Consider the following 454630-nt stretch of genomic DNA (forward strand, 5'->3'; position numbering starts at 1 on the left):
CGGCTTCAAATACAACCTGGCGGATATCAACGCCGCGCTGGCGCTGGTGCAGTTGGGCAAACTGAAAGAGGCCAACGCACGACGTCATGACATTGCTGAACGCTATCTGCGCGAGCTTGCCGATACGCCGTTCCAGCCGCTGCGTATTCCTTCATGGCCGCACGTCCACGCCTGGCACCTGTTCATCATTCGCGTGGATGAAGCCCGCTGCGGGATTTCTCGCGACAACCTGATGGCAGCCCTGAAGGAAAAAGGCATTGGCACCGGCCTGCATTTCCGCGCGGCGCACACGCAAAAATACTACCGCGAGCGTTTTCCTGATGTATCGCTCCCGAATTCTGAATGGAATAGCGCGCGTATTTGTTCTCTCCCCCTTTTCCCGGACATGACTCATGACGACACAACCCGCGTCATTACCGCGCTCCATCAGCTTGCAGGAAATTGATATGTTCAGCGCACCGCCTGTACAAAAAGTTTCTGTGGTTATCCCCGTTTACAACGAACAGGAGAGCCTGCCCGAACTGATCAGCCGCACGACGGCCGCCTGCGACACGCTCGGCAAAGCCTATGAAATACTGCTGGTGGATGATGGCAGTAGCGATAATTCCGCGCTGATGCTGACCGAAGCCGCGCAGGCCGAGGGCAGCCATATTGTTGCCGTGCTGCTTAACCGTAACTACGGTCAGCACTCCGCCATTATGGCCGGGTTCAGCCATGTGACGGGCGATCTGATTATTACGCTTGATGCCGATCTGCAAAACCCGCCGGAAGAGATCCCGCGTCTGGTTGCAAAGGCCGATGAAGGGTACGACGTGGTCGGCACGGTGCGGCAAAACCGTCAGGACAGCCTGTTCCGTAAGCTGGCTTCCCGCACAATCAACCGTCTGATCCAGCGGACCACCGGCAAAGCGATGGGCGATTATGGCTGCATGCTGCGCGCCTACCGCCGCCATATTGTCGACGCCATGCTGCACTGCCATGAACGCAGCACGTTTATTCCCATTCTCGCGAACACCTTTGCCCGTAAGGCGACGGAAATCCCGGTACTGCACGCCGAGCGCGAGCACGGGGAGTCGAAGTACAGCTTTATGCGTCTCATCAACCTGATGTACGACCTTATCACCTGCCTGACCACCACGCCGCTGCGCCTGTTGAGCGTTTTCGGCAGCATCATTGCCGTGTTCGGATTCGCGCTCTCCGTGCTGCTGGTGTTACTCCGCCTGATCTACGGTCCCCAGTGGGCGGCGGAAGGGGTCTTCATGCTCTTTGCCGTGCTGTTTATGTTCATCGGCGCCCAGTTTGTCGGGATGGGCCTGCTCGGGGAATACATTGGCCGTATTTATAACGATGTTCGCGCACGTCCGCGCTACTTTATTCAACGTGTTGTCCGCCAGGAACACAAAGCATCTCAAGAGGAAATTCACCCATGAAAGCTGTTGTCTTTGCCTATCACGATATGGGGTGTGCGGGCACGCTGGCCCTGCTGGAAGCGGGCTATGAAATCGCTGCAATCTTCACGCATCCGGACACAGCCGGAGAGAATAACTTCTTTGGCTCGGTGGCGCGTATCGCCGCAGAGCGAGGTATTCCGGTTTACGCCCCGGACGATGTCAACCATCCGCTGTGGGTGGATCGCATCCGGGCGCTCGCGCCTGATGCCATCTTCTCGTTCTATTATCGCAACCTGATTTGCGATGAGATTTTAAGTCTGGCCGCAAAAGGGGCATTTAATCTTCACGGCTCTTTGCTGCCCGCCTACCGTGGCCGCGCACCGCTGAACTGGGTGCTGGTGAACGGCGAAACGGAAACCGGCGTCACTTTACACCGTATGGTGCACCGCGCAGATGCCGGTGCCATCATCGCGCAGCAGCGCGTGGCTATCGACGCGGATGAAACTGCGCTGCAGCTTCATCAGAAGCTCTGCACCGTAGCGCAAAGCCTGTTACGTGATGTGTTGCCAGCGATCCTTAACGGCACCTTCAGCGAGACCGCGCAGGATGAGAGCAAGGCGAGTTGTTTTGGCCGTCGCCGGCCAGAAGATGGCCGTCTGGACTGGAACAAGCCGGCTCGTCAGTTGCACAACCTGGTGCGTGCCGTTACCGACCCCTGGCCGGGGGCGTACAGCTTTGCAGGCGTAAGTAAATTTATCGTCTGGAAATCCCGCGTACGCGACGACATTCCTGCCGCCAAACCGGGCACCGTTGTCTCGGCTTCCCCGCTGATTGTCAGCTGCGGCGAGCAGGCGCTGGAGATCGTGACCGGGCAAACCGATAACGGCGTTTACGTTCAGGGCGCGCAGCTGGCTCAGTCTCTGGGGCTGGTCACTGGCGCACTGATCACCAGCGCACCGGTTGTGGCCATCAAACGCCGCACCCGCGTGCTGATCCTCGGCGTCAACGGCTTTATCGGCAACCACCTGACCGAGCGTTTGCTGAAAGACGATAACTACGAAATTTATGGTCTGGATATCGGTGCTGATGCCATCAGTCGTTTCCTCGACAACCCGCGTTTCCACTTTGTGGAAGGGGATATCAGCATTCACTCCGAGTGGATTGAATATCACATTAAAAAATGTGACGTGGTGCTGCCGCTGGTGGCGATTGCCACGCCGATTGAGTACACCCGTAACCCGCTGCGCGTGTTCGAGCTGGACTTCGAAGAGAACCTGAAGATCATCCGCGACTGTGTGAAATACGACAAGCGCATCATCTTCCCGTCCACTTCTGAAGTGTACGGCATGTGTACTGACAAAAACTTCGACGAAGATACCTCTAACCTGGTCGTCGGGCCGATCAACAAACAGCGCTGGATTTATTCCGTCTCCAAGCAGCTGCTCGACCGCGTGATCTGGGCCTACGGCGAGAAAGCGGGTCTGCGCTTTACACTGTTCCGTCCGTTTAACTGGATGGGGCCACGTCTGGATAACCTTAACGCGGCGCGTATCGGCAGCTCACGTGCCATCACCCAGCTGATCCTGAATCTGGTGGAAGGCTCGCCCATCAAGCTTATCGAAGGCGGTAAACAAAAACGCTGCTTTACGGATATCAGCGACGGTATCGAGGCGCTGTTCCGCATCATCGAAAACAAAGAGGGTCGCTGCAACGGAGAGATCATCAACATCGGTAACCCGGATAACGAAGCGAGCATTCGCGAGCTGGCTGAGATGCTACTGGCAAGCTTTGAACGTCATCCGCTGCGCGATCGCTTCCCGCCGTTTGCCGGTTTCCGTGAAGTGGAAAGCAGCAGCTACTACGGTAAAGGTTATCAGGACGTTGAGCACCGTAAACCGAGCATTCGTAATGCGAAACGCTGCCTGAACTGGACACCGACGGTGAAGATGGATCAGACCATTGATGAAACGCTCGATTTCTTCCTGCGCACCGTGGAGCTGTCGGAACAGGTCTCATGAGAAAAGTCGGTTTACGCATTGATGTCGACACCTTCAGGGGGACGCGTGATGGCGTACCCAAACTGCTGGAACTGCTGAGCAAGCACAACGTGCGCTCATCCATTTTCTTCAGCGTGGGGCCTGACAATATGGGACGTCATTTATGGCGTCTGGTTAAACCGGCATTTCTGTTCAAAATGCTGCGCTCACGCGCAGCCTCTCTCTACGGCTGGGATATTTTGCTGGCCGGAACCGCATGGCCCGGCAGGCGCATTGGCGCGGGTAATGAAGCCGTTATCCGCGACGCGGCACAGCACCATGAGGTTGGACTGCATGCCTGGGATCACCATGCCTGGCAGGCCTGGGCTGGCGTCTGGGATATTCCACGCCTGTCGCGTGAAGTTGAGCGCGGCATGCTGGAGCTGGAGGCCATTACCGGTCAGACGATTCGCTGCTCCGCCGTGGCGGGATGGCGTGCCGACCAACGCGTGGTGAAAGCCAAAGAACCCTTCGCGTTTCGCTACAACAGCGATTGCCGCGGCACCGGGCCTTTTTTGCCGCTCATCGGGGAGAATCGCCTGGGGACGGTGCAAATCCCGGTCACGCTTCCCACCTGGGATGAAGTGGTTGGGCGCGAGGTCAGTGCCGGAGGGTTCAATCGCTATATTCTGGACTGCATTCATCGCGATACCGGTACGCCCGTCTATACCATCCACGCGGAAGTGGAAGGGATTGCGTATCAGCATGATTTCGATGCACTGTTGACGATGGCCGCTCAGGAGGGCATTCAGTTTTGTCCATTGAGCGAATTGCTGCCAGAGGATCTTAGCGTCCTGCCCGTGGGCAAAATTGTGCGTAATGAACTGGCTGGCCGGGAAGGCTGGCTTGGCTATCAACAAACCGTGAGTCCGGTATCATGAAAGCAGCCCGTTATGGCTTAGCGCTTCTCGCACTGTTTATCGTTTACTACCTCATTCCGATCGATATCCGCCTGCTGTGGCAGCCTGATGAAACGCGCTATGCGGAAATCAGCCGCGAAATGCTGGCGTCTGGAGACTGGATTGTCCCGCATTTTCTGGGGCTGCGTTACTTTGAAAAGCCGATTGCGGGCTACTGGATCAACAGTATCGGGCAACTGCTGTTTGGGCATACTAACTTTGCCGTGCGCGCCGGCGCCATATTCTCAACCGGGTTGACGGCTCTGCTGGTGATCTGGATGGCGTGGCGCCTGTGGCGGGATAAGCGCGTTGCCATTTTCTCCGGCCTTATCTTCCTGACCCTGTTCCTGGTGTATGGCATTGGTACGTACGCCGTGCTGGATCCCATCATTACCCTGTGGCTGGTGGCCGCTATGTGCAGCTTCTGGCTGGCCTCACAGGCTGAAACCGTGGCCGGAAAAGCGGGTGGCTACGTGCTGCTCGGGCTTGCCTGCGGCATGGGGGTGATGACCAAAGGGTTCCTGGCGCTGGCGGTGCCGGTGATAGGCGTGCTGCCGTGGGTGATTGCGCAGAAGCGCTGGAAAGAGGTGCTGATCTTTGGCTGGCTGGCCATCGTGAGCTGTGTGCTGATCGTCCTGCCCTGGGCGCTGGCCATTGCGCATCGAGAGCCTGATTTCTGGCGCTACTTCTTCTGGGTTGAGCATATTCAGCGCTTTGCCCAGAGCGATGCTCAGCACAAGGCGCCGTTCTGGTACTACCTGCCGTTCCTGCTGGCCGGCAGTCTGCCGTGGCTGGCGCTGTTGCCCGGCGCGTTTCGGCTGGGCTGGCGCGAAAGAGACAACACGGGCGGTGGCTTTTATCTGCTTGGATGGGTCGTGATGCCGCTGCTGTTCTTCAGCATTGCCAAAGGCAAACTGCCAACCTACATCCTGCCGTGTTTTGCTCCGCTGGCTATCCTGATGGCGCGCTATGCCTGCATCGCGGCGGACAAAGGGGCCAGAGCGTTACGCATTAACGGCGGGATTAACCTGGCGTTTGGTGTGATTGGCGTGGCGGCGGCGCTGGTGGTCTCGCCGTGGGGGGTTGCTAAGCATCCGGTCTGGACATCCGTTGAGCTGTATAAAGTCTTCTGCGCGGTGCTGGCGTTTCTCATCTGGGCGGCTGTCGGCTGGTTTACCGTGCGGCAAAGCGCGCAGCGCTGGTGGCTGGCGGCGTTGTGTCCTGCTGGCGTGGCGCTGCTGATTGGGTTTGCCATTCCTAACCTGGTGGTGGATTCCAAACAGCCGCAGTCGCTGGTGGATACCATCCGTGACCCGCTTCAGAGCAGCCGGTTTGTGCTGGCGAACAATGTTGGCGTGGCCTCCGGGCTGGCGTGGGAGCTTAAGCGTAATGACATCATTCTGTTTGGTCAGAGCGGTGAGCTGAGCTACGGGCTAGCGTACCCGGATGTGAAAGACCGATTTGTCGAGAAAGATAATTTTGCGCAGTGGCTGGCAACGCATCGCCAGCAGGGGGGCGTGTCACTGGTGATCCTGCTGTCAAAACACGACGATATTAAGCGGGCTCATCTGCCAGAACCGGACAGCCTGTATATTCAGGGCCGTCTGGCCTGGCTGCAGTATTTACCGCAATGACGACCTGGCTCTGGTTGATACTGGCAAGCCTGCTGACCTGCGCAGGGCAGCTGTGTCAGAAGCAGGCCACCCGTCCGGCGAAAGCCGGGCGGCGTGGCGCGCATATTATGCTGTGGCTGGGCCTGGCATTGCTGGCACTGGGCAGCGGCATGCTGGTCTGGCTGGTGGTCCTGCAGCGCCTGCCTGTCGGCGTTGCCTACCCTATGCTGAGCCTCAATTTTGTCTGGGTGACCCTGGCGGCGAAAGCATTCTGGCATGAAAAAGTCGCGTTGCATCACTGGCTGGGCGTCGGGTTCATCATCATCGGCATTGTTATCCTCGGAGGAAGCCTGTGAGAGGAACGTTCTGGGCGTTATGCAGCGTAATGCTGGTCAGCGCGGCGCAGCTGCTGCTGCGCTATGCCATGCAGGCCCTGCCACCAGTCAGCGAGCTTGATGCGTTTGTCTCCGCGCTCTGGCACTTCTCATCCGGTACTGGCGCGCTGCTGCTGGGACTCATGGGGTATGTGGCCTCGATGGGCTGCTGGTATCTGGCGTTGCATCGCATGGCGCTCAGCAAAGCGTATGCCTTGCTGAGCCTCAGTTACATTCTGGTGTGGGCCGCGGCCATTTTGTTGCCCGGCTGGAACGAACACTTTTCCTGGCACGGGCTGGCGGGGGTCGGGATGATTATTCTCGGCGTGCTGGTGATTTTTATGCCACGGACATCCCGTGGTGAGCAATCGTCCCGGCGGTAAGGGTATAAGGCGTTGAGGTGCAGACAGCAAGACTGAGCGAGCCGAACTGGAGCTGGCTTACCGAATGCGTCTGCGACGTGCTGTCGATGCTGACAATCTGCCAGGCGCTGCCGCCTCGCTGCTTCACGATGGCCTCTTTACGCGTCCAGATCCCCCAGAAAGCAGAAAGCTTTGTCTCCGGGTCTTCGCGCTCCAGCTCCGCATGTTCCGCCACGCTGAAGACGGCGTTAGCCAGCGCCTGCCAGTTTTCACGTGGGCGGATAACTTCGATATCACACCCCACTTCGCCTTCGTCGCTCAGCAGCAGCGCGATATTATCGCCGCTGTGACTCAGGTTAAACCAGAAGGGCTGCGCATCCACGAAGGTCGGCTTCCCTTGCTCACCATAGACGATCTCGGGTAACGGAGAAGGAGAAAGCGTTTTGGCGAGCAGGGTTCTCCCCGCCAGCCAGGATGCATTTCGTGCACCCGCAGGTGCCATATGTGCAAGCGTCGACGCCAGCGGGTCTGCGCTCAGGGTGGAGATCTTTCCCAGTATAAACTGGTACATAGTTACGCCCAGCGTTTGATGATTATCGACGTGTTGATGCCGCCAAATGCGAAGTTATTGCTTTGCAGATACTCGCAGTCAATCTGACGGGCTTCACCCATAATATAATCTAAAGCACCACATTGCTCATCCGGTTGTCTTAAATTGAGCGTCGGGGCAAACCAGCCCTCACGCATCATCTGTAGACTCATCCAGGCTTCCAGCGCCCCACAGGCGCCTAACGTGTGGCCAAAATAGCTCTTCAGCGACGAAATTGGCACGTTGTCGCCAAAGATGGCGGCGGTGGCCTGGCTTTCGGCGATATCACCGCGATCGGTGGCGGTACCGTGCGCGGAGATGTACCCCATGTCCCGCGCGCTTAACCCTGCTAACGCCAGCGACTGCTCCATACAAATTTGCATGGTGTCACGTTGTGGCTGGGTGATATGGGCTGCATCACAGTTGGTGGCGAAGCCAACGATCTCGCCATAGATAGTTGCACCGCGTGCTCTGGCATGCTCAAGCTCTTCCAGAATCAGGGTGCCTGCGCCTTCCCCAATGACCAGACCATCACGCTGCGTATCAAATGGCGAAGGGGTGGTTTTCGGCGCATCGTTGCGCTGGCTGGTCGCGAATAAGGTGTCAAACACCGCCGCCTCTGACGGACAAAGCTCTTCTGCTCCGCCTGCGACCATCACGGTCTGATAACCGTGACGAATGGCTTCCCAGGCGTAGCCAATGGCCTGACTGCCTGACGTACAGGCACTCGACGTCGGGATAACGCGACCCCGAAGGCCAAAGAACAGGCCGGTATTCACCGCGGTCGTGTGCGGCATCATCTGCACATAGGTCGTACCGGTGATGTTGTGGGTGTGTTTTTCGGTGAGCATGGTGGCGAATTCGCTGACCGGCCCGGTACTGCCTGTGGAGGAGCCATAGGCGATACCGGTTTGGCCATTCGTGAGCACCGCCTCGCCAATCAGCCCCGCCTGCTCCAGCGCCAGCTCGGTGGCGCGGGTCGACATCAACGACACGCGGCCCATGGCGCGAATACGCTTACGGGTATAGTGTTCCGGCAGGGTGAAATCATCAATCGGCGCGCCCAGCAGAGTGTGCAGGCCATCGTAAACCTGCCACTCCGGCATTTTGCGTACCGCGTTGTCATACGCCAGCAGCCTGCGGGAAACGGATTGCCAGTCCTCACCGAAGGCGGTAACGCCGCCCATACCGGTAATCACCACGCGACGCGTCATAGCATTCCTCCGTTAATGGAAATGACCTGGCGGGTAACGTAGCCTGCAATATCTGACATCAGATAGCTGGCAAGTCCTGCAACCTCTTCGGCCTGGCCCATCCGTTTCATGGGAATGATGGACATTGCCTCTTTCAGCGCAGCCTCTTCCATTTCAATCATGCCGGTATCAATCAGCCCCGGCGCAATGCAGTTCACGGTGATGTTGCGTTTTGCCAGCTCAATCGCCAGTGCTTTGGTCGCGCCAATAATGCCCGCTTTTGCCGCGCTGTAGTTCACCTGACCGCGGTTGCCCATCATGCCGGACACGGAGGATAAGGTGATAATGCGCCCCCCTTTTCGGGTGGCGATCATCGGCATAATGCAGGGTTGAATAACGTTATAAAAACTGTCGAGATTGGTATGGATGACGCTGTCCCAGTCGTCTTCGCTGAGGGCCGGAAACGCACCGTCGCGGGTGATACCGGCATTACTGACCACGCCATACCATGCGCCGTGGGCCTCGATATTCTGCTCCAGCACGTCACGGCACTGTTCGCGGTTACCTGCATCGAAAGAGAGCAGGCGACCCTGACCGCCCGCCTGTGTGATGGTATCCAGCGTCGCCTGCGCGCCTGCGGCGTCACGGTGGTAATGTACGCCTACGGTAAACCCGTCAGCGGCAAGCTGGCAGGCGATGGCACGACCAATGCCTTTGCTGGCCCCGGTGACCAGTACGGAACGACTCATGCGTGAGATCCCTGATTAAAAAGCGATGTTAATTCTTCTGCGCTCGGCTGGAAGGTATTGACCCGGCCCGTGGCCAGCGTCTCCTCACCTGAGGAGATCGTACATTCAAAACTGCCGAAGCGTTCATCCTGCATCAGCAGTCTGACGGTGATGTCCAGCGTCGCGTCTTTTGCGAAATGTCCACTGGCGCAGACCAACTCGCGCGCACCCAGCACCATGCCCAGCGCAATATGATCTTGCCCTTTCTGCTGGCGATGCCAGCCTGACCAGACGCCAACGGTCTGCGCCATCAGTTCGAGCGCGTACCAGCCTGGCAAATCGCCCTCGGCATTCAAAAAGGGCGCCAGTACGCTTTGGCCGTTGACCGCGACACGGCATACGGCGGAATCGTCTGTGACGCGTTCAACGGATCCCAGCAGCATCATTGGCGCATCGTGCGGCAGATAGTCGACGGGTGATAAGTAGCTCATGACACTCTCCCCAGCAGGATGCTGGCGTTGTTGCCACCAAACGCGAACGAGTTAGATAAAATGACCGGTTTTTTCAGCGCGGTGCTCTGGTGCAGCACGCCGCACGGCGACAGCGTCTCGTCCGGCGCGTAGCGGGCGAAATCCTGTGGGGGTAACGGCAGGTCACGCGTCAGAATAAGCCAGCTCAACGCCGCTTCGGTGATACCGGCAGCGCCCAGCGTATGGCCGGTAAGGTGTTTGGTAGAACTGCAGGGCACGTTTTCTCCAAAGAGGTCGTGTACCACGTGTGATTCAATCTGATCGTTGAGCGGTGTGGCGGTGCCGTGCAGGTTGATATAGCCAATATCCTCCGGCTGCAGACCCGCGTCATTGAGCGCCTGGGTAATGGCGCGAATGGCGCCTTCACCCTGCGGATGCGGCGCCGAAATATGGTAAGCATCGCTGGACTCGCCTGTTCCCAGCAGCGCGACCCCGGCGGGTTCACGGCTCAACACCATCAGCGCAGCGGCTTCACCAATGGTGATACCCCGACGGTCGCGGCCAAACGGCTCGCAGAGCGTTGGAGAAAGCGATTCCAGACTGTGAAAGCCATTGACGGGCATCCGGCTCAGGGTATCTGCGCCGCCCACAATGGCAATATCCACCAGCCCGGCGTCAATCAGACGCCGGCCGCTGATAATTGCCCGCGCGCTGGAGGAGCAGGCGGTCGAGAGGGTATATGCCGGGCCCTCGAGCTGTAACCAGTTAGCAAGAAAGCGGGACGGATCGCCCAGCTCCTGTTGCGGATACTGCCACCGGGTGCTGGCTTCGCCGTTGAGCGTTAATCGTACGTGCTCATCCCCTTCATCGAGGCCGGAGGTGCTGGTACCCAAAACCACGGCCACGCGGTCGCGGCCGACCCGGGTAATCGCGTCGTCAACGGTGGATTGAATCTGTGCCAGCGCGGCCAGCAGCAGCTGGTTATTGCGGGTGCGGTGCGCGGACAGGGTATCCGGTATGGACGGCAATTCACCTTCCACGCCACCCAGCACGGCGTCGGGCGCATCCTGCAACCAGCCGGACCGACAATGCATGCCAGGGGCTACGCCCGCCGTCAGGTTAGCGGCAATCTCATCCAGCGAGTTACCCAGCGCGTTGACCATGCCAACAGCAGAAATGTAAATCATCTCAGTCACCCAGATATTGAATGGTGATGTGGTAGTTAAAGACGTGTTGCTCGATGCTGATTGGCACGCGCTTGCCTTTGCGTTGCAGGTAGACAATGTCAGTCACCAGCTTGCCGCTGGCATTGCGTAGCTCGCGCCGATCGCCCTTGTCTTTAAGCGTCCAGCCCTTTGGCAGTTGTGGCTGCCAGGCGCTGAGTGGCCAATGGCTGAGCATCACATCGGCCAGTACCTGGCTGGCGGGAGGCAGCTGCGGCACAACGATCGACTGTTCGGTGTGGATCCCGGTATCGTCGTAAGTCGCCAGGAACAGACGGATACCGACGGAAGAGAGCCCGGCAAGCGTCACTTTGTGATCATCCGCGTTGAGCATGACCAGCAGGGACTGCGTTTGTCCGTTGAAGGTTCCGGTCAGCAGCTGCTGCGAACTGACCGCCGGGGTAATACCGGGCGGCGGCAGCGTCACTCGGGTTCCCGGCTGAAGCCAGGCCTGCGGACGTGTCCCTTCAGTATCGGTCGAATGGCTACAGCCTGCCAGCAGCAGCGTCGCGACCAGCGCGGCTGCGCGGTAAAAAGCATTCATTTTCGTTTTCTCTCTTTCTTAACAGGCATCGCCAGCGGCGCCAGCAGGAAGGCGGTAAAAATGCCGCTCACCAGCACAATACCGAAGCTGCTGATGGCCTGCGTGGTGCTGAACACGAGCATGCCTAACGTCAGCAGCGTGGTCATCATCGCCAGCGTGATGGCCAGCATCGACGTCAGCGGCGTACCGCGCGGGTTGCCGAAAAACAGCGTGTAGTTAATGCCAATGCCGAGTACCAGGACCAGCGCCAGCAGTGAAAACAGATTTACCGGATGCCCCGTGACGGCCAGCGCGGCCAGCCCGCAGCTGAGCGACAGCACGGACGGGACCAGACTGATAAGCCCTTTTCGCCAGCCGAGGCGTACCATCGCCCCGCAGGCAATCACCGCCAGCGCGACAAATAAGAGTCCCGTTAACAACGTGCGGTAGAGCGCAAACAGGCTGTCAAAACTGGCCTTGCGATCGACCCAGACGACGCCCGCATGACGGGCGGCTACTTCGCTGAGTGCGGCGCTGTTCCGGGCGTTGTCCACCGGCACTAACACACCGCTTTCGCCGTCAGGCAGGGTCAGCCACAGCAGACGCCAGCCTTCGCTGGCCGGGCTGGCGAGCCACGCCTCCACGCTCACGGGCATGGCATTCAGATTCGGTGTGACGGTGCTCAGCCCCGCGTTTCGCAGCGCGTTCGTTATGGCCGGCGCGGCCTGCTGCAACAGCAGCAGATCGCTTTTCTGGCGCGCCAGCGAATTTAAGGGCAGGGTCCGCCAGCGGGTAATATCCCCCGCTTTTTGGGCCTGGGCTAACGCCGGGGTAAAGGCTTCCAGCCGTTCCAGCGTTTGCTGCGGCGATGCGCCATACACCACAAACCATTTCTGATCGACACCTTGCCCGGTCAGGGCGGTAATGGTTTTCTCCTGCGCCAGAATGTCTTTGGGCAGCGCCTGTAGCTGGGCGATATCGTCGTTGACCTTCAGGGTGGCAAGCCCGGCAGCCGAGACCAGCGCCAGTACCACAGGCAGGCCCACAGAGAGTTTTTTAGTGCGTCGCCAGGCGGCCAGCCAGCGCAACATCAGGACCATAAACGGAACCGGGCGCACCGGCAAACCACGGCACAGCCAGGGATGCCAGAAAATCACCGTCAGGCAGGAGGCGCTCAGCCCCACCGCGGCAAACACCGCCATCTGGCGGATCCCGGGGAAGGGGGCCAGCATCATAATCAGGTAGGCGGCAACGGTCGTCAGCAGCGCCAGCAGCAGCGCATTACGCACTTTGGCCAGGCTTTGCCACGGGGAATGTTCTGCGCCGTGCACCATGCGTTCGGTCAGGTAATAGAGCGTGTAATCCGCTGAAATTCCGATGATGCTCATGCTCATCACCAGCGTCATCAAATGCAGTTCACCAAACAGCAGCAGCGTCACCACCGTGCCCGCCAGCGCACCTGTGGCAATGGAAATCAGACACAGCAGCAGGGGTTTCAGGGAACGAAACACTGCCAGGATGAGCAGGATAACCCCAAGGATCGTGACGATGCCCAGCGTGGAGATGTCCCGTTTTGCCTGCTGGCTGGCGTAATCACTGTAAAACACGGTACCGCGTGAGAGCAGCTGCGCCTGCGGAAAGCGTGTTTTCAGCGTCTCCTGCAGGGCGGTAAGGGTGGTTACCAGCTGATGGGTTTGCTGCATATCAAACGATGATCCCGCCAGCTCACCGTGCAGCATATACCAGTAATTTCCACTGGCATCCTGGGTAACCAGCCAGCCGTCCATCAGCCGTAGCTTCTGGCTGTTTTGCGCCAGCGCCAGCTGCGAGCCGCGCATCAGCATCAGGGGATCGTTTTGCAACTCTTTGCCACTCACGCCGGAAAAGGCCGAGTAAAGCTGGGATAAAATCCACTGCGCCTGTGCCTCACCGCCGTTTTGCAGGCGGGCCCGGGTGGCCGAATCAATCAGGCCGTTGCGATGCTGCCAGAAGAACTCGCCCCAGGCCTTTTGCCCGGCGGCGTCCATCGGGCCTTTAACCTCCCTGAGCGAATGGCTGTTTTTCAACAGATCCAGCCACTGCTGCGCCACCCGCGGATCGGGTTCTTTACCGGGACTGACCAGCCAGACAAGCTGGCGGTCAAGACGCTGTATAAACGCGTCGTTGAGTGCCGGCGGGATTGCCCCGAGCGTCTGCTTCGGCAGCATAGCCAGTACGCTGCTGTTCAGGCGCGCGCCGGGCAGCAGCGACAGCAACACGCCCAACAGAATCAGGCATACCGTCGCCCACAGCAGCGCCGGGCGCAGGGATTTACGGTGCGGCAAAGCGTTGGCGTTCGTCATCGGTCAGGCTGGCGGGCGTCAGTGTGTGGCGGGAAAGGACGATATCGGTACGATCGCCCTGCTTATCGTTGAGGCGAATCGTCTCAAGGTAGGTCGCGCCGCCCAGATCGAGGGTAGCGAAAATTTTGTCCAGCGGTGTCGTTGTGGGGGTCAGCACCAGCGACCAGCGGCCTTCGCCGAGATCGCGAAAATCGATGCGGAAGTTCTCTTCCAGCACCTTGCGGTCAGCCTGGAACAGCGCCCGCAGCAGGTGGTTGAACTGGAACATCTGCGGATTATTGTCGGCGGTGATGGTCTGCGGAGGCTGGCCGTTGATCGTCTGGATCATCCGTTTATCATCCAGCAACAACGTCATGTGGAAAGGCGCTTTTTGATCCCACAGCAGGCCGCTGTCGCGTGCGATCAACATTTCGCCCTGCGAGCGCAGCGGCTGCGGCAGATCCTTAATCGTCCGGACCTGTTCGAAATGCGCGCGCACGACAGGTTGCCCGGTAAACCGCTGCTGCAGCTCATCCAGCGTTACGGCGCTCACCAGCGGGCTGATCATCAGTGCTAGCACAGGCAACCATTTCATGGCGTAACTCCCATTCGTTCAAACAATATAGCCGGGCTGACAAAGCACATTTCACGGCTGGCTTCTTCGACGGCCACCTGGATGGTATAGCCGGTGGTGGTGCGTTTACCGGTTTGCGCGTCGAAAATTTGATAGGCGATGCGCAGACGGTTTTCATACTCTTCGATGTGCGCGCGCACACGGATGCGCTGCTCAAAGGTCACCGCATCGCGGTATTTCACCCGGGTATCGACTACCGGCCAGACATAGCCTGACGCCTTCATCTGGCGATAGCCGTAGTTAAACTGGTTGAGCAGCGCCTCGCGGGCAATCTCAAAGTAGCGAAAATAGTTGCCGTGCCAGACCACGCCCATCATATCGACATCGTGGAACGGAACGGTGATTTCTACTTCGGTCGTAAAGCGGGGATCGGTCAGCACCCTTTACTCCTTCTCTTTGGCATCCGGCAGGTGCCAGAAATCGAAAAAATTAAACCAGTCGAGCGGTGACATTAAGGCGTAATGCTCAAGCCGCTGTGCATAGCGATCGACGGCCTGTTGCAGCGCTTGCTGGCGCTCCCCGCGTGGCAGAAGCAGCGGGTCGGCAAACGGCTCGCAGTGTATCGTGAGCGCACCCTGCTGACGCAGGGCGTAAATCAGCACCACCGGGCAGCGCAGAATGGAGGCGAGAATAAACGGCCCTTGCGGGAACGGGGCGGGCTGTCCCATAAACGAACTCCAGATCACCCGCCAGTCGCCGCCGCGCTGTGGCGTGACCGCTATGCGATCGCCCACAATGGCGACCCATTCACCGCGCTCAAGCTTCTCTTTGATGGCGATGGCGGTATCCGGCCCAATGTCCGTCACGGGCATCAGGTTAACCCCCGCCTGGGGGGCCATCTCGGTCATGATCTGTTTAAAGCGCTGCGCGTTATCGCTAAAGACCAGCGCGTTGATGACTCTGCTGCCTTCCAGCTGAGCCAGTGCCCGGCAGGCTTCCACATCGCCAAGATGCGATGCGAGCAGCAGTTTGCCTTGCGATGCGTCAGCATCCAGCACGTCATACGCACCGGGAGCAAAGACCACGTCACGATGAAACTTCAGTTCGCCGCGCCAGCTGGCGACTTTATCCAGCATGGCGTTACCGAAGCGCATAAAATGGAAAAAGCTGTTAAGGCGTGGCGGAACAGGCATGTTCCGCTGCGTCAGCACCTGCTTCACTCGTGCTGTCCACTGCTGTGAAGCCTGTCGCGCCGGTCCGGCCGTAAGCCAGTACACTCCGATAACCGGCCACAGCAGCACGGTAAAGGCCCGGCGGCCAAACAGCTGCCAGACGCGCAGCATCAGGCGCATTCCCCACAGGCCTTTCACCTCGTCCTGCTGCGCCCAGTGCTGGCGGCGGCGACGAAACAGCAGGGCGGGAATGCGGGGCAGCATGCCGAAGAACAGCCGGGTGTGCATCAGCGAGATCCGCACGTTGTCTTTGAGCGCGTCGAAATGGGATAACCCGTCCGGCGGATAGGTAACGCGGGTCGGCAGAAAATAGCTGGTATTGCCCTGCCAGTAGAGACGGACCATCACTTCGGTGTCAAAGTCCATACGTTTGCCAAGCGGCACACGTGCGGCCAGCTGCAGCGTGGGCGAGACCGGGTAGACCCGAAAACCGCACATGCTGTCTTTAAGTTGCAGGGACAGGGTTTCAATCCATACCCACACGTGCGTTATCCAGCGACCGTAGAGGCGGGAGCGCGGAATGGAATCATCGTAAATGGGCTGGCCAGAAATCAGCGCCTCCGGGTGACGCTCAGCCAGAGCCAGCATTTTGGGGATATCCTCAATAGCATGCTGGCCGTCGGCATCCACCTGTACGGCGTGGGTATAGCCCGCGCGGGCAGACTCTTCCAGCCCCTTAATGACCGCGGCACCTTTACCTGCGTTTTGCGCCAGACGTACCAGCGTAACCTGGGGCTGCCCGGCGGCCAGACGCTCCAGAATGCGGCGCGTCTGCTCGTCACTTCCGTCATCGACCACCAGGCAGGGCAAGCCGAACGGCGCCAGCCGCGACAGTACTTTTGCCATCATCGCGCCATGGTTGTAGCACGGGATCAGCACGCAGGGGCGGAAGGTTACTGACACAGGCGAATCTTCCCGCTGCTGGCAGTATGGCGATCGTCACCGGCATGGCGCTGGTAGCTGAAGGTCAGTATCTGACGTTCGGCATGCCAGTTAAGGACCAGCGTGACCGTGGTATCCGGCAGCAGAGGGGCCTGGAATTTCACATTTTGGATGCTGTGAAAACGGTAACCCGGCGCCAGCAGCGTGGTGGCGTAGTGCATGACCCAGTCAATCTGTGCCACACCTGGCAGCAACGGCTGTACGGCAAAATGCCCCTGGAACCAGAACAGGGAGGGGTCAAGATGCAAAACGATTTCCAGGTGCTGCGGCTGTGCCTGGTGGCGTTCGATTTCATGAATTTTCATGAAACAACTCCTGTAACTGCGCATAGACACGCTTATTCATACTGTTTACCGGCATCTCATCGATAATGCGCCAGTAGCGGGGGACGGCGACCGGTTCAAGCCAGGGCCGCAGGGCGCGGCGCCAGGCCAGTTCCTGCGTTTTTTTGCCCTGCTGATGCCAGCGCTGACGGGTCTTCTCATCCAGAACCAGCAGGACACCTATACCCTGACGACCTCCGCGAGTAACCGGTAACGCTGCGGCTTCACATATGCCCTCAAGCTCCAGCAGGCGACGTTCAATCTCGTTCAGTGAGATACGCTTTTCTTCGATTTTGACCACCCGACCACGACGTCCGGCAATGCTAAAAAAACCGTTACTGTCGAAGTGCAGGATATCGTCCAGCTCTAACCCTGCGGCTTCGTGAATGAGCGGGGAGGTCACGCGGCAGATTTCCCCTTCACTGTGGAACACCACACCGGGGAAGGCGAACCAGGGTACGCTGTCCGCCTGACGGTGCCGCCAGGCGAGGATCCCGGTTTCGGTGCTGCCATAGATTTCATCCGGCCAGACGTTAAGCCAGCCATGGGTCTCCGTGACATCGCACCAGGGCAGCATTCCCCCAGCGGAGATCAGCATCACGACGGGAGGGGCAGTCAGCTCGGTATCCAGCCGTTTCAGGAACGCCGGACTGCTGATAAAAAGGTACTGCCTGTCGTGAGGGAGTGCCGCCAGCTGCTCAGCGTAATAAAGCATGGCGGCGTGCAGCGGAAGCCCCATCGCCATTGGCAACATGATGCGGAACGTCAGGCCATAGAGATGTTGTGGTACGACCGAGGCCACAATGCTGCAGCCCGCCAGGCGTTCGCCAAAACGGTTCGCCAGCAGGCATGCTTCACGGTCCAGGCTGGCGATGTGTTTAATGACCCGGCGCGGGGTGCCCGTGGAGCCCGAGGTAAAGAGTTCAACAAAGCGCGCGTCGTCAATGACGGGCAACGGTGCCCATTGGCACGCGCGCTGAGGGGAGGAGGTCACCACAATGACCTTTCCCTGAATATCCAGCGTCTGATCGCTCAGGACACCGCTAAACAGCGACTGCTGTTCGTCGAGCAGAGAGACCCGGCTATGGCCTGGAATGACCGGGGTTTTACCGGAATGCAGTGAGGCCAGCAGCGCAACAATAAACAGGTAGCTGTTTTCAAAGCACAGCGCCCAGCGTTCACCCTCCTGCTGTCGCAATGCTTCTACCAGCAAGGTGACATCGTGGCGCAACTCACCCAGCGTCCAGGTGCGATCGTCAAACCAGGCGATCGGCGTGTCGTCAGGGCGTGGAGCATTTAACCACTGGCCCAGCGGGAGGGGTTTATTCATCGAGCTTCTCTTTTTTCATCACCCGTTGACGCACCAGCCACTCTGTCGCCATCAGCGTGCCCATCAGAAAATAAGCCACCATACCGTTCCACACTGTCCAGACATGCATATCGCCGTGTAGCACGGTAAACAGGGCTATCGCACCGTTACCGAGGAAAAATCCGCACCACACCAGCGTCACCTTACGGGTATATCGCACACCCGCCGGAGGCAAATTCGGTTCACGCAGACGTGCCAGCCGTTCAACCAGCGGCATGGTTGTCCACAGTGAGCCGCCAAACACGGCCAGCATCACGAGATTAACCACCACTGGATAGAGCAGCAGCCACTGGTGCGCTTTCAGCAGATAGCTTGCCGCGCAGAGCGCCAGGCCTGCCAGCGCAATGCACTGCACCACATACCGCATCGGGCCTGCGTTTCGCCGCGCCTGATGCAGACGCAGCACCAGCACCAGGGCCATCAACGGCAACAGCCAGTGCAGACCGTTGTGCGTCAGCCCCAATCCAATCAGGAATGGCCACGCCAGCAACACGACTCCCGTCAGGAGTGGGATCGCCGGAAACGCTCGTCCTCCAGGCACGGTGGTTTACTCGTCGCGCAAAAGCTGAGCGACAGCGTCAACCACATCCTGCACGGTACGGACAGATTTGAAGGTTTCCGGTTTGATTTTCGTCCCCGTTTTCTTCTGCAGGTGAACAATCATGTCCACTGCATCGATACTGTCCAGATCCAGATCTTCGTACAGGCGAGCCTCAGGCGTGATTTCCTGTGGGTCGAGTTCAAACAGCGTAGCCAGGAGTTCGCAGACTTCCTGATAAATGGTTTCTTGTTCAGTCATAACGGATCACATCTCAGGCGCGTTGAGCGTTGATAAAAGAAGCCAGCGTGGCGACGGAAAAGAAGTGCTGACGCATCTCTTCGCTTTCGGCAGACAGCACCACGCCATACTGGTTTTTCACGGCCAGGCCAAGTTCCAGGGCGTCGATAGAGTCGAGACCCAGTCCATCACCAAACAGCGCAGCATCGGTATCGATATCCTCGGCGGTGAGCTCGTCCAGATTCAGCGTGGTGATGATGAGATTTTTAATTTCAAGATGAAGCGCTTGCATCATTAATTCCTGACAAAGATTGAAGGCCTGATGTTAATCGATGCTGCAGATGCCGGTTTAACTGCCTTGCCGCCAGTGCCGGTTCTTGTGTCTTTGCATCGTAAAAAGCGTCGATATTCACGCGATCGCGAACATCTACGGTGAAAACAGGTTTTACGGGCGGTACGTCGTACCAGTGACTTTTTTTATCCAGCAGAGGTTCGCTGCAGTGGATCACCACGATGCGCAGGTCGCTGTGGCAGCGCACGGCAATATTTGCCGCGCCGCGCTGGAGGGAGATTGCCTCTCCCGACCGGGTTCGTGTGCCCTCCGGAAAGATTAACAGCGTGTCGCCCTGGGCCAGACGCTGCTGGCTTGCACTGAGGAGCGTTTCCGCTTCGCTGTTAATCAGGTAATCCGCTGCGCGAATGACGCCGCTGACAAAGGGGTTGCGAAGCAACGCACTTTTCACCAGACAGTCGGTTTCGGGCATGACGGACGCCAGGATCACGTAATCAATCAGCGTCGGGTGATTGGCCACCACCAGACAACCGCGATCCCCGCGAAGGGCGTCAAGATTGTGAATGCGATAGTCCAGTACCCCGGTGCCACGGGCGACATGTAAGAAAAAGCGGAAGCTGGCCGCGATACTGCGACGCGCCAGGCGACGGCGTCTGGCGCGGTCGCGCTGAACCAGCAACAGCAGATTGAACCACACCAGCGACAGCAGCAACCCGCCCGTGCCAAACAGCACGAAGCAGAAGCCGGTCATCATCAGACGCCATAACCAGTTGATACGGGCAGTCAGGCGGCTCATTCGCGTGTCCATTGCCACAGCAGACGTTCGCCTGAAACCACAAACTGCCGTTCATCGCGGAGGTACCGTTGCAGGAACATCAGGCTCTGCGGCAGGGGAGGTTCTTCACCCGTGCTGCCGCTGCGGGTTTCGCACTGCAGTGTGCTCCCGGCTTCAATCACCAGGGCCAGTGCGTAGGGCCAGGTAGGCATCTGCGGCGGTAAACCCGGATGATAAAAATCGGGCAGGGCGCCGTCAAAATCGACCAGCAAGACGCGGGAATAGCCCGCCTGAAGCAGGCTCAACACTTCACATAATGCCTGCTGGAAGGTGTCCAGCCCGGCAGAAACAGAAGACGAGACGATGGGGTGTCGCGCAGTGATCGTCAGGTTGCCCACCGCCGAATTGTGCACGGACATGGCAAAGTCTGTCGGCGAGACGGCCTGACCGGTCGCCAGGGAGTGCAGGATGCGGAAATTACGCTCCAGTTCGCCATGACGGCTGGAATAGACAACGGCATCAATCGTGTGGCGGCGAAGCAGGGTGAGTCCAAGGTCTACCGCCAGCTTACTGCCCGAGTTGAGGCGGCGCGCGGTCATCATCGGCAGTTCGGTAAGCTTAGGCAGCGGCGCAGCCGGGTCGAGGGTAAGGTGCTGGCGTGACCACGCCTGCCACTCTGCGGCATCGCTCAGGCCTGGCGCTCTTGCCTGCCAGTCAATTATGTTCAGTGAAAATTTCATCTACGCGCGTCCGCGGAAAACCATCATTAAAAGACAGGCAAGCCTGCCGGGCAGTTCAACTGCTCTATTGTTCAATTTTTTGACAAATCAATAGGGTATGACCTACCCCAAGGTTGTCCAGCCGCTGTTCTACGTGGAAACCGGCCCGCTCCAGGTAGTGATAAAATTTCTCTACACTGTAAAACCGGCTGTTGCCGTTCGCCATACAGGTGAAATAAAGCGAGGTAGCATTCAGGCTGAATGAGGCGGCTTCAAATTTTTGGGCATCCCAGAACAGTTCCATGATGCACAGTCGCGCGCCGGGCTTCATAGCCTGTGCAACGCGAGTCAACATGGCGACAATCTGGTCCGGAGAGAAACAATCCAGGAACTGGCTCATCCACCAGATATCGGCTTCACCCGGCAATGTCGCATGACTAAGCATATCGACAGCATGGAAGCCAATGCGATGAGATAAACCTGCTTTTTCGATGTTTTCCTGCGCCAGCGTTATCTGCTGTGGCAGGTCAAGGATCGTCACGGCAACATTGTCGTCATAGCGGCAGCAGCGTAACGCCCATTTACCCGTATTTCCGCCCACATCGTACAATTTTGTCGGCGAGCTTGCGAATATATATGGCAGCGCCGCGTCGAAAGCGGCATCAGAATAGTAATGATCAAAAGCGAACCAGCTCTCTTTTGCCTGCGCGGGTAATTGTGATAATGCCGGATAGATGGTTGGCCAGTTGCCAAACACGGATAATCCCGCCGGTTTTTCTTCCTGCAGGGCATCGGCCAGATGGAATAACCCCTGGTAACAAACATCCTGCGTGAAATCCATATTCACGCGGGTCATGGTGTCATGCAATAAGAAATGGCCCACCTTTGCCAGGAAATAGCGCCCTTCTTTACAGGTAACGATCCGCCCGCTTAATCCCATATCCAGCAATACGCTTACGCTATAACTGCTCAGGGTACTGTTTTCGGTTATTTCCTCGAGACTTGCCCCTGTTTTCCCTTTTTTATCCAGCCAGGAAAGCACGCCCGAATTACGCAGACAACGCGCGGTCTGAAACAGCATCGGCGCAAAAGCGATGCGTTGCGCTTCGGTAATGGCGTCCAGCGCGTTGAGGGTGTCCTTTTCGTACATGCGTGCGTAACCTTATGAGGCCGAGAAAAACGTTATCGGGCCATGTCGGCCCGACATGAGGAAAATATTACAGCGCGGCGCCTGCAGAGAGGTTCATCTGAATATCGTGGTCGAGGTTATGAACCCAGCGGTTATAGTTCTTGTGGATTTTACCGTCGGCGGCTTTCAGGTTCATACTGCTTTCGTAATTAATTGAATAGCTTGTCGCAGAATAAGGAATACGGATTTCGACCGAGTGGTCGCGTGCCTGCAGACGGCCTTTAATTACGCCCGGGCCTGCTTCGCTCATGATCCAGTCGCGCTTCTGGCCTGCTTTCAGAATGGCGGTTTTCACCTGCTCAGCGGTGTGGCCTGTACTGACAGTAGCGTGAACCTGATCGATTGGGGCGGTACGCGCGCAACCGACCAGTGCGCCGACGACAGCAACAGCAGCAAACCATTTAATGATCTTTTTCATCAACAACTCCGTATCAATAATAACAATTTAAATCAGTAATTTTAAAAAATTATATTTTGGCGGGGTATTATCGCTAATGAGGATAATTTTTGTCGATATAAAAGTGGGTATTTATTTTACGCGAGGGGAGGTGTAATGCATTGAAACGAAAGGGTGAGAATTATATGTCATGTAATTTGCGTTAAATAAATATTTGCATGACAATTCATTTATTAGGGCGGGATAAATAACGCGAAATCCTCCTTACCGAAAATGAAAATTACCGCGCGGTGAGCGTCGCGGTAATTTTCGGTATGTTGCACAGTTACGCGTTGTGGGACCCGTTATCCCGGCAGACGGCTTTTCGGTCGCCCGGGACCCAACAGGATCGCCAGTTTGCTGCCACCTTTGGTGGTTTCCATCCAGATCTTACACACGCTGGTCAGCGGGACTGACAGTAACATCCCGACCGGTCCCAGCAGCCATCCCCAGATCAGCAACGACAAGAACACCACCAGCGTCGACATTCCGAGACGGTGGCCCATCATGCGCGGCTCAAGGATATTGCCCAGTACCATATGCACGACCAGGAACAGCGCCCCCACCAGCATGCACTCGTAAAAGCCATTGAACAGAAACGCCTGAATCATCGGCGGCACAGCGGAAAGCACCGCGCCGATGTTGGGTACGTAGTTCAGCAGAAAAGCCAGTACGCCCCACATCAGCGCGAACTGCACGCCCATCAGCATCAGTCCCAGCCAGACAATCACCCCGGTCCAGACGCTTAACAGCGTTTTCAGGGCCAGATATTTGGACACGCCCTTCAGGGCGCGGTGTAAACCCGCAATATGAATTTGCGGGTTATTCAGCGCAAAGCGCAGCTTATAAGGAACATGGCGGACTTCGAACAACATAAACACCACCGTCATCACCAGCAGCAGGATGCTGGCCATCGCGCCGGAAAGGCCGGTCATCAGGGTGGTGGCGTAGGTCATGACCTTCTCTGAATCCATGCGGCGTAACATCCGCTCGGGTGAGATATGCAGGTTAAGAAAAGGCATCATCTCCTGAAGCGAAACGATCTTACGCGTCAGCTCTTTGTTGTACTGCGGGAGCATGGTGGAGAATTCACTGAGCGACGCCGCGAGCACGCCGAAAAGCGCCGTCAGGGCAATCATCATCACGATGACCACGATAGTAATGGCCACCGGACGGCTGATGCCCCGGCGCAAAAACCAGGTCACCAGCGGATTAAGCACAATGGCAAAAAAGAGCGCCAGCAGGAGCTGGACAATGATGTCAGCGGCAGCATGGATACCTGCGAGGATAACCACCAGGCAGGCGAGTTTTAATAAGATGTGAAGTCCTGCTTTGTCGGACTGGTTCGGTATCATGCGGGTTCCTTAATGTGATAGCCCGTTAAGTGTAGTGCCCGGCGGCCGCTTCGTCTGGAGCCGATAATCTGAAAGTCAGTGCTGATTTTCTTATCCTGCCGTGGTAATAGTGAAACACTGTTGTAAAAATTCAGGTTAAACCCCATGCCAGAGCATGCCGCCGAACCGGCGCTGAGCGGATTGCGCCTCAATCTGCGCATTGTTTCCGTTGTGATTTTTAACTTCGCCAGTTATCTGACGATTGGCCTGCCGCTGGCGGTGTTGCCGGGCTATGTCCATGACGTCATGGGTTTTAGCGCATTCTGGGCGGGGCTGGTCATCAGCCTGCAGTATTTCGCCACGCTCCTGAGCCGCCCGCATGCCGGGCGCTATGCGGATCTGTTTGGGCCAAAGCGCATCGTCGTTGTGGGGCTCTGCGGCTGTTTTCTGAGTGGTCTGGGCTACCTGCTGGCCGCCACCACCAGCCACTGGCCGCTGGTCAGCCTGGCGCTGCTCTGTCTGGGGCGAGTGATTCTGGGTATCGGACAAAGTCTGGCGGGTACCGGTTCGACGCTGTGGGGCGTGGGTGTGGTGGGTGCGTCCCATATTGGCCGGGTGATCTCCTGGAACGGTATCGTCACCTACGGCGCGATGGCACTGGGCGCACCGCTGGGGGTGATCTGTTATGCCTATGGCGGGCTATCCGGGCTGGCTATCACCATTATGGTCGTCGCGCTGCTCGCGATTCTGTTTGCCCTGCCGCGCCCGAAGGTGAAGGCCAGCAAAGGCAAGCCGCTGCCGTTCAGGGCGGTGCTGGGGCGCGTCTGGCCTTATGGTATGGCGCTGGCGCTGGCAACCACCGGCTTCGGCGTGATCGCCACGTTCATTACTCTCTTCTATGACGCCAAAGGCTGGGACGGCGCAGCCTTTGCCCTGACGCTGTTTAGCTGTGCGTTTGTCGGCGCGCGTTTGCTCTTCCCGAACGGTATCAACCGTCTGGGGGGACTGAATGTGGCGTTGATCTGCTTTGCGGTAGAGATTGTCGGGCTGGTGTTGACCGGGATTGCCACCGCACCGTGGATGGCGAAAATGGGCGTTTTCCTCGCCGGCGCTGGCTTTTCGCTGGTCTTCCCGGCACTCGGCGTGGTCGCGGTAAAAGCCGTGCCGCAGCAGAACCAGGGGGCGGCGCTGGCGACCTACACGGTGTTTATGGACATGTCGCTGGGCATTACCGGGCCGCTGGCGGGGCTGGTGATGGCGTGGGCAGGGGTACCGGTAATCTATCTTGCCGCGGCGGGTCTGGTGGTTATCGCATTGATGCTGACATGGCGGCTAAAAAAATGGCCCCCGGTGCAGGCACCGGAGGCCACGTCATCATCGTGAAGAATTACTGGATCACGATGGTGTTAATGATGTTTTCAGCAGCCGTCTGCGCTTTCTGCTGATTTTCCGCCGGCAGAGTGATCTGCAGGGTCAGCAGTTTGTTATCGACCTTGCCAAGCACCACGGAAGAGTAAGCGGTCTGGCCTTTTGCTGAGATGATGCTGTCCAGCTGTTGCAGCGTGTGGCCTTTCAGTTCGATAGATTTATTGGTCACGACCTGCAGCTGCGGATCGCGGCTGCGCTGCTGATCTTCCAGACGTTTGGTCATGACGGCCAGGTCTTCGCTGGTGTCGTCGCCCACAATCACAATGACGGCTTTCTGCCCGGTTGCATCGGAGTAAACGTGCATATTGTTCGCCTGGGTACCCAGCTTGCCGCTCTGGTCAGTCATATCTGCCGGCAGAGAGAAACTGAGTTTACCGTCCAGCAGACTCACCGGCTGACCGGTGGCGTTGCTCTCTGCAGACGCGCCCTGAGCAGGCGTTTTCGTGTCGCTGTTATCACAGGCTGCAAGGCCCACAACCAGCAGGCCAATCCCGACATATTTAACCAGATTGCGCATTAACTTCTTCCTTTCGATAAACGGCCATAACGGCTGATTGGTTCATCTTATCACAACTGATAAAGCGAACCCTTAACCAGCCTGCAATGCTGTGATTTCAGATTTATCTGCGAGTCTTTTCAGCAGCATATTCAGCAGGACGCCGTACATCGGCAGGAAGAACACAATGCTGATAAGCACCTTGAAGCAGTAGTCCACAAGGGCGATTTCCATCCAGTGCTGGGCCATAAATGCATCCGGGCTACGCCAGAATGCGATAAAGAAGAAGGCCAGCGTGTCGCTGACGTTGCCGAACAACGTGGACGCCGTGGGTGCCATCCACCAGCGATGATTTTGACGCAGGCGGTTAAACACGTGAACGTCGAGGATCTGCCCCAGCGCGTAGGCCATAAAGCTGGCGGAGGCGATACGGGCGACAAACAGGTTGAAGTGCGTTAATGCCTCGAACCCCTGCCAGCTTCCCATATAAAACAGGGAAGAGATCACGTACGAAATGAACAGCGCCGGCAGCATGACCGCAAAAATAATGCGGCGAGCCAGCGGTGCGCCGAAAATACGCACGGTCAAATCAGTGGCGAGAAAAATAAACGGGAAACTGAACGCGCCCCACGTGGTATGAAAACCAAAGATGGAGATCGGGAGTTGCACCAGATAGTTGCTGGAGGTAATCACCAGCAAATGAAAAAGCGAAAGCCAGAACAACGCTTTAACGCGCTGCGAATCAGAAAACTGCATCATGTTGTAACCTTTTTATACGTTGGGGTGAGGGAACCCAATAAAAACCGCAGCATGATACTGCTTTGGCCGGACATTGCAATGGTTAGTTTTTACGCAATCGTTAACCTGGTTGCATTGCCGACGATGGGGCGTAAACTACAGCCGTTTTTACCTGACCGAGAAGAACATGACCGATCTGTTTTCCAGCCCAGACCACACCCTTGATGCTCAGGGCCTTCGCTGCCCGGAGCCGGTAATGATGGTACGTAAAACCGTGCGCAACATGCAGACCGGTGAGACGCTGCTGATCATCGCCGACGACCCCGCCACCACCCGTGACATTCCCGGTTTTTGTACCTTTATGGAACATGAGCTGGTGGCACAGCAGACCGAAACGCTGCCGTACCGGTATGTGATCCGTAAGGGGTAAGTGCGGCCTGATGGCCTCACCCCGACCCTCTCCCACAAGGAGAGGGAGAAAACCTTTCTAAACCATCGTTTCAAAATTTCACGCTTTTGTGAGGCGCTTCACCTCCGCTTTTCCGGCCGTAGTCTAGTTTTTAAGCGTACAAAAATAAAACACTGTTTTAACGCTTATCTCACTACCCTGGAGTTGACCCGATGAAAACGACCCTCAAGCCGTTACTGGCCGCCCTGTGCCTCTCCGCTTTTGCCTGCTCCGTCGCTGCGCAAACCATCAAAGCCGCCGATGTGCACCCTGAAGGCTACCCGAACGTGGTGGCGGTTCAGCAAATGGGTGAAAAACTCAAACAACAAACCGACGGCAAGCTGGAGATCAAGGTCTTCCCCGGCGGCGTGCTGGGGGATGAAAAACAGATGATTGAGCAGGCGCAGATGGGGGCGATCGATATGATCCGCGTCTCGATGGCGCCGGTGGCGGCCATCCTGCCCGATATCGAAGTCTTCACGCTGCCCTACGTTTTCCGCGATGAAGACCACATGCACAAAGTGATCGACGGGGATATCGGCAAGCAAATTGGCGATAAGCTAACTGCCAACCCGAAATCACGACTGGTGTTCCTCGGCTGGATGGACTCCGGCACCCGCAACCTGATCACCAAAGATCCGATTGTTAAACCCGACGATCTGAAAGGGAAGAAAATCCGCGTACAGGGCAGTCCGGTGGCGCTGGCGACGCTCAAAGATATGGGTGCTAACGCGGTGGCAATGGGGGTGAGCGAAGTTTACAGCGGGATGCAAACCGGCGTGATTGACGGCGCGGAGAATAATCCACCGACCTATGTCGCGCATAACTATATGCCGGTCGCCAAAAACTACACCCTCAGCGGCCACTTTATCACCCCGGAAATGCTGCTCTACTCAAAAGTGAAGTGGGACAAACTCAGCGCCGACGAGCAGAAAAAGATCCTGACCCTGGCCCGTGAAGCCCAGTTTGAACAACGTAAGTTGTGGGAAGCCTATAACGCCCAGGCGCTGGAAAAAATGAAGGCTGGCGGGGTGCAGTTCCACGAGATCGACAAAACGGTATTTATCAAAGCCACAGAGCCGGTGCGCGCCCAGTATGGCGAAAAGCATCAGGATCTAATGAAAGCCATCGCTGACGTCAAGTAACCGGAGTACGTATGTCCGAACTCTATCTGAAGTGGATGGACCGTCTCTACCTGCTGGCGATGGCCGTGGCGGGCATCTCGCTGCTGGTGATGACGATTGTAATCCCCATCGGCATCTTTTCGCGCTATGTGCTTAACCGCGGTGAATCCTGGCCGGAGCCGGTTGCCATCATCTGCATGGTGACCTTCACCTTTATCGGCGCGGCGGTCAGCTACCGTGCCGGTTCGCACATTGCGGTGAATATGCTCACCGACCGGCTGCCCGGGCCGTTAAAAACCGTCTGCGCACGGGCCGTTGATCTGCTGATGCTGCTGATCGCTGGCCTGATGTTCTGGTACAGCTACTGGCTGTGCGTCGAACTCTGGGAGCAACCGGTCGCCGAATTTCCGGTCCTGACCTCCGGCGAGAGCTATCTGCCGCTGCCGGTGGGCTCTGCCGTTCTGATCCTGTTTGTGATTGAGCGCCTGCTGTTTGGCTCGCAGGAAAACCGTCCCGTCGTGCTGATCGGCAACCACAGTTAAGGGGTGAACAATGGATGCATTCGTTTTGTTATTCACCCTCGCCATTTTGCTGGCGCTGGGGATGCCGGTGGCTTTTGCCGTCGGGCTAAGCGCCGTCGCGGGCGCATTGTGGATAGATTTACCCCTCGAGGCGCTGATGATTCAGATAACCAGCGGGGTGAATAAATTCACGCTGCTGGCGATCCCCTTCTTTATTCTCGCGGGTGCGATTATGGCGGAAGGGGGGATTGCCCGACGGCTGGTCAATTTCGCCTACGTGTTTGTTGGCTTTATTCGCGGTGGGCTGTCGCTGGTGAATATTGTGGCCTCCACGTTCTTCGGCGCGATTTCCGGCTCGTCGGTGGCGGATACGGCCTCCATTGGCAGCGTAATGATCCCGGAGATGGAGAAGAAGGGCTATCCGCGCGATTATGCGGCGGCGGTGACCGCCAGCGGGTCGGTACAGGCGATTTTGATCCCGCCCAGCCACAACTCGGTAATTTATTCCCTCGCGGCAGGCGGGACGGTCTCTATCGCGACGCTGTTTATCGCGGGGGTGCTGCCAGGGCTGCTGCTCGGCGTAAGCCTGATGGCAATGTGTCTGGGCTTTGCCCGCAAACGTGGCTACCCGAAAGGGGAAAAAATTCCCTTTAAGCAGGCGCTGAAAATCACGCTGGACGCGCTGTGGGGGCTGATGACCGTGGTGATTATTCTCGGCGGGATACTGTCCGGGATATTTACCGCAACGGAATCCGCTGCTGTGGCCTGTCTGTGGGCGTTCTTTGTCACCATGTTTATCTACCGGGACTATAAATGGAACGAGCTGCCGAAGCTGATGTGCAGGACGGTGAAAACCGTCACCATCGTGATGATACTGATTGGCTTTGCGGCGGCGTTTGGCGCGGTGATGACCTACATGCAGCTCCCGAGCCGTATCACCGAGTTCTTCACCTCACTCTCCGATAACAAGTACGTGATCCTGATGTATCTCAACATCATGCTGCTGCTGATCGGCACGTTAATGGACATGGCACCGATCATCCTGATCCTGACGCCAGTGCTGTTGCCGGTAACCAATTCGCTGGGCATCGATCCGGTGCATTTTGGGATGATCATGATGGTGAACCTGGGGATCGGGCTGATTACGCCGCCGGTCGGTTCGGTGCTGTTTGTGGCGAGCGCGGTAAGTAAACAGAAAATCGAGCATGTGGTTCGCGCCATGCTGCCGTTTTACGGCATGCTGCTGGTAGTGCTGGCGATGGTGACGTACATCCCGGCCATCTCGCTGTGGCTGCCGCGCGTGTTAGGGATGCAGTAACGCCGTTTTCCGCCCTCTCCCGGTGGGAGAGGGCATCTCGTGTTATTGTCGACGTAATAAGCGGAGCGCGTTCGCCGTCACCAGTACCGTCGCGCCGGTATCCGCCAGCACAGCCAGCCACAGGCCGGTTATACCGAGCAGCGTGGTGACCAGGAAAATCCCCTTCAGGCCCAGCGCAATCCCGATGTTCTGACGGATATTGGCCCGCGTGGCGCGCGCCAGAGCAATCATCTGCGCCAGCCCGGTCAGGCGGTTGTGGGTGAGCGCCGCGTCGGCGGTTTCCAGCGCCACGTCGGTGCCGCTGCCCATTGCAATGCCAATGGTGGCGGCTTTCATCGCCGGGGCATCATTGATGCCGTCACCCACCATTGCCAGTGGTGCATGATTGTTCAGTTCCGTTACGGCGCTCACTTTATCCGCAGGCAATAACCCGGCTTTAAACGCCAGCCCCAGCTCACCGGCAATCGCTGCCGCGGATCGCGGGTTATCCCCGGTGAGGATCACCCCCTGCACGCCCAGTTGATGCAGCGCGGCGACGGCGTCTTTTGCATCGTCACGCAGGGTGTCACGCAGTGCCAGCATCCCTATCGCCACGCCGTTTTGCACCACCATCACCACGGTTTGCCCGGCCTGTTCCAGCGCCTGGACTGGCTGGCTCAGCCCGGCCGCCGGAAACGTATTCGCGGCAACGATCAGGACGTTATTCCCTTCAACGTCGGCTTCAATCCCGGACCCGACCAGCGCCCGCTGTGCGGTGGCGGCAGGGATGTCCAGCCCACGCGACTGCGCCTCGCGAACTATCGCCTGTGCCAGCGGGTGGGTGGAGCCTTGTTCGACGGCAGCGGCCAGGGCGAGCAGCGTATTTTCACTGACCTCCTGAGGATAAATGCCCGTGACCTGCGGTTTACCCACCGTCAGCGTACCGGTTTTATCGAAGGCGATATGTTGCACCTGGCTCAGCTGCTCCAGCGCCGCACCGCCTTTAATCAGCGCTCCACGACGCGCCGCGGCCGCCAGGCCGGAGGTAATGGCCGCCGGCGTGGAGATCACCAGCGCACACGGGCAACCAATCAGCAGCAACGTCAAACCTTTATAAACCCAGCCCTCCCAGGCTGCGCCCAGGAACAGCGGTGGAATAATTGTCACCAGCAGGGCGATCAGCATGATGGCGGGGGTGTAGATCCGGCTGAAGCGATCGATAAAGCGCTCAACGGGTGCGCGACGCTCCTCGGCCTCTTCTATCAGCTTCAGGATGCGGTCGATGGCGCTCTCACCCGGTCCGGAGAGGACCGTGAGTTGTACCAGACGATCGACGCTGGTGGCGCCTGCAGGCACTTTCTCGCCCGCTGAGCGTTCAACCGGAATCGACTCGCCAGTAAGGGCACTTTCATCGAAACTCGCCGTGGCGGTAAGCAGTTCACCGTCCGCAGGCAGACGCCCGCCGGCGGCGACCTCAATCACATCACCCGGGCGCAGCGTGTTAATTGCCACCGTCTGGCGTTCGCTGCCCGTCACCCGCGTTGCGGTTTCCGGTTTCAGCGCCATCAGCGCGCTGACCCCTTTCCGTGCCCGACTCGCCGCCCAGCCCTCAAGGCGCTCGCCAATTAAGAACAGCAACAGCACCATGGCCGCTTCCGCCGTCGCGCCGATAAACAACGCGCCGATCGCCGCCACGCTCATCAGCGTTTCGATGGCGAACCAGCTTCCGCTTTTCATCAGCCGCACGGCCTGACGGGCAATCGGGAACAGTCCGACAAGCGTCGTGGCGATGAACGCCAGGTTACCGAACGGGTGGTTAAATTGCTCCAGACCCCAGCTCAGGGCCATCATGATGACAAGGGTGATAATGGGCAGGTTTTCTCGCAGGGCTGACGTCTTTTCGACAGGTGCGGTTTCGCTGCGCAGGCTGTAACCGGCCTTACTGACGGCGGCTTCAACCAGCGTGCTGATGTCATTATCGGCGCTGACCAGCAGCTTCTCGGTGGCGAAGAGCACCTGGACGTGGCTGACGCCGGGGACCTGTTTTACCGCGTTTTCGACTTTACGGGCGCAGGCCGCGCAGTCCATACCGTTGACCACCCAGCTGTAACGGTTTGCGCTTTCCGGGAGCGGCAGCGTGTTTTGCGTTTCGCATGCGCCGTCGCAGCAGCAGTCGTCCTTCGCGGGAACAGGGCTGAGCTTAAGTGCCGAGAATTGTGGAACTTTTTTAGGTGTTTCTGGAGTCGACATGGCAGTCTCCGGTAATGATAATTTTCTCATTAACCGCAGCATACACTCTGGAGTCGACTCCAGAGTCAAGGCTTATTTAGATATACAGTGAACGCACAATCAGGAAGTGCCCGGCAAAGTAGCAGGCGGCGGCAATCGCGTTATCCGCACGGAAGCGGCGACGATAGTGGCTGCCCAGCCAGACGATATTCCCGAGTAACAGCAGCGTGGCACCAAAGAACGCGGACATTGCCGGTGCCGTCGGACGGAAGAACCACAGTTCACCCGCCAGCCATACCATCACCAGCGTCATGGCGATAAACGTGCAGACAGGCAAGCGCATCTCTTCCAGACGCGTCCAGATCACCGCGATCAGCAGCGCGCCAATGACCAGCAGCACCAGCGGCAGCGGCCAGAAGAAGGAGAGCGTCATCTGGCTGGCGAAGTAAATGGTATAAAGCAGATGCGACAGGAAAAATGCCCCAACGGCATACAGCAGGCGCTGTCGCGGCAACAGGGTTAAGGCATCACCAATCAGGGACGCACACAGACCGGCAAGAACCAGATAGCTGACGGCGTTAAACATGGGCGCTTGCCAGGCAAGCAGCAGGAGTAACAACAGCGTGACGGGTTTAAACAACCATCGCTGCCAGGCAGGGCCGCGATAGGATGCATCGACGTAAAGCCATGCGGAAAAACAGACAGCGATAAATGACCAAAGCATATTAACTCCCTGTAACTGTTGAGTCTGAATAATCAGTTTCTTATTCAGTGTAGTGATGGGGGCAGGCGTTTGGCAATGCCGGGGAAGGCAAGGTATCCTGAATTCCGTATAATCTGATGGGATTTTTGAATGAGCAAGATGCCGCTTTTTTTCGTTATCGTGGTGGCGATTATCGTCATTGCCGCCTCCTTTCGTTTCGTGCAGCAGCGCCGTGAGAAGGCGGACAACGATGCCGCGCCGCTGATGCAAAAACGCGTGGTGGTAAGCAATAAACGCGAGAAAGCCCTCAATGACCGACGCTCGCGCCAGCAGCAGGTTACGCCGGCGGGAGCCACCATGCGCTATGAAGCGAGCTTTAAGCCGGAAACCGGCGGGCTGGAGATGACCTACCGTCTGGAGGCGCAGCAGTACCATCAACTGACGGTGGGAGAAAAAGGGATGCTGAGTTACAAAGGGTCGCGGTTTGAAGGGTTTACGCCAGATCGGTAATGTTCCCTCTCCCGCAGGGAGAGGGGTAGGCTGAGGCTTGAGGCGCCTTACTTCTTCGCCTGGGCCTTAAATTTCTTCATCCACACCAGCAGTTCAAATACGCCAAAAATAAACACGCGCAGCTGCTGCCAGCCGGTCATCTGCGGACCGTCTTTTGGCAGGCCGTTTTTCAGCATCACCATCTGCAGGGCGTGCATGAAGGTGGTAAAGATAAAAGCCACGTTCACAAAGATGTTCATCGGGCGCGGGAACGGGTGCACCAAATTGAGGAGCAGAAATGCCCAGACGCCCAGCATCAACAAACGTCCCACATTAATCAGTACTGGCATTGGATTCTCCTTGTGCCTGACGGTGATACAGACGATAAGCGACCTGACCTGCCACTTTTTCTCGGTGCAGATCCCAGTGAACCGGGACCGGCGGTAAACCATTTTCGACTTCGCTTTCGACGTAGATTAACGCGTCATCCGCCAGCCAGCCGTTGTTTTCCAGCAGGGATAACGTCTCTTCCAGCAGCCCCTTGCGGAACGGCGGGTCGACAAACACCACGTTGTGCGGCGTGCCCTTTTGCGCGAGGAAGCTCAGTGTGTTGGTATTCACTACTTTGGCGTTGGTCGCTTTCAGCGTTGCCAGATTTTGCTGCAACGTCTGCGCAACGCCGCGCTCCATCTCCAGCAGCGTGGCGCTGGCGGCATAGCGCGACAGCGCCTCCAGACCCAGCGCGCCGCTGCCCGCGAAGCAGTCAAGGCAGTGGGCATCCACCATTGAGGGGGCCAGCCAGTTAAACAGCGTTTCGCGTACGCGGTCCGTGGTTGGGCGTAGTCCGGGGCTATCCGGCACCGGTAATTTCCGGCCTCGCCACTGGCCGCCGATAATACGAATTTGACCGGCTGGGGCGCGGTTGGGTTTCTTCATCTCTGGAAAGCTCTGTTAACAATTGGCCTGCGATTGCGGGCGGTGATGTCAATTAAGTAAAGTGTTAGACTATTTCATCATTTTTTTAGCTTCCATGTATATAGCGCCGCGAGGAGTGTAGTCGCAGATGGCAAAACAAAAAAAACGTGGCTTCTTTTCCTGGCTGGGCTTCGGTGAAAAAGAGCAAGAAACAGAGCAGAAAACCGAAGAACAACAAGCCGTTGAAGAGCAGTCTCAGCCTGAAACGCCGGTAGAAACTGCCGCCGTTGTCGACGCGGAAGAGCACGCGCACAGCAAAGAAGAGACCGAAGCCTTTGCTGAAGAGGTGGTGGAAGTTACCGAACAGGTTCAGGAAAGCGAGAAGCCAGAACCCGTTGTGGTAGAAGACGTTATCGATACGCCGCAGGCGATTATCGAGCATGAAACGTTGCCGCTGCCGGAAGAGGTGAAAGCCGAAGAGGTTTCAGCGCAGGAGTGGCAAGCCGAGGCAGAAACCGTCGAAATTGTTGAGGCGGTGGAAGAAGAAGCACAAGACGAGCCAGCGCTTACCGACGAAGAGCTGGAAGCCCAGGCGCTGGCGGCAGACGCGGCGGAAGAAGCGGTTATCGTCGTGCCGGTGGAAGCGCAACCAGAGCAGGGTGAAGAGGTTGCTCAGGAGCAGGAAAAACCCACCAAAGAAGGTTTCTTCGCCCGCCTGAAGCGTAGCCTGCTTAAAACCAAAGAAAACTTAGGTTCCGGATTTATCAGTCTGTTCCGCGGCAAGAAGATCGACGACGATCTCTTTGAAGAGCTGGAAGAGCAACTGCTGATCGCCGACGTTGGGGTGGAAACAACCCGTAAGATCATCGCCAGTCTGACCGAAGGGGCGAGCCGCAAGGAGTTGCGTGACGCCGAAGCGCTGTACGGTCTGCTGAAAGACGAGATGGGCGAAATCCTCGCAAAAGTTGACGAACCGCTTAATATTGAAGGCAAAACGCCATTTGTTATTCTGATGGTTGGTGTGAACGGTGTGGGGAAAACCACCACTATCGGCAAGCTGGCGCGACAGTTTGAGCAGCAGGGCAAATCGGTAATGCTGGCGGCAGGTGATACCTTCCGTGCGGCGGCGGTTGAGCAGCTGCAGGTCTGGGGCCAGCGTAACAACATCCCGGTGATTGCGCAGCATACCGGTGCGGATTCCGCCTCCGTTATCTTTGACGCCATCCAGGCGGCGAAGTCGCGTAACGTGGATGTGCTGATTGCCGATACCGCAGGGCGTTTACAGAACAAAGCGCACCTGATGGAAGAGTTGAAGAAAATCGTCCGCGTCATGAAGAAGCTGGACGAAGAGGCACCGCATGAAATTATGCTGACCATTGATGCCAGCACCGGGCAGAACGCCATCAGCCAGGCGAAGCTGTTCCATGAAGCGGTAGGGCTGACCGGGATCACGCTGACCAAACTGGACGGCACCGCGAAAGGCGGGGTGATCTTCTCCGTGGCCGATCAGTTCAATATTCCTATCCGTTACATCGGTGTGGGCGAGCGTATTGAGGATTTACGTCCGTTTAAAGCGGACGACTTTATTGAGGCACTATTTGCCCGAGAGGACTAACAATGATTCGCTTTGAACACGTCAGCAAGGCCTATCTCGGTGGGAGACAAGCGCTGCAGGGGGTGACATTCCACCTGCAGCCAGGCGAGATGGCATTCCTGACCGGCCATTCCGGCGCGGGGAAAAGCACCCTGCTCAAGCTTATCTGTGGGATCGAGCGGCCGAGCGCCGGGAAAATCTGGTTCAGCGGCCATGATATTAGCCGTCTGAAAAACCGTGAGGTGCCGTTCCTGCGTCGTCAGATTGGCATGATTTTCCAGGACCACCACCTGCTGATGGATCGCACCGTTTTCGATAACGTGGCCATTCCGCTGATTATTGCCGGTGCCAGCTATGATGATATCCGTCGTCGCGTCTCTGCGGCGCTGGATAAAGTCGGGCTGCTGGACAAAGCGAAGAACTTCCCGATCCAGCTGTCTGGCGGTGAACAGCAGCGTGTGGGGATTGCCCGTGCGGTGGTGAATAAACCTGCGGTACTGCTGGCGGATGAACCGACCGGTAACCTGGACGACGCCCTGTCAGAAGGGATTTTGCGTCTGTTTGAGGAATTTAACCGCGTTGGGGTGACGGTATTGATGGCGACGCACGACATCGGGCTGATTTCCCGTCGTTCGTACCGCATGCTGACCCTGAGCGACGGTCATTTGCACGGAGGCCTCGGTGAATAAGCGTGATGCAATAAACCAGATTCGGCAGTTCGGAAACCGGTTTGACCGCTTCCGTAAGCCGCAGGGCGGCGGTGACGGCAATCGTAATGCGCCAAAGCGTGCGAAAGCGGCGCCTAAGCCGAACTCCCGCAAAACCAACGTGTTCAACGAGCAGGTGCGTTATGCCTTCCACGGTGCGTTGCAGGACCTGAAAAGCAAACCGCTGGCGACGTTCCTGACGGTGATGGTGATTGCCATCTCCCTGACGCTGCCAAGCGTCTGCTACATGGTCTATAAAAACGTTAACCAGGCGGCGTCGCAGTACTATCCTTCTCCGCAGATCACGGTCTATCTGGATAAGGCGCTCGACGATAACGCGGCGGCGCAGGTTGTGGGGCAAATCCAGGCCGAACAGGGCGTAGAGAAAGTGAATTATCTCTCTCGTGAAGAAGCCCTGGGTGAGTTCCGTAACTGGTCAGGCTTTGGCGGTGCGCTGGACATGCTTGAAGAGAACCCCCTCCCGGCCGTGGCGGTGGTGATCCCGAAACTCGATTTCCAGGGGACCGATTCGCTCAACACCCTGCGTGACCGCATCACCCGTATCAACGGGATTGATGAAGTGCGCATGGATGACAGCTGGTTTGCGCGTCTTGCTGCGCTGACCGGGCTGGTAGGGCGCGTGGCGGCGATGATTGGTGTGCTGATGGTGGCGGCGGTCTTCCTCGTCATCGGTAACAGCGTGCGCCTGAGCATTTTCGCGCGTCGCGACACCATCAACGTGCAGAAACTGATTGGTGCGACGGATGGCTTCATCCTGCGTCCGTTCCTGTACGGCGGCGCATTGCTCGGTTTTTCCGGCGCATTTCTTTCACTGATATTGTCAGAAATTTTGGTGATGCGGCTGTCCTCTGCCGTAACCGAGGTAGCGCAGGTTTTCGGAACGAAGTTTGATATCAGCGGCTTAGGGTTCGATGAGTGCCTGTTACTGCTGCTGGTGTGCTCGATGATCGGCTGGGTGGCAGCATGGCTGGCAACCGTGCAACATTTACGTCACTTTACTCCCGACTAATAAAAGCGTGATATAATCTTTCCCTGCACCGAGATGTTCGCTCTGCAGGGAAAGCGTCCCTGTTGTCTCTTCCCCTGTTATCATCTCCATGTCACAATTTGTGCGTAATTTATTCACCGTTGCACCTGGAACTTGTGGATAAAATCACTGTCTGATAAAAGAGTGAATGCTAATCTCGTGGCTCAAACGCTTTGGCATGGTTGTTGCCTGATGGGGACAGCCTGGACCAGAAGAAACATTGAGAGGAATGAATGACCAAAGAAATGCAAACTTTAGCTTTAGCCCCTGTTGGTAACCTGGAATCTTATATCCGGGCTGCGAACACCTGGCCGATGTTAACGGCCGAGGAAGAAAAGGAGCTTGCTGAAAAGCTGCATTACCAGGGCGATCTGGAAGCAGCGAAAAAGCTGATCCTGTCTCACCTGCGCTTTGTTGTTCACATTGCTCGTAATTATGCGGGCTATGGCCTGCCGCAGGCGGACTTGATTCAGGAAGGTAACATCGGTCTGATGAAGGCTGTACGTCGCTTCAACCCGGAAGTGGGTGTGCGACTGGTCTCCTTCGCCGTGCACTGGATCAAAGCAGAAATTCATGAATACGTGCTGCGCAACTGGCGTATCGTGAAAGTCGCCACGACAAAAGCGCAACGTAAACTGTTCTTCAACCTGCGTAAAACCAAGCAGCGTCTGGGCTGGTTCAATCAGGATGAAGTTGAAATGGTGGCGCGCGAGCTGGGCGTATCCAGCAAAGACGTGCGTGAGATGGAATCCCGTATGGCCGCGCAGGACATGACCTTCGATATGTCCTCCGACGACGACGGCTCTGACAGCCAGCCAATGGCACCGGTTCTGTATCTGCAGGATAAAACCTCTAACTTTGCTGACGGCATTGAAGAGGATAACTGGGAAGATCAGGCCGCGAACAAGCTGACTTCAGCAATGGAAGGCCTCGACGAACGTAGCCAGGATATTATCCGCGCCCGCTGGCTGGACGAAGACAACAAGTCCACGCTGCAGGAGCTGGCCGATCGCTACGGCGTCTCCGCTGAACGTGTGCGTCAGCTTGAAAAGAACGCCATGAAAAAACTTCGCGCCGCTATCGAAGCGTAATTTCCGCGATGTCCCCGATAACCCTCGAATGCAAATTCGGGGGTTTTGTTTTTTTATCTCCCGCTCTGGCGAATTCCCTCCCCCTGGCAAACACTTACAGATGCGCTAAGCAGGTGACTTTCTCAGGGGGACAGGGTGAAAAACAGTGAACTGAATGACCGGCGTTTGCAGGCGACGCCGCGCGGTATCGGCGTGATGTGTAACTTCTACGCCGATAAAGCCGAAAATGCCACGGTGTGGGACGTCGAGGGTAACGAGTATATCGACTTCGCCGCCGGGATTGCGGTGCTGAATACCGGCCATCGGCATCCAAAAGTCATTGCCGCCATCGAAAAACAACTCCACGCATTTACCCATACGGCATATCAGATTGTCCCGTACGAAGGCTATGTGGCGCTTGCCGAGCGTATCAACCAACGTGTACCCGTTGATGGGCCTGCCAAAACGGCCTTCTTCTCTACGGGAGCAGAGGCGGTCGAAAACGCGGTAAAAATTGCCCGCGCGTATACCCGTCGCCCTGGCCTGATCGCCTTTGGCGGTGCCTTCCACGGCCGTACCTTTATGACGATGGCGTTGACGGGGAAAGTGGCGCCGTACAAACTCGGTTTCGGTCCGTTTCCCGGATCGGTTTATCACGCACACTATCCAAATGATCTGTACGGCGTCAGCACGGCAGAAGCGTTAAAAAGCCTCGAACGCATCTTCAAAGCCGACATTGCGCCGGACCAGGTGGCGGCCATTATCCTGGAACCGGTTCAGGGGGAGGGGGGATTCAACATTGCCCCCGCCGATTTTATGCAGGCCCTGCGCGAACTGTGCGATACGCACGGAATTTTGCTGATTGCCGATGAAGTGCAAAGTGGCTTTGCGCGAACCGGCAAGCTGTTCTCGATGGAACACCATTGCGTGAAGCCGGATCTGATCACCATGGCGAAAAGCCTGGCCGGCGGGATGCCGCTCTCGGCGGTCTCTGGCCGGGCGGAGGTGATGGATGCCCCCGCACCTGGCGGGCTGGGCGGGACTTACGCCGGCAACCCGCTGGCGATTGCCGCAGCCCATGCCGTGCTGGATGTGATTGATGAAGAGGATCTCTGCACGCGCGCGGCGCATCTTGGCCATCATCTGGTGGAAGTGCTGAACAAAGCGAAGGGCGACTGTCCGTTTATTGCCGATATCCGTGCCCAGGGTTCAATGGTGGCGGTGGAGTTTAACGACCCGCAAACCGGGCTGCCGTCGCCGGAATTCACGCGTCAGGTCCAGGAGCTTGCGTTACAGGAAGGTCTATTGCTGCTGAGCTGCGGCGTGTACGGCAACGTTATCCGTTTCCTCTATCCGCTTACCATCCCCGAAGTTCAGTTCCGTAAAGCGCTGGATATTATCTCCGCGTCGCTGACACGTTAAAGCCCTGGCCCGGCGGTGATCCCTGCCGGGCTTATCATATATTCATTTCAAATTAGCTATTCCAAAATCATAAAAATGGGGTATGTTTTAGCAGAGTATGCTGAAAAAGCGCGACTGTCATACCTATAACTGAAATAAAGCGCTACACAACAACATCACGACAATCGTAATAACCATAATAATGGGGAATCTCAGGATGAATATGAAGGGTAAAGCGTTACTGGCAGGATGTATTGCGTTGGCATTCAGCACGATGGCACAGGCCGATATTAAAGTGGCTGTCGTGGGCGCGATGTCCGGTCCGGTAGCACAGTACGGCGACCAGGAATTTACCGGCGCAGAACAGGCGGTTGCAGACATTAATGCTAAGGGCGGCATCAAGGGCGAAAAACTGCAGATCGTAAAATATGATGATGCCTGTGACCCGAAACAAGCGGTTGCCGTGGCGAACAAAGTGGTGAACGACGGAATCAAATACGTTATCGGTCACCTGTGCTCCTCTTCCACGCAGCCCGCGTCTGATATCTACGAAGACGAAGGCATTCTGATGATCACCCCGGCTGCAACGGCGCCGGAGCTGACCGCACGTGGCTATAAGCTGACCCTGCGTACCACCGGTCTGGATTCAGACCAGGGCCCAACCGCGGCAAAATACATTCTGGACAACGTGAAGCCGAAGCGTATCGCGATTGTTCACGACAAACAGCAGTACGGTGAAGGTCTGGCGCGTGCCGTGCAGGATGGTCTGAAGAAAGGCAATGCCAATGTGGTCTTCTTCGACGGTATCACCGCCGGTGAGAAAGACTTCTCCACTCTGGTGGCGCGTCTGAAGAAAGAGAATATTGATTTCGTTTACTACGGTGGCTATCACCCTGAAATGGGCCAGATCCTGCGTCAGGCACGTGCGGCCGGTCTGAAAACCCAGTTTATGGGTCCGGAAGGGGTTGCGAACGTTTCCCTGTCTAACATCGCCGGTGAGTCTGCTGAAGGCCTGCTGGTGACCAAACCGAAGAACTACGACCAGGTGCCTGCGAACAAACCGATCGTAGATGCCATCAAGGCGAAGAAACAGGATCCAAGCGGCGCGTTCGTCTGGACCACCTACGCTGCGCTGCAGTCTCTGCAGGCGGGTCTGAACCAGTCAGCCGATCCGGCTGAGATTGCCACCTGGCTGAAAGCCAACTCTGTCGATACCGTGATGGGTCCGCTTTCCTGGGATGCGAAGGGCGATCTGAAAGGCTTCGAGTTCGGCGTGTTTGACTGGCATGCTAACGGAACGGCGACCGACGCCAAATAAAAGCAAACGGCAACCTTTCGGTTGCCGTTTTAGTATTTGCACCCTCTCCTGTGGGAGAGGGGCGGGGTGAGGGCATCAGGCGGCATTCAGCAAACCTGACGTTTCTCCCACCCGTTTTCCTGCGCCGTAAACCCTAACGCCTGCATAAACGCCGCCATCACGCCGCGGTCTTCCACGCCCACGTCGGCCATCCACCAGGAGGTGACGTTCGGGTTTTCACGGATTATCTCTTCAATTAAATACTGCCCCACACCGCGACGACGGGTCACGTCACGTACGCGCAGTGAGTCCAGCGCCCCTTCGGTGCCGCTCAGCGTCACGCGAACCGCGGCGAGCAGACGCTCGTTAAAGCGCGCGGCGTAGATGCGGTGTGTCTCATCGACACGGAGCGACGAAGGGGAATATTCCGGCCAGATCTTGCCCAGGTCGATATGATCCTGGTCGCTAAAGGTCACCAGACGCACGATAGTCAGTTTCATTAGCTGCTTGTCCAAATCAAATTGAGTAGGGGCAGTGTACTCAATTTATTCCCTCAGCGGCTTCCTCTTTTTATCCCGGCTCACCAGGTGATTAGTTTTTTGGCAGCGCGAAGGGCAGTTTGAAAACACATGGATCGAAAAATAAGCAGAATTTTAACCTGAATGGCAGTGAATTATTCGGCGCTTTGTACCGTTATTTTATGCTGCAAACTGCAATTTTATTTGTTTATCTCTGCCTTGTTTCAGAATATTATCTTTGCTTAATCGCCTGAAAAATAGAGATTTTAGTCTGGTTTTTATGAAAAAACTGCGCTAAACCATTAAAGGCGCTGGTAAAAATAGCGTTGTGCATTAAAAGTACAGAATGCTTTTTAACCATAATAAAACAAAATATATACACGACATCACGAATGGGGATTCAGAGATGAAAAGGAACGCGAAGACGTTAATCGCGGGGATGGTTGCATTGGCGATTTCGCATGCAGCCATGGCGGAAGATATTAAGGTTGCTGTAGTGGGTGCGATGTCCGGTCCTGTTGCCCAGTGGGGGGACATGGAGTTCAACGGTGCTCGCCAGGCAATCAAAGACATCAACGCCAAAGGCGGCATCAAAGGCGACAAGCTGGTTGGCGTGGAATATGACGACGCCTGCGATCCCAAACAGGCCGTCGCGGTTGCTAACAAAATCGTGAACGATGGTATTCAGTACGTGATTGGCCACCTGTGCTCGTCGTCCACCCAGCCTGCGTCTGATATCTACGAAGACGAAGGCATTCTGATGATAACCCCGGGCGCAACCAACCCTGAACTGACTCAGCGCGGTTATCAGCACATCATGCGTACTGCCGGTCTGGACTCGTCTCAGGGACCAACCGCCGCCCGATACATCCTCGACACCGTCAAGCCGACGCGCATCGCCATTATTCATGACAAACAGCAGTACGGCGAAGGCCTGGCGCGTTCCGTTCAGGACGGGCTGAAAAAAGGCGGCGCGAATATCGTCTTCTTTGATGGCATCACCGCTGGCGAGAAAGATTTCTCCGCGCTGATCGCCCGCCTGCAAAAAGAGAATATCGATTTTGTTTACTACGGCGGCTACTACCCGGAAATGGGTCAGATGCTGCGTCAGGCGCGTTCGGTCGGGCTGAAAACCCAGTTTATGGGGCCAGAAGGCGTCGGTAACGCCTCCCTGTCGAACATCGCCGGGGACGCAGGCGAAGGCATGCTGGTGACGATGCCAAAACGCTATGACCAGGATCCTGCGAACAAGGCTATCGTAGACGCGCTCAAGGCGCAGAAGAAAGATCCAAGTGGTCCGTACGTCTGGATCACCTACGCGGCGGTGCAGTCTCTGGCAACCGCGCTGGATCGCACCGGCAGCAAAGAACCGCTGGATCTGGTGAAAGATTTAAAAGCACACGGGGCGAACACCGTGATTGGGCCGCTGAACTGGGATGAGAAAGGCGATCTGAAGGGATTTGAGTTTGGTGTCTTTAAGTGGCACGCCGACGGTTCGTCCTCGGTCGCCAAATAATTATCCCACCGCCCGGACCGCCGGGCGGGTATAAAAAGGTTTGCATATGTCCGAGCAGTTTCTCTATTTCCTGCAGCAGATGTTTAACGGCGTCACGCTGGGAAGCACCTACGCGCTGATCGCCATCGGCTACACGATGGTTTACGGCATTATCGGCATGATTAACTTCGCCCACGGCGAGGTCTACATGATCGGTAGCTATGTCTCCTTTATGATTATCGCCGCCCTGATGATGATGGGTATCGACAGCAGCTGGCTGCTGGTCGCCGCCGGGTTTGTCGGCGCGATTGTGATTGCCAGCGCCTATGGCTGGAGCATTGAACGCGTGGCGTACCGGCCGGTGCGTAGCTCCAAACGGCTGATTGCGCTGATCTCCGCCATCGGGATGTCGATCTTCCTGCAAAACTACGTCAGCCTGACGGAAGGCTCGCGCGACGTGGCGCTGCCAAGCCTGTTCAACGGTCAGTGGGTGGTCGGTGCCAGCGAGAACTTCTCTGCCTCTATCACCACCATGCAGCTGGTGATCTGGGTGGTGACCTTCGTTGCGATGCTCGCCCTGACGGTCTTTATCCGCTACTCGCGTATGGGACGCGCCTGCCGTGCCTGCGCAGAAGATCTGAAGATGGCGAGCCTGCTTGGCATCAATACCGACCGCGTTATCGCCCTGACCTTTGTGATTGGGGCAGCGATGGCGGCGGTCGCGGGTGTCCTGCTGGGGCAGTTCTACGGCGTTATCAACCCGTACATCGGTTTTATGGCCGGGATGAAAGCTTTCACCGCGGCGGTCCTTGGCGGTATCGGCAGTATTCCTGGCGCGATGATTGGTGGCCTGATCCTGGGCGTGGCCGAAGCGCTCTCCTCCGCGTATCTGAGTACGGAATATAAAGATGTGGTGTCGTTTGCCCTGCTGATTCTGGTTCTGCTGGTAATGCCTACCGGTATTCTGGGTCGTCCGGAGGTAGAGAAAGTATGAAACCGATGCATTTCGCAATGGCGCTCCTCTCAGCCGCCATGTTCTTCGTGCTGGCAGGCGTCTTTATGGGCGTCCAGTTAGAGCTGGACGGCACAAAACTGGTGGTGGATACCGCCGCCGACATTCGCTGGCAGTGGATATTCATTGGCACCGCGGTCGTGTTTCTGTTCCAGATGCTGCGTCCTGTGTTCCAGAAGACGCTGAAAAGTGTCTCCGGTCCGAAATTCGTCCTGCCGGCTCTCGACGGCTCAACCGTTAAGCAGAAGCTGTTCTTCGTGGCGCTGCTGGTGGCTGCGGTGGCGTGGCCGTTTGTGGTTTCTCGCGGTACGGTCGATATCGCGACCCTGACCATGATCTACGTGATCCTCGGTCTGGGCCTGAACGTGGTGGTGGGGCTGTCTGGCCTGCTGGTGCTGGGCTACGGTGGTTTCTACGCCATCGGGGCCTATACCTTCGCGCTGCTGAACCACTATTACGGTCTCGGCTTCTGGACCTGTCTGCCGCTGGCGGGCCTGGTCTCCGCCGCGGCGGGCTTCCTGCTGGGCTTCCCGGTCTTACGCCTGCGCGGTGACTATCTGGCGATTGTGACCTTAGGCTTCGGCGAAATCGTGCGTATCCTGCTGCTCAACAACACCGAAGTGACCGGCGGCCCGAACGGGATCAGCCAGATCCCGAAACCGACCTTCTTTGGTCTGGAGTTCAGCCGTACGGCTCGCGAAGGGGGCTGGGATACCTTCAGCAACTTCTTTGGCGTGAAGTACGATCCGTCCGACCGGGTGATTTGGCTCTACCTGGTGGCGCTGCTGCTGGTGGTGCTTACCCTGTTCGTGATTAACCGTCTGCTGCGTATGCCGCTGGGCCGTGCGTGGGAAGCGCTGCGTGAAGATGAAATCGCCTGCCGTTCACTGGGCCTCAACCCGACCCGCATCAAGTTGACCGCGTTTACCATCAGCGCCGCGTTTGCCGGTTTTGCCGGTACGCTGTTTGCCGCGCGTCAGGGCTTTGTCAGCCCCGAATCGTTCACCTTTGCTGAATCTGCCTTTGTACTGGCGATTGTGGTGCTCGGCGGTATGGGCTCGCAGTTTGCCGTTATTCTGGCGGCCATTCTGCTGGTGGTCTCCCGTGAGCTGATGCGCGACTTTAACGAATACAGCATGCTGATGCTGGGTGGTTTGATGGTGCTGATGATGATCTGGCGTCCGCAGGGCTTGCTGCCGATGACCCGTCCACAGCTGAAGCTGAAAAACGGGCAAGCGAAAGGAGAGCAGGCATGAGCCAGCCATTATTATCCGTTAACGGCCTGATGATGCGTTTTGGCGGCCTGCTGGCCGTCAACAACGTGAATCTGGATCTGCACAAGAAAGAGATTGTCTCCCTGATTGGCCCTAACGGCGCGGGGAAAACCACGGTCTTTAACTGCCTGACCGGTTTCTACAAGCCGACGGGTGGCACCATCAAGCTGCGCGACCAGCATCTGGAAGGGCTTCCGGGCCAGCAGATTGCCCGCATGGGGGTGGTGCGTACCTTCCAGCACGTGCGTCTGTTCCGCGAGATGACGGTGATAGAGAACCTGCTGGTGGCGCAACACCTGCAGCTCAAAACCGGCCTTTTCTCTGGCCTGCTGAAAACCCCGGCCTTCCGCCGTGCTCAGGATGAAGCGCTCGACCGCGCCGCCACCTGGCTCGACCGTATCGGCCTGCTGCAGCATGCGAACCGTCAGGCCAGCAACCTGGCCTACGGTGACCAGCGTCGTCTGGAGATCGTGCGCTGCATGGTGACGCAGCCAGAAATCCTGATGCTCGATGAACCGGCGGCAGGGCTTAACCCGAAAGAGACCAAAGAGCTGGACGAGTTGATTGCCGAATTGCGCGATCATCATGACACCACCATCCTGCTGATTGAGCATGATATGAAGCTGGTGATGGGCATTTCTGACCGTATCTACGTGGTAAACCAGGGCATGCCGCTGGCAAACGGGACGCCGGAAGAGATCCGCAACAACCCGGACGTGATCCGTGCATACCTGGGTGAGGCATAAGATGGAAAAAGCGATGTTAACGTTCGACAAGGTTAATGCTCACTACGGCAAGATACAGGCGCTGCACGATGTCAGCCTGCATATCAATCAGGGCGAAATCGTCACCCTGATTGGCGCGAACGGTGCGGGTAAAACCACGCTGCTCGGCACCCTGTGCGGCGACCCGCGCGCCACCAGCGGGCGGATTGTCTTTGATGGCAAAGATATTACCGACTGGCAAACCGCCAGAATCATGCGTGAAGCGGTAGCGATTGTCCCGGAAGGGCGTCGCGTCTTCTCACGCATGACGGTGGAAGAGAACCTTGCGATGGGCGGCTTCTTTGCTGACCGCGACCAGTACCAGTCCCGCATCAAATGGGTCTATGAGCTGTTTCCGCGTTTGTGGGAGCGCCGTATTCAGCGGGCCGGCACGATGTCCGGTGGTGAACAGCAGATGCTGGCGATTGGCCGCGCGCTGATGAGCCAGCCGCGTTTGCTGCTGCTGGATGAACCGTCGCTCGGTCTTGCGCCGATCATCATTCAGCAGATCTTCGACACCATCGAACAGCTGCGTAAAGAGGGGATGACCATCTTCCTCGTCGAACAGAACGCCAACCAGGCGCTGAAGCTCGCCGACCGCGGCTACGTGCTGGAAAACGGCCACGTGGTGCTCTCCGATACCGGCGACGCGCTGCTGGCAAACGAAGCGGTGCGAAGCGCCTATCTCGGCGGCTAGATAAAAGCAAAAGCAAAAAGGCAACGTCAGTTGCCTTTTTTCATGCAGGGTACCAGACCGCACCGAACTTACCCCAACCGCCTTCACACAACCATCATCCGCCTGACGTTTTGTTGTCATCTCACTGTAAAGAAACAGTTATTTTTCTGTCATTCGAGCATGTCATGTTACCTCGCGAGCATAAAAACGCGTGATATCGCGCATCCGGCACAATAAGAGAGATGACAATGACATCGTTACGACACACAGCTTTGGGTCTGGCAATGGGGCTGACTTTTGCGGCGAACGCAATGGCTGTCACCACCATTCCGTTCTGGCATTCCATGGAAGGGGAGTTGGGTAAAGAAGTTGACTCCCTGGCGCAGCGTTTCAACGACACCCATCCGGATTACAAAATTGTGCCGGTGTACAAAGGTAACTACGAGCAGAGCCTGAGCGCGGGCATTGCCGCTTTCCGTACCGGTAATGCACCTGCGCTGCTTCAGGTTTACGAAGTCGGTACTGCGACCATGATGGCCTCTAAAGCCATTAAACCGGTCTACGAAGTGTTTAAAGACGCAGGTATCAACTTCGACGAATCGCAGTTCGTGCCGACCGTGGCGGGTTACTACACCGATTCCAAAACCGGTCATCTGTTGTCTCAGCCGTTTAACAGCTCCACGCCGGTGCTGTACTACAACAAAGACGCCTTCAGGAAAGCCGGTTTAGATCCGGAACAACCGCCAAAAACCTGGCAGGATCTGGCGGCGTACACCGCTAAGCTGAAAGCGGCGGGGATGAAGTGCGGCTACGCCAGCGGCTGGCAGGGCTGGATCCAGATTGAAAACTTCAGCGCCTGGCACGGCCTGCCGGTGGCCACCAAAAACAACGGCTTCGACGGCACCGACGCGGTACTGGCGTTCAACAAGCCAGAGCAGGTGAAGCACATCGCTCTGCTTGCCGATCTCAACAAGAAGGGCGATTTCAGCTACTTCGGGCGTAAAGACGAATCCACCGAGAAGTTCTACAACGGTGACTGTGCGATTACGACCGCCTCTTCCGGCTCTCTGGCGGATATCCGTCATTACGCAAAATTCAACTACGGCGTAGGCATGATGCCTTACGACGCTGACGTGAAAGGTGCACCGCAGAACGCCATCATCGGTGGGGCGAGCCTGTGGGTCATGCAGGGCAAAGACAAGGGCACCTACAAGGGCGTGGCCGAGTTCCTCGACTTCCTGGCGAAGCCAGAGAATGCCGCCGAATGGCATCAGAAAACCGGCTACCTGCCTATCACCACGGCCGCGTATGACCTGACCCGCGAGCAGGGCTTCTACAGCAAAAACCCGGGCGCGGATATCGCGACGCGTCAGATGCTCAACAAGCCGCCATTGCCGTTCACCAAAGGCCTGCGTCTGGGGAACATGCCGCAGATCCGTACCATCGTAGATGAAGAGCTGGAAAGCGTGTGGACCGGGAAGAAAACCCCACAGCAGGCGCTGGATTCTGCGGTAGAGCGCGGTAATCAGCTGCTGCGCCGCTTTGAGCAATCAACAAAGTCTTAATCATTTTACCCTCATCCTGTCCCTCTCCCTGTGGGAAGGGCTGGGATGAGGGCTACCTACGCTGAGCTAAACTATGTCCTCATCCCGTCCGGTGTTCCGTTCGCGCTGGCTGCCGTATTTGCTGGTCGCGCCGCAGCTGGTCATCACCGTTATCTTCTTTATCTGGCCTGCGGGCGAGGCGCTCTGGTACTCGGTACAAAGCGTCGATCCGTTTGGGCTTTCCAGCCAGTTTGTCGGGCTGGACAACTTTACCGCGCTGTTCCATGACAGCTATTACCTCGACGCCTTCTGGACGACCATGAAGTTCAGCGCGCTGGTCACTGTCAGCGGCCTTGTCGCATCGCTCTTTTTCGCGGCGCTGGTGGATTACGTGGTGCGCGGCAGCCGTCTGTATCAGACGCTGATGCTGCTACCTTACGCCGTGGCGCCTGCCGTCGCCGCCGTGCTGTGGATCTTCCTGTTTAACCCAGGGCGCGGGCTGATTACCCATTTCCTGGCGGAGTTCGGCTACGACTGGAACCACGCCCAGAACAGCGGTCAGGCGATGTTCCTGGTGGTCTTCGCGTCGGTGTGGAAACAGATCAGCTACAACTTCCTGTTCTTCTTTGCTGCGCTGCAGTCTATTCCGCGCTCGCTGGTTGAAGCCGCGGCGATTGATGGTGCAGGGCCGGTCCGTCGTTTCTTTAGGCTGTCACTGCCGCTGATTGCCCCGGTGAGTTTCTTTCTGCTGGTGGTCAACCTGGTTTACGCCTTCTTCGACACCTTCCCGGTGATCGACGCCGCCACGGCCGGTGGCCCGGTGCAGGCCACGACGACGCTTATCTATAAGATCTATCGCGAAGGCTTTGCCGGTCTGGATCTCTCGGCATCCGCCGCCCAGTCGGTCGTGCTGATGTTCCTCGTCATCCTTCTCACGGTAGTGCAGTTCCGTTATGTCGAAAGTAAGGTGCGCTACCAATGATCGAGAACCGTCGCGGGCTGACGATGTTCAGCCACACCATGCTGATTTTGGGCATCATCGTTATTCTGTTCCCGCTGTACGTGGCCTTCGTTGCCGCCACGCTGGACACCAAAGCGGTGTTTGATACGCCGATGACGTTGATCCCAGGCGGGCATCTTTTCGAAAACATGAAAACCATCTGGACCCAGGGCGTGGGCGCTAACAGCGCGCCATTCTGGCTGATGATGCTGAACAGCTTCATCATGGCGTTCGGTATTACGGTGGGCAAAATCACGGTGTCGATGCTCTCGGCCTTCGCCATCGTCTGGTTCCGCTTTCCCCTGCGTAACCTGTTCTTCTGGATGATCTTCATCACCCTGATGCTGCCGGTCGAAGTGCGTATCTTCCCGACGGTGGAAGTGATCGCCAACCTGAAGATGCTGGACAGCTACGCAGGTTTAACCCTGCCGCTGATGGCCTCGGCCACCGCCACCTTCCTGTTCCGCCAGTTCTTTATGACCCTGCCGGACGAGCTGATTGAGGCCGCGCGTATTGACGGTGCCTCGCCGATGCGCTTCTTCCGTGACATCGTGCTGCCGCTGTCGAAAACCAACCTTGCGGCGCTGTTTGTCATCACCTTTATCTACGGCTGGAACCAGTATCTGTGGCCGCTGCTGATTATTCAGGACGTCAATCTTGGCACCGCCGTGGCGGGCATCAAAGGCATGATCGCCACCGGTGAAGGCACCACGCTCTGGAATCAGGTGATGGCGGCGATGCTGCTCACCCTTATCCCCCCGGTCGTTATCGTTTTAGCCATGCAACGTGCGTTCGTGCGTGGTTTAGTGGACAGTGAGAAATAAGATGGCAGGTTTAAAATTACAGGCAGTGACCAAAAGCTGGGACAACAAAACCCAGGTCATTCAGCCGTTAACGCTCGACGTGGCGGACGGGGAATTTATCGTGATGGTTGGCCCGTCAGGCTGCGGCAAATCAACGCTGCTGCGCATGGTTGCCGGGCTTGAACGTGTGACCAGCGGCGATATCTGGATCGATCGCCAGCGCGTGACCGAGATGGAGCCGAAGGACCGGGGCATCGCGATGGTGTTTCAGAACTACGCCCTTTACCCGCACATGAGCGTGGAAGAGAACATGGCCTGGGGGCTGAAAATCCGCGGGATGGGCAAAAGCCATATCGATGAGCGCGTGAAAGAGGCGGCGCGTATTCTGGAGCTGGATGGCCTGCTCAAGCGTCGTCCGCGTGAACTGTCCGGCGGACAGCGCCAACGCGTGGCGATGGGGCGCGCCATTGTGCGTGACCCTGCGGTGTTCCTGTTCGACGAGCCGCTCTCAAACCTTGATGCCAAGCTGCGCGTGCAGATGCGCCTTGAGCTGCAGCAGCTGCACCGTCGTCTGAAAACCACCTCCCTGTATGTGACGCACGATCAGGTGGAAGCGATGACCCTCGCCCAGCGCGTGATGGTGATGAACAAAGGCGTCGCCGAACAGATTGGCACCCCGGTGGAGGTATACGAGAAACCGGCCTCCCGCTTTGTGGCGAGCTTTATTGGCAGTCCGGCGATGAACCTGCTGGAAGGGCGGATCAGCAGTGCCGGTACGCACTTTGAGCTGGAAAGTGGGATGGCGCTGCCCGTAAACGGGTACTATCGTGGCTATGCCGGGCGTAAGATGACGCTCGGTATCCGCCCGGAACATATTGGGTTAACCTCACAGGCGGAAGGCGGCGTGCCGCTGGTCATGGACACGCTGGAGATGCTGGGGGCTGACAACCTGGCGCACGGACGTTGGGGTGAACAAAAAATGGTGGTGCGTCTGGCCCATCAGGAGCGCCCTAAAGCAGGCAGCACGCTGTGGCTGCATCTGCCGGAAAATCACCTGCACGTATTCGACGGTGAAACAGGACAACGTATATGAGTAACTGGCCTTATCCCCACATCGTCGCCCACCGGGGCGGCGGTAAACTGGCGCCGGAAAACACACTGGCGGCTATCGATATGGGCGCGCATTACGGTCACACGATGATCGAGTTCGACGCCAAGCTATCGAAAGACGGCGAGATTTTCCTTCTGCATGATGACAACCTCGAACGCACCAGCAATGGCTGGGGCGTGGCGGGAGACCTGCCGTGGCGCGATCTGCTGAACGTCGACGCCGGAAGCTGGTACAGCAGCGCGTTCAAAGGCGAGCCGCTGCCGCTGCTGGCAGAAGTGGCCGACCGCTGTCGCCTGCACGGCATGATGGCCAATATCGAAATCAAACCAACCACCGGCACCGGGCCGCTCACAGGTAAAGTCATTGCGCTGGCCGCGCGTGAGCTGTGGGAGGGCATGACGCCACCCCTGCTGTCGTCGTTTGACATTGATGCCCTGGAGGCGGCGCAGGCGTCCGTTCCGGCGTTGCCGCGCGGACTGCTGCTCGACACGTGGCGTGATGACTGGCGTGAGCTGACCAGCCGTTTAGGGTGTGTGTCGATTCACCTGAACCACGCGCTGCTGGATGAGGCGCGGGTAAAAATGTTGAAAGAGGCGGGGCTGCATATCCTGGTCTATACCGTCAACAAACCCCAGCGCGCGGCGGAGCTGCTGCGCTGGGGGGTGGACAGTATCTGTACCGATGCGATTGACGTGATCGGCCCGAACTTTAATTCTGCGAAGAATTAAGCATCCCGCCATTCGACGGTGACTGGGACGGCAGCATATGCTGCTGTCCGCTGCCCGACGAGGTCATCCCGCCCAGCATCCCGCCGTTCGGGTTAGGCAGCGGCTGCTCACGCACCTGACCCTGCTGTATGCGCTGGGTGTTGGTGTTCATCTGGTTTTGCAGGCTTTGCTGCTGCATCTGGGTCTGCGTTTTCAACTGCTGGTTTAGCATCCCTTTCTGCTGTTGCTGTTGGCTCATCATTTCCGTTTGCATACGCTGCTGGCTTGGAATGACGTAGCCCTGCTGGTTCGGGTTGTTCATCGTATTGAGTGGCTGTGCGAGCGCGGCAAACGGAAGCAGCGCCGTAAGAATCAGTAAGCGTTTCATTGTCATCTCCTTCTTTTGAGGCTTCTTTTAAGTTTACCCTGATTTCACCATGACGATGATTTTTTAGGAGTTGTGAACCAGGCTTAAGCGGGGAATATGGCCCTCTTCACCTGGAGAACAATAATGATGAAACCAACGTTTTTGCGCTGGATAGCGATCGCCGCGCTGATGGCAGGCGGCACATTTAGCGTGGCGGCCAACCCGCCAGCGGCTCCGCCAGTTTCGTACGGCGTGGAGGAAGATGTTTTTCATCCCGTGCGGGCAACGCAGGGTATGGTGGCGTCGGTGGATGCGCTGGCAACGAAAGTGGGCGTCGATATTCTCCGGCAGGGCGGTAATGCGGTGGATGCGGCAGTCGCGGTGGGCTATGCGCTGGCGGTGACGCATCCGCAGGCGGGGAACCTGGGCGGCGGCGGCTTTATGATGCTGCGGACCAAAGACGGCAAAACCACCGCCATCGACTTCCGTGAGATGGCCCCCGGACAGGCTTCCCGCGATATGTTCCTTGACGATCAAGGCAACCCGGACAGCAAAAAATCCCTGACCTCGCATCTCGCCTCCGGTACGCCGGGCACCGTCGCAGGCTTCTCCCTGGCGCTGGAAAAATATGGCACCCTGCCGCTCAACAACGTGGTACAGCCTGCGATTAAGCTCGCCCGCGAAGGTTTTGTGGTGAATGACGCCCTGGCTGACGATCTTAAAACCTATGGCAGCGAAGTGATTCCGAATCACGAAAACAGCAAGGCTATCTTCTGGAAAGACGGTGAACCGCTGAAGAAGGGCGATAAGCTGGTGCAGAAGAACCTGGCGAAAAGTCTGGAGCTGATTGCGGAGCACGGCCCGGATGCGTTCTATAAAGGGGCGATTGCCGATCAGATTGCCGAAGAGATGCAAAAGAACGGTGGGCTTATCACCAAAGCGGATCTCGCGGAGTACAAGGCCGTCGAGCGTGAGCCGATTCACGGAAGCTATCGCGGCTATGACGTTTTCTCGATGCCACCGCCGTCTTCCGGCGGCATTCACATCGTGCAGATCCTCAACATTCTTGAAAACTTCGATATGCACAAGTTCGGCTTCGGCAGTGCGGATGCCATGCAGGTGATGGCAGAGGCGGAAAAACGCGCCTACGCCGACCGTTCAGAATACCTGGGCGACCCGGACTTCGTGAAGGTGCCGTGGCAGGCGCTGACCAATAAAGCCTATGCCAAATCGATTGCTGATGAGATTGACATCAACAAGGCCAAACCGTCGAGCGAGATCCGCCCGGGCAAGCTGGCACCGTATGAGAGCAACCAGACCACCCACTTCTCGGTGGTGGATAAAGACGGTAACGCGGTGGCGGTGACCTATACCCTCAACACCACCTTTGGTACAGGCATCGTGGCAGGCAATAGCGGGATTCTGCTCAATAACGAGATGGATGACTTCTCGGCCAAACCGGGCGTGCCGAACGTCTACGGGCTGGTGGGTGGGGATGCGAATGCGGTCGGACCGAAGAAGCGTCCGCTGTCGTCCATGTCGCCTACCATCGTGGTCAAAGACGGTAAAACCTGGCTGGTGACAGGCAGCCCTGGCGGCAGCCGTATTATCACCACGGTGCTGCAGATGGTGGTGAACAGCATCGACTTTGGAATGAATGTCGCCGAAGCGACGAACGCACCACGTTTCCATCATCAGTGGCTGCCGGATGAGTTGCGCGTTGAGAAGGGCTTTAGCCCGGACACCTTAAAACTGCTGGAGCAGCGCGGGCAGAAGGTGGCGCTGAAAGAGGCAATGGGCAGCACCCAGAGCATTATGGTCGGCCCGGACGGCACGCTGTTTGGGGCCTCGGATCCGCGTTCGGTGGATGATTTGACGGCGGGGTTCTGATTTTATTGCCCGGTAAGCGTCGCGTTACCGGGCAATTTATCACTTCAGCCGCGCCATGTAATACGCGTCCACATAGTCGCCGTTACGCAGGGCGAAGTTCCTGCCGGTCCCTTCGATTTCAAACCCAAACTTCTTATACAGCGCCAGTGCCGCAGGGTTATCCGCAAAAACCGTGAGCTCAATGCGTTCAATGCGCAACCAGTTGTCGCAGAGATTGACCATTTCGCGCATGAGCGCACGACCCACACCGCGTCCCTGTACATCAGCGGCCACGCTAATGCCGAACGTTGCAACGTGGCTGCGGCGGGGATTTTCCATCACATCGAGTGCCATATGGCCAACCACTCGCTGGTCCAGACAGGCGACGAGATGCCGTCTTCCCGGTTTCGTCGCGACCCGGTCATGCCACATATCCATTGAGGGATGGGGAAGTTGTAGCGTGTCGTGATACACCCCAGGATGCGACATAATGTCACGTAGCGCTTCTGCATCGCGGGCTTCGATATGGCGTATCACAATCTCACTCATTCCTTCATCCTCAGTCAGTTAAACGTCCATTCCAACATCAGTGAGATTAAAATTTGAGTCAACTGCTAATTTTTGCAAAAAAGATTGGACAAGTGCGAATGAGAATGATTATTATTGCTCTGCGTTCAGGAAGACCCCTACGGGAACCTGAAAGCACGACATTGCTCACATTGCTTCCAGTATTACTTTAGCCAGCTTTACGCTGGCTTTTTTTTGTCTTTTTTCGCCCGCTCCCCATGGAAGAGGGCTGGGGTGAGGGCAAAACTTGCGCTATGGTTGCACTCAGTAACCTTAAAAAGGACTGAGCCATGACATTACATTGCGCATTTATTGGATTTGGCAAAAGCACCACGCGTTACCACCTTCCGTATGTTCTCAACCGCAAAGACAGCTGGCACGTTGCCCATATCTACCGGCGTCGCGCGAAGCCGGAAGAGCAGTCTCCCCAGTACTCCCATATTCATTTCACCTGCGATCTTGATGAGGTCCTCAACGATCCGCAGGTCAAACTGGTGATTGTCTGTACCCATGCTGACAGCCATTTCGAGTACGCAAAACGCGCGCTGGAGGCGGGCAAAAACGTGCTGGTGGAAAAGCCGTTTACCCCGACAATGGCAGAGGCGAAAACGTTGTTTGACCTGGCGAAGCGCAAAGGGCTGACCGTCACGCCGTACCAAAACCGCCGCTTTGACAGCTGCTTCCTGACGGCAAAAAAAGTGATTGAGAGCGGTAAACTGGGTGACATCGTCGAGATTGAAAGCCACTTTGATTACTACCGTCCGGTGGCCGAAACGCATCCCGGCCTGCCGCAGGATGGCTCATTCTATGGTCTGGGCGTGCATACGCTCGATCAAATCATCTCTCTGTTTGGCCGACCGGACCACATGGCGTACGATATCCGCAGCCTGCGCAACAAAGCCAATCCGGATGACACCTTCGAAGCCCAGCTGTTTTACGGCGACCTGAAAGCCATCGTCAAAACCAGCCATCTGGTGAAAATTGACTACCCGAAATTTATCGTTCACGGCACCCGAGGCTCGTTTATCAAGTACGGTATCGACCAGCAGGAGACCAGCCTGAAGGCGAACATTATGCCCGGCGACCCGGGGTTTGCGGCGGATGACTCCGTGGGCGTGCTGGAGTACGTCAACGCAGAGGGCATCACCGTTAGAGAGGACGTGAAACCCGAAGCGGGTGACTACGGACGCGTTTACGATGCGCTGTATGAGACCCTGACTAACGGTGCGCCCAATTACGTCAAGGAATCTGAAGTTATGACCAATCTCGAACTCCTTGAACGGGCCTTCGAACAGGCCTCTCCTGCCACGATAACCCTCGCCAGATAAGAAAACATGACTCCTCTTTGCTTGTTCTAAATTTTTGAACAGAGGAGTCAATTTTCACCCTCTATGATCCCAGGCCGTTTGCGTCCACACTTACTCCATCGAAACGAACTGAGGGTGAAACAATGATCTACTTACGCAAAGCAAACGAACGTGGTCACGCGAATCATGGCTGGCTGGACTCATGGCATTCATTCTCGTTTGCTGACTACTACGACCCGAACTTTATGGGCTTCTCCGCACTGCGCGTCATTAACGATGACGTGATTGATGCAGGCCAGGGCTTCGGTACCCACCCGCACAAAGACATGGAAATCCTGACGTATGTGCTGGAAGGGGCGGTTGAGCACCAGGACAGCATGGGCAACAAAGAGCAGGTTCCGGCGGGCGAGTTCCAGATTATGAGTGCGGGTACCGGGGTGCGTCACTCTGAATACAACCCAAGCAAAACGGAAAAACTGCACCTGTATCAAATCTGGATCATTCCGGAAGAAACCGGCATCACCCCGCGCTACGAACAGCGCCGCTTTGATGCTAAACAGGGCAAACAGCTGGTGCTCTCTCCGGATGCGCGTGACGGTTCGCTGAAAGTGCACCAGGATATGGAACTGTACCGCTGGGCGCTGGCAAAAGACGAACAGTCTGTCCATCAGATTGCCGCTAACCGCCGCGTCTGGATCCAGGTGGTGAAAGGCGAGGTGTCTATTAACGGCACGAAAGCTACCACGGCGGATGGTCTGGCAATCTGGGATGAGCAGGCACTGTCCGTGCATGCCGACAGTGAAAGCGAAATTCTGCTGTTTGATCTGCCACCGGTGTAATAAATCATAAATAAATGCCCATCCTTCCCTTTGACAGGGGAAGGATGGGCTTTGTCCGTGATAAACTGAGCAAATCTATCACTTACGATTTCTCAGGACGATGAAAAAGAAACGCCCCGTACTTCAGGATGTAGCCGATCGCGTCGGTGTGACCAAAATGACGGTCAGCCGGTTTTTACGTAACCCGGAGCAGGTTTCCGTGGCGTTGCGTGGCAAGATTGCCGCTGCCCTCGATGAACTGGGGTATATCCCTAACCGCGCCCCCGATATTCTTTCGAATGCGACCAGCCGCGCGGTTGGCGTCCTCCTGCCTTCCTTAACCAACCAGGTTTTTGCCGAGGTGTTGCGCGGCATTGAAAGCGTGACCGATGCCTTTGGCTATCAGACCATGCTCGCTCACTATGGGTACAAGCCGGAACTGGAAGAAGAACGTCTTGAGTCCATGCTCTCCTGGAACATCGACGGTCTGATTTTAACCGAACGTACTCACACCCCCCGTACGCTAAAAATGATTGAAGTGGCAGGCATTCCGGTGGTGGAGCTGATGGACAGCCAGTCGCCGTGTCTCGATATTGCGGTGGGCTTTGATAACTTCGAAGCGGCACGCCAGATGACGGCGGCCATCATCGCCCGCGGCCATCGGCATATTGCCTACCTGGGTGCACGTCTGGATGAACGTACTATCATCAAACAGAAGGGATACGAGCAGGCAATGCTCGACGCCGGTTTAACACCGTACAGCGTGATGGTTGAGCAGTCTTCATCCTATACGTCGGGTATTGAGCTGATGCGTCAGGCACGACGCGAGTATCCGCAACTGGACGGTATTTTCTGTACCAACGATGACCTTGCGGTCGGTGCAGCGTTCGAATGCCAGCGTCTGGGGCTGAAGATCCCCGAAGATATGGCGATTGCCGGTTTCCACGGCCACGACATCGGCCAGGTGATGGAACCCCGTCTGGCGAGCGTCCTGACACCGCGTGAACGTATGGGCCGTATTGGCGCAGAACGCCTGCTGGCGCGCATACGTGGCGAGACGGTGACGCCGAAAATGTTAGATTTAGGTTTCACCTTGTCACCGGGTGGATCTATTTAAGCTGACAAATTTGAAGTGGGTCACACTTATTCACTTCGCGCACGTTTGGATATTGCTTCTCTTTTGCCCCGGCAGGACAATGTTACCGATAACTGTTACCCGTAACAATTGACTGAGGGACACCCTTTGAGCACGACTAATCATGATCACCACGTTTACGTCCTGATGGGCGTTTCCGGTAGCGGTAAATCTGCCGTGGCCAGCGAAGTGGCGCATCAACTTCATGCGGCGTTTCTTGATGGCGACTTCCTCCATCCGCGCAGCAATATCATGAAAATGGCCTCCGGCGAGCCGCTGAACGATGACGACCGCAAACCGTGGTTGCAGGCGCTGAATGACGCCGCGTTCGCGATGCAGCGTACCAACAAGGTCTCCCTGATCGTCTGCTCCGCGCTGAAAAAAACCTACCGCGACCTGCTGCGTGACGGCAACCCGAACCTCTCTTTCATCTACCTGAAAGGCGATTTCGAGGTGATTGAGAGCCGTCTGAAGGCGCGTAAAGGCCACTTCTTCAAAACCCAGATGCTGGTGACGCAGTTCGAAGCGTTGCAGGAGCCGGGTGACGATGAGAAAGACGTCTTAGTGGTTGATATCGATCAGTCACTGGAGGGTGTTGTTGCCAGCACCATCGAGGTCATTAATAAAAGGCAGTAAGTTTTGAGTACATTAACGCTAGTTTTAACAGCAGTTGGTTCCGTATTGCTGCTGCTGTTTTTAGTGATGAAAGCGCGTATGCATGCTTTCGTTGCCTTAATGGTGGTGTCTATTGGTGCAGGTCTCTTTTCCGGTATGCCGCTCGATAAGATCGCAGCGACGATGGAAAAAGGGATGGGAGGCACGCTGGGTTTCCTGGCCATTGTGGTCGCGCTGGGCGCGATGTTTGGCAAGATCCTGCATGAGACGGGCGCAGTCGACCAGATTGCCGTCAAAATGCTCAAATCCTTCGGACACAGCCGTGCGCACTACGCTATTGGCCTCGCCGGTCTGATTTGTGCGCTGCCGCTGTTCTTCGAAGTGGCCGTGGTGCTGCTGATTAGCGTGGCGTTCTCGATGGCGCGCCATACCGGAACTAACCTCGTGAAGCTGGTGATTCCGCTGTTTGCGGGCGTGGCGGCTGCGGCGGCGTTCCTGCTGCCTGGGCCTGCGCCGATGCTGCTGGCTTCTCAGATGCACGCCGATTTTGGCTGGATGATCCTGATTGGCCTGTGTGCAGCGATCCCGGGAATGATTATTGCCGGCCCGCTGTGGGGCAACTTCATCAGTCGTTACGTTGAGCTTCACATTCCGGATGACGTCACCGAGCCGCACCTTGGCGAAGGCAAAATGCCGTCCTTCGGTTTCAGCCTGGCGCTGATCCTGCTGCCGCTGGTGCTGGTGGGGCTGAAAACCATCGCCGCGCGTTTCGTGCCGGTGGGGTCTACCGCGTACGAATGGTTTGAGTTTATCGGCCACCCGTTCACCGCGATCCTGGTGGCGTGTCTGGTGGCGATGTACGGCCTGGCGATGCGCCAGGGCATGCCGAAAGACAAAGTGATGGAAATCTGCGGCCACGCGCTGCAGCCTGCGGGTATCATTCTGCTGGTGATCGGTGCCGGCGGCGTGTTCAAACAGGTGCTGGTGGATTCCGGCGTGGGTCCGGCGCTGGGCGAAGCCCTGACCGGCATGGGGCTGCCCATTGCGGTGACCTGTTTCGTACTGGCTGCGGCGGTGCGTATCATCCAGGGCTCTGCGACGGTGGCATGTTTAACCGCCGTGGGTCTGGTGATGCCGGTGATTGAACAGCTTAACTACTCCGGTGCCCAGATGGCCGCGCTCTCAATCTGTATTGCGGGCGGTTCGATTGTGGTGTCACACGTCAACGACGCCGGCTTCTGGCTGTTCGGTAAATTTACCGGTGCGACCGAAGCGCAAACCCTGAAAACCTGGACGCTGATGGAAACCATCCTCGGCACGACGGGTGCCATTGTCGGGATGATTGCGTTTACGCTGCTGAGTTAAACCCGGCTAAAAGCAAAAGGACAACGTGAGTTGTCCTTTTTTGTTTTTACCTAGCCCTTCATCCACGCGCGGATCCCGTCCAGGAACATCTGCGTTGCCATCATCACCAGAATCAACCCCATCAGGCGCTCCAGCGCGTTTACGCCTTTCTCACCCAGCAGGCGCAGGAACAACGACGACTGCAGCAGAATGATAAACGTCCCGCCCCAGGCAATCAGCAAGGCAATCACCAGATGGCTCATCTGATTGGGGTACTGATGCGACAGCAGCATCAGCGTTGCCAGAATCGTCGGTCCGGCGACAAGGGGAATCGCCAGCGGCACAATAAACGGCTCTTCCCCCGCGGGCAGGCCGCTGCTGCTGCCTTCGGCGCTCGGGAAAATCATCTTAATCGCTATCAGGAACAGGATAATCCCACCGGAAATCGAAACCGTTTCGGCACGCAGATTCAGGAAGGCGAGGATTTTCTCACCGGCAAACAGGAAGATGAACATCACCAGCAGCGCGATAAGCAGCTCGCGGATCATGATCGCCCGACGGCGTTTGGGTTCGGTGTGCTTCAGCACCGACATGAAGATAGGCAGGTTGCCCAGAGGATCCATTATCAGGATCAATAAAACCGCCGCGGATATGATTTCACTCATTAAAATTATCCCTGAAACTCTCTATGGTTATTATGATGATTAGCGCTATTTCTGATTGGCGGGCCATCATCGATTAATTTCGCTTGCGACTTTGGCAGCATTTTGTAATGTGAAGCATATCCCAGTTGAATACTGGTTTGCACAATCAGCACACACCCTCTGCAGGAAAAAAATGCTATGAAAAACGTTGGTTTTATCGGCTGGCGCGGTATGGTCGGCTCTGTTCTCATGCAACGCATGGTTGAAGAGCGCGATTTTGACGCCATCCGCCCGGTCTTCTTCTCCACTTCCCAGCTCGGCCAGGCTGCACCTTCTTTTGGCGGCAGCACCGGTACGTTGCAGGATGCTTTCGATCTGGAAGCGCTGAAGGCACTCGACATTATTGTCACTTGCCAGGGCGGCGATTATACCAACGAAATTTATCCAAAGCTGCGTGAAAGCGGCTGGCAGGGCTACTGGATTGATGCGGCGTCTTCACTGCGCATGAAAGACGATGCCATCATCATTCTCGACCCGGTCAACCAGGACGTCATCACCGACGGCCTGAACAACGGCGTAAAAACCTTTGTCGGCGGTAACTGCACCGTCAGCCTGATGCTGATGTCCCTCGGCGGCCTGTTCGCACAGGACCTGGTGGAGTGGGTCTCCGTGGCGACTTACCAGGCCGCGTCCGGCGGCGGTGCGCGTCATATGCGCGAGCTGCTGACGCAGATGGGCCAGTTGCACCACAGCGTTGCGACCGAGCTGGCAAATCCGGCCTCCGCTATTCTCGATATCGAGCGTAAAGTCACCGAGCTGACCCGCAGCGGCGAGCTGCCGGTGGATAACTTTGGTGTACCGCTGGCCGGTGGTTTGATCCCGTGGATCGACAAACAGCTGGATAACGGCCAGACCCGCGAAGAGTGGAAAGGTCAGGCTGAGACCAACAAAATACTCAATACCGCGAACACCATTCCAGTTGACGGTCTGTGCGTACGTATCGGCGCGCTGCGCTGCCACAGCCAGGCCTTCACGATTAAACTGAAAAAAGATGTGTCGATTCCGACCGTGGAAGAGCTGCTGGCTGCACACAACCCGTGGGCGAAAGTGGTTCCAAACGATCGCGACATCACCATGCGTGAATTGACCCCGGCTGCCGTCACCGGCACGCTGACCACCCCGGTGGGTCGTCTGCGTAAGCTGAACATGGGGCCGGAGTTCCTTTCTGCATTCACCGTCGGCGACCAGCTTCTGTGGGGCGCAGCCGAGCCGCTGCGTCGCATGCTGCGCCAGCTGGCGTAATAATTTGTTAAACCCCGGGGGTGATTTTCACCCCCTTTTCCGCGTACTACATGGAGTAAAACGCATATGTCTTATTTTTTATCAGGAGTCATTTAGAGCGTTGGCTATGCTTTAAGGAAGAGTTATTTCTTACCTGAGGTTAGGACGGGGCTGAGAGGATGCCCGTTCAGGTCACATTAAAGTCGTCCCAGGCGCTAAAAAAGGACGACATAAAAAACAGGATGAATACCATGTCCGATCGTGTGGATAGAGACGTGATTAATGCGCTTATTGCGGGTCATTTTGCCGACCCCTTTTCCGTACTGGGGATGCACCGTACCGAGGCCGGGCTGGAAGTCCGGGCACTGTTACCGGATGCCACAGAAGTGTGGGTTATCGAACCCAAAACCGGCCGCAAGGTCGGCAATCTGGAATGCCTCGATTCTCGTGGCTTCTTTTCGGGCGTAATGCCCCGTCGTAAAAACCCTTTTCGTTATCAGCTTGCCGTTATCTGGCATGGTCAGCAAAATCTCATCGATGATCCCTACAGCTTTGGGCCTCTTTTACAGGAGATGGACGCGTGGCTGCTGTCTGAAGGTACCCACCTGCGACCTTATGAAACGCTGGGTGCCCATGCCGATACGATGGATGGCATCACCGGCACGCGGTTTGCCGTGTGGGCGCCTAACGCCCAGCGAGTTTCCGTTGTCGGCCAGTTCAACTACTGGGATGGCCGTCGTCACCCGATGCGTCTGCGCCGTGAAAGCGGTATCTGGGAGCTGTTTATCCCCGGCGCGCACAACGGCCAGCTGTATAAATTCGAGATGATCGATGCGCACGGCAAGCTGCGTATTAAGTCCGACCCGTACGCCTTCGAAGCGCAGATGCGTCCGGAAACCGCGTCAATGATTTGCGGCCTGCCGGAAAAAGTTGTCCAGAGTGAAGAACGCAAGCAGGCCAACCGCTTTGATGCGCCAATCTCCGTCTACGAAGTGCATCTCGGTTCCTGGCGTCGCCATACCGATAACAACTTCTGGCTCAGCTACCGGGAGCTTGCCGACCAGCTGGTTCCGTACGCGAAATGGATGGGCTTTACCCACCTTGAGCTGCTGCCAATTAATGAACACCCGTTCGACGGAAGCTGGGGTTATCAGCCGACCGGGATGTACGCCCCGACGCGTCGCTTCGGCACGCGCGATGACTTCCGCTATTTTATCAATGCCGCGCACGCCGCCGGGTTAAACGTGATCCTCGACTGGGTGCCGGGCCATTTCCCGTCCGATGATTTTAGTCTTTCAGAGTTTGACGGCACTAAGCTGTACGAACACAGCGACCCGCGCGAAGGCTATCATCAGGACTGGAACACGCTGATCTACAACTACGGTCGTCGTGAAGTGGCAAACTACCTCGTGGGCAATGCGCTGTACTGGATTGAGCGCTTTGGCATTGATGCCCTGCGCGTTGATGCCGTGGCGTCGATGATCTACCGCGACTACAGTCGCAAAGAAGGCGAGTGGATCCCGAACGAGTATGGCGGCCGTGAAAACCTGGAAGCGATTGAGTTTCTGCGCAACACCAACCGTATTATCGGCGAGCAGGTAGAAGGTGCGGTGACGATGGCGGAAGAGTCCACCGACTTCCCTGGCGTCTCCCGTCCACCGTCAACCGGCGGACTGGGGTTCTGGTACAAATGGAACCTGGGGTGGATGCACGACACGCTCGACTACATGAAGCTGGATCCCGTCTACCGTCAGTATCACCATGACAAACTCACCTTCGGGCTGCTCTACAACTACACCGAGAACTTCATGCTGCCGCTGTCGCATGACGAAGTGGTGCATGGCAAAAAATCCATTCTCGACCGCATGCCGGGCGATGCATGGCAGAAGTTCGCCAACCTGCGCGCCTACTACGGCTGGATGTTCGCCTTCCCGGGTAAAAAACTGCTGTTTATGGGCAATGAGTTCGCCCAGGGGCGCGAGTGGAACCACGACACCAGCCTCGACTGGCATCTGCTGGAAGGGGGCGACAACTGGCACCACGGCGTACAGCGTCTGGTGCGGGACCTGAACCTGACCTACCGTCACCACAAAGCCCTGCATGAGCTTGATTTTGACCCGTACGGTTTCGAGTGGCTGGTGGTGGATGACCATGAGCGCTCGGTGTTTGTCTTTGTGCGACGGGATAAAGCCGGCAACGAAATTATCGTCGCCAGCAACTTTACCCCTGTACCGCGCCATCATTATCGTTTCGGGATTAACCAGGCCGGCAAGTGGCGTGAAATCCTGAACACCGATTCCACGCACTACCACGGCAGCAATGCCGGTAACGGCGGTCTGGTGCAAAGCGATGCCATTGAGAGCCACGGACGACCGAATTCCCTGAGCCTTACGCTACCGCCGCTCAGCACCATCTGGCTGATCCGGGAGGGGGAATGACCCAGCTTACGGCAGGTAAACCCGAACCGCTCGGGGCACATTTTGATGGAAAGGGGGTGAATTTCACGCTCTTTTCTGCCCATGCGGAGCGGGTTGAACTGTGCGTATTTGACGGCGAGGGTAATGAACATCGTTACGACCTGCCGTCTCGCACAGGAGATACCTGGCACGGCTACCTGGCCGGGGGACGGCCAGGAATGCACTACGGCTATCGCGTACACGGCCCGTGGGCACCTGCGCAGGGGCACTGGTTTAACCCGGCGAAGCTGCTGATCGATCCGTGTGCGCACCGCGTGGATGGCGAGTTTAAAGACGATCCTATTTTCCATGTCGGCTACGGTGAACCCGACCACCGCGACAGCGCCCCCGTGGCGCCTAAAAGCGTGGTGGTGAACGATCTCTACGACTGGGAAGACGATGCCCCGCCGCGCACGCCGTGGGGCAACACCGTTATCTACGAGGCGCATGTTAAAGGGCTGACGTATCTGCATCCGTCAATCCCGAAAGAGATGCGCGGCACCTACCAGGCGCTCGGTCATCCGACCATGATTGCCTACCTCAAGCACCTCGGGATCACGGCCCTGGAACTGTTGCCCGTCGCGCATTTTGCCAGTGAACCTCGTCTGCAGCGGCTGGGGCTCAGTAACTACTGGGGCTACAACCCGCTGGCGATGTTTGCGCTCGAACCCCGCTATGCCGCTCATCCGGACAAGGCGCGGGACGAGTTTCGTGATGCGGTAAAGGCGCTTCATGCGGCAGGCATTGAGGTCATTCTGGACGTGGTGCTGAACCACAGTGCGGAAAGCGATCTCGATGGACCGACGCTCTCCATGCGCGGAATTGATAACCGTAGCTATTATTGGATCAGGGACGATGGCGATTACTTCAACTGGACCGGTTGCGGTAACACGCTCAATCTCAGCCACCCGGCGGTCATGCATTTCGCGTATGAATGCCTGAAGTACTGGGTGGACACGTTCCACGTCGACGGTTTTCGTTTTGATCTGGCACCCGTTATGGGGCGTACGCCGGCCTTCAGCCAGCAGGCGCCGCTGTTTGAAGCGATCAAAAACTGTCCGGTGCTGTCACAGGTGAAGCTCATTGCCGAGCCGTGGGACATCGGTGAAGGGGGTTATCAGGTCGGGAATTTCCCGCCCCTGTTTGCCGAGTGGAACGATCATTATCGCGATGCCGAGCGCCGCTTCTGGCTGGAACGGAATCTGTCGCTGGGGGAGTTCGCCGGACGCTTTGCCGGGTCCAGCGATCTTTTTAAGCGCGATGGCAAACGACCGTCTGCGACGATCAACCTGCTGACGGCGCACGACGGTTTTACGCTCCGGGACTGCGTTTGTTTCAATCAGAAACACAATGAAGCGAACGGCGAGGAGAATCGCGATGGCACTAACAATAACCATAGCTTCAATCATGGTATAGAAGGGTTAGGCGGAAGCCTTGATGTTATCGAGCGGCGACGCGCAAGCGTGCATGCGCTGCTGACAACGCTGTTATTGTCGCAGGGCACGCCGATGCTGCTGGCAGGCGATGAACATGGTCACAGTCAGCATGGTAACAACAATGCGTATTGCCAGGACAACACGTTGACCTGGCTCGACTGGGGTGAAGCGAACAGCGGGTTGATTCACTTTACCGCTGCGCTGATCCATCTTCGCCAGCAAATTCCCGCGCTCACCGCCGATCGCTGGTGGGAAGAGGGCGACGGTAATGTCCGCTGGCTGAATCAAGACGCGCAACCCTTAAGCGCGCAAGAGTGGCAACACGGCGTACCACGCCTGCAAATCCTGCTTTCGGAGAGGTGGCTGGTCACGCTGAACGCGACGGATGACGTCGCTGAGATTGTTTTACCTGACGGGGAATGGCGCGCTGTTCCCCCATTTGCCGGAGCGGATAATCCGGTAGTAATGGCTGTCTGGCACGGGCCTGCGCACGGAGTGTGCGTATTCCAAAGATGATAAAAAAGGAGTTAGTCATGGTTAGATTAGAGAAGAACGATCCCTTAATGTTGGCACGCCAGCTACCATTAAAAACTGTTGCCCTGATACTCGCAGGCGGGCGTGGTACTCGTCTGAAAGATTTGACCATCAAACGCGCCAAACCTGCCGTCCACTTTGGTGGTAAGTTCCGTATTATCGACTTTGCGCTCTCCAACTGCCTGAACTCAGGCATTCGCCGCATTGGCGTCATTACGCAGTATCAGTCGCATACTCTGGTGCAGCACATCCAGCGCGGCTGGTCATTCTTCAGTGAAGAGATGAATGAGTTTGTCGATCTTCTGCCTGCCCAGCAGCGCGTTCACGGTGAGAACTGGTATCGCGGGACGGCGGATGCGGTGACGCAAAACCTCGACATTATTCGCCGTTATAACGCGGAATACATTGTGATCCTCGCGGGCGATCATATCTACAAGCAAGACTACTCCCACATGCTCATCGACCACGTCGAAAAAGGGGCGCGTTGCACCGTGGCATGCCTGCCTGTGCCTGTTGCTGAGGCGACGGCATTTGGGGTGATGCATGTCGACGCCGACGACAAGATTATCGATTTTGTCGAAAAACCGGCGAACCCACCGACAATGCCTGGGGACGATACCAAATCGCTCGCCAGCATGGGGATCTATGTCTTTGATGCCGATTATCTTTACGCGCTGCTGGAAGAAGACGACAAAGACGAAAACTCCAGCCACGACTTCGGCAAAGATATCATTCCGAAAATTACCAAAGCTGGCATGGCGTATGCACATCCCTTCCCGTTGTCCTGCGTGCAGTCTGATCCGAATGCTGAACCTTACTGGCGCGACGTCGGAACGCTTGAGGCCTACTGGAAGGCAAACCTCGATCTCGCGTCGGTGACGCCTGAACTGGATATGTACGACCAGAACTGGCCAATCCGTACCCACATGGAATCGCTGCCGCCGGCGAAATTCGTTCAGGACCGCTCCGGCAGTCACGGCATGACGCTGAACTCGCTGGTGTCCGGCGGATGCATTATCTCGGGGTCGGTGGTGGTGCAGTCGGTGCTGTTCCCCCGCGTGCGCGTGAACTCATTCTGTAATATCGATTCGGCGGTGCTGCTGCCGGATGTCTGGGTCGGACGCTCATGCCGTCTGCGCCGTTGCGTTATCGACCGTGCCTGCGTCATACCTGAAGGCATGGTGATTGGTGAAAATGCGGAAGAAGACGCGCGTCGTTTCTACCGTTCGGAAGAGGGGATCGTGTTAGTAACACGGGAAATGTTGCGGAAGCTGCAGGTCAAACAGGAGCGATAATGCAGGTTTTACATGTATGTTCTGAGATGTTCCCGTTGTTAAAAACGGGCGGTCTGGCGGATGTTCTTGGCGCATTGCCTGCGGCGCAAATCGCCGGGGGTGTAGATACCCGAGTTCTGTTGCCCGCTTTTCCGGATATCCGGCGTGGTATTCCAGATGCAAAGATTGTCACTCGTCGTGAAACCTTCGCCGGACGCATCACCCTGCTGTTTGGACATTACAATGGCGTAGGCATTTACCTGATTGATGCGCCGCATTTATACGATCGACCGGGTAGCCCGTATCACGATACGAACCTGTTCGCCTATACCGACAACGTGCTGCGTTTCGCACTGCTCGGCTGGGTCGGTGCTGAAATGGCAACCGGGCTGGATCCGTTCTGGCGCCCGAATGTGGTACACGCTCATGACTGGCACGCCGGGCTTGCACCGGCGTATCTGGCGGCGCGCGGCCACCCGGCGAAATCGGTCTTTACCGTTCACAACCTGGCGTATCAGGGCATGTACTATGCCCATCACATGAATGACATCGATCTGCCATGGTCGTTCTATAACATGCACGGGCTGGAGTTTAACGGGCAGATTTCGTTCCTGAAAGCCGGCATCTACTACGCCGATCACATTACGGCCGTGAGCCCGACCTACGCCCGGGAAATTACCCAGCCGGAGTTTGGTAACGGTCTGGAAGGGTTGCTGCGACAGCGCCATCGTGAGGGCCGCCTGTCGGGGATCCTCAACGGCGTTGATGAGCAGATCTGGAATCCGGAGACCGATCTTCTGCTGGCGGCACGCTATGGCCGTGATTCCGTGGAAGACAAAGCGGAAAACAAACGCCAGCTGCAGATTGCGATGGGGCTGAAGGTGAACGATAAAGTGCCGCTGTTCGCCGTCGTCAGCCGTCTGACCAGCCAGAAAGGGCTGGATTTAGTGCTGGAGGCGCTGCCGGGCTTACTGGAGCAGGGGGGACAACTGGCGCTGCTCGGTGCCGGCGACCCGGTGCTGCAGGAAGGTTTCCTTGCGGCAGCGGCGGAACACCCCGGGCAGGTAGGGGTGCAGATTGGCTATCACGAAGCGTTTTCGCACCGGATTATGGGCGGTGCTGACGTCATTCTGGTGCCGAGCCGTTTCGAACCGTGTGGCCTGACGCAGCTCTATGGCCTGAAATACGGCACGCTGCCGCTGGTACGTCGTACTGGCGGGCTGGCGGATACCGTATCGGACAGTTCTCTGGAAAACCTTGCGGACGGTATCGCCAGCGGGTTTGTCTTTGAGGACAGTAATGCCTGGTCGCTGCTGCGGGCGATTCGGCGTGCTTTCGTCTTGTGGTCCCGTCCATCTCTGTGGCGTTACGTTCAGCGTCAGGCGATGTCTCTGGACTTTGGCTGGCACGTTGCGGCGCAGTCGTACCGCGACCTTTATCAACGCTTGATGTAACGAGGCGAAGTTACTGATATGAATGCTCCTTTTAGCTATTCTTCACCCACGCTCAGCGTTGAGGCGTTAAAGCACTCTATCGCCTATAAGCTGATGTTCACCATCGGGAAAGACCCGGTCATCGCCAACAAACACGAGTGGCTGAACGCCACGCTGTTTGCCGTGCGTGACCGCTTAGTGGAACGCTGGCTGCGCTCTAACCGCGCCCAGCTCTCGCAGGAAACGCGGCAGGTTTATTACCTGTCGATGGAATTTTTGATTGGCCGCACGCTGTCCAATGCGCTGTTGTCGCTCGGTATCTATGACGACGTCAAAACCGCACTGGAAGAGATGGGGTTAGATTTAGAAGAGCTGATTGACGAAGAGAATGACCCGGGCCTCGGTAACGGCGGCCTGGGGCGTCTGGCCGCCTGTTTCCTGGACTCGCTGGCGACGCTGGCCCTGCCGGGCCGCGGCTACGGGATTCGCTACGACTACGGCATGTTCAAGCAGAACATTGTGGAAGGCCGACAGAAAGAGTCTCCGGACTACTGGCTTGAGTACGGCAACCCGTGGGAATTCAAACGACACAACACGCGCTACAAAGTGCGCTTTGGTGGCCGTATTCAGCAGGAGGGAAAAAAATCCCGCTGGGTTGAGACGGAAGAGATCCTGGCCGTGGCCTATGACCAGATTATCCCCGGCTACGACACCGATGCCACCAATACCCTGCGCCTGTGGAGCGCCCAGGCCAGTAGCGAAATCAACCTCGGTAAATTCAACCAGGGCGACTATTTTGCGGCGGTGGAAGATAAAAACCACTCTGAAAACGTCTCCCGCGTACTTTATCCGGATGACTCGACCTATTCCGGACGCGAACTGCGTCTGCGTCAGGAGTATTTCCTTGTGTCCGCGACGATTCAGGACATCCTGAGCCGTCACTATCAGCTGCACAAAACCTACAGTAACCTGGCGGAAAAAACCGCGATTCACCTCAACGATACCCACCCGGTGCTTTCGATCCCCGAGCTTATGCGTTTGCTGATCGACGAGCACAAGTTCAGCTGGGATGATGCGTTTGAAGTGACCTGCCAGGTCTTCTCGTACACCAACCACACCCTGATGAGCGAAGCGCTGGAAACCTGGCCGGTCGACATGCTCGGTAAAATTTTGCCGCGCCATCTGCAGATTATCTTTGAGATTAACGACTACTTCCTGAAGACGCTGCAGGAGCAGTATCCGAACGATACTGGCCTGCTGAGCCGGGCCTCAATCATTGATGAATCCAACGGTCGCCGCGTGCGTATGGCCTGGCTGGCGGTGGTGATCAGCCACAAGGTGAACGGGGTTTCCGGACTGCACTCGAACCTGATGGTGCAGTCGCTGTTTGCTGATTTCGCGAAGATCTTCCCGACGCGTTTTTGCAACGTGACGAACGGTGTTACCCCGCGTCGCTGGCTGGCGCTGGCTAACCAGCCGCTCTCCGACGTCCTGGACGAACATATTGGCCGCACCTGGCGTACCGATTTGAGTCAGCTGGGCGAGCTTGAACAGCACCTGGATTTCCCGGCGGTGAACAAAGCCGTGCGTGAAGCCAAGCTTCTGAACAAGAAGCGGCTGTCGGTGTATCTTGCGCTGCACCTGAACGTAGTGGCCAACCCGAAAGCGTTGTTTGATGTGCAAATCAAGCGTATCCATGAGTACAAGCGACAGCTCATGAACGTGCTGCACGTCATCACGCACTACAATCGCATCAAAGCCGACCCAACGGCCGACTGGGTGCCACGGGTGAAAATCTTTGCCGGTAAGGCGGCGTCGGCATACTACATGGCGAAGCACATTATTCATCTCATCAATGATGTGGCGAAGGTGGTCAACAACGATCCGGATATCGGTGACAAGCTGAAGGTGGTCTTTGTCCCGAACTACAGTGTGAGTCTGGCACAGTTGATCATTCCGGCGGCGGACCTGTCTGAGCAGATTTCCACGGCCGGTACGGAAGCCTCCGGCACCAGTAATATGAAGTTTGCCCTGAATGGCGCACTGACCATCGGTACGCTGGATGGCGCGAACGTTGAGATGCTGGAACATGTGGGGGCAGAGAATATCTTTATCTTCGGTAACACGACGGAGGAGGTGGAGGCGCTTCGCAGGAAGGGCTACTCGCCGCGCGAGTACTACGAAGAAGATGAAGAGCTGCGCCAGGTGTTGACGCAAATCGCCACCGGCGTGTTTAACCCTGAAGAGCCGAGCCGCTATCGCGATTTGGTCGATTCACTGATTAACTTTGGTGACCACTATCAGGTGCTGGCGGATTACCGCAGCTATGTCGACTGTCAGGACAACGTGGACGAGTTGTACCGTCAGCAGGAGAAGTGGACCAGCGCCGCGATGCATAACATCGCCAATATGGGGTATTTCTCATCAGACCGTACTATCAAAGAATATGCTGAAACTATCTGGCATATCGATCCCGTGCGGTTATAAAAAAACAGAGCCGGGTGGCGGCTTCGCCTGACCCGGCTTATGCGATCTGCAGGCCCGGGAAGCGTAACGCCACCGGGCTTTTTTACATCACGATGCTAATGACAGCTCACGCTTTCCCGCGTTCTGCGCCAGCCACTGCGCCACGCGCGACTGCTGCTCGGCATCCAGCCACATCCCTTCTTTGGTACGACGCCAGATGGCATCATCCAGGCGGCGCACCCACTCGTTCTCCACCAGATAGCGCAGTTCGGCTTCGTAGAGTTCGTGACCGAAATGTTCCCCCAGGTCGGCAAGCGTTTTGGCTTCACCCAGGATCCATTCCGTATTACTGCCGTAGGTACGGGCGTAGTGACGCGCCATCCCTTCGGTGATGAACGGGTAGCGACGGCGCAGTTTCGCAGCATAATCATCGCGGTTATCCCCGATATCGCCGCCAGGCAATACGGCACCTTTAGTCCAGGCCGGGCCAATGCCTTTGTAGTACGGCACCAGTTTTTCCAGCGCGTGTTCGGCCAGCTTACGATAGGTAGTGAGCTTGCCGCCAAAGACCGACAGCAGCGGTGCCTGGCCGTCCACGTCATGTATATCCAGCGTATAGTCGCGGGTGATGGCCTGCGGTGAGTCCGATTCGTCATCACACAGCGGACGCACGCCGGAGTAAGTCCAGACCACGTCATCGCGTGCCAGCTGTTTTTTGAAGTGCGCGTTATACACTTTCAGCAGGTAGCTGACTTCACTTTCGTCGATCTCGACATTTTTCGGATCGCCTTTGTACTCCACGTCGGTGGTGCCGATGATGGAGAACTCGTCCATCCACGGGATCACAAACACGATACGTTTATCTTCGTTTTGCAGGATATAGGCCTGCTTCTGGGTATGCACGCGTGGCACGACAATGTGGCTGCCTTTGATCAGGCGGATGCCGTACGGCGAAGGCAGGTGCATTCCCTCATCAAAGAACTGTTTCACCCACGGACCGGTGGCGTTCACCAGGCCGCGCGCTTTCCAGCTGAACTTCTCGCCGGTATCCACGTCTTCCGCTTCAACAACCCACAGGCCGTTTTCACGACGGGCAGCCGTGGCGCGGGTGCGGGTTTTCACCTCGCCGCCCTTTTTCACCACCATCTGCGCATTGGCAAGAACCAGACGCGCATCGTCTACCCAGCAGTCGGAATATTCGAATCCGCGCACGATTTCAGGTTTAAGGACCGATTCTGAGCCAAAACGCAAACCGGTCGATCCTGGCAGGCTGGTACGTTTGCCCAGATGATCGTACATAAACAGACCGATTCGAATCATCCACGCCGGACGCAGATGCGGGCGGTGGGGCAGGCGAAAGCGCATCGGAATCGCCAGATGCGGGGCCATTTTCAGCAGCACTTCACGTTCGGCCAGGGCTTCGCTGACCAGGCGGAATTCGTAGTGTTCCAGGTAGCGCAGGCCACCGTGGATCAGTTTGGAGCTGGCGGACGAGGTCGCGCAGGCGAGATCGTTAGCTTCCAGCATCAGCACGGATAAACCGCGTCCTGCAGCATCGGCCGCAATCCCGGCACCGTTGATGCCACCGCCTATCACAATCAGATCTTTGGTTTCCATAACACCCTCACGCACTTTCGTTAAAGCTCAGAAATGTTCGATATCGCTCATAATAGCAAAGGAACGCGCTTTTGGTAACATCAAAAAAACAATTTAGAGTGATATGGATAACATAATGGCGTTTACCCGCCGCCAGGACGTACACTACGGGGTAAAATAGTGCCGCTTGATGCCCTCGCCCATCCTTCTCACTTCAGGAGAGAGTGGGGGTGAGAGGAAGCGCACCACACCTGAATATAAGATGAGAGCACCATGGATCAGTTTGAATGTATTAACGTAGAAGAAGCCCATCAGAAAATGCACCAGGGAACGGCTGTGCTGGTGGACATCCGCGATCCGCAGAGCTTTGCGATGGGCCACACGCCAGGCGCGTTCCACCTGACCAACGACTCCCTGGGCGCGTTTATGCGCGATAACGACTTCGACACGCCGGTGATGGTCATGTGCTACCACGGCAACAGCAGTAAAGGTGCAGCGCAGTACCTGCTTCAGCAGGGCTACGATGCGGTTTACAGCGTTGATGGCGGCTTCGATGCCTGGCATCGTCATTTCCCGGCAGAAGTTGAATACGCGTTTGAGCGCTGATACCGCTATACTGTCCCCTTTTGTGTGGAAATAAGCGACGGCTGCCCATGTTGATGATCACCTCTTTTACCAACCCGCGCGTCGCCCAGGCGTTTGTCGACTATATGGCGACGCAGGGCGTTATTCTGACCATCCAGCAACATCATCAGACCGATGTGTGGCTGGCCGACGAGAGCCAGGCCGCGAGGGTAAATGAGGAGCTGGCGCGATTCCTTGAGAACCCTGGCGACCCGCGCTATCTGGCCGCAAGCTGGCAATCAGGCCAGACGGGCAGCGGGCTGCACTATCGTCGTTTTCCCTTCTTTGCCACCGTGCGCGAACGCGCGGGTCCGTTTACGCTGCTGCTGATGGCGGCCTGCATTATCGTGTTCATTATGATGAACGTGGTCGGCGACCAGAGCGTCATGATCGCCCTGGCATGGCCCTATGACCCTTCACTGGACGTTGACGTCTGGCGCTATTTTACCCACGCGCTGATGCACTTCTCGGTGATGCATATTCTCTTTAACCTGCTGTGGTGGTGGTACCTTGGCGGTGTCGTCGAGAAGCGTCTTGGCAGCGGGAAGCTGATTGTGATCACCGTCATCAGTGCCCTGTTGAGTGGCTATGTGCAGCACAAATTCAGCGGCCCGTGGTTTGGCGGATTATCAGGTGTTGTGTATGCCCTGATGGGCTACGTCTGGCTCAGAGGTGAGCGCGATCCTGAAAGTGGCATCTATCTGCAACGCGGGTTAATAACCTTTGCGTTAATATGGCTAATTGCCGGATGGTTTGATCTGTTTGGTATGTCTATCGCCAATGGTGCACACGTCACCGGGCTGGCCGTTGGGCTGGCGATGGCGTTTGCCGACACGCTCCATGCGCGAAAACGAACATAATTCTCAGGGATAATTGATGAAACAAACACAACGTCATGACGCCATTATCGAACTGGTTAAAAAACAGGGATATGTCAGCACCGAAGAGCTGGTCGAGCAGTTTGCCGTCAGCCCGCAGACCATTCGTCGTGACCTGAACGACCTTGCCGATCAAAACCGTATTCTGCGCCACCACGGCGGGGCGGCGCTGCCGTCCAGCTCGGTCAATACCTCATGGCATGACCGTAAAGCCACGCAAACGGCGGAGAAAGAGCGCATTGCGCGGAAAGTCGCCAGCCAGATCCCTAACGGGGCGACGCTGTTTATTGATATCGGCACCACGCCGGAAGCGGTCGCCCATGCGCTGCTGGATCATGAAAACCTGCGCGTCGTGACCAATAACCTGAATGTCGCGAATACCCTGATGCAGAAAGACGATTTCCGCATCATCCTTGCGGGCGGCGAGTTGCGCAGCCGCGACGGCGGCATCATCGGTGAAGCGACGCTCGACTTTATCTCTCAGTTCCGTCTCGATTTCGGCATTCTCGGGATCAGCGGTATCGACAGCGATGGCTCCCTGCTGGAGTTTGATTATCATGAAGTCCGCACCAAGCGCGCGATTATTGAGAATTCACGCCATGTTATGCTCGTGGTGGACCACTCCAAGTTTGGCCGTAACGCGATGGTGAATATGGGCAGCATCAGCATGGTTGATGCGGTTTATACCGACGTGATGCCGCCGGCAGGCGTGATGCAGGTGATTAAGGATAATAATCTGCAGCTGGAACTGTGCTGACGTAAAAGCAAAACGGCAACCGAAGGTTGCCGTTTTTAGTTTCTGCAAAACAGGCCCGGGTGAGGGCACCCACGCGCACCAGAATTACACGCCGTACCCCATCATCTTCAGCAGCTGCTGTGCATGCTGCACCGCATCCTGACGATGGGCGACGCCCAGCTTCTGATAGAGATTGCGGATATGGGTTTTGATGGTCGTCGCTGCCACCGCCAGTTCACCGGCGATCTGCTCGTTGCTGTAGCCTGAGTAGATCAGCCCCAGCACCTGCCATTCGCGCTGAGTGAGCGGGCTGGTGCGGATCAGTTCCGGTACTTCCGGATGGTTCAGCAGACGTTCCACGAAGTTCTCATCAAAGTGCGCAAACTTATGGCGATGGTGCTGGTTAATTTCGCGCAGAATACGCTGGGCACGATGCTGATCCAGCTCTGGCAGCGTATTGAGTTGAATCAACTGTCGCAGCTGCTGGGCCATCACTTCACCTTCAATGACAAAGTGGCTGATAAACCCGGTGCGGTTCGCCAGCTGCAGCGCTTCCAGCAGGACGCGCTGGGCATCGTTTTTGCGGCCCGCCTGCCAGTAAAGCTGGTTCAGCAGAAGGAGGTTGCGGTTGAGATCGCTCATCAGCCGCAGGCTGCGGGCGTTTTCATTAAGCTCTTCCAGCACGATTTCGGCAGGTTCTAATTCACCGAGCAGGATCTGGACGCGGGCAATATTGCGCCACTGGCTCTGCAGGAAGTGGTTGTTGGCAAATTCCGGTTTAGGGGTCTGACGTAACCAGTTGGCGGCGGATTTTTTGTCGCCGGTCATCTGCCAGTAAATCACCCGCACCTTATCGGCGTTGGACACCCAGTCGCTGTGGTACTGACCGTTACCGAGCAGGTTTTCCAGACGGTTAAGGTGGTTGCGGGCGTTATCGAGATCGCCACGCGCCAGCGAGCACTGAACCAGCAGCGCCAGACACTGCAATTGCTGCTGTGGCTGGAAGCTGGAGAGAACGTCCACACCCTGACGGGCGCAGCTTTCCGCTTCATCCAGACGCGACCATGCCCAAAGGAGCTGTGCACGAATGCGCAGCAGGAACTCGTGCATCGGCAGCTGTTCCAGATGCTGCTCACGAATCAGCTGGAAGGCCTTTTCCTGATTTTCCCAGGCGGCCTGCAGGAACCCCTGCGCAAATAAAATTTCACTTTGCTGGATCAGGCTCCACAGCGCGTAATGCCAGACATCGTGGCGGCGGGCCATCTGTTCAGTTTGTTGCATGAGCGAAAGGGAGCGCGTCAGCTCGCCTTTGCAGTGCAGAACTTCACCGTGTACCGAGGTGGCCACAATACGGCTGTAGAAATTGGCCAGCGGCAGTTCATCCAGCGCAACCATCGCCAGGCGCTCAGCCTCTTCCGGGTCACCGTCGTTAATCGCCACCTGCGCCCGCAGGGCGTTGAATTCGCCGTGCAGGGTGGCATCCATATCGCTTTCCATCTCCTGCTCGGCACGTGCCAGCAGGGTATTTACTTCACTGTAGCGATGCTGGCTCTGCATCAGCCAGGCCTGCAGCAGCACCAGGCGCGGATTTTCCAGCAGGCTCTCCCACGGCAGGGCTTTCAGTGACTCTTCAAGCAACGTCAGCTCGCTGTGGTTAAACAAGCCCCATGCGTGGTTAAGGAGGATATCGCGCAGCATGCCGGCATCACCGGCGGCAAGCGCGTGGTGAATCGCCTCGCTCGGGAAACCTTGTGCCATCCAGCTTTCGGCGGCGGCGCGATGGATTTCCGGCAGTTCCGTTGCAAGCTCCCACTGACAGCGCTGGCGCAGGAAGCTGCCAAACAGTGGGTGATAGCTGAACCACTCGCCGGGATCGTCCATTCGGGTCAGGAACAGGCCCTGGCGTTCAATCTCTTCCAGCTGCAGTTGACCGTTTTCACAGCCGGTCACGCGCACGATCAGCGCGTCGTTCATGGAACGCAGCAGAGAACTTTTGAGTAGGAAATTTCGGGTCGACGGATCAACGCTGTTCAGCACTTCGTCGACGAGATAATCAGAAAGATGGCTCGCGTTAATCCCCGCCAGGCGACGCGCAGACTGGTGCGTCGGGCTGTTATTTTGCCGGGCAGAGAGAGCAATCAGCTGCAGCGCCGTCGCCCAGCCGGCGACATCATCACACAGGCGGCTGCTTTCGGAGGCCTCAATTGGCGAGTTCAGTCGACAGTCAAAAAACTGTTTGGCTTCCTGATGGGTAAAGGCCAGCTGCTGGCTGCCGACTTCCAGCAGCTGATCGCGCACGCGCAGGTTGGCGATGCCCAGTTGCGGCAGGTTACGCGACAGCACGACCAGGGTCAGGTTTTCCGGCTGATGACGCAGGAAGAAACGCATCGATTCATGGATAACCGGGTTAGTGATGAGATGATAATCATCAATCACCACGTACAGCGGGCGATGCCATTCGGCCAGTTCGATAAACAGCTGCGAGAAAAGGGAAGACAGGCTGGCGTACTGGCGCTTTTGCACCATGACCTCACTGGCGACGCAGTGTCCGTTGGTTGCCTGCTGAATGGCGGCAATCAGATAGCTGGCAAAACGCTCTTGCTGGTTATCGCCCTCATCAAGGGAGTACCAGCCAAGGTCGCTCTTACCTGCGGCCCATTGCGAAATGAGCGTTGTTTTTCCATAACCTGCAGGGCTCGTAACCAGCGCCAGTCGGAAATTATGCGCGCCGGAAAGTTTAGCCAGCAGACGCTCGCGGACCACTGTATGGTCAAGACGAACCGGGCGACTTAATTTAGACGGAATCAACATAGTTTTCACTTCACTGTGGGGAACGAGAGAATTTATTTTTTTTGCGCTTCGTAATTAATAGCTATAAGGTCGGCCAGAAAGAGAACTATTGCAAGTTATGTCTGGGTTTTGTGGCTCTGAATTTGCACTCTGTCACAAAACATTCAGGCGAGTACCGGAACTTTTCCAGAATGGCTTTAACACCGCGTCAGCGCTGGCTTGTCCCAGTGTCACACGGTTACGCTGAAACTGGTTTCAGAAAGGTATAGTGACGTCAAATTTAATAAAGTTCGGGTAAAGTTGAGTGAGATTAATAATCCCCTTAGGTAAGGCCCCATTGCAGAAATATTATTCTGCGTAAGTAATCATTTCGGCGCGGATTAATTTCATCCGAAACTGTATTTCATTTTTTTGACATTCTCCCCGGTTATCTTTTTTTCTTCCTGGCACACTCGCACTATGCTCTCAGAGTGGCCTTGATCACACTTTTATGCTCATCCCCGCTACTCCTCCCTGCCTAATCCCCTGCGGGATGAGGAAGAGGCGAAATGAGCCTGGCACACTAGCGCCAACATGTGTTTTCTCTCTACAGGATGCCAATTCCCTATGTCACAGCCTACCTTTAACAAAGCTCAATTCCAGGCTGCCCTGACGCGTCAGTGGCAGCGTTTTGGTCTTCACGCTGCAAACGAGATGACGCCTCACCAGTGGTGGCAGGCAGTGAGCGGTGCGCTCGCGGAGCAGCTGAATGCTCAACCGTTGGCAAAACCGGCGAAAGACCAGCGCCACGTTAACTACATCTCAATGGAGTTCCTGATTGGCCGTCTGACAGGTAACAACCTGCTGAACCTCGGCTGGTATCAGGAGGTGGGTGATGTGCTGAAAGAGCATGATATTAACCTGACCGACCTGCTGGAAGAAGAGATTGACCCGGCGCTGGGTAACGGTGGTCTGGGACGTCTGGCGGCCTGTTTCCTTGACTCGATGGCCACCGTCGGTCAGTCGGCCATTGGCTACGGTCTGAACTACCAGTACGGCCTGTTCCGTCAGTCGTTTGCTGATGGTCATCAGATGGAAGCGCCGGATGACTGGCACCGCAATACTTACCCCTGGTTCCGCCACAATGCACAGCTTGATGTGCAGGTGGGCATTGGTGGTAAAGTCACGAAGCAGGGGCTGTGGGAGCCTGCGTTTACCCTGACCGGCGAAGCCTGGGATCTGCCGGTGCTGGGCTACCGTAACGGCGTGGCGCAACCGCTGCGTCTGTGGCAGGCAAAGCATGCTCATCCCTTCAACCTGACCAAATTCAACGACGGCGATTTCCTGCGTGCCGAGCAGCAGGGGATTGACGCCGAGAAACTGACCAAAGTCCTTTACCCGAACGACAACCATCTGGCGGGCAAGAAACTGCGTCTGATGCAGCAGTACTTCCAGTGTGCCTGTTCCATTGCGGATATTCTGCGTCGTCATCACCTGGCGGGCCGCAAGCTGGCGCAGCTGCCAGACTTCGAAGTGATCCAGCTTAACGATACGCACCCGACGATTGCGATTCCTGAACTGTTGCGCGTGCTGATTGACGAGCACCAGCTGAGCTGGGATGACGCATGGGCGATCACCAGCCGTACGTTTGCCTATACCAACCACACCCTGATGCCTGAAGCGCTGGAGTGCTGGGATGAGAAGCTGGTGAAAGCCCTGCTGCCGCGTCATATGCAGATCATCAACAAGATTAACGACGCGTTTAAAAAGCAAGTGGATAAAACCTGGCCGGGCGACAAAGCGGTGTGGGCGAAGCTGGCTGTGGTACATGACAAACAGGTGCGCATGGCGAACATGTGCGTGGTGAGCGGTTTTGCGGTGAACGGTGTGGCGGCGCTGCACTCGGATCTGGTGGTGAAAGACCTGTTCCCGGAATACCACCAGCTGTGGCCGACCAAATTCCATAACGTGACCAATGGCATCACGCCGCGTCGCTGGATTAAGCAGTGCAACCCGCTGCTGGCCGGCCTGCTGGACAAAACCCTGAAGAAAGAGTGGGCCAACGATCTGGACCAGCTTATCAATCTGGAAAAGTATGCCGACGACGCGGCATTCCGCGAGCAGTACCGCGCCATTAAGCTCGAAAACAAAGTGCGTCTGGCGCATTTTGTCAAAGCGCGTACCGGCATTGAGATCAACCCGAACGCCATTTTCGATATTCAGATCAAACGTCTGCATGAGTACAAACGCCAGCATCTGAACCTGCTGCACATTCTGGCGCTGTATAAAGAGATCCGCGAGAACCCGCAGGCTGACCGCGTACCGCGCGTGTTCCTGTTTGGGGCGAAAGCCGCACCGGGCTACTACCTGGCGAAAAACATTATCCTCGCCATTAATAAAGTGGCCGCGGCCATCAATAACGATCCGAAAGTGGGTGACAAGCTGAAGGTGGTGTTCCTGCCGGACTACTGCGTCTCTGCAGCTGAGATGCTGATCCCGGCGGCGGATATCTCCGAGCAGATCTCCACGGCAGGGAAAGAAGCTTCCGGTACCGGCAACATGAAGCTGGCGCTGAACGGTGCGCTGACCGTCGGTACGCTCGACGGCGCGAACGTCGAGATCGCCGAAAAGGTGGGGGAAGAGAACATCTTTATCTTCGGCCATACCGTCGAAGAAGTGAAAGCCCTCAAGGCCAAAGGTTACGACCCGGTGAAATGGCGTAAGAAAGACAAAGTTCTTGATGCGGTTCTGAAAGAGCTGGAAAGCGGTAAGTACAGCGATGGCGATAAACATGCCTTTGACCAGATGCTGCACAGCATGGACAAACACGGCGGTGACCCGTATCTGGTCATGGCGGACTTTACGGCCTATGTGGACGCGCAAAAACAGGTCGATGTGCTGTATCGCGACCAGGAAGCGTGGACCCGGGCGTGCATTCTGAACACCGCCCGCTGCGGGATGTTCAGTTCTGACCGCTCAATCCGTGATTATCAGGCTCGTATCTGGCAGGCAAAACGCTAAGGAAGCGCGATGGAGAGTAAACGTCTGGACAGTGCCGCGCAGGCGGCGGGGATCAGCCTCAGTTACATTAATGCTCACGGCAAACCACAGTCTATTGGCGCCGACACCAAAAGACGTTTGCTGGATGCCATGCACAAGACCGACGCGAAAGCGTCGGTTGCTCCGGTGCCGAACGTGAAGGTGTTTACCGCCGGTAAAAAGATGCCGCTTACGGTAAACGGGCGCGGCGAATTTAGCTGGCTGCTCACGACCGAAGAGGGGCAACAGCACAAAGGCCACGCCACCGGTGGCAAAGCGCTTAACCTTCCGGCAAAACTGCCGGAGGGCTATCACACGTTAACCCTCACGCAGGACGGCCAGCGTTTTCATTGTCGGGTGATTGTTGCGCCAAAACGCTGCTATGAGCCGCAGGCGTTGCTCGAGGGTAAAAAGCTGTGGGGGGCCTGCGTGCAGCTCTACACGCTGCGCTCTGACAGCAACTGGGGTATCGGCGATTTTGGCGACCTGAAAAAGATGCTGGCGGATGTGGGCGAGCGCGGCGGTGCGTTTATCGGCCTCAACCCCATTCATGCGCTCTATCCGGCGAACCCGGAAAGTGCCAGTCCGTACAGCCCGTCATCCCGTCGCTGGCTGAACGTGATTTACATTGACGTGAATGCCTTAGACGATTTCAAAAGCAGCAAAGAGGCGCAGGCGTGGTGGAACCTCACGACCACTCAGCAGGCGCTGAAGCAGGCGCGCGAGACGGACTGGGTAGACTATGCCACCGTCACCGCACTGAAAATGGCCGCGTTACGTCTGGCGTGGAAAGGTTTTTCGCAGCGTGATGACGAGCAGATGTCGGCTTTCCGCCAGTTTGTAGCTCAGGAAGGCGAGAGCCTTTACTGGCAGGCGGCGTTCGATGCATTGCACGCTTATCAGGTAAAAGAGGACGAAATGCGCTGGGGCTGGCCGGTATGGCCGGAAGCGTATCAATCTGTCGATACGCCCGAAGTGCAGGCGTTCTGCAAAAAGTATGCTGACGAGGTGGACTTCTTCCTCTGGCTGCAGTGGCTGGCTTACAGCCAGTTTGCCGCCTGCTGGCAGGTGAGCCAGGGTTATAAAATGCCGATCGGCCTGTACCGCGATCTGGCCGTTGGCGTGGCGGAAGGCGGGGCGGAAACCTGGTGTGACCGCGAGCTTTATTGCCTGAAGGCCTCCGTGGGCGCACCGCCGGATATTCTTGGCCCGCTCGGCCAGAACTGGGGTTTGCCGCCGATGGATCCACACGTCATGGCTGCGCGGGCTTACGAGCCGTTTATCGACCTGCTGCGCGCCAACATGCAAAACTGCGGCGCGCTGCGAATTGACCACGTGATGTCCGTCCTGCGTCTGTGGTGGATCCCTTATGGTGAAACGGCTGACCACGGCGCGTATGTACAGTATCCGGTTGACGATCTGCTCTCGATCCTGGCGCTGGAGAGTAAACGTCATCAGTGCATGGTGATCGGCGAAGATCTCGGTACCGTGCCGGTTGAGATTGTCAGTAAGCTCCGCGACAGCGGTGTTTACTCCTATAAAGTGCTCTATTTTGAAAACGACCATGAGAAAACCTTCCGCGCGCCGAAAGCGTACCCTGAACAGTCAATGGCAGTCGCGACGACGCATGACCTTCCTACGCTTCGTGGCTATTGGGAAAGCGGCGATCTGACACTCGGTAAAACGCTGGGTCTGTATCCGGATGAAGAGGTCTTACGTGGGCTGTATCAGGATCGCGAGCTGGCGAAGCAAGGGTTGCTTGATGCGTTACACAAGCATGGCTGCCTGCCGAAACGCGCCGGGCATAAGGCATCACTGATGTCGATGACGCCTACGCTCAACCGCGGATTGCAGCGCTATATTGCCGACAGCAACAGTGCCCTGCTGGGTCTGCAGCCGGAAGACTGGATTGATATGGCGGAGCCGGTGAACATTCCGGGTACCAGCTATCAGTACAAGAACTGGCGTCGCAAATTGTCCATCACGCTTGAGAAGATGTTTGCCGATGACGGGGTGAACAGGCTGATTAAGGATTTGGATAAGCGCAGAAAAGCGGTGGGTAAAACGCGGTAGTCTCACAGAGAGAAGAAAGCCGGGTAAGCGCAAGCTACCCGGCTTTTTGATATCAGATAACCATGTTCAACAGCAGAACCCCGACCAGACCACACACCGAAATAATGGTTTCCAGTGCAGACCAGGACTTGATGGTTTCACCGATAGTCAGGTTGAAATATTCCTTGAACAGCCAGAAGCCCGGATCGTTCACGTGAGAGAAAATCACGCTACCGGAACCTACCGCGATAACCATCAGCTCAGGGCTCACGCCCGTCGTCGCAATCAGCGGTGCAACGATACCACCGGCGGTGATTGCTGCAACGGTTGCAGAGCCGAGCGCGATACGCAGCACCGCAGCGATAGACCACGCCATCAGCAGCGGTGACACATTGGTTTCATGCATCATGGCCGCGATGTATTTATCCACGCCGCTGTCGACCAGCACCTGCTTGAACGCACCGCCACCACCGATAATCAGCAGCATCATGGCAATGATTTTGATGGAAGAGGTCAGCGTGTCGTTAATCTGATCCATTGAACGACCACGGTTCAGGCCGAAGGTGAACATCGCAATCAGTACCGCAATCAGCGTCGCCATCACCGGGTCGCCCAGGAACTCGGCAACGGACAGGAACGGGTGGCCTTTTGGCAGGATCATTTCCGCCACGGCACGCATCGCCATCAGGATGACCGGCACCAGAGAGGTCCAGACGCTGACGCCAAAACCAGGCATCTCTTCTTCCGTGAAGGTTTTCGCGCTGTACAGACCTTCCGGGATAGGCTTATCAATCCCTTTCAGGAAGCGGGCATAAACCGGGCCGGCCAGGATCACCGTCGGGATTGCCAGAATCGTACCGAACAGCAGGGTTTTACCCATATCGGCATGGAAGATGGTGGCGATCGCGGTTGGACCCGGGTGTGGTGGCAGGAAACCGTGCGTAACGGACAGCGCGGCGGCCATCGGTACACCGACATACAGCAGTGGAATGTTCGCTGCCGCTGCGATGGTGAACACCAGTGGCAGCATCAGCACGAAGCCCACTTCATAGAACAGTGCGAAACCGACGGTAAACCCGGTTAACACAACCGCCCACTGGATATTCTTCTTACCAAATTTGGCAATCAGCGTGGTGGCAATACGCTGGGCGCCCCCACAGTCTGCCAGCATTTTGCCGAGCATAGCGCCAAAGCCCATGATCAGTGCCAGGCTACCGAGCGTGCCGCCGACACCGGCTTTAATGGAGCTGATGACTTTCACCAGCGGCATCCCTTGCATCAGACCGACTGCAAGTGCCACCAGAACCAGAGCGATAAACCCGTTCATTTTGAAACGGATCATCAAGAGCAGTAATAACACAACACCGATAGCAACGATGACTAATGGCATGATTTACCTGGCCTTTGAATTGTTATGGGTAACGTCATTGTTTCAACGACAAATTCCGATTGTCCCAACTGGGAACAGAGTGTTAACGGCACTAATACTGTTGCCTTGGAAACTATTAAGTTTAGTCGGCTGTTATGAAGGTGCTTAGTGCCCACGTGAATGATACGGGTAACATGTCGTGGTTGAGAATCACCCTGGGGGGCTAAATTTGAATTATGAGACGCAGGTCAACATATGGGGAGGCAAGGCAGGGAGGGGAAAGCAGGCCCGGTAAGCATAGCGCCACCGGGCAAAAGCAGGCGGACACTTAGTAGTAAGAGTGCTCGCCGCGCTGGTGTTCGGTCAGATCGCGCACACCTTTCAGTTCCGGGAATTCGTTCAGCAGCTGCTTCTCGATCCCTTCTTTCAGCGTGACATCAACCATTGAACAACCGTTACAACCGCCGCCGAACTGCAGGATCGCCAGGCCGTCTTCAGTGATTTCCATCAGGGAAACACGACCGCCGTGCCCCGCCAGCTGCGGGTTGATCTGAGACTGCAGCAGGTACTCGACGCGCTCCATCAGGGGGGCATCGTCAGACACTTTACGCATTTTGGCGTTTGGCGCTTTCAGGGTCAGCTGAGAACCCAGCTGATCGGTGACGAAGTCGATCTCCGCATCTTCAAGATACGGTGCGCTCAGCTCATCAACGTAAGCCGTGAGCTGTTCAAATTTAAGGGCAGTGTCAGTCGCTTCCACTGCGTCCGGAGGACAATAAGAGACACCACATTCTGCATTCGGAGTGCCTGGATTGATCACAAACACGCGGATCTGCGTCCCTTCTTCCTGATTTGCCAGCAGTTTGGCAAAGTGCGCTTGTGCAGAATCGGAAATACGGATCATAGCTTTGGCCTAATAGTTGACTAAATTACCTGGGTATAATCATACGCCCATTGAAGAAGGGCTACAAGGTACGGCACAGACACCATACCTGAACCGACGCGGCGCCGCTTTGCAAAAGCAGTCGGGAAAGTTCAGCAACGGTACTGCCTGTGGTGACAACATCATCCACAATCGCGATATGGAGGCCTTTGACCGGGAATTCAAGACGAAAGGCATTTTTGAGGTTCCTTTTGCGAAGCCGGGCCGTGAGCTGATGCTGGATGGCCGTGTTATGGACGCGTTTGAGCGCACGGGCGTCGTACCGGCAACCGAGCCATCGGGCGAGCGGGCGGCAGAGCAGGTCACTTTGGTTATAGCCGCGTCGCCAGTGTCGGCGACGGTATAAAGGCACGTTAACCACCATGTCGATGTTCGGCAGGCCGCGGGTGCGTCGCGCCTGTAAAACGGCCAGCAGTAACAGGCGGGCGAGGGGACGCGCCAGCACACTCTGGCCGGCAAACTTCAGCGCATGAATAAGGCCGCTTAACGGCGCAACATAATCATCCACAGCCACCAGGGCACACCACGGCGGCGCTTTTTTCAGGCAGCGGCCGCAGGGAACGTCTCGCCCGGTGGCATTTAGCCCACACTGCGGACACGTCATCGCCTGCCTTTTCAGCGAGCGGGTGCAAACGGAGCAGACGCCCCATGCGCTGAGGGCAAGCGGCATCCGGCATAGCCAGCACAAGCCAGGCACTGTTAACATGTGCAACCTCCATGTGAAAAAAGAGAACAGTAACTGATGAAGACGCTGTGGTGGCAGACCGTAGGGACGGGAAATTGCCATCTTGTGCTGCTGCACGGATGGGGCCTGAATGCCGAAGTATGGAATTGCATAACCGGGGAACTCGCCTCGCAATTTACCCTGCATCTGGTGGATTTACCGGGCTTTGGCCGCAGCCGCGGCTTTGGGGCAATGTCGGTCGAGGAGATGGCGCAGCAGGTGCTGGACGCTGCGCCGCAACACGCCATCTGGCTGGGCTGGAGCCTGGGCGGGCTGGTGGCGAGCCAGATTGCGTTGACCCATCCCGAGCGCGTGCGTGCGCTGGTCACGGTAGCCTCGTCACCGTGCTTCAGTGCAAAGGACGACTGGCCGGGCATAAAACCGGATGTGCTGGCCGGGTTCCAGAAACAGCTGAGCGAAGACTTCCAGCGGACCGTTGAGCGTTTCCTGGCCCTGCAGACAATGGGAACCGACACCGCGCGTCAGGATGCCAGAGCGCTGAAGCAGACCGTGCTTTCCCTGCCGATGCCGGACGTTGAGGTGCTTAACGGGGGGCTTGAGATCCTCAAAACCGTCGATTTGCGTGAGCCGCTGGCCGCGCTGGCGATGCCGCACCTGCGTATCTACGGCTACCTCGACGGGCTGGTGCCGCGCAAAGTGGTTCCAGTACTGGATTCACTCTGGCCACAAAGTGAGTCTCTGGTGATAAATAAAGCCGCGCATGCGCCGTTTATCTCTCATCCGGCGGAGTTTTGTTCAGCGCTCGTTGCGTTAAGTCAACGTTTAGACTGATTATTTTCTATCCAGCCTGGAAAAAGTTTCACACCGCAACCATACTCCAGATGTCGTTGCGGTTGTTCTGCCTACGATAATCAAAACAACAATCCTATGGAGAGTCAGGCTATGAAACTTGTTACAGGTATCGTCACTTCTCTGGTTATTGGGTCACTTTCATTTGGCGCCTTTGCGGCACAAGAGCTGGAAAAAGATAAAGTTGCCGGGATGAATCTGACCAAAGTTGGTGAGATTTCTACGTCTGACACGACCGCGCCGATGGACGCCAAAAGAGAGCTGTCTAAGAAAGCGGATGAGCTGGGTGGGAAGTACTACGTCGTCACCAGTGCAGAAAAACAGACCAAAAACGTGCGCGCAACGGCGGACGTCTATAAGTAATACGATAATGCCGGGCAGCGATGCCCGGCTTTATGCGCGCAGTGCCCACCACTCTCTGAGACAGGCTTTTCCTTCCGGGCAGCTTTTACAACTGCCGGACAGGCAGCCCTCCGCCTCTTCCTGAATACGCACCGCTTTTCCCATGGCTTCCAGTCTTTCCAGCATGGCATCGATCATCGGCTGCGGGGTATGCAGGGTGAGGCTCAGCTGTTTCGCCTCCATTCGCCCTTGTAACGCCAGCAGGTCACGTACCTGAATCAACGATGCCATGGCTTACCCCTTAGTGACAGTCGCCCGCCGGGCTGTTGCAGCAGGTGGCAGCCGTTTTGCGGTTTGCCAGCAGGTTGATATCAACCCGGCTGCGTGCCCGGCGTAGCAGGCCGAGAACGAGCACGTTAAACAGCACAACCGCCAGGATGCACACCAGGCTATACCGCGGGTGCTGGCTAAAGTTAACGGTCTGATAAAAGAGCGTCGCCAGCGAGTAAGCGATGTTGAGCCCCCACAGAATGGAGAAGCCCATCCAGCCACGGCTGGACTCGCGGGCAATCGCACCCATGACGGAGATGCACGGAATATAGAGCAGAACAAAGATGAGGTAGCTGTAGGCCGCAGAGGCGCTACCAAATTTCTCGCTCATCACGCCCATGGCACCCGTCGCCATTTCGCCGTCACCTTTACTGGCCTCGATAGGGTTCGCCAGCACGCTCAGGCTGAAGGTGTCTTTCAGACTCTGCCATGTCTCTTCGACGGCGCCCAGCAGTTCGTTACCGAGATGAAACTCTGCCGGATTGAACGCTTGCTCCTGGATGTTCTCCGCGGTGTAGAGCGTATTCAGGGTCCCGACGACCACCTCTTTCGCCATCGCACCGGTGAACAGACCGACGGTCGCCTGCCAGTTATCGTCATGGACGCCAATCGGTTTGAAGACCGGGGTTATGACGCGGCTGACGGAGGCGAGGGCGGAGTCGTTGATGTTATCCGCAGCCTGTCCGCTCAGGGTGAAGCTGTTCAGCGCGCTCAGGAAAATACTCACGATAACAATCACTTTACCGGCACGCAGGACGAAGCCTTTCAGGCGCTGCCAGGTCTGGATCACCAGGCTTTTAAGATGGGGGACGTGGTAGACCGGCAGTTCCATGACGAACGGCGACGCTTCGCCGCGCATGATGGTGTGTTTCAGCATCAGCCCCGTGAGAATGGCCATGACGATACCCAGCACGTACAGCGAGAAGACCGCCAGCGCCCCCTGCTGCCCAAAGAAGGCCGCGGCAAAGACCGCGAAGATAGCCAGTCGCGCACCGCAGGACATAAACGGTGCCATCATAATGGTCATCAGACGTTCACGCGGCGCATCCAGCGTACGGGCACCCATAACCGAGGGCACGTTACAGCCGAAGCCCACGATCAGCGGCACGAAGGATTTGCCTGGCAGACCGAGCGCCTGCATCAGGCGATCCATGACGAAGGCGGCGCGCGCCATGTAACCGGAATCCTCAAGGAAGGAGAGGAACAGATACATCATGCCGATTTGCGGCACCAGAGGCAGTACGGTGTTGATACCACCGCCAATCCCCTGGGCAAGGAAGATGGTCAGCCATTCCGGGAAATGCAGGGTGTAACCCACCCACTGAATGCCATGAACAAAGATAGCAACGGAACCGGCATCGAAAATCGGCTGGAGTGCGCCACCAATGTTAATGGCGAGCAAGAACATCAGGTACATCACCAGCAAGAAGACCGGCAAACCGAGGAAGCGGTTAAGCACAACCTTATCCACGGCCGCGGTGAAGCGGCTCGGTTCCGCCGTCAGGGCGTTACTGACCACGTCGCAAATCGCGGCGATGGCCTGATAGCGAGCATCAGCGATATGCAGGGCCGGGTCATCCAGCTCGTCGCTCAGACGGGCGAGGACCACGTCCAGTTTATCTGCCGCATGACCAGCATAGGCGCGGCTGTAGATATCCCCTTCCAGCATTTGCAGGCCGAGCCACAGGCGCTGTTTCGCGGGCATGCTTTTGTCCATCTCTTGCGCCAGCAGATCTGCTTCGCGCAGGAGCGGCTGGGCGTAGTGCACCAGCTCAACGTTACGATTTCCCGCGTGGCGATCGATAGCCAGTTTCAGGGCATCAATACCGCGGGCGCGCGTCGACACCAGCGGAACGACCGGGCACCCCAGCCGTGCGGAGAGGGCATCGACGTCGATACGCAGTTTCTGTTTCTCTGCAATGTCGAGCATGTTGAGCGCCACGATGCAGGGAATGCCCAGCTCCAGCAGCTGCAGCGTCAGGTAGAGGTTACGCTCAAGGTTTGAGGCATCAACCACGTTGATGAGCAGATCCGCGTCGCCGCTAAGAATATAGTGGCAGGCAATCTGCTCATCGAGCGAAGTTTGCGAGGAGATCGTGGTTAAGGAGTACGTGCCGGGCAGGTCAACCAGCGTGACCTGGTGATCTGTTGTTGAGAACAGGCCTTCTTTACGTTCAACCGTTACGCCAGCCCAGTTACCGACGCGCTGGCGCGCACCCGTGAGCTGGTTAAATAGCGTTGTCTTGCCGGAATTAGGATTGCCAATTAAGCCAATAGTTAATTTTTTCATTTTTCTGGACTCACTGAAACCGCTGGCTTGTTATCGGGATAAGGCTTCGACTTCTATTAATGCGAGATCTTTTTTACGCAATACCAGATTTACGCGTCGGGTTTCGATATGCACCGGATCACCTAACGGGGCGACGCGCACGACCTGAAATGACGAGCCGGGCAGCATGCCCAGTGACAGCAGCTTTTGTCGATAGGCCGGGCTAATTTCGTGGGTAAAACCGGTAATTTTCCATGCACTGTCTGGAGTGAATTGCATAATGCCTGATTCCACGAGAGGTTAAAATATCTACTATGGGATGATAATGAGAATAGTTTTTATCAGCAATAATAAAACTGTGACGGAATGTTGTTTGCGGTATTAATTTACGGCCTGTTTGACCTTGCTCAATATTTACGGATTCTGCGGCAGGGAGAGGAAAGGCTTATTTGTTAATAGTGTGATCACTGGTGGTTGAAATATAGATATACAACCGGTTTCATATTTTACAATTAATTTCGGCGGGATAACGGCCCGGTGAGTGACGCATCACCGGGCCTTTTTTATGCGGTTAGCGTTTCTTACCCATTGCTGCCGCCAGCGCATCCATCATGGCGCTGTTGCCCGCAGGCTGGGCGTCACGTCCGCGTGGCTTCGCCGCTTTTGCGGCCGGGCGCTGCTGCTCGCGTCCGCCGCCGTTACTGCCGCGGCGCGCGTTGGTTTCACCTGGCTGCTCGTCCAGACGCATCGTCAGGGCAATACGCTTACGCTGCAGATCCACTTCCATCACTTTCACCTTCACGATGTCGCCCGCTTTGACCACGGTATGCGGATCTTCAACGAATTTATCGGCAAGGGAAGAGATGTGGACCAGACCGTCCTGGTGCACGCCGATATCGACAAACGCGCCAAAGTTGGTGACGTTAGTGACCGCCCCTTCGAGTACCATGCCCGGAAGCAGGTCATTCATGGTTTCAACGCCGTCGGCGAAGGTCGCGGTTTTAAACTCAGGACGCGGATCGCGGCCCGGTTTTTCCAGCTCTTTGATGATGTCCGTGACCGTCGGCACCCCGAACTGTTCGTCGGTAAAATCGACCGCCTTCAGGTTGCGCAGCGCGCTGCTGTCGCCCATCAGGTCTTTCAGCGCCTGCTGGGTTGCGGCCAGAATGCGTTCCACTACCGGGTACGCTTCCGGGTGAACGGTTGAGGCATCCAGCGGGTTATCGCCGTGGTTGATGCGCAGGAAGCCCGCGCACTGCTCAAACGCTTTTGGCCCCAGACGGCTCACCTTCAGCAACTGCTGGCGGTTCTGGAACTGGCCGTTTTCATCACGCCAGGCAACGATGTTTTGCGCCATCATGCGGGTTAAGCCCGCCACGCGGGTCAGCAGGGGAACAGAGGCCGTGTTCAGGTCAACGCCGACGGCGTTTACGCAGTCTTCCACGACCGCATCCAGCTTACGGGCCAGTTGAGTCTGGCTCACGTCATGCTGATACTGGCCGACGCCGATGGATTTCGGGTCGATCTTAACCAGCTCCGCCAGCGGATCCTGCAGACGACGGGCGATAGAAACCGCACCGCGCAGGGAAACGTCCAGGTCCGGGAACTCCAGGGCGGCCAGTTCAGACGCCGAATAGACGGAAGCGCCCGCCTCGCTGACAATCACTTTCTGTGCGGTGACTTTCGGGAACTGTTTCTGCACATCGAGGTAGAAACGCTCGGTTTCACGGGAGGCCGTACCGTTGCCGATGGCCACCAGCTCCACGTTGTATTTCTCGCACAGCGCCGCAACCACGACGGCAGCCTTCGCCGCCTGGCCGGTATGCGGATAAATGGTGTCGGTAGCCACCAGCTTGCCGGTACCGTCAACCACGGCCACTTTTACGCCGGTACGCAGACCCGGATCGAGCCCCATGGTGGCGCGCAGGCCGGCAGGTGCGGCCATCAGCAGGTCGTGCAGGTTACGGGCGAAGACGTTGATTGCTTCGTCTTCGGCGCGTTCACGCACGGTGCCCATCAGTTCGGTTTCGAGGTGCATCAGCACCTTGATGCGCCACGTCCAGCTCACCACGCCTTTGCGCCAGCTGTCTGCCGGCGCGTTGTTCAGGCGCAGGCCGAGGTGGTCGATAATGATCTGCTCGCAGTGGCTCTCTTTTGGTGGCTCGTCAAACTGTGGGTCGGCATTCAGGGAGAGCTGGAGCACGCCTTCGTTGCGGCCGCGGAACATCGCCAGCGCGCGGTGTGAAGGGGTAGTAGAGATGGGTTCGTGATGATCGAAATAATCGCGGAACTTGGCACCTTCTTCCTCTTTCCCGCTGACCACGGTAGAGACGATGTGGGCGTTTTTCCACAGATAGTCACGCACTTTCGCGAGCAGGCCGGCATCTTCGGAGAAGCGCTCCATCAGAATGTAGCGCGCGCCGTCGAGTGCGGCTTTGGTGTCTGCAACCCCTTTATCGGCATCGATAAACTTCGCGGCTTCGGTTTCCGGGTCGTGGGACGGTTCGTTCCACAGCAGTTCGGCCAGCGGCTCCAGGCCTGCCTCAATGGCAATCTGTCCACGGGTGCGGCGCTTCGGTTTGTACGGCAGATAAAGGTCTTCGAGTTCGGTTTTGCTCAGGGTGCCGTTGATTGCGGTTTCCAGCTCGCTGGTCAGTTTTCCCTGTTCGCCGATGGATTTGAGGATCGCCTGACGACGGTCTTCCAGTTCGCGCAGGTAACCGAGACGGGTCTCCAGGTTACGCAGCTGCGTGTCATCCAGACCGCCGGTGACTTCCTTACGATAACGTGCAATAAACGGCACGGTGTTCCCTTCATCAAGCAGGCGAACGGCAGCTTCTACCTGTTCGGCTCTGGCCTGAAGTTCACCCGCAATAATGCGGCAGAGCGAATCTTTCATCATGGCTTTATCATCTGTTGAGTCGAAAAAATCAGGGGATAGTTATACGGGCTGACACGGCAAAATGCCAGCCGCGGAGGGCGCTCTCGGACTATTTAACGTACGTAATTTCGTTGACGTACCAGCTGGCTTCGCCGCCAGGGGTCTGCACGACGGCCAAATCGCCCACTTCCTTTTTCAGCAGCGCACGGGCCATTGGTGAGTCGATAGAGATGTAATCCTTACGACCAAAAATTTCGTCATAGCCGACGATACGAAAACGCAGGGTGTCGCCATCGTCGTTCTCAATCTCGACCCATGCGCCGAAAAACACTTTGCCTTCCTGCTGTGGGGAGTAATCCACTATTTTGAGGTTCTCAAGGCATTTGGTCAGATAGCGGACCCGGCGGTCGATTTCACGTAACCGTTTTTTGTTGTACTGGTAGTCAGCATTTTCACTGCGATCGCCCAGGCTTGCGGCCCAGGTCACTTTCTTGGTCACTTCAGGACGCTCTTCGCGCCACAGGTAATCCATCTCTTTTTTGAGTTTCTCATACCCTTCGCGGGTGATCAGGGGCGTTTTCATGGGGTGACCTTCAGACTCGACATCATTGCATTCTTTGCGCACATTACGTATCACGTAGTCTAACAGACAACGTTAATAATGATTTATGTGATGAAATGTGCAGATAAGCTGCTGTTAAATATGCTTTGTAACAATTTCGACTAGAATTTATACCAGAATTAGCTGGTCGAACACGTGCACTTTTTTAGAATACGCTGTTATTAGACTATCCGAACCTTTGGGAGTACACACAATGCAAGAGAACTACAAAATTCTGGTCGTGGATGACGACATGCGCCTGCGTGCGCTGCTTGAGCGTTATCTGACCGAGCAGGGCTTCCAGGTTCGTAGCGTGGCCAACGCTGAGCAGATGGACCGTCTGCTGACCCGCGAATCATTCCATCTTATGGTACTCGACCTGATGCTGCCTGGTGAAGACGGGCTTTCCATCTGCCGCCGTCTGCGTAGCCAGAGCAACCCTATGCCGATCATCATGGTGACGGCGAAAGGGGAAGAGGTTGACCGCATCGTTGGTCTGGAAATCGGCGCTGACGACTACATTCCAAAACCGTTCAACCCGCGTGAACTGCTGGCCCGTATTCGCGCCGTGCTGCGCCGTCAGGCGAACGAACTGCCTGGCGCACCGTCGCAGGAAGAAGCGGTGATTGCGTTTGGTAAGTTCAAGCTGAATCTCGGTACCCGTGAGATGTTCCGTGAAGATGAACCTATGCCGCTCACCAGCGGTGAGTTCGCGGTGCTGAAAGCGCTGGTCAGCCACCCGCGTGAGCCGCTTTCACGTGACAAGCTGATGAACCTGGCGCGTGGCCGTGAATACTCCGCAATGGAACGTTCCATTGACGTGCAGATCTCCCGTCTGCGCCGCATGGTGGAAGAAGATCCGGCGCATCCTCGTTATATTCAGACCGTATGGGGTCTGGGCTACGTGTTTGTCCCGGACGGCGCTAAAGCATGAGGCGAATGCGCTTCTCTCCGCGAAGCTCATTTGCCCGTACGCTGTTACTGATTGTCACCCTGCTGTTCGTCAGCCTGGTGACAACCTATCTGGTGGTGCTGAACTTTGCGATCCTGCCGAGCCTCCAGCAGTTCAATAAGGTTCTGGCATACGAAGTGCGTATGCTGATGACCGATAAACTGCAACTGGAGGACGGCACGCAGTTAGTTGTTCCCCCGGCGTTTCGCCGTGAAATCTACCGTGAGCTGGGTATTTCGCTTTACTCCAACGAAGCGGCAGAAGACGCTGGCCTGCGCTGGGCGCAGCATTATGAGTTCCTCAGTCAGCAGATGGCGCAGCAGTTAGGTGGCCCGACGGAAGTGCGCGTTGAGGTCAACAAAAGCTCGCCGGTCGTCTGGCTGAAAACCTGGCTGTCACCCAATATCTGGGTGCGCGTCCCGCTGACCGAAATTCACCAGGGTGACTTCTCACCGCTGTTCCGCTACACCCTTGCCATTATGCTGCTGGCGATAGGCGGCGCGTGGCTGTTTATTCGTATACAGAACCGACCGTTGGTCGACCTGGAGCACGCTGCGCTGCAGGTCGGTAAAGGGATTATTCCTCCGCCACTGCGTGAGTACGGCGCCTCGGAAGTGCGTTCCGTGACGCGGGCCTTTAACCATATGGCGGCCGGCGTGAAGCAGCTGGCAGACGACCGTACGTTGCTGATGGCGGGCGTGAGTCATGACCTGCGCACGCCGCTCACGCGTATCCGCCTGGCGACGGAGATGATGGGCGAAGAGGATGGTTATCTTGCGGAGTCCATTAACAAGGACATCGAAGAGTGTAACGCCATCATCGAGCAGTTCATTGACTACCTGCGCACCGGGCAGGAGATGCCGATGGAGATGGCCGATCTGAATGCGGTACTCGGTGAAGTGGTCGCGGCGGAAAGCGGCTACGAGCGAGAAATCGACACCGACCTGCAGGCCGGTGAAATTCAGGTGCGGATGCACCCGCTTTCCATTAAACGTGCGGTGGCCAATATGGTGGTTAACGCGGCCCGTTATGGCAATGGCTGGATTAAAGTCAGCAGCGGGTCTGAGCTCAACCGCGCCTGGTTCCAGGTCGAAGATGACGGTCCGGGCATTAAGCCAGAGCAGCGTAAGCATCTGTTCCAGCCGTTTGTGCGGGGCGATAGCGCGCGCAGTACCAGCGGAACCGGCTTAGGCCTGGCGATTGTGCAGCGTATTGTCGATAACCATAACGGCTTGCTGGAGATTGGGACCAGTGAGCGGGGCGGTTTAAGCATTCGCGCATGGTTACCGGTGCCGGTGACGCGCGGGCAGGTGAGAGAGAGTTAAAAAAGGGTGGCAAAAGCCACCCTTTTTTTTGCAGGTCGGGTCAGGTATTACAGCTTCGGTCCCGCACTCACCAGCGCTTCACCTGCCGGGGTATCGGTATACTTCTCGAAGTTCTCAATAAACAGTTTCGCCAGCGATTCTGCTTTCTCACGCCACTGCTCCGGTGAACCGTAGGTATTGCGTGGGTCGAGAATACGGGTCTCTACGCCCGGCAGCGCCGTCGGGATTGCCAGATCAAACATCGGCAGCGTGAAGGTTTCGGCGTTATCGAGTGAACCATCCAGAATGGCGTCGATAATGGCGCGGGTATCTTTGATGGAGATACGTTTGCCGGTGCCGTTCCAGCCGGTATTCACCAGGTACGCCTGCGCACCGGACGCCTGCATGCGTTTGACCAGCACTTCCGCGTACTGCGTCGGGTGCAGCGACAGGAACGCTGCGCCGAAGCAGGCGGAGAAGGTTGGCGTTGGCTCCGTCACGCCGCGCTCGGTACCGGCCAGTTTGGCGGTAAAACCAGACAGGAAGTGGTACTGCGTCTGGCTGGCGGTCAGGCGGGACACCGGAGGCAACACGCCGAACGCATCTGCCGTCAGGAAAATCACCTTCGTCGCGTGGCCCGCTTTTGACACCGGCTTCACGATGTTGTCGATGTGGTAGATAGGGTAAGACACGCGGGTGTTTTCGGTTTTCGAAGCATCGTCGAAGTCGATCGTTCCATCGGCACGCACGGTGACGTTTTCCAGCAGCGCATCGCGGCGGATGGCATGGAAGATATCTGGCTCCGCTTCTTCAGACAGGCGAATGGTCTTCGCGTAGCAGCCCCCTTCGAAGTTAAACACGCCGTCATCATCCCAGCCGTGCTCGTCATCGCCAATCAGACGACGTTTCGGATCGGTAGAAAGGGTGGTTTTACCGGTGCCGGACAGGCCGAAGAACACCGCCACATCCCCTTTTTCACCGACGTTTGCCGAACAGTGCATGGAGGCGATACCGCGCAGCGGCAGCAGGTAGTTCATCACCGAGAACATCCCTTTCTTCATTTCGCCGCCGTACCAGGTACCGCCGATCAGCTGAATACGCTCGGTCAGGTTAAAGGCGATGAAGTTTTCGGAGTTAAGACCCTGCTCTTTCCACTGTGGGTTCGTGCATTTCGCCCCGTTCATCACGATGAAGTCAGGGGTGAAATCCTGCAGCTCTTTGTCGTCAGGACGAATAAACATGTTTTTCACGAAATGCGCCTGCCAGGCCACTTCAGTGATAAACCGCACGGAAAGACGGGTGTCGGCGTTAGCGCCGCAGAAAGCATCAACGATAAACAGACGCTTGCCGGAAAGTTGATGGGTAACGAGCCCTTTCAGATGCTGCCAGGTTTCAGGAGAGAGCGGTTTGTTATCGTTCTTCCCTTTGCCTTTATCAGCCCACCACAGCGTGTCGCGGGTGGTCTCGTCTCGGACGATGTATTTATCTTTCGGCGAACGACCGGTAAAGATACCGGTATCGACGGCGATAGCACCAAGGTTAGTCAACACACCTCGCTCGTATCCTTCCAGTGCTGGATTGAGCTCTTCCTGATACAGCGTATCGTAATCGGGGTTGTAGACGATTTCCTGGACGTCGTGAATACCATAAGCCTTGAGATCTTGCGGGGTTAAACCAGTAACACGCATATCACTGCTCCTTAGCCAATATGTACTGTCTGAAATTGTAGGGTTTTTGTGAGGTTGTTAACCGCGACGGGGCTCATAGATTTACGCATCTGGACAAAACCCTTACTAACGGAAAACGCTGCGACTCCAGTCACAGGGCAGGCGGATTATCGCAGGAATCGCTTTTTGGTTGGGGAAAATGTTCCGAAAAGGTTAATGGCTGGTGATTTTATCGGAAGGAATGTGAATGTAATCGCATACACGTAAGAAAATTACGTAAGAGTTACAGTGTTAAAAACGATTCAGCCAGAGAGGGCTTTTTTGCACCTTGCCCTCTCGCAAAAGGGAGAGGGTAAGGTGAGGGCAGGCTTTGCTTAGTGGACCTGAGGATCCGCCGGGGAGGCGTTGTTGCGGATCTCAGCAATATCCATCGAATTGAACACGTAGTGCGTACCGCAGTAGTCACAGTGCATATCGATTTCGCCGTCTTCCGCCATGATGCTGTCGATCTCTTCATCCGGCAGGGTCTTCAGCGCGCCAGCGCAGCGTTCACGTGAACAGGTGCACTTAAATTCCACCGACTGTGGGTCGTAAACCGTCACTTCTTCTTCGTGATAAAGACGCCACAGGACATCGGTCGCCGACAGGGTGAACAGCTCTTCTGCTTTGACGGTTTCCGTCAGGGTCGCGAGGTGCTCGAAGTCGTTGGTCTGCGCGTCCTGCGCAGGCAGAACCTGCAGCAGCATACCGCCAGCAGCAGGCTGACCGTCTACTTCACCTGTGCGGATGAACAGACGCGTCGGCAGCTGTTCTGAACGCATGAAGTAATCTTCCAGGCAGGCCGCCAGCGTATCGCCTTCGAGGCCAACCACGCCCTGATAGCGCTCACCTTCCTCCGGGGAGATGGTGATGACCAGATAGCCATTACCCACCAGCGTTTTCAGGTCCGCGTTTTCAGGAACATCGCCCTGTACGCGCGCCACGCCGCGCATCTGCTGCTGGTTATTACCGTTGATGACCGCCAGGGTCATAGGGCCATCACCCTGCAACTGCACGGTGATATCCCCGGCAAATTTCAGGGTGGCAGTCAGCAGGCTGGTGGCAACCAGCAGTTCGCCCAACAGGGTTTTCACCGGCAGCGGGTAGTTGTGGTTTTCCAGAATCTGTTTCCAGGTTTCGGATACGGTGACCAGCTCGCCGCGCACGGCGAATTGTTCAAACAGGTAGCGGTGTAATTGGTCGTGTTGGGCCATAATAGTCTCTCGTGCAGGTGAGGGTTACTCGGTCTCACCGTGTTTAAATTTCATCAGATCGCGGCGCTCTTTTTTATCCGGACGCCGGTCCGGGTGGGGCATTGTCAGCGCATTCATTTTGCGCGCCAGCGCGGTCTTCTCGCGTTTTTCAATGCTCTCAGCCGTCTCTTCATACAGCAGTACGGCTTCGGTTGCGGGCCGTCGTTGTTCAGTAATGGCTTTAATCACCACGGTACGTTCATCGTTGCCCTGACGCAGCGTTAAGGTGGCATTCAGTTCGACCAGCTTGCTCGGTTTGCTGCGCTGGCCGTTGTAATGTACTTTACCGCCGTCGATCATGTCGCGGGCAAGGGCGCGCGTTTTATAAAAACGGGCCGCCCACAGCCATTTATCCAGTCTTACCCCTTCAGAGGGTTTTTCTTTCATGGCCTCTCCTTCACGGTCAGTGAGGGGATCATCTGGCGATAGTCGTTCAGCCCCGGATGGCGCAGATAGCTTTTTTCAGCCAGGCCAGAGTCAGGATTGGTAACGCCCAGACAATAGCGAATGCCAAACCTGGCCGCGGAATCCAGAATAGGCTCGCTGTCATCAATAAACAGCGTGCGTTCCGGCTGCAAACCGGTCTCTTCCGCCACCGCATGCCACAACCGCTGATCCTCTTTCGGATAACCAAATGTGTGGGTGGAAAGTAATAAATCAAGGTGCGAAGCAAGACCCGTATGCTTCAGCTTCACGGCCAGATTGTGAGGATGGGCGTTGGTCAGCAAGATACGGCGCTTGCCGCTCGCTTTCAGCGCATCCAGAAAAGGCACGGTATCCTCACGCAGTACGGCGCGCGGGCCCTGGGCGGTGGTCATGGCACAAATATCCAAACCGAGGCGCTCGCTCCAGTAGTCAAGACAGTACCAGTTTAGCGTATGCTGCACCGCGCTATATTGCGAACGAATGAATTCCTGCGCTTCTGCCGGGGAGATCCCCTGCTGTTCACCATAGGTTTCCGGAACCAGCTTTTGCCAGAAATAGTTATCAAAGGCGAGATCGAGCAGCGTGCCGTCCATATCCAGCAGAACGGTATCAACCTCCTGCCAGGCGATATCAAGATGCATAAGGGGGAACTCCAGCCTGAAGAAACGTGCGCGACAGGGTAGCACATCTTGTCGCGCATCGACGTTATCAGATCAGGCTCTCAGAGGAGGGGATCAGCTTAGGGTTAAGGCAATTTTCGTAATACTGCTGGATGTCGGCAAGCCTGGTGCGTGAGCGCTGATAGCGACGCAGCGCCATAAAACCGTTCCAGCAAATGCATACCAGCATCGCAATCATCAGCAGCGAGGTGCCGATGTAGCGCCACAGGCCTGCGCTGTCCGGCATGCGGTGCAGGCCGATGTGGCGCGTGCCGTTGGCATCGGTAAAGATACTCGTCACAATCCCTTCAGCGCTAAACGGCGTCTGCATCAGCATCTGCGCCAGGCGCTGGAACTGGCCCCACTGTTCCTGAGCCGGGTAGTCATAAAGTGCGACCTGCGGGTATGGCTGATCGACCAGGTCGCTCCCTTCATCACTGACGATCACAAAGCCACCCGGTGCCGGGCTGTTCAACGCCTGCGCCGCGCGGGTGGTTTCGCGCATCACGAAGGGTGCGGTTGACGTGGCGACCAGATTATCCAGCGACTCGGCGCTGACCGGACGCAGCAGCACGTTAACGCCATCCAGCCGGCCCGCTTCCGCGCGTTTCACCAGCGAATCCCAGTCTTTACTGTTACCCAGGTTCACAAGGGCGTTTTTGAGACGTACGCATTCGTCCTGAGCGGAACACAAATCCTGCGTTTTCAAAACGATGTCACCAAAGTCGTCCAGAAGCACCATCCCCGATTTCTGAATGGCCGAGCGCAGGGCAGAGCTCACGCGTGAGTCGTCATCGGGTTTCGGGTGCAGCTGGCGGTTGACCGTCTGGGTAAGCGACGTGGCTTTATTGACAACCTCAGATTCAGGCAGCGGCAGCGGCGGCGCATCATTCCAGATAATTTGCGAGCAATCGAACGGCATGAACGGCGAGCTCTGACGCGTATTCCATGCGCCAGGCGTATGAATGTTACACATCCCGGTGCCCTTCAGGCGCAGCGTATCACCGACCCGCACGCCAGCCTCGTCCAGTTGGTTGACGCTGGTTGCCTCAATGGTTTGCGCCCCTTTTATCCATGACAGGGTAAATTTAATGGGCATATCCAGCGGGACAAACAGCAGAAGCATGATAAAGACCAGCGCTGCCCCCCCGGCAATGACCGCACTGCGTAACCAGTGCTGAAGCGGGAAGTTTTTTACTTCATCATGCAGGGATAAAAAGCGCCCCTGGCGCACCACATGGCGGTCAAGGTAGATATCGATATCGGTTTTCTGCCCTAAATCCTGGGCAATCCACGGCTGCCAGTGGCGCGGGTAGATAAGATCGATAATACCAAGCGAGATATTATTGAGGTGCTCCTGGTCACTCTCACCGAACAGACCCCAGCGCTTAGGAGTACCGCGCAGGCAGTGGATCTCACGTAGCGAGGTTTTTGCCGGCGGGGCAAAGAGCCCCCACAGCCCGGCTGCCAGCAACAGCACCGCACCGCCAGCCAGCCAGGGGACAAACACATCCGGCGTCAGCAGGCAGATGAAAAAGAGCAGGAACGCGGCCACGATCAGAATCGCTTCGCGAATCCCGTCAGGGCGGCTCAGGGCGTACTCTTCATGCGTCTCCTGGCGAATGTTCAGCAGCTCGATCTGCTCTGTCTCTTCGCCACGAATGGAGGCCTGCGTTGAGCTTGCGCGTTCCAGCGCAAAACGCGGGGCTTCCTGAAGATATTCATTCAACGTATGGCCGTTGAGCGAGATAACCAGCGGCAACGAATCGGTATGGATCAGCTCTACGCTGTTTTCGTCATTAATGTACTGCTCCCAGGACGGGGGCAGATGCACTTCAACCGAATCCAGGTAATAGCGCCATTTATTGGGATCGTCTGTGGTGATGCCATAGCGGGTGATGGAGCGCGTCACACTGAGCACTGTGTCACTTTGCGCATTTAACTTGATCGCCACCGGCGCAGCAGTTGCCCCCGTCGGCCCAGGTGTTAACTGAGAACGGTTCAGTGTTTCGAGATAGTTTTCTACTGCATCGCGCTCTTCTTGCGTCAGTTTACGCGTCGTCGCACCGGCAAAGGCGTTTAAAAAGGGCAGCCGGTAACGACGCCTTACGCGACGCCTGTATACCCACCCTGCAACCAATGCGCCGGCCAGCATAGCAGCGAGAACAATCAAAATGGTGCTCATGCTTTCCCCATCTTACTTATCTTCTTACAGGTGTAGTCAGTAGCACCTTTAACATTGAATGAGAGTCTGTGGTTGGCTATCGGCAAGTATGGAGTCGAACTTGAGCATTCTGAAGCGCATCCCAGTGACCGATGATGATAGCAAAGCCTGTTATGGCGCGATATCAGCAAATTCCTGGAAACATTTCAACCTCTTGACATTTGTTTTGAATTGAGGATTGATTCCTGTTACGTTGCATAAATGTAAATACAGAACAATTGACATTGCCGAAACCGTGCGGCGTATCGCACAATAAAGCCAGTTCCCACTGCTAAGACCCCATCACGATGAGCAAACCACTACAAAAACCCACCATTCTGAATGTTGAAACAGTCGCAAAATCGCGCCTGTTTAATGTCGAAAGTGTGGATCTGGAGTTCAGCAACGGTGTGCGTCGCGTTTACGAACGTATGCGCCCTTCTTCGCGCGAAGCGGTGATGATTGTTCCTGTCGTCGACGACCATCTGATCTTAATCCGCGAGTATGCCGTGGGAACCGAATCTTACGAACTTGGGTTCTCAAAAGGGCTCATCGACCCGGGTGAAACGGTCTTTGAGGCGGCCAATCGCGAGCTGAAAGAAGAGGTCGGTTTTGGCGCGAACGAACTGACGTTCCTGAAAAAACTGAGCATGGCACCCTCCTATTTTTCCAGCAAAATGAACATTGTGGTTGCTGAGGATCTCTATCCAGAATCGCTGGAAGGGGACGAGCCGGAGCCACTGCCACAGGTTCGCTGGCCGCTGGCCCATATGATGGACCTGCTTGAAGACCCTGACTTTAACGAGGCCCGCAACGTGAGCGCGCTGTTCCTGGTACGCGAATGGCTGAAGGGGCAGGGGCGGTTATAGCGGCCTGATGTCCGCAACGTGTGAGAGAACAAAAAAAAACGGCAACCTGAGGTTGCCGTTTTTACGTTGTCCGTTAGAACAACTCGTGCGTTTCGCCGTTATCAATGATTTCTGTACCCACCTCATGCACCGCCTGTGTGGTCGGCTGCGTGCCCTCGATGAAATACTCTGCACGGCTATTGCCGCCATTGGCGAGCTGCCCGGTGCTGCGGTCGATATTGACGGTAACCACGCCCGGTGGTGGCGTCAGCGGTTGCTCCGGAACGCCTTCCAGCACGGATTTCATATAGGCATCCCAGGCCGGTTGCGCACTCTTCGCGCCGCCTTCGTAGCCAGAAATCTGATCTTTAATCGCGCCTGAAGCCGTGGTGCGGCCTAAATCACGGCGATGATCGTCAAAACCGATCCAGACTGACGTCACCACGCCCGGGCCGTAACCGGAGAACCACGCATCTTTCGAGCTGTTTGTTGTTCCCGTTTTACCGCCGATATCATGGCGCTGTAAATCACGTCCTGCCCGCCAGCCGGTCCCTTGCCAGCCAGGTTCGCCGAAGATGTTGGTGTTCAGCGCGCTCTTTATCAGGAACGACAGCGGCGTGTTGATGACATGCGGTGCATACTCCTGCGCCCCGCTCTGCGCCACCAGCGACTGATTAGCCTGTTCCAGCTGCGGCTGCGGCAACACAGGGTTCGTCTGCTCCTGAGACACGGCAACGTCTTCCATGTCCTTGTTTTCAATCACTTCAGATTTTGGCGTATTGCCGTAAATGACCGGAATATCGCAGTCAGGGCAGGCAATTTTCGGCTTCGCTTCAAACAGCACGTCACCCTGGTCGTTCTCGATTTTACTGATGAAGTACGGGTCAATCAGGAAGCCGCCGTTAGCCATCACCGAGTACCCCCGCGCCACCTGAAGCGGCGTAAAGGACGCAGAGCCTAACGCCAGCGATTCGGTGCGCACGATGTTCTGAGCCGGGAAACCGAAGCGTTGCAGATATTCCGCGGCATAGTCGACACCCATCGCACGCATTGCGCGCACCATCACCACGTTTTTCGACTGCCCAAGACCCTGACGAAGACGAATAGGGCCTGAATATTCCGCCGGTGAGTTCTTCGGCTGCCAGTCAGAACCGGCACCAGCATCCCAGCGGGAGATAGGCACGTCGTTCAGGATACTGGCGAGAGTCAGTCCCTTATCCATGGCTGCGGTGTAGAGGAACGGCTTGATGTTAGAGCCAACCTGACGCAACGCCTGGGTGGCGCGGTTAAATTTGCTCTGGTTGAAATCGAACCCACCGACCAGGGCCAGCACGGCACCGTTCTGCGGATTGATGGACACCAGGGCCGAGTTAACGTCTGGCACCTGCGCCAGCCACCAGCTGTCGCCCACCTTGCGTACCCAGATTTGCTGTCCGGTCTGGACGACATCAGTCACTTTACGCGGCGTCGGGCCTTGCAGGGTGTCTGAGCGGTACGGACGAGCCCAACGGATCCCGTCCATACGCAGGGAGACAGACGTTCCATCCGCCAGCGTTGCCACTGCTTCCTGTGGATCGGCCTGAGTCACCACGGCAGGAAGGAGCGGGCCATAGGTGGGCAGCGCTTTCAGCGTACTGGTGATTTTTTTGCTGTCCCAGGCGCTTTCGCCGACTTTCCACAGCACATTTGACGGGCCGCGATAACCGTGGCGCATGTCGTAATCCATCACGTTGTTACGCACCGCTTCCTGAGCCGCCTGCTGAACGTTGCGGGTCACGGTGGTGTAAACGCGGTAGCCATCTTCGTAGGCTTTATCGCCGTAGCGGCTCACCATCTCCTGACGCACCATTTCGGTGAGATAAGGGGCAGAGAAGGCAATCTCCGGCGCATGGTAATTGGCATCGATGACATCGTTGCGCGCCTGTTCGTACTCGCTCTGGCTGATATAGCCTTCGCTCAGCATACGTGACAGGACGACGTTACGACGCGCCGTAGCGCGTTCAAGCGAGTAGAGCGGGTTGAAGGTCGATGGTGCTTTAGGCAGACCGGCAATGGTCGCCATTTCGCTTAACGTCAGCTGCTCGACAGGTTTACCAAAGTACACCTGCGCGGCCGCACCAACACCGTAGGCGCGGTAGCCGAGGTAGATTTTATTGAGGTACAGCTCAAGGATCTCGTCTTTGCTCAACAACTGCTCAATACGGATCGCAAGGAACACCTCTTTGATCTTACGGGTCAGGGTCTTTTCTGGGCTAAGGAAGAAGTTACGCGCCAGCTGCTGTGTAATGGTACTTGCCCCCTGAGAGGCATGACCGGAGAACAGCGCAATACTTGCAGCACGGAAAATCCCCACCGGATCGACACCGTGGTGCTCGTAAAAACGGCTGTCCTCGGTAGCGATAAAGGCTTTGACCATCACGGGCGGAATTTGATTTAAGGTCAGCGGGATACGACGCTTTTCGCCGTACTGCGCCATTAACTCGCCATCGGCGCTGTAGACCTGCATCGGGATCTGGAGTCGCACATCGCGAAGCGTAGCGACATCAGGCAGCTGCGGCTCAATATATTTGTACAAACCATAAATCGAGCCTGCTCCCAGCAGAATGCAACAGACTGCAAGGATTAATAAATACTTTACGAACTTCACCGGAGATTTCCCATTTGGTTTCACTTGGGCAGTTTCTAAACAATCGCGCGGTAGTATAAAGGCAAGCCTGATTCATTGATATAGCCGTCACCTGACGGGCGATAAGGAGATCGTGAAGCATGGCTTTCAAAACATGGCAAACAGGCGTTCATATTCAACAGGATAGGGTGCAGATAGTGGCGCTGGCCCGGGAGCGGTCGGGCTGGCGTTTGTGCCGCTGGTGGGCTATCACTCTGGCCGAAGGGATTATCCGGGATGGCAAAATTTGCCAGCCTGAACAACTGGTTGACGCTCTGCGCGACTGGCGGAAAACGTTGCCCCACTCCCACCGGGTGTTTCTCTCATTTCCGGCGGCACGCACGCTGCAACGATCGCTTCCCCGTCCGGGCGTGGCGCTGCGCGACAGCGAACAGCTCTCCTGGCTGGGGGCGACGCTCGCGCGTGAACTGGAGATGGCTGCTGACACGCTCTGTTTTGATTATGCGCAGGATACGTTCAGCAATACATTCCATGTCACCGCTGCACAAAACAACGAGATTAACCCCCTGCTGACGCTGGCAAAGATGTTGCGTTTACGGCTCGTGACGATCACCCCGGATGCCAGTGCGCTGGCGAATCTTCTCCCTGCGGTAGCGCCGGCGCAGTGTGTCGCCTGGCGGGATGGGCATCAGTGGCTGTGGGCGATGCGCCATCAGTGGGGACGGCGTTTTACCACGGAAGCGGAAAACGTGGCCGATCTCGCGGCACTGCTGGCCCTCACGCCGCAGGACATTGCCCTCTTTGATAGCCAGCGAGACCCCTGGGACGCGCTGGTTCGTTGCCATGCTCCTCTGCCGGCGTGCGGCGCTGATTATACCGTCGCGCTGGCGCTGGCCATGAGTGAGGTGCCGGAATGAGCATGACGAACTTTCTGCCGTGGCGGCGGCAGCGACGTGTGCGCTGCCTGCGATTCTGGGGCGTACTGTTTGTCGCTACGTGGCTGCTGATACTGATGGGGGTTTTCAGCCTGCGGATGAATCCTCTCGTGATGACGCGTGCGTTGCATATTCAACTGGCGGGCATGCAGTCCGTGCAGCAGGCGCTGGTGTCTCGTACAAGGTCAGGCACAGAGACGCCAACGCCTGTGCCAGCGCCTCAACGACGCGCCTGGCAGCCGGTGCTGGAGTCCTTTGCCGGGATGATGCCATCCCAGGTCTGGCTGACCGAACTGCGCTATCAGCCCCCTTCACTGATGTTAACCGGATATGCCGCAACACTCCCCGCGCTCTCTGCTCTGCGGGATGGGCTCGGAAAGATGGCGGGGTTTACCCCCGGGCCTACGGGGGAATTACATCAGGATGACCTGGGGCGCTGGATGTTCACCTTTCATCTGCGAAGCGAGGGCTAATGCGTGGAAACCTTGTTCGAACGCTGGTGCGAAAGCAGCCCCCGATGGCGGGTGCTGTGCTGGTGTCTGAGCGTTCTCTTTCTGGGGAGTACGACATGGGGCATGGTGCTTCGACCGGTTGCAAAGCAGGTGGCTGAACTTCAGCGGCAGGTCAGCGAGGCCGCACAGGCTAATGTCTCGCTATGGCCCGCCGCCAGTCAGGTGCCGCGGCGTCACGCACCCCGTGAAGCCACGGTAATGACGCCTTTTTCGCCACTCGAGTTTCAGGGGGCGGGCACAAGACTGGTTCACTGGAAGCCGTTGCAAAACGGAGGGGAACTGACGCTGGATGCTGAATGGCAGGCCATCCCGACTGTTTTCAGCCGGCTGGCGCAGCGGGATGTTCAGGTTGCCGCCTTTGCTCTCTCTGCACAGGGTTCGGCATTACGCCTGCGGGTGGAGCTGGAGGAGCAGCATGCGAAATAGCGCGCGTTGCCTGCTGGTGTGTTGCGCCCTGTTAGTGACCGGGATGCGGGATCCTTTTCGCCCGCCGGATGACCCTTGTGCGGTAGGGCAACTGGCGCAGTGGCATTACCACGGGATGGTGGGCGGCACTCAGGACACTGGCATTTTACAGGACGGGCAAAAGCGCTGGCATCGCCTGACACCGCAACAGCATCTCCCGGTGGGCTGGCGGGTAACGGCCCTCAATGAAAGGGAACTGGTCGTCGATGTGGGGGATGCATGTGAACCCAGACAATGGACGTGGCAACGAGAAGGAACGAAAAGGAATGAACATAAGGATAACGCTGTGGCTGCTGGCGTTCAGTCATCCGCTGTGGGCCGCCGCGCCAAAGCCGGTCACGCTGGTGGTGGATGAGGTACCGGTGGTGCAGGTGCTACAGGCGCTGGTCGCACAGGAGAACCGTAATCTGGTGGTATCGCCAGATGTCAGCGGCACGCTGTCGCTCAATCTGACAGGCGTCCCCTGGCGACAGGCGCTACAGACGGTCGTCACCAGCGCCGGGCTTGTTCTGCATGAAGAACGGGGGATTTTTTATGTTCACACCGCAGCCTGGCAGCGTGAACAGCTGGAACGCAAAGAGCAGGAGCGGACACGCCGACAGCTTGATGCGCCGCTGGTCTCGCACAGCATACCTTTTTCTTACGCTGACGCCGGGGAGCTGCAAAAAGCGGCGGAAAAACTGCTCAGCCCAAAGGGGAGTTTGTCTGTCGACAAGCGCACGAACCGTCTGCTGATACGGGATAACCAGGCGGTGCTTGATACGCTGCAGCACTGGGCGACACAGATGGATATCCCTGTCGAGCAGGTGGAACTGGCGGCGCATATCGTGACCATCAATGAAAAAAGCCTGCGTGAGCTGGGGGTGAAATGGAATCTCGCCGACGCAACGGAGGCGGGCAAGGTCGGGCAACTCACAACGCTTGGCAGCGATCTGTCCGTGGCAAACGCCACCACCCATGTGGGTTTTAACATTGGGCGGATTAACGGCAGGCTGCTGGATTTGGAATTGTCGGCGCTGGAGCAAAAGCAGCAGGTCGATATCATCGCCAGCCCACGACTGCTGGCCTCGCATATGCAACCGGCCAGTATTAAGCAGGGCAGTGAGATCCCATATCAGGTCTCCAGCGGTGACAGCGGGGCGACCTCCGTGGAATTCAAAGAGGCGGTGTTAGGCATGGAGGTGACGCCGGTGGTGCTGCCCGGCGGTCGCGTACGCCTGAAGCTGCACATCAGTGAAAATATGCCAGGACAGGTGCTGCAGCAGGCCGATGGTGAAACGCTCGCCATCGATAAACAAGAAATTGAAACCCAGGTGGAAGTAAAAAGTGGAGAAACGCTGGCGCTGGGCGGAATTTTTTCGCAAAAGAATAAAACCGGAAGCGATCGCGTGCCTGGGCTGGGCAATATCCCGTGGCTTGGACAGCTTTTTCGCCATGACGGAAAGGACAATGAACGACGGGAGTTAGTAGTGTTTATTACACCACGACTGGTCGGTATTCGCTGAAGAGTCACGATCCTCCCAATGATTTTGCATTCAGATTGTTGCAGATGTTTGACGTGGGGCATGAATTAGCATACAAGGAGTACCGATTTGAGTTGGACTTACGTCTTATTGCCTTATGCGTCTGGTGCGGTGATTTAATCAGTTGCCAAACAAGCCGGAGTATTGAGATAATTTTTAGTCTGACTCTCGCTCTATTGCATATGAGGTTTCAGTTCATGTCCTGCTACGCCGGGTGTCTGCGAAGCGGGGATTACCATTAACGAATAGTCTTAGTAGTACCGATAAAATGGCAGAGAAACGCAATATCTTTCTGGTTGGGCCTATGGGTGCCGGCAAAAGCACTATTGGGCGTCAGTTAGCTCAACAACTCAATATGGAATTTTACGATTCTGATCAAGAGATTGAGAAACGAACCGGAGCTGATGTGGGCTGGGTTTTCGACGTAGAAGGCGAAGAAGGTTTCCGTGACCGAGAAGAAAAAGTGATCAACGAACTCACGGAAAAGCAGGGCATTGTTCTGGCAACAGGCGGTGGCTCTGTCAAATCTCGCGAAACCCGCAACCGTCTCTCCGCCCGTGGCGTAGTGGTCTATCTCGAGACGACCATCGAAAAACAGCTGGCACGTACGCAGCGCGATAAAAAGCGCCCGTTGCTGCAGGTTGAAACGCCACCACGCGAAGTTCTGGAAGCGTTGGCCGATGAACGCAATCCGCTGTACGAAGAGATTGCTGATGTGACCATTCGTACTGACGATCAGAGCGCTAAAGTGGTTGCAAACCAGATTATTCATATGCTGGAAAGCAACTGATTCTGGCTTTATATACAATCGCCTGCGGGTAAAAGCATTAAAGGTGGATGTCGCGTCATGGAGAGGATTACAGTTACTCTCGGGGAACGTAGTTACCCAATCACCATCGCGGCTGGTTTGTTTAACGACCCAGCTTCCTTTTTACCACTGAAAGCGGGTGATCAGGCGATGCTGGTCACCAATGAGACGCTGGCTCCGCTTTATCTCGACCGCGTTCGCCACCTGCTTGAACAGGCGGGCGTTAAAGTCGACAGTGTGATTCTGCCCGATGGCGAGCAGTATAAAAGCCTGGCGGTACTGGATACCGTCTTTACCGCATTGCTGCAAAAACCGCATGGTCGCGATACAACACTGCTTGCCCTGGGCGGCGGTGTTGTGGGCGATCTGACGGGCTTTGCGGCTGCAAGTTATCAACGTGGTGTGCGTTTTATTCAAATCCCTACCACGTTACTGTCTCAGGTCGACTCTTCTGTCGGCGGCAAAACGGCCGTTAACCATCCGCTCGGTAAAAATATGATTGGCGCGTTCTACCAGCCGGCATCGGTGGTGGTGGATCTCGACTGTCTGAAAACCCTACCGAAACGCGAGCTGGCTTCTGGCCTGGCTGAAGTGATCAAATACGGCATTATTCTGGATGGCGAGTTCTTTGACTGGCTGGAAGAGAATATGGATGCGTTGCTGCGCCTGGATGAGGCGAAACTGGCTTACTGCATTCGTCGTTGTTGTGAGCTGAAAGCGGAAGTTGTCGCTGCAGACGAGCGTGAAACGGGCTTACGTGCTTTACTGAATCTTGGGCATACGTTTGGTCACGCGATTGAAGCCGAAATGGGTTACGGTAACTGGCTTCACGGTGAAGCAGTCGCTGCCGGAATGGTAATGGCTGCCCGCACTTCTGAACGTCTGGGGCAGTTTAAACCGGAAGAGACGGCACGCATCATCACGCTGCTTGAGCGTGCGGGCTTGCCGGTAACCGGGCCGAAAGAGATGTCGGCACAAGCGTATTTACCCCACATGATGCGCGATAAAAAAGTATTGGCAGGTGAGATGCGTCTTGTACTCCCGCTTGCAATAGGGAAGAGTGAAGTACGCGGCGGAGTGCCGCATGATGTGGTTCTTGGCGCTATTGCTGACTGTCAGCAGGCGTAACAACTAGAAAGGTCAGGCCACTGTTACAGGTGGTCGTTTAGCTTCAGGCGAAATGCAAAGTCGTTGGCATAAGCCTTTGAGTGGGGTGTTAAATGGATGAATTCAAACCAGAAGACGAGCTGAAACCCGATCCCAGCGATCGTCGTACTGGTCGTTCTCGTCAATCTTCAGAACGTGATAACGAGCCGCAGATCAACTTTGACGATGTTGATCTGGATGCAGACGATCGTCGCCCTTCGCGTAGCCGCAACGCGCGTGATGAGCGAGAAGAAGAAGAGGGTTATGAGTCCGAAGAAGATTCAATGGACGAAGAGCCTGTAGAGCGTCGCCCACGTAAACGTAAAAAAGCCGCTGCGCAGAAACCCGCCTCCCGCCAGTACATCATGATGGGACTCGGCGTTCTGGTGCTCGTGCTGCTGATTGTCGGTATTGGTTCTGCGCTAAAAGCGCCTTCGACCCCTTCCGGTGAGCAAGCGGCATCCACTGAGAAGAGCATCAGCCTCTCTGGTAACGATGCGACCGATCAGGCGAATGGTGCACAGCCAGCGCCGGGTACCACCTCCGCCGAGCAGACTGCCGGAAATACAACACAGCCGCAGGATGTTTCTCTGCCGCCTGTTTCTTCTACCCCCGCACAGGGTCAGGCACCTGCCACGCCGGAAGGCCAGCAGCGTGTAGAAGTTCAGGGCGACCTGAACAATGCCCTGACGCAGCCGCAAAATCAGGCGCAGGTGGACAATGCCGTGGTTAACTCTACGCTGCCAACTGAACCTGCGACCGTTGCACCGATCCGCGGTGGCAACGCTCAGCCGCAAACGGCTGCAACCGAAACCAAACCGCGCCAGACGCAACCTGCGACCCGTCCTGAACGTAAGCAGGCTGTGATTGAACCTAAGCGTGAAACCAAACCTCAGGCAGTCGTCAAAGCGCCGGAAGTGAAAGCGCCGGCTCAGACAAAACGTACTGAAACGGCCACGGTGAGCGAACCGGCAAAAGCACCGGTTACGCAGACTGCACCGAAAGCAACGGCGACCACCACGGCACCGGCTGCCACTTCGGCACCAACTGCAACTGCACCTACTGCAACTGCACCTGCAGCCACGGCAACAACCAGCGCCGCAGCAGGCAAGACTGCAGGTAACGTCGGTTCGCTGAAGTCAGCCCCGTCCAGCAATTACACGCTGCAGCTGAGCAGTTCGTCTAACTATGACAACCTCAACGGTTGGGCGAAGAAAACAAATCTGAAAAACTATGTGGTTTATCAGACGACCCGTAATGGTCAGCCGTGGTACGTGCTGGTAAGTGGCGTTTATGCTTCAAAAGATGAAGCGAAACGTGCTGTCGCAACGCTGCCAGCCGACGTTCAGGCGAAAAACCCATGGGCTAAGCCAATTCATCAGGTTCAGGCTGATCTGAAGTAATGTTTAAAGCGCAGGATGCTGTCGGAGCTTTCTCCACAGCCGGAGAAGGTGTAATCAGTTAGTCAGCATGAAAAAAAATCGCGCTTTTCTGAAATGGGCAGGGGGGAAATACCCCCTGCTCGATGATATTAAAAAGCACCTGCCGAAAGGCGAGTGTCTTATCGAGCCCTTTGTGGGCGCTGGATCGGTATTCCTGAATACCGATTTTTCTCGTTATATCCTGGCGGATATCAACAGCGACCTCATCAGCCTCTACAACATCGTCAAGCTGCGGACCGACGAGTACGTGGAAGAGGCTCGGAAGCTGTTTACACCCGAGCACAATAATCCGGACGTTTACTACCAGTTCCGCACTGAGTTTAATCAGAGTCAGGATCCGTTCCGCCGGGCGCTGTTGTTCCTCTATCTCAATCGACACGGCTACAACGGCCTGTGCCGGTATAATCTTCGTGGTGAGTTTAACGTGCCGTTTGGCCGTTATAAGCGTCCGTATTTCCCACAGGATGAGTTGTATCACTTTGCTAAAAAAGCGCAGAATGCCGAATTCCACTGCCTCTCCTATGAAGAGTGCATGGAGCTGGCAGGCGTAAACTCGGTGGTCTATTGCGACCCGCCTTACGCACCGCTGTCCGCGACGGCAAATTTCACCGCTTATCACACCAACAGCTTCAGTCCGGCCGAGCAGGCCCGTCTGGCGGAGATGGCGGAAAAGCTGGTCAGCAAAAGAATTCCGGTGTTAATTTCGAATCACGATACCCCTGATACGCGCGAATGGTACAAAGCCGCGAAGCATTTTCAGGTCAAAGTGCGGCGTAGCATAAGCAGCAACGGCGGCACACGTAAAAAGGTGGACGAACTCCTGGCTCTTTATCGCCCCTGAGCCGTTTTGCCCGCCGGTAAACACATTTCAAGGAGATGCGGATGAAACAGTTTTTGATTGCTCCCTCAATTCTGTCGGCCGATTTTGCCCGCCTGGGTGAAGACACTGCAAAAGCACTCGCGGCGGGCGCGGATGTCGTCCATTTCGACGTTATGGATAACCACTACGTTCCTAATCTGACCATTGGCCCGATGGTGCTTAAAGCGCTGCGTAACTATGGTATTACCGCGCCGATTGACGTTCATCTGATGGTGAAGCCTGTTGACCGTATCGTGCCTGATTTTGCCGCTGCGGGAGCCAGTATCATCACCTTCCACCCTGAAGCGTCTGAACATGTGGATCGCACGCTGCAGCTCATCAAAGAGAATGGCTGTAAAGCGGGTCTGGTTTTCAACCCGGCTACGCCGCTGAGCTATCTCGACCATGTGATGGATAAGCTGGATGTCATTTTGCTGATGTCCGTTAACCCGGGCTTTGGCGGTCAGTCGTTTATCCCTCATACGCTGGATAAACTGCGTGAAGTGCGCCGTCGTATTGATGAGTCAGGTTACGACATTCGTCTGGAAGTCGACGGTGGCGTAAAAGTGAATAACATTGGTGAAATTGCGGCAGCGGGCGCGGATATGTTCGTTGCAGGTTCAGCGATTTTCGACCAACCGGATTACAAAAAAGTCATTGATGAAATGCGCCGTGAACTGGCGAAGGTAAGTCATGGATAAATTGCAGGCAACCCGGGGTATCGCATTTGACCTCGACGGTACGCTGGTCGACAGCGCGCCGGGCTTAACCAGCGCCGTAGACCAGGCGCTGTATGCTCTTGAACTGCCCGTTGCGGGCGAAGAGCGTGTCATCACGTGGATTGGCAATGGCGCCGATGTCCTGATGGAGCGCGCGTTGACATGGGCCCGCCAGGAGCGTGTGTCCCAGCGTTCCGCACAGGGTAAACCGAGCGTGGATCATGCGGATATCCCGCAGGAAGAACAGCTGCGTATCCTGCGTAAATTGTTCAATCGTTTCTATGAAGAGACGGTCGAAGAGGGCAGTTTCCTGTTCCCGGATGTCGCAGAAACGCTGAGTGCGCTTCATGCCAACGGCATTCCGCTGGGGTTGGTGACAAACAAACCGACACCTTTTGTCGCCCCTCTGCTGGAAGCGCTGGATATCGCGAAGTATTTTTCCGTCATTGTTGGCGGTGATGATGTGCAGAACAAAAAGCCGCATCCGGAACCGTTACTGCTGGTGGCAGGAAAATTATCCTTAACGCCTGCGGAGCTGCTCTTTGTCGGTGATTCCCGCAATGATATTCTGGCTGCCAGAGCGGCGGGTTGTCCTTCAGTGGGATTAACCTATGGCTACAACTACGGTGAGGCCATCACGCTGAGTGAGCCGGACGTCGTGTTCGACCACTTCAAAGATTTGTTGCCCGCACTCGGGCTTTCGCACAGTGATAATCAGGAATTGAATAATGACTAAGCCCATCGTTTTTAGTGGCGCACAGCCGTCAGGTGAATTGACCATTGGTAACTACATGGGTGCGTTACGCCAGTGGGTCAGCATGCAGGATGATTACCATTGCATTTACTGCATTGTGGATCTGCATGCTATCACTGCACGTCAGGATCCTGAGAAGCTGCGTAAAGCCACCCTGGACACCCTGGCGCTGTATCTGGCCTGCGGAATTGATCCTGAGAAGAGCACCATTTTCGTTCAGTCTCACGTTCCAGAGCATGCGCAGCTGGGCTGGGCGCTGAACTGCTACACCTACTTCGGCGAACTGAGCCGCATGACGCAGTTCAAGGATAAATCCGCGCGCTACTCAGAAAACATCAACGCCGGTCTGTTTGATTACCCGGTACTGATGGCAGCAGACATTCTGCTGTACCAGACCAACCAGGTGCCGGTTGGCGAAGATCAGAAACAGCATCTGGAACTGAGCCGCGATATCGCCCAGCGCTTTAACGCGCTGTACGGCGACGTGTTCAAAGTGCCTGAGCCGTTCATTCCGAAATCCGGCGCACGCGTGATGTCGCTGCTGGAGCCAACCAAGAAGATGTCCAAGTCTGACGATAACCGCAACAACGTTATCGGCCTGCTGGAAGACCCGAAATCGGTGGTTAAAAAGCTCAAGCGTGCGGTGACCGACTCCGATGAGCCACCTGTTGTGCGTTACGACGTGCAGAACAAAGCGGGCGTCTCCAACCTGCTGGATATCCTCTCCGGTGTGACGGGCCAGAGCATTCCTGAGCTGGAACAACACTTCGAAGGCAAGATGTATGGTCACCTGAAAGGGGAAGTGGCGGATGCTGTTTCCGGCATGCTGACCGAGCTGCAGGAGCGTTATCACCGCTACCGTAACGACGAAGCTTTCCTGCAGAAAGTGATGAAAGAGGGCGCGGAAAAAGCCAGTGCCCGCGCGTCTGAAACCCTTAAAGCGGTGTACCAGGCGATTGGGTTTGTGGGTAAACCGTAACCCTGTTTTGTCGGGTAAGCATGAGCGCTCCCCGACAAAAAACGCGCTGAGCCAGACAAAAAACCGGGACATTCCCGGTTTTTTTTACGCCTGAAAACGCTTACTGCTGTGCGGCCGGGCCGCAGCCACCGATGATCTTCGAAATGGAAATTGCCGGGTGCAGCAGGTAATCATAGCTGCAATTATTTTTGGTATTTTGAACGTGACCGGTGCAGGCGGTCAGAGTCGATAACATGCCTACCAGAACGGCGGCTTTTGCCAGTTTAAACATACGCATTCCTTGTCTGAAAAAACGAAAATTGGATCTAACGTGAGGGAATAAATGGAAAAATTCCATTTCGCGGGCGGTATGTTATCGGAAGCGGTAAGAGGGGAGTAGTCCGCATAAGGACTACTCCGGGAAGGGGGAATATGCGTTAGTGATTCGAGAACCAGTTCAGTTTATCGCGCAGCTCCACCACGCGTCCGACAATAATCAGCGCCGGGCTTTCAACCTGCTGTGCCAGCTCACCTAACTGCGTCAGCACGCCGTTCACCACGCGCTGCTTAATGGACGTACCGTTTTCCACCAGCGCGACGGACATATCCTCTTCCATGCCGTGCTCCAGCAGTTTGGCCTGAATGGTCGCGGCCTGGTTTTAACCCCATATAGAACACCAGCGTCTGTTTTTCGGCGGCCAGGTTATGCCAGTCCAGCTCACTGCCGGTTTTCAGGTGTCCCGTCACCAGGCGTACGCTCTGGGCATAGTCACGGTGGGTCAGCGGAATGCCCGAGTAAGCTGAGCAACCGGAGGCTGCCGTGATGCCCGGCACCACGGAAAACGGAATACCCGCGTTGCACAACGTTTCCAGCTCTTCACCGCCGCGACCAAAGATAAACGGGTCGCCACCCTTGAGGCGCACCACGCGTTTTCCTTTTTGCGCTTCGCGCAGCAGGATCTGGTTAATCTCCTCCTGCGGCACACAGTGGTACCCGGCACGTTTACCGACAAATACGCGGTCAGCATCGCGGCGGACCAGGTTCATTATCTCATCGGAGACCAGACGGTCATAAACCACAATATCCGCCTGCTGGATCTGCTGCAGCCCTTTCAGCGTCAGCAAACCGGCATCGCCCGGGCCGGCACCCACCAGCACCACTTCACCACGATGATCCAGCGGCTCGCAGAGCAACTGCGCCGTCGTCTCTTCCACCGCTTTATGATCCTGATTCGCCAGCGACTGGGCCAGCCTGTCATTCACAAAGAATTTTTCCCAGAAGCGGCGGCGTTCACCCACGGTCGCGAAGGTTTGCTTAACCCGGGAACGCAGCTGCCCGGCATAGTGGGCAATCTGGCCAAGATGCTGCGGCAGGATGGCTTCCAGTTTTTCCCGCAGCAGGCGGGCCAGAACGGGAGAGCGGCCGCCGGACGATACCGCAATCATCAGCGGCGAACGGTCAATGATCGACGGCATGATAAAGCTGGCCTCCTTCGGGGCATCCACCACGTTACAGAAGATGCGGCGCGCTTCACAGGCGTCGCTGACGCGCTGATTCACTTCATCGTCATCCGTGGCGGCAATGGTCAGCCAGCAGGTATCAAGCAGGGATTCATTAAACCCCCCCTGCACCAGCGTGAGCATCCCTTCTTTTTCCCAGGCCTCAAACTGCGGGGCAAAAGCCAGGGCGTTAACGGTGAGTCGGGCTCCTGCTTCTAACAGCAAGCGCGCTTTGCGTTCAGCCACATCGCCGCCGCCTACAAGCAGACAGTCGCGATGGCGTAATTGACAGAAAATCGGCAGGTGGTCCACGACATTACCTCACAGCATTCAAGGAGGGGGTAAGAAATTGAGGTCAGGATAACAGCAGGAATCGTACAGAACATACGGTTTTTCCTGCCGTTACCCATAAGGGGTCATAAGCTTTTCATATTGAAAAGGCGAGAGATTAGCCTTTCAGCTGCACCTTACCGTCCTTCACGCGGACATCGTAGGGCTTCACGGAATAATGCTCATCTTCCATGCAATACCCGTCGCGTAAACGAAAACGCTGTTTCTTCAACGGGCTGGCAACCCAGAGTTCACCCTGATGCTCTGCGATTAATCCCCGGGACAGGACGCTGGCCTCAAAGAACGGGTCGATATTGCTGATGGCAAAAACCTGTTCATCATGGCGAGGGCGGAATATCGCGACCTGCTCGTTACCCAGCAGGGCACAGACCCCGGTGGCAGGCAGAATGTCGTTAATGTTGCAGATGTTTACCCACTGGCTCATGCGTTTTCCTCCACCAGAGTCACCGGAATACGTTCATAAGGTGTCGCCGGACGATGCTGCTCGCGTTCTGCCACAACCTGCACATTCGGGTCGCGCTGGGTGCTGTTGATAAAGTGTCTGAAGCGAGTCTGCGTCGCCGGGGTGTTGACGGTTTCAGTCCACTCGCAGATCACCGCCTCGCGCAGGCGCGCCATTTCCGCTTCCAGATGGTCGTTCAGGCCCAGTTTGTCGTCAATGATGACCGATTTCAGGTACTCGATGCCGCCTTCCAGGTTATCGAGCCAGGACGCGGTACGGGTCAGCTTATCGGCGGTACGGATGTAGAACATCATAAAGCGGTCGAGATACTGAATCAGCGTATCGCGGTCGAGGTCTGCCGCCAGCAGGTCTGCATGGCGTGGTTTCATGCCGCCGTTACCACAGACGTACAGGTTCCAGCCTTTCTCGGTGGCGATGATACCCACATCTTTACCCTGCGCTTCCGCACATTCGCGGGTACAGCCGGAGACGCCAAACTTCATTTTGTGCGGTGTACGGATGCCTTTGTAGCGGTTCTCCAGCTCCACACCGAAGCCGACGCTGTCGCCTACGCCGTAGCGGCACCAGGTGCTGCCCACACAGGTTTTTGCCATACGCAGCGCTTTCGCGTAGGCGTGGCCGGTTTCGAATCCCGCGTCAATCAGCTGACGCCAGATTTCAGGCAGGTCATCTTTCTGCGCACCAAACAGGCCGATACGCTGAGAGCCGGTGATTTTGGTATACAGGTTAAATTCACGCGCGATACGGCCAACGGCGACCAGCCCTTCCGGGGTGATTTCGCCACCGGCGGAGCGTGGGATGACGGAGTAAGTCCCGTCTTTCTGAATGTTCGCCAGGAAGTTATCGTTGGTATCCTGCAGCGGCGTGTGCTCTGGTTTGAGAACGTACTCGTTCCAGCAGGAGGCCAGCAGGGAACCCACGGTAGGTTTACACACTTCACAGCCATAGCCCTGGCCGTGTTTCGCCAGCAGTTCGTCGAAGGATTTGATGCCTTCCACGCGGATCAGGTGGTACAGCTCCTGGCGAGAGTAAGCGAAATGCTCGCACAGGTTATTGTTGACTTCGATACCCTGTTTCGCCAGTTCTGTGTTCAGAACCTGTGTGACCAACGGGATACACCCACCGCAGCCGGTACCGGCTTTGGTTTCTGCCTTTAGGGCCGCGACGGTATGGCAGCCTTTATTGATGGCCGAAATCAGCATGCCTTTGGTCACATCGAAACAGGAGCAAATCTGCGCGCTGTCGGGCAGTTTATCCACGCCGATGGACGGCTTACCGCTGGACGCATGCGCCGGAAGGATCAGCGCGTCCGGGTTTTCCGGCAGTTCGATGGCGTTCAAGACCAGCTGGAGCAGGTTACCGTAGTCGCTGGTATCGCCCACCAGCACCGCGCCGAGCAGGGTTTTGTTGTCCTGACTGACGATAAGACGTTTGTACACCTCTTTGCTTTCATCGAGGTAAACATAGCTGCGTGCGCCCGGCGTGCGGCCATGCGCATCGCCAATACCGCCTACGTCTACGCCCAGCAGTTTCAGCTTGGCGCTCAGGTCAGCCCCTTCGAAGGCGTTCTGGTTGCCGAGAATATGGTCAACGGCAACCTGCGCCATTTTGTAGCCAGGCGCGACCAGACCGTACACGCGGTTGTTCCAGCTGGCGCATTCGCCGATGGCGTAGATATCCGGGTCGGAGGTCTGGCAGGTATCGTTAATCATGATCCCGCCGCGCTGAGCGACGGCCAGACCGCACTGGGTGGCCAGCTTGTCGCGTGGGCGAATACCGGTAGAGAAGACGATAAAGTCCACTTCCAGTTCGCTGCCATCGGCAAAGCGCATGGTTTTCCGCGCTTCGGTGCCTTCCTGCACAATCTCTTTGGTATTTTTGCTGGTGTGAACCTTCACGCCCATGCTTTCGATTTTACGGCGCAACTGGTCACCACCCATGTGGTCAAGCTGCTCTGCCATCAGCATCGGGGCAAATTCGATGACGTGGGTTTCAACACCGAGGTTTTTCAGCGCACCGGCGGCTTCCAGACCCAGCAGCCCCCCCCCGACCACGGCGCCACGTTTACTGCGGCGTGCACATGATTCGATCGCATTGAGATCTTCGATGGTACGATAAACGAAGCAATCCTGCGTTTCCGAGCCTTTGATCGGCGGGATCCACGGGTACGAGCCAGTCGCCATGATCAGCTTGTCGTAAAAAACCGTTCGTCCGGCGCTGGAGTGAATCACTTTTTCCTGACGGTTGATGGTGATAGCGCGTTCGCCCACCAGCACTTTCACGCCATGCTTCTCGTAGAAACCATCGCGCACCAGAGAGAGCTCTTCAGCGGTATGATGGGAGAAGTAGGAAGACAAGTGCACACGGTCGTACGCCTTGCGGGGTTCTTCACAGAACACGGTAATATCGAACTGGTTAGCATCGGCTTTATCGAGAAGATCCTCAATAAAGCGGTGGCCGACCATGCCGTTACCGATGATAGCGAGTCTGACTTTGCTCATTTTTGCCTCGATTTCTTTTCTATTACTGCCTACCTTAACGATTCAGCAGGGGCACTTATTGATGCAAATCAAATACGCCTTCGCCTACTCCTTAGGTGGTATATGACTGATTTGTCAGGATTTTTATAAGTTGTGGAAATCGCTGGCTTTTCGAGGTCGCCGATTTTGTGTACAAATTAAGGGGCGCGTTGTCAAAAATGCGTACTCCCAAATTTCAGCCGCGTTTTTCAGGGGAAAGGCATGTCTACAACACCGCTTGGGCTTATCCAGAATGTTCGCTTACCGGGTCGCGAAGGGCTGTGGCAAATCGCCATTGAGCAAGGCCGTTTTGGTGGCATTACGCCGATGGGCGATACCGAAGACGAAAACGTAAGAATCTTAAACGCGCGTGGCGGCCTTGCCATCCCCCCGTTTATTGAACCGCATATCCACCTTGATACCACCCAGACGGCAGGTGAGCCGAGCTGGAACCAGTCCGGTACGCTGTTTGAAGGCATTGAGCGCTGGGCGGAGCGTAAGGCACTGCTTAGCCATGAGGATGTAAAAGCGCGCGCCTGGAAGACGCTGAAAGGGCAAATTGCCAACGGTATTCAGTTTGTGCGCACCCACGTGGACGTCTCTGACCCGACGCTCACCGCCCTGAAGGCCATGCTGGAGGTGAAGCAGGAAGTTGCGCCGTGGATCACGCTGCAAATCGTGGCGTTCCCGCAGGAAGGCATCCTTTCTTACCCGGACGGCGCGGCGCTGCTTGAGGAGGCGTTGAAGCTGGGCGCCGATGTGGTCGGGGCAATCCCGCATTTTGAATTCACCCGCGAGTATGGCGTGCAATCGCTGCACATTGCCTTTGAACTGGCGAAGAAATATGACCGTCCGCTGGATATCCACTGCGATGAAATTGACGATGAGCAGTCCCGATTTCTGGAAACGGTGGCCACCCTGGCTTATGAATCAGGGATGGGTCCGCGGGTCACGGCCAGCCATACCACGGCGATGCACTCCTATAACGGGGCATACACCTCGCGGCTTTTCCGCCTGCTGAAGATGTCAGGCATCAACTTTGTCGCCAATCCACTGGTGAATATCCATTTACAGGGACGCTTTGACGATTATCCCAAACGACGCGGGATTACCCGAGTGAAGGAGCTGCTGGAGGCGGGGATCAACGTCTGTTTCGGGCATGATGATGTCTTCGACCCGTGGTACCCGCTTGGCACCGGCAATATGCTGCAGGTACTGCATATGGGGCTGCATGTGTGTCAGATGATGGGGTATTCGCAAATCGACAACGGTTTGAACCTGATAACCCACAACAGCGCCCGAACCTTCGGCCTGACGGATTACGGTATCGAAACGGGAAATCTGGCTAACCTGATCGTGCTGCCTGCGGAGAGCGGGTTTGAGGCGGTGCGCTGCCAGGTGCCGGCGCGCTGGTCGATTCGGGAGGGGCGAGTGATTGCCACGACGCAGCTTGCGCAGACGTGGATCAAAATGGACGACGTTGCGGAAGAGCACATCTTCACGAAAAACAGCCCCTTCGCTGAGCGCAAAGGGGCGTAGGGGATCAGTGGGACGCCGCTGCCGTATTATGCTGGCGGTGGCGGGTCACAAAGCCCAGAACCAGGCACATCACAAACACCACCGCGTACAAACCGTTAGCGGTATGCAGCGCGGCCAGTGGGCCGCTGTGGGCGACGATCGGGCCGGTGACCACGAAGGTCAACATGGTGCCGATGGTGCCGCAGGTCAGCACGAAGTTCACCAGTTTCGGTGACGCCACTTTGGTCTGCAGAGAGCCCAGCGTAATGATAGAGGTGTAAATCGCGCTGGAGAAGAAGCCCAGGGTCAGGATGAACCACGGCATATGCTCCGGTGAACCGTTAATGAACAGGTACATCAGCACGGTTGCCATGCCCGCCAGCACGGTCAGAATGCGCTGCAGGTCGAAGAAGCGCAGGATGAAGCTAAACGCCCACATGCCGAACATGTAAGACATCCAGAAATCGCTCACCAGTTTACCCGCGTCGTTCAGGCTCATGCCCAGGCCTTTGGCGTATTCCGGTACCCAGGAGATAAAGCCCAGCTGACCGAGGATGTAGCACAGTGCGGCAACGGAGAGGAACAGTACGCCGATACCCCATTTCTCTTTCGCGACCGGCTCGTCCGTGGATTGCGCTTTTTTGCCCAGAACCGGGAATTCACAGCCGAAGGTCAGAATAAAGATTGCCACGTAGACCAGACCGATACAGGCATAAACCCAGTACCACTCAATGCTGCGTGCCAGCAGAACGGCCGCTACCATCGGGAAAATCATCCCCGCCATGCTGAAGAAGGAGTCGGTAAACAGCAGACGTGCGCCACGCTGACGACCTTCATACATATGGGTAATCAGGAACGTACCGATGGACATCGTGATACCGCTCACCAGACCCAGCACAAACATGGCGGCAGAGAACAGGGCGATGCTGTGGCTCACCATTAAACCCGCTACCGCGGCGACCATCAGCACGAAACCAAAACGCAGCTGCGTTTTCAGTGGAACAATTTCCATCAGCCAGGCATTCAGGAAAATGGAGATCAGGATCCCGGCGTTGAGGAAGGTAAAGGTGTTACTCATGCTGGAAACGGGCAGCTGGAAGTAGTCTGCGATATTACCCATCACCATCCCGGTGACGATCACCAACGCGCCGGTCAGGGCGTAGGAGAAGAAGCTGATCCATGTGAGCTTGATACGATTGCTGTTAGTCATGTCTGGCCTGTTCAGGAAAAGAAAAGCGCCCGAGGGGCGCTGAGAGCGGGCAGATTTTAGACATTAAAGTGATCCATTCATATCTTTTAAGAGAAATTCGATCGCTATTGCAGGTTTTTATGTGATTCAGATCACATTAATAGGCGTCATAACCAATCGTTTGCGTGGTTACAACTGTTTCAATTTCGTAAAATTAGGTAAAAGGCTGGTCTCCGTTCATACTGCTCTTTAGAATCAAGCCATTCGCTTTTTATACTGCGCTTTGTTAAGGAATTCTCATGCTCAAATCAACGCTGGCGGCTGTCGCAGCTGTGTTTGCTCTTTCTGCCGTTTCCCCTGCTGCGCTGGCAGCCAAAGGAGACCCTCACGTTCTGCTGACCACCTCCGCCGGGAATATTGAGCTGGAACTGAATAGCCAGAAAGCTCCGGTTTCTGTGAAAAACTTCCTCGACTACGTGAATAACGGTTTCTATAACGGCACCACATTCCACCGTGTGATCCCGGGCTTTATGGTGCAGGGCGGTGGTTTTAACGAGCAAATGCAGCAAAAGCAGCCTAACGCACCGATTAAAAACGAAGCGGATAACGGCCTGCGCAACACCCGCGGTACCATCTCTATGGCGCGTACGGCAGATAAAGACAGCGCCACCAGCCAGTTCTTTATCAACGTGGCGGATAACGCCTTCCTCGACCACGGCCAGCGCGACTTCGGTTACGCGGTCTTCGGTAAAGTGGTGAAAGGGATGGATGTGGCTGACAAGATTTCTCAGGTGCAGTCCCATGACGTTGGCCCATACCAGAATGTGCCGACAAAACCGGTTGTGATCCTCTCTGCAAAAGTTCTGCCGTAACCTTCTTTGACACGGGCGCTTCTCGCCCGTGTTTCGCTCCCCTCCCTGCGAAAGCGCGTTTTGCTGCTTATACTTGTGGCACACGGACATCTTCAGGGAGGCGTTAAGTGAAAAAACTCACCGATAAGCAAAAATCCCGTCTCTGGGAGCAGCAGCGAAACAGTAATTTCCAGGCCAGCCGCCGCCTTGAGGGGGTTGATAGCCCGCTCGTTACGCTAAACGCCCAGGATGCGCAAAGCCGTCTTGAAGAACTCAGGAGGCACTATGAGCGATAAAATCGGTGACGATCGTGACCCGTATCTCTACCCGGGTCTGAATGTGATGCGTAACCGTCTGAATATCCGTCAGGCTGACCGTCTTGCAAAGGCATCCTATGAGATCACCGCGCTGCGGGTGGCGACGCTCGGCTTAGGCCCGTCGGCGCCGGGGTTGCCGCATCTCTGTGCAATCCACCGCCACCTTTATCAGGATATTTTTGACTGGGCGGGCGATATCCGCGAAATCGATATTTATCAGGGCGACACCCGCTTCTGCCACTTCGCCTACATCGAGAAAGAGGGCAATGTCCTGATGCAGGATCTCGAGGAAGAGGGGTATCTCAACGGTCTGCAGAAAGAGGAGTTTGTGGCCCGCCTGAGTCACTACTACTGTGAGATCAACGTGCTCCATCCCTTCCGGATTGGCAACGGTATCGCTCAGCGGATCTTCTTCGAACAGCTCGCCATCCATGCAGGCTATCAGCTGAGCTGGAAAGATATCGACCCGGGCAAATGGGCAGCGGCCAACCAGAGTGGCGCAATGGGCGATTTAACGGCCCTGAACGCCATCTTTGCCAAAGTAGTGAGCGAAGCGCGGGAAACTGAGTAGAATAGGGCGGCACGTTTTTCTGGAGCCGCCATGATTCTGCTGATTGATAACTACGATTCCTTCACCTGGAACCTTTACCAGTATTTTTGTGAACTGGGTGCAGAGGTGGTGGTCCGCCGCAACGACGACATCAGCCTGGCCGAAATCGACGCGCTTGCCCCGCAGAAAATCGTTATCTCGCCGGGGCCCTGCACGCCGTCGGAATCGGGCATTTCGCTGGATGTCATTCATCACTACGCCGGTAAGTTGCCCATTCTTGGCGTCTGCCTGGGCCATCAGGCTATTGGGCAGGTGTTTGGTGCCACCATTGTGCGCGCCGCCAAAGTGATGCATGGCAAAACCGCGCCGGTGACCCATACCGGCACGGGCGTGTTTACGGGACTTAATAATCCGCTTACCGTGACGCGCTACCATTCGCTGGTCATTGACCCGTCAACGCTGCCGGAATGCTTTGAGATTACCGCCTGGAGCGATACCCGGGAGATCATGGGGATCCGACATCGTGAATGGGACCTCGAAGGGGTGCAATTCCACCCGGAGAGTATCCTCAGCGAGCAGGGACACCAGCTGCTGGCAAATTTCCTCAATCGTTGAATAGTGGTTGCCTTGCTGTGATTTTTTATGCATATTTTGTGATTATATTTTCACAATCACTGTGACATAGAATGGATGGTCATGACATGGCAACTGAACAATCTGCAATTACCCGCGCGACATTCGATGAAGTCATTCTGCCGATTTATGCACCGGCTGAGTTTATCCCGGTAAAAGGGAAAGGCAGCCGAGTCTGGGATCAGCAGGGGAAAGAGTATGTTGATTTCGCCGGTGGGATTGCGGTGACGGCGCTGGGTCATTGCCATCCTGCGCTGGTGGAGGCGCTGAAAACCCAGGGGGAAACCCTGTGGCATACCAGCAACGTCTTTACCAACGAACCGGCGCTGCGTCTGGGCCGCAAGTTAATCAGCGCGACTTTCGCCGAACGCGTGCTGTTTATGAACTCCGGTACCGAAGCGAACGAAACCGCCTTCAAACTGGCGCGCTACTATGCCTCCACGCGCCACAGCCCGTACAAAACCAAAATCATTGCTTTCCACAACGCCTTCCACGGTCGCTCGCTGTTTACCGTTTCCGTCGGCGGACAGCCAAAGTATTCCGACGGTTTTGGACCAAAACCGGCCGATATTATCCATGTGCCGTTTAACGATCTCCATGCGGTAAAAGCGGTAATGGATGATCACACCTGTGCGGTGGTGGTGGAGCCGATCCAGGGAGAAGGCGGCGTAACGGCTGCCACGCCTGAGTTCCTGAAAGGGCTGCGCGACCTGTGCGATGAGCATCAGGCGCTGCTGGTATTTGATGAAGTGCAGTGCGGGATGGGCCGTACCGGCTCCCTGTTTGCCTACATGCATTACGGCGTGACGCCGGATATTCTGACCAGCGCCAAAGCGCTCGGCGGCGGCTTCCCGGTCAGTGCGGTATTAACGACGCAGGAGATTGCCTCCGCGTTCCACGTGGGTTCCCACGGCTCCACATACGGCGGCAACCCGCTGGCGAGTGCCGTCGCGGGTGCCGCGTTCGACATTATCAACACCCCTGAGGTTCTGAGCGGCGTCAACGCGAAGCGTGAGCTTTTCGTGAAGCATTTGCAGCAGATTGATGACCAGTATGACGTCTTCAGCGAGATCCGCGGGATGGGGTTACTGATCGGCGCGGAGCTGAAGCCACAGTACAAAGGCCGCGCGCGCGATTTCCTGCACGCCGCCGCCCATGAAGGGGTGATGGTGCTCAATGCCGGACCGGACGTGATGCGCTTTGCGCCGTCGCTGGTGGTCGAAAATCAGAACATTGAAGACGGGTTAAACCGTTTTGCCGCGGCGGTCGCGAAGATCGTAAACGCTTAAGACTCCGTTCGCGTTAAGCGACGGGTTAACCATATCCCGTGGTGAGGGCGCTGACGCCATGCTACCGACGAAATGGTGTGCATGGTGTTCAGATGCCCGAGAACGCGCTGCAGATGCTGCTCCAGGGTGCTCATTGGCCCGTGGGTGAGCGTCTCTGGCGCCTCCAGAATGTTCGAATCCCCTGACTCGCCAGGCGCGTCATACTCGAGTCGCTGCTGACACCGCTGCAGGGCAATCTCACACGACTGCAGGTAGCGCTGCGCCAGATCGGGCGTCAGCATCGTATGTTCCCGCGCCAGCGTGGTCATGGCGTTGATATGCTCAACGATAAACTGGCTGTGCGTCACCCAGAGCTTCATGTCCGCCAGATAGTGCGAGTTAAAGCCGGGCTCCTGCATGGCCTGATTCAGCGAGTTAAACAGGGCGTTATGCGCCTGGTTGACCTTCATCCGCTGATACGCCAGCGGAGAGGGCTGCGGGTCGTCGTCACTCAGGATCAGGCGAATGGCCTGCTGGTCGGCCTCCAGCGCATCATGGGCGTTCTGTCTGAGCAGCCCGCTTTGCCACTGAGGCCACAGCCAGACCATGCCGCCAAAGGCAATCAGGCAGCCGATCAGGGTATCGACCAGCCTGGCGATAATAAACTGCTCGCCGTTGAGCGTGAGCAACTGCAGGGTATACACCGCCGTTACCGTAAAGCCCACCATCGCCCAGCCGTAGTTTTTGCGGATGATCAGGTAGCTCACCATCGTGATCACCAGCATCCCTGCCAGCGTATAGCCTTCCGGCACGTGAAAGTGCAGCGTAACGCCCGCAATGATCAGCCCCGCCATCGTTCCGCCTGCCCGGTGCAGAATGCGCACCCGCGTCGCGCCATAGCCGTTCTGGGTGACAAACAGGATGGTCATTAAAATCCAGTACGGTTTGGGCAGATGCAGCGCCATGCCCATCAGGCTGGCAATGCTCAGCATCACGCTAATTCGCGCGGCGTTGCGCAGGGCAGATGATTTAAGGGAGAGGTAGCTTCTGAGCGCCGGCAGCAGCGGCAGGCGTTTTTGTTTGTCGGCCATCAGGTCGCGCGGATAAAGCGGACGCTGGGTTCGTAACACGCGGGCGATACGGCTGAAGTGCCAGGCGGCAAACTGACCCACTGGGTTGTCTTCATGCTGACGGGCAATCTTCTCCAGCGCGCCGAGCTGTTTGTCCATGTTAAAGCGCGTGGGGTAGCGGTGATACAGAATATCGTCAGCCAGCACCCGAAGGCGCGCGGAGACGGTTTGCGCGTTCCAGCGGATCACCGCTTCGGCATGGCTGCGCTCGACCAGTTTTTGCACCTCCTGCGGCTGGTGCAGGCTCACGGAGATATGCTCCTGTAAGTCCAGCCCCACCTGGAAGACGCGCAGCAGCCGCTTATATTCGTGGTTCTTATTGGCGGCGAGCATATGCAGCTGCTGATAACACTGGCTTATCAGGTCCACCACCTTTTGCTGACGCGTCAGCAGCGGCGGCAGTGATTTTTCTGGATCGGTATGCTGGGTGAGCAAGGTGTATTTGGCTTCACAGTAATCCGCCAGCTGCACGTAGAGCAGGCTCAGGGATTCCCGCAGCGGCTGTTCCCGCCACAGCCAGAACCAAAACCAGTTAAACAGCCCGTACCACAGCGTACCGAGGGCGTAGATCAGCAGCGGCTCCCACACCGGCATGTTGCCCGCAAGGCTCAGCGTGAAGATGGCGGCAATCAGCGACGCGGGAAGCAAACGCGCGTGCAGTGAGCTGATTTCAGCGGTTACGCCCAGGGTCATCGCCAGGACGGTGAGGATCAGCGGCAGCGGGATATCGCGGGCCAGCAAAAGCTGCACGGCGAGGCTACAACCCGCAAACAGCGAGCCGCCCACGATCAGCCGTTTGAAAAAGCGCTTATGCGGTGTATCCAGACCGGCAATGTTGCAGCAGGCGGGAACGAGAGAGAAGAGCAGACCTTGCTGAAGATGGCCCAGAATCAGGCCCACGGCCACAGGAAGGCACAACACCAGCGTTTGTCGCAGTGCGTAGTTAACTTCCGGGTGATAAATCAGCCTGCGCCACATGGGGAATAGAGACAAAAACGGCTTGACACCTTGCGATGGCACGCCGTTTTAGCGGAATTAACGCGTTCCGTAAACCACGATGGTTTTACCGTGTGCGGAGATCAGGTTCTGATCTTCCAGCATTTTCAGAATACGGCCCACTGTTTCACGGGAGCAACCGACAATCTGACCGATTTCCTGACGGGTAATTTTAATTTGCATGCCATCAGGGTGAGTCATCGCATCGGGTTGTTTCGCCAGATTCAGCAGGGTCTGAGCGATACGGCCGGTCACGTCCAGGAAGGCGAGGTTACCCACTTTCTCAGATGTCACCTGCAGACGGCGCGCCATCTGCGAAGAAAGACGCATCAGGATGTCAGGGTTAACCTGAATCAACTGACGGAATTTCTTGTAGGAAATTTCAGCCACTTCACATGCTGTCTTTGCACGAACCCAGGCGCTACGTTCCTGGCCTTCTTCAAACAGGCCCAGTTCACCGATGAAATCGCCCTGGTTCAGATAAGAAAGGATCATCTCTTTCCCTTCTTCATCTTTGATCAGCACTGCCACCGAGCCTTTGACGATGTAATACAACGTTTCCGCTTTTTCACCCTGGTGAATCAGCGTGCTCTTCGATGGGTACTTATGAATGTGGCAATGAGACAAGAACCATTCGAGAGTCGGGTCTGTTTGCGGTTTGCCAAGCACCATGCGCTGTTATCCTCTGTTATAAGCTGTCACCAGAGTCATAAGATGCATCCGGACTCTGGGGTTGCAATCGAATTCTTACCCATACCCTGGGAAGTCGGCTATCGTAACGTTTCGCAGCCAGTAAAGTTTGATGTCCTCTGCATACATGTGTAACGTCAATGTATTACTGTAGCATCCTGAGTGTTTTAGCATAGCTTTCGCCGCGTGTCTCCTGGTGTCTCGCTTCAGCATGACGCAGGTCGCCTTCCATTGCGAGAAATGTAACGCACGCGTAATCTGTCACCAAAAATGCAACGTTGGAGTGAGTGAATATGCAAGCGCGTGTGAAATGGGTTGAAGGTTTAACGTTCCTGGGCGAGTCCGCTTCAGGACACCAGATTTTGATGGATGGTAACTCCGGCGATAAAGCACCAAGCCCAATGGAAATGGTGCTGATGGCCGCAGGTGGATGCAGCGCAATTGATGTGGTGTCGATCCTGCAAAAAGGCCGGCACGATGTGACCGACTGCGAAGTAAAACTCACCTCAGAACGCCGCGAAGAGGCACCACGCCTGTTCACCCACATTAACCTGCATTTCATCGTCAGCGGGAAAGAACTGAAAGACGCGGCGGTCTCACGCGCGGTCGATCTTTCAGCGGAGAAATACTGCTCGGTCGCCTTAATGCTCGAGAAAGCGGTAAAAATTACGCATTCGTATGAAGTGATCGACGCCTGATATTGGGGGGCATCGTTCACCCCGATGCCCTCACCGAAGCCCTCTCCCACGCGGAGAGGGAAATCATCAGGCGATTTTCTTCCCTTCTATCAACCGCTGCACCAGCGGCATCATAATTAATTCCATTGCCAGCCCCATTTTTCCGCCCGGAACCACTAACGTATTCATGTGCGAAATAAACGAGCCCTGCAGCATCGCCAGCAGCCAGGGGTAATCAATGCCGTCGAGATTGCGGAAATGGATAACCACAAAGCTCTCATCCAGCGACGGGATACTTTTGGCCGCGAACGGGTTAGAGGTGTCCACTGTCGGTACGCGCTGGAAGTTGATATGCGTGCGGGAGAACTGCGGCGTCAGGTAAGTAATGTAGTCTTCCATGGAGCGCACGACGGAATCCATCACCGCCTCGCGTGAATGGCCGCGCTCGCTGATGTCACGCGTCAGCTTCTGGATCCATTCAAGGTTCACGATGGGCACCACGCCAACCAGCAGATCCACGTGACGCGCCACGTCATGCTGCGGCGTCACCACGCCACCGTGCAACCCTTCGTAAAACAGGACGTCGGTTGGTTCCGGCAGCGGTTGCCAGGGGGTAAAGGTACCGGGCACCTGGTTCCAGGGAACGGCTTCATCGTAGGTGTGCAGATATTTGCGTGACTGCCCCTTGCCGCTCTGGCCGTACTCCTGAAAGGTTTGCTCCAGCAGGCCGAAGTCATTGGCCTCCGGGCCGAAGTAGCTGATGTGTTTACCCAGATCGCGCGCCTTGCGGATAGCCATATCCATCTCCGGGCGCGTGTAGCGGTGAAAGCTATCGCCTTCGACCTCCGCCGCACGGAGATTCAGTTGGGCGAAAATCTTACGAAAAGCGAGGCTGGTCGTGGTGGTTCCCGCACCACTCGAACCCGTAACGGCAATAACCGGATGTCTGGCAGACATAGCAACTCCCTGACTGGAAAGGTTTAAAGATCAGCCATGAAACGCGTTGCGGGGCATGATATTGACCGTCTCATGCAGTTCAGACCATACCAGCACCACGTCGCCGCTTTTGAGCTGGCGCTTCACATCGTTGACCTTTTGCTCAAGCGAACGTTCATGTTCACCATAATCGGTACCTTCGCGCAAGACAAAGCTTTCAATCAGATTATCGAGCGTTTCGGGGGAGAGATCCTGCCACGGAATAATCATTTTGCACCGTCCAGATAAGGGGTAAGCCAGTCAGGAATACGCGACTCCAGCCACATTTTCGGGCGGCGCAACGTTCCACCGATGAACCCCACGTGACCACCATGCTCTGTCAGCTGGTAGTGAACGTTGGCAGGCAAAAATTCCTGCGCGGGGATAGAGTGATGATCCATAAACGGATCATCTTTGGCATGAATGATAAGCGTCGGTTGCGTGATCTTGCTGAGCAGCGGCATGGCGCTGCACTGACGATAGTAGTCAATCGCATCGGCAAAACCGTGAATTTTGGCGGTGATCAGATCGTCGAATTCGCGGATGCGACGGACCTTTTTCAACTGACGCAGGCTCACCGGCAGCGTATCCGGATAGGCCTTCAGCTTGCGCGCCGCGTTGGCTTTCAGCAGGTTGAGCAGGTAACGCTGATAGACCCGGGAAAAGCCTTTCTCCATATGGTAGCTGCACTGCTCCAGCATAAAGGGCGCGGAGACAATGACGGCCGCATCCAGCGGCACGGTGTCGCCCTCTTTTGCCAGCAGGCAGGCCAGCATATTGCCGCCCAGCGAGTAGCCCACGGCCGCTGTCGGGACGGTACCAAAGTTTTCCCGTAACCAGTGTAAAAACCAGGTGCCGTCTTCGGTTTCACCCGAGTGATAGATGCGCTTCTGGCGATTCGGTTCGCCGCTACAGCCGCGAAAGTGCATCACCACGCCGAGCCAGCCCCGCGCTTTGGCTGCCTGGATGAGCCCGTGTGCATAGGGGCTGTGCAGACTGCCTTCCAGACCGTGAAAAACCACCAGACGCGGCTTGTGGCGCGCCTGTTCTGGCTCTTCACTCCATGCCAGGTCCAGAAAGTCACCGTCCGGTAAGTCCAGCCGTTGCCAGTGCGGCGTAAACTGAACCTTACGGCGGATAAGTCGCGGCAGCATGGTCTGCAGATGGCAATTGGCCACGCCGCGCATGGGCACGAACTCGGTGCTGTCTTCGGCGATGATGTCGAAGTCTGATGGAATGATTTGGCTCATAACGGCGATGCTAATTCTTGTCAGTTATTTTCTGTTCTTTCCGAATTGTACCCCGTTTAGCCTGGTTTTCCGAAACATGAACTGATCTCGATCACAAATATTTACCTTGATTATTACTCTCAGGCTAATGATTCCGCCCTGCGCTTAATTGATGGCTTCCTCGCCACAGCGCACACTTTACTCAACGTTAAGCAAATCAGAATGATGTGCTGAATCAGGAGGTTAATAATGTTATCTGGGCAAACACCCACCCGGCAATGGAACACACGACGCACCGAGAAAGCGCGTCGTCTGGCCTCCGTACCGGTGCAGGGCAAGGTACTGCCAACCGGCGATCTTGTCGCCATGCTGGAAAAACTGATCGCGCCTGGCGACAAAGTCGTTCTGGAAGGTAATAACCAGAAGCAGGCCGATTTCCTTTCACGCTCGCTGGCTGAAGTGAACCCGCAAATCGTGCATGACCTGCACATGATTATGCCAAGCGTGGGCCGTAGCGAGCATCTGGATATCTTTGAGAAAGGTATCGCCCGCAAGCTGGACTTCTCCTTCTCCGGTACCCAGAGCCTGCGCATCTCGCAGCTGCTGGAAGATGGTCAGCTCGAAATTGGCGCTATCCATACCTACATAGAACTCTATTCACGTCTATACGTGGATCTCTCGCCAAACGTGGCGCTGATTGCCGGCTTTAAAGCGGACCGAAAAGGTAATCTTTATACCGGCGCAAGCACCGAAGATACCCCCGCGCTGGTGGAAGCGGCTGCATTCCATGACGGCATTGTCATCGCACAGGTGAATGAGCTGGTGGACGACGAATGCGACCTGCCGCGCGTTGATATTCCCGGCTCCTGGATTGACTTCGTGGTGGTGGCCGACAAACCGTTCTTTATCGAACCGCTGTTTACCCGCGACCCGCGTCTCATCAAACAGGAACATATCCTGATGGCGATGATGGCCATTAAGGGCATTTATGCGGAACATCAGGTGCAATCCCTGAACCACGGGATTGGTTTCAATACCGCGGCGATTGAACTGCTGCTGCCGACCTACGGTGAACAGCTCGGCCTGAAAGGCAAAATCTGTAAACACTGGACCCTTAACCCGCACCCAACCCTGATCCCGGCGATTGAAAGCGGCTGGGTGGAAAGCGTGCACTGCTTCGGCGGTGAGCTGGGGATGGAAGAGTACATTCGTGCACGTCCGGATATCTTCTTTACCGGTGCCGACGGCTCTATGCGTTCCAACCGCGCCTTCTGTCAGCTGGCAGGCCAGTACGCCGTTGATATGTTCATCGGCTCAACCCTGCAGGTTGACGGGTATGCCAACTCCTCAACCGTGACCCGTGGTCGTCTCTCTGGTTTCGGCGGTGCGCCAAACATGGGCCATGACCCGCATGGTCGTCGTCATGCCACCCCGGCCTGGCTGAACATGATCACCGAACCTGATCCGATGCAGCGCGGTAAAAAACTCGTCGTCCAGATGGTGGAAACCTTCCAGGCAGGCGTGAAACCGACCTTTGTGGAAAAACTCGATGCTGTTGACGTTGCGAAAGCGTCCGGGATGCCTCTGGCTCCGGTCATGATCTACGGCGACGACGTGACACATGTGCTGACGGAAGAGGGGATTGCTTACCTCTATCGCGCAGAAAGTCTTGAAGAGCGCCGGGCGATGGTTGCGGCCGTCGCGGGGATCACCGATATCGGTCTGGGCGTCGATGCCAAACGTGTGGCGCAGTTGCGCCAGAGCGGCAAAGTGGTTTACCCGGAAGATATGGGGATTCGCCGCACCGATGCCACCCGTTCTCTGCTGGCAGCAGGCAGCGTGTCAGACCTGGTTGAATGGTCTGGCGGTCTTTACAACCCACCTGCGAAATTCCGGAGCTGGTAATGAAACTTCTGCCCCAGATTCAGGTTGAAGGCGGTGCCGAATGGCTGGCGCGAACCGCCACGCAGTGTCTGATTGACGAAGCACAGTTAAGCCCGAAACCTGGTCTGGTGGACAGTCGGGGGAACGGCGCGCACCACGATCTGTCGCTCGCGTTGATGGAGCGTTCCGCGCGCAGCCTGACCCCCACGTTTCAGGCGCTGGCGCAACACAGCTGGCAGCGTCCGGCGGATATTGCGCTCAGGCAAACCATAGGGCGGCTCGGCCGTGAAGGTGAGCAGCAGATGATGGCGGCTACCGACGGTGTAAATACCCACCGCGGCGCGATTTGGGCGCTGGGGCTGCTGGTCAGTGCCGTGGCGATGCTCGGTGGCGATGCCAGCGCGCAGGCGGTAGCGAATACCGCGGCACAGCTGGCGAAACTGCCCGATGACGCGGCACCGAAAGTGTTCAGCAAAGGGCTACGCGCCACGCGCCGCTACCGGGTTCCGGGCGCACGTGAAGAGGCTCAGCAGGCATTTCCACACGTGATGCAGCGTGCTCTGCCGCAGCTTCGTCTGAGCCGTCTTAACGGCAGCAGCGAAACGTACGCAAGGCTCGATGCGCTGATGGCCATCATGACGTCGCTTACCGACACCTGCGTGCTGTCGCGCGCCGGGATGGCGGGGCTGGAGGCCATGCAGAACGGTGCGCGTGCGGTGCTGAGCGCCGGAGGATGCGCGACATCCGCAGGCCAGATGGCGCTGGCGAGATTAGACCGTCACATGCTGGCACTCAATGCCTCACCGGGCGGAGCAGCCGACCTGCTTGCCGCCACGCTGTTTCTCGATCGCATCGAAACGCCTTATTCAAAGCATTAAGAGGATGTTATGGAAAAAATCACATTAACCATGCCAGCGAGCCGCGCGTTAAGCGGCAAAGCGCTCGCAGGGGTTGTTGGTTCCGGGGATATGGAGGTGCTGTTTGCCGCCGAACCGGGCCAGACGTTAACCATTGATATCACCACGTCCGTCGACAACAGCCGCGGTCGCTGGGAGGCGTTGTTCAACCGCCTGCACACTGTCAGCAGCCTGCCTGCAGGAAAACTGACGATCCACGACTTTGGCGCGACGCCGGGGGTGGCACGCATTCGTATCGAACAGGTTTTTGAAGGGGTGAGCCATGCGTGATGATCGGAGTTTTATTGAATTAAAAGCTCGCCAGCGTGCGCAGGCATTGCTGGACGACGGGAGCTATCGCGAACTGCTGGATCCTTTTGAAGGCATTATCTCCCCGTGGCTGGGGCCGCAGGGCATCGTTCCTCAGGCCGATGACGGCATGGTGGTCGCCAAAGGCACCCTCAACGGTCAGCCTGCGGTAGTGGTGGCGATCGAAGGTGCGTTCCAGGGCGGCAGCATGGGCGAAGTGTCCGGCGCCAAAATGGCGGCCGCGCTGGAGCTGGCGGCAGAAGATAACCGCAACGGGATCCCGACGCAGGCGGTACTGTGTCTCGAAACCGGCGGCGTGCGTCTGCAGGAAGCCAACCTGGGCCTGGCGGCCATTGCCGATATTCATGCAGCAATTGTTGACCTGCGCCGTTACACCCCGGTGGTCGGGATTGTGGCCGGGACCGTGGGCTGCTTCGGTGGGATGTCTATCGCTGCTGCACTGTGCAGCTACCTGATTGTCACCCGCGAAGCGCGTCTCGGTCTGAATGGTCCTCAGGTTATCGAGCAGGAAGCGGGGATTGAAGAGTATGACTCCCGCGACCGTCCGTTTATCTGGAGCATGACCGGTGGCGAAGTCCGCTATGAAAGCGGCCTGGTAGATGCACTGGTTGGCGATGGCGTGAATGCGGTGAAAGCGGCGATGAACGACGCGATTGCCAAAGGCGTGCCTGCAAAACATCGCACCGATAACTATGACGATTACCTGAACCGTCTGACGAATTTCGACACCCGCAAACAGGCCGATGCCGAACAGATTAAAGCGCTCTTTGCCCGGGAGGTGAAATGATGACTAACTCAGTAAGCCGTGGCGAACTCTGGCTGCAAACGCTCGCGCCGAACGCCAGACGCCTGGAAGGGTTATGCCCGTCCGTACAGGCGGCCGATGGTGAACTTAACGGTGAAACGGTACGTTTTGTTGCCGTGGTACCGGATGCCAACAACCACTTCCCGCGCGCGGCGAAAGGGGAAGTCGGTCTGCTGGAAGGCTGGACGCTGGCAAAAGTGGTGAGCGAAACCGTTGCCGCCGATGCCAACAGCGCCGTGAAGCGCCCGATCGTGGCGGTGATTGACGTGCCAAGCCAGGCCTATGGCCGTCGTGAAGAGGCATTTGGTATTCACCAGGCGTTGGCCGGCGCGGCGGCGGCCTATGCTAACGCGCGTCTGGCCGGCCATCCGGTGATTGGGCTTATCGTTGGTAAAGCGATGTCCGGCGCGTTTCTGGCGCACGGGTACCAGGCAAACCGCCTGATTGCCTTTAACGATAAAGGCGTGCTGATCCATGCCATGGGTAAAGAGTCTGCGGCGCGTATTACGCTACGTACCGTGGACGCGCTGGAAAAACTGGCGGCAACGATCCCGCCAATGGCCTATGACATCAGCAACTACGCCACACTGGGGCTGCTTTCCAACCTGCTGGACATCAGCAACCCGGATGCCCCTTCTGAAAACGATCTGACGCAGGTGAAAACCACGCTGCAACAGGCCATCCATGACGCTCGTCAGGACAACACCCTGAAAAACCGTCTCGGTGCTGACAATCGCCGCAGCTCTGCCCTCGTACGCGAACGCATGCGGGCAAGCTGGTAAGTAAAAAGAGACCTGCCAGATGCACTCCCCGCGGACGTAACCGTTACGTCCGCGCGGGAACCTGCATCCTGAAAATAATAATCATCGCGCCAGTGCTTAAACTTTTTTACTACAGGTGAATTATGACTTACGTAATTGTTCATGCTCTTGCACCGATTTTCGTCATCATGCTGCTGGGATTCTGGGCCGGTAAGGCAAAGATGGTCGATAACAAAAATGTCTCCCTGCTTAATATCTTCGTCATGGATTTTGCTTTGCCTGCCGCGCTGTTCAGCGCTACGGTGCAAACCCCGTGGACCGGCATCGTAGCCCAGTCACCGCTGATTCTGGTGCTGACCCTGGCGATGTGGATAACCTACGCGGCCATTTACTTCCTCGCGACCAGCGTCTTTAAAAAATCCCCGCAGGATGCCGCCGTGCTTACGCTGACGGTTGCGCTGCCAAACTATGCCGCGCTTGGCTTGCCGATTCTGGGCAGCGTGCTGGGTGAGAGCTCTTCAACCTCACTGTCCGTGGCGGTCTCTATTGCCTGTGGTTCGGTACTGATGACGCCGTTCTGCCTGCTGATTCTGGAACGTGAAAAAGCGCGTGCCGAAGGCAATAACTCCGGTTCAACGCTCTCGATGCTGCCGGTGCTGATGTGGCGTTCGATTAAAAAACCGATTGTGATGGGTCCCCTGCTGGGTGTGATTTTGTCTGCTATCGGCATCAAAATGCCTGAACTTGTTCTGGCCGCCATTAAGCCACTGGGCCTTTCTGCAACGGCTGCCGCGCTGTTCCTGACCGGGGTGATCCTTTCTGCGCGTAAGCTGCAGATCAACACCATGGTGATTACCTCAACCGTAGCCAAGCTGCTGATCCAGCCTGCGATTGCCTGGGGTATCGTTCTGATCTTCGGTCTGCACGGCTCCGTGGCGATCACCGCTATCCTTATGATTGCGCTCTCTGCCGGTTTCTTCGGCGTGGTGTTCGGTAACCGCTTTGGCGTGCAGTCTCCGGATGCGGAAGCGGTGCTGCTGTTAAGCTCGGTACTGTGTATCCTGTCGCTGCCACTGTTTATCTCGCTGACTTCAGGAATGTAATTATGACCACAACATTACGCCCTCACGACCTCATCTGGCTTAACGCGCGTGACGCGCTGGAAGGCATCACTGACGACTGGGTGGATGCGGTATGGCATACCGGTTTACCGGTGGTCGTGCGGCGTGATGTTGATAATGCTGGCCGTATTCCCGTTGGCGTACGCGGTTTACGCCGCGACCAGCGGGCGGCCGGTTGGGTGAAGCCAGGCAACGTCGTGCGGGTGGTCTCACCCGAGGCGTTGAGCGTGACCGCCGATCTTCTGCGTTCACCGTTTGTGACTCAGCCACCGGTTCAGGTGGCGTTGCAACTTTCTCAGCAGTCATGGCCGTGGACGTGGGGAATTACGGGCAGCACGGGCTACGCCCTGGCGACCGGTATCCCGGTCATTCATGCCGACAGCGATCTCGATCTGCTGGTGCGAGCCCCTCAGCCTCTGTCGGCTGACGCTTTTCGTGTCTGGGCGTCACAGCTCAGCCGCGCGTTATGTCGGGCAGACACCCAGGTCGACACCCCTGAAGGCGGCTTTGCGCTGACGGAGTGGCTGCGCGACGGCAAAACGTTGCTGAAGACCCGCCGTGGGCCGCGCCTGGTGGCGGACCCGTGGCACAGGGAGGAGTGATGAAAATACTGTTTACCTTTCCAGGGCAGGGCACCCAGCATGTCGGTATGCTGCAAAACCTGCCTGGCACGACGCTGGAGCAGGCCCGCGAGGTATTGGGTGGCGAAGTCGATACGCTGGATACCGCGGCAGCGTTAACCCACACGCGAGCCGTTCAGCTTTCGTTGTTAATTGCCGGTGTTGCCTGGGCGCGTGAGCTTGAACAACGCGGCGTGGCACCGGATATCGTCAGCGGTCTGTCTATTGGCGCGTATCCGGCCGCGGTCATTGCCGGTGCGCTGGAATTTGCCGACGCGCTGAAGCTGGTCGCGCTGCGTGGCGATCTCATGGAGCAAGCCTATCCGCACGGTTATGGCCTGACCGCGATAATGGGTCTGACCCTGCCTCAGGTTGAAGCGTTGCTGGAAGGCACCGGAACGTATATCGCCAATCTGAACGCGGAAACGCAGATTGTGATCGCCGGCACCGATGAGGGGATGGCGCAGGTGGCGAAACGCGCGCTGGCAAAAGGGGCTAATAAGGCGCATCGGCTGACCGTCAGCGTGCCTTCCCATTGCGAGCTGTTGGCGGAGCCGGCGCACAAGCTGGTGGAGGCATTCACATCCGTCACGCTCACACGCCCGCGCTGTGCTTACCTGAGCGGCAGCACAGGACGCGTGCTCTGGACGCCTGAGAAAATCGCGGACGATCTGGCGATGAATATGGCGCGCACGGTGCGCTGGCAGGAAGCGGTGATTTCTGCCAACGAGCGTGAAGCTCGGCTGGCGATTGAAATGCCACCTGGCGGAGTACTGACCTGCCTGACGCGTCAGGCGGCCTGGGAAGGGGAATCAGTTTCGCTGGAGCGCAGTGGTGTTGACGTGGCGGTACACCTGGCTAAGCGGCTACAGCGGTAGGGTCTGCGCAGGGTCGATGGCGATACTGCGGGCATACATTCGCCCTTCGGCTGCCAGTGCCCGCAGGCTGGGGTCTTGCTCGCGGTTGCGGGCAAACACAATGGCAATCAACTGCTGCATCTGATACGGCTGGGCCAGCTTCAGTAGCTGTACTGAGTTCTCATACACTTTCTTCATTCTGCCTGGCATGAGCGTAAAGCCCACGCCCGCCTGCACCAGACTCAGCATCGAGAAAATGTCATTTACGCGGGTGACGATTTCCGGTTCGAAACCGGCAATATGAAACGCCTCCTGAAACCCGGCGTAGGTGGCAAACCCTTCCGACAGCGCGACAAACTTCTGGTCTTTGTAATCACGTAAGTCGGCAGGCCCGCTGGTGTTCAGCGTGGCAGAGGCCGGTGCGGCAAGAAAAATGTCGTCATGGAACAGGGGGAGCACTTCCAGACTGTTGCGGTCGATATCGCTTTCGGAAATAGAGATGAGGATGGCGTCGAGCAAACCGTCGTCCAGCATACGCAACAGGGTCTCGTTAGAGCCCATCGTCAGGTCCATCTCCAGGTCCGGACGGCGCAGTTTCATCCCCATAATCAGGCGTGGCACGGTTTCCAGCGTCAGCGAGTAGAGCGTGCCGACGCGCAGTCGTCCCTGGCCAACGCCGGCCGTTTTGCGCGCTTCTTCCAGCCCGCGCGCCATTACCTGCATCACTTCCTGACAATATTCCAGCAGCGTCCAGGCCGAAGGCAGCGCAATGAGATTGCGACCTTTATGCGTAAAGAGCGGGCAGCGCACATTTTCTTCGAGAGTATGCAGCGCGCGGTGCACGCTAACGCCGCTCAGGCCAAGCGCTTCGGCGGTACGGGCGATATTGCCCTTCTCCATAAAGGTCATGAAGATGCTGAGTTTACGAAATGTAATGTCGCTCGTGATATCGAAACTCATAACCCTCCCGGGGATTTAGTCGGCCTGCAGCATGGCTTCCAGCTGTTCCTGGGCGTCCAGCCACGCCATCTCGCATGCTTCGAGGCTGGATTTCGTCTTCGCCTGTGTCTGCAGGCAGTCGGTCAGTTCCGCCTTACGGCTCTGGTCATACAGACCGCTGTCGCCCAGCTTCTCTTCAACGGTAGCCAGCAGAGCGTTAAGTTTCTCCATCTCCTTTTCGAGACGGGCAATCTCTTTACGCAGCGGCTGGGTTTGAGTACGCAGTTCCGCTTCACGGCGCTTCTGGTCTTTACGCGCCTGGGCGCTGTTGGCGTTATCTTTCGACGAGTCGTCCGGCTGGTTTTCCTGCTTCTGCACGTCCGTTAGCCACTGCTGATAGTCTTCCAGATCGCCATCGAACGGCTCGACTTTGCCATCGTGCACTAAATAGAGATCGTCCGTTGTGGAGCGGATCAGGTGACGATCGTGCGAGACGACAACCAGCGCGCCTTCAAACTCAATTAACGCTTCGGTCAGCGCCTGACGCATGTCGAGATCGAGGTGGTTTGTAGGTTCATCGAGCAGCAGCAGGTTCGGGCGTTGCCAGACGATGAGCGCCAGCACCAGACGCGCTTTTTCGCCGCCGGAGAAACGTTCGGTGTTTTCGGTGACTTTATCGCCCTGGAAGCCAAAGCCGCCAAGGTAATCGCGCAGCTTCTGCTCCATCTCCTGCGGCGCCAGTCGCGCGAGGTGTTGGATGGGCGATTCATCCGCGCGTAAGAATTCCAGCTGATGCTGGGCGAAGTAGCCAAGCTTAATGCCTTTTGCCAGGCCGATCTCGCCGCTGACCGGGTTAAGCTCGCCCGCCAGCAGTTTTATCAGCGTCGATTTACCGGCGCCGTTACGCCCCAGCAGACCAATACGTGAACCCGGCACCAGGTTGAGCTTGATGGAGTCGAGAATAATGCGATCGCCGTAGCCAGCGCTCACCTTTTCCATCTTCAGCAGTGGGTTCGGCAGGCTCTCGGGCTCGCGAAAACTGAAGTGGAACGGGTTATCGACGTGCGCCGGGGCGATCATCTCCATGCGTTCCAGCATCTTGATGCGGCTCTGGGCCTGCTTGGCTTTAGACGCTTTTGCCTTGAAGCGGTCAACAAAGCTTTGCAGATGCGCCACGCGCTGCTGCTGGCTTTCGTACATCGCCTGCTGTTGAGCAAGGCGCGTCGCGCGCTGGCGCTCGAATGAGCTGTAGTTGCCGGTGTATTCAAACAGGCTTTGCTGTTCGATATGAATGATTTTATCCACCACCGGGTCGAGGAAGTCGCGGTCGTGGGAGATCAGAATCAGAGTGCCCTGATAGCTCTTGAGCCACTTCTCCAGCCAAATAACCGCATCGAGATCGAGGTGGTTAGTGGGTTCATCAAGCAGCAGCAGGTCGGAACGGCAAATCAGTGCCTGCGCCAGGTTAAGGCGCATACGCCAGCCGCCGGAGAAGTCGCTGACGGGGCGTTCAAGCTGTTCGTTGCTGAAACCCAGACCGTGCAGCAGGCTGGAGGCGCGGGAGCGAATGGTCCATGCGTCGATGGCGTCCAGCTTACCGTGGACGGTGGCGATAGCATGACCGTCATTTCGCTCGTTGGCGGCGTTCAGTTCAGCTTCCAGCTTACGGTATTCACGATCGCCGTCGATAACATAGTCGAGAGCGGGTTCGCTCAGGGCAGGCGTCTCCTGATTTACCCAGGCAAGCTGCCAGTTACCCGGATAGGTAAAGTTACCGCCGTCAGCGCTAATCTCGTTTTTCAGCAGCGCAAGCAGGGTCGATTTTCCGCAGCCGTTTTTGCCGACCAGACCCACTTTTTGACCGGGATTGATGGTGGCGGAGGCGTTATCCAGCAGGACGCGCACGCCGCGGCGAATTTGTAACGAGGAGAAAACAATCATAGAAGCGCCGTATGTTCCGACTATGTTAATTTGTCATTATGATAATGTAAGGTGTGGGCCATTTTCCGCACCGGGCCGCCATGGTAGCCCAAAACAACGACGATACACAAAAACAGAAACAGAACCGGGAGGGGAGTGATGTCTCAGACAGCGAAAGTGCTGCTGCTGTATGCCCATCCGGAATCTCAGGACTCGGTGGCAAACCGGGTTCTGCTTAAGCCGGCTACTCAGCTCAGCAATGTGACGGTGCACGATCTCTACGCGCACTATCCTGATTTCTTTATTGATATTCCTTACGAGCAGGAACTGCTGCGTCAGCATGACGTGATTGTGTTCCAGCATCCGCTTTATACCTACAGCTGTCCGGCACTGCTGAAAGAGTGGCTGGACCGTGTGCTGAGCCGGGGGTTCTCCAGCGGGGTGGGGGGCAACCAGCTGGCGGGAAAGTACTGGCGCAGTGTCATTACGACCGGTGAGCCAGAGAGCGCTTACCGCCACGACGGTCTTAACCGTTATCCCATGAGTGATATCCTGCGGCCGTTTGAGCTGACGGCTGCGATGTGCCGCATGCACTGGATGAGCCCGATTATTGTCTACTGGGCGCGTCGCCAGAAGCCTGAAGCGCTGGCGAGCCACGCCAGAGCGTATGGCGATTGGCTTGCATCACCGATATCGGCGGGAGGTCGCTAATGGAAGGATCGAATTTACTCCTGGCCGGCGTGCTGTTTTTATTTGCCGCAGTGGTGGCGGTTCCGCTGGCCGCCCGGCTGGGCATTGGCGCGGTGCTGGGCTACCTGCTGGCCGGGATCGCCATTGGCCCCTGGGGGCTGGGATTCATCAGCGATGTGGATGAAATTCTCCACTTCTCTGAACTGGGCGTAGTGTTCCTGATGTTCATCATTGGCCTCGAACTGAACCCGTCAAAACTGTGGCAGCTCCGGCGATCAATATTTGGCGTGGGGGCGGCGCAGGTCTTGTTCAGTGCCGCGATTCTGGCCGGGCTGTTAATGCTGACCAACTTCTCGTGGCAGGCGGCGGTGATCGGCGGAATAGGTCTTGCGATGTCGTCGACAGCGATGGCGCTGCAGTTAATGCGTGACAAAGGGATGAACCGCAACGAGGCAGGACAGCTGGGCTTTTCGGTACTGCTGTTTCAGGACCTGGCCGTGATCCCGGCGCTGGCACTGGTGCCGTTACTGGCAGGCTCCGGTGACGATCATTTTGACTGGGTCAAAATCTCCATGAAGGTGCTGGCCTTCGCCGGCATGCTGATTGGCGGGCGTTTCCTGCTGCGACCGGTGTTTCGTTTTATTGCCGCCTCTGGCGTGCGCGAGGTGTTTACTGCCGCGACGCTGCTGCTGGTGCTGGGCTCGGCATTGTTTATGGACGCGCTGGGGCTGTCGATGGCGCTCGGTACGTTTATCGCCGGGGTGCTCCTTGCTGAAAGCGAATATCGTCACGAACTGGAAACGGCTATCGATCCGTTTAAAGGGCTGCTGTTAGGGTTGTTCTTTATTTCGGTGGGAATGGCGCTCAACCTGGGCGTGCTCTATACCCATCTGCTGTGGGTGGTGATGAGCGTCGTTGTGCTGGTGGCGGTAAAAACGCTGGTGCTGTACGTCATGGCACGGATATACGGGCTGCGCAGTTCCGAGCGCATGCAGTTTGCCAGCGTCTTAAGTCAGGGCGGAGAGTTCGCGTTCGTGCTGTTCTCCACCGCTTCCTCCCAGAAGCTGTTTAAAGACGATCAGATGGCGCTGTTGCTGGTGACGGTCACGCTGTCGATGATGACCACCCCGCTGCTCATCAGGCTGGTGGATAAGCTGCTCTCACGGCGTTTAAATCCGACAGAGGATGAAGATGAGATGCCGTGGGTGGAGGATGATAAGCCGCAGGTGATTGTGGTGGGCTTTGGCCGCTTTGGGCAGGTGATTGGACGTCTGCTGATGGCGAACAAAATGCGCATCACGGTGCTGGAGCGCGATATCAGCGCGGTGAACCTGATGCGTAAATACGGCTACAAGGTTTACTACGGCGACGCGACCCAGCTCGAACTGTTGCGTTCAGCGGGAGCAGAAGCGGCAGAATCCATCGTGATTACCTGCAACGATCCGGAAGATACGATGAAGCTGGTGGAACTGTGCCAGCAGCATTTCCCGCATCTGCATATTCTGGCGCGTGCGCGTGGACGTGTTGAAGCGCACGAACTGCTGCAGGCAGGTGTGAAGCACTTCTCCCGTGAGACATTTTCCAGTGCGCTGGAGTTGGGACGTAAAGCGCTGATTTCGCTGGGCATGCATCCTCATCAGGCTCAGCGGGCCCAGATGCATTTTCGCCGGCTGGACATGCGAATGCTGCGCGAATTAATGCCGGTACACTCTGATACGGCGCAGATCTCCCGCGTGCGGGAAGCGCGTCGGGAGCTGGAAGAGATTTTCCAGCGAGAGATGCAACAGGAACGACGCCAGCTCGATGGCTGGGATGAATTTGAATAAAGGGTAACGAAAGATGGCTGTACGTAAACGCTTTATTGCGGGCGCAAAATGCCCGAGCTGCCAGGCGCAAGATACGCTGGCGATGTGGCGGGAAAATAATATTGATGTCGTAGAGTGTGTTAAGTGCGGTCATCAGATGCGCGAGGCGGATAAAGAAGCCCGCGATCATGTTCGCAAAGAAGAGCAAGTTATCGGGATTTTTCATCCGGACTAGCGATATGCCCTGAGTTTTTTTAAGCTAAAGGGTACACGGGTGCAGATTTCCGCTACAATCTGCGCCAGCAATTTTCCCTTGCTCAGGAGATATCATGAAAGTAGCAAAAGACCTGGTGGTCAGCCTGGCCTATCAGGTACGTACAGAAGACGGTGTGTTGGTTGATGAGTCTCCGGTGAGTGCGCCGCTTGACTACCTGCATGGTCACGGTTCCCTGATTTCCGGCCTGGAAAACGCGCTGGAAGGTCACGACGTTGGCGACAAATTCGACGTTGCTGTTGGCGCGAACGACGCTTACGGTCAGTACGACGACAACCTGGTGCAGCGCGTTCCTAAAGACGTGTTCATGGGCGTTGACGAACTGCAGGTTGGCATGCGCTTCCTGGCGGAAACTGACCAGGGTCCGGTTCCTGTTGAAATCACTGAAGTGGAAGACGACCACGTTGTGGTTGACGGCAACCACATGCTGGCTGGCCAGAACCTGAAATTCAACGTAGAAGTTGTTGCGATCCGTGAAGCGACCGAAGAAGAGCTGGCTCATGGCCACGTTCACGGTGCGCACGGTCACGACCATGACCACGATCACGGCCACGACGGCTGCTGTGGTGGTCACGGCCACGATCACGACCATGGTCACGACCACGGTAAAGGTGGTTGCGGTAACGGCGGCTGCGGTTGCCACTAATTCCGTTATGCGGAAAATAAAAAAGCGGGATAATAATCCCGCTTTTTTTACGCCTCAATAATGAGGTGGTGGCGTCTCTTCTGACTGAGAGGCAATATGTGACGGCTGTGTGGCCTTCAGTTTGTCCGTCAGCAGGCGCATGAGATCCCGCAGTTTCGCCATTTCCAGTTCATGTGCGGTCACGGTCTGGTTTAGCTCTTCGATGGTGATGTCCTGAAAAGCCAGGCGGCTTTCCAGCTCAGCCATTCTCGCTTCTAACATTGTGTCCTTCATCATTCACCTCGTTGTATCTCATTAACCACAATCGGCCAGCGGCGGCGAAGTTTAACTGAGTTTATCCTTAAGTTCAGTATCTATCCCCTTGGCAAGAAACTTATTTAAACAAAAATAGTCTGAAAAGTGGCGAGAATCGGGAGAGTCTGTCTGTAGATTTCTTCCGCAACGTTTTATAGTACGTAACTCATTTACGTTTAACGCTGGGGTGAGAGTCCCCAGGCCCTGGAGATATGGATGAAATCACTGTTTAAAGTAACGCTGCTGGCGACGACGATGGCTGTTGCGCTGAACGCGCCGCTGTCCTTCGCTGCTGATACTGCTGCGAAGCCTGCTGCAACTGCAGACAGCAAAGCGGCGTTCAAAAATGACGACCAGAAATCCGCCTACGCACTTGGCGCATCTCTGGGTCGTTACATGGAAAACTCTCTGAAAGAACAAGAGAAACTGGGCATTAAACTGGACAAAGCTCAGCTGATCGCGGGCGTTCAGGACGCATTTGCAGATAAGAGCAAACTGTCTGACCAGGAAATTGAACAGACTCTGCAGGCGTTCGAAGCACGTGTGAAAGGTGCCGCTCAGACTAAGATGGAAGCGGATGCAAAAGACAACGAAGCGAAAGGCAAAGCCTACCGCGATACCTTTGCTAAAGAGAAGGGCGTGAAAACCTCCTCTACGGGTCTGGTGTACAAAGTTGAGAAAGAAGGTACCGGTGATGCGCCTAAAGACAGCGATACTGTCGTGGTTAACTACAAAGGTACGCTGATCGACGGTAAAGAGTTCGATAACTCTTACACCCGTGGTGAGCCTCTCTCCTTCCGTCTGGATGGTGTGATCCCAGGCTGGACTGAAGGTCTGAAAAACATCAAGAAAGGTGGCAAGATCAAACTGGTTATTCCACCGGATCTGGCATATGGCAAAACCGGCGTTCCAGGTATCCCTGCTAACTCTACCCTGGTCTTTGACGTAGAGCTGCTGGATATCAAGCCAGCGCCGAAAGCTGATGCGAAACCAGAAGCGCAGGCAGAACAGAAAGCTGCGACAGACGCGAAGAAGTAATGGAATGAAAACCGCCGCCTTTAAGGCGGCGGTTTTTTTTATTGTGGGGCAGATATAATTAACACTGGAAAGCGTTATGCACGCTGTATTAATTTAGTTGTCCGTGTAGATAATGAGCCTGCCCTGAAAACCTAACGACAGGCTCCTGAAAAGGAGTGTTTTTTTCATGTCCAGGTCGCTTTTAACCAACGAAACCAGTGAACTTGATTTACTGGATCAACGTCCTTTCGACCAGACCGACTTCGATATTCTGAAATCCTACGAGGCGGTAGTGGACGGGTTAGCGATGCTCATTGGGTCCCACTGCGAAATCGTATTGCACTCCCTGCAAGATCTTAAGTGTTCCGCCATCCGCATTGCTAATGGTGAGCATACTGGCCGTAAAATTGGTTCGCCAATCACCGACCTTGCATTGCGTATGCTGCATGACATGACCGGCGCGGACAGCAGCGTCTCCAAATGTTATTTCACCCGCGCCAAAAGCGGCGTACTGATGAAATCAGAAACCATCGCGATTCGAAATCGCGAGCATCGCGTGATCGGTCTGTTGTGCATCAACATGAACCTTGATGTGCCGTTCTCGCAAATCATGAGCACTTTCATACCGCCTGAAACGCCGGACGTTGGGTCCTCAGTTAACTTTGCCTCCTCTGTTGAAGATCTGGTGACGCAGACGCTTGAGTTCACTATCGAAGAGGTGAATGCCGATCGCAACGTATCGAACAACGCCAAGAATCGTCAGATCGTGCTGAATCTCTATGAGAAAGGGATTTTTGACATCAAAGACGCCATTAACCAGGTGGCCGATCGCCTGAACATTTCCAAGCATACGGTCTACCTCTACATCCGCCAGTTCAAAAGCGGTGATTTCCAGGGGCAAGACAAGTAATGCGTTTTTCGCTGATGGTGACAGGCCCGGCGTATGGTACTCAGCAGGCCAGCAGCGCGCTGCAGTTTGCGCATGCGTTACTGGCTGCCGGACATGAGCTGGTGAGCGTCTTCTTTTATCGGGAAGGGGTGTATAACGCCAACCAGTTTACCTCACCGGCCAGCGATGAATTTGATCTGGTGCGCGCCTGGCAGACGCTGAACGAGACAAGGGGGGTTGCGCTGCATATCTGCGTGGCGGCAGCCCTGCGTCGCGGCGTGACCGATGCCACCGAAGCTGAACGTCTTGGCTTGCCAGGGGCCAACCTGCAGCCGGGGTTTACGTTGAGCGGTCTGGGCGCACTGGCACAGGCTGCGTTAACCTGCGACAGAGTGGTGCAATTCTGATGAAACGCGTGGCGTTTGTTTTTTCATCTGCTCCGCACGGTAGTGCGTCCGGCAGAGAAGGGCTGGATGCGTTGCTCGCAACATCAGCGCTGACCGAAGACATCGGTGTCTTCTTTTTAGGGGATGGCGTGTTTCAGCTTCTGGCGGGCCAGCAGCCGAAGGCTATTCTGGCGCGGGATTACATCGCGACCTTTAAAGTGCTGCCGCTTTACGACATTGAAACCTTTTTTGTCTGCGCTGATTCTCTGGCTGCGCGCGGTCTGAGCGATAAGACGTCTTTCGTGCTGGATGTCACACTCCTCCCGGCCGACGCGCTGCGCGACCAACTTTCCCATTACGACACTGTTCTGAATTTCTGAGGCTGACATGCTCCATACCCTGAGCCGTTCACCGTGGCATTGTGATATCGACGCATTACTGAGCATGCTGCGCGAAGGTGATGACCTGCTGCTGATTCAGGATGGCGTACTGGCTGCGCTTGAAGGGAGTCGTTTCGTTGAAATTCTCAGCAATGCCCCCATATCCGTCTCTGCGCTGAAAGACGATCTTGAGGCGCGAGGTCTTTCTGGTCAAATTTCAGCCAAAATTGACGTGGTTGGCTATACTGATTTCGTCAATCTTACTGTGACACACGCCAGTCAAATGAACTGGTGATCCGAGATCGCTGTATATTTCTTGACACCTTTTCGACGTAGCCCTAAAATTTCGCGTCCTCATATTGTATGAGGTCGTTTTATTACGTGTTTACGAAGCAAAAGCTAAAACCAGGAGCTATTTAATGGCAACAGTTAACCAGCTGGTACGCAAACCACGTGCGCGCAAAGTTGCAAAAAGCAACGTGCCTGCACTGGAAGCCTGCCCGCAGAAACGTGGCGTATGTACTCGTGTATATACCACCACTCCTAAAAAACCAAACTCCGCACTGCGTAAAGTATGCCGTGTGCGTTTGACTAACGGTTTCGAAGTGACTTCCTACATCGGTGGTGAAGGTCACAACCTGCAGGAGCACTCCGTGATCCTGATCCGTGGCGGTCGTGTTAAAGACCTTCCGGGTGTTCGTTACCACACCGTTCGTGGTGCGCTGGACTGCTCAGGTGTTAAAGACCGTAAGCAGGCTCGCTCCAAGTACGGCGTGAAGCGTCCTAAGGCTTAATGGTTCTCCGTTAAGTAAGGCCAAACTGATTTATCTTAATGTCAAACTAAACTCGTAGAGTTTTGGACAATCCTGAATTAACAACGGAGTATTCCCATGCCACGTCGTCGCGTCATTGGTCAGCGTAAAATTCTTCCAGATCCGAAATTCGGATCAGAACTGCTGGCAAAATTTGTAAATATCCTGATGGTAGATGGTAAAAAATCTACTGCAGAAGCAATCGTATACAGCGCGCTGGAGACCCTGGCTCAGCGCTCTGGTAAAAATGAACTGGAAGCTTTCGAAGTCGCTCTCGACAACGTGCGCCCGACTGTAGAAGTTAAGTCTCGCCGCGTTGGTGGTTCTACTTATCAGGTTCCAGTTGAAGTTCGTCCGGTTCGTCGTAATGCTCTGGCAATGCGTTGGATCGTTGAAGCTGCTCGTAAACGCGGTGATAAATCCATGGCTCTGCGTCTGGCGAACGAACTTTCTGATGCTGCAGAAAACAAAGGTACTGCAGTTAAGAAACGTGAAGACGTTCACCGTATGGCAGAAGCCAACAAGGCGTTCGCACACTACCGTTGGTAATCCCTTCGGAGTATTAGTCACCAGGCGGGCGCTTCAGCGAAGCTGCCCGTCCTGGGTTACTTAACTGAACGCCTAAAGAAACAAACGAGGAATCAAATGGCTCGTACAACACCCATCGCACGTTACCGTAACATTGGTATCAGTGCGCACATCGACGCCGGTAAGACCACTACTACCGAACGTATTCTGTTCTACACCGGTGTAAACCATAAAATCGGTGAAGTTCATGACGGCGCAGCCACCATGGACTGGATGGAACAGGAGCAGGAGCGTGGTATTACTATCACCTCCGCAGCGACTACTGCATTCTGGTCAGGTATGGCTAAGCAGTACGAACCGCATCGCGTTAACATCATCGACACCCCAGGGCACGTTGACTTCACCATCGAAGTAGAACGTTCCATGCGTGTTCTTGACGGCGCGGTAATGGTTTATTGCGCAGTTGGTGGTGTTCAGCCACAGTCTGAGACCGTATGGCGTCAGGCGAACAAATATAAAGTTCCACGCATCGCGTTCGTTAACAAAATGGACCGTATGGGTGCTAACTTCCTGAAAGTTGTTGGTCAGATCAAATCCCGTCTGGGCGCGAACCCTGTTCCGCTGCAGCTGGCAATTGGTGCTGAAGAAGGCTTCACCGGCGTTATCGACCTGGTGAAAATGAAAGCCATCAACTGGAACGATGCAGACCAGGGCGTTACCTTCGAATACGAAGATATCCCAGCTGAGATGCAGGACCTGGCTGACGAATGGCACCAGAACCTGATCGAATCCGCTGCTGAAGCTTCTGAAGAGCTGATGGAGAAATACCTGGGTGGTGAAGAACTGACTGAAGAAGAGATCAAAAAAGCTCTGCGTCAGCGTGTTCTGAACAACGAAATCATCCTGGTAACCTGTGGTTCTGCATTCAAGAACAAAGGTGTTCAGGCGATGCTGGATGCGGTAATTGATTACCTGCCATCCCCGGTTGACGTTCCTGCGATCAACGGCATCCTGGACGACGGTAAAGATACTCCGGCTGAACGTCACGCAAGCGACGAAGAGCCGTTCTCTGCACTGGCGTTCAAAATTGCTACCGACCCATTCGTGGGTAACCTGACCTTCTTCCGCGTTTACTCTGGTGTGGTTAACTCCGGTGACACCATCCTGAACTCCGTGAAAACGGCGCGTGAACGTTTTGGCCGTATCGTTCAGATGCACGCTAACAAACGTGAAGAGATCAAAGAAGTTCGTGCGGGCGACATCGCTGCAGCAATCGGTCTGAAAGACGTGACTACTGGTGACACCCTGTGTGACCCGGATCACCCGATCATTCTGGAGCGTATGGAATTCCCTGAGCCGGTAATCTCCATCGCGGTTGAACCAAAAACCAAAGCTGACCAGGAAAAAATGGGTCTGGCTCTGGGCCGTCTGGCGAAAGAAGACCCATCATTCCGCGTATGGACTGATGAAGAATCTAACCAGACCATCATCGCTGGTATGGGTGAACTGCACCTGGACATCATCGTTGACCGTATGAAGCGTGAATTCAACGTTGAAGCGAACGTGGGTAAACCTCAGGTTGCTTACCGCGAAGCGATTCGTGCGAAAGTTACCGATGTTGAAGGTAAACACGCTAAGCAGTCTGGTGGGCGCGGTCAGTACGGTCACGTTGTGATCGACATGTACCCACTGGAGCCGGGCTCTAACCCTAAAGGTTACGAGTTCATCAACGACATCAAAGGTGGTGTAATTCCTGGCGAATACATCCCAGCCGTTGATAAAGGTATCCAGGAACAGCTGAAAGCGGGCCCTCTGGCTGGCTATCCGGTTGTTGACATGGGTGTCCGTCTGCACTTCGGTTCTTACCACGACGTTGACTCCTCTGAACTGGCGTTTAAACTGGCTGCGTCTATTGCCTTTAAAGAAGGCTTTAAGAAAGCAAAACCAGTTCTGCTTGAGCCAATCATGAAGGTTGAAGTAGAGACTCCTGAAGAGAACACCGGTGACGTTATCGGTGACTTGAGCCGTCGTCGCGGTATGCTGCGCGGTCAGGAATCCGAAGTAACTGGCGTTAAGATCCATGCTGAAGTTCCGCTGTCTGAAATGTTCGGATATGCAACTCAGCTGCGTTCTCTGACCAAAGGTCGTGCATCATACACCATGGAATTCCTGAAGTATGATGATGCGCCTAACAACGTTGCTCAGGCCGTTATCGAAGCCCGTGGTAAGTAATCCACAGGATTAAAACCTAAGTCCCGTGCTCTCTCCGAAGGGGAGAGCACTATAGTAAGGAATATAGCCGTGTCTAAAGAAAAATTTGAACGTACAAAACCGCACGTCAACGTTGGTACTATCGGCCACGTTGACCATGGTAAAACTACCCTGACCGCTGCAATCACTACCGTACTGGCTAAAACCTACGGCGGTGCTGCTCGTGCATTCGACCAGATCGATAACGCACCAGAAGAAAAAGCGCGTGGTATCACCATCAACACTTCTCACGTTGAATATGACACCCCGACTCGCCACTACGCACACGTAGACTGCCCAGGCCACGCCGACTATGTTAAAAACATGATCACCGGTGCTGCGCAGATGGACGGCGCGATCCTGGTTGTTGCTGCGACTGACGGCCCTATGCCTCAGACTCGTGAGCACATCCTGCTGGGTCGTCAGGTAGGCGTTCCTTACATCATCGTGTTCCTGAACAAATGTGACATGGTTGATGACGAAGAGCTGCTGGAACTGGTAGAGATGGAAGTTCGTGAACTGCTGTCTCAGTACGATTTCCCAGGCGACGACACCCCAATCGTTCGTGGTTCCGCGCTGAAAGCGCTGGAAGGCGAAGCAGAGTGGGAAGAGAAAATCATCGAACTGGCTGGCTTCCTGGATTCTTACATCCCAGAACCAGAGCGTGCGATTGACAAGCCGTTCCTGCTGCCAATCGAAGACGTATTCTCCATCTCCGGTCGTGGTACCGTTGTTACCGGTCGTGTTGAGCGCGGTATCATCAAAGTTGGCGAAGAAGTTGAAATCGTTGGTATCAAAGAGACTGCTAAGTCTACCTGTACTGGCGTTGAAATGTTCCGCAAACTGCTGGACGAAGGCCGTGCTGGTGAGAACGTAGGTGTTCTGCTGCGTGGTATCAAACGTGAAGAAATCGAACGTGGTCAGGTACTGGCTAAGCCAGGCTCAATCAAGCCACACACCAAGTTCGAATCTGAAGTGTACATCCTGTCCAAAGACGAAGGCGGCCGTCATACTCCGTTCTTCAAAGGCTACCGTCCACAGTTCTACTTCCGTACAACTGACGTGACCGGTACCATCGAACTGCCAGAAGGCGTTGAGATGGTAATGCCAGGCGACAACATCAAGATGGTTGTGACGCTGATCCACCCAATCGCGATGGACGACGGTCTGCGTTTCGCAATCCGTGAAGGCGGCCGTACCGTTGGCGCGGGCGTTGTTGCTAAAGTTCTGGGCTAATTACTTATCCCTGAATTAAAAAAGGACGCTTCGGCGTCCTTTTTTGTTTTCTGCCGTTATATGTCTGTCACAAATTTTCGCATTTTTCGTCCTCTCCCGCCCCGTATACGGGTGTTTGTGCTATTGTAATCATAACCATTCTCACTTACACTTTGCGCATATTTTGAACGGGAGTCTTTATGTACGTTTGTTTATGTAATGGTGTAAGCGACAAAAAAATACGTCAGGCCGTTCGCCAGTTTCAGCCACAGTCCTTCCAGCAGCTTCGCAAATTTGTTCCAGTGGGAAATCAATGCGGTAAATGTGTACGTGCTGCACGTGAGATCATGCAGGACGAATTGATGCAGATCCCGGAATACAAAGAGATTGCGTAAGCGCCCATCTTTTTTTTGACATCCCTGTAGCCCGATCTACGCTTCAATGAGTGGAAGCGGAGGGACTATATAATGAAAGGTGATGTTAAAATCATAAGTTATCTCAATAAATTATTGGGAAATGAGCTTGTCGCGATCAATCAGTATTTTCTCCATGCGAGAATGTTCAAAAACTGGGGCCTGATGCGCCTCAACGATGTTGAATACCACGAATCCATCGATGAGATGAAACATGCCGATAAATACATCGAGCGTATTTTATTCCTTGAAGGCATTCCTAACCTGCAGGATCTCGGCAAACTCGGCATCGGTGAAGATGTTGAAGAGATGCTTCGGTCCGACCTCAGGCTCGAGCTTGAAGGCGCAAAAGATCTCCGCGAAGCCATTGCCTATGCGGACAGTGTTCATGACTACGTCAGCCGCGATATGATGATCCAGATTCTGGCCGATGAAGAAGGGCACATTGACTGGCTTGAAACTGAGCTGGATCTCATCAGTAAAATTGGTTTGCAGAATTATCTTCAATCCCAGATTAAAGTGGCTGACTAAACAGCGTCTGCCAGCCAACGCTTAAACCCGCTGCCGCCAGAAATGGCCCAAAAGGCAGTGGGTTTTTTAATGCCTGTTTATCAGGAGCCGGTAAAGCGAGGATGAGCTGGTAAAGAAGCGCCACCAATGCGGCGGTTAACACCAGTGCGGGCAATATGTGCCAACCGTGCCACGCCCCCAGTGCCGAAAGATATTTCACGTCGCCATAGCCCATCCCTTCACGTCCAGTCAGAAGCCGGTAGCCCCAGTAGATAATCGCAAAGCTCACATACCCTGCCATCGCGCCAGTCACTGCGTTCGAAAGAAAGTCAGGATGAAGGCAAAGCTGGAAGAGCAGGCCGGTCCATAAGAGGGGACAGAGGTATTTATCCGGGAGAAGGCCGGCACGAATATCTTCACGTACCAGTAAACCGGAGAGTGTGAAGTAAACGAGCAGAAAGGGGAGGGGAGTCAGCATACGCAAAGCCTCAAAGATGTTTGGCGCATACTCTTCTCATGATGCAAGGCCAGCAACGTCCGAACACAGGAATTGCGTGAGGGGTTCATAAAAAGAGATGAAAGCAGACAGGTTGCTGCAAATAATGGAATGCCCTACGCTTCGCATGTCTTTGGCGCTTAATTTCTAAACGGCACTTGCGTCTTGCTCAGATTTACGTATAATGCGCGGGCTTGTCGTAGTTGACGGCGGGTTCAATCTGAACCGGAGTAGCTAATTTTGTTACTCAACAATGCTCCCAATCGGGGAGCTACGTAAGAACGGTTACACTCTCCCATCAATCGTAATGGGTTTGAGGAGTAATCATTTTCGTTTATAAAATAATTGGAGCTCTGGTCTCATGCAGAACCAAAGAATCCGTATCCGCCTTAAAGCGTTTGATCATCGTCTGATCGATCAATCAACCGCGGAAATCGTCGAGACTGCTAAGCGCACTGGTGCGCAAGTCCGTGGTCCGATCCCGCTGCCGACCCGCAAAGAGCGCTTTACCGTTCTGATCTCTCCGCACGTTAACAAAGATGCGCGTGATCAGTACGAAATCCGCACTCACAAGCGTCTGGTTGACATCGTTGAGCCAACTGAGAAAACCGTTGATGCTCTGATGCGTCTGGATCTGGCTGCCGGTGTAGACGTGCAGATCAGCCTGGGTTAATCAGGTCATCGAGCGATTGAGAGGTTGAAACAATGATTGGTTTAGTCGGTAAAAAAGTGGGAATGACCCGCATCTTCACTGAAGATGGCGTTTCTATCCCAGTAACCGTAATCGAAGTTGAAGCAAACCGCGTTACTCAGGTTAAAGATCTGGCTAACGATGGCTACCGCGCTGTTCAGGTTACCACCGGTGCTAAAAAAGCTAACCGTGTAACCAAACCAGAAGCGGGTCACTTCGCTAAAGCTGGCGTTGAAGCTGGCCGTGGTCTGTGGGAATTCCGTCTTGCTGAAGGCGAAGAGTTCACCGTAGGTCAAGACATTAGCGTTGAGCTGTTTGCTGACGTTAAAAAAGTTGACGTAACCGGTACCTCTAAAGGTAAAGGTTTTGCTGGTACCGTTAAGCGCTGGAACTTCCGTACCCAGGACGCTACTCACGGTAACTCCTTGTCTCACCGCGTTCCGGGTTCTATCGGTCAGAACCAGACTCCGGGCAAAGTGTTCAAAGGCAAGAAAATGGCAGGTCAGCTGGGTAACGAACGTGTAACCGTTCAGAGCCTGGACGTAGTACGTGTTGACGCTGAGCGCAACCTGCTGCTGGTTAAGGGTGCTGTTCCGGGTGCTACCGGTAGCGACCTGATCGTTAAACCAGCTGTGAAGGCGTAAGGGGATAGCAATGGAATTAGTATTGAAAGACGCGCAGAGCGCGCTGACTGTTTCCGAAACTACCTTCGGTCGTGATTTCAACGAAGCGCTGGTTCACCAGGTTGTTGTTGCTTATGCAGCTGGTGCTCGTCAGGGTACTCGTGCTCAGAAGACTCGTGCTGAAGTAACTGGTTCTGGCAAAAAGCCATGGCGCCAGAAAGGTACCGGCCGTGCGCGTTCAGGTTCTATCAAGAGCCCGATCTGGCGTTCAGGTGGCGTGACCTTCGCTGCGCGTCCACAGGACCACAGTCAAAAAGTTAACAAAAAGATGTACCGCGGCGCGCTGAAAAGCATTCTGTCCGAACTGGTACGTCAGGATCGTCTGATCGTTGTCGAGAAGTTCTCTGTAGAAGCGCCTAAAACTAAGCTGCTGGCACAGAAACTGAAAGACATGGCTCTGGAAGATGTGCTGATCATCACCGGTGAGCTGGACGAGAACCTGTTCCTGGCCGCACGTAACCTGCACAAGGTTGACGTACGCGATGCGACTGGTATCGACCCGGTTAGCCTGATCGCCTTCGACAAAGTCGTAATGACTGCTGATGCTGTTAAGCAAGTTGAGGAGATGCTGGCATGATTCGTGAAGAACGTCTGCTGAAGGTGCTTCGCGCACCGCACGTTTCTGAAAAAGCGTCTACTGCGATGGAAAAAACAAACACCATCGTTCTCAAAGTTGCTAAAGACGCGACCAAAGCAGAGATCAAAGCTGCTGTGCAGAAACTGTTTGAAGTCGAAGTCGAAGTCGTTAACACCCTGGTTGTTAAAGGGAAAGTTAAACGTCACGGACAGCGTATCGGTCGTCGTAGCGACTGGAAAAAAGCTTACGTCACCCTTAAAGAAGGCCAGAACCTGGACTTCGTTGGCGGCGCTGAGTAAGTCGGAGGAGTAATACAATGGCAGTTGTTAAATGTAAACCGACATCTCCGGGTCGTCGCCACGTAGTTAAAGTGGTTAACCCTGAGCTGCACAAGGGCAAACCTTTTGCTCCGTTGCTGGAAAAAAACAGCAAATCCGGTGGTCGTAACAACAATGGCCGTATCACCACTCGTCACATCGGTGGTGGCCACAAGCAGGCTTATCGTATTGTTGACTTCAAACGCAACAAAGACGGTATCCCAGCAGTTGTTGAACGTCTTGAGTACGATCCGAACCGTTCCGCGAACATCGCGCTGGTTCTGTACAAAGACGGTGAACGCCGTTACATCCTGGCCCCTAAAGGCCTGAAAGCTGGCGACCAGATTCAGTCTGGCGTTGATGCTGCAATCAAAGCAGGCAACACCCTGCCGATGCGCAATATCCCGGTTGGTTCTACCGTTCATAACGTAGAAATGAAACCAGGTAAAGGCGGTCAGCTGGCGCGTTCCGCGGGTACTTACGTTCAGATCGTTGCTCGTGACGGTGCTTATGTCACCCTGCGTCTGCGTTCTGGTGAAATGCGTAAAGTCGAAGCAGATTGCCGCGCTACTCTGGGCGAAGTTGGCAATGCTGAGCATATGCTGCGCGTTCTGGGTAAAGCTGGTGCTGCACGCTGGCGTGGTGTTCGTCCTACCGTTCGCGGTACTGCGATGAACCCAGTAGACCACCCACATGGTGGTGGTGAAGGTCGTAACTTTGGTAAGCACCCGGTAACTCCGTGGGGCGTTCAGACCAAAGGTAAGAAGACCCGCAGCAACAAGCGTACTGATAAATTTATCGTACGTCGCCGTAGCAAATAATTTTAGAGGATAAGCCATGCCACGTTCTCTCAAGAAAGGTCCTTTTATTGACCTGCACTTGCTGAAGAAGGTAGAGAAAGCGGTGGAAAGCGGAGACAAGAAGCCCCTGCGCACTTGGTCCCGTCGTTCAACGATCTTTCCTAACATGATCGGTTTGACCATCGCTGTCCATAATGGTCGTCAGCACGTTCCAGTCTTTGTTACCGACGAAATGGTTGGTCACAAACTGGGTGAATTCGCACCGACTCGTACTTATCGCGGCCACGCTGCTGATAAAAAAGCGAAGAAGAAATAAGGTAGGAGGAAGAGATGGAAACTTTAGCTCAACATCGCCATGCTCGTTCTTCTGCTCAGAAGGTTCGCCTTGTTGCTGACCTGATTCGCGGTAAGAAAGTGTCGCAGGCCCTGGACATCCTGACCTATACCAACAAGAAAGCTGCGGTATTGGTCAAGAAAGTACTGGAATCTGCCATTGCTAACGCTGAACACAACGATGGCGCTGACATCGACGATCTGAAAGTCGCGAAAATTTTCGTAGATGAAGGCCCAAGCATGAAGCGCATTATGCCGCGTGCGAAAGGTCGTGCAGATCGCATCCTGAAGCGCACCAGCCACATTACTGTGGTTGTGTCCGATCGCTGAGACTCTGGAGACTAGCAATGGGTCAGAAAGTACATCCTAATGGTATTCGCCTGGGTATTGTAAAACCATGGAACTCTACCTGGTTTGCGAACACCAAAGAATTCGCTGACAACCTGGACAGCGATTTTAAAGTACGTCAGTACCTGACTAAGGAACTGGCTAAAGCGTCTGTATCTCGTATCGTTATCGAGCGTCCAGCTAAGAGCATTCGTGTAACCATTCACACTGCTCGTCCTGGCATCGTTATCGGTAAGAAAGGCGAAGACGTAGAAAAACTGCGCAAGGTCGTAGCGGATATCGCTGGCGTTCCTGCACAGATCAATATCGCTGAAGTTCGTAAGCCTGAACTGGACGCTAAATTGGTTGCTGACAGCATCACTTCACAGCTGGAACGTCGTGTTATGTTCCGTCGTGCTATGAAGCGTGCTGTACAGAACGCAATGCGTCTGGGCGCTAAGGGTATCAAAGTTGAAGTTAGCGGCCGTCTGGGCGGCGCGGAAATCGCACGTACCGAATGGTACCGCGAAGGTCGCGTACCGCTGCACACTCTGCGTGCTGACATCGACTACAACACCTCTGAAGCGCACACCACTTACGGTGTAATCGGCGTTAAGGTATGGATCTTCAAAGGTGAGATCCTGGGTGGTATGGCTGCTGTTGAACAACCGGAAAAACCGGCTGCTCAACCTAAAAAGCAGCAGCGTAAAGGCCGTAAATAAGGAGCGTCGCTGATGTTACAACCAAAGCGTACAAAATTCCGTAAAGTGCACAAAGGCCGCAACCGTGGTCTGGCGCAGGGTACGGATGTTAGCTTCGGCACTTTCGGTCTGAAAGCTGTTGGCCGTGGTCGTCTGACTGCACGTCAGATCGAAGCAGCACGTCGTGCAATGACCCGTGCAGTTAAGCGTCAAGGTAAGATCTGGATCCGTGTATTCCCGGACAAACCGATCACCGAGAAGCCGCTGGAAGTTCGTATGGGTAAAGGTAAAGGTAACGTGGAGTACTGGGTTGCCTTGATCCAACCGGGCAAAGTCCTTTATGAAATGGACGGCGTTCCGGAAGAGCTGGCCCGTGAAGCCTTCGGCCTGGCAGCAGCGAAACTGCCTATCAAAACCACCTTTGTAACTAAGACGGTGATGTAATGAAAGCAAAAGAGCTGCGTGAAAAAAGCGTTGAAGAGCTGAACGCTGAGCTGCTGAACCTGCTGCGTGAGCAGTTCAACCTGCGTATGCAGGCTGCAAGTGGCCAGCTGCAACAGACTCACCTGCTGAAGCAAGTGCGTCGCAATGTTGCGCGCGTTAAGACTTTACTGACTCAGAAGGCGGGTGCGTAATGACCGATAAAATCCGTACTCTGCAAGGTCGTGTTGTTAGCGACAAAATGGAGAAATCCATCGTTGTAGCTATCGAACGTATTGTGAAACACCCGATCTACGGTAAATTCATCAAACGTACGACCAAACTGCACGTACATGACGAGAACAACGAATGTGGTATCGGCGACAAGGTTGAAATCCGTGAATGCCGTCCACTGTCCAAGACTAAGTCCTGGACGCTGGTTCGCGTTGTAGAGAAAGCGGTTCTGTAATAGAGTACGCATTCTCAATACGAATAAACGGCTCAGCGATGAGCCGTTTATTTTTTCTACCCATATTGTAGAAGCGGTGTTATAATGCCGCGCCCTCGATATGGGGCTTTTTAACGGCTCTGATTTTAGAGTCTCAGGTAGTAGTTGACATTAGCGGAGCACTAAAATGATCCAAGAACAGACTATGCTGAACGTCGCCGACAACTCCGGTGCACGTCGCGTAATGTGTATCAAGGTTCTGGGTGGCTCGCACCGTCGCTACGCAGGCGTAGGCGACATCATCAAGATCACCATCAAAGAAGCAATTCCACGTGGTAAGGTCAAAAAAGGTGATGTGCTGAAAGCGGTAGTGGTGCGCACCAAGAAGGGTGTTCGTCGCCCTGACGGTTCTGTCATTCGCTTCGATGGTAATGCATGCGTTATTTTGAACAATAACAGTGAGCAGCCAATCGGCACGCGTATCTTTGGGCCGGTAACTCGTGAACTTCGTACTGAAAAGTTCATGAAAATTATCTCTCTGGCACCAGAAGTACTCTAAGGAGCGAATCATGGCAGCGAAAATCCGTCGTGATGACGAAGTTATCGTGTTAACCGGTAAAGATAAAGGTAAACGCGGTAAAGTAAAAAATGTCCTGTCTTCCGGCAAGGTCATTGTTGAAGGTATCAACCTGGTTAAGAAACATCAGAAGCCGGTTCCGGCCCTGAACCAACCAGGCGGCATCGTTGAAAAAGAAGCTGCTATTCAGGTTTCTAACGTTGCAATCTTCAATGCGGCAACCGGCAAGGCTGACCGTGTAGGCTTTAGATTCGAAGACGGGAAAAAAGTCCGTTTCTTCAAGTCTAACAGCGAAACTATCAAGTAATTTGGAGTAGTACGATGGCGAAACTGCATGATTACTACAAAGACGAAGTAGTTAACAAACTCATGACTGAGTTTAACTACAATTCTGTCATGCAAGTCCCTCGGGTCGAGAAGATCACCCTGAACATGGGTGTTGGTGAAGCGATCGCTGACAAGAAACTGCTGGATAACGCAGCAGCTGACCTGACAGCAATCTCCGGTCAAAAACCGCTGATCACCAAAGCACGCAAATCTGTTGCAGGCTTCAAAATCCGTCAGGGCTATCCGATCGGCTGTAAAGTAACTCTGCGTGGCGAACGCATGTGGGAGTTCTTTGAGCGCCTGATCACTATTGCTGTACCACGTATCCGTGACTTCCGTGGCTTGTCCGCTAAGTCTTTCGACGGTCGTGGTAACTACAGCATGGGTGTCCGTGAGCAGATCATCTTCCCAGAGATCGACTACGATAAAGTCGACCGCGTGCGTGGTTTGGATATTACCATTACCACTACTGCGAAATCTGATGAAGAAGGCCGTGCTCTGCTGGCTGCCTTTGACTTCCCGTTCCGCAAGTAAGGTAGGGTTACTGAATGGCTAAGCAATCAATGAAAGCACGCGAAGTAAAACGCGTAGCTTTAGCTGATAAATTCTTCGCTAAACGCGCTGAACTGAAAGCGATCATTTCTGATGTGAACGCTTCCGACGAAGATCGTTGGAATGCGGTTCTCAAGCTGCAGTCTCTGCCGCGTGATTCCAGCCCGTCTCGTCAGCGTAACCGCTGTCGTCAAACAGGTCGTCCACATGGTTATGTGGGCAAGTTTGGGTTGAGCCGTATCAAACTGCGTGAAGCCGCCATGCGCGGTGAAGTACCAGGCTTGAAAAAGGCTAGCTGGTAATTACCAATTGAATCACGGGAGTAAAGACAGATGAGCATGCAAGATCCGATCGCGGATATGCTGACCCGTATCCGTAACGGTCAGGCCGCGAACAAAGTTGCGGTCACCATGCCTTCCGCCAAGCTGAAAGTGGCAATTGCCAACGTGCTGAAGGAAGAAGGTTTTATCGAAGATTTTAAAGTTGAAGGCGACACCAAGCCGGAACTGGAACTTACTCTCAAGTATTTCCAGGGTAAAGCTGTTGTAGAAAGCATTCAGCGTGTCAGCCGCCCAGGTCTGCGCATCTATAAGAAAAAAGATGAGCTGCCTAAAGTTATGGCTGGTCTTGGTATCGCAGTTGTTTCTACCTCTAAAGGTGTTATGACTGATCGTGCAGCGCGCCAGGCTGGTCTTGGTGGCGAAATTATCTGCTACGTAGCCTAATCGGAGGAAAGAATGTCTCGTGTTGCTAAAGCACCGGTCGTTATTCCTGCCGGCGTTGATGTAAAAATCGACGGTCAGGTTATTACGATCAAAGGTAAAAACGGCGAGCTGACTCGTACCCTCAACAAAGCTGTTGAAGTTAAACATGCAGATAATGCTCTGACCTTCGGTCCACGTGATGGTTTCGTGGATGGATGGGCTCAGGCTGGTACCGCGCGTGCCCTGCTGAACTCAATGGTTGTTGGTGTTACCGAAGGCTTCACTAAAAAGCTTCAACTGGTTGGTGTAGGTTATCGTGCAGCTATCAAAGGGAATGCAGTAGGCCTGTCTCTGGGCTTCTCACACCCTGTTGAGCATCCGCTGCCGGCCGGTATCACTGCAGAATGTCCGACTCAGACTGAAATCGTGCTGAAAGGCGCTGATAAACAGCTGATCGGTCAGGTTGCAGCAGATCTGCGCGCCTACCGTCGTCCTGAGCCTTATAAAGGCAAGGGTGTTCGTTACGCCGACGAAGTCGTGCGTACCAAAGAGGCTAAGAAGAAGTAAGGTAACACTATGGATAAGAAATCTGCTCGTATCCGTCGTGCGACCCGCGCACGCCGCAAGCTCAAAGAGCTGGGTGCAACTCGCCTGGTGGTACATCGTACCCCGCGTCATATTTACGCACAGGTCATTGCACCAAACGGTTCTGAAGTTCTGGTAGCTGCTTCTACTGTAGAAAAAGCTATTGCAGAGCAATTGAAGTACACCGGTAACAAAGACGCCGCTGCAGCTGTAGGTAAAGCTGTTGCAGAACGCGCTCTGGAAAAAGGCATCAGCAATGTTTCCTTTGACCGTTCCGGGTTCCAATATCATGGTCGTGTCCAGGCACTGGCAGATGCTGCCCGTGAAGCTGGCCTTCAGTTCTAAGGTAGAGGTGTAAGATGGCTCACATCGAAAAACAGGCTGGCGAACTGCAGGAAAAGCTGATCGCGGTTAACCGCGTATCTAAAACCGTTAAAGGTGGTCGTATTTTCTCCTTCACAGCTCTGACTGTAGTTGGCGATGGTAACGGTCGCGTTGGTTTTGGTTACGGTAAAGCGCGTGAAGTTCCAGCAGCGATCCAGAAAGCGATGGAAAAAGCCCGTCGCAATATGATTAACGTCGCGCTGAACAACGGTACCCTGCAGCACCCAGTTAAAGGTGTTCACACGGGTTCTCGTGTATTCATGCAGCCAGCTTCAGAAGGTACCGGTATCATCGCCGGTGGTGCAATGCGCGCCGTTCTGGAAGTTGCTGGGGTTCATAACGTTCTGGCTAAAGCATACGGTTCCACCAACCCGATTAACGTGGTTCGTGCAACTATTGATGGCCTGGAAAATATGAATTCTCCAGAAATGGTCGCTGCCAAGCGTGGTAAATCCGTTGAAGAAATTCTGGGGTAATTGACCATGGCAAAGACTATTAAAATCACTCAAACCCGCAGTGCAATCGGTCGTCTGCCGAAACACAAGGCAACGCTGCTTGGCCTGGGTCTGCGTCGTATTGGTCATACCGTTGAGCGCGAGGATACTCCCGCTGTTCGTGGTATGGTCAACGCGGTTTACTTCATGGTTAAAGTTGAGGAGTAAGAGATGCGTTTAAATACTCTGTCTCCGGCCGAAGGCTCTAAAAAGGCGGGTAAACGCCTGGGTCGTGGTATCGGTTCTGGCCTCGGCAAAACCGGTGGTCGTGGTCACAAAGGTCAGAACTCTCGTTCTGGCGGTGGCGTACGTCGCGGTTTCGAGGGTGGCCAGATGCCACTGTACCGTCGTCTGCCGAAGTTCGGCTTCACTTCTCGCAAAGCAGCGATTACAGCGGAAATCCGTCTGTCTGACCTGGCGAAAGTTGAAGGCGGCGTTGTAGACCTGAACACGCTGAAAGCGGCAAACATTATCGGTATCCAGATCGAGTTCGCGAAAGTGATCCTGGCTGGTGAAGTTTCTACTCCGGTAACTGTTCGTGGCCTGCGTGTTACTAAAGGTGCTCGTGCTGCTATCGAAGCCGCTGGCGGTAAAATTGAGGAATAAGTAGCAGATGGCTAAGCAACCGGGATTAGATTTTCAAAGTGCCAAAGGTGGATTTGGCGAGCTGAAACGCAGACTGCTGTTTGTTATCGGCGCGCTGATTGTGTTCCGTGTTGGCTCTTTTATTCCGATCCCTGGTATCGATGCCGCTGTACTTGCCAAACTGCTTGAGCAACAGCGAGGCACCATCATTGAAATGTTTAACATGTTCTCTGGTGGTGCTCTCAGCCGTGCTTCTATCTTCGCTCTGGGTATCATGCCGTATATTTCGGCATCGATTATTATCCAGCTGCTGACGGTCGTTCATCCGGCCCTGGCAGAACTGAAGAAAGAAGGGGAGTCTGGACGTCGTAAGATAAGCCAGTACACCCGTTACGGCACTCTGGTGCTGGCAATATTCCAGTCGATCGGTATTGCTACCGGTCTACCGAATATGCCTGGTATGCAGGGCCTGGTATTAAACCCAGGCTTTGCATTCTATTTCACCGCTGTTGTAAGTCTGGTCACAGGAACAATGTTCCTGATGTGGCTCGGCGAACAGATTACTGAGCGTGGTATCGGTAACGGTATCTCAATCATTATCTTCGCTGGTATCGTTGCGGGTCTCCCGCCAGCCATTGCCCACACTATCGAGCAAGCGCGTCAAGGCGACCTGCACTTCCTCCTGTTGCTGTTGGTTGCAGTATTAGTATTTGCAGTGACGTTCTTTGTTGTCTTCGTTGAACGTGGTCAACGCCGCATTGTGGTGAACTACGCTAAGCGTCAACAAGGTCGTCGTGTCTATGCTGCACAGAGCACACATTTACCGCTGAAAGTGAACATGGCGGGGGTTATCCCGGCTATCTTCGCTTCCAGTATTATTCTGTTCCCGGCAACCATCGCGTCATGGTTCGGGGGCGGTACTGGTTGGAACTGGCTGACAACAATTTCGCTGTATTTGCAGCCTGGGCAACCACTTTATGTGTTACTCTATGCGTCTGCGATCATCTTCTTCTGTTTCTTCTACACGGCGTTGGTTTTCAACCCGCGTGAAACAGCAGATAACCTGAAGAAGTCCGGTGCATTTGTACCAGGAATTCGTCCGGGAGAGCAAACGGCGAAGTATATCGATAAAGTAATGACTCGCCTGACTTTGGTTGGTGCGCTTTATATTACTTTTATCTGCCTGATCCCGGAGTTCATGCGTGATGCAATGAAGGTACCGTTCTACTTCGGTGGGACCTCACTGCTTATCGTTGTTGTCGTGATTATGGACTTTATGGCTCAAGTGCAAACTCTGATGATGTCCAGTCAGTATGAGTCTGCATTGAAGAAGGCGAACCTGAAAGGCTACGGCCGCTAAATGGTCGCCTGAGAAGTTACGGAGAGTAAAAATGAAAGTTCGTGCTTCCGTCAAGAAATTATGCCGTAACTGCAAAATCGTTAAGCGTGATGGTGTCATCCGTGTGATTTGCAGTGCCGAGCCGAAGCATAAACAGCGCCAAGGCTGATTATTTCGCATATTTTTCTTGCAAAGTTGGGTTGAGCTGGCTAGATTAGCCAGCCAATCTTTTGTATGTCTGTACGTTTCCATTTGAGTATCCTGAAAACGGGCTTTTCAGCATGGTGCGTACATATTAAATAGTAGGAGTGCATAGTGGCCCGTATAGCAGGCATTAACATTCCTGATCAGAAACATGCTGTGATCGCATTAACTTCGATCTATGGCGTCGGCAAGACCCGTTCCAAAGCCATTCTGGCTGCAGCGGGTATCGCTGAAGATGTTAAGATCAGTGAGCTGTCTGAAGAACAAATCGACACGCTGCGTGACGAAGTTGCCAAATTTGTCGTTGAAGGTGATCTGCGCCGTGAAATCAGCATGAGCATCAAGCGCCTGATGGATCTTGGTTGCTATCGCGGTTTGCGTCATCGTCGTGGTCTGCCAGTGCGCGGTCAGCGTACTAAGACCAACGCACGTACCCGTAAGGGTCCGCGCAAACCGATCAAGAAATAATCGGGGTGATTGAATAATGGCAAAGGCACCAGTTCGTGCACGTAAACGTGTAAGAAAACAAGTCTCTGACGGCGTGGCTCATATCCATGCTTCTTTCAACAACACCATCGTTACTATTACTGATCGTCAGGGTAACGCTTTGGGTTGGGCAACAGCCGGTGGTTCCGGTTTCCGTGGTTCTCGCAAATCCACTCCGTTTGCAGCTCAGGTTGCAGCAGAGCGTTGCGCAGAAGCCGTAAAAGAATACGGCATCAAGAATCTGGAAGTTATGGTTAAAGGTCCGGGTCCGGGTCGTGAATCTACTGTTCGCGCTCTGAACGCCGCTGGTTTCCGCATCACGAATATTACTGATGTGACTCCGATCCCTCATAACGGTTGTCGTCCGCCGAAAAAACGTCGCGTATAACGCTCGTTTTTTAGGTTAGTTGGAGATAGAAAATGGCAAGATATTTGGGTCCTAAGCTCAAGCTGAGCCGTCGTGAGGGCACCGACTTATTCCTTAAGTCTGGCGTTCGCGCGATCGATACCAAGTGTAAAATTGAACAAGCTCCTGGCCAGCACGGTGCGCGTAAACCGCGTCTGTCTGACTATGGTGTGCAGTTGCGTGAAAAGCAAAAAGTTCGCCGTATGTACGGTGTGCTGGAGCGTCAGTTCCGTAACTACTATAAAGAAGCAGCACGTCTGAAAGGCAACACAGGTGAAAACCTGCTGGCTCTGCTGGAAGGTCGTCTGGACAACGTTGTTTACCGTATGGGCTTCGGCGCGACTCGTGCTGAATCACGCCAGTTGGTTAGCCATAAAGCAATCATGGTAAACGGTCGTGTTGTTAACATCGCTTCTTATCAGGTTAAAGCGAATGACGTTGTTAGCATTCGTGAGAAAGCGAAAAAGCAATCTCGCGTGAAAGCCGCTCTGGAGCTGGCTGAGCAGCGTGAAAAGCCAACCTGGCTGGAAGTTGATGCTGGCAAGATGGAAGGTACGTTCAAGCGTCAGCCAGAACGTTCTGATCTGTCTGCGGACATTAACGAACACCTGATCGTCGAGCTTTACTCCAAGTAAAGCTTAGTACCAAAGAGAGGACACAATGCAGGGTTCTGTGACAGAGTTTCTAAAACCGCGCCTGGTAGATATCGAGCAAGTGAGTTCGACGCACGCCAAGGTGACCCTTGAGCCTTTAGAGCGTGGCTTTGGCCATACTCTGGGTAACGCACTGCGCCGTATTCTGCTCTCATCGATGCCGGGTTGCGCGGTGACCGAGGTTGAGATTGATGGTGTACTTCATGAGTACAGCACCAAAGAAGGCGTTCAGGAAGATATCCTTGAAATCCTGCTCAACCTGAAAGGGCTGGCGGTGAGAGTTCAGGGTAAAGATGAAGTTATTCTTACTCTGAATAAATCTGGCATTGGCCCTGTGACTGCAGCCGACATCACCCACGACGGTGATGTTGAAATCGTCAAGCCGCAGCACGTGATCTGCCACCTGACCGATGAGAACGCAGCGATTAGCATGCGTATCAAAGTTCAGCGCGGTCGTGGTTATGTGCCGGCTTCTGCCCGAATTCATTCGGAAGAAGATGAGCGCCCAATCGGCCGTCTGCTGGTCGACGCATGCTACAGCCCTGTAGAGCGTATTGCCTACAATGTTGAAGCAGCGCGTGTAGAACAGCGTACCGACCTGGACAAGCTGGTCATCGAAATGGAAACCAACGGCACAATCGATCCTGAAGAGGCGATTCGTCGTGCGGCAACCATCCTGGCAGAACAACTGGAAGCTTTCGTTGACTTACGTGATGTTCGTCAGCCGGAAGTGAAAGAAGAGAAACCAGAATTCGATCCGATCCTGCTGCGCCCTGTTGACGATCTCGAATTGACTGTCCGCTCTGCTAACTGCCTCAAGGCAGAAGCTATCCACTATATCGGTGATCTGGTACAGCGTACCGAGGTTGAGTTGCTGAAAACGCCGAACCTGGGTAAAAAATCTCTTACCGAGATTAAAGACGTGCTGGCTTCACGTGGTCTGTCTCTGGGCATGCGCCTGGAAAACTGGCCACCAGCAAGCATTGCTGACGAGTAACCGGATCACAGGTTAAGGTTTTACTGAGAAGGATAAGGTCATGCGCCATCGTAAGAGTGGTCGTCAACTGAACCGCAACAGCAGCCATCGCCAGGCTATGTTCCGCAACATGGCAGGTTCACTGGTTCGTCATGAAATCATCAAGACGACCCTGCCTAAAGCGAAAGAGCTGCGTCGCGTAGTTGAGCCGCTGATTACTCTTGCCAAGACTGACAGCGTTGCAAATCGTCGTCTGGCATTCGCCCGTACTCGTGATAACGAGATCGTGGCAAAACTGTTTAACGAACTGGGTCCGCGTTTCGCGAGCCGTGCCGGTGGTTACACTCGTATTCTGAAGTGTGGCTTCCGTGCAGGCGACAACGCTCCGATGGCTTACATCGAGCTGGTTGATCGTTCAGAATCTAAAGCAGAAGCTGCTGCAGAGTAATCTGTAGTAACGTAAAAAAACCCGCTTCGGCGGGTTTTTTTATATCCGCTGAATCCCCACTTCTCTACAATATCTGTATCTTTTCTGTTCATCCTCTGGAGTTATTCATGTGGTTGCTCGACCAGTGGGCAGAACGCCATATCAGCGATGCTCAGCGAAAAGGCGAATTTGATAACCTTGCGGGACGCGGCGAGCCGTTAGTGCTTGATGATGATTCGCATGTTGCCCCTGAATTACGGGCCGGATATCGCTTACTCAAAAATGCCGGTTGTTTACCACCGGAATTGGAGCAGCGTAAAGAGGCCATGCAACTGGCTGACCTGCTGAAAGGGATTCGCAAGGATGATCCCAGCCACCGTGAAATTAGCCGTCGACTGGCTCTCATCGAACTCAAAATGCGTCAGGCTGGAATGAGCACAGACTTTTTGCACGGTGAGTACAGTGACAGGCTAATGCAGAAAATAAATGAGGAATAACCATGTACCGTATCGGTGAACTTGCCAGGCTTGCTAACGTAACGCCGGACACTATCCGCTATTACGAAAAGCAGCAGATGATTGATCACGAGGTTCGTACTGAAGGTGGATTTCGACTCTATACCGATCATGACCTGCAGCGCTTACGGTTTATCCGCTACGCTCGCCAGCTTGGTTTCACGCTGGACTCGATCCGCGAGTTACTTTCGATCCGCATCGATCCTGAACACCATACTTGCCAGGAGTCGAAGAGCATCGTACAGGCAAGGCTTGATGAAGTTGAAGCGCGTATACAGGAACTGCAGACCATGCAGCGTTCTCTGCAACGGTTGAATGACGCCTGCTGCGGTACAGCCCATAGCAGTATTTATTGTTCAATTCTTGAAGCCCTTGAACAGGGGGCCAGTGGAACCCAGGGTAGTTGATTTTTACTTCATCCGGGACTAGACTCCCCTCGACATACACCATGCTCAGGAGAAATTATGAGCCGCTATCAGCATACGAAAGGGCAAATTCAGGACAATGCCATTGAGGCACTGCTCCACGACCCGCTTTTCAGGCAGCGTATTGAGAAGAATAAAAAAGGAAAAGGGAGTTATTTACGAAAAGGGAAACATGCAAAACGGGGTAACTGGGAGGCCAGTGGCAAGCAAGCGAATCGCTTTTTTACCACTGGCCTTCCTTTTTTCAACGTCTGATTAAGAGCGGTTATTTTGCTCTTTCAAAAGATCGCGAATTTCAGTCAATAACACTTCTTCTTTTGTCGGGGCAGGCGGCGCAGCCGGTTCTTCAGCCTTTTTACGGTTAAGCTTATTGATAAGCTTGATAGCCATAAAAATGGCGAACGCCACGATCACGAAATCAAATATGTTCTGAATGAAAACGCCATAATGCATAACAACGGCAGGGACATCACCCTGTGCATCCCGAAGCGTCACGGCAAACTGTTTAAAATCAATGCCCCCGATTAACAGCCCGAGGGGAGGCATAATAATGTCGGCTACCAGTGATGAAACGATCTTACCGAACGCTGCACCGATAATGACACCCACTGCCAGATCCACCACATTCCCGCGCATCGCAAATTCGCGAAATTCTTTAACTAAACTCATTTTCTTCTCCTTGAGCCAACTGACGATTATAAGTTTAACAAATGATTAGTTAATTTCCATTGGGGATAATTAATCGTTATGAAAAATAAAAGGCATGGGAATAAGAGGGTTAATAATCAGGTGCTCTTTTATAAGCACCTGATTGATTACAGGAAGAATGGACTTGGCTGGAATAAACGTTCGACGTCGGTAATAAACTTTTTATCGGTAAGGAACATAATGACGTGGTCGCCTTGCTCGATACGTAAATTATCATTCGCAATCATCACGTCGTTTCCACGCACCACGGCACCAATAATTGTTCCCGGTGGCAGTTTAATTTCATCGATAGCGCGGCCCACAACGCGTGATGTGGTTTCATCACCATGAGCAACGGCCTCAATGGCTTCAGCCACACCGCGGCGAAGGGAAGATACGCCAACAATATCCGCCTTACGAACATGGCTCAGCAGGGCTGAAATGGTTGCTTGCTGCGGTGATATCGCGATATCAATAACGCTTCCCTGCACGAGGTCAACGTAGGCGCGGCGTTGAATAAGCACCATGACTTTTTTTGCCCCCATACGTTTGGCGAGCATGGCGGACATAATGTTCGCCTCGTCGTCGTTAGTGACGGCAATAAACAGATCAACTTGATCAATATGCTCTTCTGCCAGCAGCTCTTGATCAGAGGCATCGCCATAAAACACGATGGTGTTTTGCAGCTTTTCAGCCAGCTCAGCCGCGCGCTGTTGATCGCGCTCGATCAACTTCACGCTGTAGTCTTTTTCCAGCCTGTGCGCCAGACCCGCGCCGATATTACCACCGCCAACGAGCATAATGCGTTTATACGGTTTTTCGAGACGCTGCAGTTCGCTCATTACGGCGCGAATATGCTGAGATGCCGCGATGAAGAAGACTTCATCACCTGCCTCGACTATGGTTGAACCCTGTGGGCGAATTGGCCTGTCATGGCGGAAAATGGCTGCAACGCGGGTATCAATATGCGGCATATGCTCACGCATGGTGGAGAGCGCATTACCGATCAATGGGCCGCCGTAATAGGCCTTAACGACCGCCAGGCTCACTTTACCTTCGGCGAAGTTCACCACCTGCAGCGCACCAGGATATTCGATCAGGCGGTAGATATTGTCGATAACCAGCTGTTCTGGGGCGATGAGATGGTCGATAGGGACCGCTTCGGAATTAAACAGCTTCTCTGCATCCCGGACATAGTCCGGGGAGCGGATGCGCGCGATCCGGTTCGGCGTGTTGAACAACGAATAGGCCACCTGACATGCCACCATGTTGGTTTCGTCAGAACTGGTCACCGCAACCAGCATGTCAGCATCGTCGGCGCCCGCTTCACGCAGGACACGCGGGTGCGAGCCATGACCTTGCACGACGCGAAGGTCAAATTTGTCCTGTAAAACACGCAGCCGATCGCCATTGGTATCGACAATCGTGATGTCATTATTTTCGCCAACAAGGTTTTCAGCCAGCGTCCCACCAACCTGTCCGGCGCCCAGAATGATTATCTTCATATCTCGTGACCTGTTCTCAACATCACTCTTTGATTAGCTTAGCGTAAAAGAAGCCATCACCTTCTTCAGCGGCCGGCAGATTCTGCAGGCCTGGGCGTTCAGGCGTGCCCGTGTCGTGTAGCACTGCATCCGGGGTACGTTTAAGGAAGGCTGCAATCTGCTGACTGTTTTCTTCCGGAAGGACCGAACAGGTCGCATAGACCAGTGTGCCTCCTGGCTTCAGGTGTGGCCAAATGGCATCAAGAATGTCGGATTGCAGTTGAGTCAGTTCCTTGATATCGCGATCGCGACGCAACCACTTGATATCCGGGTGGCGACGAATAACGCCGGTTGCCGAGCAGGGAGCATCCAACAAGATGCGATCGAATTGCGTTTCACCACACCATTCTGCGGGTTTACGGCCATCGCCTTGCTTAACCTGCGCTTTCATTCCCAGGCGCTTAAGGTTGTCATAGACGCGTGAAAGACGCTGCTCATCGACATCCACGGCCATGACGTTTGCCTGAGGGGCCACTTCCAGAATATGCGTCGTCTTGCCGCCTGGCGCGGCGCAGAGATCGAGGATGTGCTCGCCGTTTTTAGGTTCCAGCCAGGCCATGCAGCCCTGCGCGGAAGCATCTTGTACGGTCACCCAGCCTTCATCAAAACCAGGTAAAGCATGTACCGGAGCAGGAGAGGCTAAACGCACAGCGTCAGGATATGCTTCATGTGTGAAGCCGCTCATTCCAGACTCTTCCAGTAAAGCCAGCCAGGCATAGCGCGTATGGTGATTACGGTTGACGCGTAACCACATCGGCGGACGCTGATTATTCGCGTCGGCAATTGCCTGCCACTGCTCTGGCCAGGCTTTTTTAAGGCGATTCAGAAGCCAGTCAGGATGCAGATAACGTGCTTCACTTTGCTCGAACTCAGCCAGAAGCTCTTCCTGCTGTCGCTGGAACTGGCGCAGAACGCCATTAATCAACCCTTTCAGCATAGGACGTTTAATCACAACGGCACCTTCCACTGTCTCAGCCAGTGCGGCATGAGGCGGGATACGCGTGTGAAGAAGCTGATAGAAGCCAACCATAATCAAATAATGCAGGGTGCGCTGCTTGCCGGTCATTGGACGTGACATCAGCTTATTAACCAGCCACTCGAGCTGAGAAAGCGTGCGCAGGACGCCAAAACAGAGCTCCTGAAGCAGGGCTTTGTCTTTGTCGGACACTTTTTGCTGCAAAGCTGGCAGGATATTGCTCAATGACTGGCCCTGCTCGACAACCTGCTCAACGGCCTGAGCCGCCATACTGCGTAAATTTTGTTTTTTCATAACCGTAAAAATAAAAATGCCCGGAAACACCGGGCGCTAAAATTAAATGAGGTCAGGCAAGGCGATTGCCCGGGATAAACCATTCGCGACGAGAATTTAACAAATCCTGTGCGCTCATCGCCTTCTTACCCGCAGGTTGTAGCGATTCCAGATTCAGGATCCCTTGTGCGGTAGCTACCTGAATACCGTTCTTGCTGGCGTCGATAATCGTACCGGGATCAGCCGTTGTGTGACCGTCAATAAGGGAGGCTTTCCAGACTTTCACCGGCTGCTCGTCGATAACCATCCAGCTCATCGGCCATGGATTAAAGGCGCGAATGCAGCGTTCAAGTTGAGCCGCTGACAGAGACCAGTCAATCCGGGCTTCTTCTTTACTCAATTTTTCAGCGTAAGTGACCAGCGCTTCATCCTGAACTTCAGGTTTCGCCGTATTATTCGCAATCTGCTGGAGGGTTTCAATCAGCCCTTGCGGGCCAAGCTCTGCCAGCTTGTCATACAGGGTGGCACTGGTATCCTCGGCCGTAATGGGGCAGGCCAGTTTATAAAGCATGTCACCGGTGTCTAAACCTACATCCATCTTCATGATTGTGACGCCCGTTTCAGCATCACCCGCCCATAAAGAGCGCTGAATAGGTGCTGCCCCGCGCCAGCGTGGAAGCAGAGAACCATGCACGTTAATGCAACCCAGGCGAGGCATATCAAGCACAGCTTTTGGCAGAATTAAACCGTAAGCCACCACCACCATTACATCGGCATTCAGGTCAGCGACAAGCTGCTGGTTTACCTGAGGGCGCAAGGATGCTGGCTGGAAAACAGGTAACCCATGCTCTTCTGCCAGCACCTTAACAGGACCTGGCATCAGTTTTTTACCACGGCCAGCCGGGCGATCCGGTTGGGTAAACACGCCAACAACCTGGTGGCCAGAAGATAACAGCGCGTCAAGATGACGCGCTGCAAAATCAGGGGTTCCCGCGAAGATAATACGTAGTGATTTAGACACGATGATCCTTGTATCCGGGGGGACGTTATGCGCGAGAACGCAAACGATCCAGTTTCTCTACTTTCTGACGAATTCGTTGCTGCTTCAGCGGCGAGAGATAATCGATAAACAGTTTACCGACCAGATGATCCATCTCATGCTGAATACAGATCGCCAGCAGGTCGTCAGCTTCCAGTTCGAACGGATTGCCGTCACGATCCAAGGCGCGAATTTTCACTTTTTCGGCACGCGGCACTAAAGCACGCTGTTCCGGAATAGACAGACAACCTTCCTCAATACCTGTTTCGCCACTCTTCTCGAGCAGCTCAGGATTGATTAACACCAGGCGGCCATCGCGATTTTCAGATACGTCGATCACGATAATACGCTTGTGAATGTCGACCTGAGTGGCCGCAAGACCAATACCTTCTTCGGCGTACATGGTATCGAACATATCATCAACGATACGCTGAATTTCTGCATTCACTTCTTTTACCGGTTCAGCGACGATGCGAAGGCGCTCGTCCGGAATATGTAACACTTGCAAAACTGCCATAAATTTCCAGAGTCGTGTTCAGGAGTTGATAAGAATATTATCTCCTATTCTAGACAAAACCCCCATCGATTGACAGCATCAGTGACCAATCGCAATGATTGCGGAGGCCGCTTATGGCAGGGGAAAGGATGACATCGACTGAGTTATGGCTACGGTTAATACACACCGGTTCTCTTTATGGCGATGTGATGCTGGAAGCGGCAGCACGATTGCACAACCAGACAACCATTGACGGTCCCGTTGTCAGAGACGCCGGTCTGTCTGTCAAACAGGCTGCACGGTTCTTTGCGCTCAGAGAAAGTGAGCTGGAAAGTAGCCTGCTCTGGCTCGAACAGCCGGGTAACCATCTGATCACGGCGGAGCATCCTCTTTATCCTCCTTTACTCCGGACGATCCCGGATTATCCAGGCGCAGTCTTTGTTAAAGGCAACCCTGATGTACTGAATGCAGTTCAGCTGGCGGTTGTTGGCAGCCGTGCACCGTCATGGTACGGCGAGCGATGGGGAAAAATTCTCTGTGAACAGCTTTCTCAAAGTGGTTTAACGATCACCAGCGGGCTGGCCTGCGGAATTGACGGTGTCGCCCACAACGCTGCGCTATCGGCAAAAGGGCGTAGCGTTGCGGTGCTGGGTAACGGTCTCTTTAGTATTTATCCTCGTCGGCATCAGGCGCTGGCTGCGCGGCTTATCGATTCTGGTGGCGCGATAGTGTCTGAGTTTCCGCTGTCAGCGCAGCCCCGGCCGGGACACTTTCCCCGGCGTAATCGAATTATCAGCGGGCTAAGTCAGGGGGTATTCGTGGTTGAAGCAGCGGTACGCAGCGGTTCGCTTGTGACCGCACGGTGCGCGCTTGAGCAGGGGCGAGACGTGTTTGCCTTACCCGGCCCAATTGGTAACCCGGGCTGCGAAGGGCCGCACTGGCTGATAAAGCAGGGTGCAACACCGGTAACGGAAGTCAGAGACATTCTTGAAAATTTGCAATATGGATTGCAACGGCTGCAGGAAGATCCCGAAAAGCGACATTATTCATCAGATCAGGGAAAGGTGGCATTGCCATTTCCCAAGCTCCTGGCTAACGTAGGAGATGAGGTAACACCTGTTGACGTTGTCGCTGAACGTGCCGGCCAACCTGTGCCAGTTACGGTAGCACAGCTACTCGAACTGGAGTTAGCAGGATGGATCGCAGCTGTACCCGGCGGCTATGTCCGATTAAGGAGGGCAAGCCATGTTCGACGTACTGATGTATTTGTTTGAGACTTACATCCATAACGAAGCAGAAATGCGAGTGGATCAGGACAAATTGACACAGGATCTTACCGATGCGGGGTTTGAGCGGGAAGATATCTATAATGCGTTGATGTGGCTGGAAAAACTGGCTGATTATCAGGAAGGCCTCGCCGAACCGATGCAGTTAGCTTCTGACCCATTGTCTGTGCGCATCTACACAGCTGAAGAGTGTGAAAGGCTGGACGCGAGCTGCCGGGGATTCATTTTATTCCTTGAGCAGATTCAGGTGCTAAACCTCGAAACGAGAGAGATGGTGATAGAGCGCGTTATGGCGCTGGATACGGCAGACTTCGAACTGGAAGACCTCAAGTGGGTCATCCTGATGGTTCTGTTTAATATTCCAGGCTGTGAAAATGCCTATCAGCAAATGGAAGAATTACTCTTTGAAGTGAATGAAGGTATGCTGCATTAATTCAATGTGCAGCACCAAGAGTTGTTATGGCCAAATCAGCACTATTCACGGTGCATAAAAATGAGCCCTGCCCGCAGTGCGGGGCTGAACTTGTTATTCGGTCCGGGAAACACGGCCCGTTTCTCGGTTGTTCCCACTATCCGGAATGTGATTATGTCCGTCCCCTGAAAAGCCAGGCGGATGGACATATCGTCAAAATTCTGGAGGGACAGCTTTGCCCTCTTTGCGGCGGCGAGTTAGCGCTACGTCAGGGCCGTTTCGGCATGTTTATTGGCTGTAGCCACTATCCTGAATGTGAACATACAGAACAAATTGATAAACCTGATGAAACGGCTATTGCCTGTCCTCAATGCCAGCGTGGACAGCTCGTGCAGCGCCGTTCTCGTTTTGGTAAGACCTTTCATTCCTGCGATCGCTATCCTGAATGTCAGTTTGTTATCAATTTCAAACCGGTAGCGGGTGTCTGCTCTCATTGCAATTATCCGTTACTTATAGAGAAAAAAACGGCGCAAGGTTTGAAACGCTTCTGCGCCAGTAAACAATGTGGAAAGCCGGTTCCGGCGGATCAAAACAGTGAAGAATAACCTGCCATCAGGCTCCATTGCTCATGCGGTGGATGTCCTGAAAAATGAAGAAGTCATCGCCTATCCAACTGAAGCTGTTTTTGGGGTCGGTTGCGATCCTGACAGCGAAACGGCCGTTGGCCGACTGCTCACACTTAAACAGAGGCCAGTCGAAAAAGGGCTTATTTTAATCGCTGCTAACTATGAGCAGCTTAAGCCTTATATCGATGATTCCATGCTAACGCCGGAGCAGCGGGAGACTATTTTCTCAGCATGGCCCGGCCCCGTGACCTTTGTTTTCCCGGCGAAGCCGACAACGCCGCGCTGGTTGACCGGGCGCTTTGATTCCCTCGCCGTGCGCGTGACGGACCATCCGCTGGTGGTCGAACTTTGCCTGGCCTTTGGAAAACCACTGGTCTCAACCAGCGCGAATCTGACCGGGCAGCCACCTTGCCGCACAACCGACGAAGTAAGGGCGCAGTTTGGGAATGATTTCCCGGTTGCCGTCGGTGAGACGGGAGGGCGCCTCAATCCGTCTGAAATCCGCGACGCCTTGACCGGCGAACGTTTTCGCCAGGGGTAATCCAATGGAAACCTATGCTGTTTTTGGTAATCCGATAGCGCACAGCAAGTCACCGTTAATCCATCAACTGTTTGCCGAGCAACTGCAAATAAATCATCCCTATGGCCGCGTGCTGGCACCTGTTGATGCATTTATTCCTGCGCTGGAGGGTTTCTTCAACGCGGGTGGCAAAGGTGCGAATGTAACGGTACCGTTTAAAGAGGAAGCCTTCGAACGTGCGGATGAACTCACCGAGCGTGCTTCCCTTGCGGGTGCAGTGAATACCTTAAAACGGCTTGAGGATGGACGCCTGCTGGGAGACAACACTGACGGAATTGGGTTACTGAGCGATCTGGAAAGGCTCTCGTTTATTAAGCCTGGTTTCAGGGTTCTGCTGATTGGTGCGGGCGGAGCGTCGCGGGGAGTATTGCTGCCTCTGCTGTCACTGGATTGCGCGGTGACCATTACAAACAGGACCTTCTCGCGGGCAGAAGCGCTGGCTACGTTGTTCGCACATACCGGCAGCGTGAGCGCGGTCGCCCTGGATGAACTTGCCGATCGTGAGTTTGATCTGATCATCAACGCCACCTCCAGCGGTATAGGTGGTGACGTGCCGGCGATCCCTGCTTCGCTGGTAAGTGCCCATATTTACTTCTACGATATGTTCTATCAGAAAGGGAAGACACCTTTTTTGAGCTGGTGTGAACAGCACGGCGGAAAACACGTAGCCGATGGGCTGGGAATGCTGGTGGGACAGGCGGCACACGCGGTGCTGCTCTGGCACGGTGTATTGCCTTCGGTCGAACCGGTCATTGAAAAGCTGAAAAGGGAGCTCAGGGCGTGAATCAGGCAATTCATTTTCCGGACAGGGAAAGCTGGGACGAGAGTAAACAGGCGGTCTGTTTCCCGGTGCTGGTGCATGGAATGCAACTTACCTGTGCCATTCGTGGGGAAACGCTGTTGCGTCGCTTTGGTGGTTCAGACCCGTTAGAGGTGTTTTGTGAAAATCGCTGGGATCTTGAAGAGGAAGCCAGCGATTTAATCCGCGATCAGCAGGAAGACGATCAGGGCTGGGTCTGGGTATCCTGACTCAGATAGTCATTCTTCCATTTAACGTAGTTATTCGCCGAGTATTTTAATCCTTCGATCTCTGCCTCCTTCAGGGGGCGGATCTGTTTTACCGGGCTTCCCAAATAGAGATAGCCGCTCTCCAGTCTTTTGTTCTGGGGAACAAGGCTGCCTGCGCCAATCATCACGTCATCTTCTACAATGACGCCATCCAGCAAAATCGACCCCATGCCAACGAGAACTCGATTACCAATAGTGCAGCCGTGAAGCATCACTTTATGGCCGACGGTGACATCTTCTCCAATGATGAGTGGATTGCCCTGGGGGTTATAGGAGGATTTGTGGGTTACGTGCAGAACGCTACCGTCCTGAATATTGGTGCGTGCACCAATGGCCACATGGTTTACATCCCCCCGAATGGCGACGAGCGGCCAGATACTGACGTCATCGGCCATTCGAACATCGCCGATGACCACGCTGCTGGCATCGATCATCACGCGATCGCCTTTTTGGGGGAGAAGATCTTTATAAGGACGTAATACTGCGGACATATCTACCTCGAACGATGAGCACTATATAGAAGACTTGATCATATTATTGGATCGAGGCAAGGCAAAAAGCGTCAATATTTAAGCATATTGGGTGGGATTTCAGCGAAAAGCGCGGAAAATCGACAGTTGGAAAAAAAGATCCAAAAAGTACTTGTGCTAAAAATTGGGATCCCTATAATGCGCCTCCATCGACACGGCGGATGTGAATCACTTCACAGTTAACCCGGTCGGTTGAAGAGAAAAAATCCTGAACTTCAGGGTTGACTCTGAAAGAGGAAAGCGTAATATACGCCACCTCGCGACGGTGAGCTGTAAGCCGCGTCGCAACTGCTCTTTAACAATTTATCAGACAATCTGTGTGGGCACTCAAAGTGACATGGATTCTTAATGTCTTCGGACACTAAATGAATACCAAGTCTCTGAGTGAACATACGTAATTCATTACGAAGTTTAATTCACGAGCATCAAACTTAAATTGAAGAGTTTGATCATGGCTCAGATTGAACGCTGGCGGCAGGCCTAACACATGCAAGTCGAACGGTAGCACAGAGAGCTTGCTCTCGGGTGACGAGTGGCGGACGGGTGAGTAATGTCTGGGAAACTGCCTGATGGAGGGGGATAACTACTGGAAACGGTAGCTAATACCGCATAACGTCGCAAGACCAAAGAGGGGGACCTTCGGGCCTCTTGCCATCAGATGTGCCCAGATGGGATTAGCTAGTAGGTGGGGTAACGGCTCACCTAGGCGACGATCCCTAGCTGGTCTGAGAGGATGACCAGCCACACTGGAACTGAGACACGGTCCAGACTCCTACGGGAGGCAGCAGTGGGGAATATTGCACAATGGGCGCAAGCCTGATGCAGCCATGCCGCGTGTATGAAGAAGGCCTTCGGGTTGTAAAGTACTTTCAGCGGGGAGGAAGGTGTTGTGGTTAATAACCGCAGCAATTGACGTTACCCGCAGAAGAAGCACCGGCTAACTCCGTGCCAGCAGCCGCGGTAATACGGAGGGTGCAAGCGTTAATCGGAATTACTGGGCGTAAAGCGCACGCAGGCGGTCTGTCAAGTCGGATGTGAAATCCCCGGGCTCAACCTGGGAACTGCATTCGAAACTGGCAGGCTAGAGTCTTGTAGAGGGGGGTAGAATTCCAGGTGTAGCGGTGAAATGCGTAGAGATCTGGAGGAATACCGGTGGCGAAGGCGGCCCCCTGGACAAAGACTGACGCTCAGGTGCGAAAGCGTGGGGAGCAAACAGGATTAGATACCCTGGTAGTCCACGCCGTAAACGATGTCGACTTGGAGGTTGTGCCCTTGAGGCGTGGCTTCCGGAGCTAACGCGTTAAGTCGACCGCCTGGGGAGTACGGCCGCAAGGTTAAAACTCAAATGAATTGACGGGGGCCCGCACAAGCGGTGGAGCATGTGGTTTAATTCGATGCAACGCGAAGAACCTTACCTACTCTTGACATCCAGAGAACTTTCCAGAGATGGATTGGTGCCTTCGGGAACTCTGAGACAGGTGCTGCATGGCTGTCGTCAGCTCGTGTTGTGAAATGTTGGGTTAAGTCCCGCAACGAGCGCAACCCTTATCCTTTGTTGCCAGCGGTCCGGCCGGGAACTCAAAGGAGACTGCCAGTGATAAACTGGAGGAAGGTGGGGATGACGTCAAGTCATCATGGCCCTTACGAGTAGGGCTACACACGTGCTACAATGGCGCATACAAAGAGAAGCGAACTCGCGAGAGCAAGCGGACCTCATAAAGTGCGTCGTAGTCCGGATTGGAGTCTGCAACTCGACTCCATGAAGTCGGAATCGCTAGTAATCGTAGATCAGAATGCTACGGTGAATACGTTCCCGGGCCTTGTACACACCGCCCGTCACACCATGGGAGTGGGTTGCAAAAGAAGTAGGTAGCTTAACCTTCGGGAGGGCGCTTACCACTTTGTGATTCATGACTGGGGTGAAGTCGTAACAAGGTAACCGTAGGGGAACCTGCGGTTGGATCACCTCCTTACCTTAAAGAACCTGCCTTTGTAGTGCTCACACAGATTGTCTGATGAAAAGTAAATAGCAAGGCGTCTTGCGATTGAGACTTCAGTGTCCCCTTCGTCTAGAGGCCCAGGACACCGCCCTTTCACGGCGGTAACAGGGGTTCGAATCCCCTAGGGGACGCCACTTGCTGGTTCGTGAGTGAAAGTCACCTGCCGACATATCTCAAAACTCATCTTCGGGTGACGTTTGAGATATTTGCTCTTTAAAAATCTGGATCAAGCTGAAAATTGAAACGACACACATGTTATGTGTGTTCGAGTCTCTCAAATTTTCGCAAACCGGTGGTGAATCGAAAGAAACATCTTCGGGTTGTGAGGTTAAGCGACTAAGCGTACACGGTGGATGCCCTGGCAGTCAGAGGCGATGAAGGACGTGCTAATCTGCGAAAAGCGCCGGCGAGGTGATATGAACCTTTGACCCGGCGATGTCCGAATGGGGAAACCCAGTGTGTTCCGACACACTATCGTTAACTGAATACATAGGTTAACGAGGCGAACCGGGGGAACTGAAACATCTAAGTACCCCGAGGAAAAGAAATCAACCGAGATTCCCCCAGTAGCGGCGAGCGAACGGGGAGCAGCCCAGAGTCTGAATCAGCTTGTGTGTTAGTGGAAGCGTCTGGAAAGTCGCACGGTACAGGGTGAAAGTCCCGTACACGAAAGCACACAGGCTGTGAACTCGAAGAGTAGGGCGGGACACGTGGTATCCTGTCTGAATATGGGGGGACCATCCTCCAAGGCTAAATACTCCTGACTGACCGATAGTGAACCAGTACCGTGAGGGAAAGGCGAAAAGAACCCCGGCGAGGGGAGTGAAAAAGAACCTGAAACCGTGTACGTACAAGCAGTGGGAGCCTCTTTATGGGGTGACTGCGTACCTTTTGTATAATGGGTCAGCGACTTATATTCTGTAGCAAGGTTAACCGTATAGGGGAGCCGAAGGGAAACCGAGTCTTAACTGGGCGTTAAGTTGCAGGGTATAGACCCGAAACCCGGTGATCTAGCCATGGGCAGGTTGAAGGTTGGGTAACACTAACTGGAGGACCGAACCGACTAATGTTGAAAAATTAGCGGATGACTTGTGGCTGGGGGTGAAAGGCCAATCAAACCGGGAGATAGCTGGTTCTCCCCGAAAGCTATTTAGGTAGCGCCTCGTGAACTCATCTTCGGGGGTAGAGCACTGTTTCGGCTAGGGGGCCATCCCGGCTTACCAACCCGATGCAAACTACGAATACCGAAGAATGTTATCACGGGAGACACACGGCGGGTGCTAACGTCCGTCGTGAAGAGGGAAACAACCCAGACCGCCAGCTAAGGTCCCAAAGTCATGGTTAAGTGGGAAACGATGTGGGAAGGCACAGACAGCCAGGATGTTGGCTTAGAAGCAGCCATCATTTAAAGAAAGCGTAATAGCTCACTGGTCGAGTCGGCCTGCGCGGAAGATGTAACGGGGCTAAACCATGCACCGAAGCTGCGGCAGCGACGCTTATGCGTTGTTGGGTAGGGGAGCGTTCTGTAAGCCGTTGAAGGTGTCCTGTGAGGGGTGCTGGAGGTATCAGAAGTGCGAATGCTGACATAAGTAACGATAAAGCGGGTGAAAAGCCCGCTCGCCGGAAGACCAAGGGTTCCTGTCCAACGTTAATCGGGGCAGGGTGAGTCGACCCCTAAGGCGAGGCCGAAAGGCGTAGTCGATGGGAAACAGGTTAATATTCCTGTACTTGGTGTTACTGCGAAGGGGGGACGGAGAAGGCTATGTTAGCCGGGCGACGGTTGTCCCGGTTTAAGCATGTAGGCGGAGGTTCCAGGTAAATCCGGTTCCTTGTTAACGCTGAGGTGTGATGACGAGGCACTACGGTGCTGAAGTAACAAATGCCCTGCTTCCAGGAAAAGCCTCTAAGCATCAGGTAACATCAAATCGTACCCCAAACCGACACAGGTGGTCAGGTAGAGAATACCAAGGCGCTTGAGAGAACTCGGGTGAAGGAACTAGGCAAAATGGTGCCGTAACTTCGGGAGAAGGCACGCTGATATGTAGGTGAAGCCCCTGCGGGTGGAGCTGAAATCAGTCGAAGATACCAGCTGGCTGCAACTGTTTATTAAAAACACAGCACTGTGCAAACACGAAAGTGGACGTATACGGTGTGACGCCTGCCCGGTGCCGGAAGGTTAATTGATGGGGTTAGCGGTAACGCGAAGCTCTTGATCGAAGCCCCGGTAAACGGCGGCCGTAACTATAACGGTCCTAAGGTAGCGAAATTCCTTGTCGGGTAAGTTCCGACCTGCACGAATGGCGTAATGATGGCCAGGCTGTCTCCACCCGAGACTCAGTGAAATTGAACTCGCTGTGAAGATGCAGTGTACCCGCGGCAAGACGGAAAGACCCCGTGAACCTTTACTATAGCTTGACACTGAACACTGGTCCTTGATGTGTAGGATAGGTGGGAGGCTTTGAAGCGTGGACGCCAGTCTGCGTGGAGCCAACCTTGAAATACCACCCTTTAATGGCTGGTGTTCTAACGTAGACCCGTAATCCGGGTTGCGGACAGTGTCTGGTGGGTAGTTTGACTGGGGCGGTCTCCTCCCAAAGAGTAACGGAGGAGCACGAAGGTTAGCTAATCCTGGTCGGACATCAGGAGGTTAGTGCAATGGCATAAGCTAGCTTGACTGCGAGAGTGACGGCTCGAGCAGGTGCGAAAGCAGGTCATAGTGATCCGGTGGTTCTGAATGGAAGGGCCATCGCTCAACGGATAAAAGGTACTCCGGGGATAACAGGCTGATACCGCCCAAGAGTTCATATCGACGGCGGTGTTTGGCACCTCGATGTCGGCTCATCACATCCTGGGGCTGAAGTAGGTCCCAAGGGTATGGCTGTTCGCCATTTAAAGTGGTACGCGAGCTGGGTTTAGAACGTCGTGAGACAGTTCGGTCCCTATCTGCCGTGGGCGCTGGAGAATTGAGGGGGGCTGCTCCTAGTACGAGAGGACCGGAGTGGACGCATCACTGGTGTTCGGGTTGTCATGCCAATGGCACTGCCCGGTAGCTAAATGCGGAAGAGATAAGTGCTGAAAGCATCTAAGCACGAAACTTGCCCCGAGATGAGTTCTCCCTGAGACTTTAAGTCTCCTGAAGGAACGTTGAAGACTACGACGTTGATAGGTCGGGTGTGTAAGCGCAGCGATGCGTTGAGCTAACCGATACTAATGAACCGTGAGGCTTAACCTTACAACGCCGAAGATGTTTTGGCGATGAGAGACGATTTTCAGCTGATACAGATTACAGAATTTGCCTGGCGGCTTTAGCGCGGTGGTCCCACCTGACCCCATGCCGAACTCAGAAGTGAAACGCCGTAGCGCCGATGGTAGTGTGGGGTCTCCCCATGTGAGAGTAGGGAACTGCCAGGCATCAAATTTAGCGTGCTGATATGGCTCAGTTGGTAGAGCGCACCCTTGGTAAGGGTGAGGTCCCCAGTTCGACTCTGGGTATCAGCACCACTTTATACTTAGGTTAAAGTTCGGCAAGAAGTAAAAGAATTTGTCTGGCGGCTTTAGCGCGGTGGTCCCACCTGACCCCATGCCGAACTCAGAAGTGAAACGCCGTAGCGCCGATGGTAGTGTGGGGTCTCCCCATGTGAGAGTAGGGAACTGCCAGACATCAAACAAGTGAAGAGGCCATCCGAAAGGATGGCCTTTTTGCGTTATGTTTCCCGGAAAAAGTCAGACCCGGTAAGCGAAGCGCCACCGGGCTAAGACACGCTTAATGGATCACTTGTGACAGGAAAGCCCGCGTACGTTCAGATTTAGGATGTGCGAAGAACTCATCCGGCGGTGCCTGCTCAACGATTTCCCCACGATCCATAAAGATCACCCGATCGGCCACGGTTCTGGCAAACCCCATTTCGTGCGTCACACACAGCATGGTCATCCCGGACTGCGCCAGTCCAATCATGGTATCCAGTACCTCTTTCACCATTTCCGGATCCAGGGCGGATGTCGGTTCATCAAAAAGCATAATTTTCGGTTTCATACAGAGCGAACGGGCGATAGCCACGCGCTGCTGCTGACCGCCTGATATCTGGCCGGGAAATTTATTGGCGTGCTCTGCGATTCGTACCCGTTCCAGGTAGTGCATCGCCAGTGCTTCAGCCTCCTTTTTAGGCATCTTTCGTACCCAAATTGGCGCAAGCGTACAGTTCTGCAGAACGGTCAGATGGGGAAACAAGTTAAAGTGCTGAAACACCATTCCCACTTCCTGGCGCACCCGTTCGATGTTACGAATATCTTCATTCAGCTCGATGCCATCAACAACAATGCGCCCCTGCTGATGTTCTTCAAGGTGGTTAATACAGCGAATGGTCGTGGATTTTCCGGACCCGGAAGGGCCACAAAGAACGATCCGTTCTCCCTGCTTAACCTTGAGGTTAATGTCTTTCAAAACATGAAACTGCCCGTACCATTTATTCACGTTTTCCAGCGTAATCATCGCGTCGGCAGGTGTCATAGTAATCTGGCTCATAATTTCCTCAGTGCGGTGTACGCCCGGTGTTAAAGCGCTTTTCCAGATGCTGGCTATAGCGCGACATGCTAAAACAAAAGATCCAGTAGATCAGAGCAGCGAAGACATATCCCTCGGTGGACATACCCAGCCAGGCAGGGTCAACGGTCGCCTGTTGCACGCTGCTAAAGAGATCGAACAGCCCGATGATGATCACCAGGCTGGTATCTTTGAAGAGGGCAATGATGGTATTGACCAGGCCCGGGATAACCAGCTTGAGTGCTTGTGGCAATATCACCAGTCCCTGCGTTTTCCAGTAGCCAAGTGCCAGTGATTCCGCCGCTTCATACTGACCTTTAGGCAGAGCCTGCAGGCCCCCACGCACCACTTCCGCAACGTAAGCGGACTGGAAAAGGATGACCCCGACCAGGGCACGGATCAGTTTGTCTATCGTTGTCCCTTCTGCCATAAACAGCGGCAACATGACCGAAGACATAAACAGAACGGTGATAAGCGGTACGCCACGCCAGAATTCAATGAAAATAACGGAAAGCACACGTACGACAGGCATTTTTGAGCGCCGCCCAAGCGCGAGCAAAATACCCCATGGCAGTGCGCCGGCTATCCCAACGGACGCGATAATCAGCGTCAGCGTTAACCCACCCCACTGACGTGTTTCAACACGTTCCAGCCCCAGGAAGCCGCCATACAACAGCACCCAAACAATAATGGGATACACCACTGCCCAACAGGCAATATAACGGCCCAGATGAGGCAGTTTTTTCCAGAACATTACGGCGATGGAGAGCAGCCCGATGGCCAGTGCCAGATTAATCCGCCAGCGCTGTTCATGCGGATACAATCCATACATGAACTGGCCAAAACGCTCATGGATAAACACCCAGCAGGCCCCTGCTTTTGTGCAGTCTGCGCGAGTGGATCCCGACCAGTTAGCCTGTAAAAAAGCCCAGTTCAGCAGCGGTGGAATTAATTCCCACATAAGCCACAAACATACAATTGTCAGCAGGCTGTTACTCCAGCTGGAGAACAGATTCTTACGCGCCCAGAGAATAAAACGTCCGCCTGTCGAACCGGCAGGGCGCGAGGAGTGCGACAGTATCGCTTTTGTCATCATAGATCCTTAGCGCTCGACCAGTGCTATACGACGGTTATAGAGGTTCATCAGCAACGAAATCACCAGGCTGATGATCAGATAGACAGACATTGTGATGGCAATAGTTTCAATGGCTTGTCCAGTCTGGTTAAGCACGGTTCCGGCAAACAGCGACACCATATCGGGGTAGCCAATGGCGGCCGCCAGCGATGAGTTTTTGACAATATTGAGGTATTGACTGGTCAGCGGCGGAATGATGACCCGTAACGCTTGCGGAATAATGACCTGACGAAGCGTCACCGTATGGGGTAATCCCAGCGAGCGCGCCGCCTCGTGTTGCCCGTAAGGAACGGCCTGGATCCCCGCACGAATAATCTCGGCGATAAATGCAGAGGTATAAATCGAAAGCGCCAGCGTCAGGGCTGCCAGCTCAGGAATTAAAACCATTCCGCCCTGGAAGTTAAAGCCACGCAGCTGCGGAATATCCCAGTGAAGGGCGGCCCCAAACAGCCAGTGTGTCAGAAGTGGCAGACCAATGATAAGGATGGCGGCGGTTGGCCAGGTTTTACGAAGCTGCCCGGTTTTGAACTGATGCTTGCGGTTATAGCGGAACATGGCGGCTGAGAGAGCAAGCGCTATTACAAGGGCGGCAATGAAGGCATACAACCCTTCACCCGGCTGCGGAGAAGGAATATACAACCCGCGATTACTCAGGAAAAACAGATCAAGAGCGTCAATAGCCTGACGTGGCCCCGGCAGGTTGCGCAGCACGGCAAAATACCAGAAAAAGATCTGCAGCAGCGGCGGGATATTACGGAACGTCTCAATATAAAAAGTAGACAGTTTGCGCAGCAGCCAGTTTTCGGACAGACGTGCCAGACCAATAAAGAAGCCCAGTATGGAGGCAAAGACAATACAAAGTGCAGAGACCAGCAGCGTATTCAGTAAACCGACCACGAACACGCGTCCATACGTGTCGCCTTCCTGATAATCAATAAGGTGTTGAACAATGCCAAACCCCGCGCTGCGATCCAGAAAAGCAAAGCCGGAGGTAATACCGCGATTATTCAGGTTGGTTATAGTGTTATGGATGAGATACACGGCGATAAGAACAACCGCAATAATCGCAATAACCTGGAATAGCCAGGCGCGGACCGCGGGATGAGAAAAGGATAGCGATCCTTTTACGGCTGAGCGGCGATGGGACATAAAGAAACCTCGGTGACCATGACTCTGGGGCGGGCACTGCCTTAACAGTGCCCGTTACAGCAATGACTTAACGTACTGGTGGCGCGTACTGAATACCGCCGTTGTTCCAGAGATTGTTCTGGCCGCGTTTGATCTTCAGAGGGCTTTCCGATCCCACGTTGCGCTCAAAGATCTCAGCGTAGTTACCCACCTGTTTGATGATGTTGTAAGCCCACTTGTTATCCAGCTTCAGATCCTTCCCGAAATCGCCCTCTGTTCCCAGCAGATGAGCCATATCCGGCGTGGACGGTTTAGCGGCTTTCTCGTCGACGTTTTTCGAGTTGATGCCCATCTCTTCGGCATTCAGCATGGCAAACAGCGTCCAGCGAACAATGGAGAACCAGTCTTCATCGCCACGACGCACAACCGGTCCAAGAGGCTCCTTGGAGATCACTTCAGGCAGGACAATCCACTCCGCCGGGTTGCTCAGCTTAATACGCAAGGCGTACAGCTGTGACTGGTCAGAAGCCAGCGTGTCGCAACGACCGGATTCCAGCGCTTTGGCCGATTCATCGGAGCGATCGAATGTCACAGGGGTATATTTCATGTTATTTGCTTTGAAATAATCCGCGACGTTCAGCTCGGTATCGGTACCGGCCTGGATACAAACGGTCGCGCCATCCAGCTCTTTGGCGCTTTTCAGGCCCGCTTTATTGTGGGTCAGGAAACCGATACCGTCATAATAGGTCACGCCAGTAAATGCCATTCCCATGCCTGCATCACGGGAGGAGGTCCAGGTGGTATTACGGGAAAGCATGTCAACTTCGCCAGACTGTAATGCAGTAAAACGTTCTTTCGCCGTCAGCGGGGTATATTTTACTTTACTGTTGTCACCGAAAACGGCGGCGGCGACACCGCGGCAGACATCAACATCAATACCGGTAAATTTGCCGTTTGCATCGGCATAAGAGAAGCCAGGTAAACCGTCACTGATCCCACATTGAACAAACCCTTTCTTTTTAACGGCATCCAGTGTCGTACCCGCATGGGCCTGACCGGCTACAGCAAACAACATGCCCGCGGCGGCCAGGCTGGCTATCATCGTCTTTTTCATAATGCATCCTGTGTGGCGAAATTTATCGTTATAGAGGCGTTTTAAACGCTTTACCTGTCTGTGGCTTTGGCCAACGTTTATAAAGCAAACGTAATGCCAGGTTTTGCGCTCAACAAAATAGGTGACCAATGAACGCATAATGCTGAGTGTAGACAGGGTTAAATAAAGAGAGCGCCCCGAAACGGTGCGAAATTACAACCTGTGCCACAAATCGGAGCAAAACTTTCAGCGGCTATACCTTAAAAAGAAGAGATAGTTTCTGGGGTGAATATTGGCAGGGTATTAAATGTAATTAATATGTGAAAATCATCACGATAGAATATGTAATTTAACGCTGTGCATTAAAAATATGTGACTGTCCGCAGAATGAAATAAACAGTCTGGGTAAAGACGGGGCTATTTTTTTACTTATCTGAAAACGCTGCACTCTTTAAAAGCAAAAGCGCGGACAGAGCCGCGCTTTCTACACACATGATACGTTCTGATGTTACTTCGTCAGAGCAACGATACCCAGCGTCAAACCTGCCACTGCGGCAGCACCACCGGCGATAGCACCTGCTGTTTCCCAGTTGTCCTGAGTGGTGCCTTTCATACAGGTATTGGTATGAACCAGTCGGCCTTGATCGTCGTATACCGGTACACATGGAGAGTCGTGCGCGCATCCAGCAAGCAGCGCAGCGAGTAGTGCAACGGAAATGAATCTTTTCATGATGTTACCTCAGTATTATTTCTCATTCGCTATACAGCCAGGAGGGCTATTAACGAACTGGAGACTATTTTACCACCGGGATAAGGCAACGTTGCACGGGGAATAATCTCAAATTATGTTGTTTGTAAAAATCGTGGAGAAAAGTCGCTGTCAGGATGAATTAATGGAGAAAATATGAAGACGTAACGCGGCGTTTTTACTTAATGCAAATGGTTAACTATTAATGCTGTGAGTATGACATATCTAATTCATTGTTTATGCTAAAAATAAAAAAGGCACCTGAGGTGCCTTTTTTGAGAAACATTACTCTTTGTGTTTCGTAAACCGGCGCCGGACAACCACAAAGAAGACGGGCACGAAGAAAATGGCCAGAAGCGTTGCGGAAAGCATCCCTCCCATAACACCTGTCCCGACAGCATTTTGCGCGCCGCTCCCGGCTCCTCTGCTGATGACCAGTGGCATCACGCCAAGGATAAAGGCCAGCGACGTCATCAGGATCGGTCGAAGACGCATTCTGGATGCTTCCAGTGTGGCTTCAATGATCCCTTTACCTTCTTTATCCATCAGATCCTTAGCAAACTCGACGATCAGAATGGCGTTTTTCGCCGACAGACCAATCGTTGTCAGCAGGCCGACCTGGAAATAGACATCATTATTTAACCCGCGAATCGATGCGGCGAGAAGCGCGCCCGTGACACCCAGCGGCACAACCAGCATGACCGAGAAGGGAATAGACCAGCTTTCATAAAGCGCAGCCAGGCACAGGAACACCACAATCAGTGAAATGGCGTACAGGGCAGGTGCCTGGTTACCAGACAGTCGTTCCTGATAAGACATTCCCGTCCAGTCATGGCCGATACCGGAAGGCAGTTTTGCGGCGAGGTTCTCCATCAAGGCCATCGCCTCACCGGTACTTTTACCCGGCGCGGACTCACCGAGGATCTCCATCGAAGGCATTCCGTTGTAGCGCTCCAGGCGAGGCGAGCCATACACCCAGTGCGAGCTGCTAAAGGAGGAGAACGGCACCATTTCACCATTCGCGCTGCGCACGTAGAGGTTGTTGATGTCCCCTGGCAACATACGGAAGTGCGCGTCGGCCTGGACGTACACTTTTTTCACGCGTCCATGATCGATAAAGTCGTTCACATAGGTTCCCCCCAATGCCGTCGAGATCGTCTGGTTGACGTCAGAGAGGCTGACGCCCAGCGCCTGTGCCTTCTCCTGGTCGACATCCAGTTTGAACTGTGGGGTATCTTCCAGACCGTTAGGACGAACGCGAACCAGCAGATCGGGGTGCGCTTTCACCATGCCGAGCAGCTGATTACGCGCCTGAGTCAGTTGGGTATGCCCCAGGTTAGCTTGATCAATCAACTCAAAGTCAAAGCCCGTTGCGGTACCCAGCTCGATAATCGCAGGCAGGTTAAACGGGAACACGAGGCCATCTTTAATCTGACCGAAGGCCTTTGTCGCACGCCTTACGATCGCCTCAACGCTATTTTCTGCTCCGGGACGCGCTTCCCAGGGCTTTAGGCTAACGAACGCAATACCGGCGTTCTGACCCTGACCACTAAAGCTAAAGCCGTTCACGGTAAACACCGATTCGACGTTAGCCTTCTCGTTGTTGAGATAATAATTTTGAACCTGGTCAAGCACCTGCTGGGTACGCATCTGGGTGGCTCCGGCGGGGAGCTGGACCATAGTCATAAATACCCCCTGATCCTCTTCGGGCAGGAAGGAGGTGGGTAAGCGCAGGAACAGTACAGCCATACCACCGACGATGATGACGTATACCACCAGATAGCGCCCGGTCTTACGCAAAATGCCGCTTACGCTGTTGCTGTAATGCTCCACGCTCCGATCAAAGAGCGCATTAAACCAGCCGAAGAAGCCACCTTTCTTTTCGTGGTGATCGCTGGAAACGGGCTTAAGCAAGGTGGCGCACAGTGCCGGTGTCAGAATCAGAGCGACCAGCACTGACAGCGCCATAGCCGAGACAATGGTCAGCGAGAACTGACGATAGATGGCTCCCGTTGAACCGCCAAAAAAGGCCATGGGGATAAAGACCGCCGAGAGCACCATGGCGATACCCACCAGTGCGCCCTGTATCTGCCCCATCGACTTCTGCGTCGCCTCTTTTGGCGGCAGCTTGTCCTCAACCATGACGCGTTCGACGTTCTCAACCACCACGATGGCGTCATCAACCAGCAGGCCAATCGCCAGCACCATACCGAACATGGTCAGGGTGTTGATGGAGAAACCGAACGCCGCCAGGATCGCAAACGTACCCAACAGCACGACCGGCACCGCAATTGTCGGGATAAGCGTCGCCCGCAGGTTTTGCAGGAAAAGATACATCACCAGGAAGACGAGAATGATCGCTTCGAACAGCGTTTTCACCACTTCGTGGATAGAGATCTTCACAAAAGGCGTGGTGTCATAGGGGTAGACAACCTTCAGCCCCTGCGGGAAGAACTGCTGGAGCTGGGCCAGTTTGCTCTTGATGGCGGCGGCCGTGTCCAGTGCGTTTGCACCGGTAGCCAGCTTAATCCCCAGGCCGGTTGCCGCTTGCCCGTTGATTTTGGTGACCATATTGTAGTTTTCGCCACCCAGCTCAATGCGGGCCACATCTTTCAGATGAACCATGGAGCCGTCCTGGTTCACCTTTAGCGTCACGCGGCCAAACTCTTCCGGAGATTTCAGACGCGTTTGTGCAATGATCGAGGCGTTCAACTGCTGCCCCGGTACTGACGGCGTTCCGCCTAACTGGCCGGCCGCTATCTGATCGTTCTGCGTTTTCAGCTGATTAATCACATCCAGTGGCGTCAGCTGGTATTTGTTCATCGCGTTGCTGTCGAGCCAGATGCGCATCGCATACTGGGCACCAAACAGCTGCACATCACCAACTCCCGTGGTGCGGCTAATGGCATCTTTCACGTTAGACGCGACATAGTCAGAGATGTCATCCTGCGTGAGGTCTTTGTTATCGGAAACAAAGCCTGCGACCAGCAGGAAGCTGCTGCTGGACTTCTCAACACCGATCCCTTGCTGCTGGACCTCTTGGGGGAGCAGCGGCATGGCGAGCTGCAGTTTGTTCTGGACCTGTACCTGCGCAATGTCCGGGTCTGTTCCAGACTGGAAGGTCAGCGTGATGGTGACATTACCTGCGGAATCGCTGGTGGATGACATATACATCAGGTTATCGATACCGTTCATGTTCTGTTCGATAACCTGCGTTACGGTATCCTGCACAGTTTGCGCATCAGCACCCGGATACGTTGCGGTGATAGCCACGGCGGGAGGGGCAATGGTCGGATACTGCGCGATGGGCAGTTTGAGAATAGCCAGCCCGCCTGCAATCATCAAAATGATGGCAAGTACCCAGGCGAAAACCGGCCGTTGGATAAAGAAATTAGCCATGTCGTCGTCCCTTAACCGGCTGGAGTCGTGGTGGTATCAGGCGTCGCGACGACGGTAGCGCCCGGTCTGACTTTTTGTAAGCCGCTGACAATGACGCGGTCGCCATTTTTCAGCCCTTCCGTCACCAGCCAGCGATCGCCAATCGCCTGAGGGGCAACGACGGTACGTGACTCAACCTGGTTTTTATCGTTAACCACCAGAACGGATGCATCACCGCGCGGCGTGCGGGTCACGCCTTGTTGTGGGACCAGAATCGCATCAGGCTGTGTGCCTTCATCAATGCGGGCCCGGACAAACATGCCAGGCAACAGCAGGTGCTGTGGGTTTGGGAAAATCGCGCGCAAGGTGATAGAGCCGGTACTTTCGTCGACCGTGACATCCGAGAACTGCAGCGTACCTTTCAACGGGTAGGGCTGACCATTCTCCATCACCAGCTCAACGGTGCTGGTGGCCTCTCCTTTTTGCAGGCTCGTCTGCTTCAGACGCATAAAATCACTGCTGGACTGGGTGACGTCGACATACATCGGATCAAGCTGCTGAACCGTTGCCAGGGCTGCGGCTTGCCCGTTGGTCACCAGCGCGCCTTCGGTGACGCTGAATTTACCGATGCGACCCTCGACGGGAGACGTCACTTTGGTATAGGCAAGATTAATGCGCGCGCTTTCAACGCCTGCCTGTGCGGCAACGACGCTGGCATCTGCTTGCTGCGCTGTCGCCACGGCCTGGTCGTATTCCTGCTTGCTGACATACTGCGTGCCAACCAGCGTGAGATAACGTTTTACCGTCAGGTGCGCAATGTTAGCCGCCGCCTGGGCCTTCGCGAGTTCACCTTTCGCGTTGTCATACGCGGCCTGATAGGTGGCAGGATCGATCTGATAAAGTGACTCGCCGGCTTTTACATCACTTCCCTCTGTGAAGTTACGACGCAATATGATGCCGCTCACCTGAGGACGAACCTCCGCAACGCGAAAGGCATCTGTTCTGCCCGGGAGTTCGGTGGTGATAGCCAGAGGGGCGCTTTTCACTATATGCACGCTGACCTGAGGCGCCTGCGGATGTGGTGGTTGGTTTTCCTGACCATCGCATCCAGTGAGCAGTACCGCGCAGACAATAAAACCGGATAAGGGCAAACGTCTGAAATAATTCGTCATTACTGTTCCTTTAAATACCCATGAACCGATATTTGCCGTGAATCGGTAGCAGGGCAGAGGGATAAAAATAAAATGTAGGGCGTATAATAATGAGGGTAATTAATGTTTTTTAATTTATAAGTGCGAATGAACAGGCCTTAAGGCAAAAATCAGAATCAAACCTGGTGTTAGCGAGGATATAGTTCTGGCTGGTTAATCAGATAAATGGCATTTAACGTGGCTCAATTATTCATCTCATGAATTTAATTATATCTATGCATTTGTCTAAATTATTAATTAAGCGATTTGACTTTTTTTGTGCAAAATTAAAACGCAAAGTAGTGAATACTTTCGTGTATCTGACCCGTGTAAATATAAACCTTGTGAGTAACGAGTAGTCGTCTATGGCGCGTAAAAAGAAAGAAGAGGCTCAACAAACCCGTCAGCAGCTGATTGAAGCGGCTATCGGGCAGTTTGCGACGCGGGGCGTGGCGAACACGACGCTGACGGATATCGCGGATGCAGCAAATGTTACACGGGGTGCCATCTATTGGCATTTTACCAGTAAATCAGAAATATTTAATGCCATCTGGGAACAGCAATTACCGTTTCGTGACATCATTCGTGACAGACTTTCTCTTTCTGCGGGCAGCGATCCGTTGTTAATGCTTCGTGAGCAATTTATTGCTGCGTTGCAATATATTGCACATGAGCCTCGGCAATGCGCTCTTTTGCAAATTTTGTATCATAAGTGTGAATTTAATAGCGATATGATTTCAGAGTGTGAAATCAGAAAACGTATTGGTTTTAATTATGAGTCTTTACGTGCCACGTTGCAGGACTGTATTTCGCGGAACCTCATTTCGTCACAGGTAAATGTTGATCTGACCCTGATTGTTTTCCACGGTTTTTTCAGCGGAATCATTAAAAACTGGTTAATGAATAACAGCAGCTTTAATCTTTATCAGCAGGCTCCTGCGCTGGTCGATAGCATTCTGGCGACACTCCCTGTCGTGCGGGTGTCGCCTCATGAGGATGATTTTAGCTCAGCGCCAGGTAACATTTCCCCTTGCGCGCAGAGCGTTTCGATGGTCTGTGCACTGACCGGTTTGCCCAACAGATAGCCCTGAAGCGTGTTGCAGCCCAGCGCCGTCAAAAAGGTTTGCTGTGCTTCGGTTTCCACTCCTTCCGCCACGACTTTCAGATTTAGCGTTTTTGCCAGGGCCACGATCGCTGAGACAATGGTGGCGTCTTCGCTTTCACCGCTTAACTCTTTCACGAACGCTCTGTCGATTTTCAACTCACAGGCCGGCAGGCGCTTGAGATAAAGCAGGCTGGAATAACCGGTACCAAAATCATCAATGGACGCTTTCACGCCTGCGTCCGTCAGCTCTGTCAGCACGCGCACACTCTCATCCGGGTTGCTCATCGCCGTGGTTTCCGTCACTTCAAGGATCAGCATCTCCGGCGGTACGTTGTGACGCGTCAGGCAGTCGAGCACCGTTTTAACCAGTGAAGGTTGTTCAAACTGCAGTGTCGACAGGTTCACCGCCATCGACCAGTTTTGATGACCCTGAAGGTGCCACTCCCGCAACTGACGGCAGGCCTCATTAAGCACCCAGTTACCAATCGGGATGATCAGCCCCGTTTTTTCCGCCAGCGGCAGGAACAGGTCTGGCGTCAGTAATCCCTGCTTCGGGTGTTGCCAGCGCAATAGCGCCTCGAACCCAAGGACAGGACCCGCCGGTGCGTGGAATTTTGGCTGATAAAGCAGGCGCAGTTCATTACGATCGATAGCCAGCCACAGATCGTTCATCAACTGGAGATGGGTCTGCGCCAGGGTGTTCATGGAGGGCTGGAAAAAGTGATAACCGTTTCGGCCCATGTGCTTCGTGTGGTACATCGCCGCATCGGCGTTAAACATCAGCTCGCGCTCGGTTTTACCGTCGTGGGGATAGAGCGCGATACCAATGCTAAGGGTTACCACCAGTTCATAGGGATCCAGATTGAATGGGCTATCGATAGCGCGAACCAGCGAGTTGGCCAGCGAGGCCGCATCATCCGGACCTTCTCCTTCTGCCAGCAGAACAAACTCATCACCACCGATACGGGCAAGGGTGAACTGACCCTTCAGGGGCGTGAGCAGGCGCTGCGTCACGGCGACAAGCAGTCTGTCACCGACATCATGGCCGTACGCATCGTTGATGGTTTTAAACCCGTCGAGATCCATGAACATCAGTGCAAAATGGGTGCCTTCACGGTCAGCTTTGCTGATGGCCTGATCGAGTCGGTCCTCCAGCAAAACACGGTTCGGCAGACGCGTCAGCGTATCCTGCAAAGCCAGTTGAGCGAGTTCGCGGTTCGCTTCTGCAAGGGATGAGGCCAGAAGAGAGGTCCGTGCCTGAAGGCGGGCATCCAGCATCGAGACCAGCAGCGTGATCCCCAGTATGGCGAGTGCGACGACGCTGACCAGTACTGCCAGCCAGCTGCCGTTAATACCTTCATGGTGTGTCATGGTCGACATTGGGAACTGAGCGGCTTTCATCCCGGCATAGTGCATACCGGCAATGGCGATCCCCATCGTAACGGCGGCGGCAAGACGCATCAGAGACACCTGAGACGCTTCATGCCGCAAGCGGAACGTCAGCCATAATGCGGCGAGCGAAGCCGCAAGCGCAATGACAACCGAAATGGCCACCCATGTTTTGTCCCAGATAATACCGGGAGAGACTTCCAGCGCCGCCATGCCGGTGTAATGCATCGCCACAATGCCGCACCCCATCACTAACGCACCGGGCAGCAGACGGCGCAAACGTAACTGCTCACAGCTTACGAGCCACAGCGCAAACAGTGACGAGCCCACGGCGATAACCATGGATAGCACCGTCAGGGTTGCGTTGTAGCGCATGCTCATGGAGAGGTCCATCGCCAGCATGCCGATAAAATGCATGGCCCACACGCCAATCCCCATGGCAATACCGCCGCCGGCCAGCCAGACGCGCGCAGCTACGCCCTGACTCCCGGCAACACGAGCAGCCATATTCAGCGCGGTATAGGCAGCAAGGATAGCAACAACAAAGGAGAGGACGACGAGGATATGGTTGTATTGGCTAACCAGCATGATCGGTTCTACTCGAGTGTGAGGTTACGCAGGCGCGGTTGAGAAGGGCGAGACATTATCATCGTAAGGTAACGGCTCAAAGGGATTTAAATCCCCGTTTTTAGTGGGTCATAACAGTGAGTTTAGCGACGTCAGGCGGTTAGTCGAGTTCTGAGCAGTTCACTAATTTTAGCGGATTTACGGAATTCATATTGCGACACTTATCGGCTTCAGTGCTCATCAGTTCAATCCACTGCATCAGGAGCGCATCGAAGAGGAAAACCGAGACAGCAAATACAACCAGCCACCAGTATTTACGAATCATGCGTATCGTTCCGGGCGAAGAGGTTCAGTGAGGTGGTGGAAATATACACGAAAAGTCGCGGTTTAAAAGGGGGATAAACGAAGGTTTACACAGCCTTGACGGTGACAGGCACGGGCAATAAAAAAGGCGCATCCCCATGCCAGGTAGCGCCTTTTTAAACAAGCATTTCGCTAATCGAAATTAGTTCATGCCGTATTTTTTCAGTTTCTTACGCAGTGTACCACGGTTGATACCCATCATCAGGGCAGCGCGGGTTTGGTTACCGCGGGTGTATTGCATCACCATGTCCAACAGTGGCTGTTCAACTTCAGCCAGTACCAGCTCATACAGGTCATTAACATCCTGACCGTTCAGTTGAGCAAAATAGTTCTTCAGTGCCTGTTTAACCGAGTCACGCAGGGGCTTTTGAGTTACCTGATCCTGAGAGTTAACGGTAGAAACGGTCAGTACGTCAGAATTTACGCGTTGTTCGAACATAGTTCTGTCAGCTCTTTATTTCATTACGCAAGATTTTCGAAGTATGCCTCCAACGCCTCCAGCTGTACGCTGGCATCCTCTATGGCGTTGAATGTGCGCCGAAACTGGTCATTTGGAGCGTGCTCCTGGAGATACCAGGATACGTGTTTACGCGCAATTCGGTACCCTTTTGCCTGACCATAAAAGTCATGCAATTCCCGAACATGCGAACAAAGCAAGCGCTTTACCTCTGCCAGTGGCAGTGGGGCAAGCAACTCCCCAGTGTCCAGATAATGCTGGATTTCCCGAAAGATCCAGGGTCTTCCCTGAGCGGCACGTCCTATCATCAGAGCATCAGCTCCCGTATAGTCGAGCACAGCTCTGGCTTTAAGCGGGTCAGTAATGTCACCATTCGCGATAACCGGAATGGAAACTTTCTGCTTAACTGCCCGAATGCTGTCGTATTCAGCTTCACCATTGAACAAACAGGCGCGAGTGCGTCCATGGATGGTCAGGGCCTGAATGCCACAGTCTTCGGCCAGTTGGGCAATCTCTACACAGTTACGGTGTTCCGGCGACCAACCCGTGCGAATCTTCAACGTAACAGGAACGTCCACTGCGCTGACAACCGCGGTCAGGATAGACTTCACCTGGTCGGGGTATTGCAGAAGGGCTGAACCTGCAAGCTTGCGATTCACTTTCTTGGCCGGGCAACCCATATTGATATCAATAATCTGGGCGCCACTTTCCACGTTAATCCGCGCGGCATCTGCCATCTCTTCAGGCACGCTTCCGGCAATTTGCACGGTGCGAATACCTGGTTCATCAACGTGCACCATCCGAAGGCGGGACTTATCGCTTTCCCACACTTGTGGGTTAGACGACATCATCTCGGAAACGGTTAAACCTGCCCCCATCTCATAGCACAGCGTCCTGAACGGCCGGTCGGTAATACCTGCCATTGGGGCTGCGATCAGGCGATTTCTGAGCTGGTAGTGTCCGATGCGCATGAGTTAAGAAATGACCATACTGTGACTGCAAGGCGGCGTATATTACGCATTTTTTGCACGAGATGAAAGGCCAAACTTTGAACAATCCACTGTTGTAGATCAAGGAATCGCCGCTCTGTCCTTCAGGTAAAAATTATAAACCTGTTAAATCATAAAGTTATGATGGAATGATTATTTTATAGCCGCTTACAATTTCCCGTAACTTCTCATCATTTCTGAATAAATGCATCACTTGAGCGGGATAATCTGCTGTTTTTAGCAGCAGATTATCCCGCTTGTTTGCGATCTGAGTCGCATTTTAGAACATGATCTGCATGCGAAAAATGCGCATTATTCGACGACTACGCGACCATGAAGGGGTTGTACCGGGCGGTTATTTTCGTGGTGCATCGTGTGGGAGAATTTCTCAAGCTGCTCTGCAGAGACGGTCAGCGGGTGCTTCAGTACAATCCAGGTTACCCCCTCTGAGCACGGCGGTGTGGTCAGCGAGCCGCTAAAGCGCCAGTACGTTTTATCTTTTGGAATCAGCTTGTTCAGATTGAGATCCTGCTTAATGGAGACGTTCTGTTCGGCCTGCTCAGGCATGACGCTCCACAGCTTATTCAGTTCCGGGTTTGCGGCCCCTTTATCGAACATGACCGCCACTACCGCCAGCTCACCGGCCGCGTTTTTGTGCACCAGATGCATTTCCATCGCAAATTTCTTGCCATGCACGGTGTTTTCGCTCGGCGCGTGGAAATGGAACTGTTGCAGGGTCCAGGTTTGCTTATCGAGGGTAAGGGTATCGCGGGTTTCCGGCTTTTCACTTGCCTGAATGGTGTGGCCGTTGTTCGTCAGCGTCACAGGGCCATCAATGTAATGCGTTTGCAGCGGGGAGAGGTGCGCGTTCGCAGTGGATTCAATGTTGATGGGGGACTGATTCATCCCGCTTTGACAGGTTTTATAAGCCTCGTCCAGTTCGCCCCAGTGTTCCGGTGCGCCTTCGCCTTCGTAGCTCCAGTGTGATGCGCAGGCTGAAGCCGAGATAATGCTCAGCGCAAAGAGCGCTGCCTTGCCAGTAAAGTGGGTCATAGTATTCTTCCGGTGAATTATTGTGGTTCAAACCATTTTTATCAATATGATTTGTGTGGGTATTTTACCGGAGAAGGGCACGGGAAGAGAGGATTATCGGAGGAAGAGAGGCGTGGTCAGATGACCACGCCAATGGCTTACTTTTTACGGCCCGTAATACGACACCACTCTTCTTTTTCGACCACCGGATCGAGGGCGAAAAGATCGGCGTAGGCTTCGCAAACGCTGTCAGCCTGGCTTGCCAGGATCCCGGAAAGCCCCAGCAGACCGCCGTCAACGGGCAGTACGCTGATTAACGGGGCCAGTTCGCGTAATGGGCCGGCCAGAATGTTCGCCACCACCACATCGGCTTTCATGGCTTCTGGCTGCGCATCCGGCAGATACAGTTCAAGACGGTCAGAAACGCCGTTGCGTTCAGCGTTATCACGGCTGGCCTGAATAGCCTGTGGATCGATATCGATCCCAATGGCTTTGGCCGCGCCCAGTTTCAGCGCCGCGATAGCGAGGATCCCGGATCCGCATCCGAAGTCGATCACCGTCTTGCCGTCCAGATCCAGACTGTCCAGCCACTGCAGGCACAGAGAAGTCGTCGGGTGAGTACCGGTCCCAAATGCCAGGCCCGGATCCAGCATCACGTTTACCGCGTTTTCATCCGGAACGTCACGCCAGCTCGGGCAGATCCACAGACGTTTACCGAACTGCATCGGGTGGAAGTTATCCATCCACTCGCGTTCCCAGTCTTTGTCTTCCAGCTGTTCGATTTTGTGTGCAAAACCCGCACCCAGCAGCGGATGATTTTCCAGGATCGCGACAACCTCTTTCATGTCAGTTTCTGCATCAAACAGGCCAATAACGTCGGTATCACCCCACAGGCGGGTTTCGCCCGGCAGTGGCTCAAACACCGGCGTGTCATGCGTGTCCTGGAAGGTGATGGAGACCGAACCGACTTCCATCAGCGCATCGCTTAGCTCTTCGGCGTTAGCGCCGGTTGTATTCAGTTTTAGTTGGATCCACGGCATGGCAAAACTCTTTATTTATCAGTAGAAATCGTAGCGGGCTGTGGGACAGGCTGACCGAAACGGTTCCCGACCACAAACGCCAGTAAACTTAACAGTAACGAAGGCACAATAGGATGGAAGCCCAGGTACTGAATTTTAAATGTAGCTAGCACGGCATACAGCACACCGCCGACAATCATGCCGCTCAGGGCGCCGGCAGCGTTGGCGCGCTCCCAGTAGAGGCCCAATACCAGCGGCCACAGGAAGACGGCTTCAAGGCCGCCAAACGCCAGCAGGTTCAGCCAGATGATCATCTCCGGCGGACGCCATGCGGCTAACAGCAGCAGCGCGCCTAAAACGAGCGTAATCACCGCCGACATACGCTTCAGGCGTCGTTCATTTTGAACCTGCTCAGGACGCAGGTTCAGATAGAGATCTTTAATGATCGTAGCGGAACTCTGCAGTAGCTGGGCGTTAATGGTCGACATTATGGCGGCCATTGGCGCGGCGAGGAATATCCCCGCGGCAAAAGGCGGAAGCACTTTGACCATCAGGGTCGGGATCACCAAATCGGGAACCGTAAGGTCGGGGATAACCGCACGTCCTAACGCACCCGCCAGATGCATGCCGAACATCAGGATTGCAACAACGACCGTCCCAATAATAATACCCCGGTGAACGGCTTTGCTGTCTTTATATGAGATACAACGCACGGCGGTATGCGGCAGGCCAATAACACCAAAGCACACCAGCACCCAGAACGACGTCATAAATGTTGGCGAAAGGATATCATCCGCACCCTGTGGGGAAATCAGTTTCGGGTCAATCGCTTCCAGAGTTTCAACGGCATGGCTCAGACCACCTGCGGCGTGAACAATTCCCACCAGCAGAACGATTGTGCCAACGAGCATCACCATCCCCTGCAGCGTATCGTTCAGCACGCTGGCGCGAAATCCGCCAAACGCGGTATACAGCGCAATGCTCACCCCAAAGATGATAAGGCCCGTCTCATAGGGGATCCCTGCAGCGGTTTCCAGCAGACGTGCCCCGCCGATGAACTGCACCGTCATTGCACCAATAAACGCGACCAGCAGGCTTAAGCTTGCCAGCCACACCAGCAGACGGCTCTGGTAGCGCGCAAACAGCATATCGTTGAGCGTCACGGCGTTATAACGGCGTGCCAGAATGGCAAATTTTTTACCCAGTATACCCAGCGAGAGCCAGACGGCAGGCAGCTGAATCATTGCCAGCAGCACCCAGCCTAACCCGTATTTATAGGCTGCACCGGGGCCACCGATAAACGAGCTGGCGCTAATATAGGTGGCGGTAAGCGTCATGGCCAGCACGACACCGCCCATCGAGCGACTGCCGAGGAAATACTCATTCAGGAAGGTGCCGGTCGTTCTCTTACGCATTGCATAAACGGACAAACCAAACACGACCACCAGGTACGCGACCAGCGGCAGAATGACTTCAAGCTGCATCATCATCCTCCAGCGGGATATCCCGGTAGATAAATTTCACCATTGCCCAGCACAGCAGGATAAAGACCAGCGGCACCAGCAGGCAGGCCATTTCGAACCAGTGAGGCAGGCCGGTAATGCCGATAGCTGAGTCAGGTAAGTAAGCGGTCACCAACCATGCGGCAAGATAGAGAAGGGTCAGCCACAGCGCCCATCGCGCTTCTTTATGGGCCTGAACAAAACGCTTGTCCATTTTTTGTCCCTTGTGGATGAATAAAGCGGGGATTGTACATGATGGGGCTTTCCGATCCCCAGAAATAAAAAAAGGCCGGATTATCCGGCCTTTTTGGCGTGACTGCGCGATTACTTCTCTTGCAGACCGAGTTTTTTCTCCAGATAGTGGATGTTAGTCCCACCATTCTGGAAGTGCTCGTCGCTCATGATACGCATCTGCAGTTCAACGTTGGTTTTGATACCGTCGATGATCAGCTCCTGCAGGGCGTTCTTCATGCGGGCAATTGCCACGTCACGGTTCTCGCCGTAGCAGATAAGCTTACCGATCATGGAGTCATAGTACGGCGGTACGGTGTAACCCGCGTAGATATGAGACTCCCAACGCACACCAAAGCCACCCGGCGCGTGGAAACGCGTGATTTTACCCGGGCTCGGCAGGAAGGTATTCGGGTCTTCGGCGTTGATACGGCATTCCACCGCATGGCCTTTGACCACAACTTCTTCCTGTTTGATGGACAGAGGCTGACCCGCAGCGATACGCAGCTGTTCTTTGATCAGGTCAACGCCGGTAATCATTTCGGTAACCGGGTGTTCTACCTGAATACGGGTGTTCATCTCAATGAAGTAGAACTCGCCGTTTTCGAACAGGAACTCGAAAGTACCCGCACCGCGATAGCCGATATCGACACAGGCTTTCGCACAACGCTCGCCGATGTAGCGACGCAGTTCCGGCGTAATGCCCGGTGCTGGCGCTTCTTCAACCACTTTCTGGTGACGACGCTGCATGGAGCAGTCACGTTCTGCCAGATAGATAGCGTTACCCTGACCGTCAGCCAGCACCTGAATTTCGATGTGGCGTGGGTTTTCCAGGTATTTTTCCATGTACACCATGTCATTGCTGAAAGCTGCTTTCGCTTCCGCTTTGGTCATGGAGATGGACTGAGCCAGTTCAGCATCGCTACGCACAACGCGCATACCGCGACCGCCGCCGCCGCCGGACGCCTTGATGATAACCGGATAGCCAATGCGTTTCGCATGAGCACGGTTAGCATCCATGTCGTCGGTCAGAGGACCGTCAGAGCCCGGTACGGTTGGAACACCGGCTTTTTTCATCGCGGTGATTGCGGACACTTTGTCGCCCATCAGGCGGATAGTGTCAGCTTTCGGGCCGATGAAGATAAAGCCAGAGCGCTCAACCTGCTCAGCAAAGTTGGCGTTCTCAGAGAGGAAGCCATAACCCGGATGAATTGCCACCGCGCCGGTGATTTCAGCGGCGCTGATGATAGCCGGGATGTTCAGATAGCTTTTTACGGACGGAGCCGGGCCAATACAGACCGTCTCATCCGCCAGCAATACGTGTTTTAAATCGCGATCCGCGCTTGAGTGCACAGCGACGGTCTTGATGCCCAGTTCTTTACAGGCACGAAGAATACGCAGTGCAATCTCGCCGCGGTTGGCGATAACAATTTTATCCAGCATGTTCGCCTCGTTACTCGATGACGACCAGCGGCTCGTCAAATTCAACCGGCTGACCACTTTCGACCAGAATCGCTTTCACAGTGCCTGATTTGTCTGCTTCGATCTGGTTCATCATTTTCATCGCTTCAACGATGCACAGGGTATCGCCTGCGTTGACTTTCTGACCCACTTCGATGAACGCTTTCGCGTCCGGGCTCGGGGTGCGGTAGAAAGTACCAACCATTGGGGAACGTACGATGTGACCACTGATTTCTGCTGCAGCGGCAGGTGCGGCTTCAGCTGCTGGTGCAACGGCTGCGGAAAGCGCAGGCTGCTGCACTGGCGCAGCATAAGCCTGCTGCATTACCGGGAAGCTAGCGGCTGGGGCTGCACGGCTGATGCGTACAGACTCTTCGCCTTCAGAAATTTCCAGTTCGGAGATGCCTGATTCTTCAACCAGCTCGATCAGTTTTTTAATCTTACGAATATCCATGAGTGGGTTCCGTACTCTTGTTTAGTGTGATTGTGACAAGCGTTTTACCGCTGTCTGTAAAGCGTATGAATAGCCGTCAGCGCCCAGTCCGCAAATAACGCCAGCGGCGATATCTGATAGATAGGAATGGTGGCGGAACGGCTCTCGGGCGTGCACATTGCTCAGGTGGATCTCGATAAACGGGATACTCACTGCGAGCAGTGCGTCGCGAATAGCAACACTGGTGTGCGTAAACGCGGCCGGATTGATCAGGATATAGTCCACAGTGTCTTTAGCCTGATGAATACGGTCGATGATTGCGTACTCCGCGTTCGACTGAAAATGATCCAAATCCACATTCAGCGACGTTGCTTCCGTGCTCAGACGGTTAACAATTTCACTCAATGTTAGCGAGCCGTACTTCTCTGGCTCGCGGGTGCCGAGCATGTTCAGGTTCGGTCCGTTTAAAACTAAGATATGGAACTTATCAGCCATTGTGCCGCTATCTCCTGCGATTCTCCGGTAAAAAACAAAATATACCTTCGAAGCACGATTGTCACCTTTTCAGAGGCCTAAAACCGCTGTCGGGTAAACCAAAGTCGCACATTATAACGATTTCGTAGCATTTGGCAGCTAAATACTGGTCTTATCAGGGAAGATTATCAACCGCTATCCGAAAAAGATTCGCGGTTGACAGGGATTCTGCGGGAAAACGCACAGTTTCGCGAATTATCGCAACCACTGACGGAACTTCTTGTAACGCCATGCTAAAAGCGCCACAGCCAGCAGCGCGTAGAGTATGGGCTGCGGGGAGAGGATCTTCACCGACCACAGATAATGGATGGGGGCGAGGATCGCGACAAGATAGACGAAGTTGTGCAGCAGTTGCCAGCGCCTGCCCAATGTACGTTGTGCATATTGCGTTGATGTCAGTGCTAATGCCAGTAACACCAGCCAGCTCACGATACCTAACGTCAGGTACGGACGGGTAACCAGTTCGCGGCCCAGCAGTGCCAGGTTGTTAACGCCCAGTTCCAGCAAGGCGTAGCTGGTCAAATGGAGCGTCGCCCAGGCAAAACACCATAGCCCCAAAAGCCGGCGGGTGCGTATCAATAATGGCTGTTTAGCGTAGCGCGCTAACGGTGACACCAGCAAGGTCGCCAGTAAAAATTTCAGAGCCATCCGACCGGTAAAGTGCTGGATATCCTTTGCCGGATCAGCGCTAAAAAGCCCCTGGCTGGCGGCCCAGAATAACCAGATAAAAGGAAGCAACCCGGCTAAGTGCAACAGCACTTTCAGCCAGGTTATCTGTTTTGCCGTTAAACGCACTCAGAAGTTCTCCCGTAAATTAAGGCCACGGTAAAGCGACGCCACTTCATCAGCGTAGCCGTTAAACAGCAGTGTCGGCTGACGCTTCACATCCAGCGCGCCGCCGGAACCGATAAATCGCTCGGTGGCCTGCGACCAGCGGGGATGATCGACGTGCGGGTTCACATTGGCAAAAAAGCCATATTCGTCGGGCGCCGCCAGGTTCCAGGTCGTGGGTGGACGTTCGCGGGTGAGCTTAATGCTGACGATAGATTTAATCCCTTTAAAACCATACTTCCACGGCACCGTTAAGCGAACAGGCGCGCCGTTCTGCGGCGGGAGTGCTTTGCCGTAAACACCGACGGTCAGCAGCGTAAGAGGATGCATCGCTTCGTCGAGCCGTAACCCTTCGACATACGGATACGCAAGCCCACCGCCGATAAACCGATCTTTCTGGCCCGGCATCTCGTCCGGGGCGTAGCGCGTCTGGAAAGAGACATATTTTGCGTTGCTGGTGGGTTCAACCATCGCCAGCAGTTTATGCAGCGGGAAGCCTACCCAGGGCACAACCATCGACCAGGCTTCCACGCAGCGCATGCGGTAGATACGCTCTTCCAGTGGAAAACGGGTGGTGAGATCGTGATGGTCCAGCGTCAGCGGTTTTGCCACTTCACCGTCGATTTTCAGCGTCCACGGATCGGTTTTCATACTCCCCGCGTTGGCCGCAGGATCGGCCTTATCGAGACCAAATTCGTAGAAATTGTTATAGCCGGTCACTTTGTCTTCCGGCGTGAGCGTCAGTGTGTTTTGCCACTGAGCGGGCTTCGTAAAGGTGAGTGGGGCGCCAGAAGGGGCTTTGGGGCGATCGTTACCTTTAAACCAGTCGAGCAGGTCGGCATGAGCCGCAGGGGAAAGCGTCAGTGCGGTGGCGCTGATGCCAAGCATTTTCAGGATCTGGCGGCGCTGTAACATAAAGACAGATTCAGACGTTACGTCGGCTTCCGTCAGTTTTCGGGTTTTCATGGCATCCTCCGTCATGCGTTTTTCTAAGCATGACGGAGGAGAGGGATTAGCGCGAATATGTCACGAAAATTTGAAGATTAGGCAATTTTCACCAGCGCGCGGCCGTGGAACTGGTTGTCCATGATCTTGCTGGCATATTCAGGCGCCTGGCTAAGCGTGATTTCGGTTGCGCTCTGAGTAAAGAACGTGTCCGGCAAATCGCGCTGCAGACGTTCCCAGGCTGCAATGCGGCGCGCCGCCGGGGTCATCACGGAATCAACACCCTGCAGGCGAACGTTACGCAGAATAAAGGGCATCACGGTGGTGGGCAGGGCAAAACCGCCCGCCAGACCACAGGCTGCCACGCAGCCGCCGTAGTTCATCTGCGCCAGCACTTTTGCCAGCACTTTGTCACCGACGGTATCTACCGCACCTGCCCAGAGCTGTTTTTCCAGTGGACGGGTTTCGGCAAACTCGTCGCGGCTCAGAATGCGATTAGCGCCGAGCTGACGCAGGTACGCGTGGGTGCTCTCGCGCCCGGAAACTGCCGCAACCTGGTAACCCAGTTTGTGCAGTAATGTCACCGCCGTGCTGCCCACACCACCGCTGGCACCGGTCACGACGATCTCACCCGATTCAGGGCGAATACCGGCATCTTCCAGCGCCATCACGCACAGCATGGCGGTAAAGCCTGCGGTACCGATGATCATCGCTTTACGACCATCCAGGCCTTGTGGCATCGGCACCAGCCAGTCGCCTTTCACGCGCGCCTGTGTCGCCAGCCCACCCCAGTGATTTTCACCCACGCCCCAGCCCGTGAGCAGCACCTGCTGGCCGGCATGGAAGCGCGGATCTTCGCTCGCATGAACCCGGCCCGCAAAATCGATACCTGGCACCATAGGGAAATTTCGGATGATTTTACCCTTCCCGGTAATAGCCAGCGCATCTTTATAATTTAAACTGGACCAGTCGATGTCGACGGTCACTTCGCCTGCCGGCAGTCGGCTCTCTTCAACGGCCTGCACCGAGGCAAGCGTTTTGCCGTCCTGCTGTTCTAAGATCAAAGCCTGCATACAGGGTCCTCACGACTCAGATGATTGGAAAATAGCTCCTGAAGACTATACTCCCTCAGGGAAAAGCAATGCCGATTTAACGCAATAAATTGCCAGATACGCCAGGTTTGATAGTATGCCGCATTTGAAATGCAAGTTAGCGCTTACTCGCTACCCCCTCAACCCACGGAGTTATCTCAAGGATGCGATTAACGACGAAGTTCTCGGCTTTTATCACCTTACTGACGGGGCTAACCATTTTTGTCACGCTCCTTGGCTGTTCTCTGAGCTTTTATAACGCCATTCAGGACAAGCTGGTTAATCGGGTGCAGTCTGTCGCGTCGGTGATTGATAATCGTCTCCTCACCACCCCGCTGCCGGCGCTGTCCCGCGAGCTGGATGAGTTGATGGTGCCTGTCGATATTGTCCAAATCGACATTCTGCAGGGAAAGCATAATGTTTTAAGCCATGCCCGGCAGGACAGCTATCGGCCTGCGGGCGTGGTAAGCCAGTACCGGGAAGTGACGGTGCATTCCCTTAAAAACCCGGGCATGACCATAAACATGGTCTACCTCGATCCGATGGCCAGCTACTTCCGCTCGATGATGACCACCGCGCCGCTCACCGTCGCCGTCGCGTTTATTGTCCTGCTGATTTTTCTCGCGGTTCGCTGGCTGCGCCGTCAGCTCTCTGGTCAGGAACTGCTGGAGATGCGTTCCGTGCGTATACTGAATGGTGAACGCGGCCCGCAGGTGCGTGGCTCGATCCATGAATGGCCTGCGCGTGCCAGCAGTGCACTGGATACGCTGCTCTCAGAAATTCAGTTCGCCAGCGACCAGCGCAGCCGTATGGACACGCTGATCCGCTCTTACGCTGCGCAGGATAATAAAACCGGGCTGAATAACCGTCTTTTCTTTGATAATCAACTGGCCACGTTGCTGGACGATCCGGAAAAAGTCGGGACGCACGGTGTTGTCATGATGATTCGCCTGCCCGATTTCGATCTGCTGCGCGACACCTGGGGACAGCGCGTGGCGGAAGAGAATCTCTTTACGCTGATCAACCTGCTCTCCACCTTTATTATGCGTTATCCGGGTGCGCTGCTGGCCCGTTATCACCGCAGCGACTTTGCCGTGCTGCTGCCTCACCGTACGCTGAAAGAGTCAGAAAGCATCGCCAGCCAGCTGCTGAAAGCGGTGGATGCGCTGCCGCAGAGCAAAATGCTCGACAGGGACGATATGGTTCATATGGGCATCTGTGCCTGGCGCGGCGGCCAGTCGACGGAACAGGTGATGGAACATGCTGAAGCGGCAACCCGCAACGCCGTGTTGCAGGGCGCTAACGGCTGGGCAGTGTACGACGATTCGTTACCAGAAAAAGGGCGCGGCAATGTGCGCTGGCGAACGTTAATAGAGCAAATGCTCAGCCGCGGCGGGCCGCGCATTTATCAAAAACCGGCGGTGATGAAAAACGGGAACGTTCATCACCGTGAGCTGATGTGCCGTATTTTTGACGGTACGGAAGAGGTCATCTCCGCGGAATATTTACCGATGGTGCTGCAGTTTGGGCTTTCTGAAGAGTATGACCGCCAGCAGATCACCCGACTCATGCCGTTTTTATCCTTCTGGCCCGAAGAAAACCTGGCGCTACAGGTTACCGTGGAGTCGTTAATTCGCCCGCGTTTTCAGCGGTGGTTGCGTGATACATTAATGCAATGCGAAAAATCGCAACGCAAACACATTATTTTTGAACTTGCTGAGGCGGATGTGGGTCAACACATCAGCCGGTTACGTCCGGTAGTACGGTTGATTAATGCGCTAGGTGCCCGTGTCGCGGTCACGCAGGCGGGTTTAACGCTGGTCAGTACTAACTGGATTAAGGAACTGGATGTGGAGTTATTAAAGCTGCATCCGGGGCTGGTAAGGAACATTGAAAAGCGCACGGAAAACCAGCTGCTGGTACAGAGTCTGGTGGAAGCGTGCAAGGGAACGCGAACACAAGTCTTTGCCACGGGCGTGCGCTCCAGAAGCGAATGGCAGATGTTGACAGAGCGCGGTGTGACGGGCGGTCAGGGGGATTTTTTTGCCTCCTCTCAGCCGCTTGACACCAATGTGAAAAAATATTTGCAAAGATACTCTGTTTGACCTGCCGTTTAATCCGTTTTCACGTAGAATATCGCGCCTGTAGCTTTGAGTATGACGAGCAAAAAGCCAGTGAACGACCTTTAGCGGGTTACAAATGTCAGTGAGGGACGCTACTGTGTACTCAGCCCTGAGGGAATCAGGGAAAGATTTGTAACATCAGGATACGTACTGCACAAATTTTCACCGCTGCAGATGATTTTTGCGCCTTGTCGCTGCTGCGTGTGGTTGGTAAAGTAAGCGGATTTTGTTTTCCGCCCCAGCTTTCAGGATTATCCCTTAGTATGTTGAAAAAATTTCGTGGCATGTTTTCCAATGACCTGTCCATTGACCTGGGTACCGCGAATACCCTTATTTACGTTAAAGGACAAGGCATCGTATTGAATGAGCCTTCCGTTGTGGCCATTCGTCAGGATCGTGCCGGCTCGCCGAAAAGCGTAGCCGCGGTGGGTCATGACGCGAAGCAGATGCTGGGACGTACCCCTGGCAACATCGCCGCAATCCGCCCAATGAAAGACGGCGTTATCGCTGACTTCTTCGTGACTGAAAAAATGCTTCAGCACTTCATCAAGCAGGTTCACAGCAACAGCTTCATGCGCCCAAGCCCGCGTGTTCTGGTGTGTGTGCCGGTTGGCGCCACCCAGGTTGAACGTCGCGCAATCCGTGAATCAGCCCAGGGTGCAGGCGCGCGTGAAGTGTTCCTGATTGAAGAGCCAATGGCGGCGGCAATCGGTGCGGGTCTGCCTGTTTCTGAAGCGACCGGTTCTATGGTGGTGGATATCGGTGGTGGTACCACTGAAGTGGCCGTTATCTCCCTGAACGGCGTGGTGTACTCCTCTTCCGTGCGTATCGGTGGCGATCGTTTCGACGAAGCCATCATTAATTATGTGCGTCGTAACTACGGTTCCCTGATCGGCGAAGCGACCGCTGAGCGTATCAAGCATGAAATCGGTTCCGCTTACCCGGGCGATGAAGTGCGTGAAATCGAAGTTCGCGGCCGTAACTTGGCTGAAGGTGTTCCACGCGGCTTTACCCTGAACTCCAACGAAATTCTGGAAGCGCTGCAGGAACCTCTGACCGGTATCGTGAGCGCAGTGATGGTTGCCCTGGAACAGTGCCCACCAGAACTGGCGTCTGACATCTCCGAGCGCGGTATGGTTCTGACCGGTGGTGGTGCGCTGCTGCGTAACCTCGACCGCCTGTTAATGGAAGAGACAGGTATTCCTGTCGTAGTTGCAGAAGATCCACTGACTTGCGTCGCCCGTGGTGGTGGCAAGGCGCTGGAAATGATCGACATGCACGGCGGCGACTTGTTCAGCGAAGAGTAGTCATTGTGAAAGGGTAGCGTATCGCTACCCTTTCTCTCTGACACGAGAATACGCATAGCCTATGAAGCCAATTTTTAGCCGTGGCCCATCGCTACAGTTTCGCCTCATTCTGGCGGTCCTGGTTGCGCTTGGGGTCATTATTGCCGATAGCCGCCTCGGTACGTTCAGTCAGATCAGAACGTACATGGATACCGCCGTCAGTCCTTTCTACTTTATTTCAAATGGTCCCCGTGAGTTGCTCGACTCCGTTTCTCAAACGTTGTCTTCACGTGACCAACTCGAACTCGAAAACCGGGCATTACGTCAGGAACTGCTGTTGAAAAACAGCGAGCTGCTGATGCTGGGACAATATAAGCAGGAAAACGCGCGTCTGCGTGAGCTGCTTGGCTCGCCGCTGCGTCAGGATGAGCAGAAGATGGTGACGCAGGTGATCTCCACCGTCAACGATCCTTACAGCGATCAGGTTGTGATCGACAAAGGAAGCGTGAACGGTGTGTATGAAGGTCAGCCTGTTATCAGTGATAAAGGCGTTGTAGGCCAGGTTGTTGCTGTGGCCAAACTGACCAGCCGCGTTCTGCTGATCTGCGATGCCACGCATGCGTTGCCGATTCAGGTACTGCGTAATGACATTCGCGTCATCGCGGCCGGTAACGGGTGTACCGACGATCTCCAGCTGGAACATCTGCCGGCTAACACGGACATTCGTGTGGGCGACGTTCTGGTGACGTCGGGTCTGGGTGGACGTTTCCCTGAAGGGTATCCGGTTGCGGTTGTCTCTTCGGTGAAGCTTGATACGCAGCGTGCCTATACCGTGATTCAGGCGCGTCCAACCGCGGGGTTACAGCGTCTTCGCTACCTGCTGCTGCTGTGGGGCGCCGACCGCAATGGTGCTAACCCCATGACGCCTGAAGATGTTCATCGCGTCGCGAATGAACGCCTGATGCAAATGATGCCGCAGGTTCTGCCGGCACCGGATGCTATGGGACCCCCTGCGCCAGTACCGGCCCCTGCTACGGGGCTAACGCAGCCGCTGCCGGATGCACCGCCACCGCCTAAACTCTCCTCGGGAGGGCAGTAGTGGCAAGTTACCGTAGCCAGGGACGCTGGGTTATCTGGCTCTCATTTCTCATTGCGCTGTTACTGCAAATCATGCCCTGGCCGGACGACATTCTCGTTTTCCGGCCAAACTGGGTATTGCTCATTTTGCTCTACTGGATCCTTGCCCTGCCGCACCGCGTAAATGTCGGCACAGGTTTTGTGATGGGTGCCATACTGGATCTCATTAGTGGCTCTACGCTTGGCGTGCGCGCCTTGTCCATGAGTATTATTGCGTACCTCGTCGCACTTAAATTCCAGCTCTTTCGTAACCTCGCGCTCTGGCAACAGGCGCTGGTGGTGATGTTGTTGTCGCTTGCTGCGGATATCGTTGTTTTCTGGGCAGAGTTTTTAGTGATCAACGTCTCTTTCCGACCGGAAGTGTTCTGGAGTAGTGTAGTAAACGGTGTGCTCTGGCCGTGGCTGTTCCTGCTGATGCGTAAGGTTCGCCAGCAGTTTGCTGTGCAATAAAAGGTTTCTATGACGTCTCTATATCTTGCTTCTGGTTCTCCGCGTCGTCAGGAGTTGCTCACTCAGCTGGGTGTCTCCTTTGAACGCATCGTTACGGGCATCGAAGAGAAACGCGCTGAAGGCGAAAGTGCCCAGCAGTACGTTTCTCGGCTGGCGCGTGAGAAAGCGCAGGCAGGCGTGGCGCAAACGCCGCGTGACTTGCCGGTGCTGGGGGCAGATACCATCGTTATTCTTAACGGTGAAGTGCTTGAGAAACCGCACGACGCTGAACATGCGGCGCGCATGCTGCGCAAAATGTCCGGACAAACACATCAGGTAATGACCGCCGTCGCGCTGGCGGACAGCCAGCACGTGCTGGATTGCCTGGTGGTGACGGACGTGACATTCAGAGTGCTTACCGACGACGAGATCGCCGCTTATATCACCAGCGGTGAACCGATGGATAAGGCAGGTGCATACGGTATTCAGGGGCTGGGTGGCTGTTTTGTCAGGAAGATTAATGGCAGCTATCACGCCGTAGTCGGCTTACCGCTGGTGGAAACGTATGAGTTGCTGAGCAATTTTAACTCACTGCGTGAGGGAAGGGATAATTATGACGGCTGAATTGTTGGTAAACGTAACGCCATCGGAAACCCGTGTGGCCTATATTGATGGTGGCATTCTTCAGGAAATTCATATTGAGCGTGAAGCGCGGCGCGGAATAGTAGGCAATATCTACAAAGGTCGTGTCAGTCGTGTACTACCGGGTATGCAGGCGGCTTTTGTAGATATTGGACTGGATAAGGCGGCATTTTTACATGCCTCCGACATTATGCCGCATACCGAGTGCGTCGCGGGCGAAGAGCAAAAGCAGTTTGCCGTGCGCGATATCTCCGAACTGGTGCGTCAGGGCCAGGATCTGATGGTGCAGGTCGTCAAAGATCCGCTGGGCACGAAAGGCGCCCGTCTGACTACCGACATTACCTTGCCTTCCCGTTATCTGGTCTTTATGCCTGGCGCGTCGCACGTGGGCGTTTCGCAGCGCATTGAGAGCGAAAGCGAGCGCGAGCGTCTTAAAAAAGTGGTCAGCGCTTACTGCGATGAACAGGGCGGGTTTATCATCCGTACCGCCGCAGAAGGGATCAGTGAAGACGATCTGGCATCTGATGCGGCCTACCTCAAGCGCGTCTGGACCAAAGTCATGGAGCGTAAAAAACGCAACCAGACCCGCTACCAGCTTTACGGCGAACTGGCGCTGGCTCAGCGCGTCCTGCGTGATTTTGCCGATGCACAGCTCGACAGAATTCGCGTGGATTCCCGCCTGACCTATGAAGCACTGCTGGAATTTACCGCCGAATACATTCCCGAAATGCCTGGCCTGCTGGAGCATTACACGGGGCGTCAGCCTATCTTCGATCTCTATGACGTCGAAAATGAGATCCAGCGAGCGCTGGAACGCAAGGTTGAACTGAAGTCCGGCGGCTATCTGATCATCGATCAGACCGAAGCGATGACGACGGTGGATATCAACACCGGCGCGTTTGTCGGCCATCGCAACCTGGATGACACCATCTTTAATACCAACATCGAAGCCACGCAGGCCATCGCCCGCCAGCTTCGCCTGCGCAATCTGGGTGGCATTATCATCATCGACTTTATCGATATGAGTAATGAAGACCATCGCCGTCGTGTGCTGCACTCGCTGGAGCAGGCGCTGAGTAAAGATCGCGTGAAAACCAGCATCAACGGCTTCTCACAGCTGGGGCTGGTGGAAATGACGCGTAAGCGTACCCGCGAAAGCGTGGAGCACGTGCTGTGCAATGAATGCCCAACCTGCCACGGACGTGGCACAGTAAAGACGGTTGAGACCGTCTGCTACGAGATCATGCGTGAAATCGTTCGCGTTCATCATGCCTACGACTCCGATCGTTTTCTGGTCTATGCTTCCCCTGCGGTGGCTGAAGCGCTGAAAGGCGAAGAGTCGCACGCGCTGGCGGAAGTGGAAATCTTTGTCGGCAAACAGGTAAAAGTTCAAATCGAACCGCTCTATAACCAGGAGCAGTTTGACGTCGTGATGATGTAAGACGCGGTACGCCGCGTGACCAAAGCTGACAAGGAGAGATGAGTGAGGCGATTGCCGGGGATTTTATTGCTTACAGGGGCAACGCTGGTCGTGATTGTCGCGTTGCTCGTGAGCGGGCTGCGCCTCGTTTTACCGCATCTGGACAGCTGGCGTCCGCAGCTGCTGGCAAAAATCGAATCCACCACCGGTGTCCCGGTGGACGTGAGCCAGATAAGCGCCAGCTGGCAGAATTTTGGCCCGACGCTTGATGTCCGGGATATCAATGCCAGCCTGAAAGATGGCGGCTATCTGAAAATCAAACGCGTCACCCTGGCGCTGGATGTCTGGCAAAGCCTGCTCCATTTTCGCTGGCAGTTCCGCGATCTCACCTTTTATCAGCTTCAGTTTCTGACCAATACCCCGCTGTCCGGCGGCGACAGCAATCAGAGCCTTGAAACCAACCGCTTCAGCGATCTCTTCCTGCGTCAGTTCGATCATTTCGATCTGCGCGACAGTGAAGTGAGCTTTATTACCCTCTCCGGGCAGCGCGCGGAACTGGCGATCCCACAGCTGACCTGGCTTAACGGCAAAGAACGCCATCGTGCGGAAGGACAGGTGAATCTCTCCAGTCTGAACGGCCAGCACGGCGTGATGCAGGTTCGTATGGATCTGCGCGACGACGACGGTTTGTTAAATAACGGCAAGGTATGGCTGCAGGCCGACGACGTGGATGTTAAGCCGTGGCTCGGCGACTGGTTACAGCAAAATATGCAGCTGGAAACCGCCCGTTTTAGCCTCGAAGGCTGGATGACCCTGACGAAAGGGGAATTTGCCAGCGGCGATATCTGGCTTAAGCAGGGTGGCGCAAGCTGGAAGGGCGAAAAACAGCAGCATCAACTTTCGGTCGATAACCTCACCGCGCACGTGACGAAAGAGAAAGAGGGCTGGCAGTTTGCCATTCCGGACACACGCATCACCATGGATAACAAACCCTGGCCGCGCGGTGCTCTGACGCTGGCCTGGATGCCGGAGCAGGATGTCGGTGGGGCGACCAGCAAACGCAGTGACGAGCTGCGTATTCGCGCCAGCAACCTTGATCTGGCCGCAATAGAAGGTCTGCGCTCGATGGCCGCCAAGCTCTCTCCGGACCTGGGTGAGATCTGGCTGGCAACGCAGCCAAGCGGAAAGATAGATTCGCTGGCGCTGGATATCCCGCTTCAGGCCACGGAAAAGACCCGTTTTCAGGCCGCATGGAAAGGTCTGGCCTGGAAGCAGTGGAAGATGTTACCGGGCGCGGAAAACTTCAGCGGTAAGCTGGAAGGGAGCGTTGAGAACGGCAGGTTAACGGTCGATATGCATGACGCCAGAATGCCTTACGAAACGGTCTTCCGTGCGCCGCTTGAAATTGAACAAGGCAATGCGGTGCTCAACTGGCTGCGTAACGATAAAGGCTTCCAGCTGGATGGACGCCATATCGATGTGAAAGCCAAAGCGGTACATGCGCGTGGCGATTTCCGCTATCTGCAGCCTGAAGGTGAAGAGCCGTGGCTGGGTATTCTGGCCGGGATCAGCACTAACGACGGTTCTCAGGCCTGGCGCTACTTCCCCGAGAACCTGATGGGCAAAGCGCTGGTGGACTATCTGAGCGGCGCGATCCAGGGCGGCCAGGCGGATAATGCCACCCTGGTCTACGGCGGTAATCCGCATCTTTTCCCGTACAAGCACAATGAAGGTCAATTCCAGGTGCTGGTGCCGCTGCACAACGCCACCTTCGCCTTCCAGCCGGGTTGGCCTGCGCTGAAAAATCTCGACATTGAACTTAATTTTATCAATGACGGATTATGGATGAAGGCAGACAACGTGGCGCTGGGCGGCGTAACGGCCAGTAACCTGACGGCAAACATTCCGGATTACTCAAAAGAGAAGCTTTTGATCGATGCCGACATTAACGGCCCCGGGAAAGCGGTCGGCCCCTATTTTGAAGACACGCCGCTGAAAGAGTCACTGGCAGCCACCCTTCAGCAGCTGCAGCTGGATGGCGATGTGAGTGCTCGCTTACATCTTGATATCCCGCTCGACGGTGAAATGACCACCGCCAAAGGCGACGTCCGTCTCAATAACAACAGTCTGTATATTAAGCCGCTTGAAAGCACCCTGAAGAACCTCAGCGGGCAGTTTAGCTTTGAGAACGGTAACCTGAAGAGCGAGCCGCTCACGGCCAGCTGGTTTAATCAGCCTGTGAATATCGATTTCTCGACCACCGAGGGAGAGAAAGCTTATCAGGTAGCCGTCAACCTGGACGGCAACTGGCAGCCATCGCGCATGGATGTTCTGCCAAAGCCGATTGAGGAGTCCGTTAACGGTGCAGTCTCCTGGAATGGCAAGGTGGCAATTGAACTGCCTTATCACGCCGGTGCGCGCTATAAAGTTGATATCACTGGCGATCTGAAAAACATTCAGAGCCAGTTGCCTGCACCGCTGGATAAATCGTCCGGTCAACCGCTGCCAATAAAGGTTAACGTCGATGGCAATCTTAACAGCTTCGCGCTGACCGGTAGTGCGGGTGAGAAAAACCATTTCAACAGCCGCTGGCTGCTTAACCGTAAGCTCACGCTCGACAGAGCAATCTGGACGACGGACAGCCGCACCACGCCGCCGCTGCCCGATCACACCGGCATTGAGCTTAATCTGCCGCCAATGGACGGGGCCGAGTGGCTGGCCCTGTTCCAGAAGGGCGTGGGCCAAAACGTTGATGAGGCTGCCCAGTTCCCGCAGAGCATTACTGTTCGTACGCCGTCGCTGATGCTGGGTGGACAGCAGTGGAATAACCTGAGCATTGTTTCGCAGCCGACGGCGAACGGTTCAAAAGTCGAAGCCCAGGGCCGGGAGATCAATGGCACGCTGACCATGCGCGACAACGCGCCGTGGCAGGCGGCGATTCGCTATCTTTACTACAACCCGGCCACCGCGAGCGGAAAAGATCGTCCGTCAAATACGGCGCCGTTGAATAACCCAACCCGTATCGACTTCAGCGGCTGGCCCGATCTCCAGCTACGCTGTGCTGAGTGCTGGCTTTGGGGTCAAAAGTATGGCCGTATTGACGGCGATTTCGCCATTAAGGGGAATACGCTGAGCCTTGCGGGCGGGCTTATCGACACCGGCTTTGGCCGTCTGAGGGCCGCCGGGGAGTGGGTTAATAACCCGGGCGAGCAGCGAACTTCTTTGAAGGGCGACATCAAGGGCAATAAACTGGATTCCGTGGCTAACTTCTTTGGCATCAGCACGCCGCTGCGGGGGTCATCATTTGACGTGAATTACGATCTCCACTGGCGTGCGGCACCGTGGACGCCGGATGAAGCCTCACTGAACGGCATTCTGAAAACCCGCTTTGGCAAGGGTGAGATTGCCGATGTGAGTACCGGGCATGCGGGCCAGATACTGCGTCTGTTGAGCTTTGATGCCCTGCTGCGTAAGCTGCGTTTCGACTTTAGCGATACCTTCAGCGAAGGTTTCTATTACGACTCCATCCGCAGTACGGCATGGATCAAAGACGGGGTGCTGCATACCGACGATACGCTGGTGGACGGCCTGGAAGCGGATATTGCGATGAAAGGCTCGGTCAACCTCGTGCGCCGCGAACTGGATATGGAAGCGGTGGTAGCACCTGAAATTTCTGCCACCGTCGGCGTCGCGGCGGCTTTTGTGGTGAACCCGATTGTCGGTGCGGCGGTGTTTGCCGCCAGTAAAGTGCTGGGGCCGCTGTGGAGCAAAGTCTCTATTCTGCGCTATCGCATCACCGGGCCGGTGGATAAACCGCAGATTAATGAAGTGCTGCGCCAGCCGCGCAAAGATGCACAGCAATGATTTGACGTGGGCAGGTAATTGCCTCACTCTCAATAAATACGATTTATATACCGCCACGGGCGGCAACGAACGAGTAGCAATACGATGAGTCTGAACCTGGTAAGTGAACATTTGCTCGCAGCGAACGGCCTGAGCCATCAGGACCTGTTCTCCATTCTTGGTCAACTGACCGAACGCCGTCTCGACTACGGCGATCTCTATTTCCAGTCGAGCTATCACGAATCCTGGGTTTTAGAAGACAGCATCATTAAAGATGGCTCTTATAACATTGACCAGGGTGTCGGTGTACGTGCCGTCAGCGGCGAGAAAACCGGTTTTGCTTATGCCGACCAGATTAGCCTGGCCGCACTGGAGCAGAGCGCGCTGGCCGCGCGGACTATCGTGCGCGAAACCGGTGACGGTCGCGTGAAGACGCTGGGTGAAGTGCAGCACTCTGCACTCTATACCAGTATCGATCCCCTGCAGAGCATGAGCCGTGAAGAGAAACTGGATATCCTGCGCCGCGTGGATAAAGTCGCACGCGCTGCGGATAAACGCGTGCAGGAAGTCTCTGCCAGCCTGAGCGGTGTCTATGAACTGATCCTGGTCGCGGCGACAGACGGCACGCTGGCAGCGGATGTGCGTCCGCTGGTACGTCTTTCTGTCAGCGTGCAGGTTGAAGACGATGGTAAGCGTGAGCGCGGTTCAAGCGGTGGCGGCGGTCGTTTTGGTTATGACTGGTTCCTGGGCGATGTTGACGGTGAAGCACGCGCTGACGCGTGGGCAAAAGAGGCCGTGCGCATGGCGCTGGTGAACCTGTCTGCCGTGGCGGCACCCGCCGGTACATTACCGGTGGTACTCGGCGCAGGCTGGCCTGGCGTGCTGCTGCACGAAGCGGTGGGCCACGGCCTGGAAGGCGATTTTAACCGTCGCGGCACCTCCGTATTCAGCGGCCAGATGGGACAACGCGTCTCATCTGAACTCTGTACCGTGGTTGATGACGGCACGATGCAGGATCGCCGTGGCTCGATTTCAATCGACGATGAAGGTACGCCCGGGCAGTACAACGTGCTGATCGAAAATGGCGTCCTGAAAGGCTACATGCAGGACAAACTCAACGCGCGTCTGATGGGCGTTGCGCCAACGGGCAACGGCCGTCGTGAATCCTACGCGCATCTGCCGATGCCGCGTATGACAAACACCTACATGTTGCCGGGTAAATCCACACCGCAGGAGATCATCGAGTCCGTTGATTACGGCATCTTCGCGCCAAACTTTGGTGGCGGTCAGGTGGATATCACCTCTGGTAAGTTCGTCTTCTCCACTTCAGAAGCGTATCTGATTGAGAAAGGCAAAGTGACCAAAGCGGTGAAGGGGGCGACCCTGATTGGCTCCGGTATTGAAGCCATGCAGCAGATCTCCATGGTCGGTAACGATCTGAAACTGGATAACGGCGTTGGTGTTTGCGGTAAAGAGGGCCAGAGCCTGCCGGTTGGCGTCGGTCAGCCAACGCTGAAAGTGGATAACCTGACGGTGGGCGGCACCGCCTGACCTGAATCAATCTGAAAAAATGGCGCGACTGTAAAAGTCGCGCCATTTTTTTTAACGTGCGTTACCCAGCGGGATCTCCGGGTCGGGCTCGTGCGTGATGCGGTTGCGTAGGTCACGACGAATGATTTCAATCGACCAGAACCAGATCAAATGCCCCACGATCTCTGAGACGTGTTCGTACCAGGGCAGTTCGAACAGCGGGGGTGTCAGCCCCATCAGCGGGAAGGAGATCATGTGAACAAAAAGCTGTGCTAACGCACCCGCCAGTAAACCTTGCCAGAGTTTAATTTTCGGGAAGACTTCAGCAACTACACAATACCCTACAGCAAAGACGATAGAGAAAATAATATGTGTTACGCCGACCGCGTTAAATATATGGCCGGCAAAGGTATAAACCGCGGCGTTAGGGTCAGCAATGCCCAGCCAGTCGCGTAAAAATACATAAGGAGGATTTAAAAAATTGCGGGAGCAATCAATCTGACCTGCGGCTCTTATTAATTGCTCCGGTCCGCATGCGCTGGTGAATAAATCGGTAGGGCTTCGCGGCGGAAGCGGCACCTCTGCTCCCCATTTTACGAAGGCGGAGACAATCCCTGCAATCAAACCAATGAACGCGGCGAGTCCATAGCGCCTGCGTGAAGGCGGTGTTTGTTCAAATATATTCATTTCTTTTCCTTGTTTAACGTCATCCTGAGAAATACATTTTATTATTCATATCGGTAACAAATTAATAACAGCCTGACTGTCAGACTGTTTATAAGGTAAGGCGCAGATGGCGGCAGTGTCAATTCGCTATTCCTGGCAGGGGCGAAGGAATATTCCTGAATGACGGTCTGTATCATCCTGGAATATTCATCACAAATATACTTTTGGGAAATTAGAGGTTATTCCTTTCTTCTTTCGCGCATTCCCTGAAACAACTCCGCCACGTCCACAAAATACTCGGTCAGATAGTTTATGCACACCTGAACCTTGAGCGGCAGTTTGTCTTTCTCGGTGTACAACGCGTACACCGGACGCGGATCGGACTGATAGCGCGGGAAGAGGATCTCCAGTACACCGCTGTTGATCTCGTTGATTACCCACATTAACGGCACATACGCGATCCCGGCGCCGGCCACCAGCCAGCGCGAGATGGTCATCGGATCGTTGGTGACGAACCGTCCTTCCGGCAGCAGTCTGGTGGAAATCCCTTCCGGGGCAATCAGCTCAAATTCATTGTCGGGGCGAACGCTGTACTCCAGCCAGGAGTGGTTGGTGAGATCGGCGGGTTTCTCCGGTACCCCGTACTGAGCCAGATAGCTTTTCGAGGCGCAGACCACCATTGGCATACTGCCCAACCGCCGGGAGAAGAGGCTGGAGTCCTGCAATGCCCCCACGCGGATCACCACGTCCAGCCCGTCGGCAATCAGGTCCGGGGCGGGAATACCCGTGACCAGATTGACGGTTAATCCCGGGTACTCTTTCAGCATGTCAGCGGTCATGGCGGCGAGAACATTTTGTGCCATAGTTGAAGAACAACCGATGCGCAGCGTACCGATAGGCGTGTTGTTGAAGGCGTAAAGTTGTTCGTGCACATCCTGCACTTCGAGCAGCATGCGGCGACAACCCTGATAGTAAATCTTACCCGCTTCCGTCAGCCCAATGCTGCGGGTGCTGCGGTTGAGTAGCTTGACCTGCAGCTCATCTTCCAGTTTGGACACGGTCTGGCTGATGGAAGAGACGCTCATCTGAAGCTGACGTGCAGCGGCGGTAAAAGAGCCAAGTTCAACCACTTTGGCAAAGACCGACATCCGTTTTAGACGTTCCATTGTTAACTCTGACTTAAAAGTGATTTAGATCACATATTATAGATAACAGCATAACAGTTACGTTAATATATTATTAATTACATAACGGCTGCGCCATTCTCGCCCGGCGTTTCTTGCTCTCCTGCGGTGGCGTGCGCTAAAAAAGTCTGAAGCCTGCACTCTCTCTAATCAAGGTCAACATGAGTCTGTTTCCCGTTATCGTGGTGTTCGGTTTGTCGTTCCCACCGATATTTTTCGAGCTTCTTTTATCACTGGCGATTTTCTGGCTGGTGCGCAAGGTGCTGGTCCCCACCGGGATCTACGATTTTGTCTGGCATCCTGCATTGTTCAATACCGCGCTGTATTGCTGCCTGTTTTACCTGATATCGCGCATGTTTGTCTGAGGTTGATGTGAAAACGCTAACAAGAAAAATCTCCCGCACTGCCATCACCATGGCGCTCGTTATCCTCGCGTTCATCGCTATTTTCCGCGCCTGGGTCTATTACACTGAATCACCGTGGACGCGAGATGCCCGCTTTAGCGCCGATGTCGTGGCAATCGCCCCCGACGTGGCGGGTCTCATCACTGCGGTCAATGTCCACGATAACCAGCTGGTGAAAAAAGATCAGGTACTGTTCACCATCGACCAGCCGCGTTATCAGAAAGCGTTAGAAGAAGCCGAAGCGGATGTGGCCTATTATCAGGCGCTGGCTTCCGAGAAACGCCGTGAGGCAGGTCGCCGTAACCAACTGGGTGTTCAGGCGATGTCCCGCGAAGAGATTGACCAGTCCAATAACGTCCTGCAAACCGTGCTGCATCAGCTGGCCAAAGCGCAAGCGACGCGCGATCTTGCCCGGCTCGATCTTGAGCGCACCGTGATCCGCGCACCAGCCGATGGCTGGATCACCAACCTGAATGTTTATGCCGGGGAGTTTATCACCCGCGGCTCAACCGCCGTGGCGCTGGTTAAACAGAACTCCTTCTACGTGCTCGCCTATATGGAAGAGACCAAACTGGAAGGCGTGCGTCCGGGGTTCCGGGCTGAAATTACGCCGCTTGGCAGCAACCGTGTGCTGAAAGGCACCGTCGACAGCGTAGCCGCGGGGGTCACTAACTCCAGCAGCTCTAACGATACTAAAGGGATGGCGACGGTGGATTCCAACCTGGAATGGGTACGTCTGGCCCAGCGTGTGCCGGTGCGTATCCACCTGGATGAACAGCAGGGCAATCTGTGGCCTGCCGGGACCACAGCGACGGTGGTGATCACCGGTGAAAAAGACCGTGACGCCAGCCAGGACTCCATCTTCCGTAAAATTGCCCATCGCCTGCGCGAGTTTGGTTAATCGTTATGGGTATCTTTTCCATCGCCAGCCAGCACATTCGCTTCGCCGTTAAGCTGGCGTGTGCCATTGTGCTGGCGCTGTTTGTCGGCTTCCACTTTCAGCTGGAAACCCCCCGCTGGGCCGTACTGACGGCGGCGATTGTCGCGGCAGGGCCTGCCTTTGCTGCGGGCGGGGAACCTTACTCCGGGGCGATCCGCTACCGTGGGATGCTGCGCATCATTGGGACATTTATCGGTTGTTTCGCCGCACTGACCATCATCATATTGATGATCCGCACGCCGCTGCTGATGCTGATGGTGTGCTGTATCTGGGCGGGCTTCTGCACCTGGCTCTCGTCGCTGGTGAAAGTGGAGAACTCCTACGCCTGGGGGCTGGCCGGTTATACCGCGCTGATTATTATCATCACCATTCAAAGCGAACCGCTGCTTGCCCCACAGTTTGCCGTAGAGCGCTGCAGTGAGATTGTCATCGGTATTGTCAGTGCGATTGTCGCTGACCTGCTTTTCTCTCCTCGCTCCATTAAGCAGGAAGTGGATCGTGAACTGGATGCGCTGATTGTTGCCCAGTATCAGTTGATGCAGCTCTGTATTAAGCATGGTGACAGCGAAGAGGTGGATAAAGCCTGGAGCGCTCTGGTGCGCCGCACCACGGCGCTGGAAGGGATGCGCAGCAATCTGAACATGGAGTCTTCGCGCTGGGCCCGTGCCAACCGCCGCCTTAAAGCCATCAACACCGTCTCCTTAACGCTGATTACCCAGGCGTGTGAAACCTATCTGATCCAAAACACCCGCCCGGACGCGGTAACCGATACCTTCCGCGAGCTGTTTGCGGAGCCGGTGGAAACCGTGCAGGACGTACACAAACAGCTTAAACGCATGCGCCGGGTCATTGCCTGGACCGGGGATCGCGATACGCCAGTGACGATCTATACCTGGGTCGGGGCCGCGACGCGCTACCTGTTGCTGAAACGCGGTGTGATCAGTAACACCAAAATCAGCGCGGTAGAAGAAGAGGTGCTGCAGGGTGAAGTGGTGATCAAGGCAGAATCCGCCGAACGCCATCACGCAATGGTTAACTTCTGGCGTACAACGCTTGCCTGTATGCTCGGCACGCTGTTCTGGCTGTGGACCGGCTGGACCTCCGGCAGCGGCGCGATGGTGATGATCGCCGTCGTTACCGCGTTGGCGATGCGTCTTCCGAATCCGCGCATGGTGGCCATTGATTTCCTGTTCGGCACAATTGCTGCACTGCCGATTGGCGCGTTCTATTTTCTGGTGATCATTCCCTCGACCCAGCAGAGCATGTTACTGCTCTGTATTAGCCTTGCGGTGATGGCGTTCTTTATCGGAATCGAAGTACAAAAACGTCGGCTGGGTTCATTGGGTGCCCTGGCCAGTACGATTAACATCATTGTGCTGGATAACCCGATGACCTTCCATTTCAGCCAGTTCTTAGACAGCGCCTTAGGTCAGCTGGTGGGCTGTTTCCTGGCGATGATGGTCATTCTGCTGGTGCGGGATAACTCTCAGGCACGGACGGGCCGCGTGCTGTTGAATCAGTTTGTCTCGGCTGCCGTGTCGTCCATGACCACCAATACCGCGCGTCGCAAAGAGAACCACCTGCCGGCGCTCTATCAGCAGCTGTTTTTACTGCTGAACAAGTTCCCGGGTGACATCGCCAAGTTCCGTCTGGCCTTGACCATGATTATCGCGCACCAGCGTTTACGTAATGCCCCCGTGCCCATCAATGACGATCTGTCGGCTTTCCACCGCCAGCTGCGTCGGACGGCCGACCACGTGCTTTCTGCCTCCAGCGATGACAAACGACGTCGTTACTTTAAGCAACTGCTTGAAGAGCTGGATATCTACCAGGAGAAGCTGAAAGTCTGGGAAGCACCGCCTCAGGTGACAGAGCCGGTAGGACGGCTGGTGTTTATGCTGCATCGCTATCAGAACGCCCTTACGGATAACTGACTGAAGTAAAAAAGCCGACGCCAAAAGCGTCGGTTTTTTTGTGGCTATACTTATTCCAGCATGCTCTTACATTCAGGAAGGGAGGACACATGACAACCCAGGCGCTTCAGGATAATCACCTTTTTCAGACCGGTTATCTGGTCAACGGCATATGGAAAACGCTGGACACGACGTTTGATGTGCTGAACCCGGCTACCGGTGAGGTCATCGCCAGAGTAGCCAAAGCCGGCAAAGCAGAAACCGAAGACGCCATTGCCGCGGCGGCCAAAGCCTTCCCGGCATGGCGCGCCAAAACCGCGAAAGCGCGTTCGGCAATTCTCTACCGCTGGTACGAACTGATCATTGAGAACAAAAGCTGGCTCGGGCGTTTAATGACCACCGAACAGGGCAAGCCCTTGAAAGAAGCGGAAGGCGAGGGTGGAATACGCCGCGAGTTTTATCCAGTGGTTCGCCGAAGAGGCCAAGCGCGCGAACGGCGAAATTATTCCACCGATCAAACCGGGCTCCCGCATCCTGGCGACCCGCGAGCCCATCGGCGTGGTTGCGGCGATTACGCCGTGGAACTTCCCGATGGCCATGCTCACCCGTAAATTAGGTCCGGCGCTGGCGGCAGGGTGTACCGGGGTAATCAAACCGGCAAATAACACACCTCTCAGCGCCTTCGCGCTGCTTACGCTGGCAAAACAGGCCGGCGTACCGGATGGGGTACTCAACGCCGTAGCCGGGAATACGCATGAGATCAGTGACGCGATTATGGCGAGCCATGAGGTGCGGAAAATCTCCTTTACCGGCTCGACTTCCGTCGGCAAAACGCTGGTGCGTAACGCCGCAGAAACCATGAAGAAAGTGTCGATGGAGCTGGGGGGCAATGCGCCGTATATCGTCTTTGAAGATGCGGATATCGAGGCTGCCGTTAAAGGGGCTATCGCCAATAAATTCCGCAATGCCGGCCAGGTCTGCGTCAGCGTTAACCGTTTCTATATTCAGGAAACCGTCTACGACAAATTTGTGAATAAGCTTGCCGATGCGGTGAATGCCCTGAAGGTCGGGAATGGTCTGGAAGAGGGCGTCATCGTGGGGCCGCTGATCGAATCCTCCGCCGTCGATAAGGTGCGTGAACACGTTGAAGATGCCGTGGCCCGGGGTGCGACCGTTCTGGCGGGCGGTAAACCCCATTCGCTTGGCGGCAATTTCTGGATGCCAACTGTCCTGGGCGATTGCCATGAAGGCATGAAACTGGCTGAAGAAGAGACGTTTGGGCCGGTTGCGGCCTGCTTCCGTTTTACCTCGGAAGATGAGGTTATCCAGCGTGCCAACAACACGCCATATGGCCTGGCGGCTTACTTCTATACCCAAAATCTGGCTCGTGTCTTCCGCGTGTCGCAGGCCATCGAAAGCGGGATGATAGGAATTAACGAATGTGCCGTCTCCACAGAGCTGGGGCCGTTTGGTGGGGTAAAAGAGTCTGGCCTTGGGCGTGAAGGGTCCGTGCTGGGGCTGGAAGAGTATCTGGAAGTCAAAACCCTGCATATTGGGGGATTATAATAATCAGGGCGGCGCAGGCCGCTCGCCTGGACTGGGTGACTGGCAATGAAAACCTATACCTTTGATTTTGACGAGATCGACAGTCAGGATGACTTCTATCGTGAATTTATCCGGGTGTTTGATCTTGAACGGGAAAGCGTCACCAATCTGGACACGCTGTGGGACGTGGTGACCGGCAGCCTGCTGCCGTTACCGCTGGAAATTGAGTTTATCCATCTGCCTGAAAAGTTGCGCAGACGGTTTGGCGCACTCATTTTGCTGTTTGATGAAGCGGAAGAAGAGCTGGAAGGGCAGCTACGTTTCAACGCGCGCCATTGATCAAGCCATAAAAAAGCCCCTGACCAGAAGGCCAGGGGCAAGTCGTATGATGAGATACGACGAGGGTTTATTTATACAGTTGAGCCGTTGCATGCCAGTGGTCACCCTGATTCAGCTCGGTGACGCGATAGCTGCTGGCGCCTGCTTTTTCAGCTTTAGCGGCCAGTGCCTGACGGATATCCATTGGAGAGCCGGTAACGGACGTCACAGACACACTCCCCATAGACTGCAGATTCTGCGCCTGGTCAGCATTCACTTGCTGTACGGCGGCACTTGCGCCGAAAGAGAGAACGGATGCCAGACCGAGGGTTGCGATGATGAATTTGGTTTTCATAGTTTTTGCTCCTGAATAGGGTTTTTGCTCAACGGCGAGAAGGGTTGAACTGCTATTTTTATGCCTGGTGCCGTTGAGTAGAGATTTTGGTCTTCAGTTATTACTAAAACTTATTTGTACAGCTCAGCGGTTGCGTGCCAGTGGTCACCTGAACGCGCTTCAATGATGCGATAAGATGACGCACCTTGTTCTTCCGCTTTTTTGTTCAGCATCTCATGCATGTCCATTGGAGACGTGCCGATTGCGCCCACGGAAACCGTACCGATTGCCTGGCGGGATTGTGCCTGCTCGGCATTGATAGCGTCAGCGGCGAAAGCACCGAATGACAGGACAGACAGGACGCTGAGCGCCGCTACAGTAGTTTTGATTTTCATGATTCTTTACCTCGTCGAATTTTTAGTGGGGTCTTTGTTTCGTGACCCTCATCACAAAATCAAGTATACACTAATAACGGTAAAAATTAATACCAGACTAATTGTTTCTGTTGTTATTACGTATTAACTAACCTGTTTTTTATAACCTAATGGCATAGAATTGTGCGCTTATTGTTCAATGTGTGGCTGTATATCTAAGAAAATCATATGGATATCAGCTTTTGATTTTTTGTGCGATTTTTTGATTTATCATTCACCAAGTGAATGTTAATGGGCGGTAAAAAGCACTATTTGTTAAAGTAAAGGGCGGGATAAAGCAGGGGAAACGCGGCAGAAGCAGAATGATCCCCGCAGCAGGACGCCACGGGGAGGGTAATCAGAGTTCCTGCTCGAACAGGTCCAGAATCGCTTCGTAGAGATCTTTTACTGAGAAGCCATTGGCGGGGGTAGTGAAGATGGTATCGTCACCCGCAATCGTCCCAAGGATGCCTTTGGGCTTACCCAGCGAGTCCAGCATACGTGCAATCAACTGTGCAGCACCCGGGCTGGTATGGATCACAACAACGGCATCGTTGTAATCGATATCGAGAACCAGATTCTTCAACGGGCTGGAGGTGGTTGGCACGCCAAGTTCTGCAGGCAGGCAGTAGACCATCTCCATTTTGGCGTTACGCGTACGTACCGCACCAAATTTGGTTAACATGCGGGAGACTTTCGACTGGTTGATGTTATCGAAGCCTTGTTCCTGTAAAGCCTGAACAATTTCTCCCTGAGAACTGAATATCTCTTCTTTGAGTAGCGCTTTAAACGCCTTCACTAAATCTTCTTGCTTAGACGAGCTTCGCATAAGTCACCCGGAATATGACGAAAGAAACAACATTATTATGCATGTGGATGAATTTTTATGCAAATTATCTGCCAGCGGTTAGGCTGAAATAATGTTATGAAAGGGAGTGATTTTATCAGATTTCGTTATCAGAAAACATGCCTGGGTCACGGCAAGCAAATAAGCTTAAAAGTAAATTAAATGTTATCAAAATGATGTTGTTTTGGTGGCGTGGCAGGGTGTATTGTAACCCCCTCTTAATTCGTTGTCGTCTGTCGTCAGATAGCCTTCTGGTGAGAGATAAAGTCGCGCGACCTCAAATTATTTAGTGACGAAAATTGTAATTAATTACCTGCTGAATTATGGTCGCCGCAACGGAGTTACAGATACTTAAGTTAACCATAATAAGGAGTTTAGGATGAAAGTCGCAGTCCTCGGCGCTGCTGGTGGTATCGGCCAGGCGCTTGCCCTACTACTGAAAACCCAACTGCCTTCAGGCTCAGAACTCTCCCTGTACGATATTGCTCCGGTAACCCCAGGTGTGGCGGTTGACCTGAGCCACATCCCGACAGCTGTGAAAATCAAAGGCTTCTCCGGTGAAGATGCTCGTCCTGCCCTGCAGGGCGCGGACGTGGTGCTGATCTCCGCTGGCGTGGCGCGTAAGCCAGGCATGGATCGTTCAGACCTGTTCAACGTCAACGCGGGTATTGTGAAAAACCTGGTGCAGCAGATTGCTGAAACCTGCCCGAAAGCGTGCATTGGTATCATCACCAACCCGGTGAACACCACGGTTGCTATCGCGGCAGAAGTGCTGAAAAAAGCCGGTGTTTACGACAAGAACAAACTGTTCGGCGTGACCACGCTGGACATCATCCGTTCCAACACCTTCGTGGCTGAACTGAAAGGTAAACAGCCTTCAGAAGTTGAAGTGCCGGTTATCGGCGGTCACTCTGGTGTCACCATTCTGCCTCTGCTGTCGCAGATCCCTGGTGTTAGCTTCACCGAGCAGGAAGTGGCTGACCTGACCAAACGCATCCAGAACGCGGGCACCGAAGTGGTGGAAGCGAAGGCGGGTGGCGGTTCTGCAACCCTGTCTATGGGCCAGGCGGCGGCACGTTTTGGTCTGTCACTGGTTCGTGCACTGCAGGGCGAGAAAGGCGTAGTTGAATGCGCGTATGTTGAAGGCGACGGCGAACATGCTCGTTTCTTCTCTCAGCCGCTGCTGCTGGGTAAAAACGGTATCGAAGAACATCAGCCGATTGGCAAGCTGAGCGCGTTTGAACAGAACGCGATGGAAGGCATGCTGGATACGCTGAAGAAAGATATCACTCTGGGCGAAGAGTTCGTTAACAAGTAAAACGGATGTCCCCACAGGCCGGGTAAGCCGTCATGCCGCCCGGCAAAAAAAACGGAGCAATGCGCTCCGTTTTTTTATGCCTGTCAGTTGGTGGCCGGGTATTCCTGAATCGTCACCTGCAGCGTCAGCTTCTTATCGTTACGCATGACTTCAACCGGGATGATAGAGCCAGGACGGATCTCCGCAACCTGATCCATGGTCTCCAGCGCCGATACCGCTGGTGTGCCGTTGACCGACACGATGACATCATTAACCTGAATTCCCGCGTTAGCCGCCGGGCCGCCAGGCGACACTTCGTTGACCACGATGCCCTGAATCTGATCGATGCCACCGCCCTGCGAATGCATAGGCGCAATTTCACGACCGCCAATACCAATATAACCGCGGATCACACGGCCATCGCGGATCAGCTTATCCATGATCTTGGTCGCCAGCTGGAATGGAATGGCGAACCCAATCCCTTCCGGCGTCTCACCGTCATTGCTCTTATCGAACGAGAGGGTATTGATACCCATCAGTTCGCCCAGCGAGTTGACCAGCGCACCGCCGGAGTTACCGTGGTTGATGGACGCATCGGTTTGCAGGAAGTTCTGCCGTCCCGACGGGTTGAGGCCAATGCGACCGGTGGCACTGATAATCCCCTGCGTGATCGTCTGACCCAGGTTATAAGGGTTACCGATAGCCAGCACGACGTCGCCAATATGAGGGGTTCGTTTACGGTTAATAGGAATAACCGGTAAACCGCCCGTGGCGTTGATCTTCAAAACAGCCAGGTCGGTCAGGCTATCCGAGCCCACCAGCAGGGCCTCAAACACGCGGCCATCCTGCAGGGCAACGATGATCTGGTCGGCATCGTTAATCACGTGTTTGTTGGTAATGATGTAGCCGCGCTCGTCCATAATTACCCCGGAGCCGAGAGTGCGGATCTCCAGCTGGTTATGGGCTGAGCTATTGAGGCCACGGTTATAAACGTTAACCACGGCAGGCGCGGCACGGCGAACGGCCTGGTTGTAGGTCGCAGGCGTTTCATCCGCACTGTCGAACTGAGGCGCCGACAGCTTATTGAACTGGCGTAAAGACGGCATGACGACCAGCAGCAGGCCGGCAACAATCAAACCGATGACAATTGAACGAAAGAGCTTTAAAAGCATGATGCGCGTGTCGTTAATAAAGGAACGATTTGCAGCATAACATGAGTTATCCGGACATCACACGCAGCGGTGATGTCCGGAATCGCAAATGCTTAGCGCAACAGAATATAGATAGACTCGTTGCCGCGCATAACCTGCAGGGCAATGACCGCCGGTTTGCTTTCCAGCACCTTGCGCAGTTCTGCGATGGATTGCACGCGATTGCGGTTCACGCCGATGATCACATCATCCTGATGCAATCCGGCCTGCGCGGCAGGACTGCTCTTCTCGACGGTATCGACGCTAATCCCTTTCGTCCCGTCTTTCAGCTGTCCATCGCTCAGCGTTGCCCCTTGCAGCGCCGGGGCGATAAGCTCCGCGCTGGCAGAGGATGAGGTGCTCTTATCAAGCGTCACTTCGACATCCAGCGGCTTACCATCACGAATCAGGCCTAACTTCACTTTGGCACCCGGTTCGGTGGTGGCAATACGCGAGCGCAGTTCCGCAAAGCTGCTCAGCGGTTTATCGTTCAGGCTGACAATCACATCGCCCGACTTCACGCCAGCTTTTGCCGAGCCGGAGTTTGGCAGCACTTCACTGACAAATGCACCGCGCTGCACATTGATGTTGAACGCTTTCGCGATGTCAGCGCTCATCTCCATCCCTTTGATGCCCAACAGCCCGCGTTTGACCTCACCGAACTGAATGAGCTGCTGCGCCAGCGTTTTGGCCATATTGCTGGGGATAGCAAAACCGATGCCGATACTGCCGCCGCCCGGCGCCAGGATAGCGGTGTTAATCCCAATCAGCTCGCCGTTGAGGTTGAGTAAGGCCCCGCCGGAGTTCCCGCGGTTGATTGAGGCATCGGTCTGGATAAAGTTTTCCAGGCCTTCCAGATTCAGACCGCTGCGACCCAGCGCCGAGATTATCCCGGAGGTGGCGGTTTGCCCTAAACCAAACGGATTTCCCACGGCGACAGCAAAATCACCAACACGCAGTTTATCGGAGTCCGCAATGGCAATTTGAGTCAGATTGCTCGGGTTTTGCACCTGCAGCAGCGCGATGTCGCTCTGGTCATCGCCGCCAATCAGTTTGGCCTCAAACTCACGCCCATCGTTGAGCTGTACGCTGATTTTATCGGCCTGACTGATAACATGATTGTTGGTCAGAATATAACCTTTGGCCGCATCAATAATGACGCCAGAACCCAGACCTTCAAAAGGCTGCGCCTGCTGGTCGGGCGACTCATCGCCAAAATATTTTTTCAGTTCTTCAGGTACGCGTTGATTTTGTAATGCCGTGCCTTCTACCTGCACGCTCACTACCGCAGGCAGAACTTTTTCCAGCATTGGCGCAAGACTTGGAATTGCCGCCTGGCCGGGTACCTGGGAAGGCAGGGCGGCAGATGCAGGGAAGGACGCCGAGAGAGATAACCCGACACTTAACGCTATAGCGCTCAACAGCTGGTTTTTTTTCTTCATCGATGCTGACTCTCGTAACCTGGAATAAAGGAAAAACGGCCCTAAAACACGTTGATGTTATTGAATTTTAAACCGCTGAACAATGAAGTGCTTACTCAATAATAGCTGGGGTCATGAAGAAAGGACGGGCGCAATAGCAGCGCCCGTAAAATAAATTCAGGTTGTGCGATTAATCGCGTTTTGCACCGCCGCGCAGCAGGCCAGACGCACCATCTGAATAGTCGCGTGGCATCTGAACAGGGGCCTGATCGTTACCGGCTTCAGAGTCGGCCAGACGGTTACGGAATGGATTGGATTCCGCGGTCATTTCTGGCAGCAGGCTGCTGGAGCTTTTTGCCATATGTTGATAGAGCTGACGATAGTCGGTCGCCATGTTGTCCAGCAGCTCGGCGCTACGGGCAAAGTGGCTGACCAGCTCTTCACGATACTCTTCCAGTTCGGCTTTGTTCTTTTCCAGTTCGTACTGCAGTGACTGCTGCTGACGCAATTTGCGATTACCGAAACGCATGGCCACAGCACCAATGACGATGCCGACGACTAAACCGATTAGCGCATATTCCCAGGTCATGAACTTCTCCCGTTGTCTTGTTGTTCCGTAGGGTGTTGGCTCGGCTCCTGCCTGTGCCTGATATTGCCACTATAACCGCTATTTCCGCAGAAGTGGAATCCTGACGTATCATCGCGTAGTGTAGAACGGCCTTTTTTTCATCAGTCACGTCAGCTGGTGAGTATTATTTGAAGGAATAACAATACGTTTATGCAAAACCTGTCCCCTGCATCGCGATACCAACTTGCCCTTAATGAGGGTACACATCAGCCGGATGACGTTCAGCGTGAAGCGGTGAATCGTCTGGATACGATTTATCAGGAGCTCACGGCAAAACCTGCAGAGAGTGAACAGAGCGGTGGGCTGAAGGCGGCTCTGGGGCGGTTGCTCGGAAAAAAAGAGCCACAGACTCATGCGCCGGTGCGCGGTTTGTATATGTGGGGCGGCGTCGGGCGCGGGAAAACCTGGCTGATGGACCTCTTTTATCTGAGCCTGCCGGGTACCCGTAAGCAGCGTCTGCATTTCCACCGCTTTATGCTGCGGGTTCACGAAGAGCTGACGGCACTGCAGGGCAAAAGCGATCCGCTGGAGATTGTGGCCGACAGGTTCAAGGCGGAAACGGACATACTCTGTTTTGACGAGTTTTTTGTCTCCGATATTACCGACGCCATGCTGCTGGGTGGCCTGATGAAAGCGCTGTTCGCACGCGGGATAACGCTGGTGGCGACCTCGAATATCCCGCCGGATGAGCTATACCGCAATGGCCTGCAGCGCGCGCGTTTCCTGCCCGCTATTGATGCCATCAAACAGCACTGCGACATCATGAATGTTGATGCCGGGGTGGATTACCGCCTGCGTACCTTAACTCAGGCGCATCTGTGGCTCTCTCCCTTAAACGATGAGACCACGCAGCAGATGGATAAACTGTGGCTGGCGCTGGCGGGGGCAAAACGGGCTCATGCCCCTGAGCTCGAGATTAACCATCGCCCGCTGCAAACCCTGGGTGTCGAAAATCAAACCCTGGCCGTCTCCTTTGCAACGCTCTGTGTGGATGCCCGCAGCCAGCATGACTACATCGCGCTCTCGCGCCTGTTCCATACCGTGATGCTGCTCAACGTGCCGGTCATGACGCCGCTGATGGAAAGCGAAGCGCGCCGCTTCATTGCGCTGGTCGATGAGTTCTATGAGCGTCACGTGAAGCTTGTGGTCAGCGCCGAGGTACCTTTATATGAGGTGTATAAAGGCGAGCGGCTGAAGTTTGAGTTCCAGCGCTGTCTGTCGCGCCTGCAGGAGATGCAAAGCGAGGAGTATCTTAAGCTTCAGCATATGCCATAAATGCGACCTTCTCCCTGTGGGAGAGGGGCTGGGGGTGAGGGCGGCAGACCGCAAAAACCTTACCCCCGAAAAACCCGCCTCGAATCACATTTAAGGGTCGATCTTTGACCTCAACTTCTCTATAATCTTGCGACCCCACGTTACGAGAAGGTTTTTTTCCCGAAACTTTCTATGTGTCGGCATTAGCTATTCGAAGGGGTAGGTTTGCCGGACTTTGTCGTGTGAACCTCAACTGACTAAACGTTTGGGTGTTCACCAACGTGTAACTTATTATTTGGGTAAGCTTTTAATGAAAACTTTTACAGCTAAACCAGAAACCGTACAGCGCGACTGGTATGTTGTTGACGCGACCGGTAAAACTCTGGGCCGTCTGGCTACTGAACTGGCTCGTCGCCTGCGCGGTAAGCATAAAGCGGAATACACTCCGCACGTTGATACGGGTGATTACATCATCGTTCTGAACGCAGATAAAGTTGCTGTAACCGGCAACAAGCGTACAGACAAAATGTACTACCATCACACTGGCCACATCGGTGGTATCAAAGAAGCGACCTTTGAAGAGATGATTGCTCGCCGTCCTGAGCGTGTGATTGAAATCGCGGTTAAAGGCATGCTGCCAAAAGGCCCGCTGGGTCGTGCTATGTTCCGTAAACTGAAAGTTTACGCAGGTAACGAGCACAACCACGCGGCACAGCAACCGCAAGTTCTTGACATCTAATCGGGATTATAGGCAATGGCTGAAAATCAATACTACGGCACTGGTCGCCGCAAAAGTTCCGCAGCTCGCGTGTTCATCAAACCGGGCAGTGGTAAAATCGTAATCAACCAACGTTCTCTGGAACAGTACTTCGGTCGTGAAACTGCCCGCATGGTAGTTCGCCAGCCGCTGGAACTGGTTGATATGGTAGAAAAACTGGATCTGTACATCACCGTTAAAGGTGGTGGTATCTCCGGTCAGGCAGGTGCGATCCGTCACGGTATCACCCGCGCTCTGATGGAGTACGACGAATCCCTGCGTTCTGAACTGCGTAAAGCTGGCTTCGTTACTCGTGACGCTCGTCAGGTTGAACGTAAGAAAGTGGGTCTGCGTAAAGCACGTCGTCGTCCACAGTTCTCCAAACGTTAATCCTTTTCTGCTTACGCAGAAACGATTGGCGAAAAACCCGCTTCGGCGGGTTTTTTTTTATGGATAATGTGCAGGTTATCCACAGCATCACTGCATATATCTTCTCTTTTTCCACATTTCCAGAATCCCCTCACCACAAAGCCATCAAAATCTGGTAAACTATCATCCAATTTTCTGCCCAAATATCGGTGAATACTCGTTTTTTGTTCGATTCTTGAACAATGTGTTTTCTCTGGGATGGGCGATACAACATCTGGCTGGCCCTGTTTGGGCTGGTAGCAGTAAAAATTCTGAATATACCTGGAGGTTTTCATGGCTGTCGCTGCCAACAAACGTTCGGTAATGACGCTGTTTTCTGGTCCTACTGACATTTATAGCCATCAGGTTCGTATCGTGCTGGCCGAGAAGGGTGTCAGTTTTGAGATCGAGCATGTGGAAAAGGATAACCCGCCTCAGGATCTGATCGATCTCAACCCGAGCCAAAGCGTACCGACGCTGGTGGATCGCGAGCTGACCCTGTGGGAATCCCGTATCATTATGGAATATCTGGATGAGCGTTTCCCGCATCCACCACTGATGCCTGTTTACCCTGTTGCACGTGGTGAAAGCCGCCTGTACATGCAGCGTATCGAAAAAGACTGGTACACGCTGATGAACGTTATCGTCAACGGTTCCTCTTCTGAAGCAGACGCTGCACGTAAGCAACTGCGTGAAGAGCTGCTGGCGATTGCCCCTGTGTTTGGTCAGAAACCATTCTTCCTGAGCGATGAGTTCAGCCTGGTAGATTGCTACCTGGCGCCGTTGCTGTGGCGTCTGCCAACCCTGGGCGTAGAGTTCAGCGGTCCGGGCGCGAAAGAGCTGAAGGGCTACATGACTCGCGTATTTGAACGCGATTCTTTCCTTGCATCTTTAACTGAACCGGAACGTGAAATGCGTCTCGGCCGAGGCTAATGACTGTGGAAATGTCACAACTTACCCCACGCCGTCCGTATCTGCTGCGCGCCTTCTATGAATGGCTGCTGGATAACCAGCTCACGCCGCACCTGGTTGTGGATGTGACGTTGCCGGGCGTGCAGGTTCCTATGGAATATGCACGTGACGGGCAGATCGTACTGAACATCGCGCCGCGCGCGGTGGGTAACCTTGAACTGGCCAACGACGAAGTGCGCTTTAACGCGCGTTTCGGCGGTGTGCCGCGTCAGGTTTCTGTACCGCTGGCTGCGGTGCTGGCGATTTATGCGCGTGAAAACGGTGCAGGCACCATGTTTGAGCCGGAAGCGGCTTATGACGAGGATGTTGTCGGCCTGAATGACGAAAACGGCGCTTCGGAAAACGAAAGCGAAACGCTGATGTCGGTCATTGAGGGTGACAAGCCCGATCACAATGACGATCCTGATGACGATCCGCCGCCGCGCGGAGGCCGTCCGGCACTGCGCGTTGTGAAGTAGTAAAAGCATTTTTATCGACTATCCAGTTAGTTATTCAGACTAGCTGGATTTTTTTATGTCTTTTTATGTCAAAACGTTTAATAAAGTAAATTATATACATCCCTTCTTTTTTGCTTGCCCCCACCGTTCGGATAATTTCAAGCTATATCTCCGCTGAATATAATATGTCGTTTTAAAGCTATATACACTCTTATAAATAAATATCACTTATTGATAACGTTATTCTAAATCCATAAATTAATTTTTCTAAATTGCTTGTATTTATAAAGATTATATTATCTACGCATGCTCTCAAGCATGACGATAAACAGTATGGGGTAAATTTATTTATCCCTGCTGTATTTAATATTGCAATTACTCATATGTTAAGGAATAACAAGTGAAAAAGGTTTTACTCGCTACTGCGCTCTCTCTGTGTGTGACATCCGCTTTTGCGGCTAACCCGACTGCCGTTCTGAAAGTCAAAGGTACGCTGACTAATTCAGCCTGTACGCCTCAGTTAAGCAACGGCGGAACGGTTGACTACGGCACAGTTAGTTTGGGTGGTTTAAGCTCAACGGCAGTTAACCAGCTGGGCCAGAAAGACATCGATCTGACTATTACCTGCACCGCAGCAACAAAAGTGTCCTGGAATATGATTGACGATCGCGCTGATTCTAACGCGAAACTCACCGTTGAGAATGGCATGTTTGGTGGTGGTTCTAATTCGTCTGAAAGCCAGACTTACGGTGTAGGTAAAACAACAGGTACAACACCAGTGAACATCGGAACATACTCGCTGTTCGTTAAAACTGACAGCGTAATGGCTGACGGCGCTAAAGTTGACCCAATTTACCAGCAGAATGCTACCGGTAACTGGTCAAAGAGCACCAACGGTACAACTCAGGGCGATAACTATCGTGATTTCACCGTTGCAACTGTTGGCACCCTGGCTCCACTGGCGTTCCAGACCGCAACCTTCCCACTGGTGACCTCTCTGGCGATCCAGGATACCACCACGCTGGCGATCACTGATGACACCCAGCTTGATGGTCAGGTGACTATCAGCCTGCGTTATCTGTAAGACTTTTAATCGAGTAAACGTAATTTAATTAAACCGGAGAGTAAATGCGCTGCATTTACTCTCTTTTTAACGGCGCGATAAACATGGACTGTTCTGTTGTTGCTTTCAAGGAGATATTATTATGCATTGTTTAAAATCCACTTTATTTAACACGCTGATTACTGCCGCGTTATTATCTGCCAGTGTTGCTGTACATGCAGAAGGCATGGTGCCTGAAACCAGTCTGTTAATCATTGATGAAGCGACGCACAGTGGAACGATTAACGTCAAGAATACCGATTCGCATCCTTCACTTTTATATACAAATGTCGTTGACCTGCCGGACGATACCGGTCTTAAGCTTATTGCAACGCAGCCGGTGGTACGTCTTGAGCCAGGTCAGACGCAGCAGCTGCGCTTTATTCTTCAGAACAAACAGCCATTGGATGTAGAGCATTATAAACGCGTCACATTCGACGGTATTCCGCCTAAAAACGATGATAAAAAAATAAAGATTGGCATTAACATTCGCCAGGATATCCCCGTGCTTATTCGACCGGCATCTCTGGGTGTGGTCACTGATGCCTGGAAGTTCCTGAAGTGGTCCTCAAACGGCACGTCCGTCACCGTGAACAATCCCAGCAAATATGTGGTCCGTCTTGGGCAGAACGTGATGCTGCTGCCTTCAGGGGTGAGTGCCTCTCTGTCCAAAACCTACATTCTTCCTGGCGAAACGCTAACGGCTGATATGAGTAAGAAAGTCAGTGGTGACAGCAGCGTTAAGTTTTTCCCGGCCAGCCGCTATGGCGTTGAGGTCCCGAGCTTTACGTCGGAATTAAATAAATAAAATAGGGATATGACGGTGAGTAAACAAAGCCGCCTTGCACTTTGTGTCCGCGCCATTCTTTGCGGCACATTACCTCTGGTGTTACTTGATTCAACATCCGTACTGGCGAGGGAGGTCACCTTCGACACGGGGATAATGCAAACGCTGGGGTTGAATAAAGATCTCAACCATTACTTCGCAGAAGCACCGCGCTTTTTACCCGGAACCCACTCCGTTTCGGTGAAGGTCAACGGGAAAGAGCGAGGAATGGCTGCAGTTCGTTTCAACAAAGATGGCATGCTTTGCTTTGATAACGATCTCATGGAGTTTGCTGGGCTGATGCCTGTGTCAATAAAGTCCGGTGAGGAGTGTCATGATATTCGGGATAACTATCCTAAAGCCGTCATCAACGCCTTGCCTAACCAGGAGGCCGTTGAACTCTATCTGCCAGCTGAAGCGGTGAACAGTCTGTCGTCGGATATCAAAAACTTCCAGCATGGCGGAACGGCGGCGCTGCTGAACTATTCATTGTTCAGCACCCATAACGACTATGGTGACAATGACAGCAGCCGCTACTCTCAGGCCAGCCTGGAAGCCGGATTCAACACGATGGACTGGGCGCTGCGCAGCCGTTATATCCTGACGGATGACGACGGTAGCCGAAATGCCGAAAGCATTTACACCTATGCAGAGCATGTCTTTACCGCGCAAAAAATGACGATGCAGGTGGGTGAAATCAACGCCATGTCCAACGTGTTGAGCGGGGTGCCGATTACCGGCGTTCAGTTTATGCCGACCAGCGGTCTGGCGAGAGCAAGCTCTGGCGTGAGCGTTTCCGGTATTGCCCAGTCTTCCCAGGCACGTGTCGAAATCCGCCAGAACGGTCAACTGGTCTTCAGTACCCTTGTGCCAGCCGGCCCCTTCACGCTGGATGACGTGCCCGTGGTTCGCAACAATGTGGATCTGGACGTCTCAGTGGTGGAATCCGACGGCGCAACTAACCGTTTCATCGTCCCGGCGTCTCAGGTAAGGGCGCGCAACCTTTCACGCCCGCAGGGTCTAACCCTTTCTGTAGGTCAGGTGCGCAGCATCGACAGCGACTATAACGATCCGCTGGTGATGAACATCTCTGACGGCTGGCGTGTCTCTCCGTGGATGAATCTCCTGGCTTCAGGTGCCGCTGCGGAAAACTATCAGGCGGCAGGCGGCAGGACAGAGTTCCTGGTAAGCGATTACTGGACCCTTTCAACGGGTGCGGCAGTCAGCAATGCGAGCTTTGGTGACAGCAGCAGCGGGGTAAAAACCGAGCTGCAAAGTGATTACATCCTGAACGAGTACGTCGGTCTTTCAGGCAGTGCGACGCATTACAGCGGAGAGTATCGCGAACTGGCTGATGCGATGGACGATGATTATCAGGGATATGACAACACCTATTCCGGCAACGTTCGTTTCTCCTCCCCTCTGGCGGGGGTGTTTAGCGCAGGGTTCAACTACAACCAGACCAGCGGTGACGGTGAAGATTCACGTTACCTCTTGCTGTCATGGGGCAAGACCTTTACGTACGCGTCAGTATCCATGAACTGGCAAAGTGCGGTCGGTAATGTCGATGACGATCAGGACAATGAGATGTTCTACGTCAACGTGAGCATCCCGCTCGGCGGCAGTCAGTCCATCAGTACCTATATGCGTAAACAGGGTGATAGCACCTCCTATGGCGCGTCTAACAGCGGCTCGCTGGGAGACAATACGAACTATTACATCTCAGCCGATCGCGATCAGGATTCGAAAGACAACAGCTTCAACGGCAACATCAACACTAACCTGCGCTATACGCAACTGAGCGTGGGGGGCGGAACCAGTGGGGATAATCAGCGGAACTACAATGCGACATTGTCGGGTGGCGTGGCCATGCATAAAGAGGGTGTGACTTTCTCGCCGTATACGATTCAGGACACCTTCGCGATTGCCAGACTGAGCGAGAAGAAGAGCGGCGTTGAAATCTCCACTCCGCAAGGTACCGTCTGGACCGATCCATGGGGCCAGGCCGTGGTACCTTCACTCAACGAATGGCATAACTCCCGCATAGAAATTGATGCTAATAAGCTGCCGCAGAGTATGACGCTGGCTAACGGCACGAAATATATTGCCGCAGGCCATGCCTCGGTCAGCGAGATTGATTTCAAAGTACTTAACAGCCGCCGCGTCATGCTAAGCGTTAAGCAGGCTGACGGTCAGCCCCTGAGTAAAGGGATCTCGATTGTTGATGAGAAAGGTAACTATATCGTGACCACGGTTGATGATGGCCACGTCTTTATTAACGATGCCGATCAGCTGAGCGCGCTCTACGCGCTAGACGGTGACAATAACCGACTGTGTAAGATTGATTACACCCTGGCTGATAAGCGTGACGAAAATGCCTTCTATGAAGAAGTGAACGGAGTCTGCCGATGAACAGTCGACACTTATCGGGCTTAGTGGCCTTGCTGATGCTCGGTGTGACAGGAATAACCCATGCTGAAGATTGCCAGCTCAGCCTCTCACAGCCGGTGGTGGATTATCATGAGATGCGCCGGGATACGATCGAAACGACGCAGCAGGACTGGCATAAAATGGCCGATCGCGACATCACGGTAAATGTTTTTTGCCCTCAGTCTCAGCAGATGGCGGTGATACTGCGCGGTACAGCGGGAGATAAGGGGCGGTTTCTTTTTGGGCAGTCCGGCGGTGTCGCAGTCAAAATTGACAACATGACCGTCGATGGCAAAAGTTACACCGTGGGTAAAACGGTCGATCAGCTGAATTTTACGCCGGAAAATGGTACACCGACGCCGTTCTATCTGCGTAATAACGAGGCGGTGATTGCGCTTGAGAATAACCAGGTCCCTTCCGGCCAGCAGATGAGTTTCAACGTAACGCTCTCACCGGTTCTCAACGAAAGCGCGTTCAGCCATCTGACAGATCAAACTACGCTGGAAAGTGATTTGACCTGGAGCTTATTGACGAAGTAATCCTTCTTTTTGCGGCACCACAGAAAAGCGGAGCTGCAGGGGGAAAATCAACGGCGGTTAACCGCATAAAAAAAGCCGGATGGTATTTGCCATCCGGCTTATTTCTTACACTTCCAGGTAGTTCAGAATACCGTCAGCGGCTTTACGGCCTTCGGCAATCGCGGTAACGACCAGGTCGGAACCGCGAACGATATCACCGCCAGCAAAGATTTTCGGGTTGCTGGTCTGGAACGCGTTTTCGTTGCCTTCCGGCGCAATAACACGACCCTGAGAGTCCAGCTCTACGCTGTGCTTCGCCAGCCACTCCATGCTGTGAGGACGGAAACCGAACGCCATTACTACGGCATCGGCCGGGATCACATGCTCGGAGCCTGCCACGATCTCTGCGCGACGACGACCTTTCGCATCCGGTGCCCCCATCTCAGTGCGCGCCATTTTCACGCCGCTCACTTTGCCGTTGGCATTCACTTCAATACCCAGAGGCTGGATGTTGAACTGGAATTCCACGCCCTCTTCACGCGCGTTTTTCACTTCGCGTTTAGAGCCCGGCATGTTTTCTTCGTCACGACGATAGGCGCAGATCACGTGTGCCGCATTCTGGCGAATGGAGGTACGCACGCAGTCCATCGCGGTATCACCCCCGCCCAGCACCACCACGCGTTTGCCTTCCATGCTGACATACGGCTCATCGGCGGTTTCGCCATAGCCCATGATCTGTTTGGTATTGGCAATCAGGAACGGCAGTGCGTCGAATACGCCCGGCGCCTCTTCGTTTTCCAGACCACCGCGCATGGACTGATAGGTTCCCACGCCCAGGAAGACGGCGTCGTAATCCTTCAGCAGGTCGTCGAGCTGCACGTCGCGACCGACTTCCACGTTCAGTTTGAACTCAATGCCCATACCGGTGAAGATTTCACGGCGGCGGGTCATGACCTCTTTTTCCAGCTTAAAGGCCGGAATACCGAAGGTCAGCAGACCGCCGATTTCCGGATGGCGGTCAAAGACCACGGCCTTCACGCCGTTACGGGTCAGTACGTCCGCACAGGCCAGGCCCGCCGGGCCCGCACCGATGATCGCCACACGCTTGTCGGTTTGCTTCACGCCGGTCATATCCGGACGCCAGCCCATTTCGAAGGCTTTATCGTTGATATAGCGTTCGATATTACCGATGGTCACCGCGCCAAATTCGTCGTTCAGCGTACAGGAACCTTCACACAGACGGTCCTGAGGACACACGCGGCCGCACACTTCCGGCAGGGTGTTTGTCTGGTGAGACAGCTCGGCAGCTTCAAAAATACGTCCTTCGTTGGCCAGTTTCAGCCAGTTCGGGATGTAGTTATGGACCGGACATTTCCATTCGCAGTAAGGGTTACCGCAGGACAGGCAGCGGTCTGCCTGTGCTTTGGCCTGGCCTTCTGAAAACGGCTCATAGATTTCTACAAATTCAATTTTACGGATCTTCAGCGGTTTCTTTGGCGGATCAACACGCTGCAGGTCGATAAACTGGTATACGTTCTGGCTCATCTGAATTCCTTACTGCGCCTGCACACGCAGCTCTGCTGCGCTACGACTACGGTGACCCAACAGGGCTTTAACATCGCTGGACTTCGGTTTAACCAGCGCGAATTTCGCAGAGAACGCCGGCCAGTTGGCCAGGATCTCTTCGCCGCGCGAAGAACCGGTATGCTGCACGTGTTCGGTAATCAAACCGCGCAGGTGTTCTTCGTGGATAGCCAGCGTTTCAACGTCCAGCACTTCCACCAGTTCAGGGTTCACGCGTTTGCGGAACTCACCGTCTTCATCCAGGACGTAAGCAAAACCGCCCGTCATGCCTGCGCCAAAGTTCACGCCGGTTTTACCCAGGACGCACACAATCCCGCCCGTCATGTATTCACAACCGTTATCACCGATACCTTCAACCACGGTGATGGCACCGGAGTTACGTACGGCAAAACGTTCACCTGCACGACCTGCTGCAAACAGACGACCGCCGGTCGCGCCGTACAGACAGGTGTTACCGATGATGCTGGCATCGCAGCTACGGAAGGCTGAACCGACCGGCGGACGCACCGCCAGCAGACCACCCGCCATGCCTTTACCGACATAGTCGTTGGCATCACCGGTCAGATACAGTTCAACGCCGCCGGCGTTCCACACGCCGAAGCTCTGACCCGCGGTACCGCTGAAGTGCGCGGTAATCGGGTCGGCCGCCAGGCCCTGGTCACCGTGCGTTTGCGCGATGTAACCGGAAAGCGATGCACCGACAGAACGGTCAGTGTTGCGAATATCAAACCAGAACGTTTTGCTCTGCTTGTCATCCACATACGGCTTCGCTTGCTGCAGCAGCTGCGCGTTCAGCACGCCATTGTCGAACGGCGGGTTGTTCTCGGTGCAGTAGACCGCTTTGCCAGGATGTGGCTCGGCAGTTTCCAGCAACTTAGACAGCTCCAGCTTCTGCTGTTTGGCTGTGAAACCTTCCAGCTCTTTGAGCAGGTCGGTACGGCCAATCAGATCCACCAGGCGTTTCACGCCCAGCTGTGCCATCAGCTCACGGGTTTCGCGGGCGATGAAATCAAAGTAGTTCGTCACTTTGAACGGTAGGCCGTGGTAATGGTTCTTACGCAGCTTCTCGTCCTGGGTTGCAACACCGGTTGCACAGTTGTTCAGGTGGCAAATACGCAGGTATTTACAGCCGAGCGCGACCATAGGGCCCGTGCCGAAACCAAAGCTTTCCGCACCCAGAATCGCCGCCTTGATAATGTCGAGGCCGGTTTTCAGGCCGCCATCCACCTGCAGACGGATCTTATGACGCAGACCGTTAGCCACCAGCGCCTGCTGGGTTTCCACCAGGCCAAGCTCCCACGGACAGCCCGCGTATTTCACGGAGGAGAGTGGGCTTGCCCCGGTACCACCGTCATAACCGGCGATGGTGATCAGGTCCGCATAGGCTTTTGCCACACCGGTCGCGATGGTGCCAACGCCCGGTTCGGAAACCAGCTTCACGGAGATCATCGCTTTCGGGTTGACCTGTTTCAGGTCGAAAATCAGCTGAGCCAGATCCTCGATAGAATAAATATCGTGATGCGGTGGCGGAGAAATCAGCGTCACACCCGGTACGGAATAGCGTAATTTGGCGATATACGGCGTGACTTTATCACCCGGTAACTGGCCGCCTTCGCCCGGTTTTGCACCCTGAGCGACTTTAATCTGAATCACGTCGGCGTTAACCAGATACGCTGGCGTGACGCCAAAGCGACCGGATGCAACCTGCTTGATACGTGAGACTTTGTTGGTGCCATAACGGGCAGGGTCTTCACCACCTTCACCGGAGTTTGAATTGCCGCCGATGCTGTTCATCGCTTCAGCCAGCGCTTCGTGAGCTTCCGGGCTGAGCGCACCGATGGACATTGCCGCGGTGTCAAAGCGTTTAAACAGTTCAGTGGCAGGCTCAACGTCGTCAATGCTGACGGCTTCATCACCCGGGTTCAGCGCCAGCAGGTCGCGCAGCGTCGCCGCCGGACGGTTGTTCACCAGTTCAGCATACTGCTGGTAATCGCTGTACTCGCCGCTCTGAACGGCCTGTTGCAGCGTACGCACCACGTCCGGGTTATAAGCGTGATATTCACCGCCGTGGACATACTTCAGCAGACCACCTTGATCCAGCGGCTTACGTGCCAGCCAGGCGCGTTTCGACAGGTTCATCAGATCCTGCTGGAAGTCAGCGAATCCGGCACCGCCGATACGGCTGATAACACCCTGGAAGCAAAGTGTCGCCACGTCGTCATGCAGACCGACCGCTTCAAACAGCTTCGAGCAGCGGTAGGAGGCGATGGTCGAGATGCCCATTTTGGACATGATTTTGTACAGGCCTTTGTTGATGCCGTTACGGTAGTTCAGCATCACCGTGCGGTAATCTTTGTCGATAGCACGGGTATCCACGAGACGCGCCAGCGTTTCGTAGGCCAGGTACGGGTAAATAGCCGTCGCACCAAAGCCTAACAGCACGGCAAAGTGGTGCGGATCGCGGGCGCTGGCGGTTTCAACAATGATGTTGGCGTCGCAGCGCAGGCTCTTATCGACCAGACGCGTCTGGATAGCACCTACCGCCATTGGGGCCGGTACCGGCAGACGGTTTTTCGCAATATTGCGGTCAGAGAGCACCAGCAGAACGGTACCGTTACGCACCATCTGTTCCGCTTTGTCACACAGCGCATTCACCGTCTCTTCGAGGGTCGCTTCGGTCACGTCGAAAGTGATATCGAGCGTGTCGGCGCGGTAGTGATCCTCTTTCAGGGTGGTGAGCTGTTTGAAATCAGAGTACAGCAGGATCGGCGATTTAAAGGTCAGGCGGTGCGCCTGGCCTTCAGCTTCGCAGAAGACGTTCATCTCGCGACCGATGCTGGTGGCCAGTGACATCACGTGTGCTTCACGCAGCGGATCGATTGGCGGGTTGGTCACCTGCGCAAACTGCTGACGGAAGTAATCATAAATGATGCGTGGCTGGCTGGAGAGCACGGCAAACGGGGTATCGTCACCCATGGAGCCGACCGCTTCCTGGCCATTTTCACCGAGTACGCGGATCACGGAATCCAGCTCTTCGGCGCTGTAGTTAAACTGTTTCTGGAAGCTGGCGAGCGTATCGTCGTCCAGCTCACGACTGCCCACTTCTTCATCCGGCAGATCTTCGAATGGCACCAGGCGACGAACGTTTTTCTCCATCCACTCTTTGTACGGATGGCGGCTCTTCAGATCGTTATCGGTTTCAGCAGAGTGCAGAATGCGCCCACCGCGGGTGTCGATAACCATCAGCTCGCCCGGGCCAACGCGGCCTTTCTCAACCACTTCGTCAGGCTGGTAATCCCAGATACCGACTTCAGAGGCGCAGGTGATGAGCTTATCTTTGGTGATGACGTAGCGTGCCGGACGCAGACCGTTACGGTCCAGGTTACAGGCAGCAAAGCGACCGTCGGACATAACGATGCCCGCCGGGCCATCCCACGGCTCCATGTGCATGGAGTTAAAGTCGAAGAACGCGCGCAGCTCTGGATCCATATCCGGGTTGTTCTGCCATGCCGGTGGCACGAGCAGACGCATGGCGCGCACGATATCCATACCGCCTGCCAGCAGCAGCTCCAGCATGTTATCCATGGAGCTGGAGTCAGAGCCGGTTTCGTTAACGAACGGCGCGGCATCATGCAGGTCAGGGATCAGTGGCGTCTGGAACTTATAGGTACGAGCACGCGCCCACTGGCGGTTACCCGTAATGGTATTGATCTCGCCGTTGTGCGCCAGGTAGCGGAACGGCTGCGCCAGCGGCCAGCGAGGGACGGTGTTGGTGGAGAAGCGCTGGTGGAAGAGGCAGATGGCCGATTCCAGACGCAGGTCCGCCAGGTCCAGGTAGAAGCGCGGCAGGTCAGCCGGCATACACAGACCTTTATAGATGTTCACCAGGTTAGAGAGGCTACAGACGTAGAACTCTTTGTCGTCCTGGAGACGTTTTTCAATGCGACGACGGGCGATAAACAGACGGCGTTCCATATCACGCGGACGCCAGCCCGCAGGGGCATTAACAAAAATCTGTTCAATTCGAGGCAGCGAGGAGAGGGCGATTTCGCCGAGTACCCCTTCGTTGGTTGGCACATCGCGCCAGCCAACAATAGACAGGGTTTCACGTTGAAGTTCTTCTTCGACGATGCGGCGTGAGGCGGCAGCTTTTTCAGGATCCTGATTCAGGAACAGCATACCGACAGCGTAGTTTTTGGCTAAACGCCAGCCGCGCTCTTCCGCAACGATACGGAAGAAACGATCCGGTTTTTGCAGCAGCAGACCGCAACCGTCGCCGGTTTTACCATCAGCAAGGATGGCACCACGGTGCTGCATGCGGGCCAGTGCGTGAATAGCAGTACGCACTACCTTGTGGCTAGGTTCGCCTTCTATGTGGGCGATCAGGCCGAAACCACAGTTATCCTTCTCAAGGGATTTATCGTACAACATATCAGTGAACCTCCCCAGGCTCGTCGGGCTTCCCACTGAACCGTGGCGCACAGGCACAGAAAGAGCATGGCGACGGGGTTTGCGTTTCATACGCGTACCTCGCATTCGCCCTCTTTTTCATCCTTTCGCGCAGGTAAACAAGTTTGAGGACTTGCTTCAGAGGGAATCTCAATTACTGCATAAATATGATGAGCAGGCTGCTCATCCAGAAAGCTTCCAGCGGATTTCCAACTTATCGGGAATTGGTACACAGGTCAAATGGCAATCTTATTTATACAAAAATGTGCTAAAGAGCTATTAACTATTTGTATATAAAAGAAATTCAACTCTATTTACAACGTTTGTAAGCTGTGGTGAGACGCAGCGGAGTGTGATCTGACTCACTATATGAAAGCGGTATTATCGATGTAGCGTGCTGAATAGCCGTTTTTTAGCAGAATAATTCTCTACGATGAAATGCAAACCCGCATAAAGTCACTGTTTTTCAGTGCTGACGCTATAAGTGAAAAAAACAATCAGAACATAAGGAAAAGTAATCACAACTGGCGTGAATGAAATTGCAGTAATCTTGAGTATTTATTCATAGAGATAAAGGCCGTCCAGGGCGATTGATCCAGGTCATCGCCGACAGAGGCTAAAAATGGCAGGCTTGTCCCCTTTCTTTGGGACGGTCTATCAGATTATGCAGTTACAGAAATTAGTCAATATGTTTGGTGGGGATCTTTTGCAGCGTTATGGGCAAAAGGTTCACAAGCTGACGCTGCATGGCGGTTTTAGCTGCCCGAACCGTGACGGGACGATCGGGCGCGGTGGCTGTACTTTCTGTAATGTGGCGTCTTTTGCTGACGAAGCGCAGCAGCATCGTTCCATCGTCGAACAGCTGTCCCATCAGGCGAGTCTGGTCAACCGTGCGAAACAGTATCTGGCCTATTTCCAGGCCTACACCAGCACATGGGCGGAAGTACAGGTCTTGCGTTCCATGTATCAGCAGGCGGTAAGCCAGGCCAGTATCGTAGGGCTGTGTGTGGGCACCCGCCCGGACTGCGTGCCGGAAGCGGTACTGGACCTGCTTAGCGAGTACAAGGAGCAGGGGTATGAGATCTGGCTGGAGCTGGGCCTGCAAAGTGCGCACGACAAAACTCTGCACCGCATCAACCGTGGACATGATTTTGCCTGTTACCAGCGCACCACACGTCTCGCGCGTGAGCGTGGGCTGAAGGTGTGCTCGCACCTGATTGTCGGCCTGCCAGGCGAAGGGCAGCAGCACGGTCTTGAGACACTGGAAAAGGTGGTCGAGACCGGTGTGGACGGAATTAAGCTGCATCCACTGCACATCGTAAAGGGCAGTATCATGGCCAAAGCCTGGGAAGCCGGGCGCTTAACCGGTATTGAGCTTGATGCGTATACGATGACGGCGGGGGAGATGATTCGGCACACCCCACCGGAGATTGTCTACCACCGCATCTCCGCCAGCGCCCGTCGTCCAACGCTTCTTGCACCGCTCTGGTGTGAGAACCGCTGGACGGGGATGGTGGAAATCGACCGTTATCTGCAAGAGCACGGCGTACAGGGATCGGCGCTTGGTCGCCCCTGGGTTCCCCGCTTACCGGCGGCGACCGCCTAACAGGCTCCCCAGCATGCCGCGTACAATCTGATTCGTGACCTGCCGTGCTGCACTTTTCGCCATGGTCTGCACGACGCCATCGCGTTTGCCGCCGCGTGGTCCGGTTGTACCAAACAGGATATCCTTAAGCCCGCCCAGGATGCCGTCGTCCACGGCAACAGACTGGCCTTTGGCGGCAGGCGCGTCCTGGGATTCGGTGGTGGCCTGAACCCCTTTTTGCAGCATCTCGAATGCCGACTCGCGATCCACGTCGTCCTCATACTTACCATACAGCGGGGAGCGGTTAATCAGGCCGTTGCGTTCATCGTCCGTCACGGGCCCCATCCGGGAGCAAGGGGCAATCACCATTGCGCGTTCCACAACGGACGGGCTGCCTTTTGCATCCAGGAAAGAGATAAGCGCTTCACCGGTGCCCAACGCCTGGATGGCCGCTTCGGTATCAAATGCCGGGTTCGCTCGCATGGTTTGCGCGGCGGCTTTGACGGCCTTCTGATCTTTCGGCGTAAAGGCGCGCAGGGCATGCTGTACGCGGTTGCCAAGCTGTCCCAGCACGTTGTCAGGAATATCGGACGGGTTTTGCGAAACAAACCAGACGCCGACGCCTTTAGAGCGGATCAGGCGGATCACCTGTTCAATCTTATCCAGCAGAACCTGAGGCGCATCGTTAAACAGCAGGTGCGCTTCGTCGAAGAAGAAGACCAGCTTGGGTTTGTCGAGATCGCCGGCTTCGGGTAACTGCTCGTACAGTTCAGAGAGCAGCCACAGCAAGCTGGCGGCGTAGAGCTTCGGCATCTGGTAGAGCTTCTCTGAGCTCAGAATATTGATGATGCCTTTCCCGTTGCTGTCGGTGCGCATCCAGTCCTTGATATCCAGCATCGGCTCGCCAAAGAAATGTTCGGCACCCTGTTGCTCCAGGGTCAGTAACCCGCGCTGGATGGCCCCGACTGAGGCGCTGCTGATATTACCGTACTGGTTTTGGAACGATTTGGCGTTATCACCGATGTACTGGGTAATGGCCCGCAGATCTTTGAAATCAAGTAACAGCAGACCCTGGTCGTCGGCAATACGGAAGATGATGTTCAGCACACCGGACTGCACATCGTTGAGGTTGAGCAGACGAGCCAGCAGCAGCGGACCAAGATCGGAGACGGTTGCACGTACCGGGTGACCTTTCTCACCAAAGATATCCCATAACACGACCGGATTGTTGTGCGGTGTCCAGTCCGTGATGCCGATATTTTTGAGTCGATCGAGCAGTTTTTCGGAGGGAGTGCCTTCCTGAGCCACACCGGTTAAATCGCCTTTTACATCGGCCATAAAGACCGGTACGCCAATCTCTGAAAGCGACTCTGCCAGCTTCTGCAGGGTCACGGTTTTCCCCGTCCCGGTGGCCCCGGTGATGAGACCGTGGCGGTTGGCCATCGCGGGCAGTAAAAACAGCTCTTTGTCCAGCGTGCGGGCAATTAACAATGGTGTACTCATAATGCGCTTCCTCTCTTAGTCCTCGGTCGAGTATAGGCAACCTGACGGCAAAATGGCTGAGTAAATTGCTGACTTTGCGGCGCATTATCCAGCGCGGACTATGCTTTTGCATACGGTTCACAAAATTTTGGAAAACTATGTCCAGATTCTTCTTTAACGATCGCAAACAGCTGGTCAACGACGCCATCGAAGGCATACTGATTTCGGCACCACACGCTAATCTCGTCAAACTTGATATCGACCCGGCCATTCGGGTGGTGGCGCGCAGCGACTGGGATAAAAGCCGGGTGGCGGTCATTTCAGGCGGTGGCTCTGGTCACGAACCTGCACACGCCGGGTTTGTCGGCAAAGGGATGCTCACAGCAGCGGTGTGCGGGGATCTTTTTGCTTCGCCGAGCGTTGATGCGGTGCTGAACGCCATTGTGGCGGTAACGGGCGATCGGGGTTGTCTGCTGATCGTGAAAAATTACACCGGCGACCGGCTTAATTTCGGCCTGGCGGCAGAAAAAGCCAAGCGCTATGGCCTGAAGGTCGAGATGGTCATTGTCGCCGATGATATTGCCCTGCCGGAGAACAAGCAGCCGCGCGGTATCGCCGGTACGGCACTGGTACATAAAATCGCGGGCTATGCGGCAGAGCACGGCAAATCACTGACCGAGGTGCGCGATATCGCGCAACAGGCTTGCGATAATCTCTGGAGCCTGGGCGTGGCAATGCAAACCTGTAACCTGCCGGGCAGTGATGATGAAGAGGGGCGGATCAAGCAGGGGCACGTGGAGCTGGGGCTCGGGATCCACGGGGAGCCTGGTGCCTCGGTTGTCGATACGCAAAACAGCAAAGCCATCATCGACACGCTGGTCGAGCCGCTCAAAGCGCAGGCCGGTAACGGGCGTTTTGCCGTGCTTATCAATAACCTCGGCGGCGTGTCGGCGCTGGAGATGGCGTTGCTCACCAAAGAGCTGGCCCACTCGGCGCTGAAAGAAAATATCGCTTATCTGATTGGTCCGGCACCGCTGGTGAGTGCCCTGGATATGAAAGGCTTTTCGCTGACGTTGCTGAAGCTTAACGATCTGTTCGAAAAAGCTCTCCATGAAGAGGTGGAGACGTTGGGCTGGCAGAAGCCGGTGGCGTTTGCGCCGCTGCGCGTGCAGGAACATAGCGCGATCCATGACCGCGTGGAATATACCGCCTCGGACAATCCACGGGTCGCAGAGATCGTCTCCACGGTCACGCAGACGCTGATCCAGCTGGAAAACCGCCTCAATGCGCTGGATGCCAAAGTGGGTGATGGCGATACGGGCTCTACCTTTGCGCAAGGGGCGCGGGATATTGCGCAGCGTCTGGAGAAGAAACAGCTTCCGCTAAATGATGTGTCGACGCTGTTGCTGCTGGTTGGCGAGCGGCTGGCAACGGTTATGGGGGGCTCAAGCGGTGTGCTGATGTCGATCTTCTTTACCGCTGCCGGGCAGACGTTGCACGACGGTCAGCCGTTGCCGGAAGCGCTCTTCAGCGGGCTGGCGCAGATGAAGCAGTATGGTGGGGCAGATCTTGGCGATCGCACCTTGATCGATGCCCTGCAACCGGCGCTGGAGGCATTGCAGAAAGGCGACCTTCAGGCTGCTGCGCAGGCTGCGAACGCGGGCGCTGAGGCGACAGCGAATATGGTGAAAGCAGGTGCCGGACGTTCGTCGTATGTCAACAAAGAGAACCTGGAGGGTGTGACCGACCCGGGGGCCGTGGCGGTGGCAGAGGTGTTCAAGGCAATGACCGCAGCAAAACGGTAGCGTTTTGAGTATTACACCCTCTCCCGACGGGAGAGGGTAGAGATGCGTGCAATCAGGCCGCACGCACCCCGCGCGTTCACATCAAAAATCCGCTTTCAACACCACGCGATAACGGGCTTTACCGTCACGCACATGCTGGATAGCTTCGTTGATCTTAGACATCGGATACAGTTCGGTGGTGGGCGCCACTTTAGTGCGTCCGGCAAACTTCATCAGTTTGCGCAATTCGAACGGCGTACCGGTTGCTGAACCGGAGACGCTGCGATCCCCCCCGATCAGCGTAAACGCAGGCACCGGCAGCGGTTTCATCACCGCACCGACGGTGTGGAAGTTACCGCCGTGGGCCAGCGCTTCAAAGTACGGTTGCCAGTCGAGATCGACGTTAACGGTATTGATGATCAGATCAAACTGACCTGCCAGCGATTTGAGCGCTTGCGGATCGCGGCTGTTGACTACCTTATCCGCCCCCATCGCCAGCACTTCTTTCTCTTTGGCCGGGTTCGAGCTAAACGCCGTGACTTCACAGCCCATCGCATGCAGCAGTTTAATTGCGATATGGCCCAGACCACCAATCCCGATGACACCCACACGGCTGGTGGCGGTGACATGATGCATCAGCAGCGGTTTGAATACGGTGATACCGCCGCACAGCAGCGGACCGGCAGATTCGATATCAATGCTGTCCGGCAGGGGAATAACCCATTGCCAGTCGGCACGCAGTTTATCGGCGAAACCGCCTTTGTTCAGAATGGTAGGGACTGCGCCTTCGAGGCAGTTAATTTGGTTACCGCTGATACAGGCATCGCAGTGACCACAGCTGCGCGCCGTCCAGCCAATACCCACGCGCTGGCCGACCTTCAGCCCTTTGTCCTGTGCGGCGCTACCGAGCGCCACAACGCGGCCAATGACTTCGTGGCCGGCAATCAGTGGATACTGTGAGAAGCCCCATTCATTGTCGATCATGGAGAGATCGGAGTGGCAGATCCCGCAGTAATCAACCTGCACTTCGACGTCTTCTGCTTTTAGGTCGCCCGCATCGTATTCGTACAGCTCAAGTTCTGCACCCGCCTGCGGTGCGGCGTAGCTTTTTATCTTCGACATCGTGTTTCCCCCGTTATGGTGTGAACTGAGAGTGTAGAGCATTCAGTTTACAGTCGCTTAACAGAAGAGGGCAGGAATGCCCTTTACAGAGTTTTCAGCATTCTGACTTCGCAATCGACGTGGCCGGTACAGCCCAGCGGCGCATCAATATGCGTAAAGCCCAGATGTTCATACAGGCCAATGGCCTCTTTGAGGAAGGCGGTTGTTTCCAGGTAACAGCGTTTAAAACCCTGAGTACGCGCATGTTCAAGGGCGATAAGCGCCAGCTTTTTCGCCAGCCCTTGCCCGCGTACCGACGGCAGAAAATACATTTTTTGCAGTTCGCAGATATCCGGCTCGCTGCAGCTTAAAGGCGCCACGCCACCGCCGCCCACGACCTGGCCGTTCTGCTCAATAACCCAATAGGCGTAGCCCGGCTGGCTGTACAACTGAAACAGCTCATCCAGATTCGGGTCGGCAACGGTATAGCCTTTGTCGGCGGTCAGGCCATACTCTGCGGAAACCGTTCGGATAACGGCGGCAATAGCCGGGTTGTCCTGCTCAGTGATCCGACGCATCGTCGTCGCGACGGGGGTAATCACGCTCATAGTCTTACTCATTACAAAAATTGACACACAACTGCTGTTAATAGCACCGCAGTAAAGGGAGCGCAAGCGAGGAGTTTTCAGGAAGGATACCCCTTACGCCCTGAAGCGTAAGGGGTAAAAGCATTACAGGGCTGCAATAACCGCCTGCTGCTCGATCAGTTTGGTCTTAGCATCGGCGAAGGCAACCAGACGCTCACGCTCTTTCGCGATAACCGCTTCCGGCGCGCGGGCAACAAAGCCTTCGTTCGCCAGTTTGCTTTCGATTTTGCCAATTTCCACATCGACCTTAGCCACTTCTTTTGCCAGACGGGCCAGCTCAGCGTCTTTGTCGATAAGACCTGCCATCGGGATCAGCAGCTCGGCGCCGTCGATGATTTTGGTCACGGATACCGGACCTTTGTCATCCGCAGGCAGCACGGTGATGCTTTCCAGACGCGCCATGGTTTTCAGGAAGGTGTTGTTCTCGGTGACACGGCGAACAGCAGCCTCACTGCAACCGCGCAGCAGCAGCTCCAGAGGTTTACCCGGGGCGATGTTCATTTCGGCACGGATATTACGTACCGCCACGATCGCCTGTTTCAGCCATTCGGTATCGGCTGACGCCGCTTCATCGACCTTCGCTGCATCGAATTCCGGGAACGGCTGCAGCATGATAGTGTCGGCGTTGATGCCGGCAATCACTTTCACACGCTGCCAGATGGTTTCGGTGATGAATGGAATAATCGGGTGCGCCAGACGCAGCAGACCTTCCAGAACGGTAATCAGCGTGTTGCGCGTACCGCGCAGTTCCGCTTCAGAACCGCCGTTCATTACCGGTTTTGCCAGCTCCAGGTACCAGTCACAGAACTGGTTCCAGGTGAATTCATACAGAATGCCCGCCGCGATATCGAAGCGGTAGCTGTCCAGCGCTTCGCGGAAGGCTTTTACCGTCTGGTTGAACTCTGCCAGGATCCAGCGATCGGCCAGAGACAGGGTCATCTCGCCGCCGTTGAAGCCGCAATCCTGATCTTCGGTGTTCATCAGCACGAAGCGGCTGGCGTTCCACAGCTTGTTACAGAAGTTACGGTAACCTTCCAGGCGCTTCATGTCCCAGTTGATGTCACGACCGGTTGAAGCCAGTGCCGCCAGAGTGAAACGCAGGGCGTCAGTACCGTGAGGTTCGATCCCATTCGGGAACTGTTTCTCAGTACGCTTGCGGATCTTCTCTGCCAGCTGCGGTTGCATCATGTTGCCGGTACGTTTTTCCAGCAGCTCTTCGAGGGAGATACCGTCAACCATGTCCAGCGGGTCGATAACGTTACCCTTGGACTTGGACATCTTCTGGCCTTCGTCGTCACGAATCAGACCGGTCATGTAGACGGTATGGAACGGAACCTGTGGCTTGCCGTTTTCATCTTTGATGAAGTGCATGGTCATCATGATCATGCGGGCGATCCAGAAGAAGATGATGTCGAAGCCGGACACCATCACGCTGGTTGGGTGGAACTGACGCAGCGCGTCGGTGTTCTCCGGCCAGCCCAGCGTGGAGAAGGTCCACAGTGCGGAGGAGAACCAGGTGTCCAGTACGTCTTCGTCCTGACGCAGGGCGACATCGGCACTCAGGTTGTTTTCCTGACGAACTTCATCTTCGCTGCGGCCAACATAGACGTTGCCTTCGCTGTCGTACCAGGCCGGGATACGGTGGCCCCACCACAGCTGACGGGAGATACACCAGTCCTGAATATCACGCATCCAGGAGAAGTACATGTTTTCATACTGCTTCGGCACAAACTGGATGTCGCCGTTCTCGACCGCTTCAACAGCCGGTTTCGCCAGCACGTCGGCGCGCACGTACCACTGGTCGGTCAGCATTGGCTCGATAACAACACCACCACGGTCACCGTACGGCACGGTCAGATCGTGAGGTTTGATCTCTTCCAGCAGGCCGAGTGCATCCACTGCAGCGACAATCGCTTTACGCGCGGCAAAACGTTCCATTTTCTGGAATTCAGCCGGAATGTCGCTAGAGTAAACGTCGGATTCGTTACCTTTGGTGTCATACACTTCCGCGCTTTCACGGATATCACCGTCGAACGTCAGAATGTTGATCATTGGCAGGGCGTGACGACGGCCCACTTCGTAGTCGTTGAAGTCGTGTGCCGGGGTGATTTTCACACAGCCGGTGCCTTTTTCCATGTCGGCGTGTTCATCGCCCACAACGGGAATGCGACGGTTAACCAGCGGCAGCACCACGAATTTGCCAATCAGATCTTTATAACGCGGATCTTCCGGGTTAACGGCCACGCCGGTATCGCCCAGCAGGGTTTCCGGACGGGTGGTCGCTACCACCAGGTAATCTTTACCGTCTGCCGTTTTAGCGCCGTCGGCCAGCGGATAGCGGATATGCCACATGGAGCCTTTAGACTCACGGTTTTCCACTTCCAGGTCGGAGATAGCGGTGCGCAGTTTAGGGTCCCAGTTTACCAGGCGCTTGCCACGGTAAATCAGGTCTTCTTTGTACAGACGGACAAACACTTCTTTAACGGCGTTGGAAAGGCCTTCGTCCATGGTGAAGCGCTCGCGCTCCCAGTCCACGGAGTTGCCAAGACGGCGCATCTGACGGGTGATGGTACCGCCGGACTCTGCTTTCCACTGCCAGATTTTATCGATGAACGCGTCGCGACCGTAGTCGTGGCGGGTTTTACCTTCTTCAGCGGCAATTTTACGCTCAACCACCATCTGGGTCGCGATACCCGCGTGGTCAGTCCCCGCCTGCCACAGGGTGTTTTTGCCCTGCATGCGCTGGTAGCGGATCATGGTATCCATGATGGTCTGCTGGAAGGCATGACCCATATGCAAACTGCCGGTGACGTTCGGCGGTGGGATCATGATGCAGAAGGACTCTTTGCTTTCATCGCCGTTAGGCTTGAAATAGCCCTGCTGTTCCCAGTGCTCGTAAAGCGGCTGTTCGATATCGCGTGGGTTATATGTCTTTTCCATTATTTCCAGGTTGCCGTATTCAGGTTAAAACCAGCCAGGCGGTACGCTTTATAGCGTTCGCGCGCCAGTTGTTTCAAAGATTCTTCGTAAGGGACAAAGTCTACCACTTCTGTGAAAGCGGTGGCAAAATCTGCAAAATCTATCCGCAGGCTAATCAGAATATCGCGCGCGCTGCTGTTGCGCTTTTGCGGCCAGGCAATCTCTACCGGTGCGCCGCCACGAGGGCCTTCGCCAGACAGATTATGCGGAACAAAACTCTCCGGCGGGCGTGCCCAGAGTGCTTCGTCAAGGCGGATGGCCTGCTGCTCATCTTCGCAGGCAATCAGAACGCGTTTACCTGCGCGCCAACGTTCTGCGGCAATTTCACACACCAGCTGTTCAACTGCGCTGAGGCCGTCCTGATGGGTGTCGTTGTCCAGAAGGTAGAACGTTGCATTCTTCATATATGGGGCTTCTTGTTGTGGATTTAAATGCAAGGCCGGGCTGACCCGGCCTACAAACGGCATCTTTCCGTAGGCCCGGTAAGCGTAGCGCTACCGGGCATCTGACGGCAATTACTCTTCGCCGTTAAAACCCGCACGATTGAGCAGGAACTGCGACAGTAACGCGACCGGACGACCGGTTGCGCCTTTGGCCTTACCGGAACGCCAGGCGGTACCTGCGATATCCAGATGCGCCCAGTTGTACTTACGGGTAAAGCGCGCCAGGAAGCAGCCCGCAGTAATTGCCCCGCCAGGACGACCGCCGATGTTCGCCATATCGGCGAAATTAGACTCCAGCTGTTCCTGGTACTCGTCACCCAGCGGCAGACGCCATGCGCGGTCACCGGCCTGTTCGGACGCGCCAATCAGCTCGTGCGCCAGAGGATTGTGGTTCGACATCAGCCCGGTGATGTGATGGCCCAGCGCAATCACACAGGCACCGGTCAGCGTGGCCACGTCAATGACCGCTTCAGGCTCGAAGCGCTCAACGTAGGTCAGCACGTCGCACAGCACCAGACGGCCTTCGGCGTCGGTGTTCAGCACTTCAACGGTCTGGCCGGACATGGTCGTCAGAACGTCACCCGGACGGTACGCACGACCGCCAGGCATGTTTTCACAGCCCGCCAGCACGCCAATGACGTTAATCGGCAGCTGAAGTTCCGCCACCATACGCATCACGCCATACACTGCTGCTGCACCACACATGTCGTACTTCATCTCGTCCATGCCTTCGGCAGGCTTGATGGAGATACCGCCGGAATCGAAGGTCAGACCCTTACCAACCAGCACAATCGGACGCGCATCTTCAGACGGGTTACCTTTGTACTCGATAACCGACATCAGCGACTCATTCTGGGAGCCGTTGCCGACTGCCAGATAGGAGTGCATTCCCAGCTCTTTCATCTGCTGTTCGCCGATGACGCGGGTGATGACATTTTTACTGTAGGCGTCAGCCAGCTGACGTGCCTGAGAGGCCAGATACGCTGCGTTACAGATGTTAGGCGGCATATTGCCCAGATCTTTTGCGGCTTTAATCCCGGCAGCAATCGCCAGGCCGTGCTGAATAGCGCGTTCACCGCTGGTCAGCTCGCGACGGGTCGGTACGTTAAAGACCATCTTACGCAGCGGACGACGTGGCTCGCTTTTGTTGGTTTTCAGCTGGTCGAAGCTGTACAGGCTCTCTTTTGCCGTTTCGACCGCCTGACGCACTTTCCAGTAGGTGTTACGGCCTTTGACGTGCAGCTCGGTCAGGAAGCAAACGGCTTCCATTGAGCCGGTATCATTCAGCGTATTAATCGTTTTCTGAATAACCTGCTTATACTGACGTTCATCCAGCTCGCGCTCTTTACCGCAGCCAATCAGCAGAATACGTTCAGACAGTACGTTTGGAACATGGTGCAGTAACAGCGTCTGCCCAGGTTTGCCTTCCAGTTCGCCACGGCGCAGCAGGGCGCTGATGTAGCCATCACTGATCTTATCGAGTTGCTCGGCGATCGGGGAGAGTCGGCGTGGTTCAAAGACGCCCACAACGATGCAGGCACTCCGCTGTTTCTCCGGGCTACCGCTTTTTACACTGAACTCCATGCACTACGCTCCTGAATCTTAAAGACAACAGCGGCTGCTACAGATAGAATTGAAACCTTTCGTAACTCATGTCCGCTGTTGTGGTGACTTCGTGTTAATCTTACGTTACTACGGTTTCGACACGTCAGAAAAAGTCCTGAAGCGTGAATCCGCCGGATGTTTTAATCTTAGCGATGATTTCGACGACTCAAGAGAATAAATGACGTTTAAGCCATGAAACAAGCGATTTTCCAGCAAAGAGACGGGTTTTTACGGGCGTATTTAAAGTGATAATCATAAGATATCTGGTGCGGGAGACGCTCAAAAGCCAGCTGGCGATCCTCTTCATCCTGCTGCTGATTTTTTTCTGTCAGAAGCTGGTCAGGATCCTCGGTGCGGCCGTTGACGGCGAAATTCCTACGAATCTGGTGCTTTCCCTGCTTGGTTTAGGGATCCCGGAAATGGCGCAGCTTATCCTGCCGCTAAGTCTTTTCCTCGGTCTGCTCATGACGCTCGGCAAGCTTTATACCGAGAGTGAAATCACCGTGATGCACGCCTGCGGCTTGAGTAAAGCCGTACTGGTGAAAGCCGCTATGGTTCTGGCGCTTTTCACAGGTATTGTTGCAGCGGTGAATGTGATGTGGGCGGGCCCAACGTCTTCCCGTCACCAGGATGAAGTGCTGGCAGAAGCAAAAGCAAACCCGGGTATGGCCGCACTGGCGCAGGGCCAGTTCCAGCAGGCGACTGACGGGAATTCTGTTCTCTTTATCGAAAGCGTGGATGGCAGCCGCTTTAACGATGTGTTCCTTGCGCAGCTCCGCACCAAAGGGAATGCCCGTCCTTCCGTCGTGGTGGCCGATTCGGGTCAACTGTCACAGCGTAAAGATGGCTCTCAGGTAGTGACGCTGAATAAAGGCACGCGCTTCGAAGGCACTGCGATGCTGCGCGATTTCCGCATCACCGATTTCCAGAACTACCAGGCCATTATTGGTCACCAGACCGTGGCGCTCGATCCAAGTGATACCGAGCAAATGGATATGCGTACCCTGTTCAATACGGACAACAACCGTGCGCGTGCCGAACTGCACTGGCGTATCACGCTAGTATTCGCCGTATTTATGATGGCTCTGATGGTCGTTCCGCTGAGTGTGGTTAACCCACGTCAGGGACGCGTGCTGTCAATGTTGCCAGCCATGCTGCTGTACCTGGTGTTCTTCCTGTTGCAGACCTCAATTAAGTCTAACGGTGGTAAGGGTAAAATTGACCCGTTCGTCTGGACCTGGGTGGTCAATGGTCTGTATCTGCTGCTGGCGGTGGGACTCAACCTGTGGGATACGGTGCCTGTGCGCCGCATTCGTGCCCGCTTCTCGCGTAAAGGAGCCCTCTAATGCAGGCGTTTGGCGTTCTTGACCGCTATATCGGTAAAACTATTTTTTCCACCATCATGATGACGTTGTTCATGCTGGTGTCGCTCTCCGGCATTATCAAATTTGTCGATCAGTTGAAAAAAGCCGGGCAGGGGAGCTATGACGCGCTGGGTGCGGGCATGTATACCCTGCTCAGCGTGCCAAAAGATGTGCAGATCTTCTTCCCGATGGCAGCCCTGCTGGGTGCGCTGTTGGGCTTAGGGATGCTGGCACAGCGCAGTGAACTGGTTGTTATGCAGGCTTCGGGCTTCACCCGTATGCAGGTTGCACTGTCGGTGATGAAAACCGCGATCCCGCTGGTGCTGTTGACCATGGCAATTGGCGAGTGGGTGGCACCGCAGGGTGAGCAGATGGCGCGTAACTATCGTGCGCAGGCGATGTACGGTGGCTCATTGCTCTCAACGCAGCAAGGGTTGTGGGCAAAAGATGGTGACAGCTTCGTCTATATCGAACGTGTGAAGGGCGATGACGAACTGGGAGGCGTGAGTATTTACACCTTCAATGACGATCGTCGTTTGCTCTCCGTGCGTCACGCCTCTTCGGCCAAGTTTGACGCCGAGCATAAGCAGTGGCGGTTGTCGCAGGTGGATGAGTCAGACCTGACCGATCCAAAACAGATCTCCGGCTCTCAGACGGTGTCGGGTATGTGGAAAACCAAACTCACGCCGGACAAACTCGGCGTGGTGGCGCTGGATCCTGACGCTCTCTCCATCAGTGGTTTGCACAACTACGTGAAATACCTGAAGTCGAGCGGACAGGACGCCGGACGTTATCAGCTCAACATGTGGAGCAAAATCTTCCAGCCGTTGTCCGTGGCGGTGATGATGCTGATGGCACTGTCGTTTATCTTTGGCCCGTTGCGTAGCGTGCCGATGGGCGTGCGCGTTGTGACTGGGATCAGCTTCGGCTTTGTATTCTACGTTCTCGATCAGATCTTCGGCCCGCTGACGCTGGTTTATGGTATTCCGCCTGTTATCGGCGCGCTGCTGCCGAGCGCCAGCTTCTTCCTGATCAGCCTCTGGCTGATGCTGAAACGCTCCTGACAGACCTCTCCTCGCTTCCGGAGAACCGGAAGCGAGGCTAATCTCCTGTTTCACCCCGCACTTTTTCTCACAACCTTCAACGCCCCGCCGCGAATTTGAGTATTATTGAGCGATAAAGTCGTGAAGGGATCCTCTATGAAGCAAATTCGAATGCTGGCCCAGTACTACGTCGATCTGATGATGAAGCTTGGGCTGGTGCGTTTCTCCATGCTGCTGGCACTGGCGCTGGTCGTTCTGGCCATTGTCGTGCAGATGGCCGTAACCATGGTTCTGCACGGTCAGGTCGAGAGTATCGACGTGATCCGCTCCATCTTCTTTGGCTTGCTGATTACACCCTGGGCGGTCTATTTCCTCTCCGTGGTGGTTGAACAACTGGAGGAGTCCCGTCAGCGCCTGTCAAAACTGGTCGATAAACTGGAAGAGATGCGCGATCGCGATCTGAAGCTCAACGTTCAGCTAAAGGATAATATCGCCCAACTGAACCAGGAGATTTCGGATCGTGAGAAGGCGGAGGCTGAGCGCCAGGCGACGCTGGAGCAGCTGAAAATCGAAATGAAAGAGCGCGAGGTGACGCAGATCCAGCTTGAGCAGCAATCCTCTTTCCTGCGCTCGTTCCTTGATGCATCGCCGGATCTGGTTTTCTACCGTAATGAAGATAAAGAGTTTTCCGGCTGTAACCGGGCGATGGAACTGCTGACCGGGAAGAGCGAGAAGCAGCTGATTCACCTGAAGCCGCAGGACGTATACTCCGAAGAGGCGGCCGCCAAAGTGATGGAGACGGACGAAAAAGTGTTCCGTCATAACGTTTCGCTGACCTATGAACAGTGGCTGGATTACCCGGACGGGCGCAAAGCCTGCTTTGAGATCCGTAAGGTGCCGTACTACGACCGCGTGGGGAAACGCCACGGTCTGATGGGGTTTGGCCGCGATATCACCGAGCGTAAGCGCTATCAGGATGCCCTTGAACGTGCCAGCCGCGATAAAACCACCTTCATCTCCACCATCAGCCATGAACTGCGTACGCCACTTAACGGAATTGTCGGCCTGAGCCGCATTCTGCTGGACACCGATCTCACCGCAGAACAGGAAAAATACCTTAAAACCATCCATGTCTCAGCGGTCACGCTGGGGAATATCTTCAACGATATTATCGATATGGATAAGATGGAACGCCGCAAAGTGCAGCTTGATAACCAGCCGGTTGATTTCACCGGTTTCCTTGCCGATCTGGAAAACCTGTCGGGTTTGCAGGCGCAGCAGAAGGGGCTGAGCTTTGTCATGGATCCCACGCTGCCGCTGCCGCACAAGGTGGTTACCGACGGCACGCGTCTGCGCCAGATCCTGTGGAACCTTATCAGCAATGCGGTCAAATTTACCCAGAAGGGGCAGGTCTCGGTACGTATTCGCTATGACCAGGGCGACATGCTGCACTTTGAGGTGGAAGACTCCGGCATTGGTATTCCGCAGGAAGAGCAGGACAAAATCTTTGCGATGTACTATCAGGTGAAGGACAGCAACGGTGGCAAGCCCGCTACCGGCACGGGAATTGGTCTGGCGGTGTCTAAACGCCTTGCGAAGAGCATGGGCGGTGATATTACCGTCGCCAGCCATCCGGGCAAAGGCTCAACCTTCACGCTGACGGTGCACGCGCCGGCGGTGGCGGAAGAGGTGGAAGATACCTTCGAAAACGACGATATGCCGCTGCCCGCGCTGCATGTCCTGCTGGTGGAAGATATTGAGCTTAACGTAATTGTCGCACGCTCTGTCCTGGAAAAACTGGGCAACAGCGTGGATGTGGCGATGACCGGTAAAGCCGCGCTGGAGATGTTTAAGCCGGGTGAATATGATCTCGTTCTGCTGGATATTCAGTTGCCGGACATGACCGGGCTGGATATTTCCCGTGAACTGACGAGCCAGTACGCTGGCGACGAACTGCCGCCGCTGGTGGCGTTGACGGCGAACGTGCTGAAAGATAAAAAAGAGTACCTCGATGCCGGTATGGATGATGTACTTAGCAAGCCGCTGGCGGTGCCTGCCCTGACCGCCATGATCAAGAAGTTCTGGGATACCCATGATGAAGAGGAAAACACCATGACGTCTGTGGATAGCGCGAAAGCCCAAACGATACTCGATACCGCGATGCTGGAGCAGTACATCGATCTGGTTGGTCCAAAACTGATTACCGACGGTCTGGCGGTATTTGAAAAAATGATGCCGGGCTATCTGAGCGTGCTGGAGTCAAATCTGACAGCGCGGGATCAGAAAGGCATTGTGGAAGAAGGGCATAAAATCAAAGGCGCGGCCGGCTCGGTCGGCTTACGTCACCTGCAGCAGCTGGGACAACAGATTCAGTCACCTGATTTACCTGCCTGGGAAGATAACGTAGGTGATTGGGTTGAAGAGATGAAACAAGAGTGGCAGAACGATGTGGCGGTGCTTAAAGCCTGGGTGGACGCCAGAAAAAAATGACCCCGGCTTAACCGGGGTGCGCGAATACTGCGCCAACACCAGGGAAATTGTGGCTGCGCCTGTTTTTTTGTGTTGTTTTCGTATGGGCGCCGCCTGAAAATTTAGGCCGCACGCAAATAAGATAGCAAATCTTAAATGGTTTGTTACAGGAATCAGTGAAATGTGTGAAGCATAGCGTTTTAATCAAAATTAATTATGTGCTTCAGCGAGTTGCAGAGAAGGATCGTCATGATGAAAAAGATTGGTGTCGTACTGAGCGGATGTGGCGTTTACGATGGTTCTGAGATACACGAAGCCGTCATCACATTGCTGGCCCTGGCAAGAGAGGGGGCTGAAGTCATTTGCTTCGCGCCAGACAAAAATCAGGCTGATGTCATTAATCATCTGACCGGGGAGCCGATGGCAGAAACCCGTAACGTCCTGATTGAAGCCGCGCGTATTGCGCGTGGCGAAATTCATCCTCTGATTCAGGCGGACGCCGCAGAGCTTGATGCGTTAATTGTACCGGGCGGGTTTGGGGCGGCTAAAAACCTCAGCACGTTTGCCACGCAAGGCGCCGGGTGTCAGGTTGATCCGCATTTAAAAGCGTTATCACAGGCCATGCATGCGGCGGGTAAACCGCAGGGCTTTATCTGCATCGCTCCGGCCATGCTTCCCACAATTTTTGATTTCCCGCTGCGCCTGACCATCGGGACCGATATTGATACAGCGGAAATCATCGAGGAGATGGGAGGCGAGCACATCCCTTGTCCGGTGGATGACATTGTGGTGGATGAAGACAATAAAATCGTCACCACACCCGCGTATATGCTGGCGCAGACTATCGCGGAAGCCGCTTCAGGCATTGAAAAACTGGTGGCCAGAGTGCTGGTGCTGACTGAATGAGGCGTCAATTCGCCGCAGGCGCCTGGGTAAAACGTATTCTTTGGCGTGCCGTGCTGGTGCTGGCGGTGTTCTGGGGCGGCGGACTGGCATTATTCAGCATTCTGCCGGTTCCGTTTTCTGCCGTGATGGTTGAGCGTCAGCTGAGCGCGTGGTTCACCGGTGACTTCAGCTATGTTGCCCACTCTGACTGGGTGAGCACAGATGAAATCTCCCCGTGGATGGGGCTGGCGGTGATAGCGGCGGAGGATCAGAAATTCCCGGAGCACTGGGGGTTTGACGTGGCGGCAATCGAGAAAGCGCTCGCCCATAACGAACGCCATGAAAACCGCGTGCGCGGCGCATCGACGCTGTCACAACAGACGGCCAAAAACCTGTTTTTGTGGGATGGCCGCAGCTGGGTGCGAAAAGGGCTGGAAGCCGGATTGACCCTGGGGATGGAAACGGTCTGGAGCAAGAAACGTATTCTGACGGTCTATCTGAACATTGCCGAGTTTGGTGATGGCGTGTTTGGTGTCGAAGCCGCGTCGCAGCGATATTTCAATAAACCTGCCAGCCGGCTGAGCCTCTCTGAAGCTGCGCTGTTGGCCGCGGTCTTGCCTAACCCAATTCGCTTTAAAGCCGATGCACCCTCAGGCTATGTGCGAAACCGACAGGCGTGGATCATGCGCCAGATGCGGCAGCTGGGAGGGGAAGGGTTTATGGCGAGAAATAAATTGATGTAAGGCGGGTAAGCGTAGCGCTACCCGCCATGAAAGAGGGGTTAGTCTTCGTCAAACCCGGCGTTAAACAGCGCAATCACCGCCGCCAGCGCTTCCTCTTCCTGTGGACCGGTAGCTTCTACTTCAATCTGGCGGCCTTTGGCGGAGTCCAGCATCAGCAGCGCAATCACGCTGTTCGCTTCCGCCTCGGTACCTTCATCGTTACGCAGCAGAACGTCTGCATCGAAACCCTGCATCAGCTCAAACAGTTTCATCGCCGGACGTGCATGCATGCCCAGCTTATTGGTGATCTCAACGGTTTGTTTTACGGTCATGTTTTACGTTTTTCCAGCGTGCGATGACGGGACTGAACGTTCTTCCCGCGTGAGCGGAAATAGTCGGCCAGCTGTTCGGCGATATAGACCGAACGATGTTTACCGCCGGTACAGCCAATCGCCACGGTCAGGTAGCTACGATTGTTTGTCTCCAGCATAGGTAACCATAGCTCAAGGTAGCTTCGCGTCTGGTAGATAAAATTGTGAACTTCTGTGTGTCTGTCGAGGAAGGCCGCGACGGGCTTATCGAGACCGGTCATTGGACGCAGCTTCGGATCCCAGTGCGGGTTCGGCAGGAAGCGCACGTCGAAAACATAATCCGCATCGATAGGTATACCGTGCTTAAAGCCGAATGACTCGAACACCATCGTCAGTTCACGCTCGCGTTTGCCCAGTAAACGGGTACGCAGCATTTCCGCCAGCTCATGCACGGACATTTCGGACGTATCGACAATCAGGTCAGCACGGGAACGCAGCGGTTCCAGCAGATCGCTCTCTTCGTCGATAGCACTTTCCAGCGAGAGGTTCTTGCTGGAAAGCGGGTGCAAACGACGTGTATCGCTGTAGCGACGGATCAGAGTATTGCGGTCTGCATCGAGGAACAGCAGCTGAGGCGAGAATGAATCAGGCAGGTTGCTCATTGCCTGTTCAAAGATTTCTGGCGATTCAGGCATGTTACGAACGTCGATACTGACGGCGGCAGAGATTTGCCTCTCCGCAAGCGTGCGTGCCAGGTCGGGCAACAGCACGACCGGCAGGTTATCTACGCAGTAAAACCCCATGTCTTCCAGCGCGCGCAGGGCCACGGATTTCCCGGACCCTGAACGGCCACTGACAATCATCAGCACCATGTTCCGTTTCTCCTCAGGACAACAGATGTGAAGGCCATCTCCTGGTTATGCATCATCCTGATTGCCTTCTGCTTCAGTGATAATTTGATATAGCTCTTCATCACTTTGGGCTGCGCGCAGTCGACGGCAAATGGTTTTATCGGCCAGGCGTTTTGCGACCAGCGAAAGCGTATGCAAATGGGTTTTCGTCTGGTCGGCAGGCACCAGCAGCGCGAAGAGGAGATCGACGGGCTGATTATCGATGGCATCGAAGGCGATAGGCGTCTCCAGCTGCACAAACACACCGACGGCACGCAGGGTGTCCTCTTCCAGTTTGCCGTGCGGGATCGCGATGCCGTTGCCGATGCCGGTACTGCCCATTTTTTCACGGGTCAGGATCGCTTCGAACACGACCTGCGGCGGCAGGCCCAGCTGTTTTGCGGCCAGTTCACTGATGATCTCCAGCGCACGTTTTTTGCTCTGGCAGTGAACAGCACTGCGCGTACATTCCTGGTTAAGGACATTGCTCAGTTGAAGAGCGGAATCGTTGTTCATCATAATTTCACCTAAGCGCTAACTGTACAAACGGCCTGTTGTGTTTCACAACAGGCCTTCCTGCACCCGTTAACTGCCCGGACAATTAGTGTTGTTTCAGTTTGTCTTTATGTTTATTGAGCTGTCGTGCAAGCTTATCAATCAAGCCGTCGATAGCAGCGTACATGTCTTGCCCTTCCGCACTGGCATGGAGCTCACCCCCGTTGACATGCAGGGTCGCATCCGAGATATGAGTCACTTTCTCCACTTTCAATACAACATAGACCTGGTTGATCCTTTCGAAATACTGCTCGAGTTTCGCGAATTTAGCATTCACAAAATCACGTAAAGCCTCAGTAATCTCGACGTTATGTCCTGTGATATTGAGCTGCATAGTGTCTTCCTTATCGGTTGTGTCAGACCAGCTGTTTACGCTGGTTAGACGGCGGAATGGATAAAGACTCTCGATACTTCGCAACAGTTCGGCGTGCCACCATAATACCCTGGTCGGACAGTATGGTGGTTAACTTACTGTCGCTCAGTGGCTTCGCGGGGTTCTCCGCGGCGATCAACTTCTTCACCAGGGCGCGAATGGCCGTTGACGACGCTTCACCGCCGCCCTCGGTATTCACATGGCTGGAGAAGAAATACTTAAGCTCAAAAATACCGCGTGGACTGTGCAGATACTTCTGCGTGGTCACGCGGGAAATGGTTGATTCATGCATCTCGACGGCCTGGGCGATATCCGCCAGCACCATCGGTTTCATATACTCTTCGCCCTGCTCAAAGAACGCCTGCTGCTGTTCGACAATACAGCGGCTTACGCGGAGCAGCGTATCATTTCGGCTCTCCAGACTTTTGATCAACCATCGCGCTTCCTGCAAATTGCTACGAATGTATTGATTATCGGAGTCGTTACGCACGCTGGTGCACATGGAGGCATACTGCTGGTTGATTTGCAGGCGAGGGATGCTGTCTGAGTTCAGTTCAACGACCCAGCGGTCATTGTGTTTTCTGACCAGCACATCCGGGATGACGTACTCGGGTTCGCTGGTCTGAATGGACTGACCGGGGCGCGGATCGAGGGACTGAATCAGATTGACCGCCTCTTTCAGCACCTCTTCTTTCAGGCGCGTGACGCGCATCAGGCTGCGGAAATCGTGATTGGCCAGAAGATCCAGATGGTCGCTGATGATCAAGCGGGCTTCATCAAGCCATGGCGTCTCTTTGCTGAACTGAGAAAGCTGAATAAGCAGGCAGTCGCGCAGATCTTTTGCGGCCACCCCTACCGGATCGAAACGCTGAATGCGCTTCAGAACGGCTTCTATCTCCTCGAGTTCAATCTCTTCGTCACCCATGCTTTCCAGAATTTCGTCCAGCGTGACGGTCAGATAACCGGTGTCATCCACGGCATCGACAATGGATGTCGCAATCGCGCGGTCAGTATCGGAGAAAGGGGTAAGTTCTACCTGCCACATCAGGTAATCCTGCAGTGACTGGGTAGTTTCACCCTGATAAACCGGTAGCTCATCGTCCTGGTAGTCTGCACGCGTACCGGAAGGGGTTCCGGCGGTGTAGATTTCATCCCAGCTGGCATCCAGCGGAAGCTCGTCCGGCATCTCTTTTTGTTCGAGCGCATCGGCGGTGTCGAGTGCTTCAGTATCCTGCGACTGCTGGGTATCTACCTCTTCATGAAGATCGGCTTGCTCCAGCAACGGATTACTATCCAGCGCTTGCTGGAGCTCCTGCTGGAGTTCTAAGGTGGACAGTTGCAACAGGCGAATCGCCTGCTGTAGCTGCGGCGTCATCGCCAGTTGTTGGCTGAGCCGTAATTGCAAACCTTGCTTCATGTTCAGAGCATTTTTCTCCGGTTCGGCGTTACATTACCTCTACCCTATCAGAGTCTGAAGTCTTCCCCAAGGTAGACACGCTTAACATGATCATCTTCGAGGATCTGCTGCGGCGTACCGTGGGCGATCAGATTGCCCTGGCTCACGATGTATGCGCGTTCGCACACGGCCAGCGTTTCACGGACGTTATGGTCAGTGATCAGTACGCCAAGCCCGCTGTCGCGCAGATGCTCAATGATACGTTTAATGTCGATAACGGAGATGGGGTCAACGCCTGCAAACGGTTCATCCAGAAGGATAAATTTCGGGTTTGCAGCCAGCGCACGCGCAATCTCAACGCGACGGCGTTCACCGCCGGACAGCGCCTGACCGAGGCTGTCGCGCAGATGTTCGATATGGAACTCTTCCATCAGCTCGTTAGCCCGGTCCTGACGCTGTTCGCTGGTCAGATCGTCACGAATTTGCAGGACGGCCATCAGGTTATCAAAGACGCTCAGGCGGCGGAAAATGGAGGCTTCCTGCGGCAGATAGCCGATACCGCGACGCGCACGCGCATGCAGCGGCAGAAGACTGATATCTTCATCATCAATGACGATGTTGCCCGCATCGCGCGACACAATGCCAACGACCATGTAGAAGGTTGTGGTTTTGCCCGCACCGTTAGGGCCAAGCAGGCCTACAATTTCGCCGGAGTTGACGGTCAGACTGACATCTTCTACGACACGGCGGCCCTTATAGGCCTTCGCGAGATTTTTTGCAGTTAATGTTGCCATAACGAATTAGTTACTCTTCTTCTGTGCCGGGGCCTGACCCTTACCTTTGTCCTGCAGCTGCGACGGAACCAGCACGGTGGTTACGCGTTTGCCTTTCTCGCTGGAGGCCTGCATTTTTTGCTCTTTCACCAGATAGGTGATCTGGTCGCCGGTGATGTTGCTGTCCAGCTGTTCCAGATAAGCGTTACCGGTCAGGATGACCAGGTCCTTCGCCAGCTCATAGTGCATATGCGTGGCGCGGCCTTTCACGGGTTTGCCGTTATCCTGCATCTGGTAGAAGGTTGCCGGGTTGCCATAGCCATCAATGATCTCTTTGCCTTGCTCGCCACCGGGACGGGTAACGACCACTTTGTCGGCGTTGATTTTGATGGTGCCCTGGGTCATGACGACGTTACCGGTAAAGGTAACGACATTGCCTTGCATATCAAGCGACTGCGTGTCGGACTCGATATGGATAGGCTGGTCAGTATCGCCCGTTACAGCAAGCGCGGGAAGACTGGTCGCCAGCATCGCACTGGCGATAATTACTTTAAGGCTGAGTTTGTTTGTTTTGAATTTCATAGGAGGTTCTAACCTTTTCAATCAGCTCGGCGTTTTTGCTGCGTAAGTTCCCGCGCATTCTTAAACCGCTGGAATTAAATGTTGTGCCATACAGTGTGACCAGATCCTGCGACGTCACGTCCTGGGTCACGAGGTTGATCTGTGCATTATCCGTCGTGATTTTGCGCAGTTGTGAGTCAGCGGTCAGGGCGTTGACTTCAACGTGGCCATACAGATAAAGCATACGGTCATTCGTCAGTTTTGCCCGGTCAGATTTAATCGACCACGTCGGCACTTTGTCTTTATCAAACGTGGTCATGACTGGCTGGGTAAACCACGAAATACCGTCATCTGAAAAATATTCAACATGCTGGGCAATCAGGCGATAGTTCAGCGCACCTTCCGGGCTGTAGACCACGGTGTCACTGTGATCGCTTTTATAGGTTGGCTCGCTCGTATTGACCACTTCCGTCTGCGTATCGTCGCGATCGGCAAGGTTCACGCCAATCAATACCAGTGCGACAAGCGAAAGCAGAATGATAACCCAACGTCTGGTTTTACTCATATCGATTGCCCTTTGGCCTCATCAAGCTTGCCCTGCGCCAGCAAAAGCAGATCGCAGACTTCACGTACGGCACCACGGCCACCGTTGATATGGGTGACATAGTCAGCGCGCGGGATCAGCAGCGGATGCGCATCGGCCACGGCGATACTCAGACCGACTTCAGCCATCACCGGCCAGTCAATCAGATCGTCCCCGACATAGGCCACGTTTTCCGGCGCGACGGCCAGTTTACCCAGTAAATCGTTGAACGCCGCCATCTTATCGGACTGACCCTGATACAGATGGGTAATGCCTAACGTTTCACAACGGTCTTCAACCAGTTTAGCTTTCCGACCGGTGATAATGGCAACGTCGATGCCTGATGTGAGCGCACAACGAATACCGTAGCCATCGCGAACGTTAAACGCTTTCAGCTCTTCACCATTATTGCCCATGTAAATCAGGCCATCAGAGAGTACCCCATCCACATCCAGGATGAGCAGGCGAATGTTTTCCGCCTTTGCCATTATATGGGTACTGACCGGACCATAACAGGTTGCAAGGGATGCACCCGCATTACTCATTGTCTTATCCTTCATTACACTACGCCTGCGCGCAGCAGATCATGCATATGTACCACACCCAGCAACTGGTCGCCATCGGCAACCATCACTGAGGTGATATGACGGGACTGCATCAGGTTCAGCACATCCACCGCCAGCGTACCCGGACGAACACGGATACCGCCGGACGTCATCACATCAGCGATGCCCAGCGTGCGAACATCAACACCCATGTCGAACACGCGGCGCAGGTCGCCATCGGTGAAGATCCCCTGGATCTTCATCAGGTCGTCACACACAACCGTCATACCCAGATTCTTGCGGGTGATCTCCAGCAGCGCATCGCGCAGGGAGGCCTCTTTACTGACGTGAGGGATCTCATCGCCAGTGTGCATAATATCGTTAACCCGAAGCAGAAGCTTACGCCCGAGCGCGCCACCTGGGTGGGAAAGCGCGAAATCTTCCGGGGTAAAACCGCGGGCTTCCAGCAACGCAACGGCAAGCGCATCGCCCATGACCAGCGCAGCGGTCGTGCTGGACGTTGGAGCAAGACCCAGCGGGCAGGCTTCTTTAGGCACTTTCACGCACAGGTGAATATCCGCCGCGCGCGCCATGCTACTTTCCGGGCGGCTGGTCATGCAAATAAGCGGAACCCGCAGCCGCTTCAGCACGGGGATCAGCGCCAGGATCTCATTAGACTCACCGGAGTTCGACAGCGCGATGACGATATCCTGCGGCGTTACCATGCCCAGATCGCCGTGCGCGGCTTCCCCCGGGTGTACAAAGAAGGAAGAGGTTCCGGTGCTGGCAAACGTTGCCGCCATTTTGCGCCCAATGTGACCGGACTTGCCCATGCCCATCACCACGACTTTACCGGCACAGTAGAACATCTTCTCACATGCCAGACTAAAATCCTGATTAATGTACTGATCTAACTGCGCCAGACCTTCACGTTCAATCTCCAGAACCTCTTTGCCTGCTTTCTGAAAGTCAAAACCCGGCTGCAATTCTATTTGCGACATAATGCGTTTCCGTTTACCCAGAGAGAAGAGGCGAAAGCCAGTACAGCATCGCCATCCATACGATAAATCCACCCGTCAGCAGCGCCCCTGCGCCTTTGCCAATCTGTCGTTGCCGCCGCCAGCAGAGCAGGGCAAAAATGACGCTGACCAGCAACATCACCCCGTAATCGCGTGAGAATGCCAGGGGGTTAAAAGGCCCGGGCGTTATCAGGGCCGGCAGGCCCATCACGATGGCGATATTAAAAATGTTTGAACCGATAATATTGCCTATGGCAATGTCATCTTCACCTTTACGTGCCCCTGCGATAGCGGTGGCCAGTTCCGGCAGACTGGTGCCAATGGCAATGACCGTCAGGCCAATGGTGAGCTCACTCATGGCGAAATAGTTCGCCAGCACCGTGGCGTTATCGACGACCATGCGCGTGGCCATCGGCATGATGATCAGCGCGACGCCGAGCCACAGCAGCGCTACAGGCAGCGTGCCTTCACGCGGGAGTTCGGCGACCTGCTCTCGCGTCAGGCTATCCTGCCCCTGTTTTTCTGCCAAACGGGCGATTTTAACACTATACCGCAGCCAGATAACGGCCAGCGCCAGCAAGAAAATGCCGTCACCGTAGCTCAGTACGCCATCATAAAATACGCACCCTGCCAGCAGGCTTACGATTAACATTAGCGGCAATTCACGGCGCAGAACATCAGAATGCACGCGAAATGGATGGAGCAGGGCCGCCAGGCCAAGGATCAGTAAGATATTGACGATGTTGGAACCAATCGCGGTGCCGACGGCAAGGTCTAACTGACCGTGCAGTGATGCCGTGACAGAGACGATGATTTCAGGAAGCGAGGTTCCGACACTGACCACGGTCATCCCGATGACGACAGGCGGTACGCCAGTCAGGCGGCACAGGATAGATGCAGCAAATACCAAACGGTCAGCACTGTAGACCACCAAAAGTAAACCAATTATTAACAGTGCTGTTGCTAAAAGCATCAAAAGTCCTTTCTTCAGGTATACTCGTCGGTCCATCGCGCAGGAATGGAATGGCAGGACTGCATACAGTCTGAGGCGTAACGAATTCCTAATTTTGACTTTATGCGCCGGAAAAGTAAAACAAATGCCAGCTTTCGCTAACCTCAACGGCTAATATTCTGTAAAAATGCTGAGTTTAGGGCTGATTCAGTCTGCATGCTTAACGTGAGCAGGGTAAGAAAGGAACCATAAATGAGCCAAACTATGGCGAATTTAGTTGATGTCCGGGGTGTGAGTTTTTCTCGCGCCAACAGATTGATATTCGATGATATTTCGTTGACCGTACCGCGTGGCAAGATCACTGCCATCATGGGGCCGTCCGGGATCGGTAAAACGACCTTGCTGCGCCTTATTGGTGGCCAGATCCCACCCGATAGCGGTGAAATCCTATTTGACGGCGAAAACATCCCCGAGATGTCACGATCGCGCCTGTATACTGTTCGTAAACGCATGAGTATGCTTTTCCAGTCGGGAGCGTTGTTCACGGACATGAACGTCTTTGATAACGTGGCCTATCCGCTGCGCGAGCACACCAGTCTGCCGCCAGAGCTGCTGAAAAGTACGGTGATGATGAAGCTTGAGGCCGTGGGGCTGCGAGGGGCTGCAAAACTGATGCCCTCAGAGCTGTCCGGCGGTATGGCACGCCGCGCCGCGCTGGCACGCGCCATCGCCTTAGAACCCGATTTAATCATGTTCGACGAACCGTTCGTCGGGCAGGACCCTATCACGATGGGCGTGCTGGTGAAGCTCATCTCTGAACTGAACAGCGCGCTCGGCGTAACCTGTATAGTGGTTTCTCACGATGTACCGGAAGTGCTGAGCATCGCCGACTATGCCTACATTGTGGCAGACAAAAGGATCGTCGCGCATGGCAGCGCTCAGGCGTTGCAGGAAAACTGCGATCCGCGTGTACGGCAGTTCCTCGACGGCATTGCGGATGGGCCTGTGCCGTTCCGCTACCCGGCGGGCGACTATCGTGACGATTTACTGGGAATAGGGAGTTAAGCCACTGATGCTGTTAAATGCATTGGCCGCTCTTGGACACCGTGGCATAAAAACCATCAGGACGTTCGGGCGCGCCGGATTGATGTTGTTCAACGCGCTGGTCGGCAAGCCGGAATTTCGTAAGCATGCACCGCTACTGGTGCGGCAGCTCTATAATGTCGGCGTGCTGTCGATGCTCATTATCATTGTCTCCGGTCTGTTTATCGGCATGGTGCTGGGGCTGCAGGGCTACCTCGTTCTGACGACCTACAGCGCCGAAACCAGCCTCGGCATGCTGGTGGCGCTGTCGCTGCTGCGTGAGCTGGGGCCGGTGGTGGCGGCGCTGTTGTTCGCCGGGCGTGCAGGGTCAGCATTGACCGCTGAAATTGGCCTGATGCGTGCGACCGAGCAGCTTTCCAGCATGGAGATGATGGCGGTCGACCCGCTGCGTCGCGTGATCTCGCCACGCTTCTGGGCGGGGGTGATTTCCTTACCGCTCCTGACGATCCTCTTTGTCGCCGTGGGTATCTGGGGCGGCTCGCTGGTTGGCGTTCACTGGAAGGGCATCGATGCGGGCTTCTTCTGGTCGGCCATGCAGGACGCCATCGATCTGCGAATGGATCTGGTTAACTGTCTGATTAAAAGCGTGGTATTTGCCATTACGGTCACCTGGATCGCCTTGTTCAATGGCTATGATGCGATCCCGACTTCGGCGGGCATCAGCCGTGCAACTACACGTACTGTCGTACATTCGTCGCTGGCCGTACTGGGTCTGGATTTTGTGCTCACCGCACTGATGTTTGGGAATTGAGTTCATGCAAACGAGAAAAAATGAAATTTGGGTCGGCGTGTTCCTGTTACTGGCGTTGCTGGCCGCGCTGTTTATCTGCCTGAGAGCGGCGGATATCACGTCTGTGCGCACCGAGCCGACTTATCGCATTTATGCGACCTTTGATAACATCGGCGGGCTGAAGGCGCGCTCGCCGGTACGTATAGGCGGGGTGGTCATCGGGCGTGTCTCTGACATTACGCTTGATGAGAAAACCTATCTGCCGCGCGTGTCGATGGATATTGAAGAGCGTTATAACCATATCCCGGACACCAGCTCGCTTTCTATCCGCACTTCCGGCCTGTTGGGTGAGCAATATCTGGCGCTCAACGTCGGTTTTGAAGACCCGGAGCTGGGAACGACTATCCTTAAAGACGGTAGCGTAATCCAGGATACGAAGTCCGCGATGGTGCTGGAGGATATGATTGGTCAGTTCCTTTATAACAGTAAAGGAGATGATAAGAAGTCCGACGCTGCCCCTGCGCAGAGCGAAGATCCTGCCAGTGTCGCACCGACACCAGGCACGACGAATTAATTTCAGGAGAAGTCATTCATGTTTAAACGACTGTTAATGGTTGCCATGCTGGTCATTGCCCCTCTCACCGCGGCACATGCTGCGGATCAGAGTAACCCGTACAAACTGATGGATGAGGCTGCGAAGAAGACCTTCGACCGGCTTAAAAACGAACAGCCGAAAATTCGTTCCAATCCTGATTATCTGCGCGACGTGGTTGATCAAGAGCTGCTGCCGTACGTGCAGATCAAATATGCGGGTGCGCTGGTGCTGGGCCGTTATTACAAAGACGCGACCCCGGCGCAGCGCGACGCCTATTTTGCCGCGTTCCGTGAATACCTGAAACAGGCTTACGGTCAGGCACTGGCGATGTATCACGGTCAGACCTATCAGATTGCACCAGAGCAGCCGCTGGGCGACGCGACTATCATTCCTATCCGCGTAACGATTATCGATCCTAACGGCCGTCCGCCAGTACGCCTGGACTTCCAGTGGCGTAAAAACAGCCAGACCGGTCACTGGCAGGCCTATGACATGATTGCGGAAGGGGTGAGCATGATCACCACTAAACAGAACGAGTGGAGTGACCTGCTGCGCACTAAAGGCATTGATGGCCTGACCGCACAGCTGCAGTCTATCTCGCGTCAAAAAATCTCTCTGGATGAGAAGAAGTAATGTCGGATCAACTGAGCTGGTCGCGTGAGGGTGAGACGTTGAAGCTGACGGGTGAACTCGACCAGGATCTGCTGAACCCGCTCTGGGACAAACGTTTTGAAGCGATGCAGGGCGTGACGGTTATCGATCTGAGCGGCATTTCACGGGTGGACACGGCAGGCGTCGCGCTGCTGGCCCATCTTGTTGCCGTGGGGAAAAAGCAGGGTACAAGCGTTACGCTGCACGCGGCGAGCGATAATGTGGTCACCCTGGCCCAGCTCTATAATCTCCCTCAGGACGTACTGCCTCGTTAATATTTTCAGTGCGTTACTTCTGAAAGCCCTGACAGATTCATCGTCGGGGCTTTTTGCTTGTTTAAGACGACGCCACTTTGCTCTAAGATGTTGGGCTTGTTTTCACTATCAGATGATTAAGAACCCATGGAAAATCATGAAATCCAGACAGTGCTGATGAATGCACTCTCCCTTCAGGAAGCCCACGTCACTGGCGATGGCAGTCACTTCCAGGTTATTGCTGTGGGTGAGATGTTCGACGGTATGAGCCGTGTGAAGAAACAGCAGGCTGTGTACGCGCCGCTGATGGAATACATTGCGGATAACCGCATCCATGCCCTGTCGATTAAAGCGTTCACCCCTCAAGAGTGGGCACGCGATCGCAAACTAAACGGTTTTTGAGTTGTGGGCGACACGCCCGCAGCACGGTTGAATTTATAAGAGAGCACACAATGGATAAATTTCGTGTACAGGGGCCAACGCGTCTCCAGGGCGAAGTCACAATTTCTGGCGCAAAAAATGCCGCGCTGCCCATCCTCTTTGCTGCGCTGCTCGCGGAAGAGCCGGTAGAAATTCAGAACGTACCGAAGCTGAAAGATATCGACACCACCATGAAGTTGCTCAGCCAGCTGGGCACCAAAGTTGAGCGTAACGGTTCCGTCTGGATCGACGCCAGCAACGTAAACAACTTCTCTGCACCTTACGATCTGGTGAAAACCATGCGTGCATCCATCTGGGCGCTTGGCCCGCTGGTGGCACGTTTTGGTCAGGGTCAGGTTTCCCTGCCGGGTGGCTGCGCAATCGGTGCACGTCCGGTTGATCTGCACATCTTTGGCCTGGAGAAACTGGGTGCCGAGATCAAACTCGAAGAAGGTTATGTTAAAGCGTCTGTGAATGGCCGCCTGAAAGGCGCGCACATTGTCATGGACAAAGTGAGCGTTGGTGCCACCGTCACCATCATGTCTGCGGCAACGCTGGCAGAAGGTACTACCATCATCGAAAACGCCGCGCGTGAACCGGAGATTGTGGATACCGCGAACTTCCTCGTGGCGCTGGGTGCGAAGATCACCGGCCAGGGCACCGACCGTATCACCATCGAAGGCGTTGAGCGTCTGGGCGGCGGCGTGTATCGTGTCCTGCCAGACCGTATCGAAACCGGGACGTTCCTGGTTGCTGCCGCGATTTCAGGCGGGAAAATTACCTGCCGCAACGCGCAGCCAGATACCCTGGATGCGGTGCTGGCGAAACTGCGTGACGCAGGCGCTGATATCGAAATCGGTGAAGACTGGATCAGCCTGGACATGCACGGCAACCGTCCAAAAGCGGTAAACGTGCGTACAGCTCCGCATCCTGCTTTCCCGACCGATATGCAGGCGCAGTTCACCCTGTTAAACCTGGTGGCAGAAGGGACGGGGTTCATTACCGAGACCATCTTTGAAAACCGCTTTATGCACGTACCGGAACTGATTCGTATGGGCGCACATGCTGAGATCGAGAGTAATACCGTGATTTGCCACGGCGTTGAGAAACTGTCTGGTGCTCAGGTGATGGCAACCGATCTGCGTGCATCTGCAAGCCTGGTGCTGGCGGGTTGTATTGCGGAAGGGACGACGGTCGTTGATCGTATTTATCACATCGATCGTGGCTATGAACGTATCGAAGATAAACTGCGCGCGCTGGGTGCGAATATTGAGCGTGTGAAGGGCGAGTAATCGTTCCGGCAGCCCCCTGCCAGAAATGACCGGGGGGTTGCTGTTCCTGTCAAAAAAACCGCTATTCCTGCGGGTCTTTCTTCACTTTCCTCTGGCGGATCATGCGCGATCTGTCGATAAATTCATGGGTAATGGGATCGTGGTAACGCGAAGGCCAGATCACCCACGGATGCGTATCCAGCGCCGTCGCAATGATCAATTCTCCCTTCGGCCAGGGGCGCGTCAGGGCATTTGCCAGGGTTGAAGAACTCAGGCCATGGCGGCGAGATTCCGCAGCCAGTGATGTGCCTTTTTTGCGCAGTGCCGCAATGATATCTGCTGTGTGCCAGTCGATAAATTTCGTGTCCATAACGCTGTCCTTAAGTTCGGATTCACTTACGCCATTTCGTCTGAAACGACTGGCCTTACTATACCCATTTCAATTTCTTGTTCTAAAAAGTTCGCGTTACTGGTAGGGATATTCAGAATAAGGCATGGCTTTATTCATGCGGTCTGTAAACCGGTGCGTTTACGTGAAAGAGGAATATACAGGTGTGTACTGGAATCTCCCCGCGAGGGCCGCGGGGAGGGGAGAGCAGGATTAACGGTCGCGCTGAACGGCGATATGGGCAAGACCAATGAGCGCATCGCGCCATGGGCTGTCCGGGATGACCTGAAGTGCGGCGATGGCTTTATCCGCCTCTTCTTCGGCACGCTGACGCGTCCAGTCCAGCGATCCGCAAATGGCCATTGTTTCCAGCACGGGTTCCAGAAGATGACGACCATTTCCCTGCTCGATCGCTTCACGGATCATTTTCGCCTGGTCGGCTGACCCGTTGCGCATCGCATGGAGTAGCGGCAGCGTCGGTTTGCCTTCGTTCAGGTCATCACCCACGTTTTTGCCGAGCGTTTCGCCGTCTGCACTGTAATCCAGCAAATCATCAATCAGCTGGAATGCGGTACCCAGATAACGGCCATAGTCCTGCAGCCCTTTTTCCTGGGCTTCGCTACAGCCAGCCAGAATGCCGGAACACTGTGCAGCCGCTTCAAACAGGCGCGCGGTTTTACTGTAAATTACGCGCATGTAGTTTTCTTCGGTGATGTCAGGGTCGTTGACGTTCATCAGCTGAAGCACTTCGCCCTCAGCAATCACGTTAACGGCTTCAGACATGACCTCCAGCACTTTCAGCGAACCCAGGCTGGTCATCATCTGGAAGGCACGGGTATAGATAAAATCCCCCACCAGGACGCTGGCAGCATTGCCAAAGGCGGCGTTGGCGGTGGCTTTACCCCGGCGCATGTCTGATTCATCCACAACATCATCATGAAGAAGCGTCGCAGTGTGAATAAATTCGATCAGTGCCGCGATCGTGACGTGAGCATTTCCCTGATAGCCGACGGCTCGGGCAGCCAGGATGGCAATCATCGGGCGAATGCGTTTACCGCCGCCGCTGACGATGTAATAGCCCAACTGATTGATCAGCTGAACGTCAGAATTGAGTTGCTCCAGGATTGCTGCATTCACACCCGCCATATCTTGCGCGGTTAACTCGTTGATTTTTTCTAAATTCATCGCAAAAGCCGGGCTTTTTATCCTGTTTATCCCATCTTCAATGGGGTAACGAAGGGTTAGGTTTATCAATAGTAGTGCTGATTGTACTGAAAAAACGGCTCAGATAAACGTTACCTTACGCGTTGTGTTTTTTTTCTTCATGTATTGATGGTAGCACTTGTCAAAGGCTCGCGTTTTGCGTAATATTCGCGCCCTATTGTGAATATTTATAGCGCACTCTGATTCATACGAGGATGTGCGCGGAAGCGGAGTTTATATGTACGCGGTTTTCCAAAGTGGTGGTAAACAACACCGAGTAAGCGAAGGTCAGACCGTTCGCCTGGAAAAGCTGGACATCGCAACTGGCGAATCTGTTGAGTTCGCAGAAGTTCTGATGATCGCAAACGGTGAAGAAGTCAAAATCGGCGTTCCTTTCGTTGATGGCGGCGTTATCAAAGCTGAAGTTGTTGCTCACGGTCGTGGCGAGAAAGTTAAAATTGTTAAGTTTCGTCGTCGTAAACACTACCGTAAGCAGCAGGGCCACCGTCAGTGGTTCACTGATGTGAAAATTACTGGCATCAGCGCCTAAGACCTGAGGAGAGATTTAAATGGCACATAAAAAGGCTGGCGGCTCCACACGTAACGGTCGCGATTCAGAAGCTAAACGCCTGGGCGTTAAGCGTTTCGGTGGCGAATCCGTTCTGGCGGGTAGCATCATTGTTCGTCAACGTGGCACCAAATTCCACGCTGGCAACAACGTAGGATGCGGTCGTGACCACACTCTGTTTGCTAAAGCAGACGGTAAAGTGAAATTTGAAGTTAAAGGCCCGAACAACCGTAAATACATCAGCATCGTTGCTGAGTAAGGTTTTCTCGGTCCGGTAACGGATTAAAGCCCCGCAACCTGTTGCGGGGCTTTTTACATTGGAAACCCGGTAATTTTTTCTGTAGGGAAAACGGGCATGAAGCAGCAGGCCGGCATTGGTATTCTTTTGGCACTCACGACCGCAATGTGCTGGGGTGCGCTGCCAATTGCAATGAAGCAGGTACTGGAAGTGATGGAGCCGCCAACGGTGGTATTTTATCGCTTTCTGATGGCAAGTATCGGCCTTGGGGCCATCCTCGCGATCAAAGGTAAGCTTCCGCCGTTGCGTATCTTCCGTAAACCGCGCTGGCTGGTGTTGCTGGCTATCGCGACGGGTGGCCTGTTCGGTAACTTTATACTGTTCAGTTCTTCCCTGCAGTATCTTAGCCCCACGGCGTCGCAGGTGATTGGTCAGCTTTCACCGGTCGGCATGATGGTCGCCAGCGTCTTTATCCTCAAGGAGAAGATGCGTGGCACGCAAATTATCGGGGCGAGCATGTTGCTCTGTGGTCTGGTGATGTTCTTCAACACCAGTCTGATAGAGATTTTTACCCGACTGACGGATTACACCTGGGGTGTGATCTTCGGAGTGGGAGCAGCAACGGTTTGGGTGAGCTATGGCGTCGCGCAAAAGGTGTTATTGCGTCGTTTGGCCTCACAGCAGATCCTCTTTTTGCTGTACACTTTGTGTACAATAGCATTATTGCCGTTAGCAAAACCGGGTGTGATTACCCAGCTTAGCGACTGGCAACTGGCGTGCCTCATTTTTTGTGGGCTGAACACGCTGGTCGGTTATGGCGCGCTGGCCGAAGCGATGGCGCGCTGGCAGGCAGCACAGGTGAGCGCACTCATTACGCTTACCCCGCTGTTTACGCTGTTATTTTCAGATTTGTTATCAATGGCCTGGCCCGATGTCTTCGTCAGACCGATGCTCAACATGTTGGGCTATCTCGGTGCGTTTGTCGTGGTTGCGGGCGCGATGTATTCCGCCATTGGTCATCGTCTTTGGGGGCGTTGGCGCAAAAATGAAGCGGTCGTAGTAGTCCCCCGCTCAGGCGAATGAGTTACGGAGAGTAAAATGAAGTTTGTTGATGAAGCGACAATCCTGGTCGTGGCAGGTGATGGCGGCAATGGTTGCGTGAGCTTCCGCCGTGAGAAATATATTCCACGTGGCGGTCCTGACGGCGGTGACGGCGGTGACGGCGGGGACGTGTGGCTGGAGGCGGATGAGAACCTCAACACGCTGATCGACTACCGTTTCGAAAAATCCTTCCGCGCTGAGCGTGGTCAGAACGGTCAAAGCCGTGACTGTACGGGCAAACGCGGTAAAGACGTGACCATTAAGGTTCCGGTCGGTACGCGTGTGATTGACCAGGGGACGGGCGAAACCATGGGCGATATGACCAAACACGGTCAGCGTCTGATGGTGGCGAAAGGCGGCTGGCACGGTCTGGGTAACAGCCGTTTCAAATCGTCCGTAAACCGTACCCCACGTCAGAAAACGATGGGTACGCCGGGCGACAAGCGCGATCTGCAGCTGGAACTGATGCTTCTGGCCGATGTCGGGATGCTGGGTATGCCAAACGCCGGTAAATCGACGTTTATTCGTGCGGTCTCTGCTGCCAAGCCAAAAGTGGCGGATTATCCGTTTACCACGCTGGTACCAAGCCTGGGCGTTGTCCGTATGGATAACGAGAAGAGCTTTGTGGTTGCTGATATCCCGGGTCTGATTGAAGGTGCTGCAGAAGGTGCCGGTCTGGGTATCCGCTTCCTGAAACACCTTGAGCGCTGCCGCGTACTGCTGCATCTCATCGATATCGATCCAATCGACGGTTCCGATCCGGTAGAAAATGCCCGCATCATTATCGGCGAGCTGGAAAAATACAGCGAAAAACTGGCGAACAAGCCGCGCTGGCTGGTCTTTAACAAGATCGATCTGATGGATAAAGCCGAAGCGGAAGCGAAAGCGAAAGCCATTGCTGAAGCGATGGGCTGGGAAGATAAATACTACCTGATCTCCGCGGCAAGCCAGGTTGGCGTGAAAGATCTGTGCTGGGATGTGATGACCTTTATCATCGAGAACCCGGTTGTTCAGGCTGAAGAAGCGAAACAGCCAGAAAAAGTCGAATTCATGTGGGATGACTACCACCGCCAACAGCTCGAAGAGCTGGAAGTGGAAGAGGAAGAAGACTGGGACGACGACTGGGATGAAGACGACGAAGAAGGTGTCGAGTTCATCTACAAGCACTAATCGCAGTTTAAAGCCCCCGGAAGGGGGCTTTTTTATTGCAGGCTGGACGGCAACCAGCAGCTGGCGATTAAGCCGCCCTCAGCACCATTCTCCAGCGTCAGCTTGCCGTGGTGGAGCTGCACGATACGTTGCACAATGCTCAGCCCCAGGCCGCTGCCACCGTAGCGCTGGTCAAGACGACGGAACGGTTCAGTAATCAACTGGCGGTGCGCTTCATCTATCCCCGGCCCCTGATCGATAACGCTGACCTGTGTCCCCCCGTCAACGTCGGCCAGAGTCACGCGAATCGTTGTGCCTGACGGACTGTAGCGCCCGGCGTTCTCAAGCAGATTGCGCAGCATCAAACGCAGAAGCACCGCATCACCCTGCACCGTGAGCGGACTTTTGTCCGGCCATATCACCGTGTGCTCTTTGGCCTCATGTCCAAGACCGAGCGGCATGATGATATCATCTGTCCAGTTGACGGTTTCATAGTGACCGCTCGCCATCGCCTGTCCGGCACGGGACAACATCAGCAGTTGCTCAACCGTGTGCATCAGCTGATCGATACGGGTAATTAACGTCGTGGCCTGTGGAGAGCCAGACTGTGCCATTAGTTCCAGATGCAGTCTGATCCCCGCAAGCGGCGTTCGCAGCTCGTGAGCGGCGTCCGCGGTGAAGAGACGTTCCTGTTGAATGGTGTGATCCAAACGGGCGAGGAGCTGGTTGAGCGAGGTTGTGACGGCACCAATTTCTTCCATGTCGGAATAGACAGGGAGTGGGGTTAAGTTATCCGCCGAGCGGTTCGCCAGGCTGACGCGCAGTTGATTCAGCGGTCGCGTTATCCAGGTGACCGCCCAGAATGAGAAGCACAGCGTAAAACCGACCATCACCAGAGAGGGGACCAGCAGCGAGGCAATCGCTTCGCGAATCTCTTTCTCGACATGATTATTGCGCGATTTCGCCGAGAGCGTTTCGTTGACCAGAAAACCAATCTGTTCACGGCTTTCATGCCAGAGCCAGATCACGCTTATCAGCTGGAAAAATAACAGAATGACCGCCAGCAGAACCATTAATCGCCGACGCATGCTGTTCATTTCTGGCTCTCCAGACGATAGCCTACGCCACGGACAGTTTTAATCCGGTCTTTACCCAGTTTGCGACGCAGATTGTGAATATGCACTTCGAGGGTATTTGAGCCGGGATCGTCCTGCCAGGAATAAATATCCTGCTGCAGGGTTTCGCGGTGTACCGTTTGTCCGCTGCGCATAATCAGGCGCGTCAGCAACGCGAACTCTTTAGGGGTTACTTCAACCGGCAGGGACTGGCACAGCACCTGCTGGGTTTGCAGATTCAGCGTAATATCGCCGTCGGTCAGTAGGTTATCGCTGTGTCCCTGATAACGACGAATCAACGCCCGTACCCGCGCCTGAAGCTCCGCAAGGGCAAACGGTTTCACCAGGTAATCATCAGCGCCAGAATCGAGGCCGTTGATACGATCTTCAATGGCATCCCGTGCCGTCAGGATCAATACTGGATTGGCGATACCCCGGCGGCGCCATTGACTTAGCTGCGTAGCGCCGTCTTTATCCGGTAAGCCTAAATCGAGGATCACCAGACTGTATTCGCCGCTCTGGATCAGGGCATCCGCCTCAGCCGCCGTGGCGGCGCAGTCGAGGGCATATCCTTCATTGGCCAGCGCCAGAGCCAGCCCTTCCTGCAATAACAGATCGTCTTCAACTATGAGTAGTTTCATCGCTAGTTATTCTGGTAGATGTCCTTATAAAGCCTGCTTTCGAAGCGAACCAGTGGAATACGACGATTACGCTGGTCGGTCGGTTCGACGGCATAGCCGGAAAGATACTGCACGAATGCCATGCGTTGCCCGCTGGCGGTAGTGATGAAGCCTGCAAGGTTATAAACCCCCTGCAGTGAACCTGTCTTGGCTGAAACTTTTCCGTCCACCCCGGCCGCATGAAGGCCGGCACGGTACTGAAGCGAACCGTCATGCCCGGCAAGTGGCAGCATGGAAATAAAGTTTAGCTCAGTGTCATGTTGTGCAATGTACTGAAGTACTTGCATCATCGTTGCCGGGGAGATCAAATTATGCCGCGATAACCCGGAGCCATCGACGGCAATGGTGTTGCCAAGATCGATCCCCGCCTGTTGGCGCAGGATCTGACGTACGGCGTCGGAACCCGCACGCCAGGTTCCTGGCACGCCGAAACGCGCGTGACCAATCATACGGAACACCGTGTCAGCAATCATGTTGTCAGACTTTTTCAGCATAATCCGTAGCAAATCGTGCAGCGGCGCAGATTGTTTGCTGGCGATGACCGTACCGGGTTGATTAACCTGCGTCTGGCGCAGCAGGGTACCGGAATAGGTTATTCCCACCTGCTTCAGTTCATCCTTGAGAATGGCACCCGCATAGCTTGCGCCATCCTGTATCGCAAAGGCCAGCGGCAATGGGTCGGCGCGCTGTGTCAGGCACCCGGTCAGCGTGAAGCGGTTAAGATCGCCTGGCACCACGTCCAGCTCGCAATACTGCGCATCCGGGGAGCCTTTTGCGAGGGTACGAACCTGGCTGAACATCGTCACCGGGTAGTAAGACGCCACGCGAATAAATGCTAAGTCATCCGGTTTTGGCGCGCTGTAAAGTGAAATGGAGAAGCAGTTACGATCCACAATCGCGGCGGCTGGCGGAGCGCTAAAGCACTGCGTCATGTCGTTCCACGGCCATCCTGGCGCTTTATCGTGGCTGGCAAAAATAGAGGTGTCGATTAACACATTGCCATCAATCTTCTGCACGCCAGATTTTTTCAGCGACGCGACCATGTTGCGGATATCCTGGCGTTTAAACGTAGGATCTCCCCCGAAACGAGCGATAAGATCGCCTTTCAGTTCGCCACCCTCGATGTTGCCTTTGGTCTCGAGCGTGGTGGTAAAACGGAAGTCAGGCCCAAGCTGAAGCAGGGCGGCGAGTGCGGTGATCACCTTCTGGGTACTGGCAGGCAGCGCCATCTGTTGACTGTGATAGTCAATCTCTGGCGACTGCGCCCCGACCTTCTGCACCATCAAGGCAAGGTTGGCACCTGCGGGTAGCTGATTAATGTACTCATCAACATTCGCGGCCTGAACGCTGAACGCTATACTGGTAGTCAATCCGATGATAAATCTGGAAAATCGCATAATCTCGCGCTAACAACCCGAAAACAAACCGTCATACTACGGTGCATAGCACTGCAAAGTAAACGATGACCCATAGTGAACTTCGCGGTAAAATGCGTATCAAATTGAAAATTGTTGCTGACCTGGGGCTTCGCTCCCGGGTCGGTTTTCTTTTTGCTTCTGGCCCGCTCATGGGGGCCGGGGCAGGGAACACTGCTCCCAACAGGAATGTTTAAGAGGTATAACAAATGCAAGCTATTCCGATGACCTTACGTGGTGCCGAAAAACTGCGCGAAGAGCTGGATTTTCTGAAATCCGTTCGTCGCCCTGAAATCATCGCCGCTATCGCGGATGCGCGTGAGCATGGCGACCTGAAAGAGAATGCTGAATACCACGCGGCGCGTGAGCAGCAGGGCTTCTGTGAAGGGCGTATTAAAGATATCGAAGCAAAACTGTCCAATGCGCAGGTTATCGATATCACCAAAATGCCTAACAATGGCCGCGTCATTTTTGGTTCAACCGTTACCGTGCTGAACCTGGACAATGACGAAGAGCAGACTTATCGCATCGTGGGTGATGATGAAGCGGACTTTAAACAGAATCTGATTTCGGTGAACTCCCCGATTGCTCGCGGCCTGATTGGCAAAGAGCAGGATGATGTTGTCACTATCCGCACCCCGGGTGGCGAAGTGGAATACGAAATTATTAAGGTTGAATACCTGTAATTCGCATCTCGACTAAGATGTTGATACATTGTAAAGAAAAGAAAAAGGCCGCATAGCGGCCTTTTATCAACTCAAGGAGCGTGGCATTTTGCTCACCTGCTGACAGAAATCCCTCGTTTTACACAGAAAATGTGTTCGATTCAGGATATCCTTAGCGTGGCAGCGAGATTTTACGCTCTTTAGATGGGCGATAGAGCACCAGCGTTTTACCGATGACCTGTACATTACAGGCACCCGTTTCACGCACGATGGCTTCCACGATCAGGTTTTTAGTGTCTCGGTCTTCAGAGGCGATTTTCACCTTGATCAGCTCGTGGTGTTCCAGCGCTTGTTCAATCTCGGCAAGCACCCCTTCGGTCAAACCATTGTTGCCAAGCATGACTACAGGCTTGAGCGGATGTGCCAGACCTTTAAGGTGCTGTTTTTGTTTAGTACTCAGATTCATCGTATATTTTTGCTTACGTTGGGATTGAAAACGGTTCATTCTACCGCCATCTCCCTTATATCGCCAAATAGCTGCGTAGAAATTTACGTCACAGGCAAGTAACGATGAACCAGGACGGAAATGTTAAATGACAGGTAAAAAGCGTTCTGCCAGCTCCAGCCGCTGGCTTCAGGAACACTTTAGCGATAAATATGTTCAACAGGCACAGAAAAAGGGGTTGCGTTCCCGTGCCTGGTTTAAACTTGATGAAATACAGCAAAGTGACAAACTTTTTAAGCCGGGAATGACGGTTGTCGATCTCGGTGCAGCACCTGGCGGATGGTCCCAGTATGCGGTTACGCAGATCGGCGGAACGGGCCGAATCATCGCATGCGACCTTTTACCAATGGATCCCATCGTCGGTGTCGACTTCCTTCAGGGCGACTTTCGTGATGAATTAGTGCTGAAAGCGCTACTTGAGCGTGTAGGTGATAGTAAGGTCCAGGTTGTCATGTCAGATATGGCACCAAATATGTGTGGAACACCGGCGGTGGATATCCCCCGCGCCATGTATTTGGTGGAGCTAGCGTTAGAAATGTGTCGTGATGTACTAGCGCCTGGTGGTAGTTTTGTTGTGAAGGTGTTTCAGGGCGAAGGTTTCGAGGAGTATCTTAAGGAAATTCGCTCCCTGTTTGCGAAGGTTAAAGTTCGTAAGCCGGACTCTTCCCGGGCCCGTTCCCGAGAAGTGTATATTGTAGCGACCGGGCGAAAATGATAACCCGCGTCTTTCAGACGAAAGTTTGAATGACACGGGATATAGAGTATCCTGACGCTGTTTTTAACACAGTTGTAATATGAGGTTAATCCCTTGAGTGACATGGCGAAAAACCTAATACTCTGGCTGGTCATTGCCGTTGTGCTGATGTCAGTATTCCAGAGCTTTGGGCCCAGCGAGTCGAATGGCCGCAAGGTGGATTATTCTACCTTCCTGCAGGAGGTCAATCAGGACCAGGTTCGCGAAGCGCGTATCAACGGACGTGAGATCAACGTTACCAAGAAAGATAGTAACCGTTACACGACTTACATCCCGGTGAATGATCCTAAGCTGCTTGATAACCTTCTGACCAAAAACGTCAAGGTGGTAGGCGAGCCGCCAGAAGAACCAAGCCTGCTGGCTTCTATCTTCATCTCCTGGTTCCCGATGCTGCTTCTTATTGGCGTCTGGATCTTCTTTATGCGCCAGATGCAGGGCGGCGGTGGCAAAGGTGCCATGTCGTTCGGTAAGAGCAAGGCGCGTATGCTAACGGAAGATCAGATCAAGACCACGTTTGCCGACGTTGCAGGTTGCGACGAAGCAAAAGAAGAAGTGGGCGAACTGGTTGAATACCTGCGCGAACCGAGCCGTTTCCAGAAACTGGGCGGTAAGATCCCGAAAGGCGTTCTGATGGTAGGGCCCCCGGGTACCGGTAAAACCCTGCTGGCGAAAGCCATCGCGGGTGAAGCGAAGGTGCCATTCTTTACTATTTCAGGTTCTGACTTCGTTGAAATGTTCGTGGGTGTTGGTGCATCTCGTGTGCGTGACATGTTCGAGCAGGCCAAGAAGGCAGCACCGTGCATTATCTTCATCGATGAAATCGACGCCGTAGGCCGCCAGCGTGGCGCAGGCCTTGGCGGTGGTCACGATGAACGTGAACAGACGCTGAACCAGATGCTGGTTGAGATGGATGGCTTCGAAGGTAACGAAGGTATTATCGTTATCGCGGCGACTAACCGTCCGGACGTTCTTGACCCTGCGCTGCTGCGTCCAGGCCGCTTCGACCGTCAGGTTGTGGTTGGTCTGCCGGATGTACGCGGTCGTGAACAGATTCTGAAAGTTCACATGCGTCGCGTACCGCTGGCACCTGATGTCGACGCGGCAATCATCGCGCGTGGTACGCCGGGCTTCTCCGGTGCTGACCTGGCAAACCTGGTCAACGAAGCTGCACTGTTCGCTGCTCGCGGTAACAAACGCGTTGTGTCGATGGTGGAGTTCGAGAAAGCGAAAGACAAAATCATGATGGGTGCGGAACGTCGCTCCATGGTGATGACGGAAGCGCAAAAAGAGTCCACGGCTTACCACGAAGCTGGTCACGCGATTATCGGTCGCCTGGTGCCGGAACACGATCCGGTGCATAAAGTGACGATTATTCCGCGCGGTCGTGCGCTGGGTGTGACGTTCTTCCTGCCGGAAGGCGATGCCATCAGCGCCAGTCGTCAGAAGCTGGAAAGTCAGATTTCAACCCTTTACGGCGGTCGTCTGGCAGAAGAGATTATTTACGGTGCGGAACATGTTTCGACCGGTGCGTCCAACGACATTAAAGTCGCGACCAACCTGGCGCGTAACATGGTGACCCAATGGGGCTTCTCCGAGAAGCTGGGTCCCCTGCTGTATGCGGAAGAAGAAGGCGAAGTGTTCTTGGGCCGCTCCGTGGCGAAAGCGAAACACATGTCCGATGAAACCGCACGTATCATTGACCAGGAAGTGAAGCTGCTGATCGAGCGTAACTACAATCGCGCCCGTCAGATCCTGAACGATAACCTGGACATTCTGCATTCGATGAAAGATGCGCTCATGAAATATGAGACCATCGATGCTCCGCAGATTGACGACTTGATGGCTCGCCGCGAAGTGCGTCCGCCAGCGGGTTGGGAAGACCCAGGCGCTTCCAACAATTCTGACAACAATGGCACACCGCGTGCGCCGCGTCCGGTCGATGAACCGCGTACGCCGAACCCGGGCAACACCATGTCAGAACAGTTGGGCGACAAGTAAGTCACTGCTGTTGAAATCTATGTTTGCACCTCAAACCCTGGAGCTTGCTCCGGGGTTTTTCTTTTCTGTAAAACCATATTGATACCAGGGATTTGACCATGAAACTATTCGCCCAGGACTCGCATCTCGATCTCTCACATCCGCATGTGATGGGTATCCTGAATGTCACGCCTGACTCCTTCTCTGACGGCGGCACGCATAACACGCTTATCGAGGCTGTGAAGCACGCAAATTTGATGATTAACGCGGGCGCCACCATCATTGACGTAGGCGGGGAATCGACGCGCCCTGGGGCGGCAGACGTTTCGGTGGAAGAAGAACTGGCGCGCGTGGTGCCTGTGGTTGAAGCTATCGCACAGCGGTTCGAGGTGTGGATCTCCGTCGATACGTCTAAACCTGAAGTGATCCGTGAAGTCGCGAGAGTGGGTGCTCACATCATCAATGATATTCGCTCACTGACGGAGCCTGGCGCACTGGAGGCGGCCGCGGAGACCGGGCTACCGGTTTGCCTGATGCACATGCAAGGACAGCCGAAAACCATGCAGGAAGCGCCAAAGTATGACGATGTTTATGCCGACGTAAATCGCTTCTTTATTGAGCATATTGCACGTTGTGAACGTGCGGGTATCGCAAAAGAGAAATTGCTGCTCGACCCGGGGTTCGGTTTCGGTAAAAATCTCTCTCACAATTATGAGCTGCTTGCGCGCTTATCGGAATTCCATCATTTCGACCTGCCATTGCTGGTTGGTATGTCGAGAAAGTCGATGATTGGTCAGTTACTGAATGTAGGGCCGAGCGAACGTCTGAGCGGAAGCCTGGCCTGCGCTGTAATTGCGGCGATGCAGGGCGCGCACATTATTCGTGTCCATGACGTTAAAGAAACAGTAGAAGCCATGCGTGTAGTGGAAGCTACACTGGCAGCGAAGGAAAACAAACGCTATGAGTAATCGTAAATATTTTGGTACCGATGGTATTCGTGGGCGCGTGGGTGATGCGCCAATCACCCCTGATTTTGTACTGAAACTGGGCTGGGCGGCGGGTAAAGTCCTTGCACGTCATGGCTCTCGTAAAATCATCATTGGTAAAGATACCCGTATCTCCGGGTATATGCTGGAGTCAGCGCTGGAGGCCGGTCTGGCTGCCGCGGGGCTTTCCGCTTCCTTCACTGGCCCAATGCCAACGCCTGCTGTGGCATATCTGACGCGTACTTTCCGTGCTGAAGCAGGGATTGTGATTTCGGCCTCGCATAACCCGTTTTATGACAACGGCATTAAATTCTTCTCCATCGACGGCACTAAGCTGCCGGATGAAGTGGAAGAGGCGATCGAAGCGGAGATGGAAAAAGAGATCACCTGTGTCGACTCCGCCGAGCTGGGTAAAGCGAACCGTATTGTCGATGCCGCGGGTCGTTACATCGAATTCTGCAAAGGTACTTTCCCGAACGAACTGAGCCTGGCCCATCTTAAAATTGTGGTGGACTGCGCCAACGGTGCGACCTATCACATTGCGCCGAATGTTTTCCGCGAACTGGGTGCGAACGTGATTACCATCGGCTGTGAGCCTGATGGCCTGAATATTAACGAACAGGTGGGTGCGACTGACGTTCGTGCTCTGCAGGCGCGCGTTCTGGCGGAAAAAGCCGATCTGGGCATCGCACTGGATGGCGACGGCGATCGCGTGATCATGGTCGATCACGAAGGTAATAAGGTCGACGGCGACCAGATCCTCTATATCATTGCGCGTGAAGGTCTGCGTCAGGGCCAGCTGCGCGGCGGTGCAGTAGGCACGCTGATGAGCAACATGGGTCTCGAGCTGGCGCTGAAACAGCTGGGTATTCCGTTTGTCCGTGCAAAAGTGGGCGACCGCTATGTGCTGGAAAAACTGCAGGAAAAAGGCTGGCGCATCGGGGCTGAAAACTCAGGCCACGTGATCCTGCTGGATAAAACCACCACCGGAGACGGTATCGTCGCTGCGCTGCAGGTTGTTGCCGCCATGGCGCGCAACCATATGAGCCTGCACGATCTCTGCAGCGGCATGAAAATGTTCCCGCAGATCCTGGTGAATGTGCGTTTCACCGCCGGTAAAGGCGACCCGCTGGAAAATGAAAATGTGAAAGCGGTGATGGCTGACGTTGAAGTCGCGCTGGGCAACCGTGGGCGTGTTCTGCTGCGTAAGTCTGGAACCGAACCGCTGATCCGCGTAATGGTGGAAGGCGAAGACGAGGCGCAGGTGAATGAATTTGCGCACCGTATTGCGGATGCCGTAAAAGCTGCATAGTTTTTCACGTTAAGTGATTAAAAAGGCGGCGCTTGCCGCCTTTGTTTTGAGCAATTGATGGCTTTTTGCTGTTTTTTTCCGCAGTTGATACAATGCGTCAAAATTGCCCTTGCGAAGCACATTCGCTTTGGTTAGTATTCACACCCGCTTCAGTGGGAAACAAAAATCCTGCTAATTGGTCGAAGCATTGGTATGCGGCAAATCCGCAAGGAACAGGTTGATTATGTACGAAGCTCTTTTAGTTATTTTCCTTATTGTAGCCATCGCTCTCGTAGCGCTGATCATGCTGCAGCAAGGTAAAGGCGCTGATATGGGAGCCTCCTTCGGAGCAGGCGCTTCCGGTACGCTGTTTGGTTCAAGTGGTTCTGCGAACTTCATGACCCGCACAACGGCGATTCTGGCTACGCTGTTCTTCATCATCAGTCTGGCGCTTGGCAATATCAACAGCAACAAGACCAGCAAAGGAAGCGAGTGGGAAAATCTGAGCGCGCCAGCGAAAACTGAGCAGACTCAGCCAGCTGCACCGGCTAAGCCGACCAGCGATATCCCGCACTAAGTATTCAGTACCGAGGTGGTGGAATTGGTAGACACGCTACCTTGAGGTGGTAGTGCCCTAACGGGCTTGTGGGTTCGAGTCCCATCCTCGGTACCAATATTCCAGAAGAAAGACGTCGAAAGACGTCTTTTTTTTCGTCTGTAGATTTCGTCTGTAGAAGGGGCGTTTTCGTCGGCGGGTACGTTCGTGCCAGCGGGAACGGTTCTGTAGCGGTCGTAAAAAAGGCGCCCAGTGGGCGCCTTTTGCATTTCTGCGTAAGCCTTACTTCTTAACGCTGTGCTCCAGGTTTTCAACCTGCGGCAGGCCATTACCGGCGCTTGCGGAGAGCAGGCCATTCTCAACGTAGTTGAACAGCTTCTCACGGGTATCGGTGATGTCCAGGTTACGCATGGTCAGCTGGCCAATACGATCGTCCGGAGAGAACACGGATTCACCTTTCTCCATGGTCAGACGCTCTGCTTTATAAGTCAGGTTGTCGGACACGGTGTTCAGAATCGAGTAGTCATTCCCGCGACGCAGCTCCAGCGTCACTTCACCGGTGATCGCGCTTGCCACCCAACGTTGCAGTGCATCACGCAGCATCAGGGCCTGTGGGTCGAACCAACGGCCCTGGTACAGCAGTTTACCCAGCTGACGACCATGGGAGTGATACTGCTCGATGGTGTCTTCGTTGTGAATACCGGTCAGCAGACGCTCATAAGCAATGTGCAGCAGCGCCATCCCAGGGGCTTCATAGATGCCACGGCTTTTTGCTTCGATAATACGGTTTTCTATTTGATCGCTCATGCCCAGACCGTGACGGCCACCGATACGGTTAGCTTCCAGCATCAGTTCCACATCGTCAGAGAAGGTCTTGCCGTTCAGGGCAACCGGATGGCCGCGCTCGAAACGCACGGTAACTTCTTCCGCCTGGATTTTGACGTTTTCGTCCCAGAACTTCACACCCATGATCGGGTTAACGATCTTCACGCTGGAGTTCAGGAATTCCAGGTCCTTCGCTTCGTGCGTCGCACCCAGCATATTGGAATCGGTAGAGTAGGCTTTCTCAACGGACATCTTATAGTCGAAGCCACAGGCGATCATAAACTCGGACATTTCATGACGGCCGCCCAGCTCGTCGATAAAGTCGGTATCGAGCCACGGTTTATAAATCTGCAGCTCGGCGTTGGTCAGCAGGCCATAACGATAGAAACGTTCGATATCGTTTCCTTTATACGTACTGCCATCACCCCAGATGTTTACGCCATCTTCTTTCATGGCGGCAACCAGCATGGTACCGGTCACTGCACGGCCCAGCGGGGTGGTATTGAAATAGGTCAGGCCGCCGGTAGTATTATGGAAAGCACCACACTGAATAGCAGCAATACCTTCAGCGACCAGTTGCTTACGGCAGTCAATCAGGCGCGCGTTCTCTGCGCCATACTCTTTAGCGCGACGAGGGATTGCATCATAATCGTCCTCATCCGGCTGACCCAGGTTCGCAGTATATGCATACGGAACCGCTCCCTTCTGGCGCATCCACAGCAGTGCAGCGCTGGTATCCAGGCCGCCTGAAAAAGCGATGCCAATACGTTGTCCTACCGGAAGATGCTTGAGAATCGTCGTCATAAAATAAAACCCTGCTTGATTGACTGATTAAGAGACCGCTTTCGCTCTCGATGCATGTTTATGCAAAATAAGTGAGTATTCATTTAATCATCTTTTGTCGATGACCGGAAGAGACTCGTGCGTTTTTTGTAAAATTTTCCCTTTGTTTGACCTGGCGGAAACTGGCTTGACAGGTGGGGTTCACTATCAATATACTAAACGCCGATTTTACGTCCCGTCTTCGGTACCAAATCCCAGCATTATTTGCAAATTCTCTCCAAAACGCGTAGAATTTGCCACGTTTCAGGCGCGGGGTGGAGCAGCCTGGTAGCTCGTCGGGCTCATAACCCGAAGGTCGTCGGTTCAAATCCGGCCCCCGCAACCACTTTCCCATAAAGTTCTTTTTCAAATATACTGTGAAGACTTAGAGCCTTCGTAGCTGGATTTGAAAAAATTCTTTCGGAGAGTGCTCCAGGCCGCAGTTGCGGCTATAGGGTTCAGTTATCTAAAGCCCCGATTTATCGGGGTTTTTTGTTATCTGACTACAGAATAACTGGGCTTTACGCCCTTTTTTTATGTCTTGGGGGTGGGCTTGTCCACATTAGAGCAAAAATTAACAGAGATGATTACTGCACCGGTCGAAGCACTGGGCTACGAACTGGTCGGCATCGAATTCGTTCGCGGCCGTACATCGACGCTGCGCATCTATATTGATAGTGAAGATGGCATCAATGTTGATGATTGTGCTGATGTTAGCCACCAGGTGAGTGCGGTTCTTGATGTTGAAGACCCGATTACCGTTGCGTACAACCTGGAAGTTTCCTCACCCGGCCTCGATCGCCCGATGTTCACGGCCGAGCACTATGTGCGCTTTACCGGTGAAGAAGTGGCTCTCGTTCTGCGTATGGCCGTACAGAACCGCCGTAAATGGCAGGGAATTATCAAAGCCGTTGATGGTGAAATGATCACGGTTACAGTCGAAGGCAAAGATGAAGTGTTCGCGCTGAGTAATATCCAGAAGGCGAACCTGGTTCCCCACTTTTAACAGTCTGGATTGAGGTGAAAAGCCCGCGATGAACAAAGAAATTTTGGCTGTTGTTGAAGCCGTCTCCAACGAGAAATCACTGCCGCGTGAGAAGATTTTCGAAGCGCTGGAAAGTGCACTGGCTACAGCAACCAAGAAAAAATACGAACAAGAGATCGATGTTCGCGTAGAAATCGATCGTAAAAGCGGTGACTTCGATACATTCCGTCGTTGGGTAATCGTTGAAGAGGTGACCCAACCGACGAAAGAGATCACCCTGGAAGCGGCGCGTTTTGAAGACGAAAGCCTGAACGTGGGTGACTATGTTGAAGATCAGATTGAATCTGTCACCTTCGACCGTATCACCACGCAAACCGCAAAACAGGTTATCGTCCAGAAAGTCCGTGAAGCTGAGCGTGCGCTGGTTGTCGATCAGTTCCGCGATCAGGAAGGTGAGATCATTACCGGCGTGGTGAAGAAAGTAAACCGCGACAACATCTCTCTGGAAATCAAATCTGAAGGGCTGCCAGGTAACGCTGAAGCCGTTATCCTGCGTGAAGACATGCTGCCGCGTGAAAACTTCCGCCCGGGTGATCGTATTCGTGGCGTTCTGTATGCCGTACGCCCTGAAGCGCGTGGTGCACAGCTGTTTGTGACCCGTTCCAAGCCAGAGATGCTGATTGAACTGTTCCGTATCGAAGTACCGGAAATCGGCGAAGAAGTTATCGAGATTAAAGCGGCTGCCCGCGATCCGGGTTCACGCGCGAAAATCGCGGTGAAAACCAACGACAAGCGTATCGACCCGGTCGGTGCTTGCGTAGGTATGCGCGGTGCGCGTGTTCAGGCGGTTTCTACCGAACTGGGCGGCGAGCGTATCGATATCGTCCTGTGGGACGACAACCCGGCGCAATTCGTGATTAACGCAATGGCTCCGGCGGATGTGGCGTCTATCGTTGTTGACGAAGACAAACACACCATGGATATCGCTGTTGAAGCGGGCAACCTGGCGCAGGCAATCGGCCGTAACGGTCAGAACGTACGCCTGGCGTCACAGCTGAGCGGCTGGGAACTCAACGTAATGACCGTTGATGACCTGCAGGCTAAGCATCAGGCTGAAGCCCATGCGGCGATCGATACCTTCACGAAATACCTGGATATTGACGAAGATTTCGCCACTGTTCTGGTTGAAGAAGGTTTCTCTACCCTTGAAGAACTGGCCTATGTGCCAATGAAAGAGCTGCTGGAAATCGACGGTCTTGATGAAGCCACCGTTGAAGCCCTGCGTGAACGCGCTAAAAACGCACTGACCACCCTGGCACTGGCTCAGGAAGAAAGCCTTGGCGATAAGAAGCCGGCTGATGACCTGCTGAATCTGGAAGGTCTTGATCGTGCGATTGCGTTCAAGCTGGCTGCCCGTGGTGTTTGTACGCTGGAAGATCTCGCTGAGCAAGGCGTTGATGACCTGGCTGATATCGAAGGTTTAACCGACGAGAAAGCCGGCGAACTCATCATGGCCGCACGTAATATTTGCTGGTTCGGCGACGAAGCGTAATAAACTGTAGCAGGAAGGAACAGCATGACTGATGTAACTGTAAAATCGCTGGCTGCCGAGATTCAGACCTCCGTGGACCGCCTGGTACAGCAATTTGCTGATGCAGGGATCCCGAAGTCCGCTGATGACTCGGTGAACGCGCAAGAAAAACAAACCTTGTTAGCGCACCTGAACCGTGAACACGGTTCGACGCCTGACAAGCTGACGCTGCAGCGCAAAACGCGTAGCACGTTGAATATCCCTGGTACCGGTGGTAAAAGCAAATCGGTACAAATTGAAGTCCGCAAGACACGCACCTTTGTAAAACGTGATCCGCAAGAGGCAGAACGCCTTGCTGCGGAAGAGCAGGCACAGCGTGAAGCGGAAGAACAAGCTCAGCGTGAGGCAGAAGCGACTGCCAAACGTGAAGCAGAATTAAAAGCTGAACGTGAGGCCGCAGAAAAAGCGAAACGCGACGCAAGTGATAAAGTGAAGCGTGAAGCTGCGGAAAAAGACAAAGTGAGCAATCAACAGACCGACGAAATGACAAAAACCGCCCAGGCTGAAAAAGCCCGCCGTGAAAATGAAGCTGCCGAGCTGAAGCGTAAAGCGGAAGAAGAAGCCCGCCGCAAGCTTGAAGAAGAAGCTCGCCGTGTAGCTGAAGAAGCGCGCCGTATGGCTGAAGAAAACGAGAAGAACGGTGTGAACCCTGCTGAAGCGTCTGAAGACACCAGCGATTATCACGTCACCACTTCTCAGCATGCGCGCCAGGCAGAAGACGATAACGACCGTGAAGTTGAAGGTGGTCGTGGCCGTACTCGCAGCACCAAAGCTGCTCGCCCAGCCAAAAAAGGCAACAAGCACGCTGAATCTAAAGCTGACCGTGAAGAAGCACGTGCAGCGATCCGCGGTGGTAAAGGCGGCAAGCGTAAAGGTTCCGCACTGCAGCAGGGCTTCCAGAAGCCAGCTCAGGCTGTTAACCGTGACGTAGTGATTGGTGAAACCATCACCGTTGGCGATCTGGCCAACAAAATGGCGGTTAAAGGCTCTCAGGTCATCAAAGCGATGATGAAACTGGGCGCAATGGCCACCATCAACCAGGTTATCGACCAGGAAACTGCGCAACTGGTAGCCGAAGAGATGGGCCACAAAGTTATCCTGCGTCGTGAAAACGAGCTGGAAGAAGCAGTAATGAGCGACCGTGACACCGGCGCAGCGGCAGAACCGCGCGCGCCTGTAGTGACCATCATGGGTCACGTTGACCACGGTAAAACCTCTCTGCTCGACTACATTCGTTCGACGAAAGTGGCCTCCGGTGAAGCGGGTGGTATTACCCAGCACATCGGTGCGTACCACGTAGAAACCGACAACGGCATGATCACCTTCCTGGATACCCCGGGCCACGCAGCGTTTACCTCTATGCGTGCTCGTGGTGCTCAGGCAACGGATATCGTTGTACTGGTTGTTGCTGCAGACGACGGCGTAATGCCACAGACCATTGAAGCTATCCAGCACGCGAAAGCGGCGCAGGTGCCTCTGGTGGTTGCAGTGAACAAGATCGATAAGCCAGAAGCTGACATGGATCGCGTTAAAAACGAACTCTCCCAGTACGGTGTTATGCCGGAAGAGTGGGGCGGTGAAGCGCAGTTCATCCCAGTATCTGCGAAAGCCGGTACCGGTATCGACGACCTGCTGAACGCTATCCTGCTGCAGGCTGAAGTTCTGGAGCTGAAAGCGGTTCGTAAAGGTATGGCGAGCGGCGCGGTTATCGAATCCTTCCTGGATAAAGGTCGTGGTCCGGTTGCAACTGTTCTGGTTCGTGAAGGTACCCTGCATAAAGGCGATATCGTCCTGTGTGGTTTCGAATACGGTCGTGTTCGTGCGATGCGTAACGAACTGGGCCAGGAAGTTCTGGAAGCAGGTCCGTCCATTCCAGTGGAAATCCTGGGCCTGTCCGGTGTGCCGGCTGCGGGTGATGAAGTGACCGTCGTACGTGACGAGAAGAAAGCGCGTGAAGTTGCACTGTATCGTCAGGGCAAATTCCGTGAAGTTAAACTGGCTCGTCAGCAGAAATCTAAACTCGAGAACATGTTTGCGAACATGACCGAAGGCGAAGTTCACGAAGTGAACATCGTTCTGAAAGCCGACGTTCAGGGTTCTGTGGAAGCGATCTCCGACTCCTTGCTGAAACTGTCTACTGACGAAGTTAAAGTGAAGATTATCGGTTCTGGCGTAGGGGGTATCACCGAAACCGACGCCACCCTGGCTGCTGCATCCAATGCAATCCTGGTCGGCTTCAACGTACGTGCTGACGCGTCTGCACGTAAAGTGATTGATGCTGAAAGTCTGGATCTGCGTTACTACTCCGTCATCTATAACCTGATCGACGAAGTGAAAGCAGCGATGAGCGGCATGCTGTCTCCAGAGCTGAAACAGCAGATCATCGGTCTGGCTGAAGTGCGTGACGTGTTCAAATCACCGAAATTTGGTGCGATCGCGGGCTGTATGGTTACCGAAGGTATCATCAAACGTCACAACCCGATCCGCGTACTGCGTGACAACGTGGTTATCTACGAAGGCGAGCTGGAATCCCTGCGCCGCTTCAAAGATGACGTTAACGAAGTCCGTAACGGCATGGAATGTGGTATCGGCGTGAAGAACTACAACGACGTTCGCGTTGGCGACATGATCGAAGTGTTCGAGATCATCGAAATTCAGCGTACGATTGCTTAATCATCGATGCAGGCCGGGTAAGCAAAGCGCCACCCGGTAATAATTTTAAAAGGGGCTTTTTGCCCCTTTTTTGTCTGGAGAATTTATTATGGCGAAAGAATTTGGTCGCCCGCAGCGCGTAGCGCAAGAAATGCAGAAAGAGATCGCCCTCATCCTGCAACGTGAAATTAAAGATCCACGCGTGGGTGTGATGACCACCGTGTCCGGCGTGGAAATGTCCCGCGACCTGGCGTATGCCAAAGTGTTCGTGACCTTCCTGAACGATCAGGACGAAGCCGCGGTTAAAAACGGCATTAAAGCGCTGCAGGAAGCCTCTGGCTACATCCGCTCTCTGCTCGGCAAAGCGATGCGTCTGCGTATCGTGCCTGAGCTGACCTTCTTCTACGACAACTCTCTGGTCGAAGGTATGCGCATGTCGAACCTGGTGACCAGCGTGGTGAAACATGACGACGAACGTCGTGTTAACCCAACGGACGACAGCAAGGAGGACTAATGAGTCGTCCTCGTCGTCGCGGTCGCGACGTGCATGGTGTGCTGCTGCTGGATAAACCCCAGGGCGCTTCCAGCAACGACGTGCTGCAAAAAGTTAAGCGTATTTTTAACGCCAACCGTGCGGGCCACACGGGCGCGCTCGATCCGCTGGCGACCGGCATGCTGCCGATCTGCCTGGGGGAAGCGACAAAGTTTTCCCAGTACCTGCTGGACTCCGATAAGCGCTATCGGGTCATCGCCCGATTAGGCCAGCGCACGGACACCTCCGATGCCGATGGTCAGGTGGTAGAAGAGCGTCCGGTGACCTTCAGCGCGGAGCAACTTGATGCCGCGCTGGAAAGTTTCCGTGGCGACACGCTGCAGGTACCGTCAATGTATTCGGCGCTGAAGTACCAGGGTAAGAAACTGTACGAATATGCGCGCCAGGGCATTGATGTTCCTCGTGAACCCCGTCCGATTACCGTGTACGAACTGCTCTTTATTCGTCACGAAGGCGATGAGCTGGAGCTGGAAGTTCACTGTTCGAAAGGCACCTATATTCGTACCATCATTGACGACCTGGGTGAAAAGTTGGGCTGCGGTGCGCACGTGATTTACCTGCGTCGCCTGGCTGTCAGCACGTACCCGGTTGAGCGAATGGTGACCCTTGAACATCTGCGCGAGTTGGTTGAGCAGGCGGAAGCGCAGGAGATTGCGCCTGCCGATTTGCTCGATCCGCTGCTGATGCCAATGGACAGCCCGGCGGCCGATTTCCCGGTTGTTAATCTTCCTTTAACATCCTCCGTTTACTTTAAGAACGGAAACCCGGTTCGTACCACCAGTGCTCCTTCTGAAGGTCTGGTACGCGTGACCGAGGGGGATGAAGGTAAGTTTATCGGCATGGGTGAAATGGATGGCGAAGGGCGCGTCGCGCCGCGTCGCCTGGTCGTTGAGTATCCGGTTGAAGCCTGATAGCGATAACGGCTCGCCTTGCGATAAGCAGGGGAGACGAGTAGAATATCGCGGCTTAACGTTCGGCAAATTGTTTAACATATTGCGGGACGTATACTGGGATTGCTGAATTAGAGATCGGCATCCTTACATTCTTTATATTCTGGAGTTTGAAAATGTCTCTAAGCGTTGAAGCTAAAGCTAAAATCGTTTCTGAGTTTGGTCGTGGTACTAACGACAGCGGTTCTACCGAAGTTCAGGTTGCACTGCTGACTGCACAGATTAACCACCTGCAGGGTCACTTTGCAGAGCACAAAAAAGATCACCACAGCCGTCGTGGTCTGCTGCGTATGGTTTCTCAGCGTCGTAAACTGCTCGACTACCTGAAACGTAAAGATGTTGCACGTTACTCCGCGCTGATCGAGCGTCTGGGTCTGCGTCGCTAAGTCTTGCGAGTTTCAGAAAAGGGGGCCTGATGGCCCCTTTTTTCAACCAGACGGCAGCAATTCACTGGAAACTATTGTATTGTTGCTATAAATGATCTTCATTGCAGAGGTTCGCGCGGCTAATGAGAGGCTTCACCCATGGGGGTGTTGGTTGTCATTAGTCGCGAGGATGCGAAGAAGGTCGGGTTAAATCGTCAGCACACCGGTGGTGTGCTGTCATACATTTAAGAAAGGACAGAACTTTGCTGAATCCGATCGTTCGTAAATTCCAGTATGGTCAACACACCGTCACGCTGGAAACCGGCATGATGGCACGTCAGGCTACTGCTGCCGTTATGGTAAGCATGGATGACACTGCGGTATTCGTAACCGTAGTTGGCCAGAAAAAAGCAAAACCAGGTCAGGACTTCTTCCCGCTGACCGTTAACTACCAGGAGCGTACCTACGCTGCCGGTAAAATTCCGGGTGGCTTCTTCCGTCGTGAAGGCCGTCCAAGCGAAGGCGAAACCCTGATTGCGCGTCTGATTGACCGCCCGGTTCGTCCGCTGTTCCCGGAAGGCTTCGTGAACGAAGTGCAGGTTATCGCGACCGTTGTTTCCGTTAACCCACAGGTTAACCCGGATATCGTTGCGATGATCGGTGCTTCTGCAGCCCTGTCACTGTCTGGTATTCCATTCAATGGCCCAATCGGTGCTGCACGCGTTGGTTACATCAACGACCAGTACGTGCTGAACCCAACGCAGGAAGAGCTGAAAGAAAGTAAGCTGGACCTGGTTGTTGCTGGTACTGAAGCGGCTGTGCTGATGGTTGAATCCGAAGCGGAACTGCTGAGCGAAGACCAGATGCTGGGCGCGGTGGTCTTTGGCCACGATCAGCAGCAGATCGTTATTCAGAACATCAACGATCTGGTTAAAGAAGCGGGCAAACCACGTTGGGACTGGCAGCCTGAAGCCGTCAACGACGCGCTGAATGCACGCGTTGCTGCGCTGGCTGAATCTCGTCTGAGCGATGCTTATCGCATCACCGACAAACAGGAGCGTTATGCTCAGGTTGACGTGATCAAAGACGAAACTATCGCAACGCTGATTGCTGAAGACGAAACGCTGGATGCTAACGAGCTGAGCGAAATTCTGCACGCTATCGAGAAAAACGTGGTTCGTAGCCGCGTCCTGGCGGGTGAGCCGCGTATCGATGGCCGCGAAAAAGACATGATCCGTGGTCTGGACGTGCGTACTGGCGTTCTGCCACGTACTCACGGTTCTGCACTGTTCACCCGTGGCGAAACGCAGGCGCTGGTTACCGCGACCCTGGGGACAGCACGTGACGCGCAGAACATCGACGAACTGATGGGCGAGCGTACTGACAGCTTCCTGTTCCACTACAATTTCCCTCCATACTCCGTAGGTGAAACCGGTATGGTGGGTTCGCCTAAGCGTCGTGAAATTGGTCACGGTCGTCTGGCGAAGCGTGGTGTGCTGGCAGTGATGCCGGATGCTGACAAATTCCCGTACACCGTTCGTGTGGTTTCTGAAATCACCGAATCTAACGGTTCTTCTTCCATGGCTTCCGTGTGTGGCGCATCTCTGGCGCTGATGGATGCAGGCGTGCCAATCAAAGCCGCCGTTGCGGGTATCGCAATGGGCCTGGTGAAAGAAGGCGAGAACTTTGTTGTTCTGTCTGACATTCTGGGCGACGAAGACCACCTGGGCGATATGGACTTCAAAGTTGCGGGTTCCCGCGACGGTATCTCTGCGCTGCAGATGGATATCAAAATTGAAGGTATCACCAAAGAGATCATGCAGGTTGCGCTGAACCAGGCTAAAGGTGCTCGTCTGCACATCCTGGGTGTGATGGAACAGGCGATCAACGCGCCACGCGGCGACATTTCTCAGTTCGCTCCGCGTATCCACACCATCAAGATCAATCCAGACAAGATCAAAGATGTTATCGGTAAGGGCGGTTCCGTTATCCGTGCTCTGACCGAAGAGACTGGCACCACTATCGAAATCGAAGATGACGGTACGGTGAAAATTGCAGCGACCGACGGCGAGAAAGCGAAATTCGCTATTCGTCGCATCGAAGAAATTACTGCAGAAATCGAAGTGGGCCGTATCTACAATGGTAAAGTGACCCGTATCGTTGACTTTGGCGCGTTTGTTGCCATCGGTGGCGGTAAAGAAGGTCTGGTTCACATCTCTCAAATCGCTGACAAGCGCGTTGAGAAAGTGACCGATTACCTGCAGATGGGTCAGGAAGTCCCGGTTAAAGTTCTGGAAGTTGACCGCCAGGGCCGTATCCGTCTGAGCATTAAAGAAGCAACCGAGCAGTCTCAGCCGGCTGCTGCGCCAGAAGCATCGGCAGCAGAACAGCAAGGCGAGTAAGTTGCATTTGCCCTCCGCTTCGGCGGAGGGCCTATTATCAGGCAGGACGCCTTGTTAAGCCGCCGGGGGACAGGACGTTCATCCAATAGTTGTCTTCGGGAGTGGGAAATGAAGCCTTTTTTGCGCTGGTGTTTCGTTGCGACAGCTTTAACGCTGGCAGGATGCAGCAACTCTGCCTGGCGTAAGAGCGAAGTCCTCGCAGTGCCATTGCAACCGACTTTGCAGCAGGAAGTGATTCTGGCACGCATGGAACAAATTCTTGCCAGTCGGGCTTTAACCGATGACGAACGCGCACAGCTTTTATATGAGCGCGGAGTGTTGTATGATAGTCTCGGTCTGAGGGCATTAGCGCGGAATGATTTTTCACAAGCGCTGGCAATTCGACCTGATATGCCTGAAGTATTCAATTACTTAGGCATTTATTTAACGCAGGCAGGCAATTTTGATGCTGCCTATGAAGCGTTTGATTCTGTACTTGAGCTTGATCCAACTTACAACTACGCGCACTTGAATCGCGGTATCGCCCTGTATTACGGCGGTCGTGATAAGTTAGCGCAAGATGATCTGCTGGCGTTTTATCAAGACGATCCTAATGATCCTTTCCGCAGTCTGTGGCTATACATCGTTGAGCAGAAGCTCGATGAGAAGCAGGCAAAAGAAGCACTGAAACAGCGCTTCGATAAATCGGACAAGGAACAGTGGGGATGGAACATTGTCGAGTTCTACCTGGGCAACATTAGCGAAGCAACGCTGATGGAACGCCTCAAGGCGGACGCAACGGATAACACCTCGCTCGCTGAGCATCTCAGTGAAACCAACTTCTATTTAGGTAAGTACTACCTAAGTCTGGGGGATAAGGACAGCGCTACGGCACTGTTCAAATTAGCGGTTGCTAACAACGTACACAACTTCGTTGAGCACCGTTATGCATTGTTGGAATTATCGCTCTTGGGCCAGGAGCAAGACGACCTGGCAGAATCGGACCAGCAATAGCTGACGACATAAACATCAGCCCGTAATCTTTTGATTGCCATCACCTTAACTGGTGAGGGCGTTGTTGTTCGTCAATACATCTACTTTGAGCCGGTTCACACTTTTCAATGAAAATTGCTAATCATTTTCACGATGAGCTAAGTAGACTGGCCGCCATTGACATTGAGGCACTCGTACTACATGGCTGAATTCGAAACCACTTTTGCAGATCTGGGCCTGAAGGCTCCTATCCTTGAAGCCCTTACCGATCTGGGTTACGAAAAACCATCTCCGATCCAGGCAGAATGTATCCCACATCTGTTGTCTGGTCGTGACGTGCTGGGCATGGCCCAGACTGGTAGCGGCAAAACCGCAGCGTTCTCGCTGCCGCTGCTGCACAACATCGATCCGGAACTGCGCGCACCGCAGATCCTCGTCCTGGCTCCAACCCGTGAACTGGCTGTTCAGGTTGCAGAAGCTATGACTGATTTCTCTAAACATATGCGCGGCGTAAACGTGGTGGCCCTTTACGGTGGCCAGCGTTATGACGTGCAGTTACGTGCCCTGCGCCAGGGTCCACAGATTGTTGTCGGTACGCCGGGCCGTCTGCTGGATCACCTGAAGCGCGGTACTCTTGACCTCTCTAAACTGAGCGGTCTGGTACTGGATGAAGCAGATGAAATGCTGCGTATGGGCTTCATCGAAGACGTAGAAACGATTATGGCGCAGATCCCGGAAGGTCATCAGACCGCTCTGTTCTCTGCAACCATGCCAGAAGCGATTCGTCGCATTACCCGCCGCTTCATGAAAGAGCCGCAGGAAGTGCGCATTCAGTCCAGCGTGACCACTCGCCCGGACATCAGCCAGAGCTACTGGTCTGTATACGGTATGCGTAAAAACGAAGCGCTGGTTCGTTTCCTGGAAGCGGAAGATTTTGATGCGGCGATTATCTTCGTTCGTACCAAAAACGCGACCCTGGAAGTGGCTGAAGCGCTTGAGCGTAGCGGCTACAACAGCGCAGCGCTGAACGGTGACATGAACCAGGCTCTGCGTGAGCAGACGCTGGAGCGCCTGAAAGACGGTCGTCTGGATATCCTGATTGCAACCGACGTGGCAGCACGTGGTCTGGACGTTGAGCGTATCAGCCTGGTTGTTAACTACGATATTCCAATGGACTCCGAATCCTACGTTCACCGTATCGGTCGTACCGGTCGTGCGGGTCGTGCAGGTCGTGCGCTGCTGTTCGTTGAGAACCGCGAGCGTCGTCTGCTGCGTAACATTGAACGCACCATGAAGCTGACCATTCCAGAAGCGGAACTGCCAAATGCAGAACTGCTGGGCAAACGCCGTCTGGAAAAATTCGCCGCGAAAGTACAGCAGCAGCTGGAAAGCAGCGACCTGGACCAGTATCGTGCACTGCTGGCACAGATTCAGCCTACCGCTGAAGGCGAAGAGCTGGATATGGAAACGCTGGCCGCAGCACTGCTGAAAATGGCACAGGGCGAACGTACCCTGATCGTGCCACCAGATGCACCGATGCGTCCTAAGCGTGAGTTCCGTGACCGTGACGAGCGTTTCGAACGTCGTGGCGACCGTAACGATCGTGGTCCACGTGCTGACCGTCCAGAGCGCAGTGGCGAAGAGCGTCCACGTCGTGAGCGTCGTGACGCTGGCGAAATGGAACTGTACCGCATTGAAGTGGGCCGTGATGATGGTGTTGAAGTTCGTCATATCGTTGGCGCGATCGCTAACGAAGGCGACATCAGCAGCCGTTACATCGGTAACATCAAGCTGTTCGCATCTCACTCTACCATCGAGCTGCCAAAAGGCATGCCGGGCGAAGTACTGCAGCACTTTACTCGCACCCGCATCCTGAACAAGCCGATGAACATGCAGCTGATGGGCGATGCCCAGCCACGTACTGACCGTGGTGGCGAACGTCGTGGCGGTGGTCGTGGTTTCGGTGGCGAACGTCGTGAAGGCGGTCGTAGCGAAGGCAACCGCGCTGGCGCAGGCGAAGGTCGTCGTTTCTCTGGCGAGCGTCGCGAAAGCCGTGGCCCACGTCGTGAAGAAGGTACCGCTCGTCGTCGTTTCGGTGACGCGTAAGTCTTTCGTTTTGACGTAAAGTAATCTATACAGCCCCGATAAACATTGTCGGGGCTTTTTTTATTCCTTTTGTACTCTCGTACTGGTACAGTGCTGCACATTAACATGCATAACCGCATTATTGACTGGAGAAAAGGCTGTATGGCGACACTTACCACCACCCAAACGTCACCTTCGCTGCTTGGCGGCGTGGTGATCATCGGCGGAACCATTATTGGTGCCGGGATGTTCTCCCTGCCTGTGGTTATGTCCGGTGCGTGGTTCTTCTGGTCGCTGGCGGCACTGGTGTTTACCTGGTTCTGTATGCTTCATTCCGGGCTGATGATCCTCGAAGCCAACCTGAACTACCGCATTGGCTCCAGCTTCGACACCATCACTAAAGACCTGTTAGGCAAAGGCTGGAACCTGGTAAACGGCCTCTCCATTGCCTTTGTGCTCTACATCCTGACTTACGCGTACATCTCAGCAAGCGGCTCCATTCTGCATCACACATTCTCGGAGTTGTCGCTGAACGTGCCGGCAAGAGTGGCGGGCTTGTGCTTCGCGCTGGGCGTCGCGTTTATCGTCTGGATGAGCACCAAAGCGGTGAGCCGCATGACGGCGATTGTGCTGGGCGCGAAGGTGATCACCTTCTTCTTGACCTTCGGCAGCCTGCTTGGGCACGTTACGCCGGCCACGCTGTTCAACGTGGCGGAGACGAATACCGCTTACACGCCGTACCTGCTGATGACCCTGCCGTTCTGTCTGGCATCATTTGGTTACCACGGTAATGTGCCGAGCCTGATGAAGTATTACGGTAAAGATCCACGCACAATTGTGAAGTGCCTGATCTACGGCACGCTGCTGGCGCTGGCGCTGTACGTGATTTGGCTGCTGGGGACGATGGGCAATATCCCGCGTCCTGAATTTATCGGCATTGCGCAGAAGGGCGGTAACATTGATGTACTGGTACAGGCGCTGAGCGGCGTACTGAACAGCCGCAGTCTGGATCTGTTGCTGGTGGTATTCTCTAACTTTGCCGTCGCGAGCTCTTTCCTCGGCGTGACGCTGGGCCTGTTTGACTACCTGGCCGATCTGTTTGGTTTTGATGATTCCGCTATGGGGCGCTTTAAAACCGCGCTGCTGACTTTCCTGCCACCGATTGTTGGCGGTCTGCTGTGGCCGAATGGTTTCCTCTATGCCATCGGGTATGCCGGGCTGGCGGCGACCATCTGGGCGGCGATTGTGCCTGCGCTGCTGGCACGCAAATCACGTAAACGCTTCGGCAGCCCGAAATTCCGCGTCTGGGGCGGAAAGCCGATGATTGCGCTGATTCTGGTGTTCGGTATTGGCAACGCGCTGGTACATGTCCTGTCGAGTTTTAACCTGCTGCCGGTGTATCAGTAACACCACCTGTCACCCTCTCCCGACGGGAGAGGGGAACAAACCGCGCTAACCTGACACTTCCTCTTTCACCTGCATCGCCAGGTCAAACGAATGCAAGCGTGCCTGATGATCGAAAATCTGGCCGTTAACCATAATTTCATCCGCCTGCGTCTCACGCAGCACCGCCTCCAGCCCGTGACGCACTTTTGCCTTATCCCCCACCAGCGACATGCTCAGCGCCTGCTGAACGCCATACTGTTCGGATGCCGACCACAGCTGATGCATATTCTCCACCGGCGGCGGCAGCTGGCCGGTCTCACCGCGACGCAGCTTCACAAAAGCCTGTTGCATGGAGGTGAACAGGAATTCCGCATCGCGATTGCTGTCGGCGGCAACGATGTTAATGCACACCATCGCATACGGTTTTTCCAGACGCTCTGAAGGTTTGAAGTTTGTGCGATAGAGGTGAAGCGCCTGATGGAGCATATCTGGCGCGAAGTGTGAGGCAAAGGCGAACGGCAGCCCCAGCTGCGCGGCAAGCTGCGCGCTGTACAGGCTTGAGCCCAGCAGCCACACCGGGATCTTCTCACCGTAGCCTGGCACCGGGCGCACGTGCGGGTTAGGGTCACTCGCGTCAAACCAGTCCACCAGTTCAGCCACATCGCGCGGGAAGTTATCGATGTCGCCGCTCATATGGCGACGCAGGGCGCGCATGGTCGGCTGGTCGCTGCCCGGCGCACGGCCAAGACCCAGGTCGATACGGCCAGGATAGAGGGTATTCAGCGTACCAAACTGCTCGGCAATCACCAGCGGGGCGTGGTTCGGCAGCATCACGCCACCGGAGCCAAGGTGCAGCGTGGTGGTGTTCGCCGCCAGGTAACCAATCAGCACGGAGGTCGCGGCACTGGCGATACCAACCATATTGTGGTGCTCAGCCAGCCAGTAACGGTGATAACCGCGTTTTTCTGCCAGGCGAGCGAGATCGAGAGAGTGGGTAAAGGCTTCTCGTGCTGAGGACCCTTGAGGGATCGGTGCCAGATCCAGCACCGAAAACGGAATGGTTTTATCAGTCATAACAGCTCACTTTGTCGACGGTGAATCTTTTAATAGTGCATTAAAATTTAATAACCGTTGTTAACAAAGTGAGCTTTTACATTTCTTCTTCAGCCCTGTAACACCAGCCCGGGGAGGCGTTTCCAGTAGCCGTTACAGTCGCTGTTAGCGGTTAACGGCAGCGGAGCATCACCGTTTTCATTGGCGCGGAAGGCATCCAGCATGGCGAATACGCCCGTATCCACCGGTGACAGGCGCACCATATCGACCAGACCGTTCATCGACGCCAGTTCATTGCCGAGGTTATACACATAGCCGCTCATGGTCTGGATACCGTTCAGGACGAACACCTGCTGATTTTCCTGCGACAGCATGCTGCGCCCGTTCGGGTACTTGATGCAGCAGGTTTCACACTCGTCTTTCGGGCGGTCTTCAGAGCGGGCGGTGAAGCAGCGGGCAGAATAGGCCAGCGGCAGATGACCATAGCTCAGTACTTCCACCTCAAACTGATTGCGAATGCCCAGCGTTTCGCACTGGTTGAGCAGGTTAGCCAGCCAGTCGCGCGAGAGTTCGACCGGCATGCACCAGCGCGTCATCCCCTGTTTAAGCAGCAGGCGCAGCGTCACGGCGTTATAGCAGTTCAGCGCATGGCCTGCGACAAACGGCAGCCTGCGTTCGGCGCACATGTTCACTACGCCCAGATCGCTGGCTTCCAGCAGGAATTCACCGTTCTCTACGTAGCGTTTGAGTTCACCCAGTTCGGAGGAGGCCTGGACGAGGGCGAGCGTTGAGAGCACCACCTGTTTACCGCTTCCGGCGAGGCTTTTCGCCATATCCAGCCAGTCGCCCACTTTGGTGGCGCGGCGTTTGCTGCATACCGCTTCACCGAGGTAAATCACATCTGCGCTGCTGGTCGCGGCCTGGTGGTAAAAATCTTCCAGCGTCTCTTTTGGCCAGTAGTAGAGCACCGGCCCTAATGAATATTTCATGATTATCTCACTGCCATTTACGGTGATACGCGCCAAGCGTGGTTTGTGTACCCTCGGACATCGCACCGAGTGTCTCCATCCACGCCGGTTGCGGTGCGTAGTTCTGCGGGTCTGCCATGCAGCGATCGATAGCCTGGCGCCAGACTTTCGCCACCTGGCTGACGTACGCCGGGCTGCGCTGGCGGCCCTCAATTTTCACCGAGGCGATATTGGCGGCCAGCAGTTCTGGCAGCAGTTCCAGCGTATTAAGGCTGGTTGGCTCTTCCAGCGCGTGGTAACGCTCGCCGTCTACCAGATAGCGGCCTTTGCACAGCGTCGGGTAACCGGCATTTTCGCCATCCTGATAGCGGTCAATCAGCACGTCGTTCAGGCGCGATTCCAGCCCCTGCGGCGTCTGTTGCCAGCGAACAAAGCGGGCGGGTGAGCAGGCCCCAACGGTATTGGGGGACTCGCCGGTTAAATAGGAGGAGAGATAGCAACGGCCTTCGGCCATGATACACAGGCTGCCAAAGGCAAAAACTTCCAGTGGTACTGGCGTGACGCGCGCGAGTTGCTTAACCTGATGAATAGAGAGCACGCGTGGCAGCACCACGCGGGCAACATCAAAGTGACGATGATAAAAACGCACCGCCTCTTCGTTAGTGGCAGATGCCTGAACGGAGACGTGACGCTCAATATGGGGATAGCGTTCTGCCGCATACTCAAGCATAGCGAGGTCGGCGAGGATCAGCGCATCGGCGCCCAGCTGTGCTGCCATATCCACCGCGCGTTGCCAGCGGGCGTAGCCATCAGGATGGGCGAAGGTATTGATGGCGATATGCAGTTTGCGGCGGTGCTGGTGGACGAAGGTAACGGCTTCCTGAAGCTTTTTCTCCGTAAAGTTGAGGCCAGCAAAATGGCGGGCGTTGGTATCATCTTTCAGCCCGATATAGACCGCATCGGCCCCATTTTCGATGGCCGCCTTAAGCGCCGGAAGATTTCCGGCTGGGCAGAGCAGCTCCATAATTTATCCTGATGTAGTCGATCGCAAATTTGTTAACGAGCTGGGATTTTAATTAACCCATACGCGACAATTTTTGATTTAAGGCAGCTAATGGCGTATTGATGGCACCAATAATGAGGTACACCTGACGACAGTTTGTTGATTTACGCCGCTATGTTGTGCTTCGGATATGGCAAAATAGCAGGACTATAGCTATCAGGGAGTAAAGCTCGTGCTGGATAAACTGCGTTCACGTCTCGTACAATTTGGTCCATCAATGCTGAGCGTGCCGGTAAAACTGGCCCCGTTCGCGCTTAAACGCCAGGTGCTGGAGCAGGTGCTGAGCTGGCAATTCCGCCAGGCACTGCAGGACGGTGAGCTGGCGTTCCTGGAAGGGCGCTGGTTAAGCATTGACGTCCACGATATCGGGCTGCGCTGGTTTACCTCTGTTGAGAATGACCAACTGATCGTCCGTGAGTCCGCCGACGCGGATGTGAGCTTTAGCGCCAGCGCCAGCGATCTGCTGATGATCGCCGCGCGTAAGCAGGATCCGGACACACTCTTCTTCCAGCGCCGCCTGGTTATCGAAGGCGATACGGAACTTGGTCTGTACGTGAAGAATTTAATGGATGCCATTGAGCTGGAGCAGATGCCGAAAGCGCTGCGTGTGATGTTGATGCAAATGGCAGATTTCGTTGAGGCGGGGCTGAAAACCCCGCCGGAAAGTAAACACACTTCAGTAGGTGAGCCATGCTGATTCGAGTCGAAATTGGGATTGATGCACCGGGTATCGATGCGTTGTTACGCCGCTCTTTTGCGCGGGATGACGAAGCGCAACTGGTCCACGATCTCCGCGAAGACGGCCTGATTACGCTGGGGCTGGTTGCCACCGATGACGAAGGTCAGGTGGTGGGCTATGTTGCCTTCAGCCCGGTTACCGTTCAGGGCGAAGAGTTACAGTGGGTAGGAATGGCACCGCTGGCGGTTGATGAGCACTACCGCGGCCAGGGGCTGGCGCGCCAGCTGGTTTACGAAGGGCTGGACTCGCTCAACGAATTTGGCTATGCCGCCGTGGTGACGCTGGGAGATGCTACGTTCTATGGCCGTTTAGGCTTCGAGCCGGCAGCGCATTACGATCTCCGCTGCCGCTGGCCGGGAACGGAATCCGCCTTCCAGGTGCACCGTCTGGCGGATGACGCGCTTAATGGCGTGAACGGTCTGGTTGAGTATCACGACCATTTCAATCGCTTTTAATCAGGCTCTCGCGAAGCGCCTCAAAGGAGCCGTCTCCGGTGACGAGGCGCTCTTTCTGACGCTTCGTCAGTTGCTTAATGCGGTATTCCATTCTGAGCGCCAGCGATCTGTCGCCAACGGGCGCTGAAAAGGCGAGCTGTAATTCCCCTTTCCCCCGCAGCGCTTTGGCACCTTTCCCCGTTTGATGTTGCAGAAAACGCCGCGCCACATCGGTAGTGATCCCGGTGTACAGGGCGTTATCGGCGGTACGAACAAGATAGAGAAACCAGCACACGGTAAACAGATTCAGTATGTTAAGGTGAACGCACCTTAGCATGAGAGAGAGCGAAAATGGAAACTCTGACCACCATTAACCGCTGGCTGGCAAAACAGCATGTCGTCACCTGGTGCGTGTATGACGAAGGTGAAATGTGGTGTGCAAACGCGTTTTATTACTACGATCCCGAGCGTGTCGCCTTTTATGTTCTGAGCGAGGATAAAACCCGTCATGCGCAAATGTCGGGTCCGCAGGCGAAGGTGGCGGGCACGGTGAACGGCCAGCCTAAAACGGTCGCGCTGATTCGTGGCCTGCAGTTTAAAGGGGAGATCCGCCGCCTGGACGGAGAAGAGAGCGACGCGCAGCGAAAACGCTACACGCGCCGCTTTCCGGTTGCCATTGCGCTAAAAGCTCCGGTGTGGGAAATCCGCCTTGATGAGCTGAAATTTACCGACAACACCCTGGGCTTTGGCACAAAGCTTCACTGGCTACGCGCCGAGCAGGCGTAGCGCTTCACGGTTAAACGCGGGCAGATCGTCCGGGGTCCTGCTGGTGATCAGCTGGTCTTTGTCGTTCACAACCTCCTGATCGTAAAACTCAGCCCCCGCATTTTTCAGATCGATAACGATCGGTTTCACGGCCGTGAGTTTACGCCCGCGCACGACATCTGCGCTGATGAGCAGCTGCGGACCGTGGCAGATGGCAAAGACCGGTTTGCCCGTCGAGACAAAGTCTCGCGTGAAGGTCACGAACCGTTCATCCCCACGCAGGGAATCCGGTGAATGACCGCCGGGTAACAGCAGGGCATCGAAATCTGACGGGCTGACGTTATCGATGGTTTCATCGATGGTCACGCTGGCTTCGCCCTTATGGCCTTTCACCGTTTTACCCGCCTCTTTCTCAATGGTGATGACCTCATGTCCTGCCTTGCGAAATGCCTCGGCTGGCGAGGTGAATTCTGAATCTTCAAACTCGTCGGTGATCAAGACTGCGATTTTCTTGCCCATGCTTCCTCCGTTGTTTTGGCTTCAGACAGATTTTTCTCCGCTTGTGGTAAATACTTACCTGTAACAGACTTCTAAGTGTGGTCGACGACGCTGAGTTCGCAAACGGACAATTCTGTAAAGGGGAGATGAGATGAGTCAGGTACTGATTACCGGCGCGACCGGGCTGGTGGGCGGACATCTGCTGCGGCTGCTGCTTCAGGAGCACCGGGTTAACTATATTGCCGCCCCGACGCGTCGGCCTCTCGCGGATATCTCCGGCGTCTTTAACCCCCACGACCCGCAGCTTACCGACGCACTGGCGCAGGTACAGGATCCTGTTGATATCGCCTTTTGCTGCCTCGGTACAACGCTGCGTGAAGCGGGCAGTAAAGAGGCCTTTGTGCATGCGGACTACACGCTGGTGGTCGATACGGCGCTGACGGCTAAAAAGCTGGGGGCAACACATTTTGTGGTAATCAGTTCGCTCGGTGCCAATGCCGGGTCACCTTTTTTCTACAACAAGGTGAAGGGCAAAATGGAAGAGGCGCTGATTGCCCAGAAGTGGGAGCAACTGACCATTGTTCGCCCCTCCATGCTGCTCGGGCACCGGGATGAACGTCGTTTTAACGAATCGTTTTTCGCGCCTCTGTTCCGCATCCTGCCGGGTAACTGGAAATCCATTGAGGCAGCGGACGTGGCGCGTGCGATGCTAAAAGAAGGGCTCTCGCCATCGCAGGAGGGCGTGAATATCATCCCGTCGGCAAAACTGCGTGAAATCGCACAGGGCGAGGCGTAAACTCCCCCGGCTAATAACCTACTACTCTCCGGGGAATGCTATGACTGGTCAGTCTTCATCTCAGGCGGCTTCACCTGTTCAATGGTGGAAGCCCGCGCTCTTCTTTCTCGTGGTCATCATCGGCCTCTGGTATGTGAAATGGCAGCCGTACTACGGTAAAGCCTTCACGGCCGCCGAAACGCACAGTATCGGAAAATCTATTCTCGCTCAGGCTGATTCCAGCCCGCTTCAGGCGGCGTGGGATTACGCCATGGTCTATTTCCTTGCCGTCTGGAAAGCCGCGGTACTGGGCGTCCTGCTGGGCTCGCTGATTCAGGTGCTTATCCCGCGTCACTGGCTGGTGAAAACCCTCGGTCAGCCCCGCTTTCAGGGTACGCTGCTGGGGACGATTTTCTCCCTGCCGGGCATGATGTGCTCGTGCTGTGCGGCGCCTGTGGCCGCCGGGATGCGTCGTCAGCGCGTCTCGATGGGCGGTGCGCTTGCTTTCTGGATGGGGAACCCGTTGTTAAACCCGGCGACGCTGGTGTTTATGGGCTTTGTGCTGGGCTGGCATTTCGCCATTATTCGTCTGGTGGCCGGGCTGCTGACGGTGCTGGTCGTGGCGACCCTGGTGCAACATCTGGTGAAAGACAAAACCGTAGCGCCTGCGTCAGTTGACGTGGATATCAGCGAACCGCAGGGCGGCTTCTTCGCGCGCTGGGGCAGGGCGCTGTGGCAACTTTTCTGGAGCACCATCCCGGTCTATATCCTGGCGGTTCTGGTGCTGGGCGCGGCGCGCGTCTGGCTGTTCCCGCATGCGGACGGGGCTATCGACAACACGCTGCTGTGGGTCGTTGCAATGGCCGTTGCCGGTTGCCTGTTCGTGATCCCAACGGCCGCTGAAATTCCCATTGTTCAGACCATGATGCTGGCCGGGATGGGCACCGCGCCTGCACTGGCGCTGCTGATTACCTTGCCTGCAATCAGCCTGCCGTCGCTTGTCATGTTGCGTAAGTCATTCCCGGCGAAAGCGCTGTGGCTGACCGCGGGGCTGGTGGCGCTGAGCGGGGTGATGGTAGGAAGTATTGCACTGGTATAAAAAAAGCCCGGTAGCGTTACCGCTTACCGGGCTTTCTGTCAGACGTTCTGGTTACTTGATGTAGGTGAAGGCGGTGGTGACGTGTTTCACGCCGCTCACCCGGCTGGCGATATCGGCCGCCGCTTTCCCTTCACGGTCGGTGACCAGACCCAGCAGGAACACTTCGCCGTTTTCCGTTGTCACTTTCACGTTTGAGGATTTCACCTGGTCCGAGCCCAGCAGCTGGGAGCGAACTTTGGTGGTGATCCAGGTATCAGACGACGCGGTACCCAGGCTGATTGGCTGCCCCTGACGGATTTCATTGAAGACTTCCGTGGTGCCCTCAACGCCCATTGCGATCTGTTTTGCGCGGCTGGAGAGTTCGGTATTCGGCGACTGGCCCGTCAGCAACACTTTGCCCTGGTAGGCCGTGACGTTGATACGCGCTTCTTTCTTGATTTGTTCGTCTTTCGACAGCGCACTGTTGACGCGCAGCTCCAGCGTACCGTCATCGACCTGTGTCCCTACGGAACGCGGGTCGGTTGCCGCTTTAGTACCAACCGCGGCGGTACCCACGACAGCCGCAGCGATACATCCCTGAAGCAGTAATGCAGACATAAGGACTGCGAGGGTCGATAAAGCCTTCATAAGAACTCCTTAATCATCCTGGTGAGGGAAAAGCGTGTTATCGATCAAATCGCATAAGCAGTTCACCGTGAGCATATGCATCTCCTGAATGCGCGCGCTACGGTGAGAGGGAATGCGGATTTCCACATCCTGCGGCCCAAGCAAACCCGCCAGCTCACCACCGTCATAGCCTGTTAAGGCAACGATAGTCATGTCGCGGGTGACGGCGGCTTCAACGGCTTTGACAATGTCCCGGCTATTACCGCGCGTGGAGATTGCCAGCAGAACATCTCCGGCATGACCCAGGGCTCGCACCTGCTTTGCGTAAATCTCATCATGCAGACGATCGTTAGCAATCGCTGTTAAGACCACATTATCGGTATTAAGTGCAATGGCGGGTAAACTCGGTCGTTCTGTTTCAAAACGATTGATCATACTGGCAGCAAAATGCTGTGCGTTGGCGGCTGAAGTGCCATTGCCACAACAGAGGATTTTGTTGCCGTTGAGCAGGGATTGCACCAGCGTCATAGCGGCACGAGAGATAGCGTCCGGAAGGGCTTCCGCCGCTGCAATCTGAGTCTGGATGCTTTCAGTGAAGCACACTTTAATTCTTTCGAGCACGTTATCCCTTTTAAATCTTAATTATGCGTCTTCGCCAAAAGCGTTTTTCAGCCATTCGATCGCATTGCCGGTGAAGGCTACCACATCGAACCGGCAATCCACAGTATCAAAACTCCCATTATGGCGGGCAAGCCACAAGTGGGCAGTCTGTAATAATTTATGTTGTTTGGCGAACGTCACGCTGGCGGCAGCGCCGCCAAAACGGGAAGACTGTCGGTAGCGAACTTCTACAAACACGATGACCTCACCGTCTTTCATGATGAGGTCGATTTCGCCGCCACGTCCGCGAACGTTAGCGGCGATAAAGTGCAGTCCTTTGCCTTCAAGCCAGCGACGCGCTTTTAATTCCCACGCGTCACCGGTCTCTTTACGGCTTAACTGGCCGGGACGATTTGCCCCTGCTGGTATTTGAGCCATGATAACTTCCTGTTAATCACACAATCCTGAGTGGCCGTCAGATCGCCGGTATTGCCGTTAAGCTCAAAGCCCGGCACCTGACGCATCTGGGTAAAGTGGTTCGCCAGCGCCCAGGCATCGACACCCATGGCATACAGACGTGCCAGAGAGTAGTCGTTGCGGACGGTGCTCAGCGCCTGCTGCATCAGGGCCGGGTTGCTGCCTGCGAGCATGGGAATTTCGCTGTACTGCAGGCCGTCCATCTCCAGACGGAAATCCGGGCCGGCGGTACCTTGCGCGCTGCGTGAACTGGCGTACAGCGTTGCGCCGCTCTGGCTGCCGTTACGCATTGCAATCATCGGTTTGATGAAGGCGATTTCCTGCGGGGTGGCAACGATATACGCTGCATCCACTTTACCGCCACCGCTGATCTGCGCGTCGGTAGGTGGCGCAGGGATCGACAGACCGCCAATGGTCACACTCTGTTGCTGCGGCAGGCTTGCGCTGACCGGGCTGCCGTTGAGGGCAATGCCCGCTCCGCCATTGACGCCCGCGCGCAGTTCAGACGCGGAGCCGAATTTCTGCTGCAGCACAATACCGCCGCCCAACTTCTGCCACTCATCGGCAAAAGCATTAGCAACGCGATCCCCCAGCGTACTGCGTGGGATGAGCAACAGCGGAGCCTGTTTACCCTGCTCGTGAATATGACGCGCCGCATCGCGGGCTTCATCTTCCGGCGACAGCGCGAAGTAGCAAATATTGGCACGGTTCTGAACCTGCTCTGGCTGGTTGAGTGCCAGCACGTTCAGCGTGGTATTGCTCTTCATCAACTCTTCGACATTGTTTTTCAGCAGCGGGCCGACAACGATGCTCGCACCATCCTGTTGAACCTGCGCCAGTACCTGGTCAAGTGGCTTCGAACTGGTGTCGTAGATTTTCAGCTCAGCACCCGGGTTCGCGCTGGTGGTGGCCACCGACGGTGTTTGCGCGACAGGTTGTGCCGTTTGTTCTGCGGGCGGTGCAGGCTGAACGTTCTGCGGTTGAGGTTGTTCAGACGCGGTGTCAGTCGCCGGGGCTGCTTGAGTTTCAGCCGGCGCCGGCGTGGCGGGCGGTGCAGGCTGAACGTTCTGCGGTTGAGGTTGTTCAGACGCGGCGTCAGTCGCCGGAGCTGCTTGAGTTTCAGCCGGCGCTGGCGTTGCCGTCGTAGGGGCCGTTACCGGGTTCTGCATCGTTCCCTGTGCCGGCGTCTGCGCGGTGGTCAGGTCACTGGTTTCAGCGGCGGAAGGGCTGACCACGTCGTTCACGTTTGCCGCCTGTGCTGCCTGGGTCGGTACTGCGCTGCCCGTCACTGGCGTCGTGCCGTTTTTCGCGGCTTCAAAACCCTGCTGAATAGTGCGACCGAATACCGCCGCCTGACCGTTTAAGGGCAGAAGGAGTGCAATCTTGCTGGTCGAGGCCGGCTTAAAGTTATGCACGTTTACCAGCTGCGTCGGCAGCATTTTCGCGCCCGGATTCTGCGGGTAGCGGGTCTGCCAGTCAGTGATACCGGCTTTCAGCATCTTCGGATCGTTGCGGTTGTTAAACCACATCTGCTGCAGATCCAGCCAGCCCTGCAGGACGTTTTCATCTGCATTGATCACCAGTGCACGCGCCTGCTCCTGCGTCATAGAGGCCAGCGCCTGCCACGTGGCATCGATATTTTTCTGCTTATCAGCCCCGCCGAGCAGAGGCTCCTGGGCGATCAGCGCACGGAGCAGCGTCAGGGAAGGGCGGCCCTGTTCAGCGGTAATGCCCGCCTGCCAGAAGCGAGCCTGCTGATTTTTGTCCAGCGCGCTCACGTCGATATCCCCGAGGATCTTTTTCGCGGCATCGTAATCTTTCAGCGCGACTTTCAGCTCGGCAGAGAGCAGGCTCTGCTCACGACGCTGAACATCATTCAGATCTTTTGGCAACTGGTTGAACAATTCGGCAGCCTGCTGGGTTTTCCCCTCTTTCAGCAGTGCACGAATGGCGAGTAATTGCCAGTTGGTCTTGGTATCATTTGAGCTCTGCGACATTTGTTGCAGATAAAAGCCAGAGTCAGCCTGAGCAGAACCCTGCAAATGGGCGGTGCTCTGGTCGGGTGCCTGGGTGCCACAGCCTGCAAAGATCAGGGCTGCCAGCAGGAGCGGCACGCTGCGCGTGGCTTTTTTTCGAAGAAACGTTAACGGTACCATACTGTATCCAGTGATTTTTTTTACGCAATGCTCAATATTAAATCGGCAATACGGACGAAACAATGAAACAACACGAAACGGCAGATAATTCTCAAGGCCAGCTCTATATTGTACCTACTCCTATCGGGAATTTATCTGATATTACCCAACGTGCGCTTACCGTATTGCAGGCTGTTGATTTAATTGCCGCTGAAGATACCCGACACACAGGCTTACTGCTCCAGCACTTCGCCATTAGCGCGCGTTTGTTCGCGTTACACGATCACAATGAGCAACAAAAAGCCGAAACGCTGGTGGCGAAGCTGAAAGAGGGGCAGAACATTGCCCTGGTCTCCGATGCGGGTACGCCGCTGATTAACGACCCCGGCTACCATCTGGTGCGTACCTGCCGTGAAGCCGGGATCCGCGTGGTACCACTGCCTGGCCCATGTGCGGCTATCGCGGCGCTGAGCGCTGCGGGCCTGCCTTCCGACCGCTTCTGCTATGAAGGTTTCCTGCCTGCCAAATCCAAAGGCCGCCGCGACGTGTTAAAAGCGCTGGAAGCTGAACCGCGCACCCTGATTTTCTACGAATCTACGCATCGCCTGCTGGAAAGCCTGGAAGATATGGTGACCGTCTGGGGGGAAGCCCGCTACGTGGTGCTGGCACGCGAGCTGACCAAAACCTGGGAAACCATTCACGGCGCACCGGTAGGAGAACTGCTGGCGTGGGTGAAGGAAGACGAAAACCGCCGCAAGGGCGAGATGGTGCTGATTGTCGAAGGACATAAGGCGCAGGAGGACGCATTGCCTGCCGATGCGCTTCGTACACTTGCGCTGCTGCAGGCTGAACTGCCGCTCAAGAAAGCGGCTGCGCTGGCGGCAGAGATCCATGGCGTGAAGAAAAACGCACTGTATAAGTATGCGCTGGAGCAGCAGGGGTAATTTATCGGCCCGGCAATCACGCCGGGCCAGTTTATTTTACTTCGCGGGAATGGCCTCGTACACCAGCGTTTCCAGCGGCTGCAGCGTAATCACCACGGCCTTTTGATACTCTCCTGGTACGCTTGTGTTACTGCCGTACACGGCGTTCAGACTGAACTGCGCCATGCCCCCTGTGGGGATTTCAAAGTCTTTTGCCAAATCCAGATAATAGGTTTGCGGCTTATCTGACGGGTTTCGCAAGCCCAGAATGGCTTTGTCTTTGCTCCAGGAGGCCCAGCCGTAAACTTCAAGCGCCGTCGGGTCGCCACCGATCCAATGCGTATCCACCAGCACGCTGGCGTTATTTCGCGCCCATTTTGCTGCCTGCGCCAGGGTGTCCCATTTCACCTTATTCAGCATTGATGGCGTGATATATAACTCCTGCAGTTGCGTCCCTGTGGCGAAGTAGCTCCAGACCTGATCGGCAAAATCGCTGTCCGTTTGCACCTTCTCCAGTCCGTAATAGGCATTTTCCGCGCTAACTATCCCGTGGTACATCAGCGAGTTCAGCGGGAACAGTGGGCCTTTACGCACAATAGAGCGGTATGTTTCAGCATCGCGGTAGGTCATCCACTGCTGTACCGGCGTGCCGGGGCCGTAAAGGTTGATGTCATCCCCCTGACGCCAGATGGAGTCGGCATAGAACAGCCAGGACGGGCTGGCGTCGGTACCGGTCGTCAGGTTGATAAACAGATTGGGGTTTGCGCTGCGCATGTTATGCAGCAGGGCGATAGACGCATCAAAATCGGATGCGAACTGGCTGCCAGTAATATGCGAGTTGGCGTTGCCCATCCCGTCGAGCTTAAACGAGGTGATATGTTCGTTTTTAATCAGTTTGATGATCTGCTCATTGAAGTTTTTGAAGTAGCGCGGGCCCGAGAGAGCCAGCTTCCCGTCTACCGTTTCGAAGCCGTACTCTTTGGCATGGGAGACGCGAATATCGCGCGGCTTATTATAACCTCCCCACGGTGAGAGCCACAGCCCGACGGAGCTGTGCAGACTGTCCGCTTTTTCCCTGACCTTACCAAAGCCGTGGCTGAAGGCCGGGCCAAACAGCCAGCGTCCGGTACGATCGTCCCAGCCATCGTCCAGCAGGAACGCATCCAGCGCCACGCCGCGTCCGGTGATAAATTCTTTATTCCACTCATCCATCCGCCCCAGCACATCCTGTTCGGTGTAGGGGTTAAAGAAGCCGATATCCATCCAGCTGTTATAGTGCAGATAGGGTTTGTACGCCCGTGGGCGCACGGCGTCGATAAACTGGTTTACGCTACGGCGCAGCTGGCTGGTTTCCGGGAACGTGCCAAAGTAGGTGGTAAAGCTGACCGGTGCGTCAGGCTGAACCGGCGTTTTCAGCTCCACGTTCAGATTGGTCGTCGCTTCATAGGCATACGTATTAACGATTGGCTTATCCGGCAGGATAAAGAACGAATCAGCAATAATGGGCGAGCTGTTGATGGCGCCATCAACGTACGGCGCCTGAGACTGTTTTTTCGTCGGGAAGAAGGTGATTTTCGCCACCTCTCGCGGCTGGCCGACGGCCGCAATGGTGTAATCAATACTGGCGTATTTTCCCTTCACCAGATTCAGCTTCACCGTCACGTTAAAATCCGGACGGGTGAAATCAATGACAATCGCGTTGGCCTGTTTTTCTACATGCTTAATTGTAAAATCTGCGGTGTGAATTTTGGTCTCATCCGGCAGGGTCAGAAAGAACAGCTCCTGCGGCGTAAGCGGATGGTTAGCCGTTTTGTCTTTCACTACCACCGTTGAACTGGCGTCATCAAACGAGAGGGCAATGGAGTCGTTATCGAGTGCGTATTGCGCTGCCGCCGCGCCATGAGAAACACACAAGGCAAGCATCGAGAGTGTGAGCACTTTTTTCATCAGGGTAAGATCCTTATTAGTAATGCTTCAGCATTCGGGTGATGGACTGCTCCAGCCAGTAGCGCTGGGTGCCGAAATTAATGCGCAGGTAGTGTTCGCCGTTTTGGACGTAGTGGCTGCCATCTTCGAGGACGACGCCAGCCTGATGGGCGAAATGTCGGGTCAATTCAGTGGCGCTACGTTCATCTGCGCTGACGTCAACCCAGGCCAGATACGATGATTCCGGGTTCATCATTTTCCAGGCCGGAAAGTGGGTCTGGATGGCCTCTGCCAGATAGCCAGCGTTACGGCGCAGATAACCGTTCAGCGCGTCGAGCCACGGCAAACCATGCTGGTAGGCAAGAATAATTCCCCATATCCCGAATATATTGGGTGAGGTGATGGCGTTCTTCTCAAGCTGGTGGCGAAAGCGCTGGCGCAGGGTGGCATCCGGAATGATGGCGTAGGAGGTTTTCAGCCCGCCAAGGTTGAACGCTTTATTCGGGGAGGTCAGCAGGATCAGATTGTCCTGCGCCGCGCAGCCGGATGCCAGACAGCTGACGAAATGACCGTCCAGAATATGTTCGGCGTGGACCTCATCAGCCACCAGAAGGGTGCCGTAGCGTTGACAGAGGTCTGAAACCTGGCGTATCTCATCGGCGTGCCAGATCCTACCGGAAGGGTTATGCGGCGAGCAGAAGAACCACAGTTTTGGACGGTACGTTCTGAGCTGTTCTTCCACCAGATTAAAATCAAGCTGGTAGCGATTTTCCCTCACGCACAGTGGGTTTGCCAGTATCGCTACCCCCTGACGCTGGGCGGCCATGGCAAACGGATCGTACACCGGTGTGTTCATCATCACCGCGTCGCCAGGTTTACAAAACGCCTGAACCGTATAATGCAGCGTGGAGACAGTACCGTACGTCAGCGTGATCCACGATTCATCGACGTCAACATGATGTCGTTCGCGCTGGAAGGCGATAACCGCATCGTAAAATTCGTCAAAGCACCAGGTGTAGCCGAAGGTGCCATGCTCCACGATGCGCTGGAAACCTTCTGTCACGGCAGGTGGGGAGGTGAAATCCATATCGGCAATCCACAGCGGGATAAAACCTTCAGGCACATCACCAAAGCGCGAGCGGACAAAGGCGTGATCCCATTTTCGACACCGGTCGCTTTTACGCTCAATGATTTCGTCAAAATTAAACACCACAACCCCCTGTTAAATTAAGGCTTCAATGCCGGTTTTTACGCTTTGCACCTGCGGGCCGATGATCACCTGGACGCTGTGGGCATCCAGCACCACAACCGACAATGCACCGGCCTCTTTTAACGCCTGCTGGTCGATCAGACTCATGTCTTTCACCACCAGACGCAGCCGGGTAATGCAATTATCAAGCGACTCGATGTTCTCTTTACCGCCGAGCGCACGCAGGATAAGCCCGTGATCGTATTTCGATTTTCCGCGTGCCCGGGTATTGGCCTCGACGGCCTGCTGTGCACCCTGGGTGTCCACTTCACGGCCCGGCGTTTTAATATCGTGTTTGAGGATGTACCAGCGGAAGACGAAGAAGTAGAGGGCAAACCAGGCAATGCCTACCGGGAATACCAGATACCATTTGGTCGACATTCCTTGCATGACCCCGAAGATAAGCAGATCCAGAATGCCGCCGTCGGTGTTGCCGATGGTCACCCCCAGCAGAGCCATGACCATCAGCGCCAGGCCCGACATCACAATATGGAAGGCGTAAAGGGCAGGGGCGATAAACAAGAACAGGAATTCAATTGGCTCGGAGATCCCGGTGACGACGGAGACCAGCACGCCGGAGAGCAGCAGGCCTTTAATCACCGGGCGGTTTTCCGGGCGGGCCGTGCGATAGATGGCGTATGCCACTGCCGGTAAGCCGAAGATAAAGGTCGGCATAAAGCCCTGCGACAGGAACGCGGTAACGTGCGGGCTGAACGGCAGACCCGCTTTCAGTTCGGCGTAGAAAATGTTCAGCGCCCCGGCGACTTCATGACCATTGACCATTTCAATACCGCCCGCGGGCGTAAAGCGCACCATCGCCAGCAAAATATGGTGCAGGCCAAAGGGTTTGAGCAGTAGTACCCCCACGCCGTAGAGGAACGGGCCGAACACGCTGGTGCTCTGGATAATATGGCCAATCCCGGTAATGCCCAGCGCAACGTACTCCCACAGCAGGGGAATAAACAGCCCCACCAGTGAGAGGGTGAGGGCGGTGATAATCGGCACAAAACGAATGCCGCTAAAGAAGGCGAACGCGTCGTGTAAAACGGTGTCCTGAAAACGCTCGTGCAGGAAAAAGGTAATGACCCCAACCACGATACCGCCCAGCACACCCATCTCCAGGGTTTGAATGCCCAGCACCATCGATTGCCCGACTTGTCTCATGGAGGCGGCATCGGCAAGCTGGTGGGTCGCAATCAGGTAATAATTGATGCTCATGTTCATCAGCATATAGCCAACAAACCCGGCAAAAGCGCCCACTGCTTTGTTGCGTCTGGCCAGCCCCATTGGGATCGCCATGGCAAACATGAGGGGAAGATAGGTAAAGGCGAAGCCGCCGACCATGGCAATAAAGCCAAAGGTGAGCTGAGTTAATTCGCCGCCCAGAAAGGGGAAACTTTTGAGGGTGGAGGGGCTGGTAACAGAACTACCGATACCCAGCAATAACCCCATAAAGGCCAGAAGGGAGACCGGGAACATAAAGGTCTTTCCCAGGCTCTGAAAAAACTCCCACGCTTTCGATTTAAACGACTTTTCCTGTGTCATGTAGGGACTCCTCGGAATTATTTATCGTAATGGAAGGCGCTGTCTGGCTTAAGGACGCGCCTTCATATTTGCGAGGCTTATAGTTATTTTTGAGTTATTGATGTTCTATGCGATGAGATCAGGCTTCCGCCGTGAGCAGCAATCGGTTCGCCGAGCCGCACACGGTGATTTTGCTTCTGACCACGTCTTTCATGGCATCCATGCCAACCCGCATGTAGAAACGCGGATCGTTGCCCTGCGGGTTCTCAGCAAACCAGGCCTTAACGGCGCCAGAGAACGCAATTTTTAGCTCGGTTGCCACGTTCACTTTGCAAACGCCCAGCTCTATGGTGCGGCGAACATCGTCATCCGGCACATCACTCGCCCCGTGCAGCACCAGCGGTACGCTCACCACGTCGCGGATTTCAGCCAGCCGCCGGAAGTCGATTTTCGGCCGTTTGGTATAAAGACCGTGAGCGGTTCCGATGGCCACGGCCAGGCTGTCGACGCCGGTCAGCGCAACGAAGCGTTTCGCTTCCTGCGGGTCGGTCAGAAACGCGCTTTCAGCGTCCACGCTCATGTCATCTTCCACGCCGCCCAGGCGGCCCAGTTCGGCCTCAACGCTGCAATCGTTGAGGTGGCAGAAGTCGACCACTGATTTCACCAGCTTTACGTTTTGCTCAAACGGATAGTGGCTGCCGTCGATCATCGCGCTGCGCACACCCGCGTTAACTTTGCGACGAATGTCGTCGAGCGATTCGTGATGATCGAGGTGCAGCGCCAGCGGCATGTCGTAAGTGGTGGAGTACGCGCTGCACAGGGCGTAGATCTCTTCCAGTGCAATGTGCTTAAAGGTGCCCGGCGTGCCCGCGAGGATCACCGGCGATCGCATTTCACTACACACTTCGAGGATCGCCTGGATCGTCTCCGCGTTATGGATGTTGAACGCCGGTACGGCGTAGCCTTTCGCCTGGGCGTCCAGCAGAAGATATTTTGTCGAAATAATACTCATGATCGGATCCTCTTAAGCCTGCCACGGATGAATAACGACGCCCTGCACGACACGGTTAACCGTGCCGCTGGCGGACGGTGTATCCGGGGTATTGCCCACACGAAGTGACTGAGACAGGGCAAAGACCTGGGCGTACATCAGGAAGCAGAAGGCCTGCTCCATATCGATAAACGTGCGGGCAGGGGGCAGCAGGATATGCGGGCCAGCCTCAACGACCGGATCGGTTTCGGCGGCAATGGCCACCACGCGCATGGCCTGACGATCGCGGCGCAGCTCAGCAAGCAGATCCAGATCGTACTGCCGCGTATAGGGGTGGCTGGAGACAAACACCACCACCAGCGTTTCGCGATCCACCAGCGATTTGGGGCCATGACGGAAACCGGTTGGGGAATCGTAGAACGCCGCCAGCTTGCCTGCCGTCAGCTCCAGCACCTTCAGCGCCGATTCACGAGCGGCTCCCTGCAGACCCCCGCTTCCCAGATAGACGATCCTTTTCCACGGATCGTTGCCAAAGACGCTCTGGCTGAAATCGCCCAGTGACGTGAGGATCGTCTGGCAGCGATCGGCCACATCGCGGAAGGTATGGCTGTTGATCGTCTCCGGGGCGAAGACTGCCAGGCAGCTTGCCATCATGGTGGTAATGCTGCTGGTCATCGCGAACCCGCGATCGTGTGTTTCGGCAGGCATCAGCAGCGCATACGCGTTATCGCTGTTTACCGCAGTCTGATAAAGGCTTCCCGCCTCATTACAGGTGATCGACAGGTGGTAGCACTCCGGCACACACTGGTTTGCCAGTTCAACGGCGGCTACGCTTTCCGGACTATTGCCGGAGCGGGCAAACGACACCAGCAGCAGCGGGTGTGCGGCGTTCAGGTAGTCCATCGGATTCGTGACCAGATCGGTCGTCGGTACGGCGGTAATGTTTTTCCCGGTGTGGCTGGCGAGCCAGGGCGAAATGATGTCGCCGATAAAGGCCGAGGTGCCTGCCCCCGTCAACACGATCCGCAGCTCGTGCTTGCGCAGCAGCGGCGCCAGGAAGTTATCGATCGACGCGCGCAGGTTATCGATATTGTTGAGTGAGCGGATCCAGCTGGCGGGTTGCTGGCGGATCTCTTCTTCGGTCCATGTGCCGGTGGTGGCGGTAGTGTTGGTTTCTGACATAACTCAGTCCTTAGTCGTGTGAATTCCACATCAGACGCTGGCAAACGTGTCGCTATCTTTCGTTTCGTTTCACTTGTTCACTTAAGCAGTTAAATAAAATCTATAGAAAAGAAATCGAAAGTTCAATGGAAGAAAAGAAATAAAACGAAAAGTGTGATCGGCAAAGAAAAGGCAATGATTAAGGAAAGGAAAAGAAAGACCTTGCGATCGCTTGCCGCAAGGCCCAATAACGGGACAATGAAAGGTCTAAAGGGGGAGAGCCAAACCCTGGATCCAGATCTGCTGAAGGTGGAAACCTTCATCCAGCGCAATCATATTGGCACGCTTGCCCGGTTTTAAGGAACCGAGCTGGTGATCAATACCCAGCAATCGGGCAGGGTGCAGCGAGGCCATATGGATCGCATCTGCTGGCGTTATTCCCGCCTGCGCCACCATATTGCGCACGGCGGCATCGAGAGACAGCGTACTGCCTGCAAGCCCACCGGAAGCGGTGCGTACCACCCCACCGTGCATGTTGACCTCGTCGCCACACAGCCTGTAACGTCCGTCGGGCATCCCTGCGGCCTGCATGGCATCGGTAATCAGAACGATCCGCTCTTTGGCGCAGCAGGCGCACAGCCGCAAAGCGCCCGGGTGAACGTGATGCCCGTCGGCAATCAGTTCCATCCATGCCCGCGGGTCCGTCAAACCTGCACCGACCATACCGGGTTCACGATGATGGAGCCCGGTCATGCCGTTATAACAGTGCACCAGCCCATCAGCGCCCGCCTCAAAAGCGGCAAGCGTTTGATCGTACGTCGCGGCGCTGTGGCCGAGCATGACCCGTATCCCACGCTGCTTAAGGTGGCGAATGGCCTGCAACGCACCGGGTTTCTCCGGTGCCAGAGCGACAACCCTGAGGGTGTGTTGCGATACTTCTATCAGCGAGTCCAGTTCGCTGACATCCAGCTCACGAAACAGCGCTGGCGGATGTGCTCCTTTGTTCTGTGGCGTAAAGTAGGGACCTTCAAGATAGCTGCCCAGTATCTGCGCGCCAGGACCCCCGGACATACAGCGCCGGGCGATGCGTGCGAGCGCCCGGTGGACAGTCTCCAGCGGTGCGGTGACGGTCGTCGGTAAAAAAGCCCCTGTGCCTTCACGCGCTTTATGCATCGCCAGCGTGTCCAGCACCTCTGGGGCATCATCCATCACGTCCACACCCGCGCCACCGTGAACGTGGGTATCGATATACGCCGGGCAAAGCTGGTCGGCATCCCGGGCATGCACGCCAGCTGGGATCGGCTCGATGGCGGTGATAATTCCGCTCTCCATGCGTAGCTGGTGATCGTCCAGCCAGCCCCGCTCGGTCAGCAGCCGACGCGCGCGCAGTACCTGGCTCATATCCCTTCCTCAGCGGGGGCTTCCTCACGACAGCGCCCCAGCTCATCCACCAGGCTGGTCAGGCCGCGATGCCCGCATTCCAGGGCCTGCAGACGAAAGGCTTCGCTGCTTAACCCGTCGCGCTCCAGCACCATCTCAAGCAACAGCTGCAGGTTTGTACCGGTAATCACTTCGCTGCCGGGTCTTTTCATGGCGAGTGTTGATGCCACCCGGAACGGCGTCCCCCCGAGCAGATCGGTGAGAAACACAATATCGTGCTGCCCGTCCAGTTCACTGACTGCCTGTTCAAGCTGCGCGGTCAGCCGCGCGGTGGTGGAGCTTTCAGGAAAATCGATGGCGATAAACTGCGGCTGCTCGCCGAGGATTTGTTTCATCGCCTGTTCAAGCCCGCTGGCAAACCCGCCGTGACCCGTCAAAATAATGCCTAACATTGCGACCTCTTTGCTTTACAGGAAGTGACAGAACTTACCGACAACCCCCAGCACAACGGTGATACCGATCAGGCGCAGTGGGGTCCAGCCGCGACGAACCAGCCAGAACATGGTCAGGGTATAGACCAGCGGCAGGAAAGCGGGCATCAGTTTGTCGATAACATCGGCTTGCAGCTTGACCACCGCATCCCCGGCCTTGATTTCAAGCGTGGTGTTGAGACGTACGTAGGTTGCCACCAGCGCGCCAATGACCGTCATCCCCACGATGGAAGCCGCGTGGCCGACCTTTTTGGTATTGGCTTTAATCAGCGGGATGGCTGCCACACCCATCCGGTAGGCGTAATGTGCCAGGCCAAAACGCAGGCCAAGATGCACTACGTTAAACAGCACAATAAAGACCACCGCACCCAGTATGGAGCCTTGCAGGGCAAGGCTTGCGCCGATCCCGCCGCAAATTGGCAATAGCGTAAGCCAGAACATGGCATCGCCAATGCCGCCAAGCGGTGCCCCCACGGCGATCTTGGTGCTCTGGATACTGTTGACATCCTGCTTGGAGCGCTCCATCGCCAGGATGATGCCAATGACAAATGTCACCAGAAATGGATGCGTATTGAAGAAGCCCATATGGCCTTTCATGGCGCGGGCCAGATCCCGCTTGTTGGTATGGATCTTTTTCAGCGCGGGCAGCAGGCCATACAGCCAGCCGGAAGCCTGCATACGTTCATAGTTAAACGAGGCCTGCAGCAGCATCGAACGCCAGGCGACACGGTTAATATCCTTTTTCGTCAGCTCGGCACCAATATGTTGATCTTCATAGACGTTTTCATTCACGCCCGTGAGCAGCGTCTCTTCGTGTTCAGAAACGCCAGGCAGCGTAGTTTGATTAGATGCCATCTTCGAATTCCTCTTTCTGGGCTGCAGGTGTCGCCGGTTCAGGCGATTTACGCATCAGGTCAATCAGCGCCATTGCCAGCGCGGCCGCGGCAATCGCCAGCACCGGCAGTTTCAACCAGGCTGCGGCAACAAAGCCGATGATAAAGTAAGGGATATAGACGTTTTTCATCATGATTTTCAGCAGTACGGCGAAGCCAATCGCGGGCATGATGCCGCCGGCGACGCCGAGGCCATCAATCAGACGTTCCGGCAGCACATCAATGGCGGTTTTCGCGTGTTCAGCGCCAAAGTAGATCGGCAGGAAGGCACACAGAAAATAGAAGATACCGAGCGCCAGCAGTGCCAGATAGTTGACCCTTTCGATGCCGTTCGTGTCCGCATTGGCTGCCATGCGGTCACAGCGGGACATCACTCCGGACATGACGGAGAACAGGAAAGTGATCCCCATCTGTACCGCAACCGCAAACGGGACGGCGACCCCAACGGCGACATCCGGCTTCACACCGGTGCTGATCGCAAACGTGGTGCCGACAATCGTGCCGATAATGACGTTTGGCGGTTGCGCGCCGGCCAGCGGAGCCAGCCCCATCCAAACCAGCTCCAGCGTACCGCCCGTTAAAATACCGGTGTGCAGATCGCCCAGAATGAGGCCAACCAGCGGCCCGAGCACCACCGGGCGGTGCATGTGTGTTAACCCGTTAAACATATCCAGGCCCGCGATAAAGGCGAGAATGCCCAGCGCGAATGCCTGCAAGAGACTAATTTCCATTGTGAATCCCTCAGAGCAGTTTAAAGAGATCCAAAGCAGTCTCAGTCGGAACACCCTGAACGAAGCATTCCACTCCGGCGGCTTTCAGGCCGTTAAATGCGGCAATATCGTTCGCATCGACAGAGACCGTTTTGGCAATTTGTTTTTTGCCACTGGCGTAATGCAGGTTTCCTACGTTGATACGGGTGATGGGCACGCCGCCTTCGACCAGCGTCAGAAAATCCGCGGGTGATTTGCAGACCAGCAGAATTTTCTGGCGCTCGGCAGCGCGATGAATGTTGTCGATCACTTTTTGCAGCGACCAGAAACGCACGGCGATCCCTTCTGCGAGCACCATCTCCATCAGGTTTTGTTGAACCGGATCCTCAGCGACTTCATCATTAGCGACCAGCACCAGGTTGGCCCCCGCAAACCCAACCCATTGCACACCTACCTGACCGTGGATCAGGCGTTCATCGATGCGGCATAAGACAATGTTTGGCATAGCGCTTTCCTCTTTTTAATTATGCGTTTTGAGTCGTTACGCCTTCGCAGGCGGCATGGTACTGCTGGAGTATGTCCTGAATGTGGTCGAGGATGAGGTCCCGTGGTGTCGACTTGAGAGCACCCTCGCGAACTTTGCTGTACTGCAACGGCAGGTACTGGCTGATCAGCGGCAGCGGGATCGGTTCGTCTGCCAGGTTGCGTACCAGTCGCGCAAAGGCTTCGTCAATCTGGCTGTCCGGCCAGTAATAGCGCACCCGATCGGAGTAGCTATATCCGCGTGCCAGGCGTCGCGCATTGCCATCACCGTGATAATGGCTTTGCCAGTATTCGGGGCGATCGAGCATCACGTTTTCCAGGACATGACGCAGGCCCGAACAGGCTTTTGCAGGCAGCAACTCTTCTTCAATGGCGGCCAGCGAGAACAACGCTTCACGCAGGGCAAAGGTCAGTGCCGGGCCAACTTTGAGGATGGCGAAGTGATCTTTCACCAGCTGGCGCAGCGCCTGCGGTGTCTGGTAGTCGGTAGAGTGCGCTTCAAATATCAGCGTGTCGTAAGCTTCAACCATATGGCTCAGGGCGACGGCGTTTTGCGGTTGATAGTCACACACATGTGCGTGGTCAAACTCAACGCCAGGCTGAACCACCAGGCCAATAATGCGTGGCCAGATGTCGCTTAACCCTTCTTTCTCGAACGCGTGGCGGTGAGCTTCAAGGGTGGCACGCGCGGCTTCAGGGGTCGTGACGGCAAGCTCGGTGAGCGTTTCATGCGCGCCGCCCGGAACCGGCACTTCCGTACCGATGACATAGACCAGGTCAGCGACATCAGCGTGCGCCAGGCTGGTTTTCTCCGCAATTTTCGCCAGGCGTGCCGCGCGTTCGGCAACGATGGCGTCGGTTAACGGAACCGGATCGTCTTCACAGGACATGCTGCAGTCGAGGTGGATCTTTTTAAACCCGGCAGCGACATAGCTTCTGATCAGATCTTCGGCATTCGCCATCGCCTGCCGGGCAGGCAGGTTTTGCCAGCGGTTTGGCCCTAAATGATCGCCGCCGAGGATCAGTTGCGATGTCGGGAAACCAAGGGATTCCGCGAGCTTACAGACGAACCCGTGAAAATCGGCGGGCGTCATACCGGTGTAACCGCCAAATTGATCCACCTGATTAGAGGTGGCTTCAATCAGCAGCGGCGTGTGATGCAGTTGGGCGTAACGAATTGCGGCTTCAAGTACCAGTGGATGTGCGGAACAAACGGCATAAATCCCGTTCGCATTCCCCCGTTTATGTTGTTCCACCATTTCTGTCAGATGTTTCACTTTCCTCTCCATTTCGGATGGTGATGGTTTTCATCTTTCGTTTTGTTTCATTTAATCCTGCATCATGGTGGTATAAAAATAAAACGAAAGATAATAGTTTTCCGATCTGTTTCACAAAAGAAACATAATGAAAGGTTTCAGCGACGAGAGAGTGCGCTGACTGGAAGCAGGCAGGGCTTGCATTCCCATAAAAGAAAGGCGTTAATAGACAAAACGAAATGAAACGAAAGACCATTTATTAAGGAGCTCGCATGAGCAGCACCGATTCATCCGCGGAGAAGCGCGTCACCGGCACCAGTGAAAGGCGAGAGCAGATCATTCAGCGGTTGCGGGCACAGGGAAGCGTGCAGGTTAACGATCTTTCTCATTTATATGGCGTTTCCACGGTGACGATCCGTAACGACCTGGCGTTTCTTGAGAAGCAGGGCATTGCCGTTCGTGCTTATGGCGGAGCGCTGATTTGTGAAGGCAATGCGCCTGGCACTGAACCCTCCGTGGAGGACAAAAGTTCGCTCAATACTGCAGTTAAGCGCAGTATCGCGCAGGCGGCCGCCGCGCTGGTGAAGCCGGGTCATCGCATCATTCTGGATTCCGGAACCACGACGTTTGAAATCGCCCGTATGCTGCGTCAGCACACGGATGTGATTGCCATGACCAACGGAATGAACGTGGCGAATGCATTACTGGAAGCGGAAGGGGTGGAGCTGCTGATGACCGGTGGGCACTTGCGCCGCCAGTCGCAATCCTTTTACGGCGACCAGGCAGAGCAGTCCTTACAGAATTACCACTTTGATCTGCTTTTTCTGGGGGTCGATGCCATCGACCTCGATCGCGGCGTCAGTACCCACAATGAAGATGAAGCCCGACTGAACCGGCGGATGTGCGAGGTGGCAGAGCGTATTATCGTGGTCACTGACTCCAGCAAATTTAACCGTTCGAGCCTGCATAAAATCATCGATACCCAGAGAATCGATATGATTATAGTCGATGAAGGGATTCCGCCTGAGAGCCTGGAAGGGCTGCGTAAGAGCGGAATAGATGTGGTGTTGGTGAAGGGATAAGTTGCCCCCTCTCTTCGGGAGAGGGGGAGAACGGTCACGTCACCGGTGCCGGGTTAAACACCGCCAGCTGGTTATGTAATCCCCATTGATCGGAGAACGTCTTCTTACGGCCGCTTGCCACGTCCAGAATGAAGTGGAACAGCTTCCAGCCGACATCCTCAATACTCTCTTCGCCAGTGGCAATGGTGCCCGCGTTGATGTCCATTAGATCATACCAGCGGTTTGCCAGCTCGGTACGGGTGGCCATTTTAATCACCGGTACCGCCATCAGCCCGTACGGCGTGCCGCGCCCGGTGGTAAAGACCTGTACCGTAATGCCGGATGCCACCTGCTGTGTGCCACAGACGAAGTCGCTGGCAGGGGTCGCGGCGTAAATCAGGCCGCGTCTGGTGGGGCGCTGGCCCGGGGAGAGCACTTCAACAATGGCGCTCTGGCCGGATTTGGCAATCGAGCCGAGGGCTTTTTCCACCACGTTCGCCAGACCGCCCTTTTTATTGCCCGGAGAGGGGTTGGCGCTGCGATCGGTTTGTCCCATGTCGAGATAGTTATCGTACCAGGCCATCTCCTCAAGCAGGCGTTTGCCCACCTCTTCATTGATGGCGCGTGGGGTGAGCAAATGGATGGCATCACGCACTTCGGTCACTTCGGAGAACATCACCGTGGCGCCACAGCGGACAAACAGATCCGAGGCATAGCCCACCGCCGGGTTCGCCGTGACGCCTGAAAACGCATCGCTGCCGCCGCACTGGGTGCCTATCACTAGCTCTGACGCCGGGCAGGTCTCGCGCTGGCGCTGGTTCAGTTTTTCCAGATGGCGCTCCGCCACCTGAAGGATATCGTCAACCATTGAACGGAATCCGACGTGATGCGCATCCTGTAAACGAACTATGCTGGCCTCGTCGACCGGAATGGCATTCACATCTTCGGTGCCCTGCAGCAGACGCTCTGGCTGCAGCTTTTCGCAACCGAGACCAATGACCATCACTTCGCCACCGAAATTCGGGTTCAGCGCGATGTTATGGATGGTACGAATCGGTACCACGGCCGCCGGAGCATTGATGGCCACGCCGCAGCCGTACAGATGGTTCAGACCTACCACGCCGTCGACATTCGGGTATTTCGGCAGCAGGTCGCGCTCAATGATTTTCACCACGTAATCCACCACGCCTGCCACACAGTGCACGCTGGTGGTGATACCGAGCAGATTCTTGGTGCCTACGCTGCCGTCCGCATTCCTGTACCCTTCGAATGTGTACCCTTCCAGTGGGGGCAGTGGCTCAGGAACCCGGGTGGCCAGGGGGAGCGTGTTCAGCGGCGGCGCTTCGGGTAGCTCAACCAGCGACTCCTCAATCCAGCTCCCCTGAGGAATAGCGCGAACCGCATACCCGATAACTTCGCCATACCGCACGATTTCACCGTGGGCCGGGATATCCACCAGAGCGACTTTATGCCCCTGCGGAATATGTTCAGTCAGCTCCAGCCCATCCGGGAAACGGGTACCCGCTTTTAGACCGTTGTCGTTAACAATTATCGCCACATTATCCGTGTCGTGAACTTTGATATAGAACGCCGTCGGCGACGCTTGTCGAATTTCAATGTCGGCCATTGTTCAATATTCTCCAGCAAAATGTCTGATAGTAAATGCAGCCAGGGGATGTTTATTTTCTTATCGCAGAAATAAAGACGCGGCTTGAGTCAATAAAGAATGTCAGGAGACGAGATATCAAAATGTGATCCCGATCGCTCCTTAAAACCGGCGCAGATGCCACCCGGCCAGCAATGCCTGATTCTGTGCATCAGCGCCCATCACGTTGTGCATATGCTCAAAATATTATCAAAACACGCCGCAATGCTTGAGCATTAAAACAATGTGCTGTCATGACGTGAGGATTATACTGAATGACGATTTTATAACGCCTAAATTAAGTCAGGAAATAAATATAACGCTGACGCTGCGTCTGAAAATATAAATATGAACCTGAATAAGACTGCGGAATTAAAAAGGTAAACGTGATGAATAATGATATCTTCCCGAATAAGTTTAAAGCGGCCCTCGCGGCGCACCAGATCCAGATTGGCTGCTGGTCCGCGCTGGCAAGCCCCATCAGCACCGAAGTCCTGGGCCTGGCCGGTTTCGACTGGCTGGTGCTGGACGGCGAACATGCGCCGAACGATATCAGCACCTTTATTCCGCAGTTAATGGCGCTCAAAGGGAGCCATAGCGCGCCGGTGGTTCGCGTCCCGACCAACGAGCCGGTAATCATCAAACGTCTGCTGGATATTGGGTTCTACAACTTCCTGATCCCGTTTGTGGAAACGGAAGAGGAGGCGGTGCAGGCCGTGGCGTCAACACGTTATCCGCCGGAAGGGATCCGCGGGGTCTCCGTTTCCCATCGTGCCAACATGTTTGGCACCGTCCCGGACTACTTCACACAGTCCAACAGCAACATCACCATCCTGGTACAGATTGAGAGCCAGCAGGGGGTCGATAACGTCGACGCTATCGCTGCCACCGACGGTGTGGATGGCATCTTCGTTGGCCCAAGCGATCTTGCTGCGGCATTCGGCCATCTGGGCAATGCGAGTCATCCGGAGGGTGCAGCGCGCTATTCAGCACATCTTTGCCCGTGCCAACACGCACGGCAAACCGTGCGGCATTCTGGCGCCGGTTGAGGCTGATGCCCGCCGCTATCTGGAGTGGGGCGCGACCTTCGTTGCCGTCGGTAGCGACCTCGGCGTATTCCGCTCGGCCACGCAGAAGTTAGCGGACGCCTTTAAAAAATAACCATCATTGAGGAAACGAATTATGACGCTGAAAGTGGGTTTTATTGGCCTTGGGATCATGGGTAAACCCATGAGTAAAAACCTCATCAAAGCAGGTTACTCCCTGGTGGTTGCAGACCATAATCCGCAAGCCGTGGCCGAGGTGATTGCCGCTGGTGCAGAAACCGCAGCAAACGCCAAAGCGATTGCTGAGCAGTGTGATGTCATTATCACCATGCTGCCAAACTCCCCGCATGTGAAAGAGGTGGCCCTGGGGGAGAACGGCATCATTGACGGTGCCAAACCCGGCCTGGTGGTAATTGACATGAGTTCTATCGCGCCGCTGGCAAGCCGTGAAATCAGTGAGGCGCTAAACGCGAAGGGCGTCGATATGCTGGATGCCCCGGTCAGCGGCGGAGAGCCCAAAGCCATCGACGGCACCCTGTCGGTGATGGTTGGCGGCGACAAAGCTGTTTTCGACAAATACTACGACCTGATGAAAGCCATGGCGGGATCCGTGGTGCATACCGGCGATATCGGGGCGGGTAACGTCACCAAGCTGGCAAACCAGGTGATTGTGGCGCTGAACATTGCCGCAATGTCGGAAGCGCTGACGCTGGCCACCAAAGCGGGCGTTAACCCTGATCTGGTGTATCAGGCGATCCGTGGCGGCCTGGCGGGCAGCACCGTGCTGGATGCCAAAGCGCCCATGGTGATGGATCGTAACTTCAAGCCCGGTTTCAGAATCGACCTGCACATTAAAGATCTGGCGAATGCCCTGGATACCTCCCACGGCGTGGGCGCGCAGCTGCCGCTGACCGCCGCCGTCATGGAGATGATGCAGGCCCTGCGAGCGGATGGTCTGGGCACTGCCGACCACAGCGCGATTGCGTGCTACTACGAAAAACTGGCGAAGGTGGAAGTCTCTCGCTAATAAAAACGGACGCGGGAACGCGTCCGCTATTTTTGCCGAGTGCGGTAACAGGCGACAACTATGAAAATCGTAATCGCGCCAGATTCCTGGAAAGAAAGCCTTTCTGCCTCCGGGGTTGCTCAGGCGATTGAAAAAGGATTTCGGGAAATTTTCCCCGACGCACTTTATGTTTCGGTGCCGGTTGCCGACGGCGGGGAAGGTACGGTTGACGCGTTGATCGCCGCCACCCAGGGCACAGAACAGCATGCCAGGGTCACGGGCCCGTTGGGTGAACAGGTAAACGCCCGCTGGGGCATGTCCGGCGACGGCCGCACGGCATTTATTGAGATGGCCGCAGCCAGCGGTCTGGCACTGGTCCCGGCCACCCAACGTAACCCGCTCGTCACCACGTCCCGGGGTACCGGGGAGCTTATTCTCAGCGCGCTGGATAAAGGTGCCCGACATCTCATTATCGGCATTGGCGGCAGTGCCACCAACGACGGCGGCGCCGGAATGATGCAGGCGCTGGGGGCCACGCTCCGCGACGCCAACGGCACTGAAATGGGTTATGGCGGCGGCAGCCTGATGGCGCTCAACAGCGTCGATCTCTCCGGCCTCGACGCCAGGCTAAAAGATTGCACAATCCACGTCGCGTGCGACGTCACGAATCCGCTGGTTGGCGAGAGAGGCGCTTCCCGTATCTTTGGCCCGCAAAAAGGGGCGACAGAGGAGATGATCCTCACTCTCGACGCTAACCTCAGCCACTATGCCGATGTGATAAAAAAATCTCTGCGAATTGACGTGAAACAGGTTCCCGGTGCGGGTGCCGCGGGGGGCATGGGGGCGGCCCTGATGGCCTTCCTCGGCGCGGAACTGAAGAGCGGTATTGAGATTGTCACCCAGGCACTTAACCTCGAAGAACATATTCACGACTGCACGCTGGTACTGACGGGCGAAGGGCGCATTGACAGCCAGAGCATTCAGGGCAAAGTGCCCGTCGGTATCGCCCGTATCGCCAAAAAATACCATAAGCCGGTGATCGGCATTGCCGGCAGTCTGACCCGGGATGTGGGGGTCGTGCATCAGTATGGCATCGACGCGGTGTTCAGCGTGCTGAGCCGCGTCGAGTCGCTGGAAGAGGCTTACCGTGGGGCGTTTGACAATATTTACCGCGCCTCGCGCAATATCGCCGCCACTTTGCAGATAGGGATGCACGCCCAAGGGTGACAGCGGGGCACAAACCCTCTATACTGCGCGCCGAAGCTGACCAGACAGTCGCCGCTTCGTCGTCGTCCCCTTTCGGGGGGAGACGGGCGGAGGGGAGGAAAGTCCGGGCTCCATAGGGCAGGGTGCCAGGTAACGCCTGGGGGGGAAACCCACGACCAGTGCAACAGAGAGCAAACCGCCGATGGCCCGCGCAAGCGGGATCAGGTAAGGGTGAAAGGGTGCGGTAAGAGCGCACCGCGCGGCTGGCAACAGTCCGTGGCACGGTAAACTCCACCCGGAGCAAGGCCAAATAGGGGTTCACATGGTACGGCCCGTACTGAACCCGGGTAGGCTGCTTGAGCCAGTGAGCGATTGCTGGCCTAGATGAATGACTGTCCACGACAGAACCCGGCTTATCGGTCAGCTTCAACTCTTACAAAACCCCGCTTCGGCGGGGTTTTTGCTGTCTGCGCTAAACGAGATGAATGACTGTCCACTCCGCTTTCTATGAAAGAACGCGGCTTATCGGTCAGCTTCAACTTTTTACAAAACCCCGCTTCGGCGGGGTTTTTGCTATCTGCGCTAAACGAGATGAATGACTGTCCACTCCGCTTTCTATGAAAGAACGCGGCTTATCGGCCAGCTTCAACTTTTTACACAACCCCGCTTCGGCGGGGTTTTTGCTATCTGCGCTAAACGAGATGAATGACTGTCCACTCCGCTTTCTATGAAAGAACGAGGCTTATCGGCCAGCTTCAACTTTTTATAAAATCCCGCTTCGGCGGGGTTTTTGTTTTTATCGGCCTTGCAAATTGCAAGCAAGTGCCACCCGATGCATCGCTCACACGACATCAATTATCATATTTGCGACATTAAGCACATTTCACTGCTTTCACCCCTTCAGTGTCTTTTTCGCATCTGCTGGCGATCGTAATCACAAAATTTCACGCTAAAAAATCCTGATTATGCAGTATTGTTAATTTGTTATGAATGTTGCTTTTATGATCGTGAATGTTTTCTTATTTGATATATGTATATTGAATTCAAAAACATTTAGCTCATGAATGTGTGATGCATTCCACTGTTTCCCGAAAGTCAGCAAAATCACCCCAGACAAATTTGATAAATTGAAAGAATGTTTTAAACGAATTACGGTTATTTATTAATCTTTAATTGCCTGAAAGATAGTCTTTATCGATTTTTTTAGCGCCGAAAAATTTACCTGTGTTATCGCCATAAAATAAATTTATTACTGCTCTTTTTGTTGATCAATATCAGCGTTATGGCGTATTTATTTTAATGTAACTTATTGATAATAAAGTGTTTTAATGGATTATCGTTATGCTGATTAAGGGTGTGAAAAAGCAAATTGTGAGTAACAGCACATACCCCCGTCAGCCATATTGAGTAGAATCCACCCCGTCATAGGGAAATAAGCGCAGAATATTATGAACACTATTATTCTACCGAAAACACAGCACCTCGTGGTATTTCAGGAAGTCATTAAAAGTGGCTCCATTGGTTCTGCTGCAAGACAACTGGGCCTGACGCAACCTGCCGTCAGCAAAATTATCAGCGATATCGAATCTTACTTTGGCGTTGAAGTCATGGTGCGCAAAAACACCGGCGTTAAACTGACTGCGGCAGGCCAGGTATTACTCTCGTATTCTGAGTCGATCACCCGTGAGATGAAAAACATGGTGAGCGAGATCAACAGCCTCAGTTTCAGTACCGTCATGGATGTCTCCTTTGGTTACCCGTCGCTCATTGGCTTCACCTTCCTGTCCGAAATGATCAAAAAATTCAAGGAAGTGTTCCCGAAAGCGCGCGTCTCGATGTACGAAGCTCAGCTGTCCTCTTTCCTGCCGGCCATTCGCGACGGTCGGCTGGATTTTGCCATCGGCACATTAAGTGATGAAATGCTGCTGCAGGATCTTCATGTCGAGCCGCTGTTTGAGTCTGAGTTTGTCCTGGTAGCCAACAAATCACGAACGTGCACCGGCTCGACTACACTGGCATCACTCACGGATGAACAGTGGGTGATGCCGCAAACCGATATGGGCTACTACAAAGAACTTCTGACCACCCTGCAAGACAATCACATCAGCATTGAAAACATCGTCCAGACCGATTCCGTCGTGACCATTTATAACCTTGTCCTGAATGCCGATTACCTGACGGTTATTCCCCGCGACATGATTGCGCCATTCGGTTCCGACCAGTTTATTGTACTGCCGGTGGAAGATGAATTACCCATAGCGCGTTATGCCGCGGTGTGGTCAAAAAATTACAGAATTAAGAAATCGGCGTCAGTATTAGTCGAACTGGCAAAACAATACGCGTCACTGACCAGTGAAAGACGACGATGATTAAATAACCCTCTGATAACGCGTTAACCTGTTTAAAAACACCCAGAGCTTATTTTATCCGTGCTCTGATACCCTGACTTTGCCTGAAGAAAATGAATTATTATAACGAGGATATTATGCATATTACCTACGATCTCCCGGTGACCATTGAAGATATTCAGGACGCCAGAAAACGACTGGCAGGCAAAATATATAAAACCGGCATGCCGCGCTCAAATTATCTCAGCGAACGCTGTAAAGGTGAGATATTCCTGAAGTTTGAAAATATGCAGCGTACTGGCTCCTTCAAGATCCGCGGTGCGTTTAATAAATTAAGTTCGCTGACCGAAGCTGAAAAACGTAAAGGCGTGGTCGCCTGTTCTGCAGGCAACCACGCGCAGGGCGTGTCGCTCTCCTGTGCAATGCTCGGTATCGACGGCAAAGTGGTCATGCCGATGGGCGCGCCGAAATCTAAAGTCGCCGCCACCCGTGACTACTCGGCTGAAGTGGTGCTGCACGGCGAAAACTTCAACGACACCATCGCCAAAGTCAGCGAAATCGTGGAGCTGGAAGGGCGCATTTTTATCCCGCCGTATGACGATCCGAAAGTGATTGCCGGCCAGGGCACCATTGGCCTGGAAATTCTCGAAGATTTGTATGATGTGGATAACGTGATTGTACCCATCGGCGGTGGCGGTTTAATTGCCGGAATTGCAACGGCCATTAAATCCATCAACCCGACCATTAATATTATCGGCGTGCAGTCTGAAAACGTACATGGAATGGCCGCATCGTATCAGGCAGGAGAAATCATTAACCACCGCGTTACCGGTACACTAGCCGACGGATGTGATGTGTCTCGCCCGGGTAAATTAACCTTCGAGATTGTTCGTGAATTAGTCGATGACATTGTGCTGGTCAGCGAAGACGAAATTCGTAACAGCATGATTGCCCTCATTCAGCGAAATAAAGTGGTTACAGAAGGTGCTGGCGCACTGGCCTGTGCGGCGTTATTAAGCGGCAAGCTTGATCACTATATTCAGGGTCGTAAAACCGTCTGCATTATTTCCGGCGGCAATATCGATCTCTCCCGCGTATCCCAAATTACCGGCTTCGTTGACGCATAAAGGATGACCTATGAGCAACACAGAAAGCATTATCGTTGGCCAGACAAAAACGTCCTCCTGGCGTAAGTCTGATACCACCTGGACGCTTGGCCTGTTTGGAACCGCCATTGGCGCAGGTGTGCTGTTCTTCCCGATTCGCGCAGGATTCGGCGGCTTGATTCCTATCCTGCTGATGCTGGTTCTCGCTTTCCCGATTGCGTTTTATTGCCACCGGGCGCTGGCACGCCTGTGTCTGTCCGGCAGTAACGTGTCTGGCAACATCACCGAAACGGTGGAAGAGCATTTTGGTAAGACCGGTGGGGTGGTGATTACGTTCCTCTACTTCTTCGCCATTTGCCCGCTGCTGTGGATTTACGGCGTCACCATTACGAACACCTTTATGACCTTCTGGGAAAACCAGCTCCAGCTGCCCGCGCTTAACCGCGGCGTGGTGGCGCTGTTCCTGCTGCTGCTGATGGCCTTTGTTATCTGGTTTGGTAAAGACCTGATGGTGAAGGTGATGAGCTTCCTGGTGTTCCCGTTTATCGCCAGCCTGGTGCTGATTTCCCTGTCGCTGATCCCTTACTGGAACTCGTCGGTGATTGACCAGGTCAATCTGAGTGATATTGCGTTTACCGGGCATGACGGCATTCTGGTGACGGTCTGGCTGGGGATCTCCATCATGGTCTTCTCCTTCAACTTCTCGCCTATCGTCTCCTCGTTTGTGGTCTCGAAACGTGAAGAGTATGAACCCGAGTTCGGTAAAGCGTTTACCGAGCAGAAATGTTCCAAAATCATCGGTCGCGCCAGCTTGCTGATGGTCGCGGTGGTGATGTTCTTCGCCTTTAGCTGCCTGTTCACGCTCTCGCCGCAGAACATGGCCGATGCCAAAGCGCAGAATATTCCCGTGCTCTCTTACCTGGCGAACCACTTTGCGACCATGTCAGGCACTAAATCAACGTTTGCCACGGTGCTGGAATACGGTGCCTCCATCATTGCGCTGGTCGCTATCTTCAAATCCTTCTTCGGCCACTATCTGGGCACGCTGGAAGGGCTGAACGGCCTGATCCTGAAGTTCGGTTATAAGGGCGATAAGAAGAAAGTCTCCGTAGGCAAACTGAACACCATCAGCATGGTATTCATCATGGGGTCGACCTGGGTCGTTGCCTATGCCAACCCGAACATTCTCGACCTTATCGAAGCCATGGGGGCGCCAATCATCGCCTCTCTGCTGTGCCTGTTGCCGATGTATGCCATTCGTAAAGCGCCGGCAATGGCGAAATATAAGGGCAGACCCGAGAACATCTTCGTCACGGTTGTGGGCCTGCTGACCATCCTGAACATCGTCTACAAACTGTTCTAAACCCTGGCTCAGGAAGAGCGGAGTAACACCATGATTGAGTTTCCGGTTGTATTGGTTATTAACTGCGGATCGTCCTCTGTTAAGTTTTCAGTACTCGATGCCAGCAGCTGTGATGCCCTGATGACGGGCATTGCAGACGGGATTAACACTGAAAAAGCCTTTATTTCCGTGAACGGGGGTGAGCCAGCCAGACTGGCTCACCATGACTACGAAGGGGCGCTGGCAGCCATCGCCCTGGAGCTGGAGAAGCGTGACCTGATGAGCAGCGTGGTCCTGATTGGCCATCGTATTGCGCACGGCGGCGACCTCTTCAGCGAGTCGACCCTTATCACGGAACAGGTTATTGAGCAGATCCGTCAGGTTTCCTCGCTGGCACCGCTGCATAACTACGCCAACTTAAGCGGCGTCGAGGCAGCCGAACGCCTGTTTCCGGGCATACAGCAGGTGGCGGTGTTTGACACCAGCTTCCACCAGACGCTGGCCCCGCAGGCCTATCTGTACGGGCTGCCGTACCGCTATTTTGAAGAGCTTGGCGTGCGGCGCTATGGCTTCCACGGGACGTCCCACCGCTACGTTGCCGGGCAGGCGCATGCCCTGCTCGGGATTTCGCCTGAGGACAGCGGGCTGGTGATTGCCCATCTCGGCAACGGGGCATCCATCTGCGCGGTACGCAATGGTGAGAGCGTGGATACCTCCATGGGCATGACGCCGCTGGAAGGGCTGATCATGGGAACCCGCTGTGGCGACGTTGATTTCGGCGCCATGGCCTGGATAGCCCAACAGACCGGACAGTCATTTGAGGATCTGGAACGCGTCGTCAATAAAGAGTCCGGCCTGCTGGGGATCTCGGGAATATCCTCCGATCTGCGAGCCCTCGAAAAGGCCTGGCATGAGGGACATCAGCGGGCACAGCTGGCGATCCAGACCTTTGTTCACCGTATCGCACGGCATATTGCCGGGCACGCGGCGTCGTTACACCGCCTGGACGGTGTGGTGTTCACCGGCGGGATTGGTGAGAACTCCAGACTGATCCGCACCCTGGTGGCGGAACACCTGGCCGTCTTTGGCATCACCCTCGATGAAGCCAAAAATGCCCTGCCGGGCAGCGCAGGTGAGCGTGTGATCACCACCGATTCGTCCCGCGTGGCCTGCGCGGTGATCCCAACCAACGAAGAAAAAATGATCGCGCTGGATGCCCTCCGTCTTGGGAAGGTCATTCCGGCTGCGGCTTATGCCTGACAGAGCGAGAAATTCATGAAAGTAGCAATCGATACGCGCGTTGCCCCTTACAGCGACGCATGGGCCGGGTTTCGCGGTGAAGAATGGAAAGACACCGTCAACGTGCGCGATTTTATTCAGCATAACTATACCCCTTATGAAGGCGACGAAACTTTCCTCGCGCAGGCGACGCCAGCAACGACGGCGCTCTGGGAGAAGGTAATGGTGGGCATTCGTCAGGAGAATGCCACCCATGCGCCGGTGGATTTTGACACCAACATTGCCACCACCATCACGGCCCACGGACCGGGCTATATTGACCAGCAGCTGGAGACGATCGTCGGCCTGCAAACCGATAAGCCGCTCAAACGTGCGCTGCATCCGTACGGCGGGATCAATATGATCCGCAGTTCATTCGAAGCCTATGGCCGCGAGATGGATCCGCAGTTCGAATATCTCTTTACCGAACTGCGCAAAACCCATAATCAGGGGGTCTTTGACGTTTACTCCCCCGAGATGATGCGCTGTCGTAAATCAGGCGTGCTGACCGGGCTACCGGACGGCTACGGACGCGGGCGCATCATCGGTGATTACCGTCGCGTGGCGCTGTACGGCATCCGCTATCTGGTGCACGAGCGTGAGCGCCAGTTCGCGGATCTGCAGGGCAAACTCGAACGGGGTGAAGATCTGGAGGCGACGATCCGCCTGCGTGAAGAGCTGGCGGAACACAAACGCGCACTGCTGCAGATCCAGCAGATGGCAGCGAACTATGGCTTCGATATTTCTCGCCCGGCGATGAATGCGCAGGAAGCGGTACAGTGGGTTTACTTTGCCTATCTGGCCGCGGTGAAATCCCAGAACGGCGGGGCGATGTCGCTGGGACGCACGGCCTCGTTCCTGGATATTTATCTCGAGCGCGATATGCAGGCGGGTCGCCTGAGTGAGATCCAGGCGCAGGAACTGATCGATCATTTCATCATGAAGATCCGCATGGTGCGCTTCCTGCGTACTCCGGAGTTCGACACGCTCTTCTCCGGCGATCCTGTCTGGGCCACCGAAGTGATTGGCGGAATGGGGCTGGATGGCCGCACGCTGGTCACCAAAAACAGCTTCCGTTACCTGCATACCCTGCACACGATGGGACCCGCACCGGAGCCAAACCTGACGATCCTGTGGTCCGAACAACTGCCCGTCGCATTCAAGAAGTACGCTGCACAGATGTCGATCGACACCTCGTCGCTGCAGTATGAGAACGACGACCTGATGCGCGTGGATTTCAACAGCGACGACTACGCCATTGCCTGCTGCGTCAGCCCGATGGTGATCGGCAAGCAAATGCAGTTCTTTGGCGCCCGTGCTAACCTGGTGAAAACGCTGCTGTATGCGATCAACGGCGGGATGGATGAGAAGCTGAAGATCCAGGTCGGGCCGAAAACCGCGCCGCTGTTGGATGAGGTGCTGGATTACGACACCGTGATGGCGAGTCTGGATCACTTTATGGACTGGCTGGCGGTGCAGTACATTAGCGCGCTGAATCTCATTCATTACATGCACGATAAGTACAGCTACGAAGCCTCACTGATGGCGCTGCACGACCGGGACGTTTATCGCACCATGGCCTGCGGTATCGCCGGGCTGTCGGTGGCGGCGGACTCGCTGTCCGCCATCAAATATGCCACGGTAAAACCCGTACGCGACCATACCGGCCTGGCGGTCGATTTTGTGATTGAAGGGGACTACCCGCAGTACGGTAACAATGATGACCGCGTGGACAGCATTGCCTGTGACCTGGTGGAACGCTTTATGAAGAAAATTCAGGCGCTGCCGACCTACCGCAACGCGGTGCCGACCCAGTCGATCCTGACCATTACGTCGAATGTGGTCTACGGCCAGAAGACCGGCAATACGCCGGACGGACGCCGCGGCGGTACGCCATTCGCACCGGGCGCGAACCCGATGCACGGACGAGACAGGAAAGGGGCGGTGGCCTCGTTAACCTCCGTCGCTAAGCTGCCGTTTACCTATGCGAAAGACGGGATCTCTTACACCTTCTCCATCGTGCCTCAGGCGCTGGGCAAGGATGAGAGGGTGCGCAAAACCAACCTTGTAGGGCTGCTGGACGGGTATTTCCACCACGAAGCGGCCATTGAGGGGGGACAGCACCTCAACGTTAACGTCATGAACCGGGAGATGCTGATGGAGGCGATTGAGCACCCGGAGAACTATCCCAACCTGACCATTCGTGTCTCAGGGTATGCGGTGCGCTTTAATGCGCTGACGCGCGAGCAGCAGCAGGACGTGATCTCAAGGACGTTTACCCAGGCACTGTGATCGTCGTCTGAAACAGGCCCCCTTTGGTTAAGGGGGCTTTTTTGTCCGCGGAACATACAAAAATGTTTATATAATTACTCACACATCTTCATCCGCTTCTGAAAAACAATGCGCCTGCTTTTTCCCTGAAACAGTATGTAAGGACAGTAAGATGATGAAAATGACCCGTATCACCCTGGTTGCTGCCTCGCTGGTGGCGTGCAGTTTTGCCGCACAGGCCGCTGACGTTGAAGCTGCCCCCTCTCCGGCGCAGGATCCGCTAGTGCAACACCTCAAGCTGAGCAACGATCAGATTAAGAAGATCGACGCGCTGCACCAGACGCTGGAACAAAATGTCAGCAAGATCCCGATGACCGGCGTGAAAGACGGTGCGCTGATCGAGATGTTCCAGACCGGGAAATGGGATGAAAGCACGGTGAAAAACCAGCTTGCCGCGTTCAGTAAAATTGAAGAGCAGACCCGCTATTACCGCGTCAAATACTACTTTGATGTCAGCCAGGTTCTGACAGCGGAGCAGCGTAAACAGGTGAAAACCGATATGGCGAACGCGCTGGCTAACTGATGACACACCCGCGCATGTCGCGGGTTTTTTATTTCTTGATCGGCGTCACTTTTAGAAAATCACCTCCATTATTCCTCATCTAAGAGTATTTTTTTCTCTCGCTTGCGAAAAGCCTTATAAATATTGTGACTTTTTTCTCCCGCTCTCCACGTATGATTTGTCCATTCCAATAACACACACCTGCAGCAGTCTGGCTCATTATCGCTGGTGGTCAGAATCCCATAAAAACAACTGGTTACCCTACAAAATAAGCGAGTGCCTTATGGATACGGCAACAAACAGCAGTGTGATTGTGAACGATTCACCCGCGGCAAAGCGGGCAGGGATGAGTGAAAGCGAGTGGCAGGAGGCCATTAAATTCGACAGCACCGATACGGGCTGGGTCATCATGAGTATCGGAATGGCCATCGGCGCGGGGATTGTTTTTCTCCCGGTACAGGTGGGGCTGATGGGACTGTGGGTGTTTCTGCTTTCGTCAGTGATTGGCTATCCGGCCATGTACCTGTTTCAGCGGCTGTTTATTAACACGCTGGCAGAATCGCCGGAGTGCAAAGATTATCCGAGCGTCATCAGCGGCTACCTCGGTAAGAACTGGGGCATCTTATTAGGTGCGCTCTATTTCGTGATGCTGGTTATCTGGATGTTCGTCTACTCCACCGCCATCACCAACGACAGCGCTTCCTATTTACACACCTTCGGCGTGACGGAGGGGCTGCTCTCTGAAAATCCGTTCTACGGTCTGTTCCTGATCTGCATCCTGGTGGCGATCTCCTCCCGTGGCGAGAAACTGCTGTTTAAAGTCTCCAGCCTGATGGTGCTGACCAAGTTATTTGTGGTGGCGGCGCTCGGGTTGTCGATGATTGGCCTCTGGCATTTAGCCAACGTGGGCATGCTGCCACCCGTGGGGCTACTCATTAAAAACGCGATTATCACGTTGCCGTTTACCTTAACGTCGATTCTGTTTATTCAGACATTAAGCCCGATGGTGATCTCCTATCGTTCACGCGAAAAATCGGTTGAAGTGGCGCGCCATAAAGCGCTGCGGGCGATGAACATCGCCTTCGCGATCCTCTTCGTGACGGTCTTTTTCTACGCGGTCTCGTTCACCCTGGCAATGGGGCATGATGAGGCGGTCAAAGCCTACGAACAGAATATTTCCGCACTGGCAATTGCCGCGCAGTTTATCAGTGGCGACGGTGCCGGCTGGGTCAAAATTGTCAGCGTTATCCTGAATATTTTTGCCGTCATGACCGCGTTCTTCGGCGTGTACCTGGGCTTTCGTGAAGCGACGCAGGGCATTGTGATGAACATTCTGCGCCGCAAAATGCCGGCAGAGAAAATCAACGAAAACACCGTACAGCGCGGCATCATGCTGTTTGCCATTCTGCTGGCATGGAGCGCGATTGTGTTAAACGCGCCGGTACTGAGCTTCACCTCTATTTGCAGCCCCATCTTCGGCATGGTGGGGTGTTTGATTCCGGCGTGGCTGGTCTACAAAGTGCCGGCGCTGCACAAATATAAAGGCGTGTCGCTAGTGATCATTATCATCACCGGTCTGCTGCTGTGTGTTTCTCCTTTCCTCGCGTTTTCTTAAGGGCAAACAAGGTCGTAACGATGTCAGAGCAAACTCAATCTTTATGGAATCAATTTATTCGGGCGGTGCAGGAGGAAGTTAAACCTGCACTGGGGTGTACCGAGCCGATCTCTCTGGCGCTGGCTTGTGCGATGGCCGCGGAGCTTCTGCCGGGTGACGTCACACAGATTGAGGCGTGGGTTTCACCGAATCTGATGAAAAATGGCCTTGGCGTGACGGTACCTGGCACCGGGATGGTCGGGTTGCCGATTGCGGCGGCACTGGGGGCCATTGGCGGCAACGCGCACGCCGGACTGGAGGTACTGAAAGATGCCACTGCCGATGCGCTGGTGCGTGCCAAAGCGCTGCTGGACGCCGGCCAGGTGCAGGTCAAGCTGCAGGAGCCGTGCGATGACATCCTCTACTCCCGCGCCTGCGTTCACGCCGGACAGGCCTCGGCGATGGTGACCATCGCCGGTGGGCATACGCGGGTGGTGGAGATTGTCTGTCAGGGCGAAACCCGCTTTACGCTTGATTCTCAACCCGACGAGAGGAATGACGACCCGCTGGCGGTACTTTCAAACGCCACGCTGTCGCAGATCCTTGAGTTTGTGGAGCAGGTGCCGTTTGACGCGATCCGCTTTATCCTGGCTGCCGGACAATTAAATGATGCGCTCTCCCGTGAAGGTTTAAGCGGAAAATGGGGGCTGCACATTGGCGCGACGCTCAATAAGCAGCGCGCTCGCGGATGGATAGCGCAGGATCTGGGCTCGGATATTGTCATTCGCACCAGCGCGGCCTCGGACGCCCGAATGGGCGGGGCGACGCTGCCGGCAATGAGCAATTCCGGATCGGGCAACCAGGGGATCACGGCCACCATGCCGGTTGTGGTGGTGGCGGAGCATGTCCAGGCGGATGATGAACGCCTTGCCCGGGCGCTGATGCTTTCACATCTTTCGGCTATTTATATCCACGCCCAGCTTCCGCGCCTGTCGGCGCTGTGTGCGGCTACCACGGCGGCGATGGGGGCGGCAGCAGGCATGGCCTGGCTGATGGGCGGAAGCTATCAGACGCTCTCAATGGCAATCAGCAGCATGATTGGCGATGTCAGCGGGATGATCTGCGATGGCGCGTCCAACAGCTGTGCCATGAAGGTCTCAACCAGCGTCGGCAGTGCCTGGAAAGCGGTGATGATGGCGCTGGATGATTCGGCTGTAACGGGCAATGAAGGGATTGTGGCGCACGATGTGGAGCAGTCGATCGCGAACCTGTGTTCGCTGGCGTGCCGCGCCATGCAGGCGACGGACCGGCAGATTATTGAGATTATGGCACGTAAAGTGTAACGGTTTCCTCTCTCCCCGCCGGGGAGAGAGGAGCATCGGGTGTTAAACCGGTAAATCAATTAACAGCGCGCGCAGCGGCGAATCAGCAACCAGCGTGATATTCGCTTCGTCGCGAATAAACGCCCCGTCACCGCAGGTGAGCGCTTCTTTCTCTTCCGTATGCGTCACCGCATGCACCGTACCGTGAATCGATTGCAGATAGGCGCGCGGACCATGAAGCTGGAAGCTCGCCTGTTCCCCTTTCTTCAGTTCGATATGGTGCAGCCACACCTGCTGGCGCAACTGCAGGCTGCCTTGACTGCCGTCCGGGGAGGCTATCAGCTGCTGCCTGTCGCCCGTCAAATCTAACTTCTGTACCAGCGGGTTTTCCCGCTCAGGGCAGGCATCCAGCCACAGCTGCATACGGGTCAGCGTTTTATCTTTGCTGAGGTTATGCTCGCTGTAACTGATGCCCGGCTGCGTGGAGATTAATAATGCTTCGCCGGCCTTCGCCTGGACATGATTGCCCTCGCTGTCGCGGTATTCTGCTTCGCCTTCCAGGATCAGGTTCAGGATATCGACTTTCGGGTACGTACGCGGCTGGAAGGACGCGCCTGGGGCGAGCACTTCCTGATTCAATACGCGCAATGAAGCGTAACCGAGCAGTTTAGGGTCAAAGTAGTGTCCAAAGGAAAAGGTGTAGCGGGCCTGCAGCCAACCGAAATCGGCTTGTCCGCACTGTTTAGCTGTTCTTGTCGTAATCATAAACTTGACCTCTCTTTACACTAAACAATGGTAAAGGTATGGACGCTTCATTGTTAGCCAGATATTCTGCCCGGTATGTTCAAATTTCCTGAATGAGAACGAGATGGCTAAAGAGAGAGCATTGACGCTTGAGGCGCTTCGCGTCATGGACGCAATTGATCGGCGTGGCAGTTTTGCCGCGGCGGCAGATGAACTGGGGCGCGTTCCGTCTGCGCTCAGCTATACCATGCAGAAGCTGGAGGAAGAGCTGGACGTGGTGCTCTTTGACCGCTCCGGTCATCGAACAAAATTCACTAACGTCGGACGGATGCTGCTGGAGCGTGGTCGCGTCCTGCTGGAAGCGGCGGACAAGCTGACGACGGACGCCGAAGCGCTGGCGCGCGGCTGGGAAACCCATCTGACGCTGGTGACGGAAGCGCTGGTGCCCACCGAGGCGCTGTTCCCGCTGGTGAACCGGCTGGCCGATAAAGCAAATACCCAGTTATCGATCATCACCGAGGTGCTGGCCGGGGCCTGGGAGCGACTGGAGACGGGCAGGGCGGATATCGTCATTGCCCCGGATATGCACTTCCGTTCCTCATCTGAAATCAATTCCCGCAAGCTCTACAGCGTGATGAACGTCTATGTCGCCGCACCCGATCACCCGATTCACCAGGAGCCGGAGCCGCTCTCGGAAGTGACGCGGGTGAAATACCGCGGGGTCGCGGTCGCAGATACCGCCCGCGAGCGTCCGGTGTTAACGGTGCAGTTGCTGGATAAACAACCGCGTCTGACCGTCACGTCGCTTGAAGACAAACGTCAGGCGTTGCTGGCGGGCCTGGGCGTGGCAACGATGCCGTATCCGTTTGTCGAAAAAGATATTGCAGAAGGGCGGCTACGCGTGGTCAGCCCGGAGTACACCAGCGAAGTGGACATCATTATGGCGTGGCGGCGCGACAGCATGGGTGAGGCCAAATCGTGGTGCCTGCGCGAAATACCCAAGCTCTTTGCCCATCACAACAAATAAAAAATCGAGCCCGGTACGCGAAACGCCACCGGGCTTTGTTTTATGCGTTGAGTTTTGGATCGGGCCCGAAGCGGTTTTCGCCCGGCGTGCCGGCCTGACAGTTGAAGACCAGAATGACCAGCCAGCCCACAATCGGGATCAGCAGCAGCAGTAACCACCAGGCTGAACGATCGGTATCGTGTAGCCGTCGGAACAGCACGGCCCATGAGGGAAGCAGGACCAGCAGGCCGTAAATCGTGGTGAGAACACCTTCACCGCCGGCTCGTTCCCAGCCAAGAATTTTATCGATAATGCCCAGCACCATGATGAGGATGAAGTTCACCAGAACGAACATCCAGTACTCTTTACGGCGAGCGCGGCCACCAAATCCAATGTAGTTGCGCAGTACTTTTAAATACCAGTCCATTTTCCTTGCCTCATTAGTCAGTCAATCACTTGTTTTTTAAGCGATCGAGGTAAGGATAGATGGAGATTGTGAATTAAAAAAGGGCATCAATTGATGCCCTTGATATTTATCCGAAACGCACGTCGCGACCGTGCGGTTCATCCAGGTCCTGCCACGGACCCACCGAGATAATACCCGTCGGGTTGATGGTCTTATGGCTGCGGAAATAGTGGGTGCGGATATGGTTGAAATCGACCGTTTCAGCAATGCCCGGCATCTGATAAATATCGCGCAGGAAACCGTACAGGTTCAGGTAATCGCTGATGCGGTGTTTATCACACTTGAAGTGGGTAACATACACTGGATCAAAGCGAACCAGCGTTGTCCACAGACGAATGTCTGCTTCCGTCAGGCGGTCGCCCGTCAGGTAGCGATGCTGGCCGAGGATCTGCTCAAGACGCTCCAGCGATTCAAATACTTTTCCCACCGCGTCGTCATACGCTTCCTGGCTGGTGGCAAAGCCGGCCTTGTAGACACCGTTATTCACGTTGTCGTAAATCCAGCTGTTCAGCTCATCAATCTTATCGCGCAGCTCAACCGGATAGTAATCCCCGGCGCGGGCCCCGTGGGCATCAAACGCGGTGTTGAACATGCGGATGATCTCTGCGGACTCATTGCTGACAATGGTCTGGTTTTTCTTGTCCCACAGCACGGGTACGGTCACGCGTCCGGTGTAGTGCGGATCGGCGCGCAGATAGAGCTGATAGAGAAAATCGTGGTGGTAGAGGTCATCACCGGTGGCGGCCGGGAAATCACTGTCAAACGTCCAGCCGTTTTCCAGCATCAGGGGGTTGACCACCGAAACCGGAATTAAGGATTCGAGTCCTTTCAGCTTGCGCACAATCAGCGTGCGGTGCGCCCACGGGCAGGCCAGAGAAACATAGAGATGATAACGGTCTTTCTCAGCCGCAAAGCCGCCTTCGCCGCTTGGGCCCGGTGCGCCATCGGCGGTTAGCCAGTTACGGAAGGCCGAAACAGAGCGCTTGAAGCGTCCCCCGGTGGATTTGGTGTCATACCAGACATCCTGCCAGACGCCGTCTACGAGTTGTCCCATTTTTTTCTCCTCCGTCAATAAGCAAAAGCGAGGAGATATCTCCTCGCTTTGTGTTCATTCAGTATAGCGTGCTTACCACTTCTTATTCAGAACGCGGTCGATGCTGTATGCGCCTGGGCCAGTGATGGCCAGCAGCAGGAAGCCACCCGCGATGGTCAGGTTTTTCATGAACATCAGAGAGTTCACGCCTTCCGCAAAGTTACTGTGGAAGATGAACGCCGTCAGCAGGGTGAAGCCTGCGGTAAACAGTGCCGTGGTGCGGGTCAGGAAGCCGAACAGAACCGCCAGGCCGCCGCCGAACTCAAGGAGAATAGTCAGTGGCAGCAGGAACCCGGGAACACCCATGGCTTCCATGTATTGCTGCGTGCCCGCATAACCGGTGATTTTGCCCCAGCCTGCGGTGATAAACAGAACCGGCATCAGAATACGCGCTACCAGAACACCAACATCTTCTAATTTTTTCATTTTACTCTCCAGGAAACCACATCAGCGGCTGAACTTTATTTGTGTGCAAATTCGGGTAGATACCGCGTCTTTGCTGTCGATGGAGAGGAGTGTAAACGGGGCAGATGGGAATTGTTAGCAAGGAAAACTGTCAATCTTCTTCAAAGATATTGAGTAACGGGGAAGGGGGAAAGTGTGCCGGGTAAGCGAAACGCTACCCGGCATAAGAACTAACGCAGCTGTTGTTGACGAATCGTCGCTTTCACCAGACGCCAGGCGCTCCAGGCACCAAAGCCGCGGCGGGCCCAGCGGATCAGCATATTTGGATGACGAACCGTCCAGATAGCCATCACGCTGCTTCCGACCAGCGCCCATGAGCGCAGGCTCAGGAAGGTATTCCAGCCCCGGTCAAAACGACGCGTCGCGTCAACCCAGTCGCGACGACTGGCAGACAAATCCAGCCGTTGCTGCTGGATCTGACTGAGCAGGAATGCTTTTCGCTTCTGACGTTCGGCTTTATCGCTCACGGCTTGTCATCCTCCAGCAGGGCGCGATCGTTGGCCAGTTCCTGGCGCGTATGGCGCAGGAAAGTGGATTTGCGTGCTTTACGCATCGTCCATATGCCGCCAATCAGTGCCGCAACCAGCAGAACAACGGTGGTGGCAATCATCGCGTTGAGTCGATATTGCGGGTCAATGGCCCAGATGATTAACACCATCAGGCTCATCAGACCAAACGCGGCGAAGAGCATGGTAAGCCCGAGCATCAGCAGCATCTGGAAAAGGTTCGCTTTCTCCTCTTCCAGTTCAACCACTGCCAGTCGGACGCGCGTTTCGGCAATCCCGACCAGCGTCGTCAGAATACGCTGGCCGATGCCGAGGACGTTATTAGCAGGCCCTTGTGCGTGACGAGGATCTTCCATATTAACGACGCGTCAGGAGGACACCCAGTACCACACCTACCGCGGCACCAATCCCTACACCCGTCCACGGATTATCGCGAACATATTCGTCCGCGCGAGCTGCCGCTTCGCGGGTCTGTTTCGCCAGTGCATCACCGGTTTCACCCAGGCGATAACGGCTCTCTTTCAGCGCCTGCTCAGCTTTGCTGCGCAGTTTGCTGACCTCTTCTTTTGACTTATCTGCAGAGGAGTTCAGCACCTCTTCCAGGGTATCGGCCAGGGATTTCAGTTCAGCGCGCAGATTTTCAGACGTCGTATCTTTTGACATGATTCTCTCCTGTTGAGATTTCCGTTAACTCAATAATCGCGAGCTTCCAGCGCTTTCAGGTCGTCCTGCGCTTCTTTCAACTTCTTCTCGCGCTTAGCAATTTTTTCCGCATCCCCTTTCTCTTTCGCTTCCTGCAGGTCGTGACGGCGCTCGGCTATCTCGTCCTTCTGTTCAGCGATTTTTTTCTGGTGATCGGCACGTAGCTTGCTGTCAGAACAGTTCGCTTTCACTTCGCTCAGCGCTTTTTTGAGACCCTCAACACGATGCTGATTGTTATGCTTTTCGGCATAACTGATCTCACGCTGAATATCCTGTTCTTTCTCCTGACAGAGAGAGTTGGCGAAGGACGCTGTGCTTAAAGAAAAAAGGGCCAGAGCCAGAGTAATGCGGAATTTCATTATCGAAACCTTCCATTGTGTTGCGGCGTGAGCCGCTATCCAGAGTCAAGCGGAGTACATACATGGGGTGCTCCGCGTACTTAAGCATAGTAAGTAAACGGGGGATTCACCAAAGTGAGTGAAAAGATTCGGAATCCTGGTAATTATCCAAATCTATGCGACGAATCGCGAATCAGTGACAGCCAGGCTGCAGGCTGGTTGTCATCTTCCTGCTGGGCAATGATATAACCGTGCGGCAGCGTACGGTCGAGCACCACTTTCGCGGCGGCACTCTGCGCGCGGGAATCAAACTTAATCAGTAAAACATCGTCCTGCGGGGTGATGCTCTTAAAGCGGATGCCGTTGGCATCAAGATGATGCCACACCGAAAAACCGTCAGGCACGCTGACACCCTGACTCACCGGGCGAATTGCCAGCGTCGATTCCTGATGCGAAAGCGTCGTCCAGGCCAGGAACATGAGGCTGAGCAACCCCAGGGCAATCATGGCCACGGCAAAACGGCGCACGGCAAGCGGTGAGATAACCATCGTTAACCTCTGGCTCCGTATTTCTTCTTCCACAGCACCACCAGCGAACCGACCAGACCAAAGACCAGCAGAACCACCGGTAACAGCATCAGGCAGGACATGAGCTGATCTTCATATTTCATGAAGACCGGCGTTTTGCCCAGCGCATAGCCCAGCGTGGTCAGGATCAGAACCCACAGCAGGCCACTCATCCAGTTGAAGAACTGGAAGCGGGTGCTGCTTAATCCGGAAAGACCCGCAATGGTAGGCAGCAGGGTGCGTACAAAGGCGATAAAGCGGCCGATCAGGAGCGCGGAAAGCCCGTGCTTATGGAAAAGATGGTGCGCCCGCTGGTGATAATGCGCAGGAAGGTGGGAGAGCCAGTTCTGCACCAGACGCGTATTGCCCAGCCATCGCCCCTGGATATAGCTCACCCAGCAGCCAAGGCTGGCGGCGATGGTCAGTAATAAAATGGTTTGCGGAAAGGCCATTGCCCCTTTGGCACACAGCACGCCGACGAGCACCAGTAAGCTGTCGCCAGGTAAAAAGGCGGCAGGCAGTAAACCGTTCTCAAGGAACAGAATCATAAATAAGACGAAGTAGAGCATGCCAATCATGGAAGGGTTGGCCAGCGTTTCAAAATCCTGCGCCCAGAGGGCATGCAGTAGTTGGGTCAAAAGTTCCATTCAGTGTTCCTGGAAATCGGTTAACGTCACGCCTGTTATCCGGGACAAACAGCACGGCGACATTGTTGTGATTTCATTATGGTCGCTCGCGGACACATTGAGGTGTGGCCAACACTGTTCCCTGTTAATTGGCTGGTTAGCAAGCACTAACTTACAAAATAACGAATTGAATCCAATTGTAACAAAGCCCAAGGTTCTGCGTCACAGAATTTGCAGGGGTGTGATGATTTTGGCGTAAGCCATGGAGGGGAGCGAGGGGATTTACAAAGGCTGACACTATATATGTTTTGCTTACCCACCTCTGCCAGAAGGCGCAGCGAAGCGCCTGCCAGAGAAAAGGTAAACTATTTTGCCGCACTGGCTGCCGTATCGAGATGAACGACAGGATTATCGGCAAAAAGATAGCGGTCAGCGTTAAATTCGAAGTCATCGCTGGTTTCATTGAACAGCATCTGCTTGGTGTTTTCCAGGTGCTGCCACATCGCCAGTTTTGCCGCATGGGGATCTTTGCGAATCAGCGCTTTAAGGATCTGATCGTGATCGTCGCACCAGTTATCCACGGTGCGGGAATCGATGTGATCGTGCAGTTTTTTCCAGTACGGGTTGTGAACGCGCTGAGTCCACATTTTTTCCACGATTGCCGCCAGCGCCGTGTTTTGCGTTGCCAGCGCGACCTGAACGTGGAACTGCAGGTCCCACTCTGAATCACGGAAACATTTTTCCTTGCGCGCGTTTTCCTGGATTTCCATCAGCTTCATGATGTCCTGCTTGGTCACCTGAGTCGCTGCAAATTCCGCAATATTGCTTTCGATAAGCTGGCGCGCCTGGAGCAGTTCAAACGGACCGTAGCTGGCGAATTCGAGACTTTCGTCGGCGACCGGGGAGTGTTTCGGCTGATTAGAAATCACGTGAATGCCGGAGCCTTTGCGAACTTCAACGTAGCCTTCCACTTCCAGCATGATAATCGCTTCACGCACCACGGTGCGGCTTACGCTTTTTTCATCAGCGATAAAGCGCTCAGCGGGGAGTTTATCACCGACAAGGTAGACACCTTGCTCGATGCGATCTTTCAGCTCGGCAGCAAGTTGTTGATATAAACGACGTGGTTCGGTGATTTCCATATGCGCTCCAGGCAGGGTACGGCGGATTATTTGTTATACCACTTTTGCGTGCCAGTCTCCAGATTTTGCCATGAAAAAAGCCGCCCGGAGGCGGCTTCTGTGACAGCAGGAGGGGCGCTAACTTTGCGTTGCCGGTCCCCCCAGGGACTCTTTTAGCACCTCTTCTGCCGACTTACTTTTCAGCACCGTCCAGATAACCACTGCACCCATCAGGTCGAAGATAGCCAGTACGGCAAACAGCGGGCTGAAGCCGATAGTGTCCGCCAGCGCACCCACCACCAGAGCAAACAGGGTGCTTGCTGTCCAGGCAGCCATACCGGTCAGGCCGTTAGCGGTAGCCACTTCGTTACGCCCGAAGACGTCAGAAGAGAGCGTAATCAGCGCACCGGACAGTGACTGGTGAGCAAAACCACCGACGCACAGCAGGGCGATTGCCACATACGGGCTGGTGAAGAGGCCGATCATGCCCGGGCCAATCATCAGCACTGCGCCCATCGTCACGACCATTTTACGGGAAACGATCAGGTTCACGCCAAACCAGCGCTGGAACAGCGGTGGCAGATAACCGCCAACGATACAGCCGAGATCGGCAAACAGCATTGGCATCCACGCGAACATCGCAATCTCTTTCAGGTTAAAGCCATAGACCTTAAACATGAACAGCGGGATCCAGGCGTTGAAGGTCCCCCAGGCGGGTTCGGCGAGGAAGCGCGGCAGGGCGATACCCCAGAACTGACGGGTACCCAGAATCTGCCAGACCGTCATTTTTTTGCCGTTGTTGGTCTGATGCTGAGCTTCCTGACCCCCAATGATGTATTCGCGTTCGTCTTCAGACAGTTTTTTCTGATCGCGCGGGTGTTTATAGAAAATCAGCCACGCCATGGCCCACGCAAAGCTCAGTACACCAGAGATAATGAACGCCATCTGCCAGCTGTGCATCACGATAGCCCACACCACCAGCGGTGGTGCAATCATCGCACCGATGGAAGAACCGACGTTGAAATAGCCGACGGCAATAGAACGCTCTTTCGCCGGGAACCACTCAGAGCTGGCTTTCAGCCCGGCCGGGATCATTGCCGCTTCCGCCGCACCTACCGCACCACGTGCCAGCGCCAGACCGCCCCAGCTGCCCGCCAGCGCCGTGGCGCCGCAGAAAATAGCCCAGGCGATGGCGAAGAAGGCGTAGCCGATTTTGGTCCCGAGAATATCCAGAACATAGCCTGCAACAGGCTGCATGATGGTGTAAGCCGCGGAATAAGCAGCAATGATGTAGGAATATTGCTGAGTGGAGATATGCAGCTCTTCCATCAACGTCGGGGCTGCGGCTGCCACGGTGTTACGTGTCAGGTAGCCCAGCACGGTGCCTAACGTCACCAGTGCGATCATATACCAACGTAACCCTTTAATTTTACGCATCTAAAACCTCATCGTTATGTTAATTCCGTGCCTTGCACGGCAACCTCTCGACCGTGTCCGGGAGCGGTTGTGTAACGGGAGGGGCATAACCGGGAGATGTCCCGGAACGGCCCGAACCTTGCCATAAGTAAGCGTGCATAAGTCGGTATCCGTACCGTTAAAACCGATGTTTTCACACCGGGAATGCATTCCGTCGGCTTAGTGTTTGCGACGGCGAAAAGATAACTTGTCATACAACTTTAAAAGGTGAGTGACATCACAAATGCATGATTATTTGTAGGGACATTATGTGTTACGGATAAAGCCAGTTCTGGCGTGGCCTGGCGAAGGGTTTACCTCATTTGAGGTAATTAATTTGTCTGCGTTTATTGATCTAACTCACGAAAAAATGTTCTGTCTCTGGAAATTGGTGTGATAACTTTGCAGCATCTGAGCATAAGCTTTCTGACGCTCTCGTTACGAGGAAGACGATAATGACACCGTTTATGACCGAAGATTTTCTGTTAGATACCGAATTTGCTCGCCGCCTGTACCACGACTACGCCAAAGACCAGCCAATTTTCGACTACCATTGCCATTTACCGCCGCAGCAGGTTGCCGAAAATTACCGTTTCAAAAACCTGTATGACATCTGGCTGAAAGGTGACCACTACAAATGGCGTGCGATGCGTACCAACGGCGTGGCTGAGCGCCTGTGTACCGGTGATGCAAGCGACCGCGAGAAGTTTGACGCCTGGGCGGCGACCGTTCCGCACACCATCGGCAACCCGTTATATCACTGGACGCACCTTGAGCTGCGCCGTCCGTTCGGCATCACCGGAAAGCTGCTCTCCCCGGCTACCGCCGATGAAATCTGGGATCGGTGCAATGAATTACTGGCGCAGGATACCTTCTCCGCCCGCGGCATCATGAAGCAGATGAACGTGAAGATGGTGGGGACCACTGACGATCCGATTGACTCCCTGGAACATCACGCGGTGGTCGCCCGCGATACCTCGTTTGATATTAAAGTGCTGCCAAGCTGGCGTCCGGATAAAGCCTTTAATATCGAACAGGCAACGTTCAATGATTACATGGCGAAGCTGGCGGAAGTGTCTGACACCGACATTCGTCGTTTTGCAGACCTGCAGAGCGCGCTGACCAAACGTCTGGACCACTTCGCGGCACACGGCTGTAAAGTCTCTGACCACGCGCTGGATGTGGTGATGTTTGCGGAATCGAACGAAGCCGAAATTGATAGCATTCTGGCACGTCGCCTGTCCGGTGAATCCCTGAGCGAGCACGAAGTGGCACAGTTCAAAACGGCGGTGCTGGTCTTCCTCGGTGCGGAATATGCTCGTCGCGGTTGGGTGCAGCAATACCACATTGGTGCCCTGCGCAATAACAACCAGCGTCAGTTTAAACTGCTGGGCGCGGACGTGGGCTTCGACTCCATCAACGATCGCCCGCTTGCGGAAGAACTTTCTAAGCTGCTGAGCAAACAGAACGAGCAAAATCTGCTGCCAAAAACCATCCTCTACTGCCTGAACCCGCGCGATAACGAAGTGCTGGGTACCATGATCGGTAACTTCCAGGGTGAAGGTATGCCAGGCAAGATGCAGTTCGGTTCCGGCTGGTGGTTCAATGACCAGAAAGACGGGATGGAGCGTCAAATGACGCAGCTGGCACAGCTGGGTCTGTTAAGCCGCTTTGTGGGCATGCTGACCGACAGCCGTAGCTTCCTTTCTTACACGCGCCACGAATATTTCCGCCGCATTCTGTGCCAGATGATTGGCCGCTGGGTGACCGCGGGTGAGGCCCCTGCCGATATTCAGCTGCTGGGCGAAATGGTGAGAAACATCTGCTTTAACAATGCGCGCGACTACTTCGCCATTGAACTGAACTAAGGCCGTTTGAGGTTGATATGCAATACATCAAAATCCATTCGCTGGATAACGTTGCCGTCGCGCTGGCGGATCTGGCCGAAGGTGAAGTTGTCACCGTTGATAACCAGACGATAACCCTGCGTCAGGCGGTGACTCGCGGGCATAAGTTTGCCGTGAAGCCGATCGCCCAAGGAGACAACGTTGTTAAATACGGTCTCCCGATTGGTCATGCGCTGGCGGATATTGCGCCGGGTGAGCATATTCATTCCCACAACACCCGCACCAATCTGAGCGATCTGGACGAGTACAGCTATCAACCTGATTTAGCGGCAGAAGAAGCGCAGGCGGCGGATCGCGAGGTACAGATCTACCGCCGGGCGAACGGTGAGGTGGGGATCCGCAACGAGCTGTGGATCCTTCCCACCGTCGGCTGCGTGAATGGGATCGCGCGTCAAATCCAGACACGTTTCCTGAAAGAGACCCACGACGCCGAAGGTACGGACGGTGTGCACCTGTTCAGCCACACCTACGGCTGTTCTCAGCTTGGCGACGACCACATCAACACCCGCACCATGCTGCAAAACATGGTCCGCCACCCGAACGCGGGCGCGGTGCTGGTGATTGGCCTGGGCTGCGAGAACAATCAGGTGGATGCGTTTCGCGACACGCTGGGTGAGTTTGACCCCGAGCGCGTGCACTTTATGGTGTGTCAGCACCAGGATGATGAAGTGGAAGCGGGCATTGAGCACCTTCACCAGCTGTATGAGGTGATGCGTCACGACAGGCGTGAGCCGGGCAAGCTGAGTGAGCTGAAGTTTGGCCTGGAGTGCGGCGGGTCTGATGGCCTGTCCGGGATCACCGCGAATCCGATGCTGGGCCGCTTCTCAGATTATGTGATCGCCAACGGCGGTACGACGGTGCTGACAGAAGTGCCGGAAATGTTCGGCGCTGAACGTATTCTGATGAGCCACTGTCGCGACGAAGAGACGTTTGAGAAGACCGTCACGATGGTGAACGACTTCAAACAGTACTTTATCGCCCACAACCAGCCGATTTATGAAAACCCGTCTCCGGGTAACAAAGCGGGCGGGATCACCACGCTTGAAGAGAAGTCTCTCGGTTGCACGCAAAAAGCGGGTGCCAGCCCGGTGGTTGATGTCCTGCGCTACGGTGAACGTCTGAAAACGCACGGTCTGAATTTGCTCAGCGCACCGGGTAACGATGCGGTTGCGACCAGCGCGCTGGCCGGCGCCGGCTGTCACATGGTGCTGTTCAGCACCGGGCGCGGGACACCGTACGGTGGCTTTGTGCCGACGGTCAAAATCGCGACCAACAGCGAGCTGGCAGCGAAGAAAAAACACTGGATCGACTTTGATGCAGGCCAGTTAATCCACGGCAAAGGGATGCCGCAGTTGCTGACGGAATTCGTGGATACCATTGTGGAGTTTGCCAATGGCAGACAGACCTGTAACGAGAAGAATGACTTCCGCGAACTGGCGATCTTCAAGAGTGGCGTGACGCTGTAAGTGTGGTGCGGGTGATGCCCTCACCCCTGTGGAGAGGGTCAAATACTAAAACGGCAACCTTCGGTTGCCGTTTTGCTTTACGTTTTGTCACCGGGCTTTTGTTTACCCGCGTAACGCGTTCTTCGCTAAACGCGCGTCTTCCGCCTGGCATGCCGCTGCGGTGAACAGCACGTCCGTTGAGGAGTTCAGCGCGGTTTCGCAGGAGTCCTGCAATACACCGATGATAAAGCCGACGGCCACTACCTGCATGGCAATCTCATTCGGGATACCGAACATATTGCACGCCAGTGGGATCAGCAGCAGCGAACCACCCGCCACACCCGATGCACCACACGCACACAGCGACGCCACCACGCTCAGCAACAGCGCCGTGGGCAGATCGACCGGAATGCCCAGCGTATGCACAGCCGCCAGCGTCAGCACGGTAATGGTAATTGCCGCACCCGCCATATTCACGGTCGCACCCAGCGGGATGGAAACCGAGTAGGTGTCGCGATCCAGATTCAGCTTCTCCGCCAGCGCCATGTTAACCGGAATGTTTGCCGCAGAGCTGCGGGTGAAGAACGCATACACACCGCTCTCGCGCAGGCAGGTTAACACCAGCGGATACGGGTTACGGCGGATCTGCCAGAACACCAGCAGCGGGTTAATCACCAGCGCAACCAGCAGCATGCAACCAATCAGTACCACCAGCAACTGCGCATAGCCCAGCAGTGCGCCAAAGCCGGTGGTCGCCAGCGTGGAAGAGACCAGACCGAAGATGCCGATTGGCGCAAAGCGAATCACGATTTTGACCATAAAGGTCACGGCGTTCGACACGTCGTTGACCAGGTTTTTCGTTGTTTCGTTGCCGTGACGCAGGGCAAAACCAAGACCGATCGCCCAGACCAGGATGCCGATGTAGTTAGCGTTCATCAGTGCCGTAATCGGGTTAGAGACCATGCTCATCAGCAGGCCGCGCAGCACTTCCACAATACCGGATGGCGGGGTGATATCACCCGCAGCGCTGGTCAGGTGCAGCGAGGACGGGAACAGGAAGCTGAAAACGACGGCTGTTAAGGCTGCAGAGAAGGTGCCCAGCAGATACAGGAACAAGATAGGGCGAATGTTGGTTTTTTGTCCGTGTTGATGATTGGCAATTGACGCCATGACCAGCATCAGCACCAGCACCGGTGCCACGGCTTTCAGTGCGCCAACGAAAATGGTGCCAAGCAGCCCCGTCGCTTCCGCAGCCGGTTTTGACACCATTGCCAGCAGAATCCCCAGTACCAGCCCTACCAGAATTTGTTTAACGAGACTGCCTTGCGCCAGGCGCGCAAAGAGACCAGTTGATTGTGTGCTCATAAAAATTCCTAAGTGAAATTGCGTTCCATCCTTTATGTGCTCTAAGTCACATTTATGTCCGGATGTAAGAAAATGTTTGCCTGGTTGAGTATAGGGAAACCGGATGCGGAGGGAAGCGTAAAATGCTGCATTTTACGTGTTGCGTCATAGTTTTTAACTATTCATTTACAAAAGTGTGCTGACCCTCTCCCTGGGGGAAAGAGGGCCAGCGTAAAGGCAGCAGGAAGGACCGTAATTACTCCACCTGTTGCTTCTTATCGTGCTGACGATTAACCCAGGTATTGATAAGCAACGTCACGATCAGAATGCCAAACACCACACCGAGCGAGATAGCGATAGGGATGTGGTAGAAATCGACAATCAGCATCTTGATACCGATAAACACCAGAATCACCGACAGACCATATTTCAGCATTGAGAAGCGCTCAGCCGCGCCTGCCAGCAGGAAGTACATGGCACGCAGACCGAGGATGGCGAACAGGTTAGATGTCAGCACAATGAACGGGTCAGTGGTGACCGCGAAGATAGCCGGAATGCTGTCTACCGCGAAAATCACATCGCTCAGCTCAACCAGAATCAGCACCAGCAGCAGCGGCGTGGCAAAAAGCAGGCCGTTCTTACGCACGAAGAAGTGCTCGCTCTCGATCTTGTCGGTCATGCGCAGATGACCACGGATCCACTTCACCAGCGGACGGTCGCCAATGGCGGAGCCATCTTCTTTTGCCAGGGCCATTTTGATCCCGGTGAACAGCAGGAATGCGCCGAAGACATACAGCAGCCATTCGAACTGCGTGATCAGCCAGCTTCCGGCGAAGATCATAATCGTACGCAGGATAATCGCACCCAGCACGCCGTACACCAGCACGCGACGCTGCAGGGCCGCAGGCACGGCAAAGTAGCTGAACAGCATCAGCCAGACGAAGACGTTATCGACCGCCAGGGCTTTTTCAATCAGATAGCCGGTGAGGAACGCGAGCGCCTGAGGATCGGCAACCGCGCGGCCTTCCGTTGAGGCCAGGTACCACCAGAAGGCAGCACAGAAGAGCAGGGAGAGGGTGACCCACACCAGTGACCAGGCCGCAGCCTGTTTCATGGTCATGCCATGTGCGCCGCGACGCCCCTGCAAAAAGAGGTCGATCGCCAGCATGATGAGCACGAGAACCGCGAATCCGCCCCACAACATGGGAGTGCCGACAGAATGCATACTATTTTCCTTACACATAAAAAACAAAAACGGCCATGGTCAGAAGACGATAGCCGTTAGCTTTTTATGCATAGACCTCGCCTTCCGGCAAGGTCTCACTTACAACCAAAAAGACGGGCTTTTTGATTGCCCGGCGACCGGATGCGGTTTTGCACGCATCGTAATGACGATCCACCGGCAAGGAAGTTACTCCCCTTTGCAGGTAACAAAATATGTCAGACCAGTGATTTCGTCAATGGTCTGCACCGTTTCATTACACAGCTTTACGCGATAGCTTCTGCGCCCACGCCATCTGCAGGGAAGACCACGCCGGTTTGACGGCGGATCTCGGTTTGCAGTTTCGCCGTGGTGCGGCTGACCGCCAGCCCAGGGTGATTCACTTCGTTGTCTTCCACCAGACGGGCGAAGACCTCTGCCTCATAGAGCATAGTGTTAATATGCTGAGGCTGCGTCAGCTCCTGCGCTTTGCCGCCGCGTGGGACAATGCTCAGCTTCTGACACTCGGAAATCTTCTCGATAACCAGTGAGCCCGCTTCGCCCTGAATTTCGCTGGGCAGAACGGAATCGCTCACCTTGGAGTGCTGCAGCGTAACGCTGAAATCACCGTAATCCAGCACCACGATGCCGTGCGCATCCACACCGCTTTCCAGCAGGCTGGCCGTGGCGGTGACGCCGTGCGGCTCGCCCCACAGCGCAACGGCAGAGGCCAGACAGTAAAAACCGATGTCCATAATCGAGCCGTTAGAGAAGGCCGGGTTAAAGGTGTTCGGGTTTTCACCGTCCAGATAACGTTGATAGCGCGACGAGTACTGGCAGTAATTAATAAACGCTTTACGCACTTTGCCAATCTTCGGCAGAGACTGCTGTAACAGCAGGAAGTTTGGCAGGCTGGCGGTTTTGAACGCTTCGAACAGCACCACCTGATTGTCGCGGGCAAGCTGAATCGCGGCTTCCACTTCCTGAATGTTCGAGGCCAGCGGCTTCTCGCAAATCACATGTTTTTTATGGCTAAGAAACAGCGACGTTTGCGGAAAGTGCAGGGAGTTTGGGCTGGCGATGTAGACCGCGTCAATGGCGTCACTTTGCGCCATCTCATCGAGCGACGTGAACAGATGTTCAACCAGATAGTCGTTCGCGAAACTCTGCGCCTGCTCCAGGCTGCGGGAATAGACTGCGGTGAGCTTAAATTTGCCGGTTTCATGGGCGGCGTCGACGAACTGGCGGGTGATCCAGTTCGTGCCAATAACTGCGAAACGTATCATAAACGTTTACGTACTCCGTAGCAGGGAACCTTTAGCCACTGTAGCACGTGATTATTGCAAAACCAGTGCGCTACTGCGCATTACTCTTTAACGATAAATGCGTAAGCCATAAACGGGTATCGAACTCCAGCTGGTGGTACTGAGGCTCCATATGGCAGCACAGAGAATAGAAGGCCTTGTCGTGCTCTTTTTCCTTCAGGTGTGCCAGCTCATGCACCACGATCATCCGCAAGAACGCTTCCGGCGCGTGACGAAACACGGTGGCAACGCGGATCTCCGCTTTCGCTTTGAGTTTGCCGCCCTGAACACGGGAAACGGCAGTGTGCAGGCCGAGCGCGTTTTTCAACACATGGATCTTGTTGTCGTACATCACCTTGTTGATGGGTGGCGCGCTCTTCAGATAGGTGTTTTTCAGATCCTGGGTATACTGCCAGAGCGCCTTATCGGTCGCGAAGTCATGCGTACCCGGATAGCGTTTTTCCAGCACCGCGCCCAGCTTTTGCTCGGCAATTAAGCTGCGAACCTGAGAAAGTAAGTTCTCCGGGTAGCCCTGGAGATAAGTTAGTTGGTTCATCAACGCCCCAATTTGACAATAAAACGGGTATACTCACGCACCCTTTTCAGGGATAACGCCGAAATTTTACCATTCAGGAGGGCCGATGAGCCACTTAGACAACGGTTTCCGTTCACTCAACCTTAAACGTTTCCCGGAAACGGACGACGTTAACCCGCTTCAGGCGTGGGAAGCGGCGGATGAATATCTGCTGCAACAGTTGGATGACACTGAAATCAGCGGCCCGGTTTTGATCCTGAATGACGCGTTTGGCGCGCTGGGCTGTGCTCTGGCAGAACACACGCCTTACAGCATCGGTGATTCCTACCTGAGCGAGCTGGCGACGCGGGAAAACCTGCGCCACAACGACATCGACGAATCCAGCGTTAAGTTCCTCGACAGCACCGCGGACTATCCGCAGGCGCCGGGCGTGGTGCTGATCAAAGTGCCGAAAACAATGGCGCTGCTGGAACAACAATTGCGCGCACTGCGCAACGTCGTTACCCCACAAACGCGTATTATCGCGGGGGCCAAGGCGCGTGATATCCATACCTCAACGCTGGAACTGTTCGAGAAAGTGCTCGGCCCAACCACCACGACGCTGGCCTGGAAAAAAGCGCGCCTCATTAACTGTACTTTCAGTGCCCCCGAACTGGCCGACGCGCCAGAAACCCTGAGCTGGACGCTGGAAGGCACTGACTGGACAATCCACAACCACGCGAACGTCTTCTCCCGCACCGGCCTTGATATCGGGGCGCGTTTCTTTATTGAAAATCTGCCGGATAACCTGGAAGGCGAAATCGTCGATCTGGGCTGTGGTAACGGTGTGATTGGCCTGACGCTGCTGGCGAAGAACCCTGAAGCGAGCGTTGTATTTAGTGATGAGTCGCCGATGGCGGTGGCCTCCAGTCGTCTGAACGTTGAAACCAACATGCCGGACGCGCTGGATCGCTGCGAGTTTATGATTAACAACGCGCTGTCGGGCGTTGAGCCGTTCCGCTTTAATGCCGTGTTCTGTAATCCCCCGTTCCACCAGAAACACGCCCTGACGGATAACGTCGCCTGGGAGATGTTCCACCATGCACGCCGCTGCCTGAAAATTAACGGCGAGCTGTATATCGTGGCGAACCGTCACCTGGACTACTTCCACAAGCTGAAGAAGATCTTCGGTAACTGCACCACGGTTGCCACCAACAACAAGTTCGTGGTGCTGAAATCCGTCAAGCTGGGTCGCCGCCGCTAACGCGGGGCGCTGAGTTTACACCGGCCTGCCTCGCGTGCAGGCCCGGTGAGCGTTGCGTCACTCAGAGACTCAAGGCCAGCGTTGTGCCCTGCGCAATGGCGCGTCGCGCATCCAGCTCCATCGCCACGTCGCATCCGCCGATCAGGTGCACCGTTTTTCCCGCCTCACGCAGCGGATCCACCAGATCGCGCTTCGGCTCCTGACCCGCACATAAAATCACATGATCCACCTGCAGCAGCTGCGGCTCACCGCCGATCAGCACGTGCAGCCCCGCGTCATCGATCTTCTGATAGCTCACCGACGGTATCATCTTCACCCCGCGAGAGAGCAGGGTTGCGCGATGGATCCAGCCCGTGGTTTTGCCCAGTCCTTCACCGGGTTTGCTGGCTTTACGCTGCAGCATGACGATCTGACGCGGGCTTTTCGGCAGTTGGGGTCCTTCCGGTCGCAAGCCGCCGGACTGGTTAAGGCTGGTGTCGATACCCCATTCCACGCAGAAGTCGGCAATGTTCTGGCTGGTGGGTTCGCCGGGCTGACTTAAGTACATCGCGGTATCGAACCCGATCCCGCCGCAGCCGATGATCGCCACTTTTGCCCCCACCGGCGCTTTGTCACGCAAAACGTCCAGATAGCTCAGGACTTTCGGATGATCGATGCCCTCGATCGCAGGCCTGCGTGGTGCGATCCCGCTCGCCAGGATCACCTCATCGTAATCCATTACATCCGCCGGGTTTACAAACTGGTTGAGGCGCAGATCCACGCCCGTCAGGTCGATCATTCGGCGGTAATAGCGCAGGGTTTCGTAAAATTCTTCTTTGCCCGGGATCTGTTTGGCGATATTGAACTGCCCGCCAATCTCAGCGGCGGCATCGAATAACGTCACGCTGTGGCCGCGCGAGGCGGCATTCACCGCAAACGCCAGACCCGCCGGGCCGGCACCGACCACGGCCAGGCGTTTTTTATGCACCGCCGGGAAAATCGGCATTTTGGTTTCGTGGCAGGCGCGGGGGTTGACCAGACACGAAGTGACCTTGCCAACAAAAATCTGATCCAGACAGGCCTGATTACAGCCGATGCAGGTGTTAATCTCATCTGCACGCCCGCTCTGCGCTTTGGAAAGCAGCTCGGCATCTGCAAGGAACGGACGCGCCATGGAGACCATGTCGGCATCACCGGCGGCGATCACATTTTCCGCCACCTGAGGGTCGTTAATGCGGTTAGTGGTCACCAGCGGGACAGACACTTTCCCTTTCAGCTTGCGCGTGACCCAGCTGAACGCCGCGCGTGGCACCGGCGTGGCGATGGTCGGAATACGCGCCTCGTGCCAGCCGATGCCGGTATTGATGATGGTCGCGCCGACCGCTTCAATCGCCTGCGCCAGCTGTACGGTTTCGTCGAACGTCCCGCCGCCCTCCACCAGGTCGAGCATCGACAGGCGGTAGATAATAATAAAATCCGCCCCGGCACGTTCACGCACGGCGCGCACCACTTCCACTGCAAAGCGCATGCGGCGCGCGTGATCGCCACCCCACTCATCGTCGCGCTGGTTTGTGCGGGCCGCGAGGAATTCGTTGATCAGGTAGCCTTCCGAGCCCATCACCTCAACACCGTCATAGCCCGCTTCACGCGCCAGCGCTGCACAGCGGGCGAAGTCGTCAATCAGCGTCAGGATCTCATCGTGGCTGAGGGCATGGGGCGTAAAGCGGTTAATCGGGGCCTGAATGGCCGACGGTGCGACCAGATTCGGTTGATAGCTGTAACGCCCGGTGTGCAGGATCTGCAGGGCAATTTTCCCGCCCTCCCGGTGAACGGCGTCAGTGACCACGCGATGATGCGGCAGCTGACTGGCGTCGTTCAGCACCGCACCGCCTTCCATCCCCACGCCAGAAGGCGCAGGGGCCACCCCGCCGGTAACAATCAGCGCCACCCCGTGACGTGCGCGCTCGGCATAGAAGGCCGCCAGACGTTCGGCCCCGTCCGGATGTTCTTCAAGCCCGGTATGCATTGAGCCCATCAGCACGCGGTTTTTAAGGGTGGTGAACCCCAGATCGAGGGGGGCAAATAACGACGGGTAGTGGCTCATAGTCTCTTCCAGTGTAAAATTATTGTTATGTGGTCGGATGAGTTACTAATTTAGCCAGCGATGAGTAAAAGGGAAAAGGGGAATGCGGCGATTGTGATGGGATTCAAATATTGGTGTGGCCTGATGCCCTCTCCCTGAGGGAGAGGGGGCGTTATAGCTCTCAGGGAGAGGGGGCACGCACTAAGCCCGGTGCCTGCCACATCGATGTCGTCAGTCCGCTGTCCACCAGCCCAAGCTGGTCGGCATAAACGGCCTGCCACTTCTGCATCATACCGTCATACAGCTCCCGGTGCGCCGGGTTTGGCGTGAACTCGCGGCTCCACTTCACCAGCCGTTCGCCTGTCGCCGCCATATCCGAAAACAGCCCGGCTCCCGTTCCGGCAGCAATCGCACAGCCCAGCGCTGTCGCCTCTTTCACTTGCGGGACGCGTACCGGCAGACCGGTCACGTCGCTTAAAATCTGGCTCCACAACGCGCCTTTCGAGCCACCGCCTGCAAACACCAGACCGTCGAACGTTACCCCTGAGAACCGTGAGATCTGCGTCAGGTTACACGCCGAGACAATTGCCGCGTTCTCTTCCAGCGCACGGAACAGCGTGGCTTTGTTGCATTTTTCCGGGTCGATAGAGAGGTTAATAAACGACGGCGCGGCGTGATACCACTGCTTGAAGTGCATAGCATCTGAGAAGATCGGCATAACACCGTGTGAACCGGCAGGCACGCGGCTGGCCATCTCCTCAAGCAGGGAGTAAGTGTCCATTCCCATCCGCTCCGCGATGAGTTTCTCTTCCGCGCAGAAGGCGTCACGGAACCAGCGCATGGTCAGGCCGGTAAAGAAGCTGATCGACTCCGCCTGCGCCATGCCGGGGATCACATGCGGATTCACGCGGATGTTCATCTCCGGGTCGGTGCGTACCTGCGGCAGGTTGACCACCTGCTGCCAGAAGGTACCGCCCAGCACGGCCGTTTGCCCGGCCCGCACGACGCCTAACCCAAGACAGCCAAGCTGCACGTCGCCACCGCCCATCACCACCGGCGTGCCTTCGCGCAGGCCGCTCTGCTGTGCGGCATCTTTGGTGATCGTACCGAGCACGGTACCGGTCTCCTTCACCGGAGAGAGGATATCGGCACGCAGCCCGGCCATGTCGAGCAGCGCCGGACGCCAGTCGCGGGAGAAGAGATCCAGCATACCGGTAGTCCCGGCATTGGACGGATCAACGGCCAGCTCGCCGGACAGTTTTGCCGCCAGCCAGTCGCTTATCATGGTGATCGTGGCGGCTTTGCGGTAGATGTCCGGACGATGGTGCGCCAGCCACAGCAGGCGCGGCATGGCGCTCAGGGCCAGGGTTTGGCCAGAGACGTCATACACTTCGGATTCAAAACGGTAGTCGTGGATCTCTTTGAGTTCGGCTACCTCGCGGCTGGCGCGGGCATCGACGTTGGCGCACGCCCAGATGGCGTCGCCGTTGCGGTCATACAGCACGATCCCCTCGCGCATTGAGCAGCAGGCCACGGACTGGATATCCGCTGCGCTCAGGTGGGCGCGCTCCAGCGCCTGATGAATACACTGGCAGGCGAGCCGCCAGTTAATGTCGAGATCAAACTCCATCGAGCCCGGCACATTCTCCACGCTCAGGTGTTTCCACTCGGCCTGGCCGACGGCAACCTGGTTGCCCTGCAAATCGAAAATTACGGCGCGAACGCTGCCTGTCCCTGCATCTAACGCTAAAAGGTAACTCATGAGCATGCCTCGTGTCAGGCGCAGGACAGGCTCTTAGCTCGCCAGAGCCAGCACCGCGCGGGCTGTCGTCTCCTCCGTCACCAGGCCATTAATACGGCGGCCTTTGAGTGCGGCATAAATCGCATCGGCTTTCTCTTCACCTCCGGCCACGCCAACGATGGTGGGCAACTGCGCCAGTTCATCGAGCGTGACGCCCAGTAATTCCCGGTGGATCTCCAGCTCGTGCACGCATTCCCCTTCGGCGTTCAGGAAATAGCCGAGGATATCGCCCACCGCCCCTTTACGGGCGTACATCAGCTGTTCACCTTCGCTGATATAGCCGGAGCGCAATATGGTGGCGTCCCGGCGCTGGTTCACCGAACCAATGCCTACCACCGCCACATCGGCCGCGGCGGCGGCGAGGATCACGTCCCGCACGCTGGATTCGCGTTTTAGGATCCCGGCCACTTCGGCGGAGGAAACGCGAAGCGGGGCGGGGATCATGCTGACGCTGCAGGCGGCATCAAGCTGACCGATGCCCGTCATATACGGCCCAACACCGCCGGAGAGCGTCACCAGGCGGATCTGCTGCGAGCTGATAAAACCGCTTAAGTGCTGCAGGCTGCTCATGGTGGTTTCACCAAATCCCACCGCCAGCAGCTGGCCGGGCTCCAGCACGCCCATCAGCGATTGTGCCGCACCAATGCCCAGCCGGACATTCATGGGCGGGGTATTCAGGGCCGGCAACACGCGAACCAGCTTGAGCCCGAAGCGTTGCTGCAGCTCGGTTTCCAGCGCCAGACACCCCTCATAACGGGAGTTGATCTGCACGCGGATCACCCCGGACTGGCGTCCTTTCTCCAGCAGACGCGAGATCTTCAGGCGCGGCAGTCCGAGCCGCTCGCCGATGTCATTCTGGGTTAATCCGTCGTGGTAGTAGCACCAGGCGACGCGGGCAACCAGCTCCTCTTCCGCCAGTGCCAGCCCGGCAAAACGACCTTCTTCCGCAGTGCGTTTATCGCTCATAATTGAACTCTTATAAAAATTTAGATCATATGTTCGTGATCGCGCAGAAAGAAAGTGTGAACCACGCGACAAAACAGATCTTTTAGATTGATTTGTGTCTGTGTGGATCTTAATCGATAAATTTGTGATCCCTGCACGGTTCTAAATATAGTTCACCGTCTACGCTTTTGAACATTATTAAATCTAAAAATCATTTGTTCAATAGCGGAGCGATAATGACGCCACTTATCGAAGCACGTGATATCAGCAAGCAGTTCTCCGGCGTACCGGTCCTGAAAGGTATTCATTTCACGCTGCTTGCGGGTCAGGTGCATGCGCTGATGGGCGGTAACGGCGCGGGAAAATCAACGCTGATGAAAATCATCGCCGGGGTGGAAACGCCGGACAGCGGTGAACTTTCGGTTGACGGCCACGCGTTTGCGCGGCTTTCGCCCGCGCAGGCCCACAGGCTGGGGATTTATCTGGTGCCGCAGGAACCCCTGCTTTTCCCCAACCTGACGGTGCGGGAAAACATCCTTTTCCGCCTGCCGCGTGAGGCCGGTATGGGGGAACGGCTGGCGGAGAAACTCCAGCAGCTGCAGTGTCAGCTCAATCTTGATGCCACCGCCAGCACCCTTGTAGTGGCGGATCAACAGATGGTGGAGATCCTGCGCGGCCTGATGCGTAACGCGAAGATCCTGATCCTTGATGAACCCACGGCGTCGCTCACCCCGGGGGAAACCGAACGGCTGTTCCGCCAGATCCGCGCGTTGCAGGCGCTGGGCGTCGGCATTGTTTTTATCTCGCACAAATTACCGGAGATCCGCCAGCTGGCGAGCCACGTCTCGGTAATGCGCGACGGCGCGATCGTGCTCAGCGGTGAAACTGCACAGTTTGACGATAACGCCCTGATTGCGGCCATGACGCCGGTGAGCCGCGAAAAAGGATTAAGTGATGCACAAAAACTGTGGCTGGCGCTGCCGGGCAATCGCCGCACGCAGCCGCAGGATTTCCCGGTGCTGCGGGTGGAAGAGCTTACCGGTGAGGGATTTATCGATCTCAGCATGGAAATCTATGCCGGGGAAATAGTTGGCCTCGCCGGGCTGGTCGGCTCCGGGCGCACCGAATTTGCGGAAACGCTGTATGGGCTGCGCCCGGTGCGCGGTGGACGAGTCTGGCTGGAAAATCAGGAAATAACCGGCGAACCCGTGGCGGCACGGCTGGAGAAAGGGCTGGTCTACCTGCCAGAGGACCGACAGGTTTCCGGCTTGTTCCTGGATGCGCCGATTCGCTGGAACACCGTGGCGCTGAATGAGCCCTCGGTCTGGCAGCAGCGCAAACGGGAGTCGGCGGTGGTGGAGCGCTATCACCGGGCGCTGGGGATCAAGCTTAACCATGCGGATCAAACCGTGCGCACGCTTTCCGGCGGCAACCAGCAGAAGGTGTTGCTGGCGCGCTGTCTGGAGGCGAACCCGCTGCTGTTGATCGTCGATGAACCGACACGCGGAGTGGATGTGTCGGCGCGGGCCGATATCTATCAGCTCATCAAAAGCGTGGCGGCGCAGAACGTGGCGGTGCTGATGATCTCAAGCGATCTGGATGAGTTCCCCGGGCTTGCCGATCGCGTGCTGGTGATGCACCAGGGCGTGCTGAGCGGCGAGTTGTCCCGGCACGCGGTCAGTCTCGACAGAATGATGGCGCTGGCATTCGGAGGGCAGTCATGAAGACCTTACTGAAAAATCGCGAACTGAGCGCGTTCATCGCCATTCTGGCGTTGTTCGCGGTGCTGGTGGGGCTCAATCCGGCCTATTTCAGCCTGCAAACGCTGGGGATGATCTTCGCCAGTTCGCAAATCCTGATCCTGCTGGCGCTCGGCGCCGCGCTGGTGATGTTGACCCGCAATATTGATGTTTCCGTCGGCTCTACCGTCGGGCTGTCTGCCATTGCCGTGGGGGTGGCTCTGAACAGCGGCTACACCCTGCCGGTATCGATCCTCTTTGCGCTGTCGATTGGCGCACTGGCGGGAGCATTTAACGGTTTTCTGGTGGTGGGGCTGCGTATTCCGGCAATCGTGGCCACCCTCGGCACGCTGGGCCTCTATCGCGGGGCGATGCTGCTGTGGACGGGAGGAAAGTGGATTGAAGGGCTACCGCCGAGCCTGAAATCGCTCTCTGAACCTGCCGCTATGGGTATTTCACCGCTCGGAATGGGCGTGGTGTTTTTAGCCGCGGTCGGCGCATGGACGTTGTCGCGCACCGCCTTCGGACGCGATTTCTACGCCGTGGGCGACAACCTTGCCGCCGCACGCCAGCTGGGCGTGGCGGTGAACCGGACGCGAATGATCGCTTTTACGCTGAACGGCATGCTGGCCGCGTGTGCGGGGATTGTCTTCGCTTCGCAGATTGGCTTTGTACCTAACCAGACCGGCAGCGGGCTGGAGATGAAAGCCATTGCCGCCTGCGTACTCGGGGGGATCTCTCTGCTGGGCGGTACCGGGACGCTTATTGGCGCCTTACTGGGGGCTTTTTTCCTGACTCAAATCGACACCGTGCTGGTGCTGTTCAGGCTGCCCGCGTGGTGGAATGACTTTATCGCCGGGCTGGTGCTGCTCGGTGTGCTGGTGCTCGACGGGCGTTTGCGCCAGGCGCTGGCCCGGCATCAGCGGGCACTCAAGTACAGCCGCTTCCAGCCCGGTAACAAAGGGGGGAAGCATGTCACCCCGTTTACGAAACACAAAAAAGAGGTGGCGTAAATGAAGCTTAACTGGGAAAGCGCGCTGCTGATATTACTGGTGCTGGAAATTCTGCTCTTTGGGGCCATCAATCCGCGCATGCTCGATATCAACATGCTGCTGTTCAGCACCAGTGATTTTATCTGCATTGGCATTGTGGCGCTGCCGCTCACCCTGGTGATCATCAGCGGCGGCATTGATATTTCTCTCGGTTCGACCATCGGCCTGTGTGCCATCGCGCTGGGGGTGATGATGCAGGCGGGCTGGCCGATGGCGCTGGCCATACCGTTGACGCTGCTGCTCGGCCTGCTGTGCGGTCTGGTCAACGCTGCGCTGATCCACTACACCGGCATCAGCCCACTGGTTATCACCCTTGGCACGCTCTATCTCTACGGCGGTGGCGCACTGTTGCTCTCCGGCATGGCGGGGGCGACCGGTTACGAAGGCATCGGTGGCTTCCCGGACAGCTTTACCGCGTTCGCTAATCTCACGTTCCTGGGGTTGCCAATCCCGCTGGTGCTGTTCGCCGTGATTACCGTCTTCTTCTGGCTGATTACCCATCGCGGACGCTTTGGCCGCCATCTGTTTTTGATTGGGCAAAACCCGCGCGCGGCGCGCTATGCGGCGCTCTCGGTCAACGGGATGCCCTACGCCCTGTATGGCCTGGTGGGCGTCGCTTCGGCCATTGCTGCGCTGGTGATGGTCTCCTATTTCGGTTCGGCGCGTTCGGATTTGGGACGCGATTTACTGATGCCTGCACTGACCGCAGCGGTCCTCGGCGGCGCCAATATCTATGGCGGTTCGGGGTCGGTAATCGGTACGGCCCTGGCGGCGTTGCTGGTGGGGTATCTGCAGCAGGGTTTACAGATGGTCGGCATCCCCAACCAGGTGTCGAGCGCGCTGTCAGGGGCGCTGTTGGTTGTGGTGGTGATGGGACGTTCACTGAGTTTGCACCGTGAATGGGTGCGCTCTCTCCTCACAAAACATACCCGGAGCGTAAGATGAAAACAAAACTGATAGTCCTGGCGATGGCACTCAGCTTCGCGTCGGCACAGGCCGCGGACCGCATCGCCTTTATCCCCAAGCTGGTGGGCGTTGGCTTCTTTACCAGCGGCGGCAATGGCGCGAAAGAGGCGGGTAAAGATCTCGGCGTGGACGTCACCTACGACGGCCCGACCGAGCCCAGCGTCTCAGGCCAGGTGCAGCTCATCAATAACTTCGTTAACCAGGGCTATAACGCCATTATCGTTTCGGCGGTGTCGCCGGATGGCCTCTGCCCGGCGCTGAAGCGCGCGATGCAGCGTGGCGTCAAAGTTCTGACCTGGGACTCCGACACCAAACCGGAATGCCGCAGCATCTACATCAACCAGGGCACCCCGGCGCAGCTCGGCGGCCTGCTGGTCGACATGGCCGGTAAACAGGTCACCAAACCGAATGCCAAAGTGGCGTTCTTTTACTCCAGCCCGACCGTTACCGACCAGAACCAGTGGGTGAAAGAGGCGAAGGCCAAAATCGAGAAAGATCATCCGCAGTGGCAGGTCGTGACCACGCAGTTTGGCTATAACGATGCCACCAAATCGCTACAAACCGCCGAGGGGATCTTAAAAGCGTATCCGGATCTGGATGCGATCATCGCCCCGGATGCCAACGCCCTGCCGGCAGCGGCGCAGGCGGCGGAAAACCTGAAGCGAGAAGGGGTGGCGATTGTCGGCTTCAGCACGCCTAACGTGATGCGCCCGTACGTAGAGCGCGGCACGGTGAAAGCCTTCGGCCTGTGGGATGTGGTGCAACAGGGCAAAATTGCGGTCAATGTCGCCGATCGGTTGTTGAAAAAAGGCGATCTTAACGTTGGCGACAGCGTGGACGTGAAAGATATCGGTACGCTGAAGGTCGAGCCGAACAGCGTGCAGGGCTACCAGTATGAAGCGAAGGGCAACGGCATTGTGCTGCTGCCGGAGCGGGTGGTGTTTACCAAAGAGAACATCAACAAATACGATTTCTGACGGGGGAGCAAATGGCTGATTTAGACGACATCAAAGACGGCAAAGATTTTGGCATCGGCACACCGCAGCAGAACGTGCCGTTTACCCTGAAGGGATGCGGCTCGCTGGACTGGGGAATGCAGTCCAGGCTGGCGCGCATCTTCAACCCAAAAAGCAACCGCACGGTGATGCTGGCCTTTGATCACGGCTATTTCCAGGGACCGACGACCGGCCTTGAGCGTATCGATCTCTCTATCGCCCCGCTGTTTGGGGAAACCGACGTGCTGATGTGCACCCGCGGTATTTTGCGCAGCCAGGTGCCTGTCGCCACCAATAAACCCGTCGTGTTGCGCGCCTCCGGCGGCAATTCGATTTTAGGGGAACTTTCCAACGAGTGCGTGGCGGTGGCGATGGAAGATGCGCTGCGCCTGAACGTCTGCGCGGTGGCGGCGCAGGTGTACATCGGCAGTGAGTTTGAACATCAGTCGATCAACAACATCATCAAACTGGTGGATGCCGGTGCGCGCTATGGCATGCCGACCCTGGCGGTAACGGGCGTTGGCAAAGAGATGGCGCGCGACGCGCGGTATTTCTCGCTTGCCAGCCGTATCGCGGCCGAGATGGGGGCGCAGTTCGTCAAAACCTATTATGTCGACGAAGGGTTTGAAAAAGTAACCGCCAGCTGCCCGGTGCCGATCGTGATTGCCGGAGGCAAAAAGCTGCCGGAGCACGACGCGCTGGAGATGTGCTGGCGGGCGATTGACCAGGGGGCGTCCGGCGTGGACATGGGCCGCAATATCTTCCAGTCCAGCGCCCCGCTGGCCATGCTGAAAGCGGTGAAAAAAGTGGTACATGAGAACATGAGCGCGCGGGACGCGTTCCAGTTCTGGCAGGAAGAGAAACAGGGAGAAGCAAAATGAACGTGACATTAGTGGAAATCAACATCAAACCCGAGCGGGTCGATGAGTTTCTGGAGGTGTTTCGCGCTAACCACGAAGGGGCGATTCAGGAGCCGGGCAATCTGCGCTTTGATGTTTTACAGGATCCGCGCGTGAAAACCCGGTTCTTTATCTACGAAGCCTACAAGGATGAAGAGGCGGTGCTGGCGCACAAGAAAACCCCGCACTATCTGGCCTGCGTGGATAAGCTTGAGGACCTGATGTCAGAGCCGCGCAAAAAACGCAGTTTTGTCGGGTTGTTGCCGGCGTAACAGACCGCCGGGTAGCGCTTACGTTAGCCCGGCGATGCTCAGGCGAGGGCCAGTTCCGCCAGGATCGCCGCCAGCGTTTCGCGCGGTTTCCCGCTCAGCGACGCAAGCGGGAACGGCAGTGCAGGCGCGGCCACTTTCCCTGACATTTCTGCTGCTGCGGCCATCACCCGCAAACTGCCGTACTGGCGGAACAGCGCCCACAGCGGTGCCAGCCGGTCTGAGGGGGCGGTGTCTTTGGCTCGGGCAATCGCCAGTGCCGTCTGCGGATAGAGCCCTGCGATAACCGAATACCAGACATCGAACCCGGCCTGCAGGGCTGACGCCGCCCGCCAGTCGCCGCTGATGCCCAGGGTGACGTTTTCAGGAAGACGGGCACGCATGTGGGCGATATTGTCCGGTGTGCGCCCGAGCTTGACGGATTTGACGTTCGGTAGCGCCGCCACGGCATACAGCAAATCGTCGTTAAACTCGAACCCGGTGGTGGCCGGGTTGTCGTAAATGCACAGCGGAACAGAGATCCGGTGGGTCACCGTCTCATACAGGGTAAACACTTCCTCTGCCGTCAGGCGCTGGTACGACACGGGGGCCAGTAACACCCCGCGGGCGCCAGCGTTTTGCGCCTCATCCGCCAGACGGAGAATATCGTCGAGGCGAAGCGCGCCAATACTTACGCTCACCGGAATGTTGTCGGCATGCGCCACGGCACAGCGGGTGATATGCGTGCGCTCTTCAGGCGTCAGATACGCGTAACTGCCCGTCGAACCGAGGATCCCCAGCGAATCGACACCGGCATCCACCAGCGGGCGCAGCAACTGCACAAACGCCTGCTCATCAAATTTCCCCTCTCGCAATGGCGTCAGAGGGAATGCGCTTAACCCGTGAAACATCCGCTTATCCTTTTAGAGTTCAATCAGTTGAAGGTGAGCAGTGGAGCCCGGCATCAGCCGCTGCAGGTTGCTGACTAACTCATCGCCAGCCTCCTGCAACGCCGATAACGGCATCGACGGCAGACTTTCGAGAATAAACCACATGTGTTGCGCCTGGCTATCGAGACGTGTACGCACGCCCTGGCGCCAGTTCCAGCGACGGCAGGTGACGCCAATATCATCGCGCCAGATAACTTCGCCCGCATCCGGGTATTCGATAACCGGCTGGCCCTCTTTCAGGGTATCAAACGGTTCATTACCTTCGGCAAGCGTCAGACGCGGTGCGCCTGCATAAGCGGCAAGGTTCTCACCCCCGACGGGAATGGCGTAACGAATGCTGATGGCATTGTAAATATCGACCACTGGATCGAGCGGGGGCAGTGCGCCCTCTTTCAGCACTCGCTTACGCAGGGCCGATGCCGAGCAGGGCGTGCGTTTCGGTTTCGCACCAAACGCTCTGAACACGTCATCCCAGGCGCTGAGGTGCGCTTCCGCCCAGGCGACATCATCAGTGAGGACCTGCTGGCAGGCCTGTACCAGCGCGGCAGAGGCCACGTCCGGCTGGGTTATCGGGGCGGCTTCAACCAGAATGCTCAGCGCCCGAAAGCCGGGGGCAATCCCGGTAAGACGCGGGTCTATTGACGGCGTAACGAGAGACATAAATAATCCTGTATTGACTGTTTTATACTATGGTAGTGACCAATGACTGATAAAGTCAATATAATGACCGATTCGGGTGCCGATATCGCCCAGGTAAGCCTGGCCGTCGCCACCCGCATTCGCAACTGGCGCAAAGAGAAAAAACTGTCGCTGGATGAGCTTTCACGCCGCGCCAGCGTCAGCAAAGGCATGCTGGTGGAGATTGAAAAAGGGGCGGCGAATCCCAGCATTGCCATTCTCTGCAAGCTGGCTGCCGCGCTGGGCGTTTCGGTGGCGGATATCGTTAACGTCTCCAGCGAGCCGCGGGTGCACGTCATAGAAGAAGCGGCGATCCCGGTTCTGTGGCAGGGCCCACAGGGCGGATATGCCCGGCTGCTCGCGGGCACGTCTGGCCCGGATATGATTGAACTCTGGCAGTGGGTGATGCATCCGGGGGAGCGTTTTACCTCGCCGGGGCATCCGGCGGGAACGTTTGAGCTGCTGCATGTCACTGAGGGAGGATTGACCCTGACGGTGGAAGAGACGGTGACGCAGGTGGCGGCAGGCGCTTCGGCGGTGGCGAAAACGGAAGCGGCACACGGCTACGCGAATGAGGGCGAGAATGTGTTGCGGTTTACCATGACGGTGGCGGAGTTTCACCGCTAAAAACGCCCCCTCCGTCAGGAGGGGGAGGGGATATCACGCTTCTTCCACGCTTACCCGCAGGGCTGCCAGCGCTTTACGCGCCGCTTTCAGCACCTGCTCACACTGTTCAACCGTCAGCGTCAGCGGCGGTTCAATGCGAATGGTCTTCGAGTTGTTGAGCGTTCCGGCAACCAGGACCCGCTGGCGGAACATCTCGCTCGCGAAGCTGTAGCCGATTTCGTTGTCGACAAACTCAATGGCCATCAGCAACCCTTTACCCCGCGCATCCTGCACCAGATCCGGATATTCCCGGCCCAGCTGGCGGAAACCGTCCAGCAGCATATCGCCTTTCTGTTCCGCCTGTGCAGGCAGGTTTTGATCCAGTAGCACGTTGATGGTCGCCAGCGCGGCCGCGCAGGCCAGCGGGTTACCGCCAAACGTAGTGGTGTGCAGGAACGGGTTGTCGAACAGCACCGAGAAGACCTCTTCGGTCGCCACCGTCGCGCCAATCGGCATCACGCCGCCGCCCAGCGCTTTTGCCAGACAGAGAATGTCCGGCTGGACGTTCTCATGCTCGCAGGCAAACATCTTGCCCGTACGCCCCATCCCGGTTTGGACTTCGTCGAGGATCAGCAGTGCGCCAAACTCATCGCACAACTGACGCACGGCAGGCAGATAGCCCTGCGGGGGCAGGATCACGCCGCCCTCACCCTGAATAGGCTCCAGGATCACCGCTGCCACGTCGTCGCCGGTTTTACGGCATTCGCTCAGCATGGTGCGCATAGCGCTAATGTCACCAAACGGCACGTGGCGGAAGCCCGGCAGCAGCGGCATAAACGGTTTGCGGAAGGTGGATTTGGCGGTAGCCGACAGTGCGCCCAGCGATTTTCCGTGGAACGCGCCGCTGGTGGCGATAAACGTGAATTTGCCGCGCGGCGACTGGTACGCTTTAGCGAGTTTAATCGCCGCTTCGACCGATTCCGTGCCGCTGTTGCTAAAGAAGCTGTACTTCAGTTTGCCGGGCGTTAAGGCCGCGAGCGTTTTCGCGAGCATAGCGCGAAGCGGATCGAGCAGTTCCTGGCTATGGAGAGGTTGTTTCGCAAGTTGATTCTGTACGGCGGAAACCACAACTGGATTACGGTGCCCCACGTTGAAAATTCCAAAACCACCCAGGCAATCTATAAACTCCTGTCCCTGGGTGTCGACAAGCGTATTAAGACTTCCCGCTTGCCACTCTACGGCTCCGTAATCCCCGCCGGCGGTAACAGATTTGCGATACTCCAAAAACCCTGGATTGACATGCTCTTTAAAGTAATCGATGACCTCTCGGTTAAGTTGTTTCATCTCCTCATGATCAAGCGTTCGCTTCTCAATGAGATTCAGTGCGTGCGCGGTACAGGCAAGAGCCGAGGCGCTGGAAGGTAACCTGTTCAAAATGTGCTCCCGGGGATCGCGTATCACATGATACTGGATTAAGTATTGCAGGGATTACGCCACTTCAGATGCCTTAACGAAAATCAGGATAAACACCAGGTTAACATTATGTTGCGCAAAATTTAATCATGCCGATATAACCGATACGGGATTTAGCGGTACGGCGGAAAAGGCCTGGGAAGGTGCGATTAAAAGGCCATTGCACTTATAGAGTGCAGACGCTGCGACTTAAGTGGGCGTTAACGCGTCATACTCTGCAGGTAATTTCTCTACGAAAGTATTTGAAATCAATGAATTATAAAATCTCACAAAAAGTGCGGTTTAAGTGAAATCTGCGATCTCTATCAACTTTAACAACTAAAGATAAATTCTTTACCGCCGAAAAAACATTAATCCACAAAATTAACATTCAAATAACCTGCAAGGGATGCTCACGATGTCCGCTCCAACCTTTGTCACCCAGAATGAATATCCTCTGGACGATGACACCACCTTAATGTCGACCACCGATATCCACAGTTACCTGACCCACGCCAACGACACCTTTGTGCAGGTGAGTGGCTATCAGCTTGATGAGCTGATGGGCCAGCCGCACAATCTGGTACGCCACCCCGATATGCCAAAAGCGGCGTTTGCCGATATGTGGTACACCCTGCAAAAGGGCGAGCCGTGGAGCGGCATTGTCAAAAACCGACGTAAAAATGGCGACCACTACTGGGTGCGCGCCAATGCGGTGCCGATGGTGCGTCACGGGCAGGTGACGGGCTATATGTCGATTCGTACCAAAGCCACGGCAGAAGAGATTGCTGGCGTGAAGCCGCTCTATCGGGCTCTGAATGACGGGCGCTGCAAGAAACGTATACATAAAGGACTGGTGGTAAGGAAAGGCTGGCTGGGGAAACTTCCGGCTATGCCGCTGCGCTGGCGTGTGCGCAGCGTGATGGCGGGGCTGTTTGCGGTGCTGGCTGCCACGCTGGTGGCCACCTCAGCGGGTGCGTACTCGCTGGCTGCCGCCGCGGTAGTCATGTTGCTGGGCACGCTGCTGTTCGAGCAGCAGATTGTTCGTCCGATCGAAAACGTGGCGCGTCAGGCGCTGAAAGTCGCCACCGGCGAGCGCAACAGCGTGCAGCACCTGAACCGCAGCGACGAGCTGGGGTTGACCCTGCGTGCGGTCGGGCAACTGGGGCTGATGTGCCGCTGGTTGATTAACGATGTGTCAAGCCAGGTGGTGAGCGTGCGTGATGGCAGCGACAGGCTGGCAAAGGGGAATGAAGATCTGAACGATCGGACGCGTCAGACCGTGGCCAATGTGCAGCAGACCGTGGCGACAATGAATCAAATGGCCGCCTCCGTGCAGAGTAATTCAGAAACCGCCGCCGAAGTGGACAAGCTGTCAGTGGCCGCCAGCAGCGCGGCGACCAAAGGCGGAAACGCGATGCAGACGGTGGTGAAAACCATGGATGACATCGCGGATAGCACGCAGCGGATTGGCTCGATTACCTCCCTTATTAACGACATCGCGTTTCAGACCAATATTCTGGCGCTGAATGCGGCGGTGGAGGCGGCAAGAGCCGGTGAGCAGGGGAAAGGCTTTGCGGTTGTCGCCGGCGAAGTGCGCCATCTCGCCAGCCGTAGCGCCAGTGCAGCCAACGATATTCGCAAGCTGATTGATGCCAGCGCCAGCAAGGTGCAGTCCGGCTCTGATCAGGTTCATGCCGCCGGTCGTACAATGGATGATATCGTCGAGCAGGTGAAAAACGTGACGCAGCTTATCGCGCAGATCAGCCACTCCACCTCTGAACAGGCTACCGGCTTGTCAGAGCTCACCCGTGCGGTGGCCGAGCTGGACAGCATCACGCAGAAAAATGCCGATCTGGTTGAGGAAAGTGCCCACATATCCGCAATGGTGAAGCATCGCGCCGGGCGTCTTAAGGATGCGGTCACCGTGCTCCATTGAGCCAGTAAGGTTCCAGAAAGCCGTTTATTTCATCAGGAATAAGCGGCTTTATTTTTTCTGAATGTAATTATTAATGTCTTTTATTGTTAACTTTATATTAAGTAACTAAAGAAAGCACATCAGATATTTACCCCAGCCTAAGTCCGTTTTTCCCGATGCTATTTTGAAAATGCCTCATCAGAGGGTGACGTAACGATCGATTTACGGATATTAATAGCCTGCACCTATCCATTGTTGTGGTTATGAAATAAAAAAACGATCAAAGTCATAAAGTTAGCGGTTTCGTTACCGATAACGGTGATCGTCTGAGAAATAATCACATCGATGGAGAAAATATGTTCTTACATGACGTAAAGATCGGCACGAAATTATTTCTGGCGTTTGGATTCTTTATTGTCCTGATGGTGGTCAGTGCGAGTTTATCCTTGCTAAGCCTGAACCGGGCGAACAACGGAATGCAATCCATCATTACCCGTGATTATCCGACCACGGTAAAAGCGAACCAGTTAATTGACAACTTCCAGGAATTTATTGGCACTCAGCAGCTGATGTTACTGGATGAACAGGGAACGTATACAGCGCAGTCACAGCAGCGTCTAAAAGCGATCAGCGAACAGATTACGGTGATCCTCGGCGAGCTGAATACTGCGCTGCAGGATCCAGAATCACAGCGGGTTCTTGCTGAGATACGCGGCGTGCGTCAGCAGTATCTGGACTCGCGTTATCGCATTTTGCAGGCGGTGCAGAATAACGATCGGGCGGGCGCTATTCAGGAGATGATGACCAACACCCTGAAGCTACAGCAGGCCTATAAAGCCAACGTGCAGGCGCTGATCGCGATTCAGAACCAGGAAATGCAAAGCGCAGGAGTGCAGGTCGAGGGCGATTTCAAATCGAACCGCCTGCTGCTGATCCTGATCACGCTCTTTAGCGTCGCGACCGGCAGCCTGATTGGCTGGTTTATCGTGCGCTCAATCACGCGTCCGCTGGGCGAGGCGGTGGATTTTGCAAAAGCCATTGCTGAAGGCGATCTGACCGGCAGCATCACGCCGCACGGTAAAGACGAAACCGGCCTGCTGCTGCATGCGCTGATGGAGATGAAAACGCGTCTGCTGGACATTGTGCAGCAGGTTCAGACCGGTTCGGAGAATATCTCGAGTGCCGCCGCGCAGATTGTCGCGGGGAACCAGGATCTTGCCGCGCGCACTGAAGAGCAGGCCAGCTCTGTTGAACAGACCGCTGCCTCGATGGAGCAGATCACGGCGACGGTAAAAAACACCGCCTCACACACCGGAGAAGCAACTCACCTCTCGGCGGACGCCGCCATGGTGGTCAAAAACAACGGCGAGATGATGAAGCAGGTCACCAGCAAAATGCGCCTGATTAACGAGACCTCTAACCGGATGTCCGACATCATCGACCTGATCGATGCCATCGCTTTCCAGACCAACATTCTGGCGCTGAACGCGGCGGTGGAAGCGGCACGTGCGGGCGAGCACGGTCGTGGTTTTGCGGTGGTGGCGGGCGAAGTGCGTCAGCTTGCGCAGAAGAGTGCGTCATCTGCCAGTGAAATTCGTCAGCTGATCGAAAGTTCTACCAGCCAGACGCAGGACGGGATGAACCTGGTCGAGAAAGCGAGCGAGTTGATTAACGGTATGGTCGGCAACGTGGAAGAGATGGACGTCATTCTGCGTGAGATCCGCCAGGCCAGCCATGAGCAGACGGAAGGGATCTCGCAAATTAACAGCGCGATTGGTCTGATTGATGCCACCACGCAGCAGAACTCCGCCCTGGTGGAGGAGTCTGTCGCGGCAGCAGCGTCCCTGAACGAACAGGCGATGCACCTGAAAGACCTTGTCCGCGTCTTCCGCGTGAGCGATCGCGTACTGGCTTAATCCAGCTGGGAGATCTCCAGCGCTGCGCGGTCGATCACGCCGATGATCTGCTTGAGCTGCGCATCGCTGAGTTCGCCCTGGTTCACCTTCAGGTCTAACACCGCTTTGAAGTTATCCAGAGCCCGCTTCATTTGCGGGTTTTTTCTCAGCTGGAAGCCGACGGAGCGCGCTTTAATACGCGCCTGAATCTGCGCCAGCTGCTCCTGATTTTTATCCAGCCACTGCTGACCGGCCACGGTAATCGCAATTCTCTTGCGGCCATTCTCTTCTTCGGTGATGGTGATATAGGTCTGATCCTGAAGGTAATCGAGGGTCGGGTAGATAACGCCAGGGCTTGGGGTGTAATTCCCCTGCGTCATGTTCTCGATCGCCTTGATCAACTCGTAGCCATGGCTCGCGTTGTGGGTCAGGATATCCAGTATCACCAGACGCAGATCGCCGTGACCAAAAAAGCGTGGTCGGCGTCCGCCGCCGTCGTGTTCGTTTCGCATACTCATCCCTTCAAATTGATATATCTAAACTATATCTTAGATATATTCAGATGCAATCTAAAAGATCTTGCATTCTTTCTGATTAGCAATCATTATCATTTAAAATTAATTTAGATATATCGTATTCACCTGAGAAGGGTCTCACCATGACATCCACCCGTTACCCACAACGTGTTCGTAATGATCTCCGTTTTCGCAAGCTGGACGTGCTTCGCGTTGAGCGTGTCAGCGCAGGTTTCCAGCGCATTGTTTTAGGCGGCGAGGCGCTGGAGGGCTTTAGCTCTCGCGGTTTCGACGACCACACAAAAGTGTTTTTCCCGGCCCCGGGGGCGACCTTTGTACCACCGGTTGTTACCGATGAAGGTATCGACTGGGGCGACGGTGTGCGTCCGCAGGCGCGAGACTATACGCCCCTGTACGATGCCGAACGGCATGAGCTGGTGCTCGATTTCTTCATACACGATGGCGGCGTTGCCAGCCACTGGGCGACAGAGGCAAAAGTGGGTGACACGCTCACGATTGGCGGCCCGCGCGGTTCGCTGGTTGTGCCGGAAGATTATGCCTGGCAACTGTACGTGTGCGATGAATCCGGCATGCCCGCGCTGCGTCGTCGCCTGGAAAGCATCGCAACACTGCCGGTTCGCCCGGACATTCATGCGGTGGTGACGGTCCGAGATGCGTCGTATCAGGACTATCTGGCCCATCTGACCGCGTTCAACATCACCTGGGTTGTCGGCCACAGCGAACAGGCGGTGGCCGAGCGTCTGGCGGCGTTGACGGTGCCTGCGGAAGATTATTTTATCTGGCTGACCGGGGAAGGGAAGGTGGTGAAAAACCTGAGCCGTCAGTTTGAAACCGACGCAATCGACCAGCAGCTGGTGCGTGCCAGTGCATACTGGCACGCTAAATAATCAGGCTGCGGACTCCAGCTGCGCTTCGCTCACCTGATGTTCGAGCGAGGCGCGAACGTCGTGCAGCGCCTTCTCCTGCTGGGCAAAGTAGGCTTCCATATTGCTTAGCGACGAGACCAGCAGCCAGGACTCCTCTTTCTCCAGCTCCGCCAGCTCGTTCACTAACGTGTCAATCTGCTCGCGAACCTGCGCCATTTTTTTGCGGATACGTTCCAGATCGTTCAGCCTGTCGCTGGCCATCAGCGGCTCAAAGCCCTGCTGCAGACGTGCCACCAGCGAACGAATGGCTTTAACGTCACCACGCTGTTTGGCCTGGTTGAGTTGCACCATCATCGCGTTGGCTTCTTCTTTCAGATCGTCAGCGACCAGGTCCGGATGGCAGAGCTTGCTCGCCTGACGCCAGAGACGCTTCAGTTCGTTCTGATCTTCCTCGGAGAGGTTCTTACCTTTACGCAGACGCATTTCGGCATCGTGATGCTGCTCGCGGTATTTCTCGTACTCTTCATTGGCCTCGTCGCGCGCCTGACGTGCAGGCTCTTCTTCGCGCGTTAAGCCACTCTCCAGTTCCAGCGCTTCGGCCAGCAGGTTAGCAATCAGATTGCTTTGCTGCTGCAGTTGCTTACGCGCCTCGGCGGCCTGTACGGAATCCGCAGGCAGATCGCGCCAGCGCTGGGTCAGTATCGCCAGCACTTCCACCGCCTGCGCCATATAGCGCTGGCAGCGACGGTAATCTTCCTCACGTCGACGCGCCTCCGCCTGCTGACGTCGCAGGTTCAGCTCCGCCAGCGTTTTACGCAGGGCGAGGATCTGCTGCATCAGCGGTCCGAGGCGTGAGAAATAGAGATCGTTGAATTCATCGAGCTGTTGCACGCGGGCATTGCGACGGTCAATCAAATCCCTGAGGCGCTCTTCCAGCGCTTTTAGCTCCATCTTGCTGGCCGCCACCTGCGGGTCACGCCATTGCGTCATGGCGCGCTGGCCCTGTAGCCAGGCAGCGATCGCCGCCATGGCCACGGTATAGTTTTTCTGCTCAAGCGCCGCGACGATTGCCTGTAGCTCATCGTCAAACGCTTCATTTTTCAGCCGTGTCAGCTGGCTCTGGATGATGTCGTCGTCTTCCAGTTCAATCGCATTTTTTATGATTTCTAGCCGTTTGATCGGTGTGCTCATGATGCCTTTCGCTTTGGCGCTTAAGTATTTGAGTTAAGGTTAATTGTTGTAAACGCTACAGGAAATAATACACACGGATGATGATCGGCGCGATGGGGGATTTCTTTAGTTTTTAGGGTTTGTGAAGAAGAGTGGCACGAACAGGAAGCCGAAAGGCTGGCGGGGGAGCGTTGGCCCCGGTTCTTGTTCTGCCATTCCTGAAGGAATACCTAAGGCTGAATGCCCTGCATAGCGAAATCGAAAGATGCCATACGAACCATATGTACCGTCATCAGTTCACCTCGCTGTAGATGCCCACCACACGGCCCAGTGTTTTTATCTCATCGATACCGCATTCAAAGGGAACTTTGCCGCCCGCGACGTGGAGTTTTTTCCCCGGCAGCAGGGTTAAATCACGAAGACTGGTGGTGCCTTCAATCTCAACCAGCCATAGCCCGTCGGTTAATGACGCCCCTTTTTCAACAAAGTGGAGCTTTGCCTCAGACCGGACTGCGATACCGCGAGTGAGCGGTTTGCTAAAGAGATGCGAATCGATACTCAAAGTGGAATTTTCTTCCAGTTGACCATCACTGAGAGTGAATGTGACAACCGCAACGGGATCGCCAGGCGCAGGGTTACCTTCAAACTGGGCACCCTGTCCGGTCATCAACCAGCGCAGGCTGGCCCCTGTGTCCAGTGCACACTGTACCGCGAAGTCGTAGGAGATGGTGCCGCGCGCGTAGCGGTTCTGAAGGGAACTGGCGGCAATATTGAAGTGCCGGGCCAGCTGGATTTTTTGGGTAAAACCATATACCTGACAGATTCTATCGAGTAACTCTTCATTATTCACTTGAGAATCTAAAATCAAAATATATTCCTTTGGGTATTTACTAATACTCAATTGGGTATTAGTATCAATGCGAATTCGGGCAATCAGCGGCAGACGTTGGCAAACAGAGGCTAATGATTGCAGACATTATCAAAATGGGAATCATGCAACATGGCTTCTGAAATCGCAATCATCAAAGTGCCAGCCCTGTCGTTAGGCTGGCGCAGTTCGCTGCGCTGGAAAGCGGCGTAACGCGTAGGCCAATCCCGTTTTCAGCCCGTTACGGGTGAGTAATTCACACAGTGTGAATCAACGCGAGGGTCGTTATGGCAATAGAAGCGACACGTGCAACGGTCCCACTCAAGGTGGGGGCACGTCTTTCCGGGCTGAATCACGTGGCCGAACTGCGTGCCAGGTACTGGGGCGATAACGAGAAAGCGCTGGCGCGGTTTTTGGCCGAGATGCGTGATAAGCGCGATCCCTGTTTTGAAGAGAATAACAGGGCGCTGGCCGCCATCTTTTTCCTGGCTAAATTACCCGCCGCCCGTCACGAATGCGGTATCAATGAGCTGACGACTGAGGAGAAAAGAGCGCTTATCGGAGCCATGAATCATTTCCGTGCAGTCGTGAGTTTATTTCCTGAACGGCTGACCATGCCGCTTTAATCCACCCCAAAACGTAATGGCGTAAACCCGCCGGGCATTTTATTGCCTGAATTAAGGAGAATGAGTGATGCGAAATAGCGAAAACCGCACTTTTCTGAACGGGCGCGAGGAACTCCAGCGCCTGCTGGTGCAGGCGAAGATGGAGGAGCGCAGGGCGCGCGCACTCGCCGTCTCCCTGCGTCTGGAGGCATTAGCCAGTCACATCTATAAAACCGGAATGTGTGGCGAAGACGCAGCGGAACTGCTGTGTCACGAGGCTGCCCGTTACGAACGCGAATCCCAGGAGCTGCACTGATGGCCGATTTTATCGATCTGGCGCAGGAGCGTGAGCTTGAAGATCGCGAACGTCATATTAATAGCGCCCGCCAGCGATGCGCATCGCCCTCGCGTTTTACCTGCGAGGAGTGCGACATCCCCATCCCCGAGGCGCGGCGAAAGGCGTTACCTGGAGTGGCCTTATGCGTCACTTGCCAGGAGATAACGGAGCTGAAAAACAAACATTTCCGGGGAGGATAAGTTGGTGATGTCATTTGCTTATCCGTGGAATGAACCCCGATCGGCTATTGCCAGCCCCTACCTGACTCACCCCCAATTACAGCGTCGCGACCGTCTGTTCGCGGCGCTGCAGCAAGCCAGAAAAGCGCTCGCTCTGCAGCCTGACTGCGTGCGTTTTGACGTCTGGCGCACGGTTGATGCTCTTGAACTCCATCAGGGCAGCCTGCGAGCCAATGCCTTTTTGATTCGGTTCTGCAACAGGGTATTACCACGTCTGCAGCAGGTCTCTGCACGGTATGCCTGTTCAGGTGTTGACCGTAACGTCTCCACCGCCGTTTTTGGTGGACACTTCGACACGCCGCTTTCGCAATATCTTGCATCGCGGATGGTTACGCTGATTGCCCGCTTCAACCGTCTCCCGGATATGTCCCGCGCCGATATTGATTTGCTGGCCGCTGACATCGCTGGCTTTATTCGTTCCGAGCTGGCGAATATCAATGACGCTGGCCTCGGCGAATTTCAAACCCTTCATGTCTGGTATCAGCGAGCTGGATTAATCACCCGCCAGTTCAATGTACTGCCTCCTCACTGGGAGCGCGTGTCGAAGATACTCTTTAACAAAGAGGACATTGCGCCAGCGGTGATCCGCATGTTTTCCGAAGACTGGTGGCGTGGACGACTGCGTCGCATGGCGGCCGCCTGGCGTGAGCATGTGCAGATTGCACTTGGAAACGTCAGCAAAAAGAAGTCTGCCTATGCGAGTAAACGCTGCATCACTGACTGGCGTGAACAGAAGCGGCGCACGCGTGAATTTCTTAAAGGTCTGGAACTGGAGGATGAAGAGGGCAACCGTATAAGCCTGATTGCCAGGCACGATGGCTCGGTGGCCAATCCCGCGATACGTCGCTGCGAACTGATGACCCGCATCCGCGGGTTTGAAAATATCTGCCATGAGCTTGGCTACGTGGGCGAGTTCTATACCTTAACCGCGCCGTCGAAATATCACGCCACCCTGAACACCGGCTATCGTAATGGCAAATGGAACGGGGCGAGCCCTGCGGATACACAAAGCTACCTGACAAAACTGTGGGCGCGGATCCGGGCAAAACTCCACCGGCAGGCGATTCGTCTGTTTGGCATCCGCGTTGCTGAACCCCACCATGACGGTACGCCTCACTGGCACATGCTGATGTTCATGCTGCCCGAAAACGTTGAGCGCGTTCGCCGCATTATGGAGGAATACACACAGGAGGAAGACGCTTTTGAACTGCAAAGCGATAACGCCAGAAAAGCTCGCTTTCACGCTGAAGCTATAGACCCGCAGAAGGGCAGCGCCACCGGTTATATCGCTAAATACATCTCCAAGAATATCGACGGCTATGCCCTTGATGGCGAGACAGATAACGAAAGCGGCGAGTTGCTTAAAGTGACTGCATCTGCTGTTTCGGCCTGGGCGGCGCGCTGGCATATCCGTCAGTTTCAGTTTATCGGCGGTGCACCGGTGACCGTCTACCGTGAGCTGCGCCGTTTGACTGATACGCAGGCCGCGCACGGTCTGAGCGTAGAATTTGCAGCAGCGCATGACGCCGCGGACGCCGGAGACTGGGCAGGATACGTCAATGCACAGGGAGGACCGTTTGTCCGTCGGGACGCGTTGCAGGTGCGCACGCTGTATGAGCCCCGTGCCGAATACAATCAGTACGGCGAAGAACGAGTCTGTATTCGCGGCGTTTACGACGCCGCACTCGGCCCGGGCTCGCCGATTTTGACCCGGCTCACGCAGTGGAAAATTGTGCCGAAGCGTGCCGTTGATTTGACCGTTGACCTTAACGGCACCGCTGCGCGCTCTTGGAGTTCTGTCAATAACTGTACGGTGAGCGACGTCTCTCAACCCCTCAGCCGGCGTGCGAGACGCGCGTTAGCCGCACGCATAACCCTCCCCAGACCGGTTGCAAAGACTCCCTTTGTCTATGACAAGGATCCGCAGAACGGAGTGGCAGAGAGAGTGATTGATGAGATACGGCTCGCCACCGGAATATCGATCAGCCGGGGGGAAGCCCTGCATCTTATGGCGGGGGGCATTAGCCGTTTTAACGACAAATGGTGCCGGGGATCTGCAGACGGATCGCTATTTCCTGCGGCACCGTCTTATCAGCAAAAGGCCCGGAAAATCCTTGAACGTATAAGGTATTTAACGCATCTGATAAGCAAAGGGATTCGCTAATCTTCATCGATATCATGTACATACCTCGCATGGTTCTGATTTTTTGCTTCACTCTTTTTATGAATACATGATACTGTATGTTTATACAGTATCTCGTGGTGGAGGTTGTGTGGACAGAGAGTTGAACGAGCAAGTCATGATTGAACGCGTCGAGATGATTGCGCGGCTGACGACAGAAGGAACGTGTCAGGAAAGAGATCGTGAAATTGCCCTGAATTTGATCGCTGAGATTGCGAGAGGAAATTTAATCAGGAACAACGCGTTTACCGTGGTTTTCTCGGCATCACCCGTTCCGGACAGAATCAAAAAAGAGGCCAGCGTGCGGGTGAACATTACCCTGGATAAGGATCAGCTTATTGGTCCGTCCGTCGTGGAGGCGTTTCAGGACGAATTAACCCGCAGGATAAGATCCGTGTTTCCGTCAACGCTGGTTACCGTCAAAAAAGGATCCATGACCGGCGTGGAGTTGCAGGGGATTGAAAGAGAGGCCGATCGCGAAGCGCTGGACAATATCCTCCGGGAAGTCTGGGAAGACGAGAGCTGGCGCTAGGCCCTCTGCCATCTCGCGGGCAGTCTGTTGTGTCCGCGATTGTCCATCCTGCAGTGATAGCAAAAAGGGCGCCAGCGCTGGAAACTCAACGGTACCTGGAAATCCGGATGTTGGGAGCGTCTGATGAAAATCTATGCAATGCAGGGGGACACGCTTGATGCCATCTGTGCCCGTTATTATGGGCGCACGGCAGGGGTGGTTGAAACCGTTCTGAACGCCAATTCTGGCCTCGCGGAGTTGGGGGTCATCTTACCTCATGGCACGCCGATAGACATGCCAGAGGTTGATAGCGCACCGACTAAAGAATCAGTGAACCTATGGGACTGAGTCTTGAGAAAATCACCACGTTTATCGCCTACTGGCTGGCCGTAGCGCTGGCCTGGTTCGGGGCGATGTCTCCTGAAAAAGTCGCGCTATACGTGGGAAGCCTCTGCGCCATTTTTACCGCGCTGACGAATTACTGGTTTAAGCGGAAAACCTATCGCTATCTGACCTCTCTTGGACTCGATAAGAAGAGTATTCGTGAACTCAATCATTAAGCGTTGCAGCGCCGCGGGCGTACTGGCCCTGGCGGTGCTGATGCCTGACTTCCGGTTACTGAACACCTCACCGGAGGGGTTGGCGCTCATTGCTGATCTCGAAGGGTGTCGCCTGTCGCCTTATCGTTGCAGTGCGGGCGTATGGACATCAGGCATTGGCCATACGTCAGGCGTCGTGCCGGGACGGGAAATTACAGAGCGTGAGGCGGCAGCGAACCTTGTTGCCGACGTGATGAACGTTGAAAGACGGTAAAGACGGCTGGCGGTATGCGCACCGGTGGAGATGCCACCCCGTGTCTATGATGCGCTGGTGAGTTTTGCCTTTAACGTTGGAACAGGGGCTGCCTGCCGTTCCACGCTGGTGTCATTCATAAAGCGTAAACAGTGGCCGCAGGCGTGCAATCAGCTTACCCGCTGGGTGTACGTCAATGGAGTCAAAAATGCCGGACTGGAAAACCGTCGAGCTCGTGAGAAGGCCTGGTGCCTGAAGGGGATGCCATGAAACCTCTTCTGCTGGTACTGGCCGTTCTGCTGGCCATCACGCTGTGGTTTCGTCATGACAACGTGAACCTGTCCCGCTCTCTTGCTAAAGCCAACCAGATCGCCCGCGATCAAAAAAACACTATCAACACGCTGCTTCAGCAGTTATCCGAAGCACAGCGGATTGCCAGGTCGAACGAAGATGCGCAGGTCAGGCTCCGCGAGGATCTTGCTGCCGTCGGCGAGGAGATGGCACGACGCGAAGCGGCTATCGGGAAATGGGTAAATGAAAATGAAGAGTTACGCCGCTGGTATAACGCTCAGCTGCCTGATGCTGTGCGCAGGTTGCACACCCGCGCCGCCTGCGCCTCCGCAGCACATTGTTTACAACGCCTGCCCGAAGGTGAGCGCCTGTCCGATGCCGGGAAGTGAGCCCATCACCAACGGCGATCTCAGTGCTGATATTCGTCGGCTTGAGCATGCCCTTATCGCCTGCGCGCTGCAGGTCGAAACCATAAAAGACTGTCAGGATAAACTCGATGCACAAACTCAACAGCCTGCGTCAGGCATTAATTGACGCCGTTCCTCAACTGAACGCTCACCCTGATCATCTGCAGATGTCGGTGGGGAGCGGAAATATTGACGCCCGCCTCGCGTCCTCGCTCTCCTTTGAAAAAAAGTATGAACTGAAAGCGAATATCAGTAGCTTCGCCGGCGACAGCGAGGGGGTCTTCGTCCCGGTACTCGCCTGGCTGCGTGAAAACCAGCCAGATATTTTTACCCTCGATGACGGGCGAAAAAACGGGTTTCTCTTTGGCGTCACCATCAACGACGATGGTACGGCGAATATCAGCTTTAGCCTGCAGCTCACCGAGCGCATTCTTGTTTCGCAGGAGCAGGGAACGTTGCATGCCACCTATTCCCCGGAGCCGCCGTTGCCAGAGCCCGTCACACGTCCGCTGGAGCTGTACATCAACGGTGAACTGGTCAGTCAGTGGAAAGCGTAAGTTCACCGCGCTGATGGCTGTCCAGCCATCAGCGTGAACGATTGTTGTTTCATCCCGCATAAAACCCCGTCTCGTTGCTGCCGATCCCCCTGAAGGGCATTCTCTTCTCATGAATACACTCACTTCCATGCACGGTATCGCTCGCGCGATCCGTAACCTGATTCGTATCGGTGTTGTCACCGATGTTGACCTCAACAGAGGGCTCTGCCGCGTCCAGTCCGGAGGGATGAAAACCACCTGGCTGAACTGGCTGACCTGTCGCGCCGGCCGTTCGCGCGTGTGGTGGGCGCCGTCCGAGGGAGAACAAGTGCTGCTGCTGGCCATCGGCGGTGAGCTTGATACCGCCTTCGTGCTGCCAGGTATCTTTTCCGATGACCACCCGGCGCCGTCAGGTTCCCCTGACGCACTCCACGTCTCGTTCCCTGATGGGGCGGTTATCGAGTACGAGCCCGGGAGCGGAGCACTCACGGCCACAGGCATTAAAACGGCTGACATCACAGCCTCTGAATCACTCACCGCCACCGTACCGGTGGTCCTGGTGAAGTCTGAGACGCGCATCACCCTGGATACACCTGAGGTGGTGTGTACCAACAAGCTAATTACCGCCTCTCTTGAAGTGCAGAAGGGCGGGGTAATGGCCGGCAATATTGAGCATTCCGGCGGTAAATTCACCTCCAATGGGGTGCAGGTGGACAACCATGCTCACGGCAGTGTGCAAAGCGGCGGAAGCTGGACTAAGGGGACGCAATGACGGTGCGCTACAGGGGAATGAACAGTCAGACCGGGCTCAGAATTTCAGAGGCTGAACATATCAGACAAAGCGTGCGGGACATTCTGGTTACGCCGATTGGCTCGCGGGTGATGCGCCGCGAGTACGGTTCACTGCTGGCGGCAATGATCGACAGGCCGCAGAGTCCGGCGCTGCGCCTGCAAATCATGGCCGCATGTTACTCCGCTATCCAGAAATGGGAGCCGCGGATCAGCCTGACGGCCATCACTTTCGAACGTTCGGAGAATGACGGGACGCTGTATGTCGATCTCACCGGCACCCGCCAGACCTCCGGGCATTCCTTTTCTATCACTATTTCATTGAGTTAAACGCTATGGCTATTGTTGATCTGAGCCAGCTCGCCGCGCCGGATGTCGTGGAGGAGGTGGATTACGAAACGCTGCTGGCAGAACGAAAGGCCACTTTTGTCTCGCTCTATCCCGAAGAAGAGCAGGAGGCAATTGCACGAACGCTGACGCTTGAGTCGGAACCGATTGTGAAACTGCTGCAGGAGAATGCGTATCGGGAAGTTATCTGGCGCCAGCGCGTTAACGAGGCCGCGCGTGCGGTCATGCTGGCCTACGCCACCGGTAGCGATCTCGACCAGCTTGGTGCTAATGCTAACCTTGCGCGTCTGGTGATAACGCCTGCCGACGACACGACGTTTCCGCCCACGCCGGCTGTGATGGAGTCTGACACCGACTTTCGTTTGCGCATCCAGCAAGCCCCGGAAGGGCTGAGCGTGGCGGGATCGACGGGGGCTTATCAGTTCCATGGTCGCAGCGCGGATGGCCGGGTGGCGGATATCTCTGTCATCAGTCCTCAGCCTGCGAACGTTACCGTCTCCGTGCTGTCTCGGGAGAATAACGGCGTGGCGTCTGAAGAGCTGCTGGCCATTGTGCGCAACGCGCTGAACGATGAGGACGTCAGGCCCGTTGCCGATCGTGTGACCGTTCAGTCCGCCAGCATTGTCGACTACCGCATTGCGGCTTCTCTTTTCCTCTTCCCAGGTCCCGAAAGCGAGCCAGTGCTCAACGCGGCAAGGGGCCGGCTGCAGGCCTATATAACGGCACAGCACCGGCTCGGGCGGGATATTCGTAAGTCCGCCATTTACGCTGCACTGCATGTTGAGGGTGTACAACGCGTCGAACTGACCGCGCCTGCGGCCGATATTGTGCTTGATGAAACCCAGGCCTCATGGTGCAGCCAGTACAGCGTAACCGTTGGGGGAAACGATGAGTAATGCCCGATTGTTACCGGTGGGGGCGTCGCCGCTAGAGGCCGCGGCGGCGCGCGCCTGTGCCGACATTGAGAATACCCCCGTCCCGCTTCGTCACCTCTGGAATGCCGACACCTGTCCGGCAAATCTGTTGCCCTGGCTGGCGTGGGCGTTTTCGGTTGACCGCTGGGATGAAAACTGGCCGGAGGCCACCAAGCGCGATGTTATCCGCAATGCATGGTTTATCCATGCACACAAAGGAACGATCGGCGCAGTACGCCGCGTGGTGGAGCCACTTGGCTATCTGATCAACGTGACGGAGTGGTGGCAAACCAACGACCCGGCAGGCACGTTTCGCCTGGACATTGGCGTGCTGGAAACCGGCATCACCGAAGAAATGTATTACGAAATGGAGCGGCTTATTGCTGATGCAAAGCCCGCCAGCCGACATCTTATCGGCCTCAATATCATTCAGGACGTTCCGGGCTATCTCTATACCGGTGCCCTGAGCTATGACGGCGACATCATCACGGTTTACCCCGGATAAGTGAGAGCACAATGACAGTGAAGTATAAAACGGTTATCACCAAAGCCGGCGCCGAAAAACTGGCTGCCGCAACCGTCCCGAACGGGAAGAAAGTGAATTTTACGGCGATGGCGGTGGGTGATGGCGGCGGCACGTTGCCGATGCCGGATGCCAGTCAGACCAGGCTTGTGAATGAAGTCTGGCATCATGCCTTGAATAAAATCAGTCAGGACAACAAAAAGCGGAACTATGTGATCGCAGAACTCCTCATTCCTCCCGAAACAGGCGGTTTCTGGATGCGAGAAATGGGGCTTTATGATGACACCGGGACGCTAATTGCTGTCGGGAACATGGCTGAAAGTTACAAGCCATTGTTGGATGAAGGCTCAGGTCGCGCGCAGACTGTGAGGATGGTGATCATGGTCAGCGATATCGCCTCGGTCGAGCTCTCAATAGATACTTCTATGGTCATGGCGACGCAGGAGTATGTAGACGAGAAGCTTGAAGAGCATGAACAATCCCGCCGTCATCCGGATGCCACGACCAAGGATAAAGGCTTTACACAACTCAGCAGTTCGACCGACAGTACGTCTGAGGCACTCGCCGCAACACCGAAAGCGGTCAAGGCCGCCTATGATCTTGCAGCCGGGAAATACACGGCTCAGGACGCCACTACAGGACAAAAGGGTATTGTTCAACTCAGTAGCACAATTGATAGTGTATCCGAGTCTCTTGCAGCAACACCTAAGGCTGTGAAAATAGTTGGCGATGACCTCTCAAAACTAAAAAGCAGCCTGGGTACGGCAGCAACCAAAAACATACAGGAAGCTCCAGACGATATTACTCCAGGTCGGGTGCTGGTAAATGGTGGTGCAGTTGCTATCAGAGGAGTGTCTGCGAGAGCCAGCACGGGACTTTCAAATGCCGATGCTCTGCCATCCAATTCAGTTAGCTTTTGTTATTCGAATGCAACAAATTCACCAGGTTATGAGGCAACTATCCTCGATATTGGTGGGCTTAGCGGTTATCGGGTGCAGTATGCTGCATCTTATGGTGATGGTGGTAAACAGCTTAAATTCCGCTCCCTTAATGGCGATAACAATGTCTGGGGGGGCTGGACAAAGGTCATCACTAATCATGGCGGAAGTGTTTCGTACTTGTCAGATGCAACTTATTACCAGACGAATCCCACAGGTTGGTACGGCTCTGGCGCTTTTGCTGATCAGTATCAAAACAATGCTGCACCATTTTTGATGCCAAAAGGATATCAATCTCCTAACGGTACTTCTATTTATCTACCGATAATTAAGGGCTTTTCGGAAACTGTCGGTCATGGTTATGGAACAGCGATAAGTTTTGGCGTTTATCGCACTGGCACCAACGCTTTTGGAGCGGCGATTATCAATTTAACTGGCGATGCCAGGAATAGTGTTAATTTTCTGTTTGATATTAACGGTAATTTTGATGCCCCAGGGCAAGTTACTAGCGGTGGCAATATTGTTGCCGGGCAGGGTTTATTTGAATCAGGCGGAGCGGTACGAGTTTACTCGTCAAATAACCCACCTCCACAACAGGATTTAAGTCCTTATGCAAGGCAAGACTGGACGTTGCAATACTTTGTTCGAGATGTAGCAATGGGGGCAGAAGGGTCATTCATAATTATGCAAAACGGTTGGCAACGGGTTCCGGCTGGATGCGCAATGACTGGATGGAATGCAGAAGGTCAAAACCCCGGCGGGGATACTATTTTTTATCGTCCGATTCAAAAATACATGTCTAATATTGGATGGATTACGGTAGGTCATACAGCATGATTACACTTAAAAATTTCGTTCAATATGAACCAGAATATAAAGAATTTTTGTTTAATGCTATATTTATTCAATCAGAGGAGGGGCTGGACTGGTATTACCATATGTCACGTTTTCAGCCTGATACACTGAAGATTTGCTTTGACAAAAATAATATTATTCGCTCTTTCAGTCATCAGGTTGATCGCCTCTTTCCTCTGGGGATGTCTGTTTCGGAAGTCGAACCAACAGAAGTGCCAGAAGGGCTGAATATACACGGTGACTGGGTGTGGAATGGCACTAAAATTATTCCACGTCAGTTGACAAGGGAGGAATTAATTCAACAGGCGGAAACCAGAAGAAGTGAATTGCTTGCCGAAGCTTCGGATACTATCGCCCCCCTTCAGGACGCTTCAGAACTCGGCATTGCAACAGACGAGGAAGCTGCCACGCTGTTGCTCTGGAAGCACTATCGGGTGATGCTAAACCGGCTGGATCTCAGCACTTCACCAGAAATTGAATGGCCAGAACGCCCTGCCTGACCCCAAACCCTCCATCCGGAGGGTTTTTCGTTTGTTGTGTAATCCTTTCTCCAACCCCAATACGTCGCATCAATCGTGCGCGCCACAGACAATAGCCTCACCACTAAACGAAGGAGTTAAACGGATGGGCGACTATCATCACGGCGTGGAAGTCATCGAAATCAACGATGGCACCCGCACCATTTCCACCGTCTCGACGGCAATCATCGGCATGGTCTGTACGGCCAGCGATGCGGACGACAAGACATTTCCTTTAAACGAGCCTGTGCTCATTACCAACGTGCAAACCGCGATTGCGAAAGCCGGGAAAATGGGGACGTTGTCCGCTTCCCTGCAGGCGATTGCCGATCAGTGTAAACCGGTTGTTGTTGTCGTACGTGTCGCTGAAGGCACCGCTGATACCGCTGAGGAAGCACAGAAAGAGACTATCTCTAATATCATCGGTACAACCGATGAAAACGGTAAATATACCGGTCTGAAAGCGCTCCTTACCGCGAAAACGGTCACTGGCGTTAAGCCACGTATTCTCGGTGTTCCGGGGCTGGATTCTCAGGAAGTGGCGACCGCGCTGGCCGCCATGTGCCAGAGCCTGCGCGCGTTTGGCTATGTCAGTGCATGGGGTTGTAAAACCATTTCAGCCGCTATCGATTACCGCAAAAACTTCAGTCAGCGCGAGCTGATGGTGATTCACCCTGATTTTCTGGCGTGGGATACCACCACCAACACGACGACCCACGCCTGGGCCACTGCACGTGCTCTCGGCCTGCGCGCCAAAATCGACCAGACGATTGGCTGGCACAAAACCCTGTCCAACATCGGCGTTAACGGTGTCACAGGTGTAAGCGCCTCCGTGTCCTGGGATCTGCAGGAACAAGCGACCGATGCGAACCTGCTTAACCAGGCCGGCGTCACCACGCTTATTCGTAACGACGGCTTCAAATTCTGGGGCAACCGTACCTGTTCAGACGATCCGCTCTTCGTCTTTGAAAACTACACCCGTACCGCGCAGGTGTTGGCCGATACCATGGCCGAAGCACACGCATGGGCAATGGATAAACCCATTACGCCAACGCTCATCCGCGACATCGTTTCCGGTATCAATGCCAAATTCCGTGAGCTGAAAACCAACGGCTATATCGTTGATGGCGCTTGCTGGTATGACCCGGAATCAAATGATGCATCGACCCTGAAAGCGGGGAAATTGTACATCGATTACGACTACACCCCTGTCCCGCCGCTGGAGAACCTGACCCTGCGCCAGCGCATCACCGATACCTATCTGGCAGACCTGTCCGATTCGGTTAACAGCTAAGGAGCTGAAGCATGGCGTTACCACGCAAACTTAAATATCTGAACATGTTCAACGATGGCCTGAGCTATATGGGCGTTGTTGAGTCTGTCACCTTACCGAAGCTCACCCGCAAACTGGAGAAGTATCGCGGCGGCGGTATGCCGGGCTCGGTCTCTGTCGACCTCGGCCTGGACGATGATGCCCTGGCGCTTGAGTGGACCATTGGCGGTCTGCCGGACGTCGCGCTGTGGGCACAGTATGCCTCTCCGGGCGCGGACAGCGTGCCTCTGCGCTTTACCGGCTCCTTCCAGCGTGACGACACGGGCGAAATCTCCGCCGTCGAAATCGTCATGCGAGGCCGTCATAAAGAGTTTGATGGTGGTGAAAACAAGCAGGGCGAGAGCGGCACCACCAAGATGTCCACCGAGTGCGCTTACTACCAGCTGACCATCGATGGCAAAGAGATCATCGAAATTGACATCATCAACATGGTGCTGAAAGTCGACGGCGTCGATCGTCTGGCGGAACACCGTAAGGCGATTGGCCTGTAAACCTTTAACCGGCCGGGACTGCCGGCCGGTAAGTTAACTTTCTGAAGAGTAAAGAAATGGAAAATATCAACGAGACCGTCATTAACGAAAGCGAAAACCCGAACACCATTACGCTCGACACCCCCGTTCTGCGCGGCGAGCAAAAAATCGAAAAGGTGACCGTCGTAAAACCCAACGCGGGGACTCTGCGTGGGGTATCGCTGGCGTCGCTGGCACAATCTGACGTCGATGCGCTGATTAAAGTGCTGCCGCGAATGACCTCGCCGGCCCTGACCGAGCATGAGATTGCGCGTCTGGATGCTTCCGATCTGCTCTCTTTTGCGGGCAAGGTGATCGGTTTTTTGTCACCGGCTTCGGCTCGCTAACATTTCCCGAAAACCTGTCGGTCGATGATCTGATGGCGGATATCGCGGTGATCTTTCACTGGCCGCCGTCAGAGCTGTACTCGCTGAGCATGACCGAACTCCTTATATGGCGCGAAAAGGCGCTGCAGCGAAGCGGAAACTACCATGAGTAATAATGTCAGACTTCAGGAGTTGCTTAAGGCAGTCGACCGGGCAAGCCGACCGCTTAACGCTATCCAGAACGCCAGTCTCTCTCTCGCGGCCAGTATCCGCGATTCTGAGGCGGCGTTGCGCGCGCTTGATGAACAGGCGGGCCGCATTAACGGCTTCAGAAAAGCCAACGAACAGCTCGCCGTGACGGGGCAGTCTCTTGCCCGGGCGAAACAGCAGACCGCGGAGCTGGCGCTCCAGCTCAAAAACACCCAGAACCCAACCCGTGACCAGGCGGATGCGCTGGCGGCAGCCCGCCAATCTGCCGCTGCGCTTAAGCTTGAGTACAACAATTTACGCCAGTCAGTGCAGCGCCAGCGCGGTGAGCTGGCGCAGGCAGGGATTAATACGCGCACGCTGTCGTCAGATGAGCGTCGTTTAAGACAGGGTATCAGCGAAAAAACGCTACAACTAAATCGACATAAAGAGGCGCTTGCCAGGGTCAATCAGCAACAGGAGCGGCTTAATACCGTCCAGAACCGCTACGAGTCTGGCAAACGTTTTGCCGCAGGTGTGCAGCAGTTTGCTAATGTGAGCGCAGGAATGGCAAAGGCGGGCTTTAATCAGACGTCCCGCTTTATTGCCCCAGGCATCCGTTTTGAAAAGCAGATGTCTGCCATACAGGCAAGCCTGGGTCTGCAGAAGGGGGATACCAGGCTGGAGGCCATTCGCCAGCAGGCACGGGAAGTCAGCGTCAGTACAGGAACCTCTACAGATGTGGTCACCCGGGCGCAGGGCGAGCTGGCCCGATCAGGCTATGACGCCGACGGGGTGGTGGCCGCCACTGTGCCGACGGTCAACCTCAGCCTCGCTGGGAATATTGATGCCGCCAAAGCGGTCGACATCATCCGCAGCACGCAGGCCTCGTTTAACCTGGCGAATACGGATGTTGAACGCGTTGCAGATGTCCTTACCCGCGGTTTCACTGCGTCAAATACCAGTCTCACCGAACTGAGTACCGCCGTTGCATCCGCCGCACCTGCCGCCGGAGAAGCCGGCGCCAGCCTTGAGGAGACCACCGCGCTGCTTGGTATTTTGATGGAAAAGGGGATGAAAGGGGCAGATGCCGGCGCAGAGGTTAGCGCCATGTTGAGCCGCCTGCAGACGCCGGATGGGCAGCGTTCTGCAGCGCTGAATGAACTGAAGGTGCAAACCCGGGATGGCGAGGGTAATCCACTGCCGACAGAGAATATCCTCAAGGCGATCTCTGCCTCATTCGAAAACAGCAAAATCGGTGCGGCTCAACAAACTGAATACCTGAAGGCCATTTTCGGTGCGGATGCGATGCAAGGCGCAGGCGTACTGGTTTCAGCGGCTGGGAATGGAACTCTGGATAACAAGCGCCAGACACTCCAGGGCGCGAGGGGGAGCACCGCGCTGACAGCCTCGGTTCAGGGCGATAACCTCGAGGGTGATATCAGCAAGTTCCAGGCTGCATTAAACGGCCTGAAGATTGATGTCTTTGATAAGGCCGATGGTGCCCTGCGCACGCTGATCTCAACCGCGACCGGATGGCTTAGTACGCTCTCTCTCTGGGTCAATGCTAACCCTGCACTGACGCAAGCCCTGGTCAGCGTGGTTATGGGCGCACAAGCCTTTGCCGGTGTCCTGGGCACGCTAGGTATGGTGGTCGCCCCCATTGTGTCAGGCCTGAATCTGGTGATAACCGCTGCCGGGATGCTGGGCACGGTATTCAGCGTAGTGGGGGGGAGCATCATGACGGTGCTGGGCGCCCTGAGCTGGCCCGTTATTGCTCTCGGAGCGGCAATTGCCGCCGGCGCTTTACTGATTCTTAAATACTGGGAGCCCATTAGCGCCTTCTTTGGCGGGGTGATTGAGGGGCTTTCTGCGGCCTTCGCGCCGCTGGGCGAGCTGTTCTCTCCGCTGTTACAGGCCTTTGGTTTCATTTCAGAAAAACTGGGCGGGATCTGGCAGTGGTTCATCGATCTGATTGCGCCGATTAAGGCGACGCAGGAAACGCTCGACAGCTGCAAAAATGTCGGCGTGGCGTTCGGTCAGGCGCTGGGAGATGCGCTAATGGCGCCGCTAAATCTCTTTAACAGCCTGCGCGGCAAGGCCAGCTGGCTGCTGGAGAAACTCGGCGTCATAAAAAAAGAGTCGGGCAATATCGACTCGGCTGTACCGAAAGAAGGCACCTCCTCTGCTGACGCCGGCAGTGCCTGGGACCCGGCGTCACCTGTTTACAGCGGCTTCATGGGATACCAGCCGATGGCAGCAGCGGGAGGGCGTTCTTACATCGATCAGAGTAAAAGTGAATACAACTTCACGCTGCAGGGAAGCGCAGCCTCCGGAACGGATCTGACTCGTCAAATCCGGGAGGCTATAGAGAGCAGTGAGCAGGAAAAAGCGAGACGGCAGCAATCCAGCTTTATGTATGGTTAAGGAGAGAGAAAATGTTAATGGTGCTGGGTCTGTTTGTCTTTGAACGACGAACCTTACCGTATCAGTCAATGGTATTTACAAAAGACTACCGCTGGGCATCCAACGAACGCATCGGGAAAACCCAAAGCCTGGCAGTACCTTGGCGAAGGTGAGACATCCTTTAACCTTTCCGGATTACTTTACCCGGAACTCACGGGAGGGCGGCTTTCTCTCAAGGCGGTTGAGCTGATGGCGAATGAAGGGCGGGCATGGCCGTTGATAGACGGTACCGGCATCATTCACGGCATGTTTATCATTGAGAAAGTCACGCATACGCATTCGGATTTTTACAGCGATGGCACTGCCCGGAAAATTGATTTTACCCTGGTACTGAAACGCGTGGACGAATCGCTGATGACGACGTTTGGCGACCTGAGAACGCAAGCCTCAGAGCTGGTGGAAAGCGCACGTAATAGCATTGGAGGGCTGGTGGGATGATCACCGAAATGAATATCCGGGCGGGTGGGAAAATCGCCCCTGATTTTATGCTTAAGCTTGACGAGCGCGATATCACGCAAAATTTCAGCCATCGTCTTATCAGTTTGACCATGACCGACAAACGTGGGCTGGAAGCCGATCAGCTGGATATTCTACTGGATGATTCCGACGGGTTGTTAGACCTGCCTGCCCGGGGGGCAAGACTGTCCTTATGGCTGGGATGGGAAGGAACACCGCTCCAGCCGAAAGGGGACTTTACGATAGATGCGATTGAATTCCGGGGCACGCCGGACACGCTGACCATCCGAGGATGCAGCGCCGATTTTCGTGGGAAGCTCAACGTGCGGCGCGAACAGTCGTGGCATGACACGACGATCGGCGCGATAGTCAACACCATTGCTCAGCGTAACCGGTTTACCGCCAGCGTCGGGGCGGGACTTGCATCCATCGCCATTTCTCATATCGATCAGTCTCAGGAGACTGACGCGGCGTTTCTCTCCCGCCTGGCCGAACGTAATGGTGCATTTGTTTCAATCAAAGCCGGGAAGGTTATTTTTATGAAAGCGGGCCATGCCGTGACGGCCAGTGGCACACCGCTTCCCTTAATGATGATTGAGCGTGGAGATGGCGATCGGCACCTTTTTTCCGTCGCTGACCGTGAAAATTATTCCGGCGTGACGGCCAAATGGCTGCAAACGCGTGACCCAAAACAACAAAATACTCAATTGAGTATTAATCGTCAGCCCGGGGGGCAGCCGACAGAAGGACTACAGCACCCGGATGCCGCTACACCGGTAGCGGGAGCAGGAGGCAAGGCAGAGAAGCCGCAAGAGAGGCTGGTGGGATCGGCGGAAAACGTTTTTGAGCTCACCACGGTTTATGCCTCTGAAGAGCAGGCGCTCAGGGCTGCAGAGGCGAAGTGGCGCGCGCTTCAGCGGGGTACCGTGAATTTTTCTATCCAGCTGGCGCTGGGACGCGCCGATCTGTATCCCGAAACGCCGGTGCTGGTCAACGGCTTTAAACGGGTCATTGACGAGCAGGCGTGGATTATCAACGAGGTGGTTCATACTCTCAGCGAGAGTGGATTTACCACGCAACTTAAGCTTGAGCTGAACGTCGCCGATGAAAAATTTTCTATCGAAAATGAGTAATGTATTTGCTATTGAGTTCTTTTTGGGTATTATAAATTCACAAATTGTGAATTACGTGGAGGGGTACATGTTTCATTGTCCTAAGTGCAAGCATTCCGCGCATGCGCGTACCAGTCGCTATTTAAGTGAAAATACCAAAGAGCGCTATCACCAGTGCACCAATGTGGACTGCAGCTGTACGTTCGTGACGATGGAGTCCGTGGAGCGTCTGATTGCGACACCTGGCGCCGCTGAGCGTGTCCGAACGGCTTCGCAGACCCACGGTTAGCGACTGCGCCACCGGCTCAAAAAACCAATAAAAAAGCCACTCAATAGAGTGGCTTAATCATTTGATTCTACAGCTAAATTTGGTGGCCCCTGCTGGACTTGAACCAGCGACCAAGCGATTATGAGTCGCCTGCTCTAACCACTGAGCTAAGGGGCCGTGGCGGTGAATTATAGAGGAACTCCCTTCAGCAATCCAGCCATTCACACCTGCCTGCTGTTTTTATAAACAATGCATAATCAATCCTTTATACTTCCATAAGGATGTATCAATGGGAGTAGAGATGATCAACGATATTCTGGCCCCGGGCTTGCGGGTGGTGTTTTGCGGGATTAACCCGGGGAAGTCCTCAGCGCACACCGGTTTTCACTTTGCCCATCCGGGGAATCGCTTCTGGAAGGTTATCTACCAGGCCGGGTTTACCGACAGGCTACTGAAGCCTGAAGAGGAGCAACACCTGCTGGATACGCGCTGCGGGATTACCATGCTGGTCGAGCGGCCCACGGTACAGGCGAGTGAGGTGAACCTGCATGAACTGCGCAGCGGTGGGCGGGAGCTGATTAAGAAGATTGAAGATTATCAGCCGGCAGCGCTGGCCATCCTGGGCAAGCAGGCTTACGAACAGGCGTTCAGTCAGCGCGGTGCGCAGTGGGGCAAACAGGCCATCACCATTGGCGTCACGCAGGTGTGGGTGCTGCCGAACCCGAGCGGGCTTAACAGGGCAACGCTGGATAAGCTGGTGGAGGCGTATCGGGAGCTGGATGAGGCCCTGGTTGTGCGTGGGCTGTAGGGCGGTGTTTCCTTGTCCCTGAGGGGCGGAGAAAATGCAAAAAAAAAGCTCCCTAAAGGGAGCTTTTTCACTGACAGGATCGATTAATCGTCCAGGAAGCTACGCAGTACTTCAGAGCGGCTTGGATGGCGCAGTTTACGCAGCGCCTTCGCTTCGATCTGACGGATACGTTCGCGGGTAACGTCGAACTGTTTACCCACTTCTTCCAGCGTATGGTCGGTGTTCATATCGATACCGAAACGCATACGCAGCACTTTTGCTTCACGGGCGGTCAGGCCAGCCAGAACGTCGTGTGTTGCAGCACGCAGGCTCTCGGTCGTCGCAGAGTCCAGCGGCAGCTCGAGGGTGGTATCCTCGATGAAATCACCCAGATGCGAATCTTCATCATCACCGATTGGTGTTTCCATGGAGATTGGCTCTTTGGCGATCTTCAGCACTTTACGGATCTTGTCTTCCGGCATCAGCATGCGCTCAGCCAGCTCTTCTGGCGTTGGCTCGCGGCCCATCTCCTGCAGCATCTGGCGGGAGATACGGTTGAGCTTGTTGATGGTCTCAATCATATGCACCGGAATACGGATGGTGCGCGCCTGATCCGCGATAGAGCGGGTGATAGCCTGACGGATCCACCAGGTAGCATAGGTGGAGAACTTATAACCACGACGGTATTCAAACTTATCAACCGCTTTCATCAGACCGATGTTGCCTTCCTGAATCAGATCCAGGAACTGCAGGCCACGGTTGGTGTACTTCTTGGCGATAGAGATAACCAGACGCAGGTTCGCTTCAACCATCTCTTTCTTCGCACGGCGGGCTTTCGCTTCACCGATGGACATACGACGGTTGATGTCTTTAACCTGCTCAATGGTCAGGCCGGTCTCTTCTTCAATCTGATGCAGTTTCTGCAGGCCGCGGAACACGTCTTCTTTCACGTCATGCAGTTTTTCAGACCACGGCTTGTTCATCGCGATAGCCGCGTTGAACCAGGTTTCGCTGGTTTCGTTGCCGGTGAAGAGGGTGATGAAGTTCTTCTTCGGCATTTTGCACTGCTCAACGCACAGTTTCATGATGATGCGTTCCTGGGTACGTACGCGATCCATCATCACGCGCATGCTGTTAACCAGGTAGTCGAACTGTTTAGGCACTAGACGGAACTGTTTGAAGACTTCAGACAGTTTCAGGATCTCTTCCTGTGCGGCTGCGTGGCTGCGACCTTTTGCTTTGATGGTGTCACGCGTGACTTCGTACTGGGTACGCAGCTCGGCAAACTTCTCGCGCGCCAGTTCCGGATCGATGCTGTTGTCATCATCGGCGGTGTCGTCGTCGGCATCTTCCTCATCTTCGTCTTCGTCATCATCCATCTCTTCCTGAGACAGTTCAGAACCCACGTGAGTGGCGGTCGGTGCCATATCTTCTTCAGCGTTCGGGTCGACAAAACCGGTGATCAGGTCAGACAGGCGCGCTTCTTCCGCTTCAACACGATCGTACTGCTCCAGCAGATAGGTGATCGCTTCAGGGTATTCGGCAACAGAGCACTGAACCTGGTTGATCCCGTCTTCGATGCGTTTCGCGATGTCAATTTCGCCTTCACGGGTCAACAGTTCAACGGTACCCATTTCGCGCATGTACATGCGGACCGGGTCAGTGGTACGCCCGATTTCAGATTCCACGCTGGACAGGACCTGTGCAGCAGCTTCTTCCGCATCTTCGTCAGTGTTGTTGGAGGTTTCAGCCAGCAACAGATCATCGGCATCAGGTGCTTCTTCCATCACCTGAATACCCATGTCATTGATCATTTGGATGATGTCTTCGATTTGATCTGAATCGACGATATCTTCCGGCAGATGGTCATTGACCTCGGCATAGGTCAGATAGCCTTGCTCCTTACCGCGTTGGACAAGAAGTTTCAGCTGTGACTGCGGGTTTTGCTCCATAAGACGGTATCCACACTTAATTCGTTTGATTGGTGTCGGCGATGGGGCTGCCAACCTTTAAAGCGAGGGCGTACTTATATTTGTGCCGCTGCCTCTCAGTGCGGCTGCCGGGGGCTTCCCGATCGATATTCGGCACTTAAGCCGTTGAATTCATTTTTTTGCCAGCTCCTGGTTCAGCATCCAGAGTTCCCGGCGTTCTTCGCTGCTTAAGCCGTGTGTGCGCTCGCGAGCTATCAACTCTTCCTGGCGCAGCTCAAGCATCGAATCAAACATATGGTTGAGTGAGTCGGTGAACGTTTTTTCTGCAATATCCTTATCTGCTATATCGTCCCACATCGACAGTTTTTCAAGGGTAGCAGCCTCTTTTGTGCCGCGATAATGTTCTAAAAGTTGTCCGGTGGTCAGACCTGGCTGAGACAAACAAGTGTTGACCAATTCTGAAAATAAGCCAAGCCCGGGCAATTTTTCGTGGTTCAAACCCGCCAGCGATGGCACTTGCGGAGCAAGTTCGGGGTTTTGAACCAGTAACCCTATCAGTATACGCATGGTTGTGCGTTTTAGCTGAGGCGCGGGACGAACCGCACCGTTTTCAGACTGTTTAGGCATTAAACGTTCAAGCTGGCTGTCATCCAGAATGCCGAGTTTGTTGCCTAGCTCCTGACGCAGATAGATGCGCAGCGTTTCGCCGGGCACCTGACTGATTAACGGCAGCGCCAGCGTGCTGAGCTGCGCGCGCCCGTCAGGGGTACTCAAATCGACCTGCGGCATCAGGCTGTTAAACAAAAACGTGGAGAGCGGCTGAGCCTGCTCGATCCGCGCTTCAAACGCCGCTTTGCCCTCTTTACGCACCAGCGTATCCGGGTCTTCACCGTCGGGCAGGAACATAAAGCGTAACTGACGCCCGTCGGTCATATAAGGCAGTGCGGTTTCCAGCGCACGCCAGGCGGCGTCGCGCCCTGCACGGTCACCGTCGTAACAGCAGATGACATTGTTAGTCACCCTGTACAGCAGCTGAATGTGATCGGCTGTGGTCGAGGTGCCCAGAGATGCAACCGCATAGTTGATGTCGTACTGCGCCAGCGCGACGACATCCATATAGCCTTCGACGACCAGAAGGCGCGGAGGTTCCGCGTTATCCTTCAGCGCCTCATAAAGACCGTAAAGCTGGCGGCCTTTATGAAAAATATCGGTCTCCGGGGAGTTGAGGTACTTCGGCAGGGCATCACCCAGCACGCGACCACCAAAACCAATCACCCGGCCACGCTTGTCGCGGATCGGGAACATCACCCGTTCGCGGAAGCGGTCGTAGCTTCGTCCCTGGTCGTTGGTGACCAGCATGCCGGCATCGATAAGAGACTTACGATCTTCGCTATTGCCGCCAAAACGCTTTAACACGTTGTCCCAGCCGGGCGGGGCGTAACCAATAGCGAAACGCGCAATCACATCGTCACTCAGTCCGCGCGCTGTCAGGTACTGACGCGCAGGCTCAGCAGCAGCGTGCTTAAGAGACTGTTGATAAAACGAGTTCAGACCATCCATCAGTTGGTACAGCGTTTGCCGTTGATGGCGCTCGATCTGGCTTGGCCCACTGCCTGCTTCATACGGCACTTCAAGGTTGTGCATCGCCGCCAGCTCTTCGACGGTTTCAACGAACTCGAGTTTGTCGTAGTTCATTAAAAAATCGACAGCATTACCGTGAGCACCACAGCCGAAGCAATGGTAAAACTGCTTTTCACCGTTTACGGTGAAGGAGGGGGTTTTTTCGTTATGGAAAGGACAGCACGCATGGTAGTTCTTGCCCTGCTTTTTCAGCTTTACCCGCGCGTCGATGAGATCGACGATGTCGGTTCTGGCTAGCAGGTCATTGATGAATACGCGTGGGATTCGTCCGGCCATATGCCCCAAAAATTTTAGTAACTCATAAACGAAAACAAGCCGCGCATTCCTTCCGGAAGCACGGCCTTACGACTACAACTCTGTCTGTCATTGAGGGCTGAGGCCCTCAATTGATTAGTACAGACGAGTACGGCGTGCGTTTTCGCGAGCCAGTTTCTTCGCGTGACGTTTCACAGCAGAAGCTTTAGCGCGCTTACGTTCGGTCGTTGGTTTTTCATAGAACTCACGACGACGAACTTCAGCCAGAACACCTGCTTTCTCGCATGAACGTTTGAAGCGACGCAGTGCAACGTCGAACGGCTCGTTTTCACGTACTTTAATTACCGGCATGTAACTCTCACCTTTGATAAATTCGGTTTGCCGCTGGCATCAACGCCAGCTTATTTCAAAATGGTGCGGAATTTTACTGCAAATGCTGCTGCTTTGTAAAGCACCGACGCGTTTTTGAAAGGGACTTTAATAAGGGTGAGGAGTATACACGAGGCTTCTTCCTGGGGCGAACAAAGTTTTACATCAATCCGCATTGGCCCTACACTGCGCGGTATTGAAACGAGGTAAAACAAGTCATGCGTGTACTGGGTATTGAAACATCCTGCGATGAGACCGGCATCGCCATTTACGACGACGAAAAAGGGCTTCTTGCCAACCAACTGTATAGTCAGGTGAAATTACACGCTGACTACGGCGGCGTCGTGCCTGAACTGGCTTCTCGTGACCACGTGCGTAAAACGGTTCCCCTGATTCAGGCGGCGCTGAAAGAAGCCGGGTTGAGCTCTACTGATATTGATGCTGTAGCGTATACCGCAGGCCCAGGCCTGGTGGGTGCGCTGCTGGTCGGCGCAACGGTGGGCCGTTCGCTGGCATTCGCGTGGGATGTGCCGGCCATTCCGGTTCACCATATGGAAGGGCATCTCCTGGCGCCGATGCTGGAAGATAATCCGCCTGCGTTTCCTTTTGTGGCGCTGCTGGTTTCAGGTGGCCATACCCAGCTGATTAGCGTAACGGGGATTGGCAAGTATGAGCTGCTCGGCGAGTCCATTGACGACGCAGCCGGTGAGGCCTTCGACAAAACGGCCAAACTGCTGGGTCTGGATTATCCTGGCGGTCCGATGCTCTCGAAAATGGCATCGCAGGGCACGGAAGGGCGTTTCGTCTTCCCGCGTCCGATGACTGACCGTCCAGGGCTGGATTTCAGCTTTTCCGGTCTGAAAACCTTCGCGGCCAATACCATTCGCAATAACGACGATAGCGAGCAGACCCGTGCTGATATCGCCCGTGCGTTCGAAGATGCGGTGGTCGATACCCTGATGATCAAATGCAAACGCGCCCTGGAAAAGACCGGCTTTAAGCGTCTGGTGATGGCCGGGGGCGTCAGCGCCAACCGCACGCTGCGTGCAAAACTCGCGCAGATGATGCAAAAGCGTGGTGGGGAAGTATTTTATGCCCGTCCGGAATTCTGTACCGATAACGGGGCGATGATCGCCTACGCGGGTATGGTACGTCTGAACGCTGGCGCGACCGCCGATCTGAGCGTCTCTGTACGTCCACGCTGGCCGCTGGCGGAGTTGCCGGAGGCGTAATGTCTGACCCTCTCCCGCCAGGGAGAGGGGATTTATACGGTTACACCCGCAACATCCCTTTCTCTTCCAGAAATGTCACGATCGTCGCCAGTCCGTCGCCCGCCTTCAGATTGGTGAAGGTCCACGGGCGCTCGCCGCGCATGCGGTGGGTGTCACGCTCCATCACCTCCAGTGAGGCCCCCACATAGGGTGCCAGGTCGGTTTTGTTGATCACCAGAAAATCGGATTTGGTTATCCCTGGGCCGCCCTTACGCGGGATCTTCTCCCCTTCAGCGACGTCAATCACATAGATCGTCAGGTCAGCCAGTTCCGGGCTGAAGGTGGCGCTCAGGTTGTCACCGCCGCTTTCAACGAAGATCAGGTCCAGATTGCCGAACTTTTCGCTTAACGCTTCCACTGCCGCCAGGTTCATTGAGGCATCTTCGCGGATTGCGGTATGCGGGCAGCCGCCCGTCTCCACGCCCACGATGCGCTCTGGCTCAAGGGCGCCCGCTTCGGTGAGAATGCGCTGATCCTCTTTGGTGTAGATATCGTTAGTCACCACTGCCAGGTGATAGGTGTCGCGCATTGCTTTGCAGAGTGCTTCCAGTAACGCGGTTTTGCCCGACCCTACCGGGCCGCCCACGCCCACGCGCAGGGGATGTTTGTAATCAGCCATGTTGTCTCCTCAGGAACGGAATAATCGTGAATATTGTGTTTCGTGGCGCGCAGAGGCGATGGCCGACAGCGGCGTTGCCGCACCCAGCGCGTCGTCGCCACGCAAAAATGCCGGTTCAAGCCCGGCAGCAAAGTGGTCGCTCAGGTCGATAATCAGCTGCTGCGCCGCCTGTTGCCCGAACGGCACCAGCTTGACGCCCGCCATGACCGCGCTCTCAATCCAGCTGTAGCCCAGGCTCAGGGCCAGCTCATGGGCGCTAATGCCCCAGCGTACTCCGAGCCACGCCATGCCGCTGAGCTGGCTTTGCATAAACAGCGTCCGCCACTCTGCCGGACAGTCCGGCTCCCAGCTTTTGATTAGGCGCGTAAAGGCCGCCCCGCGGTTGCGTTCCTCTTCACGCAGTTCACGCGTTTCACGGCAGGCGAGAAGGTAGGCCGTCCAGCGTGTTGCCATCGCCAAATCGTTTTGCTCGCACGCCTGATAAAGTCGGGAAAACAGCGGCAGATCGACACAGAAAAAGCTCTGCTCCATCTGCAGGATCTGCCAGTTTTTGAACGCCTCAGCATCGGGGACCCAGCCTGCTTCTACGGCCCACTCCAGCCCCTGCGACCAGGTGAATGACCCGACCGGAAGGCTGCTGCTGGAGAGCTGCATCAGGCGCAGCCGCTGGCGGACGTGCTCCATCAGCTCATCAGCGCCAGCAGCGCAGAGACAATCAGCCCGCCACCAAAGGTTTTACGTAACCCGTCGTGACGGCGCAGCAGTAACCCGGCGGCGAAGCTGGCGCACAGCACCGTGGCACTGGCAAACATAAAGCCGCTGGTGAAGAGCCAGAAGTTGTGGCCAGACATCTCTACCCCGTGCGCCCAGCCGTGGAACATTGCCAGCGCCGGCACGGCCAACAGCAGGCGATTTTCGGTTTTAAACATCATTGCGCCGCAGACCGCCAGCGAGGCGATAATCAGCATTTCCATGCCGCTAAAGCCGCCAAGCAGGCTGCCTGCAACGGCCCCGGCCAGCATCATGCCGAGAGTGGCAAGGGGCAGCAGCAGCTTGCGCCCGCTCAGGGCCGAAAGTACGCCCGCACCGGTTAGCATCAGCAGATGATCAAGACCCGTCAGCGGATGGAAAAAACCGGCCTGAAAGCTGTCTGTGCCATGTCCGGGATGCGCCAGGGCAGGAAGAGAAAAGGCCAGCAGTAACAGAGGTAAAAACGTACGCATGATGAATCCTTAATGTGAATGAGCGTGAGAGTGACTATGGCTGTGGGCATCGCTGGTATACGCCCCTGCTTCCGGTTCAAACGGGAGGGTGGCAAATGTCACCTCGAGCCCGAACTGGCGCAGCATGTCATCGAGCACATGATCGTGGTGATAGCGCAGCTCGCCGGGCATGATCTGCAGCGGCACGTGGCGGTTGCCGAGGTGGTAGCAGGCGCGGGCGAGCAGGAATGGATCGTCGCAGCGCACCACGGAGACCGATTCCGGCGCGGCGATCACCTCGATCACCTCGCTGCCGTCGTCAGTGGTCAGCAGATCTCCCCCGCGCAGCAGCAGGCCGCGCGGCAGCATCAGCCCGGCTTCGCGACCGTCATTCAGCGCCACGCGGGCACGGCTTTTCACCCGGACATCAATCGGCAGCGTGACGCTGGCGGTTATCGGATGGGCATGGTCAAGGCGTTGGGTCAGGTAGATCATCGTCACTCCTTAAAACAGGAAATAGCGTTGGGCCATCGGCAGAACGTCTGCCGGCTCGCTGGTAATGAGCTCGCCATCAACGCGAACCTCGTAAGTTTGTGCATCAACGGTGATGTTGGGCTGCAGGCTGTTGTGGATCATGTCGGCCTTTTTCACCGTGCGGCAGCCTTTGACGACGGCTATGCCGCTCTGCAGGCTGAGCTGGTGCGAAATGCCCTTCGCATCGGCAGCCTGGGAGACAAACGTCAGCCGTGTTGCATGGCGTGCGGCACCCAGCGAGCCAAACATCGGACGGTAATGGACCGGTTGCGGCGTTGGGATAGAGGCGTTGATATCCCCCATCGGCGCGCAGGCGATCATCCCGCCTTTCACAATGGTGGCGGGTTTGACGCCAAAGAACGCGGGGGACCAGACCACTAAATCCGCCAGTTTCCCGGCCTCAATCGAGCCCACTTCATGGGCAATCCCGTGGGTCAGCGCCGGGTTAATGGTGTATTTGGCGATATAGCGTTTCACGCGGTAGTTATCGTTGTTCCCGGTCTCTTCCGGCAGTGCGCCGCGCTGAACCTTCATACGGTGCGCCACCTGCCAGGTACGAATAATCACTTCGCCGACGCGACCCATTGCCTGGGAATCGGACGAGGTCAGCGAGAAGGCGCCGATATCGTGAAGGACATCTTCCGCAGCGATGGTCTCCCGGCGAATGCGTGATTCAGCAAAGGCGACGTCCTCGGCGATATCCGGGTCGAGGTGGTGACACACCATCAGCATGTCGAGATGCTCGTCGATGGTATTCACCGTGTAGGGCAGCGTCGGGTTAGTGGAGGAGGGCAGAATATTCGGGTGCGCGCAGGCAGTAATAATATCCGGTGCATGTCCGCCGCCCGCCCCTTCCGTATGGAAGGTGTGAATGGTCCGTCCGCCGATAGCCGCCAGCGTGTCCTCAACAAACCCGGATTCGTTCAGCGTGTCGCTGTGCAGCGCCACCTGAATATCCATCTCCTCCGCCACCGCCAGTGAGCAGTTGATGGCGGCCGACGTCGCGCCCCAGTCTTCGTGGATCTTCAGCCCGATGGCACCCGCTGCGATCTGCTCGCGCAGGGCATCAGGGTTGGAACCGTTACCTTTGCCAAGCAGGCCGATATTCACCGGTAGTGTATCGGCCGCCTGCAACATCCGTGCGATATACCAGGGCCCCGGCGTACAGGTCGTGGCGTTGGTGCCTGCCGCAGGGCCCGTGCCCCCGCCAATCATGGTGGTGACGCCAGAGACCAGCGCCTCTTCCGCCTGCTGCGGGCAGATCCAGTGGATGTGCGTGTCGATCCCGCCGGCGGTGACAATTTTCCCTTCGGCGGCGATCACTTCTGTCGCTGCGCCAATCGGGATCGTGACCCCGGGCTGTATATCCGGGTTGCCGGCTTTACCCACGGCAAAGATCCGCCCGTTTTTTACGCCAATATCGGCTTTAACGATCCCCCAGTGATCGATAATCAGCGCGTTGGTCAGCACCAGATCCACGCAGCCGTCGGATGTCATCTGCCCCTGGCCCATACCGTCGCGGATCACCTTCCCGCCGCCGAATTTGACCTCTTCGCCGTAGACCGTGAGATCGTTTTCCACTTCTATCCACAGCTCGCTGTCGGCCAGACGCACTTTATCGCCAGTGGTGGGGCCGAACATATCGGCGTAGGCCTGGCGTGAAATTTCAGCCATTTTTCACCTCTCCCATCACCTCGCCGCGAAAGCCGAAAATACGCTGCGCGCCGCTGACCTGAACCAGCGTCACCTCGCGCTTCTGTCCGGGTTCGAAACGCACGGCGGTGCCTGCCGGAATATTCAGCCGATAGCCTTTGGTGGCTTCCCGGTCGAATTTCAGCGCCGGGTTAATCTCATAAAAGTGGTAGTGCGATCCCACCTGGATCGGCCTGTCGCCATGGTTTTCGACGATCACGTTTTGCGTGTCTCGCCCAACGTTGATCGCAATGTTTCCGGATTGGATCTGGTATTCGCCTGGGATCATCACGCGCTCCTTATACGATCGGGTTATGGACGGTGACGAGCTTTGATCCGTCCGGGAACGTCGCTTCCACCTGAATGTCGGGGATCATCTCCGGTACGCCTTCCATCACCTGGTCGCGCGTCAGGACGTGACGGCCCGCTTCCATTAGTGAGGCGACGGTTTCGCCATCGCGGGCGCCTTCCATAATAAACGCGCTGATCAGCGCGACTGATTCCGGGTAATTCAGTTTTACCCCGCGCGCAAGGCGGCGTTCGGCAACCAGCGCAGCGGTAAACAGCAACAGCTTGTCTTTTTCTCTGGGGGTCAGTTCCATAACGTTTCTCTTATGTCTGCCAGATACGCGGCGAACAGGCGGTTTTGGGGGTTAAAAGCGGGCGAAGCGACTGCCAGATATCGCGCATCACCCGCTGGCAAATCAGGTTGTCGTGGGAGAGAAAACGCACCGACAGCAGATCGTCTGTGAGCGTTGCCCCGGCAAAGTGGCTCAGCGGCGTCAGCAGCTCGCGCACCGTTTCGAGGTGCGCTTCCCTGGCCGGAAAGAACAGCAGCGTGCCGACCCACGGGAGACCTGCAACGGGCGTGAGATCGCCATTGCTGAGGTGCTGACGTTCAATCAGCCGTGGCTCATCGTCGACCCAGATCTCAAGGCGGCTTTCCAGCGTGCCGTGGCTGAAGGTTTCGCCGATCACCGGGCGACCCAGACAGTACAGCTCCCACGCCAGCAGCGTACTGGAGGCCTTCAGACGAAAAACGGAACGCAGGGCGGCATTCGCACCGGGAAAGATAATGGTGTCCTGCGGCAGCCACTCCAGCGTAGCCTCATCGTCGAGCCAGAAGTGCTGATTGAGACAGGCCTGCGGGCCGCTGCTGCGATAGAACTTGCTCGCGCCGGGCATGGTGATCAGCGCATGGCTTTTCGCGTCCAGATGCACCGAAATATCCAGCGTATCGCCGCCGACTATCCCGCCTGGCGGGTGCAGTAAATACAGGTGACAGGTGTCGCCTTCGGGATAAAAAGGTCGCTGTACGGTGAGGGGCCCGATGTGATGAGCAGCGTGCAGGAGGGTTTTCTCAGGGGTGTAACAAAACTGCAGGGCAAGCGATGCCTGCCAGCCTTTGTAAGAATTATCAGTGACCTGAGCTGCTAACATGCTGCATCCATCTGCTCATCATCGGGAGACGTTTCAGTATGCCCTGGCAGAAATGAAGGCTGTCATATGAGTCGCTTATGGATAAAAAAACCGGCTCAAGGAGCCGGTTGAGAAGGTTATCGATAATCCTCTGCATCCACATCATAGCCGGACGGCTCCCAGCGGATCGCCAGCAGCGAAGCCAGCCCGATAAACGGTGCCAGGGCGATCACCCAGAACACGGCGGTATCAAGAGAGGCCACCAGCAGCGGGAACAGAAACAGCGAGAGCGTAGAACTGCTGCGCATCAGCGTCTGGTTAAGGCCCACGCCCACGCCGCGCAGAGAGGTGGGATAGCTCAGGGACGCAAACGTCATGGTATGGGCACCGGGCCCAAATCCCTGACCGAACAGGAACAGCGCCAGCATCGCGACGGCGATAACGCCTTCCGATACGCCTTCCGGACGACCAATCAGCGCCAGCCCCAGCAGAGCAACAAGCTGACAGGCGTAGCCCGCCAGTGACATCCGCCACGCGCCGAAGCGCGGAACATAGCGCACCGCCAGCAATCCGCCGACGAAGGCAAACAGCAGGTTTAGCACCAGCGAGATCAGAATAGTGGTCAGCATCGACTGCACAAAGAAGCTGGAGATAATGACCGGCAGACCAAATGCGACGGCGTTATAGGCGAAAGACGACACCACCGAGAGCAGGGTAGCGAGCGTGGTACGTCGCAAATAGACGCCACGGAACAGGTTCAGATAATTTGCCCACTTCGCCTTGTTGACCACCGGTGCCGGTTGGTTAAGCGCATCCTGCGGCACGTGGGCGTTGATGTTATACGATTGCCGCAAGATAGCGGCCGCCTCTTTCAGGTTGCCCTGATTCGCCGCCCAGACCGGGGACTCGCTCATGTAGCGGCTACGAATGGCGATAATCACCAGCGCTGGCACCGCGCCAAACCCCAGGATTAAGCGCCACAGCCAGTCGCTGTGACTTTCTGGCAGTACGGCGTAGAAGAATAACACCAACAGGTAAGAGATGCTGATTGCGGCATACCAGGTTGGGCACCACATTGCGACGCTGGAGGCCTTGTTTCCGGGGCCTTTGAGCCTGGCGAACTCGCTAAGAAACGCCATCGCCACCGGCAGATCGATCCCCACGCCGAGGCCCATCACAAAGCGTGCGCCCGCCAGCGCATATTCGTTGGGTGCCAGTGCACAGGCGATGGCCGCTACCACAAAGAACAGCATGTCGGCCATAAAGACGCGGTAGCGTCCGATCTTGTCCGTGAGGTAGCCACCCAGCAGCGCCCCGACAATCGCGCCAAAGGTAATGGCCGAGGCCACCATGCCGGTACCGGCGGGGGTGAGATTAAATTCGCGAGTGATGTCTTTGATGCCGAACGCCAGCGCACCAAGGTCGTACGCATCAAGGAAAATACCGCCCAGCGCGATACCGACTACGATGCGGGCGTTGGCCCGACCCTGAGAACCGTCGTTGACCAGACGTGAAACGTCAGAGGCGTTACGTACCCACTTGATGTCGCCATCAGGCGAATGTCCTGCCGTTGAAAGGGGAGTTGTGTCTGTAATGTCTGCCATTTTCTTTTTGTGTGGTTGTGTTGTGTCATTAACAGTTACCACAGGCAGAGGGTGACCAAAATCACATTTGGTTATAAGGCATAACTAACCCCTTACGGGGCGTCTTTTTTCTTTCTCTTGAGCTTCGACCAGATTTTGGTCTCCTGGCGACGCCACAGGCGCTGAATATTATCGTGATGGCGCAGCAGGATGAGGCAGGAGAGCATCGACACCGGGAAGGTGAACTGCGGTTTGAACCACCAGACATAGAATGGCGCGATCAGCGCGCTGACGATGGCGCCCAGTGATGAGTAACCGCTCAGAAGAATGGTCAGTAGCCAGGTGCCGGCCATCACGCCGGTTAAGTCCCAGCCGATTGGGGCAATAGCACCAAAGGCGGTGGCGACGCCTTTACCGCCTTTAAAACCAAAGAATACAGGCCAGATATGGCCGACACAGGCGGCGATAGCAATGAGCCCCAGCCAGAACGGCGTAACGCCCAGCGCATACGCTCCCCAGACGGGTAACATTCCTTTCAGAACATCAAAAATCAATACCGCTACGGCTGCTCCCTTGCCGCCAATTCGTAGTACATTGGTCGCCCCCGGATTCCCGGAACCACTTTCGCGCGGGTCAGGTAACCCGGCAATGCGGCAGACCAGAATGGCGCTGGAGATTGAGCCGCAAAGGTAGGCGAGGAGGATCATTCCAGGCGCGATTGCACTCATAACGCTGTTCCGTTTTGAAAATGTATCTGTATTCTCAGCATCTGTGGATAATACGCATAATTCGCCGGAAGTGGTATCCGGTTTAGCCAAAAAGCAGGCAGGTCGTGATGGATATTGTATTTATAGAGCAACTTTCGGTAATCACCACTATTGGTGTTTACGACTGGGAACAGACCATTGAGCAGAAACTCGTGTTCGATATCGAAATGGGCTGGGATAACCGCAAGTCAGCAAAAAGCGACGACGTGAATGACTGTCTGAGCTACGCCGATATCAGTGAAACGGTCGTGGGCCACGTCGAAGGGCAACGTTTTGCGCTGGTGGAGCGTGTGGCAGAAGAGGTGGCTGAGCTGCTGCTGAGCAAGTTCAACGCACCGTGGGTACGCATCAAGTTGAGCAAACCGGGTGCCGTGGCGCGTGCTGCTAACGTCGGCGTGATCATTGAGCGTGGCACAAATCTGAAAGGGAAGATTTAACGTCATAATAGCTAAACCATTTTAGGTTATACCGGTCTTAAAGCTGTATCTTTCACGGTTGTCCGCGTGGGACACCGTTTTTTTTATATCTTTTTAGGGGTTTATAGATGAGCGATATGCACTCGCTGCTGGTGGCGGCAATACTGGGTGTGGTCGAAGGATTGACGGAGTTTTTGCCGGTTTCCAGTACGGGCCATATGATTATCGTTGGCCATCTGCTGGGCTTTGAAGGCGATACCGCAAAGACGTTTGAAGTTGTCATTCAGTTGGGGTCTATTCTGGCGGTCGTTGTGATGTTCTGGCGTCGTCTGTTCGGGCTTATCGGTATCCACTTTGGCCGTCTTCCTCAGCGCGAGGGTGAAAGCAAAGGTCGCCTGACGCTTATCCATATTCTGCTTGGCATGGTTCCGGCAGTGGTTCTGGGCCTGGTTTTCCACGACACCATTAAATCGCTGTTTAACCCGATTAACGTCATGTATGCGCTGGTCGTCGGCGGTTTCCTGCTGATCGCGGCAGAACTGCTGAAGCCGAAAACGCCACGCGCGGAAGGTCTGGATGACATGACCTACCGTCAGGCGTTTATCATCGGTTGTTTCCAGTGTCTGGCGCTGTGGCCGGGCTTTTCACGCTCAGGCGCGACCATCTCTGGCGGGATGCTGATGGGCGTTAGCCGTTATGCTGCGTCGGAGTTCTCGTTCCTGCTGGCGGTACCGATGATGATGGGCGCGACCGCACTCGACGTCTATAAAAGCATTGGCTTCCTCACCACGGGTGACATTCCGATGTTCGCCGTGGGCTTTGTCACTGCCTTTATTGTGGCGCTGATCGCCATCAAAACCTTCCTGCAGTTGATTAAGCGTATCTCGTTTATTCCGTTCGCGATCTATCGCTTTATCGTGGCGGCTGCGGTTTACGTGGTCTTCTTCTGACCGACGGCCCTCAGTCTTTAGGCTGAGGGCAATGCTTTTCCTTCCAGTCCGTCACCGCCTGAATTCGACGTTTCGTCAGCTCTTCCCGGATTTCCGGTCCCTTGAAGCCCGCCTCGACAACCGCTTTAGTCGGTACCGCTTTTGCCACTTCCCACGCTGCGCGTAACAGCCGCCCCTGCGGATAATCGCAGGCTTCAAAACCGGTGCGGCCACGTACGTCGGCTTCGCTGGTCAACGCGATCTGCTCGACGCGCTGGGGTTTGCGCCATGCGTCGATGTTATCAAACAGCTTAACGATGGTGGCCGGTTTGAGGATCGGGAAGGTGTGGATCAGGTCGTGAAATTCCGCCACCAGTCTGGCGAGATCGCGGATCTCGTTGGGTACCCGCAGGCGCTGGCAAAGCCCTTCGACCAGCTTCACCCCGGCAGGACCGTGGCCATGGTGGCGCGGCCACATGGCTTTTGGCGTTAATCCTTTGCCGAGATCGTGGCACAGCGTTGAAAAACGCACATCCACCTCGGGGCTGAGCATGGCAGCCATACTCAGGGTCATCAGGGTATGCACGCCGGTATCGATTTCCGGGTGCCATTTCGCCGGGGCGGGCACGCCGAACAGCGCGTCAATTTCCGGGAACAGCACTTTCAGTGCGCCACAGTCACGCAGCACCTGGAAAAAGACCTGCGGGTTGCGGGTAGTAAGGGCGTTTTCCGTCTCTTTCCAGACGCGCTCTGGCGTGAGGTGGGCCAGTTCGCCCGCCTCGGTCATGGCGGTCATCAGTGCCAGGGTCTCATCGGCAATGCGGAAGCTCAGATGCGCGTAACGCGCCGCAAAGCGCGCCACGCGCAGCACGCGGAGCGGATCTTCAGAAAACGCCGGGGAGACGTGACGCAGCAGTCGATTACGCAGATCGTCCTGACCGCCATACGCGTCAATAATCTGGCCGTCTTCGTCCTGCGCCAGCGCGTTGATGGTGAGATCGCGACGCAGGAGATCTTGCTCCAGCGTGACGTCCGGTGCGGCATAGCAGGTGAAGCCGGTATAACCCGAACCGGATTTCCGTTCGGTACGCGCCAGGGCGTACTCCTCACGACTTTGCGGGTGCAGAAACACGGGAAAATCGCGGCCTACCTGCTGGTAGCCCGCGTTAAGCATTTCTTCAGGTGTGGCTCCCACCACCACCCAGTCTTTATCTTTGACCGGCAGACCTAACAACGCATCACGTACCGCACCACCGACCAGATAACTCTTCACGCCCTGTACTCCCGTTTTCTCTTTTCGCAAGATAATACGTAAGTCTGGCAGAGAAGACGAATTAGTTCATCCAGCGGTCTTTACGCTTACGGCTTGGGATCAGGTGAGGAAGCACCAGACCCAGCACCAGGCCAACGCCCAGCACACCGCCACCGTACATAAACCACTGCATGATGATGGTACGTTGTTTGTCATCAAGTTGCAGATTGGCGGCGTTCACCTTCTTCTGCGCGACAATCAGCTCGTTTTTCAGTTTCTGATTCTCGTCTTTCAGACCGTTAATCACGCTGTCGCTCTGGGCCACTTTCTGCTGCATTTCCGCGGTGCGCTGGTTCCAGGTACCGTCGATATTGTTCAGCTTGTCGGTCAGCGTTTTCACCTGATTTTCCAGATCCGGCACGCGGGTGCGCAGGCTTGGCACCGCACTCAGCTCTTTCAGTGGGATCCAGGACGTGCGGCCGGTACTGTCGCGAACCTGACCATAATTGGTCTCCGCGTTGGTCTGTAACAGCGTCACTTCCTCGCCGGCATTGACCGTACCCACGAGGCGATAATTATCTCCAGGGCCACTGCGTACCCAGGTGTTCAGTTCGTCAGAAACGTAACGCTTCTCTTCAGCGTGCACTGCGGTTGCGGCGCTAAAAGCGAGGAAAGTAAGTCCAATCAGGCGTAATTTAAGCATCATTAGTCGTTATTTTCATAAATAGTGGAACGATAGTAGTGGCAACAGTGTCTCTACGCAAAGCATTCGTCAGCAATCAGAATCATCTGTGTCACGACCCTAAACATTTACGCCCGTCAAATTGCTCATTGCGTGGCAATTTGGCGCAAAATACTATGTACTGACAAACAAATGGCGAGGAAGTTCGCCCTCATTGACGCGTCTGTGACGCCTGCAAAAGTACAAGGCTATGGCTCAAGAAATCGAATTAAAATTTATCGTCGAAAAAGACAGCGTTGACGCACTCCGTCAGCATCTGCAGACCCTTTCCGGCGAACACCATGAACCGGTACAACTGCTTAATATCTATTACGAAACGTCAGACAACTGGCTGCGCCGCCATGATATGGGGCTGCGCATCCGTGGCGCGAACGGGCGCTACGAGATGACGATGAAAATCGCTGGCCGCGTGCTCGGCGGTTTGCATCAGCGCCCTGAATACAATTTCGACATCAATCAGCCAGAACTTGAGCTGGATCGTTTCCCGGCAGAAGTCTGGCCGGACGGCGTGCTGCCAGAAACCTTATCCGCTGAGGTGAAACCGCTGTTTAGCACCGATTTCTGGCGTGAAAAATGGCTGGTAACGGAAGGGAAAAGCCGCATTGAAATCGCCCTCGATCAGGGTGAGGTAAAAGCGGGTGAGCTTCAGGAGCCGATTTGCGAGCTGGAGCTTGAACTGCTGGAAGGTGAAGTCCAGGACGTACTGAAGCTGGCGCGTAAGCTGGTAAGTCAGCCGGGCCTGCGTCAGGGCAGCCTGAGCAAAGCGGCGCGGGGGTATCATCTGGCCGCCGGGAATGCGCCGCGCCTGCTGAAAGAGACGACTATTTTGCACGTGCCACCGAAAGCCAGCGTTGAGCAGGGCATGGAGGCGGCACTGGAGCTGGCGCTCTCACAGTGGCTATATCATGAAGAGCTGTGGGTGCGTAATGTGAAAAACGCAAAAGCGCACGTGTTAGCGGCGATGAGCCTTGTGCGTCATACCCTGGCGCTGTTCGGCGGCATCGTACCTCGTAAAGCGAGCGCTCACTTACGTGACCTGCTGACCCAGACCGAAGCGCTGCTGCTCTCTGACGTATCCGCACAAACGGCGCTCTACAGCCCGCAAAACGCCGCCGCCAGGCTGGCGCTGACCGAATTTCTGGTGACGCGTAGCTGGCGTGCCTTCCTGGATGCAAAAGCGCAGGCCAAAATTGAAGATAACTTCAAACGTTTCGCGGATATCCATCTTTCACGCCACGCGGCGGAGCTTAAAACCACCTTTGCGTATCCGCTGGGAGACCAGTATGGCGATCAGCTGATCCGCCTGTCGCGCAATATCGACAGCATGCTGCTGCTGTCGGGTGCCTATGACGGCCCTAAAGCGCAGGCCTGGCTGGAGAACTGGCAGGGGCTGAAGCATGCTATCGAAACCCGTCAGCACATTGAGATTGAGCATTTCCGCAATGAAGCCATTTCGCAGGAGCCGTTCTGGCTGCACAGCGGAAAACGTTAACTCTGGCAAGGAACCCTATAATGCCGCTTTCTTCGCAGTTACAGCAGCAGTGGCAGACCGTTTGCGAACGTCTGCCTGAGTCATTACCGGCGTCATCGTTAAGCGAGCAGGCCAGGAGCGTGCTCACCTTCAGTGATTTTGTGCAGGAAAGTATCACCGCTTACCCGGACTGGCTGGAGGCGCTTGAGAGCACCCCGCCGCAGGCAGACGAGTGGCGGCATTATGCGGGCTGGTTGCAAACCGCACTTGAAGAGGTCGCGGATGAAGCGACACTGATGCGCGTCCTGCGCCAGTTCCGCCGCCGGGTGATGGTGCGTATTGCCTGGGCTCAGGCGCTGGAACTGGTCAGCGAAGAAAGTACCCTGCAGCAGCTGAGCGAGCTGGCACAGACGCTGATTGTTGCCGCACGGGACTGGCTCTATGCCGCCTGTTGTAAAGAGTGGGGCACGCCGTGCAATGAGGATGGGGTTCCTCAGCCACTCTTGATTCTGGGCATGGGCAAGCTCGGGGGCTGCGAACTGAATTTCTCCTCGGATATCGACCTGATTTTTGCCTGGCCGGAGAACGGCTCCACACGTGGGGGCCGCCGTGAACTGGACAATGCGCAGTTCTTTACCCGTCTCGGGCAACGTCTGATTAAAGCGCTGGATCAACCTACCCAGGATGGTTTTGTCTATCGCGTGGATATGCGTCTGCGCCCGTTTGGCGACAGCGGTCCGCTGGTGCTGAGCTTTGCGGCACTGGAAGATTATTACCAGGAGCAGGGGCGCGACTGGGAGCGTTACGCGATGGTCAAAGCGCGGATCATGGGAGACAGCGACGATGCCTACGCCAACGAGCTGCGCGCCATGCTGCGCCCGTTCGTATTCCGTCGCTATATCGACTTTAGCGTTATTCAGTCGCTGCGCAACATGAAAGGAATGATCGCCCGTGAAGTGCGTCGCCGGGGTCTGAAGGACAACATCAAGCTCGGCGCGGGCGGCATTCGCGAAATTGAATTTATCGTTCAGGTCTTCCAGCTGATCCGCGGCGGACGTGAGCCCTCACTGCAATCCCGTTCGCTGCTGCCGACGCTGTCAGCCATAGAGCAACTGCATCTGCTGCCGGAAGGCGACGCGCAGATCCTGCGTGAGGCCTATCTGTTCCTGCGTCGCCTGGAAAACCTGCTGCAAAGCATCAATGACGAGCAGACCCAGACTTTGCCAGGCGATGATCTGAACCGGGCGCGGCTGGCCTGGGGGATGCACGTCGACGACTGGTCAACGTTGACCGGGCAACTGGATGCGCATATGGCCGGCGTGCGGCGTGTCTTTAACGCGCTGATTGGTGACGATGAAAGCGAATCGCAGGACGATACGCTCTCTGAACACTGGCGCGAATTGTGGCAGGACGCGCTGCAGGAAGATGACACCACGCCGGTGCTGGCGCACCTGAGCGACGACGATCGCCATCGTGTGGTGGCTTTAATTGCTGATTTCCGTCTCGAACTGAATAAACGGGCCATTGGTCCGCGCGGTCGTCAGGTGCTGGATCATCTGATGCCGCACCTGCTGAGCAACGTCTGCTCGCGTGCGGATGCGCCGGTCCCGCTGTCGCGCATGATGCCGCTGCTGAGCGGGATCATCACCCGTACGACCTATCTTGAGTTGCTGAGCGAGTTCCCGGGCGCGCTCAAGCATCTGATTACGCTTTGCGCCGCCTCGCCGATGGTGGCCAACAAGCTGGCGCGGTATCCGCTGCTGCTGGATGAGCTGCTCGATCCCAATACGCTCTACCAGCCGACGGCAACGGACGCCTACCGTGACGAGCTGCGTCAGTATCTGCTGCGCGTACCGGAAGAGGACGAAGAGCAACAGCTGGAGGCGCTGCGTCAGTTCAAGCAGGCGCAAATGCTGCGCGTGGCGGCGGCAGATATCGCCGGAACGCTGCCAGTGATGAAAGTGAGCGATCACTTAACCTGGCTTGCAGAAGCGATCATTGATGCGGTGGTGCATCAGGCATGGATTCAGATGGTGGCGCGCTACGGCCAGCCGAAACACCTTGCTGACCGCGAAGGCCGCGGTTTTGCCGTTGTGGGTTACGGTAAGCTCGGCGGATGGGAACTGGGGTACAGCTCGGATCTCGATTTAATCTTCCTGCATGACTGCCCGGCAGACGTCATGACCGACGGCGAGCGTGAAATCGACGGGCGTCAGTTCTACCTGCGTCTGGCCCAGCGTATTATGCATCTGTTCAGCACCCGCACGTCATCCGGCATTTTATATGAAGTGGATGCGCGTCTGCGTCCTTCCGGCGCGGCCGGCATGCTGGTGACCTCAACGGAGTCCTTCGCTGAGTACCAGAAGAATGAAGCCTGGACGTGGGAACATCAGGCGCTGGTGCGAGCCCGCGTGGTGTACGGCGATCCGTCGCTGAAAACGCAGTTTGATGCCATTCGTCGGGAGATTATGACAACCCCGCGTGACGGCAGCACGCTGCAGACCGAGGTGCGTGAGATGCGCGAGAAAATGCGCGCGCACCTGGGCAATAAGCATCGCGATCGCTTTGATATTAAAGCGGATGAGGGCGGCATTACCGATATTGAATTTATTACGCAATATCTGGTGCTACGCCATGCGCACGCTAAACCGAAGCTGACCCGCTGGTCTGATAATGTGCGTATTCTGGAACTGCTGGCGCAAAACGACATTATGGATGAGCAGGAGGCGCAGGCCTTAACGCGCGCCTATACCACGCTGCGCGACGAGCTGCACCACCTGGCCTTACAGGAGCAGCCTGGCCACGTCGCGCTGGACTGTTTCGCCACTGAACGCGCGCAGGTCACCGCCAGCTGGCAGAAGTGGCTGGTGGAACCGTGCGTAACAAAACAAGTGTGATATTATCGCGCGCAAATTGTGAATCTTTCTGGAGTCAGGAATGAAAGTAACACTGCCAGAGTTTGAACGTGCTGGAGTTATGGTTGTCGGGGATGTCATGCTGGATCGCTACTGGTACGGGCCGACCAGCCGCATCTCTCCGGAAGCACCGGTACCGGTAGTTAAGGTCGACACCATTGAAGAGCGTCCTGGCGGCGCGGCAAACGTGGCGATGAACATTGCCTCTTTGGGCGCGCAGTCGCGTCTGGTTGGCTTAACCGGCATTGACGATGCGGCGCGTGCGCTGAGCAAGTCGCTGGCGGACGTGAACGTGAAGTGCGACTTCGTTTCGGTTCCGACACACCCGACGATCACCAAACTGCGCGTTCTGTCGCGTAACCAGCAGCTGATCCGCCTCGACTTTGAGGAAGGCTTTGAGGGCGTTGATCCTGAGCCGCTGCACGAGCGCATTAACCAGGCGCTGAGCACTATCGGCGCGCTGGTGCTGTCCGACTACGCCAAAGGTGCGCTGGCAAGCGTACAGCAGATGATTCAGCTCGCGCGTAAAGCCAATGTGCCCGTGCTGATCGACCCGAAAGGTACTGACTTTGAGCGCTATCGCGGCGCAACGCTGCTGACGCCAAACCTCTCTGAGTTTGAAGCGGTGGCGGGCAAATGTAAGACGGAAGAAGAGCTCGTTGAGCGCGGCATGAAGATCATTGCTGACTTCGAACTCTCCGCACTGCTGGTGACCCGCTCCGAGCAGGGGATGACGCTGCTGCAGCCTGGCAAAGCGCCGCTGCATATGCCGACCCAGGCGCAGGAAGTGTATGACGTGACCGGTGCCGGCGACACGGTCATTGGCGTTCTGGCGGCGACGCTGGCGGCAGGGAACTCTCTGGAAGAAGCGTGCTACTTCGCTAATGCTGCGGCAGGCGTGGTCGTCGGCAAGCTGGGGACTTCCACCGTTTCGCCGATCGAACTGGAAAACGCGGTGCGCGGTCGTGCCGATACCGGTTTTGGCGTGATGAGCGAAGATGAGCTGAAAGTGGCCGTTGCCGCCGCCCGTAAACGCGGTGAAAAAGTGGTGATGACCAACGGCGTGTTCGACATCCTGCATGCCGGTCATGTCTCTTATCTGGCCAATGCGCGTAAGCTGGGCGACCGTCTGATTGTGGCGGTGAACAGCGATGCGTCGACGAAACGTCTTAAAGGTGAAACGCGTCCGGTGAACCCGCTGGAGCAGCGCATGATCGTGCTGGGTGCGCTGGAAGCGGTGGACTGGGTGGTGTCGTTTGAAGAAGATACCCCGCAGCGCCTGATTGCCGGTATTTTGCCGGATCTGCTGGTGAAAGGCGGCGATTACAAACCGGATCAAATCGCAGGCAGCGAAGAGGTCTGGGCTAATGGTGGTGAAGTGATGGTGCTCAACTTTGAGGACGGGTGCTCAACCACCAACATCATCAAGAAGATCCAGAAAGACAGCAAATAAAGTCAGCAAATAAAGTCAGCCAATAAAAAACGGGCCATCTGGCCCGTTTTTTTTCACCCTCTCTTTGCAGGAGAGGGTATCTTCGCAAACAGCCCGTTATACGCGGCTGTTATTCTGCTTCATCAACCGGTGGAATGGCCGGTGCCGGTTTTACTTCCGCTGGCGTATTGCGGTTTTCCAGCTCGTTCAGACGCTGCTCCAGCAGGGCCAGCTTCTCGCGGGTACGCAGCAGAACCTGCGTCTGCACGTCAAACTCTTCGCGGCTGACTAAATCAAGGCGAACCAACTGCGCCTGCAGCGTCTGGCGGATTTTCTTCTCTACGTCATCTCCAAACTCACGAATACCTTTTGGCATAGACTCATGAACCTGACGCGCAATTTGCTCAATTTTCTTCGGGTCAATCATTGTGGCTTCCCTTGATAAGACGGTGTTAATGAACATTGTAGCGCGTCATGCCCCAGGATAAAGGAGATTTTATGTCTGCGCATTGCCCAGGGTAATCAATCGCGTTATAGTTATCTCGTTTATTCTCAGGGCGGGGCGAAATTCCCCACCGGCGGTAAATCAGCGTAACGCTGAAAGCCCGCGAGCGCTTTGAGTCACCACTCAAAGGACAGCAGATCCGGTGTAATTCCGGGGCCGACGGTTAGAGTCCGGATGGGAGAGAGTAACGATCAAGTCGGGCCTGGCCCGCTCACGTTATCTTTTTGCCGCTAATACGGCGCTCCTAAGACTGCCCTGATTCTGGTAACCATAATGTTAATGAGGTTTTTTTACCATGAATCAGACGCTACTTTCCTCTTTTGGCACTTCTATTGAACGTGTTGAACATGCACTGGATGCACTGCGCGAAGGCCGCGGCGTGATGGTGCTTGACGATGAAAACCGTGAAAATGAAGGCGACATGATTTTCGCCGCCGAAAACATGACCGTTGAGCAGATGGCGCTGACCATCCGTCACGGTAGCGGCATCGTGTGCCTGTGTATCAACGAAGACCGTCGTAAGCAGCTCGACCTGCCCATGATGGTTGAAAACAACACCAGCGCCTTTGGAACCGGTTTTACCGTGACCATCGAAGCGGCACATGGCGTGACCACCGGCGTGTCGGCGGCTGACCGTCTGACCACCGTACGTGCCGCGATTGCCGATGATGCGAAGCCATCAGACCTGCATCGTCCAGGCCACGTCTTCCCGTTGCGTGCGCAGGCTGGCGGTGTATTGACCCGTGGCGGTCACACCGAAGCGACCATTGACCTCGTGACCCTGGCAGGCTTTAAACCTGCGGGCGTACTGTGTGAACTCACCAACGACGATGGCACCATGGCACGTGCGCCGGAGTGCATCACCTTTGCCCGTCTGCATAATATGCCCGTGGTGACGATTGAAGATCTGGTGGAGTATCGCCAGGCGCACGCGCGCAAAGCCAGCTGAAAGGGCTGATGTGAAAAAGCCGGGGAAACCCGGCTTTTTTGTTGTGAGACGTTAATGCGCGATTGTTTTAGCCGATCCCTGCCGTTTGCAGCAGCACCAGGCTCAAGCCCATCACCGACATGCCGCACAGCACGCCATAGCTCGGGTTATTATTCGGATCGATCTCTTTCGCCAGCGGCATCAGCTCATCCACGGAGAGCGCCACCATTATCCCGGCCACGGCGGCCATGATAGCGGCCATCACCACAGGCGAGACCAGGCTGCCCAGAATCAACCACGCCAGCACGCCGCCGAGAATTTCGGCCATCCCCGAGATCCCCGCCCAGAAGACCGCGGTCCGTTTCGAGCCCGTGGCGGCATAAACCGGCCCGGCCACCGCCAGTCCTTCAGGAATATTGTGCAAAGCTACCGCCAGGGCGATACCAAAGCCCATCTCCAGATTGCTGCTGGCGGTGACATAGGTTGCCACGCCTTCCGGGAAGTTGTGCAGGCTTATGCCGAGCGTTAACAGAATGGCCGTGCGCTTAATATTGCGCGGTATCGGGGTCACGCTTTTTTGCATTAAATCCTGCGGATGCGCGTGCGGCAGCATGCGGTCGAGGGCAAAGTAGCCAAGCAGGCCGAATACAAACATGCCATACCCCAGCACCGGAGACATGCCTTCGGTGCCCAGTGCGGCAGGGAGCATCTCCATCAGAGAGATGAGCAGCATGATCCCGGCAGCAAAGCCCAATGAGAAGGCCAGCACGCGGTTAGACGGCTTTTGACCAAGCACACCGAGAATGGCACCGATGAACGTTGCGGCGCCCGCCAGTATAGTCAGGATCAAGGGGACTGACATGCATTGCTCCTTATGATAATGATTATCATTAATATTAATGGTTCATTTCGGTCAAAGCGAGAGGCGAAACCCTGCTTTACACATTCCTTACATTCAAATTTCCTGATGATGATCTTCACGCTTATCAGCGTTCATCCGGGCGAGATTGCGCGTAATGTAGAACCATTAAATTGACACCTTCTGTAAGGATATCACCATGACTTCTTCCCGTATGCCAGCACTGTTTTTAGGCCACGGTAGCCCAATGAACGTTCTGGAAGACAACGTCTATACCCGAGTATGGCGTCATCTGGGCGAGACGCTACCGCGTCCGAAAGCGATTGTGGTGGTGTCTGCGCACTGGTTTACCCGGGGCACGGGCGTGACCGCAATGGAAACGCCAAAAACCATTCATGATTTCGGCGGCTTCCCGCAGGCGTTGTACGACACGCACTATCCGGCACCCGGCTCGCCAGCGCTGGCCCGACAGCTGGTGGAATTACTCGCGCCTGTGCCTGTGGCGCTGGATAACGAAGCCTGGGGCTTTGACCATGGCTCGTGGGGCGTACTGATAAAGATGTATCCCGAGGCGGACATCCCAATGGTGCAGTTGAGTATCGACAGCACTAAACCGGCGGCCTGGCACCTGGAGATGGGGCGAAAACTGGCGACCTTACGCGACGAGGGTATCATGCTGATCGCAAGCGGCAACGTGGTACACAACCTGCGTACAGCGCGCTGGCACGGTGAGAACACGCCATACCCGTGGGCGACATCTTTTAACGATTACGTGAAAGCAAATCTGACCTGGCAAGGGCCGGTTGAGGAGCATCCGCTGGTGAACTATCTGGATCACGAAGGCGGTTCACTCTCTAACCCGACGCCGGAACACTTCCTGCCGTTGCTGTATGTACTGGGCGCGTGGGATGGTCAGGAGCCGATCAGCATACCGGTCGATGGCATTGAGATGGGAAGCTTAAGTATGTTGTCGGTGCAGATTGGATAACGTATGCGTGCCTTTCCCAAAGAGAAAGGGCCGGGGTGAGGGCTTCCACTCGCACCCCGGCACACCCGATCACTCGACGAAAATGTGCGGATAGAACCGTGACAGATCCTGCGTGATCAGCGCGCGATCTTCGCGGATGCCAATCCCGGCGGGCTGATCGTTGATGAGCCAGCTGCCAATCAGGGTATAGCTGTCACCAAACTTCGGCAGTTGATAAAACGCCTGGACGATCATTCCTTCCTCGCCATAAGGCCCTTCAACGGCTTCCAGCGTTTTGCCATTTTCAATAATCGACACGTTCGCCCCTTCGCGGGAGAAGATCGGTTTAACGACGTATTTCTCCATCGGCGGGTGATCGTCTTCCGCAAAGTAAGCCGGCAGCAGGTTCGGATGGTTCGGGAACATCTCCCACAGCATCGGCAGCAGGGCTTTGTTGGAGATAATGCTCTTCCACGCCGGCTCCAGCCAGCGCACGCCGGCGTCTTCCAGCTTGGTGGAGAACATTTCACGCAGCATGTATTCCCACGGGTAGAGCTTGAACAGGTTGCTTATCACCTGATCCTGCAGGTCAGTAAACTGACCCTTCTCACCCAGGCCGATATCTTCGATATAGAGGAACTCGGTCGCCACTTCAGCTTCGGCCGCGCAGTCCTGCAGATATTGCACCGTGCCACGGTCTTCTTCCGTGTCGCGGCAGCAGGCAAGGTGCAGCAGATTAAAACCATGCTGTTCGCGCAGTTCGGCGAAACGCTCAATCAGCTTTTCCTGCAGGCTGTTGAACTGGTCGCTGCCTTGCGGCAGGTTGCCGGCATTGGCCTGGTCTTCCAGCCAGATCCACTGGAAGAACGCCGCTTCGTACAGCGAGGTTGGCGTATCAGCATTGTTTTCCAGAAGCTTAGGATCGCCCACGCCGTCCCACGCCAGATCCAGACGTGAGTAAAGCGAAGGCTGGTGGGTTTTCCACGACTGGCGGACGAAACTCCAGGTGTGCTTCGGAATGCGGAACTTCGCCATCAGCGCGTCGCTGTCGATGACTTTATCCACCACTTTCAGGCACATCTGGTGCAGCTCGGCGGTCACCTCTTCCAGTTTCTCAACCTGGGCAAGCGTGAGCTTGTAGTAAGCGTCTTCACACCAGTATGGCTCGCCGTACATGGTGTGGAAGTTAAAACCGTATTCGGTCGCTTTTTCGCGCCAGTCCGGGCGCTCGGTGATACTGACTCGTTCCATGATCAGCCGCCCATTGAGCGAGTGGACGTGCCTGACGCGCTACGCTGCATGCTGGTCTGTTTCGCCACAGACTCACCGAACCCGCCACGGGTAATGGTGCTGGTGGTCGCGGGTTTCGGAGCCATCGCCGTTTTCGGTACGGTTACGGAGCGGCCAGGGGTGGCTGCGCCATAGCCTTTGCCGCTGGCATCGGTATATTGACCATAAGCCGGGCTGGCCGGGTTTTTCGAGCTAAACAGCGGCTGCTGCTGGTAACCCGCACCGCCACTCATCAGGCGGCCCATCATGTAACCTGCCATCAGCGGCATCCAGAAACTGCCGCTGGACTGGGCCTGTGCCTGGTTTTCAGGGGCCGTGCCTGCCTGAGCCGGTGCCTGCTGACACTGACCTTCACCGAACTCTGCTACGCAGTCTTCACGTGAAGCATATTTCGGAGCCGTACGTTCCGCCTCTTTCAGGGCGTTGGTATACGCCGTTTTACACTCTGCGGCGTTGCCGGTTGCAGCAGAACAGTCGTCCGCGTTTTGATAAAGCGAAACTGTTTCATCGCTTTTCTCACAGCCTGCAAGCATAAAGACAGCCGTGACGGCCAGCGCAACAGGGGTGAGATGACGCGCGTTCCAGCTTTTGCGGAACGAAGCGTGATTGATAGATTTTGTCCGTTTCATCGTTGTCTTCCTGGACCCAGTGGTAATAACGCTCAGGATAGAGGATGAGTGGTTGAAAATGAAGCGATGATGGCCGGAATGAGGGGGATCTTTACGTTGGCTTACGTTCAGGTGTGATTTGCGTACGCCCTCTCCCGAAAGGAGAGGGGTATGGCGAAGGCATCAGGCCGCAGTGGGCCCGATGACATGCTTAATTGCGGAACGGATTGTTACCGCTGCTGGCGGGGGCAGTCGTACGTGCGGCAGCTGGCTGCGCAGCAGGTGCAGCACCGTTACCGTTGAAGTTATCAACGGCGGCAACCTGCTCAGGGTTCTCTGGCGCAACATTTTCCGGAGAAGTAGAGACAGGTTTACCCAGGGTGCTGTTCAGCATCTGCAGATCCTGCTCGTTCAACGTACCCAGCGCCTGTTTGATGTTCAGCTGGTTAATCAGGTACTGGTAACGTGCGCTGGAGAGCTGCTGTTTCGCGTTGTACAGCGTGGTCGTTGCGTCCAGGACGTCAACGATGGTACGCGTACCCACGGAGTAACCCGCTTCCATGGCATCAAGAGAGCTCTGCGCAGACACAACGGCCTGTTTATAGGCGTTGATGCTGCTGATAGAGGCATTCACGTTGTTGAAGGACGAACGAACGGTCTGTACCACGTTGCGGTGGGCACTTTCCAGCTGTTCGCTCGCGCCAACAAAGTTGTACTGCGCCTGTTTCACCTGAGAGGTCACCTGGCCGCCCTGGTACAGTGGCAGCGAGAAGTTCAGACCCACTTTGTTCTGACCCATGTTGCTGTCGTCGTACTGGGAGGTGTTCGTTTTAGAACCACTGTAAGTGGTATCAGACACGCCGGTAGACGCGCTCAGGCTCAGGGTCGGCAGGTGGCCGTCCTGTGCCTGACGGATTTGCTCGCGGGCCAGATCCTGGCTCAGACGCGCCTGCAGTAACGTCAGGTTGCGGTTTTCCGCTTCTTTCAGCAGGGCGTTAACGGCCTGCGGTTTATCCGTTTTGAAGCTGTCGACGTTCAGAGACGCCAGCTCAGGGTAGTAATTCCCGGTAACCTGACGCAGGGATTCCAGCGCGTTATCGAGGTTGTTACGTGCGGTCACTTCGTTGGCCAGGACGCTATCGTATTGTGAACGGGCGTTCTGAACGTCAGTGATTGCCACCAGACCCACGTTGAAACGCTGGGTGGTTTGATCTAACTGGCGGTAAATCGCCTGTTTCTGCGCTTCGGTGTAGGAGAGCGAGTCGATTGCGCTCAGCACGTTGAAGTATGCGGTGGCGGTGTTCAGGATCAGCGTCTGCTGATCGGTCTGATACGTCACATCCTGGATGCCCGCGCTCTTTTCCTGCAGGGTCAGGGCACGCCATTTGGACATATCAAACAGCGTCTGTGTTAATTGCAGTGAGGCGCTGGTAGCATTGGAGTTAACGCCATTGGCGTCGCGGAAGCCGTTGCTGTAGGTATAATCTGCACCTAAACCTAACTGTGGCAGCAATGGGCTACGCGCTTCGTTAATCTTTTCAAACGCAGCATCACGATCGGCCGCTGATTTACGTAAATCAGGGTTGCCCAGACGTGCCTGCTGGTAGACCTGTAACAGGTTTTCCGCCTGGCTCATTGCACTGAAGCCCGTCAGGCTCAGGCCGATAAGGATGGGGAGCAATTTCTTCATTTGCATTCCTTGTTGTGAAGCAGTATTAGCGCTGATCTAATTAAAAAATAATTGCCGATTCTAACAGAATCTTCCATACCAAAAGGTTGGCGTTACGTGCCATCTGGCGGTAATTTGCACCAATCTACCATATAGCCTTACAAACGGCAGCCAAACAGCCTTGAAATTCATAATTTCATCACCATTGCTACCAGGACTCGACTCATGCAAAAACCAGAAAACTTGCCCGTGACATTCGCGAAAAACGATGTAGAAATTATTGCACGAGAAACGCTTTATAGCGGTTTTTTTTCAATGGAACTTTACCGTTTCAGGCATCGCCTGTTTAACGGCGAAATGAGCGGTGAAATCAGACGCGAAATTTTTGAGCGCGGGCATGCGGCAGTCTTGCTACCCTTTGACCCAGTGCGTGATGAAGTCGTGCTGGTGGAGCAGATCCGTATTGCCGCGTATGACGTCAGCGCCAGCCCCTGGTTGCTGGAGATGGTGGCCGGCATGATTGAAGAGGGCGAATCGGTCGAAGACGTTGCCCGCCGCGAGGCGCTGGAAGAGGCGGGGCTGGTGGTTGGCCGGACAAAACCGGTGCTGAGTTATCTGGCAAGCCCAGGCGGCACCAGCGAGCGCTTGTCCATTATGGTGGGCGAAGTGGACGCCACGACGGCGGAAGGGATCCACGGTCTGGCAGATGAAAACGAAGATATTCGGGTTCATGTGGTGAGTCGGGAGCAGGCTTATCAGTGGGTAGAAGAGGGGAAAATCGACAACGCAGCGTCTGTCATCGCTCTGCAATGGCTGCAACTGCATTATCAGACTTTACGAAACGAGTGGAAAAAATGAAGCGTTATACACCTGACTTCCCAGAAATGATGCGCCTGTGCGAAACCAATTTCGCACAATTGCGCCGCCTGCTGCCGAAAAACGACGCACCCGGCGAAACGGTGAGCTATCAGGTGAGCAACGCGCAGTATCGATTAACGATAACAGAATCAACGCGCTACACTACGCTTGTCGAAATTGAACAAACGGCGCCCAGCATTAGCTACTGGAGCCTGCCGTCGATGACGGTGCGCCTTTACCATGACGCGATGGTCGCTGAAGTGTGTTCAAGCCAGCAGATCTTTCGCTTCAAAGCGCGGTATGATTATCCGAATAAAAAGTTGCATCAACGCGACGAAAAGCATCAAATTAACCAGTTTTTAGCCGACTGGCTAAGATATTGTTTAGCACATGGAGCAATGGCGATTCCGGTTTGTTAGCGTCATAAACCTACCTAAGGACACCATTTGGAAAGCCTGTTGAACCTGACTGTTGCTGGTGGGGCACCAGTCAGGATATTACAAATCACCGATACCCACCTTTTTGCCGAAAAGCATGAAACTCTGCTTGGGGTGAATACCTGGGAGAGCTATCAGGCGGTACTTAGCGCCATTCACGCTGAAAATCGCCCATGCGATCTGATTGTCGCGACGGGCGATCTGGCGCAGGACCAATCCTCCGCGGCCTACCAGCATTTCGCTGAAGGCATCGCGAGTTTTAGCGTGCCTTGCGTCTGGCTACCGGGAAACCACGATTTCCAGCCTGCCATGTACAGCTCGCTGCAGGATGCGGGGATCTCTCCGGCAAAATGTGTTTTTGTGGGTGAGCACTGGCAGATCCTGCTGCTGGACAGCCAGGTCTTTGGCGTCCCACACGGTGAGTTAAGCGACTTTCAACTCGACTGGCTTGAGACCAAACTGTCTGCCGAACCTGAACGTCATACGCTGCTGTTGCTGCATCATCATCCTTTGCCGGCGGGCTGTAGCTGGCTTGATCAACACAGCCTGCGTAACTCTGCTGCGCTGGACAGAGTGCTGGCGAAATTCCCGCGGGTGCAGAATCTCCTGTGCGGACACATTCATCAGGAACAGGATCTCGACTGGAATGGCCGCCGACTGCTGGCCACGCCCTCGACCTGCGTTCAGTTCAAGCCGCATTGCGCAAACTTTACCCTGGACACCATCGCACCGGGCTGGCGCTGGCTCGAACTGCATCCCGATGGCCTGCTCACCACGGAAGTCTGCCGTTTAACCGGCGCAAAATTCCGCCCGGACACCGCTTCAGAAGGCTATTGATGTCTACGCTCCTCTATCTGCACGGATTCAACAGTTCGCCACGTTCTGCGAAAGCGACGCAGTTTCGCCAGTGGCTGAGCGAACATCACCCGCACGTTGAGATGATTATCCCTCAACTGCCGCCTTACCCGGCGGAAGCCGCAGAAATGCTGGAATCGGTAGTGATGGAACACGGCGGCGAATCGTTCGGCGTGGTCGGTTCTTCGCTGGGCGGATATTACGCCACCTGGCTCTCGCAATGTTTTATGCTGCCTGCGGTGGTGGTTAACCCGGCGGTTCGGCCATTTGAGCTGCTGCAGGACTTTCTCGGGCAAAACGAGAACCCCTACACCGGCCAACAATATGTGCTAGAGTCACGCCATATTTACGATCTCAAAGTTATGCAGGTAGACCCGCTTGAAGCGCCCGATCTTATCTGGTTGCTGCAACAGACGGGTGATGAAGTGCTGGATTACCGCCAGGCAGTGGCGTATTACGCATCCTGCCGCCAGACTATAGAAGAAGGCGGAAACCATGCTTTCACGGGCTTTGAGAATCATTTCACCCAGATTGTCGATTTTCTTGGACTGCACAGCCACTGACAATCAATGCGAACTGCTAGTTTAAATCATGACGCAAACCTATAACGCTGATGCCATTGAGGTACTCACCGGGCTTGAGCCGGTTCGCCGCCGCCCTGGGATGTACACCGATACGACACGCCCAAACCATCTGGGCCAGGAAGTTATTGATAACAGTGTGGATGAAGCGCTGGCTGGCCATGCCAAACGCGTCGACGTCATCCTCCATGCCGATCAGTCGCTGGAAGTCATCGACGACGGACGCGGCATGCCGGTGGATATCCACCCGGAAGAGGGTGTGCCAGCCGTTGAGTTGATCCTCTGTCGTCTTCATGCGGGCGGTAAGTTCTCCAACAAAAACTACCAGTTCTCGGGTGGTTTGCACGGCGTGGGGATCTCCGTGGTTAACGCCCTGTCGAGACGCGTGGAAGTCAACGTCCGCCGCGACGGTCAGGTGTATAACATCGCCTTTGAAAACGGCGAGAAGGTGCAGGATCTGCAGGTCGTCGGCACGTGCGGCAAGCGCAATACCGGAACCAGCGTCCACTTCTGGCCTGACGAAAGCTTCTTCGACAGTCCTCGTTTCTCTGTTTCACGCCTGACGCACCTGCTGAAAGCCAAAGCGGTACTGTGCCCTGGCGTAGAAATTACCTTTAAAGATAACGTCAACAACACCGAACAGACCTGGCGCTATGAAGACGGTCTGAACGACTATCTGTGCGAAGCCGTTAACGGCCTGCCAACCCTGCCGGAAAAACCGTTTGTCGGTAATTTCACCGGTGATACGGAAGCGGTGGACTGGGCGCTGTTGTGGCTGCCGGAAGGCGGCGAGCTGCTGACCGAAAGCTACGTCAACCTGATCCCGACCATGCTTGGCGGTACGCACGTCAACGGTCTGCGTCAGGGGTTGCTGGATGCAATGCGCGAGTTCTGCGAATACCGCAACATTCTGCCCCGCGGCGTGAAGCTGTCGGCGGAAGATATCTGGGATCGCTGCGCCTACGTCCTGTCGGTGAAGATGCAGGATCCACAGTTCGCCGGTCAGACCAAAGAACGTTTGTCCTCACGTCAGTGTGCAGCGTTCGTCTCCGGCGTGGTCAAAGATGCTTTCACCCTGTGGCTGAACCAGAACGTACAGGCCGCCGAGATGCTGGCAGAAATGGCCATTTCCAGCGCCCAGCGACGCCTGCGTGCTGCCAAGAAGGTGGTGCGTAAAAAACTGACCAGTGGCCCGGCGCTTCCGGGCAAGCTGGCGGACTGTACCGCGCAGGATCTGAACCGCACCGAGCTGTTCCTCGTGGAAGGGGACTCGGCAGGGGGCTCTGCCAAGCAGGCGCGCGATCGTGAATATCAGGCGATCATGCCGCTCAAGGGTAAGATCCTGAACACCTGGGAAGTGTCGTCGGATGAAGTGCTGGCCTCGCAGGAAGTGCATGATATCTCCGTTGCGATCGGTATCGATCCGGACAGCGACGATCTGAGCCAGCTGCGCTACGGTAAGATCTGTATCCTCGCGGATGCGGACTCCGATGGGCTGCACATCGCTACGCTGCTGTGCGCGCTGTTTGTGAAGCACTTCAGGACGCTGGTGAAAAACGGTCACGTCCATGTGGCGCTGCCGCCGCTCTACCGTATCGACCTCGGCAAAGAAGTTTACTACGCGCTGACGGAAGAGGAAAAAGCGGGCGTACTGGAACAGCTCAAGCGTAAAAAGGGCAAACCGAACGTGCAGCGCTTTAAAGGGCTGGGCGAGATGAACCCGATGCAGTTGCGCGAAACCACGCTGGATCCAAACACCCGCCGCCTGGTGCAATTGACCATCAGCGACGAAGACGAACAGCAAACCAACGCCATGATGGATATGCTGCTTGCCAAGAAGCGTTCGGAAGACCGACGCAACTGGCTGCAGGAAAAAGGCGATATGGCGGATATTGAGGCCTGATGCCCTCTCTTTACTCCTCTCCCACCGGGAGAGGGGATGGAACGAAGGCCCGGTAGGCGCTAGCGCCACCGGGCTTTTTTACATCAAAATTCCATCTTCACCGTAAACTGCACTTCACGCGGATCGCCTGGCTGGTTGCCGAGGTTATTGGTCGCAATCGACGAGGTGTAGTAGGTCTTATCAAACAGGTTCTTCACGTTGACCTGCAGCGTCACCGGATACTGTAGCTTCATTTTATAGGCCGCAAAGGCATCAGCAACAACGTACCCTGGCAAATAATAATCCGCACCGTTGGTCGCGGAGCGACGGCTCACGCCGTGTCCACCGCCGCCGATTGTCAGGGTATTCCCGCCGATGACGTTGTGAATATCGTACGTCAGGAACAGCGAACCGGTATGGCGCGGCACGTTTGGTAGCGGTTTGCCGGCGTAGTCCGGGTCTTCCAGCACTTTCGCATCGGTGTAGCCATAGCTGGCAATAATATTGGTGTTCTCGGTCAGAGAGCCAGCCAGATCCACTTCCACACCCTGCGAGCGCACGCGGCCAGCGGTTTTAGCAATGTTTTCACCCGCCACGCTTTCGGTGTACAGCACGTTGCGCTTGTGGATATCAAACAGCGCGATGTTGGCGGTAATGCCGTTGAACAGGTCAAATTTAGCGCCGACTTCGTAGGCATTGGACGTTTCTGGCGGCAGGTCGCCAATGTAGCTCGCGATGGACGATTGCGGCATAAACGTCTGGGCGTAGTTCGCAAACAGCGAGACGGATGGCGTGAGCTTGTAGACCAGCCCCAGCTTCGGCGTCCACTGCTCGTCGCGGCTGTCGGTATTGACGTTGAACGGCCGGCCCTTGCCCGCGTACTGGGTGTAATACTGATAACGCAGCCCCGCGACGGCAATCCATTTATCCGTCAGGTACAGGGCGTCCTGAGCATAAGCGGAGTAACTCTCCTGCTTGAGCGTCTGATCGCTGTCCGCGGCGGAAACGGTCGTACACTTGCTCAGATTGCCGTAAGACGGATGGTAAATATTGAAATCTTTTACATTCTTACAGCGAATCATATCCGTGCGCAGCAGGTCGTAATTCTCATACGACACGCCGGTCAGGATCTCATTGTAAAAGCCCGCGATATCCACGTTCCCCTGCAGGTCTGCACGGGTGGAATGCATGCGCTGCGTTGATCCTTGCGTCGCATCGACACGACGGGTCAGGTTGCCGGTTTTCGCGTCATAGGCCATCACCCGCGCCTGGTTATCGCTGTATTTATCCTGGCTGTAGCTGTAATCGAACTTCGCCGTCCACTGGCTGTTAAGGCGGTATTCCGCGTTGAGCTGCGCCAGATCGGACTGGCCATCGGTAATGTTGAACGGCTCGTCAAAGCGGGTTTTACGGTCAACATTCACCGGCTGTTTGGTCGTGAGATCGAAGATCGTGCCGCGATCGAACGGCGTCTTATAATCACGATGTGAATAGAGCACGGTCACGGTGGCGTCATCACCAAACCAGGTCAGCGAGGGCGCGATAAAGGTACTGCGCGCCTTGCCGAAACTTCGCCAGTGTAATCTTCGTCCTGGTACTCGCCCGTCAGGCGGTAAGCCAGGCGCGTTCCTTCAATGGGACCCGTGACATCGACCTGGCCGGTACCGCCGCCAAAACTTGAGGAGGTGCCCGAGATCGAACCGCCAAACTGTTTTTCCGGACGTCGGGTGACTACATTGATAAGCCCTCCCGGATCGAGGATGCCGTACAGCGTTGAGGCCGGTCCCTTGAGGACTTCCACACGCTCGGTGGCCGCGTTAAAGCTGCGCGGCAGCACGGTGCGCAGGCCGTTGGTCATGATTGAACCGTCGCGGTTCGCGCCAAATCCACGGCGTACAAACGCATCCTGCGTGCCGCCCAGCGTGTTGGTCTGCACCACGTTACTGACGTTATAGAGAGCCTCATCCAGCGTAGTAGCGTGCTGATCTTCCAGCACTTTATCGCTGACAGTATTTACCACCTGCGGGATATCCAGCATCGGCATGTTGGTCAGTGTGGCGGTGGAGGTGTTCAGCGGCTGATAGCCGTTGGTGGCATCGGCCACGGCATTAGGATCGGCGGTGACGGTAAGCGTTTCACCGTCCTGAGCCGCAGTGTTGTCTGCTGCCTGCACCAGCGGCGCCATAAACAGCAGTGAAAAGAGCGCGCGCCCTTTTACCCCAGAGAGCGAAGGAGTGAACGTAGCCATTACATCTGTTTTCCCGAAATATCCCGCGAATGAAGCGTCACGGAAGAATGTGTGAGTCATTGCCCTTTACGGTCTGCTCGTTAGCCATCGCTGGCATCGAACATGTAATTGAGAATCATTCAATCATGCACTGATGTAGTAGTAAATGGAAAAAAGCAAAAATCAACTACAGCAGCATGTCCTCTCTGGTACTTAGCGTGGTAAGTAATTAACTTGTTGAAAATAAACTAATTAATGCGTTTAGCGGTTTTCCCGTTCCTGCACGATAACCCTGGGGTTTTAAGGGTGTTTCTTCTCTTGACTACTACATGACGCAGCGGCAAACTCTCAAAAGAGAATGAGTTTTATTTTTATTTGTTAGTTTTTTATTAAGTTGGCGTTCACGTGGCTCACAACACGAATAAGTCAGGGCTGGTTCTTGAAAACCTCTCTGCTGGCTATCAGAAAAAAATCATCGTCGATGAGATCTCGCTTGCGATCCCCCCACAGAAAATAACCGTTCTGGTGGGCGCGAACGGCTGTGGAAAATCCACGCTGCTGAGCACGATCGCACGTTTGCTGCAACCTCTCGGGGGAGCTGCGCTGCTGGATGGCAAAGCCATTCACCAACAGCCAACCAAAGCGGTCGCCCGTCAGCTGGGCATTCTGCCGCAGTCACCGCTGTTGCCGGAAGGGTTAACCGTGTTTGAGCTGGTTTCGCGCGGGCGTTTCCCCTGGCAAAATTTTATGCGCCAGTGGAGTGACGAAGACGAGCAGGCCGTGGAAGAGGCACTGCGCCTGACCGGTACGGCGGAGTTTGCCCATTTGCCGGTGGAAAGCCTTTCCGGCGGCCAGCGTCAGCGCTGCTGGATTGCGATGGCGCTGGCACAGCAAACGCCCTATATCCTGCTCGACGAGCCGACAACGTTTCTTGACCTCCGCTATCAGGTGGAAATCCTTGAACTGCTGCATACGCTGACCCGCCAGCACGGGCGCACCGTCGTGGTGGTGCTGCACGATCTTAACTTCGCGGTGAACTACGGTGATTCCCTGGTCTTTTTACGCCAGGGGAAAGTCGAGGGCGTGCTTCACGAGGGCGATACCTGTACGCCGGAACTGATCAAAGCGGTGTTTAAGGTTGACGTACATATGTCAGTTAATCCGCTCACCGGCAAACCGTTCTTCATGCCGTTTCGCAGGGTCGCAGAAAAATCATGATGCGAACGTCACTGGCTTTTCTGCTCTTTGCGCTGCTGCTGGTGATGGGCGCAATTGCACATTTGGGCACGGGCGCGCGCGTTATTTCTCCCCTGACGGTCGTGCAGGCTTTTGTCGATTTCGACCCGCGCAATTTCGACCATAACATCATTATCAGGCTGCGCCTGTTACGCCTCCTTGCGGCCATGCTGACCGGCGCTGCACTTGGCGTGGCAGGCGTCTTGCTGCAGTCCGTTATCCGTAACCCGCTGGGTGAGCCACATATTCTGGGGCTGAATGCCGGCGCCGCGCTGGCTGTCGTGCTGACAAGCGCACTCGGGTTCACCCTGCCGTTTGGTCGCCCGCTGATTGCCGCCACCGGCGCCGCCGGGCTGTTTCTGCTGGTACTGATGCTCTCCTCTTCGGGACGCACCGGGTTGACGCCGATGAAAGTTACCTTGTGCGGGGTGGCGATGTCGGCGTTCGCCTCCTCGATTACCGCCACGGTCCTGATCCTTGATGAGCAGACGCTTCTCGCCTTACGCACCTGGCTGGCGGGGGATTTGGCCGGGATAACAGAAGGGACGCTTCGCAGCGCTTCGTGGGCCGCTGGCGCGGGTTTCGCCCTTGCGCTCTGGCTGTCGCCGTCACTCAATATGCTGGCACTGGGAGACCGGATGGCCCAGGGGCTTGGCGTATCGCTTCTCAGGACGCGCCTGTTCGCGCTGCTGGCAATCGCGCTGCTGTGTGGCGCGGCAGTCTCCGTTGCCGGGCCGATTGGTTTTATTGGCCTCGTGGTGCCACAGCTGATACGGCGTCTGGTGACGGTGGATCTGCGCGTGATGGTGCCGCTTTCAGCCCTGTGTGGAGGGTTGGTTTTGCTGCTGGCGGATCTCGCCGCCCGCACGCTGTTTACCCCTAATGAACTGGCGACCGGCATTATGACCGCGCTGGTCGGTGCTCCCGTCTTTATCTTTATGGCCTCGAGGGCGTTCAAATGAGCCGGGCCGGACTGCGCGCGTTGCGTATTGGCACCTTTTCAACGCTGGTACGCCCGAGGGCGCTGGCCTGCCTTGCGCTGATTTCGCTCGCGGCCTTTATCCTGCTCGGGTTTGGCCTGACGCACGGCTCGCTGCCGATCCCGACGTCGGCCATCGGACGGGCGCTGTTGTATCCGCAAAATCTGGAGGCGGATACGCGCTACATCGTGATGGATATCCGTCTGCCGCGTCTGCTGATGGCGGTGTTATGCGGTGCCATGCTCGGTATGGCGGGGGCAGCGATGCAGTCTGTCACCCGTAATGGCCTTGCCGACCCGGGGCTTATCGGCGTGAAAGAGGGATGTAGCGCGGCGGTGCTGGTGCTGATTTTTCAGTTCCCGGCGCTCAGCCTGGCCTGGCGACCGCTGGCGGGAATGGCGGGGGGCATACTCACCGCGCTGCTGGTGGTGGCGCTGGCGCGCGATATTTCGCGGCCGCGATTTATCCTGACGGGGATCGGTGTTTCCTGGGCGTTTGCCGCGGCAATGGGGGTCTTTATGACCACCGCCGACGTGCGTGACGTGCAGACGGCGATGCTGTGGCTGGCGGGAAGCCTGCATGCAGCAAACTGGACGCTGGTGGGCATTGCGGCAGCCTGGACGCTGCCGGCATTTGCGCTATTGCTGTTGACCGCGCGCGCCGCAGACGTGGCCCTGATGGGCAACCCCACCGCAACGGGGCTTGGCGTACACACCTCACGGCTGGCGCTGCTGCGTGTGCTTGCCCCGGTGGTGCTGACTGCGGCCTGCGTCTCCTGCGTGGGCAGTATCGGTTTTGTGGGACTGATTGCGCCACATATGGCACGCCTGCTGCTGCGCGGCGGACAAACCGCGCTGCTGACGGGAAGTGCCGTGCTGGGGGCGCTGCTGGTTCTGCTGGCAGATAACGTCGGACGTCTGGCTTTCCTGCCGCTGCAGCTGCCGGCAGGCGTAGTCATTTCATTGATTGGCGGACCGTTTTTCCTGTTGCTGCTCTGGCAGCGACGGGACAGATTTTAGGGGATGGTGATGCGTATACTTTTTTCGATGTTGTTGCTGGTGGGGTTTACCGTGAGTGCGGCGGAGCCGACGCAGACGTTTACCGACGATCTGAACCGCAAGGTGACTGTGCCCCTTCACCCAAAGCGGATTGTCTCGCTGCACGATCTGGATATCACCATTCCGCTGATTGAGCTCGGCGTGCCGCCAGTGGCAAGCCACGGGCGCACGCGGCCGGACGGTAGCCATTTTCTGCGCGCCAGCGGCATGCTGACGGGCGTTGATTTTGATAACGCCGACATCAAATTTATCGGCTCCGCGGATATCGACATCGAGGCCATCGCCGCTGCAAAGCCGGATCTGATCATCACCGAACCGACCCGTAACACGCCGGTTGAACAGCTGGAGAAAATTGCCCCGACGGTGAGTATCGATCATCTCGATGGCGGCGCGCCGGAGATCTACCGCAAGCTGGCACAGCTCACGGGCACTGAAGCCCGGCTGAAGATCCTTGAACGTCGCTATCAGGAGCAGATTAACGCCCTGAAAGCGACCATCGACACCCGCAACATCACCGTGTCGGTGATACAGGCCAACCAGGGCAAAATCAACGCCATGCACAGCTACCACTCGCTGGGGCGCGTGCTGCGTGACGCAGGATTCACATTCCCGCCGCTGATTGAGTCCATCCCTGACGGCGGTCGAATTGACGTCAGCGCCGAGCGTCTGCCCGAGCTGGATGCAGATTTTGTCTTTGCCACCTGGCGCGGGGATACCGGCGGCAAACCGCAGGATGAGCTGGCAGCGATGGATGCCGTGATGCCTGGCTGGTGTCAGTTCCTCAATGCCTGTCGCACCGGCCACTACATACTGATCTCCCGTGAAGAGGCCATCTCGAACTCCTTTGCCTCCTTAGGCCTGATGGCCGCCCAGGTGCAGTCGCAGATTGCCGGTCGACCGCTGCCGGAGGCGTCACAGTGATCAGAAAAGACAAAGCCCGGGTTGATGTCTATGGCGACCGCTTTCGCTCGCGGGCGCACCAGCTCACGCCGCGCCTGCTGCAGGTTGCGCGTTACATCAATGAAAACCGCGAAGCGGTGATGGAGCAGACGGCGATGGAGATTGCCGCGTTGCTGAAAACCTCGGACGCTACGGTGGTTCGCGCCATTCAGGCTCTTGGCTTTGCCGGGCTGCGTGACCTGAAGCAGACTCTGGAGCAGTGGTTTGGGCCGGTGGTCTCCTCCAGCGAAAAAATGTCCACCACGGTGAATACGCTCACCAGCGACGTGAACGCGAGCATCGATTTTGTGCTGGAAGGGCATCAGCATACCTGTGACGTGCTATCCGAGCCGCACAACCGCTACGCAATGGCGCAGGCGGTTTCGTTGCTGGCGCAGGCACGTCAGGTCGCGATCTTTGGGATTGGGGCTTCCGGCATTCTGGCCGAGTACACTTCCCGGCTGTTCAGCCGTATCGGCCTGCCCGCTATTGCGCTCAACCGTACCGGCATTGGTCTGGCAGAGCAGTTGATTGCCTTACAGCGCGGCGACGTGCTGGTGATGATGGCGCAAAAATCGGCCCACCGGGAAGGACAAACCACGCTGCGTGAAGCGAAACGGCTGGGTATTCCCACGATATTGCTGACCAATGCTACGGACTCGCGCTTCAGCAAAGAGGCCAGCGTGGTGATCCACGTTCCGCGCGGCGGTGAAAAGGGCAAAATTCCGCTCCACGGCACGGTGCTGCTGTGTCTGGAGATGATTATTTTATCTGTAGCGTCAACGGAGCCCCAGCGCACCATCAGGTCGATGAAGCGCATTAACGAATTTCATCGCGGGTTAAAACCGGGCAAGAAGAGCGGGTGAGGGGTTCACGCCGCGCCATGATTTTTCCGGTACTGCAGCGGCGTCTCACCAATCCCTTTTTTAAAGGCGCTGATAAACCACGTCACATCTGAAAATCCCACCCGCGCGGCAATCTCACGCACGCTGGCATCGCTGTGCAGTAAGTACTCGCAGGCTTTTCGCAGCCGTAGCGTATTCAGATAGTCGTGGATCTTCTCGCCTGTTTCCGCATGGAATTTTCGCGATACATAGCTGCGTGATTTCCCCAGCTCAGCCGCCAGCGCATCCAGGCGAAATTTCTCCCGATAGTGCTCATCCAGCCAGAACATCACCTGGCTTGCCACGCCCTGACTGCTCCCCGGGGCACCGTCGTTATCATCCGGCAGCATGGCAAACAGGCTAATCAACAGCCCGGCAATGTTTTCGCTGTTCAGCGGCGGCTGATAACAGCCAAGAAGATAATCGATATGCTTCTGGCAATGCGCCAGGTCAGCGACCCAGGCCTCGCCGCCACGACGAGACAGCTTCTGCAGACGCTGCTGAGCCTGCGGAAAATCACGCAGGGTTTTCAGTACGGCATGCTGGTCGAGATGAATAATGGTGCGCCTGTAAAGGGCTTCTGCCTTCTCGTCCACCATCACCTTATGCAGGGTAAACGGTGGGAAGAAAAACAGCCGCCCGGGGCGCATGGTGTAATGACGGTTATCGACAATCGCCACGCCAAAGCCTTCTTCCACATAGAGAATTTCCAGACACTGATGCCAGTGGTGATAGCGCACCGTATTGGCGAACAGGCGGCTAAACGACACCACGGTGTCATTTAAGGTAATCAGCTCCAGATGATCGGATGTTGGCGTGTCGCGCATAGTGCAATAAAACTCAACTTTTTCCCGTCAGAATCTCTTTATAAACCACCTTTTTAAATTTTCTTAACTGCGGGTTTATTCATCGCTCTTAGCTGTGACATGGCTAACATTTCTGCCCCGTGTGGATTCACTATGCTTTGCCGCAGTTGATTACGAGGGTGAGCGTATGTGGGCGGCAAATAAAGAAAAATCAAATCCGTTGTCTTCACGCCAGGATATCGTGGCGTCATTGAATACCCTGTTGAGTGCGCTGGATAAGGCGTTTGCGCCGGGCAGTTCACGATTTTCGCTGGGTGAAACCTGTGCGCATTACAGCACGGATATCGCGCAGATGGAGGGACTCTCACGTGCGTTATGGGGGCTGTTTCCGCTGCTGGCATCCGGCGATGCCAGCCCCTTTTGCGAAAAATACCTTACCGCGATCAAACTTGGCACCGATCCGCACAGTGACGGTTACTGGGGCGAAACCGGCCCCTACGATCAGCGTCTGGTCGAAATGGCGGCCTACGGTCTGGGGCTTGCCCTGCTGGGGGATAAACTCACCGCGCACTTTACCCGGCGCGAGGTCATGAACCTGCACGCATGGCTCAACCAGATCGCCCATGCGCAAATGCCGGACAGCAACTGGAACTACTTTGCCATTATGGTGCAGCTCGGTTTTAAGCGCGCCGGGCTGCCGTATGACCAGACGGCGATTGACCGACGGTTTGCGATGATGGAGGCCTATTATCTGGGCGATGGCTGGTATTCCGACGGGCCGGGGCGGCCGAAAGACTATTACATCTCGATGGCATTCCATTTCTACGGCCTGATTTACGCCACCCTGAGCGGTGACGAGGAGAGGGCGCAGGTGCTGCGAGCGCGTTCGCGTCTGTTCGCCGAAGACTTTATCTACTGGTCAGCCGCCGACGGTGCCTCGGTACCGTTTGGTCGCAGCCTGACCTATCGCTTTGCAATGGTCGCCTTCTGGAGTGCGGTCGCCTTTTCCGGTCTGGAGGTGTTCACGCCGGGGATTGTGAAGGGCATCGTGCTGCGCCATCTGCGCTGGTGGCAGCAACAGCCCATCACCGATCGGGACGGCATTCTGACCCTCGGTTTTGCTTATCCGAACCTGGCGATGTGTGAGGACTATAACGCCCCCGGCTCGCCATACTGGGCGCTGAAAACCTACCTGATTCTGGCGATGCCGGAGGACCATCCGTTCTGGCAGGCTGAAGAGCAGCCGCTGCCCGCGCTTGCGGAAAAACGCGTCATCCCGCATGCACAGCAGATCCTGATGCATGCCGGTCAGTCGCAGCACGTCACCCTGCTTACCGCCGGGCAGCTTGAGCTGAATAACTACGTGAATACGGAAGCCAAATACACCAAATTTGCCTACTCCAGCCGCTTTGGTTTCACGATTGAGCGCGGAAGGTTTGGCCTGAAACATGCCGCCTGCGACTCCATGCTGCTGCTGGCAGACGGGGATAACTATTTCCGCGGTCGCCGCGAATGTGAAGCGGTGCGGGTCACTGAAGATTATCTCTACTCACGCTGGTCTCCGTGGCATGACGTCCATATCGAGACCTGGCAAGTGCCGTTTGGTGAGTGGCACCTGCGACTGCACCGTATCAACAGCGCCCGTCGACTGAATACGGCGGAGGGCGGTTTTGCGGTGATGGACACTGAACCGCAGATCCGTGAGAACGGATGCTGGCTTGTCGCCGGTAACGGCACCAGCGTGCTGGTCGATCTCTCTCCGGTGATTAACCGTGAACCGGACAGCATTGTCACACCGCCGAACAGCAGCATTATGTTCCCGGAATGCGCTGCCATTCCGCTGTTGAAAACCACGCTTGCGCAGGGGGAGAGCTGGCTCTGTTGTGCCGCCGTCGCCGGCGAAAGCCAGCCGGTTATGGCAGTCCCACAACTGAATATCAGCGAGAACCGGGTTGTTATCCGCGAGCCCGGCAGTGAGCGACAGCTGTCGTTCTCATTATAAAAACTCTGACCCTACACGTCGGCGAGGATGATATGAAAAAGACCGCTACAACAAACAGAACTGAATATTACAAAATCAGCAGTTTTATATTTCTCTATTTCTTTACCTGGTCTGCCAGTATTGGCCTGCTGGCTATCTGGTTAGGCCAGAAAGCGAACCTCAGTGGTTCGGTGATTGGTACCGTATTTGCGGTGAACGGTATTTT

Annotated in this window: 451 protein-coding genes, 5 tRNA genes, 4 rRNA genes, 1 other RNA gene, 6 pseudogenes and 1 riboswitch (2 of these 468 cut by a window edge); of the genes and pseudogenes, 276 read left to right on the forward strand and 191 right to left on the reverse strand. The window is 55.3% G+C overall.

Features of this window, described 5'->3' with window-relative positions:
- The 7 genes in view from arnB to arnF are tightly spaced (at most 1 nt apart) and all read left to right on the forward strand, a layout consistent with a single transcriptional unit that may run on beyond the window.
- Positions 1 to 445: the 3' portion of a UDP-4-amino-4-deoxy-L-arabinose aminotransferase gene (gene arnB, locus QE396_RS18230; RefSeq protein WP_032670492.1), read on the forward strand. The gene continues 695 nt to the left of window position 1, outside the view; 445 of the gene's 1140 nt are visible here — the last part of the coding sequence; the start codon falls outside the window, past its left edge; the stop codon is at positions 443 to 445.
- A gap of 1 nt (position 446) precedes the next feature.
- A complete protein-coding gene (gene arnC, locus QE396_RS18235; RefSeq protein ID WP_020884516.1) occupies positions 447 to 1430 on the forward strand; it encodes an undecaprenyl-phosphate 4-deoxy-4-formamido-L-arabinose transferase in 984 nt (327 codons plus the stop codon).
- Positions 1427 to 3409 carry a bifunctional UDP-4-amino-4-deoxy-L-arabinose formyltransferase/UDP-glucuronic acid oxidase ArnA gene (gene arnA, locus QE396_RS18240; protein ID WP_014172052.1) on the forward strand — a complete coding sequence of 661 codons (1983 nt, stop codon included), beginning with the start codon at positions 1427 to 1429 and terminating at the stop codon, positions 3407 to 3409. The genes arnC and arnA overlap by 4 nt, the downstream gene beginning before the upstream one ends.
- On the forward strand, positions 3406 to 4308 hold the full coding sequence (gene arnD, locus QE396_RS18245; protein WP_020884517.1) for a 4-deoxy-4-formamido-L-arabinose-phosphoundecaprenol deformylase: 903 nt from the start codon (positions 3406 to 3408) through the stop codon (positions 4306 to 4308). The genes arnA and arnD overlap by 4 nt, the downstream gene beginning before the upstream one ends.
- Complete coding sequence (gene arnT / locus QE396_RS18250) at positions 4305 to 5960, forward strand: lipid IV(A) 4-amino-4-deoxy-L-arabinosyltransferase (protein ID WP_020884518.1); 1656 nt, start codon at positions 4305 to 4307, stop codon at positions 5958 to 5960. The genes arnD and arnT overlap by 4 nt, the downstream gene beginning before the upstream one ends.
- Entirely contained in the window at positions 5957 to 6295 is a 339-nt protein-coding gene (gene arnE, locus QE396_RS18255) for a 4-amino-4-deoxy-L-arabinose-phosphoundecaprenol flippase subunit ArnE (RefSeq protein ID WP_014172049.1), read from the forward strand. The genes arnT and arnE overlap by 4 nt, the downstream gene beginning before the upstream one ends.
- On the forward strand, positions 6292 to 6696 hold the full coding sequence (gene arnF, locus QE396_RS18260) for a 4-amino-4-deoxy-L-arabinose-phosphoundecaprenol flippase subunit ArnF (protein ID WP_020884519.1): 405 nt from the start codon (positions 6292 to 6294) through the stop codon (positions 6694 to 6696). Before arnE ends, arnF begins: the two co-directional genes overlap by 4 nt.
- On the opposite strand, the gene acpT is transcribed toward arnF, so the two are convergent.
- The 20 genes from acpT to QE396_RS18360 all read right to left on the reverse strand — a co-directional run bounded on the left by acpT (position 6653) and on the right by QE396_RS18360 (position 23706).
- Entirely contained in the window at positions 6653 to 7246 is a 594-nt protein-coding gene (acpT, locus tag QE396_RS18265) for a 4'-phosphopantetheinyl transferase AcpT (protein WP_014172047.1), read from the reverse strand. The two genes, arnF and acpT, sit on opposite strands and share 44 nt — an antisense overlap.
- Positions 7247 to 7248: 2 nt before the next feature.
- Positions 7249 to 8478, reverse strand: coding sequence for a beta-ketoacyl-ACP synthase (locus QE396_RS18270; RefSeq protein WP_020884520.1), 1230 nt, complete (start codon positions 8476 to 8478; stop codon positions 7249 to 7251).
- Positions 8475 to 9206: a 3-ketoacyl-ACP reductase FabG2 gene (locus QE396_RS18275; RefSeq protein ID WP_020884521.1), complete on the reverse strand. Its 732-nt coding sequence runs from the start codon at positions 9204 to 9206 to the stop codon at positions 8475 to 8477. The genes QE396_RS18270 and QE396_RS18275 overlap by 4 nt, the downstream gene beginning before the upstream one ends.
- Entirely contained in the window at positions 9203 to 9676 is a 474-nt protein-coding gene (locus tag QE396_RS18280) for a hypothetical protein (protein ID WP_020884522.1), read from the reverse strand. The genes QE396_RS18275 and QE396_RS18280 overlap by 4 nt, the downstream gene beginning before the upstream one ends.
- Positions 9673 to 10842: a beta-ketoacyl-[acyl-carrier-protein] synthase family protein gene (locus QE396_RS18285; RefSeq protein ID WP_020884523.1), complete on the reverse strand. Its 1170-nt coding sequence runs from the start codon at positions 10840 to 10842 to the stop codon at positions 9673 to 9675. Before QE396_RS18285 ends, QE396_RS18280 begins: the two co-directional genes overlap by 4 nt.
- A gap of 1 nt (position 10843) precedes the next feature.
- On the reverse strand, positions 10844 to 11422 hold the full coding sequence (locus QE396_RS18290; protein WP_014172042.1) for a DUF3261 domain-containing protein: 579 nt from the start codon (positions 11420 to 11422) through the stop codon (positions 10844 to 10846).
- Positions 11419 to 13743: an MMPL family transporter gene (locus tag QE396_RS18295; RefSeq protein ID WP_020884524.1), complete on the reverse strand. Its 2325-nt coding sequence runs from the start codon at positions 13741 to 13743 to the stop codon at positions 11419 to 11421. The genes QE396_RS18290 and QE396_RS18295 overlap by 4 nt, the downstream gene beginning before the upstream one ends.
- Positions 13712 to 14317, reverse strand: a complete 606-nt coding sequence (locus QE396_RS18300; protein WP_020884525.1) for an outer membrane lipoprotein carrier protein LolA — start codon at positions 14315 to 14317, stop codon at positions 13712 to 13714. Before QE396_RS18300 ends, QE396_RS18295 begins: the two co-directional genes overlap by 32 nt.
- Positions 14314 to 14736: a thioesterase family protein gene (locus tag QE396_RS18305; protein WP_014172038.1), complete on the reverse strand. Its 423-nt coding sequence runs from the start codon at positions 14734 to 14736 to the stop codon at positions 14314 to 14316. Before QE396_RS18305 ends, QE396_RS18300 begins: the two co-directional genes overlap by 4 nt.
- A 3-nt stretch (positions 14737 to 14739) precedes the next feature.
- Complete coding sequence (locus QE396_RS18310; RefSeq protein WP_020884526.1) at positions 14740 to 16431, reverse strand: glycosyltransferase; 1692 nt, start codon at positions 16429 to 16431, stop codon at positions 14740 to 14742.
- Complete coding sequence (locus tag QE396_RS18315; RefSeq protein ID WP_020884527.1) at positions 16422 to 16775, reverse strand: beta-hydroxyacyl-ACP dehydratase; 354 nt, start codon at positions 16773 to 16775, stop codon at positions 16422 to 16424. Before QE396_RS18315 ends, QE396_RS18310 begins: the two co-directional genes overlap by 10 nt.
- Positions 16762 to 18123, reverse strand: a complete 1362-nt coding sequence (locus tag QE396_RS18320) for an AMP-dependent synthetase (protein ID WP_309951967.1) — start codon at positions 18121 to 18123, stop codon at positions 16762 to 16764. Before QE396_RS18320 ends, QE396_RS18315 begins: the two co-directional genes overlap by 14 nt.
- Positions 18116 to 18703: a hypothetical protein gene (locus QE396_RS18325; RefSeq protein WP_014172034.1), complete on the reverse strand. Its 588-nt coding sequence runs from the start codon at positions 18701 to 18703 to the stop codon at positions 18116 to 18118. The genes QE396_RS18320 and QE396_RS18325 overlap by 8 nt, the downstream gene beginning before the upstream one ends.
- Before the next feature lie 6 nt (positions 18704 to 18709).
- A complete protein-coding gene (locus QE396_RS18330; RefSeq protein ID WP_014172033.1) occupies positions 18710 to 18961 on the reverse strand; it encodes an acyl carrier protein in 252 nt (83 codons plus the stop codon).
- A 13-nt stretch (positions 18962 to 18974) separates the two neighbouring features.
- Positions 18975 to 19232 carry a phosphopantetheine-binding protein gene (locus QE396_RS18335; protein ID WP_020884530.1) on the reverse strand — a complete coding sequence of 86 codons (258 nt, stop codon included), beginning with the start codon at positions 19230 to 19232 and terminating at the stop codon, positions 18975 to 18977.
- The gene (locus QE396_RS18340; protein WP_025202835.1) at positions 19213 to 20028 is read right to left on the reverse strand and encodes a 1-acyl-sn-glycerol-3-phosphate acyltransferase; all 816 of its coding nucleotides are present in this window, start codon (positions 20026 to 20028) and stop codon (positions 19213 to 19215) included. Before QE396_RS18340 ends, QE396_RS18335 begins: the two co-directional genes overlap by 20 nt.
- Positions 20025 to 20747 carry a beta-ketoacyl synthase chain length factor gene (locus QE396_RS18345; RefSeq protein ID WP_025202836.1) on the reverse strand — a complete coding sequence of 241 codons (723 nt, stop codon included), beginning with the start codon at positions 20745 to 20747 and terminating at the stop codon, positions 20025 to 20027. The genes QE396_RS18340 and QE396_RS18345 overlap by 4 nt, the downstream gene beginning before the upstream one ends.
- A gap of 64 nt (positions 20748 to 20811) precedes the next feature.
- The gene (locus QE396_RS18350; protein WP_044858008.1) at positions 20812 to 21876 is read right to left on the reverse strand and encodes a methyltransferase; all 1065 of its coding nucleotides are present in this window, start codon (positions 21874 to 21876) and stop codon (positions 20812 to 20814) included.
- Positions 21877 to 21943: 67 nt separating this feature from the next.
- Positions 21944 to 22333 (reverse strand): hypothetical protein, encoded by a 390-nt coding sequence (locus QE396_RS18355; RefSeq protein ID WP_049022907.1) that lies wholly within the window; start codon positions 22331 to 22333, stop codon positions 21944 to 21946.
- 323 nt (positions 22334 to 22656) lie between these two features.
- Positions 22657 to 23706 carry an AI-2E family transporter gene (locus tag QE396_RS18360; RefSeq protein ID WP_014172027.1) on the reverse strand — a complete coding sequence of 350 codons (1050 nt, stop codon included), beginning with the start codon at positions 23704 to 23706 and terminating at the stop codon, positions 22657 to 22659.
- Between the two features lie 144 nt (positions 23707 to 23850).
- Here QE396_RS18360 and QE396_RS18365 point away from each other — a divergent pair, with 144 nt between their 5' ends.
- A complete protein-coding gene (locus QE396_RS18365; protein ID WP_309951974.1) occupies positions 23851 to 25068 on the forward strand; it encodes an MFS transporter in 1218 nt (405 codons plus the stop codon).
- Positions 25069 to 25072: 4 nt separating this feature from the next.
- Here QE396_RS18365 and QE396_RS18370 read toward each other — a convergent pair whose 3' ends face one another.
- Together QE396_RS18370 and QE396_RS18375 are read right to left on the reverse strand one after the other, a co-directional pair.
- Positions 25073 to 25630: a DcrB family lipoprotein gene (locus QE396_RS18370; RefSeq protein ID WP_014172025.1), complete on the reverse strand. Its 558-nt coding sequence runs from the start codon at positions 25628 to 25630 to the stop codon at positions 25073 to 25075.
- A gap of 72 nt (positions 25631 to 25702) precedes the next feature.
- Positions 25703 to 26368, reverse strand: coding sequence for a 7-cyano-7-deazaguanine/7-aminomethyl-7-deazaguanine transporter (locus QE396_RS18375; RefSeq protein WP_020884536.1), 666 nt, complete (start codon positions 26366 to 26368; stop codon positions 25703 to 25705).
- A 166-nt stretch (positions 26369 to 26534) separates the two neighbouring features.
- Between QE396_RS18375 and tusA the strand changes: the two genes are divergently transcribed.
- The 4 genes from tusA (at position 26535) to QE396_RS18395 (ending at position 29758) form a co-directional block, all read left to right on the forward strand.
- Entirely contained in the window at positions 26535 to 26777 is a 243-nt protein-coding gene (gene tusA / locus QE396_RS18380; RefSeq protein WP_020884537.1) for a sulfurtransferase TusA, read from the forward strand.
- A gap of 191 nt (positions 26778 to 26968) precedes the next feature.
- Positions 26969 to 27940 (forward strand): TRAP transporter substrate-binding protein, encoded by a 972-nt coding sequence (locus tag QE396_RS18385; RefSeq protein WP_014172022.1) that lies wholly within the window; start codon positions 26969 to 26971, stop codon positions 27938 to 27940.
- An 11-nt stretch (positions 27941 to 27951) separates the two neighbouring features.
- Positions 27952 to 28461: a TRAP transporter small permease gene (locus QE396_RS18390; RefSeq protein ID WP_014172021.1), complete on the forward strand. Its 510-nt coding sequence runs from the start codon at positions 27952 to 27954 to the stop codon at positions 28459 to 28461.
- 10 nt (positions 28462 to 28471) lie between these two features.
- Positions 28472 to 29758, forward strand: a complete 1287-nt coding sequence (locus tag QE396_RS18395; protein ID WP_014172020.1) for a TRAP transporter large permease — start codon at positions 28472 to 28474, stop codon at positions 29756 to 29758.
- 42 nt (positions 29759 to 29800) lie between these two features.
- Here the strand turns inward: QE396_RS18395 and zntA are convergent, their stop codons facing one another.
- Positions 29801 to 31987 (reverse strand): Zn(II)/Cd(II)/Pb(II) translocating P-type ATPase ZntA, encoded by a 2187-nt coding sequence (zntA, locus tag QE396_RS18400; protein ID WP_047366226.1) that lies wholly within the window; start codon positions 31985 to 31987, stop codon positions 29801 to 29803.
- Between the two features lie 76 nt (positions 31988 to 32063).
- Positions 32064 to 32690, reverse strand: coding sequence for a lysoplasmalogenase (locus QE396_RS18405; protein WP_014172018.1), 627 nt, complete (start codon positions 32688 to 32690; stop codon positions 32064 to 32066).
- 129 nt (positions 32691 to 32819) lie between these two features.
- On the opposite strand from QE396_RS18405, the gene QE396_RS18410 reads away from it, so the two are divergent.
- Complete coding sequence (locus tag QE396_RS18410; RefSeq protein WP_014172017.1) at positions 32820 to 33179, forward strand: DUF2500 domain-containing protein; 360 nt, start codon at positions 32820 to 32822, stop codon at positions 33177 to 33179.
- A gap of 47 nt (positions 33180 to 33226) precedes the next feature.
- On the opposite strand, the gene QE396_RS18415 is transcribed toward QE396_RS18410, so the two are convergent.
- Together QE396_RS18415 and rsmD are read right to left on the reverse strand one after the other, a co-directional pair.
- On the reverse strand, positions 33227 to 33508 hold the full coding sequence (locus QE396_RS18415; RefSeq protein WP_014172016.1) for a DUF1145 family protein: 282 nt from the start codon (positions 33506 to 33508) through the stop codon (positions 33227 to 33229).
- Positions 33492 to 34094: a 16S rRNA (guanine(966)-N(2))-methyltransferase gene (rsmD, locus tag QE396_RS18420; protein ID WP_020884541.1), complete on the reverse strand. Its 603-nt coding sequence runs from the start codon at positions 34092 to 34094 to the stop codon at positions 33492 to 33494. Before rsmD ends, QE396_RS18415 begins: the two co-directional genes overlap by 17 nt.
- Positions 34095 to 34221: 127 nt before the next feature.
- Between rsmD and ftsY the strand changes: the two genes are divergently transcribed.
- The 6 genes from ftsY (at position 34222) to livJ (ending at position 41211) form a co-directional block, all read left to right on the forward strand.
- On the forward strand, positions 34222 to 35688 hold the full coding sequence (gene ftsY, locus QE396_RS18425; protein WP_020884542.1) for a signal recognition particle-docking protein FtsY: 1467 nt from the start codon (positions 34222 to 34224) through the stop codon (positions 35686 to 35688).
- A gap of 2 nt (positions 35689 to 35690) precedes the next feature.
- A complete protein-coding gene (gene ftsE / locus QE396_RS18430) occupies positions 35691 to 36356 on the forward strand; it encodes a cell division ATP-binding protein FtsE (protein WP_014172013.1) in 666 nt (221 codons plus the stop codon).
- The gene (ftsX, locus tag QE396_RS18435) at positions 36349 to 37404 is read left to right on the forward strand and encodes a permease-like cell division protein FtsX (protein WP_014172012.1); all 1056 of its coding nucleotides are present in this window, start codon (positions 36349 to 36351) and stop codon (positions 37402 to 37404) included. The genes ftsE and ftsX overlap by 8 nt, the downstream gene beginning before the upstream one ends.
- Before the next feature lie 251 nt (positions 37405 to 37655).
- Positions 37656 to 38513 carry an RNA polymerase sigma factor RpoH gene (gene rpoH, locus QE396_RS18440; protein ID WP_014172011.1) on the forward strand — a complete coding sequence of 286 codons (858 nt, stop codon included), beginning with the start codon at positions 37656 to 37658 and terminating at the stop codon, positions 38511 to 38513.
- 135 nt (positions 38514 to 38648) lie between these two features.
- Entirely contained in the window at positions 38649 to 39914 is a 1266-nt protein-coding gene (locus tag QE396_RS18445) for a 4-aminobutyrate--2-oxoglutarate transaminase (protein WP_020884543.1), read from the forward strand.
- A gap of 196 nt (positions 39915 to 40110) precedes the next feature.
- Positions 40111 to 41211: a branched chain amino acid ABC transporter substrate-binding protein LivJ gene (gene livJ, locus QE396_RS18450; protein ID WP_072126534.1), complete on the forward strand. Its 1101-nt coding sequence runs from the start codon at positions 40111 to 40113 to the stop codon at positions 41209 to 41211.
- An 86-nt stretch (positions 41212 to 41297) separates the two neighbouring features.
- Here livJ and panM read toward each other — a convergent pair whose 3' ends face one another.
- The gene (gene panM / locus QE396_RS18455; RefSeq protein ID WP_020884545.1) at positions 41298 to 41690 is read right to left on the reverse strand and encodes an aspartate 1-decarboxylase autocleavage activator PanM; all 393 of its coding nucleotides are present in this window, start codon (positions 41688 to 41690) and stop codon (positions 41298 to 41300) included.
- A gap of 424 nt (positions 41691 to 42114) precedes the next feature.
- On the opposite strand from panM, the gene livK reads away from it, so the two are divergent.
- From livK to ugpQ, 10 genes are all read left to right on the forward strand, one after another.
- Positions 42115 to 43224 carry a high-affinity branched-chain amino acid ABC transporter substrate-binding protein LivK gene (gene livK / locus QE396_RS18460; RefSeq protein WP_020884546.1) on the forward strand — a complete coding sequence of 370 codons (1110 nt, stop codon included), beginning with the start codon at positions 42115 to 42117 and terminating at the stop codon, positions 43222 to 43224.
- 46 nt (positions 43225 to 43270) lie between these two features.
- Positions 43271 to 44197: a high-affinity branched-chain amino acid ABC transporter permease LivH gene (gene livH / locus QE396_RS18465; RefSeq protein WP_020884547.1), complete on the forward strand. Its 927-nt coding sequence runs from the start codon at positions 43271 to 43273 to the stop codon at positions 44195 to 44197.
- Complete coding sequence (gene livM, locus QE396_RS18470; RefSeq protein WP_014172003.1) at positions 44194 to 45471, forward strand: branched chain amino acid ABC transporter permease LivM; 1278 nt, start codon at positions 44194 to 44196, stop codon at positions 45469 to 45471. Before livH ends, livM begins: the two co-directional genes overlap by 4 nt.
- Complete coding sequence (gene livG / locus QE396_RS18475) at positions 45468 to 46235, forward strand: high-affinity branched-chain amino acid ABC transporter ATP-binding protein LivG (protein ID WP_020884548.1); 768 nt, start codon at positions 45468 to 45470, stop codon at positions 46233 to 46235. The genes livM and livG overlap by 4 nt, the downstream gene beginning before the upstream one ends.
- A 1-nt stretch (position 46236) precedes the next feature.
- Complete coding sequence (gene livF, locus QE396_RS18480; RefSeq protein ID WP_020884549.1) at positions 46237 to 46950, forward strand: high-affinity branched-chain amino acid ABC transporter ATP-binding protein LivF; 714 nt, start codon at positions 46237 to 46239, stop codon at positions 46948 to 46950.
- Between the two features lie 227 nt (positions 46951 to 47177).
- Entirely contained in the window at positions 47178 to 48494 is a 1317-nt protein-coding gene (ugpB, locus tag QE396_RS18485; protein WP_020884550.1) for a sn-glycerol-3-phosphate ABC transporter substrate-binding protein UgpB, read from the forward strand.
- Between the two features lie 73 nt (positions 48495 to 48567).
- Entirely contained in the window at positions 48568 to 49455 is an 888-nt protein-coding gene (gene ugpA / locus QE396_RS18490; RefSeq protein WP_014171998.1) for a sn-glycerol-3-phosphate ABC transporter permease UgpA, read from the forward strand.
- Positions 49452 to 50297, forward strand: coding sequence for a sn-glycerol-3-phosphate ABC transporter permease UgpE (gene ugpE / locus QE396_RS18495; protein ID WP_014171997.1), 846 nt, complete (start codon positions 49452 to 49454; stop codon positions 50295 to 50297). The genes ugpA and ugpE overlap by 4 nt, the downstream gene beginning before the upstream one ends.
- A 1-nt stretch (position 50298) precedes the next feature.
- Positions 50299 to 51369: a sn-glycerol-3-phosphate import ATP-binding protein UgpC gene (locus tag QE396_RS18500; protein WP_020884551.1), complete on the forward strand. Its 1071-nt coding sequence runs from the start codon at positions 50299 to 50301 to the stop codon at positions 51367 to 51369.
- Positions 51366 to 52115 (forward strand): glycerophosphodiester phosphodiesterase, encoded by a 750-nt coding sequence (gene ugpQ / locus QE396_RS18505; RefSeq protein WP_309951986.1) that lies wholly within the window; start codon positions 51366 to 51368, stop codon positions 52113 to 52115. The genes QE396_RS18500 and ugpQ overlap by 4 nt, the downstream gene beginning before the upstream one ends.
- Here ugpQ and QE396_RS18510 read toward each other — a convergent pair.
- A complete protein-coding gene (locus QE396_RS18510) occupies positions 52096 to 52482 on the reverse strand; it encodes a DUF2756 family protein (RefSeq protein ID WP_020884553.1) in 387 nt (128 codons plus the stop codon). The two genes, ugpQ and QE396_RS18510, sit on opposite strands and share 20 nt — an antisense overlap.
- Before the next feature lie 126 nt (positions 52483 to 52608).
- On the opposite strand from QE396_RS18510, the gene ggt reads away from it, so the two are divergent.
- Entirely contained in the window at positions 52609 to 54351 is a 1743-nt protein-coding gene (ggt, locus tag QE396_RS18515) for a gamma-glutamyltransferase (RefSeq protein ID WP_044866049.1), read from the forward strand.
- A gap of 39 nt (positions 54352 to 54390) precedes the next feature.
- Here the strand turns inward: ggt and yhhY are convergent, their stop codons facing one another.
- On the reverse strand, positions 54391 to 54879 hold the full coding sequence (yhhY, locus tag QE396_RS18520) for an N-acetyltransferase (RefSeq protein WP_014171992.1): 489 nt from the start codon (positions 54877 to 54879) through the stop codon (positions 54391 to 54393).
- Positions 54880 to 55187: 308 nt separating this feature from the next.
- Here yhhY and QE396_RS18525 point away from each other — a divergent pair, with 308 nt between their 5' ends.
- The 5 genes from QE396_RS18525 to gntU all read left to right on the forward strand — a co-directional run bounded on the left by QE396_RS18525 (position 55188) and on the right by gntU (position 60137).
- Positions 55188 to 56225: an oxidoreductase gene (locus tag QE396_RS18525; RefSeq protein WP_020884555.1), complete on the forward strand. Its 1038-nt coding sequence runs from the start codon at positions 55188 to 55190 to the stop codon at positions 56223 to 56225.
- A gap of 122 nt (positions 56226 to 56347) precedes the next feature.
- A complete protein-coding gene (locus tag QE396_RS18530) occupies positions 56348 to 57043 on the forward strand; it encodes a pirin family protein (RefSeq protein ID WP_014171990.1) in 696 nt (231 codons plus the stop codon).
- 100 nt (positions 57044 to 57143) lie between these two features.
- On the forward strand, positions 57144 to 58139 hold the full coding sequence (gntR, locus tag QE396_RS18535; protein WP_014171989.1) for a gluconate operon transcriptional repressor GntR: 996 nt from the start codon (positions 57144 to 57146) through the stop codon (positions 58137 to 58139).
- Positions 58140 to 58265: 126 nt separating this feature from the next.
- Positions 58266 to 58793 (forward strand): gluconokinase, encoded by a 528-nt coding sequence (gene gntK, locus QE396_RS18540; protein ID WP_020884556.1) that lies wholly within the window; start codon positions 58266 to 58268, stop codon positions 58791 to 58793.
- A 3-nt stretch (positions 58794 to 58796) separates the two neighbouring features.
- Positions 58797 to 60137 (forward strand): gluconate transporter, encoded by a 1341-nt coding sequence (gene gntU / locus QE396_RS18545; protein WP_014171987.1) that lies wholly within the window; start codon positions 58797 to 58799, stop codon positions 60135 to 60137.
- A gap of 50 nt (positions 60138 to 60187) precedes the next feature.
- Here the strand turns inward: gntU and yhgN are convergent, their stop codons facing one another.
- Positions 60188 to 60781 carry an NAAT family transporter YhgN gene (gene yhgN, locus QE396_RS18550; protein ID WP_003861574.1) on the reverse strand — a complete coding sequence of 198 codons (594 nt, stop codon included), beginning with the start codon at positions 60779 to 60781 and terminating at the stop codon, positions 60188 to 60190.
- A gap of 177 nt (positions 60782 to 60958) precedes the next feature.
- On the opposite strand from yhgN, the gene asd reads away from it, so the two are divergent.
- From asd to glgP, 6 genes are all read left to right on the forward strand, one after another.
- Positions 60959 to 62062 (forward strand): aspartate-semialdehyde dehydrogenase, encoded by a 1104-nt coding sequence (gene asd, locus QE396_RS18555; protein ID WP_014171986.1) that lies wholly within the window; start codon positions 60959 to 60961, stop codon positions 62060 to 62062.
- 230 nt (positions 62063 to 62292) lie between these two features.
- Positions 62293 to 64479 carry a 1,4-alpha-glucan branching enzyme gene (gene glgB / locus QE396_RS18560; protein WP_020884557.1) on the forward strand — a complete coding sequence of 729 codons (2187 nt, stop codon included), beginning with the start codon at positions 62293 to 62295 and terminating at the stop codon, positions 64477 to 64479.
- On the forward strand, positions 64476 to 66449 hold the full coding sequence (glgX, locus tag QE396_RS18565; protein ID WP_020884558.1) for a glycogen debranching protein GlgX: 1974 nt from the start codon (positions 64476 to 64478) through the stop codon (positions 66447 to 66449). Before glgB ends, glgX begins: the two co-directional genes overlap by 4 nt.
- Before the next feature lie 17 nt (positions 66450 to 66466).
- Positions 66467 to 67762: a glucose-1-phosphate adenylyltransferase gene (gene glgC, locus QE396_RS18570; RefSeq protein ID WP_020884559.1), complete on the forward strand. Its 1296-nt coding sequence runs from the start codon at positions 66467 to 66469 to the stop codon at positions 67760 to 67762.
- A complete protein-coding gene (glgA, locus tag QE396_RS18575) occupies positions 67762 to 69195 on the forward strand; it encodes a glycogen synthase GlgA (protein ID WP_020884560.1) in 1434 nt (477 codons plus the stop codon). The genes glgC and glgA overlap by 1 nt, the downstream gene beginning before the upstream one ends.
- 18 nt (positions 69196 to 69213) lie before the next feature.
- Entirely contained in the window at positions 69214 to 71661 is a 2448-nt protein-coding gene (gene glgP / locus QE396_RS18580) for a glycogen phosphorylase (RefSeq protein ID WP_014171981.1), read from the forward strand.
- Between the two features lie 87 nt (positions 71662 to 71748).
- Here glgP and glpD read toward each other — a convergent pair whose 3' ends face one another.
- Positions 71749 to 73257, reverse strand: a complete 1509-nt coding sequence (gene glpD, locus QE396_RS18585) for a glycerol-3-phosphate dehydrogenase (protein ID WP_020884561.1) — start codon at positions 73255 to 73257, stop codon at positions 71749 to 71751.
- A gap of 252 nt (positions 73258 to 73509) precedes the next feature.
- On the opposite strand from glpD, the gene glpE reads away from it, so the two are divergent.
- From glpE to QE396_RS18600, 3 genes are read left to right on the forward strand one after another with little or no spacing between them, the layout of a single operon-like run.
- Positions 73510 to 73842, forward strand: a complete 333-nt coding sequence (gene glpE / locus QE396_RS18590; RefSeq protein ID WP_020884562.1) for a thiosulfate sulfurtransferase GlpE — start codon at positions 73510 to 73512, stop codon at positions 73840 to 73842.
- 47 nt (positions 73843 to 73889) lie between these two features.
- Positions 73890 to 74720, forward strand: a complete 831-nt coding sequence (gene glpG, locus QE396_RS18595; RefSeq protein WP_020884563.1) for a rhomboid family intramembrane serine protease GlpG — start codon at positions 73890 to 73892, stop codon at positions 74718 to 74720.
- A gap of 16 nt (positions 74721 to 74736) precedes the next feature.
- Positions 74737 to 75495, forward strand: a complete 759-nt coding sequence (locus QE396_RS18600) for a DeoR/GlpR family transcriptional regulator (RefSeq protein ID WP_008503060.1) — start codon at positions 74737 to 74739, stop codon at positions 75493 to 75495.
- Between the two features lie 84 nt (positions 75496 to 75579).
- On the opposite strand, the gene malT is transcribed toward QE396_RS18600, so the two are convergent.
- Positions 75580 to 78285: an HTH-type transcriptional regulator MalT gene (gene malT / locus QE396_RS18605; RefSeq protein WP_020884564.1), complete on the reverse strand. Its 2706-nt coding sequence runs from the start codon at positions 78283 to 78285 to the stop codon at positions 75580 to 75582.
- A 585-nt stretch (positions 78286 to 78870) separates the two neighbouring features.
- Here malT and malP point away from each other — a divergent pair.
- Together malP and malQ are read left to right on the forward strand one after the other, a co-directional pair.
- Complete coding sequence (gene malP, locus QE396_RS18610; RefSeq protein WP_020884565.1) at positions 78871 to 81264, forward strand: maltodextrin phosphorylase; 2394 nt, start codon at positions 78871 to 78873, stop codon at positions 81262 to 81264.
- A gap of 9 nt (positions 81265 to 81273) precedes the next feature.
- Positions 81274 to 83355, forward strand: coding sequence for a 4-alpha-glucanotransferase (gene malQ / locus QE396_RS18615; protein ID WP_020884566.1), 2082 nt, complete (start codon positions 81274 to 81276; stop codon positions 83353 to 83355).
- 52 nt (positions 83356 to 83407) lie between these two features.
- Here the strand turns inward: malQ and gntT are convergent, their stop codons facing one another.
- The 3 genes from gntT to gntX all read right to left on the reverse strand — a co-directional run bounded on the left by gntT (position 83408) and on the right by gntX (position 86352).
- Complete coding sequence (gene gntT, locus QE396_RS18620) at positions 83408 to 84724, reverse strand: gluconate transporter (RefSeq protein WP_014171973.1); 1317 nt, start codon at positions 84722 to 84724, stop codon at positions 83408 to 83410.
- 307 nt (positions 84725 to 85031) lie between these two features.
- Entirely contained in the window at positions 85032 to 85607 is a 576-nt protein-coding gene (gene nfuA / locus QE396_RS18625) for a Fe-S biogenesis protein NfuA (protein WP_003861601.1), read from the reverse strand.
- 61 nt (positions 85608 to 85668) lie between these two features.
- A complete protein-coding gene (gene gntX, locus QE396_RS18630; RefSeq protein ID WP_020884567.1) occupies positions 85669 to 86352 on the reverse strand; it encodes a DNA utilization protein GntX in 684 nt (227 codons plus the stop codon).
- Between the two features lie 36 nt (positions 86353 to 86388).
- Here gntX and bioH point away from each other — a divergent pair, with 36 nt between their 5' ends.
- Together bioH and QE396_RS18640 are read left to right on the forward strand one after the other, a co-directional pair.
- The gene (gene bioH, locus QE396_RS18635; protein ID WP_020884568.1) at positions 86389 to 87162 is read left to right on the forward strand and encodes a pimeloyl-ACP methyl ester esterase BioH; all 774 of its coding nucleotides are present in this window, start codon (positions 86389 to 86391) and stop codon (positions 87160 to 87162) included.
- Positions 87163 to 87273: 111 nt separating this feature from the next.
- A complete protein-coding gene (locus QE396_RS18640; protein ID WP_020884569.1) occupies positions 87274 to 87543 on the forward strand; it encodes a YdgH/BhsA/McbA-like domain containing protein in 270 nt (89 codons plus the stop codon).
- A 30-nt stretch (positions 87544 to 87573) separates the two neighbouring features.
- Here the strand turns inward: QE396_RS18640 and feoC are convergent, their stop codons facing one another.
- From feoC to greB, 5 genes are all read right to left on the reverse strand, one after another.
- Positions 87574 to 87813: a [Fe-S]-dependent transcriptional repressor FeoC gene (feoC, locus tag QE396_RS18645; protein WP_014171968.1), complete on the reverse strand. Its 240-nt coding sequence runs from the start codon at positions 87811 to 87813 to the stop codon at positions 87574 to 87576.
- A gap of 10 nt (positions 87814 to 87823) precedes the next feature.
- On the reverse strand, positions 87824 to 90142 hold the full coding sequence (feoB, locus tag QE396_RS18650) for a Fe(2+) transporter permease subunit FeoB (protein ID WP_014171967.1): 2319 nt from the start codon (positions 90140 to 90142) through the stop codon (positions 87824 to 87826).
- A 30-nt stretch (positions 90143 to 90172) separates the two neighbouring features.
- Entirely contained in the window at positions 90173 to 90400 is a 228-nt protein-coding gene (gene feoA / locus QE396_RS18655; protein ID WP_020884570.1) for a ferrous iron transporter A, read from the reverse strand.
- Between the two features lie 292 nt (positions 90401 to 90692).
- Positions 90693 to 93023: a Tex family protein gene (locus QE396_RS18660; RefSeq protein ID WP_020884571.1), complete on the reverse strand. Its 2331-nt coding sequence runs from the start codon at positions 93021 to 93023 to the stop codon at positions 90693 to 90695.
- An 88-nt stretch (positions 93024 to 93111) separates the two neighbouring features.
- Positions 93112 to 93585, reverse strand: coding sequence for a transcription elongation factor GreB (gene greB, locus QE396_RS18665; protein ID WP_014171964.1), 474 nt, complete (start codon positions 93583 to 93585; stop codon positions 93112 to 93114).
- Positions 93586 to 93817: 232 nt separating this feature from the next.
- Between greB and ompR the strand changes: the two genes are divergently transcribed.
- Together ompR and envZ are read left to right on the forward strand one after the other, a co-directional pair.
- Positions 93818 to 94537, forward strand: a complete 720-nt coding sequence (gene ompR / locus QE396_RS18670) for a two-component system response regulator OmpR (protein WP_006177890.1) — start codon at positions 93818 to 93820, stop codon at positions 94535 to 94537.
- Positions 94534 to 95880 carry a two-component system sensor histidine kinase EnvZ gene (gene envZ, locus QE396_RS18675; protein WP_014171962.1) on the forward strand — a complete coding sequence of 449 codons (1347 nt, stop codon included), beginning with the start codon at positions 94534 to 94536 and terminating at the stop codon, positions 95878 to 95880. Before ompR ends, envZ begins: the two co-directional genes overlap by 4 nt.
- 47 nt (positions 95881 to 95927) lie before the next feature.
- Here the strand turns inward: envZ and pckA are convergent, their stop codons facing one another.
- The 5 genes from pckA to QE396_RS18700 all read right to left on the reverse strand — a co-directional run bounded on the left by pckA (position 95928) and on the right by QE396_RS18700 (position 102088).
- On the reverse strand, positions 95928 to 97547 hold the full coding sequence (gene pckA, locus QE396_RS18680) for a phosphoenolpyruvate carboxykinase (ATP) (RefSeq protein ID WP_014171961.1): 1620 nt from the start codon (positions 97545 to 97547) through the stop codon (positions 95928 to 95930).
- Positions 97548 to 97900: 353 nt separating this feature from the next.
- Positions 97901 to 98779, reverse strand: coding sequence for an Hsp33 family molecular chaperone HslO (gene hslO, locus QE396_RS18685; RefSeq protein WP_014171960.1), 879 nt, complete (start codon positions 98777 to 98779; stop codon positions 97901 to 97903).
- 24 nt (positions 98780 to 98803) lie between these two features.
- Positions 98804 to 99205, reverse strand: coding sequence for a ribosome-associated heat shock protein Hsp15 (hslR, locus tag QE396_RS18690; protein ID WP_020884572.1), 402 nt, complete (start codon positions 99203 to 99205; stop codon positions 98804 to 98806).
- Positions 99202 to 99885 carry a GMP/IMP nucleotidase gene (gene yrfG / locus QE396_RS18695; protein ID WP_020884573.1) on the reverse strand — a complete coding sequence of 228 codons (684 nt, stop codon included), beginning with the start codon at positions 99883 to 99885 and terminating at the stop codon, positions 99202 to 99204. The genes hslR and yrfG overlap by 4 nt, the downstream gene beginning before the upstream one ends.
- 67 nt (positions 99886 to 99952) lie before the next feature.
- Positions 99953 to 102088 (reverse strand): intracellular growth attenuator family protein, encoded by a 2136-nt coding sequence (locus QE396_RS18700; protein WP_020884574.1) that lies wholly within the window; start codon positions 102086 to 102088, stop codon positions 99953 to 99955.
- A 326-nt stretch (positions 102089 to 102414) separates the two neighbouring features.
- On the opposite strand from QE396_RS18700, the gene nudE reads away from it, so the two are divergent.
- Positions 102415 to 102975, forward strand: coding sequence for an ADP compounds hydrolase NudE (gene nudE / locus QE396_RS18705; protein ID WP_014171956.1), 561 nt, complete (start codon positions 102415 to 102417; stop codon positions 102973 to 102975).
- A gap of 73 nt (positions 102976 to 103048) precedes the next feature.
- On the opposite strand, the gene mrcA is transcribed toward nudE, so the two are convergent.
- On the reverse strand, positions 103049 to 105601 hold the full coding sequence (gene mrcA, locus QE396_RS18710) for a peptidoglycan glycosyltransferase/peptidoglycan DD-transpeptidase MrcA (protein ID WP_309952005.1): 2553 nt from the start codon (positions 105599 to 105601) through the stop codon (positions 103049 to 103051).
- A 119-nt stretch (positions 105602 to 105720) separates the two neighbouring features.
- On the opposite strand from mrcA, the gene QE396_RS18715 reads away from it, so the two are divergent.
- The 12 genes from QE396_RS18715 (at position 105721) to trpS (ending at position 115722) form a co-directional block, all read left to right on the forward strand.
- Positions 105721 to 106497, forward strand: coding sequence for a hypothetical protein (locus QE396_RS18715; protein ID WP_020884576.1), 777 nt, complete (start codon positions 105721 to 105723; stop codon positions 106495 to 106497).
- Positions 106494 to 106988 carry a PilN domain-containing protein gene (locus QE396_RS18720; RefSeq protein WP_309952008.1) on the forward strand — a complete coding sequence of 165 codons (495 nt, stop codon included), beginning with the start codon at positions 106494 to 106496 and terminating at the stop codon, positions 106986 to 106988. Before QE396_RS18715 ends, QE396_RS18720 begins: the two co-directional genes overlap by 4 nt.
- A 3-nt stretch (positions 106989 to 106991) precedes the next feature.
- Positions 106992 to 107453, forward strand: a complete 462-nt coding sequence (locus QE396_RS18725) for a hypothetical protein (protein ID WP_020884578.1) — start codon at positions 106992 to 106994, stop codon at positions 107451 to 107453.
- Positions 107443 to 107847: a HofP DNA utilization family protein gene (locus QE396_RS18730; RefSeq protein WP_032670496.1), complete on the forward strand. Its 405-nt coding sequence runs from the start codon at positions 107443 to 107445 to the stop codon at positions 107845 to 107847. The genes QE396_RS18725 and QE396_RS18730 overlap by 11 nt, the downstream gene beginning before the upstream one ends.
- Positions 107759 to 108997 carry a DNA uptake porin HofQ gene (hofQ, locus tag QE396_RS18735; RefSeq protein WP_020884579.1) on the forward strand — a complete coding sequence of 413 codons (1239 nt, stop codon included), beginning with the start codon at positions 107759 to 107761 and terminating at the stop codon, positions 108995 to 108997. The genes QE396_RS18730 and hofQ overlap by 89 nt, the downstream gene beginning before the upstream one ends.
- Before the next feature lie 286 nt (positions 108998 to 109283).
- Entirely contained in the window at positions 109284 to 109805 is a 522-nt protein-coding gene (aroK, locus tag QE396_RS18740) for a shikimate kinase AroK (protein ID WP_003861630.1), read from the forward strand.
- Positions 109806 to 109862: 57 nt separating this feature from the next.
- Positions 109863 to 110951: a 3-dehydroquinate synthase gene (aroB, locus tag QE396_RS18745; protein WP_020884580.1), complete on the forward strand. Its 1089-nt coding sequence runs from the start codon at positions 109863 to 109865 to the stop codon at positions 110949 to 110951.
- Between the two features lie 92 nt (positions 110952 to 111043).
- A complete protein-coding gene (damX, locus tag QE396_RS18750; RefSeq protein ID WP_047366225.1) occupies positions 111044 to 112372 on the forward strand; it encodes a cell division protein DamX in 1329 nt (442 codons plus the stop codon).
- A gap of 67 nt (positions 112373 to 112439) precedes the next feature.
- Positions 112440 to 113252 (forward strand): adenine-specific DNA-methyltransferase, encoded by an 813-nt coding sequence (gene dam / locus QE396_RS18755; RefSeq protein WP_014171946.1) that lies wholly within the window; start codon positions 112440 to 112442, stop codon positions 113250 to 113252.
- Positions 113253 to 113293: 41 nt separating this feature from the next.
- Positions 113294 to 113971, forward strand: a complete 678-nt coding sequence (gene rpe, locus QE396_RS18760) for a ribulose-phosphate 3-epimerase (protein WP_014885523.1) — start codon at positions 113294 to 113296, stop codon at positions 113969 to 113971.
- Positions 113964 to 114725, forward strand: a complete 762-nt coding sequence (gph, locus tag QE396_RS18765) for a phosphoglycolate phosphatase (protein ID WP_020884582.1) — start codon at positions 113964 to 113966, stop codon at positions 114723 to 114725. Before rpe ends, gph begins: the two co-directional genes overlap by 8 nt.
- A complete protein-coding gene (gene trpS / locus QE396_RS18770) occupies positions 114718 to 115722 on the forward strand; it encodes a tryptophan--tRNA ligase (protein WP_014171943.1) in 1005 nt (334 codons plus the stop codon). Before gph ends, trpS begins: the two co-directional genes overlap by 8 nt.
- A 100-nt stretch (positions 115723 to 115822) precedes the next feature.
- On the opposite strand, the gene QE396_RS18775 is transcribed toward trpS, so the two are convergent.
- From QE396_RS18775 to nirB, 4 genes and pseudogenes are all read right to left on the reverse strand, one after another.
- Entirely contained in the window at positions 115823 to 115993 is a 171-nt protein-coding gene (locus tag QE396_RS18775; RefSeq protein WP_020884583.1) for a YhfL family protein, read from the reverse strand.
- A 145-nt stretch (positions 115994 to 116138) separates the two neighbouring features.
- Positions 116139 to 117513, reverse strand: a pseudogene (gene cysG / locus QE396_RS18780) (siroheme synthase CysG).
- 136 nt (positions 117514 to 117649) lie between these two features.
- Entirely contained in the window at positions 117650 to 117976 is a 327-nt protein-coding gene (gene nirD, locus QE396_RS18785; RefSeq protein ID WP_020884585.1) for a nitrite reductase small subunit NirD, read from the reverse strand.
- Complete coding sequence (nirB, locus tag QE396_RS18790; RefSeq protein WP_309952016.1) at positions 117973 to 120516, reverse strand: nitrite reductase large subunit NirB; 2544 nt, start codon at positions 120514 to 120516, stop codon at positions 117973 to 117975. The genes nirD and nirB overlap by 4 nt, the downstream gene beginning before the upstream one ends.
- A 240-nt stretch (positions 120517 to 120756) precedes the next feature.
- Between nirB and QE396_RS18795 the strand changes: the two genes are divergently transcribed.
- Positions 120757 to 122073, forward strand: a complete 1317-nt coding sequence (locus QE396_RS18795) for a cytosine deaminase (protein ID WP_032679098.1) — start codon at positions 120757 to 120759, stop codon at positions 122071 to 122073.
- Between the two features lie 4 nt (positions 122074 to 122077).
- Here QE396_RS18795 and tsgA read toward each other — a convergent pair whose 3' ends face one another.
- Positions 122078 to 123262, reverse strand: coding sequence for an MFS transporter TsgA (gene tsgA, locus QE396_RS18800; protein WP_020884588.1), 1185 nt, complete (start codon positions 123260 to 123262; stop codon positions 122078 to 122080).
- A gap of 278 nt (positions 123263 to 123540) precedes the next feature.
- On the opposite strand from tsgA, the gene ppiA reads away from it, so the two are divergent.
- The 5 genes from ppiA to QE396_RS18825 all read left to right on the forward strand — a co-directional run bounded on the left by ppiA (position 123541) and on the right by QE396_RS18825 (position 126881).
- Positions 123541 to 124113 carry a peptidylprolyl isomerase A gene (ppiA, locus tag QE396_RS18805; protein ID WP_014171936.1) on the forward strand — a complete coding sequence of 191 codons (573 nt, stop codon included), beginning with the start codon at positions 123541 to 123543 and terminating at the stop codon, positions 124111 to 124113.
- Positions 124114 to 124220: 107 nt separating this feature from the next.
- The gene (locus tag QE396_RS18810) at positions 124221 to 124388 is read left to right on the forward strand and encodes a YhfG family protein (protein ID WP_014171935.1); all 168 of its coding nucleotides are present in this window, start codon (positions 124221 to 124223) and stop codon (positions 124386 to 124388) included.
- A complete protein-coding gene (locus QE396_RS18815) occupies positions 124378 to 124980 on the forward strand; it encodes a putative adenosine monophosphate-protein transferase Fic (RefSeq protein WP_025202869.1) in 603 nt (200 codons plus the stop codon). Before QE396_RS18810 ends, QE396_RS18815 begins: the two co-directional genes overlap by 11 nt.
- 30 nt (positions 124981 to 125010) lie before the next feature.
- Entirely contained in the window at positions 125011 to 125574 is a 564-nt protein-coding gene (gene pabA, locus QE396_RS18820) for an aminodeoxychorismate synthase component 2 (RefSeq protein WP_020884590.1), read from the forward strand.
- Between the two features lie 86 nt (positions 125575 to 125660).
- The gene (locus QE396_RS18825; protein WP_181012657.1) at positions 125661 to 126881 is read left to right on the forward strand and encodes an aspartate aminotransferase family protein; all 1221 of its coding nucleotides are present in this window, start codon (positions 125661 to 125663) and stop codon (positions 126879 to 126881) included.
- Here the strand turns inward: QE396_RS18825 and QE396_RS18830 are convergent.
- Positions 126878 to 128968 (reverse strand): YccS/YhfK family putative transporter, encoded by a 2091-nt coding sequence (locus QE396_RS18830; protein WP_309952671.1) that lies wholly within the window; start codon positions 128966 to 128968, stop codon positions 126878 to 126880. The two genes, QE396_RS18825 and QE396_RS18830, sit on opposite strands and share 4 nt — an antisense overlap.
- A gap of 57 nt (positions 128969 to 129025) precedes the next feature.
- Positions 129026 to 129658: a cAMP-activated global transcriptional regulator CRP gene (crp, locus tag QE396_RS18835; protein ID WP_000242758.1), complete on the reverse strand. Its 633-nt coding sequence runs from the start codon at positions 129656 to 129658 to the stop codon at positions 129026 to 129028.
- Between the two features lie 311 nt (positions 129659 to 129969).
- Here crp and QE396_RS18840 point away from each other — a divergent pair, with 311 nt between their 5' ends.
- Entirely contained in the window at positions 129970 to 130374 is a 405-nt protein-coding gene (locus tag QE396_RS18840; RefSeq protein ID WP_025202873.1) for an OsmC family protein, read from the forward strand.
- Between the two features lie 66 nt (positions 130375 to 130440).
- On the opposite strand, the gene QE396_RS18845 is transcribed toward QE396_RS18840, so the two are convergent.
- From QE396_RS18845 to QE396_RS18855, 3 genes are read right to left on the reverse strand one after another with little or no spacing between them, the layout of a single operon-like run.
- Positions 130441 to 131310: a phosphoribulokinase gene (locus tag QE396_RS18845; protein ID WP_014171927.1), complete on the reverse strand. Its 870-nt coding sequence runs from the start codon at positions 131308 to 131310 to the stop codon at positions 130441 to 130443.
- A gap of 30 nt (positions 131311 to 131340) precedes the next feature.
- The gene (locus QE396_RS18850; RefSeq protein ID WP_003861664.1) at positions 131341 to 131559 is read right to left on the reverse strand and encodes a YheU family protein; all 219 of its coding nucleotides are present in this window, start codon (positions 131557 to 131559) and stop codon (positions 131341 to 131343) included.
- A complete protein-coding gene (locus QE396_RS18855) occupies positions 131556 to 132578 on the reverse strand; it encodes a hydrolase (protein WP_014171925.1) in 1023 nt (340 codons plus the stop codon). Before QE396_RS18855 ends, QE396_RS18850 begins: the two co-directional genes overlap by 4 nt.
- Positions 132579 to 132806: 228 nt before the next feature.
- Between QE396_RS18855 and mdcA the strand changes: the two genes are divergently transcribed.
- The 8 genes from mdcA (at position 132807) to mdcH (ending at position 139852) form a co-directional block, all read left to right on the forward strand.
- Positions 132807 to 134462 (forward strand): malonate decarboxylase subunit alpha, encoded by a 1656-nt coding sequence (mdcA, locus tag QE396_RS18860; RefSeq protein ID WP_014171924.1) that lies wholly within the window; start codon positions 132807 to 132809, stop codon positions 134460 to 134462.
- Positions 134462 to 135319: a triphosphoribosyl-dephospho-CoA synthase gene (locus tag QE396_RS18865; RefSeq protein ID WP_020884594.1), complete on the forward strand. Its 858-nt coding sequence runs from the start codon at positions 134462 to 134464 to the stop codon at positions 135317 to 135319. Before mdcA ends, QE396_RS18865 begins: the two co-directional genes overlap by 1 nt.
- Positions 135320 to 135328: 9 nt before the next feature.
- The gene (gene mdcC, locus QE396_RS18870) at positions 135329 to 135628 is read left to right on the forward strand and encodes a malonate decarboxylase acyl carrier protein (protein WP_020884595.1); all 300 of its coding nucleotides are present in this window, start codon (positions 135329 to 135331) and stop codon (positions 135626 to 135628) included.
- Entirely contained in the window at positions 135621 to 136454 is an 834-nt protein-coding gene (locus QE396_RS18875; protein WP_014171921.1) for a biotin-independent malonate decarboxylase subunit beta, read from the forward strand. Before mdcC ends, QE396_RS18875 begins: the two co-directional genes overlap by 8 nt.
- A complete protein-coding gene (mdcE, locus tag QE396_RS18880) occupies positions 136454 to 137254 on the forward strand; it encodes a biotin-independent malonate decarboxylase subunit gamma (RefSeq protein ID WP_032670503.1) in 801 nt (266 codons plus the stop codon). The genes QE396_RS18875 and mdcE overlap by 1 nt, the downstream gene beginning before the upstream one ends.
- Before the next feature lie 122 nt (positions 137255 to 137376).
- Complete coding sequence (locus tag QE396_RS18885; RefSeq protein WP_014171919.1) at positions 137377 to 138336, forward strand: AEC family transporter; 960 nt, start codon at positions 137377 to 137379, stop codon at positions 138334 to 138336.
- 2 nt (positions 138337 to 138338) lie between these two features.
- Positions 138339 to 138956 carry a malonate decarboxylase holo-ACP synthase gene (locus QE396_RS18890; protein ID WP_020884597.1) on the forward strand — a complete coding sequence of 206 codons (618 nt, stop codon included), beginning with the start codon at positions 138339 to 138341 and terminating at the stop codon, positions 138954 to 138956.
- Positions 138956 to 139852 (forward strand): malonate decarboxylase subunit epsilon, encoded by an 897-nt coding sequence (gene mdcH / locus QE396_RS18895; RefSeq protein ID WP_020884598.1) that lies wholly within the window; start codon positions 138956 to 138958, stop codon positions 139850 to 139852. Before QE396_RS18890 ends, mdcH begins: the two co-directional genes overlap by 1 nt.
- Here mdcH and QE396_RS18900 read toward each other — a convergent pair.
- Both QE396_RS18900 and QE396_RS18905 read right to left on the reverse strand, forming a co-directional pair.
- A complete protein-coding gene (locus QE396_RS18900) occupies positions 139841 to 140791 on the reverse strand; it encodes a LysR family transcriptional regulator (RefSeq protein WP_020884599.1) in 951 nt (316 codons plus the stop codon). The genes mdcH and QE396_RS18900 overlap by 12 nt on opposite strands.
- Before the next feature lie 15 nt (positions 140792 to 140806).
- Positions 140807 to 142711, reverse strand: coding sequence for an ABC transporter ATP-binding protein (locus tag QE396_RS18905; protein WP_020884600.1), 1905 nt, complete (start codon positions 142709 to 142711; stop codon positions 140807 to 140809).
- A gap of 138 nt (positions 142712 to 142849) precedes the next feature.
- On the opposite strand from QE396_RS18905, the gene kefG reads away from it, so the two are divergent.
- From kefG to slyD, 4 genes are all read left to right on the forward strand, one after another.
- Complete coding sequence (gene kefG / locus QE396_RS18910) at positions 142850 to 143401, forward strand: glutathione-regulated potassium-efflux system ancillary protein KefG (protein ID WP_020884601.1); 552 nt, start codon at positions 142850 to 142852, stop codon at positions 143399 to 143401.
- Positions 143401 to 145206, forward strand: a complete 1806-nt coding sequence (kefB, locus tag QE396_RS18915; RefSeq protein ID WP_020884602.1) for a glutathione-regulated potassium-efflux system protein KefB — start codon at positions 143401 to 143403, stop codon at positions 145204 to 145206. The genes kefG and kefB overlap by 1 nt, the downstream gene beginning before the upstream one ends.
- Before the next feature lie 13 nt (positions 145207 to 145219).
- Entirely contained in the window at positions 145220 to 145420 is a 201-nt protein-coding gene (locus tag QE396_RS18920; protein ID WP_013099038.1) for a YheV family putative zinc ribbon protein, read from the forward strand.
- Positions 145421 to 145514: 94 nt separating this feature from the next.
- On the forward strand, positions 145515 to 146105 hold the full coding sequence (gene slyD / locus QE396_RS18925) for a peptidylprolyl isomerase (protein WP_014171912.1): 591 nt from the start codon (positions 145515 to 145517) through the stop codon (positions 146103 to 146105).
- 54 nt (positions 146106 to 146159) lie between these two features.
- On the opposite strand, the gene QE396_RS18930 is transcribed toward slyD, so the two are convergent.
- Positions 146160 to 146378 (reverse strand): protein SlyX, encoded by a 219-nt coding sequence (locus QE396_RS18930; protein WP_020884603.1) that lies wholly within the window; start codon positions 146376 to 146378, stop codon positions 146160 to 146162.
- A 237-nt stretch (positions 146379 to 146615) separates the two neighbouring features.
- Between QE396_RS18930 and fkpA the strand changes: the two genes are divergently transcribed.
- The 11 genes from fkpA to bfr all read left to right on the forward strand — a co-directional run bounded on the left by fkpA (position 146616) and on the right by bfr (position 154820).
- The gene (gene fkpA, locus QE396_RS18935) at positions 146616 to 147437 is read left to right on the forward strand and encodes an FKBP-type peptidyl-prolyl cis-trans isomerase (protein WP_014171910.1); all 822 of its coding nucleotides are present in this window, start codon (positions 146616 to 146618) and stop codon (positions 147435 to 147437) included.
- A gap of 166 nt (positions 147438 to 147603) precedes the next feature.
- Positions 147604 to 148326 carry a transcriptional regulator gene (locus QE396_RS18940; protein ID WP_014171909.1) on the forward strand — a complete coding sequence of 241 codons (723 nt, stop codon included), beginning with the start codon at positions 147604 to 147606 and terminating at the stop codon, positions 148324 to 148326.
- Positions 148326 to 148712, forward strand: coding sequence for a sulfurtransferase complex subunit TusD (gene tusD, locus QE396_RS18945; protein ID WP_020884604.1), 387 nt, complete (start codon positions 148326 to 148328; stop codon positions 148710 to 148712). Before QE396_RS18940 ends, tusD begins: the two co-directional genes overlap by 1 nt.
- Positions 148712 to 149071, forward strand: a complete 360-nt coding sequence (gene tusC / locus QE396_RS18950; protein WP_020884605.1) for a sulfurtransferase complex subunit TusC — start codon at positions 148712 to 148714, stop codon at positions 149069 to 149071. Before tusD ends, tusC begins: the two co-directional genes overlap by 1 nt.
- Before the next feature lie 7 nt (positions 149072 to 149078).
- Positions 149079 to 149366, forward strand: coding sequence for a sulfurtransferase complex subunit TusB (gene tusB / locus QE396_RS18955; protein ID WP_014171906.1), 288 nt, complete (start codon positions 149079 to 149081; stop codon positions 149364 to 149366).
- A gap of 124 nt (positions 149367 to 149490) precedes the next feature.
- Positions 149491 to 149865, forward strand: coding sequence for a 30S ribosomal protein S12 (rpsL, locus tag QE396_RS18960; protein ID WP_000246815.1), 375 nt, complete (start codon positions 149491 to 149493; stop codon positions 149863 to 149865).
- Between the two features lie 96 nt (positions 149866 to 149961).
- The gene (rpsG, locus tag QE396_RS18965) at positions 149962 to 150432 is read left to right on the forward strand and encodes a 30S ribosomal protein S7 (protein ID WP_003861706.1); all 471 of its coding nucleotides are present in this window, start codon (positions 149962 to 149964) and stop codon (positions 150430 to 150432) included.
- Positions 150433 to 150528: 96 nt separating this feature from the next.
- Complete coding sequence (gene fusA / locus QE396_RS18970; protein WP_014171904.1) at positions 150529 to 152643, forward strand: elongation factor G; 2115 nt, start codon at positions 150529 to 150531, stop codon at positions 152641 to 152643.
- Positions 152644 to 152712: 69 nt separating this feature from the next.
- On the forward strand, positions 152713 to 153897 hold the full coding sequence (tuf, locus tag QE396_RS18975; protein WP_014171903.1) for an elongation factor Tu: 1185 nt from the start codon (positions 152713 to 152715) through the stop codon (positions 153895 to 153897).
- Positions 153898 to 154076: 179 nt separating this feature from the next.
- The gene (bfd, locus tag QE396_RS18980) at positions 154077 to 154271 is read left to right on the forward strand and encodes a bacterioferritin-associated ferredoxin (protein WP_008503493.1); all 195 of its coding nucleotides are present in this window, start codon (positions 154077 to 154079) and stop codon (positions 154269 to 154271) included.
- 72 nt (positions 154272 to 154343) lie between these two features.
- Entirely contained in the window at positions 154344 to 154820 is a 477-nt protein-coding gene (gene bfr, locus QE396_RS18985; protein WP_014171902.1) for a bacterioferritin, read from the forward strand.
- Here bfr and QE396_RS18990 read toward each other — a convergent pair.
- Positions 154804 to 155277 (reverse strand): A24 family peptidase, encoded by a 474-nt coding sequence (locus QE396_RS18990; protein WP_020882972.1) that lies wholly within the window; start codon positions 155275 to 155277, stop codon positions 154804 to 154806. The two genes, bfr and QE396_RS18990, sit on opposite strands and share 17 nt — an antisense overlap.
- Positions 155278 to 155656: 379 nt before the next feature.
- Between QE396_RS18990 and rpsJ the strand changes: the two genes are divergently transcribed.
- The 31 genes from rpsJ (at position 155657) to QE396_RS19145 (ending at position 170486) form a co-directional block, all read left to right on the forward strand.
- Positions 155657 to 155968, forward strand: a complete 312-nt coding sequence (gene rpsJ, locus QE396_RS18995; RefSeq protein ID WP_001181005.1) for a 30S ribosomal protein S10 — start codon at positions 155657 to 155659, stop codon at positions 155966 to 155968.
- Positions 155969 to 156000: 32 nt separating this feature from the next.
- Positions 156001 to 156630: a 50S ribosomal protein L3 gene (gene rplC, locus QE396_RS19000; protein ID WP_006178923.1), complete on the forward strand. Its 630-nt coding sequence runs from the start codon at positions 156001 to 156003 to the stop codon at positions 156628 to 156630.
- A 10-nt stretch (positions 156631 to 156640) separates the two neighbouring features.
- Positions 156641 to 157246, forward strand: a complete 606-nt coding sequence (rplD, locus tag QE396_RS19005) for a 50S ribosomal protein L4 (RefSeq protein WP_000424395.1) — start codon at positions 156641 to 156643, stop codon at positions 157244 to 157246.
- Positions 157243 to 157545 carry a 50S ribosomal protein L23 gene (gene rplW, locus QE396_RS19010; protein ID WP_000617546.1) on the forward strand — a complete coding sequence of 101 codons (303 nt, stop codon included), beginning with the start codon at positions 157243 to 157245 and terminating at the stop codon, positions 157543 to 157545. The genes rplD and rplW overlap by 4 nt, the downstream gene beginning before the upstream one ends.
- Positions 157546 to 157562: 17 nt before the next feature.
- Complete coding sequence (rplB, locus tag QE396_RS19015) at positions 157563 to 158384, forward strand: 50S ribosomal protein L2 (RefSeq protein ID WP_000301859.1); 822 nt, start codon at positions 157563 to 157565, stop codon at positions 158382 to 158384.
- Between the two features lie 16 nt (positions 158385 to 158400).
- Positions 158401 to 158679 carry a 30S ribosomal protein S19 gene (gene rpsS, locus QE396_RS19020; RefSeq protein WP_001138117.1) on the forward strand — a complete coding sequence of 93 codons (279 nt, stop codon included), beginning with the start codon at positions 158401 to 158403 and terminating at the stop codon, positions 158677 to 158679.
- 14 nt (positions 158680 to 158693) lie between these two features.
- Complete coding sequence (gene rplV, locus QE396_RS19025; protein ID WP_002919773.1) at positions 158694 to 159026, forward strand: 50S ribosomal protein L22; 333 nt, start codon at positions 158694 to 158696, stop codon at positions 159024 to 159026.
- 17 nt (positions 159027 to 159043) lie between these two features.
- Positions 159044 to 159745: a 30S ribosomal protein S3 gene (gene rpsC, locus QE396_RS19030; RefSeq protein ID WP_000529945.1), complete on the forward strand. Its 702-nt coding sequence runs from the start codon at positions 159044 to 159046 to the stop codon at positions 159743 to 159745.
- 12 nt (positions 159746 to 159757) lie between these two features.
- Positions 159758 to 160168 carry a 50S ribosomal protein L16 gene (rplP, locus tag QE396_RS19035; protein WP_002919759.1) on the forward strand — a complete coding sequence of 137 codons (411 nt, stop codon included), beginning with the start codon at positions 159758 to 159760 and terminating at the stop codon, positions 160166 to 160168.
- Entirely contained in the window at positions 160168 to 160359 is a 192-nt protein-coding gene (gene rpmC, locus QE396_RS19040; protein ID WP_003863282.1) for a 50S ribosomal protein L29, read from the forward strand. Before rplP ends, rpmC begins: the two co-directional genes overlap by 1 nt.
- Entirely contained in the window at positions 160359 to 160613 is a 255-nt protein-coding gene (gene rpsQ, locus QE396_RS19045) for a 30S ribosomal protein S17 (protein WP_008503489.1), read from the forward strand. Before rpmC ends, rpsQ begins: the two co-directional genes overlap by 1 nt.
- Before the next feature lie 166 nt (positions 160614 to 160779).
- Positions 160780 to 161151, forward strand: coding sequence for a 50S ribosomal protein L14 (gene rplN, locus QE396_RS19050; protein WP_002919748.1), 372 nt, complete (start codon positions 160780 to 160782; stop codon positions 161149 to 161151).
- 10 nt (positions 161152 to 161161) lie between these two features.
- Entirely contained in the window at positions 161162 to 161476 is a 315-nt protein-coding gene (gene rplX, locus QE396_RS19055; protein WP_000729185.1) for a 50S ribosomal protein L24, read from the forward strand.
- A 14-nt stretch (positions 161477 to 161490) separates the two neighbouring features.
- On the forward strand, positions 161491 to 162030 hold the full coding sequence (gene rplE, locus QE396_RS19060) for a 50S ribosomal protein L5 (protein WP_001096206.1): 540 nt from the start codon (positions 161491 to 161493) through the stop codon (positions 162028 to 162030).
- Between the two features lie 14 nt (positions 162031 to 162044).
- A complete protein-coding gene (gene rpsN / locus QE396_RS19065) occupies positions 162045 to 162350 on the forward strand; it encodes a 30S ribosomal protein S14 (RefSeq protein ID WP_003863291.1) in 306 nt (101 codons plus the stop codon).
- 30 nt (positions 162351 to 162380) lie between these two features.
- A complete protein-coding gene (rpsH, locus tag QE396_RS19070) occupies positions 162381 to 162773 on the forward strand; it encodes a 30S ribosomal protein S8 (protein ID WP_006178918.1) in 393 nt (130 codons plus the stop codon).
- Between the two features lie 12 nt (positions 162774 to 162785).
- Positions 162786 to 163319: a 50S ribosomal protein L6 gene (gene rplF / locus QE396_RS19075; protein WP_003863296.1), complete on the forward strand. Its 534-nt coding sequence runs from the start codon at positions 162786 to 162788 to the stop codon at positions 163317 to 163319.
- A gap of 9 nt (positions 163320 to 163328) precedes the next feature.
- Entirely contained in the window at positions 163329 to 163682 is a 354-nt protein-coding gene (gene rplR / locus QE396_RS19080; RefSeq protein WP_013099023.1) for a 50S ribosomal protein L18, read from the forward strand.
- A 14-nt stretch (positions 163683 to 163696) separates the two neighbouring features.
- Positions 163697 to 164197 (forward strand): 30S ribosomal protein S5, encoded by a 501-nt coding sequence (gene rpsE, locus QE396_RS19085; protein WP_003863299.1) that lies wholly within the window; start codon positions 163697 to 163699, stop codon positions 164195 to 164197.
- Positions 164198 to 164203: 6 nt separating this feature from the next.
- Positions 164204 to 164383: a 50S ribosomal protein L30 gene (gene rpmD / locus QE396_RS19090; RefSeq protein ID WP_003863301.1), complete on the forward strand. Its 180-nt coding sequence runs from the start codon at positions 164204 to 164206 to the stop codon at positions 164381 to 164383.
- A gap of 3 nt (positions 164384 to 164386) precedes the next feature.
- Positions 164387 to 164821 carry a 50S ribosomal protein L15 gene (rplO, locus tag QE396_RS19095; protein ID WP_003863304.1) on the forward strand — a complete coding sequence of 145 codons (435 nt, stop codon included), beginning with the start codon at positions 164387 to 164389 and terminating at the stop codon, positions 164819 to 164821.
- Positions 164822 to 164828: 7 nt separating this feature from the next.
- Positions 164829 to 166160: a preprotein translocase subunit SecY gene (gene secY / locus QE396_RS19100; protein WP_014171896.1), complete on the forward strand. Its 1332-nt coding sequence runs from the start codon at positions 164829 to 164831 to the stop codon at positions 166158 to 166160.
- 31 nt (positions 166161 to 166191) lie between these two features.
- On the forward strand, positions 166192 to 166308 hold the full coding sequence (gene rpmJ, locus QE396_RS19105) for a 50S ribosomal protein L36 (protein ID WP_000868187.1): 117 nt from the start codon (positions 166192 to 166194) through the stop codon (positions 166306 to 166308).
- A 146-nt stretch (positions 166309 to 166454) separates the two neighbouring features.
- The gene (gene rpsM, locus QE396_RS19110) at positions 166455 to 166811 is read left to right on the forward strand and encodes a 30S ribosomal protein S13 (protein WP_003863308.1); all 357 of its coding nucleotides are present in this window, start codon (positions 166455 to 166457) and stop codon (positions 166809 to 166811) included.
- A gap of 16 nt (positions 166812 to 166827) precedes the next feature.
- Positions 166828 to 167217 (forward strand): 30S ribosomal protein S11, encoded by a 390-nt coding sequence (gene rpsK / locus QE396_RS19115; protein WP_003863312.1) that lies wholly within the window; start codon positions 166828 to 166830, stop codon positions 167215 to 167217.
- Between the two features lie 32 nt (positions 167218 to 167249).
- A complete protein-coding gene (gene rpsD, locus QE396_RS19120; RefSeq protein WP_004868345.1) occupies positions 167250 to 167870 on the forward strand; it encodes a 30S ribosomal protein S4 in 621 nt (206 codons plus the stop codon).
- Positions 167871 to 167895: 25 nt separating this feature from the next.
- Entirely contained in the window at positions 167896 to 168885 is a 990-nt protein-coding gene (locus QE396_RS19125; protein ID WP_002919219.1) for a DNA-directed RNA polymerase subunit alpha, read from the forward strand.
- Between the two features lie 40 nt (positions 168886 to 168925).
- On the forward strand, positions 168926 to 169312 hold the full coding sequence (gene rplQ / locus QE396_RS19130; RefSeq protein WP_001216372.1) for a 50S ribosomal protein L17: 387 nt from the start codon (positions 168926 to 168928) through the stop codon (positions 169310 to 169312).
- 107 nt (positions 169313 to 169419) lie between these two features.
- Positions 169420 to 169788: a DUF1992 domain-containing protein gene (locus tag QE396_RS19135; protein WP_014171895.1), complete on the forward strand. Its 369-nt coding sequence runs from the start codon at positions 169420 to 169422 to the stop codon at positions 169786 to 169788.
- 2 nt (positions 169789 to 169790) lie between these two features.
- A complete protein-coding gene (zntR, locus tag QE396_RS19140; RefSeq protein WP_020882974.1) occupies positions 169791 to 170213 on the forward strand; it encodes a Zn(2+)-responsive transcriptional regulator in 423 nt (140 codons plus the stop codon).
- A gap of 57 nt (positions 170214 to 170270) precedes the next feature.
- Positions 170271 to 170486 carry an alternative ribosome-rescue factor A gene (locus QE396_RS19145; RefSeq protein WP_014171893.1) on the forward strand — a complete coding sequence of 72 codons (216 nt, stop codon included), beginning with the start codon at positions 170271 to 170273 and terminating at the stop codon, positions 170484 to 170486.
- On the opposite strand, the gene mscL is transcribed toward QE396_RS19145, so the two are convergent.
- From mscL to def, 5 genes are all read right to left on the reverse strand, one after another.
- A complete protein-coding gene (gene mscL / locus QE396_RS19150) occupies positions 170487 to 170900 on the reverse strand; it encodes a large-conductance mechanosensitive channel protein MscL (protein ID WP_014171892.1) in 414 nt (137 codons plus the stop codon). It abuts the gene before it with no gap.
- 146 nt (positions 170901 to 171046) lie between these two features.
- Positions 171047 to 172423, reverse strand: coding sequence for a Trk system potassium transporter TrkA (gene trkA, locus QE396_RS19155; protein ID WP_014171891.1), 1377 nt, complete (start codon positions 172421 to 172423; stop codon positions 171047 to 171049).
- A 22-nt stretch (positions 172424 to 172445) separates the two neighbouring features.
- Entirely contained in the window at positions 172446 to 173732 is a 1287-nt protein-coding gene (rsmB, locus tag QE396_RS19160) for a 16S rRNA (cytosine(967)-C(5))-methyltransferase RsmB (protein WP_309952127.1), read from the reverse strand.
- Between the two features lie 52 nt (positions 173733 to 173784).
- A complete protein-coding gene (gene fmt, locus QE396_RS19165) occupies positions 173785 to 174732 on the reverse strand; it encodes a methionyl-tRNA formyltransferase (protein ID WP_020882976.1) in 948 nt (315 codons plus the stop codon).
- Positions 174733 to 174757: 25 nt separating this feature from the next.
- Positions 174758 to 175267, reverse strand: a complete 510-nt coding sequence (gene def / locus QE396_RS19170) for a peptide deformylase (RefSeq protein WP_008503479.1) — start codon at positions 175265 to 175267, stop codon at positions 174758 to 174760.
- A gap of 128 nt (positions 175268 to 175395) precedes the next feature.
- On the opposite strand from def, the gene dprA reads away from it, so the two are divergent.
- Genes dprA through QE396_RS19200 form a run of 6 tightly spaced genes read left to right on the forward strand, consistent with a single transcriptional unit; the run spans position 175396 to position 179179 of the window.
- Complete coding sequence (gene dprA, locus QE396_RS19175; RefSeq protein ID WP_032669679.1) at positions 175396 to 176520, forward strand: DNA-protecting protein DprA; 1125 nt, start codon at positions 175396 to 175398, stop codon at positions 176518 to 176520.
- Positions 176492 to 176965: a DUF494 family protein Smg gene (smg, locus tag QE396_RS19180; RefSeq protein WP_014171887.1), complete on the forward strand. Its 474-nt coding sequence runs from the start codon at positions 176492 to 176494 to the stop codon at positions 176963 to 176965. The genes dprA and smg overlap by 29 nt, the downstream gene beginning before the upstream one ends.
- A 26-nt stretch (positions 176966 to 176991) precedes the next feature.
- Positions 176992 to 177549: a type I DNA topoisomerase gene (locus QE396_RS19185; RefSeq protein WP_014171886.1), complete on the forward strand. Its 558-nt coding sequence runs from the start codon at positions 176992 to 176994 to the stop codon at positions 177547 to 177549.
- A complete protein-coding gene (gene tsaC, locus QE396_RS19190) occupies positions 177539 to 178111 on the forward strand; it encodes an L-threonylcarbamoyladenylate synthase type 1 TsaC (RefSeq protein ID WP_020882978.1) in 573 nt (190 codons plus the stop codon). The genes QE396_RS19185 and tsaC overlap by 11 nt, the downstream gene beginning before the upstream one ends.
- A gap of 4 nt (positions 178112 to 178115) precedes the next feature.
- On the forward strand, positions 178116 to 178934 hold the full coding sequence (aroE, locus tag QE396_RS19195; RefSeq protein ID WP_020882979.1) for a shikimate dehydrogenase: 819 nt from the start codon (positions 178116 to 178118) through the stop codon (positions 178932 to 178934).
- The gene (locus QE396_RS19200) at positions 178931 to 179179 is read left to right on the forward strand and encodes a DUF1488 domain-containing protein (RefSeq protein WP_014171883.1); all 249 of its coding nucleotides are present in this window, start codon (positions 178931 to 178933) and stop codon (positions 179177 to 179179) included. Before aroE ends, QE396_RS19200 begins: the two co-directional genes overlap by 4 nt.
- Here QE396_RS19200 and QE396_RS19205 read toward each other — a convergent pair.
- Positions 179155 to 179709: a gamma carbonic anhydrase family protein gene (locus QE396_RS19205; RefSeq protein WP_014171882.1), complete on the reverse strand. Its 555-nt coding sequence runs from the start codon at positions 179707 to 179709 to the stop codon at positions 179155 to 179157. The two genes, QE396_RS19200 and QE396_RS19205, sit on opposite strands and share 25 nt — an antisense overlap.
- 472 nt (positions 179710 to 180181) lie before the next feature.
- On the opposite strand from QE396_RS19205, the gene QE396_RS19210 reads away from it, so the two are divergent.
- The 6 genes from QE396_RS19210 to rrf (QE396_RS19235) all read left to right on the forward strand — a co-directional run bounded on the left by QE396_RS19210 (position 180182) and on the right by rrf (QE396_RS19235) (position 185408).
- Positions 180182 to 181721: ribosomal RNA gene (locus QE396_RS19210) — 16S ribosomal RNA — on the forward strand.
- 85 nt (positions 181722 to 181806) lie between these two features.
- Positions 181807 to 181882, forward strand: a tRNA-Glu gene (locus QE396_RS19215).
- Between the two features lie 192 nt (positions 181883 to 182074).
- Positions 182075 to 184980 (forward strand): 23S ribosomal RNA (locus tag QE396_RS19220).
- A gap of 63 nt (positions 184981 to 185043) precedes the next feature.
- Positions 185044 to 185159: ribosomal RNA gene (rrf, locus tag QE396_RS19225) — 5S ribosomal RNA — on the forward strand.
- Between the two features lie 14 nt (positions 185160 to 185173).
- Positions 185174 to 185249, forward strand: a tRNA-Thr gene (locus QE396_RS19230).
- Positions 185250 to 185292: 43 nt separating this feature from the next.
- Positions 185293 to 185408 (forward strand): 5S ribosomal RNA (gene rrf / locus QE396_RS19235).
- The 16S, 23S and 5S rRNA genes sit together here with 2 tRNA genes alongside, the layout of an rRNA operon.
- 103 nt (positions 185409 to 185511) lie before the next feature.
- Here rrf (QE396_RS19235) and QE396_RS19240 read toward each other — a convergent pair.
- The 7 genes from QE396_RS19240 to QE396_RS19270 form a co-directional block, all read right to left on the reverse strand.
- Positions 185512 to 186270 carry an amino acid ABC transporter ATP-binding protein gene (locus QE396_RS19240; protein WP_014171880.1) on the reverse strand — a complete coding sequence of 253 codons (759 nt, stop codon included), beginning with the start codon at positions 186268 to 186270 and terminating at the stop codon, positions 185512 to 185514.
- Between the two features lie 7 nt (positions 186271 to 186277).
- Positions 186278 to 187381, reverse strand: coding sequence for an amino acid ABC transporter permease (locus tag QE396_RS19245; protein ID WP_020883491.1), 1104 nt, complete (start codon positions 187379 to 187381; stop codon positions 186278 to 186280).
- A 9-nt stretch (positions 187382 to 187390) separates the two neighbouring features.
- The gene (locus QE396_RS19250; protein WP_014171878.1) at positions 187391 to 188572 is read right to left on the reverse strand and encodes an amino acid ABC transporter permease; all 1182 of its coding nucleotides are present in this window, start codon (positions 188570 to 188572) and stop codon (positions 187391 to 187393) included.
- 67 nt (positions 188573 to 188639) lie between these two features.
- The gene (locus QE396_RS19255; protein WP_020883493.1) at positions 188640 to 189665 is read right to left on the reverse strand and encodes an amino acid ABC transporter substrate-binding protein; all 1026 of its coding nucleotides are present in this window, start codon (positions 189663 to 189665) and stop codon (positions 188640 to 188642) included.
- A gap of 487 nt (positions 189666 to 190152) precedes the next feature.
- Positions 190153 to 190374, reverse strand: a complete 222-nt coding sequence (locus QE396_RS19260; protein WP_008502867.1) for a lipoprotein — start codon at positions 190372 to 190374, stop codon at positions 190153 to 190155.
- A gap of 303 nt (positions 190375 to 190677) precedes the next feature.
- Positions 190678 to 193791: an efflux RND transporter permease subunit gene (locus QE396_RS19265; RefSeq protein ID WP_020883494.1), complete on the reverse strand. Its 3114-nt coding sequence runs from the start codon at positions 193789 to 193791 to the stop codon at positions 190678 to 190680.
- Positions 193792 to 193802: 11 nt separating this feature from the next.
- Positions 193803 to 194942, reverse strand: coding sequence for an efflux RND transporter periplasmic adaptor subunit (locus tag QE396_RS19270; protein WP_309952140.1), 1140 nt, complete (start codon positions 194940 to 194942; stop codon positions 193803 to 193805).
- A 383-nt stretch (positions 194943 to 195325) separates the two neighbouring features.
- On the opposite strand from QE396_RS19270, the gene envR reads away from it, so the two are divergent.
- Positions 195326 to 196045: an acrEF/envCD operon transcriptional regulator gene (envR, locus tag QE396_RS19275; RefSeq protein ID WP_020883496.1), complete on the forward strand. Its 720-nt coding sequence runs from the start codon at positions 195326 to 195328 to the stop codon at positions 196043 to 196045.
- On the opposite strand, the gene QE396_RS19280 is transcribed toward envR, so the two are convergent.
- The 14 genes from QE396_RS19280 to QE396_RS19345 all read right to left on the reverse strand — a co-directional run bounded on the left by QE396_RS19280 (position 195949) and on the right by QE396_RS19345 (position 208891).
- Positions 195949 to 198042 (reverse strand): bifunctional diguanylate cyclase/phosphodiesterase, encoded by a 2094-nt coding sequence (locus tag QE396_RS19280; protein ID WP_020883497.1) that lies wholly within the window; start codon positions 198040 to 198042, stop codon positions 195949 to 195951. The two genes, envR and QE396_RS19280, sit on opposite strands and share 97 nt — an antisense overlap.
- Positions 198043 to 198181: 139 nt before the next feature.
- Complete coding sequence (locus QE396_RS19285; RefSeq protein WP_020883498.1) at positions 198182 to 198346, reverse strand: DUF2556 family protein; 165 nt, start codon at positions 198344 to 198346, stop codon at positions 198182 to 198184.
- Positions 198347 to 198526: 180 nt separating this feature from the next.
- On the reverse strand, positions 198527 to 198823 hold the full coding sequence (fis, locus tag QE396_RS19290; protein ID WP_000462905.1) for a DNA-binding transcriptional regulator Fis: 297 nt from the start codon (positions 198821 to 198823) through the stop codon (positions 198527 to 198529).
- A gap of 23 nt (positions 198824 to 198846) precedes the next feature.
- Positions 198847 to 199812 (reverse strand): tRNA dihydrouridine synthase DusB, encoded by a 966-nt coding sequence (dusB, locus tag QE396_RS19295; protein WP_014171871.1) that lies wholly within the window; start codon positions 199810 to 199812, stop codon positions 198847 to 198849.
- Positions 199813 to 200142: 330 nt separating this feature from the next.
- On the reverse strand, positions 200143 to 200883 hold the full coding sequence (locus QE396_RS19300) for a carbonic anhydrase (RefSeq protein ID WP_020883499.1): 741 nt from the start codon (positions 200881 to 200883) through the stop codon (positions 200143 to 200145).
- A 137-nt stretch (positions 200884 to 201020) separates the two neighbouring features.
- Positions 201021 to 201902 (reverse strand): 50S ribosomal protein L11 methyltransferase, encoded by an 882-nt coding sequence (gene prmA / locus QE396_RS19305; RefSeq protein WP_020883500.1) that lies wholly within the window; start codon positions 201900 to 201902, stop codon positions 201021 to 201023.
- An 11-nt stretch (positions 201903 to 201913) separates the two neighbouring features.
- Positions 201914 to 203365: a sodium/pantothenate symporter gene (gene panF / locus QE396_RS19310; RefSeq protein ID WP_020883501.1), complete on the reverse strand. Its 1452-nt coding sequence runs from the start codon at positions 203363 to 203365 to the stop codon at positions 201914 to 201916.
- Entirely contained in the window at positions 203355 to 203597 is a 243-nt protein-coding gene (locus tag QE396_RS19315) for a YhdT family protein (RefSeq protein WP_006178860.1), read from the reverse strand. The genes panF and QE396_RS19315 overlap by 11 nt, the downstream gene beginning before the upstream one ends.
- Positions 203598 to 203707: 110 nt before the next feature.
- Positions 203708 to 205057 carry an acetyl-CoA carboxylase biotin carboxylase subunit gene (gene accC, locus QE396_RS19320; protein WP_020883502.1) on the reverse strand — a complete coding sequence of 450 codons (1350 nt, stop codon included), beginning with the start codon at positions 205055 to 205057 and terminating at the stop codon, positions 203708 to 203710.
- Between the two features lie 10 nt (positions 205058 to 205067).
- On the reverse strand, positions 205068 to 205529 hold the full coding sequence (gene accB / locus QE396_RS19325) for an acetyl-CoA carboxylase biotin carboxyl carrier protein (protein WP_014171866.1): 462 nt from the start codon (positions 205527 to 205529) through the stop codon (positions 205068 to 205070).
- Positions 205530 to 205550: 21 nt separating this feature from the next.
- Positions 205551 to 206003: a type II 3-dehydroquinate dehydratase gene (gene aroQ / locus QE396_RS19330; RefSeq protein WP_014171865.1), complete on the reverse strand. Its 453-nt coding sequence runs from the start codon at positions 206001 to 206003 to the stop codon at positions 205551 to 205553.
- A gap of 234 nt (positions 206004 to 206237) precedes the next feature.
- A complete protein-coding gene (msrQ, locus tag QE396_RS19335; RefSeq protein WP_020883503.1) occupies positions 206238 to 206837 on the reverse strand; it encodes a protein-methionine-sulfoxide reductase heme-binding subunit MsrQ in 600 nt (199 codons plus the stop codon).
- Positions 206838 to 207839 (reverse strand): protein-methionine-sulfoxide reductase catalytic subunit MsrP, encoded by a 1002-nt coding sequence (gene msrP, locus QE396_RS19340; protein WP_020883504.1) that lies wholly within the window; start codon positions 207837 to 207839, stop codon positions 206838 to 206840. It abuts the gene before it with no gap.
- 77 nt (positions 207840 to 207916) lie between these two features.
- On the reverse strand, positions 207917 to 208891 hold the full coding sequence (locus tag QE396_RS19345; RefSeq protein WP_020883505.1) for an MDR family oxidoreductase: 975 nt from the start codon (positions 208889 to 208891) through the stop codon (positions 207917 to 207919).
- 182 nt (positions 208892 to 209073) lie between these two features.
- On the opposite strand from QE396_RS19345, the gene csrD reads away from it, so the two are divergent.
- The 8 genes from csrD to tldD all read left to right on the forward strand — a co-directional run bounded on the left by csrD (position 209074) and on the right by tldD (position 221340).
- On the forward strand, positions 209074 to 211014 hold the full coding sequence (gene csrD / locus QE396_RS19350; RefSeq protein ID WP_014171861.1) for an RNase E specificity factor CsrD: 1941 nt from the start codon (positions 209074 to 209076) through the stop codon (positions 211012 to 211014).
- A gap of 281 nt (positions 211015 to 211295) precedes the next feature.
- Positions 211296 to 212339: a rod shape-determining protein MreB gene (gene mreB / locus QE396_RS19355; RefSeq protein ID WP_000913396.1), complete on the forward strand. Its 1044-nt coding sequence runs from the start codon at positions 211296 to 211298 to the stop codon at positions 212337 to 212339.
- Positions 212340 to 212400: 61 nt separating this feature from the next.
- On the forward strand, positions 212401 to 213417 hold the full coding sequence (gene mreC / locus QE396_RS19360) for a rod shape-determining protein MreC (RefSeq protein WP_014171860.1): 1017 nt from the start codon (positions 212401 to 212403) through the stop codon (positions 213415 to 213417).
- Positions 213417 to 213905, forward strand: a complete 489-nt coding sequence (gene mreD / locus QE396_RS19365; protein WP_014071997.1) for a rod shape-determining protein MreD — start codon at positions 213417 to 213419, stop codon at positions 213903 to 213905. The genes mreC and mreD overlap by 1 nt, the downstream gene beginning before the upstream one ends.
- Before the next feature lie 9 nt (positions 213906 to 213914).
- Positions 213915 to 214508 carry a nucleoside triphosphate pyrophosphatase gene (locus QE396_RS19370; RefSeq protein WP_014171859.1) on the forward strand — a complete coding sequence of 198 codons (594 nt, stop codon included), beginning with the start codon at positions 213915 to 213917 and terminating at the stop codon, positions 214506 to 214508.
- Positions 214498 to 215967 carry a ribonuclease G gene (rng, locus tag QE396_RS19375; protein ID WP_014885432.1) on the forward strand — a complete coding sequence of 490 codons (1470 nt, stop codon included), beginning with the start codon at positions 214498 to 214500 and terminating at the stop codon, positions 215965 to 215967. Before QE396_RS19370 ends, rng begins: the two co-directional genes overlap by 11 nt.
- 42 nt (positions 215968 to 216009) lie before the next feature.
- Entirely contained in the window at positions 216010 to 219810 is a 3801-nt protein-coding gene (yhdP, locus tag QE396_RS19380) for an AsmA2 domain-containing protein YhdP (protein WP_047366595.1), read from the forward strand.
- An 84-nt stretch (positions 219811 to 219894) separates the two neighbouring features.
- Entirely contained in the window at positions 219895 to 221340 is a 1446-nt protein-coding gene (tldD, locus tag QE396_RS19385; protein WP_014171856.1) for a metalloprotease TldD, read from the forward strand.
- A gap of 51 nt (positions 221341 to 221391) precedes the next feature.
- Here the strand turns inward: tldD and QE396_RS19390 are convergent, their stop codons facing one another.
- Together QE396_RS19390 and aaeR are read right to left on the reverse strand one after the other, a co-directional pair.
- Positions 221392 to 222006, reverse strand: coding sequence for a YagU family protein (locus QE396_RS19390; RefSeq protein WP_020883508.1), 615 nt, complete (start codon positions 222004 to 222006; stop codon positions 221392 to 221394).
- A gap of 218 nt (positions 222007 to 222224) precedes the next feature.
- The gene (gene aaeR / locus QE396_RS19395; protein WP_014171854.1) at positions 222225 to 223151 is read right to left on the reverse strand and encodes an HTH-type transcriptional activator AaeR; all 927 of its coding nucleotides are present in this window, start codon (positions 223149 to 223151) and stop codon (positions 222225 to 222227) included.
- Positions 223152 to 223330: 179 nt separating this feature from the next.
- Here aaeR and aaeX point away from each other — a divergent pair, with 179 nt between their 5' ends.
- From aaeX to QE396_RS19420, 5 genes and pseudogenes are all read left to right on the forward strand, one after another.
- Positions 223331 to 223534, forward strand: coding sequence for a p-hydroxybenzoic acid efflux pump operon protein AaeX (aaeX, locus tag QE396_RS19400; RefSeq protein ID WP_003860416.1), 204 nt, complete (start codon positions 223331 to 223333; stop codon positions 223532 to 223534).
- A gap of 7 nt (positions 223535 to 223541) precedes the next feature.
- The gene (gene aaeA, locus QE396_RS19405) at positions 223542 to 224474 is read left to right on the forward strand and encodes a p-hydroxybenzoic acid efflux pump subunit AaeA (RefSeq protein WP_020883509.1); all 933 of its coding nucleotides are present in this window, start codon (positions 223542 to 223544) and stop codon (positions 224472 to 224474) included.
- 5 nt (positions 224475 to 224479) lie between these two features.
- The gene (aaeB, locus tag QE396_RS19410; protein ID WP_014171852.1) at positions 224480 to 226447 is read left to right on the forward strand and encodes a p-hydroxybenzoic acid efflux pump subunit AaeB; all 1968 of its coding nucleotides are present in this window, start codon (positions 224480 to 224482) and stop codon (positions 226445 to 226447) included.
- An 89-nt stretch (positions 226448 to 226536) separates the two neighbouring features.
- Positions 226537 to 227992, forward strand: a pseudogene (locus tag QE396_RS19415) (NAD-dependent succinate-semialdehyde dehydrogenase).
- Positions 227993 to 228037: 45 nt separating this feature from the next.
- The gene (locus QE396_RS19420; protein WP_014171850.1) at positions 228038 to 228310 is read left to right on the forward strand and encodes a barstar family protein; all 273 of its coding nucleotides are present in this window, start codon (positions 228038 to 228040) and stop codon (positions 228308 to 228310) included.
- A gap of 67 nt (positions 228311 to 228377) precedes the next feature.
- On the opposite strand, the gene yhcN (QE396_RS19425) is transcribed toward QE396_RS19420, so the two are convergent.
- The 3 genes from yhcN (QE396_RS19425) to argR all read right to left on the reverse strand — a co-directional run bounded on the left by yhcN (QE396_RS19425) (position 228378) and on the right by argR (position 229865).
- Positions 228378 to 228644 (reverse strand): peroxide/acid stress response protein YhcN, encoded by a 267-nt coding sequence (gene yhcN, locus QE396_RS19425; protein ID WP_014171849.1) that lies wholly within the window; start codon positions 228642 to 228644, stop codon positions 228378 to 228380.
- Between the two features lie 110 nt (positions 228645 to 228754).
- Positions 228755 to 229018: a peroxide/acid stress response protein YhcN gene (gene yhcN, locus QE396_RS19430; protein WP_014171848.1), complete on the reverse strand. Its 264-nt coding sequence runs from the start codon at positions 229016 to 229018 to the stop codon at positions 228755 to 228757.
- A gap of 376 nt (positions 229019 to 229394) precedes the next feature.
- Positions 229395 to 229865: a transcriptional regulator ArgR gene (gene argR, locus QE396_RS19435; protein ID WP_014171847.1), complete on the reverse strand. Its 471-nt coding sequence runs from the start codon at positions 229863 to 229865 to the stop codon at positions 229395 to 229397.
- A gap of 397 nt (positions 229866 to 230262) precedes the next feature.
- Between argR and mdh the strand changes: the two genes are divergently transcribed.
- A complete protein-coding gene (gene mdh / locus QE396_RS19440; protein WP_014171846.1) occupies positions 230263 to 231201 on the forward strand; it encodes a malate dehydrogenase in 939 nt (312 codons plus the stop codon).
- Between the two features lie 83 nt (positions 231202 to 231284).
- Here mdh and degS read toward each other — a convergent pair whose 3' ends face one another.
- The 3 genes from degS to zapG form a co-directional block, all read right to left on the reverse strand.
- Complete coding sequence (gene degS / locus QE396_RS19445; RefSeq protein WP_020883511.1) at positions 231285 to 232352, reverse strand: outer membrane-stress sensor serine endopeptidase DegS; 1068 nt, start codon at positions 232350 to 232352, stop codon at positions 231285 to 231287.
- Between the two features lie 92 nt (positions 232353 to 232444).
- A complete protein-coding gene (degQ, locus tag QE396_RS19450; RefSeq protein ID WP_014171844.1) occupies positions 232445 to 233812 on the reverse strand; it encodes a serine endoprotease DegQ in 1368 nt (455 codons plus the stop codon).
- Between the two features lie 169 nt (positions 233813 to 233981).
- Complete coding sequence (gene zapG / locus QE396_RS19455) at positions 233982 to 234380, reverse strand: Z-ring associated protein ZapG (RefSeq protein WP_014171843.1); 399 nt, start codon at positions 234378 to 234380, stop codon at positions 233982 to 233984.
- A 189-nt stretch (positions 234381 to 234569) separates the two neighbouring features.
- On the opposite strand from zapG, the gene zapE reads away from it, so the two are divergent.
- From zapE to rpsI, 3 genes are all read left to right on the forward strand, one after another.
- Positions 234570 to 235694 carry a cell division protein ZapE gene (gene zapE / locus QE396_RS19460; RefSeq protein ID WP_020883512.1) on the forward strand — a complete coding sequence of 375 codons (1125 nt, stop codon included), beginning with the start codon at positions 234570 to 234572 and terminating at the stop codon, positions 235692 to 235694.
- 289 nt (positions 235695 to 235983) lie between these two features.
- On the forward strand, positions 235984 to 236412 hold the full coding sequence (gene rplM / locus QE396_RS19465) for a 50S ribosomal protein L13 (protein ID WP_003860434.1): 429 nt from the start codon (positions 235984 to 235986) through the stop codon (positions 236410 to 236412).
- 15 nt (positions 236413 to 236427) lie between these two features.
- Positions 236428 to 236820: a 30S ribosomal protein S9 gene (rpsI, locus tag QE396_RS19470; RefSeq protein WP_003860436.1), complete on the forward strand. Its 393-nt coding sequence runs from the start codon at positions 236428 to 236430 to the stop codon at positions 236818 to 236820.
- An 11-nt stretch (positions 236821 to 236831) separates the two neighbouring features.
- Here rpsI and QE396_RS19475 read toward each other — a convergent pair whose 3' ends face one another.
- Complete coding sequence (locus QE396_RS19475; protein WP_136342246.1) at positions 236832 to 237134, reverse strand: hypothetical protein; 303 nt, start codon at positions 237132 to 237134, stop codon at positions 236832 to 236834.
- Between QE396_RS19475 and sspA the strand changes: the two genes are divergently transcribed.
- From sspA to QE396_RS19505, 6 genes are all read left to right on the forward strand, one after another.
- Positions 237133 to 237771, forward strand: coding sequence for a stringent starvation protein SspA (sspA, locus tag QE396_RS19480; protein WP_014071978.1), 639 nt, complete (start codon positions 237133 to 237135; stop codon positions 237769 to 237771). The two genes, QE396_RS19475 and sspA, sit on opposite strands and share 2 nt — an antisense overlap.
- A 5-nt stretch (positions 237772 to 237776) precedes the next feature.
- Positions 237777 to 238268, forward strand: coding sequence for a ClpXP protease specificity-enhancing factor (gene sspB / locus QE396_RS19485; RefSeq protein WP_025202910.1), 492 nt, complete (start codon positions 237777 to 237779; stop codon positions 238266 to 238268).
- Between the two features lie 379 nt (positions 238269 to 238647).
- Positions 238648 to 239331, forward strand: a complete 684-nt coding sequence (locus QE396_RS19490) for a DUF1120 domain-containing protein (RefSeq protein ID WP_020883513.1) — start codon at positions 238648 to 238650, stop codon at positions 239329 to 239331.
- Positions 239332 to 239452: 121 nt separating this feature from the next.
- Positions 239453 to 240157 carry a fimbria/pilus chaperone family protein gene (locus QE396_RS19495; RefSeq protein ID WP_014171838.1) on the forward strand — a complete coding sequence of 235 codons (705 nt, stop codon included), beginning with the start codon at positions 239453 to 239455 and terminating at the stop codon, positions 240155 to 240157.
- A gap of 9 nt (positions 240158 to 240166) precedes the next feature.
- Positions 240167 to 242587: a fimbrial biogenesis usher protein gene (locus QE396_RS19500; RefSeq protein ID WP_309952183.1), complete on the forward strand. Its 2421-nt coding sequence runs from the start codon at positions 240167 to 240169 to the stop codon at positions 242585 to 242587.
- On the forward strand, positions 242584 to 243144 hold the full coding sequence (locus QE396_RS19505) for a membrane protein (protein WP_014171836.1): 561 nt from the start codon (positions 242584 to 242586) through the stop codon (positions 243142 to 243144). The genes QE396_RS19500 and QE396_RS19505 overlap by 4 nt, the downstream gene beginning before the upstream one ends.
- A 105-nt stretch (positions 243145 to 243249) precedes the next feature.
- Here the strand turns inward: QE396_RS19505 and QE396_RS19510 are convergent, their stop codons facing one another.
- Both QE396_RS19510 and gltB read right to left on the reverse strand, forming a co-directional pair.
- Complete coding sequence (locus QE396_RS19510; protein WP_020883515.1) at positions 243250 to 244668, reverse strand: glutamate synthase small subunit; 1419 nt, start codon at positions 244666 to 244668, stop codon at positions 243250 to 243252.
- Positions 244669 to 244677: 9 nt separating this feature from the next.
- The gene (gene gltB, locus QE396_RS19515) at positions 244678 to 249138 is read right to left on the reverse strand and encodes a glutamate synthase large subunit (protein ID WP_020883516.1); all 4461 of its coding nucleotides are present in this window, start codon (positions 249136 to 249138) and stop codon (positions 244678 to 244680) included.
- Positions 249139 to 249820: 682 nt separating this feature from the next.
- Here gltB and QE396_RS19520 point away from each other — a divergent pair.
- Complete coding sequence (locus QE396_RS19520; RefSeq protein ID WP_106504349.1) at positions 249821 to 250762, forward strand: TIGR01212 family radical SAM protein; 942 nt, start codon at positions 249821 to 249823, stop codon at positions 250760 to 250762.
- Here QE396_RS19520 and QE396_RS19525 read toward each other — a convergent pair.
- A complete protein-coding gene (locus tag QE396_RS19525) occupies positions 250742 to 252244 on the reverse strand; it encodes a helicase HerA-like C-terminal domain-containing protein (protein WP_020883518.1) in 1503 nt (500 codons plus the stop codon). The two genes, QE396_RS19520 and QE396_RS19525, sit on opposite strands and share 21 nt — an antisense overlap.
- Before the next feature lie 137 nt (positions 252245 to 252381).
- On the opposite strand from QE396_RS19525, the gene QE396_RS19530 reads away from it, so the two are divergent.
- A complete protein-coding gene (locus tag QE396_RS19530) occupies positions 252382 to 254028 on the forward strand; it encodes a glycerone kinase (RefSeq protein ID WP_020883519.1) in 1647 nt (548 codons plus the stop codon).
- Between the two features lie 81 nt (positions 254029 to 254109).
- Here the strand turns inward: QE396_RS19530 and QE396_RS19535 are convergent, their stop codons facing one another.
- The 5 genes from QE396_RS19535 to pepA form a co-directional block, all read right to left on the reverse strand.
- Positions 254110 to 255129, reverse strand: a complete 1020-nt coding sequence (locus QE396_RS19535) for an NAD(P)-dependent alcohol dehydrogenase (RefSeq protein WP_020883520.1) — start codon at positions 255127 to 255129, stop codon at positions 254110 to 254112.
- Positions 255130 to 255212: 83 nt separating this feature from the next.
- Complete coding sequence (locus QE396_RS19540) at positions 255213 to 255716, reverse strand: GNAT family N-acetyltransferase (RefSeq protein ID WP_020883521.1); 504 nt, start codon at positions 255714 to 255716, stop codon at positions 255213 to 255215.
- Between the two features lie 123 nt (positions 255717 to 255839).
- On the reverse strand, positions 255840 to 258695 hold the full coding sequence (locus QE396_RS19545; protein ID WP_020883522.1) for a valine--tRNA ligase: 2856 nt from the start codon (positions 258693 to 258695) through the stop codon (positions 255840 to 255842).
- Entirely contained in the window at positions 258695 to 259138 is a 444-nt protein-coding gene (gene holC, locus QE396_RS19550; protein ID WP_008502815.1) for a DNA polymerase III subunit chi, read from the reverse strand. The genes QE396_RS19545 and holC overlap by 1 nt, the downstream gene beginning before the upstream one ends.
- 111 nt (positions 259139 to 259249) lie before the next feature.
- Entirely contained in the window at positions 259250 to 260761 is a 1512-nt protein-coding gene (gene pepA, locus QE396_RS19555) for a leucyl aminopeptidase (RefSeq protein WP_014171826.1), read from the reverse strand.
- Between the two features lie 266 nt (positions 260762 to 261027).
- Between pepA and lptF the strand changes: the two genes are divergently transcribed.
- The 5 genes from lptF to mtgA all read left to right on the forward strand — a co-directional run bounded on the left by lptF (position 261028) and on the right by mtgA (position 267286).
- On the forward strand, positions 261028 to 262128 hold the full coding sequence (lptF, locus tag QE396_RS19560; RefSeq protein ID WP_014171825.1) for an LPS export ABC transporter permease LptF: 1101 nt from the start codon (positions 261028 to 261030) through the stop codon (positions 262126 to 262128).
- Positions 262128 to 263210 (forward strand): LPS export ABC transporter permease LptG, encoded by a 1083-nt coding sequence (lptG, locus tag QE396_RS19565; RefSeq protein ID WP_020883523.1) that lies wholly within the window; start codon positions 262128 to 262130, stop codon positions 263208 to 263210. The genes lptF and lptG overlap by 1 nt, the downstream gene beginning before the upstream one ends.
- Before the next feature lie 135 nt (positions 263211 to 263345).
- Positions 263346 to 265679 (forward strand): aerobic respiration two-component sensor histidine kinase ArcB, encoded by a 2334-nt coding sequence (gene arcB / locus QE396_RS19570; protein WP_020883524.1) that lies wholly within the window; start codon positions 263346 to 263348, stop codon positions 265677 to 265679.
- Positions 265680 to 265910: 231 nt separating this feature from the next.
- Positions 265911 to 266564: an isoprenoid biosynthesis glyoxalase ElbB gene (gene elbB / locus QE396_RS19575; RefSeq protein ID WP_032670144.1), complete on the forward strand. Its 654-nt coding sequence runs from the start codon at positions 265911 to 265913 to the stop codon at positions 266562 to 266564.
- Positions 266561 to 267286 (forward strand): monofunctional biosynthetic peptidoglycan transglycosylase, encoded by a 726-nt coding sequence (mtgA, locus tag QE396_RS19580; protein ID WP_014171821.1) that lies wholly within the window; start codon positions 266561 to 266563, stop codon positions 267284 to 267286. The genes elbB and mtgA overlap by 4 nt, the downstream gene beginning before the upstream one ends.
- Positions 267287 to 267324: 38 nt before the next feature.
- Here mtgA and npr read toward each other — a convergent pair whose 3' ends face one another.
- The 11 genes from npr to QE396_RS19635 form a co-directional block, all read right to left on the reverse strand.
- Positions 267325 to 267597 (reverse strand): PTS phosphocarrier protein NPr, encoded by a 273-nt coding sequence (gene npr / locus QE396_RS19585; RefSeq protein WP_010436067.1) that lies wholly within the window; start codon positions 267595 to 267597, stop codon positions 267325 to 267327.
- Positions 267594 to 268448 (reverse strand): RNase adapter RapZ, encoded by an 855-nt coding sequence (gene rapZ, locus QE396_RS19590; RefSeq protein WP_014171820.1) that lies wholly within the window; start codon positions 268446 to 268448, stop codon positions 267594 to 267596. Before rapZ ends, npr begins: the two co-directional genes overlap by 4 nt.
- A gap of 45 nt (positions 268449 to 268493) precedes the next feature.
- On the reverse strand, positions 268494 to 268985 hold the full coding sequence (gene ptsN / locus QE396_RS19595; protein ID WP_014171819.1) for a PTS IIA-like nitrogen regulatory protein PtsN: 492 nt from the start codon (positions 268983 to 268985) through the stop codon (positions 268494 to 268496).
- Positions 268986 to 269067: 82 nt separating this feature from the next.
- Entirely contained in the window at positions 269068 to 269355 is a 288-nt protein-coding gene (gene hpf / locus QE396_RS19600) for a ribosome hibernation promoting factor (RefSeq protein ID WP_014171818.1), read from the reverse strand.
- Between the two features lie 22 nt (positions 269356 to 269377).
- The gene (rpoN, locus tag QE396_RS19605; RefSeq protein WP_014171817.1) at positions 269378 to 270811 is read right to left on the reverse strand and encodes an RNA polymerase factor sigma-54; all 1434 of its coding nucleotides are present in this window, start codon (positions 270809 to 270811) and stop codon (positions 269378 to 269380) included.
- A 47-nt stretch (positions 270812 to 270858) separates the two neighbouring features.
- Positions 270859 to 271584 carry an LPS export ABC transporter ATP-binding protein gene (gene lptB, locus QE396_RS19610; protein ID WP_014171816.1) on the reverse strand — a complete coding sequence of 242 codons (726 nt, stop codon included), beginning with the start codon at positions 271582 to 271584 and terminating at the stop codon, positions 270859 to 270861.
- Positions 271585 to 271590: 6 nt separating this feature from the next.
- Positions 271591 to 272145, reverse strand: a complete 555-nt coding sequence (lptA, locus tag QE396_RS19615) for a lipopolysaccharide ABC transporter substrate-binding protein LptA (protein WP_020883526.1) — start codon at positions 272143 to 272145, stop codon at positions 271591 to 271593.
- Entirely contained in the window at positions 272114 to 272689 is a 576-nt protein-coding gene (gene lptC / locus QE396_RS19620) for an LPS export ABC transporter periplasmic protein LptC (RefSeq protein ID WP_014171814.1), read from the reverse strand. The genes lptA and lptC overlap by 32 nt, the downstream gene beginning before the upstream one ends.
- A complete protein-coding gene (gene kdsC / locus QE396_RS19625) occupies positions 272686 to 273252 on the reverse strand; it encodes a 3-deoxy-manno-octulosonate-8-phosphatase KdsC (RefSeq protein WP_309952675.1) in 567 nt (188 codons plus the stop codon). The genes lptC and kdsC overlap by 4 nt, the downstream gene beginning before the upstream one ends.
- Before the next feature lie 14 nt (positions 273253 to 273266).
- Positions 273267 to 274253: an arabinose-5-phosphate isomerase KdsD gene (kdsD, locus tag QE396_RS19630; protein WP_020883527.1), complete on the reverse strand. Its 987-nt coding sequence runs from the start codon at positions 274251 to 274253 to the stop codon at positions 273267 to 273269.
- A gap of 13 nt (positions 274254 to 274266) precedes the next feature.
- A complete protein-coding gene (locus QE396_RS19635; protein ID WP_044857271.1) occupies positions 274267 to 275244 on the reverse strand; it encodes a calcium/sodium antiporter in 978 nt (325 codons plus the stop codon).
- A 231-nt stretch (positions 275245 to 275475) separates the two neighbouring features.
- On the opposite strand from QE396_RS19635, the gene mlaF reads away from it, so the two are divergent.
- From mlaF to murA, 7 genes are all read left to right on the forward strand, one after another.
- Positions 275476 to 276288, forward strand: coding sequence for a phospholipid ABC transporter ATP-binding protein MlaF (gene mlaF / locus QE396_RS19640; RefSeq protein ID WP_020883529.1), 813 nt, complete (start codon positions 275476 to 275478; stop codon positions 276286 to 276288).
- A gap of 7 nt (positions 276289 to 276295) precedes the next feature.
- Positions 276296 to 277078, forward strand: coding sequence for a lipid asymmetry maintenance ABC transporter permease subunit MlaE (gene mlaE, locus QE396_RS19645; RefSeq protein ID WP_010436044.1), 783 nt, complete (start codon positions 276296 to 276298; stop codon positions 277076 to 277078).
- 4 nt (positions 277079 to 277082) lie between these two features.
- A complete protein-coding gene (mlaD, locus tag QE396_RS19650) occupies positions 277083 to 277631 on the forward strand; it encodes an outer membrane lipid asymmetry maintenance protein MlaD (protein WP_025202923.1) in 549 nt (182 codons plus the stop codon).
- A gap of 18 nt (positions 277632 to 277649) precedes the next feature.
- Positions 277650 to 278285: a phospholipid-binding protein MlaC gene (mlaC, locus tag QE396_RS19655; RefSeq protein WP_014171807.1), complete on the forward strand. Its 636-nt coding sequence runs from the start codon at positions 277650 to 277652 to the stop codon at positions 278283 to 278285.
- Positions 278285 to 278578: a lipid asymmetry maintenance protein MlaB gene (gene mlaB, locus QE396_RS19660; protein WP_014171806.1), complete on the forward strand. Its 294-nt coding sequence runs from the start codon at positions 278285 to 278287 to the stop codon at positions 278576 to 278578. Before mlaC ends, mlaB begins: the two co-directional genes overlap by 1 nt.
- Before the next feature lie 126 nt (positions 278579 to 278704).
- Positions 278705 to 278959 carry a BolA family iron metabolism protein IbaG gene (ibaG, locus tag QE396_RS19665; RefSeq protein WP_008501458.1) on the forward strand — a complete coding sequence of 85 codons (255 nt, stop codon included), beginning with the start codon at positions 278705 to 278707 and terminating at the stop codon, positions 278957 to 278959.
- Positions 278960 to 279009: 50 nt separating this feature from the next.
- A complete protein-coding gene (murA, locus tag QE396_RS19670; RefSeq protein ID WP_020883531.1) occupies positions 279010 to 280269 on the forward strand; it encodes a UDP-N-acetylglucosamine 1-carboxyvinyltransferase in 1260 nt (419 codons plus the stop codon).
- A gap of 61 nt (positions 280270 to 280330) precedes the next feature.
- Here the strand turns inward: murA and sfsB are convergent, their stop codons facing one another.
- On the reverse strand, positions 280331 to 280618 hold the full coding sequence (gene sfsB / locus QE396_RS19675; RefSeq protein ID WP_014171802.1) for a DNA-binding transcriptional regulator SfsB: 288 nt from the start codon (positions 280616 to 280618) through the stop codon (positions 280331 to 280333).
- 231 nt (positions 280619 to 280849) lie between these two features.
- Entirely contained in the window at positions 280850 to 281821 is a 972-nt protein-coding gene (gene ispB / locus QE396_RS19680) for an octaprenyl diphosphate synthase (protein ID WP_020883532.1), read from the reverse strand.
- 256 nt (positions 281822 to 282077) lie between these two features.
- Here ispB and rplU point away from each other — a divergent pair, with 256 nt between their 5' ends.
- The 4 genes from rplU (at position 282078) to cgtA (ending at position 284916) form a co-directional block, all read left to right on the forward strand.
- Entirely contained in the window at positions 282078 to 282389 is a 312-nt protein-coding gene (gene rplU, locus QE396_RS19685; RefSeq protein WP_003025032.1) for a 50S ribosomal protein L21, read from the forward strand.
- Positions 282390 to 282408: 19 nt separating this feature from the next.
- Complete coding sequence (gene rpmA / locus QE396_RS19690; RefSeq protein ID WP_004385076.1) at positions 282409 to 282666, forward strand: 50S ribosomal protein L27; 258 nt, start codon at positions 282409 to 282411, stop codon at positions 282664 to 282666.
- A 96-nt stretch (positions 282667 to 282762) separates the two neighbouring features.
- Positions 282763 to 283728 (forward strand): DMT family transporter, encoded by a 966-nt coding sequence (locus QE396_RS19695; protein WP_014171799.1) that lies wholly within the window; start codon positions 282763 to 282765, stop codon positions 283726 to 283728.
- 15 nt (positions 283729 to 283743) lie between these two features.
- Positions 283744 to 284916, forward strand: a complete 1173-nt coding sequence (cgtA, locus tag QE396_RS19700) for an Obg family GTPase CgtA (RefSeq protein WP_014171797.1) — start codon at positions 283744 to 283746, stop codon at positions 284914 to 284916.
- Positions 284917 to 284948: 32 nt separating this feature from the next.
- Here the strand turns inward: cgtA and pmrB are convergent, their stop codons facing one another.
- The 3 genes from pmrB to dacB are packed head-to-tail and all read right to left on the reverse strand — an operon-like array spanning position 284949 to position 288087.
- On the reverse strand, positions 284949 to 285992 hold the full coding sequence (gene pmrB, locus QE396_RS19705) for a two-component system sensor histidine kinase PmrB (protein ID WP_020883533.1): 1044 nt from the start codon (positions 285990 to 285992) through the stop codon (positions 284949 to 284951).
- Entirely contained in the window at positions 285989 to 286651 is a 663-nt protein-coding gene (gene pmrA, locus QE396_RS19710) for a two-component system response regulator PmrA (RefSeq protein ID WP_014171795.1), read from the reverse strand. Before pmrA ends, pmrB begins: the two co-directional genes overlap by 4 nt.
- Before the next feature lie 2 nt (positions 286652 to 286653).
- The gene (gene dacB, locus QE396_RS19715; RefSeq protein WP_020883534.1) at positions 286654 to 288087 is read right to left on the reverse strand and encodes a serine-type D-Ala-D-Ala carboxypeptidase; all 1434 of its coding nucleotides are present in this window, start codon (positions 288085 to 288087) and stop codon (positions 286654 to 286656) included.
- Between the two features lie 227 nt (positions 288088 to 288314).
- Here dacB and greA point away from each other — a divergent pair, with 227 nt between their 5' ends.
- Positions 288315 to 288791 (forward strand): transcription elongation factor GreA, encoded by a 477-nt coding sequence (greA, locus tag QE396_RS19720; RefSeq protein ID WP_014171793.1) that lies wholly within the window; start codon positions 288315 to 288317, stop codon positions 288789 to 288791.
- 151 nt (positions 288792 to 288942) lie between these two features.
- Here the strand turns inward: greA and yhbY are convergent, their stop codons facing one another.
- Entirely contained in the window at positions 288943 to 289236 is a 294-nt protein-coding gene (gene yhbY, locus QE396_RS19725; protein WP_003861814.1) for a ribosome assembly RNA-binding protein YhbY, read from the reverse strand.
- A 127-nt stretch (positions 289237 to 289363) separates the two neighbouring features.
- Here yhbY and rlmE point away from each other — a divergent pair, with 127 nt between their 5' ends.
- The 6 genes from rlmE (at position 289364) to QE396_RS19755 (ending at position 294956) form a co-directional block, all read left to right on the forward strand.
- Positions 289364 to 289990 carry a 23S rRNA (uridine(2552)-2'-O)-methyltransferase RlmE gene (gene rlmE, locus QE396_RS19730; RefSeq protein ID WP_014171792.1) on the forward strand — a complete coding sequence of 209 codons (627 nt, stop codon included), beginning with the start codon at positions 289364 to 289366 and terminating at the stop codon, positions 289988 to 289990.
- Positions 289991 to 290092: 102 nt separating this feature from the next.
- Positions 290093 to 292027, forward strand: coding sequence for an ATP-dependent zinc metalloprotease FtsH (gene ftsH, locus QE396_RS19735; RefSeq protein WP_025202925.1), 1935 nt, complete (start codon positions 290093 to 290095; stop codon positions 292025 to 292027).
- A 98-nt stretch (positions 292028 to 292125) separates the two neighbouring features.
- On the forward strand, positions 292126 to 292974 hold the full coding sequence (folP, locus tag QE396_RS19740) for a dihydropteroate synthase (protein WP_020883535.1): 849 nt from the start codon (positions 292126 to 292128) through the stop codon (positions 292972 to 292974).
- Positions 292967 to 294304, forward strand: coding sequence for a phosphoglucosamine mutase (gene glmM / locus QE396_RS19745; RefSeq protein ID WP_020883536.1), 1338 nt, complete (start codon positions 292967 to 292969; stop codon positions 294302 to 294304). The genes folP and glmM overlap by 8 nt, the downstream gene beginning before the upstream one ends.
- A 223-nt stretch (positions 294305 to 294527) precedes the next feature.
- Positions 294528 to 294860: a preprotein translocase subunit SecG gene (gene secG, locus QE396_RS19750; protein WP_020883537.1), complete on the forward strand. Its 333-nt coding sequence runs from the start codon at positions 294528 to 294530 to the stop codon at positions 294858 to 294860.
- 9 nt (positions 294861 to 294869) lie between these two features.
- Positions 294870 to 294956 (forward strand) — tRNA-Leu (locus tag QE396_RS19755).
- A gap of 165 nt (positions 294957 to 295121) precedes the next feature.
- On the opposite strand, the gene argG is transcribed toward QE396_RS19755, so the two are convergent.
- Entirely contained in the window at positions 295122 to 296468 is a 1347-nt protein-coding gene (argG, locus tag QE396_RS19760; protein WP_020883538.1) for an argininosuccinate synthase, read from the reverse strand.
- A 287-nt stretch (positions 296469 to 296755) separates the two neighbouring features.
- Between argG and QE396_RS19765 the strand changes: the two genes are divergently transcribed.
- The 12 genes from QE396_RS19765 to mtr all read left to right on the forward strand — a co-directional run bounded on the left by QE396_RS19765 (position 296756) and on the right by mtr (position 310448).
- Positions 296756 to 296832, forward strand: a tRNA-Met gene (locus tag QE396_RS19765).
- A 207-nt stretch (positions 296833 to 297039) separates the two neighbouring features.
- Positions 297040 to 297492, forward strand: a complete 453-nt coding sequence (rimP, locus tag QE396_RS19770; protein ID WP_014833432.1) for a ribosome maturation factor RimP — start codon at positions 297040 to 297042, stop codon at positions 297490 to 297492.
- A gap of 28 nt (positions 297493 to 297520) precedes the next feature.
- Positions 297521 to 299023, forward strand: coding sequence for a transcription termination factor NusA (gene nusA, locus QE396_RS19775; RefSeq protein ID WP_014171785.1), 1503 nt, complete (start codon positions 297521 to 297523; stop codon positions 299021 to 299023).
- 24 nt (positions 299024 to 299047) lie between these two features.
- Positions 299048 to 301735 carry a translation initiation factor IF-2 gene (gene infB, locus QE396_RS19780; RefSeq protein WP_014171784.1) on the forward strand — a complete coding sequence of 896 codons (2688 nt, stop codon included), beginning with the start codon at positions 299048 to 299050 and terminating at the stop codon, positions 301733 to 301735.
- Between the two features lie 88 nt (positions 301736 to 301823).
- Entirely contained in the window at positions 301824 to 302228 is a 405-nt protein-coding gene (rbfA, locus tag QE396_RS19785) for a 30S ribosome-binding factor RbfA (RefSeq protein WP_014171783.1), read from the forward strand.
- Entirely contained in the window at positions 302228 to 303178 is a 951-nt protein-coding gene (truB, locus tag QE396_RS19790; protein ID WP_014171782.1) for a tRNA pseudouridine(55) synthase TruB, read from the forward strand. Before rbfA ends, truB begins: the two co-directional genes overlap by 1 nt.
- 155 nt (positions 303179 to 303333) lie before the next feature.
- Entirely contained in the window at positions 303334 to 303603 is a 270-nt protein-coding gene (gene rpsO / locus QE396_RS19795) for a 30S ribosomal protein S15 (protein ID WP_013098914.1), read from the forward strand.
- 242 nt (positions 303604 to 303845) lie between these two features.
- On the forward strand, positions 303846 to 305984 hold the full coding sequence (gene pnp / locus QE396_RS19800) for a polyribonucleotide nucleotidyltransferase (protein WP_014171780.1): 2139 nt from the start codon (positions 303846 to 303848) through the stop codon (positions 305982 to 305984).
- Between the two features lie 108 nt (positions 305985 to 306092).
- Positions 306093 to 306977: a lipoprotein NlpI gene (gene nlpI / locus QE396_RS19805; RefSeq protein ID WP_013098912.1), complete on the forward strand. Its 885-nt coding sequence runs from the start codon at positions 306093 to 306095 to the stop codon at positions 306975 to 306977.
- A 107-nt stretch (positions 306978 to 307084) separates the two neighbouring features.
- Complete coding sequence (yrbN, locus tag QE396_RS23525) at positions 307085 to 307165, forward strand: protein YrbN (protein ID WP_100122156.1); 81 nt, start codon at positions 307085 to 307087, stop codon at positions 307163 to 307165.
- Positions 307158 to 309062, forward strand: a complete 1905-nt coding sequence (locus QE396_RS19810) for a DEAD/DEAH family ATP-dependent RNA helicase (protein ID WP_020883539.1) — start codon at positions 307158 to 307160, stop codon at positions 309060 to 309062. The genes yrbN and QE396_RS19810 overlap by 8 nt, the downstream gene beginning before the upstream one ends.
- Before the next feature lie 141 nt (positions 309063 to 309203).
- The gene (gene mtr / locus QE396_RS19815; protein ID WP_020883540.1) at positions 309204 to 310448 is read left to right on the forward strand and encodes a tryptophan permease; all 1245 of its coding nucleotides are present in this window, start codon (positions 309204 to 309206) and stop codon (positions 310446 to 310448) included.
- Positions 310449 to 310493: 45 nt separating this feature from the next.
- On the opposite strand, the gene QE396_RS19820 is transcribed toward mtr, so the two are convergent.
- The 3 genes from QE396_RS19820 to QE396_RS19830 form a co-directional block, all read right to left on the reverse strand.
- Entirely contained in the window at positions 310494 to 311501 is a 1008-nt protein-coding gene (locus QE396_RS19820; protein WP_020883541.1) for a luciferase-like monooxygenase, read from the reverse strand.
- Between the two features lie 89 nt (positions 311502 to 311590).
- Entirely contained in the window at positions 311591 to 312469 is an 879-nt protein-coding gene (locus QE396_RS19825) for a U32 family peptidase (RefSeq protein ID WP_020883542.1), read from the reverse strand.
- 7 nt (positions 312470 to 312476) lie between these two features.
- Positions 312477 to 313472 (reverse strand): peptidase U32 family protein, encoded by a 996-nt coding sequence (locus QE396_RS19830; RefSeq protein ID WP_020883543.1) that lies wholly within the window; start codon positions 313470 to 313472, stop codon positions 312477 to 312479.
- A 211-nt stretch (positions 313473 to 313683) separates the two neighbouring features.
- Between QE396_RS19830 and QE396_RS19835 the strand changes: the two genes are divergently transcribed.
- Both QE396_RS19835 and QE396_RS19840 read left to right on the forward strand, forming a co-directional pair.
- On the forward strand, positions 313684 to 314208 hold the full coding sequence (locus QE396_RS19835) for an SCP2 domain-containing protein (RefSeq protein ID WP_020883544.1): 525 nt from the start codon (positions 313684 to 313686) through the stop codon (positions 314206 to 314208).
- Complete coding sequence (locus tag QE396_RS19840; RefSeq protein WP_020883545.1) at positions 314202 to 314705, forward strand: GNAT family N-acetyltransferase; 504 nt, start codon at positions 314202 to 314204, stop codon at positions 314703 to 314705. Before QE396_RS19835 ends, QE396_RS19840 begins: the two co-directional genes overlap by 7 nt.
- On the opposite strand, the gene QE396_RS19845 is transcribed toward QE396_RS19840, so the two are convergent.
- The gene (locus QE396_RS19845) at positions 314692 to 315021 is read right to left on the reverse strand and encodes a GIY-YIG nuclease family protein (RefSeq protein ID WP_014171769.1); all 330 of its coding nucleotides are present in this window, start codon (positions 315019 to 315021) and stop codon (positions 314692 to 314694) included. The two genes, QE396_RS19840 and QE396_RS19845, sit on opposite strands and share 14 nt — an antisense overlap.
- A 14-nt stretch (positions 315022 to 315035) precedes the next feature.
- Between QE396_RS19845 and QE396_RS19850 the strand changes: the two genes are divergently transcribed.
- Positions 315036 to 315470 (forward strand): YhbP family protein, encoded by a 435-nt coding sequence (locus QE396_RS19850; protein ID WP_020883546.1) that lies wholly within the window; start codon positions 315036 to 315038, stop codon positions 315468 to 315470.
- Here the strand turns inward: QE396_RS19850 and QE396_RS19855 are convergent.
- Entirely contained in the window at positions 315450 to 315968 is a 519-nt protein-coding gene (locus QE396_RS19855) for a type 1 glutamine amidotransferase domain-containing protein (RefSeq protein ID WP_014171767.1), read from the reverse strand. The genes QE396_RS19850 and QE396_RS19855 overlap by 21 nt on opposite strands.
- 130 nt (positions 315969 to 316098) lie before the next feature.
- Between QE396_RS19855 and QE396_RS19860 the strand changes: the two genes are divergently transcribed.
- A complete protein-coding gene (locus QE396_RS19860) occupies positions 316099 to 316743 on the forward strand; it encodes an NAD(P)H-binding protein (RefSeq protein ID WP_020883547.1) in 645 nt (214 codons plus the stop codon).
- Positions 316744 to 316783: 40 nt separating this feature from the next.
- Positions 316784 to 317821 carry a permease gene (locus tag QE396_RS19865; protein WP_020883548.1) on the forward strand — a complete coding sequence of 346 codons (1038 nt, stop codon included), beginning with the start codon at positions 316784 to 316786 and terminating at the stop codon, positions 317819 to 317821.
- A gap of 51 nt (positions 317822 to 317872) precedes the next feature.
- On the opposite strand, the gene dolP is transcribed toward QE396_RS19865, so the two are convergent.
- Genes dolP through QE396_RS19885 form a run of 4 tightly spaced genes read right to left on the reverse strand, consistent with a single transcriptional unit; the run spans position 317873 to position 321660 of the window.
- Positions 317873 to 318448: a division/outer membrane stress-associated lipid-binding lipoprotein gene (dolP, locus tag QE396_RS19870; protein ID WP_014171764.1), complete on the reverse strand. Its 576-nt coding sequence runs from the start codon at positions 318446 to 318448 to the stop codon at positions 317873 to 317875.
- Between the two features lie 9 nt (positions 318449 to 318457).
- Positions 318458 to 319048 carry a DnaA initiator-associating protein DiaA gene (gene diaA, locus QE396_RS19875; RefSeq protein WP_003861754.1) on the reverse strand — a complete coding sequence of 197 codons (591 nt, stop codon included), beginning with the start codon at positions 319046 to 319048 and terminating at the stop codon, positions 318458 to 318460.
- Between the two features lie 21 nt (positions 319049 to 319069).
- Entirely contained in the window at positions 319070 to 319465 is a 396-nt protein-coding gene (locus QE396_RS19880) for a YraN family protein (protein WP_020883549.1), read from the reverse strand.
- Positions 319423 to 321660 (reverse strand): penicillin-binding protein activator, encoded by a 2238-nt coding sequence (locus QE396_RS19885; protein WP_309952214.1) that lies wholly within the window; start codon positions 321658 to 321660, stop codon positions 319423 to 319425. Before QE396_RS19885 ends, QE396_RS19880 begins: the two co-directional genes overlap by 43 nt.
- Positions 321661 to 321722: 62 nt before the next feature.
- Between QE396_RS19885 and rsmI the strand changes: the two genes are divergently transcribed.
- Positions 321723 to 322583 carry a 16S rRNA (cytidine(1402)-2'-O)-methyltransferase gene (gene rsmI / locus QE396_RS19890; RefSeq protein WP_014171761.1) on the forward strand — a complete coding sequence of 287 codons (861 nt, stop codon included), beginning with the start codon at positions 321723 to 321725 and terminating at the stop codon, positions 322581 to 322583.
- Between the two features lie 36 nt (positions 322584 to 322619).
- On the opposite strand, the gene QE396_RS19895 is transcribed toward rsmI, so the two are convergent.
- The 11 genes from QE396_RS19895 to kbaZ form a co-directional block, all read right to left on the reverse strand.
- Positions 322620 to 324509, reverse strand: a complete 1890-nt coding sequence (locus QE396_RS19895) for an enterotoxin (protein WP_309952218.1) — start codon at positions 324507 to 324509, stop codon at positions 322620 to 322622.
- Between the two features lie 16 nt (positions 324510 to 324525).
- A complete protein-coding gene (locus QE396_RS19900; protein ID WP_032670150.1) occupies positions 324526 to 325698 on the reverse strand; it encodes a MalY/PatB family protein in 1173 nt (390 codons plus the stop codon).
- Between the two features lie 12 nt (positions 325699 to 325710).
- Entirely contained in the window at positions 325711 to 327282 is a 1572-nt protein-coding gene (malX, locus tag QE396_RS19905) for a maltose/glucose-specific PTS transporter subunit IIBC (protein WP_020883553.1), read from the reverse strand.
- Positions 327283 to 327400: 118 nt separating this feature from the next.
- Complete coding sequence (gene kbaY, locus QE396_RS19910; RefSeq protein WP_020883554.1) at positions 327401 to 328273, reverse strand: tagatose-bisphosphate aldolase subunit KbaY; 873 nt, start codon at positions 328271 to 328273, stop codon at positions 327401 to 327403.
- A gap of 12 nt (positions 328274 to 328285) precedes the next feature.
- A complete protein-coding gene (locus tag QE396_RS19915) occupies positions 328286 to 329434 on the reverse strand; it encodes an SIS domain-containing protein (protein ID WP_020883555.1) in 1149 nt (382 codons plus the stop codon).
- 246 nt (positions 329435 to 329680) lie between these two features.
- A complete protein-coding gene (nagA, locus tag QE396_RS19920; protein ID WP_020883556.1) occupies positions 329681 to 330814 on the reverse strand; it encodes an N-acetylglucosamine-6-phosphate deacetylase in 1134 nt (377 codons plus the stop codon).
- The gene (agaF, locus tag QE396_RS19925) at positions 330811 to 331245 is read right to left on the reverse strand and encodes a PTS galactosamine/N-acetylgalactosamine transporter subunit IIA (protein WP_020883557.1); all 435 of its coding nucleotides are present in this window, start codon (positions 331243 to 331245) and stop codon (positions 330811 to 330813) included. The genes nagA and agaF overlap by 4 nt, the downstream gene beginning before the upstream one ends.
- A 15-nt stretch (positions 331246 to 331260) precedes the next feature.
- Positions 331261 to 332139 carry a PTS N-acetylgalactosamine transporter subunit IID gene (gene agaE / locus QE396_RS19930; RefSeq protein WP_020883558.1) on the reverse strand — a complete coding sequence of 293 codons (879 nt, stop codon included), beginning with the start codon at positions 332137 to 332139 and terminating at the stop codon, positions 331261 to 331263.
- Positions 332129 to 332908, reverse strand: a complete 780-nt coding sequence (gene agaW / locus QE396_RS19935; RefSeq protein WP_020883559.1) for a PTS N-acetylgalactosamine transporter subunit IIC — start codon at positions 332906 to 332908, stop codon at positions 332129 to 332131. Before agaW ends, agaE begins: the two co-directional genes overlap by 11 nt.
- Before the next feature lie 10 nt (positions 332909 to 332918).
- Positions 332919 to 333392 (reverse strand): PTS N-acetylgalactosamine transporter subunit IIB, encoded by a 474-nt coding sequence (agaV, locus tag QE396_RS19940; protein ID WP_014171751.1) that lies wholly within the window; start codon positions 333390 to 333392, stop codon positions 332919 to 332921.
- A 19-nt stretch (positions 333393 to 333411) separates the two neighbouring features.
- Complete coding sequence (gene kbaZ, locus QE396_RS19945) at positions 333412 to 334707, reverse strand: tagatose-bisphosphate aldolase subunit KbaZ (RefSeq protein ID WP_020883560.1); 1296 nt, start codon at positions 334705 to 334707, stop codon at positions 333412 to 333414.
- 251 nt (positions 334708 to 334958) lie between these two features.
- On the opposite strand from kbaZ, the gene QE396_RS19950 reads away from it, so the two are divergent.
- Complete coding sequence (locus tag QE396_RS19950; protein WP_020883561.1) at positions 334959 to 335768, forward strand: DeoR family transcriptional regulator; 810 nt, start codon at positions 334959 to 334961, stop codon at positions 335766 to 335768.
- Positions 335769 to 335802: 34 nt separating this feature from the next.
- On the opposite strand, the gene garD is transcribed toward QE396_RS19950, so the two are convergent.
- A complete protein-coding gene (gene garD, locus QE396_RS19955) occupies positions 335803 to 337374 on the reverse strand; it encodes a galactarate dehydratase (RefSeq protein WP_014171748.1) in 1572 nt (523 codons plus the stop codon).
- Positions 337375 to 337781: 407 nt separating this feature from the next.
- On the opposite strand from garD, the pseudogene garL reads away from it, so the two are divergent.
- From garL to QE396_RS20015, 12 genes and pseudogenes are all read left to right on the forward strand, one after another.
- A pseudogene (garL, locus tag QE396_RS19960) lies at positions 337782 to 338553 on the forward strand (2-dehydro-3-deoxyglucarate aldolase).
- Between the two features lie 21 nt (positions 338554 to 338574).
- The gene (garR, locus tag QE396_RS19965) at positions 338575 to 339465 is read left to right on the forward strand and encodes a 2-hydroxy-3-oxopropionate reductase (protein ID WP_020883565.1); all 891 of its coding nucleotides are present in this window, start codon (positions 338575 to 338577) and stop codon (positions 339463 to 339465) included.
- Between the two features lie 60 nt (positions 339466 to 339525).
- On the forward strand, positions 339526 to 340671 hold the full coding sequence (gene garK, locus QE396_RS19970) for a glycerate 2-kinase (RefSeq protein WP_020883566.1): 1146 nt from the start codon (positions 339526 to 339528) through the stop codon (positions 340669 to 340671).
- A gap of 32 nt (positions 340672 to 340703) precedes the next feature.
- Positions 340704 to 341082: RNase P RNA component class A (gene rnpB, locus QE396_RS19975), an RNA gene on the forward strand.
- Positions 341083 to 342098: 1016 nt separating this feature from the next.
- Positions 342099 to 343019, forward strand: a complete 921-nt coding sequence (gene tdcA / locus QE396_RS19980) for a transcriptional regulator TdcA (RefSeq protein ID WP_014171743.1) — start codon at positions 342099 to 342101, stop codon at positions 343017 to 343019.
- Positions 343020 to 343135: 116 nt separating this feature from the next.
- Positions 343136 to 344125: a bifunctional threonine ammonia-lyase/L-serine ammonia-lyase TdcB gene (gene tdcB, locus QE396_RS19985; RefSeq protein WP_020883567.1), complete on the forward strand. Its 990-nt coding sequence runs from the start codon at positions 343136 to 343138 to the stop codon at positions 344123 to 344125.
- A gap of 10 nt (positions 344126 to 344135) precedes the next feature.
- Positions 344136 to 345467 carry a threonine/serine transporter TdcC gene (tdcC, locus tag QE396_RS19990; RefSeq protein WP_014171741.1) on the forward strand — a complete coding sequence of 444 codons (1332 nt, stop codon included), beginning with the start codon at positions 344136 to 344138 and terminating at the stop codon, positions 345465 to 345467.
- Positions 345468 to 345497: 30 nt separating this feature from the next.
- Complete coding sequence (tdcD, locus tag QE396_RS19995) at positions 345498 to 346706, forward strand: propionate kinase (protein WP_020883568.1); 1209 nt, start codon at positions 345498 to 345500, stop codon at positions 346704 to 346706.
- Positions 346707 to 346721: 15 nt separating this feature from the next.
- Positions 346722 to 349016 (forward strand): formate C-acetyltransferase, encoded by a 2295-nt coding sequence (gene pflB / locus QE396_RS20000; protein WP_020883569.1) that lies wholly within the window; start codon positions 346722 to 346724, stop codon positions 349014 to 349016.
- Between the two features lie 151 nt (positions 349017 to 349167).
- Positions 349168 to 349578 carry a Spy/CpxP family protein refolding chaperone gene (locus QE396_RS20005; RefSeq protein WP_014171738.1) on the forward strand — a complete coding sequence of 137 codons (411 nt, stop codon included), beginning with the start codon at positions 349168 to 349170 and terminating at the stop codon, positions 349576 to 349578.
- Between the two features lie 262 nt (positions 349579 to 349840).
- Positions 349841 to 351172 carry an amino acid permease gene (locus tag QE396_RS20010; protein WP_025202948.1) on the forward strand — a complete coding sequence of 444 codons (1332 nt, stop codon included), beginning with the start codon at positions 349841 to 349843 and terminating at the stop codon, positions 351170 to 351172.
- A gap of 20 nt (positions 351173 to 351192) precedes the next feature.
- Complete coding sequence (locus QE396_RS20015; protein WP_020883571.1) at positions 351193 to 352494, forward strand: serine dehydratase subunit alpha family protein; 1302 nt, start codon at positions 351193 to 351195, stop codon at positions 352492 to 352494.
- A 42-nt stretch (positions 352495 to 352536) separates the two neighbouring features.
- Here QE396_RS20015 and QE396_RS20020 read toward each other — a convergent pair whose 3' ends face one another.
- On the reverse strand, positions 352537 to 353238 hold the full coding sequence (locus QE396_RS20020; RefSeq protein WP_014171735.1) for a pirin family protein: 702 nt from the start codon (positions 353236 to 353238) through the stop codon (positions 352537 to 352539).
- Between the two features lie 103 nt (positions 353239 to 353341).
- On the opposite strand from QE396_RS20020, the gene QE396_RS20025 reads away from it, so the two are divergent.
- Positions 353342 to 354244 (forward strand): LysR family transcriptional regulator, encoded by a 903-nt coding sequence (locus tag QE396_RS20025; RefSeq protein ID WP_014171734.1) that lies wholly within the window; start codon positions 353342 to 353344, stop codon positions 354242 to 354244.
- A 40-nt stretch (positions 354245 to 354284) separates the two neighbouring features.
- Here QE396_RS20025 and QE396_RS20030 read toward each other — a convergent pair whose 3' ends face one another.
- From QE396_RS20030 to QE396_RS20080, 11 genes are all read right to left on the reverse strand, one after another.
- The gene (locus QE396_RS20030) at positions 354285 to 354650 is read right to left on the reverse strand and encodes a DUF805 domain-containing protein (RefSeq protein ID WP_014171733.1); all 366 of its coding nucleotides are present in this window, start codon (positions 354648 to 354650) and stop codon (positions 354285 to 354287) included.
- Between the two features lie 106 nt (positions 354651 to 354756).
- Positions 354757 to 355743: a glutathione S-transferase family protein gene (locus QE396_RS20035; protein ID WP_020883573.1), complete on the reverse strand. Its 987-nt coding sequence runs from the start codon at positions 355741 to 355743 to the stop codon at positions 354757 to 354759.
- Between the two features lie 72 nt (positions 355744 to 355815).
- The gene (locus QE396_RS20040; protein ID WP_006178691.1) at positions 355816 to 356208 is read right to left on the reverse strand and encodes a DoxX family protein; all 393 of its coding nucleotides are present in this window, start codon (positions 356206 to 356208) and stop codon (positions 355816 to 355818) included.
- Positions 356209 to 356417: 209 nt separating this feature from the next.
- The gene (locus QE396_RS20045) at positions 356418 to 356714 is read right to left on the reverse strand and encodes a YqjK-like family protein (protein WP_020883574.1); all 297 of its coding nucleotides are present in this window, start codon (positions 356712 to 356714) and stop codon (positions 356418 to 356420) included.
- Positions 356711 to 357109 carry a phage holin family protein gene (locus tag QE396_RS20050; protein WP_013098867.1) on the reverse strand — a complete coding sequence of 133 codons (399 nt, stop codon included), beginning with the start codon at positions 357107 to 357109 and terminating at the stop codon, positions 356711 to 356713. Before QE396_RS20050 ends, QE396_RS20045 begins: the two co-directional genes overlap by 4 nt.
- 1 nt (position 357110) lies before the next feature.
- Entirely contained in the window at positions 357111 to 357416 is a 306-nt protein-coding gene (locus tag QE396_RS20055; protein ID WP_003862645.1) for a YqjD family protein, read from the reverse strand.
- A gap of 29 nt (positions 357417 to 357445) precedes the next feature.
- On the reverse strand, positions 357446 to 357814 hold the full coding sequence (locus QE396_RS20060) for a DUF1090 domain-containing protein (RefSeq protein ID WP_014171729.1): 369 nt from the start codon (positions 357812 to 357814) through the stop codon (positions 357446 to 357448).
- A gap of 143 nt (positions 357815 to 357957) precedes the next feature.
- Entirely contained in the window at positions 357958 to 358341 is a 384-nt protein-coding gene (gene mzrA, locus QE396_RS20065; RefSeq protein WP_020883575.1) for an EnvZ/OmpR regulon moderator MzrA, read from the reverse strand.
- Between the two features lie 2 nt (positions 358342 to 358343).
- Positions 358344 to 359006: a DedA family general envelope maintenance protein YqjA gene (gene yqjA, locus QE396_RS20070; protein WP_014171727.1), complete on the reverse strand. Its 663-nt coding sequence runs from the start codon at positions 359004 to 359006 to the stop codon at positions 358344 to 358346.
- Between the two features lie 344 nt (positions 359007 to 359350).
- A complete protein-coding gene (gene exuR / locus QE396_RS20075) occupies positions 359351 to 360127 on the reverse strand; it encodes a transcriptional regulator ExuR (protein WP_014171726.1) in 777 nt (258 codons plus the stop codon).
- Between the two features lie 117 nt (positions 360128 to 360244).
- Positions 360245 to 361543 (reverse strand): MFS transporter, encoded by a 1299-nt coding sequence (locus QE396_RS20080; protein WP_014171725.1) that lies wholly within the window; start codon positions 361541 to 361543, stop codon positions 360245 to 360247.
- A gap of 473 nt (positions 361544 to 362016) precedes the next feature.
- Between QE396_RS20080 and uxaC the strand changes: the two genes are divergently transcribed.
- Positions 362017 to 363429 carry a glucuronate isomerase gene (uxaC, locus tag QE396_RS20085; RefSeq protein ID WP_309952236.1) on the forward strand — a complete coding sequence of 471 codons (1413 nt, stop codon included), beginning with the start codon at positions 362017 to 362019 and terminating at the stop codon, positions 363427 to 363429.
- Positions 363430 to 363446: 17 nt separating this feature from the next.
- A complete protein-coding gene (locus QE396_RS20090) occupies positions 363447 to 364934 on the forward strand; it encodes a UxaA family hydrolase (protein ID WP_049023340.1) in 1488 nt (495 codons plus the stop codon).
- Positions 364935 to 365036: 102 nt separating this feature from the next.
- Here the strand turns inward: QE396_RS20090 and sstT are convergent, their stop codons facing one another.
- From sstT to QE396_RS20110, 4 genes are all read right to left on the reverse strand, one after another.
- Complete coding sequence (gene sstT / locus QE396_RS20095) at positions 365037 to 366278, reverse strand: serine/threonine transporter SstT (protein WP_014171722.1); 1242 nt, start codon at positions 366276 to 366278, stop codon at positions 365037 to 365039.
- Positions 366279 to 366513: 235 nt separating this feature from the next.
- Positions 366514 to 367482, reverse strand: a complete 969-nt coding sequence (locus tag QE396_RS20100; RefSeq protein WP_309952241.1) for a TerC family protein — start codon at positions 367480 to 367482, stop codon at positions 366514 to 366516.
- Between the two features lie 263 nt (positions 367483 to 367745).
- Positions 367746 to 368744, reverse strand: coding sequence for a Gfo/Idh/MocA family protein (locus QE396_RS20105; protein WP_014171720.1), 999 nt, complete (start codon positions 368742 to 368744; stop codon positions 367746 to 367748).
- Between the two features lie 70 nt (positions 368745 to 368814).
- Positions 368815 to 369318, reverse strand: a complete 504-nt coding sequence (locus tag QE396_RS20110; RefSeq protein ID WP_025202954.1) for a YgjP-like metallopeptidase domain-containing protein — start codon at positions 369316 to 369318, stop codon at positions 368815 to 368817.
- Between the two features lie 85 nt (positions 369319 to 369403).
- Here QE396_RS20110 and rlmG point away from each other — a divergent pair, with 85 nt between their 5' ends.
- Complete coding sequence (gene rlmG, locus QE396_RS20115) at positions 369404 to 370540, forward strand: 23S rRNA (guanine(1835)-N(2))-methyltransferase RlmG (RefSeq protein WP_020883578.1); 1137 nt, start codon at positions 369404 to 369406, stop codon at positions 370538 to 370540.
- 61 nt (positions 370541 to 370601) lie between these two features.
- On the opposite strand, the gene QE396_RS20120 is transcribed toward rlmG, so the two are convergent.
- From QE396_RS20120 to lsrR, 3 genes are all read right to left on the reverse strand, one after another.
- Complete coding sequence (locus QE396_RS20120; RefSeq protein WP_309952244.1) at positions 370602 to 372623, reverse strand: NADPH-dependent 2,4-dienoyl-CoA reductase; 2022 nt, start codon at positions 372621 to 372623, stop codon at positions 370602 to 370604.
- A 160-nt stretch (positions 372624 to 372783) separates the two neighbouring features.
- Positions 372784 to 374364 (reverse strand): autoinducer-2 kinase, encoded by a 1581-nt coding sequence (lsrK, locus tag QE396_RS20125; RefSeq protein ID WP_309952246.1) that lies wholly within the window; start codon positions 374362 to 374364, stop codon positions 372784 to 372786.
- Positions 374365 to 374397: 33 nt separating this feature from the next.
- Entirely contained in the window at positions 374398 to 375369 is a 972-nt protein-coding gene (gene lsrR, locus QE396_RS20130) for a transcriptional regulator LsrR (protein ID WP_020883581.1), read from the reverse strand.
- A 215-nt stretch (positions 375370 to 375584) separates the two neighbouring features.
- Here lsrR and lsrA point away from each other — a divergent pair, with 215 nt between their 5' ends.
- From lsrA to lsrG, 6 genes are read left to right on the forward strand one after another with little or no spacing between them, the layout of a single operon-like run.
- Positions 375585 to 377072 (forward strand): autoinducer 2 ABC transporter ATP-binding protein LsrA, encoded by a 1488-nt coding sequence (gene lsrA / locus QE396_RS20135; RefSeq protein WP_309952249.1) that lies wholly within the window; start codon positions 375585 to 375587, stop codon positions 377070 to 377072.
- The gene (lsrC, locus tag QE396_RS20140; protein ID WP_020883583.1) at positions 377069 to 378100 is read left to right on the forward strand and encodes an autoinducer 2 ABC transporter permease LsrC; all 1032 of its coding nucleotides are present in this window, start codon (positions 377069 to 377071) and stop codon (positions 378098 to 378100) included. The genes lsrA and lsrC overlap by 4 nt, the downstream gene beginning before the upstream one ends.
- The gene (lsrD, locus tag QE396_RS20145; RefSeq protein ID WP_014171712.1) at positions 378101 to 379084 is read left to right on the forward strand and encodes an autoinducer 2 ABC transporter permease LsrD; all 984 of its coding nucleotides are present in this window, start codon (positions 378101 to 378103) and stop codon (positions 379082 to 379084) included.
- A complete protein-coding gene (lsrB, locus tag QE396_RS20150) occupies positions 379081 to 380082 on the forward strand; it encodes an autoinducer 2 ABC transporter substrate-binding protein LsrB (RefSeq protein WP_025202959.1) in 1002 nt (333 codons plus the stop codon). Before lsrD ends, lsrB begins: the two co-directional genes overlap by 4 nt.
- An 11-nt stretch (positions 380083 to 380093) precedes the next feature.
- Positions 380094 to 380981 carry a 3-hydroxy-5-phosphonooxypentane-2,4-dione thiolase gene (gene lsrF / locus QE396_RS20155; protein WP_014171710.1) on the forward strand — a complete coding sequence of 296 codons (888 nt, stop codon included), beginning with the start codon at positions 380094 to 380096 and terminating at the stop codon, positions 380979 to 380981.
- The gene (gene lsrG, locus QE396_RS20160; protein WP_020883586.1) at positions 380978 to 381271 is read left to right on the forward strand and encodes a (4S)-4-hydroxy-5-phosphonooxypentane-2,3-dione isomerase; all 294 of its coding nucleotides are present in this window, start codon (positions 380978 to 380980) and stop codon (positions 381269 to 381271) included. The genes lsrF and lsrG overlap by 4 nt, the downstream gene beginning before the upstream one ends.
- Before the next feature lie 38 nt (positions 381272 to 381309).
- Here the strand turns inward: lsrG and QE396_RS20165 are convergent, their stop codons facing one another.
- Together QE396_RS20165 and QE396_RS20170 are read right to left on the reverse strand one after the other, a co-directional pair.
- Entirely contained in the window at positions 381310 to 382158 is an 849-nt protein-coding gene (locus QE396_RS20165) for a dihydrodipicolinate synthase family protein (protein ID WP_309952253.1), read from the reverse strand.
- A 12-nt stretch (positions 382159 to 382170) separates the two neighbouring features.
- Positions 382171 to 382857 (reverse strand): B3/4 domain-containing protein, encoded by a 687-nt coding sequence (locus QE396_RS20170; protein WP_250369216.1) that lies wholly within the window; start codon positions 382855 to 382857, stop codon positions 382171 to 382173.
- 42 nt (positions 382858 to 382899) lie between these two features.
- On the opposite strand from QE396_RS20170, the gene QE396_RS20175 reads away from it, so the two are divergent.
- Entirely contained in the window at positions 382900 to 383502 is a 603-nt protein-coding gene (locus QE396_RS20175) for a helix-turn-helix domain-containing protein (RefSeq protein WP_020883589.1), read from the forward strand.
- Positions 383503 to 383535: 33 nt separating this feature from the next.
- Here QE396_RS20175 and ygjG read toward each other — a convergent pair whose 3' ends face one another.
- Positions 383536 to 384915, reverse strand: coding sequence for a putrescine aminotransferase (ygjG, locus tag QE396_RS20180; RefSeq protein WP_020883590.1), 1380 nt, complete (start codon positions 384913 to 384915; stop codon positions 383536 to 383538).
- A gap of 436 nt (positions 384916 to 385351) precedes the next feature.
- Between ygjG and QE396_RS20185 the strand changes: the two genes are divergently transcribed.
- Positions 385352 to 386872: a PAS domain-containing methyl-accepting chemotaxis protein gene (locus QE396_RS20185; protein ID WP_020883591.1), complete on the forward strand. Its 1521-nt coding sequence runs from the start codon at positions 385352 to 385354 to the stop codon at positions 386870 to 386872.
- A gap of 335 nt (positions 386873 to 387207) precedes the next feature.
- Positions 387208 to 388767 carry a methyl-accepting chemotaxis protein gene (locus QE396_RS20190; protein WP_014171702.1) on the forward strand — a complete coding sequence of 520 codons (1560 nt, stop codon included), beginning with the start codon at positions 387208 to 387210 and terminating at the stop codon, positions 388765 to 388767.
- On the opposite strand, the gene QE396_RS20195 is transcribed toward QE396_RS20190, so the two are convergent.
- Positions 388764 to 389258: a PadR family transcriptional regulator gene (locus tag QE396_RS20195; RefSeq protein WP_020883592.1), complete on the reverse strand. Its 495-nt coding sequence runs from the start codon at positions 389256 to 389258 to the stop codon at positions 388764 to 388766. The two genes, QE396_RS20190 and QE396_RS20195, sit on opposite strands and share 4 nt — an antisense overlap.
- A 146-nt stretch (positions 389259 to 389404) precedes the next feature.
- On the opposite strand from QE396_RS20195, the gene QE396_RS20200 reads away from it, so the two are divergent.
- Entirely contained in the window at positions 389405 to 390169 is a 765-nt protein-coding gene (locus QE396_RS20200; RefSeq protein WP_020883593.1) for a siderophore-interacting protein, read from the forward strand.
- Here the strand turns inward: QE396_RS20200 and QE396_RS20205 are convergent, their stop codons facing one another.
- Together QE396_RS20205 and QE396_RS20210 are read right to left on the reverse strand one after the other, a co-directional pair.
- On the reverse strand, positions 390170 to 391339 hold the full coding sequence (locus QE396_RS20205) for a molecular chaperone DnaJ (RefSeq protein ID WP_020883594.1): 1170 nt from the start codon (positions 391337 to 391339) through the stop codon (positions 390170 to 390172).
- A gap of 271 nt (positions 391340 to 391610) precedes the next feature.
- A complete protein-coding gene (locus QE396_RS20210; RefSeq protein WP_020883595.1) occupies positions 391611 to 392186 on the reverse strand; it encodes a phage repressor protein CI in 576 nt (191 codons plus the stop codon).
- Positions 392187 to 392473: 287 nt separating this feature from the next.
- Here QE396_RS20210 and QE396_RS20215 point away from each other — a divergent pair, with 287 nt between their 5' ends.
- The 25 genes and pseudogenes from QE396_RS20215 (at position 392474) to QE396_RS20335 (ending at position 409648) form a co-directional block, all read left to right on the forward strand.
- On the forward strand, positions 392474 to 392812 hold the full coding sequence (locus QE396_RS20215; RefSeq protein ID WP_014171697.1) for a DUF5347 domain-containing protein: 339 nt from the start codon (positions 392474 to 392476) through the stop codon (positions 392810 to 392812).
- Positions 392813 to 392879: 67 nt separating this feature from the next.
- The gene (locus tag QE396_RS20220; protein WP_020883596.1) at positions 392880 to 393107 is read left to right on the forward strand and encodes a DUF2732 family protein; all 228 of its coding nucleotides are present in this window, start codon (positions 392880 to 392882) and stop codon (positions 393105 to 393107) included.
- Positions 393107 to 393328 (forward strand): TraR/DksA family transcriptional regulator, encoded by a 222-nt coding sequence (locus tag QE396_RS20225; RefSeq protein WP_020883597.1) that lies wholly within the window; start codon positions 393107 to 393109, stop codon positions 393326 to 393328. The genes QE396_RS20220 and QE396_RS20225 overlap by 1 nt, the downstream gene beginning before the upstream one ends.
- A 7-nt stretch (positions 393329 to 393335) precedes the next feature.
- Positions 393336 to 395531, forward strand: a complete 2196-nt coding sequence (locus QE396_RS20230; RefSeq protein WP_020883598.1) for a replication endonuclease — start codon at positions 393336 to 393338, stop codon at positions 395529 to 395531.
- A gap of 109 nt (positions 395532 to 395640) precedes the next feature.
- A complete protein-coding gene (locus QE396_RS20235) occupies positions 395641 to 396081 on the forward strand; it encodes a DinI-like family protein (RefSeq protein WP_020883599.1) in 441 nt (146 codons plus the stop codon).
- A gap of 123 nt (positions 396082 to 396204) precedes the next feature.
- Positions 396205 to 396408, forward strand: coding sequence for a tail protein X (locus QE396_RS20240; protein ID WP_020883600.1), 204 nt, complete (start codon positions 396205 to 396207; stop codon positions 396406 to 396408).
- Positions 396399 to 396620, forward strand: a complete 222-nt coding sequence (locus QE396_RS20245; RefSeq protein WP_014171693.1) for an HP1 family phage holin — start codon at positions 396399 to 396401, stop codon at positions 396618 to 396620. Before QE396_RS20240 ends, QE396_RS20245 begins: the two co-directional genes overlap by 10 nt.
- Positions 396604 to 397122 (forward strand): annotated as a pseudogene (locus QE396_RS20250) (lysozyme). Before QE396_RS20245 ends, QE396_RS20250 begins: the two are co-directional and overlap by 17 nt.
- A complete protein-coding gene (lysB, locus tag QE396_RS20255) occupies positions 397119 to 397532 on the forward strand; it encodes an Rz-like lysis system protein LysB (protein WP_032670153.1) in 414 nt (137 codons plus the stop codon). The pseudogene QE396_RS20250 and the gene lysB overlap by 4 nt, the downstream one beginning before the upstream one ends.
- A complete protein-coding gene (gene lysC / locus QE396_RS20260) occupies positions 397432 to 397677 on the forward strand; it encodes an Rz1-like lysis system protein LysC (RefSeq protein ID WP_072126476.1) in 246 nt (81 codons plus the stop codon). Before lysB ends, lysC begins: the two co-directional genes overlap by 101 nt.
- Complete coding sequence (locus tag QE396_RS20265) at positions 397640 to 398107, forward strand: phage tail protein (RefSeq protein WP_020883604.1); 468 nt, start codon at positions 397640 to 397642, stop codon at positions 398105 to 398107. Before lysC ends, QE396_RS20265 begins: the two co-directional genes overlap by 38 nt.
- 109 nt (positions 398108 to 398216) lie before the next feature.
- Positions 398217 to 398858 carry a phage baseplate assembly protein V gene (locus QE396_RS20270; RefSeq protein ID WP_020883605.1) on the forward strand — a complete coding sequence of 214 codons (642 nt, stop codon included), beginning with the start codon at positions 398217 to 398219 and terminating at the stop codon, positions 398856 to 398858.
- Positions 398855 to 399205, forward strand: coding sequence for a GPW/gp25 family protein (locus QE396_RS20275; protein WP_020883606.1), 351 nt, complete (start codon positions 398855 to 398857; stop codon positions 399203 to 399205). Before QE396_RS20270 ends, QE396_RS20275 begins: the two co-directional genes overlap by 4 nt.
- Before the next feature lie 5 nt (positions 399206 to 399210).
- Positions 399211 to 400119, forward strand: a complete 909-nt coding sequence (locus QE396_RS20280) for a baseplate assembly protein (protein WP_014171686.1) — start codon at positions 399211 to 399213, stop codon at positions 400117 to 400119.
- Complete coding sequence (locus tag QE396_RS20285) at positions 400112 to 400642, forward strand: phage tail protein I (RefSeq protein ID WP_020883607.1); 531 nt, start codon at positions 400112 to 400114, stop codon at positions 400640 to 400642. Before QE396_RS20280 ends, QE396_RS20285 begins: the two co-directional genes overlap by 8 nt.
- 11 nt (positions 400643 to 400653) lie before the next feature.
- The gene (locus QE396_RS20290; RefSeq protein ID WP_230075037.1) at positions 400654 to 402435 is read left to right on the forward strand and encodes a phage tail protein; all 1782 of its coding nucleotides are present in this window, start codon (positions 400654 to 400656) and stop codon (positions 402433 to 402435) included.
- A complete protein-coding gene (locus QE396_RS20295) occupies positions 402432 to 402953 on the forward strand; it encodes a tail fiber assembly protein (protein WP_020883609.1) in 522 nt (173 codons plus the stop codon). Before QE396_RS20290 ends, QE396_RS20295 begins: the two co-directional genes overlap by 4 nt.
- Positions 402954 to 403077: 124 nt before the next feature.
- Positions 403078 to 404265, forward strand: a complete 1188-nt coding sequence (locus tag QE396_RS20300) for a phage tail sheath protein (RefSeq protein WP_020883610.1) — start codon at positions 403078 to 403080, stop codon at positions 404263 to 404265.
- A gap of 11 nt (positions 404266 to 404276) precedes the next feature.
- Positions 404277 to 404795 (forward strand): phage major tail tube protein, encoded by a 519-nt coding sequence (locus tag QE396_RS20305; protein ID WP_014171681.1) that lies wholly within the window; start codon positions 404277 to 404279, stop codon positions 404793 to 404795.
- A 56-nt stretch (positions 404796 to 404851) separates the two neighbouring features.
- Positions 404852 to 405160, forward strand: coding sequence for a phage tail assembly protein (locus QE396_RS20310; protein WP_020883611.1), 309 nt, complete (start codon positions 404852 to 404854; stop codon positions 405158 to 405160).
- A gap of 32 nt (positions 405161 to 405192) precedes the next feature.
- Positions 405193 to 405312, forward strand: coding sequence for a GpE family phage tail protein (locus QE396_RS20315; RefSeq protein ID WP_014171679.1), 120 nt, complete (start codon positions 405193 to 405195; stop codon positions 405310 to 405312).
- Positions 405305 to 407752 carry a phage tail tape measure protein gene (locus tag QE396_RS20320; protein WP_020883612.1) on the forward strand — a complete coding sequence of 816 codons (2448 nt, stop codon included), beginning with the start codon at positions 405305 to 405307 and terminating at the stop codon, positions 407750 to 407752. The genes QE396_RS20315 and QE396_RS20320 overlap by 8 nt, the downstream gene beginning before the upstream one ends.
- An 11-nt stretch (positions 407753 to 407763) precedes the next feature.
- Positions 407764 to 408229 (forward strand): annotated as a pseudogene (locus QE396_RS20325) (phage tail protein).
- The gene (locus tag QE396_RS20330) at positions 408226 to 409380 is read left to right on the forward strand and encodes a phage late control D family protein (protein WP_047366599.1); all 1155 of its coding nucleotides are present in this window, start codon (positions 408226 to 408228) and stop codon (positions 409378 to 409380) included. The pseudogene QE396_RS20325 and the gene QE396_RS20330 overlap by 4 nt, the downstream one beginning before the upstream one ends.
- Before the next feature lie 67 nt (positions 409381 to 409447).
- On the forward strand, positions 409448 to 409648 hold the full coding sequence (locus QE396_RS20335) for an ogr/Delta-like zinc finger family protein (RefSeq protein ID WP_025202983.1): 201 nt from the start codon (positions 409448 to 409450) through the stop codon (positions 409646 to 409648).
- 80 nt (positions 409649 to 409728) lie between these two features.
- Here the strand turns inward: QE396_RS20335 and QE396_RS20340 are convergent.
- Positions 409729 to 409804, reverse strand: a tRNA-Ile gene (locus tag QE396_RS20340).
- A gap of 124 nt (positions 409805 to 409928) precedes the next feature.
- Here QE396_RS20340 and mug point away from each other — a divergent pair.
- Entirely contained in the window at positions 409929 to 410435 is a 507-nt protein-coding gene (gene mug, locus QE396_RS20345; RefSeq protein ID WP_025202984.1) for a G/U mismatch-specific DNA glycosylase, read from the forward strand.
- Between the two features lie 83 nt (positions 410436 to 410518).
- On the opposite strand, the gene rpoD is transcribed toward mug, so the two are convergent.
- From rpoD to rpsU, 3 genes are all read right to left on the reverse strand, one after another.
- Positions 410519 to 412366, reverse strand: coding sequence for an RNA polymerase sigma factor RpoD (gene rpoD, locus QE396_RS20350; RefSeq protein ID WP_020883616.1), 1848 nt, complete (start codon positions 412364 to 412366; stop codon positions 410519 to 410521).
- A 150-nt stretch (positions 412367 to 412516) separates the two neighbouring features.
- The gene (gene dnaG, locus QE396_RS20355; RefSeq protein ID WP_047366600.1) at positions 412517 to 414262 is read right to left on the reverse strand and encodes a DNA primase; all 1746 of its coding nucleotides are present in this window, start codon (positions 414260 to 414262) and stop codon (positions 412517 to 412519) included.
- Positions 414263 to 414376: 114 nt separating this feature from the next.
- Positions 414377 to 414592, reverse strand: a complete 216-nt coding sequence (gene rpsU / locus QE396_RS20360) for a 30S ribosomal protein S21 (RefSeq protein ID WP_001144069.1) — start codon at positions 414590 to 414592, stop codon at positions 414377 to 414379.
- Between the two features lie 236 nt (positions 414593 to 414828).
- On the opposite strand from rpsU, the gene tsaD reads away from it, so the two are divergent.
- A complete protein-coding gene (gene tsaD, locus QE396_RS20365) occupies positions 414829 to 415842 on the forward strand; it encodes a tRNA (adenosine(37)-N6)-threonylcarbamoyltransferase complex transferase subunit TsaD (RefSeq protein ID WP_020883618.1) in 1014 nt (337 codons plus the stop codon).
- Positions 415843 to 415882: 40 nt separating this feature from the next.
- Here tsaD and ureG read toward each other — a convergent pair whose 3' ends face one another.
- The 10 genes from ureG to plsY all read right to left on the reverse strand — a co-directional run bounded on the left by ureG (position 415883) and on the right by plsY (position 423658).
- The gene (gene ureG, locus QE396_RS20370) at positions 415883 to 416500 is read right to left on the reverse strand and encodes an urease accessory protein UreG (RefSeq protein ID WP_020883619.1); all 618 of its coding nucleotides are present in this window, start codon (positions 416498 to 416500) and stop codon (positions 415883 to 415885) included.
- A gap of 9 nt (positions 416501 to 416509) precedes the next feature.
- A complete protein-coding gene (locus QE396_RS20375) occupies positions 416510 to 417184 on the reverse strand; it encodes an urease accessory protein UreF (protein ID WP_020883620.1) in 675 nt (224 codons plus the stop codon).
- Positions 417184 to 417723 carry a HupE/UreJ family protein gene (locus QE396_RS20380; RefSeq protein ID WP_020883621.1) on the reverse strand — a complete coding sequence of 180 codons (540 nt, stop codon included), beginning with the start codon at positions 417721 to 417723 and terminating at the stop codon, positions 417184 to 417186. Before QE396_RS20380 ends, QE396_RS20375 begins: the two co-directional genes overlap by 1 nt.
- Positions 417724 to 417732: 9 nt before the next feature.
- A complete protein-coding gene (gene ureE / locus QE396_RS20385) occupies positions 417733 to 418197 on the reverse strand; it encodes an urease accessory protein UreE (protein ID WP_020883622.1) in 465 nt (154 codons plus the stop codon).
- Positions 418198 to 418206: 9 nt separating this feature from the next.
- The gene (gene ureC, locus QE396_RS20390; protein ID WP_309952289.1) at positions 418207 to 419910 is read right to left on the reverse strand and encodes an urease subunit alpha; all 1704 of its coding nucleotides are present in this window, start codon (positions 419908 to 419910) and stop codon (positions 418207 to 418209) included.
- Positions 419903 to 420217 carry an urease subunit beta gene (locus tag QE396_RS20395; RefSeq protein ID WP_020883624.1) on the reverse strand — a complete coding sequence of 105 codons (315 nt, stop codon included), beginning with the start codon at positions 420215 to 420217 and terminating at the stop codon, positions 419903 to 419905. The genes ureC and QE396_RS20395 overlap by 8 nt, the downstream gene beginning before the upstream one ends.
- Before the next feature lie 10 nt (positions 420218 to 420227).
- Positions 420228 to 420530, reverse strand: a complete 303-nt coding sequence (locus QE396_RS20400; RefSeq protein ID WP_003862556.1) for an urease subunit gamma — start codon at positions 420528 to 420530, stop codon at positions 420228 to 420230.
- Positions 420531 to 420540: 10 nt separating this feature from the next.
- Positions 420541 to 421368 (reverse strand): urease accessory protein UreD, encoded by an 828-nt coding sequence (locus tag QE396_RS20405; RefSeq protein WP_020883625.1) that lies wholly within the window; start codon positions 421366 to 421368, stop codon positions 420541 to 420543.
- Between the two features lie 116 nt (positions 421369 to 421484).
- Entirely contained in the window at positions 421485 to 422951 is a 1467-nt protein-coding gene (locus QE396_RS20410; protein ID WP_020883627.1) for an MFS transporter, read from the reverse strand.
- Positions 422952 to 423043: 92 nt separating this feature from the next.
- The gene (plsY, locus tag QE396_RS20415) at positions 423044 to 423658 is read right to left on the reverse strand and encodes a glycerol-3-phosphate 1-O-acyltransferase PlsY (protein ID WP_020883628.1); all 615 of its coding nucleotides are present in this window, start codon (positions 423656 to 423658) and stop codon (positions 423044 to 423046) included.
- 107 nt (positions 423659 to 423765) lie between these two features.
- Here plsY and folB point away from each other — a divergent pair, with 107 nt between their 5' ends.
- Positions 423766 to 424134, forward strand: a complete 369-nt coding sequence (gene folB, locus QE396_RS20420) for a bifunctional dihydroneopterin aldolase/7,8-dihydroneopterin epimerase (RefSeq protein ID WP_020883629.1) — start codon at positions 423766 to 423768, stop codon at positions 424132 to 424134.
- Positions 424135 to 424241: 107 nt separating this feature from the next.
- Positions 424242 to 425063 carry an undecaprenyl-diphosphate phosphatase gene (gene bacA / locus QE396_RS20425; protein WP_014171656.1) on the forward strand — a complete coding sequence of 274 codons (822 nt, stop codon included), beginning with the start codon at positions 424242 to 424244 and terminating at the stop codon, positions 425061 to 425063.
- A 10-nt stretch (positions 425064 to 425073) separates the two neighbouring features.
- Here the strand turns inward: bacA and QE396_RS20430 are convergent, their stop codons facing one another.
- Positions 425074 to 426315 (reverse strand): multifunctional CCA addition/repair protein, encoded by a 1242-nt coding sequence (locus QE396_RS20430; RefSeq protein WP_020883630.1) that lies wholly within the window; start codon positions 426313 to 426315, stop codon positions 425074 to 425076.
- Between the two features lie 61 nt (positions 426316 to 426376).
- Complete coding sequence (locus QE396_RS20435; RefSeq protein WP_025203004.1) at positions 426377 to 426997, reverse strand: TIGR04211 family SH3 domain-containing protein; 621 nt, start codon at positions 426995 to 426997, stop codon at positions 426377 to 426379.
- A 229-nt stretch (positions 426998 to 427226) separates the two neighbouring features.
- On the opposite strand from QE396_RS20435, the gene QE396_RS20440 reads away from it, so the two are divergent.
- The 3 genes from QE396_RS20440 to hldE are packed head-to-tail and all read left to right on the forward strand — an operon-like array spanning position 427227 to position 432875.
- A complete protein-coding gene (locus tag QE396_RS20440) occupies positions 427227 to 428528 on the forward strand; it encodes an inorganic triphosphatase (protein ID WP_020883631.1) in 1302 nt (433 codons plus the stop codon).
- A gap of 17 nt (positions 428529 to 428545) precedes the next feature.
- Positions 428546 to 431404 carry a bifunctional [glutamate--ammonia ligase]-adenylyl-L-tyrosine phosphorylase/[glutamate--ammonia-ligase] adenylyltransferase gene (gene glnE / locus QE396_RS20445; RefSeq protein WP_088202977.1) on the forward strand — a complete coding sequence of 953 codons (2859 nt, stop codon included), beginning with the start codon at positions 428546 to 428548 and terminating at the stop codon, positions 431402 to 431404.
- A 40-nt stretch (positions 431405 to 431444) separates the two neighbouring features.
- Entirely contained in the window at positions 431445 to 432875 is a 1431-nt protein-coding gene (hldE, locus tag QE396_RS20450; RefSeq protein WP_020883633.1) for a bifunctional D-glycero-beta-D-manno-heptose-7-phosphate kinase/D-glycero-beta-D-manno-heptose 1-phosphate adenylyltransferase HldE, read from the forward strand.
- 109 nt (positions 432876 to 432984) lie between these two features.
- Here hldE and ubiK read toward each other — a convergent pair whose 3' ends face one another.
- Positions 432985 to 433281: a ubiquinone biosynthesis accessory factor UbiK gene (gene ubiK / locus QE396_RS20455; RefSeq protein ID WP_020883634.1), complete on the reverse strand. Its 297-nt coding sequence runs from the start codon at positions 433279 to 433281 to the stop codon at positions 432985 to 432987.
- A gap of 117 nt (positions 433282 to 433398) precedes the next feature.
- Positions 433399 to 433549, forward strand: a riboswitch (FMN riboswitch).
- A gap of 105 nt (positions 433550 to 433654) precedes the next feature.
- Between ubiK and ribB the strand changes: the two genes are divergently transcribed.
- The gene (ribB, locus tag QE396_RS20460; protein ID WP_014171649.1) at positions 433655 to 434308 is read left to right on the forward strand and encodes a 3,4-dihydroxy-2-butanone-4-phosphate synthase; all 654 of its coding nucleotides are present in this window, start codon (positions 433655 to 433657) and stop codon (positions 434306 to 434308) included.
- A 67-nt stretch (positions 434309 to 434375) separates the two neighbouring features.
- Here the strand turns inward: ribB and zupT are convergent, their stop codons facing one another.
- On the reverse strand, positions 434376 to 435149 hold the full coding sequence (gene zupT / locus QE396_RS20465; RefSeq protein WP_020883635.1) for a zinc transporter ZupT: 774 nt from the start codon (positions 435147 to 435149) through the stop codon (positions 434376 to 434378).
- A 196-nt stretch (positions 435150 to 435345) separates the two neighbouring features.
- Between zupT and ygiD the strand changes: the two genes are divergently transcribed.
- Entirely contained in the window at positions 435346 to 436134 is a 789-nt protein-coding gene (gene ygiD, locus QE396_RS20470) for a 4,5-DOPA dioxygenase extradiol (RefSeq protein WP_020883636.1), read from the forward strand.
- Positions 436135 to 436203: 69 nt separating this feature from the next.
- Here the strand turns inward: ygiD and QE396_RS20475 are convergent, their stop codons facing one another.
- The 3 genes from QE396_RS20475 to tolC form a co-directional block, all read right to left on the reverse strand.
- Positions 436204 to 437364, reverse strand: a complete 1161-nt coding sequence (locus QE396_RS20475) for a glutathionylspermidine synthase family protein (protein WP_014171646.1) — start codon at positions 437362 to 437364, stop codon at positions 436204 to 436206.
- Positions 437365 to 437366: 2 nt separating this feature from the next.
- Positions 437367 to 438032: a DUF1190 family protein gene (locus QE396_RS20480; RefSeq protein WP_014171645.1), complete on the reverse strand. Its 666-nt coding sequence runs from the start codon at positions 438030 to 438032 to the stop codon at positions 437367 to 437369.
- A gap of 190 nt (positions 438033 to 438222) precedes the next feature.
- On the reverse strand, positions 438223 to 439701 hold the full coding sequence (tolC, locus tag QE396_RS20485; RefSeq protein ID WP_020883637.1) for an outer membrane channel protein TolC: 1479 nt from the start codon (positions 439699 to 439701) through the stop codon (positions 438223 to 438225).
- A 204-nt stretch (positions 439702 to 439905) separates the two neighbouring features.
- On the opposite strand from tolC, the gene nudF reads away from it, so the two are divergent.
- The 5 genes from nudF to parE are packed head-to-tail and all read left to right on the forward strand — an operon-like array spanning position 439906 to position 444314.
- On the forward strand, positions 439906 to 440538 hold the full coding sequence (nudF, locus tag QE396_RS20490) for an ADP-ribose diphosphatase (protein ID WP_014171643.1): 633 nt from the start codon (positions 439906 to 439908) through the stop codon (positions 440536 to 440538).
- Entirely contained in the window at positions 440535 to 440957 is a 423-nt protein-coding gene (locus QE396_RS20495) for a DUF1249 family protein (RefSeq protein WP_014833293.1), read from the forward strand. Before nudF ends, QE396_RS20495 begins: the two co-directional genes overlap by 4 nt.
- 27 nt (positions 440958 to 440984) lie before the next feature.
- Positions 440985 to 441812, forward strand: coding sequence for a 3',5'-cyclic-AMP phosphodiesterase (gene cpdA / locus QE396_RS20500; RefSeq protein ID WP_020883638.1), 828 nt, complete (start codon positions 440985 to 440987; stop codon positions 441810 to 441812).
- Entirely contained in the window at positions 441812 to 442393 is a 582-nt protein-coding gene (gene yqiA / locus QE396_RS20505; RefSeq protein ID WP_020883639.1) for an esterase YqiA, read from the forward strand. Before cpdA ends, yqiA begins: the two co-directional genes overlap by 1 nt.
- Positions 442394 to 442421: 28 nt before the next feature.
- The gene (parE, locus tag QE396_RS20510) at positions 442422 to 444314 is read left to right on the forward strand and encodes a DNA topoisomerase IV subunit B (protein WP_020883640.1); all 1893 of its coding nucleotides are present in this window, start codon (positions 442422 to 442424) and stop codon (positions 444312 to 444314) included.
- Positions 444315 to 444397: 83 nt separating this feature from the next.
- On the opposite strand, the pseudogene QE396_RS20515 reads toward parE, so the two are convergent.
- Positions 444398 to 446541: pseudogene (locus QE396_RS20515) on the reverse strand (TonB-dependent siderophore receptor).
- A 384-nt stretch (positions 446542 to 446925) separates the two neighbouring features.
- On the opposite strand from QE396_RS20515, the gene QE396_RS20520 reads away from it, so the two are divergent.
- Genes QE396_RS20520 through QE396_RS20540 form a run of 5 tightly spaced genes read left to right on the forward strand, consistent with a single transcriptional unit; the run spans position 446926 to position 451599 of the window.
- Entirely contained in the window at positions 446926 to 447738 is an 813-nt protein-coding gene (locus QE396_RS20520; RefSeq protein WP_309952305.1) for an ABC transporter ATP-binding protein, read from the forward strand.
- Complete coding sequence (locus tag QE396_RS20525; RefSeq protein WP_020883643.1) at positions 447735 to 448718, forward strand: iron ABC transporter permease; 984 nt, start codon at positions 447735 to 447737, stop codon at positions 448716 to 448718. Before QE396_RS20520 ends, QE396_RS20525 begins: the two co-directional genes overlap by 4 nt.
- Positions 448715 to 449755, forward strand: a complete 1041-nt coding sequence (locus QE396_RS20530; protein WP_020883644.1) for an iron ABC transporter permease — start codon at positions 448715 to 448717, stop codon at positions 449753 to 449755. Before QE396_RS20525 ends, QE396_RS20530 begins: the two co-directional genes overlap by 4 nt.
- A 9-nt stretch (positions 449756 to 449764) precedes the next feature.
- Positions 449765 to 450715, forward strand: a complete 951-nt coding sequence (locus QE396_RS20535) for an iron-siderophore ABC transporter substrate-binding protein (RefSeq protein ID WP_020883645.1) — start codon at positions 449765 to 449767, stop codon at positions 450713 to 450715.
- Positions 450712 to 451599, forward strand: a complete 888-nt coding sequence (locus QE396_RS20540; RefSeq protein WP_020883646.1) for a MurR/RpiR family transcriptional regulator — start codon at positions 450712 to 450714, stop codon at positions 451597 to 451599. The genes QE396_RS20535 and QE396_RS20540 overlap by 4 nt, the downstream gene beginning before the upstream one ends.
- Positions 451600 to 451604: 5 nt before the next feature.
- On the opposite strand, the gene QE396_RS20545 is transcribed toward QE396_RS20540, so the two are convergent.
- On the reverse strand, positions 451605 to 452444 hold the full coding sequence (locus tag QE396_RS20545; RefSeq protein WP_020883647.1) for an AraC family transcriptional regulator: 840 nt from the start codon (positions 452442 to 452444) through the stop codon (positions 451605 to 451607).
- A 166-nt stretch (positions 452445 to 452610) separates the two neighbouring features.
- Here QE396_RS20545 and QE396_RS20550 point away from each other — a divergent pair, with 166 nt between their 5' ends.
- Both QE396_RS20550 and QE396_RS20555 read left to right on the forward strand, forming a co-directional pair.
- On the forward strand, positions 452611 to 454425 hold the full coding sequence (locus QE396_RS20550; RefSeq protein ID WP_020883648.1) for a DUF2264 domain-containing protein: 1815 nt from the start codon (positions 452611 to 452613) through the stop codon (positions 454423 to 454425).
- Positions 454426 to 454457: 32 nt separating this feature from the next.
- Positions 454458 to 454630: the 5' portion of an oligosaccharide MFS transporter gene (locus QE396_RS20555; protein WP_020883649.1), read on the forward strand. Its footprint extends 1093 nt past the window's final position; only the first 173 of its 1266 coding nucleotides appear in the window; it begins with the start codon at positions 454458 to 454460; the stop codon falls past the right edge of the window.

This window comes from Enterobacter sp. SORGH_AS_0287 (assembly GCF_031453695.1).
Classification (GTDB): Bacteria; Pseudomonadota; Gammaproteobacteria; order Enterobacterales; family Enterobacteriaceae; genus Enterobacter; species Enterobacter ludwigii.

Excerpts from the sequence above, each read along its gene's own strand:
- QE396_RS20190 (WP_014171702.1), top strand. The coding sequence starts at position 387,208 with ATGTTCTTACATGACGTAAAGATCGGCACGAAATTATTTCTGGCGTTT.
- QE396_RS18930 (WP_020884603.1), bottom strand. The coding sequence starts at position 146,378 with ATGAAGGACACAATGTTAGAAGCGAGAATGGCTGAGCTGGAAAGCCGC.
- ftsE (WP_014172013.1), top strand. The coding sequence starts at position 35,691 with ATGATTCGCTTTGAACACGTCAGCAAGGCCTATCTCGGTGGGAGACAA.
- rpsE (WP_003863299.1), top strand. The coding sequence starts at position 163,697 with ATGGCTCACATCGAAAAACAGGCTGGCGAACTGCAGGAAAAGCTGATC.
- QE396_RS18890 (WP_020884597.1), top strand. The coding sequence starts at position 138,339 with ATGACCACAACATTACGCCCTCACGACCTCATCTGGCTTAACGCGCGT.
- QE396_RS18660 (WP_020884571.1), bottom strand. The coding sequence starts at position 93,023 with ATGATGAAAGATTCGCTCTGCCGCATTATTGCGGGTGAACTTCAGGCC.
- plsY (WP_020883628.1), bottom strand. The coding sequence starts at position 423,658 with ATGAGTGCAATCGCGCCTGGAATGATCCTCCTCGCCTACCTTTGCGGC.
- malT (WP_020884564.1), bottom strand. The coding sequence starts at position 78,285 with ATGTTGATTCCGTCTAAATTAAGTCGCCCGGTTCGTCTTGACCATACA.
- QE396_RS18850 (WP_003861664.1), bottom strand. The coding sequence starts at position 131,559 with ATGATTATTCCGTGGCAGGATCTCTCCCCCGAAACGCTCGATAATCTG.
- rplD (WP_000424395.1), top strand. The coding sequence starts at position 156,641 with ATGGAATTAGTATTGAAAGACGCGCAGAGCGCGCTGACTGTTTCCGAA.
- QE396_RS19860 (WP_020883547.1), top strand. The coding sequence starts at position 316,099 with ATGAGTCAGGTACTGATTACCGGCGCGACCGGGCTGGTGGGCGGACAT.
- rplO (WP_003863304.1), top strand. The coding sequence starts at position 164,387 with ATGCGTTTAAATACTCTGTCTCCGGCCGAAGGCTCTAAAAAGGCGGGT.
- QE396_RS18500 (WP_020884551.1), top strand. The coding sequence starts at position 50,299 with ATGGCAGGTTTAAAATTACAGGCAGTGACCAAAAGCTGGGACAACAAA.
- QE396_RS18815 (WP_025202869.1), top strand. The coding sequence starts at position 124,378 with ATGAGCGATAAAATCGGTGACGATCGTGACCCGTATCTCTACCCGGGT.
- QE396_RS20475 (WP_014171646.1), bottom strand. The coding sequence starts at position 437,364 with ATGGAACGAGTCAGTATCACCGAGCGCCCGGACTGGCGCGAAAAAGCG.
- ggt (WP_044866049.1), top strand. The coding sequence starts at position 52,609 with ATGAAACCAACGTTTTTGCGCTGGATAGCGATCGCCGCGCTGATGGCA.
- panF (WP_020883501.1), bottom strand. The coding sequence starts at position 203,365 with ATGCAGCTTGAAGTCATTCTGCCGCTGGTCGCGTACCTGGTGGTCGTG.
- asd (WP_014171986.1), top strand. The coding sequence starts at position 60,959 with ATGAAAAACGTTGGTTTTATCGGCTGGCGCGGTATGGTCGGCTCTGTT.
- agaV (WP_014171751.1), bottom strand. The coding sequence starts at position 333,392 with ATGCCAAACATTGTCTTATGCCGCATCGATGAACGCCTGATCCACGGT.
- arnT (WP_020884518.1), top strand. The coding sequence starts at position 4,305 with ATGAAAGCAGCCCGTTATGGCTTAGCGCTTCTCGCACTGTTTATCGTT.
- glgA (WP_020884560.1), top strand. The coding sequence starts at position 67,762 with ATGCAGGTTTTACATGTATGTTCTGAGATGTTCCCGTTGTTAAAAACG.
- QE396_RS19300 (WP_020883499.1), bottom strand. The coding sequence starts at position 200,883 with ATGACCCACTTTACTGGCAAGGCAGCGCTCTTTGCGCTGAGCATTATC.
- QE396_RS18825 (WP_181012657.1), top strand. The coding sequence starts at position 125,661 with ATGGCAACTGAACAATCTGCAATTACCCGCGCGACATTCGATGAAGTC.
- lptG (WP_020883523.1), top strand. The coding sequence starts at position 262,128 with ATGCAGGCGTTTGGCGTTCTTGACCGCTATATCGGTAAAACTATTTTT.
- QE396_RS18865 (WP_020884594.1), top strand. The coding sequence starts at position 134,462 with ATGAAACTTCTGCCCCAGATTCAGGTTGAAGGCGGTGCCGAATGGCTG.
- QE396_RS18990 (WP_020882972.1), bottom strand. The coding sequence starts at position 155,277 with ATGCTGACTCCCCTCCCCTTTCTGCTCGTTTACTTCACACTCTCCGGT.
- nfuA (WP_003861601.1), bottom strand. The coding sequence starts at position 85,607 with ATGATCCGTATTTCCGATTCTGCACAAGCGCACTTTGCCAAACTGCTG.
- aroB (WP_020884580.1), top strand. The coding sequence starts at position 109,863 with ATGGAGAGGATTACAGTTACTCTCGGGGAACGTAGTTACCCAATCACC.
- QE396_RS20245 (WP_014171693.1), top strand. The coding sequence starts at position 396,399 with ATGGGACTGAGTCTTGAGAAAATCACCACGTTTATCGCCTACTGGCTG.
- QE396_RS19245 (WP_020883491.1), bottom strand. The coding sequence starts at position 187,381 with ATGACAAAAGCGATACTGTCGCACTCCTCGCGCCCTGCCGGTTCGACA.
- QE396_RS20020 (WP_014171735.1), bottom strand. The coding sequence starts at position 353,238 with ATGATTACGACAAGAACAGCTAAACAGTGCGGACAAGCCGATTTCGGT.
- QE396_RS20055 (WP_003862645.1), bottom strand. The coding sequence starts at position 357,416 with ATGTCAAAAGATACGACGTCTGAAAATCTGCGCGCTGAACTGAAATCC.
- rpsN (WP_003863291.1), top strand. The coding sequence starts at position 162,045 with ATGGCTAAGCAATCAATGAAAGCACGCGAAGTAAAACGCGTAGCTTTA.
- degQ (WP_014171844.1), bottom strand. The coding sequence starts at position 233,812 with ATGAAGAAAAAAAACCAGCTGTTGAGCGCTATAGCGTTAAGTGTCGGG.
- rpsG (WP_003861706.1), top strand. The coding sequence starts at position 149,962 with ATGCCACGTCGTCGCGTCATTGGTCAGCGTAAAATTCTTCCAGATCCG.
- QE396_RS20025 (WP_014171734.1), top strand. The coding sequence starts at position 353,342 with ATGGCTAAAGAGAGAGCATTGACGCTTGAGGCGCTTCGCGTCATGGAC.
- ugpE (WP_014171997.1), top strand. The coding sequence starts at position 49,452 with ATGATCGAGAACCGTCGCGGGCTGACGATGTTCAGCCACACCATGCTG.
- rpsJ (WP_001181005.1), top strand. The coding sequence starts at position 155,657 with ATGCAGAACCAAAGAATCCGTATCCGCCTTAAAGCGTTTGATCATCGT.
- QE396_RS19695 (WP_014171799.1), top strand. The coding sequence starts at position 282,763 with ATGAAGCAGCAGGCCGGCATTGGTATTCTTTTGGCACTCACGACCGCA.
- QE396_RS19840 (WP_020883545.1), top strand. The coding sequence starts at position 314,202 with ATGCTGATTCGAGTCGAAATTGGGATTGATGCACCGGGTATCGATGCG.
- QE396_RS19530 (WP_020883519.1), top strand. The coding sequence starts at position 252,382 with ATGTCCAGATTCTTCTTTAACGATCGCAAACAGCTGGTCAACGACGCC.
- lptA (WP_020883526.1), bottom strand. The coding sequence starts at position 272,145 with ATGAAATTCAAAACAAACAAACTCAGCCTTAAAGTAATTATCGCCAGT.
- csrD (WP_014171861.1), top strand. The coding sequence starts at position 209,074 with ATGCGATTAACGACGAAGTTCTCGGCTTTTATCACCTTACTGACGGGG.
- lsrF (WP_014171710.1), top strand. The coding sequence starts at position 380,094 with ATGGCTGATTTAGACGACATCAAAGACGGCAAAGATTTTGGCATCGGC.
- QE396_RS20035 (WP_020883573.1), bottom strand. The coding sequence starts at position 355,743 with ATGGGACAACTCGTAGACGGCGTCTGGCAGGATGTCTGGTATGACACC.
- QE396_RS18700 (WP_020884574.1), bottom strand. The coding sequence starts at position 102,088 with ATGAGCACCATTTTGATTGTTCTCGCTGCTATGCTGGCCGGCGCATTG.
- tdcD (WP_020883568.1), top strand. The coding sequence starts at position 345,498 with ATGATTGAGTTTCCGGTTGTATTGGTTATTAACTGCGGATCGTCCTCT.
- kefB (WP_020884602.1), top strand. The coding sequence starts at position 143,401 with ATGGAAGGATCGAATTTACTCCTGGCCGGCGTGCTGTTTTTATTTGCC.
- tolC (WP_020883637.1), bottom strand. The coding sequence starts at position 439,701 with ATGAAGAAATTGCTCCCCATCCTTATCGGCCTGAGCCTGACGGGCTTC.
- rpoD (WP_020883616.1), bottom strand. The coding sequence starts at position 412,366 with ATGGAGCAAAACCCGCAGTCACAGCTGAAACTTCTTGTCCAACGCGGT.
- QE396_RS20215 (WP_014171697.1), top strand. The coding sequence starts at position 392,474 with ATGGCAATAGAAGCGACACGTGCAACGGTCCCACTCAAGGTGGGGGCA.
- rsmB (WP_309952127.1), bottom strand. The coding sequence starts at position 173,732 with ATGAAAAAACAAAATTTACGCAGTATGGCGGCTCAGGCCGTTGAGCAG.
- QE396_RS18410 (WP_014172017.1), top strand. The coding sequence starts at position 32,820 with ATGAGCAAGATGCCGCTTTTTTTCGTTATCGTGGTGGCGATTATCGTC.
- feoC (WP_014171968.1), bottom strand. The coding sequence starts at position 87,813 with ATGGCATCGTTGATTCAGGTACGTGACCTGCTGGCGTTACAAGGGCGA.
- rpsU (WP_001144069.1), bottom strand. The coding sequence starts at position 414,592 with ATGCCGGTAATTAAAGTACGTGAAAACGAGCCGTTCGACGTTGCACTG.
- truB (WP_014171782.1), top strand. The coding sequence starts at position 302,228 with ATGAGTCGTCCTCGTCGTCGCGGTCGCGACGTGCATGGTGTGCTGCTG.
- QE396_RS18295 (WP_020884524.1), bottom strand. The coding sequence starts at position 13,743 with ATGACGAACGCCAACGCTTTGCCGCACCGTAAATCCCTGCGCCCGGCG.
- QE396_RS20195 (WP_020883592.1), bottom strand. The coding sequence starts at position 389,258 with ATGCGAAACGAACACGACGGCGGCGGACGCCGACCACGCTTTTTTGGT.
- smg (WP_014171887.1), top strand. The coding sequence starts at position 176,492 with ATGTTCGACGTACTGATGTATTTGTTTGAGACTTACATCCATAACGAA.
- mdcC (WP_020884595.1), top strand. The coding sequence starts at position 135,329 with ATGGAAAAAATCACATTAACCATGCCAGCGAGCCGCGCGTTAAGCGGC.
- pmrA (WP_014171795.1), bottom strand. The coding sequence starts at position 286,651 with ATGAAACTACTCATAGTTGAAGACGATCTGTTATTGCAGGAAGGGCTG.
- rsmD (WP_020884541.1), bottom strand. The coding sequence starts at position 34,094 with ATGAAGAAACCCAACCGCGCCCCAGCCGGTCAAATTCGTATTATCGGC.
- folP (WP_020883535.1), top strand. The coding sequence starts at position 292,126 with ATGAAACTATTCGCCCAGGACTCGCATCTCGATCTCTCACATCCGCAT.
- QE396_RS19185 (WP_014171886.1), top strand. The coding sequence starts at position 176,992 with ATGGCCAAATCAGCACTATTCACGGTGCATAAAAATGAGCCCTGCCCG.
- yrbN (WP_100122156.1), top strand. The coding sequence starts at position 307,085 with ATGAAAATTGCTAATCATTTTCACGATGAGCTAAGTAGACTGGCCGCC.
- lsrK (WP_309952246.1), bottom strand. The coding sequence starts at position 374,364 with ATGAGTTACCTTTTAGCGTTAGATGCAGGGACAGGCAGCGTTCGCGCC.
- npr (WP_010436067.1), bottom strand. The coding sequence starts at position 267,597 with ATGACCGTAAAACAAACCGTTGAGATCACCAATAAGCTGGGCATGCAT.
- tdcA (WP_014171743.1), top strand. The coding sequence starts at position 342,099 with ATGAACACTATTATTCTACCGAAAACACAGCACCTCGTGGTATTTCAG.
- livG (WP_020884548.1), top strand. The coding sequence starts at position 45,468 with ATGAGCCAGCCATTATTATCCGTTAACGGCCTGATGATGCGTTTTGGC.
- arnA (WP_014172052.1), top strand. The coding sequence starts at position 1,427 with ATGAAAGCTGTTGTCTTTGCCTATCACGATATGGGGTGTGCGGGCACG.
- QE396_RS18845 (WP_014171927.1), bottom strand. The coding sequence starts at position 131,310 with ATGTCTGCCAGACATCCGGTTATTGCCGTTACGGGTTCGAGTGGTGCG.
- yhcN (WP_014171848.1), bottom strand. The coding sequence starts at position 229,018 with ATGAAAATCAAAACTACTGTAGCGGCGCTCAGCGTCCTGTCTGTCCTG.
- QE396_RS20400 (WP_003862556.1), bottom strand. The coding sequence starts at position 420,530 with ATGGAACTGACCCCCAGAGAAAAAGACAAGCTGTTGCTGTTTACCGCT.
- slyD (WP_014171912.1), top strand. The coding sequence starts at position 145,515 with ATGAAAGTAGCAAAAGACCTGGTGGTCAGCCTGGCCTATCAGGTACGT.
- QE396_RS20295 (WP_020883609.1), top strand. The coding sequence starts at position 402,432 with ATGATTACACTTAAAAATTTCGTTCAATATGAACCAGAATATAAAGAA.
- malP (WP_020884565.1), top strand. The coding sequence starts at position 78,871 with ATGTCACAGCCTACCTTTAACAAAGCTCAATTCCAGGCTGCCCTGACG.
- QE396_RS19260 (WP_008502867.1), bottom strand. The coding sequence starts at position 190,374 with ATGAAAAGATTCATTTCCGTTGCACTACTCGCTGCGCTGCTTGCTGGA.
- lsrG (WP_020883586.1), top strand. The coding sequence starts at position 380,978 with ATGAACGTGACATTAGTGGAAATCAACATCAAACCCGAGCGGGTCGAT.
- pepA (WP_014171826.1), bottom strand. The coding sequence starts at position 260,761 with ATGGAGTTCAGTGTAAAAAGCGGTAGCCCGGAGAAACAGCGGAGTGCC.
- QE396_RS19270 (WP_309952140.1), bottom strand. The coding sequence starts at position 194,942 with ATGACGAATTATTTCAGACGTTTGCCCTTATCCGGTTTTATTGTCTGC.
- rlmG (WP_020883578.1), top strand. The coding sequence starts at position 369,404 with ATGAGCCACTTAGACAACGGTTTCCGTTCACTCAACCTTAAACGTTTC.
- QE396_RS18350 (WP_044858008.1), bottom strand. The coding sequence starts at position 21,876 with ATGTACGAAAAGGACACCCTCAACGCGCTGGACGCCATTACCGAAGCG.
- QE396_RS19495 (WP_014171838.1), top strand. The coding sequence starts at position 239,453 with ATGCATTGTTTAAAATCCACTTTATTTAACACGCTGATTACTGCCGCG.
- aaeX (WP_003860416.1), top strand. The coding sequence starts at position 223,331 with ATGAGTCTGTTTCCCGTTATCGTGGTGTTCGGTTTGTCGTTCCCACCG.
- pmrB (WP_020883533.1), bottom strand. The coding sequence starts at position 285,992 with ATGAACAGCATGCGTCGGCGATTAATGGTTCTGCTGGCGGTCATTCTG.
- QE396_RS18640 (WP_020884569.1), top strand. The coding sequence starts at position 87,274 with ATGAAACTTGTTACAGGTATCGTCACTTCTCTGGTTATTGGGTCACTT.
- QE396_RS20375 (WP_020883620.1), bottom strand. The coding sequence starts at position 417,184 with ATGGAGCACGTCCGCCAGCGGCTGCGCCTGATGCAGCTCTCCAGCAGC.
- yrfG (WP_020884573.1), bottom strand. The coding sequence starts at position 99,885 with ATGCATCTTGATATCGCCTGGCAGGAGGTTGATACCGTTCTGCTGGAT.
- gntT (WP_014171973.1), bottom strand. The coding sequence starts at position 84,724 with ATGCCATTAGTCATCGTTGCTATCGGTGTTGTGTTATTACTGCTCTTG.
- livM (WP_014172003.1), top strand. The coding sequence starts at position 44,194 with ATGAAACCGATGCATTTCGCAATGGCGCTCCTCTCAGCCGCCATGTTC.
- arnD (WP_020884517.1), top strand. The coding sequence starts at position 3,406 with ATGAGAAAAGTCGGTTTACGCATTGATGTCGACACCTTCAGGGGGACG.
- QE396_RS18390 (WP_014172021.1), top strand. The coding sequence starts at position 27,952 with ATGTCCGAACTCTATCTGAAGTGGATGGACCGTCTCTACCTGCTGGCG.
- QE396_RS18280 (WP_020884522.1), bottom strand. The coding sequence starts at position 9,676 with ATGAGCTACTTATCACCCGTCGACTATCTGCCGCACGATGCGCCAATG.
- QE396_RS19145 (WP_014171893.1), top strand. The coding sequence starts at position 170,271 with ATGAGCCGCTATCAGCATACGAAAGGGCAAATTCAGGACAATGCCATT.
- QE396_RS20275 (WP_020883606.1), top strand. The coding sequence starts at position 398,855 with ATGACGGTGCGCTACAGGGGAATGAACAGTCAGACCGGGCTCAGAATT.
- tusB (WP_014171906.1), top strand. The coding sequence starts at position 149,079 with ATGCTCCATACCCTGAGCCGTTCACCGTGGCATTGTGATATCGACGCA.
- QE396_RS20285 (WP_020883607.1), top strand. The coding sequence starts at position 400,112 with ATGAGTAATGCCCGATTGTTACCGGTGGGGGCGTCGCCGCTAGAGGCC.
- QE396_RS19255 (WP_020883493.1), bottom strand. The coding sequence starts at position 189,665 with ATGAAAAAGACGATGATAGCCAGCCTGGCCGCCGCGGGCATGTTGTTT.
- QE396_RS19635 (WP_044857271.1), bottom strand. The coding sequence starts at position 275,244 with ATGCTTTTAGCAACAGCACTGTTAATAATTGGTTTACTTTTGGTGGTC.
- QE396_RS20330 (WP_047366599.1), top strand. The coding sequence starts at position 408,226 with ATGATCACCGAAATGAATATCCGGGCGGGTGGGAAAATCGCCCCTGAT.
- arcB (WP_020883524.1), top strand. The coding sequence starts at position 263,346 with ATGAAGCAAATTCGAATGCTGGCCCAGTACTACGTCGATCTGATGATG.
- QE396_RS18355 (WP_049022907.1), bottom strand. The coding sequence starts at position 22,333 with ATGAAAAAGATCATTAAATGGTTTGCTGCTGTTGCTGTCGTCGGCGCA.
- fkpA (WP_014171910.1), top strand. The coding sequence starts at position 146,616 with ATGAAATCACTGTTTAAAGTAACGCTGCTGGCGACGACGATGGCTGTT.
- mlaE (WP_010436044.1), top strand. The coding sequence starts at position 276,296 with ATGCTGTTAAATGCATTGGCCGCTCTTGGACACCGTGGCATAAAAACC.
- ureE (WP_020883622.1), bottom strand. The coding sequence starts at position 418,197 with ATGATCTACCTGACCCAACGCCTTGACCATGCCCATCCGATAACCGCC.
- agaF (WP_020883557.1), bottom strand. The coding sequence starts at position 331,245 with ATGTTAGGCATTATTTTGACGGGTCACGGCGGGTTTGCCAGCGGGCTT.
- rpsC (WP_000529945.1), top strand. The coding sequence starts at position 159,044 with ATGGGTCAGAAAGTACATCCTAATGGTATTCGCCTGGGTATTGTAAAA.
- QE396_RS20395 (WP_020883624.1), bottom strand. The coding sequence starts at position 420,217 with ATGATCCCAGGCGAATACCAGATCCAATCCGGAAACATTGCGATCAAC.
- QE396_RS18375 (WP_020884536.1), bottom strand. The coding sequence starts at position 26,368 with ATGATGCAGTTTTCTGATTCGCAGCGCGTTAAAGCGTTGTTCTGGCTT.
- QE396_RS19390 (WP_020883508.1), bottom strand. The coding sequence starts at position 222,006 with ATGAATATATTTGAACAAACACCGCCTTCACGCAGGCGCTATGGACTC.
- rsmI (WP_014171761.1), top strand. The coding sequence starts at position 321,723 with ATGAAACAACACGAAACGGCAGATAATTCTCAAGGCCAGCTCTATATT.
- QE396_RS18370 (WP_014172025.1), bottom strand. The coding sequence starts at position 25,630 with ATGCGCAATCTGGTTAAATATGTCGGGATTGGCCTGCTGGTTGTGGGC.
- QE396_RS18290 (WP_014172042.1), bottom strand. The coding sequence starts at position 11,422 with ATGAATGCTTTTTACCGCGCAGCCGCGCTGGTCGCGACGCTGCTGCTG.
- holC (WP_008502815.1), bottom strand. The coding sequence starts at position 259,138 with ATGAAGAATGCAACGTTCTACCTTCTGGACAACGACACCCATCAGGAC.
- pckA (WP_014171961.1), bottom strand. The coding sequence starts at position 97,547 with ATGCGTGTTACTGGTTTAACCCCGCAAGATCTCAAGGCTTATGGTATT.
- ribB (WP_014171649.1), top strand. The coding sequence starts at position 433,655 with ATGAATCAGACGCTACTTTCCTCTTTTGGCACTTCTATTGAACGTGTT.
- QE396_RS19540 (WP_020883521.1), bottom strand. The coding sequence starts at position 255,716 with ATGAGCGTGATTACCCCCGTCGCGACGACGATGCGTCGGATCACTGAG.
- nlpI (WP_013098912.1), top strand. The coding sequence starts at position 306,093 with ATGAAGCCTTTTTTGCGCTGGTGTTTCGTTGCGACAGCTTTAACGCTG.
- QE396_RS20010 (WP_025202948.1), top strand. The coding sequence starts at position 349,841 with ATGGATACGGCAACAAACAGCAGTGTGATTGTGAACGATTCACCCGCG.
- degS (WP_020883511.1), bottom strand. The coding sequence starts at position 232,352 with ATGCTTTTAAAGCTCTTTCGTTCAATTGTCATCGGTTTGATTGTTGCC.
- QE396_RS20290 (WP_230075037.1), top strand. The coding sequence starts at position 400,654 with ATGACAGTGAAGTATAAAACGGTTATCACCAAAGCCGGCGCCGAAAAA.
- trkA (WP_014171891.1), bottom strand. The coding sequence starts at position 172,423 with ATGAAGATAATCATTCTGGGCGCCGGACAGGTTGGTGGGACGCTGGCT.
- garD (WP_014171748.1), bottom strand. The coding sequence starts at position 337,374 with ATGGCCGACATTGAAATTCGACAAGCGTCGCCGACGGCGTTCTATATC.
- rapZ (WP_014171820.1), bottom strand. The coding sequence starts at position 268,448 with ATGGTGCTGATGATTGTCAGTGGCCGTTCAGGGTCCGGGAAATCCGTG.
- mlaF (WP_020883529.1), top strand. The coding sequence starts at position 275,476 with ATGAGCCAAACTATGGCGAATTTAGTTGATGTCCGGGGTGTGAGTTTT.
- zupT (WP_020883635.1), bottom strand. The coding sequence starts at position 435,149 with ATGTCAGTCCCCTTGATCCTGACTATACTGGCGGGCGCCGCAACGTTC.
- greA (WP_014171793.1), top strand. The coding sequence starts at position 288,315 with ATGCAAGCTATTCCGATGACCTTACGTGGTGCCGAAAAACTGCGCGAA.
- greB (WP_014171964.1), bottom strand. The coding sequence starts at position 93,585 with ATGAAAACGCCCCTGATCACCCGCGAAGGGTATGAGAAACTCAAAAAA.
- QE396_RS19205 (WP_014171882.1), bottom strand. The coding sequence starts at position 179,709 with ATGTCCGCAGTATTACGTCCTTATAAAGATCTTCTCCCCCAAAAAGGC.
- lsrC (WP_020883583.1), top strand. The coding sequence starts at position 377,069 with ATGAAGACCTTACTGAAAAATCGCGAACTGAGCGCGTTCATCGCCATT.
- QE396_RS18875 (WP_014171921.1), top strand. The coding sequence starts at position 135,621 with ATGCGTGATGATCGGAGTTTTATTGAATTAAAAGCTCGCCAGCGTGCG.
- mlaD (WP_025202923.1), top strand. The coding sequence starts at position 277,083 with ATGCAAACGAGAAAAAATGAAATTTGGGTCGGCGTGTTCCTGTTACTG.
- glgP (WP_014171981.1), top strand. The coding sequence starts at position 69,214 with ATGAATGCTCCTTTTAGCTATTCTTCACCCACGCTCAGCGTTGAGGCG.
- rplP (WP_002919759.1), top strand. The coding sequence starts at position 159,758 with ATGTTACAACCAAAGCGTACAAAATTCCGTAAAGTGCACAAAGGCCGC.
- QE396_RS19475 (WP_136342246.1), bottom strand. The coding sequence starts at position 237,134 with ATGAAAACCTCCAGGTATATTCAGAATTTTTACTGCTACCAGCCCAAA.
- mtgA (WP_014171821.1), top strand. The coding sequence starts at position 266,561 with ATGAGGCGTCAATTCGCCGCAGGCGCCTGGGTAAAACGTATTCTTTGG.
- QE396_RS19345 (WP_020883505.1), bottom strand. The coding sequence starts at position 208,891 with ATGCAGGCTTTGATCTTAGAACAGCAGGACGGCAAAACGCTTGCCTCG.
- lsrD (WP_014171712.1), top strand. The coding sequence starts at position 378,101 with ATGAAGCTTAACTGGGAAAGCGCGCTGCTGATATTACTGGTGCTGGAA.
- QE396_RS20225 (WP_020883597.1), top strand. The coding sequence starts at position 393,107 with ATGGCCGATTTTATCGATCTGGCGCAGGAGCGTGAGCTTGAAGATCGC.
- mdh (WP_014171846.1), top strand. The coding sequence starts at position 230,263 with ATGAAAGTCGCAGTCCTCGGCGCTGCTGGTGGTATCGGCCAGGCGCTT.
- damX (WP_047366225.1), top strand. The coding sequence starts at position 111,044 with ATGGATGAATTCAAACCAGAAGACGAGCTGAAACCCGATCCCAGCGAT.
- zntR (WP_020882974.1), top strand. The coding sequence starts at position 169,791 with ATGTACCGTATCGGTGAACTTGCCAGGCTTGCTAACGTAACGCCGGAC.
- QE396_RS19280 (WP_020883497.1), bottom strand. The coding sequence starts at position 198,042 with ATGCTGGTTAGCCAATACAACCATATCCTCGTCGTCCTCTCCTTTGTT.
- QE396_RS19370 (WP_014171859.1), top strand. The coding sequence starts at position 213,915 with ATGACGTCTCTATATCTTGCTTCTGGTTCTCCGCGTCGTCAGGAGTTG.
- rbfA (WP_014171783.1), top strand. The coding sequence starts at position 301,824 with ATGGCGAAAGAATTTGGTCGCCCGCAGCGCGTAGCGCAAGAAATGCAG.
- QE396_RS20270 (WP_020883605.1), top strand. The coding sequence starts at position 398,217 with ATGAATACACTCACTTCCATGCACGGTATCGCTCGCGCGATCCGTAAC.
- QE396_RS20380 (WP_020883621.1), bottom strand. The coding sequence starts at position 417,723 with ATGCGTACGTTTTTACCTCTGTTACTGCTGGCCTTTTCTCTTCCTGCC.
- rng (WP_014885432.1), top strand. The coding sequence starts at position 214,498 with ATGACGGCTGAATTGTTGGTAAACGTAACGCCATCGGAAACCCGTGTG.
- QE396_RS20320 (WP_020883612.1), top strand. The coding sequence starts at position 405,305 with ATGAGTAATAATGTCAGACTTCAGGAGTTGCTTAAGGCAGTCGACCGG.
- lptB (WP_014171816.1), bottom strand. The coding sequence starts at position 271,584 with ATGGCAACATTAACTGCAAAAAATCTCGCGAAGGCCTATAAGGGCCGC.
- QE396_RS20015 (WP_020883571.1), top strand. The coding sequence starts at position 351,193 with ATGTCAGAGCAAACTCAATCTTTATGGAATCAATTTATTCGGGCGGTG.
- QE396_RS18415 (WP_014172016.1), bottom strand. The coding sequence starts at position 33,508 with ATGCCAGTACTGATTAATGTGGGACGTTTGTTGATGCTGGGCGTCTGG.
- QE396_RS20280 (WP_014171686.1), top strand. The coding sequence starts at position 399,211 with ATGGCTATTGTTGATCTGAGCCAGCTCGCCGCGCCGGATGTCGTGGAG.
- mdcE (WP_032670503.1), top strand. The coding sequence starts at position 136,454 with ATGACTAACTCAGTAAGCCGTGGCGAACTCTGGCTGCAAACGCTCGCG.
- livF (WP_020884549.1), top strand. The coding sequence starts at position 46,237 with ATGGAAAAAGCGATGTTAACGTTCGACAAGGTTAATGCTCACTACGGC.
- malQ (WP_020884566.1), top strand. The coding sequence starts at position 81,274 with ATGGAGAGTAAACGTCTGGACAGTGCCGCGCAGGCGGCGGGGATCAGC.
- rpsD (WP_004868345.1), top strand. The coding sequence starts at position 167,250 with ATGGCAAGATATTTGGGTCCTAAGCTCAAGCTGAGCCGTCGTGAGGGC.
- mzrA (WP_020883575.1), bottom strand. The coding sequence starts at position 358,341 with ATGGTTATCTCACCGCTTGCCGTGCGCCGTTTTGCCGTGGCCATGATT.
- QE396_RS18530 (WP_014171990.1), top strand. The coding sequence starts at position 56,348 with ATGATCTACTTACGCAAAGCAAACGAACGTGGTCACGCGAATCATGGC.
- QE396_RS18335 (WP_020884530.1), bottom strand. The coding sequence starts at position 19,232 with ATGCAAGCGCTTCATCTTGAAATTAAAAATCTCATCATCACCACGCTG.
- QE396_RS19850 (WP_020883546.1), top strand. The coding sequence starts at position 315,036 with ATGGAAACTCTGACCACCATTAACCGCTGGCTGGCAAAACAGCATGTC.
- secG (WP_020883537.1), top strand. The coding sequence starts at position 294,528 with ATGTACGAAGCTCTTTTAGTTATTTTCCTTATTGTAGCCATCGCTCTC.
- aroQ (WP_014171865.1), bottom strand. The coding sequence starts at position 206,003 with ATGGCTGATAAGTTCCATATCTTAGTTTTAAACGGACCGAACCTGAAC.
- QE396_RS20305 (WP_014171681.1), top strand. The coding sequence starts at position 404,277 with ATGGCGTTACCACGCAAACTTAAATATCTGAACATGTTCAACGATGGC.
- bacA (WP_014171656.1), top strand. The coding sequence starts at position 424,242 with ATGAGCGATATGCACTCGCTGCTGGTGGCGGCAATACTGGGTGTGGTC.
- crp (WP_000242758.1), bottom strand. The coding sequence starts at position 129,658 with ATGGTGCTTGGCAAACCGCAAACAGACCCGACTCTCGAATGGTTCTTG.
- zapG (WP_014171843.1), bottom strand. The coding sequence starts at position 234,380 with ATGACCTGGGAATATGCGCTAATCGGTTTAGTCGTCGGCATCGTCATT.
- hslR (WP_020884572.1), bottom strand. The coding sequence starts at position 99,205 with ATGAAAGAAAAACCCTCTGAAGGGGTAAGACTGGATAAATGGCTGTGG.
- gntR (WP_014171989.1), top strand. The coding sequence starts at position 57,144 with ATGAAAAAGAAACGCCCCGTACTTCAGGATGTAGCCGATCGCGTCGGT.
- QE396_RS20530 (WP_020883644.1), top strand. The coding sequence starts at position 448,715 with ATGAGCCGGGCCGGACTGCGCGCGTTGCGTATTGGCACCTTTTCAACG.
- cgtA (WP_014171797.1), top strand. The coding sequence starts at position 283,744 with ATGAAGTTTGTTGATGAAGCGACAATCCTGGTCGTGGCAGGTGATGGC.
- accB (WP_014171866.1), bottom strand. The coding sequence starts at position 205,529 with ATGGATATTCGTAAGATTAAAAAACTGATCGAGCTGGTTGAAGAATCA.
- rpsH (WP_006178918.1), top strand. The coding sequence starts at position 162,381 with ATGAGCATGCAAGATCCGATCGCGGATATGCTGACCCGTATCCGTAAC.
- QE396_RS20170 (WP_250369216.1), bottom strand. The coding sequence starts at position 382,857 with ATGTCTCTCGTTACGCCGTCAATAGACCCGCGTCTTACCGGGATTGCC.
- QE396_RS19420 (WP_014171850.1), top strand. The coding sequence starts at position 228,038 with ATGAAAACCTATACCTTTGATTTTGACGAGATCGACAGTCAGGATGAC.
- secY (WP_014171896.1), top strand. The coding sequence starts at position 164,829 with ATGGCTAAGCAACCGGGATTAGATTTTCAAAGTGCCAAAGGTGGATTT.
- aaeR (WP_014171854.1), bottom strand. The coding sequence starts at position 223,151 with ATGGAACGTCTAAAACGGATGTCGGTCTTTGCCAAAGTGGTTGAACTT.
- yhhY (WP_014171992.1), bottom strand. The coding sequence starts at position 54,879 with ATGAGTGAGATTGTGATACGCCATATCGAAGCCCGCGATGCAGAAGCG.
- nusA (WP_014171785.1), top strand. The coding sequence starts at position 297,521 with ATGAACAAAGAAATTTTGGCTGTTGTTGAAGCCGTCTCCAACGAGAAA.
- ureC (WP_309952289.1), bottom strand. The coding sequence starts at position 419,910 with ATGGCTGAAATTTCACGCCAGGCCTACGCCGATATGTTCGGCCCCACC.
- lysC (WP_072126476.1), top strand. The coding sequence starts at position 397,432 with ATGCTGTGCGCAGGTTGCACACCCGCGCCGCCTGCGCCTCCGCAGCAC.
- QE396_RS19545 (WP_020883522.1), bottom strand. The coding sequence starts at position 258,695 with ATGGAAAAGACATATAACCCACGCGATATCGAACAGCCGCTTTACGAG.
- QE396_RS18395 (WP_014172020.1), top strand. The coding sequence starts at position 28,472 with ATGGATGCATTCGTTTTGTTATTCACCCTCGCCATTTTGCTGGCGCTG.
- QE396_RS19810 (WP_020883539.1), top strand. The coding sequence starts at position 307,158 with ATGGCTGAATTCGAAACCACTTTTGCAGATCTGGGCCTGAAGGCTCCT.
- yhgN (WP_003861574.1), bottom strand. The coding sequence starts at position 60,781 with ATGAGTGAAATCATATCCGCGGCGGTTTTATTGATCCTGATAATGGAT.
- QE396_RS18360 (WP_014172027.1), bottom strand. The coding sequence starts at position 23,706 with ATGATACCGAACCAGTCCGACAAAGCAGGACTTCACATCTTATTAAAA.
- rplE (WP_001096206.1), top strand. The coding sequence starts at position 161,491 with ATGGCGAAACTGCATGATTACTACAAAGACGAAGTAGTTAACAAACTC.
- arnC (WP_020884516.1), top strand. The coding sequence starts at position 447 with ATGTTCAGCGCACCGCCTGTACAAAAAGTTTCTGTGGTTATCCCCGTT.
- rplR (WP_013099023.1), top strand. The coding sequence starts at position 163,329 with ATGGATAAGAAATCTGCTCGTATCCGTCGTGCGACCCGCGCACGCCGC.
- elbB (WP_032670144.1), top strand. The coding sequence starts at position 265,911 with ATGAAAAAGATTGGTGTCGTACTGAGCGGATGTGGCGTTTACGATGGT.
- QE396_RS19240 (WP_014171880.1), bottom strand. The coding sequence starts at position 186,270 with ATGAGCCAGATTACTATGACACCTGCCGACGCGATGATTACGCTGGAA.
- dacB (WP_020883534.1), bottom strand. The coding sequence starts at position 288,087 with ATGCGATTTTCCAGATTTATCATCGGATTGACTACCAGTATAGCGTTC.
- tusD (WP_020884604.1), top strand. The coding sequence starts at position 148,326 with ATGCGTTTTTCGCTGATGGTGACAGGCCCGGCGTATGGTACTCAGCAG.
- argG (WP_020883538.1), bottom strand. The coding sequence starts at position 296,468 with ATGACGACGATTCTCAAGCATCTTCCGGTAGGACAACGTATTGGCATC.
- glgB (WP_020884557.1), top strand. The coding sequence starts at position 62,293 with ATGTCCGATCGTGTGGATAGAGACGTGATTAATGCGCTTATTGCGGGT.
- QE396_RS18715 (WP_020884576.1), top strand. The coding sequence starts at position 105,721 with ATGGCTTTCAAAACATGGCAAACAGGCGTTCATATTCAACAGGATAGG.
- nirB (WP_309952016.1), bottom strand. The coding sequence starts at position 120,516 with ATGAGCAAAGTCAGACTCGCTATCATCGGTAACGGCATGGTCGGCCAC.
- gph (WP_020884582.1), top strand. The coding sequence starts at position 113,964 with ATGGATAAATTGCAGGCAACCCGGGGTATCGCATTTGACCTCGACGGT.
- QE396_RS20050 (WP_013098867.1), bottom strand. The coding sequence starts at position 357,109 with ATGGAAGATCCTCGTCACGCACAAGGGCCTGCTAATAACGTCCTCGGC.
- glgC (WP_020884559.1), top strand. The coding sequence starts at position 66,467 with ATGGTTAGATTAGAGAAGAACGATCCCTTAATGTTGGCACGCCAGCTA.
- QE396_RS20175 (WP_020883589.1), top strand. The coding sequence starts at position 382,900 with ATGACTGATAAAGTCAATATAATGACCGATTCGGGTGCCGATATCGCC.
- QE396_RS20110 (WP_025202954.1), bottom strand. The coding sequence starts at position 369,318 with ATGAACCAACTAACTTATCTCCAGGGCTACCCGGAGAACTTACTTTCT.
- QE396_RS19825 (WP_020883542.1), bottom strand. The coding sequence starts at position 312,469 with ATGAAATATTCATTAGGGCCGGTGCTCTACTACTGGCCAAAAGAGACG.
- QE396_RS20535 (WP_020883645.1), top strand. The coding sequence starts at position 449,765 with ATGCGTATACTTTTTTCGATGTTGTTGCTGGTGGGGTTTACCGTGAGT.
- nudE (WP_014171956.1), top strand. The coding sequence starts at position 102,415 with ATGAGCAAACCACTACAAAAACCCACCATTCTGAATGTTGAAACAGTC.
- ibaG (WP_008501458.1), top strand. The coding sequence starts at position 278,705 with ATGGAAAATCATGAAATCCAGACAGTGCTGATGAATGCACTCTCCCTT.
- QE396_RS18795 (WP_032679098.1), top strand. The coding sequence starts at position 120,757 with ATGTCTACAACACCGCTTGGGCTTATCCAGAATGTTCGCTTACCGGGT.
- msrP (WP_020883504.1), bottom strand. The coding sequence starts at position 207,839 with ATGAAAACCCGAAAACTGACGGAAGCCGACGTAACGTCTGAATCTGTC.
- QE396_RS20480 (WP_014171645.1), bottom strand. The coding sequence starts at position 438,032 with ATGAAACGGACAAAATCTATCAATCACGCTTCGTTCCGCAAAAGCTGG.
- dusB (WP_014171871.1), bottom strand. The coding sequence starts at position 199,812 with ATGCGCATCGGACACTACCAGCTCAGAAATCGCCTGATCGCAGCCCCA.
- QE396_RS18405 (WP_014172018.1), bottom strand. The coding sequence starts at position 32,690 with ATGCTTTGGTCATTTATCGCTGTCTGTTTTTCCGCATGGCTTTACGTC.
- QE396_RS20550 (WP_020883648.1), top strand. The coding sequence starts at position 452,611 with ATGTGGGCGGCAAATAAAGAAAAATCAAATCCGTTGTCTTCACGCCAG.
- QE396_RS18300 (WP_020884525.1), bottom strand. The coding sequence starts at position 14,317 with ATGAAATGGTTGCCTGTGCTAGCACTGATGATCAGCCCGCTGGTGAGC.
- infB (WP_014171784.1), top strand. The coding sequence starts at position 299,048 with ATGACTGATGTAACTGTAAAATCGCTGGCTGCCGAGATTCAGACCTCC.
- QE396_RS18275 (WP_020884521.1), bottom strand. The coding sequence starts at position 9,206 with ATGAGTCGTTCCGTACTGGTCACCGGGGCCAGCAAAGGCATTGGTCGT.
- QE396_RS18885 (WP_014171919.1), top strand. The coding sequence starts at position 137,377 with ATGACTTACGTAATTGTTCATGCTCTTGCACCGATTTTCGTCATCATG.
- lysB (WP_032670153.1), top strand. The coding sequence starts at position 397,119 with ATGAAACCTCTTCTGCTGGTACTGGCCGTTCTGCTGGCCATCACGCTG.
- sstT (WP_014171722.1), bottom strand. The coding sequence starts at position 366,278 with ATGAGCACACAATCAACTGGTCTCTTTGCGCGCCTGGCGCAAGGCAGT.
- rpsQ (WP_008503489.1), top strand. The coding sequence starts at position 160,359 with ATGACCGATAAAATCCGTACTCTGCAAGGTCGTGTTGTTAGCGACAAA.
- QE396_RS19845 (WP_014171769.1), bottom strand. The coding sequence starts at position 315,021 with ATGCTAAGGTGCGTTCACCTTAACATACTGAATCTGTTTACCGTGTGC.
- dprA (WP_032669679.1), top strand. The coding sequence starts at position 175,396 with ATGACATCGACTGAGTTATGGCTACGGTTAATACACACCGGTTCTCTT.
- QE396_RS20495 (WP_014833293.1), top strand. The coding sequence starts at position 440,535 with ATGAAGCGTTATACACCTGACTTCCCAGAAATGATGCGCCTGTGCGAA.
- glpD (WP_020884561.1), bottom strand. The coding sequence starts at position 73,257 with ATGGAAACCAAAGATCTGATTGTGATAGGCGGTGGCATCAACGGTGCC.
- feoB (WP_014171967.1), bottom strand. The coding sequence starts at position 90,142 with ATGAAAAAATTAACTATTGGCTTAATTGGCAATCCTAATTCCGGCAAG.
- QE396_RS20315 (WP_014171679.1), top strand. The coding sequence starts at position 405,193 with ATGGCGGATATCGCGGTGATCTTTCACTGGCCGCCGTCAGAGCTGTAC.
- glmM (WP_020883536.1), top strand. The coding sequence starts at position 292,967 with ATGAGTAATCGTAAATATTTTGGTACCGATGGTATTCGTGGGCGCGTG.
- panM (WP_020884545.1), bottom strand. The coding sequence starts at position 41,690 with ATGAAACTGACTATCGTGCGTCTGGTGACCTTTAGCGACCAGGATCAT.
- QE396_RS20100 (WP_309952241.1), bottom strand. The coding sequence starts at position 367,482 with ATGCATTCTGTCGGCACTCCCATGTTGTGGGGCGGATTCGCGGTTCTC.
- QE396_RS20030 (WP_014171733.1), bottom strand. The coding sequence starts at position 354,650 with ATGGACTGGTATTTAAAAGTACTGCGCAACTACATTGGATTTGGTGGC.
- QE396_RS19895 (WP_309952218.1), bottom strand. The coding sequence starts at position 324,509 with ATGAAAAAAGTGCTCACACTCTCGATGCTTGCCTTGTGTGTTTCTCAT.
- QE396_RS20410 (WP_020883627.1), bottom strand. The coding sequence starts at position 422,951 with ATGGCAGACATTACAGACACAACTCCCCTTTCAACGGCAGGACATTCG.
- ppiA (WP_014171936.1), top strand. The coding sequence starts at position 123,541 with ATGCTCAAATCAACGCTGGCGGCTGTCGCAGCTGTGTTTGCTCTTTCT.
- QE396_RS20240 (WP_020883600.1), top strand. The coding sequence starts at position 396,205 with ATGAAAATCTATGCAATGCAGGGGGACACGCTTGATGCCATCTGTGCC.
- bioH (WP_020884568.1), top strand. The coding sequence starts at position 86,389 with ATGAAGACGCTGTGGTGGCAGACCGTAGGGACGGGAAATTGCCATCTT.
- QE396_RS20105 (WP_014171720.1), bottom strand. The coding sequence starts at position 368,744 with ATGATACGTTTCGCAGTTATTGGCACGAACTGGATCACCCGCCAGTTC.
- QE396_RS18830 (WP_309952671.1), bottom strand. The coding sequence starts at position 128,968 with ATGTGGCGCAGGCTGATTTATCACCCGGAAGTTAACTACGCACTGCGA.
- aroK (WP_003861630.1), top strand. The coding sequence starts at position 109,284 with ATGGCAGAGAAACGCAATATCTTTCTGGTTGGGCCTATGGGTGCCGGC.
- lsrR (WP_020883581.1), bottom strand. The coding sequence starts at position 375,369 with ATGAGCGATAAACGCACTGCGGAAGAAGGTCGTTTTGCCGGGCTGGCA.
- rlmE (WP_014171792.1), top strand. The coding sequence starts at position 289,364 with ATGACAGGTAAAAAGCGTTCTGCCAGCTCCAGCCGCTGGCTTCAGGAA.
- QE396_RS18900 (WP_020884599.1), bottom strand. The coding sequence starts at position 140,791 with ATGAGTTTCGATATCACGAGCGACATTACATTTCGTAAACTCAGCATC.
- QE396_RS18330 (WP_014172033.1), bottom strand. The coding sequence starts at position 18,961 with ATGACTGAACAAGAAACCATTTATCAGGAAGTCTGCGAACTCCTGGCT.
- glpE (WP_020884562.1), top strand. The coding sequence starts at position 73,510 with ATGGATCAGTTTGAATGTATTAACGTAGAAGAAGCCCATCAGAAAATG.
- QE396_RS20435 (WP_025203004.1), bottom strand. The coding sequence starts at position 426,997 with ATGCTTAAATTACGCCTGATTGGACTTACTTTCCTCGCTTTTAGCGCC.
- QE396_RS19830 (WP_020883543.1), bottom strand. The coding sequence starts at position 313,472 with ATGGAGCTGCTCTGCCCAGCCGGAAATCTTCCGGCGCTTAAGGCGGCC.
- QE396_RS19250 (WP_014171878.1), bottom strand. The coding sequence starts at position 188,572 with ATGTCCCATCGCCGCTCAGCCGTAAAAGGATCGCTATCCTTTTCTCAT.
- QE396_RS19135 (WP_014171895.1), top strand. The coding sequence starts at position 169,420 with ATGTGGTTGCTCGACCAGTGGGCAGAACGCCATATCAGCGATGCTCAG.
- QE396_RS20230 (WP_020883598.1), top strand. The coding sequence starts at position 393,336 with ATGTCATTTGCTTATCCGTGGAATGAACCCCGATCGGCTATTGCCAGC.
- QE396_RS18315 (WP_020884527.1), bottom strand. The coding sequence starts at position 16,775 with ATGAAAATTCATGAAATCGAACGCCACCAGGCACAGCCGCAGCACCTG.
- rpmC (WP_003863282.1), top strand. The coding sequence starts at position 160,168 with ATGAAAGCAAAAGAGCTGCGTGAAAAAAGCGTTGAAGAGCTGAACGCT.
- rpsL (WP_000246815.1), top strand. The coding sequence starts at position 149,491 with ATGGCAACAGTTAACCAGCTGGTACGCAAACCACGTGCGCGCAAAGTT.
- ugpB (WP_020884550.1), top strand. The coding sequence starts at position 47,178 with ATGACATCGTTACGACACACAGCTTTGGGTCTGGCAATGGGGCTGACT.
- agaW (WP_020883559.1), bottom strand. The coding sequence starts at position 332,908 with ATGGAAATTAGTCTCTTGCAGGCATTCGCGCTGGGCATTCTCGCCTTT.
- QE396_RS18385 (WP_014172022.1), top strand. The coding sequence starts at position 26,969 with ATGAAAACGACCCTCAAGCCGTTACTGGCCGCCCTGTGCCTCTCCGCT.
- glpG (WP_020884563.1), top strand. The coding sequence starts at position 73,890 with ATGTTGATGATCACCTCTTTTACCAACCCGCGCGTCGCCCAGGCGTTT.
- ygiD (WP_020883636.1), top strand. The coding sequence starts at position 435,346 with ATGACTTCTTCCCGTATGCCAGCACTGTTTTTAGGCCACGGTAGCCCA.
- QE396_RS18730 (WP_032670496.1), top strand. The coding sequence starts at position 107,443 with ATGCGAAATAGCGCGCGTTGCCTGCTGGTGTGTTGCGCCCTGTTAGTG.
- gltB (WP_020883516.1), bottom strand. The coding sequence starts at position 249,138 with ATGTTGTACGATAAATCCCTTGAGAAGGATAACTGTGGTTTCGGCCTG.
- QE396_RS18510 (WP_020884553.1), bottom strand. The coding sequence starts at position 52,482 with ATGAAACGCTTACTGATTCTTACGGCGCTGCTTCCGTTTGCCGCGCTC.
- livK (WP_020884546.1), top strand. The coding sequence starts at position 42,115 with ATGAAAAGGAACGCGAAGACGTTAATCGCGGGGATGGTTGCATTGGCG.
- QE396_RS18525 (WP_020884555.1), top strand. The coding sequence starts at position 55,188 with ATGACATTACATTGCGCATTTATTGGATTTGGCAAAAGCACCACGCGT.
- mscL (WP_014171892.1), bottom strand. The coding sequence starts at position 170,900 with ATGAGTTTAGTTAAAGAATTTCGCGAATTTGCGATGCGCGGGAATGTG.
- QE396_RS19505 (WP_014171836.1), top strand. The coding sequence starts at position 242,584 with ATGAACAGTCGACACTTATCGGGCTTAGTGGCCTTGCTGATGCTCGGT.
- nudF (WP_014171643.1), top strand. The coding sequence starts at position 439,906 with ATGCAAAAACCAGAAAACTTGCCCGTGACATTCGCGAAAAACGATGTA.
- yhbY (WP_003861814.1), bottom strand. The coding sequence starts at position 289,236 with ATGAATCTGAGTACTAAACAAAAACAGCACCTTAAAGGTCTGGCACAT.
- mdcA (WP_014171924.1), top strand. The coding sequence starts at position 132,807 with ATGTTATCTGGGCAAACACCCACCCGGCAATGGAACACACGACGCACC.
- rplF (WP_003863296.1), top strand. The coding sequence starts at position 162,786 with ATGTCTCGTGTTGCTAAAGCACCGGTCGTTATTCCTGCCGGCGTTGAT.
- kdsD (WP_020883527.1), bottom strand. The coding sequence starts at position 274,253 with ATGTCGCAAATAGAATTGCAGCCGGGTTTTGACTTTCAGAAAGCAGGC.
- QE396_RS18320 (WP_309951967.1), bottom strand. The coding sequence starts at position 18,123 with ATGAATAAACCCCTCCCGCTGGGCCAGTGGTTAAATGCTCCACGCCCT.
- fusA (WP_014171904.1), top strand. The coding sequence starts at position 150,529 with ATGGCTCGTACAACACCCATCGCACGTTACCGTAACATTGGTATCAGT.
- bfr (WP_014171902.1), top strand. The coding sequence starts at position 154,344 with ATGAAAGGTGATGTTAAAATCATAAGTTATCTCAATAAATTATTGGGA.
- rplW (WP_000617546.1), top strand. The coding sequence starts at position 157,243 with ATGATTCGTGAAGAACGTCTGCTGAAGGTGCTTCGCGCACCGCACGTT.
- nirD (WP_020884585.1), bottom strand. The coding sequence starts at position 117,976 with ATGAGCCAGTGGGTAAACATCTGCAACATTAACGACATTCTGCCTGCC.
- QE396_RS20265 (WP_020883604.1), top strand. The coding sequence starts at position 397,640 with ATGCACAAACTCAACAGCCTGCGTCAGGCATTAATTGACGCCGTTCCT.
- rpmJ (WP_000868187.1), top strand. The coding sequence starts at position 166,192 with ATGAAAGTTCGTGCTTCCGTCAAGAAATTATGCCGTAACTGCAAAATC.
- QE396_RS19820 (WP_020883541.1), bottom strand. The coding sequence starts at position 311,501 with ATGACTGATAAAACCATTCCGTTTTCGGTGCTGGATCTGGCACCGATC.
- QE396_RS18365 (WP_309951974.1), top strand. The coding sequence starts at position 23,851 with ATGCCAGAGCATGCCGCCGAACCGGCGCTGAGCGGATTGCGCCTCAAT.
- lsrB (WP_025202959.1), top strand. The coding sequence starts at position 379,081 with ATGAAAACAAAACTGATAGTCCTGGCGATGGCACTCAGCTTCGCGTCG.
- mtr (WP_020883540.1), top strand. The coding sequence starts at position 309,204 with ATGGCGACACTTACCACCACCCAAACGTCACCTTCGCTGCTTGGCGGC.
- QE396_RS20080 (WP_014171725.1), bottom strand. The coding sequence starts at position 361,543 with ATGCGTAAAATTAAAGGGTTACGTTGGTATATGATCGCACTGGTGACG.
- rplN (WP_002919748.1), top strand. The coding sequence starts at position 160,780 with ATGATCCAAGAACAGACTATGCTGAACGTCGCCGACAACTCCGGTGCA.
- mug (WP_025202984.1), top strand. The coding sequence starts at position 409,929 with ATGATCAACGATATTCTGGCCCCGGGCTTGCGGGTGGTGTTTTGCGGG.
- rplQ (WP_001216372.1), top strand. The coding sequence starts at position 168,926 with ATGCGCCATCGTAAGAGTGGTCGTCAACTGAACCGCAACAGCAGCCAT.
- QE396_RS20205 (WP_020883594.1), bottom strand. The coding sequence starts at position 391,339 with ATGAGCACACCGATCAAACGGCTAGAAATCATAAAAAATGCGATTGAA.
- prmA (WP_020883500.1), bottom strand. The coding sequence starts at position 201,902 with ATGCCGTGGATCCAACTAAAACTGAATACAACCGGCGCTAACGCCGAA.
- QE396_RS18285 (WP_020884523.1), bottom strand. The coding sequence starts at position 10,842 with ATGATTTACATTTCTGCTGTTGGCATGGTCAACGCGCTGGGTAACTCG.
- mlaB (WP_014171806.1), top strand. The coding sequence starts at position 278,285 with ATGTCGGATCAACTGAGCTGGTCGCGTGAGGGTGAGACGTTGAAGCTG.
- QE396_RS18855 (WP_014171925.1), bottom strand. The coding sequence starts at position 132,578 with ATGAGCCAAATCATTCCATCAGACTTCGACATCATCGCCGAAGACAGC.
- agaE (WP_020883558.1), bottom strand. The coding sequence starts at position 332,139 with ATGGCATCTAATCAAACTACGCTGCCTGGCGTTTCTGAACACGAAGAG.
- QE396_RS19285 (WP_020883498.1), bottom strand. The coding sequence starts at position 198,346 with ATGATTCGTAAATACTGGTGGCTGGTTGTATTTGCTGTCTCGGTTTTC.
- QE396_RS20090 (WP_049023340.1), top strand. The coding sequence starts at position 363,447 with ATGCAATACATCAAAATCCATTCGCTGGATAACGTTGCCGTCGCGCTG.
- trpS (WP_014171943.1), top strand. The coding sequence starts at position 114,718 with ATGACTAAGCCCATCGTTTTTAGTGGCGCACAGCCGTCAGGTGAATTG.
- zntA (WP_047366226.1), bottom strand. The coding sequence starts at position 31,987 with ATGTCGACTCCAGAAACACCTAAAAAAGTTCCACAATTCTCGGCACTT.
- QE396_RS20165 (WP_309952253.1), bottom strand. The coding sequence starts at position 382,158 with ATGTTTCACGGGTTAAGCGCATTCCCTCTGACGCCATTGCGAGAGGGG.
- QE396_RS18340 (WP_025202835.1), bottom strand. The coding sequence starts at position 20,028 with ATGAGCCGCCTGACTGCCCGTATCAACTGGTTATGGCGTCTGATGATG.
- rpsO (WP_013098914.1), top strand. The coding sequence starts at position 303,334 with ATGTCTCTAAGCGTTGAAGCTAAAGCTAAAATCGTTTCTGAGTTTGGT.
- gntX (WP_020884567.1), bottom strand. The coding sequence starts at position 86,352 with ATGTTAACAGTGCCTGGCTTGTGCTGGCTATGCCGGATGCCGCTTGCC.
- QE396_RS20525 (WP_020883643.1), top strand. The coding sequence starts at position 447,735 with ATGATGCGAACGTCACTGGCTTTTCTGCTCTTTGCGCTGCTGCTGGTG.
- yhcN (WP_014171849.1), bottom strand. The coding sequence starts at position 228,644 with ATGAAAACCAAATTCATCATCGCAACCCTCGGTCTGGCATCCGTTCTC.
- QE396_RS20335 (WP_025202983.1), top strand. The coding sequence starts at position 409,448 with ATGTTTCATTGTCCTAAGTGCAAGCATTCCGCGCATGCGCGTACCAGT.
- rplM (WP_003860434.1), top strand. The coding sequence starts at position 235,984 with ATGAAAACTTTTACAGCTAAACCAGAAACCGTACAGCGCGACTGGTAT.
- arnE (WP_014172049.1), top strand. The coding sequence starts at position 5,957 with ATGACGACCTGGCTCTGGTTGATACTGGCAAGCCTGCTGACCTGCGCA.
- kdsC (WP_309952675.1), bottom strand. The coding sequence starts at position 273,252 with ATGAGTAATGCGGGTGCATCCCTTGCAACCTGTTATGGTCCGGTCAGT.
- dnaG (WP_047366600.1), bottom strand. The coding sequence starts at position 414,262 with ATGGCCGGACGAATCCCACGCGTATTCATCAATGACCTGCTAGCCAGA.
- hslO (WP_014171960.1), bottom strand. The coding sequence starts at position 98,779 with ATGGCCCAACACGACCAATTACACCGCTACCTGTTTGAACAATTCGCC.
- parE (WP_020883640.1), top strand. The coding sequence starts at position 442,422 with ATGACGCAAACCTATAACGCTGATGCCATTGAGGTACTCACCGGGCTT.
- rpoH (WP_014172011.1), top strand. The coding sequence starts at position 37,656 with ATGACCAAAGAAATGCAAACTTTAGCTTTAGCCCCTGTTGGTAACCTG.
- livH (WP_020884547.1), top strand. The coding sequence starts at position 43,271 with ATGTCCGAGCAGTTTCTCTATTTCCTGCAGCAGATGTTTAACGGCGTC.
- ugpA (WP_014171998.1), top strand. The coding sequence starts at position 48,568 with ATGTCCTCATCCCGTCCGGTGTTCCGTTCGCGCTGGCTGCCGTATTTG.
- garK (WP_020883566.1), top strand. The coding sequence starts at position 339,526 with ATGAAAATCGTAATCGCGCCAGATTCCTGGAAAGAAAGCCTTTCTGCC.
- ompR (WP_006177890.1), top strand. The coding sequence starts at position 93,818 with ATGCAAGAGAACTACAAAATTCTGGTCGTGGATGACGACATGCGCCTG.
- QE396_RS20040 (WP_006178691.1), bottom strand. The coding sequence starts at position 356,208 with ATGAAAAAATTAGAAGATGTTGGTGTTCTGGTAGCGCGTATTCTGATG.
- mreC (WP_014171860.1), top strand. The coding sequence starts at position 212,401 with ATGAAGCCAATTTTTAGCCGTGGCCCATCGCTACAGTTTCGCCTCATT.
- rplV (WP_002919773.1), top strand. The coding sequence starts at position 158,694 with ATGGAAACTTTAGCTCAACATCGCCATGCTCGTTCTTCTGCTCAGAAG.
- QE396_RS18905 (WP_020884600.1), bottom strand. The coding sequence starts at position 142,711 with ATGATTGTTTTCTCCTCGTTACAAATTCGCCGCGGCGTGCGCGTCCTG.
- uxaC (WP_309952236.1), top strand. The coding sequence starts at position 362,017 with ATGACACCGTTTATGACCGAAGATTTTCTGTTAGATACCGAATTTGCT.
- aaeB (WP_014171852.1), top strand. The coding sequence starts at position 224,480 with ATGGGTATCTTTTCCATCGCCAGCCAGCACATTCGCTTCGCCGTTAAG.
- ureG (WP_020883619.1), bottom strand. The coding sequence starts at position 416,500 with ATGGCTGATTACAAACATCCCCTGCGCGTGGGCGTGGGCGGCCCGGTA.
- tusC (WP_020884605.1), top strand. The coding sequence starts at position 148,712 with ATGAAACGCGTGGCGTTTGTTTTTTCATCTGCTCCGCACGGTAGTGCG.
- tldD (WP_014171856.1), top strand. The coding sequence starts at position 219,895 with ATGAGTCTGAACCTGGTAAGTGAACATTTGCTCGCAGCGAACGGCCTG.
- QE396_RS19885 (WP_309952214.1), bottom strand. The coding sequence starts at position 321,660 with ATGGTACCGTTAACGTTTCTTCGAAAAAAAGCCACGCGCAGCGTGCCG.
- ugpQ (WP_309951986.1), top strand. The coding sequence starts at position 51,366 with ATGAGTAACTGGCCTTATCCCCACATCGTCGCCCACCGGGGCGGCGGT.
- QE396_RS18600 (WP_008503060.1), top strand. The coding sequence starts at position 74,737 with ATGAAACAAACACAACGTCATGACGCCATTATCGAACTGGTTAAAAAA.
- kbaY (WP_020883554.1), bottom strand. The coding sequence starts at position 328,273 with ATGAGTATTATTTCGACAAAATATCTTCTGCTGGACGCCCAGGCGAAA.
- QE396_RS19315 (WP_006178860.1), bottom strand. The coding sequence starts at position 203,597 with ATGGACAAGCGTTTTGTTCAGGCCCATAAAGAAGCGCGATGGGCGCTG.
- ubiK (WP_020883634.1), bottom strand. The coding sequence starts at position 433,281 with ATGATTGACCCGAAGAAAATTGAGCAAATTGCGCGTCAGGTTCATGAG.
- rplX (WP_000729185.1), top strand. The coding sequence starts at position 161,162 with ATGGCAGCGAAAATCCGTCGTGATGACGAAGTTATCGTGTTAACCGGT.
- def (WP_008503479.1), bottom strand. The coding sequence starts at position 175,267 with ATGGCAGTTTTGCAAGTGTTACATATTCCGGACGAGCGCCTTCGCATC.
- folB (WP_020883629.1), top strand. The coding sequence starts at position 423,766 with ATGGATATTGTATTTATAGAGCAACTTTCGGTAATCACCACTATTGGT.
- QE396_RS18940 (WP_014171909.1), top strand. The coding sequence starts at position 147,604 with ATGTCCAGGTCGCTTTTAACCAACGAAACCAGTGAACTTGATTTACTG.
- mdcH (WP_020884598.1), top strand. The coding sequence starts at position 138,956 with ATGAAAATACTGTTTACCTTTCCAGGGCAGGGCACCCAGCATGTCGGT.
- hldE (WP_020883633.1), top strand. The coding sequence starts at position 431,445 with ATGAAAGTAACACTGCCAGAGTTTGAACGTGCTGGAGTTATGGTTGTC.
- yqiA (WP_020883639.1), top strand. The coding sequence starts at position 441,812 with ATGTCTACGCTCCTCTATCTGCACGGATTCAACAGTTCGCCACGTTCT.
- envZ (WP_014171962.1), top strand. The coding sequence starts at position 94,534 with ATGAGGCGAATGCGCTTCTCTCCGCGAAGCTCATTTGCCCGTACGCTG.
- hpf (WP_014171818.1), bottom strand. The coding sequence starts at position 269,355 with ATGCAGCTCAATATCACAGGACATAACGTCGAGATTACTGAGGCTTTA.
- argR (WP_014171847.1), bottom strand. The coding sequence starts at position 229,865 with ATGCGAAGCTCGTCTAAGCAAGAAGATTTAGTGAAGGCGTTTAAAGCG.
- tusA (WP_020884537.1), top strand. The coding sequence starts at position 26,535 with ATGACCGATCTGTTTTCCAGCCCAGACCACACCCTTGATGCTCAGGGC.
- rpe (WP_014885523.1), top strand. The coding sequence starts at position 113,294 with ATGAAACAGTTTTTGATTGCTCCCTCAATTCTGTCGGCCGATTTTGCC.
- rpsK (WP_003863312.1), top strand. The coding sequence starts at position 166,828 with ATGGCAAAGGCACCAGTTCGTGCACGTAAACGTGTAAGAAAACAAGTC.
- QE396_RS20405 (WP_020883625.1), bottom strand. The coding sequence starts at position 421,368 with ATGTTAGCAGCTCAGGTCACTGATAATTCTTACAAAGGCTGGCAGGCA.
- yqjA (WP_014171727.1), bottom strand. The coding sequence starts at position 359,006 with ATGGAACTTTTGACCCAACTACTGCATGCCCTCTGGGCGCAGGATTTT.
- pflB (WP_020883569.1), top strand. The coding sequence starts at position 346,722 with ATGAAAGTAGCAATCGATACGCGCGTTGCCCCTTACAGCGACGCATGG.
- QE396_RS20120 (WP_309952244.1), bottom strand. The coding sequence starts at position 372,623 with ATGAGCCACTACCCGTCGTTATTTGCCCCCCTCGATCTGGGGTTCACC.
- lsrA (WP_309952249.1), top strand. The coding sequence starts at position 375,585 with ATGACGCCACTTATCGAAGCACGTGATATCAGCAAGCAGTTCTCCGGC.
- rpsS (WP_001138117.1), top strand. The coding sequence starts at position 158,401 with ATGCCACGTTCTCTCAAGAAAGGTCCTTTTATTGACCTGCACTTGCTG.
- tdcC (WP_014171741.1), top strand. The coding sequence starts at position 344,136 with ATGAGCAACACAGAAAGCATTATCGTTGGCCAGACAAAAACGTCCTCC.
- tsgA (WP_020884588.1), bottom strand. The coding sequence starts at position 123,262 with ATGACTAACAGCAATCGTATCAAGCTCACATGGATCAGCTTCTTCTCC.
- rpmD (WP_003863301.1), top strand. The coding sequence starts at position 164,204 with ATGGCAAAGACTATTAAAATCACTCAAACCCGCAGTGCAATCGGTCGT.
- nagA (WP_020883556.1), bottom strand. The coding sequence starts at position 330,814 with ATGAGCCAGGTACTGCGCGCGCGTCGGCTGCTGACCGAGCGGGGCTGG.
- ispB (WP_020883532.1), bottom strand. The coding sequence starts at position 281,821 with ATGAATTTAGAAAAAATCAACGAGTTAACCGCGCAAGATATGGCGGGT.
- tdcB (WP_020883567.1), top strand. The coding sequence starts at position 343,136 with ATGCATATTACCTACGATCTCCCGGTGACCATTGAAGATATTCAGGAC.
- rpsI (WP_003860436.1), top strand. The coding sequence starts at position 236,428 with ATGGCTGAAAATCAATACTACGGCACTGGTCGCCGCAAAAGTTCCGCA.
- ptsN (WP_014171819.1), bottom strand. The coding sequence starts at position 268,985 with ATGATGAACAACGATTCCGCTCTTCAACTGAGCAATGTCCTTAACCAG.
- QE396_RS19125 (WP_002919219.1), top strand. The coding sequence starts at position 167,896 with ATGCAGGGTTCTGTGACAGAGTTTCTAAAACCGCGCCTGGTAGATATC.
- QE396_RS19915 (WP_020883555.1), bottom strand. The coding sequence starts at position 329,434 with ATGTCAGAAACCAACACTACCGCCACCACCGGCACATGGACCGAAGAA.
- tsaD (WP_020883618.1), top strand. The coding sequence starts at position 414,829 with ATGCGTGTACTGGGTATTGAAACATCCTGCGATGAGACCGGCATCGCC.
- QE396_RS20545 (WP_020883647.1), bottom strand. The coding sequence starts at position 452,444 with ATGCGCGACACGCCAACATCCGATCATCTGGAGCTGATTACCTTAAAT.
- rplB (WP_000301859.1), top strand. The coding sequence starts at position 157,563 with ATGGCAGTTGTTAAATGTAAACCGACATCTCCGGGTCGTCGCCACGTA.
- glgX (WP_020884558.1), top strand. The coding sequence starts at position 64,476 with ATGACCCAGCTTACGGCAGGTAAACCCGAACCGCTCGGGGCACATTTT.
- QE396_RS20440 (WP_020883631.1), top strand. The coding sequence starts at position 427,227 with ATGGCTCAAGAAATCGAATTAAAATTTATCGTCGAAAAAGACAGCGTT.
- QE396_RS18720 (WP_309952008.1), top strand. The coding sequence starts at position 106,494 with ATGAGCATGACGAACTTTCTGCCGTGGCGGCGGCAGCGACGTGTGCGC.
- ftsH (WP_025202925.1), top strand. The coding sequence starts at position 290,093 with ATGGCGAAAAACCTAATACTCTGGCTGGTCATTGCCGTTGTGCTGATG.
- QE396_RS20185 (WP_020883591.1), top strand. The coding sequence starts at position 385,352 with ATGTCCGCTCCAACCTTTGTCACCCAGAATGAATATCCTCTGGACGAT.
- QE396_RS18345 (WP_025202836.1), bottom strand. The coding sequence starts at position 20,747 with ATGAAATTTTCACTGAACATAATTGACTGGCAGGCAAGAGCGCCAGGC.
- ftsY (WP_020884542.1), top strand. The coding sequence starts at position 34,222 with ATGGCAAAACAAAAAAAACGTGGCTTCTTTTCCTGGCTGGGCTTCGGT.
- QE396_RS18920 (WP_013099038.1), top strand. The coding sequence starts at position 145,220 with ATGGCTGTACGTAAACGCTTTATTGCGGGCGCAAAATGCCCGAGCTGC.
- QE396_RS20200 (WP_020883593.1), top strand. The coding sequence starts at position 389,405 with ATGACATCCACCCGTTACCCACAACGTGTTCGTAATGATCTCCGTTTT.
- QE396_RS19525 (WP_020883518.1), bottom strand. The coding sequence starts at position 252,244 with ATGAGTACACCATTGTTAATTGCCCGCACGCTGGACAAAGAGCTGTTT.
- QE396_RS20220 (WP_020883596.1), top strand. The coding sequence starts at position 392,880 with ATGCGAAATAGCGAAAACCGCACTTTTCTGAACGGGCGCGAGGAACTC.
- dam (WP_014171946.1), top strand. The coding sequence starts at position 112,440 with ATGAAAAAAAATCGCGCTTTTCTGAAATGGGCAGGGGGGAAATACCCC.
- QE396_RS19520 (WP_106504349.1), top strand. The coding sequence starts at position 249,821 with ATGCAGTTACAGAAATTAGTCAATATGTTTGGTGGGGATCTTTTGCAG.
- QE396_RS20310 (WP_020883611.1), top strand. The coding sequence starts at position 404,852 with ATGGAAAATATCAACGAGACCGTCATTAACGAAAGCGAAAACCCGAAC.
- QE396_RS20005 (WP_014171738.1), top strand. The coding sequence starts at position 349,168 with ATGATGAAAATGACCCGTATCACCCTGGTTGCTGCCTCGCTGGTGGCG.
- rpoN (WP_014171817.1), bottom strand. The coding sequence starts at position 270,811 with ATGAAGCAAGGTTTGCAATTACGGCTCAGCCAACAACTGGCGATGACG.
- QE396_RS18775 (WP_020884583.1), bottom strand. The coding sequence starts at position 115,993 with ATGTTTAAACTGGCAAAAGCCGCCGTTCTGGTAGGCATGTTATCGACT.
- murA (WP_020883531.1), top strand. The coding sequence starts at position 279,010 with ATGGATAAATTTCGTGTACAGGGGCCAACGCGTCTCCAGGGCGAAGTC.
- rpmA (WP_004385076.1), top strand. The coding sequence starts at position 282,409 with ATGGCACATAAAAAGGCTGGCGGCTCCACACGTAACGGTCGCGATTCA.
- QE396_RS20060 (WP_014171729.1), bottom strand. The coding sequence starts at position 357,814 with ATGAAATTCCGCATTACTCTGGCTCTGGCCCTTTTTTCTTTAAGCACA.
- QE396_RS19950 (WP_020883561.1), top strand. The coding sequence starts at position 334,959 with ATGAGCAGCACCGATTCATCCGCGGAGAAGCGCGTCACCGGCACCAGT.
- mlaC (WP_014171807.1), top strand. The coding sequence starts at position 277,650 with ATGTTTAAACGACTGTTAATGGTTGCCATGCTGGTCATTGCCCCTCTC.
- zapE (WP_020883512.1), top strand. The coding sequence starts at position 234,570 with ATGCAAAACCTGTCCCCTGCATCGCGATACCAACTTGCCCTTAATGAG.
- livJ (WP_072126534.1), top strand. The coding sequence starts at position 40,111 with ATGAATATGAAGGGTAAAGCGTTACTGGCAGGATGTATTGCGTTGGCA.
- malX (WP_020883553.1), bottom strand. The coding sequence starts at position 327,282 with ATGACACAGGAAAAGTCGTTTAAATCGAAAGCGTGGGAGTTTTTTCAG.
- dolP (WP_014171764.1), bottom strand. The coding sequence starts at position 318,448 with ATGAAGGCTTTATCGACCCTCGCAGTCCTTATGTCTGCATTACTGCTT.
- QE396_RS20300 (WP_020883610.1), top strand. The coding sequence starts at position 403,078 with ATGGGCGACTATCATCACGGCGTGGAAGTCATCGAAATCAACGATGGC.
- QE396_RS19880 (WP_020883549.1), bottom strand. The coding sequence starts at position 319,465 with ATGGCTCAAATACCAGCAGGGGCAAATCGTCCCGGCCAGTTAAGCCGT.
- QE396_RS19855 (WP_014171767.1), bottom strand. The coding sequence starts at position 315,968 with ATGGGCAAGAAAATCGCAGTCTTGATCACCGACGAGTTTGAAGATTCA.
- garR (WP_020883565.1), top strand. The coding sequence starts at position 338,575 with ATGACGCTGAAAGTGGGTTTTATTGGCCTTGGGATCATGGGTAAACCC.
- lptC (WP_014171814.1), bottom strand. The coding sequence starts at position 272,689 with ATGAGTAAAACCAGACGTTGGGTTATCATTCTGCTTTCGCTTGTCGCA.
- QE396_RS19500 (WP_309952183.1), top strand. The coding sequence starts at position 240,167 with ATGACGGTGAGTAAACAAAGCCGCCTTGCACTTTGTGTCCGCGCCATT.
- QE396_RS19865 (WP_020883548.1), top strand. The coding sequence starts at position 316,784 with ATGACTGGTCAGTCTTCATCTCAGGCGGCTTCACCTGTTCAATGGTGG.
- rplU (WP_003025032.1), top strand. The coding sequence starts at position 282,078 with ATGTACGCGGTTTTCCAAAGTGGTGGTAAACAACACCGAGTAAGCGAA.
- QE396_RS18840 (WP_025202873.1), top strand. The coding sequence starts at position 129,970 with ATGCAAGCGCGTGTGAAATGGGTTGAAGGTTTAACGTTCCTGGGCGAG.
- pabA (WP_020884590.1), top strand. The coding sequence starts at position 125,011 with ATGATTCTGCTGATTGATAACTACGATTCCTTCACCTGGAACCTTTAC.
- QE396_RS19510 (WP_020883515.1), bottom strand. The coding sequence starts at position 244,668 with ATGAGCCAGAACGTATACCAGTTTATCGACCTGCAGCGTGTTGATCCG.
- accC (WP_020883502.1), bottom strand. The coding sequence starts at position 205,057 with ATGCTGGATAAAATTGTTATCGCCAACCGCGGCGAGATTGCACTGCGT.
- QE396_RS19265 (WP_020883494.1), bottom strand. The coding sequence starts at position 193,791 with ATGGCTAATTTCTTTATCCAACGGCCGGTTTTCGCCTGGGTACTTGCC.
- bfd (WP_008503493.1), top strand. The coding sequence starts at position 154,077 with ATGTACGTTTGTTTATGTAATGGTGTAAGCGACAAAAAAATACGTCAG.
- mreB (WP_000913396.1), top strand. The coding sequence starts at position 211,296 with ATGTTGAAAAAATTTCGTGGCATGTTTTCCAATGACCTGTCCATTGAC.
- kefG (WP_020884601.1), top strand. The coding sequence starts at position 142,850 with ATGTCTCAGACAGCGAAAGTGCTGCTGCTGTATGCCCATCCGGAATCT.
- aroE (WP_020882979.1), top strand. The coding sequence starts at position 178,116 with ATGGAAACCTATGCTGTTTTTGGTAATCCGATAGCGCACAGCAAGTCA.
- QE396_RS18270 (WP_020884520.1), bottom strand. The coding sequence starts at position 8,478 with ATGACGCGTCGCGTGGTGATTACCGGTATGGGCGGCGTTACCGCCTTC.
- sfsB (WP_014171802.1), bottom strand. The coding sequence starts at position 280,618 with ATGGACACGAAATTTATCGACTGGCACACAGCAGATATCATTGCGGCA.
- hofQ (WP_020884579.1), top strand. The coding sequence starts at position 107,759 with ATGAACATAAGGATAACGCTGTGGCTGCTGGCGTTCAGTCATCCGCTG.
- sspA (WP_014071978.1), top strand. The coding sequence starts at position 237,133 with ATGGCTGTCGCTGCCAACAAACGTTCGGTAATGACGCTGTTTTCTGGT.
- feoA (WP_020884570.1), bottom strand. The coding sequence starts at position 90,400 with ATGCAATTCACTCCAGACAGTGCATGGAAAATTACCGGTTTTACCCAC.
- envR (WP_020883496.1), top strand. The coding sequence starts at position 195,326 with ATGGCGCGTAAAAAGAAAGAAGAGGCTCAACAAACCCGTCAGCAGCTG.
- rplC (WP_006178923.1), top strand. The coding sequence starts at position 156,001 with ATGATTGGTTTAGTCGGTAAAAAAGTGGGAATGACCCGCATCTTCACT.
- acpT (WP_014172047.1), bottom strand. The coding sequence starts at position 7,246 with ATGTACCAGTTTATACTGGGAAAGATCTCCACCCTGAGCGCAGACCCG.
- exuR (WP_014171726.1), bottom strand. The coding sequence starts at position 360,127 with ATGGAAATCACCGAACCACGTCGTTTATATCAACAACTTGCTGCCGAG.
- fis (WP_000462905.1), bottom strand. The coding sequence starts at position 198,823 with ATGTTCGAACAACGCGTAAATTCTGACGTACTGACCGTTTCTACCGTT.
- QE396_RS19535 (WP_020883520.1), bottom strand. The coding sequence starts at position 255,129 with ATGTCGAAGATAAAAAGCTACGCCGCACCGCAGGCGGGTGCAGAACTT.